At 37.6% G+C, this 461,373-nt stretch carries 387 protein-coding genes, 4 tRNA genes and 1 riboswitch (1 of these 392 only partly in view); of the genes, 143 read left to right on the top strand and 248 right to left on the bottom strand.

Annotated features, from left to right (window positions below; translation table 11 throughout):
- From dnaK to asnA, 4 genes are all read right to left on the bottom strand, one after another.
- Positions 1-991, bottom strand: the 5' portion of a protein-coding gene (gene dnaK / locus FXX65_RS06615) for a molecular chaperone DnaK (protein WP_147615617.1). The gene continues 971 nt to the left of window position 1, outside the view; 991 of the gene's 1,962 nt are visible here — the first part of the coding sequence; the start codon lies at positions 989-991; its stop codon lies beyond the left edge, outside the window.
- Between the two features lie 72 nt (positions 992-1,063).
- Entirely contained in the window at positions 1,064-1,708 is a 645-nt protein-coding gene (locus tag FXX65_RS06610; RefSeq protein ID WP_246104348.1) for a nucleotide exchange factor GrpE, read from the bottom strand.
- A gap of 78 nt (positions 1,709-1,786) precedes the next feature.
- Positions 1,787-2,785 carry a hypothetical protein gene (locus FXX65_RS06605; protein ID WP_147615616.1) on the bottom strand — a complete coding sequence of 333 codons (999 nt, stop codon included), beginning with the start codon at positions 2,783-2,785 and terminating at the stop codon, positions 1,787-1,789.
- 115 nt (positions 2,786-2,900) lie between these two features.
- Entirely contained in the window at positions 2,901-3,938 is a 1,038-nt protein-coding gene (gene asnA / locus FXX65_RS06600) for an aspartate--ammonia ligase (protein WP_147615615.1), read from the bottom strand.
- A gap of 195 nt (positions 3,939-4,133) precedes the next feature.
- On the opposite strand from asnA, the gene FXX65_RS06595 reads away from it, so the two are divergent.
- Together FXX65_RS06595 and eda are read left to right on the top strand one after the other, a co-directional pair.
- Positions 4,134-5,126: a DNA/RNA non-specific endonuclease gene (locus tag FXX65_RS06595; protein ID WP_147615614.1), complete on the top strand. Its 993-nt coding sequence runs from the start codon at positions 4,134-4,136 to the stop codon at positions 5,124-5,126.
- A 225-nt stretch (positions 5,127-5,351) separates the two neighbouring features.
- Positions 5,352-6,320: a bifunctional 4-hydroxy-2-oxoglutarate aldolase/2-dehydro-3-deoxy-phosphogluconate aldolase gene (eda, locus tag FXX65_RS06590; protein WP_147615613.1), complete on the top strand. Its 969-nt coding sequence runs from the start codon at positions 5,352-5,354 to the stop codon at positions 6,318-6,320.
- 135 nt (positions 6,321-6,455) lie between these two features.
- Here eda and FXX65_RS06585 read toward each other — a convergent pair whose 3' ends face one another.
- From FXX65_RS06585 to FXX65_RS06565, 5 genes are all read right to left on the bottom strand, one after another.
- Positions 6,456-6,986: an adenine phosphoribosyltransferase gene (locus tag FXX65_RS06585; RefSeq protein WP_147615612.1), complete on the bottom strand. Its 531-nt coding sequence runs from the start codon at positions 6,984-6,986 to the stop codon at positions 6,456-6,458.
- 24 nt (positions 6,987-7,010) lie between these two features.
- Complete coding sequence (locus FXX65_RS06580; RefSeq protein WP_147615611.1) at positions 7,011-7,907, bottom strand: prephenate dehydrogenase; 897 nt, start codon at positions 7,905-7,907, stop codon at positions 7,011-7,013.
- A 54-nt stretch (positions 7,908-7,961) separates the two neighbouring features.
- Positions 7,962-9,002: a tRNA (adenosine(37)-N6)-threonylcarbamoyltransferase complex transferase subunit TsaD gene (gene tsaD / locus FXX65_RS06575; RefSeq protein ID WP_147615610.1), complete on the bottom strand. Its 1,041-nt coding sequence runs from the start codon at positions 9,000-9,002 to the stop codon at positions 7,962-7,964.
- A 7-nt stretch (positions 9,003-9,009) separates the two neighbouring features.
- Positions 9,010-10,272: a divergent polysaccharide deacetylase family protein gene (locus tag FXX65_RS06570; RefSeq protein WP_147615609.1), complete on the bottom strand. Its 1,263-nt coding sequence runs from the start codon at positions 10,270-10,272 to the stop codon at positions 9,010-9,012.
- A gap of 103 nt (positions 10,273-10,375) precedes the next feature.
- A complete protein-coding gene (locus FXX65_RS06565; protein ID WP_187116237.1) occupies positions 10,376-11,185 on the bottom strand; it encodes a sigma-70 family RNA polymerase sigma factor in 810 nt (269 codons plus the stop codon).
- A gap of 789 nt (positions 11,186-11,974) precedes the next feature.
- Here FXX65_RS06565 and thrH point away from each other — a divergent pair.
- Positions 11,975-12,580 (top strand): bifunctional phosphoserine phosphatase/homoserine phosphotransferase ThrH, encoded by a 606-nt coding sequence (thrH, locus tag FXX65_RS06560; RefSeq protein WP_147615608.1) that lies wholly within the window; start codon positions 11,975-11,977, stop codon positions 12,578-12,580.
- A 1-nt stretch (position 12,581) separates the two neighbouring features.
- On the opposite strand, the gene FXX65_RS06555 is transcribed toward thrH, so the two are convergent.
- Genes FXX65_RS06555 through FXX65_RS06545 form a run of 3 tightly spaced genes read right to left on the bottom strand, consistent with a single transcriptional unit; the run spans position 12,582 to position 15,642 of the window.
- Positions 12,582-13,385, bottom strand: coding sequence for a ZIP family metal transporter (locus FXX65_RS06555; protein ID WP_147615607.1), 804 nt, complete (start codon positions 13,383-13,385; stop codon positions 12,582-12,584).
- A 20-nt stretch (positions 13,386-13,405) separates the two neighbouring features.
- Positions 13,406-14,227, bottom strand: a complete 822-nt coding sequence (locus tag FXX65_RS06550; RefSeq protein WP_147612846.1) for a pseudouridine synthase — start codon at positions 14,225-14,227, stop codon at positions 13,406-13,408.
- An 8-nt stretch (positions 14,228-14,235) separates the two neighbouring features.
- Complete coding sequence (locus FXX65_RS06545; protein ID WP_147615606.1) at positions 14,236-15,642, bottom strand: citrate/2-methylcitrate synthase; 1,407 nt, start codon at positions 15,640-15,642, stop codon at positions 14,236-14,238.
- Positions 15,643-15,850: 208 nt separating this feature from the next.
- On the opposite strand from FXX65_RS06545, the gene asnS reads away from it, so the two are divergent.
- From asnS to guaA, 3 genes are all read left to right on the top strand, one after another.
- Positions 15,851-17,299 (top strand): asparagine--tRNA ligase, encoded by a 1,449-nt coding sequence (asnS, locus tag FXX65_RS06540; protein ID WP_147615605.1) that lies wholly within the window; start codon positions 15,851-15,853, stop codon positions 17,297-17,299.
- Between the two features lie 4 nt (positions 17,300-17,303).
- Entirely contained in the window at positions 17,304-18,593 is a 1,290-nt protein-coding gene (locus FXX65_RS06535) for a YhjD/YihY/BrkB family envelope integrity protein (protein WP_147615604.1), read from the top strand.
- Positions 18,594-18,688: 95 nt separating this feature from the next.
- Positions 18,689-20,581 carry a glutamine-hydrolyzing GMP synthase gene (guaA, locus tag FXX65_RS06530; RefSeq protein ID WP_147615603.1) on the top strand — a complete coding sequence of 631 codons (1,893 nt, stop codon included), beginning with the start codon at positions 18,689-18,691 and terminating at the stop codon, positions 20,579-20,581.
- Between the two features lie 159 nt (positions 20,582-20,740).
- Here guaA and FXX65_RS06525 read toward each other — a convergent pair whose 3' ends face one another.
- The 12 genes from FXX65_RS06525 to FXX65_RS06470 all read right to left on the bottom strand — a co-directional run bounded on the left by FXX65_RS06525 (position 20,741) and on the right by FXX65_RS06470 (position 37,345).
- Complete coding sequence (locus FXX65_RS06525; protein ID WP_187116236.1) at positions 20,741-21,601, bottom strand: family 16 glycosylhydrolase; 861 nt, start codon at positions 21,599-21,601, stop codon at positions 20,741-20,743.
- A gap of 110 nt (positions 21,602-21,711) precedes the next feature.
- Positions 21,712-22,323: a helix-turn-helix domain-containing protein gene (locus FXX65_RS06520; protein WP_147615601.1), complete on the bottom strand. Its 612-nt coding sequence runs from the start codon at positions 22,321-22,323 to the stop codon at positions 21,712-21,714.
- A gap of 99 nt (positions 22,324-22,422) precedes the next feature.
- Complete coding sequence (locus tag FXX65_RS06515; protein WP_147615600.1) at positions 22,423-22,962, bottom strand: methylated-DNA--[protein]-cysteine S-methyltransferase; 540 nt, start codon at positions 22,960-22,962, stop codon at positions 22,423-22,425.
- Between the two features lie 288 nt (positions 22,963-23,250).
- Entirely contained in the window at positions 23,251-24,720 is a 1,470-nt protein-coding gene (locus FXX65_RS06510) for a DUF1846 domain-containing protein (protein ID WP_147615599.1), read from the bottom strand.
- Between the two features lie 65 nt (positions 24,721-24,785).
- Complete coding sequence (locus FXX65_RS06505) at positions 24,786-25,955, bottom strand: aspartate aminotransferase family protein (RefSeq protein ID WP_147612855.1); 1,170 nt, start codon at positions 25,953-25,955, stop codon at positions 24,786-24,788.
- Positions 25,956-25,986: 31 nt separating this feature from the next.
- Positions 25,987-26,880: an acetylglutamate kinase gene (gene argB / locus FXX65_RS06500; protein ID WP_147615598.1), complete on the bottom strand. Its 894-nt coding sequence runs from the start codon at positions 26,878-26,880 to the stop codon at positions 25,987-25,989.
- Positions 26,881-26,957: 77 nt separating this feature from the next.
- Positions 26,958-28,235, bottom strand: a complete 1,278-nt coding sequence (gene argJ / locus FXX65_RS06495; protein WP_222704224.1) for a bifunctional glutamate N-acetyltransferase/amino-acid acetyltransferase ArgJ — start codon at positions 28,233-28,235, stop codon at positions 26,958-26,960.
- Positions 28,236-28,509: 274 nt separating this feature from the next.
- Positions 28,510-30,090 carry a glutamate--tRNA ligase gene (gltX, locus tag FXX65_RS06490; protein ID WP_147615596.1) on the bottom strand — a complete coding sequence of 527 codons (1,581 nt, stop codon included), beginning with the start codon at positions 30,088-30,090 and terminating at the stop codon, positions 28,510-28,512.
- 150 nt (positions 30,091-30,240) lie between these two features.
- Positions 30,241-31,620 carry a M16 family metallopeptidase gene (locus FXX65_RS06485; RefSeq protein ID WP_187116234.1) on the bottom strand — a complete coding sequence of 460 codons (1,380 nt, stop codon included), beginning with the start codon at positions 31,618-31,620 and terminating at the stop codon, positions 30,241-30,243.
- Entirely contained in the window at positions 31,607-33,124 is a 1,518-nt protein-coding gene (locus FXX65_RS06480; protein WP_147615594.1) for a M16 family metallopeptidase, read from the bottom strand. The genes FXX65_RS06485 and FXX65_RS06480 overlap by 14 nt, the downstream gene beginning before the upstream one ends.
- A gap of 4 nt (positions 33,125-33,128) precedes the next feature.
- Positions 33,129-34,799: a 2-isopropylmalate synthase gene (leuA, locus tag FXX65_RS06475; RefSeq protein WP_147615593.1), complete on the bottom strand. Its 1,671-nt coding sequence runs from the start codon at positions 34,797-34,799 to the stop codon at positions 33,129-33,131.
- Between the two features lie 380 nt (positions 34,800-35,179).
- Positions 35,180-37,345: a DUF4954 family protein gene (locus tag FXX65_RS06470; protein WP_147615592.1), complete on the bottom strand. Its 2,166-nt coding sequence runs from the start codon at positions 37,343-37,345 to the stop codon at positions 35,180-35,182.
- Positions 37,346-37,463: 118 nt separating this feature from the next.
- Between FXX65_RS06470 and FXX65_RS06465 the strand changes: the two genes are divergently transcribed.
- Positions 37,464-40,286, top strand: coding sequence for an insulinase family protein (locus FXX65_RS06465; RefSeq protein ID WP_147615591.1), 2,823 nt, complete (start codon positions 37,464-37,466; stop codon positions 40,284-40,286).
- 2 nt (positions 40,287-40,288) lie between these two features.
- Here FXX65_RS06465 and FXX65_RS06460 read toward each other — a convergent pair whose 3' ends face one another.
- A complete protein-coding gene (locus FXX65_RS06460; RefSeq protein ID WP_147615590.1) occupies positions 40,289-40,891 on the bottom strand; it encodes a 5-formyltetrahydrofolate cyclo-ligase in 603 nt (200 codons plus the stop codon).
- A gap of 28 nt (positions 40,892-40,919) precedes the next feature.
- Between FXX65_RS06460 and FXX65_RS06455 the strand changes: the two genes are divergently transcribed.
- Entirely contained in the window at positions 40,920-41,405 is a 486-nt protein-coding gene (locus FXX65_RS06455) for a DUF456 domain-containing protein (protein ID WP_147615589.1), read from the top strand.
- Positions 41,406-41,720: 315 nt separating this feature from the next.
- Positions 41,721-41,793, top strand: a tRNA-Asn gene (locus FXX65_RS06450).
- 107 nt (positions 41,794-41,900) lie between these two features.
- Here FXX65_RS06450 and FXX65_RS06445 read toward each other — a convergent pair.
- Genes FXX65_RS06445 through FXX65_RS06435 form a run of 3 tightly spaced genes read right to left on the bottom strand, consistent with a single transcriptional unit; the run spans position 41,901 to position 43,901 of the window.
- Entirely contained in the window at positions 41,901-42,584 is a 684-nt protein-coding gene (locus FXX65_RS06445; RefSeq protein ID WP_147615588.1) for a hypothetical protein, read from the bottom strand.
- Between the two features lie 2 nt (positions 42,585-42,586).
- Positions 42,587-43,306, bottom strand: coding sequence for an energy-coupling factor ABC transporter ATP-binding protein (locus FXX65_RS06440; RefSeq protein WP_147615587.1), 720 nt, complete (start codon positions 43,304-43,306; stop codon positions 42,587-42,589).
- On the bottom strand, positions 43,293-43,901 hold the full coding sequence (locus FXX65_RS06435) for a biotin transporter BioY (RefSeq protein WP_147615586.1): 609 nt from the start codon (positions 43,899-43,901) through the stop codon (positions 43,293-43,295). Before FXX65_RS06435 ends, FXX65_RS06440 begins: the two co-directional genes overlap by 14 nt.
- A gap of 104 nt (positions 43,902-44,005) precedes the next feature.
- On the opposite strand from FXX65_RS06435, the gene FXX65_RS06430 reads away from it, so the two are divergent.
- Positions 44,006-44,317: a CHY zinc finger protein gene (locus tag FXX65_RS06430; RefSeq protein ID WP_147615585.1), complete on the top strand. Its 312-nt coding sequence runs from the start codon at positions 44,006-44,008 to the stop codon at positions 44,315-44,317.
- A gap of 262 nt (positions 44,318-44,579) precedes the next feature.
- Here the strand turns inward: FXX65_RS06430 and FXX65_RS06425 are convergent, their stop codons facing one another.
- On the bottom strand, positions 44,580-45,155 hold the full coding sequence (locus FXX65_RS06425) for a hypothetical protein (RefSeq protein ID WP_147615584.1): 576 nt from the start codon (positions 45,153-45,155) through the stop codon (positions 44,580-44,582).
- Positions 45,156-45,236: 81 nt separating this feature from the next.
- Here FXX65_RS06425 and FXX65_RS06420 point away from each other — a divergent pair, with 81 nt between their 5' ends.
- Positions 45,237-46,190 carry an alpha/beta hydrolase gene (locus FXX65_RS06420; RefSeq protein WP_147615583.1) on the top strand — a complete coding sequence of 318 codons (954 nt, stop codon included), beginning with the start codon at positions 45,237-45,239 and terminating at the stop codon, positions 46,188-46,190.
- A 12-nt stretch (positions 46,191-46,202) separates the two neighbouring features.
- Here the strand turns inward: FXX65_RS06420 and FXX65_RS06415 are convergent, their stop codons facing one another.
- Together FXX65_RS06415 and FXX65_RS06410 are read right to left on the bottom strand one after the other, a co-directional pair.
- Positions 46,203-46,991 (bottom strand): ABC transporter ATP-binding protein, encoded by a 789-nt coding sequence (locus FXX65_RS06415; RefSeq protein WP_147612872.1) that lies wholly within the window; start codon positions 46,989-46,991, stop codon positions 46,203-46,205.
- A 10-nt stretch (positions 46,992-47,001) separates the two neighbouring features.
- Positions 47,002-47,931 carry an ABC transporter permease gene (locus FXX65_RS06410; protein ID WP_187116233.1) on the bottom strand — a complete coding sequence of 310 codons (930 nt, stop codon included), beginning with the start codon at positions 47,929-47,931 and terminating at the stop codon, positions 47,002-47,004.
- Positions 47,932-48,037: 106 nt separating this feature from the next.
- Between FXX65_RS06410 and FXX65_RS06405 the strand changes: the two genes are divergently transcribed.
- From FXX65_RS06405 to FXX65_RS06395, 3 genes are read left to right on the top strand one after another with little or no spacing between them, the layout of a single operon-like run.
- Complete coding sequence (locus tag FXX65_RS06405; RefSeq protein WP_147615582.1) at positions 48,038-49,411, top strand: sensor domain-containing diguanylate cyclase; 1,374 nt, start codon at positions 48,038-48,040, stop codon at positions 49,409-49,411.
- A complete protein-coding gene (locus FXX65_RS06400; protein ID WP_147615581.1) occupies positions 49,383-50,063 on the top strand; it encodes a response regulator transcription factor in 681 nt (226 codons plus the stop codon). Before FXX65_RS06405 ends, FXX65_RS06400 begins: the two co-directional genes overlap by 29 nt.
- 4 nt (positions 50,064-50,067) lie before the next feature.
- Positions 50,068-51,441, top strand: a complete 1,374-nt coding sequence (locus FXX65_RS06395) for a sensor histidine kinase (RefSeq protein WP_147615580.1) — start codon at positions 50,068-50,070, stop codon at positions 51,439-51,441.
- Positions 51,442-51,558: 117 nt separating this feature from the next.
- On the opposite strand, the gene FXX65_RS06390 is transcribed toward FXX65_RS06395, so the two are convergent.
- The 21 genes from FXX65_RS06390 to FXX65_RS06290 all read right to left on the bottom strand — a co-directional run bounded on the left by FXX65_RS06390 (position 51,559) and on the right by FXX65_RS06290 (position 76,682).
- Positions 51,559-52,515, bottom strand: a complete 957-nt coding sequence (locus FXX65_RS06390; protein WP_147615579.1) for an ABC transporter substrate-binding protein — start codon at positions 52,513-52,515, stop codon at positions 51,559-51,561.
- Positions 52,516-52,627: 112 nt separating this feature from the next.
- Positions 52,628-53,221 (bottom strand): IMPACT family protein, encoded by a 594-nt coding sequence (locus tag FXX65_RS06385; protein WP_147615578.1) that lies wholly within the window; start codon positions 53,219-53,221, stop codon positions 52,628-52,630.
- Positions 53,218-54,102 carry a hypothetical protein gene (locus tag FXX65_RS06380; protein WP_147615577.1) on the bottom strand — a complete coding sequence of 295 codons (885 nt, stop codon included), beginning with the start codon at positions 54,100-54,102 and terminating at the stop codon, positions 53,218-53,220. Before FXX65_RS06380 ends, FXX65_RS06385 begins: the two co-directional genes overlap by 4 nt.
- A 1-nt stretch (position 54,103) precedes the next feature.
- Positions 54,104-56,044: a DNA topoisomerase IV subunit A gene (locus FXX65_RS06375; protein WP_147615576.1), complete on the bottom strand. Its 1,941-nt coding sequence runs from the start codon at positions 56,042-56,044 to the stop codon at positions 54,104-54,106.
- A gap of 26 nt (positions 56,045-56,070) precedes the next feature.
- The gene (locus tag FXX65_RS06370; RefSeq protein ID WP_147615575.1) at positions 56,071-58,200 is read right to left on the bottom strand and encodes a toprim domain-containing protein; all 2,130 of its coding nucleotides are present in this window, start codon (positions 58,198-58,200) and stop codon (positions 56,071-56,073) included.
- 254 nt (positions 58,201-58,454) lie between these two features.
- Positions 58,455-59,144 (bottom strand): DNA alkylation repair protein, encoded by a 690-nt coding sequence (locus tag FXX65_RS06365; RefSeq protein ID WP_147615574.1) that lies wholly within the window; start codon positions 59,142-59,144, stop codon positions 58,455-58,457.
- Between the two features lie 55 nt (positions 59,145-59,199).
- Positions 59,200-59,481 carry a type II toxin-antitoxin system YafQ family toxin gene (locus FXX65_RS06360; RefSeq protein WP_147615573.1) on the bottom strand — a complete coding sequence of 94 codons (282 nt, stop codon included), beginning with the start codon at positions 59,479-59,481 and terminating at the stop codon, positions 59,200-59,202.
- Positions 59,478-59,678, bottom strand: a complete 201-nt coding sequence (locus FXX65_RS06355) for a DUF2281 domain-containing protein (RefSeq protein ID WP_187107376.1) — start codon at positions 59,676-59,678, stop codon at positions 59,478-59,480. Before FXX65_RS06355 ends, FXX65_RS06360 begins: the two co-directional genes overlap by 4 nt.
- A gap of 311 nt (positions 59,679-59,989) precedes the next feature.
- The gene (locus tag FXX65_RS06350; protein ID WP_147615572.1) at positions 59,990-60,139 is read right to left on the bottom strand and encodes a FeoB-associated Cys-rich membrane protein; all 150 of its coding nucleotides are present in this window, start codon (positions 60,137-60,139) and stop codon (positions 59,990-59,992) included.
- Positions 60,140-60,162: 23 nt separating this feature from the next.
- Positions 60,163-62,634: a ferrous iron transporter B gene (feoB, locus tag FXX65_RS06345; protein WP_147615571.1), complete on the bottom strand. Its 2,472-nt coding sequence runs from the start codon at positions 62,632-62,634 to the stop codon at positions 60,163-60,165.
- Positions 62,635-62,859, bottom strand: coding sequence for a FeoA family protein (locus FXX65_RS06340; protein ID WP_147612886.1), 225 nt, complete (start codon positions 62,857-62,859; stop codon positions 62,635-62,637).
- 229 nt (positions 62,860-63,088) lie between these two features.
- The gene (locus tag FXX65_RS06335; protein WP_147612887.1) at positions 63,089-63,301 is read right to left on the bottom strand and encodes a FeoA family protein; all 213 of its coding nucleotides are present in this window, start codon (positions 63,299-63,301) and stop codon (positions 63,089-63,091) included.
- A gap of 249 nt (positions 63,302-63,550) precedes the next feature.
- Positions 63,551-66,442, bottom strand: a complete 2,892-nt coding sequence (locus FXX65_RS06330) for an efflux RND transporter permease subunit (RefSeq protein ID WP_147615570.1) — start codon at positions 66,440-66,442, stop codon at positions 63,551-63,553.
- On the bottom strand, positions 66,435-69,356 hold the full coding sequence (locus FXX65_RS06325; protein WP_147615569.1) for an efflux RND transporter permease subunit: 2,922 nt from the start codon (positions 69,354-69,356) through the stop codon (positions 66,435-66,437). Before FXX65_RS06325 ends, FXX65_RS06330 begins: the two co-directional genes overlap by 8 nt.
- The gene (locus FXX65_RS06320) at positions 69,349-70,707 is read right to left on the bottom strand and encodes an efflux RND transporter periplasmic adaptor subunit (protein WP_147615568.1); all 1,359 of its coding nucleotides are present in this window, start codon (positions 70,705-70,707) and stop codon (positions 69,349-69,351) included. Before FXX65_RS06320 ends, FXX65_RS06325 begins: the two co-directional genes overlap by 8 nt.
- Entirely contained in the window at positions 70,695-72,083 is a 1,389-nt protein-coding gene (locus FXX65_RS06315; RefSeq protein WP_147615567.1) for a TolC family protein, read from the bottom strand. Before FXX65_RS06315 ends, FXX65_RS06320 begins: the two co-directional genes overlap by 13 nt.
- Positions 72,080-72,571: a hypothetical protein gene (locus tag FXX65_RS06310; protein WP_147615566.1), complete on the bottom strand. Its 492-nt coding sequence runs from the start codon at positions 72,569-72,571 to the stop codon at positions 72,080-72,082. The genes FXX65_RS06315 and FXX65_RS06310 overlap by 4 nt, the downstream gene beginning before the upstream one ends.
- A gap of 17 nt (positions 72,572-72,588) precedes the next feature.
- A complete protein-coding gene (locus FXX65_RS06305) occupies positions 72,589-74,109 on the bottom strand; it encodes an Ig-like domain-containing protein (RefSeq protein ID WP_147615565.1) in 1,521 nt (506 codons plus the stop codon).
- Positions 74,085-75,557, bottom strand: coding sequence for an Ig-like domain-containing protein (locus FXX65_RS06300; protein WP_147615564.1), 1,473 nt, complete (start codon positions 75,555-75,557; stop codon positions 74,085-74,087). The genes FXX65_RS06305 and FXX65_RS06300 overlap by 25 nt, the downstream gene beginning before the upstream one ends.
- Positions 75,554-76,168, bottom strand: coding sequence for a tetratricopeptide repeat protein (locus FXX65_RS06295; RefSeq protein ID WP_187116232.1), 615 nt, complete (start codon positions 76,166-76,168; stop codon positions 75,554-75,556). Before FXX65_RS06295 ends, FXX65_RS06300 begins: the two co-directional genes overlap by 4 nt.
- A 22-nt stretch (positions 76,169-76,190) precedes the next feature.
- Positions 76,191-76,682: a hypothetical protein gene (locus FXX65_RS06290; protein ID WP_147612896.1), complete on the bottom strand. Its 492-nt coding sequence runs from the start codon at positions 76,680-76,682 to the stop codon at positions 76,191-76,193.
- Positions 76,683-77,056: 374 nt separating this feature from the next.
- Between FXX65_RS06290 and FXX65_RS06285 the strand changes: the two genes are divergently transcribed.
- The 3 genes from FXX65_RS06285 (at position 77,057) to FXX65_RS06275 (ending at position 80,505) form a co-directional block, all read left to right on the top strand.
- Positions 77,057-78,088: a thiamine ABC transporter substrate-binding protein gene (locus FXX65_RS06285; protein WP_147615562.1), complete on the top strand. Its 1,032-nt coding sequence runs from the start codon at positions 77,057-77,059 to the stop codon at positions 78,086-78,088.
- Positions 78,089-78,227: 139 nt separating this feature from the next.
- Positions 78,228-79,730 carry an ABC transporter permease gene (locus tag FXX65_RS06280; RefSeq protein WP_147615561.1) on the top strand — a complete coding sequence of 501 codons (1,503 nt, stop codon included), beginning with the start codon at positions 78,228-78,230 and terminating at the stop codon, positions 79,728-79,730.
- Positions 79,731-79,830: 100 nt separating this feature from the next.
- Entirely contained in the window at positions 79,831-80,505 is a 675-nt protein-coding gene (locus tag FXX65_RS06275) for an ABC transporter ATP-binding protein (protein WP_147615560.1), read from the top strand.
- A gap of 5 nt (positions 80,506-80,510) precedes the next feature.
- On the opposite strand, the gene FXX65_RS06270 is transcribed toward FXX65_RS06275, so the two are convergent.
- Positions 80,511-81,035 carry a COG2426 family protein gene (locus tag FXX65_RS06270; protein WP_147612900.1) on the bottom strand — a complete coding sequence of 175 codons (525 nt, stop codon included), beginning with the start codon at positions 81,033-81,035 and terminating at the stop codon, positions 80,511-80,513.
- Positions 81,036-81,174: 139 nt separating this feature from the next.
- On the opposite strand from FXX65_RS06270, the gene FXX65_RS06265 reads away from it, so the two are divergent.
- The 4 genes from FXX65_RS06265 to FXX65_RS06250 are packed head-to-tail and all read left to right on the top strand — an operon-like array spanning position 81,175 to position 85,513.
- Complete coding sequence (locus FXX65_RS06265; RefSeq protein ID WP_147615559.1) at positions 81,175-82,110, top strand: ABC transporter ATP-binding protein; 936 nt, start codon at positions 81,175-81,177, stop codon at positions 82,108-82,110.
- Positions 82,111-82,120: 10 nt separating this feature from the next.
- Positions 82,121-82,849: an ABC transporter permease gene (locus FXX65_RS06260; RefSeq protein WP_147615558.1), complete on the top strand. Its 729-nt coding sequence runs from the start codon at positions 82,121-82,123 to the stop codon at positions 82,847-82,849.
- A 2-nt stretch (positions 82,850-82,851) separates the two neighbouring features.
- Positions 82,852-84,903 carry a GldG family protein gene (locus FXX65_RS06255; RefSeq protein ID WP_147615557.1) on the top strand — a complete coding sequence of 684 codons (2,052 nt, stop codon included), beginning with the start codon at positions 82,852-82,854 and terminating at the stop codon, positions 84,901-84,903.
- 37 nt (positions 84,904-84,940) lie between these two features.
- Complete coding sequence (locus FXX65_RS06250) at positions 84,941-85,513, top strand: DUF4340 domain-containing protein (protein WP_147615556.1); 573 nt, start codon at positions 84,941-84,943, stop codon at positions 85,511-85,513.
- 271 nt (positions 85,514-85,784) lie between these two features.
- Here FXX65_RS06250 and FXX65_RS06245 read toward each other — a convergent pair whose 3' ends face one another.
- Positions 85,785-86,705, bottom strand: coding sequence for a diacylglycerol/lipid kinase family protein (locus FXX65_RS06245; RefSeq protein ID WP_147615555.1), 921 nt, complete (start codon positions 86,703-86,705; stop codon positions 85,785-85,787).
- Positions 86,706-86,840: 135 nt separating this feature from the next.
- Between FXX65_RS06245 and rocF the strand changes: the two genes are divergently transcribed.
- Positions 86,841-87,752: an arginase gene (rocF, locus tag FXX65_RS06240; RefSeq protein WP_147612906.1), complete on the top strand. Its 912-nt coding sequence runs from the start codon at positions 86,841-86,843 to the stop codon at positions 87,750-87,752.
- A gap of 7 nt (positions 87,753-87,759) precedes the next feature.
- On the opposite strand, the gene FXX65_RS06235 is transcribed toward rocF, so the two are convergent.
- Entirely contained in the window at positions 87,760-89,718 is a 1,959-nt protein-coding gene (locus FXX65_RS06235) for an NAD(+) synthase (protein ID WP_147615554.1), read from the bottom strand.
- 403 nt (positions 89,719-90,121) lie between these two features.
- Here FXX65_RS06235 and FXX65_RS06230 point away from each other — a divergent pair, with 403 nt between their 5' ends.
- Positions 90,122-90,370, top strand: a complete 249-nt coding sequence (locus FXX65_RS06230; protein WP_147615553.1) for a DUF1858 domain-containing protein — start codon at positions 90,122-90,124, stop codon at positions 90,368-90,370.
- Between the two features lie 62 nt (positions 90,371-90,432).
- Here the strand turns inward: FXX65_RS06230 and FXX65_RS06225 are convergent, their stop codons facing one another.
- Positions 90,433-91,854: a lyase family protein gene (locus FXX65_RS06225; RefSeq protein WP_147615552.1), complete on the bottom strand. Its 1,422-nt coding sequence runs from the start codon at positions 91,852-91,854 to the stop codon at positions 90,433-90,435.
- 139 nt (positions 91,855-91,993) lie between these two features.
- Complete coding sequence (locus FXX65_RS06220; protein WP_147615551.1) at positions 91,994-93,286, bottom strand: CobW family GTP-binding protein; 1,293 nt, start codon at positions 93,284-93,286, stop codon at positions 91,994-91,996.
- A 104-nt stretch (positions 93,287-93,390) separates the two neighbouring features.
- On the opposite strand from FXX65_RS06220, the gene ybaK reads away from it, so the two are divergent.
- On the top strand, positions 93,391-93,873 hold the full coding sequence (ybaK, locus tag FXX65_RS06215) for a Cys-tRNA(Pro) deacylase (RefSeq protein WP_147615550.1): 483 nt from the start codon (positions 93,391-93,393) through the stop codon (positions 93,871-93,873).
- Positions 93,874-94,228: 355 nt separating this feature from the next.
- On the opposite strand, the gene FXX65_RS06210 is transcribed toward ybaK, so the two are convergent.
- Together FXX65_RS06210 and FXX65_RS06205 are read right to left on the bottom strand one after the other, a co-directional pair.
- Complete coding sequence (locus FXX65_RS06210; RefSeq protein WP_147615549.1) at positions 94,229-96,151, bottom strand: right-handed parallel beta-helix repeat-containing protein; 1,923 nt, start codon at positions 96,149-96,151, stop codon at positions 94,229-94,231.
- Between the two features lie 357 nt (positions 96,152-96,508).
- On the bottom strand, positions 96,509-99,340 hold the full coding sequence (locus FXX65_RS06205) for a CHASE2 domain-containing protein (RefSeq protein WP_187116231.1): 2,832 nt from the start codon (positions 99,338-99,340) through the stop codon (positions 96,509-96,511).
- A 56-nt stretch (positions 99,341-99,396) separates the two neighbouring features.
- Here FXX65_RS06205 and FXX65_RS06200 point away from each other — a divergent pair, with 56 nt between their 5' ends.
- From FXX65_RS06200 to FXX65_RS06185, 4 genes are all read left to right on the top strand, one after another.
- Complete coding sequence (locus FXX65_RS06200) at positions 99,397-99,852, top strand: hypothetical protein (RefSeq protein ID WP_147615547.1); 456 nt, start codon at positions 99,397-99,399, stop codon at positions 99,850-99,852.
- Complete coding sequence (locus FXX65_RS06195) at positions 99,849-100,994, top strand: hypothetical protein (RefSeq protein WP_147615546.1); 1,146 nt, start codon at positions 99,849-99,851, stop codon at positions 100,992-100,994. The genes FXX65_RS06200 and FXX65_RS06195 overlap by 4 nt, the downstream gene beginning before the upstream one ends.
- Positions 100,995-101,011: 17 nt before the next feature.
- Positions 101,012-101,791 carry a FecR family protein gene (locus tag FXX65_RS06190; protein ID WP_147612916.1) on the top strand — a complete coding sequence of 260 codons (780 nt, stop codon included), beginning with the start codon at positions 101,012-101,014 and terminating at the stop codon, positions 101,789-101,791.
- A gap of 140 nt (positions 101,792-101,931) precedes the next feature.
- Complete coding sequence (locus tag FXX65_RS06185; RefSeq protein WP_147615545.1) at positions 101,932-102,729, top strand: hypothetical protein; 798 nt, start codon at positions 101,932-101,934, stop codon at positions 102,727-102,729.
- A gap of 114 nt (positions 102,730-102,843) precedes the next feature.
- Here the strand turns inward: FXX65_RS06185 and FXX65_RS06180 are convergent, their stop codons facing one another.
- From FXX65_RS06180 to pth, 6 genes are all read right to left on the bottom strand, one after another.
- The gene (locus FXX65_RS06180) at positions 102,844-103,548 is read right to left on the bottom strand and encodes an MBL fold metallo-hydrolase (protein ID WP_187116230.1); all 705 of its coding nucleotides are present in this window, start codon (positions 103,546-103,548) and stop codon (positions 102,844-102,846) included.
- Positions 103,549-103,620: 72 nt separating this feature from the next.
- Entirely contained in the window at positions 103,621-104,448 is an 828-nt protein-coding gene (locus tag FXX65_RS06175) for a DbpA RNA binding domain-containing protein (protein WP_147615543.1), read from the bottom strand.
- Positions 104,449-104,474: 26 nt separating this feature from the next.
- Positions 104,475-105,383, bottom strand: a complete 909-nt coding sequence (locus tag FXX65_RS06170; protein ID WP_147615542.1) for a GNAT family N-acetyltransferase — start codon at positions 105,381-105,383, stop codon at positions 104,475-104,477.
- 166 nt (positions 105,384-105,549) lie between these two features.
- On the bottom strand, positions 105,550-106,146 hold the full coding sequence (locus FXX65_RS06165; RefSeq protein ID WP_147612921.1) for an ATP-dependent Clp protease proteolytic subunit: 597 nt from the start codon (positions 106,144-106,146) through the stop codon (positions 105,550-105,552).
- 218 nt (positions 106,147-106,364) lie between these two features.
- Positions 106,365-108,032, bottom strand: coding sequence for a hypothetical protein (locus FXX65_RS06160; protein ID WP_147615541.1), 1,668 nt, complete (start codon positions 108,030-108,032; stop codon positions 106,365-106,367).
- 450 nt (positions 108,033-108,482) lie between these two features.
- Positions 108,483-109,139, bottom strand: coding sequence for an aminoacyl-tRNA hydrolase (pth, locus tag FXX65_RS06155; RefSeq protein WP_147612923.1), 657 nt, complete (start codon positions 109,137-109,139; stop codon positions 108,483-108,485).
- 153 nt (positions 109,140-109,292) lie between these two features.
- Between pth and dnaE the strand changes: the two genes are divergently transcribed.
- The 3 genes from dnaE (at position 109,293) to recG (ending at position 115,945) form a co-directional block, all read left to right on the top strand.
- Complete coding sequence (gene dnaE / locus FXX65_RS06150) at positions 109,293-113,000, top strand: DNA polymerase III subunit alpha (protein ID WP_147615540.1); 3,708 nt, start codon at positions 109,293-109,295, stop codon at positions 112,998-113,000.
- Between the two features lie 104 nt (positions 113,001-113,104).
- Positions 113,105-113,713: a YggT family protein gene (locus tag FXX65_RS06145; protein WP_147615539.1), complete on the top strand. Its 609-nt coding sequence runs from the start codon at positions 113,105-113,107 to the stop codon at positions 113,711-113,713.
- A gap of 12 nt (positions 113,714-113,725) precedes the next feature.
- Entirely contained in the window at positions 113,726-115,945 is a 2,220-nt protein-coding gene (gene recG, locus FXX65_RS06140) for an ATP-dependent DNA helicase RecG (RefSeq protein ID WP_147615538.1), read from the top strand.
- A gap of 245 nt (positions 115,946-116,190) precedes the next feature.
- On the opposite strand, the gene FXX65_RS06135 is transcribed toward recG, so the two are convergent.
- Entirely contained in the window at positions 116,191-117,030 is an 840-nt protein-coding gene (locus tag FXX65_RS06135) for a sigma-70 family RNA polymerase sigma factor (RefSeq protein ID WP_147615537.1), read from the bottom strand.
- Between the two features lie 359 nt (positions 117,031-117,389).
- Here FXX65_RS06135 and FXX65_RS06130 point away from each other — a divergent pair, with 359 nt between their 5' ends.
- Positions 117,390-117,662 (top strand): co-chaperone GroES, encoded by a 273-nt coding sequence (locus FXX65_RS06130; RefSeq protein ID WP_147615536.1) that lies wholly within the window; start codon positions 117,390-117,392, stop codon positions 117,660-117,662.
- A 37-nt stretch (positions 117,663-117,699) separates the two neighbouring features.
- Here FXX65_RS06130 and FXX65_RS06125 read toward each other — a convergent pair whose 3' ends face one another.
- The 5 genes from FXX65_RS06125 to FXX65_RS06105 all read right to left on the bottom strand — a co-directional run bounded on the left by FXX65_RS06125 (position 117,700) and on the right by FXX65_RS06105 (position 124,691).
- A complete protein-coding gene (locus tag FXX65_RS06125) occupies positions 117,700-119,595 on the bottom strand; it encodes a tetratricopeptide repeat protein (protein WP_147615535.1) in 1,896 nt (631 codons plus the stop codon).
- A gap of 20 nt (positions 119,596-119,615) precedes the next feature.
- Entirely contained in the window at positions 119,616-120,044 is a 429-nt protein-coding gene (gene nusB, locus FXX65_RS06120) for a transcription antitermination factor NusB (RefSeq protein ID WP_187115345.1), read from the bottom strand.
- 10 nt (positions 120,045-120,054) lie between these two features.
- Positions 120,055-121,143 (bottom strand): MOSP complex formation periplasmic protein, TDE1658 family, encoded by a 1,089-nt coding sequence (locus FXX65_RS06115; RefSeq protein WP_147612931.1) that lies wholly within the window; start codon positions 121,141-121,143, stop codon positions 120,055-120,057.
- A gap of 102 nt (positions 121,144-121,245) precedes the next feature.
- Positions 121,246-123,072 carry an alanine--tRNA ligase gene (locus FXX65_RS06110; protein WP_147615533.1) on the bottom strand — a complete coding sequence of 609 codons (1,827 nt, stop codon included), beginning with the start codon at positions 123,070-123,072 and terminating at the stop codon, positions 121,246-121,248.
- Between the two features lie 68 nt (positions 123,073-123,140).
- Entirely contained in the window at positions 123,141-124,691 is a 1,551-nt protein-coding gene (locus FXX65_RS06105) for a pallilysin-related adhesin (protein ID WP_187116229.1), read from the bottom strand.
- Positions 124,692-124,810: 119 nt separating this feature from the next.
- On the opposite strand from FXX65_RS06105, the gene FXX65_RS06100 reads away from it, so the two are divergent.
- The gene (locus FXX65_RS06100) at positions 124,811-126,256 is read left to right on the top strand and encodes an MATE family efflux transporter (protein WP_147615531.1); all 1,446 of its coding nucleotides are present in this window, start codon (positions 124,811-124,813) and stop codon (positions 126,254-126,256) included.
- 208 nt (positions 126,257-126,464) lie between these two features.
- Complete coding sequence (ilvC, locus tag FXX65_RS06095) at positions 126,465-127,946, top strand: ketol-acid reductoisomerase (RefSeq protein WP_147615530.1); 1,482 nt, start codon at positions 126,465-126,467, stop codon at positions 127,944-127,946.
- A 204-nt stretch (positions 127,947-128,150) separates the two neighbouring features.
- Here the strand turns inward: ilvC and FXX65_RS06090 are convergent, their stop codons facing one another.
- From FXX65_RS06090 to folD, 3 genes are read right to left on the bottom strand one after another with little or no spacing between them, the layout of a single operon-like run.
- Positions 128,151-128,465, bottom strand: coding sequence for a hypothetical protein (locus tag FXX65_RS06090; protein WP_147615529.1), 315 nt, complete (start codon positions 128,463-128,465; stop codon positions 128,151-128,153).
- Positions 128,462-129,319 (bottom strand): patatin-like phospholipase family protein, encoded by an 858-nt coding sequence (locus FXX65_RS06085; protein WP_147615528.1) that lies wholly within the window; start codon positions 129,317-129,319, stop codon positions 128,462-128,464. The genes FXX65_RS06090 and FXX65_RS06085 overlap by 4 nt, the downstream gene beginning before the upstream one ends.
- A 3-nt stretch (positions 129,320-129,322) precedes the next feature.
- Entirely contained in the window at positions 129,323-130,201 is an 879-nt protein-coding gene (gene folD, locus FXX65_RS06080; RefSeq protein WP_147615527.1) for a bifunctional methylenetetrahydrofolate dehydrogenase/methenyltetrahydrofolate cyclohydrolase FolD, read from the bottom strand.
- A 166-nt stretch (positions 130,202-130,367) separates the two neighbouring features.
- Between folD and FXX65_RS06075 the strand changes: the two genes are divergently transcribed.
- From FXX65_RS06075 to murD, 13 genes are all read left to right on the top strand, one after another.
- Positions 130,368-130,979 (top strand): TP0733 family outer membrane beta-barrel protein, encoded by a 612-nt coding sequence (locus tag FXX65_RS06075; RefSeq protein WP_147615526.1) that lies wholly within the window; start codon positions 130,368-130,370, stop codon positions 130,977-130,979.
- Between the two features lie 20 nt (positions 130,980-130,999).
- Positions 131,000-132,190, top strand: coding sequence for a hypothetical protein (locus FXX65_RS06070; protein ID WP_147615525.1), 1,191 nt, complete (start codon positions 131,000-131,002; stop codon positions 132,188-132,190).
- A 270-nt stretch (positions 132,191-132,460) separates the two neighbouring features.
- Complete coding sequence (locus tag FXX65_RS06065; protein ID WP_147615524.1) at positions 132,461-134,899, top strand: AAA family ATPase; 2,439 nt, start codon at positions 132,461-132,463, stop codon at positions 134,897-134,899.
- A gap of 175 nt (positions 134,900-135,074) precedes the next feature.
- On the top strand, positions 135,075-135,704 hold the full coding sequence (locus tag FXX65_RS06060) for an adenylate kinase (protein WP_147612940.1): 630 nt from the start codon (positions 135,075-135,077) through the stop codon (positions 135,702-135,704).
- Between the two features lie 130 nt (positions 135,705-135,834).
- Positions 135,835-137,142, top strand: a complete 1,308-nt coding sequence (locus tag FXX65_RS06055; protein WP_147615523.1) for a cyclic nucleotide-binding domain-containing protein — start codon at positions 135,835-135,837, stop codon at positions 137,140-137,142.
- Positions 137,143-137,156: 14 nt separating this feature from the next.
- The gene (locus FXX65_RS06050; RefSeq protein ID WP_147615522.1) at positions 137,157-138,683 is read left to right on the top strand and encodes an NFACT RNA binding domain-containing protein; all 1,527 of its coding nucleotides are present in this window, start codon (positions 137,157-137,159) and stop codon (positions 138,681-138,683) included.
- A 62-nt stretch (positions 138,684-138,745) separates the two neighbouring features.
- Positions 138,746-139,627 carry a methylenetetrahydrofolate reductase [NAD(P)H] gene (metF, locus tag FXX65_RS06045; protein ID WP_147615521.1) on the top strand — a complete coding sequence of 294 codons (882 nt, stop codon included), beginning with the start codon at positions 138,746-138,748 and terminating at the stop codon, positions 139,625-139,627.
- Between the two features lie 192 nt (positions 139,628-139,819).
- On the top strand, positions 139,820-142,372 hold the full coding sequence (locus tag FXX65_RS06040) for a homocysteine S-methyltransferase family protein (protein WP_147615520.1): 2,553 nt from the start codon (positions 139,820-139,822) through the stop codon (positions 142,370-142,372).
- The gene (locus FXX65_RS06035; RefSeq protein WP_147615519.1) at positions 142,365-143,291 is read left to right on the top strand and encodes a hypothetical protein; all 927 of its coding nucleotides are present in this window, start codon (positions 142,365-142,367) and stop codon (positions 143,289-143,291) included. The genes FXX65_RS06040 and FXX65_RS06035 overlap by 8 nt, the downstream gene beginning before the upstream one ends.
- A 2-nt stretch (positions 143,292-143,293) precedes the next feature.
- The gene (gene queD, locus FXX65_RS06030; protein ID WP_147615518.1) at positions 143,294-143,692 is read left to right on the top strand and encodes a 6-carboxytetrahydropterin synthase QueD; all 399 of its coding nucleotides are present in this window, start codon (positions 143,294-143,296) and stop codon (positions 143,690-143,692) included.
- 95 nt (positions 143,693-143,787) lie between these two features.
- Positions 143,788-145,485, top strand: a complete 1,698-nt coding sequence (locus FXX65_RS06025) for a Mur ligase family protein (protein WP_147615517.1) — start codon at positions 143,788-143,790, stop codon at positions 145,483-145,485.
- Positions 145,486-145,700: 215 nt separating this feature from the next.
- The gene (locus tag FXX65_RS06020) at positions 145,701-146,831 is read left to right on the top strand and encodes a D-alanine--D-alanine ligase family protein (protein WP_147615516.1); all 1,131 of its coding nucleotides are present in this window, start codon (positions 145,701-145,703) and stop codon (positions 146,829-146,831) included.
- 66 nt (positions 146,832-146,897) lie between these two features.
- Positions 146,898-148,481, top strand: coding sequence for a UDP-N-acetylmuramoyl-L-alanine--D-glutamate ligase (gene murD / locus FXX65_RS06015; protein WP_147615515.1), 1,584 nt, complete (start codon positions 146,898-146,900; stop codon positions 148,479-148,481).
- Between the two features lie 278 nt (positions 148,482-148,759).
- Here murD and purA read toward each other — a convergent pair whose 3' ends face one another.
- Both purA and FXX65_RS06005 read right to left on the bottom strand, forming a co-directional pair.
- Complete coding sequence (gene purA, locus FXX65_RS06010) at positions 148,760-149,989, bottom strand: adenylosuccinate synthase (RefSeq protein ID WP_147615514.1); 1,230 nt, start codon at positions 149,987-149,989, stop codon at positions 148,760-148,762.
- Positions 149,990-150,162: 173 nt separating this feature from the next.
- On the bottom strand, positions 150,163-150,795 hold the full coding sequence (locus tag FXX65_RS06005) for a DedA family protein (RefSeq protein WP_147615513.1): 633 nt from the start codon (positions 150,793-150,795) through the stop codon (positions 150,163-150,165).
- An 82-nt stretch (positions 150,796-150,877) separates the two neighbouring features.
- Here FXX65_RS06005 and FXX65_RS06000 point away from each other — a divergent pair, with 82 nt between their 5' ends.
- Entirely contained in the window at positions 150,878-151,564 is a 687-nt protein-coding gene (locus tag FXX65_RS06000) for a CDP-alcohol phosphatidyltransferase family protein (protein ID WP_147612952.1), read from the top strand.
- Between the two features lie 233 nt (positions 151,565-151,797).
- On the opposite strand, the gene FXX65_RS05995 is transcribed toward FXX65_RS06000, so the two are convergent.
- Complete coding sequence (locus tag FXX65_RS05995) at positions 151,798-153,375, bottom strand: SGNH/GDSL hydrolase family protein (protein WP_147615512.1); 1,578 nt, start codon at positions 153,373-153,375, stop codon at positions 151,798-151,800.
- Positions 153,376-153,970: 595 nt separating this feature from the next.
- Positions 153,971-155,479, bottom strand: coding sequence for an IMP dehydrogenase (locus tag FXX65_RS05990; RefSeq protein ID WP_147612954.1), 1,509 nt, complete (start codon positions 155,477-155,479; stop codon positions 153,971-153,973).
- Positions 155,480-156,367: 888 nt separating this feature from the next.
- On the opposite strand from FXX65_RS05990, the gene FXX65_RS05985 reads away from it, so the two are divergent.
- Positions 156,368-158,491: a methyl-accepting chemotaxis protein gene (locus FXX65_RS05985; RefSeq protein WP_147615511.1), complete on the top strand. Its 2,124-nt coding sequence runs from the start codon at positions 156,368-156,370 to the stop codon at positions 158,489-158,491.
- Positions 158,492-158,529: 38 nt separating this feature from the next.
- Here the strand turns inward: FXX65_RS05985 and FXX65_RS05980 are convergent, their stop codons facing one another.
- On the bottom strand, positions 158,530-159,549 hold the full coding sequence (locus tag FXX65_RS05980; protein WP_147615510.1) for a Gfo/Idh/MocA family protein: 1,020 nt from the start codon (positions 159,547-159,549) through the stop codon (positions 158,530-158,532).
- 306 nt (positions 159,550-159,855) lie between these two features.
- Between FXX65_RS05980 and FXX65_RS05975 the strand changes: the two genes are divergently transcribed.
- The 4 genes from FXX65_RS05975 (at position 159,856) to FXX65_RS05960 (ending at position 166,399) form a co-directional block, all read left to right on the top strand.
- A complete protein-coding gene (locus FXX65_RS05975) occupies positions 159,856-160,680 on the top strand; it encodes an Mrp/NBP35 family ATP-binding protein (protein ID WP_147615509.1) in 825 nt (274 codons plus the stop codon).
- A gap of 7 nt (positions 160,681-160,687) precedes the next feature.
- Positions 160,688-161,677: a tRNA-dihydrouridine synthase family protein gene (locus FXX65_RS05970; protein ID WP_147615508.1), complete on the top strand. Its 990-nt coding sequence runs from the start codon at positions 160,688-160,690 to the stop codon at positions 161,675-161,677.
- 173 nt (positions 161,678-161,850) lie between these two features.
- On the top strand, positions 161,851-164,121 hold the full coding sequence (locus FXX65_RS05965) for a GGDEF and EAL domain-containing protein (RefSeq protein WP_147615507.1): 2,271 nt from the start codon (positions 161,851-161,853) through the stop codon (positions 164,119-164,121).
- Positions 164,122-164,125: 4 nt separating this feature from the next.
- Positions 164,126-166,399 (top strand): EAL domain-containing protein, encoded by a 2,274-nt coding sequence (locus FXX65_RS05960; protein ID WP_147615506.1) that lies wholly within the window; start codon positions 164,126-164,128, stop codon positions 166,397-166,399.
- Between the two features lie 154 nt (positions 166,400-166,553).
- Here the strand turns inward: FXX65_RS05960 and FXX65_RS05955 are convergent, their stop codons facing one another.
- The gene (locus FXX65_RS05955) at positions 166,554-167,480 is read right to left on the bottom strand and encodes an aldose epimerase family protein (RefSeq protein WP_246104347.1); all 927 of its coding nucleotides are present in this window, start codon (positions 167,478-167,480) and stop codon (positions 166,554-166,556) included.
- A gap of 146 nt (positions 167,481-167,626) precedes the next feature.
- On the opposite strand from FXX65_RS05955, the gene FXX65_RS05950 reads away from it, so the two are divergent.
- The 5 genes from FXX65_RS05950 (at position 167,627) to FXX65_RS05930 (ending at position 172,815) form a co-directional block, all read left to right on the top strand.
- Complete coding sequence (locus FXX65_RS05950) at positions 167,627-168,166, top strand: glutathione peroxidase (RefSeq protein WP_147615504.1); 540 nt, start codon at positions 167,627-167,629, stop codon at positions 168,164-168,166.
- Between the two features lie 42 nt (positions 168,167-168,208).
- On the top strand, positions 168,209-168,646 hold the full coding sequence (locus tag FXX65_RS05945) for a MarR family winged helix-turn-helix transcriptional regulator (RefSeq protein ID WP_147615503.1): 438 nt from the start codon (positions 168,209-168,211) through the stop codon (positions 168,644-168,646).
- Positions 168,647-168,944: 298 nt separating this feature from the next.
- A complete protein-coding gene (gene groL, locus FXX65_RS05940) occupies positions 168,945-170,573 on the top strand; it encodes a chaperonin GroEL (protein ID WP_147615502.1) in 1,629 nt (542 codons plus the stop codon).
- A gap of 195 nt (positions 170,574-170,768) precedes the next feature.
- The gene (locus FXX65_RS05935; RefSeq protein ID WP_147615501.1) at positions 170,769-171,893 is read left to right on the top strand and encodes an Mbeg1-like protein; all 1,125 of its coding nucleotides are present in this window, start codon (positions 170,769-170,771) and stop codon (positions 171,891-171,893) included.
- A complete protein-coding gene (locus tag FXX65_RS05930; protein ID WP_147615500.1) occupies positions 171,886-172,815 on the top strand; it encodes a M15 family metallopeptidase in 930 nt (309 codons plus the stop codon). Before FXX65_RS05935 ends, FXX65_RS05930 begins: the two co-directional genes overlap by 8 nt.
- A 95-nt stretch (positions 172,816-172,910) precedes the next feature.
- Here FXX65_RS05930 and FXX65_RS05925 read toward each other — a convergent pair whose 3' ends face one another.
- Positions 172,911-174,185, bottom strand: coding sequence for a deoxyguanosinetriphosphate triphosphohydrolase family protein (locus tag FXX65_RS05925; protein ID WP_147615499.1), 1,275 nt, complete (start codon positions 174,183-174,185; stop codon positions 172,911-172,913).
- Positions 174,186-174,317: 132 nt separating this feature from the next.
- Positions 174,318-175,727, bottom strand: coding sequence for an MATE family efflux transporter (locus FXX65_RS05920; protein WP_147615498.1), 1,410 nt, complete (start codon positions 175,725-175,727; stop codon positions 174,318-174,320).
- 139 nt (positions 175,728-175,866) lie between these two features.
- On the opposite strand from FXX65_RS05920, the gene FXX65_RS05915 reads away from it, so the two are divergent.
- Both FXX65_RS05915 and rnhA read left to right on the top strand, forming a co-directional pair.
- A tRNA-Thr gene (locus tag FXX65_RS05915) sits at positions 175,867-175,939 on the top strand.
- Positions 175,940-176,206: 267 nt separating this feature from the next.
- Positions 176,207-176,656 carry a ribonuclease HI gene (gene rnhA / locus FXX65_RS05910; protein ID WP_147615497.1) on the top strand — a complete coding sequence of 150 codons (450 nt, stop codon included), beginning with the start codon at positions 176,207-176,209 and terminating at the stop codon, positions 176,654-176,656.
- 26 nt (positions 176,657-176,682) lie between these two features.
- Here rnhA and FXX65_RS05905 read toward each other — a convergent pair whose 3' ends face one another.
- The 3 genes from FXX65_RS05905 to cysK form a co-directional block, all read right to left on the bottom strand.
- A complete protein-coding gene (locus tag FXX65_RS05905) occupies positions 176,683-178,038 on the bottom strand; it encodes an MATE family efflux transporter (RefSeq protein WP_147615496.1) in 1,356 nt (451 codons plus the stop codon).
- A gap of 156 nt (positions 178,039-178,194) precedes the next feature.
- The gene (locus FXX65_RS05900; protein WP_147615495.1) at positions 178,195-180,093 is read right to left on the bottom strand and encodes a methyl-accepting chemotaxis protein; all 1,899 of its coding nucleotides are present in this window, start codon (positions 180,091-180,093) and stop codon (positions 178,195-178,197) included.
- A gap of 56 nt (positions 180,094-180,149) precedes the next feature.
- Complete coding sequence (cysK, locus tag FXX65_RS05895; protein ID WP_147615494.1) at positions 180,150-181,079, bottom strand: cysteine synthase A; 930 nt, start codon at positions 181,077-181,079, stop codon at positions 180,150-180,152.
- Positions 181,080-181,382: 303 nt separating this feature from the next.
- Between cysK and FXX65_RS05890 the strand changes: the two genes are divergently transcribed.
- A complete protein-coding gene (locus FXX65_RS05890; RefSeq protein WP_147615493.1) occupies positions 181,383-182,522 on the top strand; it encodes a hypothetical protein in 1,140 nt (379 codons plus the stop codon).
- On the top strand, positions 182,523-183,233 hold the full coding sequence (locus FXX65_RS05885) for a hypothetical protein (protein ID WP_147615492.1): 711 nt from the start codon (positions 182,523-182,525) through the stop codon (positions 183,231-183,233).
- Between the two features lie 47 nt (positions 183,234-183,280).
- Here FXX65_RS05885 and thrS read toward each other — a convergent pair whose 3' ends face one another.
- The gene (thrS, locus tag FXX65_RS05880) at positions 183,281-185,035 is read right to left on the bottom strand and encodes a threonine--tRNA ligase (protein WP_147615491.1); all 1,755 of its coding nucleotides are present in this window, start codon (positions 185,033-185,035) and stop codon (positions 183,281-183,283) included.
- Between the two features lie 140 nt (positions 185,036-185,175).
- Between thrS and FXX65_RS05875 the strand changes: the two genes are divergently transcribed.
- Entirely contained in the window at positions 185,176-186,588 is a 1,413-nt protein-coding gene (locus FXX65_RS05875) for a hypothetical protein (protein WP_147615490.1), read from the top strand.
- Positions 186,581-188,233: a peptide ABC transporter substrate-binding protein gene (locus tag FXX65_RS05870; protein ID WP_147615489.1), complete on the top strand. Its 1,653-nt coding sequence runs from the start codon at positions 186,581-186,583 to the stop codon at positions 188,231-188,233. Before FXX65_RS05875 ends, FXX65_RS05870 begins: the two co-directional genes overlap by 8 nt.
- Before the next feature lie 404 nt (positions 188,234-188,637).
- Here FXX65_RS05870 and FXX65_RS05865 read toward each other — a convergent pair whose 3' ends face one another.
- Together FXX65_RS05865 and FXX65_RS05860 are read right to left on the bottom strand one after the other, a co-directional pair.
- Positions 188,638-190,395: a leucine-rich repeat domain-containing protein gene (locus FXX65_RS05865; RefSeq protein ID WP_147615488.1), complete on the bottom strand. Its 1,758-nt coding sequence runs from the start codon at positions 190,393-190,395 to the stop codon at positions 188,638-188,640.
- A 238-nt stretch (positions 190,396-190,633) separates the two neighbouring features.
- Positions 190,634-191,836 (bottom strand): MFS transporter, encoded by a 1,203-nt coding sequence (locus FXX65_RS05860; RefSeq protein ID WP_147612981.1) that lies wholly within the window; start codon positions 191,834-191,836, stop codon positions 190,634-190,636.
- Positions 191,837-192,116: 280 nt separating this feature from the next.
- Between FXX65_RS05860 and FXX65_RS05855 the strand changes: the two genes are divergently transcribed.
- Entirely contained in the window at positions 192,117-193,451 is a 1,335-nt protein-coding gene (locus FXX65_RS05855; RefSeq protein WP_147615487.1) for an acetate kinase, read from the top strand.
- Positions 193,452-193,579: 128 nt separating this feature from the next.
- On the opposite strand, the gene FXX65_RS05850 is transcribed toward FXX65_RS05855, so the two are convergent.
- A complete protein-coding gene (locus tag FXX65_RS05850; RefSeq protein WP_147615486.1) occupies positions 193,580-194,203 on the bottom strand; it encodes a DJ-1 family glyoxalase III in 624 nt (207 codons plus the stop codon).
- Positions 194,204-194,286: 83 nt separating this feature from the next.
- Between FXX65_RS05850 and FXX65_RS05845 the strand changes: the two genes are divergently transcribed.
- From FXX65_RS05845 to FXX65_RS05835, 3 genes are read left to right on the top strand one after another with little or no spacing between them, the layout of a single operon-like run.
- On the top strand, positions 194,287-195,543 hold the full coding sequence (locus FXX65_RS05845) for a response regulator (RefSeq protein WP_147615485.1): 1,257 nt from the start codon (positions 194,287-194,289) through the stop codon (positions 195,541-195,543).
- A complete protein-coding gene (locus FXX65_RS05840) occupies positions 195,533-197,527 on the top strand; it encodes a hybrid sensor histidine kinase/response regulator (protein ID WP_147615484.1) in 1,995 nt (664 codons plus the stop codon). Before FXX65_RS05845 ends, FXX65_RS05840 begins: the two co-directional genes overlap by 11 nt.
- Positions 197,524-198,384, top strand: a complete 861-nt coding sequence (locus tag FXX65_RS05835; protein ID WP_147615483.1) for a histidinol-phosphatase — start codon at positions 197,524-197,526, stop codon at positions 198,382-198,384. Before FXX65_RS05840 ends, FXX65_RS05835 begins: the two co-directional genes overlap by 4 nt.
- Before the next feature lie 201 nt (positions 198,385-198,585).
- On the opposite strand, the gene FXX65_RS05830 is transcribed toward FXX65_RS05835, so the two are convergent.
- Complete coding sequence (locus tag FXX65_RS05830; protein WP_147612987.1) at positions 198,586-198,942, bottom strand: TraR/DksA family transcriptional regulator; 357 nt, start codon at positions 198,940-198,942, stop codon at positions 198,586-198,588.
- Between the two features lie 89 nt (positions 198,943-199,031).
- Between FXX65_RS05830 and infA the strand changes: the two genes are divergently transcribed.
- The gene (gene infA / locus FXX65_RS05825) at positions 199,032-199,253 is read left to right on the top strand and encodes a translation initiation factor IF-1 (RefSeq protein ID WP_147612988.1); all 222 of its coding nucleotides are present in this window, start codon (positions 199,032-199,034) and stop codon (positions 199,251-199,253) included.
- A 53-nt stretch (positions 199,254-199,306) separates the two neighbouring features.
- Here infA and FXX65_RS05820 read toward each other — a convergent pair whose 3' ends face one another.
- From FXX65_RS05820 to FXX65_RS05785, 8 genes are all read right to left on the bottom strand, one after another.
- Complete coding sequence (locus FXX65_RS05820) at positions 199,307-199,873, bottom strand: J domain-containing protein (RefSeq protein WP_246104346.1); 567 nt, start codon at positions 199,871-199,873, stop codon at positions 199,307-199,309.
- Between the two features lie 91 nt (positions 199,874-199,964).
- A complete protein-coding gene (locus tag FXX65_RS05815; protein WP_147615481.1) occupies positions 199,965-200,531 on the bottom strand; it encodes a Smr/MutS family protein in 567 nt (188 codons plus the stop codon).
- Positions 200,532-200,572: 41 nt separating this feature from the next.
- Complete coding sequence (locus tag FXX65_RS05810) at positions 200,573-201,982, bottom strand: hypothetical protein (RefSeq protein ID WP_147615480.1); 1,410 nt, start codon at positions 201,980-201,982, stop codon at positions 200,573-200,575.
- Positions 201,934-203,553, bottom strand: coding sequence for a VWA domain-containing protein (locus FXX65_RS05805; RefSeq protein ID WP_147615479.1), 1,620 nt, complete (start codon positions 203,551-203,553; stop codon positions 201,934-201,936). Before FXX65_RS05805 ends, FXX65_RS05810 begins: the two co-directional genes overlap by 49 nt.
- Position 203,554: 1 nt before the next feature.
- On the bottom strand, positions 203,555-204,556 hold the full coding sequence (locus FXX65_RS05800; RefSeq protein ID WP_147615478.1) for a VWA domain-containing protein: 1,002 nt from the start codon (positions 204,554-204,556) through the stop codon (positions 203,555-203,557).
- 69 nt (positions 204,557-204,625) lie between these two features.
- Positions 204,626-205,684 carry a hypothetical protein gene (locus FXX65_RS05795; protein ID WP_147615477.1) on the bottom strand — a complete coding sequence of 353 codons (1,059 nt, stop codon included), beginning with the start codon at positions 205,682-205,684 and terminating at the stop codon, positions 204,626-204,628.
- The gene (locus tag FXX65_RS05790) at positions 205,684-206,574 is read right to left on the bottom strand and encodes a DUF58 domain-containing protein (protein WP_147615476.1); all 891 of its coding nucleotides are present in this window, start codon (positions 206,572-206,574) and stop codon (positions 205,684-205,686) included. Before FXX65_RS05790 ends, FXX65_RS05795 begins: the two co-directional genes overlap by 1 nt.
- A gap of 25 nt (positions 206,575-206,599) precedes the next feature.
- Positions 206,600-207,616, bottom strand: coding sequence for an AAA family ATPase (locus FXX65_RS05785; RefSeq protein WP_147615475.1), 1,017 nt, complete (start codon positions 207,614-207,616; stop codon positions 206,600-206,602).
- 86 nt (positions 207,617-207,702) lie between these two features.
- On the opposite strand from FXX65_RS05785, the gene FXX65_RS05780 reads away from it, so the two are divergent.
- The 4 genes from FXX65_RS05780 (at position 207,703) to FXX65_RS05765 (ending at position 211,087) form a co-directional block, all read left to right on the top strand.
- A complete protein-coding gene (locus FXX65_RS05780) occupies positions 207,703-208,986 on the top strand; it encodes an aminotransferase class I/II-fold pyridoxal phosphate-dependent enzyme (protein WP_147615474.1) in 1,284 nt (427 codons plus the stop codon).
- A gap of 160 nt (positions 208,987-209,146) precedes the next feature.
- A complete protein-coding gene (locus FXX65_RS05775) occupies positions 209,147-210,415 on the top strand; it encodes a hypothetical protein (protein WP_147615473.1) in 1,269 nt (422 codons plus the stop codon).
- A gap of 13 nt (positions 210,416-210,428) precedes the next feature.
- On the top strand, positions 210,429-210,632 hold the full coding sequence (locus tag FXX65_RS05770; protein WP_147615472.1) for a hypothetical protein: 204 nt from the start codon (positions 210,429-210,431) through the stop codon (positions 210,630-210,632).
- Between the two features lie 65 nt (positions 210,633-210,697).
- Entirely contained in the window at positions 210,698-211,087 is a 390-nt protein-coding gene (locus FXX65_RS05765) for a hypothetical protein (protein ID WP_147615471.1), read from the top strand.
- Positions 211,088-211,343: 256 nt separating this feature from the next.
- Here the strand turns inward: FXX65_RS05765 and FXX65_RS05760 are convergent, their stop codons facing one another.
- Positions 211,344-212,702 (bottom strand): ArsB/NhaD family transporter, encoded by a 1,359-nt coding sequence (locus FXX65_RS05760; RefSeq protein ID WP_147615470.1) that lies wholly within the window; start codon positions 212,700-212,702, stop codon positions 211,344-211,346.
- Between the two features lie 162 nt (positions 212,703-212,864).
- Between FXX65_RS05760 and FXX65_RS05755 the strand changes: the two genes are divergently transcribed.
- Positions 212,865-214,715 (top strand): phosphoenolpyruvate carboxykinase (GTP), encoded by a 1,851-nt coding sequence (locus FXX65_RS05755; protein WP_147615469.1) that lies wholly within the window; start codon positions 212,865-212,867, stop codon positions 214,713-214,715.
- Between the two features lie 192 nt (positions 214,716-214,907).
- Here FXX65_RS05755 and FXX65_RS05750 read toward each other — a convergent pair whose 3' ends face one another.
- The 3 genes from FXX65_RS05750 to FXX65_RS05740 are packed head-to-tail and all read right to left on the bottom strand — an operon-like array spanning position 214,908 to position 218,545.
- Positions 214,908-215,918, bottom strand: a complete 1,011-nt coding sequence (locus tag FXX65_RS05750; protein WP_147615468.1) for an ABC transporter ATP-binding protein — start codon at positions 215,916-215,918, stop codon at positions 214,908-214,910.
- Positions 215,911-217,533: an ABC transporter permease gene (locus FXX65_RS05745; RefSeq protein WP_147615467.1), complete on the bottom strand. Its 1,623-nt coding sequence runs from the start codon at positions 217,531-217,533 to the stop codon at positions 215,911-215,913. Before FXX65_RS05745 ends, FXX65_RS05750 begins: the two co-directional genes overlap by 8 nt.
- Before the next feature lie 16 nt (positions 217,534-217,549).
- Positions 217,550-218,545, bottom strand: a complete 996-nt coding sequence (locus FXX65_RS05740) for an ABC transporter substrate-binding protein (protein ID WP_147615466.1) — start codon at positions 218,543-218,545, stop codon at positions 217,550-217,552.
- A gap of 269 nt (positions 218,546-218,814) precedes the next feature.
- Between FXX65_RS05740 and FXX65_RS05735 the strand changes: the two genes are divergently transcribed.
- Positions 218,815-219,753, top strand: coding sequence for a DNA-methyltransferase (locus FXX65_RS05735; protein ID WP_147615465.1), 939 nt, complete (start codon positions 218,815-218,817; stop codon positions 219,751-219,753).
- A gap of 70 nt (positions 219,754-219,823) precedes the next feature.
- Positions 219,824-220,384, top strand: a complete 561-nt coding sequence (locus tag FXX65_RS05730) for a GNAT family N-acetyltransferase (RefSeq protein WP_147615464.1) — start codon at positions 219,824-219,826, stop codon at positions 220,382-220,384.
- Between the two features lie 120 nt (positions 220,385-220,504).
- On the opposite strand, the gene FXX65_RS05725 is transcribed toward FXX65_RS05730, so the two are convergent.
- Together FXX65_RS05725 and ychF are read right to left on the bottom strand one after the other, a co-directional pair.
- The gene (locus tag FXX65_RS05725; protein ID WP_147615463.1) at positions 220,505-221,524 is read right to left on the bottom strand and encodes an endonuclease/exonuclease/phosphatase family protein; all 1,020 of its coding nucleotides are present in this window, start codon (positions 221,522-221,524) and stop codon (positions 220,505-220,507) included.
- A gap of 81 nt (positions 221,525-221,605) precedes the next feature.
- Positions 221,606-222,736 carry a redox-regulated ATPase YchF gene (gene ychF, locus FXX65_RS05720; protein WP_147615462.1) on the bottom strand — a complete coding sequence of 377 codons (1,131 nt, stop codon included), beginning with the start codon at positions 222,734-222,736 and terminating at the stop codon, positions 221,606-221,608.
- 203 nt (positions 222,737-222,939) lie between these two features.
- On the opposite strand from ychF, the gene FXX65_RS05715 reads away from it, so the two are divergent.
- From FXX65_RS05715 to FXX65_RS05705, 3 genes are all read left to right on the top strand, one after another.
- Positions 222,940-224,040: an aminotransferase class IV gene (locus FXX65_RS05715; protein WP_147615461.1), complete on the top strand. Its 1,101-nt coding sequence runs from the start codon at positions 222,940-222,942 to the stop codon at positions 224,038-224,040.
- 371 nt (positions 224,041-224,411) lie between these two features.
- Positions 224,412-227,015 carry a hypothetical protein gene (locus FXX65_RS05710; RefSeq protein WP_147615460.1) on the top strand — a complete coding sequence of 868 codons (2,604 nt, stop codon included), beginning with the start codon at positions 224,412-224,414 and terminating at the stop codon, positions 227,013-227,015.
- A gap of 199 nt (positions 227,016-227,214) precedes the next feature.
- Positions 227,215-227,742, top strand: coding sequence for a flavodoxin (locus FXX65_RS05705; protein WP_147615459.1), 528 nt, complete (start codon positions 227,215-227,217; stop codon positions 227,740-227,742).
- A 134-nt stretch (positions 227,743-227,876) separates the two neighbouring features.
- Here FXX65_RS05705 and FXX65_RS05700 read toward each other — a convergent pair whose 3' ends face one another.
- From FXX65_RS05700 to FXX65_RS05680, 5 genes are all read right to left on the bottom strand, one after another.
- Positions 227,877-228,422, bottom strand: coding sequence for a hypothetical protein (locus FXX65_RS05700; protein WP_147615458.1), 546 nt, complete (start codon positions 228,420-228,422; stop codon positions 227,877-227,879).
- A 1-nt stretch (position 228,423) separates the two neighbouring features.
- Positions 228,424-229,356, bottom strand: a complete 933-nt coding sequence (locus FXX65_RS05695) for an ABC transporter substrate-binding protein (RefSeq protein WP_147615457.1) — start codon at positions 229,354-229,356, stop codon at positions 228,424-228,426.
- 242 nt (positions 229,357-229,598) lie between these two features.
- Entirely contained in the window at positions 229,599-230,321 is a 723-nt protein-coding gene (locus FXX65_RS05690) for an ABC transporter ATP-binding protein (RefSeq protein ID WP_147613062.1), read from the bottom strand.
- Positions 230,308-231,087, bottom strand: coding sequence for an ABC transporter permease (locus FXX65_RS05685; RefSeq protein ID WP_147615456.1), 780 nt, complete (start codon positions 231,085-231,087; stop codon positions 230,308-230,310). The genes FXX65_RS05690 and FXX65_RS05685 overlap by 14 nt, the downstream gene beginning before the upstream one ends.
- Positions 231,084-231,692 carry a hypothetical protein gene (locus tag FXX65_RS05680; protein WP_147615455.1) on the bottom strand — a complete coding sequence of 203 codons (609 nt, stop codon included), beginning with the start codon at positions 231,690-231,692 and terminating at the stop codon, positions 231,084-231,086. The genes FXX65_RS05685 and FXX65_RS05680 overlap by 4 nt, the downstream gene beginning before the upstream one ends.
- Positions 231,693-231,921: 229 nt before the next feature.
- Here FXX65_RS05680 and FXX65_RS05675 point away from each other — a divergent pair, with 229 nt between their 5' ends.
- The 5 genes from FXX65_RS05675 to FXX65_RS05655 all read left to right on the top strand — a co-directional run bounded on the left by FXX65_RS05675 (position 231,922) and on the right by FXX65_RS05655 (position 242,008).
- A complete protein-coding gene (locus tag FXX65_RS05675) occupies positions 231,922-232,656 on the top strand; it encodes a DUF4405 domain-containing protein (protein ID WP_147615454.1) in 735 nt (244 codons plus the stop codon).
- A gap of 341 nt (positions 232,657-232,997) precedes the next feature.
- Positions 232,998-235,091 carry a methyl-accepting chemotaxis protein gene (locus tag FXX65_RS05670; protein WP_147615453.1) on the top strand — a complete coding sequence of 698 codons (2,094 nt, stop codon included), beginning with the start codon at positions 232,998-233,000 and terminating at the stop codon, positions 235,089-235,091.
- A gap of 824 nt (positions 235,092-235,915) precedes the next feature.
- Positions 235,916-238,006, top strand: coding sequence for a methyl-accepting chemotaxis protein (locus FXX65_RS05665; protein ID WP_147615452.1), 2,091 nt, complete (start codon positions 235,916-235,918; stop codon positions 238,004-238,006).
- Positions 238,007-238,221: 215 nt separating this feature from the next.
- Entirely contained in the window at positions 238,222-239,976 is a 1,755-nt protein-coding gene (locus FXX65_RS05660; protein ID WP_147615451.1) for an ABC transporter ATP-binding protein, read from the top strand.
- 280 nt (positions 239,977-240,256) lie between these two features.
- Positions 240,257-242,008 carry an ABC transporter ATP-binding protein gene (locus FXX65_RS05655; RefSeq protein WP_147615450.1) on the top strand — a complete coding sequence of 584 codons (1,752 nt, stop codon included), beginning with the start codon at positions 240,257-240,259 and terminating at the stop codon, positions 242,006-242,008.
- A gap of 211 nt (positions 242,009-242,219) precedes the next feature.
- On the opposite strand, the gene FXX65_RS05650 is transcribed toward FXX65_RS05655, so the two are convergent.
- The 3 genes from FXX65_RS05650 to FXX65_RS05640 all read right to left on the bottom strand — a co-directional run bounded on the left by FXX65_RS05650 (position 242,220) and on the right by FXX65_RS05640 (position 244,988).
- Entirely contained in the window at positions 242,220-242,744 is a 525-nt protein-coding gene (locus tag FXX65_RS05650) for a cysteine hydrolase family protein (protein WP_147613070.1), read from the bottom strand.
- A gap of 95 nt (positions 242,745-242,839) precedes the next feature.
- Complete coding sequence (gene uvsE, locus FXX65_RS05645; RefSeq protein ID WP_147615449.1) at positions 242,840-244,093, bottom strand: UV DNA damage repair endonuclease UvsE; 1,254 nt, start codon at positions 244,091-244,093, stop codon at positions 242,840-242,842.
- 454 nt (positions 244,094-244,547) lie between these two features.
- A complete protein-coding gene (locus FXX65_RS05640; protein ID WP_147613072.1) occupies positions 244,548-244,988 on the bottom strand; it encodes a Dps family protein in 441 nt (146 codons plus the stop codon).
- Positions 244,989-245,418: 430 nt separating this feature from the next.
- Between FXX65_RS05640 and FXX65_RS05635 the strand changes: the two genes are divergently transcribed.
- The 4 genes from FXX65_RS05635 (at position 245,419) to FXX65_RS05620 (ending at position 251,359) form a co-directional block, all read left to right on the top strand.
- A complete protein-coding gene (locus FXX65_RS05635; protein WP_147615448.1) occupies positions 245,419-247,170 on the top strand; it encodes an ABC transporter ATP-binding protein in 1,752 nt (583 codons plus the stop codon).
- Positions 247,163-248,911, top strand: a complete 1,749-nt coding sequence (locus FXX65_RS05630; RefSeq protein WP_147615447.1) for an ABC transporter ATP-binding protein — start codon at positions 247,163-247,165, stop codon at positions 248,909-248,911. The genes FXX65_RS05635 and FXX65_RS05630 overlap by 8 nt, the downstream gene beginning before the upstream one ends.
- A gap of 546 nt (positions 248,912-249,457) precedes the next feature.
- A complete protein-coding gene (pgmB, locus tag FXX65_RS05625; RefSeq protein WP_147615446.1) occupies positions 249,458-250,120 on the top strand; it encodes a beta-phosphoglucomutase in 663 nt (220 codons plus the stop codon).
- A 636-nt stretch (positions 250,121-250,756) separates the two neighbouring features.
- Entirely contained in the window at positions 250,757-251,359 is a 603-nt protein-coding gene (locus tag FXX65_RS05620) for a class I SAM-dependent methyltransferase (RefSeq protein WP_147613076.1), read from the top strand.
- A 408-nt stretch (positions 251,360-251,767) separates the two neighbouring features.
- Here the strand turns inward: FXX65_RS05620 and FXX65_RS05615 are convergent, their stop codons facing one another.
- The 4 genes from FXX65_RS05615 to FXX65_RS05600 all read right to left on the bottom strand — a co-directional run bounded on the left by FXX65_RS05615 (position 251,768) and on the right by FXX65_RS05600 (position 254,604).
- Positions 251,768-252,628: a protein-ADP-ribose hydrolase gene (locus FXX65_RS05615; RefSeq protein WP_147615445.1), complete on the bottom strand. Its 861-nt coding sequence runs from the start codon at positions 252,626-252,628 to the stop codon at positions 251,768-251,770.
- Positions 252,625-253,485, bottom strand: a complete 861-nt coding sequence (locus FXX65_RS05610) for an SIR2 family NAD-dependent protein deacylase (protein ID WP_147615444.1) — start codon at positions 253,483-253,485, stop codon at positions 252,625-252,627. Before FXX65_RS05610 ends, FXX65_RS05615 begins: the two co-directional genes overlap by 4 nt.
- A 233-nt stretch (positions 253,486-253,718) precedes the next feature.
- Entirely contained in the window at positions 253,719-254,177 is a 459-nt protein-coding gene (locus tag FXX65_RS05605) for a pyridoxamine 5'-phosphate oxidase family protein (protein WP_246104345.1), read from the bottom strand.
- A 55-nt stretch (positions 254,178-254,232) separates the two neighbouring features.
- The gene (locus FXX65_RS05600; RefSeq protein ID WP_147615443.1) at positions 254,233-254,604 is read right to left on the bottom strand and encodes a nuclear transport factor 2 family protein; all 372 of its coding nucleotides are present in this window, start codon (positions 254,602-254,604) and stop codon (positions 254,233-254,235) included.
- Positions 254,605-254,772: 168 nt separating this feature from the next.
- On the opposite strand from FXX65_RS05600, the gene FXX65_RS05595 reads away from it, so the two are divergent.
- The 3 genes from FXX65_RS05595 (at position 254,773) to FXX65_RS05585 (ending at position 256,369) form a co-directional block, all read left to right on the top strand.
- Entirely contained in the window at positions 254,773-255,279 is a 507-nt protein-coding gene (locus FXX65_RS05595) for an Rrf2 family transcriptional regulator (protein WP_147615442.1), read from the top strand.
- Positions 255,280-255,493: 214 nt separating this feature from the next.
- Positions 255,494-255,691 carry a drug:sodium antiporter gene (locus FXX65_RS09705; RefSeq protein WP_222704223.1) on the top strand — a complete coding sequence of 66 codons (198 nt, stop codon included), beginning with the start codon at positions 255,494-255,496 and terminating at the stop codon, positions 255,689-255,691.
- A gap of 9 nt (positions 255,692-255,700) precedes the next feature.
- Entirely contained in the window at positions 255,701-256,369 is a 669-nt protein-coding gene (locus FXX65_RS05585; RefSeq protein ID WP_147613085.1) for a Crp/Fnr family transcriptional regulator, read from the top strand.
- Between the two features lie 132 nt (positions 256,370-256,501).
- Here the strand turns inward: FXX65_RS05585 and FXX65_RS05580 are convergent, their stop codons facing one another.
- The 12 genes from FXX65_RS05580 to galE form a co-directional block, all read right to left on the bottom strand.
- The gene (locus FXX65_RS05580) at positions 256,502-257,065 is read right to left on the bottom strand and encodes a hemerythrin domain-containing protein (RefSeq protein ID WP_147613086.1); all 564 of its coding nucleotides are present in this window, start codon (positions 257,063-257,065) and stop codon (positions 256,502-256,504) included.
- Between the two features lie 303 nt (positions 257,066-257,368).
- Entirely contained in the window at positions 257,369-257,968 is a 600-nt protein-coding gene (locus FXX65_RS05575; protein WP_147615441.1) for a hypothetical protein, read from the bottom strand.
- Between the two features lie 42 nt (positions 257,969-258,010).
- Positions 258,011-258,226: a DUF1858 domain-containing protein gene (locus FXX65_RS05570; RefSeq protein WP_147613088.1), complete on the bottom strand. Its 216-nt coding sequence runs from the start codon at positions 258,224-258,226 to the stop codon at positions 258,011-258,013.
- Positions 258,227-258,317: 91 nt separating this feature from the next.
- A complete protein-coding gene (locus FXX65_RS05565; RefSeq protein ID WP_147615440.1) occupies positions 258,318-258,869 on the bottom strand; it encodes a ClbS/DfsB family four-helix bundle protein in 552 nt (183 codons plus the stop codon).
- Between the two features lie 36 nt (positions 258,870-258,905).
- Positions 258,906-260,264: a 3-phosphoshikimate 1-carboxyvinyltransferase gene (gene aroA / locus FXX65_RS05560; RefSeq protein ID WP_147615439.1), complete on the bottom strand. Its 1,359-nt coding sequence runs from the start codon at positions 260,262-260,264 to the stop codon at positions 258,906-258,908.
- 37 nt (positions 260,265-260,301) lie between these two features.
- Positions 260,302-261,372: an MraY family glycosyltransferase gene (locus FXX65_RS05555; protein ID WP_147615438.1), complete on the bottom strand. Its 1,071-nt coding sequence runs from the start codon at positions 261,370-261,372 to the stop codon at positions 260,302-260,304.
- A gap of 11 nt (positions 261,373-261,383) precedes the next feature.
- A complete protein-coding gene (locus tag FXX65_RS05550) occupies positions 261,384-262,682 on the bottom strand; it encodes a hypothetical protein (RefSeq protein WP_147615437.1) in 1,299 nt (432 codons plus the stop codon).
- A gap of 39 nt (positions 262,683-262,721) precedes the next feature.
- Positions 262,722-263,963 (bottom strand): M20 family metallo-hydrolase, encoded by a 1,242-nt coding sequence (locus FXX65_RS05545; RefSeq protein WP_147615436.1) that lies wholly within the window; start codon positions 263,961-263,963, stop codon positions 262,722-262,724.
- A 131-nt stretch (positions 263,964-264,094) separates the two neighbouring features.
- Positions 264,095-264,568, bottom strand: a complete 474-nt coding sequence (locus tag FXX65_RS05540) for a hypothetical protein (RefSeq protein ID WP_147615435.1) — start codon at positions 264,566-264,568, stop codon at positions 264,095-264,097.
- Positions 264,565-265,140, bottom strand: a complete 576-nt coding sequence (locus tag FXX65_RS05535; RefSeq protein ID WP_147615434.1) for an RNA polymerase sigma factor — start codon at positions 265,138-265,140, stop codon at positions 264,565-264,567. The genes FXX65_RS05540 and FXX65_RS05535 overlap by 4 nt, the downstream gene beginning before the upstream one ends.
- 30 nt (positions 265,141-265,170) lie before the next feature.
- Entirely contained in the window at positions 265,171-265,506 is a 336-nt protein-coding gene (locus tag FXX65_RS05530) for a hypothetical protein (protein ID WP_147613096.1), read from the bottom strand.
- Positions 265,507-265,677: 171 nt separating this feature from the next.
- Positions 265,678-266,646, bottom strand: coding sequence for a UDP-glucose 4-epimerase GalE (gene galE / locus FXX65_RS05525; protein ID WP_147615433.1), 969 nt, complete (start codon positions 266,644-266,646; stop codon positions 265,678-265,680).
- 356 nt (positions 266,647-267,002) lie between these two features.
- On the opposite strand from galE, the gene FXX65_RS05520 reads away from it, so the two are divergent.
- The 4 genes from FXX65_RS05520 to FXX65_RS05505 all read left to right on the top strand — a co-directional run bounded on the left by FXX65_RS05520 (position 267,003) and on the right by FXX65_RS05505 (position 269,884).
- The gene (locus FXX65_RS05520; RefSeq protein ID WP_147615432.1) at positions 267,003-268,535 is read left to right on the top strand and encodes a carbon starvation CstA family protein; all 1,533 of its coding nucleotides are present in this window, start codon (positions 267,003-267,005) and stop codon (positions 268,533-268,535) included.
- 355 nt (positions 268,536-268,890) lie between these two features.
- Complete coding sequence (locus FXX65_RS05515) at positions 268,891-269,322, top strand: PH domain-containing protein (RefSeq protein ID WP_147615431.1); 432 nt, start codon at positions 268,891-268,893, stop codon at positions 269,320-269,322.
- Between the two features lie 63 nt (positions 269,323-269,385).
- The gene (locus tag FXX65_RS05510) at positions 269,386-269,619 is read left to right on the top strand and encodes a CopG family transcriptional regulator (RefSeq protein WP_147615430.1); all 234 of its coding nucleotides are present in this window, start codon (positions 269,386-269,388) and stop codon (positions 269,617-269,619) included.
- Positions 269,612-269,884, top strand: a complete 273-nt coding sequence (locus tag FXX65_RS05505; RefSeq protein ID WP_147615429.1) for a type II toxin-antitoxin system RelE family toxin — start codon at positions 269,612-269,614, stop codon at positions 269,882-269,884. Before FXX65_RS05510 ends, FXX65_RS05505 begins: the two co-directional genes overlap by 8 nt.
- A gap of 326 nt (positions 269,885-270,210) precedes the next feature.
- On the opposite strand, the gene FXX65_RS05500 is transcribed toward FXX65_RS05505, so the two are convergent.
- A complete protein-coding gene (locus FXX65_RS05500) occupies positions 270,211-271,110 on the bottom strand; it encodes an SPFH domain-containing protein (RefSeq protein ID WP_147613100.1) in 900 nt (299 codons plus the stop codon).
- Between the two features lie 102 nt (positions 271,111-271,212).
- On the bottom strand, positions 271,213-271,668 hold the full coding sequence (locus tag FXX65_RS05495; protein WP_147615428.1) for an NfeD family protein: 456 nt from the start codon (positions 271,666-271,668) through the stop codon (positions 271,213-271,215).
- A 271-nt stretch (positions 271,669-271,939) separates the two neighbouring features.
- On the opposite strand from FXX65_RS05495, the gene FXX65_RS05490 reads away from it, so the two are divergent.
- Complete coding sequence (locus FXX65_RS05490) at positions 271,940-274,126, top strand: HAMP domain-containing methyl-accepting chemotaxis protein (protein ID WP_147615427.1); 2,187 nt, start codon at positions 271,940-271,942, stop codon at positions 274,124-274,126.
- Positions 274,127-274,435: 309 nt separating this feature from the next.
- Here the strand turns inward: FXX65_RS05490 and murB are convergent, their stop codons facing one another.
- Positions 274,436-275,419, bottom strand: coding sequence for a UDP-N-acetylmuramate dehydrogenase (gene murB, locus FXX65_RS05485; protein ID WP_187116228.1), 984 nt, complete (start codon positions 275,417-275,419; stop codon positions 274,436-274,438).
- A gap of 163 nt (positions 275,420-275,582) precedes the next feature.
- Here murB and cysS point away from each other — a divergent pair, with 163 nt between their 5' ends.
- From cysS to pyrH, 5 genes are all read left to right on the top strand, one after another.
- Complete coding sequence (gene cysS, locus FXX65_RS05480) at positions 275,583-277,127, top strand: cysteine--tRNA ligase (protein WP_147615425.1); 1,545 nt, start codon at positions 275,583-275,585, stop codon at positions 277,125-277,127.
- A gap of 29 nt (positions 277,128-277,156) precedes the next feature.
- Positions 277,157-277,714 carry an RNA polymerase sigma factor gene (locus tag FXX65_RS05475; protein WP_147613105.1) on the top strand — a complete coding sequence of 186 codons (558 nt, stop codon included), beginning with the start codon at positions 277,157-277,159 and terminating at the stop codon, positions 277,712-277,714.
- Complete coding sequence (locus tag FXX65_RS05470) at positions 277,698-278,408, top strand: anti-sigma factor family protein (RefSeq protein WP_147615424.1); 711 nt, start codon at positions 277,698-277,700, stop codon at positions 278,406-278,408. Before FXX65_RS05475 ends, FXX65_RS05470 begins: the two co-directional genes overlap by 17 nt.
- On the top strand, positions 278,395-280,083 hold the full coding sequence (locus FXX65_RS05465; RefSeq protein WP_187116227.1) for a transglutaminase domain-containing protein: 1,689 nt from the start codon (positions 278,395-278,397) through the stop codon (positions 280,081-280,083). The genes FXX65_RS05470 and FXX65_RS05465 overlap by 14 nt, the downstream gene beginning before the upstream one ends.
- 83 nt (positions 280,084-280,166) lie before the next feature.
- Positions 280,167-280,865, top strand: coding sequence for a UMP kinase (gene pyrH, locus FXX65_RS05460; RefSeq protein WP_147615422.1), 699 nt, complete (start codon positions 280,167-280,169; stop codon positions 280,863-280,865).
- A gap of 13 nt (positions 280,866-280,878) precedes the next feature.
- Here the strand turns inward: pyrH and FXX65_RS05455 are convergent, their stop codons facing one another.
- On the bottom strand, positions 280,879-281,517 hold the full coding sequence (locus FXX65_RS05455; protein WP_147613109.1) for a glucosaminidase domain-containing protein: 639 nt from the start codon (positions 281,515-281,517) through the stop codon (positions 280,879-280,881).
- An 87-nt stretch (positions 281,518-281,604) separates the two neighbouring features.
- Here FXX65_RS05455 and FXX65_RS05450 point away from each other — a divergent pair, with 87 nt between their 5' ends.
- From FXX65_RS05450 to efp, 6 genes are all read left to right on the top strand, one after another.
- Complete coding sequence (locus FXX65_RS05450) at positions 281,605-282,267, top strand: JAB domain-containing protein (RefSeq protein WP_147615421.1); 663 nt, start codon at positions 281,605-281,607, stop codon at positions 282,265-282,267.
- A 28-nt stretch (positions 282,268-282,295) separates the two neighbouring features.
- Positions 282,296-283,963: a PEGA domain-containing protein gene (locus FXX65_RS05445; protein ID WP_147615420.1), complete on the top strand. Its 1,668-nt coding sequence runs from the start codon at positions 282,296-282,298 to the stop codon at positions 283,961-283,963.
- A 9-nt stretch (positions 283,964-283,972) separates the two neighbouring features.
- Entirely contained in the window at positions 283,973-285,262 is a 1,290-nt protein-coding gene (locus FXX65_RS05440; protein ID WP_147615419.1) for a S1C family serine protease, read from the top strand.
- 14 nt (positions 285,263-285,276) lie between these two features.
- On the top strand, positions 285,277-287,610 hold the full coding sequence (locus tag FXX65_RS05435) for a lipase family protein (RefSeq protein WP_147615418.1): 2,334 nt from the start codon (positions 285,277-285,279) through the stop codon (positions 287,608-287,610).
- The gene (gene earP / locus FXX65_RS05430) at positions 287,610-288,764 is read left to right on the top strand and encodes an elongation factor P maturation arginine rhamnosyltransferase EarP (protein WP_147615417.1); all 1,155 of its coding nucleotides are present in this window, start codon (positions 287,610-287,612) and stop codon (positions 288,762-288,764) included. Before FXX65_RS05435 ends, earP begins: the two co-directional genes overlap by 1 nt.
- Before the next feature lie 247 nt (positions 288,765-289,011).
- Positions 289,012-289,581, top strand: a complete 570-nt coding sequence (efp, locus tag FXX65_RS05425; RefSeq protein WP_147613115.1) for an elongation factor P — start codon at positions 289,012-289,014, stop codon at positions 289,579-289,581.
- A gap of 720 nt (positions 289,582-290,301) precedes the next feature.
- Here the strand turns inward: efp and FXX65_RS05420 are convergent.
- The 3 genes from FXX65_RS05420 to FXX65_RS05410 form a co-directional block, all read right to left on the bottom strand.
- The gene (locus FXX65_RS05420; protein WP_187116226.1) at positions 290,302-291,408 is read right to left on the bottom strand and encodes an endo alpha-1,4 polygalactosaminidase; all 1,107 of its coding nucleotides are present in this window, start codon (positions 291,406-291,408) and stop codon (positions 290,302-290,304) included.
- A gap of 70 nt (positions 291,409-291,478) precedes the next feature.
- A complete protein-coding gene (locus FXX65_RS05415; protein ID WP_147615415.1) occupies positions 291,479-293,449 on the bottom strand; it encodes an ABC-F family ATP-binding cassette domain-containing protein in 1,971 nt (656 codons plus the stop codon).
- Between the two features lie 15 nt (positions 293,450-293,464).
- Positions 293,465-294,964 carry an SH3 domain-containing protein gene (locus FXX65_RS05410; protein WP_147615414.1) on the bottom strand — a complete coding sequence of 500 codons (1,500 nt, stop codon included), beginning with the start codon at positions 294,962-294,964 and terminating at the stop codon, positions 293,465-293,467.
- 114 nt (positions 294,965-295,078) lie between these two features.
- Between FXX65_RS05410 and pepF the strand changes: the two genes are divergently transcribed.
- From pepF to FXX65_RS05395, 3 genes are read left to right on the top strand one after another with little or no spacing between them, the layout of a single operon-like run.
- Positions 295,079-296,881 (top strand): oligoendopeptidase F, encoded by a 1,803-nt coding sequence (gene pepF, locus FXX65_RS05405; protein WP_147615413.1) that lies wholly within the window; start codon positions 295,079-295,081, stop codon positions 296,879-296,881.
- A 60-nt stretch (positions 296,882-296,941) separates the two neighbouring features.
- Entirely contained in the window at positions 296,942-297,967 is a 1,026-nt protein-coding gene (add, locus tag FXX65_RS05400; protein ID WP_147615412.1) for an adenosine deaminase, read from the top strand.
- On the top strand, positions 297,964-298,860 hold the full coding sequence (locus tag FXX65_RS05395) for an amidohydrolase family protein (protein WP_147615411.1): 897 nt from the start codon (positions 297,964-297,966) through the stop codon (positions 298,858-298,860). The genes add and FXX65_RS05395 overlap by 4 nt, the downstream gene beginning before the upstream one ends.
- Positions 298,861-298,863: 3 nt before the next feature.
- On the opposite strand, the gene FXX65_RS05390 is transcribed toward FXX65_RS05395, so the two are convergent.
- Positions 298,864-300,918 (bottom strand): tRNA uridine-5-carboxymethylaminomethyl modification enzyme MnmG/GidA, encoded by a 2,055-nt coding sequence (locus FXX65_RS05390; RefSeq protein ID WP_147615410.1) that lies wholly within the window; start codon positions 300,916-300,918, stop codon positions 298,864-298,866.
- Between the two features lie 312 nt (positions 300,919-301,230).
- Here FXX65_RS05390 and FXX65_RS05385 point away from each other — a divergent pair, with 312 nt between their 5' ends.
- The 3 genes from FXX65_RS05385 (at position 301,231) to prmC (ending at position 305,722) form a co-directional block, all read left to right on the top strand.
- Positions 301,231-303,375 carry a methyl-accepting chemotaxis protein gene (locus tag FXX65_RS05385; RefSeq protein WP_147615409.1) on the top strand — a complete coding sequence of 715 codons (2,145 nt, stop codon included), beginning with the start codon at positions 301,231-301,233 and terminating at the stop codon, positions 303,373-303,375.
- 337 nt (positions 303,376-303,712) lie between these two features.
- A complete protein-coding gene (prfA, locus tag FXX65_RS05380) occupies positions 303,713-304,780 on the top strand; it encodes a peptide chain release factor 1 (protein ID WP_187115351.1) in 1,068 nt (355 codons plus the stop codon).
- Positions 304,781-304,786: 6 nt separating this feature from the next.
- Positions 304,787-305,722, top strand: a complete 936-nt coding sequence (gene prmC, locus FXX65_RS05375) for a peptide chain release factor N(5)-glutamine methyltransferase (RefSeq protein WP_147615407.1) — start codon at positions 304,787-304,789, stop codon at positions 305,720-305,722.
- Here prmC and FXX65_RS05370 read toward each other — a convergent pair.
- The 5 genes from FXX65_RS05370 to FXX65_RS05350 all read right to left on the bottom strand — a co-directional run bounded on the left by FXX65_RS05370 (position 305,712) and on the right by FXX65_RS05350 (position 312,106).
- Positions 305,712-306,311, bottom strand: coding sequence for a pseudouridine synthase (locus FXX65_RS05370; protein ID WP_147615406.1), 600 nt, complete (start codon positions 306,309-306,311; stop codon positions 305,712-305,714). The two genes, prmC and FXX65_RS05370, sit on opposite strands and share 11 nt — an antisense overlap.
- 5 nt (positions 306,312-306,316) lie before the next feature.
- The gene (locus tag FXX65_RS05365; protein WP_147615405.1) at positions 306,317-306,613 is read right to left on the bottom strand and encodes a PG0541 family transporter-associated protein; all 297 of its coding nucleotides are present in this window, start codon (positions 306,611-306,613) and stop codon (positions 306,317-306,319) included.
- 46 nt (positions 306,614-306,659) lie between these two features.
- Complete coding sequence (locus FXX65_RS05360) at positions 306,660-309,767, bottom strand: efflux RND transporter permease subunit (RefSeq protein WP_147615404.1); 3,108 nt, start codon at positions 309,765-309,767, stop codon at positions 306,660-306,662.
- A gap of 10 nt (positions 309,768-309,777) precedes the next feature.
- Positions 309,778-310,725, bottom strand: a complete 948-nt coding sequence (locus FXX65_RS05355) for an efflux RND transporter periplasmic adaptor subunit (protein WP_246104344.1) — start codon at positions 310,723-310,725, stop codon at positions 309,778-309,780.
- A 64-nt stretch (positions 310,726-310,789) separates the two neighbouring features.
- Complete coding sequence (locus FXX65_RS05350) at positions 310,790-312,106, bottom strand: TolC family protein (RefSeq protein ID WP_147615403.1); 1,317 nt, start codon at positions 312,104-312,106, stop codon at positions 310,790-310,792.
- Between the two features lie 201 nt (positions 312,107-312,307).
- Between FXX65_RS05350 and FXX65_RS05345 the strand changes: the two genes are divergently transcribed.
- The gene (locus tag FXX65_RS05345) at positions 312,308-314,167 is read left to right on the top strand and encodes a RelA/SpoT family protein (RefSeq protein ID WP_147615402.1); all 1,860 of its coding nucleotides are present in this window, start codon (positions 312,308-312,310) and stop codon (positions 314,165-314,167) included.
- Between the two features lie 136 nt (positions 314,168-314,303).
- On the opposite strand, the gene FXX65_RS05340 is transcribed toward FXX65_RS05345, so the two are convergent.
- Both FXX65_RS05340 and FXX65_RS05335 read right to left on the bottom strand, forming a co-directional pair.
- Positions 314,304-315,803, bottom strand: coding sequence for a peptidase U32 family protein (locus FXX65_RS05340; protein WP_147615401.1), 1,500 nt, complete (start codon positions 315,801-315,803; stop codon positions 314,304-314,306).
- Between the two features lie 12 nt (positions 315,804-315,815).
- Entirely contained in the window at positions 315,816-316,814 is a 999-nt protein-coding gene (locus FXX65_RS05335) for an alpha/beta hydrolase fold domain-containing protein (RefSeq protein ID WP_147615400.1), read from the bottom strand.
- Between the two features lie 47 nt (positions 316,815-316,861).
- Here FXX65_RS05335 and metA point away from each other — a divergent pair, with 47 nt between their 5' ends.
- The gene (metA, locus tag FXX65_RS05330) at positions 316,862-317,779 is read left to right on the top strand and encodes a homoserine O-acetyltransferase MetA (RefSeq protein WP_147615399.1); all 918 of its coding nucleotides are present in this window, start codon (positions 316,862-316,864) and stop codon (positions 317,777-317,779) included.
- Between the two features lie 97 nt (positions 317,780-317,876).
- Here metA and FXX65_RS05325 read toward each other — a convergent pair whose 3' ends face one another.
- The 7 genes from FXX65_RS05325 to FXX65_RS05295 all read right to left on the bottom strand — a co-directional run bounded on the left by FXX65_RS05325 (position 317,877) and on the right by FXX65_RS05295 (position 334,629).
- A complete protein-coding gene (locus tag FXX65_RS05325; protein WP_147615398.1) occupies positions 317,877-318,983 on the bottom strand; it encodes an SAM-dependent methyltransferase in 1,107 nt (368 codons plus the stop codon).
- The gene (locus FXX65_RS05320; protein WP_147615397.1) at positions 318,968-319,354 is read right to left on the bottom strand and encodes a PilZ domain-containing protein; all 387 of its coding nucleotides are present in this window, start codon (positions 319,352-319,354) and stop codon (positions 318,968-318,970) included. Before FXX65_RS05320 ends, FXX65_RS05325 begins: the two co-directional genes overlap by 16 nt.
- A 65-nt stretch (positions 319,355-319,419) precedes the next feature.
- The gene (locus FXX65_RS05315; RefSeq protein ID WP_147615396.1) at positions 319,420-329,175 is read right to left on the bottom strand and encodes a FlgD immunoglobulin-like domain containing protein; all 9,756 of its coding nucleotides are present in this window, start codon (positions 329,173-329,175) and stop codon (positions 319,420-319,422) included.
- A gap of 510 nt (positions 329,176-329,685) precedes the next feature.
- Positions 329,686-330,117 carry a 3-hydroxyacyl-ACP dehydratase FabZ gene (fabZ, locus tag FXX65_RS05310; RefSeq protein ID WP_147613139.1) on the bottom strand — a complete coding sequence of 144 codons (432 nt, stop codon included), beginning with the start codon at positions 330,115-330,117 and terminating at the stop codon, positions 329,686-329,688.
- Between the two features lie 235 nt (positions 330,118-330,352).
- The gene (gene fabF / locus FXX65_RS05305) at positions 330,353-331,597 is read right to left on the bottom strand and encodes a beta-ketoacyl-ACP synthase II (RefSeq protein WP_147613140.1); all 1,245 of its coding nucleotides are present in this window, start codon (positions 331,595-331,597) and stop codon (positions 330,353-330,355) included.
- A gap of 372 nt (positions 331,598-331,969) precedes the next feature.
- Entirely contained in the window at positions 331,970-333,340 is a 1,371-nt protein-coding gene (gene gdhA / locus FXX65_RS05300) for an NADP-specific glutamate dehydrogenase (protein WP_147615395.1), read from the bottom strand.
- 428 nt (positions 333,341-333,768) lie between these two features.
- Complete coding sequence (locus FXX65_RS05295; protein ID WP_147615394.1) at positions 333,769-334,629, bottom strand: aldo/keto reductase; 861 nt, start codon at positions 334,627-334,629, stop codon at positions 333,769-333,771.
- Between the two features lie 230 nt (positions 334,630-334,859).
- On the opposite strand from FXX65_RS05295, the gene FXX65_RS05290 reads away from it, so the two are divergent.
- The 3 genes from FXX65_RS05290 (at position 334,860) to nrdG (ending at position 338,944) form a co-directional block, all read left to right on the top strand.
- Positions 334,860-335,708: a LysR family transcriptional regulator gene (locus tag FXX65_RS05290; RefSeq protein WP_187116225.1), complete on the top strand. Its 849-nt coding sequence runs from the start codon at positions 334,860-334,862 to the stop codon at positions 335,706-335,708.
- 559 nt (positions 335,709-336,267) lie between these two features.
- Positions 336,268-338,433, top strand: a complete 2,166-nt coding sequence (gene nrdD, locus FXX65_RS05285) for an anaerobic ribonucleoside-triphosphate reductase (RefSeq protein WP_147615392.1) — start codon at positions 336,268-336,270, stop codon at positions 338,431-338,433.
- A 1-nt stretch (position 338,434) separates the two neighbouring features.
- A complete protein-coding gene (gene nrdG, locus FXX65_RS05280) occupies positions 338,435-338,944 on the top strand; it encodes an anaerobic ribonucleoside-triphosphate reductase activating protein (protein ID WP_147615391.1) in 510 nt (169 codons plus the stop codon).
- A gap of 174 nt (positions 338,945-339,118) precedes the next feature.
- On the opposite strand, the gene trpA is transcribed toward nrdG, so the two are convergent.
- On the bottom strand, positions 339,119-339,877 hold the full coding sequence (trpA, locus tag FXX65_RS05275; protein WP_147615390.1) for a tryptophan synthase subunit alpha: 759 nt from the start codon (positions 339,875-339,877) through the stop codon (positions 339,119-339,121).
- 57 nt (positions 339,878-339,934) lie between these two features.
- The gene (gene trpB, locus FXX65_RS05270) at positions 339,935-341,194 is read right to left on the bottom strand and encodes a tryptophan synthase subunit beta (RefSeq protein ID WP_147615389.1); all 1,260 of its coding nucleotides are present in this window, start codon (positions 341,192-341,194) and stop codon (positions 339,935-339,937) included.
- Between the two features lie 404 nt (positions 341,195-341,598).
- On the opposite strand from trpB, the gene pepT reads away from it, so the two are divergent.
- Together pepT and murA are read left to right on the top strand one after the other, a co-directional pair.
- Positions 341,599-342,768 carry a tripeptide aminopeptidase PepT gene (pepT, locus tag FXX65_RS05265; RefSeq protein WP_147615388.1) on the top strand — a complete coding sequence of 390 codons (1,170 nt, stop codon included), beginning with the start codon at positions 341,599-341,601 and terminating at the stop codon, positions 342,766-342,768.
- Positions 342,769-342,796: 28 nt separating this feature from the next.
- Complete coding sequence (murA, locus tag FXX65_RS05260) at positions 342,797-344,080, top strand: UDP-N-acetylglucosamine 1-carboxyvinyltransferase (protein WP_147613147.1); 1,284 nt, start codon at positions 342,797-342,799, stop codon at positions 344,078-344,080.
- A gap of 6 nt (positions 344,081-344,086) precedes the next feature.
- Here murA and FXX65_RS05255 read toward each other — a convergent pair whose 3' ends face one another.
- The 5 genes from FXX65_RS05255 to FXX65_RS05235 form a co-directional block, all read right to left on the bottom strand.
- Entirely contained in the window at positions 344,087-344,818 is a 732-nt protein-coding gene (locus FXX65_RS05255) for a J domain-containing protein (RefSeq protein ID WP_147615387.1), read from the bottom strand.
- A 34-nt stretch (positions 344,819-344,852) separates the two neighbouring features.
- Positions 344,853-346,670: a hypothetical protein gene (locus FXX65_RS05250; RefSeq protein ID WP_147615386.1), complete on the bottom strand. Its 1,818-nt coding sequence runs from the start codon at positions 346,668-346,670 to the stop codon at positions 344,853-344,855.
- Positions 346,670-347,665 carry a hypothetical protein gene (locus tag FXX65_RS05245; protein ID WP_147615385.1) on the bottom strand — a complete coding sequence of 332 codons (996 nt, stop codon included), beginning with the start codon at positions 347,663-347,665 and terminating at the stop codon, positions 346,670-346,672. Before FXX65_RS05245 ends, FXX65_RS05250 begins: the two co-directional genes overlap by 1 nt.
- Before the next feature lie 619 nt (positions 347,666-348,284).
- Positions 348,285-348,836: an STAS domain-containing protein gene (locus tag FXX65_RS05240; protein ID WP_147615384.1), complete on the bottom strand. Its 552-nt coding sequence runs from the start codon at positions 348,834-348,836 to the stop codon at positions 348,285-348,287.
- 96 nt (positions 348,837-348,932) lie between these two features.
- On the bottom strand, positions 348,933-349,697 hold the full coding sequence (locus tag FXX65_RS05235; protein WP_147615383.1) for an SDR family NAD(P)-dependent oxidoreductase: 765 nt from the start codon (positions 349,695-349,697) through the stop codon (positions 348,933-348,935).
- Positions 349,698-349,753: 56 nt separating this feature from the next.
- On the opposite strand from FXX65_RS05235, the gene FXX65_RS05230 reads away from it, so the two are divergent.
- Positions 349,754-350,488 (top strand): RNA methyltransferase, encoded by a 735-nt coding sequence (locus FXX65_RS05230; protein ID WP_147615382.1) that lies wholly within the window; start codon positions 349,754-349,756, stop codon positions 350,486-350,488.
- On the opposite strand, the gene FXX65_RS05225 is transcribed toward FXX65_RS05230, so the two are convergent.
- Genes FXX65_RS05225 through FXX65_RS05210 form a run of 4 tightly spaced genes read right to left on the bottom strand, consistent with a single transcriptional unit; the run spans position 350,475 to position 354,671 of the window.
- Entirely contained in the window at positions 350,475-351,569 is a 1,095-nt protein-coding gene (locus tag FXX65_RS05225; protein WP_147615381.1) for a sigma-54-dependent transcriptional regulator, read from the bottom strand. The genes FXX65_RS05230 and FXX65_RS05225 overlap by 14 nt on opposite strands.
- Before the next feature lie 10 nt (positions 351,570-351,579).
- The gene (locus FXX65_RS05220) at positions 351,580-352,371 is read right to left on the bottom strand and encodes a WecB/TagA/CpsF family glycosyltransferase (RefSeq protein ID WP_147615380.1); all 792 of its coding nucleotides are present in this window, start codon (positions 352,369-352,371) and stop codon (positions 351,580-351,582) included.
- A complete protein-coding gene (locus FXX65_RS05215; RefSeq protein WP_147615379.1) occupies positions 352,350-353,159 on the bottom strand; it encodes an RsmE family RNA methyltransferase in 810 nt (269 codons plus the stop codon). The genes FXX65_RS05220 and FXX65_RS05215 overlap by 22 nt, the downstream gene beginning before the upstream one ends.
- A gap of 6 nt (positions 353,160-353,165) precedes the next feature.
- Complete coding sequence (locus FXX65_RS05210) at positions 353,166-354,671, bottom strand: S41 family peptidase (protein WP_187116224.1); 1,506 nt, start codon at positions 354,669-354,671, stop codon at positions 353,166-353,168.
- Positions 354,672-354,823: 152 nt separating this feature from the next.
- Between FXX65_RS05210 and FXX65_RS05205 the strand changes: the two genes are divergently transcribed.
- The gene (locus tag FXX65_RS05205; protein WP_147615377.1) at positions 354,824-355,966 is read left to right on the top strand and encodes a nucleotide-binding protein; all 1,143 of its coding nucleotides are present in this window, start codon (positions 354,824-354,826) and stop codon (positions 355,964-355,966) included.
- 34 nt (positions 355,967-356,000) lie between these two features.
- Entirely contained in the window at positions 356,001-356,996 is a 996-nt protein-coding gene (gene lgt / locus FXX65_RS05200) for a prolipoprotein diacylglyceryl transferase (RefSeq protein ID WP_147615376.1), read from the top strand.
- 125 nt (positions 356,997-357,121) lie between these two features.
- On the opposite strand, the gene tkt is transcribed toward lgt, so the two are convergent.
- From tkt to FXX65_RS05155, 9 genes are all read right to left on the bottom strand, one after another.
- A complete protein-coding gene (tkt, locus tag FXX65_RS05195; RefSeq protein WP_147615375.1) occupies positions 357,122-359,092 on the bottom strand; it encodes a transketolase in 1,971 nt (656 codons plus the stop codon).
- 32 nt (positions 359,093-359,124) lie between these two features.
- Positions 359,125-359,586 (bottom strand): PTS sugar transporter subunit IIA, encoded by a 462-nt coding sequence (locus FXX65_RS05190; RefSeq protein ID WP_147615374.1) that lies wholly within the window; start codon positions 359,584-359,586, stop codon positions 359,125-359,127.
- A gap of 27 nt (positions 359,587-359,613) precedes the next feature.
- On the bottom strand, positions 359,614-361,065 hold the full coding sequence (locus FXX65_RS05185) for a hypothetical protein (protein ID WP_147615373.1): 1,452 nt from the start codon (positions 361,063-361,065) through the stop codon (positions 359,614-359,616).
- A gap of 55 nt (positions 361,066-361,120) precedes the next feature.
- Positions 361,121-361,768, bottom strand: coding sequence for a CBS and ACT domain-containing protein (locus FXX65_RS05180; protein ID WP_147613163.1), 648 nt, complete (start codon positions 361,766-361,768; stop codon positions 361,121-361,123).
- A 65-nt stretch (positions 361,769-361,833) separates the two neighbouring features.
- Positions 361,834-362,538: an ABC transporter ATP-binding protein gene (locus FXX65_RS05175; protein ID WP_147615644.1), complete on the bottom strand. Its 705-nt coding sequence runs from the start codon at positions 362,536-362,538 to the stop codon at positions 361,834-361,836.
- A gap of 45 nt (positions 362,539-362,583) precedes the next feature.
- The gene (locus tag FXX65_RS05170; protein WP_147613164.1) at positions 362,584-363,387 is read right to left on the bottom strand and encodes an ABC transporter ATP-binding protein; all 804 of its coding nucleotides are present in this window, start codon (positions 363,385-363,387) and stop codon (positions 362,584-362,586) included.
- Between the two features lie 3 nt (positions 363,388-363,390).
- A complete protein-coding gene (locus FXX65_RS05165) occupies positions 363,391-364,407 on the bottom strand; it encodes a branched-chain amino acid ABC transporter permease (RefSeq protein WP_147613165.1) in 1,017 nt (338 codons plus the stop codon).
- A gap of 10 nt (positions 364,408-364,417) precedes the next feature.
- A complete protein-coding gene (locus FXX65_RS05160) occupies positions 364,418-365,317 on the bottom strand; it encodes a branched-chain amino acid ABC transporter permease (RefSeq protein WP_147615372.1) in 900 nt (299 codons plus the stop codon).
- A gap of 384 nt (positions 365,318-365,701) precedes the next feature.
- On the bottom strand, positions 365,702-366,841 hold the full coding sequence (locus FXX65_RS05155; protein WP_147615371.1) for an ABC transporter substrate-binding protein: 1,140 nt from the start codon (positions 366,839-366,841) through the stop codon (positions 365,702-365,704).
- Between the two features lie 264 nt (positions 366,842-367,105).
- Between FXX65_RS05155 and FXX65_RS05150 the strand changes: the two genes are divergently transcribed.
- On the top strand, positions 367,106-369,568 hold the full coding sequence (locus tag FXX65_RS05150) for a methyl-accepting chemotaxis protein (protein ID WP_147615370.1): 2,463 nt from the start codon (positions 367,106-367,108) through the stop codon (positions 369,566-369,568).
- A gap of 229 nt (positions 369,569-369,797) precedes the next feature.
- Here FXX65_RS05150 and FXX65_RS05145 read toward each other — a convergent pair whose 3' ends face one another.
- Genes FXX65_RS05145 through FXX65_RS05135 form a run of 3 tightly spaced genes read right to left on the bottom strand, consistent with a single transcriptional unit; the run spans position 369,798 to position 371,612 of the window.
- Complete coding sequence (locus tag FXX65_RS05145) at positions 369,798-370,034, bottom strand: hypothetical protein (RefSeq protein ID WP_147613169.1); 237 nt, start codon at positions 370,032-370,034, stop codon at positions 369,798-369,800.
- An 11-nt stretch (positions 370,035-370,045) separates the two neighbouring features.
- The gene (rplQ, locus tag FXX65_RS05140) at positions 370,046-370,564 is read right to left on the bottom strand and encodes a 50S ribosomal protein L17 (protein WP_147615369.1); all 519 of its coding nucleotides are present in this window, start codon (positions 370,562-370,564) and stop codon (positions 370,046-370,048) included.
- Entirely contained in the window at positions 370,554-371,612 is a 1,059-nt protein-coding gene (locus tag FXX65_RS05135; protein WP_147613171.1) for a DNA-directed RNA polymerase subunit alpha, read from the bottom strand. The genes rplQ and FXX65_RS05135 overlap by 11 nt, the downstream gene beginning before the upstream one ends.
- Here FXX65_RS05135 and FXX65_RS05130 point away from each other — a divergent pair.
- On the top strand, positions 371,606-371,788 hold the full coding sequence (locus tag FXX65_RS05130; protein WP_147613172.1) for a hypothetical protein: 183 nt from the start codon (positions 371,606-371,608) through the stop codon (positions 371,786-371,788). The genes FXX65_RS05135 and FXX65_RS05130 overlap by 7 nt on opposite strands.
- A gap of 6 nt (positions 371,789-371,794) precedes the next feature.
- Here FXX65_RS05130 and rpsK read toward each other — a convergent pair whose 3' ends face one another.
- The 39 genes from rpsK to FXX65_RS04935 form a co-directional block, all read right to left on the bottom strand.
- Positions 371,795-372,175 carry a 30S ribosomal protein S11 gene (gene rpsK, locus FXX65_RS05125; RefSeq protein ID WP_147613173.1) on the bottom strand — a complete coding sequence of 127 codons (381 nt, stop codon included), beginning with the start codon at positions 372,173-372,175 and terminating at the stop codon, positions 371,795-371,797.
- Positions 372,176-372,195: 20 nt separating this feature from the next.
- Complete coding sequence (gene rpsM, locus FXX65_RS05120; RefSeq protein WP_147613174.1) at positions 372,196-372,567, bottom strand: 30S ribosomal protein S13; 372 nt, start codon at positions 372,565-372,567, stop codon at positions 372,196-372,198.
- Between the two features lie 10 nt (positions 372,568-372,577).
- The gene (gene rpmJ / locus FXX65_RS05115) at positions 372,578-372,691 is read right to left on the bottom strand and encodes a 50S ribosomal protein L36 (RefSeq protein ID WP_147615368.1); all 114 of its coding nucleotides are present in this window, start codon (positions 372,689-372,691) and stop codon (positions 372,578-372,580) included.
- A gap of 144 nt (positions 372,692-372,835) precedes the next feature.
- Positions 372,836-374,170, bottom strand: a complete 1,335-nt coding sequence (gene secY / locus FXX65_RS05110) for a preprotein translocase subunit SecY (RefSeq protein ID WP_147613176.1) — start codon at positions 374,168-374,170, stop codon at positions 372,836-372,838.
- Between the two features lie 19 nt (positions 374,171-374,189).
- Positions 374,190-374,654: a 50S ribosomal protein L15 gene (rplO, locus tag FXX65_RS05105; RefSeq protein WP_147613177.1), complete on the bottom strand. Its 465-nt coding sequence runs from the start codon at positions 374,652-374,654 to the stop codon at positions 374,190-374,192.
- Positions 374,654-374,839, bottom strand: coding sequence for a 50S ribosomal protein L30 (gene rpmD / locus FXX65_RS05100; protein WP_147613178.1), 186 nt, complete (start codon positions 374,837-374,839; stop codon positions 374,654-374,656). Before rpmD ends, rplO begins: the two co-directional genes overlap by 1 nt.
- Before the next feature lie 2 nt (positions 374,840-374,841).
- On the bottom strand, positions 374,842-375,357 hold the full coding sequence (gene rpsE / locus FXX65_RS05095) for a 30S ribosomal protein S5 (protein ID WP_147613179.1): 516 nt from the start codon (positions 375,355-375,357) through the stop codon (positions 374,842-374,844).
- A gap of 9 nt (positions 375,358-375,366) precedes the next feature.
- Complete coding sequence (gene rplR / locus FXX65_RS05090; protein ID WP_147613180.1) at positions 375,367-375,729, bottom strand: 50S ribosomal protein L18; 363 nt, start codon at positions 375,727-375,729, stop codon at positions 375,367-375,369.
- 11 nt (positions 375,730-375,740) lie between these two features.
- Positions 375,741-376,280 carry a 50S ribosomal protein L6 gene (rplF, locus tag FXX65_RS05085; protein ID WP_147613181.1) on the bottom strand — a complete coding sequence of 180 codons (540 nt, stop codon included), beginning with the start codon at positions 376,278-376,280 and terminating at the stop codon, positions 375,741-375,743.
- Positions 376,281-376,292: 12 nt separating this feature from the next.
- The gene (gene rpsH, locus FXX65_RS05080) at positions 376,293-376,691 is read right to left on the bottom strand and encodes a 30S ribosomal protein S8 (protein ID WP_147613182.1); all 399 of its coding nucleotides are present in this window, start codon (positions 376,689-376,691) and stop codon (positions 376,293-376,295) included.
- A gap of 15 nt (positions 376,692-376,706) precedes the next feature.
- The gene (locus FXX65_RS05075; protein WP_147613183.1) at positions 376,707-376,892 is read right to left on the bottom strand and encodes a type Z 30S ribosomal protein S14; all 186 of its coding nucleotides are present in this window, start codon (positions 376,890-376,892) and stop codon (positions 376,707-376,709) included.
- Positions 376,893-376,902: 10 nt separating this feature from the next.
- Positions 376,903-377,454, bottom strand: a complete 552-nt coding sequence (gene rplE / locus FXX65_RS05070; RefSeq protein WP_147613184.1) for a 50S ribosomal protein L5 — start codon at positions 377,452-377,454, stop codon at positions 376,903-376,905.
- Positions 377,454-377,768, bottom strand: coding sequence for a 50S ribosomal protein L24 (gene rplX / locus FXX65_RS05065; protein WP_147615367.1), 315 nt, complete (start codon positions 377,766-377,768; stop codon positions 377,454-377,456). The genes rplE and rplX overlap by 1 nt, the downstream gene beginning before the upstream one ends.
- 12 nt (positions 377,769-377,780) lie before the next feature.
- Complete coding sequence (rplN, locus tag FXX65_RS05060; protein ID WP_147613186.1) at positions 377,781-378,149, bottom strand: 50S ribosomal protein L14; 369 nt, start codon at positions 378,147-378,149, stop codon at positions 377,781-377,783.
- Between the two features lie 17 nt (positions 378,150-378,166).
- The gene (rpsQ, locus tag FXX65_RS05055) at positions 378,167-378,442 is read right to left on the bottom strand and encodes a 30S ribosomal protein S17 (RefSeq protein ID WP_147615366.1); all 276 of its coding nucleotides are present in this window, start codon (positions 378,440-378,442) and stop codon (positions 378,167-378,169) included.
- A 10-nt stretch (positions 378,443-378,452) separates the two neighbouring features.
- Positions 378,453-378,665, bottom strand: coding sequence for a 50S ribosomal protein L29 (gene rpmC / locus FXX65_RS05050; RefSeq protein ID WP_147613188.1), 213 nt, complete (start codon positions 378,663-378,665; stop codon positions 378,453-378,455).
- A gap of 10 nt (positions 378,666-378,675) precedes the next feature.
- The gene (rplP, locus tag FXX65_RS05045; RefSeq protein WP_147613189.1) at positions 378,676-379,092 is read right to left on the bottom strand and encodes a 50S ribosomal protein L16; all 417 of its coding nucleotides are present in this window, start codon (positions 379,090-379,092) and stop codon (positions 378,676-378,678) included.
- A 5-nt stretch (positions 379,093-379,097) separates the two neighbouring features.
- Complete coding sequence (gene rpsC / locus FXX65_RS05040; RefSeq protein ID WP_147613190.1) at positions 379,098-379,853, bottom strand: 30S ribosomal protein S3; 756 nt, start codon at positions 379,851-379,853, stop codon at positions 379,098-379,100.
- 2 nt (positions 379,854-379,855) lie between these two features.
- Entirely contained in the window at positions 379,856-380,212 is a 357-nt protein-coding gene (rplV, locus tag FXX65_RS05035) for a 50S ribosomal protein L22 (RefSeq protein WP_147613191.1), read from the bottom strand.
- 11 nt (positions 380,213-380,223) lie between these two features.
- Entirely contained in the window at positions 380,224-380,499 is a 276-nt protein-coding gene (gene rpsS, locus FXX65_RS05030; RefSeq protein WP_147613192.1) for a 30S ribosomal protein S19, read from the bottom strand.
- Positions 380,500-380,511: 12 nt separating this feature from the next.
- Positions 380,512-381,339, bottom strand: coding sequence for a 50S ribosomal protein L2 (gene rplB, locus FXX65_RS05025; protein WP_147613193.1), 828 nt, complete (start codon positions 381,337-381,339; stop codon positions 380,512-380,514).
- A gap of 25 nt (positions 381,340-381,364) precedes the next feature.
- Entirely contained in the window at positions 381,365-381,643 is a 279-nt protein-coding gene (locus FXX65_RS05020; RefSeq protein ID WP_147615365.1) for a 50S ribosomal protein L23, read from the bottom strand.
- Positions 381,643-382,278, bottom strand: a complete 636-nt coding sequence (gene rplD, locus FXX65_RS05015; RefSeq protein ID WP_147613195.1) for a 50S ribosomal protein L4 — start codon at positions 382,276-382,278, stop codon at positions 381,643-381,645. The genes FXX65_RS05020 and rplD overlap by 1 nt, the downstream gene beginning before the upstream one ends.
- 17 nt (positions 382,279-382,295) lie before the next feature.
- Positions 382,296-382,916: a 50S ribosomal protein L3 gene (gene rplC / locus FXX65_RS05010; protein ID WP_147613196.1), complete on the bottom strand. Its 621-nt coding sequence runs from the start codon at positions 382,914-382,916 to the stop codon at positions 382,296-382,298.
- 117 nt (positions 382,917-383,033) lie between these two features.
- Positions 383,034-383,342 (bottom strand): 30S ribosomal protein S10, encoded by a 309-nt coding sequence (gene rpsJ / locus FXX65_RS05005; protein ID WP_078931303.1) that lies wholly within the window; start codon positions 383,340-383,342, stop codon positions 383,034-383,036.
- 66 nt (positions 383,343-383,408) lie between these two features.
- Positions 383,409-384,599: an elongation factor Tu gene (tuf, locus tag FXX65_RS05000; RefSeq protein WP_147615364.1), complete on the bottom strand. Its 1,191-nt coding sequence runs from the start codon at positions 384,597-384,599 to the stop codon at positions 383,409-383,411.
- A 560-nt stretch (positions 384,600-385,159) separates the two neighbouring features.
- Positions 385,160-385,630 (bottom strand): 30S ribosomal protein S7, encoded by a 471-nt coding sequence (gene rpsG, locus FXX65_RS04995; RefSeq protein ID WP_147613198.1) that lies wholly within the window; start codon positions 385,628-385,630, stop codon positions 385,160-385,162.
- Between the two features lie 19 nt (positions 385,631-385,649).
- Positions 385,650-386,024, bottom strand: coding sequence for a 30S ribosomal protein S12 (rpsL, locus tag FXX65_RS04990; protein ID WP_078931299.1), 375 nt, complete (start codon positions 386,022-386,024; stop codon positions 385,650-385,652).
- A 177-nt stretch (positions 386,025-386,201) separates the two neighbouring features.
- Entirely contained in the window at positions 386,202-390,467 is a 4,266-nt protein-coding gene (rpoC, locus tag FXX65_RS04985; protein WP_147615363.1) for a DNA-directed RNA polymerase subunit beta', read from the bottom strand.
- Complete coding sequence (gene rpoB / locus FXX65_RS04980) at positions 390,460-394,002, bottom strand: DNA-directed RNA polymerase subunit beta (protein ID WP_147615362.1); 3,543 nt, start codon at positions 394,000-394,002, stop codon at positions 390,460-390,462. Before rpoB ends, rpoC begins: the two co-directional genes overlap by 8 nt.
- 304 nt (positions 394,003-394,306) lie before the next feature.
- Positions 394,307-394,684, bottom strand: coding sequence for a 50S ribosomal protein L7/L12 (rplL, locus tag FXX65_RS04975; RefSeq protein ID WP_147613200.1), 378 nt, complete (start codon positions 394,682-394,684; stop codon positions 394,307-394,309).
- A 154-nt stretch (positions 394,685-394,838) separates the two neighbouring features.
- Positions 394,839-395,354 (bottom strand): 50S ribosomal protein L10, encoded by a 516-nt coding sequence (gene rplJ, locus FXX65_RS04970; RefSeq protein WP_147615361.1) that lies wholly within the window; start codon positions 395,352-395,354, stop codon positions 394,839-394,841.
- A 3-nt stretch (positions 395,355-395,357) separates the two neighbouring features.
- Positions 395,358-396,038: a 50S ribosomal protein L1 gene (rplA, locus tag FXX65_RS04965; protein WP_147613202.1), complete on the bottom strand. Its 681-nt coding sequence runs from the start codon at positions 396,036-396,038 to the stop codon at positions 395,358-395,360.
- Positions 396,038-396,472 (bottom strand): 50S ribosomal protein L11, encoded by a 435-nt coding sequence (gene rplK, locus FXX65_RS04960; RefSeq protein ID WP_147615360.1) that lies wholly within the window; start codon positions 396,470-396,472, stop codon positions 396,038-396,040. The genes rplA and rplK overlap by 1 nt, the downstream gene beginning before the upstream one ends.
- Positions 396,473-396,625: 153 nt before the next feature.
- Complete coding sequence (gene nusG / locus FXX65_RS04955; RefSeq protein WP_147613204.1) at positions 396,626-397,186, bottom strand: transcription termination/antitermination protein NusG; 561 nt, start codon at positions 397,184-397,186, stop codon at positions 396,626-396,628.
- A 15-nt stretch (positions 397,187-397,201) separates the two neighbouring features.
- Entirely contained in the window at positions 397,202-397,390 is a 189-nt protein-coding gene (secE, locus tag FXX65_RS04950) for a preprotein translocase subunit SecE (protein ID WP_147613205.1), read from the bottom strand.
- Between the two features lie 30 nt (positions 397,391-397,420).
- Positions 397,421-397,493: transfer RNA gene (locus FXX65_RS04945), tRNA-Trp, on the bottom strand.
- Between the two features lie 59 nt (positions 397,494-397,552).
- On the bottom strand, positions 397,553-397,729 hold the full coding sequence (gene rpmG, locus FXX65_RS04940; RefSeq protein ID WP_147613206.1) for a 50S ribosomal protein L33: 177 nt from the start codon (positions 397,727-397,729) through the stop codon (positions 397,553-397,555).
- 46 nt (positions 397,730-397,775) lie between these two features.
- Positions 397,776-397,848 (bottom strand) — tRNA-Thr (locus tag FXX65_RS04935).
- 180 nt (positions 397,849-398,028) lie between these two features.
- Between FXX65_RS04935 and epsC the strand changes: the two genes are divergently transcribed.
- Both epsC and radA read left to right on the top strand, forming a co-directional pair.
- Positions 398,029-398,895: a serine O-acetyltransferase EpsC gene (epsC, locus tag FXX65_RS04930; RefSeq protein ID WP_147615359.1), complete on the top strand. Its 867-nt coding sequence runs from the start codon at positions 398,029-398,031 to the stop codon at positions 398,893-398,895.
- Between the two features lie 226 nt (positions 398,896-399,121).
- The gene (radA, locus tag FXX65_RS04925; protein ID WP_147615358.1) at positions 399,122-400,495 is read left to right on the top strand and encodes a DNA repair protein RadA; all 1,374 of its coding nucleotides are present in this window, start codon (positions 399,122-399,124) and stop codon (positions 400,493-400,495) included.
- Between the two features lie 414 nt (positions 400,496-400,909).
- Here the strand turns inward: radA and FXX65_RS04920 are convergent, their stop codons facing one another.
- On the bottom strand, positions 400,910-402,103 hold the full coding sequence (locus tag FXX65_RS04920) for a TraB/GumN family protein (protein WP_147615357.1): 1,194 nt from the start codon (positions 402,101-402,103) through the stop codon (positions 400,910-400,912).
- A gap of 2 nt (positions 402,104-402,105) precedes the next feature.
- Positions 402,106-403,476 carry a tetratricopeptide repeat protein gene (locus tag FXX65_RS04915; protein WP_187116223.1) on the bottom strand — a complete coding sequence of 457 codons (1,371 nt, stop codon included), beginning with the start codon at positions 403,474-403,476 and terminating at the stop codon, positions 402,106-402,108.
- 47 nt (positions 403,477-403,523) lie between these two features.
- Here FXX65_RS04915 and FXX65_RS04910 point away from each other — a divergent pair, with 47 nt between their 5' ends.
- Positions 403,524-405,338, top strand: coding sequence for a hypothetical protein (locus tag FXX65_RS04910; RefSeq protein WP_147615355.1), 1,815 nt, complete (start codon positions 403,524-403,526; stop codon positions 405,336-405,338).
- A 151-nt stretch (positions 405,339-405,489) separates the two neighbouring features.
- Positions 405,490-406,974, top strand: a complete 1,485-nt coding sequence (locus FXX65_RS04905; protein ID WP_147615354.1) for an MGH1-like glycoside hydrolase domain-containing protein — start codon at positions 405,490-405,492, stop codon at positions 406,972-406,974.
- Positions 406,975-407,078: 104 nt separating this feature from the next.
- Here the strand turns inward: FXX65_RS04905 and FXX65_RS04900 are convergent, their stop codons facing one another.
- From FXX65_RS04900 to FXX65_RS04890, 3 genes are all read right to left on the bottom strand, one after another.
- Positions 407,079-408,452 carry an ATP-dependent 6-phosphofructokinase gene (locus tag FXX65_RS04900; protein ID WP_147613213.1) on the bottom strand — a complete coding sequence of 458 codons (1,374 nt, stop codon included), beginning with the start codon at positions 408,450-408,452 and terminating at the stop codon, positions 407,079-407,081.
- Between the two features lie 155 nt (positions 408,453-408,607).
- Positions 408,608-409,330 (bottom strand): hypothetical protein, encoded by a 723-nt coding sequence (locus FXX65_RS04895; protein WP_147615353.1) that lies wholly within the window; start codon positions 409,328-409,330, stop codon positions 408,608-408,610.
- Positions 409,331-409,484: 154 nt separating this feature from the next.
- Positions 409,485-410,693: a hypothetical protein gene (locus FXX65_RS04890; RefSeq protein ID WP_147615352.1), complete on the bottom strand. Its 1,209-nt coding sequence runs from the start codon at positions 410,691-410,693 to the stop codon at positions 409,485-409,487.
- Positions 410,694-411,265: 572 nt separating this feature from the next.
- On the opposite strand from FXX65_RS04890, the gene FXX65_RS04885 reads away from it, so the two are divergent.
- The 6 genes from FXX65_RS04885 to FXX65_RS04860 all read left to right on the top strand — a co-directional run bounded on the left by FXX65_RS04885 (position 411,266) and on the right by FXX65_RS04860 (position 416,700).
- Entirely contained in the window at positions 411,266-411,871 is a 606-nt protein-coding gene (locus FXX65_RS04885; protein ID WP_147615351.1) for a LemA family protein, read from the top strand.
- Positions 411,872-411,880: 9 nt separating this feature from the next.
- Complete coding sequence (locus tag FXX65_RS04880; RefSeq protein ID WP_147615350.1) at positions 411,881-412,669, top strand: TPM domain-containing protein; 789 nt, start codon at positions 411,881-411,883, stop codon at positions 412,667-412,669.
- A 73-nt stretch (positions 412,670-412,742) separates the two neighbouring features.
- On the top strand, positions 412,743-414,641 hold the full coding sequence (gene dnaX / locus FXX65_RS04875) for a DNA polymerase III subunit gamma/tau (protein WP_147615349.1): 1,899 nt from the start codon (positions 412,743-412,745) through the stop codon (positions 414,639-414,641).
- On the top strand, positions 414,628-414,939 hold the full coding sequence (locus FXX65_RS04870; RefSeq protein WP_147615348.1) for a YbaB/EbfC family nucleoid-associated protein: 312 nt from the start codon (positions 414,628-414,630) through the stop codon (positions 414,937-414,939). The genes dnaX and FXX65_RS04870 overlap by 14 nt, the downstream gene beginning before the upstream one ends.
- A 24-nt stretch (positions 414,940-414,963) precedes the next feature.
- Positions 414,964-415,554 carry a recombination mediator RecR gene (gene recR, locus FXX65_RS04865; protein ID WP_147613220.1) on the top strand — a complete coding sequence of 197 codons (591 nt, stop codon included), beginning with the start codon at positions 414,964-414,966 and terminating at the stop codon, positions 415,552-415,554.
- 285 nt (positions 415,555-415,839) lie between these two features.
- Complete coding sequence (locus tag FXX65_RS04860; protein ID WP_147613221.1) at positions 415,840-416,700, top strand: flagellin N-terminal helical domain-containing protein; 861 nt, start codon at positions 415,840-415,842, stop codon at positions 416,698-416,700.
- Positions 416,701-416,715: 15 nt separating this feature from the next.
- Here FXX65_RS04860 and FXX65_RS04855 read toward each other — a convergent pair whose 3' ends face one another.
- Positions 416,716-417,171: a hypothetical protein gene (locus FXX65_RS04855; protein WP_147615347.1), complete on the bottom strand. Its 456-nt coding sequence runs from the start codon at positions 417,169-417,171 to the stop codon at positions 416,716-416,718.
- A gap of 197 nt (positions 417,172-417,368) precedes the next feature.
- Here FXX65_RS04855 and purD point away from each other — a divergent pair, with 197 nt between their 5' ends.
- Positions 417,369-418,661, top strand: a complete 1,293-nt coding sequence (purD, locus tag FXX65_RS04850) for a phosphoribosylamine--glycine ligase (protein ID WP_147615346.1) — start codon at positions 417,369-417,371, stop codon at positions 418,659-418,661.
- A gap of 64 nt (positions 418,662-418,725) precedes the next feature.
- On the opposite strand, the gene FXX65_RS04845 is transcribed toward purD, so the two are convergent.
- From FXX65_RS04845 to FXX65_RS04800, 10 genes are all read right to left on the bottom strand, one after another.
- Positions 418,726-420,810: a glutamine synthetase III family protein gene (locus tag FXX65_RS04845; RefSeq protein WP_147615345.1), complete on the bottom strand. Its 2,085-nt coding sequence runs from the start codon at positions 420,808-420,810 to the stop codon at positions 418,726-418,728.
- 148 nt (positions 420,811-420,958) lie between these two features.
- Positions 420,959-421,801 (bottom strand): 5-dehydro-4-deoxy-D-glucuronate isomerase, encoded by an 843-nt coding sequence (gene kduI, locus FXX65_RS04840; protein ID WP_147613225.1) that lies wholly within the window; start codon positions 421,799-421,801, stop codon positions 420,959-420,961.
- Positions 421,802-421,904: 103 nt separating this feature from the next.
- Positions 421,905-422,477: a hypothetical protein gene (locus tag FXX65_RS04835; protein ID WP_147613226.1), complete on the bottom strand. Its 573-nt coding sequence runs from the start codon at positions 422,475-422,477 to the stop codon at positions 421,905-421,907.
- Complete coding sequence (locus tag FXX65_RS04830) at positions 422,474-423,304, bottom strand: metal ABC transporter permease (RefSeq protein ID WP_147615344.1); 831 nt, start codon at positions 423,302-423,304, stop codon at positions 422,474-422,476. The genes FXX65_RS04835 and FXX65_RS04830 overlap by 4 nt, the downstream gene beginning before the upstream one ends.
- Positions 423,305-423,432: 128 nt before the next feature.
- A complete protein-coding gene (locus tag FXX65_RS04825; protein ID WP_147613228.1) occupies positions 423,433-424,152 on the bottom strand; it encodes a metal ABC transporter ATP-binding protein in 720 nt (239 codons plus the stop codon).
- 104 nt (positions 424,153-424,256) lie between these two features.
- Positions 424,257-425,234 (bottom strand): metal ABC transporter substrate-binding protein, encoded by a 978-nt coding sequence (locus FXX65_RS04820; protein WP_147615343.1) that lies wholly within the window; start codon positions 425,232-425,234, stop codon positions 424,257-424,259.
- The gene (locus FXX65_RS04815; protein ID WP_147615342.1) at positions 425,173-426,966 is read right to left on the bottom strand and encodes an ABC transporter ATP-binding protein; all 1,794 of its coding nucleotides are present in this window, start codon (positions 426,964-426,966) and stop codon (positions 425,173-425,175) included. Before FXX65_RS04815 ends, FXX65_RS04820 begins: the two co-directional genes overlap by 62 nt.
- 46 nt (positions 426,967-427,012) lie before the next feature.
- Positions 427,013-427,387 (bottom strand): metal-dependent transcriptional regulator, encoded by a 375-nt coding sequence (locus FXX65_RS04810; protein WP_147615341.1) that lies wholly within the window; start codon positions 427,385-427,387, stop codon positions 427,013-427,015.
- Positions 427,388-427,446: 59 nt separating this feature from the next.
- Positions 427,447-429,108, bottom strand: a complete 1,662-nt coding sequence (locus tag FXX65_RS04805; protein ID WP_147615340.1) for a Na/Pi cotransporter family protein — start codon at positions 429,106-429,108, stop codon at positions 427,447-427,449.
- A gap of 316 nt (positions 429,109-429,424) precedes the next feature.
- The gene (locus FXX65_RS04800; protein WP_147613233.1) at positions 429,425-430,450 is read right to left on the bottom strand and encodes a sugar kinase; all 1,026 of its coding nucleotides are present in this window, start codon (positions 430,448-430,450) and stop codon (positions 429,425-429,427) included.
- A gap of 335 nt (positions 430,451-430,785) precedes the next feature.
- Positions 430,786-430,863, top strand: a riboswitch (adenosylcobalamin-variant (AdoCbl-variant) riboswitch).
- A 63-nt stretch (positions 430,864-430,926) separates the two neighbouring features.
- On the opposite strand from FXX65_RS04800, the gene FXX65_RS04795 reads away from it, so the two are divergent.
- Positions 430,927-431,487 carry a hypothetical protein gene (locus FXX65_RS04795; protein ID WP_147615339.1) on the top strand — a complete coding sequence of 187 codons (561 nt, stop codon included), beginning with the start codon at positions 430,927-430,929 and terminating at the stop codon, positions 431,485-431,487.
- Between the two features lie 159 nt (positions 431,488-431,646).
- Here FXX65_RS04795 and FXX65_RS04790 read toward each other — a convergent pair whose 3' ends face one another.
- Genes FXX65_RS04790 through FXX65_RS04765 form a run of 6 tightly spaced genes read right to left on the bottom strand, consistent with a single transcriptional unit; the run spans position 431,647 to position 438,824 of the window.
- The gene (locus tag FXX65_RS04790; RefSeq protein WP_147615338.1) at positions 431,647-433,509 is read right to left on the bottom strand and encodes a TonB-dependent receptor domain-containing protein; all 1,863 of its coding nucleotides are present in this window, start codon (positions 433,507-433,509) and stop codon (positions 431,647-431,649) included.
- On the bottom strand, positions 433,475-434,137 hold the full coding sequence (locus FXX65_RS04785) for an ECF transporter S component (RefSeq protein WP_147615337.1): 663 nt from the start codon (positions 434,135-434,137) through the stop codon (positions 433,475-433,477). Before FXX65_RS04785 ends, FXX65_RS04790 begins: the two co-directional genes overlap by 35 nt.
- Positions 434,137-435,762 (bottom strand): ATP-binding cassette domain-containing protein, encoded by a 1,626-nt coding sequence (locus tag FXX65_RS04780; RefSeq protein ID WP_187116222.1) that lies wholly within the window; start codon positions 435,760-435,762, stop codon positions 434,137-434,139. Before FXX65_RS04780 ends, FXX65_RS04785 begins: the two co-directional genes overlap by 1 nt.
- A gap of 2 nt (positions 435,763-435,764) precedes the next feature.
- Positions 435,765-436,646 carry an energy-coupling factor transporter transmembrane component T gene (locus FXX65_RS04775; protein WP_147615335.1) on the bottom strand — a complete coding sequence of 294 codons (882 nt, stop codon included), beginning with the start codon at positions 436,644-436,646 and terminating at the stop codon, positions 435,765-435,767.
- The gene (locus FXX65_RS04770; RefSeq protein ID WP_147615334.1) at positions 436,643-437,452 is read right to left on the bottom strand and encodes a phosphatase PAP2 family protein; all 810 of its coding nucleotides are present in this window, start codon (positions 437,450-437,452) and stop codon (positions 436,643-436,645) included. The genes FXX65_RS04775 and FXX65_RS04770 overlap by 4 nt, the downstream gene beginning before the upstream one ends.
- A gap of 19 nt (positions 437,453-437,471) precedes the next feature.
- Complete coding sequence (locus FXX65_RS04765; protein WP_147615333.1) at positions 437,472-438,824, bottom strand: glycoside hydrolase family 28 protein; 1,353 nt, start codon at positions 438,822-438,824, stop codon at positions 437,472-437,474.
- Positions 438,825-439,121: 297 nt separating this feature from the next.
- Between FXX65_RS04765 and FXX65_RS04760 the strand changes: the two genes are divergently transcribed.
- Positions 439,122-440,186, top strand: coding sequence for a Gfo/Idh/MocA family oxidoreductase (locus FXX65_RS04760; RefSeq protein WP_147615332.1), 1,065 nt, complete (start codon positions 439,122-439,124; stop codon positions 440,184-440,186).
- Between the two features lie 5 nt (positions 440,187-440,191).
- On the opposite strand, the gene FXX65_RS04755 is transcribed toward FXX65_RS04760, so the two are convergent.
- The 5 genes from FXX65_RS04755 to FXX65_RS04735 all read right to left on the bottom strand — a co-directional run bounded on the left by FXX65_RS04755 (position 440,192) and on the right by FXX65_RS04735 (position 445,864).
- Positions 440,192-441,175 carry a pectinesterase family protein gene (locus FXX65_RS04755; RefSeq protein WP_147615331.1) on the bottom strand — a complete coding sequence of 328 codons (984 nt, stop codon included), beginning with the start codon at positions 441,173-441,175 and terminating at the stop codon, positions 440,192-440,194.
- Positions 441,176-441,235: 60 nt separating this feature from the next.
- Entirely contained in the window at positions 441,236-442,225 is a 990-nt protein-coding gene (locus tag FXX65_RS04750; RefSeq protein ID WP_187116221.1) for an alpha/beta hydrolase, read from the bottom strand.
- A gap of 377 nt (positions 442,226-442,602) precedes the next feature.
- Positions 442,603-444,519 carry a pectate lyase family protein gene (locus tag FXX65_RS04745; RefSeq protein ID WP_147615329.1) on the bottom strand — a complete coding sequence of 639 codons (1,917 nt, stop codon included), beginning with the start codon at positions 444,517-444,519 and terminating at the stop codon, positions 442,603-442,605.
- 379 nt (positions 444,520-444,898) lie between these two features.
- Positions 444,899-445,441, bottom strand: coding sequence for a rubrerythrin (gene rbr, locus FXX65_RS04740; RefSeq protein ID WP_147615328.1), 543 nt, complete (start codon positions 445,439-445,441; stop codon positions 444,899-444,901).
- Positions 445,442-445,465: 24 nt separating this feature from the next.
- Entirely contained in the window at positions 445,466-445,864 is a 399-nt protein-coding gene (locus FXX65_RS04735; RefSeq protein WP_147615327.1) for a Fur family transcriptional regulator, read from the bottom strand.
- 324 nt (positions 445,865-446,188) lie between these two features.
- Between FXX65_RS04735 and FXX65_RS04730 the strand changes: the two genes are divergently transcribed.
- From FXX65_RS04730 to FXX65_RS04715, 4 genes are all read left to right on the top strand, one after another.
- A complete protein-coding gene (locus FXX65_RS04730) occupies positions 446,189-448,024 on the top strand; it encodes a LysM peptidoglycan-binding domain-containing protein (protein ID WP_187116220.1) in 1,836 nt (611 codons plus the stop codon).
- A 4-nt stretch (positions 448,025-448,028) separates the two neighbouring features.
- A complete protein-coding gene (locus FXX65_RS04725) occupies positions 448,029-450,239 on the top strand; it encodes a flagellar assembly lytic transglycosylase (RefSeq protein ID WP_147615325.1) in 2,211 nt (736 codons plus the stop codon).
- 225 nt (positions 450,240-450,464) lie between these two features.
- Positions 450,465-452,183, top strand: a complete 1,719-nt coding sequence (locus FXX65_RS04720; RefSeq protein WP_246104343.1) for a cation:proton antiporter domain-containing protein — start codon at positions 450,465-450,467, stop codon at positions 452,181-452,183.
- Positions 452,184-452,290: 107 nt separating this feature from the next.
- On the top strand, positions 452,291-452,824 hold the full coding sequence (locus FXX65_RS04715; RefSeq protein WP_147615323.1) for an FKBP-type peptidyl-prolyl cis-trans isomerase: 534 nt from the start codon (positions 452,291-452,293) through the stop codon (positions 452,822-452,824).
- 34 nt (positions 452,825-452,858) lie between these two features.
- Here the strand turns inward: FXX65_RS04715 and FXX65_RS04710 are convergent, their stop codons facing one another.
- The 4 genes from FXX65_RS04710 to FXX65_RS04695 form a co-directional block, all read right to left on the bottom strand.
- Positions 452,859-453,449 (bottom strand): shikimate kinase, encoded by a 591-nt coding sequence (locus FXX65_RS04710; protein ID WP_187116219.1) that lies wholly within the window; start codon positions 453,447-453,449, stop codon positions 452,859-452,861.
- Positions 453,450-453,788: 339 nt separating this feature from the next.
- Positions 453,789-455,090, bottom strand: coding sequence for a Fic family protein (locus FXX65_RS04705; protein ID WP_147615321.1), 1,302 nt, complete (start codon positions 455,088-455,090; stop codon positions 453,789-453,791).
- A gap of 271 nt (positions 455,091-455,361) precedes the next feature.
- A complete protein-coding gene (locus tag FXX65_RS04700) occupies positions 455,362-455,976 on the bottom strand; it encodes a 4Fe-4S binding protein (protein WP_147615320.1) in 615 nt (204 codons plus the stop codon).
- Positions 455,973-456,173 (bottom strand): 4Fe-4S binding protein, encoded by a 201-nt coding sequence (locus FXX65_RS04695; RefSeq protein ID WP_147615319.1) that lies wholly within the window; start codon positions 456,171-456,173, stop codon positions 455,973-455,975. The genes FXX65_RS04700 and FXX65_RS04695 overlap by 4 nt, the downstream gene beginning before the upstream one ends.
- Before the next feature lie 156 nt (positions 456,174-456,329).
- Here FXX65_RS04695 and FXX65_RS04690 point away from each other — a divergent pair, with 156 nt between their 5' ends.
- Positions 456,330-456,992 (top strand): Crp/Fnr family transcriptional regulator, encoded by a 663-nt coding sequence (locus tag FXX65_RS04690; protein ID WP_147615318.1) that lies wholly within the window; start codon positions 456,330-456,332, stop codon positions 456,990-456,992.
- Between the two features lie 146 nt (positions 456,993-457,138).
- Here the strand turns inward: FXX65_RS04690 and FXX65_RS04685 are convergent, their stop codons facing one another.
- The 5 genes from FXX65_RS04685 to FXX65_RS09700 all read right to left on the bottom strand — a co-directional run.
- Entirely contained in the window at positions 457,139-458,344 is a 1,206-nt protein-coding gene (locus tag FXX65_RS04685) for a UDP-N-acetylglucosamine 4,6-dehydratase (protein ID WP_147615317.1), read from the bottom strand.
- 12 nt (positions 458,345-458,356) lie between these two features.
- Positions 458,357-459,511: a LegC family aminotransferase gene (locus FXX65_RS04680; RefSeq protein ID WP_147615316.1), complete on the bottom strand. Its 1,155-nt coding sequence runs from the start codon at positions 459,509-459,511 to the stop codon at positions 458,357-458,359.
- A 4-nt stretch (positions 459,512-459,515) separates the two neighbouring features.
- Positions 459,516-460,193 carry a sugar transferase gene (locus FXX65_RS04675; protein ID WP_147615315.1) on the bottom strand — a complete coding sequence of 226 codons (678 nt, stop codon included), beginning with the start codon at positions 460,191-460,193 and terminating at the stop codon, positions 459,516-459,518.
- Entirely contained in the window at positions 460,193-460,993 is an 801-nt protein-coding gene (locus FXX65_RS04670) for a hypothetical protein (RefSeq protein WP_147615314.1), read from the bottom strand. Before FXX65_RS04670 ends, FXX65_RS04675 begins: the two co-directional genes overlap by 1 nt.
- 35 nt (positions 460,994-461,028) lie before the next feature.
- Positions 461,029-461,373: hypothetical protein (locus FXX65_RS09700; RefSeq protein ID WP_222704222.1), on the bottom strand; the 345-nt coding region annotated here is incomplete at its 5' end.

The following is a 461,373-nucleotide window of genomic DNA, read 5'->3' as shown; positions in this document are numbered from 1 at the left end:
GCGATTTTTCGTATCCAGAATCTTTAAGCGCATTCTGGCAAGGAATTAAAACTCTGTCCCAAAGGTTTTGTGTCATTCTTTCAAACTCTGCACGAGTCAAAGTCTTTTGCAAGTGTTTTGGTCCTGTTGCATCCGCAGTGATAAACGGAAGGTTTATGTCCGTTGTCGTCTGGTTAGAAAGAGCAATTTTTGCTTTTTCAGATTCGTCTTTTATACGCTGCATAGCCATTGCGTCTTTAGATAAATCAATTCCAGTGTCTGCCTTGAATGAAGATACAAGCCAGTCAGAAATAGCGTTATCCCAGTCAGCACCACCCAAATGAGTGTCGCCGTTTGTAGCCTTTACTTCAAAAACGCCGTCTGCCATATCGAGAATCGTAACATCGAGAGTACCACCACCTTCGTCGATTACAGCCAGAACTTTTTCCTTGTTTTTATCTTCTTTAAGACCAAAAGCAAGTGCAGCGGCTGTAGGTTCGTTGATAATTCTCTTTACGTTTAGACCTGCAATAGTTCCGGCATCTTTTGTTGCCTGTCTTTGAGCATCGTTAAAATATGCAGGAACGGTGATTACAGCATCAGTAACAGTTTCGCCCAAATAGTCTTCTGCGGTTTTCTTCATTTTTTGCAAGATGAATGCAGAAATTTCCTGTGGTGTGTATTCCTTTTCCTGACCGTTATCCGTTACCGAAACAACAACGTTCTCTCCTTTCTGCTTAATTGCATAAGGAACGCGAGAAAGCTCATCCTGCAAGTCTGAATAATGCTTACCGATAAGGCGTTTTACTTCGTATATAGTGTTTTTTGGGTTGGTGATTGCCTGATTTTTTGCAGATGCACCAACAATTCTCTCTCCTTTAGATGTGAACCCAACAACAGATGGAGTAATTCTTCCACCTTCTGAGTTTTGAATAACAGTTGCCTGTCCGTTTTCCATAACCGATACTTCAGAAGTTGTAGTACCAAGGTCAATACCAATAATCTTTCCCATAATATTTCCTCCGAAAACCAGATGATTTTCAATTCGTTTTTTTTATTTAGAAAACTCAAAATGAGTTTTCATTTACGCTTTTGGTTTTACAACCATTACTTTTGCATGACGGATTATCCTGTCTTTAAGTTTGTATCCTTTCAGATAAACCTGCTGGATTTTCTCCTTTTTAACATCGCCTTCCTGCATTCCTATTGCTTCGTGAATATCTGGATTAAAATCTTCGCCATCTTTTCCAAAAGCAACCAAGTTGTATTTATTTTCGAGCATGCTGACGAGCGATTTATTTATCATTTTGACACCGTCTACGATTGAAGCCGCCTCTTTTACATCTTTTGCCGCTTCTATAGTACGATCAAAATTATCAAGACTTTCAAGCAAATCGCCCAAAAGGCTTGCATTTGCATAAGCAACCGCTTCTTCTTTTTGAGCCATCATGCGCTTGCGCCAATTGTCGTTTTCTGCTGCCTTGTAAAGCGAGTCTTGCTTGAGTTGAGCAATCTGCGCTTCCAATTCCGCGATTTTTTCTTCTGGCGTTTTTAAATTCTGTTCTTCTTTAGCATTACAAGATGAATCTTCGCCCTTGCAAGATGCACAATCTGTCTCTTGAGTGTTAGAAGTTTTGTCTTGTTCACAGTTTTCTTGTGAACTGTTTTCTTTTAAATCTTCTTGATTCTGTGCAGTCTGATTTTCTGCTTTCATATCATCGTTTTCCATATCTTAAAACTAATAACTCCACTTTATCATCGTCAATAAAAAAAACATTTTTTTGCGAAAAACCGCAAAGCTTTCAACTCAACAATATCGAATTTCAGGGCCATCATTTCCCAAAAAAACACGCACTTTGCTGTATTCCATAAAGGAATTTTCAAAAAAGGGTTTTATTCCTGTCGCTGCAGCAGTTAAAATTTCATCTGGATTATAAGACATTGAAACTTCACTCGTTTCATTTTCGCCAGCACAGCGCGCAAAAGCACCATTTAACCTTACGATATTGCTTACAACTTCAAAATATTGAAGTAATTTTTTTTCTTCATATTTAAATTTTAAAAAATCGAGTTGAAGTTTTTCGCATTCTCTGTGATTTTCGCGTAAAAGAATCAAATCTTTTTTATCTTTAAAATTATTTATCTTAAGCCATTGAGCAAAATCTTCAAAAAATTTTGACGGGCTTATTTTTAATGGCTTTAAAACCGCCAAAAACCAAGGGATCGCACGACCGTAAGTGTAAAAAACGCTGCAAGCGATGCAAACATCAAACGCGCGCTTTATATCCTGTGTTGAAAAAGTTGCAGAAGGTTTTGCCACATCAATTTTGTTTTGTTCGAGAAATGACTCAACCTGCAAAAAATTTATGTGATTTGGATAAAGTCCCGTGGCAAAATCTAAACGGTCAAAAAAAAGTTTAATTCCGTCTCCACAAGAAATTGCAAAATCCATTTCAAATCCAAAGACGAGCCCCAAAGTGTTTAACATCTGTGCCCTTCGACTGAAAAACTTTTTGTCAAAAAGATAGGAATTTCCCTTGCTCTCGCCTTTTAAAACAACATCGAGCGAGCAAAAAAGCTCTGCAAGGATTTTACAGACATCCGCATCGAGCATAGAAGGCTCTAAACAAAGATTTAAAAACGTGGAAGGAGCATTTTTCAAAAACAATTTTAAAAACGAAAGCAGTTTTTCTTTGTTGCAAAGAATAGCTTTATCGTGCAAGGTGAATTCCGTTATGCCTTTTTCTTCAAAGGTCAAAAGAGAAGATTCAAGCTGGTTTAAGTTAAAATTATAAGATTTTTCCATAAACAACACTTATAACGCTATTCGCCATTTATGCAAAAAAAACTTCTGGTCAAAAAGATTTTGCAAAAATGCAAAGGCTTAAAAAGCCCTGCAAAATTTCGCATTTGCCTTTGCCTTACAAAAGTTTTATTCCGTGGTCAGCACATTCTTTTCGCATAGAATCCTGCCACATGCTAACCTGAATTTCTCCGATATGTGCTTTTCGTAAAAAGAACATACAAAGACGGCTCTGCCCAATTCCACCGCCCATAGTCTGACTTAACTGCCCATTTAAAAGTTTTTTATGAAATTCAAACTTTTCTTTTTCCATGCAATTTCTTTCTTGTAGTTGAAGTTTTAAACTTTTGGCACTTACCCTTATACCCATGGAAGAAAGTTCCAAAGCGCTATCGATTACAGAATCCCAAACCAAAAGGTCGCCGTTAAGACCACGATGTCCGTCTCCAGTTTCTGTAATCCAATCGTCATAGTCAGGTGCACGTCCATCGTGAATAGAACCATCATCCAACTTTCCGCCAATGCCAATCAAAAATACAGCACCATACTTTTTAGTTATGATGTTTTCCCTTTCTTTTGGAGATTTATCTGGATACTGCCTTGCAAGGTCCTGCGCATAAACAAAGGTAATTTCGCTAGGCAAAACAGGTTTTATCGCTTCGTAGCGATCGTAAATATAAAACTCAAGATGTTTTAAACAATCGTATATTTTCCTTACAACATCTTTTAAATATTCAACATTGCGGTCTTCATTTTTAATGCACTGGCACCAGTCCCATTGGTCAACGTACAGAGAATGAATATTATCCAATTCTTCGTCTGCACGAATAGCGTTCATATCGGTGTAAATTCCAAAACCCGCTTCAAGTTTCATTTCAGTAACCTTAACTCTTTTCCATTTTGCAAGCGAATGAACAATTTCCATCTTAGCATCGTTCATATCCTTTACAGGAAAAGTTACCGCTCTTTCAATACCGTTCAAATCGTCGTTTAACCCCTTGCCGCTTTCAACAAAAAGTGGAGCAGTAACACGGGTAAGATTCAAGGCAGAAGAAAGTTGCCCTTGAAAAAACTCCTTAATCATAACGATAGCGTGTTCAGTTTCCTTAGAGCCCAAAATAGAAACATAATCCTTTGGAATATACACTTTTGCCATAAAAACCTCGCTTAAATGAAGCATTTTAGCGTTTTTTATAGTGCTTATTCAATTATTTTATTAAAATCAAGCAATAAAGAGGGGAAAGCCTTCCCCTGCGGTCGCACTAGCGTTGCGCCCTACCCCTTCTCCTAAGGGCGCTCATAAGGCTTTGCGGCCCTTAAAAACCCAAATGCACCAAAAAGGAAAAATTATATGTCACAAAAAAAGAATATAAAGATTCTGCCACTTTTGATATTCGCTTTATTTATTTTGTTTTTTGCATATTTTTACATAGAACAAAATCGTGGGCAACAAGAAAACAAAACCGCACAATCACAAGGTCAAAATAACGAAATAACACAAAGGCAAAATAATCAACAAAAAACAGAAGGCTGTCTGCAAAAAGAGAACAGCAAAAAAGAACTTAACTCGCAAAATGGGGTTTATTTAATATCAACAAAAAAAGATTTGTGTATTCCTTTAAGTTCAAAAAGCAAAACTGGAGATTCCAGCGCAGACCGTCAGATTGTAAATCACCTTTATTATTCGCTTTGCTACAGAGAAAGTTATGAGCAGGCAGAGTGGAGTGCATATTGCCTCGACAGCGAAATGCTCGTAAAAAATGCAAGTCGTACAGATGACTTTAGAACAGACCCTCTCGTTACAACGCTTTCTGCAACGCCACAAGATTATAAAGCTAGCGGCTACGACAGAGGGCATCTTACACCAGCAGCTGATTTTGCATTTAGCAAAGAGGCTATGAGCGAAACATTTTACATGAGCAATATGAGCCCGCAGACAGGAAGCCTAAACCGTGGAATCTGGAAAGACTTAGAAACTTCCGTACGCCAATGGGCGCAAAAGTATTCGAGGGTGTTTGTAATTTCTGGGCCGGTTTTAGACAAAGCTCCACAACAGTACAAAACTATCGGTAAAAACAATGTTGCAGTTCCGGAATATTATTACAAAGTACTCTTAGTACCACTCTACGAAGACGAAAACGACAGGGCTACAAAAGACGATTCAAAAGATGTAACAGCAATAGCGTTCATCTTTCCAAACCAAAAATGCGAAGGAGAGATTTTAGATTATGCCGTTACAGTTGATGAAGTAGAAAAGCGCACTGGCATAGATTTTTTCTTTGAACTGGAAGACAACACAGAAGATTTAATAGAATCAAATTTTGACAAGAGGTGGTGGCAGTAAAAACGGCTTAGGCGGTGGAGCCTCGGCGAAGCCGTCGACCGCAGGAGCATAGCGACGAGGACGATGAGCGCTTAGCGAAAGGCGCAAGTGCCGGCGGCACGCAAGTGACGCAAGCCACCATTTTAAATACAAAAAAACTTAAACTACAGCAAAATCCTTCTTCGTTTACATAAAGCATAAAAAACGTTATAGTAATTCAAATCTATATTTATTAGAGGTTCTAAAATGGCAGATGTTTATGACACATTCCGTGACATTGGTATTATTCCAGTAGTTGCGATTGACGATGCTTCAAAAGCGGCAGATCTTGCACACGCCCTTGTAAAAGGTGGACTTCCTGCGTCAGAAGTTACTTTCCGCACTGCATGTGCTGCAGAAGCAATCGAAGCAATGATTAAGGCAGAACCAGACATGCTTGTTGGTGCTGGTACAGTTCTTAATGTTGAACAAGCTGAACGCGCTGTAAAAGCTGGAGCAAAATTCATCGTTTCTCCAGGATACAATCCAGACGTTGTTGACTGGTGCATAAAAAATAATATTCCAACAATGCCAGGAATTTCAAATCCTTCAGAAATAACTGCTTGCATTAACAAGGGCGTTACTCACCTTAAATTGTTCCCTGCTGAACGCAAAGGCGGATACAAGATTATCGACGACTTTGGCGGACCTTTTCCTCAGTGTACATTTATGCCAACCGGCGGTGTAACAACAGAAAATGTTGGCGAATATGCAAAACGCAAGAATATTCTGTGCATGGGCGGAACTTGGATGGTTAAAAAGCCTTTGATTGACGGCGGAAAATGGGACGAAATAACACAGATTTGTAAAGATGCTGTAAAGGCTATGCACAACTTCCACATTGACCACATGGGAATCAATGCAAAAAATGAAGCTGAAGCAAAAGAGATTGCAGCTCAGTTTGAACTTTTTGGTTTTGCATCAAAAATCGGCAATACTTCAATCTTCGCTTCTGAACAGGTTGAAATTATGAAAGAAAAAGGTCGCGGAACAAATGGCCACATTTCTATGGTTTGTAACAATGTAGAAAGAGCGCTCGCTTACCTTAAACCTTTTGGATTTAATCCTGTTGCAGGAACTGAAAAATGGATGGGTAAGGAGAACGATTCTCCGTTAAAGGTTGTTTACCTTGATAAAGAAGTTGGCGGCTTTGCTATCCACCTTAAACGTGCTTAAATAAAAGCAAACTAAAAAAGTCATCCGTTTTGGATGGCTTTTTTTTATTTATGCACGGGTAAGCAAAAAATACTGTAGTAAAAAAATAAAACACAAAACAAAAACAAGAAGAAAAGATTTTTCGTAAAAATCGTCTTATTTTCCGTCGTAATTTATGAGCGTTGTAATCTTCATAGGGCTTAAAACTTTTTGATAATTCAACTGTGGTAAGCCTATAACGCCAAACACTTCGCTCGCTTTTGCCCCTGCTTTTTCCAAGAGTTTTCTTGTGGCGTCAACAGTCCCACCTGTTGCAATTAAATCGTCCACAATTATAAAACTATCGCCTTCTTTTACATCTGCCTTGTGAACTTCCAGTTCTGCTGTTCCGTATTCAAGTGCATAGGATTGCGAATAGACTTCGCCAGGGAGTTTTCCTTTTTTACGTATCAACACCAAAGGAATTCCCAGTCGTTCTGCAAGAGGGGCTCCAAAGATAAAACCACGACTCTCTATTGCAGCAACGGCATCAAAACCTGCATCCTTATAAAGCAAATACATCTCTTCTATAACGGCACCAAATGCTTTGGGGCAGGTTAGAAGGCTTGTAATGTCATAAAAAAGAATTCCTGGTTTTGGAAAATCGTTTACTCGACGAATTGCATTGTCTAAAAGTTGTGTATCCATATTGTCTCCACTTGTAAGTTGATTTTATTTTGAAACGGTCCGTATTGAACCCATTTTGAGCCGTTTTTCCCTGCTTTCTTCCATGAGTTTTATAAGACTGTCTTTATCGCTTTTTTCTATCGCTTTTTTAAATTGATTTAATTGCTCTTCGAATTTTTCTATATGCGAAACGAGTTTTTCTTTATTGGAAATAAAAAGTTCTGTCCACAAAGGTGCATTTATCATCGCTATTCTAGTTAAATCTTCAAAACTGCCACCACCAAAAGCGGTTATTCCTTCATCTTTTGCGCTATCTACCAACGAACAGGCTATGACATGGCACAGTTGACTCGTAAAACCTATTTTATAATCGTGGATGTCGCAGGTGGTTTCTGTTATGCGTGTAAATCCTATTTCCGAGATAAATTGTCTCATCAACTCTAAATTTTCTTTTTTGTTAGAATCTTGCGGACAAAGTATGTAGTTTCGATTTAAAAACATTGTAGAAGTTGAATGCGCATATCCTTCTTTTTCGCCACCTGCCATTGGATGCCCGATTATAAAATCGACATCTTTTCTTAAAATTTGTGGCAGTTGTTTTTCAAAAATACCTTTTACTCCAGAAATATCTGTTACAATCGCACCGCTTTTAAAAAAATCCTTATTGTCCTTTAAAAAATTTAAGGTCATGTGCGGATAAAGGCATACGTAAACAAAATCGCATTCGGGCAAAAAAAGAGAATATTCATCGCTTTTAAAAGCCTTGTCCGCAACGCCTTCGTTTAAAGCTTGAGTAAGACAGGCTGTGCTACGATTGCAAACATAGATTTTTCCTGTTGCACCGCTCTGGCTTAGAATATGCTCTCTTATCGCTTTTGCAAGAGAACCTCCCATTATTCCAAGCCCAACTATTGCATAGGTCAAATCTTTTAGATTTTTCATTTTTAAATATTCTCCAAGTTAAAATACTGAATTTTTGCAAACGATTTTTGCGATTTATCTGCGTCCAAAATCTTCGAGATTTTTTAAGCCTCGCTTAAACTGCGGAATTCTCGCACAGGCAGTAGTGTCCCAAGGCGAGCGTTCGCCTCTTTTTAAAAAGTGGTAGGCAACGCCTGCAATCATCGCTCCGTTATCGCCACACAATTTTAAAGGCGGAAAGATGCAGTTTAAATCTTTGCGTTCTGCCAGTATCGCCCGCAACCGGCTGTTTGCCGCAACTCCGCCACCTGCGACTACAGTTTTTAAACCAGTGTCTTCAATCGCTTTAAAAAGCCTTGAAGTAAGAGTTTTTACCGCAGTTTCTTGAAAAGCGGCACAGATATTTTCGTTTGTCTTTTCGTATCCTTCGTTTAAAAAAAGTTCTGCTTGATGAATTACCGCTGTTTTTAGTCCAGAAAAACTCATATCGTAGCGATGCCCTTCTCTCTTGTCGATTTTTGCAACAGGAAACGAAAAAGATTTTGAATCGCCTTTTTGTGCAAGTTTATCTATAACAACGCCCCCGGGATAGCCAAGCCCATAGAATTTTGCAACTTTGTCAAACGCTTCGCCAACGCTGTCGTCTATCGTTGTTCCTAAAATTTCAAGATTATCAAAGCCGTTCACCTTTGCAATTATTGAATGTCCTCCACTTACCAAGAGTCCTATGTATGGATACGCGATGTCGTTTTCAAGATGAGCAGAATAAAGATGACCGAGCATATGGTTTATAGCGATAAAAGGTTTATTGCACGCCCAAGCAAGAGTTTTACCGAATGTAAGCCCGACCAAAAGCGAACCCATAAGTCCAGGTCTGTTAGTTGCAGCAATTGCATCAATTTCTTCCAATGTAAGATTTGCTTCTTTTAACGCCTGCTTTACAACTGGCAATATCCATTCTGCGTGTTTACGACTTGCAATTTCTGGAACAACACCCTTATATACTTCATGAAAAGGTATTTGTGTGGCAACAACATTGCTTATGATTTTTTTTCCGTCTTCTACAATTGCACAGGCAGTTTCATCGCATGAAGATTCTATACCTAAAACTTTCATATTTCCTCTACTTTTTGAGCATGCTTGGAGTCGCAAAACTATATCCGGCTTTTACAATATGCGGATACATCTCCAAAAGCAGTTGTGGCAAGACATTTGCACTTTTATCCACGTGTGCGATTATTATAGTCTTTCCATTTTTATTTGCAATATCGAGCGCCTCATACAACTTTTTAAGCATTGCATTTCTGTCTACAACATTGTCGATGTACGGCCCTGATTTTTCAAAAATTTTAATGTCGCGCTCGAGTGCTGCCTGTGGAGCTTTTGTGTTTGGCGTTGTCCTGCTGTCTAAAAAATAAATTCCGTTTTGCTGGCAAACATCAATCACCGCACCTATTCGTATAACATCTTCTGTTACCTGGCTTCCTTCGTGATTGTTCATGCCTTTTACGAAAGGTCCAAGTTCACGCAAATTTTCGTTTATTACAGATTCAATTTCAGAAAAACTCATGTCAACGGTTATTTTTCCAGGACCTGGATCAAGATTTTTATTTAATGACTGCATAGGTTGATGTAAAATTAATTCCTTCCCAAAATCGTGAACAACCTGCGCACATTCTTTTGAATGCGAAAGTTTTGGAAGCACTGCAATTGTAATAGGAAACGGCAAACTTGCGTATTTTTTTGTATTTTCAACATTCAAACCGGCATCGTCTACGATTAAAACAATCGTTGCCTTGTTTTTTGCAGGCGGAATTTTAAATGCAGGAATTTGTTTTTCAATTTTAGGCGAATCTTCGCTTATATTTTTTGCAGGCAGAACCGTTTTTAAAGTCTCGGTTTTCTTTTCTTTAGAATTCGAAGGACTTATAGGTTTTTCTTTAGGATTAGCTGGTTTTTCTCTAGGAGAATTTGATTTTTCGTTTGATGTAGCGGAAGGTTTTTCTTTTGGCGATGATTTTATTTGATTTTCAGTGTTTTTTTGATTTTGGACAGGATTTAAATTTTTTTTGATATTTTTTTGAGACTGTTCTTTAGGATTTTCAATATTTTTTCCTTCTACATTTTTAGCAATAACACTTTCTTCTTTTTTTTCATCTTTTGGTAAAACTATAACCGCAAGCGACACACAAGCTGCCAAAAATGCAAGGCTAAAAAAAAGATTTAGGAGCCCTTTATTATTTTTTTTGGATTTTGTTTTTTTTGATTTTGCATTTTTTGGGGAAACGGAAGATTCTCTTTGCTTTTTTGATGAAAATTTAGATTTTTCAGAAACAGAGCGTCGTTTTGGATTTTTATTTTTTGTATTGTTTGAATTTCCGGCCATATCAAAAAAAAGCGAACTGGAAAATTATAAAACCAGTCCGCTATGATGATAATTTTTTTTAAGATATTTTGGAAGACCAGCACCAAAGTCAAGAGATAAAAACTTACGTACCAAATTCAACAGCAACTTTTTTTATCTTTTTTACAGCACGAATTTCAATCTGTCTAACAGTTTCGGCACTAACGCCCAAAAGTTCGCTCAATTCTCTCAAAGTTGGAGTATGTTCGTCGCAGTTAAAGTTGTAGCGACCGTAGATAACCTTTTTTTCGCAGTCAGAGAGGCCTGCCACCATTTCTTTTATGTTGTTTTTTTCTTCTTCGCGAAGATAATTTACTTCTGGATTGTATTTATTGTCGGGAATCAAATCTCCGAGAGTTACACTTCCTTCTTCTGAAGTTTCGCAATCTATGCTTGTAACTGTATAAGAATAAGAAAGAGCATGAGTTAAATCCCTTTCCGAAATTCCGCAATAAGATGAAAGTTCAGAAATAGTTGCTTCTCTATTAAACGCTTGTTTAAATTCTTCTTTTGATGTAACTATTTTTCGTAAAAGTTCCTCTTTTCTGTGTGGAAGAGTGATTGGAGAAGTCTTATTGTAAAGATAGCGCAACATATATTGCAAAATCCAAGTGTAAGCATAAGTCGAAAACCGAGTTTTAAATCCATAGTTGTATTTAGACGCAGCCGTCATTAGCCCTAAATTGCCTTCTTGGATGAGATCCATTATAGAAACCCGAGGAATATTCATAAATTTTTTTGCGATGCTTATTACAAGGCGCAAATTGCAATTTATAAGTTTTTCTTTTGCACAACGACTCCCTTTTTCGATTTCTTTAGAAAGTGCAACTTCTTCGAATGCTTCCAAGAGCGGATATCGTTGTACCTGCTTGATGTAAGTTTCTAGAATATCCATAAACATCTCCATTTTCCATCTGAAAACCGATTTAGAATTCGGTTTCCGCCTATTTGCTGATAACTCTCTAAATTATAAAACAGCAAAAAGTGTGCCAAGTATGATAAAAAAGTTGAATAAAAATTATAAATTAGAGTAATTTAATATAATACAAGGAAATAAAAGAAATTGAATTTCCTAACACAAAAAATTCAAATTTCAAGACTTTTACAAAAATTTTATAAAAATGCACTTTTTTAGACAAATTTAAGTTTGAATGTATGATTTTGTATACAGATATAATTTTTTATACGATTTATTGTTTTATTAAAAATTTGAGTTAAAATGTGGATTTTTTTTTGATATTGCTGAAAGTAAAACATACGATGCGGCAAGGATTGGCATTTCAAGAAAACTTCCGTGTTTTCTTGAAATGGACAGTTTTCTTACTAAAACTGTCAACAGCAGTTGTAAGTGTACGTCCGTGTACACAGCGCGGCAAGGGATTGTGGTCAAATAAAATCATCCGTGATTTTATTTGACAGACAGTTTTTGCAAAACTGTCAATATTACTTGTAAGTCGCACCTCCTGTGCGACGATGCGGCAAGGATTGGAGGGGCGGCGAAGCCGTCGACCGCAGGAGCAAAGCGACGAGGACGATGAGTGCTTAGCGAACCCCGCAAAGCCTGTTTTTTGCGTAACGCAAGTGGAGCAAAAAGCCGCCCGAATTAAAAAAAAATAAAAACTCGCACAAACTAAAAAAAACTGATAGACTTGCTGGCAAAATAGAAAATTAATAGAGGAAAAAAATGTACATAACTTGCCTGGATATGGAAGGCGTGGTTTCGCCTGAAATTTGGATTGAATTTTCAAAGGTTTCAGGGATTCCTGAATTGAGCAGAACAACCCGCGACGAACCTGATTACGATAAATTGATGAACTGGAGAATTTCAATTTTGCGGGAAAAGGGCATCAAACTAAAAGATATTCAAAATACGATTGCAGAAATTGAACCTTTAACTGGTGCAAAAGATTTTTTGGACGAATTGCGCTCTATTTGCCAGACGGTTGTCTTGAGCGACACCTTTGAGGAATTTGCAGGCCCTATTCTAAAAAAACTTGGAATGCCAACCGTTTTTTGCAACAGCCTCGAAGTTGACAGCGAAGGTTTTATCGTAAAGCACAAAATGCGCTGCAAAAATTCAAAACTTTCCACCGTAAAAGCGTTTCAGTCTATTGGATTTAAAACGATTGCCTTTGGCGACAGCTATAACGACCTTGCGATGATTGAGCAAAGCAAGGTTGGCTTTTTATTCCGCACAACTGAAAAGATAAAAAATGACTACCCTTCTATTCCGTCTTTTACTGATTACGGTGAACTTTTGAAAGCAATTAAAGCTGTTCTAAAAAAATAAATTATCCTAAAACTACGTCCAAGGTCATCATCACTGTAAAGCCCAAGGCAAACATTGTGGTTCCAATATCAGAGTGAATACCTTGAGACATTTCTGGAATCAATTCTTCTACAACAACATAAATCATCGCTCCAGCTGCAAAAGCCAAAAAATATGGCAGAACAGGAAGAAAAAGTGAACTTGCAACTATCATCAAAAATGCGCCAAGCGGTTCTACAACTCCAGAAAGCGTTCCGTAGACAAAGGATTTTCTTCTGCTTATTCCTTCTGTTTTTAACGGCATGGAAATTATCGCTCCCTCTGGAAAATTTTGAATTGCAATTCCCAAAGCAAGGCTCAACGCTCCCATTGCGCTTATGCTGGAATTTCCTGAAAGAAAACCTGCATATACAACACCGATCGCCATTCCTTCTGGAAGATTATGAATCGTAACAGCAAAAATCATCATCGTTGTCTTTTTAAGATGACTTTTTACACCTTCTGCTTGACTAGAACCCAAATGCAGATGCGGAATAAGATGATCAAGCGATAAAAGAAAAAAAATTCCAACCCAAAAACCTACAACAGCTGGAATAAATGATAACTTTCCCATGGAAGAAGATAAATCAAACGCTGGAAGTAAAAGGCTCCAGATAGAAGCAGCAACCATTACGCCAGAAGCAAAGCCCTGCAACGCCTTTTGTAATTTGGAATTTAGAGAGTTTCCCATAAAAAAGACACAGGCAGAACCTAAAATTGTTCCCAAAAGTGGAATCAAAAGTGCTGGAGTTATGGAATTTATAAAAGAATTAAAAATATTATTCATAACGACATTTTGCAACAAACTTAATTTTTGGTATATGACAAAAGATTTATTTCTTCTTCGATAAGTTCCCTGCATTCGCCAGGTTTTAAATTGGAATCCAAAACTAAATTGCCGATTTTCACCCTTTTTAAATATACAACTTCGTTTTTTAGTTGAGCGAACATCCTTTTTACCTGATGATATTTTCCTTCGCTTATAGTAAGAATGCAGTCGCTTTTGCCAGAAGAATTTTCATTTATCGCCTGTAAGAGAGCTTTGCCCAAAAGTTTTGCATTTTCGTCTTCATCTTCTAAAATCCAAAACAAATCTGCACTTTGAGCGACAAATCCTTCTTCATTTTGTTCGCGGTCTATCCAAAATCCTTCTTTAAATATTTTTTGATATTCGTTTTTTTGCTCTTGCGTTAAGGCGTTTTTTAGTCCAACCGCATAAGTTTTTGGAACGTGATTTTTTGGAGAGAGCAAATTGTGCGTAAGTTTTCCGTCGCTGGTTAAAATTAAAAGCCCTTCCGTATCGATGTCGAGCCGCCCCATGCAGTGTAAATCGCCACCAAAAAATTTATTGAAAAAATCTTCTGGAACAAAATCAAAAACTGTTTTATGAAGACCGTCCTTGTTAGCGCAGACAACATCTTTGCATTTATTCATCATTATGTAGATGTCTTTTTGAAGCGTTATCTTTTTGCCGTCGATTACGAGTTCGTCTTTTTCTATTTCGATTTTAAATGCACAGTCCGTAACAATTTTTGAATTGACAGATACAAGACCTCGGTGACAGAGTTTTTTTACATCTTTTCTTGAGCCAAAACCTGCATGACAGAGAATTTTATCCAGGCGTTCCATACAAAATTTTATCGCTTTGAGATTGGAATATACTCGCGCTCTGCAAGGATATTTTTGTACGCCGGGCGGTATATCCTTCCACCTGCGACAATCTCTTCTATGCGGTGTGCACTCCAACCTGCAATTCTACTTACTGCAAAAAGCGGTGTGAATAGTTCGCGCGGAATGTTCAACATTGAATATATAAAGCCCGAATAAAAGTCCACATTTACACAGATTTTTTTATCATCACCGTGTTCTTCGTAAATAACTTCTGGACCTACTCGTTCCATCAATTTGTAAAGGTTGTATTCGTCTTCCAGCCCTTTTTCTTTGGCAAGTTTTTCTGCCCTGTCTCTAAGAATAGTAGCGCGAGGATCGTTTATCGTATAAATTGCATGGCCAAGACCGTAGATGAGTCCTGTGCGGTCAAAAGCCTTTTTTTCAGAAATCTTTTTTAGATATTCTTTAAGCTCTTTTTCGCTTGACCAGTCTTTTACATGCTTTTTTATGTCATCCATCATCTCCATAACTTTTATGTTAGCTCCACCGTGGCGACTTCCTTTTAAAGAACCAACAGCAGCCCCAATTGCAGAATACGTATCTGTATCGGCAGAACTAACAACGTGAACGGTAAGAGAAGAATTGTTTCCGCCTCCGTGTTCTGCATGAAGGATTAAAGCCAAATCCAAAAGTTTTGCTTCATCATCTGTAAAAGCCTTGTTGTTTCTTATTAAACGCAAAAAATTTTCTGCTGTGGAAAGTTCTGGAAGAGGATTATGAATATACATAGACTTTCCATCATAATAACGCCTCTTTGCCTGATATGCATAAGCGGTTAAAGTTCCAAAGCGACTTATGAGTTCTATGCACTGCCTTAAAACATTAGAAATTGAGCGGTCTTCTGGATTTTCGTCATAAGAATACGAAGCCAAAACTCCTCGGGCAAGTTTATTCATTATGTCAGAAGAAGGCGCTTTCATTATCATATCTTCTGTAAAATTTGGAGGAAGTGTGCGTAATTCTCCAAGATATTCTTTAAAATCGTCTAATTCTTTTTGATTAGGCAATTCGCCAAAAAGCAAAAGATATACGGTCTGTTCAAATCCGAATTGACTGTGTGCCTGAGAATCTTTTACCAGGTCGGCAACATCATAACCGCGATAAACAAGTTTGCCTGGAATTGCTATTTTTTTGCCATCTACAACATCGTATCCAACAACATCGCCAATGCTCGTAAGACCAACCAAAACACCAGTTCCGTTTGCATTTCTAAGTCCGCGTTTTACATCGTATTTTTCGTAAAGGGAAGGCGCAATCGGGTCATTGCACTGAGCAAGTTCTGATAAACGCCCGATAAAAAGATTTTCTTTCTCTGTCAACTGGAACTCCTGTTTCTTTGCATAAATATACAATTCTTGCGAATAATAATTCATAATTATACGATTTTGGCCATAGATATGCAATAAAACTCAAGAATTTTTATCAAAAAACTTTTTTTATAACGAGATTGTTTATGCCGATTTTATTGAATGAATATTTTGCCTTGCGTTTTTGCAATTTGTTTTGGATAAAATGTAGAAGAAAATGCGGCGCACTTTCTCTCGTTGAAAAATCATCTTGAATTCATTAGACTTATAAACTATGAAAACAGAACTTATTAAGGACATCCTTACCTCCGCTGCGGACGGTAGAACAGTTACAGTTTGTGGCTGGGTACGCACAATTCGCGATTCAAAAAATCTTGTATTTATTCAGGTGAACGACGGTTCATGCTTTGCGTCTATTCAATTAACTTTTGACAGAGAAAATTCACTAAACAAAGATAATGCAGACAATATCGAAAAATCGCTAAAAGAGCTTTCGACAGGTGCTTCTCTAAAAGCGACAGGAAAACTAGTAGAATCTCCAGCTTCAGGGCAGTCTGTAGAAGTAAATTTAGAAACACTTGTAGTTTTAGGAAAATGCCCTGCAGATTATCCTATCCAAAAAAAAGCAGCAACTATGGAATTTTTAAGAGAAAACGGACACCTTAGAGCAAGGACAAACACTTTTGGTGCTGTTTTTAGAATGAGAAGCCAGATGGCTTTTGCACTACACTCATTTTTTCAGGAACGGGGGTTTTTCTATATAAATACTCCAGAAATCACCTGCTCAGATGCAGAAGGTGCTGGAGAGATGTTCCAGATTACAACCCTTTCTATGGAAAAAATTGCAGAAATCGCCGTTGAAAAAGGCGCTTCTGGAATGAAAAAAGAGGACGCTGCAAAACTCGTAAATTACAACAAAGACTTTTTTGGCAAAAAAGCCTCTCTCACAGTTTCTGGACAATTAGAAGCCGAAACTCTTGCAACCGCTTTGGGAAGAGTGTACACCTTTGGTCCTACTTTTAGAGCAGAAAATTCAAATACAACAAGGCATCTGGCAGAGTTTTGGATGTGCGAACCTGAAATGGCATTTTTTGACCTCGAAGACGACATGGATATTCAGGAAGAATTCATAAAATATCTGTTGAATTGGGCTTTGACAAAATGCGCTGCCGATATGGAATTTTTTAACAAGCGAATCCAACCTGGAGTTATAGACACTCTTCGCCATGTTGTAGAAACTCCGTTCAAGAGGGTTTCTTATACAGACGCAGTTGCAGAGCTTGAAAAACATGCAGACGAATTTGAGTTTAAACCTTATTGGGGTTGCGATTTAGCGACAGAACACGAGCGCTATTTGACAGAAAAGATCTATAAATGTCCAGTTATGGTTTACAACTATCCAAAAGAGATAAAAGCGTTTTACATGAAGTTGAATGACGACGGAAAAACTGTAAAAGCTGTCGATGTTCTAGTTCCAGGACTGGGAGAAATAATCGGTGGCTCAGAGCGAGAAGACGATTACGACAAACTCTTTAACCGCATAAAAGATTTGGGATTAAAACCAGAAGATTATGACTGGTACTTAGATTTAAGAAAATTCGGTACAGTTCCCCATTCTGGATTTGGACTTGGATTTGAGCGACTTTTACTCTACGTAACTGGAATGCAGAATATTCGCGATGTAATTCCTTATCCAAGGGCGCCAAAACTGGCAGATTTTTAAAAAAATGAAAAAAAGGCGGGCAATAACTCACATAACTTTTGCACAGAGCGTTTTTCTCAACATAAAATTTTTCTTTCAAAACGGTCTTTTAAGTTATGCAAGTGCCTGCTCTTTTGATTTAATTTTTTCCGCAGTTCCAATCTTCATAATGATAATCTTACTTGCGGTCAGATTTTTGCACGCAAGCCCAGCACTTATCGATTCTATCTATTTTACAGTTCCTGAATTAAAAAATTATTTTAATCCAGAAGCGATTTTGCATTCATTTCAAACGATAAAAAAATTCAGCACGTTAGAAGCGTTTTTGATTTTTTCTATATTTTGGATGGCACGGCGTTTTTTTGCTTCGGTTTTTGCTTCGCTTCGCAATATATTTCACGACCAGCAAAAGCGCAGACCAGTCATAAATCAAATTTTAGTCTTTGTTTTTGAGATAGCTGTTGTTTTTATCGCTGTAATGTTTGTCTCTTTTTATATGTCGATAAAAACCATAGTTGCACTTCCGTTTTTCCAGCGATTTCCTCAGTTGGATTTTATACACACAGGAATTTTGCGGGGAAAACTTTTTTCTTACCTTCCAAACTTTTTATTTTTTGTCGTAGTAACACTGATGTATAAAATTGGCGCGGGAACTAGACCAAAATTAAAGCTCTGTCTTGCTTCTGGTTTTATCTGCACAGCAAGTTTTTGGATGTTTAGAGCGATTTTGCATTCATTCATAAATGTGAGCCGCTACAACCTGATATATGGAGTTCTTGGGAACGTAATCATACTGTTGATTGACATCTTTTTTTTCTTTACGTTTTTTCTTTTTTTTGCACAGTACATCTTTGTGTGTCAATTTTTTGACGAACTTTTGCTTGGAGAACTGTATTTGCTTCCAAAAAAAGAAGAAAGCGGATTTGTAGGAAAATTAAGGCGCTTGCTTTTTATAAAACCAGATTTTCTTTTGGCAAAAGATTTTCCAATCATCTACCTTTCTGCAGGAGAATCGATTTACAAAGACGGCGATAAAGATTCAAATGCGTATTACATTTTAAAAGGCAGCATAAAAGTCAACCGCCCAGAATTTAGAGAAGAAAATTATTTTAAAAAAGGCGATTTTTTTGGGGAATTGATTTGCATCCTCGGAAAACCGCGTTCATCTACAGCGACAGCCTTAGAAGATTCTCAAATAGTAAGAATTACGGAAGAAGACTTTAGGTTTTTAGTAAACCAAAATTTTTCGGTCGCGCAAAAAGTGCTTGGTCAGCTCGGAATTTATTTTACAAAATACTACGGAACCCAAAATTAAAACGCATTTTTCTGCATCCGACTCTAAAAAAAATCCTGTCGTGTTTTCATATAGGCAAAATTTCAATATAATTTATAAATCTTTGGAGAAATAATATGAATCGTTCTAAAATTGTTGTCTTGGACTTTGGCTCACAATATGCTCACCTTATTGCAAAACGCTTTAGAGCGTTGGGATATTATTCAGAAATTGCGCTTCCAAATGCTGCAATCGAAGAATTTAAAGACGCAAAGGGAATAGTTTTAAGCGGAGGACCTTCTTCCGTATATGAAGAGAATGTACCAGAGTTTAACAAACAGATTTTTGATTTAGATATTCCAATACTTGGGCTTTGCTACGGACATCAGTTGATAGCTAATTCTTACGGTGGCAAAGTGGGAAAAGCGGCAACAGGCGAATTTGGCAAAGCAACCCTTGAACTTACAGACGAGGGAAAATCATCTCCACTTTTAAAAGGAATAAGCGATAATAGCCAAGTTTGGATGAGTCATCAGGATGAAGTTCTTGAAGCAGGTAAAGGTTTTAGCCCGATAGGATTTACAAAGGATTGCAAATTTGCCGCTCTGCAAAATCTACAGAAAAAGCGATTTTCTCTGCAATTCCACTGCGAAGTAAAAGATACTTTGGAAGGAAACAAAATATTTAAAAACTTTGCAGACATCTGCAACATGCAAGTAAACTGGGACGAAGAAGCAGTTTTATCTCATATTTTAAACACGATAAAAACGGACACAAAAGATAAAAATGTGCTGTTGTTTTTGAGCGGAGGAGTGGATTCCACTGTAGCGTTTGCACTTTTAAACAAGGCGCTAGGCCAGGATAGAGTTTTAGGCTTACACATAGACAACGGCTTTATGCGAAAAAACGAATCCCAAAATGTTGAAAAGGCATATCGCAATCACGGTTTCAACAATTTTATAGTCGAAGACGCTTCCCAAAGTTTTTTAAAAGCGATAGAAAACCTTACCGACCCGCAGAAAAAGAGAATGGCGGTTGGAGAAAACTTTATAAAAGTTCGCGATGAAGTCGTAAAAAAGCAAAATCTAAATGAAGATAATTGGATGCTCGCACAGGGCACTCTTTATCCCGACATAATAGAATCCGGCGGAACAAAAAACAGCCACACTATAAAAACGCATCACAACCGAGTTGAAGGAATTCAGAAACTTATAGAAAAAGGAATGATAATCGAACCTTTAAAAGATTTGTATAAGGATGAAGTTCGCTCTATCGGGAAAAAACTGGGGCTTGAAGATGAACTTGTAATGCGTCATCCTTTTCCAGGTCCTGGATTGAGCATAAATGTTTTGTGTTCAGACGGCAAACTCACAGAAAAAGACGAAGAAGAACTTTCTCTTGCAAAAGAAGAATTAGACAAAATCGTCATAAATCAATTTTGCGCTAACTGCACAAAAGAACTAAAGCGTTCAGTATTGCCAGTAAAATCCGTCGGAGTTCAGGGCGATTTTAGAACATACAGATTTCCAGCTTGCCTAACGTTCCGCGATGAAAGCGAAAGCGAGGGCGAAGGATTTTTCCATATACCAAAAGTGCGCCAGAAGGTAGAAGACTGCTCATCGACCATAACCAACAACTCCAAATTTTTAAACAGAACAGTTATCAAACTCTATCAAAAACCAGGAGTAAAACCAGAAGCGATGAAGTTGCAGCAGAGCTATTGCACAAAAGAGCGGCTTGACCAGTTGCGCGAAGTTGACGATATAGTCCTTTCTCACCTGCACAAAAAAAATCTTTACACGACGATATTCCAGCACTTAACTATAGATTTGCCGTTTGCTTCAAAAAAAGAAAATGCAAGTTTCGTGCTAAGGCCAGTCTGCTCAGAAGATGTTATGACCGCTCGTTTTGCCTGGCTTCCAATAGAAGACCTAAAAGAAATCGTAAAACAAATCGCTAAACTGGATTTTGTAGAAAGCCTTTACATCGATGTAACAAATAAACCGCCAGCAACATTTGGTTGGGAATAATATTGGAATAATAAAGGAGGGGAAAGCCTTCCCCTCGCTGCAACCGCTTCGCGTTTTTCGCTACCCCTTCTTGCGGGGGCAAACTATTTTTGTCTGCACTGCCCCCGCAACGCCCCGCTTAAAACACAAAACACAGAGCTATGTTTATGTTTATAAACGCTAAAAAGGAATTTTTCCTTTAAAGCCTTCTTCGCCAATCTTGGTAAGGCTTAAAACCAAATGCCCATCTACAATATTAACATTTTTAGGACTCATAACTGCCCTGTTTCCTTCAAAAGTCCACCTTCCCTTAGCCCAACGATTTTCATCAAAACTGTCAAATTCATCCTGCCATAAAAGCGTAAAATCAGAACCGTTTTCTCCTTCGCCTTTCGTATATGAATAAACTTTAACCCAGTCAATAAATTGATGTACAGGTAAAATTTTTTCGTCAAAATCTCCGCTCCACGACACGCTTTCTGATGACCATAAATTAAAACGCAAACTCTGTTCACGGCTTAGCGCAGAAACTTGAGCTTTTGCATCGTTAAAATCTCTTTCAGTTTTTCGCACCACAACTCCATCTATAAGCCAGGCAACATACGAGGGTGTCCATTCTATGCTATAGATGTGATAAACTGCGTTTGCTTGTGGCAAAATTGCATGGTGTTTTTCGCTAGTCGCTTTATTTTTTGCATTTCCCGTAATCATGTTAGTCTGAAAACTCGCTGGATTTTTTCCGAGTATTTCTATATCAACTTCGCACCACGGCTCTTTGCCGCCAATATAAGAATTGTTATAATAAAGAAACATTGAACTTACAACAGACGAACCTGCTGCCATCAGCATCCTAGCCTCGTACTTGCCATACATCTGCGATTGTCGAGTATGGATTTCCGCTCCAGAATACGCTTTGACTTCTCTCGCCACCACAGTTTTTTTAGCGGATTTTTTAGTATTTGCAGTATTTGTTGTGGTGCATGCAAAAAGTAAAAAAATGCTGATTGCAAAAATTATGAGATTTATAATATTTTTTCTCATCCTACACTGCCCCCTTTTTTCACGCCATTTTTCCATTTTTTAAATTCTGTTACAGTTTACAAAATTGTCCCTGCAAAACAAACTTGTCGCAGGGACATTCCGTAAAAAGTTTATCGTGTTAAAACTTTTTTGTGAAAATTTTTATTCGCGCACTTTGGACATTTTAGCCTTCGGCTCCTTCCAACATGCGTCGTAAAAATGACATTTTTCATCTTTGGTACATATCTATATCCACAATCCTGGCACTCGTAAAATCCAACCTCAGTTTCAAGTTTAAGACAATGATATATCCCAAAAAATAAAATCACACACGCAATAGCGATTAACAAAATCCGAATCCAAGTGCTCACATCAATCGTGCTCGCACAGACAACCAAAGCGATAAACGAAGCCATTGAAATAAATCCGATCACTATTTCTAGCGATAACATCCTTCGATTTGCGCTCTCTTCTACTTTCTGCAATTCAAGCAGTTTTTCATCATTAACATCCTTAAAATTTTCCATAGCATTCAGTCGCTCCCCTGTTAACAGATCTGTGGCAGAAATTTTTAAAAGATTGCAGAGTTCAAGCATTAAAGAAGCATCCGGCAAGCATTTTCCGTTTTCCCACTTGGAAACCGCGCGGTCTGTAATTCCAAGTTTTTCAGAAAGCTCTGCTTGAGATATTTTTTGCTCTCTTCTGCATGACGCAATGAATCTTCCAATTTTCTGCTGATCCATACGGAGCACCTCCTTTTTTAGTCTATAGATAATATAAGCCTGGTCGCACAAGCATACCATATACCGCTAGTTGAGATTTGAAAAAAACAGAAAATCAACTCAAAGTTGAGATTTTTTTGGCATTGAAAATTCAGCCGTATCAAAACCTTCAAGTTTTAGCAAAGCAATTTTATTTTTTATTCCGCCACCGTAACCTGTAAGGCAGTTGTCTCTTCCTACAACTCTATGACAGGGAACAATTATACAAATAGGGTTCCAGCCGACAGCACCACCAACTGCCTGTGCCGACATTTTTTCTACACCGTGAAGTCGTGCAATCTCTTCCGCAATTTTTCCATAGGTTATGGTTTTACCAAATGGAATTTTTAACATTTGTTCTATAACTTCCTCACGAAATGGCGTTTGGTTTTCTATTCTGTATTTTGGAATAAAATTTGGTTGCTTGCCAGAAAAATAAATATCAAGCCAACGATGAGTTTCAAGAAAAATAGAAGAATCTTTATTTATGCTAGTTTCCAAGTATTTTTTAGCGTCTTTTGACCTTTCAAAAAACAAGCCTGTAAGAAATTCTCCATCGGTCTTTATTAGAATATCATCAAAATCCGCTGGAGTTTTGTAACGAGAAAAGAAAGATGACATAGTTTTTCTGCTCCTAAAAAATTATAGCATAAAAGTACACACAGTACCTCCGTGTGCTGTTAAAGAAAAAACGTCCTTGTTTTTCTTTAACGACAGTTTTTGCAAAAAGGTCAGCATTGCTTGTAGGTCGCACCTCCTTGTGCGACAAATGCGACAGGGATTGGAGGGGCGGCGAAGCCGTCGACCGCAGGAGCAAAGCGACGAGGACGATGAGCGCTTAGCGAACCCCGCAAAGCCCGTTTTTTGCGAAACGCAAGTGGAGCAAAAAGCCGCCCGATTTATTAAAAACTATCTTGATTTTTTTTTGATTGGGTCGCAGGTTAAATCTACGCCGAGTTTTTTAAAGATTTTTCTGTCTACTTCGCTCAGCATTACGGTTGCGTGCACCTGGCAATTTTGTAGAAGTGAGAGTTGTTCGATTGCGAGTTTGCAATTTTTGTCGTTGAGGCTTAGCATTGCGAGGGCAACCAGAACTTCGTCTGTGTGCAAGCGTGGATTGTTGCCTTTTAAGTAGTTGACTTTCATTTCTTGTATAGGTTCTATCATTTCTGCTGGAATGAGTTTTAGCTTGTGGTCGATTCCTGCTAGATGTTTTGTTGCGTTTAATATGAGTGCGGCACAGGTTCCGAGCAATTCCGAAGTTTCTGATGTGATTATCGTTCCGTCGCTTAATTCGATTGCAGCTGCTGGCAGTCCTGATTTTTCTGAGCGTTTGTTCGCTGCAACTGTAACTTTTCTGTCTGCAGTTGTAATTTTTGCCTGTTGCATCAAAAGACTCAACTTGTTCACTTCTGCTTCTTCTGCCTTGCCTTCTGCCAAATTGCAGATTGCCGCATAATATCGCCTTATTATCTCTTGATTGCTTGCATTTCGACAAACTTCGTCATCTATTATGCAGTTACCTGCCATGTTTACGCCCATGTCTGTGGGAGATTTGTAAGGATTTTCGCCGTAAATTCCTTTGAAGATTGCATCCAAAACTGGATAAATTTCTATATCACGGTTGTAGTTTACGGTTGTTACACCGTATTCCTCTAAATGCCAAGGGTCTATCATATTTACATCGTTTAAATCTGCGGTTGCCGCTTCGTATGCGAGGTTTACAGGATGTTTTAAAGGGAGATTCCAGATTGGGAAGGTTTCAAATTTTGCATATCCTGCTTTAATTCCACGGCAGTTTTCGTTATAAAGCTGGCTGAGACAGACTGCCATTTTTCCTGAACCAGGGCCTGGTGCAGTTACAACGACAAGAGGGCGTGTGGTTTCTACATAATCGTTTTTTCCGTAACCTTTATCAGAATCGATTAAATCTACATTGTTTGGATAGCCTTCTATCATGTAGTGAAAATATGATTTTATGTTCAATTTTTTAAGTCGACGGGCAAAAGCTTTTGCACCTTCCTGACCGTTATAGTGCGTTATGACTACAGAGCCTACGTAAAGTCCACGCTTCATAAATTCATCGCGCAGACGAAGGACATCTTTATCGTATGTTATGCCCAAATCGCCTCGAATTTTATTTTTTTCTATGTCGCTTGCGCTTATGACAATTATTATTTCCGCCATATCCGCCAACTGCATCAGCATTTTTAACTTGCTGTCTGGCTCAAAACCTGGCAAAACCCTGCTTGCATGAAAATCGTCGAATAACTTGCCTCCAAATTCGAGATAAAGTTTATCTCCAAACTGAGAAATTCTTTCTTTTATGTGTTCTGACTGTATCTTAAGATACTTTTCGTTATCAAATCCCTTTTTCATAACCACGAATTATAAAGAATTTTTGACTGTTCTTCCACATCAAGAAAAGTTTTTAACGCGAAAATCTAAAATTGCAGTAAGGTTTGTTTTAAAATCTCTAAGCCCGAATCGATTTCTTTTTGAGAGATGTTTAATGGTGGCACTAAACGCAAAGTGTTTTTTCCTGCGGTTGATGTTAAAAGACCGTTTTGAAGGAGTTTTGTTTCAAGCTCAACAGCACTTTTTGTTTCGTCTATGTCAATTCCGAGTAAAAGTCCTTTTCCTCTGACTTCTTTTACGAATTTGCTGTCCCAACTTTTTATTGTCTTTTTTATGTACTCGCCTTTTTGTTCAACGCGTTGCATAAATCCATCTTTTAATAGTTCTTTTAGAACAACAAGTGCTGCACTGCAAGCCAATGGATTTCCTGCAAAGGTGCTTTGATGATCTCCTGCTTTAAAAACTTCTGCCGCTTTTCCTCGGAATAAAATTCCACCCATTGGAATTCCGCCTGCAACTCCCTTTGCAAAACTTACAACATCCGGCTCAAAACCGAGCCAGTCGCTTGCAAAAAGAGTGCCTGTCCGTCCAAAACCTGTCTGAACTTCATCAGCCATGACCAAGGCTCCAGCTTTTCTCGCTTCATGTGCGGCTTGTTTTGCCCATTCGCTATCTATAAGATTAACTCCGCCCTCGCCTTGTATACACTCTATCATAAGGGCTGCTGTTGTATCGTCAAAGGCTGTTTTTATCGCCTGATAATCGTTTGCTTTTATCGTTTTAAAACCTGGCGCATAGGGTGCAAAGCATTCTGGATGAAATTTTTTTTGTCCTGTTGCAGTGAGTGTTGCAAGAGTTCTTCCATGGAATGATGATTCTAAAGTGTAGATTGTCTTTCGCTTTTCGCCGCCAGTTAAAAAACCGTATTTGCGTGCAAGTTTAAATGCTGCTTCGTTCGCTTCTGCACCAGAATTTCCAAAATATATTCCTGAAAATCCGCTCGCTTTTAAAAGAGAAGCTGCGTATTCAAGTCCAACATCGCTCGTAAAATAATTGCAGGTGTGAATCTGGCGTTTTAATTGTTTTTGAACAGCCTTTACGAGTGGCTTAAAATTATGACCGAAACTGTTGACCGCAATTCCTGCAAGAAAATCAATGTATTTTTTGCCGTTTACATCGTAACAGGTTGAGCCTTTGCCGTATGCAAAAGTTACATCAAATGAACCGTAATTGTTTACTACATTTTTGCTTCCCATAAAAAATCCTTTTTAATTTTTTTTTACCACGCTAATAAATCATAGTTCCAATTCCGCGGTCGCTGAACATTTCTATCAAAAGTGAATGTGGAACTCTTCCGTCTATTATGTGCGTCCTTGGAACTCCGCCACGCCTTGCTATCATGCAGCATTCTATTTTTGGTATCATTCCGCCTGCAATAGTTCCGTCGTCTATATATGACTGTACATCTTGCATGTGTATGCGTTGAATAAGCGATGAAGAATCGTTTACATCTTTTAACACACCTGGAACGTTCGTCAACTGAACAAATTTTTCCGCCTTGAGTGCTACTGCTATCTTTGCCGCTGCCGTATCTGCATTTATGTTATAGCGACTAAAATCTCCCTGCTCGCCCAAGGCAACTGTAGAAACCACTGGAATAAAGCCTTCGTCCAAAAGCGATTCCAAAATTTCAGGATTTACTTGAGTAACTTCGCCAACAAAGCCCAAGTCAACTCCATCTTTTTCGATTTTTTTTGCACGCAAGAGTGCTGAATCAACTCCAGAAAGACCGACTGCCTTTCCTCCTTCCTGTAAGATTATTCCGCAGATGTCTTTATTCAATTTTCCGGTTAAAACCATCTGAACAATTTCCATAGTTTCGTTGTCTGTATAACGCAGTCCATTTATGAACTTTGACTCTTTTCCTATGCGCTCAAGCATGTGGTTTATTTCTGGGCCTCCACCGTGAACTAAAACGACTTTGATTCCAATCGTATTTAAAAGAACCAAGTCTTTCATCACCGCAGATTTTAATTCTTCGTTGAGCATAGCATTTCCGCCATATTTTACAACGACGGTTTTTCCAACCCAATGCCTAAAATACGGAAGCGCCTGAACCAAAACATCGCTCCAATGACTGTTATCTAATCGTGGGTCTTCTGTAGATTTTTTTTCTTCCATAGTAATTTTCTCTTCTAAAAAAATGATAAATTGCCCGCAAACTGAGCTTCATATTTTGTTCTTTGCTGGCAAAAAATTTATGTTCTGTAATCTCCATTTATCTTTACATAATCGTAAGTCAAATCGCAGCCCCAAGCACAACCTTCACAGTTTCCGTCTTTTAATTCAACTAAAATTTCAACGCTTTCTTCCAAAAGTATTTTTTTTGCTTTTTCTTCATCAAAATCGAGTGGAACTCCGTCTTCAAAAACTTTTATGGAATTTTCTTTCGTGCCATTTTGAACGCCATCTTTAAAATATCGCTTGCTTCCTTCTCTGCTTAAAAAATAAACAGAAGTTTTTTCTGGAGTAAAATTAAAAGATGAATAGCCCATCGCATCCAATATGCGACCCCAGTTTGCGTCCGCGCCAAAGAATGCGGCTTTTACAAGGTTTGAACTTATTACCGCTTTCGCAAGGCCGCGTGCGTCTTTTTCTGAACTTGCGCCTTTTACTGTGCAGGTTACAAGCCTTGTTGCTCCCTCGCCATCTGCTGCAATTTTTTTTGCCATTTGAGTGTTTAACACAGTTAAAGCTTCCAAAAACAAATCAAAATCTTCGCCTTCTTCTGTTATTTCTTTGTTGTCAGCTTTTGCGTTTGCCAAAATCAACAAGGTGTCGTTTGTGGAAGTGTCGCCGTCAATCGAAACGCAGTTATAAGTTTTTTGAGCAGAAAGAGTTAGCGCTTTTTTTAGCATTGAAGATGATATTGCACAGTCTGTTGTTATAACGGAAAGCATAGTTCCCAAGTTGATGTGAATCATTCCAGAGCCCTTTGCCATTGTTCCCATTGTTACGGTTTTTCCGCCGATTACCGTTTTAAGTGCCGCTTCTTTATATTGAGTGTCGGTCGTCATAATCGCTTGGCGTGCCTGTTCGTTGCCTGTTTTGCTTAAGAGTTTTACGCTCTGGTCAAGTCCATCCAAAATTTTTTGAACAGGCAACTGTTGCCCTATGACTCCAGTTGAACAAACCAAAACGTCTTTTTGTTCGATTCCCAATTTTTGAGCAACTGCCTGTGCTTCTTTTTGTGCATTTTTAAAGCCTTGCTCGCCAGTGCAGGCATTTGCGTTTCCAGAATTCATTATTACAGATTGAGCTTTGCCGTCTTTAAGCTGCTCCATTGTAAACTTTACGCATTCGGCTTTTACACGGTTTTGAGTGAAGATTCCAGCCGCATTGCAGATGCTTTCGCTAAAAATCAATGCAGTATCATAAGTTGTGCGATTTGATTTAATCTTGTTTAAAACTCCACTTGCCGTAAAACCAAGTGCCGCCGCAACTCCACCAGAAACAAATTCAAAATTTTCTTTCATAAACAGGCCCATCCGTTATTTATTGAATAAATATGCATATACTATAAAATTTTATGTATATTTATTCAATATAGAAAGAATGAAATATTGACAACAGATTTACAGATATTTTAACCGCACCAGCGCTGGGAGCCCCGAAGTTGTGGCAAAGCCACAATGAGCGTTAGCGAAGGGCGCACATAGCGAAAGCCAACTTTTAGTTGGCTTGGTGCCCTTATTATAAAAAAAACGCCCCGTAAAAACGGAGCGATGTAAGAAAAATCAAAAATAAAAATTAAAGTGTTTGAAGAGTTTTTTCGACTCGCGCAAGGCTCCGCTCTTTTCCCAAAACTTTTATCGAGCCAATCAGTGGAGGCGAAACTTTGCTTCCTGTTACGGCCATTCGAATAGGCATCATGAAGTCGCCAAGTTTTATGCCCAATTCTTCTGCTTTTGACTTTGCATATTCTTCTGCCTGTTCGTGATTCATCTCAAAAATCTTTTCTACAAAATCTTTTGAAGCATTTAAAACTTCTTTTGTCTTTTGCACATCCAATTTTTTTGGAACAATCTGCTCAACAGGTGGAACTTGTGGTTCTGTAAACATAAATCTAACCATCTCTGCTGCTTCTGTAAGGAATTTAAGTCTTTCTTGAATAAGCGGCATAAGGCCGAGCAAAGTCTGTTTAACCTGTGCGCTCGTCATATTCATAGAAGAATCCACACAATAAGGCTCGCCGTCTTCGCCCAAAGCAATTCCTGAATATTGAGGACCAACATTTGGTTTTGGCTGCGGATTTTCTGGATTTATCTCTAAGATTGCGTCCCCTGTTCCTGTTATGAATGGAAGGGTCCATCGGTAAAGTTCTTCTGTAGAAAGCTGTCTGATGTAGTTTGCATTGTAGAATTCGAGCTTTTTGTAGTCAAAGACCGCTGGCGCTTTGTTTAGGTGTTCAAGTTTAAAAAGCTTTCCTAGTTCTTCGAGAGTATAAAATTCCTTTCCCTCTTCGTACGAACAGCCCAAAAGTGCAACGTAGTTTATTATCGCCTGTGGCAAATATCCTCTGGCTCTAAATTCGTTTAGAGAAGTTGAACCGTGTCGCTTTGAAAGTTTTTTTCCATCGGAACCGTTAACCATTGGAAGATGGCAGAATTCTGGATGTTCCCAACCAAACGCTTTGTACATCTGCACGTGCAGCGGAGTTGAAGGAATCCACTCTTGTGCACGCATTACATGCGAAATATGCATCATGTGGTCGTCGACAATATTTGCAAGATGATAAGTTGGAAATCCGTCCGACTTTAAAAGAACTGGATCCGGAGAAATATCTTCGTTTTTCCAGACAATTTCGCCTAAAATATGATCTTCAAATTTGGTTTCGCCTTCCATAGGAACTTTTAAGCGAATTACATAAGGTTTTCCTGCATCGAGATTTGCTTTTATCTCTTCTTGAGTTAAGTGGCGGCAATTTCTGTCGTAACCTGGAGCCATTTTATTTTCTGTCTGAATTTTTCTTATGCGCTCAAGGCGTTCTGCATCGCAAAAACAATAGTATGCTTCGCCCTTATCCAAAAGTTCCTGTGCATATTTTTTATAAAGCTCAAACCGCTCGCTTTGAACATAAGGACCGTAAGGACCGCCTTTATCGCCACCTTCATCCCAATCGACGCCAAGCCAAGCAAGAGTTTCGTAAAGATTTTTTACATATTTTTCGTCAAAACGGGTTCTATCTGTATCTTCCAAGCGAAGTATAAATTTTCCACCCTGAGATTTTGCATAAAGATAATTGAATAGTGCAGTTCTAACGCCGCCAATGTGTTGCATTCCCGTTGGAGAAGGAGCATAACGAACGCGAACTTCCTTGATATTTTTCATAATTTATTTTCCCCCACGACATTTTTGTGCCGCAAAATTAATTTTTTGTCTAAAACAGCATAGAACAAAACGGAGTTTTAGTTTAATGAAACACAAAGCCTTTTTCAACAAGAGTGATTTTCTATGGAAATACGCGATGCAGCCTAAAATCTATTTTGTAACAAAAATCCAGCGCATCTTGTTGGATTTGCTTTCACCTTGAAAAATATATTTTTTGTATGCAAGTTCAATATCTTTTGCGGTTACAGATTTTACCTGTTCAGGACGATTCAAATACGAATCTGCCTTTCCAGAATACTCAAGCGAAGTGATTACATTTGAAGCAAGCCCACGAGAATTTTTTGAAGAAGAAAAAAGCGTCGTCAGATATTTATTTTTGTACTGTTCAAGTTTTTCTTCTATATGATTTTCATCGGGGAACTTTTTTATCGCTTCGTTGATGAGCGATTTTATATTTTTGTTGTCGCTAACTTTATATGCACTTATGACAGCGAGCATGCTTTTTGAAGTTAAAACTCCGCTTCCGACAGAATAAACCGCACCCGCTTTTTCCCGCACTTCTGCAAATAAAATATCGTCCAAATACATAAGGCACAACGCAAACGGAATGTAATCTTTTTCGTAGCGATTTGGACAAGCAAAATATGCAAGTGCGTAGCCAGAAGTTCCTGCATTTTCATTTTTAAAATACAAGTCGTCGCCACTTACAGCAATTTTTTGAATTAAAGGCTCCTTATATTCGCCTTTTTTTATGCTTGAAAAATATAAACTCAATTTTTGAATGAAATTCTTTTGTTCTGTTTCATTAAAGTCCGAAACAACAACGATTTTTATCCTCTGGCAATCCAAAAGTTTTTTATGATGCGCTTTTATATCTTCTAAATTTATTTTGTCGATAGATTCTTTTGTCAGCGAAACAGAACTTGAATAACTTGTTCTTGCAAAGGCTGCTTTTTCAAGTTCCAATCCTAACTGCCCAGACGGATCTGCAATGGTTGAAGCGAGTCTTTGCCGCGAATTTACAATTAGGTTTTGAAAATCACTTTGTGCAAAAGAAGGGGTCAAAATTCCGTCTGCAAAAATTGAAATAACACTGTCCAAATCCTTTTTAAGACATTGTATACCTGCAACAGAATAATCTCGACCTGCACTAGATGTAAGCGAAAAACTCATATCGTATTGCATTTTTTGAATGTCATCGTAGGAATAGTTTTTTCCGCCGTGAAACATTAAATCCAAAGTCAAATCTTCCAAACCTGATTTTTCTCTTGGAACAAGCGGAGTTCCGCCTTCAAAAATAAAGCGCAAAGTAAAAATTTGTGAAGGAGGAGTTTTTTTAAAAATCACAGGAATTCCGTTTGATAAATTGAGAGTAACAAAATCTTTTACTTCCACCCGATTATTTGCTTGCCTTCTATTACGAGAAGATTTTTCAATATTTTGGCTTGAAGCGCAGGAAGAAAAATCAAAAGCAAAAAACAAAAAGAGTGCAAAAGCAAAAATCAAATTAAAAATCTTATTTTTTTTCATAATTAAAATCCTTCCACCAACGTGCATTTTCAAAAGTCAATTCCTGCCAACCGTTTTTTATAAATTCGTCTTTGTGCTGAATAAAAGACTCAGGATTCACCTGCAAAACTGCAAGTCCATTTTTGTCCTTTAAATATTTTTCAGCAAACAAGAGCAAATCCTTTGCAGAAACCTTTTCTATATTTTTTTCATAGTCAAAAAAATATTGGGAGCCACCTGCTGCCCAAAAGTACGAAAGTTCGCTCAAAAAATCCTCTGCGCTTTCAAGCGAATAAATCCGCTCATCTTCCATACGATTTTTTACTTTTTGTATGTCGGCTTTTTTGTAACCGTTTTCGCCTTTAATAAAATCTTGAACAGCATCAAAACGAACATAATCTATAAACCTGTTTGCCTGTTCAAGTTCCGAGATTTTGTCGTTTTTCATCATCGTAGCAGAAAAACTTACCAAAGAACTCAAGCGCATGGTTGAATATCCCGCCCCGACATAGTCAGAATTAGGAATGTTGAGATACGAATTATTTACCGCTTTTTGAACAAACTCGCTTTCTGGATTTTCTGTCATATAAGTCCAAACATCTGCAACATAAGAATCCTTTGCGTCGTTTTGCGCATCAGGACCTCTAAGATAATAACTTATCTGGCTCATCTCTTTGGAAAAACGAGAATCCGCAAACACGAGTTTTTTTACAGAAGAAAACGGCTCTTTTGAAGGCGAAGTCAATTTTTCGTCTGCAAATTCTTCGCTATTTTGCCATAAACCAAAAATTTCCTTTACGAGAGAAAAAACGTCTTCGCTTTTAACGTCGCCACCGACAAAAAGTGCAGCATTCTTTGGAATATAAAATTCCTTTTGAATTTGCTTTAACTGCTCTACAGTAGCATTTTTTACGATTGAAGGCTCTCCCGCAGAATCGAGTTTCCACGGTTCTTTATTAAAAATCTCCTTAAAAATACCAGCACTTAAAATTCTTCCAGGCTCGCTAAATCCACCTTCTATTTCTGAAAGCACAACTTTTTTTTCGTTTTCCAATTCCTGTTTGTCCATTAAAGGCGTGCGTATAGCATAAGACCAAAACTCAAGTCCCTCTTTTAGAAGGCTTGAAGGAATTGTAAAATAATAATTCACTCTATCCACAGAAGTTGAACCGTTCCACTGTGCAACTCCCATGCGATTTAGAGCAAGAGTAAAATCTTTTTGATTTTTGTACTTTTGATTTCCCTTGAACATCATATGCTCGTAAAGATGAAAAAGTCCTGCATTTTCTCTAGTTTGTGTCACCGCTCCGGCTCTAACAGCAATTTCTATGTAGACGAGTGGTGCTTTATCATCTTCCAAAACAAAAAGTTCAAGAGAATTTTCAAGTTTGTAGCGGTAAAGATTTTCAATCGAAGTCTTTTGTGCAAAAGCAAAAAATCCTAGAAAAAAAAACAAAAACGCAACGAAAGATGAAAAACGGATTCGATTAAAATGTTCCAAAAAATGTTCCAGATATTTTTTCATAAGTCTACTGATTCAATGCGCTCACCACAGCCGCAATTCCTGCCCTTCCTACGTTGCTTGATTTTCCTACTCCCCAAAGATGTTTTCCATCTTCCATAGAAATTTGAACATAAGCGATTGCCGCTGTATCTGAACCTTTGCCAATGGAATGTTCTGTAAAGTATGTTATGTTGAATTTTGGCACAGACGTTTCTTTCAAACTTGAAACAAAACCATCCAAAGGACCGTTTCCACTTCCGCCAATCGTTATTTTTTCGCCTTTATAGCGAATCACTCCTCTAACAGAAACCATTTCTTCATCTCCAGATGTGCCAACCATGGTCGATGCCAAATCCAAAACCTCAAGAGTATTTCGATTATAAAGCCACTGCTTTTCAAACAACTCAAGGATTTCTTCACTCTTAAGTTCACGCTGAGCTTTGTCGCTTTCTTCTTTGATGAGTTTTCCAATTTCGCCCTGCATCGCTTTTGGAATTGAATAGCCAAAACTGTGTTCCAAAATAAAACTTGCTCCGCCTTTGCCAGACTGGGAGTTTATTCTGATTATTCCCTCGTACTTGCGTCCAATATCTTTTGGATCGATTAAAAGATAAGGAACATCCCAAATTGCATCCTGCGAAAGTTTTTCGCGTGCGCTAAGCCCCTTTGCAATAGCATCCTGATGTCCACCAGAAAGAGCGGTGTATGCAAGACCACCAGCATAAGGAGTGCGCGGAGGAATTTCCATCTTTGTGTATTCTTGGTAAGAATCTGCAATCTCCGGTAAATCAGAAAAATCAAGTTTGGGATCAATACCTTCAGAAAACATATTGAGTGCAACAGTTACAATGTCTAAGTTTCCAGTTCTCTCGCCGTTTCCAAAAAGGCAGCCTTCAACCCTATCCGCACCTGCCATCAAAGCAAGTTCGCATTCTGCAACACCTGTTCCTCTGTCGTTGTGGCAGTGTGTAGATATTATAACGTTTTTTCTGTCGCTTATATGCTGGGCAAAATATTCAATCGAATCTGCATATACGTTTGGAGTGTAGCATTCTACAGTTGTAGGCAGATTGAATATGATTTTTTTATCGGGAGATGTTCCCCATTCATTTTTTACCGCTTCGCAAATTTCTATAGCGTAATCGAGTTCTGTCATAGAAAAACTTTCCGGTGAATATTCAAGCCTGATTTTTTCGCTTTCTTCTTTTGGAAAATCTTTCATGCATTCTTTTATGCACTTAACTCCATCAACAGCGATTTTTATTATCTCTTCCTTTGATTTATTAAAGGTATATTTTCTCTGCGCAGGAGATGTTGAATTGTAGATATGAAAAATAACATTTGGAGCGCCTTTTATCGCTTCCATAGTGCGTTTTATCAGATGCTCGCGTGCCTGGCACAAAACCTGAATCGTAACATCGTCCGGAATGTGATTTTCTTCTATCAGTCTGCGGCAAAAATCAAATTCTGTATCGCTTGCAGAAGGAAAACAAATTTCTATTTCTTTAAAACCAATTTTTACAAGAAGGTCAAAATAAGCGAGTTTTGTTTCTATACCCATCGGGTCAATAAGAGCCTGATTTCCGTCCCTTAGGTCTACAGAACACCAAATAGGCGCTTTTGTAATGCGGTTGTCTGGCCACTTTCTGTCTTTTGGTGCTGGCTGAATTACAGGTCTGTACTTTGTTGCGTTCATATAAACTCCTTATGCTTTCTATCCAATTTTTATACACGAGCGATTTTGAAGCTTGATATAAAATGTTTAGAAATAAAAAAAGACCCATTGCCTAAGGCAACAGGTCTTAAAAATATGCGAATGTACAATACTTCACACTACCCCATCATCTTAGGCCTCAAAGAGAATCTTTTCTAGAAGTAGTAGAGTGATGTATTTCATATGTTGTATTATGCGAGTTTGAAAAAAAAAATCAAGTCAAAAAAAATCCCAGACAAAATGATGAAAAATTGGTTGAGCAGCGCGTCAAAAAATTGATTGCAACAAAAAATCTGCTATCAACAACCGTATTTATCTGCTTACAAATATTTTTTCAGCAAACGCGTTTTATCACAAAAAAACTACACAATGTTAAAAAGATTGAGCAAATCTTTGTTAAAGGCTCGTGTTTTTTCTTTCATCTGCATTAAAAATTCGTTATCAGAAATACTGCCCAAAACTGCACTCATTTCTTCGTCATTTTCAAAAGTGATTTTTCTAAAATCGTCTAAAAAGTCTTTTTCTCTTGAAGTATGCGCCTCTTGCAACATCTCGTTGCTTACAAAAGTTACGTCGTCAATTATGTCGCTAAAAATTTCATCGGTAAAATCGCGAACTTTTTTTGAATAAAGCCTTTCCAAAAGGTAGATTGAATAAGCAGTTTTATATAGCAGATAATTTTTTTCACATTCATCATAAAAATCGTGTACGCTGTTCCAATCACAAATCTCACAATTTTTTATCTTTGCAAAAAGTTCTTGCAATTTTTCTTCTGGCAAAACCTGTCCACCTGCATTCACCCACGCTGTATAAAGAGGAATTTCTTTGATGATTTTTTTTAACTCTTGCCTAGTTATCTGCGTAGAATAAGTCTTGCAATATTCAAGAAGAACAGAACAAGAAAAATATTTTAAAATTTTTCTGTAAGTTTTATATGCGCGAACAGGTTTATGAATTTGAGCCCCATATTTTTTTTGAGATTGCATATCACAAAGAGAAATATCAGCATTTGGATTTTGGTGGAGAAAATCTTTTGCAACCTGCTTTAATTCTTCTTGTGTTTGAATATTTTTTGCTTTTTCATAACCTTGCGATAAAAGATGAGTTCCTGTTAATTCAATTATGCGCTCAATAGCAAATACGACTTCTTGAATGGAATCCGGAGCAAGCGGATCTGTTTCTATGTGCTGAACTTTTACAAATCGCTTATCCCGTTTTGAAAATTTAGTTTTATTCCTCGTTATTGCGTACATATTGTACAAAAACCAATATGCAGGAATTACCGTTATGAATTTTGAATCTCCATTGGATGCAACTAGCGAAAACGGATATTTAATATTCAGTTCGTTTTGATAACTTCCCTTTGAAACCAAAGTAAAACAGGCAAAGCGAGAATTATGTTTAAAATCAGAACACAGTCCTGGCCAAAATCCACGCCCTGCAAACATTTCTCCGTCTGGAGAGCGGCTGTTATGGTTTGAACCTATGGTTGCCCCTGCAGCAATATTGGACTGCCCGCAAACCGTAGAAGCAATCAAAAATGAAGAATTGTGATGCTGTTCGTGGAATGGGAAAATCAAGTTGTTTAAAATTTCGCAGCAACTTACAGTCGAGTTATCGCCAAGCACAGAATTCAGCAATCGCGCTCCGTATTTTAACTGGCAATTTCTTCCTATAACAAAACGAACGGCAACCGCTTGATAAAAAACTTTTGAGCCAAAACCCATAATTCCGTTTACAAGTTCAACCCCTTCTCCAATTTGGCTCGGTTCGTCTGGGCTTGAAAGAACGGTTATATTTTTTAACTTGAAAGCACCTTTTATATAGGAATTTGCCCCCACTTTTACATCTTTTAAAAGCGTTGTGTTTTTTATTACCGCATCATTTTCTACAATTCCAAAAGTGTCCCATTTTTTTGAATTTTTGGCTTCTGTCATTTCCAAAAATCTTTTTTGCAAATCCTTATCGCTTCGGTAACGGCTCCAAATATAAGCGTCCGCAGTTATCATGCTCTCAAAAGGAAGGATTGCACGTTTGTCGTTTTCGTTTGCAACTCCAATCCAAATTCTTGCATTTTCACTTTCTCCTTCTTTTAAAACTCCATTGCCAAATTTTGAATGCTTTGTACAACTCATTTCCTGAATATTGAACAAAATAGAGCGCGAACCTATTTTATAATTAAAAAGATAGGCGACATTTTTAACTACAACATCATCTTCTAAAATACAGTCTTCAACATACGAATCGCAAATTCCACATTCAAGTTCCAAATCGTGAAATTTTAAAGTTGCAGGCAAAAGTCGACCGATTATCAAAAATCCATGAATTTGAGTTCTTTGAAGAAGAGAAGGATTAAAAAGTGCGTCCTCTTTTGGAACATAGATGTTTTTCCAAGCGGAATCTGAGTTGGTGTTCCCATTCGCTTTTAAAATTTGAATTTCTTCTTGTGTTAATAATCTTTTTGATTCCAATATATTTTTTGGTGGGAGTGAAATTTCATCTTCGGTCTTAAATTTTAAAGTTGGCAAAGCAATTCTCCTAGTCGCTGATAATAACTTAAAATTCTAAAAATGTCTTTAGTTATAACCCTGCACAATATTCTGCACAACTCGTTAAAAAAAAAGTTTTATCCTATAATGCTTTACGATGAAAAAAATTATTTCTTTTCTGGCATTTTTTTTGATTTACCTTCCTCTTTTTTCTTTTACAAAAGATGATATAAAAATTTTAACTTTAGAAAACCAGCTCGCCTTGTATTTTTTGCAGGATACAACAACTGCAACTGTAAGACTCGAATTAAACATAGACGCAGGATTTTTTAATCAAACTCCAAAAGATGCAGGATTTTTTTCTTTTTATGCAAAGCTTTTGGGGCTCGAAATCACTCCAGATTCTGTAAAAATCGAAAAAACGGTTGCGCCACCGCAAGTGGAAGATGTTTTAATTCAATTTGAATCTCTTTTTAAAACTTTGCAGATAACCGATAAAAATCTTTCTTTAGAATTAGAAAAAAATAAAAAAGCGATAAGAGAATACTCCTCTTCAACCGCAGGCTTTATAAATTCTGCAATCGACACGAGAATATTTTCATCTTCTCCGTGGCAAAGCGAAAACACGATTATGCCAGAATATTTTTCTTCGGTAAATGTGCAACAAGCAAGGACGATATTTGCCAAAATAAAAAATGTTTACTACGTTCCTGAAAAAACAAAACTTTACATAAGCGGTAACATAACAGAAAAACAGGCTCTAGCCTTGGTGAAAAAATATTTGGGAAAGCTTAAAAACTCTTCATCAGATTTTATGCAAACTAAAGAAGCGGAAACTTTAAAAAATACGGAAGATAAAAGTTTGCAAGATGAAAAGAATCTATCGACCCAAGCGAAAAAATCTTCCAGCGTAAAAAAATATGTTTTAACAGACGAATCACTTTCGCCCGATTTTACACAGGTTGTGCTTCAATACACGAGTTTTTCCAACGACGAAACAGACCTTTTGGCTTCTATTTTTGATAATCCATATTCAACATTTAAAACGCTTCTTTTAAAGCAGAAAAATCTTGCGTTGCGCTCTCCTGATTACATTGGAGTTTCTTCGGCACAGCAAAAAAACTGGAGCAGACTTCTAATTCAAGCGCTGTGCGAAAAATCGAATGTGGGTCCTCTAATACAAGGTGAACTTTTTTTGCAGATGGCAACAGAAAAGCAAAGGGTCTTACAGCAGGAAGTTGATTTTGCATTAAAAGAAATCAATTCAAATTTCGTGCTTACCTGTGATAACTCAACTCTGCTCATGAAAAACCTTGCTTCCTTTAACAGAGCAAACAATGTTTTTGGCGAAGATATGTTTGCAAAAACAGAAAAGCTTTCTTCACTTGATGCACAGTTTTTAAATGAACGCTACGAGAGCCAAGAGCCAGTTTTATTTGTACTTTGCAACACAAAAAACTATGCAAAACATTCAAAAGAATTTGCTCAAAAAGGCTGGATTCACATAAATCAAAAAAACGGAGCCTGGTATCGTTTATCGGAGTATAAGGATTTTGTGCCTTCAAAAAATAAAAATGAAAAATCACTCGAAGACAAAATCGTCTATTCAAATGCAGAAGATTTTAGTTCTGCAAAGCGCTTTATAACAGAAAACCGAGCGCAGTTTTCATCGCTTAAACTAAAAAACGAAATTCCTGTAACACTAAAATCAAATCCTCTTTCAAAAACTGTTGCAATTTCGCTCGCAATAGAAGGCGGAGAACTCTTGTTTGCTCAAAATACTCCGGGCCTCGCGTCTGTTTTAACAAATTCTCTCGCTGCCATCATCCAGAACAGGCTGGATTCTTACTATGCAAACTCCGTTTTTAAAACCAGAGCAACGGTAAAAGCGCAGACAAAAACAGAATATTCAGTTTTAACGGTAAGTTGCAGCAAAGATGATTTTTCTTCCTGTATGCAGGCGATTTTTCAAAGCATAGTTTTTGACGACATAAGCCCTTCGCTCGCAGATTCAATCGCGTACGATTTAAGAAGCCAGTGGAGAATAAAATCTGGCCAGGAAACTTTCCAGCTCCTGTGCGAAGCGGTAAAATCGATATACAAAACTCCGTTCACAAATCTGTACGAAAGTTCAAAAGATATTCCATCGCAAAATTTAGAATACACTCAAATCGCCGCTGCTTATCCTGTTTTGCTCGACTGCACAAGGTTTTCTCTTGTCATAGCGGGCGGAATAAATGCAGATGAGAATTTGCAAAATCTTTTAGATCAAACTTTTGGTTCTCTGCAAACACTTTCAAAAAATCAATCTATAAAATTAAAAATTGAAAAACTTCCACTTTCAAGAACTGCAAAAAGAGTAAAACTTCGCCATCAATTTTTTACAGACGTGAGTGCCGATAAAGCAGGCCCAAGACCTCAGGTTTTAATTCCCACGACGGATTTTTCGGATCCCTTGTTGTTTGTCTTAGATGGACCAAAGACAACTTCCACAGATAGCGCACTTTTTTCTTCGCTTCTGTATCTTTTAGAAAAACGCCTAAAAGAAAAACTGCCTGCTCCACAAAACATAAAAATATTTCCGCCAGACGAAATACTTCCGTACGCAAGAGTGAGCATAACAAAGATAAAGCGCATTGCAGAAACAGAAAAACTTTATAAGGATACTGTTCGCGAGATAATAACAGCACTAGAAAAATCCATAAACAAGGACACGAGTGGTTTTAAAGAACTTGAAAAAGATTCCATATTTTTTGAACTTGAAAATCTCTGGCTTTTAAAAGAACTCGAAGCAACAAGCACGAACGAAGGAACAGCAGAACTCGTCCACCAAGGAATGTTTTTGGAAGATCCTTTGCTCTATCTTCAAAAATACGAAGCTGTAAGCAGTGCACAAGCGGAAGACTATTATCTTATAGCAAAATCATATCTAGAAAGCACAAAAATATTAAAGATTTATTCTGCCGACTCAAAACGATAATTTTACGCCTTGATAACCGCATCAAAAAAAACATCAGTTTTTTCCATCGGAATATTTTTTACAATCTGTAGCGGATAGCAAAATCCAACTGTAAAAACTTTAAGTCCAGCGGCCTTTAAACGCGAAATATAAATATCATAAAAGCCTTTGCCCTTTCCAAGCCTTGCTCCATTTTCAGTAAATGCAAGCCCAGGAACAACAATCAAAATCTTTTTATCACGCAAAACCTCAGAAGAAATTTCAATTTTTTTTAGGCTTTCATTTGGCTCTAAAATTCCAAAAGAACCTTTGCTCAACTGCGTCAAAATAGGTTTGGATTTCACAAGAAGATAAAAATCCATCTCACTCGTTCCTTCATATATTTTAGGAACAAAAACTTCTTTTCCTTCGTTCCAAGCAATTTCTTTTAACGCAAAATCGTCAATTTCGTTTCCATAGGGAACATACAAAAAAACAAAATCCGCTTCTTTAAAATATTTTTGGCTTGCAAGTTTTTCCACCGCAATTTTAGAAAACGCTTGCCTTAAAGTTTTATCTGAATATTCAGTTTTTAGAATTTCTTTAATTTTTGAACGCAAGATTTTTTTTTCTTCACAAATTGTCATCTTAAAAATTATAGCATAAAATCTTTCTATGAATGTCGATATCTTACTCGCAATTTTTGCTGCCCTTACAATATTGCTCGGACTTGTGGGCTGCGTTTATCCGCTTTTACCGGGAGTTCCGCTTGCTTGGCTGGGACTCTTAATTTCGCACTTTTGCAGATACACAAAAACTTCCATCCCAGTTTTAATCATAACACTCTTGCTTACAATAGTCGTAACCGTTTTAGACTTTATCTTGCAACCATATCTTACAAAACGTTCAGGCGGAAGCAAAAAAGCAGTCATGGGTGCAACAATCGGACTTTTCGCTTCACTTTTTTTCGGCCCACTTTTTATCATATTAGGTCCATTTTTAGGCGCCTTTATCGGCGAACTCCTTACAAATCCTGGCGATGCAGACCGCGCCCTAAAAGCTGCCGCAGGTTCATTCGTAGGCTTTTTGCTCGGTAGCGGAATAAAAATGATTTGCGTAATCGCATTTATATGGATTTTTTGTTTTAATTTTTTTATATAATCACAAGTTTAATCAGAAAAATTTGGGCGGCTTTTTGCTCCACGTCGTTTCGCAAAAATCAGGCTTTCCAAGGTTCCGCTATCGCTGCATTGGCTACGCCAACGCCTTCGGCGCCCTTCCAATCCTTGCCGCACAAGGAGGTGCGGCCTACAATAAATGCTGACAGTTTTGCAAAAACTGTCCGTTTAATAAAAACACGGAGGTTTTTATTAAAACGCATCCTTGCCGCAGAAGTTTTTTGCAAAAATCGGCTTTGGAATTGTTGACATAAAAGTCGTTTTTTTATAGTATTAACTCACGTTCTAAAACGTATATGGTTCCTTAGCTCAGTCGGTAGAGCAACGGACTGTTAATCCGTGTGTCGCTGGTTCAAGCCCAGCAGGAGCCGCTACCTGATACAATTTGTATCAGGTTTTTTTATTTTAAAATTAAAACTAAAAACCATATTTTGCGAATTTTCATCATCAATCTTGTAAAATCTTATAACAAACAAAACTATGATTTTTGTCTTATCGAAATTGCCTTTGCACTGTCCAAGGCGTATTTTAATCCAACGCTAAACCACAACGGAAAAAGTGAAAGGTACATTTTAATTCCCGTTTTTCCACCGCGGGCAAACCACGCTTTTTTTAGCAAACCCCAAATTTTAAACACCGCAGGAATAAAATTTATAAACATAGAAACGCTCAATGCAAATTTAGCTTCTTTTTTCACTGGCAGAAATTTTCGGACAAAAATTTCTAAGGTTTCAATTCCTTCTTTAATTTCAAGCGAAGTCGAAGTTTTAAACATCAGAGAGGCACTTTGATTGCACGCAAAAAATTTTACAACAAGCGCAAATGTCTTTTCATCTAAAAACGCTTTTTTAATTGACCGAACAAAATTTTCCAAAATAGGAAATTCTTTAAAACCTACAAAAATAAACGAAAACACGTTTATTAAATACATAAAAACCGCATACCAGATTACAGGCGTTAAATCCTTTATCTGCTCATAAATCGTAAATTTCAAAAAGAAAAAAAGCAAAAATTGCAAAATTATAAAAACGCAGGCAAAGCGAAAATCAAAACTAAAAATCAAAATATTAAAAAGCGGGATAAAAATCAGTTTTACAAAAGCTGGAATTTTATGAAAAAAAGAATAACCGGCTTTGTAGCTAAATGCTGAATAATTTTGCATAACTACCACACCAAATCAGAAAGTTTTGAATAGGAATTGAGCGGATTTCGGATGTTCCAGTTTTCAAGATTTTGTTTTAAGCCTTCATCTGCACTTCCGTCAAAAACTTTTTTTCCTCGGAACAAAATTATAAAACGGTCTGCAAGTGCAAGGCATTTTTCAATTTCGTGAGTAAGGATTATTAAAGTCTTTTTCTGTGAATGAAGTTTTTTTATGAGCGCATTCACCTGCTTTACACCACTGTAATCCAAATTCGCATAAGGCTCGTCAAAAATTAAAATTGGATTTTCCATGGCAAGCATACACGCAACAGCAAGACGGCGTTTTTCGCCACCAGATAAAAACCTTGCAGGATAGTCAGCTTTTAAAGTCAAGCCGACCTCTTCCAAAGCATTTTCCACCGCTTTTTTTATCTGCTCTTTTGATTTTTTTTGATTTTTAGGGCCAAAGGCGATGTCTTCTCGCGGAGTTTCACCGAGTATTTGCGTGTCCGCTTCTTGAAAAACAAGCCCAACGTTTGCAGATTTATAAATTTTCCCAGAATCGCAATTTTCTAACCCTGAAATTATGTTCATCAAAACACTTTTTCCAGAGCCATTTTCGCCGCCTATGACTGTTACGCTGCCTTCTTCCAAAGAAAAACTCACTTTATCTAAAGCGAGTTTTTTTTCTTCACAAGTAAAATATGCTTTGCTTACAGAATCAACTTCAAGAGCGTTCATCGTTTTTCTTTTCGTCGTAGAGATAGAGTGCTACTACAGGGCGAATTTTCAATGAAATGAGAATTACAAAAACAGCTTTTAAAAAATCTACAAATAAAAAAGGTGCAAAAAATGCAGTAAAGAAAAGTTTTAAAGCTCCGCCAACTCCAAGTTCACCACTTTTAAAACCTACAACGTAAAATATTTCAGGAAAATAAAGCAAAAGCATTCCGACAAAAACCGCAACGCAAAGCCTTATAACGCTTTTTACAGAAAGATGTTTTTCACTTAAAGCTGGCCTGCCTGCGATTAAAGACGCAACAAAAGCACCCAATACCCAGCCAATTCTAAAACCGCCGTTTATATTCATCAAAACCTGAAATCCGCCCTGTCCGCCAGAAAAAATCGGAAGTCCTAAAACACCAACAACAAAAAATAAAGTTGTAGGTGCTGCACCTAAAAAACCACCAAGCAAAACTGCGGTCATTATGCAAACCGCATTTTGAATAACTATTCCGCTTACGAGCCCCGGAATTGGAATTCTAAAAAAACTTGTAGCACAAATTATTGCAGCAAAAAATGCAACTACAGCAGAACGAAAAATTTTCTTGTCCATTTTAAATGTAAACCTCTTTTTATAAAATAATGGTTTACATTTTAATAATTTAGGATAGATTGTCAACCGATTTTATTTTATAATGAAGTTTACATATAAGTGCGATGGGATCAAAAATCATTTACGGAAAATTGATAGACTCTAAAGGAAGATGTGTCCACTATGGAACAGAATTGGACATAATTGCAAACAAGTGTTCCAGATGCAACAAATTTTACGCCTGCTATAAATGCCACGACGAATGCGAAAATCATAAATTTGAACCTGTACAAAAGGAAGAAAAAGGCAGCGTAATGTGCGGAGTTTGCAAAAAGACTTTCAGTTACAGCGAATATTCAAATTTTTGTTTTTGCCCGAGATGCAAAAGCAATTTTAATCCAAGATGTGCTCTGCACAAAGACATATATTCAAAATAGTTGCAAAATATTTTTAAATAACGGATATAAAAAAAGACTGCTCAAAATGGAAGCAGCCTTTTCAATTTACTTTGCTAAAGATTTTAAAAGATCGTGATTTGCACGAATTCTCTTTGCATTTTTCTTGGTATTAGCCTTGATAGTTTTATTCCAGCGCAGTGGTCTAATTCTTCTTGCAAGTCTCATTACGACACCTCATTGATAGATTTTGATTTGCCATTATAGCAGAAAAAATAAAATCTTCGCAAGGCAACCATCGTTTTTAAGAATAGAATTCCTGCTTTATGATGTTAAAAATTTCTCTGTCGTGGCTATCAAAATTATACAAAGCTTCTTTTTCAAAACAGAGAAGTTTCGTTTTTCCTTCTTCTTTAAAATACGGCATGAATTTAGTGCAACCATTTTCAAAATAAAGCCAACTCAAAAGATAAACGAACATTCCTCCATCGGTATAAATCGTTTTTTGTGCTAGCGGTGAAGAAATTTCAATTTTTGAAATAAAAGTCGTGCGCTGTGAATCAAGGGCATCTTCGCTTTTTTCGTTTAATTCCATCACCTGTTCGTAAAGTTTATAAGAAGCAAGCAAAGACTGTTCATCCTTATCAATTCCTTTCGCTCTCCCGGAATTTTTCCCCAAGGATTCAAACGGCGACTTATATATTTTATAAGTAGAAATAATATTTTTTTTGAACCGTTCTTCCCTTTGTAAAATTTCTTCCTGCAAATAAGAAGTTGTAGAAGGATTTTTTTCTCGTTCCTTTATATTTGCGCTGTTAAATCGCCTTAATTTTTCAGAAAAAGCGCTTATCGCATTCGTTATGTTTTTACTTTCGGACATTTTTTCCTCTTATAGCACATTTTACATAGTATAATTGATTCTATAATTTTTTTACAAAAATTTTATACACAGGAGAATTCTATGAAAAAATTATTTGCACTGGCTCTAAGCACTTTGTTTTTGACTTTGACTTTTGCACAGGAGAAAGTTTATCTCTGGTCGAAAAAGACAGGACCTGGTTCGCAGGATTTAAAAATTGAACAGACAGTTGTTGAACGCGGTGGTGGCAATGTTTACGACAGGGCGATTTTAGGAGTTACTCAGCCTTATTTTGAAGTTCATAAACCGACAACAGTAAATCAATTCAATAAAACAGGGATTTTGATAATTCCTGGAGGCGCATACCAAAGGGTTGTTTACGATAAAGAGGGCTTGGATTACGCAAAAGGTTATAATGAAGCGGGATTTTCCTGTTTTATCCTGGTTTACAGAACTCCAAACGACAATCACAAAGACAAAGAAACAGTTCCCCTTGCCGACGCTCAAAGAGCAATCAGGCTTATAAAAGAGAGAGCCGAAGAATTTGGTGTGGATTCAAATAAGATTGGAGTTATGGGGTCTTCTGCTGGCGGACATCTTGCAGCAACTCTTTCTACTCGCTGGACAGACGAAGTATACAAAATGCAGGATAAAGCGGATAAACAAAAAGACGGTTCGTGGACAGACGCAAGACCTGCGTTTCAACTTTTGATGTATCCAGTTATAACGATGCAAGAAAAAATCGCACACGAAGGAAGCAGAAAGGCTTTGCTAGGAAATTCTCCAGACCAAAATATGCAGGATTTTTTTTCCTGCGAAAAACTCGTAACAGACAAGACCCCTATCGCTTGGCTTTGTGCTGCAGTAAACGATAAATCCGTAAATCCAGAAAACAATTTGATACCGTATTGGACAGCCTTAAAAAAAGCAAATGTTCAATCAGAATTACACATCTTTCCTGCAAGCGGACACGGTTTTGGCATAAGGGGAGCTTCTGGCACTGCTCGCCAATGGCAAAATCTTTCGATAGAGTGGCTTAAAACCTATGTAAAATAAAAATTTGGGGACTTAGTTCCCCAAAACCATCCTGTCGTTCAACTCGCCTGCTGCTCCAAATTTTTCAAGCAAATCTTCAACCTTAAGATTTTTCTTTTCTTCACCACGCACATCATAGATTATTCGACCTTTCATCATCATTATAAGGCGATTTCCATATTGAATTGCGTGACGCATATTGTGTGTAACCATAAATGTTGTAAGCCTATCCTTTTCAACAAATTTCTCTGTAAGATCTAAAACGCGAGTTGCAGTTTTTGGATCTAGTGCTGCGGTATGTTCATCCAAAAGTAAAAGCTTCGGTTTTTGGAGAGTTGCCATCAAAAGTGTTAGAGCCTGCCTTTGACCTCCAGAAAGAAGACCAACCTTGCTTTTCATGCGAGTTTCAAGGTCTAAGTCTAAAAGAGCAAGTTTTTCACGATAAAGTTCTCGCTCACTGTTTTTAATTCCCCATGCAAGAGTTCGGTTTTTTCCTCGGCGCAATGCCATGGCAAGATTTTCTTCAATTTCCATATTTGAGGCAGTTCCCAGCATGGGATCCTGAAAAACTCTGCCCAAATATTTCGCCCTGCGAAATTCTGGCATACAAGTTATATCTATTCCATTCAATTCAATTGAACCTGTATCGCAAGTGTAAACTCCTGCTATCAAATTCAATAAGGTGGATTTTCCTGCCCCATTTCCGCCAATGACAGTTACAAAATCGCCATCTTCAAGATTTAAATCTATTCCAAGAAGTGCTTTTTTTTCAGTTATCGTTCCTGGATTAAAAGTTTTTGTTACATTCGTTATTTTAAGCATTTTATTTTCCTCAGGCTTTTTTTGAGTAAACTTTGCCAGAAAGGCGAGAACTGTGCTGTTTTATTATTGGAATAGCAAGTGCAATCGTGATGATGATAGAAGTCAAAAGTTTTAAATCGCTGGATTTTAACCCAAGCTGAAGAACAACTGCAATAACTATGCGATAAACGATTGAACCAAAAATTACAGACATCAGCGTAAACCAAAATGGAAGTTTTTTTGAAAATTTACCAAAAATCGCCTCGCCCAAAACTATAGAAGCAAGACCGATTACCAGCGTTCCAGTTCCCATTCCAACGTCGCCATAACCTTGGCTCTGTGCAACCAAAGCCCCGCTCAATGCTATAAGTCCGTTAGAAAGCATTAGACCTAAAATTTTAATTTTGTCTGTATCTACGCCCATTGCACGAACCATGTTTGCATTGTTTCCAGTTGCGCGTAAGCAAGAACCAATCTCTGTTCCACAAAACCAATATAAAACCACAATTAGAACCGCACAAAACAAAATTCCAGTTAAAAGAGAAGCCATATTAGGACTCATTTTTGGGAATAGATTTTGAAGTTGATTCATAACAGTTGTCGCTCCAATCAAAGGTGTATTTGACCTTCCCATTATGCGTATGTTAACGGAATACAAAGCCGTCATAGAAAGTATTCCCGCCAAAAGTTCTTGAATCTTCAATTTCGTGTGCAAAAATCCAGTAACGCCACCTGCCAAAAGTCCAGTTAAAAAAGCGGCAAAAAGCGCAATATATGGATTAAAATTCTGCATAACCATAACGGCACAAACAGAACCACCTAACGCAAAACTTCCGTCGCAAGTCATATCCGCAATATTTAAAATCCTAAAAGTGAGATAAACTCCCAAAGTCATAACTGCCCATAAAACGCCCTGAGCAACAGCGCCGTGCATCGCTAAAAAGATACTAAAAATATTCATAGCCTTTCATTATAACTTTTAACTGTCGTCTTTCAAGGCTTAAAATGACTAAGAATTTGTAAAAAACATGGATAGAACAATCTTTTTGCAGTAAAATACTATTGATATGTCAGTAAGAAAAGACGGAAAATTGAGACTCTCATTTAAGTTGACAATTTCTTTCTGTATTGCGTTTTCTGCCATAGTTTTGGTTTACACCCAAAAAAAGAACTACGCTTACAAAAGAGAGCGTTGTCAAATATTGACTGTAACAGCTGCCACAATGTTCCAGTCCGACATGAAAAAAAGCATTTACATCAACGATGTAATCTCCACCTTACTCATAGAAACAGACGGAAATATTTCTAAATTCGAAAAAATAATTGAAAAAATCATTTTAAATAATCCTTCAATAGAGCGCATTCAACTTGCACCCAAAGGCATAATTACGGATTCTTTTCCTCCATCTGTTTACGATAAAAAAGGGAAAAATATGTTTGAAAGCCCTATTACAAAAGAAAGTTCAAACAAATCCATGAACACAAGAGAAGCGTATCTATTAGGACCTATAACTTTTGACAGCGGAAAAATAATTCTAATTTCTGGTAAGCCAATTTTTTTAGAATCAAAAAACGATGCGGAATCTTTTTGGGGATTTTCGATAATTCATTTGGGAGTTTCAAATCTTTTTTCAAAAGCATCTCTGGAATTTTTAAATAATTCTGGTTATGCATACAGCCTTTGGCGAGCAGACCCAAAAACAGGAACCATTCAATATATCGCAAAAAACACAACGACGAGCATAAAAAATCCGTGCGAAACAGTATTTGCAGTTGCCGATACCTGGTGGACACTTTCTACGGCACCAAAAGATGGCTGGATAAATCCAAGGTTTATGATTTTTGAAATTCTTGTGGCGCTTATCCTTTCTATTTCAATTTCGTTTGGCACTGTTTTTGTATTAAGCATAAAAGATAGAGAAGCTGTACTAGAAAACCTTTCTTACCGCGACTCACTGACAAATCTCTACAATTCTAGAAAATTTCTGATGACTTTGCGCGATTTAAGCAAAACTCAAAAACCATACACGCTTATATACATGGATTTAAATGGTTTTAAAAACATAAACGACACTTTAGGTCACGAAGCTGGTGACAAAGTTCTTATAATTGTTGCAAGAAGGCTTTGCAACTGCATAAAAGAAAATGATGCAGCATTTAGAATTGGAGGAGATGAATTTACAATAATTTTACAAGGTGCAAACAGTTCAAAATTTATAGAAGATATAATACAAAGAATAAGAACTTCAATCGGGAGAGAAATAGTCCTCGATACTACAAGATTAAAAATGCAATGCAGCGCAGGATATTCACGCTGCCCTGACGAAAGCAGAGATTTTGAAGAACTTATAAAGATTGCCGACAAAAATATGTATCTCGATAAAAAACGTTTTGCAAACAAAAGGAATGAAGATGGAAAAAATACTGATAGTGGAAGATGACGAGGGAATTTCAGACTTTGTAAATGCAGAACTAAAACACGAAGGATACACAACTTGCACCGCTTTTGACGGAAGAAGTGCTTTAGAAGAATTTGAAAAACAAAAACCAGATTTAATTATTTTAGATGTGATGCTGCCAGAATTGAGTGGTCTTGAAGTTTTGCGACGCATAAGAAAAGTTTCTTCTGTTCCTGTTATTATGGTAACGGCAAGGGGCGAAACTTACGACAAAGTAAACGGCTTAAACGCAGGGGCGGACGATTACATCCCAAAACCTTTTGAAATAGAAGAGCTGCTTGCAAGAATGAATGCGGTTTTAAGAAGAGCAACAGGGCAATCATCAAAAACTGCCATTTTAAAAAACGGAAATTTAGAATTAAACAGCGACAACATGAAAGTTTTGCTGTGTGAAAAAGAATTGAATCTTTCAAAAACAGAATATCTAATGCTAAAATTTTTTATGGAAAATAAAGAAAAAGTTATGAGCCGCTCGCAAATAATAGATGCAATTTGGGGAAAAGGACATTTTATAGACGAAAACACTATAGATGTTTACGTTGGCTATTTGCGCTCAAAAATTGACCAGAATGAAGGCCTTGAATACATAAAGACGATTCGTGGTTATGGCTACATGATGGTGTGCATAAATTAAAAATATGATAAAAAACAATTCCGTTGTATTTAGGCTCTCAGTAAAGTTTGCTTCGGTACTCGCGCTTACAGTTCTTTCGATTATATTCATATTTTTTTTAATTTTGAGATTTTTTAACAGAAAGCAAGAACTTGTTGGATTTATGCGAAATGCAAATATGATTGAACGCGCACTAGTTTCTGAAGACATAGATTTTTTAGACAGAAAACTTTCGGAAATACCATTTTTCATATCTTACGTGATATACGAAAATTCTTCTGGTTTTATACTTCGCGAAAAAAATAACAGGCTTGGAATATTAAATGAAACTGGCGGAAAACCCATTTCGCTAATCGCAAGGCGACAAAATTCTTCTGAACCTTTGCAGATTATCTACATAACAAAAAGGTGCATTTTATCCGACGGAAAGATATTTATCATACAACTCGCGCAAAACACAAACATACAGGCAGGAAATCGTTTTATTTTAAATATGCTTTCGTGGCTTGCAATCTCTTCAATTCCTGTCCTTCTAATATCTTTTTTAATTTCTATTTACATGACAAAAAGCACTTTGCTTCCTGTTGTAAAAATCACGAATGCCGCCGCTTCTATAAGTTCCACAAATCTCGACAAGAGACTTCCTGAATCTGGCAAAAAAGATGAATTAGACAATTTGGCAAAGACGTTTAACACACTTTTTTCAAAGTTAAAAACCGATTTTGAGCGCGAACGCAGTTTTACGAGCAATGTTAGTCATGAATTAAAGACTCCACTTGCCGTCATTTTGGGGCAAGCAAATCTTTTAAGGCGGTGGGGAAAAAACGACTCTGAACAGCTTGAAAAATCGCTCGGCATAATTATTCAAGAAACAAATTCGATGCAATCCATAATAAAAAATCTTCTTCAACTGGGAACTTTAGAAAACAAAAAAATTGAATTGAATATAAAAGCAATCGATATAAATTTGTTTTTTAAAAGGCTCAAAGAAGAATTTAAATCCGTAAATCCCAACTGCGTAATAAAATTTTCTCAAGACGTTTTACGGCAAATATGCACAGACGAGGAACTTTTACATCAAGTTTTCGTTTGCGTAATATCAAACAGCATCAAATTCGTAAAAGAAAACCCAAAAATACATTTGCGCTGCATTCAAGATGATAAAAAAAACATTTTTGAAATAGACGACAATGGACAAGGTTTTAACAAAGAAGTTTTACCTCATGTTTTTGAGCGATTCTATAGAGGAGACTCTAGCCATAACAGAGCCGTCGGTGGCAGCGGACTTGGTTTGAGCATAGCTCAGGCTATTGTAGAAGAAGCTTTAAACGGAAAAATTGAATGTGGGAATTCGGCAAACGGTGGAGCGTTGGTAAAAATCACCTTGATCCAAAAATAATTTATGCTTTACCTTACACGATTCATAAAAAACTTCAACAAAAAAAAATAGAATTGGATAAAAATAGCATCCAATTCTATCACATTAAAAAATAAGTTTTTTGCTGATTAAGAAAAATTAAAGATTTTCTGGCAATTTTAATCCAAGAACCATTTCTGTTTCAACATTTTTATAGAAATTGTATTTATCTACATATTGAATTGGCATATTTGCAGGATTTGCACTTCCAGTTAAAATCTCTACAGCCATTTTTGCAGTTTGCTTTCCAAGTTCATAGTAATCTACGCCGTATGTACAAAGCCCACCAGATTTTACCATGCCTTCTTCGCCACAAATTGTTGGAATTTTATTTTGATTTGCAACCATTGCAACTGTTGCTATTCCAGCGGCAAGCATATTGTCGGTAGGAATGTAAATTGCATCGACTTTTCCAACAAGGCTCTGCGTTACCTGCTGAATTTCATTAGAATTGGAAACCGAACCTTCAATAAAGGAAAGTCCTTGAGAGTGACAAGCTTTTTTTGCCAAATCTATCTGAAAAATGGAATTTTGCTCGCTTGAGCAATACATCAAACCTATGGTTTTTGCAGACGGCAAAATTTCCTTTAGTAGTTTTATCTGTGCTTCAACTGGAGTAAGGTCAGAAGTACCAGAAACATTTGTTTCAGGCATTTTGTTTGATTTTACGAGTTTTGCAGATTCAGGATCTGTTATAGCAGAAACTAAAATTGGAATATTCTTTGTGAGATTTGCAACTGCTTGAGCCGCTGGAGTTGCAATGGCAAAAATCAAATCATCTTTGTCGTTTATAAGTTTGTTCGCAATAGTAACACAGTTTCCCTGATCACCTTGAGCATTGTGAATATCAATAACTATGTTTTTACCGTTTACATACCCTGCTTCTGCAAGGCCATCTATAAAACCTCGACAATTTTTATCCAAAGCAGGATGTTCAATCAACTGTATAATGCCAACTTTGGTGTTAATAGTTTGCTCAACCGTTTTTTTTGTGCAACCTGCAATGGCGGTTATTGCTAAAGCGATTGCTCCAATTTTAAGAGCGATTTTTTTCATTTCCTCTCCCCAAAAAAGTTTTAAATTTTTTATATTGCTGTTTTTAGAACAACTTTTATTTTGTCTGCAACGCAGAATTTGTTTTGGATTATACATTTTTTTTAATATAACTTCAAATTATATTTACAATAACAAGCCCATTAGATTTTTCTAAAATAGACTTTGCAAAGTTTTGTGAATCCGATTTTGCAATCATTCCATAGGCTTTTACATTTTCAAAAAACTCCTGCTTAAAATCGTACAGACTCCAGTTTTCAAATTCTTTTTTTAACGATTGAAATATCGAATAGTCAGCAGTAAAAGAAAATTTTGATTTTTCGATGAGTTCTTCAAACTCGCTCGCATCCAGACACGCTTTTGCACAGTCAGAATATGCGTGAACAAGTCCGCCTGTTCCAAGCAAAACTCCGCCAAACCATCTGGTTACGGTGAGCAAAACATTCGTAAGTTTTCGCCCCTTTAGTAAATCTAAAATCGGTCTGCCCGCAGTTCCGCCAGGTTCTCCGTCATCGCTCATTCCCATGATTTCTGCGTTTTTTCCAATTATAAAAGCATGGCAAACATGAGTTGAGTCAGAATATTTTTGTTTTTGAGATTTTAATACTGAACGAACTTTTAAAGCATCTTCTACAAAAAAAATTTCACCCAAAAAACGAGAGCCTTTTATCGTGATTTCTTTAGGAGCCGCTTTTAAAAGGATTTTCATTCAGTCTCGCTTTGTTCAGCCGAAAGTTCTTCGGATTCTAATTCATCTTTAGTCTTTTTGTTGCTATGAAGAAAATCATCATAAAAAACAGGAATAGAAAGAAACATGAGCGAAAGCGATTTATAGATGCTTACGAAATACAAAAAATTAAAAACAAGGGCAAGAAGTTTTAAAGCCGAAGCATTTTTATCGCTGGAAAGAAAAGCCGAAATAAAAAAATAAAAAATAGCACGCAAAAGATAAAATCCGCCTGATTGAAAAACAAAAACAAAGAGCCTTCCACCCTGTTTAAAAACAAGTTTTATGCTTTGCTTTGCAAAATAAAAAACCGATTTTTTAGGATTGTCATAACAAAAATTATTTATAAAAATCAAAAAATAGAGAAAAACACAAAGAACCAAAAGTAAAACAACGAGAACTGCAATTATTTGACCATCTTCGCCAATTTTTTGAATAAAAGATTCTAGCGCAGGAATATCACTTTTTAAAAGAAATCTAAGTGTAAAATGAATAGCAACGCTTACTATCGCCACAAGAACAGTATAAAGGAGCGAAACTGGAGCAAATCTTTTAAACTTATGGAAAGCGTAAAAAAGATAGCCGATTGTAAAATATTCCTGTCGAACCATTCGCAAAAGCATTATCGAAAAGCCGCTGTGTATCATAAACCACAAAAATACGCCCAAAAAAAGAAGTGCGTAAGCCAAAATTTTTGAATAAATGGCTAAATCGGTTTTGTTAAAAAGCCACAATGCTGGAGTGGCGAACGCAAATGAAATAAAAGATTCAAGTACGACAATCAAAAAAAGGGAAAAAAATACCTTTGAAAGATTTTTTCTTGCTATCGCCTTTAAGGTTTTAAGATTTTTTTTATTTTTCACTTTAATTAAATAACTCCATCTGTGCGCCGTCTACTTTAACCGAATCAACTTCCTTTGTACACAATCTAACGCCCAAAGTTTTTAAGCCTTTTTCTTCAAAATCACCAGCTTTAAATTTCTCTTCTAAGATTTTAATCCGTGGCTTTTTTTCGTAATTGAGCGTGAACGAGAATTTTTCTCTTGTATCTATGTGCAAAACTTCCATTCCGTCTGGAGCGATAAAATAATCCCTGTTCATTATCCAGCTGATTATTCTGCATCGCTTTATATAGCAAAATTTTGTTTCAGGATCGCGGAATATAACCGTAAACAAAATCTTATTGATAATCTCTTTATCCGCAACTTCGCAAAAAAAGAGTTCTTTATCGACAAACATTTTTTGAGGAACATCGCAAACCGTATACATTCCATTGCGTCTCATCACGAGAATTCTGTCAAACGCAGAAACCTTGCGCAATTCCTGACCACCAGAAACCGCAGTTCCAAGATAGCCTTTTTCGTCGTAACGCAGGCTTAAATCCGATTTTGCAACCGCTTTTACATCGACAGCAGAAAAGCTCTTTATCTGTGTTTTTCGTTCCAAGAGCGCAGGCGAAAATGAATTGAACTTTTCGAGCATTGTTTCAAGATAACCGATTGCACAAGCCGTTAAATTCTTTAAAAGTTTTACAATCTCTTTTAAACGTGCATTTATCGCCTGAACTTCTGCACGATTTTTATTTATGTCGTAAAGCGAGATTCTCCTTATAGGAATTTGCAAAAGATGTTCTACATCTTCATCTGTAATCTCTCGCACAAGCTCATCTTTAAAAGGAACAAATCCCTTGTAAACAGCTTTTGTAACATCTTCCTGAGTTTTTTTCGTTTCTATAGATTTATAAATTCGCTCTTCTATAAAAATCCTCTCAAGCGTGCGGATGTGCAATTTTTCGGTGAGTTGGGAACGCTCGTATTCAAGCTCGTCTTTTATTATGAGAGTCAATTTTTTTGAATAAAAGTCGATGATTTGAGTCGCAGTCATCGAAACCGGCATATTGTCTTTTATCACAAGCATTTGACATGAAATTGTCTTTTCGCAGTCGGTGTAGGCATAAAGAGAATCCACAACGTCGTTTGCATAAACTCCCCTCGGAAGTTTTATTTCGATACAACAGTGGTCGGTCGTAAAGTTATCTACAGAACTTATTTTGATTTTGCCTGCCTTATAAGCGTTGTCGATTGATGTCAAAAGGTCTTTTGCGTTTGTATCCAAAGGAAGTTCGGTGATGATAATTTTCTTCTCATCGCTTGTGTCAAACTTTGCGCGAGTTATTATTTTTCCATTTCCGTCGTTGTAAGAAGAAACATCAATCAAACCGCCTGTAGACGAATCTGGATAGATTTGGAATTTTTCGCCTTTTAAACATTTTATTTCCGCTTGCAAAACTTCTTTTATATTGTATGGAAGAATTTTTGTGCTCATTCCAACCGCAATACCTTCCGCGCCCATAATCAAAACCAGAGGAATTTTTGCGCGATAGACTTCTGGCTCTTTGTCGCGACCGTCATAATTTGGAATATAATGCGTTATGTTGGGATTTATAACCAGAAAATCTTTTGCAAGAGGATGAACACGACTTTCTATATAACGACCAGCAGAAGGACCGTCGCCTGTAAATTTATTCCCAAAGTTACCCTGTTTTTCTATAAAGATTTCTTTGTTTGCAAGATTTACAAGCGCTCCGTAAATAGAAGCATCGCCATGAGGATGATACTTCATCGTTCGCCCAACTATAAAACTCACCTTCTGAAAATATCCGTCATCAACTTCAAAAAGAGTGTGCATGATTCGCCTTTGAACAGGTTTTAATCCGTCTTCCAAATCTGGAATCGCTCTGTCGCGAATTACATAAGAAGCGTATTCAATAAAATTTTTATCAAAAAGATTTTTTACAAATGCCATTTTTCCCTCTATTATGAGTGCTTTTTTTATACGTCGATTTCTGAATTTGACAAAAGGTGCTGTTCAATAAAACTTCGCCTTTCTGGAGTATTTTTGCCCATGTAAAATGCGAGCAGTTCAGGAATCAGTTTTAATTGACTCACTTCAACTGGAGTTAAATGCATCGTTTCGGGGGCAATAAACTGCCTAAATTCCGAAGGATTTATCTCTCCCAAACCTTTAAAGCGACTGGTTTCGCAATTTTTGCCCAATTTTTGCTGCGCTTTATCTCGTTCAAGTTCTGAATAACAATATATATTTTCTTTTTTTGTACGTACCCTAAAAAGTGGAGTTTCCAAAATCCAAACGCGGCCATTGGTCACCAGTTCTTCAAAATATCCAAGAAAAAACGTTAAAACGAGATTCCTGATATGGAAACCGTCGTTATCGGCATCGGTTGCAATTACAATCTTTGAATATTTTAGATTTTCGACAGAAGTTTCAATTCCAAGTGCCATCATCAACTGATAAAGCTCATCGTTTTTATAAATATCGGTCTGTTTTTTGCCGTACATATTTTCTGGCTTTCCGCGAAGAGAAAAAATCGCCTGAAAATTTGCATCGCGACTGTGGGTCATAACGCCAGACGCGGAATTTCCTTCCGTAATAAAAATCATGGAATTTTCGCCTTTGGTTCCGTCTTCCAAATGAAAACGACAATCGTCGAGTTTTGGGATTCGAATGCTAACCTTTTTTGCCGCTTCTTTTGCTTCTTTTTTTACAAGGCTCAACTCGGTACGCAATTTTTCGTTGGCTTCAATCTTTTTTTGCAGCATTTCCGCCGCTTTTGGATTTTTATGCAGCCAGTCATCTAGCCCAGACTGAACTTCGCCAACAATCCACGCTCTTATATCGGTGTTGCCAAGTTTATTTTTTGTCTGGCTTTCAAATATAGGGTCTTTTACCTTTACTAAAACCGCCGCCGTAATTCCTTCTCTTATATCTTCCGACTTATAATTTTCCTGAAAAAACTCGTTAACACCCTTTATAAAGCCTTCTTTAAATGCCGCAAGATGAGTTCCGCCGTCGCTCGTGTATTGTCCGTTTACAAAAGAAAAATAATTTTCGCCATACGCATTTGTATGACTAAACGCAAACTGAAGATGAGCGCCTGTGTACGAGCCGATAGGATATATCGTGTCGGAATCCAACTCTTTTTGCAAAAGGTCTAAAAGTCCATTTTGACTTTCAAAAATCTGCCCGTTAAGAGAGAGTTTTAGCCCCGTGTTCAGATAAGCATAATTCCAGAGTCGCCTTTCAACAAACTCCATGTTAAACGAATATTTGCCAAAAATTTCTTCATCTGGAACAAATTCAAAATAAGTTCCGTTCTTCATCGGCTTTGGGAGTTTTATGTTTTTCTTTTCAGAAATCAATTTGCCGCGTTCAAAAATCGCCTCTGTTGCATGTCCGTCGCGAATCGCAATAACCTTAAAAAATGAAGAAAGCGCATTTACTGCCTTGGTGCCAACGCCGTTCATTCCGACAGAAAATTGAAAAACATCGTCGTTGTATTTTGCACCGGTGTTAATCTGACTCACGCATTCAACAACCTTGCCCAAAGGAATTCCACGCCCATAGTCGCGAACTTTAACCCTGTTGTCCATTATCTGAATATCGATTCTCTCTCCAAAACCAACTATAAACTCGTCAATCGAATTGTCTATTATCTCTTTTAAAAGCACATAGATGCCGTCGTTTTGATTAGAGCCGTCGCCAAGCCGACCGATGTACATACCAGAGCGCAAGCGGATATGCTCCAGTGCGTCCAAGTGTTTAATTTGAGAATCGTCGTATGCGGCAAGCTTTTTCCCATCATTTTTAAGCGAAGGGTCTATCGATTTTGCATGAGCGAGATTTTTTGCCGCCTGCTCAGCAGTGGTTCCGCGTTTTACAGGAGTTTTTTCTTCAACCTTTTTAGGAGTAGCCTTTGTCTTAGCGTTGTCCCACGCTCTAAAAGTTCCAGTTTCATCAATGCCTGCAACAGGCTTTTTAGATTTAGATTTTTTTTCTTTTGATTTTTCAACCGATTTTTTATCGCCAGCCGTTTTTGTGGCACTCTTTTTAGCAGCAGGTTTTTCCGCCACCTTGGCATTCAATTCTGATTTTCCACCCATAAGACTACTATAATGGGATTTTTGCGATGTCTCAAGGCTTAGGGCAAATCTGCAAAGCAGACCGCGCTTTTCGGGGCTACGCCTTACGGCTTCGACCAAACGCAAGCATAAAAATCAGATTTTCAATTTTTTTGCAAAAAGCAGCCAGTTAAAATTTTTGCCACTGCTTGCGTTTGTTTTCGCTTGCGCTCACCCCTACAATCGCTTTTGCTTTTGTCCTTGCAAGGGGCAACATATAATACAACACATAAAAACTATTTTTTAATTTTGAGCGAATTCAAGAATTCTTTTTTATCTGAATCAATTCTAAAACTCTCTCTTGCTTTTTGTATCGCTTTGTTGTGAGTCCACCTGTCGAGTTTTTTCTTTTGCAAAAAATCAAGAGCACAATCCCACTGTTTAACAAGAGCATCCGCAAAAAGCCAAGCCCTCATCATATTCACATAGTATTCAGAACTTTGAATGTCGCAAACCCAATCAAGGTATTCGCTTTTAAAATCTTCTTCAAGAAATTCTTTTTTAAGAAAAAGCATCGCAATTCGCATAGTGTAAGGCTTTTCGCTTAAAATCCACTCGCGAATTTTTAAAATAAGCTTTTCGTGATTTTGCTTTAGAATTTTAGAATCCATGCTATCGCTTACAGCCCAATTATCGATAAAAGGGAAAAAAGCCTCGCAAGCACGCACCCATTCGTCAAAGTCTTCGATTTTAGAAATAAAAACAGAATGCAAAAAATTCTCTTCAAAAAAAGAATGTGGCAATTCGTTCATAAAACCGCTGACTTCGTCATTTGCAGACAAAGAAATTTCTTTGACAATTTTTTTGTACATAGGAGTTCTAACCCCAATAAACAATTCGCGAGGAACATTGGGGATGAGTTTTGCATTAAAATCTGCAATTTTAGAATCTTGGTACTTGTAAAGGGTTTCTAGAATTCTTTTCATGAGAGCATTTTAGCACGGATTTTAAAGGAGCGATTGGATTTTATTGAAGAGTTTTTTACATATCAAATATATTTGCATGTGGATTTATTCTAAGCAGAGATAAGATGTAAATATCATTTGTTTCCGCTTTTTTATAGACTAACAGCAAATCTGGATGAACATGACATTCTCGAAATCCCTCATAATTTCCGTGCAGTGCATGGTCTTTAAATCTTTTTTCAAGGATTTCATCATTTTGGAGTTTTAATACAATATTGCGAGTATCTTGTATTTCTTTTTTATTTAACTTTTTGATGTCAGTCTTAAAACTTTTTGTAATATGAAGTTCACGCTTCATTTTTCAATCTCTTGTAAAAAATCATCAAAACTTGAGTATGTATCATATTCACCGTTTTTTAGCTCTTCAATAGCAACATCAATAGACTTTTTAGCAGGATGTGGCCGAGTAAGCAAAAAATCTACAAAATCTATAACTTCCTGCTGATACTGTGCTGGCAATAATTCTATTTTTTTTTCTAAAGTATCATACGGCATTGCATTCTCCATGAAAAATTGACCTTTTTATAGCAAATTTATGTTGTTCTGTGCCTATTTTAGCATGAAATATCAAAAAATGCTGGTAATAAAAAAGCTCCCTGCACTAGCGCTGGGAGCCCCGTAAGTTCTGGCGAGCATATATGCGAGCCAGAATGTAGCGACAGCGAAAGGGCGGACATAGCGACCCTTTGCACTGTGTTTAATTGCAATATCAAAACAAAAACTTGAATAACAACAATCTTTTTTGCACTTGGAATAAATTCTAAGTGCAAAGGGTAGTGCCCTACAAGTTCTGTTTTTAAATATTGCTACTCTGCATGGCAAGAAGAACAGCCCCCGCCGCAACCGCATCCGCAGCCACAAGACGATTTGCCCTTTTTCTTGTTTACAATCAATTTTATGATTATTGAAGCAACTATAAGCACCAATACTGCGCTTATAACGATTGTTCCTATCATAAACAGCCTCCTATATTTGAACTTTATTTAGCGCTTGCGTAATTTTTTGCAGGTCTAAAGAGCAACCAACACATTGTTGCAAAAATTGCCACTGCAACTACAAGTCCTACAATGTTGAGATTGTTTGTAAACGCGTTTCCAATTTGATTTATCATCAAACTTACTACGTATGCAAATCCACACTGGTAACCAACGGCAATCAAAGTCCACCTTGCATTGTTCATTTCGCGTTTGATTGCACCAATTGCAGCAAAACATGGCGCACACAAAAGATTGAATACTAAGAACGACATTCCGCTGATTCTTGTGAATGCAAGAGCCATATTTGTGTAAGTTTCTGCTCCACCATAGAGAATACCCATTGTTCCTACAATATTTTCCTTTGCGACAAGACCTGTGATAGAAGCAACTGTTGCCTGCCAGTTTCCCCAGCCGAGCGGACTGAATATCCAGCAAATTGCACTTCCGATTCTTGCGAGTATACTTGCATCCATTTGGTCTTCTGCGAGCATCCCAAAATGACCGTCTACCCAACCAAAGAACGAAGTAAACCATACGAATATCGTTGAAAGGAGAATGATAGTTCCTGCTTTTTTAATGAATGACCATCCGCGTTCCCACATTGAGCGCAAAACGTTTCCAACTGTTGGCATGTGATAAGCTGGAAGTTCCATTACAAATGGAGCTGGGTCGCCAGAGAACATCTTTGTTTTTTTGAGCATGATTCCAGAAACGATTATCGCTGCAACGCCGATAAAGTATGCGGAAGTTGCAATAACAGCAGAACCACCAAAAATCGCTCCTGCAATCATTGCGATAAATGGAACTTTTGCACCACAAGGGATAAATGTAGTTGTCATTATTGTCATGCGGCGATCGCGTTCATTTTCTATAGTGCGGCTTGCCATAACTCCTGGAACGCCACAACCTGTACCGATGAGCATTGGGATGAATGATTTTCCAGAAAGTCCAAAACGGCGGAAAATTCTGTCCATTATGAACGCGATTCTTGCCATGTAACCACACGCTTCGAGGAAAGCGAGGAAGATGAAAAGAACAAACATCTGCGGAACAAATCCTAAAACCGCGCCAACGCCGGCGATAATTCCATCAAGGATAAGACCTTTTAACCAATCTGCACAGCCAATAAAATCAAGACCACTTTCTACTAGAGGTGGAATACCAGAAACCCAAATTCCATAATCTGCTGGATCTGGGGCACCTTTGTATTGAGCAAGCTTTTCGATAGCGTCTTCAAAATCTTTTTTAGTAGCTTCTTCTTCGGAAGTTTCCAAAGTTTCTTCATCAACAATCACATACTTTACAGTATCTGAATCTTCAAAAGTTGAATCGAGTTCTTTTAATCCGTCAACAGCAGAATCAACATCGTAAGTTTCTGACTCTGGGTCAAGTTTAGCAGCAAGCTCTTCTGTATCAACACCTTTTGTTGCAGCAAGCTCTATAAACGAATTGATTATGTCGTCTGTGTTGCCATAATCTTCGGCTGCCTCTTCGTATTGCTGGTTTCCAATTCCAAAAAGATGGAAGCCGTCGCCAAAAAGACCATCGTTTGCCCAGTCTGTTGCTGCCGCTCCAACTGTAACCATCGAAACGTAATAAACAAGCCACATTACAAGCGCAAAAATAGGAAGCGCAAGGAAGCGGTTTGTAACTACGCGGTCAATTTTATCGGAAGTTGTAAGCGAACCTTCGTTGCCTTTTTTATAGATGCCTTTTAAAAGTTCAGCGATGTAAACATAGCGAGCATTTGTAATTAAAGATTCTGAATCGTCATCAAGTTCCTTTTCTGCAGCTGCAATGTCTTTTTCAATATGAGCAAGTTTATCCGCAGGAATATTCAATTTTTTTATGATTTTGCTATCGCGTTCAAAAATCTTAATAGCATACCAGCGCTGTTTATCGTCTGGCATTTCGTGGAGGAATGCTTCTTCAATATGTGCCAAAGAATGCTCAATAACTCCTCCAAAAGTGTGATTCGGAATTTTTGAGCCTTTTGTAGCTTCTTCGATTATCGCTTCGGCAGCATCTTTTACACCAGTGCCTTTTAAAGCAGAAATTTCTATGATTCTGCATCCTAAACGTTCAGACAGTTCTTTAATATCAATTTTGTCGCCGTTCTTTTTTACAACATCCATCATGTTTATGGCGATTACCATAGGAATGCCAAGTTCAATCAGTTGAGTTGTAAGATAAAGGTTTCGTTCGAGGTTTGTTCCGTCGACAATGTTTAAAATTCCGTCTGGACATTCATCAATAAGGTAATTTCGAGAAACAACTTCTTCTAACGTATATGGAGAAAGAGAATAAATTCCTGGAAGGTCCGTTATTGTAACATCTTTTTTTGACTTTAGAGTTCCTTCTTTTTTTTCAACAGTAACTCCAGGCCAGTTTCCTACAAACTGATTTGAACCTGTAAGTGCATTGAACAATGTTGTCTTACCAGAGTTAGGGTTTCCTGCTAATGCAATCCTCATTTAGATTACCTCCACTTCAATAATTTCAGAATCCGCTTTGCGTAAGCTCAATTCATAGCCGCGAACAGTAATTTCAACAGGATCTCCAAGAGGAGCAACTTTGCGAACATAGATTTCAATCCCCTTTGTAATACCCATGTCCATAATTCTGCGTTTTACCGCACCTTCTCCATTGATTTTCACGGTTTTAACCGTTTGACCAATTTTTGCATCTCTCAACGTCATTTGCACCTCCGTTCAAGCAGTTAAAAGGAATTTTAACTTTATAAAATGACTTTTTATTATATCGTTCTAAAAAATCAGAACGTAAATTTATAAGGAAATTTGCAAAGCAAATTCTATAAAAGAAAAGGAAAAGCATTTTTTAGATTCGCTCTTCCGAGTTATCCACAAAAGGTTGCAGGAAATTTTAATTTCCTGTAATAAGAAAGGCTAAATATAAATTGATTTTTTGCTAAATAAAAATTTTTCTTCCCATTTCTTGACTTATTGCTATGCGCGAATCCTTTACGTTTACGATAACGTTTCCGCCAATGGAAGATACTATAGAAACACTGCTACCTGGGACAAAACCCAAAGACTCTAAATGTTTTTTAACTTCGGGGCTACCGCCAACTTTTTTGATACAGTTTATCTCGCCAACTTGGGCAAAAATCAATGGCACCATATCACCCCCTTAGTGAATTAGCCACAACTAACATCATAATAAAATTAACAGCGCTTATGTAAAAAGTCAATACGTTACTTATTGCTAACGAGAGATTTTGGACTTTTCAGCAGAATTGATTTGAACATAAAAAAGGAGGGGAAAGCCTTCCCCTCGCTACAACCGCTTTCGCGTTTTCCGCTACCCTTTCTTGCGGGGGCGGAGTTTTTTGTCTGAATTGCCCCCGCAACGCCCCCAATGTTAGAAGTTTTATTCTCCGTGTTTTCTATTACAAAAAGTTCCATAAAGCAGCAGAGTAACTGCAAGCGAATCGATAATTCCAAAAATCATAAAAAACGAAAGATTTTTTGAAAAACCATCTCCACTCATAAAATACAGCGGAATACTTCCCACGATTGTTGTTAGAGAAGTTACAATTATGCTTTTTAATTTTTGCAAAAGTTTTTTTCCAAATATTTTTCCGTCCGCACCTTCAATATAGATTGCGTTATTCACGGTTATTCCACTTAAAATAACCATTCCAACAATATCTCCTGTTTCGAACGGCACAAAACTAAAAAATCTAAGCAAAACTGGCAAACAAATCGAAACTGGTATTATCGAAATGATTCTGAAAGACTTTTTAAAATCTTCAGTTAAAATCACAAGCAAAATAAAAATCGAAGCAACGGCAAAAAGAAGCATTGCTAAGAGCGTATCGTAATGTTCTTTCATCTTCGAGATTTCTCGGTCAAAACTGAAAGTGTAACCGCGCTCAAGTGGCATCTTCTCAAGTTCGCTTTTTAAAACAGAAACCGCCTTATCGGTGCTCAAATTAGAAAACTCCACTGTAAAATATGCACATCGCCTGTTATTTTTTCTAAAGATTTTTCCAGCGGAAAGTTTTTGCTCAATTTTCCCAAGGCAAGATATTTTTACTGCTGTATTTGCAAACGGCATATAAAGATTTTTCACTTTTTCTATATTTGCCTTATTCAAATCGCGACCAAAAATTTTAATGTCATATTCACGCCCGTTTTCAAGCCACTTGTCCGCAACATAGCCAAAAATCTGCCACCGCAAATTCGATGCAACCGCTTGAACACTCAATTTACCTTTTGAAAGCAAGGTTTTATCCGGCGCAAAAACATATTCAATTTCATTCTTTTTAAAATTCATCACAACGCTGTCTGCTATAGCGCTCTTTGCAATTCGTCCAGTCGTATCCTGCACAATTTGCCGACATTTTTCACTTTCGTCGCCGCTTACACAAACCGTAATTGTCGTAGTCTTTTTGTTCTTTTTGCTTTCTGCATACGGAACATAAAAAAAAGCGTCGCTTATATAGTTTTTATAGTTGTTCACGAATTTAGCACAATCTCTTCTACTTATTTTATTATTAAAACCGATTTCAATTTCCGCATTTCCTTTATGGCTCACAGTTTTTACAAAGGTGATAAAATCCTTTTCTCTAATTTTTTCTGCAATCCTGTTCACTTCTTTACTGATATACTCTGCACTCGTATTTGATTCATAATCCGCACTGCAATAAAGAACATCCATTTCGTTTTCAAGATTTAGATTTTTTCCCCCAAGCAAAAATAAAACAAAAGGAACAATCGCCATCACAAAATAGATAAACTTGTTTATGCGAGTAAATCTAGAATTACAATTCGAGCAAAATTCAGCAACTTTTCGCAGAATATCTTCATTCTTTGTTTTTTTTCGATTTTCATCCGAATAAATAAAACTTGGATAAAAGAAAATCACTATAAAAAGCGAAGAAAAAATCATAAGACAAATGCTCAAAGCGATATTCTTTGCTCCACTTACGATATTTTCTAAAAAGAACAGTGGAAGCAAGCAAAGTACAGTTGTCAACGATGAAGAAATAATTGAAGGCAAAAGCGTTTTGATTCGCTCAAAAAAATCACCACTCGTCGCGCATTCTTCTTCGGTTTCGCTTATAACCAAGGCGCAATCTGCAATAAGACCAAGAGCAATGGAAATTCCTGCGATTGTGTTTTGATTTAATGAATTTTTAAACAGAAACAAAAGCCCAAACGTCCAGACGCAATTTATAATCAAAAGTAAGAAAATCAAAGCAACGGTTTTTCTTCTATAAAAAAATGGAATTATCAAGACTACGCACAACAGACTTTCTGCAAGTGCAAGTAGAACTCTTGTCAAAAGTTCCTTTTGTTTTTCGCCGCTGTCATAGAGAATTTTAAAATCGCTCTTGTTGAAATTGCTCTCAAGTATTTTTCTAAACGATTTCGAAATTCGCATCTCGTTTGCGTCAGAAGTTTTTACGATATTTAAGAGAACTGCATTTTTGCAATCGATTAAAACAAACTCCTCCTGAGCTTTCGGCTTTAAATCTATATTTGAAAGATATTCAAGTTGAGTTAGGGAATCGTTCATCTTAACAGGAATTTTTTTTATCTGTTCAATAGAATTTATTTTTGTTTCAAAATTTACAATTTCGTTTTTTCTGTGATGTTTTATTTTTGAAGCAGAGCTTACAGCGTTAGAATCCTGAATAACACGAGCAAAGTCGTCTGGATTTTGTAATGATGCAGCACTTTTTAAGACATCAAAGTCAACTTGAACCTCTTTTAAACTCCCTCCATTTATTAGAACTTCAGAAACTCCATCTATCGCTTCAACTTTGTTTTTTATATTTTTCTCAAGAAAATCTCTCAAGTTATCTAACTCTTCAAAAGTACCAAAAAAAGCGGTCGAAATAGAACTCTTTGACTCGCTTTCTGAGCAATAAATACGAGGTTTTTGTACATCACCTGGCAGCGAATTGTACATATTTTGAGCGATATTCCTTATAGATAAATAATTTCTTTTAAAATCGCTTCGTTTATCAAAATATGCTGTCGTTACGGTTTTAGAATATTGACTGGTAGAACTCAAATCCTTTAAGTCTTCCATTTTCATTAAAAGAGATTCAAGCGGAATCAAAATGATTTCTTCGAGTTTTTTGCTGTTCATTCCAAAATAGTCAAATTCAATAGAAAAAATCTGATACTTTGAACTTTTAGAAAAGCCTTTTTCAACTTTGAATGCGCAAATTCCAAAAATCAGCGTAATTGTGATAAAGATAAAAAATAGAAAAATTTTTCTCCTGTAAAAACTTCCCTCTTTATTCACTTTTCAATCGCCTCATAAATTTTTTTAAGATTACGGGAACGACAAACAAAACCACAATCAACGAAACAAAAAGTCCACCTATAATCGCCATGCTCATTGACGAATCTGTTTTTTTTGAAAAATCAAAAGCAAAAGGAACCAAAGCAAAAATGCTCGTCAAAGTCGTAATCAAAATTGAGCGCAATTTTTGTGAACAACCATTTATCACGCTCATTTTATTTACATCTTTTAAACTTCTAATTTCCTCAAATAAAATTATTGAATTATTTACACTCGTCCCAAACAGCACAACAAGGGCGACAATGCTATTTATATTTAGAGAAAGCGATGAAATTTTTAGAGCGATAAAGGCTCCTGCAAAACAAGGCGGCAATGCGAGCAACATAAAAACAGGAATCAAAAAAGATTCAAACTGCGCACCCATCACGCAGTAAAGCAGCAGAACAACAATCAAAAGCAAGAAAACAGCATTTTTAATAAGGTTTGAAAATTCCTCTTCCTGCGGATTTATGCTCGTTGCTTTTAGACAAGCATTTTTTTCAAAAACCACTTTTTTGGCGTCTTTTCTGTTGTATCGAAAAAGAATTTTATTGTTGAGCGTTTGCTCGATTTTTCCAAGGCTTCCAATCAAAACAAAAGATTCGCCTGCGACGACGGCACAATTTTCAAGGTCAAAGGCAGAAGTGATTGTTTCTTCGCTGTATTTTACAAGGACAGGAATCTGCCTGCCATTTTTATACAAGGGCGAAGAATAGACACCTTCAAGACAGTTTTTTGCCGTTTGTGAAAGAGCAAGTGCGCTTATGTTAAATCTTGATAAGGCGCTCCTGTCTGGAATGAAACTGTATTCATGAACATAACTTTCTGGCTCATAAGATAAGATTTCTTTTTTATTTTGTGATATTAACTCTTCCAATTTTTCAAGGGTATTTTCTGTAACGATTGAACTTTTTAGGTCGAATTTTAAAAGTTTTTCTAAAATGCTCCTTTCATTTTCGATAGAGATTTTTAATTCAGATTTTTCGCAAATTTTTTGAAGTGATTTTTTTGCCGCTTCTTGATTTTTTGTCTTACATTTTAAAATCATCACCTCTTTTCGCAAAGACTCATCGCTCAACGAGATAAAATCGTCATCTTCAATTCCGCAAATAACGCTAGCATCGATAAAATTTTCATCTGCAAGCAGCAAGGACGTTATTTCAAACGCATCTTTTTTTATGACAGACAGCCTTGTGTTCTCTCCGTAAAAGAGCTTTGCATTTATGACATTACCTTTTAGCACAGGGAAAATCTCTTTCTTTACAGTTTTTATGCAAATGAAACTCACTATCAAACACAAAACAAAAATCAAAACGATTATGATTTTAGACGCAAAAAACATCCCGAGCGATTTTTTGTAAAAATTTTCAAAAACCGCGATTGAAGTTCCCGTTTTTTTTACAAGTTTTTTTTCGTCATGCAAGAGGCTCAAAATCGCTGGTACATAGATGAGTGCAAGCACGCAAGAAAAACCGATGGAAGCTATAACGCTTACTGCCATATCAGAAAATAACTTTCCAAATATTCCTCCCAAAAAGAAAAAAGGAACAAAAACAACAACAGTAGTCAAAGTTGAACCAATACTAGAAAGTTTAATTTCTTTTACGCCTTGAACAATAGCTTCCTTTGTATTTTTGGCTGCGAGTTTTTTTTGTACATTTTCCAAAGCGACAACAGTGGGGTCAATCACCATGCCAATTCCAACGGTCAAGCCTGCAATAGAAAGCAGGTTTAATGATTTTCCACAAAGACTTAAAACCAAAACAGAAAAAAGAACTGTCAAAGGCAAAATTGAACATGCGATAAAGCAAATCCTAAAAGAACGCAAAAATAAAAACAGGACAATCGCTGTGATAAAACAGCCCACAAAGGCAGAAACTAAAAGATTTTTTAACGATGAAACGAGTTCCCAAGAAGAATCAGAAATTATTTGAAATTCAAAACTACTTTTATAAAGTTCATTTAGCCGAGCAACTTGTTTTTTTATTTTCCTAGAAACTTCGATAGGAGAAGAATCTGCCTTTTTAAATATTTTAAAACCGACTACTTCTTTTCCGTTATAGATAAAGCAACTTTTTTGTTCTGCAAGAGAATTTTTAATCTTCGCGACATCACCAATCTTAACAAGTCCTTTTTCTGTATAAGAAAGCGGACAATCTTGAATTTCAAAAACTGAATCAAAAAGTCCATTTGTTTTTAATAGGATTTCTTTATTGCCCTCATAGATTATTCCTGCTGGATAGTCAACATTTGAACCATAAAGAATTTCACTAATGCTTTCCAAAGTTAGCCCCATACTTTCAAGTTTCGCCTTATCTGCAATCACATGGACTTCACTCTTTTCTCCGCCAGAGATACTCACCCAACTCACGCCGTCAATGCGTGCAAAAGTTCCTTTAATCTCGTTGTCACCAATATAACGGCAATATTCCATATCGTTGTCAAAAGCTCGCATTGTAACAGTCAAAACACAATCACTATCTGGCGTAAAAAATTGCACTTCAGGTTTTGAACAGCCTTTTGGCAAAATCTCATAGCATTCATCTATTATTTGAGCACACTGGGTAAAGGCAACAGACGAATCTGTACTCCAACCAAGTTCAATAACGACAAGCGTAAGTCCATCTCGCGTAACAGAAGAAATATTTTTAAGTCCTTTTAGAGAAACAAGCGAATCTTCGAGATTTACTGTAACAAGTTTTCGCATTTCATCGGCACGCACGCCTTCGAAACAAGCATTCACCAAAAGGTATCTCTCGTTAAGCTTTGGAATATAATCAAAAGAAATATTTGTAAGTGCAACTATTTCGCATAAAATCAAAAGCAGTAACGACATTAAAACGCTTAGTGGGTGCTTTACACAGAATTTAATCATTTTTGATTTTTTGCCCCTCTCTTATAAATGGCGAAGGTTTATCGATTAAATTTTCCCCTTCAACAAGTCCATCTTTTACAAAGATAAATCCATCTTTGCGGCGGAATATCTCTACAGTTTTGGCAATAGCATAACCATTTTGAACTGTAAAAATTTTTGCCTTATCGCTGCTTTCTGAAAGGATTGCACTTTCACTAAAGCACAAAGTCTCTTCTGATTTTTCTTTGTCAATAGAACATTTTACAAACATTCCTGGCTTTAATTTATTTTGCTCATTTTTGATTTTAGCCTTTACCATAAAGTTCCCGCTGGAAACATCTGCAATCGGGCTTATTTCGCAAATCACAGAAGATTCTTTTTGGTTCAATGATGGTATCTCAAGGTTTATATTCTGTCCCTTTTCAAAATTAACCATATCTTTTTCTTGAATGTAAATTTGGGCAAAAACGGATTGAGTATCTATTATTGTCGTCAATTTTTCATTTGCACGAATATATTCTCCATTTGAATAATAATTTTGCCCAACAATTCCACTGCATGGACTTTTTACAACCAATTCGTCCATAAGGTAATTGATTGATTCGAGTTGTTGCTCAGCAGATTTTACCTGACTTTGTGCGCTTTCAATTTCGCTCAATTTTGACAAAGTATTGAGTTTTAGGAGCTGTTGTTTTTTTTCTTGGGGATTAGACGAAGGCACAATTCCAGCAGAAATCAAATCCTCATCGCGTAATCCAAGTTCTGAAATTTCATATTCTTTTTCCAATACTTCAATTTCAGTTTGAAGCCCCCTTATCTGTGTTTCCAGCAATTTTATAGAAGAATCTGTAACGCCGCCAATTTTATTTAGAGCTTTTTTGTTTTCTAAAGTTTTTTCTTGAAGCTGTTTTTCAATTTGTTTTTGCTCTATGTTGAGTTTTGATTTTTCCAAGGCGATAAGCCTGCTTTCTATATTTAAAATCGTTTCTCGCATTCCAGATTCCACATATTTTAGAGATGATTTTGCAGAATCTAGATTTGATTCATATTGTTTTTTCTGAACTTCCAACTGCACATTGTAAAGCCGCGCAATAATTTGATTCTTTTTTACAAAGTCGCCCTCTTTTACAATAAAATCATTTATCTTTCCTTCTACCAAAACCGTTACATCGTTTTTATCTTTGTAAGAAACTGTTCCAAAACTTTCGAGTTTGTTTTGGAGTAGTTTTTTTTGCACAAGCGTAAAAGAATAAGAGTCGCCTGTTTTTTCTTCATCTTTAGGATTAGACAAATTCGTATCGAGGCAAGAGTAAAATGCAATTAGAACGATTAAAACAAAAATAAGATAAAAAGTTTTTTTTATAAAATGCATTCGCGTAATCCTCCTGATTGAACATTTATAAAAATTTCAATTTCTCTAATTAAATTTTTTAACTTAATTTTTGACTGTAAAATTTCTGTCAGAGTTTTTGCATGCTCTTCAAGTTCCTCAAGATAATCGAGTCGCTTGATTTCGCCGCGGTTTACACTTTCTCTGCTCACCAAAAGATTCCGTTCTTCAAGCTGTTCTGTTTCTTTGAGCCGTTCGAGGTTATCAATTAAATCATCATAATCCGCAGTTTTTTCATAAAGCTTTTCATATAAAACATTCAGATTTTCACCAAACTGCACACGAGAATATCGAAGGTTTAACTCGTTCTTTTTTTTGTCTGCAAAATACTGTGGTTGCCCTTTTACAGAAAAATCTACGGAATTATTTACCCCACAAACTTTTTTGTCTTTAATCTCATATCCATTCGAAAAAGAAACAGGAATAAGTGTATTGTTCAAAAAATCAACTTTAATCTTTGCACTATACGACGGTTGGGTTAGCGGATAATCTGTTCCAGAAAAATGAATTCCGCCTTCAAAATAAACTTGCGGAAGAAAATATCTTTTTGAAAATTCATCTTGTTTTTGACTGTAATAAAGCGACATTCTGTTCTTTTTTATTGAAAGATTGTTTCGCTGGCAAACATTCCACAGTTTTTCTAATTTTTCTTCTAGATATCGGGGAAAATCATTTTCGTTTATAGCCTCGCTTTCGAGGAAAAAATCAACATCTTTGCTGTATCCCAAAGAGATTTTCAACTTTGTTAAAGCCTTTTTATAATCGCGTTTTGTCTGTTTTGTTTGATCTTTTATCTTTTTTACGTTTATAAAATATTTTAGGTAATCGTTTTCTAACACTTCGTCTAGTTCATATTCTGTTTTTATGATTTGTAATTCAAGTTCTGCATTCCTTTCAAGATTTTCTTCAATTTCAATTTTTTTCAGCAGCAAAAGGCATTCAAAATATTGATTTGAAATTTCGAGTTTGTAGGAATTTAACTCCTGCTCAAATTCCTTTAATTCATAGAATGAAGTTGCTTTATTAAAATCGTAAGTGAGTTTTGTTTTTCCGCCGTCAAAAATAAGCTGCCTTAAAGAAATCGCAATAGTTTTTGAGTGCGTATCATAAGCTTGAGTTTTTATGGAATCGCTTTCGTTAAAGTTAAAATCAACAGAAGGCAAAAAGCCTCCAAAAGAAAGCTCGCTACTTTTTTTTGAATACTGCAACGAAAGTTCTCTTAATCTATTGGATTTAGAATTTGCGACTGCAATGCATTCCGCTTCGCTGCTTGAAGAAATGGCTATTCTATCTTTCGCAAAGCAATCTATATATAGAAGAGAAAATAAAACTAAGAACAAAATTTCTTTTGATTTCATTTAACTTTTTTACAACAATCCAAATAATCGTTTACATCCGCACAGAGAACTCTACAAAGCGAATGCTGAACAGAACTTGAAAGCACAGAATTTGCAATATTTTTGTAATAGCCTTTTTGGAAAACAAAATTTCCGCTTTCATCTTGCAAGGTATAAAACATAAATAGAGATGTTTTTTCGTTGAGTGCTTTGCTAAAAGAGCGTTGATTTATTTTTATGCTTAGACGAAGTGCATTTTCCGCATTTTTTGAATTTTTAAGCATTGACTGGCATATTTGCCAAAACTGATTGCTCAAATCACCTTCAAAAACCTTTTCAACATTGACCTCAACTTCATCAAGCGTTATGCGATATTCAGTTTTTGTCTGTGGCAAAATAAAATTCACACTAGATTTTGGAAAACTTGCACAACTTGAAACGAGTCCAAAAACGATTGCAACAATCAAAATTAAAATTGCCGAATTAAAAATAGATTTTTTCTTTTTCATAAGAGTCCTTAAAAAAATTATTTATTAAACTTAAAGATTTTTTCTTCTTTCATCGTGTTTCCCAAAGTGTCAGAAATTGACTTATCAAGGTGAAAAGTTATAATTCCGTTTGAATCAGAATTTTTTACTTTTAGGCACACTTTTATAACGCTAAGGTTGAAATATGCTTCGCCGCAAAATTGAGTAAGCAAGTTGTCTATGAATTCAGTAACGTAATTTTCTTTTGTTATCTTGCGTATATTTTTCAAAGTGATTTCTACCGCTCGATTTGTTACAGACGTGCTAAAATTTTCCATAACAGAAAACTCGTCGATTCCATCGCTCAAATTTGAAGTATCAAAGATGAGGTACAAAGCCGAATCTTGCTCTTCGCCTTTTTTAAAGGTTTCGACATTAAAAACTGCATAACCAAAATTATTTTGTTCATCAAACACAAAAACATCGCTATCATCATGTTCATTAGAATTCCATCTTTTTACTTCCAAGAAGCCTTTTACAAAACGAACATTCATAAAATCTTGGTTGTCAAAAATTAGGCTGAATCTAAAATCATTTTGCGTTTTAAGCTCTGAATCGTCTTTTATTCCTTTTCTAAGCCAAAGGGCGTATCTGTCATTCCAACAAATATCATTAAAACTTAGAGTGATAGAATTTTCGTTTGGATAATCGATTTGAGTTTTATAAGAAAGCGAAGGAACAAAGGTCAAGAAATTGGAAAAGGTCGAAAAATCCATTTTTTTTGTAAACTCAATTCGCAATTTGCTGTCTTTTGTTAAAAAAGATTGCTGACTTTCATCCTCGACAACTATTTTTTCTTCACCTTTTAAAAGAAAAACTTTATATTCTGGAAACTCATTGCTTTCTTTATAAACAAAGCTTGAATTGAATTCATTTTTTAGATTGTTGCGGCACAAATCCTCCAACGCAGTAGAGATATTTATTAGGTATTCTGTGTTTGCCTTTAATTCTTCTGCTAAAACGAGTTTTGCAATTTTATTTCCGTCTTCAAATTCCAAGCAATATTGACAAGCAGGACTGATAGAAAACGCCTTTTCAAAAGATTGCGTATCGACTGTCTCTGAAAATTCTATCGCAATTTCGCTTATACTTTTGTTTACTTTTTCTTCGTTAAACGGAGAAATCTTTGCAACAAACGGAGCAATTTTTTCGTTCCGAGTAGAAAATTCTTCGATAAAAGTTTTTTTCAAAGAGATTCCGTCCGCAGATTCAAGGTTTGTGTCTATCGTTACAACATAATCGCAATTTGCTTTGAGTTCACCATCTATAAAAAATTTATAAGAGTCATCTTCTTTCTTTAAAATAAAACCTGTACTTTTATTGTCCCTCGTAACTTTAAATGCCTTTAAAAGAGATTGCTCGTTTATTTCTTGATTAAATTTTACGATTACGCTTTGACTGTCGTATTTAAAATTTTCAATTTTTAATTCTGAAAAAAACATATCTGAACAACTGCTAAGTACAAGCGCAGAAAAAAGCGATAAACAGAAAAAGCTTAAAGCACTTGAATATTTACGCATTGACTTGCCTCCAGATACTTTCCGTTTTCGGTTTTGATTCCGTTTGAACCGCCTACAATTTTTAAACGATAGGTTGTGTTCACCTCTGCTGTGGATTTTGTGATTTTTTCATAAATGAGTAGAATTTCATTTCGTTCTTGATTCCAAGTTGCACTTAAATTTACAGGAGCCTTGGACGAAGATGGAAACAGGAGTGAAAATTTGATTTTATTTAGAGACTCGTAGAGTTTTTCTTTTGATATTGAATCGCTGAATTTTACGCTGATTGAAAGTTTGAGTTCATTTTCATCATTATTCTCGGCTTCATCTTCATCGTTGTTTTCATCCGCTCCTATTTGGATCAATGAAGGAAAATCGGTAAATTCCTTTTGATTTATTGTGATTTTCTCAATTTTTAGATAATCATAAATGCTTTTAAAACTGACTCGTTTTTTTTGCGAAATATACTGTCCCAAAAGATTTTTTGCTTCTTTTGAAATGCTCGCCGTATAAGCTGTCTTTAATTTATAAAAATCTTCTGTAACATAGACAAATTTATTTTTTTCATCTTTTAGTTGAATCAAAGTGCCGGATATTTCAGGCGAAATTGAAAAGGCATTCTTTATCGAATTAAAATCCATCTCCTGATTAAAAATTAAACCAATTCCCATCTTTCCACACAAAACGCTGTCAAATTCATCCTGAGTAAACCAAAGCCAAGATCTGCTGTCATTTGAATTGCATAAAACAGGATTAAAAGAAAGGAGCTCCACCTTATCGAAAAAGCGCTGCGTTTTAAAACTTCCGCTTATCGCTTTATTTAATACCCAGTCATCTTCAGAAATTAAAGAATCCACAGTATAGCGATAGTTTTCGTTTATCTTCCATTTATCTTTTGGTTTTATCGTAAAAATTGTTCCGTCTTCGCTTTGAATAACATCGAATTCCGTATGCGGAGAGAGAGAAAAATTTTGTGTAAACAACGCTTTATTCACGCTTTTGTTGAATTGCAAATAAATTTCGTATTTTTGATTTACATCTTTTTCATCTTTACAGTCTGAAACGAGTTTGAACTCTTCTCCTTTTTTCCCATAATTAAAAGAAAAATAGGAATAATCTATAAAACTCCCACCATTTTTTAAGTAAAAAGTTCCATCGATATGAATTTCGTATTGATTTCCTTTTATAAAATTTTCCTTAGGCTTTACAAAAAGAGTATTCTCTTTCCAAGTAAAAACTGGCTCGCAGGAATTTTTATTTTTTAACAAGGTTACATTCTTTTCTGCAAGCAGTTTTTCAACTTCTTCGCTAAATTCAAATTGGACTTCCTGTTCTGAAAACCAGCCTTCTTCTGAACTTGAAACGAGATTGACTTCGTATTCTTTAAACGAAATAAAGTTACAGCCGTTAAGAACAAAAAAAGATACGAAAAATATAAAGTTTTTGAAAATTGAAAAGCGATTTTTCAAAACGCGCCACCTTTTTTTAGTGCAGCTCTGATATTTTGTATTTGCTGTGGCTGCAAACTTAAAACTTCTGCCTTTTTTAAACATTCATCTGCTTTTTTAGGCAAAGCCAAAATCATATAAAGTTCGCAAAGTTCAAGTTGCAAAAGTGCTGATTCATCAAGCAGTTGCTCTGCTTTGTGGCACATAAAAAGTCTTTTATCCTGCTCGTCTTTGGCTGCATACAAAACAGAATACAGATAATAAAACCTGTAATCCGCTGAATTAAATTTTATTTCTGATTTTAAAAGGGTTTCCGCTTCGTCATATTTTTTTAAGGCGATAAGATTGCGCACTTGATACAACTTTGCGTCCGTATATTTGGGATATTTTTTTAAAAGTGATTTTAATATTTTTTTGCTTTCTTCATACCGCGCTGTAAAAAAAAGATTTTTTGCCTGTAAGAGTTTTGCTTCAAAAAAACTCGTATCCTGCTTTGCCGCTTTTTTACAGTACAAAATTGATTTTTCAAAATCTTGTTTTTCAAAAGCTTCTACTGCGCTTATGTAGTCTTTTTTGCTTTGAGTTTTGTCGTTGCAGGAAACAAAAAACAACGCGATAAAAACGCAAAACATAAAACTGAAAATAAATTTACTTCTATTTTGCACCATTTCTATCCTGACTTTTGTATTTGTTTTTTAAGTGTTCATAAGTTTTTAAAGAAAATTGATCTGCCCTGTCTGGAAAAAGCGAATAGGTTTCTCTAAACACCGCTAAAGACTCTTCTTCTTTATCAACTGCAAAAAGAAGCCTTGCGTATAAATAACCGTAAATCTTGCCTTCTTTTTCTACATTCCAGGCATTTTGTGCATAAAAAAGCGCATTTTGAATGTCTTTTTTCCATACGTAAATTGCTGAAAGGCAGGCGAAAAGTTTTGATTTGTCCTTTGCGCTTGCTTTAAAGCCTGCTTTGAAAATTTGATTGGCGCTTTGTAAATATTCAAAACTTCGCTCGTATTGAAGTGAATAAAGATATTTTTCGCCCTTATCCAGATTTTCTTTAAAAAGTTCTCTCTCTTTGTTCTGGCAACCTGTGCCGAATAAAAAACTTATTGCAATCAGTAAAATGCCTGCCTGTTTTAATCTCATACACGCTCCATTTTCCTTTGCTATACAATTTGAGTTGATTGAGCGAATTTACATATTTTTGTGAAAATAAAATTTTTATTTTTTGCGTTAGCGCTGGTAGGGGCGGTGCAACCGGCCACCACAGCGAGCATAAGCGAGCGAGGAGGCTGGAGCGCAAGCGGAACCCCGAACATAGCGACGGTGAAAAACGAAGTTTTGCATCGAACGCCCAAATAGCCATAATGAAAAATTCGCACCACTTTACACAAGGTCAGCGAATTTTTATAATCGTTTGCGTACCGGGGTGCTATCTGCTTTTGCAGTTGCTGAGATTAAACCCGCAGAGCTTCGTATGAAGTTCAAACCTGATCCAGATAATACTGGCGGAGGAAGATATGCAACGTCACATCTTTAAATTTATTCCATTTTTTTTAATTTTTGTTTTTATTCTTAACGGCTGCTCTAAAAAAGCAGACCTCGCTCAAAGCCGTGCTAAAGATGTTGTAGTTTATACTTACGACAGCTTTTGCGGTGAATGGGGAGCAGGTCAGGCTATTGCCAAAAAGTTTACAGAAAAGACTGGCTTAAAAGTTACCTATGTAGACTGTGGCGACGGCGTGCAGATTTTGAGCCGTTCTGTTTTAGAAAAAGACAACCCTTATGTCGATGTAATTTTGGGTCTGGACAACAATCTAGCTTTAAAAGCGCAAAACGAAGATATTCTTGAATCTTATAAACCACAAGGCATAGAAGAAATTCCAGAAAATCTCGTTGCAGCTTTGGGAGATAAAAATCTTTTAACTCCTTACGATTATGCCCCATTTGCTTTTATTTACGACACAAAGTCTAAAATTGAACCTCCAAAATCTTTGGATGACCTTACAAATCCTCAATACAAAAAAAAGATAATTTTGATGAATCCTCGCACTTCTACTCCAGGGCTTGGCTTTGTAACTTGGACTTATGCCGTAAAAGGCGAAGAATTTGAAGATTTTTGGAAAGCGCTTAAACCTAATATCTTAACTATGGCACCAGGTTGGAGTGCAGGATATGGTCTGTTCTTAAACGGAGAAGCACCTTTAGTTATAAGTTACTCTTCAAGTGCTGCCTACCACTATGAATACGATAAAACAGACCGCTATAAAGCACTTATTTTTAGCGATGGACATATAATGCAGGTTGAAGGTGCAGGATTGGCAAAAAATGCTCCAAACAAAAAAGGTGCAAAACTGTTTCTGGACTTTTTAATTTCGAAAGAAGCACAAAGCGAAATTCCTTTAAAACAATGGATGCTTCCTGCAAATAAAACTGTAGAACTTCCAGCATCCTATATACAAGCGTGCCCTACACCACAAAAACTTCTCTCTTATGATGCAACACTTGCAACTGGTGCTGTAGAAAGGATTATGGATATCTTAAATAAATAAAAGTTCAATTTTAGAGCGATTTTGTTATTTTTTGTCAAATTTTGTTTTTCGTTTTTAGAGTATAATGCTTAAAAACGAATGTCGTTTCAAAATAAGAGGCACACTTGCAATCGAACGCTGTGTGCCTGTTTTTTAATCTATGATTTTTCTTAAAGCACTAAGCATATTTTTTGAAAATCGATTCACATCAATCGCTTTTTTTACAATAGTTCAAGCACTTCTTTCTACATTAGTAGCAGTGGCGGTTTGGCTTTTTTCTGCTTTTTTTGTAGCAAAAAAAAATTTTTCCCCAAAAAAAATTTTTATTTTGCTTTCTGCGGTTCCTCTTTGCATACCTTCACTTTTAATCGCTTTGGGTTATGTCAGTTTTTTTGGAATTTCTGGCTCTGTAAACCGCATCTTTATGTATGTAACAGGCAACTCCTCTCCTCCAATAACTTTTTTGTATTCGTTTTGGGGAATTATAATCTGCCACGGTTTTTATAACTTTCCTTTGGTGATGAGCACGGTTGCAAGCAACTGGGAAAGGCTTCCACAGGAAGAAGAACAGGCCGCCCGCCTTTTAGGAGCAAATTCTTTTAAGATATTCAAAACTATAACAATTTACAAATTGATGCCGTCGTTGGTTAGCGCTTGCATTCCTGTTTTTTTGTACTGTTTTTTTAGTTTTATGATAGTGCTCTTATTTGGTTCAATAGGAACAACAACCTTAGAAGTAGAAATATTCCAACTAGCAAAAGTGAATTTAGATTTTTATTCTGCATTTCGCCTTGCAACAGCAGAAACTTCAATCGCTTTAATCTTCGTCTTTGCCTACACTTTTTTAGAACAAAAATCTTCTGCTTTAAAAGGCATTTCGTTTTCAAGCGAAAATTCAAAAAAAGAAAAATTAAATGCACCTGAAAAAATCATCGCAATCGCATTTTTCGCTACAATCGCAATATTTTTTTTAGGACCGCTGTTTTCAATCTTTATAAACGGTTTTATGACAAAGCAAAAAACTTCTATTCTTACGCTCTCAAATTTTATCTATATTTTTAGAACCGCATCTTTTTGGAATGCTATAAAATGGACGGTTTTAACTTCCACACTCGCAGGTTTTTTCTGTGCACTTACAGCGTTTTTATATGCAATAATTTTGCGCAAATTTGACCGCAACGGCAAGCTTTTTATATTTCGCATAATTCCAATAATACCAATGGCAATTTCTAGCGTGGTAACAGGCTTGATTCTTACAGCTTTTATAAAAAAAGGAAATTTTTTGATTTTAGTCCTTGCTCAAACGGCATTAAACTGGCCAATAGCATTTAGACAGATATTTGCAGATTTTTCAAAACTCAAAAATACGACAGAAGATGCAGCAAAACTTTTAAGCAAAAAAAACAGTCAGATAATTTTTAAAATCTATCTTCCAATCTGCAAAAAAGCATTTTTTCGCTCTGCTGGATTTTGCTTTGCCCTTAGCGCAGGGGATGCAACGCTTCCGCTAGTGCTTTCAATTCCAAAGTTTGACACGCTCTCACTTTACATCTATCGCCTAGCAGGAACTTATAAATTTCACCAAGCATGTGCAACAGGTTCAATTTTAGCATTAATGTGTACGACAGTTTTTTATCTTTCAAGAAAAAAGGAGCGCAATTAAATGTTACGACCCGCTTTTGCTCCAATAAGCCGCAAAAATAAAAAACAGCGGCTTATTTCCGACGCAATCGGGGCTAAGTTTTTTTGTAGACAAAACAATTATGTACTTTAAAGCAATGAATTTAAAAAAGGAATGGAACGACTTTACTCTCGACGCTAGTCTTGAATGCGAAAAATCGACGATGACAACCATTTTAGGGTCTTCTGGTTCAGGAAAATCCACACTCCTAAGAATAATAGCAGGTCTTGAAAAATGCGATGGAGCAAAACTTTTTCTCGACAAAAAAGATATTTCATCAGTAAAAATTCGCGAGCGTGGAATTGGAATGGTTTTTCAAAGTCCAAGTCTTTTTGCACACCTTACAGTAGAAGACAACGTTGCCTATGGTTTAGTCTGTCAAGGTATAAAAAAGAAAGATGCGCGATTACAAGCAAATGAATTCTTAAAAAAATTCAACTTAGATGGATTTTCAAAACGTTCTCCAGAAACTTTAAGCGGTGGCGAAGCACAAAGGGTAAGCCTTGCCCGTACCTTGATAGTAAAACCTCGATTAGTTTTATTTGACGAGCCACTTTCTGCGCTAGATGCACCTTTAAGAAAAAAACTCGCACAAGAAATTCGAACACTACAAAAAGAAATTGGTTTTACAGGGATAATGGTTACTCACGACATTGCAGAAGCAAAGCAGGTAAGCGATAAAATCATTCTTTTAAAAAGCGGCAAAATTGTCTGGCAGGGCTTAGCAAAAGACTTTAGCGAAGAGCTTATGCAGTAAAAATTCTACTTTAAAAATAATACGCTTATTGCACCCAAAAGGCCGCAGCTTGCCAAAGTCATTATTATCGCGGCAATAAAAACCCCTGCTAAAACAGAAAGAACAGTTTGCTTTGGCTTCATATCCAAAAGGCTCGCTGCAAGAGTTCCTGTCCACGCTCCAGTTCCTGGCAATGGAATTCCCACAAAAAGCATAAGCGCAAAAAACAGGCCTCGCCCCGCTTTTTCTTCAAGTTTTTTTCCGGCATGGCTTCCTCTAATTAAAAAAAACGAAAAAACAGGTCCTATCACTTTTTTATCTGCACCCCATTCAAGAACCTTTCGTGCAAAAAAATAGATAAATGGAACAGGAAGCATATTGCCAATCATAGAAACCAAATTTATCAAAACTATATATTTAACAGGAAGAGTCTGCCCCTCTGCAACATTCAAAAAAACAGAAAAGAGTGCAACACCAACAGGAATTGCACCTCTCAACTCAATGAGCGGAACCATAGAAATAAAAAAAACAATCAAAAAAATCTTAAACATGTGGCGATTATAATTGAAGCATAGAATTTGAACAATCAAACGGGTAACCAAAAAACAAAGTTTTTGTTATATTTATATCATTCAATAAAAAATCAAAGGCTGGAGAATTTCTGCCTTTGTTTAAATATTTGGGGGAAAAATGATAGAAGTTTCTGCCTTGTCCAAGCAATTTGGAACTTTTAAAGCTGTCGACTCGATAAGTTTTTCAATTCCGACTGGACAGATTGTGGGTCTTTTAGGTCCTAATGGTGCTGGAAAATCCACAACTATGCGTATGGTTACAGGTTTTTTAAAACCTAGTTCTGGAACAATAAAAATCGACGGAGTCAATATAGAAGAAAACAGCGTCCAATGCAAAAAAAAGATTGGCTACATGCCAGAAAGTGCTCCGCTTTACAGCGAAATGCTCGTAGAAGATTATCTGAAATATGTGGCGCAGATGCAAAATCAAAATCCTGAGGAAAAGATTCCTGTTTTGTGTAAGGAATGTGGCTTAAAAGAAGTCATGCACAAAAGCATAGCGGAATTAAGCCGTGGATACAGACAGAGAGTCGGTTTAGCACACGCTTTAATGAATAATCCAGAAATCTTGATACTAGACGAACCAACTTCTGGGCTCGATCCAAATCAGATTGGAGAAGTGCGTGCGTTGATAAAAGAAATCGGCAAAACGAGAACCGTAATAATTTCTACACACATCTTGGGAGAAGTGGAAACTCTCTGTGACCGCGTAATAATAATTTCTGGCGGAAAATTAGTTGCAGATAGCCCTACAAAAGATTTAAGAAGCCGTTACGGAAGTTCTGCAACGGTTTTGGTACAGGCAGGCGGCTGCAATTTTAAAGAATTAGCAGAAGTTTTAAGCAAAGTTGATTTTGCAGGCGAAATAACACAGGAAACTCCAGACGAAATTCCAGAAGAAAACTGTGCAACAGCCATTGTAGCAGTAAAAAATGATAAAGAAATAAGACCTGCAATTTCAAAGGCTGTGAATGCAGCAGGTTTAAATCTTTATGAGCTTTCTATAAGGCGCAATTCTTTAGAAGATATCTTCCATTCATTGACAGAAGAATAAGGGGAATAAGATGAAAGATTCAACAAAACCTAAAAATCCAATTTTTGTAATAACAGGGCGCGAAGTTATGTCTTATTTTTTAAGTCCAATCGCATACATAGTTGCAGGACTTTTTGTGGGAGCGTCTGGCTTTTTATTTTTTAACACATTTTTTCTTGCAAACAGGGCAGAACTTAGAAACTTTTTTTCACTGCTTCCAATTTTATTTTCGTTTTTCATACCAGCGTTAACGATGAAAATGTTTTCCGAAGAAAAAAAATCTACATCGATAGAAACGCTTTTGACGCTTCCTGTAACAGTTACGCAAGTTGTGGTAGGAAAATTTCTTGCTTCGTTTATCTGTGGCTTGAGCCTTCTTGCTCCTTCGCTTTTTTATGCTTTAACCTGCTTTATTTTTGGAACTCCCGACGTAGGACCTATGATTGCAAGTTATTTGGGGTCATTCTTATTGCTCGCCTCGTTTTGTTCAATAGGACTTTTTGCTTCTTCAACGACAAAAAATCAAATCGTGGCGTTTTTTATTGCGTTTTCAATCTGCATTGTTTTAACGCTCTTAAGCAACTTTGCAATTTTTTTACCAGCAATTCTCGTAAGGCCGGTTGCCTTTCTTTCAGCATCAAATCATTTTGAATCTATAAGCCGTGGAATAATAGACAGCCGCGACATAGTTTACTTTGCATCCTTAACCTTTATTTTTATCCTGCTCACTGTAAAAAGCATAAAAGGAGGACAGGAATAATCATGAAAAAATTTATCGACTACATAAAAAATCCAAAGAGCGATTTTATCCTCGCTCTGATTGCAATCCTTCTTTTAAATCTTGTAATGTCAAAAGCATACTTTAGGCTGGATTTAACATCTCCTCGTTCGTATTCGCTTTCTGAATCCAGCAAACAGATTGTAAAAACTTTGGAAGAACCGCTTTCTGTAAAAGTATTTTTTTCAAAAAATCTGCCAGCTCCTTACAACAGCGTGGACACTTATATAAAAGATCTTTTGCAGGAATACAAAAATGCTGCAAATCACAATTTTTCCGTAGAATTTTTTGATATGGAAAAAGATGAAAATCAAAAAATCGCCTCTGGTTACGGTTTGAATCAAATACAGATTCAAGAATTGAAAAATAACGAAGTGGGCTTTAAACAGGCCTGGATGGGACTTACCATAAGTTATGCAGACAGAACAGAAAATATAGATTCAATAACATCTTCTGAAGGACTTGAATATTCGCTTACAACTGCAATGAGCCGCCTCATAAGCACAACTTCCGCACTTGCAGGTTTAAAAGGAAAAGCAAAACTCACGCTCTATTCAACAAAAAAACTCTCGCAATTCAACATAAGCGGTTTTAAAAATCTTGAACAGACAGTTTCTGCCGCTTACAAAGAAGTAAACAAAAAAAATATGGATAGAATCGACTTTGAAGTTGTAGATCCGCCAGAACAAGAAATTCCACAACTTTCACAGCGCTACGGAATACAAAGCATTAACTGGACTTCTAAAGACGGCGATGGAAATGCGATTTTAGGTCTTGTGCTCCAATACGACGGAAATTTCAGGACGCTACCCGTAAGAATGACCAGAAGTTTTTTTGGGAACGGAATTTCAGGGCTCGATACTTTAGAAGAAGACCTTGCAGAAAATTTAAAGAGCCTTGTTTCTAAACCGAATGTGATTGGTTATGTAAAAGGCCATAGGGAACTTGAACTTGCACAGACAGACGGTTACGAGCAAACTGCGGCAACTTTTAACTCTATAATTTCCGACAGATACGAATTTAAAGAATTAAACTTAAAACAAGAAATTCCTTCTGGAATAAAATGCATAGTTGTAAATGGTCCAAAAGATAAATTTGAAGATGAAGAACTTTACAGATTAGACCAGTTTTTGATGCAGGGCGGAAATCTCGTATTCTTTGCGGATAGCTTTGAAGAAATTCTTCCACAGGGACAAGCCGCATACTACGAAATGCCACAATACAAAAAAACAGAAACCGGACTTGAAAAACTCTTTTCAAAATATGGACTTTCCGTCGGAAGCGATTATGTAATGGACGAAAACTGCTATGTAAATCAGGATGCACGTTCCGGCTCAACTCCGCTGTATTTTGCTCCGCTCTTGCAAAAGTCAAATATGGACAGAAAAAATCCAATCACAAAAAATCTGGGTTATGTAATAATGCTGCAAAATAGTTCCATCGATGTTTCCGAAGCGATAAAGGACAAAGACATAAAAACTACGATTCTCGCCCGCTCTTCAAAAAAATCCTGGCTTTTACAGGACAAGGTTACCGCAATTCCGCAGATGATAAGAAAACCTGCTGATTCTTCTGCTATGAAAAGTGAAAATCTTGCCGTTTTATTAGAAGGAAAATTCAAAAGCGCTTTTGAAGAAAATCCAGAGCAAAAAACTTCGGGAGAAGTAAATTTTAGTAATCACTATTCAAAGAGCGTACAAAACGGAAAAGTTTTTGTGGTTGGCACTTCAAAAATAACGACAGGGCAGGTGATGGACGAAAGTGGCAAGCAGCCAGTTGCAATGTTTGTAAGAAACACGATTGACTATATGAACGGCGAAGCCGACCTTGCAAACATGAGGACAAAAGGCTTGAGTTTAAACACTCTGCGCGCAAAAAATGGGGCACTCGTTCAATTTGTAAAGTATTTTAATCAGTTTGGGCTTGTTGTTCTGGTTGCCCTTGCAGGCTTGATTTCGCTTTTAAAATTCAATGCAAGAAAAAATGCAATCAGGCAGAAATACAATCCAGACGATGAGCGCGAAATAAAAAATTAGAAAATTAAATTGACAAAATTTTAAGGAAATATAGAAGATGAAATCGAGAAAAATATTTTTATTATCAGCGATTGCAATCCTTGCAGCGATATATGCGGTTCAACTTGTAGTTTCAAATCGCTCGCCTGTAAAAACATACAAGTTAAAAGAAAAAATAGACTGTCTCCAGATAAAAAATCAGGACGGGATTATAAAACTTTCTTTAGAGGGCGGACTTTGGTATGTTGGCGATGAAAAACAGGCGGCAGACGACAAAAAAGTCCAGGAATTGACACAGGCAATTTCTTCGATAAAAACATTGGGAATTATAAGCCGCTCTTCTGCAACGAGCGAATTGGAACGATACGGATTTTTAGACAACACTGCGATGGAATTGACGGCATTAAAAAATGGAAAAACCGTAAGAAAAGTGAATATCGGAAAATCTGGTTCTGCTGCAAACACAGCTTATATTCAAATTGACGGTTCACCAGAAACACAACTTTCAACAGGAAATCTACGCTCAATTTTTTCTGTAAAAGCAGAAGACTTAAAAATGAAAGTTGAAAACAATTTGCAAGAAAAACCACAAGAAAATCCAAACGAACAGATGCCTGTTCTAAAAGAATAGAATACAGAAAATACTCCAAAACTGTCAGCATTGCTTGTAGGTCGCACCTCATGTGCGACGAATGCGGCAGGGTCTACTTGTAGCCCCGCTGCCCGCCTGCGAGCTTACAGCAGCAAGGGGTTGGAGTGGCGGCACTGCCGTCGACCGCAGGAGCAAAGCGACGAGGACGATGAGCGTTAGCGAAGGGTGCAAAGCCCGATTTTTGCGAAACGAAGTGGAGCAGCAAAAAGCCGCCCAATTTATAAAATGCAAGTTCTGCTTTTTGTGCTTGTTAAATAAGCAATTTTAATTTTTGTGGAAGACATTCATAATGGATTTTTTCCAAATTGCCAAAAAGTTCGCCGTCCGTGTGGCTTATTGTTGCTGGCGAAGAAAAAACATCCAAAGTTTTTGCATCTCTTGTAAAAAAGCCTTTGATTAAATGCTGTTTTGCTGCCAGAAGAAATGGAAACGCAAAAAAACACTTCCATTTGGGAATTCTCGCCGCAAGCGTAAAACTCAATTTGCCGTCGTTCGCTGTCGCATTTGGCGCCATTGGAACTCCACCGCCCTCGCACGGAAAATTCATCGCTGCCAAAAATATCGCTCTGTCAAACTCCTGCAAAGGTTCGCCGTTAAAACTCAATTTAAAATTACAGGTTTTCATCGAAAACAATGTTTTTATTGTCAGTAGTGCATAACTCATTGAATTTAAGTGAAGCTTGTTCATAAAAACTTTTATCTTGGAAGTATTTATTCCTGTTCCAACGATTGCATTCAGCCCAAAGCCAGACGATATTGCAAAAATTCTTCGCCTGCCTCCAGAACTCACTATTCCTAAATCTATATTTTTTGTTTGTTTTGAAGATAAAATCATTCGCGTAATTTTTTCTACATCTTTTAGTGGAAGTTTTAAGCCACGGCAAAAATCGTTGCCAGAACCTGTCGGAATTACGCCAAATTTTATTCGCTCAAAACTTCGTATTCCATTCAAAACCTCGTTTACAGTTCCGTCGCCGCCAACAACTACTAGGCGAATGTCGTCGTCTTCCAGTTCTGAAATATGCTCTGCCAGAACAGCGGAATAACCTTTGCATTCTGGCACAAATTTTTGATATTTTATTTTTTGTTCGTCCAAAACAGATTGAACTCGCTCCCAAGTTCTGCGCGCCTGCCCTGAACCGCCGTATTCGTTCACTATAAAGTAGTACATAGTTTGATTTTAAAGCAGAAATAAAACCAGTTCAAGCGAGGAATATCAAAAGGAGATTTTGCATAGATTTCGGCTGCGTTTTAATTTATAAAACTCTCTTGCATTTTAACTTTCTAAATCAGTATCATAGGAAGCATGAATGTGCACATAATTGAAGTTCCACTTGATTACGGCGGAAAACGCCACGGAAGCGACATGGGACCTTCTGCAATCCGTTTGGCAGGTCTTAGAAACAAACTTGAATCCCTTTCTTTAAATGTAATTTCGGATAAAGAGCAGATGGATATCCTGCCACAAGAATATGCGGAAGTAGGAGATAATCCCAATGCAAAATATCTAAAACCGATTGTAAAAGTTTGCGAGCAAGTTGCGCAAAAAGTTGAACTTTCAAAAAACAAAGGCGAATTTCCGCTTGTTTTGGGTGGCGATCATTCCATCGTTTTGGGTTCGGTTGCAGGATTAAACGCAAGCTGTAAAAAATCTGGCAAAAAACTGGGAGTTCTTTACGTAGATGCGCACGGAGATTTTAACACTGCGGATATTTCTATAACAGGAAACATTCATGGGCAATGCTTGGCAGCATGCGCAGGATACGGATTAGAAGAGCTTGTAAAGCTTTACGAACCAGAGCGAAAAATCGACCCAAAAAATATCTGCTTTGTCGGAATTCGCGATTTAGATCCAAAAGAAAAAGAACTAATGCATAAGGCAGGAGTTACAGTTTTTACAATTAGCGACATAGATCGCTGTGGTCTTGACGAAATAATAAAAAAAGTAAAAAGATTTTTTAGGACACATTGCGACTGCGTTCATGTTAGTTTTGATATGGATTCGCTAGATCCAAGCATAGCACCGGGAACAGGAGTGCCAGTGCCTGGTGGGCTTACATACAGAGAAGCGCTCTTACTTATGGAAGAAATGAGTTCTTTGGGTCTTGTAGAGTCGATGGAAGTTGTAGAGGTTAATCCTATACTCGACGTAAGAAACGAAACCGCAGTCATGGCAGTTCAACTTATAGCACGGCTTTTAGGCGAAACACTGTATTAAAAAAAATCTACGATTTTAAGATTTCTTTTTCCAATTCTTCCACAGCATCCAGCCACAGTTTTGCACTTGCATCGCTTGGCATTCTCCAGTCGCCTCGTGGAGAAAGGCTTACGCTTCCAACTTTTACGCCGTCGCTCATGCAAGACCTTTTAAATTGCTGAGAAAAAAATCTATTGTAAAAAGTTTTCATCGTTTTGATTATCGCCTCGTCGCTGAATTTTTCTAAACTGCCCTGAGAAATTGCAGCCTTTGCCAAAAAGAAAATCTTTTTTGGCGAAAAACCGTTTCGAAGAGTGTTATATATAAAAAAGTCGTGGAGAAGATAAGAACCGATTGAGTTTTCTGTCTTTTGGGCAATGTTTCCATCTTTATCTGGAGGCAAAAGCTCTGGGCTTACAGGTGTGGAAATTATATCGTTTAAAGTTTTGCTCAAAACCCTATTTTTTTCTTGAGATTCTTCAGCATAAAAATTTACCAGATAGCGAACAAGCGTTTTAGGAATCGAAGAATTTACAGAATAATTGCTCATCTGGTCACCATTGTAAGTGCACCAGCCCAAAGCGAGTTCCGAAAGGTCGCCAGTCCCCAGCACAAGCCCCGAATGCATATTTGCGTAGTCGAATAGAACTTGCGTCCTTTCGCGTGCCTGTGCATTTTCGTAAGTCGTATCATATAAATCCAAAGGATGATTCAAATCTTCAAGGTGTTTTTTCGCACATTCCTTTATAGAAATTTCAACCAAGGTTACGCCGCAACAAAGCGCGAGTTTTTTTGCATTTTCGTAAGTTCTTCCTGTGGTTCCAAAACCTGGCATCGTAATAGCGTGAATTTCTTTTCTGTCTTTTTTTAAAATGTCAAACGCTTGGCAACAAACCAAAAGAGCAAGCGTTGAATCAAGCCCGCCAGAAATTCCAACAACAACGGTTTTCGCATTCACATGGGAAATTCTCTTTACAAGAGCCCACGCCTGCAATCGAGAAATTTCTTCACATCTTTGTTTACATTCGACAGCAGAAGAAGGAACAAAAGGCTTGCCTTCGACCTTTCTTTTTAAAGACGCAAAATCTGTAGACGCAACAGTTATCTCTTCAAACTTCAATTCTGACTTTTTTAACAGATTAGGCTGACCAAAAGTTTCTGTTCGCCTTCGTTCATAATTTATTTTCTGCAAATCTATGTCGCAAATTATATAAGAAGAACTTTCATCAAAAGGATTTTTTTCTTTAAGCACCGAACCGTTTTCACAAATCAAAGAATGTCCGGAAAATACCAAATCCTGAGTGGACTCTCCAACGCCTGCGTTTGCATAAATGTAAGCGCAGATATTTTTTGCACTGTTGATTGAAATAAGATTTTTTCTGTAGGAAGATTTACCAATCAATTCGTTTCCAGCAGAAAGGTTTGCAATCACATTTGCTCCGTTTAAGCAGGAAATTGCAGAAGGCGAAACACTAACCCAAGCATCTTCGCAAATTTCACAGCCGAGAATCGCACCAGTAAAACCATTCGCTTCTGTATTCAGTTTTACAAGACCGCCAGTTTCGTATTCAAAAAGTCCCTGCTCGCCTGCATAAGAAGTAAACCATCGCTTTTCGTAAAATTCAGCATAATTTGGAACAAAAGTTTTTGGATAAATTCTTATCGTTTTTCCGCACAACAAAGCGGCACAGTTGTACAACACTCCGTTCATCGCTTTTAACGGAAGACCAACCAAAACTGCAATTTTGTCCGCATGAAGAAGGATTTTTAAAAGAGATTTTTTCGCACTTGCCAGCAATTCATCCTGAAAAAAAAGGTCTGCACAAGTGTAGCCAGTTATGCAAAGTTCAGGAAACACCGCAAGTTGAACTCCCTGCTCCTTTAATTCATCAATCGTATTGCAAATTACGCGAGTGTTTTTTTCGACATCCGCAACACAAACCTCAGGCGAGACCGCAGCAACTCTCAAAAATCCAAAATCTTCCATATCGTTTTGCTCCTAAAAAGCGTAGAATCCAAAACCAGATTCACATCAAATATTAAAATTAAATATCCATAACCCATTTTTTTCATGAATTTACGGGCGGCTTTTTACTCAACTGGCGTTTCGCAAAAAACGGGCTTTGCGTGGTTCGCTAACGCTCATCGTCCTCGTCGCTTGCGCTCCTGCGGTCGACGGCTTCGCCGCCACTCCAATCCCTTGCCGTTGGAAGCTCGCAAGCGGGCAGCGGGGCTACAAGTAGACCCTTCCGCTTTTGTCGCACAGTCGCACCGACAGGCAGTTAAAATCCAGTCGGATAAATATTACATCAATTTATAGAGCCTAATCCACACGATATTGAATAAAATCATTATATTTTTAAATACAGATATTTATTTCGGAGAATTTTATGCAGCAGGATTTAAATGCCAAAACCGACGATAAAAAAATAAAAAAAGATATGTTGATTTCAACCCTTGTAAAAGAATATCCTCAACTTGTTGAGCCACTTATGATGATGGGAATGCACTGTGTTGGCTGTTTTGCTTCGCAACTTGAAACTTTAGAAGAAGCGGCAATGGGACACGGAATTGACCCGGAAGAAGTTATAGAAGAACTAAACGAATTTTTACACCAGGAAGAAGTTCAAAACTCATAAATTTAGTTGCGTTCTAACGAGGCGCTTGTAAATTAAAACGCAACTAGAAGAGCAAAATAAAATTAATTCATCAGCTCGCGATATTTTTTTGCGAGCCTTGCAGATTTTTTTGCAGCCAGACCGCAGTAATTTGCAGGGTGTTCAAAAAAGTTTGCCGGGTTTTCAATTCCAAGTTTTTCCAGTTGTGCGGTGATATCTTTGTATTCTTTTTCGTGAGTTTTTAGAACTTCAAAAAATGTTTTTCCAGTCTTTTCGGCTTCGAGTGTTATGTTTCTGATAATTTCGTGTCCGTCGTTATAGCCAGCTTCTCCGAGCAAAATATACGCAGGTTCTGCAAGAACACCGCCTTTGACTTTTCCGCCAGCATTTTCAAGATTGCGTGCCATGCCTTCTTTGTCAGCCTGCAAGCCTTTGACTACGCTGTTCATCCTTGCAACTGCCATAGTAAAACCAGCAACATAGTCGGCAATAAATCGTTGAGAAGCAGAATTTGTCAAATCACGCTGGTGTTCAGAAATCTGATCCATATAAAAAGTTATAACGCGCGGACACATCGCCTTCCACAAAGACTTTACGTGTTCGCTGTTCCAAGGATTTCGTTTTTGAGGCATCGTAGAAGAGCCCACTTGAGTTGCAGCAAAATATTCAAAAACTTCGCCAATTTCAGAACGTTGAAGATTACGCAAATCATCGGCAAGGTTTGCAATAATTCCAAAGGCAACGTTCATCTCGAGCAAAAGTCTAAGAACATGCTCCACTTCAACAAGCTGATTTGAATATTCAGAAGGCTTTAATCCCAAAAACTCTACATAAATTTTTTCCAATTCTTCAGGATCCTTTACAATCATAGAAGGACCATTGTATGCACCTACAGGACCTGCCAGTTTTCCAACAAGATTGTCTGAAAGTTCTTCGATTTTTAAAATTGATTTTCCAAGTCGGGCAACAAATTCTGCAATTTCCCAGCCAAAAGTGATTGGAACTGCATGCTGTCCGTGAGTGCGCCCAACTTGTGGTGTTGCACATTCGCGCTCTGCAATATCGCAAAGATAGTTTTCAAGTCTTTTTAGTTCTGGAATTACAACATTTTTGGTAACATCTCGCATCCTACAGGAAAGGCCTGTGTCCAAAATATCAACAGAAGTCGCACCCAAGTGGATAAGAGGGCCAATGTCTCCGTCAACTTTGGTCTTCATCACGTTTACAAGTGCGCGAATATTATGTTTTGTCTTTTCTTCTTCTTCGTAAACTTCTTTTGGATCTATATTTTGGGCAACTTCATCCAGTTTTTTTGAGATTTCTGCTGTCAATTTACCGCGAAGTTTTAAATGTGCTTTTACAAGAGCCGCCTCGCACAAAGCATGAGAGCGAACAGATGCTTCTTCAGAAATGTATTTTGAAAGACCAGAAAAAGCTTCGGCCTCCGACAAAGAGTATCTGTGATCGATACAAGAAATGTTTTCAAAAATGTTACGTGTTTCCATAGAGAAAAATTATAGTGATTTCCCTCGTCTTGCTCAACAAAGCGCTTCGCTATCGATTCTCTACAAAAACTGGAGTTTCTAAAAAAAATCCACTGAGCAGAAAAAAACTTCATCCCTGCTCAATGCGATTCATCTTATTCTATTTTGCAAGGCACTTGTCTAATTCGGCAGTTATCGCTTTTTTATCCAAGTCTTGACCTATTATGCAAAGTTTTATCATCCTGTCGCCAACTTCGCTATCCCATTCTTTTTTAATGTCGGGATTTGCCTCAAGGATTTCTTTTTGCTCTTTTTCTGGTGCAACGGCAATCCACTGTCCAGAATAACCTGCCTGAATTTGCCTTCCGCTTGTTTCAAAAACCCAAGCCATTTCAGGTTCATCTTCAAACCACATAAGACCTTTGCATCGAATGATGTTTTTTGGCCATCGTGAAGCAAACTCGTCGAGTAACTGCCTTACAAATGGTTTCCTTCTGTAATATATAAAAGTTCCAATTCCGTATTCATCTTCGTCGGCACCGCTGTCGCCTTCGTGTTTGTGTTCATGGTGGTGATGTGCGCGATGATGTCCATGCTCGTCTTCGTGTTCGTGATGTTCATCATGTTCGCTTTCATGGCCATCATGTTCGTGATGATGCTCGCCCTCATGCTCATGATGATGTCCGTGTTCATCATCGTGGTGGTCGTGTTCACCATGCTCATGCTCGTCTTCATCGTCTTCGTCAAAATCGCCCTCTTCTAGTTTTTTGCACCAGCCAGCAGAAGCGTAAACTTTTTCAAAATCGAATGAACCTGTAGAAAGAATTTCTGCAACATCAACCTTGCCGTGATCCGTCTCAATGATTTTTACTCCAGGATGCAAGGTCTCTATAACTTTTCTAACCTTTTTGAATTCATCTTCTGTAACTAAATCTTTTTTGTTGATAACCAGAGTCGAACAGAATTCAATCTGCTGAACCAGCAACGACTCAATGTCCTCTTCACCAATTTTTTCCTTGTTTAAAAGCTTATTTCCACCAGCAAATTCGTCAACAAGGCGCGCAGCATCAACAACGCCAACAACATTATCCAAAACGCCATTTTTTATCGTTTCAATTTCTTGAGCAATTGGCATAGGTTCACAAACGCCAGACGCTTCAATCATGACATAGTCGTATTTTTTGCTCTTTATAAGATTTTCAATATTTTTTGAAAGGTCAGATTTTAAAGTACAACAGATACACCCATTTGTAAGCGGAACAATATCCGAAGTATCAGTAATTTTTGCCCCTTCGGCAATCAATCTTGCGTCAACATTCACTTCACCAATATCATTTACAATAACTGCAACTTTATATCCTTTTTGATTTGAAAGAACTTGATTCAACAAGGTCGTCTTACCAGCACCTAAGTAACCGCACAAAAGTGTTATCGGCGTTTTTTCCTTAGCCATTTTTACTCCCTGTTTGCAAAGGCAAACTTTTTAGTATATACGCTTACAAGATAATATTTTTTTTTACAAACGACTATATATTGCAGTAAAATAAAGGCAACGATATGAAAAAAACAAACGCAATGCGAATTTTAGACAAACTCAAAATAAAATATGAAGTTCTTACCTACGAAGATGACGGCGAACACGAACTAGAACGCGGAGCTGCACAAAACATCGCACAAAAATTGAACATTCAAATCGAAAAATGTTTTAAGACAATCGTAATGAAAAACGAATCCATGCAGATTTTTGTCTTTTGCCAAAGCGCAGCCCAAGAAATAAATTTAAAAAAAGCGCGCACACTAACAAATTCAAAAGAAATAGCACCTGTAAAAAGCGACGAACTCTTATCGCTCACAGGTTACATACGAGGCGGCTGCTCCCCACTCGGAATGAAAAAAAACTTTCAAACCTTCATCGACCAATCTGCTCTCTCCTGCGACAAACTCTACATAAGTGCAGGAATCCGCGGCGAGCAGATAGTCATATCACCACAAGACTTAATAAAGGCAACCTCCGCTCAAACAGCAGATTTTACGCTTTAACAAAATAGCGAATTTGCAGGGCGGCTTTTTGCTCCACTTGAGTTCCGCAAAAACCGGGCTTTGCGTGGTTCGCTAACGCTCATCGTCCTCGTCGCTACGCTCCTGCGGTCGACGGCTTCGCCACCACTCCAATCCCTGCCGCACGGTCGCACAAGGATGTGCGACCGACAACAAAATGTTGACAGTTTTTGCAAAAAAACTGTCCGTTTCAAGAAAACACGGAAGTTTTCTTGAAACTCCAATCCCTTGCTGCTGTAAGCTCGCAGGCGGGCAGCGGGGCTACAAGTAGACCCTGCCGCACGGTCGCACAAGGATGTGCGACCGACAAGCAATGTTGACAGTTTTGCAAGAAATTTTATTTTGTATAGAGACTTACACCTTTTAAAGTTGCCGCTTGAGTTGAAAATCTAGCTCCTATATAGTTAGAATCATTTGGAACAAGGATATTTCCAAGTTTTATCGTTCCATCAGCATTGCGCAGGGAAGCATGTACAGTTGTATTTGCAGATGGCAGAGATGTAGATTTAAAACTTGGTGTGCCAACAACTGTCCCAACATCTTTTTTACCGTTTGTTATTGCAGTTGCAGAAGCAAGCCAATAATATTTGCCGTTTGTAAAATACAGAGTTTTAGAAAGCGTTGAAGCAACAGAAGATGTTCCGTATTTGTCGGAATTTTTTGGAGAAGCGGTAACGAGTCCTGTAAATTCACCCTTGTTTGTGCGCCCAAAATTAAAGTTCACTTTTTCGTTATTGTAGGAAGTACAATTTGTAAGTTTTAAAGGACCACCATTTCCATTGTCTGTAAAGCCATCATGCCCGTTTGAAAATGCAACACAATTTGAAACTATATGAGCTGTAGGAACTTTTCCATTTGAACCACCAAGTTTAAATCCGTTCATATCTCCATTTCCGTAAGTTGAACCTGTTGTCAATTTTCCGTTATTGAATGCTATACAGTTTTTTATAGTAACAACACCTATTGGCCCTGTTACTTCTTTTGCGTATAAGTCCCAACCGTCATCGGAATTTGAATAAGCAATACAACCATCAAATACGTTCCCGTTTCCTGCGGTTAACTTGCAGGCAAACCCGTCTGCATTTTCTCCAGTTTTATCTGCATTATCGTAAGAAGTACAGTTCAAAATAAGATTATTTGCAGGCCAATCGCTCATATTAGAAAGAGATGAACTTTCTCGAGCAATCTGAAGTCCTGTGTCACGATTTTCAACAAAAATACAGTTTTCTACTATATTATTATTTCCAGAAACATACATTCCGTTATCCCCAGCACCTTTTATCGTAATCCCATAAAAATGCCACCAATCACCAAACAGTTGAATTCCACGGTTTGAATCTGCAAGGCTTTGTCCAGAAAAATCGAGAATAACCTGATCCGCAGTTGTTCCAGGAGCTGCAATAACATACTTCATAGCAGAAGATGAGCCGTTATTAGAAGAAGAAATAGTTAGTGTTTCAGAAAATGAATAAGTTCCCTTTGAAAGAACAATTGCACCGCCATTTGAAACAGAATTCAAAGCCGCTTTTAGTGCAGAAGCCGAAGACACTTGAATGGCATTTTTTATCTGACTAACAGAAGTTATTTCTCTCAACCTAGAGCAAGCTCCAACACCGTTTTGTGTTTTTGACTGAGAAATAGAAAGACTTTCAGAAGAAGAAGCTCCTCCTCCAGAAGAACCACCACTTGAAGAGCCAGAACCTGATGACGAACCTCCACTTGCCGAGCCTGATTTTGTAATTGCAAACACTCGTAAAGAACTTGATTTTGAATAAAGATAGTATGTTCCAGAAGCTTTTGCTGTATAAGAATATTCATTTGTTGTTTTAGTAACAGCAAAACTGTCAACAACTTGATTTCCGTTTGAAAGTTGAAGAGTTCTATTAGAGTTAGCATTTACAATTGCAGTAAATTTTTCGCCAGAAGAAAGATTAAACTTAAATGCACGATAAGTCGGCATAACTCCATTCGCACCCCCTTGTAAATCCCACGCTTTTGAATAAGTTTTTCCCCCATACGATGTTGATGTAGATGTTATTTTTACAACCTTTGAAGAAGTTGCCAAAACTGTAAAATCTCCGTAATCAGTATTTTTGTTTATTGTTCCAACAGAAAGATTTGATGCACTAGAAATTGCTCTTTCTGCATCTAAATCTACCAGTTGGCCTTCTGCTTCATTTACAGAAAGATTTGAACATCCTAAAAACACTAGAGCAACAAGAAGCAATCCAAGCGTTTTCTTCAAAAAACTTTTTTTCATACAATCCCCCTTTTTTAGTTGTATGAGGTAATATTTCTCTTCTCCGATAAATTTTATACTGATTATGATTTTAATTGAGATTTTTAATTGGTATTTTTATATGGATAATTCTAAAAATTATTCAAAGATAATTTTCATTTATACAGTATCTAACTTTTTTAAAACAATTTTCAATTTTATTTTTGTATTATAACGACCTCGTTTTTAGATTTTAAAAATTTAAATTTTGTATTTTTCAGTTGTAAAAAAGGATTATTACGCATAAATAAAAAAAATCCCTTTCTACGATGTTTTTACCATAAAAAGAGATTTTACATTGTTTTGAATAACTAAGTTTTTGCGGTTTTTCAGATGTCGTTATTTTGAAGTCATGTTCATTATTCCATCCCAATGGTCTGGCAAGCCTTTTTCTATATAATCTTTACATCGTTGGGCATACACAAGTGGCGATTCATCTTCTGGAACAAGTTTATTCGCTTTTAAAAAGAGTTTTCCTGCACCAGAAAAATCTCTAGCAAGATATTTCTCCATCGCTTTGTCGAAAACATCTATAGATTCAAGAACGTTTTCTGCAAGTTCATCTTTAAAACCCAAAATATTCCAGAGTTGTACAGGCTCTTCCCTTCCAACAACTCTTACTCTGTCAAATCTGCGTGCTACAATTTTTCCTAAATGCTCGCCTGAATTTGCATCATCCCAAGTATAATCGCTGCATAAAATCCAGGATTTATAAACTTTGTTTACACCTTCAAGCCTGCTCGCAAGATTTACAGCATCGCCCATTATCGTGTAATTCATCTTTGTACTCGTACCCATGTTTCCAACAACCATATTACCAGTATTTATGCCGATTCGAGTTTTCAATTCCATAGGAATGCTACCGCTTGCAATTTTTTCTGAATTAAACTTATCTTCCTGCTGCTTCATCCTTATTGCAGAAACTATTGCACTCCATGCAGGTTGCTCCAAATCTATAGGCGCACCAAAAAACGCAACTATCGAGTCTCCAATATATTTATCTATAGTTCCCTGTTCTGCCAAAACCATATCAGACATACTTCCAAGATATTCATTCAAAATGCTTACGAGTTCTGTAGGAGTTACGAGTTCAGAAAACGAAGAAAAAGCCTTTATATCAGAGAACAAGGCAGTCATGCGCTTTTCTACACCGCCTAATTTTAATTTTGAAGGATCTTTTACAATCTGCTCAACAACTGCCGGCGCAAGATAAGTAGAAAATGCATTGCGTAGAACGCTCTTATCTTTTTCTGATGTAACAAATCTTAATATAACTGCAACTAGGTAGGTTGAAGTAGTTATAAGTACAGAAGCAGTTATTGGAACATAAATTTTAAAGACAACCATCAAAATTTGAGGAATAGCGATTGTTAAAAGCACTGAAAGAATGCCGAAAAAATTCTGAATCAACGCTTTTTTACCGTTAGTGTAAACGACACAGAAAAATGCCAATAACGAAGCAAATACAAAGGCGAAAATCCAATGAATCTCACGTATAAAATTGCGATTTATTATCGTATTATACACGTTGGCGTGAGTTCCAACATTTGGGTACGCTCTGTTAAAAGGTGTGGTTCCCAAATCCGTAGTCGAACTTGCAGTGTTTCCTATTATACAAAATGAATCCTTATAAACTTCTTTTTTTTCGGCAAAGGTTCCAAGGTAAATTTCATTTTCGTTTTTAAGACTGTCGCACAAGTTTTCTATTCCAGAAACAACTTCTTTGTAATTTTGTTCATCAAGTTCGCCACTCATCTCTTTTAAACGGTTAAAAATCTCTGGAAAATACGAACCACTTATAAAAGAGCTAACTCTTTCAAAAAATGCAGCACGTGCAGAAAAATAATCAGAATATTCGCTTTCTGCAATTCCACCGTCAATCGCTTTGCCCTTTTCGTCTGTACCTTTGCATTTTGAAAGCAAATAATTTTTATATTCACTTATCTGTGAATAATCCTGCAATATTTCGTTTACTTCATTTTTAAAAGAAAGCGAATTTCCGTTTTTATCCCAAAGGTTAAAGCTAGAAAGAGTTCCCAACAATGCAAGAATGTTGTTTTCCGTTTCGTCAAGCTGAAAGAGCATAACGACGCTTTCTCGCCTAAACGAATCTATAAATTCTTTTTTTAACCAGTTAATCAGCATTCTTCCGTGCCTGTCCACTGGAATCGATATATCTGTAAGCTCTCCTGTATCTGGATCTTTTGCATCAACCAATTTTACAGCAAACGGAGTTCTGATTATTTTTTTTGGATTTAAGATTTTTAAAATTGGCGAAAATACGAGTTGAGCCACATAGCTTCCGTCTTGGTCGCTTAAAAGTTCAACGCGGCGCCTTGTTCCATCGCTATCTAAAACGACATTTGTAAAACCAGCGCCTGCTGCTCCTTGCATAAATTGCTGTCTAGCAGGGCAAAAGCCCAATTTATTATCTCCGCCTTGGTCAATTAAATAATAGAGATTTCCTTTTTTTATCCTTCCAGTTTTATCTTCAACATTTGAATACAGACACTTTTGCTTTACATAATCCAGATACTCCGGAGTGTAATTTATATCCAAATCTAAAATATTCACAGTTAGCCAAGTGTCGCCAAAGAATTGAATTGATTTTGCAAAAAGTGCATCGTTATCCTGGAACGACGCATTTCGTATGCTATCTTTTAGAGCATCTAAGCCTGGATTTACCCATTCTTCAATCGCTTCCTTTGCAAGAGCGGTAAGGTCAGTTTTGCTGTACATCCCTCCAGTCGCAGCACCTGCAAGTTGATTTATAACATCGGCAACATCCTGCTTTTGAACGTCAATCGCTTTAGAAATATCTTCCGATGCATTTGGATTTACGCCCAAATTAGAAGGCGAAAGATACTCAATATCGAATACAGCGGTTTTTGCACCCAACTCTTTCATTCTGATGAGCGAATTTGCCAATATATCTCGACTCCAAGGCCAAGGTCCTAAATCTTCAAGAGATTTATTATCAATCTCTACAAAAAGCAGTTCAGGCCTTGTTTCTGGCTGAGGTCTTAACCCCAGCAATAAGTCATAAAGACGATAGTCGAACTTTTGAAAAAGTCCAAGAATTTCAAACAATCCCCAAAGAATTATAATTGCTACGGTTGCAATCCTATCTGACTTTTCTTTAAACAATTTGCTCAATTTTTTTACTCTCATATGACAAAAATTATAACACATGTTATAATTTTGATATAAAATTTAACGGAGATAACATGAAAAAGAGTTTGTTTTTTTGCATGGCTTTTCTTTTTGCATTGGCCGCTAACGCTCAGAGTTCTTCAAAACTCACAGATATAATCAATACGGATAAGGCAACTTTTGCTCAAGCAGCTTATCTTTCTGCAATCTACACAAATGATATAAGCGATGACGAAAGTTATGAAAAAGCTGTACAAAAGCTCAAAGAGAAAAATATTCTTTCAGAAAAAACAGAACCTTCTGCTACGCTCACACTTGAAAAAGCAGCATTCATCTGTGCAAAAACTGTAAATCTAAAAGGCGGACTTTTTTACACGATTTTTAAAAATCCACGATATGCACTCATAGAATTAAAAGCAAAATCCATAATCCCAGCTCTTGCAGACCCAGAAGAAACTTTAACAGGAAGAGATTTAATTGCACTTTTTAACGGATGCCTGCCAAAAGACGATGAAGGAGCGACAAAATGAAAAAATTACTGGTTACATCTTTATTTATTGCCCTTAGCGCAGCAGTTTTTGCTTTTGACTGGGGTGGAAGTTTTTCAAACACATCAAAATTTGCAAATCAAAATGCAAAAGATGGATTAAAATTAAATCAAAAAAATGCTCTAAATCTTTGGGGAAAATATTCGCTAAACTCAACAGACTATTTTCTTATTCAAGGCAAATATCAATTTGAACACGACTTTGGACAGAAAAAAACGCTCAATTCAATAAACATCGATATCGCAAAATACGAAATGATAAAAGGTGATTTTACGATAAATGCAGGAAGATTTTTCTATTCCGATCTTTCTAAAATCATCTACACACAGAATGGCGATGGCGTTTTGGTAAACTTTAATAAACCTACTTTAAAAGCAAAAGCATACGGATTTTACACGGGTCTTTTAAACTCTCGCTTTGTAACGATACTTGGAGATTCACAAACAAAAAATGATGATGACAAGACTTATTTAAACTGCGAAAAATATGCCGTAGCGGGTTTGCAGTTTTCATTCCCAGATATTTGGAAAGAGCAGACAATTTCTACAGAATTTTTATGGAGTTCTAAACTTTCATCTGGAAAATTAAATCGCGGATATTTGCAAGCTGCAATAAAAGGACCTTTAACAGAAGGCTTTTTTTACGAAGTAAACAGCGTGTTAGGACTTTTGCAACAGCAAGGCAACGACACCAAATTTTCAAACCTTTCAAAAGCAGAGATATTCTATTATCCAAACTTTAAAAACTCTCAAATCTCTCTAAAAACTGTTTATACAACAGGAAATTCTAGCAAAGAAAATTCAAAAAAATCTGGATTTTATGGATTTACGAGCAATACTGCTGTAAAATCTATGGAAGAAGATGAGTATACGAGCATTTTTATGTGCGGTCTTTCAGCTTCTATAAAACCAATTTCTTCTGTTTTTTTAAGTGCAGGATTCGACACTGTATTTAAAACAGACGAAAATAACTTTAAATACAAGGGATTCCAGTACGCAACAAACCTTTACTATCAACTTTTGAGTGATGTTCTTTTAGGTTGTGATTTTTCGCAATATTTTGACAAAAATAATTCGGACATCAACAAAACTGCGCTGACACTCAAGGTTTCTCTCACATTCTAATTTTAGGAGGAATAAAAATGAAAAGAGCAATAAAAAAATTAACTGCGATTCTTTTTGTTACAACAATAGCGATATTCACTGCAACTTCTATGGAAGCAACAGTCGTTTCTTCTAAAGGAAAGGCAGAAGTTCAAAAAGGAAATTCTTGGGCTAAACTTTCAGTGGGAAATTCTTTAAAAAAAGGCGATGTGATTCAAACAGGTTTTAAATCTGAAGTTATCTTGAAGATAAAAAATTCTACAGTAACAGTTGCCCCTTTGAGCAGAGTGACGATAGAACAACTCGCAGAAAAGACTGACAAAGACGACACGAGGCTATTTTTAGACACTGGCTCTTTAAAATCAGATGTAAAAAAGACTGCCGACCGCAGAGTTGGCTTTACAGTACGCTCCCCAGTTGCAACCGCTTCTGTACGCGGAACTGTAATGGGAGTTACAAACACATTTAGGAGCACAGAAATTGTAGGTTACGAAGGTTCAGTTGCAGCATGGAAATCTTCTGGAAATCAGACTGCATCAGTTGCATCAGATGACGAAAGCGCACACTCGACTACAGAAGAAGAAAATTCTGCAAGTGCAGTTTCTGATGGTCAAGCGGCAGCAGGTGCAATACTTGTAAAAAAGAATATGACTTCATCCTTTACAGAAACGGCAGTGGTAACACCTATGGAAAATGCAGCAAAAGAGGCAACAGATGTAGGTGGAACAAAGACTCCCACAACACAGGCAGGTCTAGCATCCACAGAAGAAACAAAAACTGCTAAAAAGGCCAATGTTGTAATATCTGTCTCTTTTTAATTTTTATAATAAAAACCTAATAATAAGCTGAATACACACCCTAAAATTGAGCGATAAAGTTTGATTTTGGGGTATTTTTTTGTCTACATTCACAAAAAACTTAACTACTCACAAAAGATTAAATTTGATAGTATAAAAATATGAAAAAAAACTTATTTCGTAAATTAAGCACACTTACTTTGATTATATTAGTCTTATCTTTTTTTAATTCTTGCACAAAAAACAAAAACATCTCCTCTCCCATTCAAAAAAACGAAGAATACCTATCACAAACTTTAAAAACTGGCGTAAAATTAAAAAAACTCGATGAACAGACAAAATCTTTCCTAAGCGAAAAGACAATTGCTATTATTTTGGGACATAGTTACAACGATGAATCCACAATCGAAAATTTTTTGCAACTTTTAAATCTAAATTACGGCTTAAAAACAAAAAGCGAAGGCCTCATAAAAGTTTTAATTTATCCGAGAGATTTTATCGTTGCAGGAAAAGAAAGGATAAGTTCATTATATAATTCTCTCGAAGACGAAAATTTAGCGGGAATAATAACCTTTGGAGCGCCAGAAGGATTGTGCAACGCACTTGCAAGACTCGAAGACAAGAATCAAATCGATGGGAAAAAGCGATTATATCCTGTATTTGCATTTTTTCAACAGGATGATACTTTAGGCTCAGAATCTACAGCGGACTTCGTCCTTGACTACATTCCCAAAACAGAGGATTTGGATTTAGAAAATACGGCAGAAATTCCTAATTTTGATTCTGCAACCTTATTGATAAACGCAGTAGATGCAATGATAGAATTAAATGGAAGTCTACCGCAAGAAAAAACTTTACTTCAATTCGTGCAAAAAATTGTCGGCAAACAAAAAACTATTCATAGGTACAACGACTACGAGACAGGTCTAAAATCTGTAAATCACTTTATATTTGAATAAAAATTTACACGAAGAAATAAAATTTGCTCTAAAATTCACAAAATTATGCAAAAGATCACCAATGATTTGCAATTTTATAATTTCTAATTTTTCAATTACAAAACTGTTTTCCTTTTAAAGATAATTTTCTTTCATCTTAAATCCAAAATAATCGTGTCCTGGATAGACGGTTGTTTCTGGTTCTACAAGTTTTTTTAACCGTGCAAGGCTTTTTAAAATCAACTCTTCGCTTCCGCCCAAATCTGTTCTTCCCCAACTTTGATAAAAAACTGTATCTCCAGAAATTAAAATTTTTTCTTTTGCATTATAAAGGCAAACGCTTCCCATCGTGTGCCCTGGAGTATGCAAAATTTTCCATGAGAAAAGTGTATTTTTTAATTCTTTATCTTCTAGAGATTTTGAAAATTCACCTAAACATTCAAAGAGATTTTTTTCATCTTCGAGTTCAAAATCAAAATTGGGCAAAGAGCTAACATAGGGAATAAAATCTGAAAAACCAATATACGAAAGTTGTTTTGATTGAATATTTGCACAAGAGTCGCCTATCATAAAACTGTCTGCTTTATGAATTAAGATTGGAACATCAGGATACATTCTTTTTAGGGACGGAAGTCCTGCAACATGGTCAAAATGCCCATGAGTCAAAACTATTGCGACCAAGTCCAATTTATTTTGTTCCAAGTACGATGAAATCTTTTTTTCGTCTGAACTAAACGAACAACAGGCAGGATCAACAACAAAAACCTTATTCTCACAAAGCGAAACAACAAGCGAATTAACAAGAAGCGGTCCAGTTTGAATTACTTTTACGATAGACATTGACATTCCTCAACAAAAAAAAGACCGGCGCAAAAGAGCCGGTCAAAAGCACATATCAAGTGCAATAGTTTCTTATTGTATATCAGAAGAAGAGCTTGAACGAGGCTTACGAAGAGCCATTATTTCTTCATCGGACATTTCTACAGGTGTTTTTTCCATTTCTTTTGCAAAGGCTGCCTGCTGAGCGACTGTGTCAGAATTATTAACGGTAAAACTATCTACGATTGGTGCAGAAGTATTTTCAACATCTGGAATTCGCTCGTTGTTGACAAAATCATTTTTTGTAGATTCTGCTTGTTCGAAATTCTCGTCATCGTCTTTTTTTGCAGAATAACTTACAGAAAGTTTGCGACCTCGCCATTCAAAATCGTTTAAAGAAGCGATAACTTTGTCGGCATCTTCTTTAAAAAGTTCTATAAATGAATAATTAGCAAGTACCTTTATGTTGCCAATTCTTTCGCGTTCTATTCCTGCTTCGTTTATAAAAAGGCCGAGCAAATCTCTAGGATAAACTCTGCGGTTGCGTCCGATGCTAACAAAAACTGTTGCTGCATTTGCAGGATCTATTTCAACATGCTGAAAACGCTCTTTTGTTTCTGTATTTTCAGAATTTTCTGTTCTCTCTTTGCGTTCTTCAAAACGGCTATGGCGGGATTCTTCGCGTCTTGCACGGAAATCTTCTCGTTTTTTATTTGGATTAAAATGAAAAATCGCTCCGCTTGCACATTTCAAAAGATATGCTGCAACATAAGAGCGCCTTGTCAAAGGAACATTCTTCTTAAAAACTTTTTTAAGTTCTTCAAATCTTTCTGGATTTGCTTCTACCTTTGCAACTGCATCTTTTAAAAAAGCAGCCACTTGTTCCATGTTTAGTTCAGTTTCTCGTCTGTTAAAAGCCATCGTAATACTCCTTAAGTCAAAAAGGCTTATTTTAATTCGTAAACAAAAGCAAAATCTTCTTCCCTAAACCCCATTTTTTCGAGCATAGGTTTTAACACTTTTGGTACAAACGAATTATCTATAATAAAAAATTGAATTCCGTTTTCGCTCAAGCTGGAAATACATCTTTTTAAAAGTTCTCTCGCTATTCCAAGCCCACGGTAATTCTGTTTCACAAAAAGACCTGTCAAAAAAACACTCTCTTGTGTTGAGGACAAATCGGAAGAATATAAAAGACAACCAGCAAACTCATCTGATAAAGTGTGGCAGACAAAGCCTTTAACACTTTCGTTTTTTAGTCCCTGATTTATAAAATTAAACAGAGCCTCGCTCTGCTTAGAAAGGGCAAATCCCAATTTGCCAAAAAATTTTTCTTTTAATTCTTCAAAAAAAGCACTTGCAAGGTTCGCCGCGTCAACGCTGTCCAAATTGCAGTCAAACGCACGAAAGGTAAAATCTTCTAAAATCAGGTCGTCGTATTCGTAAAAATCCTGTTCTAAAGATTCAAGACCCCAAGATTCGCGAAGTGCATTATACCATTCGTAAATCAAAAATTTCATTTTCTTATTTTTAAAAGAGTGAAATCTTCGCTCTATTTCTGGGTACATCTTTAAAGTATTTTTAAAATTCTTAAATACCCCCCGTCCTTCTGCAAGAATCCCAGCAAACTGCTCGTAAGGCTCAACACCTTTATACGAGGCAACAAAAGATTCAAGCAAATTATAACCGTCGGAACTTGTCCAAACTGGCAACAGATAAATGTTTTCCTGATCAACTTCGCTATGGTCGCACTCAATAACTTTTTTTGTTCTTGCGTCCAAAGCAAAATCCTTTTGCTGATTTTCCATCGCAAAAAGAATTTGAGAGCAAAGCGAATCCGTTAAATCAAAAATCATCCGATAGCCCCAATCTATCACAGTTTTCACTTTGATTCAATTTGTTTGCAAAAAACAGACAAATTAAGTTCTACAAAATTGTCCAAAAATTCTTGTTCAAAAGCAAAGTTTTGATATTCAATAAAATCGCTTTTTCAGCAATTCCGGATTTTTCAAACTCATAAAACTACAATGGAAGTTCTGTGCGAGTTTTTATGATTTTTCCGACAAGCCCATATTCCAGCGCTTCTCCAGCAGTTAACCAATAGTCGCGTTCAGTATCTCTTTTTATAGTTTCAAAATCTTTTCCAGTTGCATCAGCAATCAATTTTGTTAAAACTTCTCTTGATTTTGTTATTTCCTGAGCGGTAATTTCAATATCGGTTGCAACACCACGGCTGGATCCCATAAGCGGCTGATGAATTAAAAAGTGGCTGTTTGGCAAGCTGAATCTTCTTTCTTTTGGAACAGACAAAAACAAGGTTACACCCATACTTGCAATCAACCCCATCCCAATCGTGTAGACAGGCGCATTTATAAAACGGATAACATCGTAAAGCCCAAAACCATCGTCAATCGAGCCACCTGGCGAATCGATGTAAAGATATATAGGTTTATCAGATTCCGCTTCCAATACAAAAAGTTGTTTTACAATTTTTTCGACAAGTTCTTCGTTCACTTCGCCGCTTACAATAATCTGGCGAGTCTTTAAAATCTTGTCCATCAAGTTGTCGGGAGAATTTTTTTTCTCTTTTTTTTCTTCTTCGTTAATAAAAATACTCATGGTTAAAATATATTAAAAATAAGCGCAGTTGTCTAATAAAATAGATTTTTGTAAATCATTTAAGAATTCATTTTTTTAGGAGGGGAAAGCCTTCCCCTGCGGTCGCACTGCGTTGCGCCCTACCCCTTCTCCTGGGGCTCTGCCCCAAACCCCGCAAAAAGTTACAACAAAGTAAAAATTTCAAAGATAAAATTTTTATAAAGTAACTTTACTTTACGCTAGAACAAATATTTGCAAGAAATTTGCGCAAAACTGTTTCTTCTAAAGTTATAAAAATCAGAATTTACATTGTCGGTTTTTATAAGCATTCCAGACGCTGTAACAGAAAAATCGTCAACAGTTTTAAAAGTTACAGAAGGCATTATGACAAAATCCTTTGTTTCAACTTCGTATATGCCTTTTAAGTCGAGTTTTATATTTTCGTGCAGATAAGAATCGGTAATATCTACAATCAACTTATTGCTCGTGTATTTGTCGTCAGAATTGTAATCGACATCGTTTACGTTTGCACTATCTTTGATTTTTTTGTTGTTCAACACGTATTTGCCTTGAGTTTGAACGTTTAAGTTTACATTTGAAACTGGCAAATCCATATCAAAACCAAACACCCACTGAATGCTATTGTTGTGAACGCTTGAATCGTCTCCTGCGGTGTCTTTTGTTAAATAATATGCGCCTTCGCCTCTAAGATTGAACTTCCAAAGAACAGTTGCCATTTCTACACCAAAAACCTGCAATCTGTCGTAACAAAGGAATTTATCGTCTTCTGTAATAGTTGCTCCCGACAAAACTTTTGTAACATACGAAGCAACTTTCGTAGAGTCGCTAGAAGGTTGCTTGTAGTGTCCATAGTAATAATTAAAACCTAAGTCAAAATGCCCAAGCGTAAATGTGCTGCGTAAACCTGCTTGTCCATATTTTAGAGACGCTGTATCTGGATAAAGATTAGAAGCAACATTAGAAGAAGCAGACAGGGCTGTAAGATAGGCAGTTTCCGTTGCAGCAACATACTTTGTTATAGCAGTAGTTGCAGTATTCATAATAGTAAAAGGAGTACTCGTATCAAGCCCATATTTAGCAAGCGTTGTAGCATTATTTGTAATAAGTGCTGTAAGTTTAGCACCAGCATTAGCGTCTCCTGCACCATTATCGTAAAGAGAGGCAAGGGTTGCCGCTTGAGAAGCAAGATTATTTGCATTTACTTTAGCGTTAGTTGCATTTACAAGGTAAGCTTTTACAAAAGATTGTAAATTGTTAGCAAGCCTTTTAGACGCATAAGGCTGCCAGATTCCACCGCTTGCAAGGCGGTCTACGCTCATAACTGGGGTGTAAATCGCTTCAAATTTAATGTTTGACGCTGTTGAATAAACTAGGCGCAACATTGGCTCTGCAATTCGGCGTTCAATATAGTCTGGGTATACAAAATTCGTGTAATCGTTTGCGTTAAAGTTATCGACTACGTGAATTTTGTCACCCTTGCCCCAGACAACTTTCATTTTGCCTGCTTCCAGCTGAAAATTTCCAAGATACGCACGAGCACTAAATTCATCAAGGATATCCGCTTTATATTCGCCCAAAGAGTTTTTATTGAATTTTAATTTAAAATAGACTTCAGAAGATGAACCGTTATAATCAAAATTGAGGGAAGCTTCCGGGATGCTTTCGACTTTGAGGTCTTTTGCAGAATATCTTTTGCCAGAATCGCCATCTTCTCTAAAATCTGCGTACGCTCGACCAGACATTTTAGCACTTCCGCTTATGCTAACAACAGGCGAAGTAGAAGAAAAATCAGAATCGCTTCCAAAATCATCCCATTCATCCGCGATTGCATAATTTAACGCAAAAAAAACGGATGTAACAAAAATCAATTTTTTTGTAATTTTCATATCCTTTCCTATTTTTTTAAGTCGCTTTTCAAAAGTAGAAATACACGGCTAAATAATAACGACATCAGAACGAGGTCGACATAAATACCTTATAACTTTGTTTATTTATTTTCCACTGGTACGAAATTGAAACCTCACATCATTGAAACGCACATCCGTGTGCGACAAGCGGCAAGGTCTACTTGTAGCCCCGCTACCCGCCTGCGAGCTTCCAACGGCAAGGGATTGGCGTTAACGAAGAACTTCCGTGTTTTTCTTTAACTGACAGTTTTTGCAAAACTGTCAATATTTTTTGTAAGTCGCACCTCCTGTGCGACAAGTGGCAAGGATTGGAAGGGCGCGCAGCGTTGCGACTTGTCGCAATGAAGCGAATAGCGGAACCCTGTAAAGCCTGATTTTTGCGAAACTTTAGTGGAGCAAAAAGCCGCCCGTAAAATCTGTAAAATCCGGCTAAACTATTTTTTTCTTGTTCCAGACTTGCAAAAGCCTCTGCTGATTTTCTTCCGTAGAAAGCAGAAATTTTGCAAAAAGTTCATTTGTGGCACTAAAAGTTTGCGATAAAACTTCCTGTTCATCGTTTGAAAAAGGCGAAAGAACGTAATCTGCAATGTCCCTGTTGAGAGGTTTTGTAAGTCCAAAGCGCAGACGCCAAAAATCCGCGGTGCCAAAACAGGCTTTCATCGAACGAAGTCCATTGTGACCTCCAAGCCCTCCGCTCCACTTTAAACTTACGGTTCCCAACGGAAGTTCAAGTTCATCGTGAACAACGAGAATTTCTTTTGCATCTATCTTAAAAAAATGTGCAAGTTCCAGAACGCTTTCGCCACTCAAGTTCATGTAAGTGAAAGGTTTTAAAAAATAAATTTTTTCGGGTGCGTTCTGCGGAACTAGCGGTGCAGTGCCGTCTTTTTTTGCATACATTCCAGTCTGAGCAAAATATTCTGCAAGTTTTTCTGTTTCAACAGCGGCATATTCGCCTTTAAATTTGGTCTGCCAGTTTAATCTATCGTAAAAAGGAAGCTCTCTTGCAAACTGCCACGCAACATTATGACGAGTTTTTTCGTATTCAAGTCCGTAATTTCCTAAAAAAGCAACAAGTTTTATCATGATTTTATTATAGCAATTTATTGATTAAGGTTCACGCAATACAAAACAAACAAAATTACATCGACAGCTGGACTTCAAATATATATCTAAAAATTCACGGATTTTTAAAACGGTTTTGTGATAGAATAACGCAGAATATTTTTAGGAGAAATTATGGCAGATTACAAGATTTTTGAGCCTGCACCGGAAGGAACTCCAGTTTCGGGCTTTGTTCATCTCCACGTTCACTCGGATTATTCGCTTTTAGACAGCTGCGCTAAATTGGACGACTTGGTTGCAAAGGCAAAAAAACTGAATATGCCAGCGCTCGCTCTAACCGACCACGGAAATATGTTTGGAGCTTTAAATTTTGAAAAACTCTGCCACGCAAACGGAATAAATCCTATAGTCGGCGAAGAATTTTACGTTGCATTCGGCAGCCACTTAGAAAAAAATGATGTTCCGTATTCGCACAAAGGAGAAGACGGCGAAAGGCAAGCGCATTATTTTCACCTGATACTTTTATGTGAAAATGAAACTGGTTACAAAAACATGAGCTGGCTTTCTTCCATCGCTTACCAGGAAGGTCTTTATTACGGAAAGCCGAGAATCGATTTTGAACTTTTAGAAAAATATCACGAAGGAATAATCTGCTGCTCTGCCTGTATCGCTGGTGAACTTCCTCAACTGCTTCTGGCAAATCGCGATGAAGAAGCAAAAGAGGTTGCCTTAAAATACAAAGCTCTCTTTGGAAAAGACCATTATTATTTTGAATTGCAAGACCACGGACTTGAAGACCAAAAATATGTAAACAAAAAATTGATAAAACTCGCCCGAGAGCTCGATATTCCGCTGGTTGTTACAAACGACATTCACTATGTAGAAAAAGAAGATTGGGAAGCTCAGGATTGCCTGCGCTGTATAGGTTTTAAAAAGAACATGACAGAGCCGCATCAAACGATGGGCGCTGAAAGGCACGAATGGTATTTTAAAACAGAAGAAGAAATGCGACTCCTTTTTCCTGATTGCCCAGACGCTTACGAAAACACTGTAAAGATTGCAAATATGTGCAACCTCAAAATTCATCAATACAAGACAGAAGAATTAAAAGCCTGTCTCCCGCGGTTTGAACTTCCAAAAGAATTTAGAATTCATGGAGACGATTACGCAAAAAATCAAGATGACTACATGCGCCATCTGGTTGAACAAGGCCTTAGAAAAAGATACCCAGAAATAACTCCTATAATACGGCAACGTGCGGAATACGAACTGGGAATCATATTTAAGATGGGTTTTTCAGGCTACTTTTTAATAGTTTGGGAATTTATAAACTGGTCAAAGTCCACTTACGACAATGTAAACAATCGGCCAAAACCTTACATTCCAATAGGCCCAGGTCGAGGTTCGGGGGCAGGTTCTCTCGTAGCGTATTCGCTTGGAATAACAGACATTGATCCTTTTAGGTTTAAACTGATTTTTGAACGCTTTTTAAATCCAGAGCGTGTTTCCATGCCGGACTTTGACGTTGATATGGACTTCGATTATCGTCAGGACATAATTCAGCATACGAGAGATTTGTATGGCGACCCGCAGGTTGGCCACATTGTAACCTTTGGAACTTTAAAACCAAAAAACTGCATTGCCGATGTAGGAAGAACACTCGGAATCTCGCTCAACGATGTTAATATGCTAAAATCTAAAGTTTCTGAAAACCTAAAAGCAAAATTAAAAAACTGTTTTGAACCTGCCAACGAAAAATTCCCGGACGGAGGGCAACTCGCTCCTTACCGACACGATCCTAAATACGAAAAACTCTTTGACCTCGCCTTAAAATTGGAAGGCTGCAAACGCAACACAGGTCTCCACGCTTCTGGAATGGTAATTGGTCTTACAGAACTTCCAAACTGGGCACCGGTTTTTAAAGATTCAAAAACTGGAGAAGTTGGCGTTCAATATACGATGGACATAATAGAACCGTGTGGGCTTGTAAAATTTGACTATTTGGGATTAAAAACCCTTTCGCTAATCCGCTACGCAGAAGACATAATCAACAAACATAAAAAAGATGGCGAAGAACTTTTTGACTGTTCAAAAGTCAGCGAAACCGATAAAACAACTTTCGATCTTTTTAAAAGAGGCGATTCGGTAGCGGTCTTCCAGTTTGAATCTCCAGGAATGCAAAAAATCTTGCGTCAGTTCCAACCAGAAAAACTAGAAGACCTTGTAGCGTTAAACGCTTTATATCGCCCAGGTCCTATGCAATTCATTCCAGACTATATAAACGGCAAATGGAAGCCAGAAACGATTCATTATCCGGATGAATGTCTGGAAGGCATCCTAAAAGAAACCTACGGCGTAATGGTTTACCAAGAACAAATCATGCAGGCTTCGCAAAAAATAGCAGGCTTTTCTTTGGGTGCTGCGGACATGCTTAGACGTGCCATGGGAAAGAAAAAAGCAGAAGTTATGATGGGAAAAAAGGCTGAATTTGAAGAAGGCGCTATAAAACAAGGCTTTACAAAAGAGCATGCAGATGAAATTTTTGATAAAATGGTTCCATTTGCAGGCTATGGTTTTAATAAATCTCACGCTGCTGCATATTCTGTATTGGCATATCGCACTGGCTGGTTAAAAGCAAATTGCCCCGCAGAATTTATGGCAGCAAACCTTACAAACGAAATAACTTCTACAGATGGACTTCCTATATACATTGAGGAATCAAGGCGAATGGGAATTCCTGTTGACCCGCCAGATGTAAACCGTTCAGACGCAAATTTTGATGTAGTTGATGGACACATCGTCTTTGGTTTTAGAGGAATAAAGGGAATGGGAACAGGAGCGGCAGAAGCAATCGTAAAGGAAAGACAAAAAAATGGACCGTTTAAAAATTTTATGGATTTCTTAGAGAGGATAATCTGCCAAAAAGAAGACGTACTCGAAGATGAAACCGGCGGAAAAAAAGGTGAAAAAATCGCCGTAAATAAAAAATCCGTAGAAGTATTGATAAAATGCGGAGGGTTTGACAACCTTGACAAAAACCGGCCAACCCTAATCGAAAACCTAGATCGAGCGTGGGCATATACAGAAAAAAAACATTCTGGCGGAGAAGAAGGACAGATAAGTCTTTTTGAAGACACTGGAGTGCAAGAATTTGCGGACTATAAATACGAAGAAGTTGCAGACTGCTCAAAGATGGAAAAACTCAATATGGAAAAAGAACTCATAGGCTGTTATGTTTCGGGACATCCTTTAGACGACTACAAAAAAGCCTATGAAAAAGCAACTCTCAATTCACAAAATATGGCAAGAGAAGTAAAACAGGCAAAGGCATTAAAAAATTCTGTTCAAGAAGGTGGAAGCAATTCTTGGCAAAACAGGAATTCTGGAAAAGACTACATAGCCTTGGGAATGCTTACTTCACTCAGACCTATTGTAACAAAAAAACAAACTACGATGGCTTTTGCGAAATTGCAGGATTATGCAGGAACTATAGATTTAACATTCTTTCCAAAAACTTGGGAGCAGCTTTCAGCGAAAATCGAAGAAGAAAAAATCTACGCATTTAAAGGAAAAATTGACACCTCACGAGAAGAGCCTTCGTTTATTGTGGATTCATTGGAAGACCCTCAAATTCTGCAAAACAGGGCAACTCAGGAAGTTCATATTCAACTCGACGATGAATTTTGCGAAGAAAGACAAATTTTTTCTTTAAAAGAATTTTTATTTGGCAATACAGGTAATTGTTCAGTATATTTTCATGTAAACGCAGGAGAAAATTCTTATACGATAAAAGCAAATACTCAACTTTCTGCTCCAGGAACAAAAGAATTTATAGAGAGCGTGAAAAATCAGCCTTTTGTAAAAGATGCATGGGCTGTATAAAAAGTGATTTCGATTAGAACTCACGCTTTTTATTTTCAGTTTTTGTTGAAAATAAGAAATTCCGCGAGTTCTAAAAATATCAAACAGATTAAAACGAGGTAAACATGAGGCAATTTTTTACGATTTTGGCAACGGCGATAAACATTTATTCATTCATAATATTGATACGGATATTTTTAACTTGGATTCCAAATTTTTCATACTCAAAATTTGCAAGAATTTTGTCGTCAATATGTGATCCTTTTTTAAACGTCTTTCGTAAAATAAAATTTTTAAGATTTCAGGGATTGGACTTTTCTCCAGCGTTAGCCTTGTGTTCTTTGTATGCACTTGCAACAATCTTTACAAGCCTTTCTCACGGGAATCAACTCACTGTGGGCTATTTTCTTGCAGTCATAACAGGTTTAATCTGGTCGCTCATTTCTTCAATCGCAAAATTTTTAATTGCACTTCTCGTAATCCGCCTGATAATCTATGCGGTTATGCGCTTGATTGCCCGAAATCGTCCATATAACTCTTACAATCCTTTGTGGGATCAAATTGACAGATTGATTTCTCCTATCGTATATAAAATTTCAGGGATTTTTTCTAAGCGAATACTGTCTTTTACAACAGCACTTATAATTTCTATCGTTTTTTCAATTTTATGCGTAACTTTAGCAGATTTTCTGATAAAAATTGTCTGCAACTTATTTATTCATCTTCCGTTTTAAAAACGCAAAAAGATGAAAGTAAGCGAAATAAATAATTCAATTTCAACTCTTTCTGGAATTGGTCCTTCAACACAAGCACTTTTTGCAAACCTAAACGTGTTTACGATTGGAGATTTATTGCAATTTTATCCGCGAGAATACGAGGACAGAACAAAAAAAATAAATCTCGCCCAAGCTCTACAAAATCAAAAAGTGAACACAATCGCAAAGGTTACCGCTCATCAATGGTTTGGCTATGGAAGGATGAAAACCTTAAAAATCTTGATAGAAGATTCGTCTGCAAGTGCACAACTCGTCGCGTTTAATCGCCCATTTTTAGAAAAACTTCTGCCAATAGGAGCGATAATAAGCATTTGTGGAAAATTTGAGCAAAGATACGGCACCTTGCAATCAACTTCTTTTGAAGCAGAAAAAATTTCACAAAACGGCGAATTAAAAGATTACGAAGACAGCCTTCCGCCAAATACGAGGATAATTCCAATCTATCATTTAACGCAAGGTTTAACCCAAAAAAATGTTCAAAAAGCGGTGGAAAAAGCATTAAAACAGTTTGCCCTCGGACTAGATGACGAAATTCCTGAATATTTGATTTTAAAGCACAAATTACTGCATAAAACACAAGCAATAAAACTCATACACAATCCGCAAAGCCCCGAAGAATTAGAAAACGCGCGCAAAACCCTCGTTTACGAAGAACTATTTTTGTTTTTAACTGCAATCGCAAAATCCTCGCTAGAACATAGAGGCAAACTTCCAGGAGAAAACACAATAAATCTCGATTCCATCTTTTTTGATGGAAAACAAAAAGACGAACAAACTCTCTCGCATGAACAAGTAGATTTTTATTTTAAAAACTCACTTTCTCCAAAACAAAGACACTATCTTGAGAGACTCGCCTTTACACCAACCCCAGATCAAAAAAAAGTTATAACGATTTTAAATCGCCAAATAGACAATAGTTATCAAATTTCAAATAATTCTCAAAACCGCGATTCAATTTTTTCTTCGATAAGGGCGCTTTTGCAAGGCGATGTTGGAAGCGGAAAAACTCTGGTCGCATTTTTTCTTGCTTTGCGAGTAATCGACTACAAAAGCCAAGTTGCATTTATGGCACCAACAGAAATTCTAGCACGACAGCATGCAGAAAACATCGCTAGCGAACTTTTGCCGCTGGGCGTAAATGTTGCATACCTAACAGGAAACATAAATGCAAAGGGGCGTTCTCAACTTTTGCAAGCATTAAATGATGGAACAATAAATTTAGTCATAGGAACCCATGCGCTTTTTTCAAAACGGGTTCAATACAATGACCTCGCCTTTACAATAATTGACGAACAGCACAGGTTTGGAGTTATGCAACGCCAAGCAATCTTCAACAAAGGCAGAACTAGCACACATCCAAAAGTAAAAGAACCAAATTTTTTGATGATGAGTGCAACCCCAATTCCGCAGACTCTCGCACTTACAGCCTTTGGAGATTTAGATATCTTCGACATAAAGACAATGCCACAAGGAAGAAAATCCATCGAGACCTATCTTACAAAAGAAGGAAATGAAGCAAATGCGTATGAAGCGGTAAGAAAAGAATTGCAAAAAGGACACCAAGCATATTTCGTCTATCCTGCAATCGAGAGAACTTCAATACAAGAAAGAAACGATTGGGAATTTGAAGAAAACTCGAAAAAAAAATTAAAATCCGCGGAAGACGCATACAATTTTTTAAAGACAAAAGTCTATCCAGAATATAAAATTGCCCTCATCCACGGAAAAATAGACGAAGAAACACAAGCGCAAATCTTAAAAGATTTTAAAGACAAAAAAATCGATATTCTAGTTGCAACGACAGTCGTAGAAGTTGGCCTAAATGTTCCAAATGCAAGTTGCATGGTAATAGAACAGGCAGACCGATTTGGGCTTAGCACTCTGCACCAACTGCGCGGAAGAGTTGGCAGAGGAAGCGAGCAGTCGTATTGTTTTTTAATCTATTCAAAAAATATAAGCCAAAACGGAATTGCTCGAATGAAGGCTATAAGAGAAACTGCGGATGGTTTTAAAATCGCAGAAGAAGATTTAAAACTTCGAGGCCCTGGAGAAATTACAGGAACAGCGCAAAGTGGCGAACTTTCTTTTGCGATTGCAGATTTGCAAAGAGATCAAAAAATCTTAGCGCTAGCAAAAGAGGATTCATTCAAAGAAGCCATGTATCAATATCAAAATAAAATGCATCAGTAGCAAAAACAGGCTATAAAGAATTAAAAAATTCAATTATCAATTTTTTTATAATTTTACGGGCGGCTTTTTGCTCCACTGGCGTTCCGCAAAAACCGGGCTTTGCGGGGTTCCGCTATCGCTACATTGGTGGCAAGCCACCAACGCTAAGCGCCCCTACAATCCCTTGCCGCTGGAAGCTCGCAGGCGGGCAGCGGGGCTACAAGTAGCCCCTGCCACATTGTTGCACAAGAGGTGCGCCCCAAAATTTAAGCGACGTAGCTTACAAGCCTTCTTGCTCTTACAGGATGTTGCAAACGAGTTATAGCCGTTTTTTCAATCTGGCGGATTCTCTCTTTTGTAAGATTGCATTTTTCACCAACCTGAGCCAACGACATAGGCTTGCCTCCGCCAAGTCCGTAGCGCAAGCGAATAACTTTTTCTTCATTTGGTTTTAAAGTCAAAAGAACATTTTCAATATCGTTTTTAAGACTTTCGTCCATCAATTTTTCGTCGATATTAGAATATTTTTCGTCTTTTATAAAATCGCCAATGCTGCCAGATTCGCCATCTTTGCTTTCAACCTTTGCGTCTAAACTCACCATATCGCGGCTTATAGAAATCATCTCTCTAACATGCGATTTTTCCATACCGAGCATCTTTGCAATATCGGTTATTTCCTGCTCTTCGGTTTTTCTTCCAGCAACGGTTTTTCTAGCCTTTTCAATTTGAACAAGCTCGTTCACTCTGTTCATTGGAAGCCTTATCGACCTTCCTTTTTCGCAAATCGCCTTTAAAACAGACTGTCTAATCCACCAAACCGCATACGAAATAAAATGGTAGCCTTTAGAAACATCAAATTTTTCAATCGCAGTTAAAAGTCCAATATTGCCTTCGCTGATTAAGTCCACCAAATCCAAACCGTGGTTTTGATATTTTTTTGCAACGTTTACGACAAAGCGAAGATTTGCATTTACAATTTTATCTTTTGCAGTCTTATCACCATTATGAGCCAAAACCGCAAGTCTAGTTTCTTCCTCGTGATTGAGCAAAGGAATTTTATTTATTTCTTTTAAGTACATTCCAAGGATTTCTTCGTCGTTTGTCATATCAAATCTCCCAAATTTAAAATCTTATATCACTAATATAAAAGCAAATTTTGTGCCAAGTTTTTTATCATCAAAAACACAAGAAAAATAATGAAAATAAGCCTGTTTCTTCAGAATTTTGGACTTTTTAATGCAAAATCTGACAATTTTATGCTTGTCAAAAAAAGTATTCTACAAATAAGATGTAATCATTCGGCTCTGAATTGGGATTATCGTTTCTTTTTGACACAAAAATAAAGAATATTTTTGGTAGAGAGTCATTTTGGCACAAAAATAAAATCGATTTTTCTTGACGATTGAGAATAAAAATTTATATATTTTATTGAATATAAAGAAAATAAAAATGGAGGCAATATAATATGAAACTCAAACCATTAGCAGACAGAGTTCTTCTTAAACAGGAAAAGGCAGAAGCAACAACAAAATCTGGAATCATTCTTCCAGAAACTGCACAGGAAAAAACTCAGACTGCAAAAGTAGAAGCGGTAGGTCCTGGAACCGAAAAAGAAAAAATAACAGTAAAAGTTGGCGACCGCGTAATGTATGACAAATACGCAGGAGTTCAATTAAAAATCGACGGTGATGAATATCTAATCGTAAAGAATTCGGATATAATCGCAATCGTTGAATAAATCAATACTACAATCCTGACTTTTTGGTCAGGATTTTTTATTTTAACTTTGTTCGCAAAACTTTTGCATCAACGTTCAAAGGATCTAACGAAAGAGCATAATCAAGCGAAAGAATGGCGCCTTTGATGTTGTCCATATCTTTTTGAACCAAAGCAGAGCGGTACAAAATCAACGATTTTAATTTTTTATTGCGAGTACGTCCAGAAGCAAGCCCATAAAGGCTCAATGCTTTTTTTAATTCTCCAGAACTTGAATAAAGGCAGGCAAGGTTTACGGCGGAAGAGACCTTTGCTAAAGGCGAAAATCCATAAATTTCATCATTTACAAGCATTTTTTTCACGCTACCAGTTTCAAAAAGCACATATTCATATAATCTTTTTGCAGCATCAAAATTTTCGTCGATAAGAGAAAAATACGCTGCCATTTCAATTTCCCAATTTTCCATCCTGTTTGCATATTCACTTGCCCTGTCACCAAAAGCCGCTTTTAAAACAAAATCTGGAACTTCTGGCGCAAAATATTTTTTTTCTCCACCAAACACATCGTAAGAAATGCTCTTTTTTTCATCGTCGGAATTTTCAGTCATCTTATAACGAGCATACAAATACTTTGCAAAAAGCTCGCGTGCATCTTGAACTTTGGAATATTTTAAAAGTGTGCTAACTGCAAAATTCACAAGTTTTGGCGGATACATATCGCCTGAAATCTCGTTGAGTTCTAGCGTTTTCCAAATCGCCCCGTCAAGTTTGGTCGCAGGTAAATTAAGGTTATCTTTTAGGAAAAGTTCCAACTGCTCAACCAAAAGGTCATCATCGACGGCGATTTTTTGTTTTTTTTGTTCTTCTATTAGTGAATCAATTCTATAGCGAGCGTCGCTCATCAAAAATTTTGGGCGTTCATCTTTTTGCTGCATAGAATAAGAACGTAACTTTGTCTTTCGTAAAGCGCTTTCAAGCATATCTTGCTGTTCAATTTGAGCATCCTGCCAGGCAAATTTTCCGTAAGTAAGAAGTGCGGGAATATTTTGTGGGTCTTCCATCACAACTTTTGTCAAAAAATCATACGCTTTAGAATATTCTCCGCGCTCATAAGCCCACAGCGCACTATTTACATAAACAAGCGCAGAGATTTTTTGACCTCGTTCTTTTGAAAGCGAAATCCATTTTTCCCTTGATTGCTGTGCCGCTTCATAATCGCCAAGACTTGTATATGCGTCGCTAAAAAGAGAAACTTGAAAATTTGAAAAGTTATCATCATCAATTTTTTCAAGATTCTCGACGCAAAGGTCGTAATTTCCTGCATCAAATTGAACCAAAGCCCAAAAAGGTGCAGAGGATTTTTCGATTTCATCCTGCAATAAAGCCGCTTCCTGAAATTCCCCAATTTTTAAAAGCGGCAGCGCTGCGTCTATGAGCCATTTATAATTTTTTGTAGCGACATAGCAGTCCTTGTAAACAGACGACAGTGCTTTTGAAAAATAATCATTCTGCGTATTAGATTTTAAAACGCATTCAGAATGGATTGATGCGTATTTTGTTCCCACAAGTACGTGCGATATTTTTAACGCTTCTTCAAGCCGTTTTTCTCTCAATAAAAATTGCGAGTAAACCGCAGAAATCTCTAAATTTTGAGGTAATTTTGAAAGAGCGGAAACGAGAGTTTTTTCTGCAAGTTTTTTTTCGCCTAAAGTCATATATCGCTTGTAAATTCCAAGCCGAGCATAAGAGCTATAAGCGGATTTTGATGTTTTTTTAAGGAGTTTTAGAGCATCGGCAGGCTCGGCGTTTTCAATGAAGGAATCTACAGCATCAAGAGATGACAAAAAGGACTTCACTTCGCTTTTATCTGAACAAGATATAAAAAAAAATCCAATCAAGATAAAAGCACAGGTAAAGGATTTAAGTCCAAAAGAACATCTATGTTTTTTCTTCATAAGATGCACTAAAAATCCGCCTATCTTTGTGATAAAATCCTATTTATATTATCCAAGACCGCATTCACGAATTTAAATGCATCGTCTTGTCCATATTCTTTTGCAATATCAATCGCTTCATCTATAACAATAGAGGCAGGAACTTCTTTTTGAAAAAGCAAGGCATAAACGCTCATTCTAAGAATTGCAAGCGAAACCTTATTCACTCTGTCGAAATTCCAGCCTTTTAAATTTGACTTTATCAATTCGTCAATCTGTGCCTGATTTTCTATTGCACCAGCGATTAAAACTCGTGCAAAAGTTGAAGTTTCCATATCTAAAACTTCGCCATCAGAGTCTTCTGTCGCCCAAGAGAGCGCAAGCACTTCATCTTTGTTTATTCCACCAACATCCCAAGAATAAAGTCCTTGAAATGCGAGTATTCTTCCTTTTCTTCTAGACACTTTTATTTCCAGCCAATTACCAGTTTAACAACTTATCCAATGCAGCACCAGTTTTTTTTCGTTCAACATTTTCTGGGGTATCCAAAGTTTTTGTAACTTCCTGAACAGCGGCTATCATCGCTTGGCTCTGCTTTTGCTGAGTTAAATTCGATTTTATATAATCGTAAACGGTTATTGTAGTTTCCGGCTGAACTAAATCGCTCAAAGAAAGCATCTTTGCAGAATATTTTGCACGGATTGAATAAAATTGAAAGTCGTTTTCTGTTTCGTTTATCCCAGAAACATAACCAATATCCTTTCCAAAAAGTTCAAGCAATTCTGAATAAGAAATTCCTAGCTGCTGAGCATGCTGAGCGGTTTTACTTATGAATAAATCTCCACCTTGATAATCTTTTGAATTTGCTGCGTTGGTTTTAATTTTTTCTGGAGTTGTTTTTTTGTCTTTTAATTCTTTTAAGAGCGCTTCGGATTTTGATTTTATTGCAGCGTTTGCAGAAACGTCTTTTTCTTTAGGAAAGATAACCAAAAAAAGTTTGAGCATATCATTTTGGACAAAACTTGCCTTGTTCAATTCGTAAAATGCTCTTATCTCTTCGTCGCTTGGAGCCGCTTTTGAAATTTCATCGCGTTTTTGCTGAATAACAAACTGCTGTGCAAGAAGTTGATTTTTTAAATACGCTTTATATTCGGAAGTATTCATCCCAACTGTATCTTTCATATATTCGTCAAGATTTTTTCCTGTCTGCTGTTTTACGATTTCTTCAAATTCTGCTTCGGTAACATTTCTTCCAATCTGTGCACTAACGTTCTGAAGAAAATACTGATTAACCTGAGAATCCGTAATTGCCATTCCAGATTTTGTTGCCGCTTGAACAACCAGTTTTTCATCTATCATTGCGTTGAGAATTTCTTTTTTTTGGTCTACGGTAAACGAAGAAATTCCATTTTGCTTTGCATAGATTTCTACCCGTGTTTTTAACTGCCTCAAAGTTATCGTTTCAGACTTGTTCAATTTTACGGTAGCCAGAGGCTGTAAATCCGCCTGTGCAAAGAGGCTTCCACAAATCATAAAAGCAAGAGACAAACAAAATGCTAAACGTTTCATAAACTTTCCTTATTTTTCTTTGTAAGAGCTTCAAAAACGAAACCCCTTTATCTTGTATTTAACAAATAATTTAAAATCTGGTTACACAAAGATTTTTATCTTTTATTGTGAATCCAAAGGAAGTCCTCCAGAAATCACTGCACGGATTCTGCGTACACCCGCAGACGACGACTGTTCTTTTGTAATTTTAAATTCGCCAATCTGTGCTGTATGTTGAACATGAGGGCCACCGCAAACTTCTTTAGAAAACCAATCCGTTTTGCTATTGCGCCCAATCGTATAAACTTTTATCTGTTCGCCATATTTGCTTTCAAAAAGTGCACGAGCACCTTCTTTTCTCGCTTCATCCAAAGTCATAATTTCCATCGTAACAGGCAAATCTTCTTTTATCTTTTGATTTACAATGTCTTCAACCTTTTTAATTTCTTCTTGTGTCATTGGACGGTCAAAAGTAAAGTCAAAGCGCATTCTTTCGTTGTTGATATTTGAACCTTTTTGAGCAACTTTTTCGCCCAAAACATCTATTAAAGCCTGCTGCAAAAGGTGAGTTGCGGTGTGGTACTTTGTTGTGATATCAGACTGCTCTGCAAGACCACCCTTCGCTTTTCCTGCATCTAAAGTTTTTGACGCTTCCTGATGTTTTTTTTCTGCAACTTTAAATCCTTCAATATCGACTGTAAATCCATTTTCTTGTCCCAATTCTTGAGTGAGTTCCAGAGGATAACCGTAGGTTTCGTAAAGATTGTATGCAATTTTTCCAGAGATTATCTTTTTAGGGTTTTTCATGAGGTTTGGAAGGAGTTTTTGGAATTCAGCTTCTCCCTTTTTTAAGGTAAGACGGAATTTTTCTTCTTCCGCAGTCAATTCAGATTTTATCTTAGAAGAATTCGCTTTGAGTTCTGGATAAGCGATTTTAAAATTTTCGATAACAGAATCTGCAACTTCTGCCAAAAATGCTTTTTCAATTCCGAGTTTCATTCCGTGGCGAACTGCACGGCGAATCAAACGGCGCAAAACATAGCCTGCACCAACATTTGAAGGAGAAATTCCTTTTGGATCTCCAATTATAAAAACAGAAGCGCGGCTGTGATCTGCAATTATGCGAACAGATCTATCTTTTTCTGGATTAGAACCGTATTTGTAAGAGGAAAGCTCTTCTATTTTTGCGATTATAGGCTGGAAAACTTCTGTAAGATAAACGGAAGTTTTTCCTTGCAAAATGCAATTTGTGCGTTCAAGCCCCATGCCAGTGTCTACGTTCTTTTTTGGAAGCGGAACTAAAGTCTTTTCGTCAACTCGGTTAAACTGCATGAAAACGTTGTTCCAGATTTCCATCCAATTTGCGCTGTCGGTCGCTTTATTTGAACCAACAGGAGGCACGCCTTCTCCAACCCAATAAAAAATTTCTGTATCAGGACCACAAGGACCTGTTGGACCTGCTGCCCACCAGTTATCGCTTGCAGGAAGATATGCGATTTTATCCTCACTCATTCCAACGCTCTTCCATGCTTCAACAGCTTCGTCATCGCGAGGAGCATTTTCGTCACCTTCAAAAACTGTTACTGAAATTTTTCTAGGATCGAGTGCAAGCCACTTTGGAGAAGTTAAAAATTCATAAGAAAAAGCGATTGCTTCTTTTTTAAAATAATCGCCCAATGACCAGTTTCCTAGCATTTCGAAAAAAGTAAGGTGGCTTGGGTCTCCCACTTCTTCTATATCACCAGTTCTAACGCATTTTTGATAGTCCGTAAGCCTAGTTCCAGCAGGATGTTTTTCTCCCAAAAGATAAGGAACGAGAGGATGCATTCCAGCAGTTGTAAAAAGAACCGAAGGATCATTTTCCGGAATCAACGACTGTCCGGAAATTTCAACATGATTTTTTGATTTAAAGAATTCGATATATTTCGAACGTAATTCGTTGGCAGTCATATCGGAACATTTTATTGAATTGACTTTACAATTTCAATAGAAGTCCTGTTTTACAAAGGTTGTAGCAACTATTCATCTGTTTTTCTAACTTCTGTCTTTTTTAAAATAATGGGCTGCGTTTCTGTTGGAAAAAATCCGCTGGGATTAACAACTACAGGTTGCAAAATCAAAGTGTCGGTATCATCAAGCAAAATTTCATTCAGGTTTCCGTTACGAAGGGTTTGTGTTTTTGTTATCTTTGCAAAAGAAATCGAATAATATCCGTTAAAATATTTTGATGAAGTTTCACTTTTAAACTGAAGTACATTTGATGAAGAAATTTTATTTACTAAAAAACGCCCTTTGTCTTTTATTTTTTCTCCATCGACAGAATATCCATCTTTTGTAAAAACGATATAACTCAAATCGCCAGAAAGCCACGCCTGCCCTTCCACAAGTCTTTTTATTGCATTTTCGCCTTGCAATGTTACGCTGCCCAAAACTTTATCGACCGATTTTTCTGAAAGTTTTTTGTAATTTCCATCCCAAAGTGTGTTTTCGCCAATTATCATGCGGACATCATCTTGAATTCTAACTCGAATTTCATCGACATTGACCAGCGAAATATCAAATCGCCTTTGCAAATTTTCTATAGATTTGTTTACGGAAGAAAAATAAATTCCGTTTCGCCTTAAATTTGAATTCAACCAGGAATAAACTTCTTCGCTGTCTTCATAGTGAAATATTATCTCTTGGTTTTGATAGTTAAAGAAAATGTATCGCATTACAGAGCCTGTCATGTCTGTCTTGTACCAAAGCCCGTCCAAAAATTCTGCAAAAGTGGCAACCGTTCCATCCTGAATGCGCTCTAATTCGCGCGCTGCAATTTTGCTTCCTGTAACTTTAATTTGACGCACAGAGACATATTTGCCTTCATCTTCGTTCCAGTCGTAAAGGGTTTGAATCTGGTCGAGGCTTGTAGAATCTTCAGAACTGTCGGAAGAATAAACCCACACAGGAAAACTCGCTGCTCTTGTTCTGCTCAATTCATACGCTTCATTGCGTTCAAATTGCTGAATAAAGATTGTTCCGTCGGACTCAAAATCAGCTATCTTTGTTAATACGAATTCATTTTTTTTGTTTCTGCTTCCATTAAAAATGCAAAGCACGGAATTTCCGTTATCCATAATTCCCTGATACACGAGCGAATTTTTGTGATTTCCTATTACGTCTAAACTTGTGCAGGCAAAAGTTCTTGTCTGGCTAACATTTGTTGTTATTAAAACTGCGCGCAGATACGATGAAGTTGAAGGATTGTAAAGCCCAACGATTAACGAAATAAACGGACTTTTTGAAGTTTTTACGATATTTATCTGATCATCAAAACCGTCGCCGTCTATATCCATTGTAACTACGCTGAGCAGAGTTTCGTCGTTTGCAAGTTCTATAAACGATTTTTGAACAGAATCTTCGTATTCGTTACCATCGTTTTCGCCTTGAGTTTTTTGAGAATCCACAACAGGCGTTACAACTCTCGCCCTAGATATAGAAGAATCCTTGTTAAAAATATTTCTCCCAATTAAAAAGAGCGCAAGAAAAGTGGCAACCAATATAAATACTACGGGAATTGTTCGTTTCATACTGTGGCGATTATACATTTTTTTAAGATTTACATTCAACGAAAAAATCATTAAGAAAATCTTACGTTTTGTTATCATAAATTGACATTATTTTTCATTTCAATACAATCACTTTCCTGATGAATAAGAATATTGAAATTTTTGAAACGATGCCTGTTCCAAAAGCAGTGCTAAAATTTGCTCTTCCGACAGTTGTGAGCATGATTGTTGCAGTCTTTTATAATATGGTGGACGCATTTTTCGTAGGCCAGACAGGCGACCCTAGTCAATTTGCAGCGGTAAACGTTGCAACTCCAGTTTTTATGTTTTTGATGGCGGCTGGAAACATCTTTGGGATGGGAGGCTCTTCGTTTATAAGCCGTGCCCTTGGAGAAAAAAATTACGAAAAAGTAAAAAATATTTCATCATTTTGTCTGTATGCAGGAATCGTTACAGGAATTCTTGGCGGCGCATTGATTCTTTTTAAGATGCCTTCGATTTTAAAATTGATTGGAACAACGGAAACAACTTTTTCTTACGCAAGCCAATATTTGAGCATAATCGCTTTGGGAGGACCTATAATTGTGCTTTCAACCGCATACACAAATATAGTCCGTGGCGAAGGTGCTGCAAAAAATTCGATGATTGGCATGATGGCCGGAACCGCGATTAACATTGTATTGGACCCAATATTCATTTTAAAAAGTTTTTTAGGAATTCCCGGTCTTAATATGGGCGTCGCAGGGGCAGCCATTGCAACTTTAATAGGCAACGCTGTAACTCTCATAATCTATCTTGCTCACTCGGCATCCAAAAATTCATCGCTTTCGTTAAAACCAAAATTCTTTACGATGCGGCAAAATATTTTTACAGGAGTTTTTTCGATTGGACTTCCTGCAAGCCTTACAAACATTTTGATGAGTTTGAGTTCTATCTTAACGAACAATCTTCTAGCATCGTATTACAGCGTAAAAGTAACTTCGGAAAAACTGCTTCCACACATAACAACCTTTATCGATAACGCTGCCGTTTATGGCGATATTCCAACGGCTGCGATGGGTGTTGCATTAAAGGTAAATATGCTTGCGATTTTTATTCAGTTGGGAATCGGAATGGGAGTTTCGCCTTTAATCGCCTACAACTTTGGCTCAAAAAATTATTCGAGAATGAACAGTTTTATGAAGTTTGCAATATTGTTAAACGTTATAACAGGTGTTGCCCTTACAGGAATGTACATCGTATTTGCAAAGCAGATAATAAATATATTTTCAAAAAATCCTGCGGTCGTATCTTTAGGCGTTGATATGATTTATGCGCTTATGACTTCTATTCCGTTTATTGGAATAATGTTTGTAATAAACTTTACATTCCAGGCGATAGGAAAGGGATTTCAATCTCTAGTTCTTGCGGTAAGCAGACAGGGAATCGTTTTTCTTCCTGCAATACTTTTGATGAACCACTTTTTTGGACTTTCGGGAATAATATTTGCACAGCCTATTGCAGACGCTATTTCGGTTATAACTGCAGTCTTGATGTTTGCCTTTATAAGCAAAAAATTTAAAACCTCGTCAAAAACATCACAATAATTTTACAAAAAATCGCTGTAAGAGTGAGATAAAATCGTAATTGCATAAAAAGCAACAACCGATTTAAAATATCTCACTTTACGCAATCACCTTCTTATCCTATACTCTGTTCATATATGGTCGTTCTCGCTTCGCTGTGAACGGCTGACTAAAAATTCGTTTCGAAAGTTGAAACTTCCTTCAACGACTTTTTATAGGAGAAAAAAAAATGGGTGAAAATTATTTTAATTCAATTCCTTGGCGCGAGGCTCGCCTTCAGTTAGGTCACTGTCGTTCTATGGCACAAGAAGAATTTGCAGACGGAGTTAGCGCTCTAAAAGGCAAAAAAATCGTAATAGTAGGCTGCGGCGCGCAGGGCTTAAATCAGGGACTTTGCTTGCGCGATTCTGGTTTGGACGTTTCATACGCACTTCGCGAAAGCGCTATAACAGAAAAAAGGCAGTCGTGGAAAAACGCTACAGAAAACGGTTTTAAAGTTGGCACCTATGATGAACTCATTCCAACGGCAGACTTAGTCGGAAACCTTACTCCAGACAAGCAGCACTCCGCTGTAATAAACGATGTTATGAGCAAAATGAAAAAAGGTTCTGCACTCTGGTATTCCCACGGATTTAATATCGTAGAAGAAGGAATGCAGATAAGAAAAGACATAACCGTAGTTATGTGCGCACCAAAAGGTCCTGGAACAGAAGTATGGCACGAATTCCAAAGAGGTTTTGGAGTTCCGGATTTAATCGCAGTTCATCCAGAAAATGACCCAGAAAACAAAGGTTGGTCTTATGCAAAAGCACTCGCAGTTGGAATGGGTGGTTCAAAAGCTGGCGTTCTTGAATCTTCATTTGTTGCAGAAGTAAAATCCGACTTGATGGGCGAGCAGACAATTCTGTGCGGTATGTTGCAAGCTGGCACAATCGTATGCTACGACAAGATGATAAGCGAAGGTCTTTCTCCAGAATACACGACAAAATTTTTGATGCACGGCTGGAATGTAATTTCTGAAGCGCTCAAATGGGGTGGAATTACAAATATGATGGATCGCCTTTCTAACCCTGCAAAAATCAAGGCAAACGAACTTTCAGTTCAGCTTAAAAAATTGCTCACACCGCTCTATCAAAAACACATGGACGATATAATCTCTGGCAAATATTCTTCTACAATGATGAAAGACTGGGCAAACAAAGACCACGATCTTTTAACCTGGCGCGAAGAAACTGGAAAACTCGCTTTTGAGTCAACACCAGAATCAAGCGAAGAGATAACTGAACAAGAATATTTTGACAAAGGAATTTTGCTCGTTGCAATGGTGAAAGCCGGTTGTGAACTTGCATTTGAAACTATGGTTGACGCAGGAATAAAAGAAGAATCCGCATATTATGAATCTTTGCACGAAGTTCCTCTTATTGCAAATTTGATTGACCGCAAACGCCTCTACGAAATGAACCGCGTAATTTCTGACACAGCAGAATACGGTTGTGCGTTATTCTCAAACGCAGCAGTTCCACTTTTGCAAAAAGAATTTATGCCAAAAATTCACACAGATGTAATCGGCAAAGGTCTTGAATTAAAAGATTCAAATGTAAACAACGTAGCACTCGTAAATGTTAATTCACAAATCAGAAATCATCCTATCGAAATCGTAGGTCGTAAACTTAGAGAATATATGACTGCAATGAAGCCTTTAATCGACTAAATCGAAAAATAGCTTCGATAAATGATAAACTAAATGAAGTGTAAAAATGATTTTGCACTTTGTTTTAATTGGACTGTCCTGCAATCAAAACTTGAAAACGGACAGTCCTTTTTTATTTCAATTTATTTTATGCGGTTATTTTGATAAAAAATGTGGCGGGAAAATAAGACCAGATTTCAAAATGCTTGTACGAGAAAAAATAAATCAGTCGTCGCCAAACTTACCGTGAAGAATCAAAGGATTTTGATTTTCATCATCCTTTTTATCTTCGCTTTCATCATCGGAACCGCTAAAATTTTCTTCAGAAGAAAAATCTTCTTTGTATCTTGTCTTAACCGTCATTTTGGATTTTATTTCGTCTAAAGCAGGATTAAAAGCCCTTAGAATACTTGCAAGCGTTACAAGGATTTTTTTATCAGCATCCTTACACTGAATGAGTTTTTCATACGCATTGTAAATCAATATGTATGAATGATTTAAATTTGTGTATTCGGCGTTGTAAACATCAACCTTTTTCATAAGTCAACTCTCCTTAAAAATTCTTTTACGGCATTCAGGTTTTCAATTCCACATAGCCTGCCTTCATCATACACCCTTTGCAGACTTTGCGGATTTAATTCTGCACGGCCGATGTTTAAATCGCTTTTTGGGCATATCGCAAGACAAAAACCTTGTTTTTCGCGTTCAAAAACATAATCTCGTTCTGCGTTATAAACTTCATGCCTTTTAAACCACGCTTCTTTTACAAGCGGATATTTTCTGAGAGCAAGGCTTGCTATGAGTTTCGAATGAGAAGCTTTTTTTACAAAACCTTTTGGCTGAGTCAAAATCACAACATTTTTTTGATAACCTAAATCTTCAAAGGCTTTTAAAGGAATTGAATCTGTAATTCCGCCGTCGAGCAATTCATTGCCATCAATTTTAACCACGCGGCTAACTATAGGAAGCGAGGCACTCGCACGCAACCAGTCCATTTCGCTTGCGACGCAGGTTTCTAATTTTTTGTAGATTGGTTTTCCTGTTTTGCAGTCGCTCACAACGCAATAAAATTCCATTGGATTTTCTTTGTAAGTTTTAAAGTCGAAGATGTCCAGTTCTTGAGGTAAAGTCTTATAGCAAAATTCGGCACCGAATAAATCGCCTGTCAGAAGAAGATTTTTTAGAGAACAATATCTTTTGTCTTTGCCATATTTTTTATTGTAGCGAAGTGCTCTTCCTTGCTGCTTGGATTTATAATTGCAGCCAAAAGTTGCTCCAGCGCTAACACCTATTGCTCCGTCAAATTTTATATCGTTTTCTAAAAATACGTCGATTACGCCAGAAGTGAACATTCCGCGCATTCCACCGCCTTCTAAGACAAGTCCATTTTTCATAATTTATTTCTCTATAGAATTTTCTGCGGCTTCCAATGTGTTGTACATCAGCATCGCGATTGTCATAGGTCCAACTCCGCCTGGAACAGGAGTTATAAAACTCGCTTTTTCCTTTATCTGTTCAAAATCGGTGTCGCCAATCAATCTAAAGCCGCTCTTTTTTGTTGAATCTGGAATTCGGTTGACTCCAACATCTATAACAACCGCTCCGTCTTTTACCATATCGCCAGTAACCGTATGCGGATGCCCAGACGCTGCAACTATTATATCCGCCTGCAAAGTAAGCTCTTTAAGATTTTTTGTTCCAGTGTGGCACATCGTAACGGTACAGTTTATATCTTTTCTCGAAAGCAAAAGCGAAACTGGTTTTCCAACGATATTTGACCTTCCTATAACAAGTGCGTGCTTGCCGCTGGTTTCTATGCCAATTTCTTTGAGCAGTACGATTATTCCGTGCGGAGTGCAAGGCAAAAACGCTTTTTTACCGATAACAAGATTTCCAACATTTACAGGATGGAAACCGTCAACATCTTTTTTTGGGTCAATCTTCGTTATAACTTTGTCTTCGTCAATGTGTTTTGGAAGCGGCAACTGAACTAAAATTCCGTGAACGCTTGGGTCGTCATTCAATTTGTCTATTAAAGCCAAAAGTTCTTCTTCGCTCGTATTTTCCGGCAAAACTTCTGAACGGTCTTTCATGCCTGCTTCTGCCAAAGCCTTTCTTTTTCCTGTAACATAACTTACCGATGCTGGATTTTCGCCAACAAGGACAACGGCAAGACAAGGCGTTATTCCCTTTGCTTTTAAATCTGCAACTTTTTCTGCAACTCCCTGCCTAACTTGCAAAGCAATCTGCTTTCCGTCGATAACCTGTGCGCTCATTTTTGTACCTCTTTATTTTTTATGTAACTAATTCAAGTCAAGGGCTGTTATATGATTGTTGAAATGCAGCCTAAAAATCGGTTAATATTTTGCTTTCAAACTATATATACTTTTTTATAAAATTGCTATTGATTGTGCAAAACAGTTTTTGGTTATGGGAGATTCGATGAAAAAAATACTACTTCTGCTCTGCTCTGCTTTATTTATGATGAATTATGCATTTTCTCAAAATTCATCTACAGACGATGAAGAAAAAAGCGGCTTTTCTGCTGAATATAAGATGAACGAACCTGGCGACCAGTTTATAAACATTGGGTTAATGGTAACATTTCCGCTAAACTTTGGAGGAACTTTTCCGCTGTATAGAGATGGTCAACTTTCCACTGGTGGAGCAGGCTTGATAGGCTACCACAGATTTATAACTTCAAACTTTGCAGTGGGTTTTGATATAAGTTTTGGCTATAATCCTACGATAGGACAGAACATGTTCACTTATGTGCCTTTTACATTTTGCTTTACATACCAGCCAACCTACAAGAGATTTGAATTCCCAATTTCGCTTGGAGTTGGAGCCGCTGTGGAAAGTTATCTGAACAGAACTTATTTTCCAGGATTTGTGCTAAAACCTGAATTAGGAATTTTTTACAGAGTAACGCCGAGTTGGTCTTTCGGGACAAAAGGAAATTATCTCTATATGCCACAGTGGTATAGCGATTCTTCAAAAAACGATGTGGGTTATTTTTCTTCTATTGTAGTAGCAGCTCGCTACCATTTCTAAATAAAAAGGATACAAAAAAAATGAAAAATAAAATTCTAAGAATCTTACACCTTTCGATAATTTTAAGTTTTGCACTCGCGTTCTTTTCTTCATGCTCAGGAGTTATATTTGACACAATACGCGAAGAAGTAAAACTTTCTGATGCACAAATTGGCGGCGATGTAAACCTGCTCATAAGACATACCGCTTCGGGCAGCGAATATCTTTATATTTGTTTAGGGAATATTTGGAAAAAGGATGTAAACGATGCAGTAACAAGCGGCGGAACATACAACGACACCTTAAAATCGTACACTGGAAATTGGGAAAAAATCTCAAACCCCGGAAACTTCATAACAAGCATCGCTTCTGCATACAATTCACTAACAACAAAAAACGAACTTTATGCGATGTCTCTCTACATAAAATCTGTAGATAACGATGGCGAAAATAAACCTCAATCATGGACTGTTTATTATTCAGCAGATAACGGCGCCTCTTGGCAAACAGTTACCTACACAAACACAACACTCGGAACCGTTGTTACAAAACCTTCCACGAGCAAAAGTCAAAAATTTGCAGTCTTTGGAACAAACACTCCAAAAACTCAAAACAGAGCAGCGTTCTTAAACCTCGACGGAACAATATTTCGTCTGGAAGGTGGAAAGGCGACACAAATAAGCGCAAGCCCATCATACAAATTTGAATCTTTAAGCGATTCAAGTGCAAGCATATATGCAAATGCAATAAGCGTTGCAACTTTTGACGGCTCAACATTTTATTTTTCTTCTAGCAGTGCAATAACCTCAAACGAATCTCGAAATACAGCGGCAACCCACCTGTACGCAGCAAGCGGAAGCACAACTTATTACAGGGCGGTTTCAGACTCAGCATGGACAGCAAAAAAAGTACTCTCAGCTTCAATCTATTCAATAGCGTCAACTTCTGGAAAACTTCTCTGCGGAACAAGCGATGGCTTGCAAGCGATAAACACGAACTCATCTTCCGAGCCAGACTCTTCGACCAGCACAGCAAAAAACGCATCTTCCACGCTTTCTTCTTATTATCAAGTTAGAAACGTGCTCGCAATCGACCCTTCAAAAACCGACACAGCGACCGACCTTTACGCCTCAACAGATTTTAAGGGACCTTCAAAAAGCACAAGCGCAACCTTCCAGAATGTCGGACTTTGGGCATATTACCCTGGACGCGACAAATGGAACAAAGAATAGAATTTGCGTTTTTCTAATTTATATAGAGCAAGCCACTATAAAAAACAAGACTGATTTTTTCGGTCTTGTTTTATTTTTTAATCCCGCTTTGCAGGGCTCCGGCGTCAAAGCGCCTACGTTGCGTTGCAACGCGTCCCGCGCCCTTACAATCGGGGCTAAGAATTTTACTATCCGCAAAATGCAACCTAAAAACTTGCAATAATTATCGACAAAATCTTAATTTTTGTTCTCTTCTGAGTTTTTAGTTTTTTTATGTTAAACTAATCTTCTATGAGTGATTTATTTGACGCTTCAAAACTGCAAAAAGAACCTCTTGCTGCTCGGCTTAGGCCTCGTAACCTTGACGAATTTATTGGGCAAGATCACATTGTTGGCAAAGGAAGGCTCTTACGCAGGGCTATTGCTGCCGACCAGCTTACTTCTGTCATATTCTATGGGCCTCCCGGTTGTGGCAAAACAACTCTGGCTAAAGTCATTGCAAATCATACAAAGTCAAATTTTATAACTTTAAATGCTGTCCTTACTGGTGTTGCAGAAATTCGCACGGCTATAAAACAGGCAGACGACTATTTTAAACTTTACAGCAGGCACACTATCCTTTTTGTCGATGAAGTTCACAGGTGGAATAAAGCTCAACAGGATGCGCTTCTTCCCTGGGTCGAAAACGGAACGATAATTCTGATTGGTGCAACGACAGAAAATCCGTTTTTTGAAGTAAACAAAGCGCTGGTTTCTCGAAGCAGGGTTTTTCAATTAAAACCGCTTACAAAAGAAGACCTCATAAAAGCGGCCCATTTTGCATTGAGCGATTTGGAACGCGGTTATGGGCACTGGAATGTTCAATTTGAAGAAGGTGCACTAGAACACCTTGTAGACACAGCAAATGGCGACGCTCGTTCTCTATTAAACGCAATTGAGCTTGCTGTAGAAACCACTCCTGAAAAATGGGATCCATACAATGCAAATCCTCTGCCACCGTGGGGAAGCACGATAAAAATTTCTAAAGAGGTTGCAGAAGAGTCGATTCAAAAAAAAGTTGTTCTATACGACAGGGACGGCGACTATCACTACGATATAATTTCTGCATTCATAAAATCTTTGCGAGGACGAGACCCAGACGCTGCAATGTACTGGCTTGCAAGGATGGTAAAAGCAGGCGAAGATCCTCATTTTATATTCAGGAGAATGTTAATTTCTGCCTGCGAAGATACAGGTCTTGCAGACCCTTATGCTATAGGAGTTGTAACAAGCTGTGCAGACGCTTTTGACAGGGTTGGCTTACCCGAAGGACGCTATCACTTAGCGCACGCGGCTTTGTATCTTGCAACCTGCCCAAAGTCAAATTCGAGCATGGCATTTTTTGATGCACTTTCGAGCGTGGAAAAAGACGACGCACAAGTTCCTAATCATCTAAAAGACTCCAGCAGAGATGCAGAAGGTTTTGGTCACGGCGAAGGCTATCTTTATCCGCATGCGTACCGCGACCACTGGGTTGCTCAGCAATATTTGCCTTCGAGCCTTGTTGGCAGAGTTTTTTATACGCCGTCGCAACAAGGATACGAAGCAAAAATACGAGAAGAAGTTTTAAGCAGGCGAGAGATTCAAATCTCTATGATTTTGCAAGGCTTACCTCCAGAAAACAGCGATACGGATTCTTCTTGGGGAATGCATCCTCGTCCACATTTTGCAGAAGATTTTGAAAATCCAATAGGCGAATGGTGGATAAACAAAGCTTTTGATAAAAACACGACTGTAAAAGAAGAAAATCTAACTTTTACTCCCACAAATCAAAGAAAAGAAAGCGCTTTAGATAGAGCAGAAAAAGCTTGGCGGAGCAGACTTGACTCCAATAAAGCAGAAATTTTAACAACTATCCGCGATGCAATGATTCAACTTGCAGACTTAAGTCGCCATACTAGAAGCCTAATATGGAACGCAGACGATTCCCTTTTGCTTTGGGAAGTCAGCAGGAAAACTCCAGAAGGAGCAACAGCAGGTTTGTGCTTTAGCCAAAGGGGGCTTGAAATTTTAGAGCAATACGGAAGAACTTTGGACAATCTCGACAAGCCTTTTCTTATGTTGCGCCCACAGTCTTTGCAAAACTACTTAAACGCAGAAGTGTTCCAAAAAGTTTTAGAAAATTACAGTGAAAACGGAATAATCTTTGATAGGATTTTTTTTAGAGACCCTTTTGCAAGCCAGGATAGTGCCGATGTTTTAGCTTATTCGTTTTCAAAACTTTCCAGTACGCTTGTACCTAAAAATATGCAGGTTATAATCTCGCAGAAGATTCCTTGTAAAGGACAAAAAATTTCTGCTTTGATTTACAACCAGATTCTTACAGAAAGCACAAGGCAGAGTTTTTCTTCGATTCTAAAAAAAATGGAAGATGCTGAAAACGATTTTTTTAACGACAACGAAAATCCACTTTTTAACTGGAATGAAAAATCTATACGCAAATCATTTGAAGATAAGGGATTTTCTGTAAGAGCTGCTTCTAAGGTTATATGCGAAAAAAGACAGATAACCGAAAACGAAATAAACCGTTGGTTTGACGTAAAATCATCTTCGTATGGAAGCACCATGAATATTGCTCTTGGCGAAGAAGATTTAAATAAAATAAAAAACCTTTTGCTTTCTGCTTGCCAGAACACGATATTCTCGTGGAATTCTATAATTGAGTTTATGAGCGTTTCTGTGATAAAGTAAAAGCACATTGCAGATTCAATCGCGTTAGTGTATGTAGCCATGGCAAAGCCAGCCACCGCAGTGATGAGCGAAACAAAGTTTTGCGAAGAACGAGGAGGCCGAGCGCATAGCGAGTGGCGGAACACACGACCTGCAGAATGCAGGGAACGCACAAAAAAAAAACAGGAGCATTCAAATGAATTTTATCTTTTTAGGTCCTCCAGGCGCTGGCAAGGGAACTTTGGCAAAGGAAGCCGCAAAATCTTTTAGCATTCCACACATTTCAACTGGCGACATATTCCGCGAAAACATTAAAAACGGAACCGAACTTGGAAAAAAAGCAAAGGCTATAATCGACGCTGGAGGTTTGGTTAGCGATGAAATAACGATTGACCTTGTAAAAGACAGGCTTTCTAAACCAGACACCAAAAACGGCTACATTTTGGACGGATTTCCGAGAACAATTCCTCAGGCTAAAGCATTGGACGAATTTGCAAGCATAGACGCCGCTGTAAATTTTGACATTGCAGACGAAGCTGTTGTAGAACGCTTGGGAGGAAGGCTTTGTTGCAGAGATTGCGGACAGATGTATCACATAAAATTTAATCCGCCAAAAATCGAAGGCAAATGCGACAAATGTGGTGGTGAACTTTATACTCGCGATGATGACAGTGCAGAAAGCATTAAAAATCGCCTTGTTGTTTACAGGCAGTCGACTGCACCGCTTATCGATTTTTATAAAGATAAAGGAAATTTGGTGAATATAGACGCTCGTCCTGCTCCTGAAAAAGTTTTGGAAGAGTTTAAATCAAAATTTGCAAAATAAGGATGAGAGCTGGCAAGGTTTTATGCCGGCTTTTTTTTTGAATTTTTAGATTGTGCTGAGATTTGAGCCTGTAAAAACTAAAATAAAGCGTTACAATCGTTGAATAATTCTTTTTGTCGGAGAGTAAAAATTGAAAAAGGTTTTGACCGCATCTTCTAATAAAATAGTTATAGACACTGTAAAAAATGCCTGCAAGGTTTACAACAATTACTTTGAGGCCGACATCTACAGCGATACAGAGCAGATTATAAACTACATAGACTATCAAATTCCAGAAATCAAAGTTATCGATTTTTCGTGTGCGGATATCGATGCAAATAGAATTCTTTCCACGATAAAAGAAGATCCTTGGCTGCACTTTGGCGGAATAATTGCGGTTTGCAGCGACAGAAAAACTTTTGAAGAATTAGAAGCAAAAAAAGATATAAACATAGTTTCCATTCAGAAAATAGACGATTTTGCAAAGCACTTTAAGCGATTGCTCAGAATTCTCTGGCAAAATCAGCAGTTTTTGTTTAACCGTGGGATGCAGGATTTAATTGGGGCAGAAGGAAACGGAAGCTTTGTTTGCGGTAACGATTCTATAGACATACGCTTTTACACAAATTTTTTGGTAACCTATCTGTACAACGCAAACCGCATTTCATCCGAAGAACGATTTAACTTGCAGATGACTTTGATGGAACTTTTGACAAATGCCTTGGAACACGGAAACCTTGAAATTTCATACGAAGATAAGACTAAATGGATGAAACAAGGTGGCGATATTTTGCAACTGATTGCCACACGAGCAAAAATGCCGCAATTTGCAAACAGGCGCATTCACATCTCATATTCTATTGGAAAATCTACTTCCACTTTTACGATTAAAGATGACGGCAACGGTTTTGACTGGAGAAGTAGAACAAAACAGGCTTCCGATACAGAACTTCACGGTAGAGGGATAAATCTTTCAAAACAACTAGTGCAAAAACTTTCTTATAATGAAAAAGGAAATCAGGTGAGTTTTGAAATTAAAAATCTTAGAAACTCCATAAATAACTTTCCGGTAATGTTTAAACCGTTTGAAACTATCGCTTACAAAAACAAGCAGGTTGTATTCAGGCAAAACGACCCAAGCAATGACCTTTACTTTATAGTCGCAGGAAGATTTGCTGTATATTCACAAAAAAAACTCGTTTCGGTGCTAACTCCAAACGATATGTTCATAGGCGAAATGGCGTTTCTTTTAAATGACCGCCGCTCTGCAACTGTAGTGAGCGTGGACGACTGCAAATTGATAAAAATTCCAAAACAGGCTTTTCTTTCTTTGATAAGGCGAAATCCTCACTATGGAATTTTTCTTTCTAAGATGCTCGCGCAGAGGCTTGTAAAACAGACTTCCAAAACGCTTGCACTTTCTAAACAACTAAAAGAAATCTCAGAAAATCCCAATTAAAAAAATATAGAAATATGTCTTTAAATTGCAACGAAATAGATTTGATTTTACAGGAATTAGACTTAAAAGGCTCATTCATACAAGAGATAGTCCAACCGTCGTTTGATTCACTGGCTTTGTACACATACAAACCGTCTCTTCCAAAAACCGTTTTTATAAGCCTTCTGGCAGGCGAATGCAGATTGAACGAAGTTAAAAGAAAAATCACGAAAAACGAAAAACCGCTTCGCTTTAACGAACTTTTGCGTTCAAAATTAAAAGGTTCAAGAATAACCGACTGCAAGCAGATAAATAAGGACAGGATAATAAAAATTTCGCTCTACCGCGAAGGCACAATTTTTGTAATGCCGCGCGCACAGGAAAAATTAGCGAAAAAAAACACTAAAAATATCGAAGAAGAATCCAGCGAAGAATTAGACCTTTACATAAGGCTCTGGTCGGGTGCAGCAAACATATTTTTATGCAACAAAGATGGAACAATCCTCGACTGTTTTTACAGAAGACCTGCAAAACACGAAGTTTCTGGCGAAAAATTTAAAATCGATGAAATCGAAAATCAAACACAAGCCGACAAAAAATCAGCAAAACAAGCTTTCCAAAAATTTAAAGTGCGGGATTTTTTAGACCTGCCCGAAAATCTTTCGTTTAACGAAAAAATAGATCTGTTTTACAGCCAGGCCAATGCAAAATCATCATTAAAAAACCTAAAAGAGCAGGCAGAGAAATGGTACAACACACACAAAAGCCGCCAGACCTTAGCCTTAGAAAAATTAGAAAACAAGCGAAAAGAATTTTGCAACAGCGAATTATGGAAAAATCAGGGTGATTTAATCCTTTCAAATTCCTACATATTCACAGAAAATCCAGCGCAAATTGCAGACGGATATTTGGAATGCTTGGATTTTCAAAATCAAAAAACTGTGCGAATAAAGATTGATCCAAAAAAATCTCCTCACGAAAATGCTAGTTTTTATTACGAAAAATACAAAAAACAAGCAAATGCGCTGGAAGAACTTGAACACGACATTGCACTCGCAAAAAAAACGATAGAAGAACTTGAGAAACAGTATTCTAGAATGCTCAAAGAAGAAAATCCTGTAAAGTTGGAGCAGATTCTAAGAAAATCCCAAAAGCCAAAACAGCAGGAAAAACAAGAGCGTCCTGGGCTTTCCTACCAAATTAGTGGCTGGACAATTTTTGTTGGACGCGATTCAAGCGAAAACGATGAACTTTTGCGTCATTATGTAAAAGGTCCTGATTTTTGGTTTCACACGAGAGATTATGCTGGTGGCTATGTTTTTGTAAAAGCGCAAGCAGGAAAAACTCTCCCTTTGGAATTGATGCTCATTGCAGGAAATTTGGCAGTTTATCATTCTAAAGCACGAAAAAACGGTGAAGCAGATTTATATTACACACAGGTAAAGCATTTAAGGCGGGCAAAAAATGGCCCAAAGGGGTTGGTCTTACCTTCCAACGAAAAAAATATTCACATAAAACTTGATCAAACGATATTGCGAAAACTCGACGATGCAAGGCTTTGACAAAACCGTTCGATTCCTATAAAAAAATAAAATCAAAAATAAAAAGCGGTGAGAAATAAAATATGAAAATCAGCGAAATCATATCTTCAAAAAAAGTTACAATCTCTTTCGAAATATTCCCCCCAAAAAAACAAGATGATTTTTCTACAGTAAAACAAAGTGCAATGACATTAAGTGCAACAAAACCAGACTTTATAAGCATAACACATGGGGCAGGAGGTTCTACAAACAAAAATTCTGCAACGCTTGCACAAACCGTTCAAGATTCAGGAACAACAGCCCTAGCTCACCTTACATGCATACGCTCATCAAAAGAACAACTATTAAAAACAATCGAAGACTTTAAAACTCGCGGCATTACAAATGTTTTGGCATTGAGAGGCGACATTCCAAACGATTCGTTTGAAGGCGAAAATCTATTCCCTTCAGGATTGTTCCATGCCTCAGATTTAGTTTCAATTTTAAAAGAACAGGGATTTTGCGTTGGAGGTGCTTGCTATCCAGAAGGACACCCGGAAAGCGCAAACAGAGATTTAGATATAGAGAATTTAAAACACAAAGTCTCCGCTGGAGTAGATTTTTTAACAACGCAGATGATTTTTGATAACGATATGCTCTATTCATTTTTATATCGTCTGCAAAGTGCAAACATAAGAGTTCCCGTTTTAGCCGGAATAATGCCAATCACAAATGCAAATCAAGTAAAACGCATGGTAGACCTTTCAAATGCGTACATACCGCGCAAATTGCTTTCGTTCTGCGACAGATTCAAAAACGACAAAGAAGCAATGAAGCAAGCAGGAATAGCCTACGCAACCGACCAGATAATCGACCTGATTTCAAACGGCGTCCGCGGAATCCACATATACACGATGAACAAACCAGAAATCGCCCAAGCAATCTTAAAAAACATAGATTCAATAATAAAAGCCGTCAACGCGTAATTTTTCATGCGCCACAGGAGCACACCGCTACACTCGACCGTCTCTTGCTGCAATTCCTCGCCTTGCGGCTGCGGTATTTCCGCGACGATACGGGCTAAGATTGTTCGTGCAAAAATAGCCTCTTTTCTCGCTGAATAAAGGAGTTTGCATCAATTTACTAAGCAAGATTTTTCTATTAAACTCTGCTTGCCTATGAAAAAAGACTTTAGAGCTTACATAAAAGAAATGGTTTCAAAATCCCTTCCTGTATTTTTGGACGGCGGAATGGGAACTTTAATTCAGGAATTTGCTCCAAACGACTACGACATTCCAGAAGATGTAACTGTCGAACATCCACAAATAATTAAAAAAATACATTCGCTTTATCTTGAAGCAGGTGCAAATATTTTAACTGCAAACACTTTTGGAGTTCTGCCTTTAAAATTAAATTCAGCACGCTACACTACAGAACAATACATAAACGCTGCTGCAAAAGTCATGCAAGAAGCCGTAAAAGAAGCAGAACAAAGTGGAAACACAAATCCACACTATCTTGCCTGGGACACATCTCAAATTGGAAAACTCTTAGAGCCAATGGGCAGTTTAACTTTTGATGAAGCGTACGAAAATTACAAACAAGCCGCAATCCTCGCAGAAAAAGCGGGCTTCGATGTTGCCCTAATAGAAACCATGGCAGACCTTTACGAAGTAAAAGCGGCAGTTCTTGCGATAAAAGAAAGCACAAATCTTCCAATAATAGCAACAATGACTTTTCAAGAAAATTTAAGGACTCTAACAGGTGCAGATGTAAGAACCTGCGTAACCTATCTTGAATCCCTCCACGTAGACATTTTGGGGTTTAACTGCGGTGGCTCGCTAAAAGAAGGCGAACAGTTAGCAGAACAATTTTTGCGATATTCACACACGCCTGTGCTAATTCAGCCAAATGCAGGCATTCCCATTGTGCAAAAAGGAAAAACCGTCTTTCTTGTAAAACCAGAAGAATTTGCTCAAAGTCAAAATAAAAATCGCCAAAAAGGTGCGGCACTTTTGGGCGGATGCTGCGGAACTACGCCTGCCCATATAAAATCGCTCGTAGAATTGATTAAGATAGAACAAGGTTTTTCATCGCCTGCTTTAAAAGAAGAAGACAGCACTTGCGTCTGCTCTTACAACCAGACGGTGCAGATAGGCGGAAACGCAGGACCTGTTATAGTTGGAGAGCGAATAAATCCAACTGGCAAAAAAAAGGTAAAAGAAGCTCTGCTCGCCTGCGACATGAACTTTGTCTTAGCAGAAGCGGAATCGCAGATAAACTGTGGTTCACAAATACTCGATGTAAACGTAGGACTTCCAGGAATTGACGAAAGCGAGATGATGATAAAAGCGATAAAAAAATTGCAGTCGGCTTTTTCAACTCCGCTACAGATAGACTCTTCTGAACCACAGGTAATCGAAAAAGCATTGCGCTATTACAACGGCAAAGCGTTAATCAACTCGGTAAATGGCAAACAAGAAGTGATGGACAGCATTTTTCCGCTTGTAAAACACTACGGTGGAGCGATAGTCTGCCTTTGCATAGACGAAAATGGAATTTCTCCAACGGCAGAAGGAAGAGCAGCTGTTGCACGAAAAATAATTAAAGAAGCGCACAAATATGGAATTCCGACAAGGGACATAGTTATAGACACTTTAACTTTAACGGTGAGTTCCCAGCAAAAAGAAGCGCTGCAAACCTGCAAGGCAATTTCAATATTAAAAGATGAATTTGGAAGCCAAGGTTTAAAATTCATCCTGGGGGTTTCTAACATAAGTTTTGGACTTCCACGAAGAGATATAATCAATTCTCGTTTTTTTGCAATGGCACTTTACAGCGGACTCGACGCCTGCATAATAAATCCGTTGAGTCAGCCTATGACCGAAACTTTTTACGGTTACAGAGCTCTTGCAAATTATGACGAAAACTGCCTCGACTACATTGCGCGCTACAACGGAACAAATGCACCATTGTATGGCGTTAGCGCAGACGACATAAAAAAAACTGGTGGTGAAATTCCACAAAACAAGGTGCAAACTTTATCTCCAAAAAGCGAATACACGAGTTTGCCAGAAAATTTAAGCAAGGATGAAAAAAATTTAATCGATGTGATATACAAAGGTTTTAAAGATCAGTCCGCTCCAATAACAAAAAAAATGCTGGAGGACAAAACGGAGCCTGTTTCAATAATCGATCGCTGCATAGTTCCTGCGTTGGATATGGTCGGAAAAGATTTTGAAAAAGGCACAAAATTCCTTCCGCAACTTTTATTGAGTGCCGAAACTGTAAGTTGTGCTTTTGAAGTTATAAAAAACTTTTTAAAAGAAAGCGGCAACGAGCAAAAATCAAAAGGAACAATCGCAATTGCAACTGTCTATGGCGACATTCACGATATAGGAAAAAACATCGTAAAAGCGATGCTCGAAAATTACGGCTTTGCAGTTATAGATTTGGGAAAAAATGTTCCCGCGGAAAAAATTCTGGAAACTGTATTACAAAATGATATAAAACTTGTGGGCTTAAGCGCACTTATGACTACGACAGTTACAAATATGGAAAAGACGATTATATTTTTGCGTTCTTCTTTAAAAGAAAAAGGAAAATCTGTTAAAATATTCGTAGGCGGTGCCGTTTTAACAGAAGATTATGCAGCACAGATTGGTGCTGACTATTATTCAAAAGATGCAATGCAGTCTGTGGCAATCGCCAAGGAAGTCTTTAATGGGTAAAATGGCTGTATCACGACAACAAAAAAGAGATAACAAATTTGCAGAACGACCTCTCAAATCTTTTAATACGCTTTATGTTTATTTTAGGCTTTTAACTTCGTTTAGAACGCTAAAAGTTTCTGTAAGATTTTTATACACGGTTTTTGTAAACTATCTTGCACTTCAATTTTTAGAGAAATGGGGATTTTACAATATTCCTGTCGTAAAAGTAGACCATCCTCTCGACAAAAAAATTCCATTCACGCCTGCAAAAGTTTATGTCTATATGGATTTTGTTCCTCTTTTTTTAAGACCAGTCTCCATGTTACTACAGCGATACGGAATAAAAAAAGCCGCTCCTATCGCTAACGGATGGTTCTCGTCAACAGCAAAACTCTACAAAGAAGCCGGTCGAATGTACAAGCATACGCTTTCTACAACAGACCGTCCAATTTATAAGGAAAATTCTCACTTTAGAACGATTCACAGATTAGACCCACATTTTTTATGCGTTCCAAGCCTTCATATCGCTTTGATAGCGCTTACAACGGTTTTCTTTAAAAAGGAATTCAAACAAATCGGCTTGAGCGATGCGGAATCATTCCAAAAAAATACAGAAATCTACAACGAGGCGATAGAAATCGCAGAGGCTGTGCTCTACATAAAACAGCATTCTGTAAATTGCATCCCTTCGGCACTTTATATGACGACAAAACTTTTTCCAGAACTTTTTAGTCCGAACGATGCGACAAATTTTATAAACGATATGTTTTTAACCGCGCAAACCATAAGTCCAAAAGACTGCATGGCAATAAAAGAACACATATCGTTTATGTACGAAAGATTTTTACTTGAAGGAATTGGAGCAAACGACTGGCGAGAGCCTGTTATCCGCTGGATAGAAAATTACAAAGCTCCCGAAGAAAATACAGGTGAATAAAAATGTTTGAAGTTCGAGTAACAGACGATTTTGCAGCAGCTCATTTTTTGCGCGACTATCACGGAAAATGCGAAAACCTGCACGGTCACAATTATAAAGTTTACGTTCATGTAGAAGGTCGCACGCTAGACGACGGTGGAATGCTTTTAGATTTTACAGTTTTAAAATCGGCATTAAAACAAGTGCTTTCAAAAATAGACCACACAAATCTAAACGATATAAAAGAATTTGACCAAAACCCAAGCGCAGAAAAGATTGCAATGTACATCTACAACCAGATGCTCGTTCACTTAAAAGAAAAAAACATAGATTTGTCGCAAAACTCGCCGAGCGGAACAAAGATAAGCAAAGTAGACGTTTTTGAAACAGAACGCAACAGGGCGCGCTACAAGCCAGAATAAAAGATTGCAAAACTTCATTTTCAAACTGCACTTGTTGACTACACGCAAAATGCACTTGTTGAAACAACCTTTTCTTAACGCTAAAATATCGATATATGACAAAAAAATTATCAGACCTCTTGGGTTCTTTCGAACATACCTGCGTACTTTTTGACGGGAAAACGATAAATAACCATCCGACAAATCCTGAAATTTCAGATTTATTTTTTGACAGCCGCGACGTTACATCAGGCTCGCTGTTCTTTGCACTTCCTGGCACTCACACAACAGGCAACGCCTTTATCCCCAATGCAATAAAAAATGGAGCTGCAGCAATAGTTTTTCAAGACGAATTTGACGAGAAAATTCAAAACCAAATACAAAAAGCCTTAGCAGGAAGGAAAGAAACCGTTGCATTTTTGCGCACAGACGACAGCCGAAAAGCGATGGCGCCCATTTCTGCAACTTTTTACGACAACCCTTCAAAAAAAATCGCAGTAATTGGCGTAACAGGCACGGAAGGGAAATCTTCGACTGTAAGTTTTATCTGGCAGCTTTTGCGTTTAAACGGTCATAAAGCAGGCTTTATATCTACGGTTCAGTATTCTCTTGGAGAAGAAGCACAGCCAAATCCGCAGCACACGACAACTCCAGAGTCGCCAATCATTCAAAAGTATCTTGCTCAAATGGTAAATAACGGCTGCGAATATGCTGTTATAGAAACTTCAAGCCACGGACTTTCAGAAAAATTAAACCGCACAGGAAACATAGATTTTGACTGCGGCGTTTTTATGAATGTAACTTTGGAACATTTGGAATTCCACAAAACTTTTGAGCAGTACAGAAGCGATAAAGCAAACTTATTCAGAAACCTCGACAAAAACGACCACAAAAAGACGATACTCGGCAAACAGGTAACAGTTCCAGCGTTTGGGGTTGTAAACTTAGAAGACGAATCTGCAAGCTATTTTATAAACTCGACAAAACATCTGGTAATGGGCTTTACCACAGAAGGAAAAGCAGGCAAACAGGCGGTTCTCTTAGGCGAAGACCAAAAAACACTTCCTCCAATTCCTCCTGCAATCCCATACATCGTTGGCAGAAATATCGCAAGTGCAAGTTATGGACTTTCATTCAGCATAGCAGAACCAAATGCTGTCGACCAAAATTCAAAACCGCTCTCGCAAAATGTAATACACATAAAATCCAGCCTGCCTGGAGCATTCAACGCATACAACATAATGGCATCGCTTTTAGTTGTAAGCCGCATCACTTCAACTCCAATGGAAAAAGTGGCAGAAAAAGTCAAAGATTTAAAACCGATAAAGGGAAGAATGACGATAATCGACAAAAATCAGCCTTTCGAAGTAATCGTCGACTACGCACACACACCTTCAAGTTTCCAGACGATATTTCCACCAATCCGCCGCCATTGCAATGCACAGATAATTGCACTTTTTGGTTCAGGCGGAGAGCGCGACACAAAAAAAAGGCCGCTGCAAGGCGAAATAGCAGCAAAATTTTGCGACACAATCATCTTAACAGACGAAGACCCACGCCAGGAAGAAAGCCTTAAAATCTTAAACGACATAGCAGAAGGTGCAAAAAAAGCGGGTAAGATTCAAGACAAAAATCTCTTTCTAATACCCGACCGGCCGACTGCAATCAGAAAGGCGTTTACGCTTGCAGGCAAAGGCGACATCGTGCTTTTACTCGGAAAAAGCCATGAAAATTCAATAATCTACAAAGACGGTCCGCATCCTTACGACGAAATTTCAGAGGCAAAAAAAGCGCTGGAAGAGATGGGCTATTAAAATAAAAAGGAGCACAATGCTTTATCGCGACCAGCTTTTGCTCCAATTCCTCGCCGTCAAAATTGACGGCTGCGGTATTTCCGCGGCAATCTGGGCTAAGTTTTTACCTTTGCCCTCTTGCGCGTCAAAAAAATGTTGCACTCAGGCAATTACATTCAAACTTTAAAACATAAACAAAAAACAAAACAAAATCTGTTCAGGCAGGAGAAACAAAAATGGACATAACACTTATTTACGGCGGAAAATCTGGCGAACACGAAATATCGCTCGTATCGGCAGCAGCGGTCGCACGGAACATAAAAAAGGAACACAACATAACTTTAATCGCCATAACAAAAACAGGCAGATGGTTTTTGCAGGAAAAATCAGAACTGGAGCGCATTCAAAACCACAGCAACGCTTCGTTCAAAATAAGCGAAGATGAAAAAAATGAAGTTTTTATTGTTCCTGGAGGTAGCACAAAACGAGCCTTGTTTGCAAATTCAAAACACATACCAACAGATGTTGTATTTCCAGTTTTGCACGGAACCTTTGGCGAAGATGGAACGATTCAGGGGCTTTTAGAAATGGCGGAATTGCCTTATGTGGGTTGCCCAACTCTTGCAAGCGCAATAACAATGGATAAAGAAAAATCAAAATCCGCACTTGCACAACTAGGAATTCCTGTAGTGCCAGGTCTTTGCATGCGGAAATCAGACATTGCAGACTGGAAGCGCTACGACGAAATTTTAGATGAAGCACAAAAAAAACTGGGCTTCCCGATGTTCGTAAAACCTTGTTCTGCTGGCAGTTCTGACGGAGCAAATCTTGCAAAAAATCTACAACAGTTAAACGGTGCAATAATGGAAGCGTTCTGCTGGGACAACAAAATTTTAATAGAAAAAGCGATAGATGCTAGAGAAATAGAATGCTCGGTTACAGGAAATCCCACAACATTTGACGGCAAAAATGATTTTGAAAAATTGACAGCTTACGGACCTGGAGAAATCTCTCCTACTCATCAATTCTACGACTACGACGCAAAGTATAAAGATCCAAATGGAGCAGAACTTTTAATTCCTGCAAATCTTCCAGAAGAAAGGCTCGAAGAAGTTAGAACTCTCTCAAAAAAAGCATTTAAAGCGTTGGATTTGGCAGGACTTAGCAGGGTGGATTTTTTTATAGACCGCAAAACAGATATGCTATATCTAAACGAAATAAACACAATGCCAGGATTCACACAGATAAGTATGTTCCCAAAAATGTGCGAAAAATTCGGTCTGGATTTTCCAAACCTAACAGAATTGCTCTTAAAGCAAGCAGTTGAACGCTTTAAAAGTGCACGAAAACTCAAGACTTCCAGATAAAACTTGCACTATAAGAATTGTTGAGATAAATTTAAAATCATAAATCAAAAAGAGGAAGAAAACTCTATGTCGCAAATAAAAGAACCACTTCCGCCAGTTCCAAAGATATATCCAGAAGGATGTTTTTTTAAAACGCTAAAAGATATAAAAGACAAAAAAATTGTCGTAATGGGCTTGGGTGTAAACGGTGGTGGCGAAGCGACCGTTAGATTTTTGCTAAAATGGGGCGCAAAAGTTCTTGTTACAGACATGAAAACCAAAGAGGAACTCCAACCAAGCATTCAATCGCTTTCAAACGATAAAACGCTCGACAAAACAAACCTCACATATCGCCTTGGTGAACACCGAATAGAAGATTTTATCGAAGCCGACTGCGTTATAAAAAATCCGGGCGTAAAATACGATGGCAACGAATATCTAAAAGTCGCAAAGGCGATAGAATCAGACATAAGCCTGTTTCTCAATTTTACAAAAGCACCGATAATCGCTGTTACAGGCTCAAAAGGCAAAAGCTCAACTGTCAGTGCAATTCACTACGGACTAAAGCAGGCGGGATTTGACGCATACTTAGGTGGAAACATAACAGTAAGCCCTCTAACCTTTCTCGAAAAAACAAACAGCACAACTCCAGTGATACTGGAACTTTCAAGCTGGCAACTTGCAGACTTACACGGCAGAAAACTCTTAAAGCCGCACATCGCTATAATCACAAAGATAATTCCAGACCACCAGAATTTTTATCACTCGATGTTGGCTTATGTTGCAGATAAAAAACTGATTTATGCAGACCAGACAAAAGACGATTTTTTGATTCTGGATTTTGATGATGACAGAGCGGCAGACGGAGGAACTTTAATAGAAAACTGGGGAAATGTTTTTGCAAAAGAAGCAAAGGCTCAAATTCTCCGTTACAGCAAAAAAAAGTTACCAGAAGGAATATATGGAGTCTGGCAGGATAAAAATTTAAACGGAGTGTGCAGATTGCCAGAAAAGCTTATGAGCCTGCACTCGCGAGAACACCACAAAGAAACCGAAACAATATTAAAAGATTTGCTCGTTCCTGGCAAACACATGCGATTGAACGTTTTAAACGCAGCTCTAGTTTTGCAACTGATGGGAATTGAACCCAAAAATACGATAGCGATTTTGGGAAAATGGAACGGAATAGAACACCGCCTGGAATACTTCCATTCATATAGCACAAAAAACTCTACAGGAAAGCAAATCTCTGTAAAGTTTTATAACGACTCAGCGGCAACAGTTCCAGAAGCTGCCGCAGAAGCAACACAAGCATTTGGAAAACCGATAATCTTTATAACTGGCGGAACAGACAAGGGGCTGGATCTTAGTCCCATTGCGGACGCTTTGTGCAAAAGTTCAAATATAAAACCAGAAGCGATATATCTGCTAAAAGGAAGTGCAACAGATAAAATTCAGACGGATTTAAATTCAAGGGGAATTTCTTACAACGGACCGTTTGTAAGCTTAGCGGAACTTTTAAAAGCCTTAAAAGAAAAATTGATTTTAAATGAAGGAACTTCCGAAAAAACAGTTGTGTTCAGTCCGGGAGCAACGAGTTTTGGAATGTTCACAAACGAATTTGACCGCGGAAACAAGTTTAAAGCGGCTGTAAAAAAAATATTCTGCTAAAAGAACCGCACTTCCTGTGCGACAACGATTGTGGTTAAATAAAAACGTCCGTGTTTTTCTTTAACTGACAGTTTTTGGCAAAACTGTCAACAATTATTGTAGGTCGCACTTCCTGTGCGACAACGATTGGAGGGGTTGCGAGCGGAGTTTTAACCCTGCGAGCAAAATGCAAAACGCACGCTATTTTTGTGCGTTTTGCAGTCAAAGGCGTAAGCCGCAGCCCCGCAAAGCGTGTTTTTGCGAAACGAAGTGCAGCAAAAGTCGCCCTTATTAAAATCTTATTTCCAAGGATTTTTTCTTACAAAAGTTTCGTTTCTCTCGTAGCCCACAGAAATTATTCCAACTGGAGTCTGGCAGTAGCTTTCGATAAACTCAACGTACTCGCGTGCAGCCTTTGGCAATTTTGAATATTTGCGTATATTTTTTAGCGAAGTTTTCCAACCTGTAAACTTTTGAAGGATTGGCTTTGCTTTTTCCATCGCTTCTACGCTCGCAGGGAAATCTGTAACGATTTTTCCGTCTATATCGTAAGCGATGCAAGCTTCTATCTGCTCCATTGGATCGTAGATGTCCAGATGAGTTAAAACGAGGCTGTCTATTGAATTTACGCGGCAAGCATAGCGCAAAGCAACCAAATCCAAATAACCACAGCGACGAGCGCGACCTGTTGTAACTCCATATTCACGGCCTGTCTCGCGAACAGTGCGACACAATTCGCTTTGAGCGGCATCGCTGTCATTAAATTCTGTTGGCATTGGACCGTTTCCAACTCTGGTCTGATACGCTTTGAATACTCCCAAAATTTTATCCAAATCGTGGGGTCCAATTCCACAACCTGTTGCGGCTCCTGCTGAACATGAAGCGCCCGAAGAAACATAAGGATAGGTTCCAGAGTCAATGTCGAGCATTGCGCCCTGTGCACCTTCAAAAAGGATGTTCTCGCGTTTTATTTCTGCCATTTTTGCTGTTAAATCTACGCGCATTTCCAAAAGGCGCTCTTTATACTTATTGATGTATTCAAGATCTTCGCCTTCAAATTCATCCATTTTTTGCTTCCAGTCCAAATCTGCAAGGCGGATACCATCGCGCTGTGCTTTTTCTGAATATGCGATTCCAATTCCGCGACCTGTAGTTCCAATAGGGCGTTTGCGTGCAGCATCCCTGTCTTTATCCATTTGCCTGTAATGAGGAAGAATTATATGCGCTCTATCGGAAATAAAAACCCTGCCTTCCCAATCGATGCCATTTTCCTTTAGCATTGCCAATTCGTTAAAAAGAGCCTCAGGGTCGATTACCATCCCTGCACCCAAAAAAACAGATTTTTGAGGATAGAGAATTCCGCTTGGAACTTGATGGAGTGCAAACTGTTTCCCGTCGACAACTATTGTGTGTCCTGCGTTTGGACCTCCTGCGTAGCGAACTACATATTTGGCATCTTCTGCAAGGTAATCAACGATTTTACCTTTTCCTTCGTCTCCCCACTGGGCACCAATCACAACTACCTTCATAAAGTTCTCCAAAAATCAGATATAGCCTGTTTCCAAGCATAAAACAATGTTGATACTAGCATAAAAAATCAGCAATTTCAAATTATGATGTTCCATGCTGAATTATATTTTTTCTTCAAATACAAAAAATTAAAAATTAACATTTGCTAAAACGGATGCATAAACAATGGCTTTTATTTATTTTCTTTTTCTTCATCTTCTTTGCGAAATTCCATCGCTTCTCGTTTTAAAACCTTGACAATTAAAATTGCAAAAGAAGCGACTAGAGAAACAAACAGAATAACTCCCACAACTTTATAAACGAGAGAAGCTTTTGCGCCCATAAAAATCATTAAAAAGTAAAGAGTAGAACAACTGATTATTGCTGCAATGGAATCGTAAAGGACAAATTTTTTAAAGGGTAGACCAACAAATCCAGAGCCCATAAAAAGAGTGTTGCGCACACCAAAAGGAATAAATCTGCATACGATAAAGGTTCTAAAACCGTAATCATCCAAAGTTTTAGAAACAAAACGCAATCTCTTTGGCGTCAATTTTTTTCTTATCGCTTTAAATTGAAACATTCCCTTGGAAACAAGCTTTCCTAAAAAATAACTCATTATATCGCTTATAAAAATACCAGCATACAAGGCACCCCAGTTTGGAATCAAAAGCGAGTGGTCTGCCGCTGCAATTCCAGCGGATATGATTATTACAGCATCTTCTGGAATAGGAAAATTCAAGCCCGCAAAAAGCAAAAGGATAAAACATGTAACAGGCCAATAGTGAAAATACGCTGTAAAAAAATTCATTAACGCATCGAACATAGTGCCATATTTTCGCTTAAAATTAGATAGGTTGCAAGGGATTTTTATAGATGATAAACTTTATACATATAAGGAATTTACCATGTTAGGAGTTTACGACTACACAGTCATTTTGACTTATCTTTCAATCGTTTCGGCAATTATTGGAATCGCTTTTTCGTTTACGCCACAGTTGATACTGGCAGCTATAATCTGCCTTATGCTTTGTGGATTTTTAGATGCCTTTGATGGAAAAGTTGCGCGCTCAAAGAAAAATCGCTCAACTTTTGCAAAAAAATTTGGAATCCAAATAGATTCTCTTTCGGACGTAATTGCGTTTGGAGTATTACCTGCCTGCATAGGAATCAATCTTGTAAAAACTTCCAGATTTTTAGAAAAGCTCACAACAAAAACTCATCATTACACCTATCTAAAAGATGTGCTTTTTGCAATCTGCGTTCTTTACGCTCTTTGTGCAGTTATAAGGCTTGCTTATTACAATGTTTCGGAAGAAGAAAGACAAAAAGAAGAAGATGGTAACCGTGAATATTTTACAGGAGTTCCTGTTACAACCGCTGCTATAATTTTTCCTTTGATATATTTGCTTCAACTTGCAAACCGTTTGGATTTAACTCTTGTCTATATGTTTTTTATGGCTTTGATAGGTGCACTTTTTGTTTCTGAAACAAAAATACGAAAACCAGGATTTAAACACCTTATACTCTTAGTTATTTTGGGAGTTGTAGAAGTTGTACTTATGGTCTTACTGCAAACTCTTGGAAAAAAATAGCAAAAATCTTTAATAAAAAGATACGCTCACACAAAACTAAAAAATAAATCGGTAAAACGCCGTAAAAAACAAAATCCCAGTTATAAAAGCACTCATTACGAGAAAACTTTTAGCTGGGATTTTTTTTAGATTGCGAATAAAATCAGCCTTGTAAAAAACAAAGCAAATCTAAAAATCAGTGGCAACGGCTTACAACAAAATATAAAGAAATTCGTTGCCAGTCGTCTTCAAATCTATTTTATTTCAAGTTTGATATCTGAATATTCAATATATGCTGAACGAGAAGTATAAAGTCCTGCATAAACCCATTTTGAATCGACTTCTGTGAGTTTTGCAGTAAAGGTTTCAACATCTTTTCCGTATTGAACTTTATAAGTGTCGCCCTCTTTTGTTATAGAAAGCGAAACCTTTGTTCCTGCCGCAGGAAAACTTTCTTTAGAAACCTTTGTCTGTTTTAAATCGCCGTCTAAACGCTGGAACAAATCTGTCCAAGCATCTTCGCCTTTTGCAAGCCCCAAAGCCCCAGCAGCAACATAATCGCTTTTTACCTGATTGTCGTATTTGTCTATGTAAACATCATCTCTAACCATGAGTCCAAAAGAAACTTGGTTGTTTTTTGTAGCATTTATAACAGTTGCGGTCGCAGAAAGCGTAAAATCCTTGTTTGCAGGAATCTGCTGAAAATAAAATGCGAGTCCGTCAGAGCCAGAAGCGATTTTGCCAGCAGAAGTTTTTCCGTCTTTTGTTCCAGAATGCATTATAACTTTTCCAGAATCTTCGACTATTTCATAAAGGTCAGGATTTGAAAGCTTTTCGATTCCGCCCATGTCACCAAATACAGAACCAAACCAAGGCTGTGTAGTAACAAATACAGAACTCTTATCCGCAGGCGAAAATTCTGTATAAACAGGAACAACATAAGAAGGGTTTTGAACTAAAATTGCTTCAGTCGGCTCTGCAATATTTTTTTCAACAAACTTTGCAAAATTCTTATTTGCTTTTTCAATCTCCCTTACAACGTGATAAGCAAGAACGCTTGCACCGTAAGTATTCAAGTGAGTGTTATCTACAGAACCAGATTTATGACCAAGCCATGCGTGAAATTTTATAGTTTTATCGTCGCCCAAAGATTCGTAAAGTTCTTTTGTATACGCAGTATTGTCTACAACAAGAACGCCGGTTTCTTTACCAAGTTCGCGAATCGCTTTTGAATAATCGCCTCCCTTAAACTCAGAAGTGTCTTGCGTCACGTGCACATAAGAGCCTTCATAAGCTTTGCCTGGAGCGCGGCGAACGATTGGCGTGCACAGGATTGGAGTCGCTTTTTTATCCAAAGCGAGCTTTATGTAATTTTCGTAGAGGCTGTTTTTAAAAGAGCCTTTGTCTTCTTTAGAGCCATTCGGATTTGTATAGCGTGCTTCCTCTGTTTTTTCGTCGTTGTGACCAAAACCGATTATAAGATAGTCGCCTTTTTTAATGTTATTAACCAAAGTCTTGTAATTAGATTCAATCAAAAAACTTTTTGAAGAACGTCCAGACATTGCAAGGTTTATAACTTCAACTTTTTTTGGATTTAAATAATTCTGCAACTTTGTACCAATTCCATAGCGAGGATAAAAATATGGGTCAGCAAACGCACTAAAAGTCGAATCTCCAACAACATAAATTTTTGTTCCTTTCTTGTTTGATACAGAAGTTATCGCCTCAACTTTTTCAACTTTTTCGTTGTTTGCAATATCTTTTTCAAGTGCAAAAACCGAAATCGACAAGCCGGCAAAAACTGCCAGAGCGAAAGTCATTAATTTTTTCATTTGTGTTTCTCCATAAAAACAAAATTTGATTTTATTATATGAGTTTTTATGAGCTTTTTCCACAAGGTTCTTAACAGGTTTTTATTGAGGATTTTTGCGGGCGGCTTTTTGCTGCACTTCGCTACGCAAAAAACACGCTTTGCGGGGTTCCGCTTTCGCTACATTGGCGTACCGCCAACGCTGCGCGCCCCTCCAATCGTTGCCGCACACGGAAGTGCGGCCTACAATAATTGTTGACAGTTTTGCCAAAAACTGTCGGTTAAAGAAAAACACGGAGGTTTTTATTTAACCCCAATCGTTGCCGCTTGTCGTACAAGGATGTTGTGGCAACGATAGAAAAAGCAAACGGACAACCGAGCCATTCTGAAGGTTCGCGAGCGGATTTTTATAAAAATCCGCGATGTCGGATTCCTATTACCTTCAGCATGGCGAATTGTACGTGCTTTTTCGGTAGTTGCCATACTTACTAAAGACGCGGTAAGGATTGTAAGGGCTGGCGCAAGCCAGTTCTACGAGGCGTCGCCTGCAAGCCTCGTAGAATGAAGCGTTAGCGTAACCCTGAAAAGCCTGTTAAACCGCCCTTAATATTAAAATTTTAGTTTTGAACGCTAGTAGTATTTCTAACTGTAACGTCGTGAGCAGACCCTTCTTGTATTGTAACTGGAGATACCAAAGTAATTTTTGCTTTTTCCTGCAATTCTTGAATAGATAGCGCACCGCAATTACACATCGTGTGAATAACCTTGCTTAAAGTCATTCCAACTCCGTCGTGCAGGTGGCCTGCATAAGGAACATAAGAATCGACACCTTCTTCAAAAGCCATTCCCTTTTTTCCACCCAAATCGTAGCGCTGCCAGTTACGAGCACGGTTAGAACCTTCTCCCCAGTACTCTTTTACATAATTGCCGTTTATAACAAGTTTATTCGATGGTGATTCATCAAAGCGGGCAAAATAGCGACCAAGCATTACAAAATCTGCACCCATTGCAAGAGCGAGCGTTACATGATAGTCGTGCACGATTCCGCCGTCAGAGCAAACTGGAACATAGATTCCTGTTTTTTTGTAATATGCATCGCGAGCGGCAGCAACTTCTATCGTTGCAGTTGCTTGACCACGACCAATTCCCTTTTGTTCACGGGTTATGCAGATTGAACCGCCACCGATTCCTATCTTTACAAAATCTGCTCCTGCTTCTGCCAAAAAATTAAATCCGTCTGCGTCAACAACATTACCAGCACCAACTTTTATTCCCGGAAACGCTTGATGCAAATCTTTTAGCGCGCGTGCCTGCCATTCAGAAAACCCTTCTGAAGAGTCGAGAACAAATACGTCTGCTCCTGCTTCTAGAAGTTTAGGAACTCTTTCCATATAATCGCGAGTGTTTATTCCAGCTCCAACGATGTATCTTTGCTTAGAATCCAGAAGTTCAAGTGGATGCTCAACATGAGTTGAATAATCCTTTCTAAAAACCAAACTTACGAGATTGCCTTTTTTATCTACAATAGGAAGTTGATTTACTTTTTTCTCCCAAATTATGTCGTTTGCTTCGGAAAGGCTTATGCCGTCGCTCCCTACAACCAAAACGGAAAGGTCTGTCATGTAGTCGCGCACTTTTGAGCCAGCAGGACAATGACCAATTCTAAAATCTTTCGAAGTGATTATTCCGAGCAATTTTCCATTTGCAGTGCCATCTTCTGTAACTGCAACTGTTGAATGTCCTGTTCGTGCAGTTAAGGCAACAACTTCTTCGAGGGTCTGGTCTGGGCGAATGTTTGAATCCGAAGTAACATAGCCTGCTTTATGCTCTTTTACTCTGGAAACCATTGCTGCCTGGTCTTCGATCGATTGGCTTCCAAAGATAAAACTTATTCCACCTTCTTTTGCCAAAGCGATTGCGAGTTTATCGTCAGAAACCGCCTGCATTACTGCCGAAACCATAGGGATATTTATGGAAAGCGGACAAGTTTCGCCGTTTTTTTTATTGAATTTTACGAGCGGAGTTTTTAGAGAAACCCTGTCTGGAGTGCAATCCGCAGAAGAATAACCAGGAACCAAAAGATATTCACCAAAAGTGTGAGAAGGTTCTTCAAAATAATAAGCCATTGTTTTCTCCTATAAAAACTCAATGAGTAAGTTTCAACTTGCGAATTGAGTTTTTACGCTGTTTTGCAACGAAGTGAAAAACAGCAATTATATAAGAAAGTTTGCAACGCAAACTTTGTGAGTAAAGAAACGACGCAATTTCTGGCGTTTCTTTACGCTTCTCCTAGAAAAATTTTAAGAGGAAATTTCAATTTCCGATTAAAATTTTTACGCTGTTTTGCAACGAAGTGAAAAACAGCAGTTATATAAGAAAGTTTGCAACGCAAACTTTGTGAGGAAAGAAACGACGCAATTTCTGGCGTTTCTTTACGCTTCTCCTATAAAAACTCAATGAGTAAGTTTCAACTTGCGAATTGAGTTTTTACGCTGTTTTGCAACGAAGTGAAAAACAGCAGTTATATAAGAAAGTTTGCAACGCAAACTTTGTGAGTAAAGAAACGACGCAATTTCTGGCGTTTCTTTACGCTTCTCCTATAAAAACTCAATGAGTAAGTTTCAACTTGCGAATTGAGTTTTTACGCTGTTTTGCAACGAAGTGAAAAACAGCAGTTATATAAGAAAGTTTGCAACGCAAACTTTGTAAGAAACGGTAACGCACAATACCGATTGTTACGGTTCCATTTATCCTATTCATTTGGGTAATTGAACAATTATATAAATTCAGCATTTCATAATCAATAAGATTCATTTTTTTATTAGGAAGATAGACTTGCTAAAAGCAAAAAATCGCTGTAAATAAAGCATCCTTTTGACACCGCATTATTGCACCATACAGTTTTAGTGTAGGCGGTCGCTTCTCCAAATTAAATATAATTATTTTTTAGTGGGACTTTATCAGAATAAAAATCGAAATGAAATATAATTAGTTTAGGGAAGGAGTTTTAAATAATGAAAAATAGAAAAGAAAAAAGACGTTTCTCGATAAAATTAAAATTACTTGTTATCTTTTGTTCGCTGGTTGTAGGCGCTATTTTTATGCTCGCTTTTTTGCAAATGTCCACTGCAAAAAAAGTTGTAACAGAAAGAATCAGTGCTCATATTGAAGATAGAGCTGTTGTTACTGCGCAGTTGGTTGAAAGCCGTTTTTCTTCTATGCTTCAAGTTCTTGAAAATCTTGCAATCCGTTCTATTTTGTATGATGAACAAGTTCCTGTATTAACAAAAATGAAATTTCTTGAAAACGAGTTTTATACGCAAAAAAAGAACTCGCCTTGGCTTTTAGATTTATTTATTGTGGATACGAAAGGAATCTCATATACATTTGATGCAACTCCAATTCCTGTTCCTGACAGAGATTATTATCAAGCAGCAATGAAAGATTCATTGTTTATTTCAAACCCATATGTAACCCGCTCCGATGATTCGGGAAATATGGTCATAACGCTTTCTATGCCTTTAAAAAATGACAACCGCATAACTGGTGTGCTTGTTATGGATATAGATGCCGCAGAGCTTTCTAAAATGATAAAAGACATTGTTATAGGCAAAACAGGTGAAACATCGATAATCAGTAAAAACGGTGTTATTGTTGCCGATAAGAATATGGCACTTGTACGCAACCAAGTAAATATAATGGAAATAAGTAAAACAGACGAATCTTTTAAATCATTGGCGGATTTTATGCAGCTTGCGATTGAAGGAGGCGAAAACGGAATAGGTTTTTACCGATATGACAATTTCGATAAAATTGCGGCATTCGCAAAGATAAAAAGTACAGGCTGGACAATAATCATATCGGCGCCGTTACACGAATTTATGGATTCCATAAAATACCTTCAAATTAGTATGTATAGCATAGGAGCCATAATTTTACTTGTGACTCTTATCATCATATATATTACAGCGCAGAAAATTGTAACGCCTATAAAAAATACTGTTAGTGCATTAAAAGGCATTTCGCAAGGTGGTGGAGATTTAACAATTCGGCTTCCTGTAAACGGCAATGATGAAATTACCGATATGGCGGTGTATTTTAACGAAACAATGGAAAAAATCGGAACCTCAATAAAAGGAGTCAGCGAAACCAGCGGTGTTATGTCAGAAATCGGCAGTGAGCTTGCAGGAAAGATGACCGAAACGGCAAGTGCAGTACATGAAATCAGTGCAAACATTGACGGAGTAAAGCAGCAGGCAATAACTCAAGCATCAAGCTTGACCGAAACAGCCGCCACGATGGAAGAGATTATCCGCACAATTAAAAACTTAAACGGCAGTATAGAAGCACAAGCGGCAAGTGTTGTGCAGTCTTCATCTTCAATAGAAGAGATGGTTTTGAACATAGCTTCAATTACACAAACACTCGATGAAACCGATGAAGCAATTAGAGAACTCGCTTCAGCCACAGCGGACGGTAAAGACACGCTTGTCAGTTCAAATAGTGTAACACAAAAGATTTCAGAAGAATCGGGAAGTCTTATAGAAGCATCAAGTGTGATTCAGCATATTGCAAGCCAAACGAATCTGCTTGCGATGAACGCCGCAATCGAAGCTGCACACGCTGGAGAAGCCGGAAAAGGATTTGCCGTTGTTGCAGACGAAATCCGAAAGCTTGCTGAAGAATCAAGCGCACAGGGAAAGACAATAACTGCGACCTTAAAAATGTTAGGAACAGAAATTGAAAGCCTCGCCCAATCGTCGAAAACGGTTGAAGAAAAATTTAATGCCATCTTTTCTCTTTCGGAACACGTAAAAACCATGAGCACAAATCTTATGAAAGTAATAAAAGAACAAGAGAGCAACAGCCGAGAAGTGCTTGTGGTAATTAAAAACATCAATGCCGTAACAACTGAAGTAAAAGACGGATCTGCTGAAATGCTGACAGGCGGAGAACAGGTTGCAGAAGAAATGAATAAACTTAATGACTTAACAAAAGTTATTACTGCCAGCATGAATGAGATGGCTTCAGGAGCGATGCAAATTAGTAATGCCGTGCAAGACGTAAACGAGATAACGCAAAAGAATAAGCTAAGTATTGATGACCTGGTAAGAGAAGTAAAAAAGTTTAAGATATAAGGAGTCTGCGACTTAGAAAAATATGCAGTATAAAAACGTCAAAATTTGCTTTTTATATCTTCAAGAACTTTTAAGTCGATAATCGCGTCTTCCAAAGAAGAAATAAGTTCGCTCTGACCGTCGAGAAAATCGACTGCATTTTGCACCATCCCGCTAAAATAACCAGTTTTTTTGGGAAGTTTTATCCGCTGTTTTTTTAGGGAATAAAAACCTGAATAAAGCGAACTTTCTTGTCTAAGATAAAGTTCTGTAAAACCGTTACCAATGCAGATTTTTCCGAGAGTTCCTAAAATTTCAAGGCGAAATTCAAAAAATTTAGAGCGACCACTCATGTAAATATCGATAGAAGGGATTTTTTGTGTTGTATAATGCGCACAAAAATTTCTTACAATTTGTTTTTCATCCTTAAATACTCCATTCAGAGTTGGATTTTCAAGTTCAACATCGAGCAAAAATCTTATTATATCTACAAGGTGGGTTCCGTCGTGCAAAAGGCTGTAAGTTCCGTCTTTTTCAAATTCTTTTGAATATATCCTTAGACCGCTGTCGAGTTCTCCACGAACGCTTTGAATTTCACCTATCTGGCAGAGCCACAGTCTTGCAGCAAGATAATTCTTATCAAAGCGCCTTTCGTGATTCACCATAACGGGAACATTAAAAAAGTGAGCGCAATCGGCAATTTTTTCTGCCTGACTGCTGTTTAGAGCGACAGGTTTTTCTAAAATTACGAGTTTGGGTTTGTATTCAATAGCGCGTATACATTCTTGTTCGTGATTTTCTTCGTTTACAGCAATGGTGATTAGGTCTATGTCTTTTATATTTTGGTAAAGTCCTTCTGAAGAATGAAAAGTTGAAACTTGCGCATATTTTTTTGCATATTCTTTCCAAGAATCAAGTTTTTGCCCTTCAAGATCGCAAGCGGCAACGAGTTTAATCTGTTTGTTGTTGAGCAACGCCATTGTATGACTTGCCGGTTGCTCTCTTTTTTTATCAAAACCAAGCGAAAAACCGATTCTTCCAACTCCAATTATCGCAGCTGTATAGATATTTTTTTTCATACAAGATTATCGGAGAAATTTCCTTATTTTTCAAAAAAAATATGACTGAAATTCGCAGCAAAATTTAATTGCACATTTTATCTTCAATTTTCTCGAATTTTTTAATACAATATTATTAGTTGCATCTCCCTGTGCGGCAACGATTGGAGGGGCGCGTAGCGTTGGCGGTACGCCAATGGAGCGAAAGCGGAACCCCGCAAAGCGTGTTTTTTGCAAAGCGAAGCGCAGCAAAAAGCCGCCCATAAACTAAATTGAATAAAACTCAATTTTCGAGTTAAACACATAAAAAAAAGAGGTACTAATTTTATGGCAGAACACGAATGCTCTCACAACTGCTCAAACTGCGGGTCTGGTTGTGAAACTCAAGATTTTAGATTTCATTTGAATCCAAAAAGCAAAGTTAAGCATGTTATTGGAATTGTTTCTGGAAAAGGCGGTGTTGGGAAATCGCTCGTAACTTCTTTGTTGGCTTCTACTATGACTAAACGCGGTTTTAGGACGGCAATTTTGGACGCCGATATAACAGGACCTTCTATTCCTACGAGTTTTGGCTCGAACGGTGGGAGAGTTTACTGCGACGAAAAGGGAATTATTGCTCCAGAAGTAACAGAAAGCGGAATTCAGATTATGAGCATGAATTTTCTTCTGCAAAAAGAAACAGATCCTGTGCTTTGGCGTGGCTCTATGGTAAACGGTTTTGTAAAAAAATTTTGGGAAGAAGTTTTTTGGGACAATGTTGACTTTATGTTTGTGGATATGCCTCCTGGAACTGGCGATGTTCCGCTTACCGTATTCCAGAGCATTCCTCTGGACGGAATTATTATAGTATCAAGCCCACAGCAACTTGTTCGTGTAATCGTAGAAAAGGCAATCCACATGGCCGAAACTATGAAAGTGCCTATAATCGGCCTTGTAGAAAACATGAGTTATGTTGAATGCCCAGACTGCAAAAAAAAGATTAAGGTTTTTGGAGAAAGCAATGTGGAAAAAATCTCACTTGACTATCATATTCCGCTCCTTGCACAGATACCTATGAGGCAAGATATTAACACTGCTGTCGATAGCGGTGATATTGAGTCGATAGAAGCGGAATTTCTGGACGCAACTGCCTCAATTCTGGAAAAACTGTAACTTTACGATGAATCAAAAATTGATTTTGGCACCGATGGCAACACTCTCGCATGAAGCGTTCCGAAGATGTGTTGCAAAATTCGGTGGCTGCGATGAATACTTTAACGAGATGATAAACGCAGGCTCGCTTATTCATCAAGGTCCGTTCGAAAAATACTACCTTACAAGCGGTCCTGAAAGCGAAAAAATGGTGTGGCAGTTGACCGGTAGCCGAAGCAACTATATGAAAACCGCGACTCAAATCCTTGCTGAACTTCCGGGAATTGGAGTTGACATAAATATGGGCTGTTCTGCTCCACAAATCGCCTGCACTGGAGCGGGAATTGCGTGGATGACAAAACCAATCGCAGAAACTCAGGCTATGGTAAAAGAAGTAAAAAGTGCCTTGGAAAATTCGTCTAAAGATGGAAAAACTCCTCCACGTCTTTCTGTAAAATTGAGGCTTGGCGGAGAAGATTTTACCGAAAAAGGATTTTTTGATTTTACCGATATGCTGATCAGTGAAGGCGTGCAGAGCCTTACCTTGCATCCGCGCACCCAAAAAGAAAAACTTGCCCGAAGTCTTCCACGCTACGAATATGTAGAAAAACTTGCATTGCGCTATCCGAATATCCCTGTAAATTTAAACGGCGAAGTAAAAGATAAAAACAGCCTAGAATTCGCACTAAAAAACGCTCCTCATGCCGCAGGAGTTATGATTGGTCGAGAAGCGGCAAAACGCCCCTGGATTTTTGCAAAGTTAAAAGGCGAACTTCCGACTGAAAAAGTTGATATGCAGCAGCTTGCACTCGATTTTATAGACGATATCGAGAAATTCCAGCCCAAAGAATTTTTTAAAACTCGGCTGCAAAGATTTTTCTATTATTTTTGTCAAAATTTCGATTTTGCAAATTATTTTAAGGTTCAAATGCTAAACTCTGAAAACAACGAAGACGCTAGGAAGCGAATAAAAGAGTATTTTAAAAAACAAAGCGAAGAGCGTTTTAAAACTCTATAATTTCTCTAAAAAGTCTTTAACTACAACGTAAATGTCAAAAAACTATTTTGACAATTTCTCTATTTTTTTGATCAAAAAGCTTTAGGAAATAAGGATATTTTTAGTCCATTGAAAATTCGCTTTTTAAACAAAGCAGTTTTATACTCTTCACTAAGCAATAAAAGGAGTTTTTTTTGAACATAGTTTTTATTCTCCTTTCGGTGTTTTTTGTTGCAGCGATTGGTATTTGTTGTTTTTATCTCAAAAAAAAGAATACAAAACTTTCAAGAGCCCTTTTTAGACAGAGTTGCGGTGCTGCCATATCAACTGTTTTATATGTGCTTTCTATCATAAAATTGCCTATTTTGATTTCAAATATCATAAATTATCTCTATTTTGTAAGCATCCACTGGCTTTTGATACTTTTTCTTCACTTTGCATTTGTACTAACAGAAACTTCCATAAAAAGCAATTTTGCAACAATCTTTATAAATATTTGGAGATCATTGCTGATTGCAGATACAGTTTCTCTCCTGTCAAACGTATTTTTTCATCACTGTTTTATGCTCTACCCTGTTTATTCGAATTCTAACTTTTTGGCGTGGAAAATAAACTATTTTTGGGGATTTAAAATTCATCTGGCTTTGTGCTACATGCTTGTATTTTTAATAATGGCTATATTTGCAAAGAAGATAACGCTGGTAAACAAATTTTATCGTCCAAAATTCATGACGATTCTCTTTCTTTTTTTGATTGTAACTTTTGTAAACGTCATCTTTTTGGCAACCCAACTAAAAATTGATTTTTCAAATCTGTTCTACTGCATATTCGCGCTCACCTGCATATATTTTACGATGTATTCGCTTCCTCACAGGATAAAAAACACGATGTTGCAGTTGGTTTGCTACAATTTAAACTGTGGAATTTTTTGTTTTGACACAACACACAAATGCGTTTATGCAAACCAAGCAGGAATAAAATTTTTCCCATCTGATTCCGAACGAAAAAAACAATTAGAAGAATTATTACTTGAAAATAAAGAATTAGTTATACGAAACGTCGATATTGAACGAAATTCCAAAAAGATGACTTTGTCCGAGGAATTTCAAGTTATAAAAGATCCAAATGAAATTGTGTCAGGCTATTTTATACGACTAAATGATATAACTAACGATTTAAAAGAGTTTACAGAAGAACAATACAGATATACACACGACAGTTTAACAGGTCTTTACAATCGAGAAACTTTCTATAAAAAAGTGGCAGAAAAATTGCGAGATGAACCGACTGTTCAACGCTATATGGTCTGCACGAACATAAAAAATTTTAAACTTGTAAACGACCTTTTTGGTTCCAACTTTGGAGATGAGCTTTTAAAATTGCAGACAAAAATTTTGCAAGGAGAAGATTTTCCAAATGCCCTAAGTGCAAGAATTTCTGGAGATAAATTCGCAATGCTCATAAAAAAGTCCGATTTCGACAAAGAATTGGCATTAAAAATTATTTCGAAATTACAGGAATTTACAGAAGTTGTAAAATATAAACTCCACGTGTTTATAGGAATCTATGAAATTTCTGATCCTTACGAAAACGTAAATTCTATGTACGATAAGGCAAATCTTTCTATAAAAAATATAAACGAAAAATATTCAATTTCGCTCGCTTTTTACAATTCAAAAAATATTTCAAACTTAATCAAACAAAAAAACATAATCGCCTCTTTTGAAAATGCGCTCGCTTCAAATCAATTTAAAATGTACCTGCAACCGCAGGTACAAACCTCTGACGAAAAAATTTTAGGAGCAGAAGCGCTCGTACGTTGGGACAAAGGAGAGCAAGGAATTCTTTATCCTAATGATTTTATTCAGGTATTGGAAGATTCGGGATTCCTTTACAAATTAGATCAATTTATTTGGAACGAAGCGGCAAAAACTCTTGAACGCTGGAAAAAAATTGCTCCAGAACTTTACATTGCTGTGAATATCTCGCCAAAAGATTTTTATCACCTTGATTTGTACAGAGTTTTTACGAATCTTGTAAAAAAATACGATATTGCACCTCAAAAATTAAAACTTGAAATAACAGAAACCGTTTTGATGCACGATTTGCCTACGCATAAAAATGTGCTTTCAAAGTTGCAAAAATTTGGATTTTCAATAGAGATGGACGACTTTGGTTCTGGTTATTCATCTTTGAGCATGTTAAAAAGCATAAATGTCGACATATTAAAGATTGATATGGACTTTTTGCACAACACGGAACAGCCAAAACGAACAAAGAAGATTTTAAAAGCGATAATTCAAATGGCGAAATCTCTTAAGATGAAAGTCGTAATGGAAGGTGTTGAAAAACGAGAACAGGTAGATTTTTTAAAGGAACAAGATTGCGACGTATTGCAGGGCTACCTCTATTCAAAACCACTCCCAATTAAAAATTTTGAAGAGCGTTGGATAGCAGGAGAATAATGCGATGAATTTTAATTTGATATCAAACACTTATGCCTTAATCTGCCTTATTTCAATCGGTTTTATTGCCTACCTGATGTATTCAATTTCAAAATCCAATTTTGAAACAAAACAAGAACTTCTGCTCGTCTCGACAATAGAAACTGCAATCGCTTTAAGTTATGCGTTTTTTTTAATTTCTAATTCATACTTAAGGGCTCTATATTTTTACAATGTCTTTTATTCGCTTACGATATCGCTTTCTTTTTCAATTTTTTCTTTTACACTCGCATACACAAATTCAAGCAAAAAGTTAAGAGCGTTAAAATTTCTTTTTGCACTTATAACGATTTTAGATTTTTTATACAGCCTTTCAAACATAAGTTTTAAAAACAGTTTTGATTTGGTGCAAAACTTTACAAGTGCAGGGTTTTCTTATTGGGCGGTAATTTTTTTGGCAGGGCACAAGTTTCAAGTCTTTGTCTTTTCGCTAAATTCTATTACAAGCATATTTTTGCTATTCTACAATTTTTTAAAAGTTCCAGCATATTTTAAATCAAAATACCTCGCTCTCTTTTCCGCCTATGTATTCGTGCTATTTACAAATTTGATTGCTCACCTTTCCAGAAGTCCATTAGATTTTTCGATAGTGATTTTTGTAATCCTCTTAAACATAATATTTTATTACTCGGTTTACATATCGCCCACAAAACTAACGATAAAACCACTCCTTTCTCTAAACGAAAGCATTTTAGATGCGATAATGTGTTTTGATTACACAGGAAAGTTAATCTATCATAACAGTGCCACAGAAAGTTTATTCAACAAAAAGGGAGAAGAACTCGAAAAGTTTGCCGAACAATTTCGTTTTTTCTTTTTGGAAGATAAAAGCGAAGAAATTTCCCTTGAAAACAATGACGGCGAAAAACGTCACTATGTAACAGAGTATAAAGATTTTAGAATAGAAGATTCCGTCATTGGCTCATATTTAAAACTCATAGATAAAACAGACGCGATTCTTGAATCCCAACACAGAGTTTACACTGCATCACACGACAGCCTTACAGGACTTTATAACAGATTGGGATTTTTTGAAGCAGTACAGCAGGCCTTAAAACAAAATATCTACAAGCAACCAATTCTTTTATGCTCAAATATCAGAGATTTTAGAATGATAAACGAAATTTACGGGGAGAAATATGGAGATTCTGTTTTAATAACTCAAGCGCAGATGATGAAAAAATACGCTCATCATAAAAATATAAATGGCAGGCTTGCAGATGATAAATTTGCACTTCTGATGGACAAAGAAGATTTTGACCAGGAAATTTTTGAACAGGCATTTTACGCTCTTCGTGCAATGACACAAAGCGGAACTTACAGCATGTCAATTTCTATCGGCATATACGAAATTTACAACCGTGGCGAAAATGTTCAAGTTATGTACGACAAAGCAAAAATGGCGATGGATTCAATTAAAAATGACTACCAGAAAATATTTTCGTTCTACGACTCTTCTATGATGGACAAATTGCTTGCAGAGAAGACAATCGTAAGCGATTTTGAACAAGCACTAAAAAGCATGCAATTTGAAATTTACCTGCAACCAATAAACGACCTCTCTTCAAAACCTTTAGGAGCGGAAGCACTTGTGCGTTGGAAGCACCCTCAGCAAAAATTGATGCAAGCTTCAAATTTTATAGATATTTTTGAAAGGACAGGTTTAATCTACAAACTCGATATGTATGTTTGGGAACTTGCAGCAAAAAAACTACAGGATTGGCAGTCAAGGGGATTTAAGGACTTTTTTATAACTGTTAATGTTTCGCCTACAGACAAGCAACATATCGATGTTGTTCAGTATTTTATTGAATTAAAAGAGAAATACAAAATAAATCCGAATAATCTTATAATCGAAATCAATGAAAAGAATTTTGCAGGAGCAGAAAATTCTTCCATCAAAAATTTTAAGAGCTTACGAGAAGAAGGTTTTAAAGTTTACATCGACAAATTTGGAACAGGCTATTCTTCCATGAATATGTTTAAAGATTTTGAAGCGGACGGCATAAAGATAGATACAGTTTTTTTGGAAGAAGATGAAAATTCAAAGAAAAACAAGATAATACTACAGACGATGATTTCTATGGCAGAAGATTTAAATATGCAAGTTATTGCAGAAAAAGTAGAAACAAAACGCCATTTGAATATTCTATCCGAAATGAATTGTAAAATTTTTCAAGGATTTTATTACTCAAAACCGCTTCCTATCCGAGAATTTGAGTCTCTGTATTTAAAATAGATTTTTAATTTTTTTGTCTAGCTTTTTTTAGAAAAGGTTTTAAGACAAAGACACTGCACAGTTTTTATATTTTGCAAAAAAAAACAGCACGACCACTTTTCATCTTTCATAAAAAAATGTAGACCGTGCTGTTTTGCATTTTTTATTTTGTGTTTTATTTTTCTATTGTTATAGACTGATCCAAAGTATAGGATTTTCCGCTTTTTAGGCTTATTAGACCGATTTTGTCTTCCCAAACGTGATCTGTGTTTTCTGCGTCGGACGCGCCGTCCCAAGGTTCAATGCAGTTAAAGCCGTTTCCACTAACGCCTTCTTCTCCATGTCCACCCTGCCATACCATAACGTAAGGATAACCTTTTGTATTTACCTTAACCAAGCTTCCGTCCTTTTTGTTTCTTAAACCAACCCAATCAGAAGTTATCTTTGTAAAGAAATGGCCGTTTCCAAAACCTTTTGCATCAATAGGAATTATTCCAGGCTTCACTTCTCCGTAGAGTTTTGTGCAAGGTGCAGTTCCTTCTTCGTCTGTGGCAAGTTGCGCGCTGTCGTTTAGGCAAACTGTGGTCAAAGGCTCTTTCTTTTCAAATTCATATTGATAATCAGAATTTGTAGTTCCAGCAGGATCTGTATTTCTTGGGCAACAAAAAGCAGTGTGGCTTCCCATAGAAAAAAGCATTGTAGAATTATCCGTATTTGTTACAGTTGTGGTAAAAATAAGACCGTCATTTTTTAGTTCATAATGAGTTTTTAAGCTGAACTTCCAAGGGAATTTTTGCAGAGTTTGTTCGTTTTGAACAAGCTCAAAAGTTGCAGAAGTTTGTGTCTGCTCAACAACAGTATGCTCCATATCGCGACTCATTCCGTTGTTTACAAGGTTGTATTCTTTTCCGTTGTAGGTATAAAAACCGTCTTTTATCCTGCCTACATGTGGAAACAAGATTGGAGCATGATACTTCCAAACGCTTTCTGGACCTTCAAATACATATTTTGTACCGTCTTTTACACTGCGAAAAGAATTTATTTCTCCGCCGTGGGTGTTTAAAACTACTTCGTAGTTTGCATTTTTTAGTGTGATTGTCATAATGCGTTTATTTTAACAGATTTATCGTGATTTTTCCATGCGCAAAACTTTCATGCAAAGTCATAAAAATCAGTTGACGCAATTATATTTGATACAATATATTTTTACGCGATGATTGTTTTGCAATCGTTAAAACAGGAGAACTTATGACAATTTATGATTATTCATTTAACGACGGAAAGGGAAACAAAATTTCTATGGAAAATTACAAAGGCAAAGTCTTGTTGATTGTAAACACTGCGACAGGTTGTGGTTTTACACCGCAATACGAAGGGCTAGAAAAACTTTACGATTCTTATTGCGGAAAAGGTTTTGAAATTCTGGATTTTCCGTGCAATCAGTTTGGGCAGCAGGCTCCAGGCACAGACGAAGAAATTTCTCAATTTTGCAGTTTAAAATACAAGACAAAATTTCCGCAGATGCAAAAAATTGAAGTAAACGGCAAAAATGAACTTCCTCTTTACACTTACCTGAAAGAGCAAAAAAGTTTTGCTGGTTTTACAGGATTAAAAGGCGCTTTTATGAATAAGTTTATTGCAAGCATTGATTCAGATTTTAAAAACAATTCAAATATAAAATGGAATTTTACAAAATTTCTGGTAGACCGCAACGGCAATGTTGTAGAGCGATTTGAGTCCACTGTTGAACCAAAAAAAATTGAAGAAAAAATAAAATCACTTTTGTAACGGACGATTCAATAAAAATCTTACAATAAACAAGGAAGCAAAATGAGTGAGCAAAATTCCTACGACTGCTTAAAACTTTCGAATCAGTTGTGTTTTCCGCTTTATGCTGCAAGCAGAGAAATTTTACGCCAGTATACTTCGCTTTTAAAAGGGATAGATTTAACATACACGCAGTACATAGTTATGCTCGTCCTTTGGGAAAAAGAAGAACTTACAATCGGGGAACTGTGCAAAGCCTTATACCTGGATACTGGAACAATATCGCCAATGTTAAAAGCGATGGAAGAAAAGAACCTTTTAACACGCAACCGCGAAAAAAACGATTCCAGAATTGTAAAAATTAAGATAACAGAACAGGGAAAAAACTTAAAAGAAAAAGCCCTTTATATTCCACAAAAGATGGTTTCTTGTTTAAAACTTGAAAAAAACGAAATGCAACAACTCTATACAATTTTGTATAAAATTTTACCGACGAACTAAACGCATCTATAAATCTTTTATATTTGCGGTTTGAAAAAATTCCTCGGTAAAGTGGAAATCACGTTAAAAAATAAAAATTTTTCTTGCCGATTCAGAGTTATTTTTATATTTTGTAAAGTGATACTGAAAAGAATTCAGTTACAAATAGTCAATAATTTAAAAGCGTAAGGGATAGTAGCGGCGCAAAGCGTTGCGAAACGAAGTGAGCAATGAAGGTGCTTTTGCACCGGAACCGCGAATAGCCCGACCTGCCGCAAGGCAGGGTACGCCCAAAAAAGTAAAGGAGATATATAAAAAAATGGCTAAACAGTTGATTTTTAATGAAGAAGCACGCAAAAAGATGCTTTCTGGCGTTGAACAGATTGCTAATGCTGTAAAGGTTACTTTGGGACCTTGTGGTCGCCTTGTTATGCTCGACAAAAAATTTGGGGCACCAACTATAACTAAAGACGGCGTGAGCGTTGCTAAAGAAGTAGAACTTAAAGACCCTTTTGAAAATATGGGCGCTCAGCTCGTTAAAGAAGTTGCTTCTAAAACTAACGATGTTGCTGGAGACGGTACTACTACTGCGACTGTGCTTGCTTATGCCATTGTAAAAGAAGGATTAAAATCTGTTGCAGCAGGAATTACTCCTATTGAAGTAAAGAGAGGTATAGACAAGGCTGTTGCTATTGCTGTTGAAGAGATTAAAAAGAACAGCCGTGCAGTAAAAGGAAGTGAAGATATAACTCATGTTGCAACTGTTTCTGCAAACAACGATCCAGAGATTGGTAAAATTCTTGCTGATGCAATTGAAAAAGTTGGTAAGGACGGCGTTATAACTGTTGAAGAATCTAAAAATATGGATACAACTGTAAAAACTGTAGAAGGTATGCAGTTTGACCGTGGATATATTTCTTCGTACTTTGTAACCGACCGCGACAGAATGGAAGTTAACTACAACGACGCTTACATTTTGATTCACGACAAAAAGATTTCTTCTATGAAAGATCTTCTTCCTCTGTTGGAAAAAGTTGCACAGTCTGGCAAACCACTCGTAATCATCTGCGAAGATATGGACGGCGAAGCGCTTGCAACTTTGGTTTTGAACTCTATCCGCGGAACTCTAAAATGCACCGCTGTAAAAGCACCTGGTTTTGGCGACAGAAGAAAGGAAATGCTTCAGGATATAGCGATTTTGACTGGCGGTACTGTTATAAGCGAAGAACTTGGTCTTAAACTTGAACAGGCTGATATAAGCCAACTTGGCGAAGTTAAATCTGTAAAGATTGACAAAGACAATACAACTTTAGTTGACGGCGCTGGCGAGAAAAAAGCTATTGCAGACCGCGTAAACGAAATTAAAGCACAGATTGAAAAATCTACTTCGGACTACGACAAAGAAAAACTCAAAGAACGACTTGCTAAACTTTCTGGTGGCGTTGCTGTAATAAACATTGGTGCAATCACAGAAACAGAAATGAAAGAAAAGAAGTTCCGTGTAGAAGACACCTTGGCAGCAACAAGAGCCGCTTTGGAAGAAGGAATTGTTCCTGGTGGTGGAATTGCTTTGATTGAAGCCGCTGCTGCTTTGGATGAAGAAAAGGTAAAAAATCTTACTGACGACGAAAAAGTTGGATTTAAGATTGTTCGTCGTGCTTTGGAAGAACCAATCCGCCAGATTGCAGAAAACGCTGGTGTAGACGGTGCAGTTGTTGCAGAGAGAGCAAAGAACGAGAAAAAAGGAACTGGCTACAATGCTAGAACAGCAGCTTGGGTAGATATGATGGCAGACGGAATTATTGACCCTGCTAAAGTTACACGCTCTGCCTTGCAAAATGCAGCTTCTGTAGCAGGAATGCTTTTGACAACAGAATGTGCTATAACAGATATTCCTGAACCACCTGCAGCTGCTCCTGCACAACCGCCAATGGATATGGGCTACTAAAAAATAAACCACATAAAGACGGATTTTACTCAGTGCGGTAGAATCCGTTTTTTTTGTCGAGCGAAAATTGAACCTTTTATAAAATAAAAGATCCAAATCGAAAAAAGAAAATCTTGTAATAAAAAAATTATTCATTCGTATAGATTTTACTTCCTTTCATACTTAGGAGAGTTTATACTTTGATTTGGAGAGTTTATGGATATTTTTGATTATATAAGGTGGCGTGGAGATTTGACCTTTTTTCAAGCTCCGCCTACGAGCGTCGACGCATTGATTTTATGTCAACTTTCTTATCTTAATTTTACAGGAATTGTAGAAGATAATTTTAGTTCAAAGATAACTCTAAACGAAGCCGCTGCGATTTTTGTTAGAGATAATTTTAAAGACAGAAAGGAACTTGGACTTTTGATAAATCCAAAGACCGTTGAGTTACTCTTTGCCTGTGCAAAATCCAAGAGGTTTGCAAACTTAAAACTCTGCGGTTTTTCAAATACTCTAAATCAAACTGAAGAAGAACAATTTTCCGCAATCACTTTTATAAGCAAAGAAAAAAAATCCTGTTTTGCATTTTGTGCTTTTAGAGGAACAGATGACACTATAATCGGCTGGAAAGAAGATTTTAATCTTGCATACAAAGAAAGCGTAAAAGCGCAAATTGACGCTCACCTCTATCTTGAAAACGCCATAAAAAGTTTGCATAACATCCAAATTTATTGCGGAGGGCATTCTAAAGGCGGAAATCTTGCGATATATGCAGGAGCAAAACTTTGCAAAAAAGCAAAAAAAAGGCTAAAGGGAATATACAATTTTGACGGACCGGGATTTTTAAGAGAAGTTCTAAATCAGCGGGATTTTTTTCTTGCTTTGGGAAAAACAAAATCTTATTTTCCAAGAGAATCGATAGTGGGAATGCTTTTTGAACATGATCCACGATATTTTATAGTAGAAAGCCGAGGAAAGAACATTCAGCAGCATGATCCTTTTACCTGGGAAACCGAAGCGAAGGATTTTTTACTCGCACAGGAACTTGAAAAATCCAGCGTATTTTTTAATACGGTTTTTAACGACTGGTATTTTAAAATGACGGAAGAAAAACGGAAAGAATTTGTCGAAGTCGTTTTTGCTGCAATAAGTTCAACACAGGCAAAGACCAACAGCGAACTTGCAGAAAATTGGGGAAAAACAGGATTGAAAATTTTAAAATCGTTTTCAAAATTTGACCGCGAAATGAGAGATTCTGCTCTGGACACTGCGATTCAGTTTTTAAAACTTGCAGGTCATGCTTTGCCAGATTTTTTAAGAAAAAAGGAATATGAATAAAAAGATTTCTAAACTGTTTTTATCGATATTTTTTATTGCCACGAGTTTTCTTGTAATTTCTGGAAACAATAATCCAAGCGGATTACAAAACGCGAAGTATAAAGAAAAACTTTTGGAATTCGATTTTTTTAAGAATTGCTATCGGGATTTAGATTTTCAAATTGAATTTTCAAAAGAAAAAGATGATTTTCTTGTAACGATAACCGCACCTGTTTTTTATGGAAAAAACGGAAAAAAGCAGATTTCGCTTTGGTGGGCAGATTGTAGACTTTTGCCAGAAAGCGAATTACAAAATAAAGAAAAATACTGGCGAGTCATATATCCGTATCAAAAACTAAAAGACCCAGCAAAAATGACAGAAGAAGAATTGGAAAGGGTTAGAGGGTTTTCTTCAAGCGAAAACAGAAGAGCGTCCAGAGGACTGCCGATGTTTTTTTACGATTTTTTGTATTCTGCAAAATCGAAAGTTGTAATAGAAGAGCATATCATTCGAACGACTTTTTTGGGAAAAGAAACTAAAATCCACGAGCGGATAAAAGATTCACTTTTAAAAGTTGAACAAAAAATCTACGTTGCGGCAAAAACTAACAAAGAAATTCAAGATTTTATAGAAAATCTAAAATCAGCAGATGCGTATAACTGGCGCATAATAGAAGGAACCGGCGGAAGAAAATCGTTTCATTCTTATGGAATTGCAATCGACTTGCTTCCAAAAAGGCTGGGCGGAAAAGAAATATTTTGGAGTTGGGCACGCGATAAAAATCCTAAAACCTGGATGCTAACTCCGCTTTCTGCACGCTGGATGCCTCCGCAAAAAGTTATAGATTTTTTTGAAGAAGAAGGTTTTATCTGGGGCGGCAACTGGATTATATTTGACAATATGCATTTTGAATACCATCCAGAACTTTTAAATAAAAATTGATTTTATGCTAAGTTTTCGGCGGAATGAAAAACCGTTGTACATTTGTCGCACCCTAGCAAAAATGAAAAATCAAACGATGAAGTTATTTTTATCGCTTAAAAAGTGATGATTTCTTCGTAGCAGGCAATCGCAAAATTGTCTGTCATACCAGAGATGTATTCAATTACGCATTTTTCGTAACTTTCAAAATCATTTACATCAAAAACGGACGGAGTCTGATAGTTTAAACTTGTTTTGTTTTTTGATGAGCCAGTTGGGATGTAATTTGAATATCTTATGAGCCAATCTTCAAAAGTTGAACACAGTCTTGGGAAGTTTCTAAGCGCAAAAGGAAGTCTCCCATTTTTTGCAAAATTTTGAGTTTCCATGAGAACCGTGAATATCGTCTTTAAAACATTTTTTGCATAAGACTTAAACTCTAAAAGCCGCCAATGCGTATAAACTTTTTCGTAACTGAATTTTTTCAATTCCTTTATGAATTTAAAATACTGCTCGCTAAAGCAAAGACCCATTTCTGGAAGCGATTGTTCACATAAATCCACAACCATATCGTTTATTAAAACAGTCGTGTTTACCGCTTTGCCCGAAGAATGACTAATAGTCTCGCCGTTTTTTGTAAGCCCCAAAGTACTTGCAACAATTTCCCTTAACTGCCTGTAACACCCCATGTCTAAAATGTGGTATGCTCTGGCATCCTGTAAATCTCTTCCCAAAAAAGCGATTTTATCGCTCACTTTTACGACGCACCCTTCCCAAGTAAAAGGCTGAACAACTCCAGGAACTTTTATGTCGTAAAGATTCATCGCGTTTTCGCGCGGTTTTATTCCCTGCTGGTCAATTTCGCCACAGTGACAGATAAGCCCGTCCCTAACTGCATAGGTCAGGTTTAATGTTTTTTCTGTTCCGTTTGGGTCGTTCAAAGTTTCAATGTAATCGGCAAAAAAGAGAGAATTCCTTTCGTGCCAGAATTTTTTAGGTGCATTTGCCCCGGGACGCTGTTTCATAAGGCTGTTTAAAATATCTTCTCCAGTGTGACCAAAAGGAGCGTGTCCAATATCATGCCCTATAGCAATAGCCTGAGTTAGTTCCTGATTCAATCCCAAATATTTTGCAACAGTGCCAGCAACAGAAGCCACATGCAAAACATGCTCCATCCTAGTGCAAACGTGGTCGTTGTGTGGCGAATAAAAAACTTGAGTTTTATGCTTGAGTCTGCTGTACGCCTGACAGTGAAGAAGGCGCGTATAGTCGCGGTCAAAATCTGAGCGAATAGAATTGTCTCTTGAATAGATAGGAATTTCGCGCTTGATTGCAGAGTTCCATTTATGGCTCAATACTGTCGTAGCTTCGTTTGCAAAAGAATTTTCCATGCGATAAGTATAATAGAATAAGGTGTTTTTTTCGATAGCAGACAGAATTAAACGATAAAACGAGCGGTTCTTGAACATTAAATCAACAAAAATATTCTGCACATTCAAATATAAAAGGCTAAGTTTCAAACCTCATTCTCTTCCCAATCCATTTACAAATCCTTTCATAAACGGAAAGGCTATGAGTGCGCTTATAAAATCGCTCAGGGCAGGAGTCACCATAATTCCAAATATCGCGGGTGCGCCAAAAAAAGTTGCTATGTAGGGAAGCATTATTATCAAAGGAACAAAAACTATTCCTTGCCGCAATGAAGAAAGCACTGTCGCAGGAATTTTTACGCCCGCAACCTGAAGCAACATATTTGTTCCAAAAATTATCGAATGAAAAGGCAAAATACAAGCGGAAAACTTTAGCGAAATAGAAGCGACTTTTATTACCGCCGCATCATCTCTAAAAATTTGAGCAATCTGCTCGGAAAAAACAAAAACGGCACAGCCTAAAACAAGCATTGCGAAAGTCGTCATCTTTACAAAAAAGCGCACGGATTCCTTTACCCTGTCGTATTTTTTTGCACCCAAATTTATGCCACACACAGGTTGAAACCCTTGCCCAAGCCCAATCGCAACAGCTAGCAAAAGCATGCAAACCCTATTTGCAATAGACATTCCTGCAACCGCAGCATCAGCAGTTTGTGCAGCATTCATCCCTTCAAAAATCATAAACGCACCGTATTTTGCCGCACCAATGTTCATAAAAATGCCAGAAAGGCTTGCCATTCCCTGCCTAAAAAAACTCGGAAGCCCAGTTGTTAAAATGTCTAAATAAACAGAAAGTTTTTTGCTCAAATGCGCAAGGTTAAATTCAACTGGCGATTTTTTTAACAAAAAAATAGAAAGCAAAATGCAAAAACTTGCGATTTGGCTTATCAAAGTTGCAATCGCCGCTCCAGAAATTCCAAGACCAAAAACAAAAATAAAAAGCGGATCCAAAAATATATTAAGAATTCCGCCGCTCGCCATTCCAAGCATCGAAAAAGCCGCTTTTCCCTGGAATCGCAAAAGGTTATTCATCACAAAAGACGCCATCATAAAAGGGCACGCAAGAATTATATAATGAGCGTAATCAACTGCATAAGGCTGTATTGTTGGAGTCGCTCCAAGAAAACGAACAAGTTTCCTGTTAAAAACAAGACCAAACGCGCTAAACAAAAGTCCAAGGCAAAACGCAAAAATGATCGCGGTAGAAACAAAGGTGCTCGCCTTTTTTGGCTCTCCACTTCCCAAAGCTCTGCTTGTAATAGAGCCAGCGCCCATGCCAATCATAAAGCCGCCTGCCTGAATCATAGTCATCAGCGAAAAAATAATTCCAACAGCCCCCGAAGCACTCGTTCCAAGCCTGCTTACAAAAAAAGTGTCGGCAGTGTTGTATAAAGCGGTAACCATCATCGTAATTATGGTCGGAATCGCATTTTTAATTATCAAAGGACCAACCGCTTCCTGCGTCATAATTTCCACAGTATTTTTTTTATTTTCCAAAGGCATAGTTTAATTTTAGGCAAATATCTTTTTCTTCACAATGTCGCCTTTTCATAACTTGGCGTTATCGATAAAACTGCCTAAAAAAACACTCACAAATCAGATTGCTAAAACCGCCTTTTTTTGATACCATTTTCCACAAGTTGCCAACTTAGCTCACCTGGTAGAGCAGCTCACTCGTAACGAGCAGGTACTCGGTTCAAGTCCGGGAGTTGGCTTTTTCAAAAATCAAAAATTACTTCAAAACAAAAAATCACAACAAATCATTATAAGAATTTATATGGGCACTACCCTTTTTATGCAAAAAGGGTCGCTACGTTTCGGGTTCCGCTTGCGCTCCAGCCTTCTCGCTCGCTTATGCTCGCTGCGGTGGCCGCTACGCGCCCTGCACATCGCTAGTGCAAAATCAATTTTTATAAAAATCAAAGTTTTATATTTTCCAGCTAATCATTTTTCATTTTATTTTTTTCTGATAAAATATCTTTATGGAAAAAATAATTGTTTACACAGACGGCGGCTGTTCCAATAATCCAGGTCCTGGCGGTTGGGCTTGCGTAATAATTGCAGAAGGACAGGCAAAACAACATTCCGGTGGCGAAAAACTCACAACAAACAACAGGATGGAACTCACAGCGGCAATCTGTGCTTTACAAGCCATAAACAACACACCAAGATTCAAAGGAATTCCAATACAAGTAAATATCGACAGCCAATATGTAAAAAACGGAATAACGCAGTGGATTTTTTCGTGGAAAAAAAAGGGCTGGAAAACCGCAGACAAAAAACCTGTAAAAAATCAGGAATTGTGGGAACAATTAGACGCCTTAAATTCTTCCATGAATGTAGAATGGAACTGGGTAAAAGGACACGCAGGAATAAAATATAACGAAATTTGCGATTCACTTTGCAAAGCAGAAATAGAAAAACATCGCTAAAAATCGCTTAGAAAAATTGCCTCTCGCTAAAATTTTATCTTTGCAAAAGCAAGCCTACAAAGCATTATCAAACCTCTAAAGCACAATTCGCTTGCCATGGCAATCCATATTCCAACCAGACCGTAAGGTTTAACGAGCACAAAACTCAAGCCCAAACGAACAACCCAAAGGCTAAAAAGGTTCATCAAACTTGGAATCAAAGTGTCTGCCCTTCCCCGTAGCGCACCTGTGCAAACTATGCTCGCACCAAAAAGCGGTTCAGCAAAAAGAGCAATTCTCAATATCTTTACAGAAAGTTCTTGAATTTCAATATCTGGAGTTATAAAAGCAAATACATAAGGGCAAGCAAAATACATAATCCAAGCAATCAATGCCATTATTCCCATACCGTAGGCTACAGTTATCCAGCTAAAAGAGCAAACTAAATCTTTTCTCTTTGCTCCATAACTTTGACCAACCAAGGTTGTAGTTGCCTCTTGAACTCCGTATCCTGGCATATAACAAAGGCTTTCCGCCGTAACGGCAAACGAATTTGCAGCAAGGCTCACAGCGCCCAAGGGGGCAATTATCCTTGTAATAACTACCAAGGCTCCGCTAAATGCAGAACTTTCTAATCCAACAGGAAGTGCAAGTTTTATCGCTTTTTTTAAAACCGCCTTGTCTACAAAAAAATCCTTTTGACCAATAAATTTAAGGGTTTCTGATTTTACAAGTGTAAGATAACAAAATATCAAGGCAACGCTAAGAGCAGAACAAGCTGAACCAAAGGCAGCTCCCTTTACGCCCATATCTAAAATAAAGATAAAAAGATAGTTAAAAATTATGTCTAAAAAACACATGAGCGCATTCAAAATTCCTGGCAACTTCATGTTTCCAGAGCCTTGTTGAACACCACTGAGTAAATAGACAATCTCGTAAAAAGGCGAAGATAAAGCAAACACAAAAAAATACCATAAAGCATCATTATATATTTCAGTGGAAGCACCTAACCAAAGAGGAATTTTAAAACTTAACGAACCTGCAACAATCGCTATAAAAATGCTAAAAGAAGTACAGCATAAAATTGCATTGAACAAAATATTTCTAGCATCTTCACGTTTTCCAGCTCCTATTGCATGAGCTACCTGTACTGTAAAACCAACCGCAATCGCATGCAACAAACTTCCCATCACCCAAGTTGAAGAAGCAACAAGTCCTATACTCGCAGATTGATTTGCTCCCAACGTCCCAACCATAGATGCATCTATGTACTGCATCAATATAGAAGAAAGTTGAGCCATCATACCAGGAATACTTAAATTTAAAACAAACTTTATACGTTGCTTTAACGGAATAGAGGCATTGTCGGTTAATAACTTGGAAAGATCAAAAGTTTTAAACATAGGAAATCATTTTAGTTGTTTTTTATACTTTTGCAAATCAAGCAAAAAATCAAAAAAATATAATTCCGCACACAAAAAAATACATATAAATAAAAAGAGCCCCACCAAATAAATAGTGAAGCTCTTAATCAGGATAAAATTCAAGAATTAATCTTTCTAATCCAACTTAAAGCCTGCAAGTTTGTAAGTTACAACGTCTACAGAATTTTTATTGTCCTGCACTGCCTGTGAAATACCACCCATAGTGTTTTCAAATTCAGTTACAACATTTCCAGATTCCTTTACAGACTTATTTAAAGTTTGAGAAAGATTTACAACATTGTTTATGTCGTCTTTTATCTTTAAGTTATATTCTGTCTGGTGTTTTACAAGGCTGTTTATTTCGCTTACTTGCGAGGCAATCTCGTTTGTAACTTTTAGAGTTTCACTGGCACCAATAGACTGCTCTGCCATTGCGTTGTTTATCGTCTCTACAATTTGAGTCTGCTCTTTTACGCCTGTATTTATGTTTGTAAATACGACAGAAGTTGCATTCATACTCTTAGAAGAGCGTTCTACAACATCAACCATGCTAGAAATCAAATCTGTAATTTCTTTTGTGCTGTTTGTAGTTGATTCGGCAAGTTTTCGAATTTCATCAGAAACAACGGAGAATCCCGCCCCTGCTTCGCCTGCATGAGCTGCTTCGATTGCCGCATTCATTGCCAAGAGGTTTGTTTGGCTTGCAACAGAAGAGATTACCTTTGTTATTTCGGACATTCTTTGCGATTTATCGGTTATAGCTTCTATAAGTTCAAGAGTGTTATTAACCTCTTTTGTTCCGTGCTCTGCAACATTAGAAAGGTTTACAGAAAGCTCTTTTGCTTTACTAATCATATCTGTCATAGATTTTATATTCGCAACCATTTCTGTTACAGCACCAGCGTTTTCTTCAATCGCAACAGTCTGATTCGAAACCAAATCGCTTATCTTTTTAGCATCATCGCCAAGTCTTACTATGTTTTGCTGACTGCTAGTCAAAAGACCATCGAGTTCTTTATTTTTTACATCCATCTGTTTAAATGATGTAGAAAGCATATTTATTGCTCTAGCGGTTTCGTCCGCATGCCCCAACAAATTAAGTGCATTATTGTCAACCATAGAATTTTGATTTTTCACCGCAGAAATAATTTCTTTAAGCGACTCCAAGAATTTGTTCATTTCTGAATTTATTACGCTAAAGTCATCAAAGGTAGCCAAGTTAATTCTCGAAACTAAATCGCCTTCAATGCGCAGTGCAGAAAGTTGATTTGCTGTTGCATAAAAACGCTTTCTAAGGTTATACAACTGAACCAACATAAGAGGAAGACAAATTATAAAACACCAAAATAACAACGGAAGTGAAATTTCTAAAAAGTATGAAACCGTATAACTTCTGTCCGAAAAGCGCGCAATTCCATATCCGCAACAAAGCATATGCCAACCTGTAAAAATGGCAAAGGTAAAAGCTGTGCGACTTATGCTGCTTGTAAAATGCGAAACTTTTTGATTGCCAATGTCTGTTATCTTTAAAAGACGAATATACTTTTGAGCGAATATTTCAAAAAGAATCGTATTGTAAAGAACGTGAAGAGAAGCATAGCAAACACAAAGGCCAACTATTATAAAGAAAGTTGCCGCCTGTTCTCCAGCAGTATTGCCTAAGGATATTTTCCCTTGTGATGCTTTTAAGAGGGTTACGCCAGCGTTTCCTATAACATAAGCGGTATATAAAAGCACGTAGGTAACAATCTTGATTTTCTTGAATGCTGGGATAAAAAGCAATTTTTCAGATTCACTAATCGTTCCGTTTTCAGCCTTCTTTACAACCTTTAGTACTGGAGATATAAAGATTCTTACTAAAATTGAAACGATAACGACTGCCAAAATCGCCACAACGATTGTAGACGGAAGCCCCTCCAACCAGTTTTTGATTCCAGTCTGATGGATATGGACATTTTCCACCAGAGACAGCAACGGCACACCAATTATGGCGGCCGTAGCAAAAATTACTAAAAATAAGGTAAAAAGATTCATTCCTACATTCTAATTCATAAACAAAATATTAACAATTTTTTGTATTTAATATTTCATTATTGAAACAGCGGTGTTGAAAGATATCTATCGCCTGTATCAGGTAACAATACAACGATATTTTTGCCTTTGTTTTCTGCTCGTTTTGCAAGTTCGATCGCAACCCAAGCCGCAGCACCAGAAGATATGCCAACCAAAACACCTTCTTTTTTCCCTATGAGTTTCCCAACCGCAAACGCATCTTCAGATGTAACTGTAAAAATTTCATCGTATATCTTTGTGTCTAAAACATCAGGGATAAATCCTGCGCCAATTCCCTGTATTTTATGAGGACCTGCAACGCCAGTTGTAAGGACTGCTGAATCTTTTGGTTCCACAGCGATTATTTTTACATTTGGATTTTTCGATTTTAGATATTTGCCAACTCCAGTAACAGTTCCTCCAGTGCCAATTCCTGCAACAAAGATATCCACCTTGCCGTCTGTATCTTCCCAAATTTCAGGACCAGTAGTTTCAAAATGGGCTTTTGGATTTGCAGGATTTTCAAACTGCCCCGCAATAAAACTGTTTGGCGTTGAATTTTTTATTTCTTGAGCTTTTTCAATGGCGCCTTTCATTCCCTTTGAACCTTCAGAAAGAACCAGTTCCGCACCATAAGCCTTCATAAGCTGGCGTCTTTCTACAGACATGGTTTCTGGCATAACAATAACCAATCGGTATCCCCTTGCCGCCGCAACAGAGGCAAGCCCTATTCCAGTGTTGCCAGAAGTAGGTTCTATTATCGTCGTACCTTCTTTTAAAATTCCCTTTGCCTCGGCATCGTCGAGCATGGCTTTTGCAATTCTGTCTTTTACAGAACCTGCAGGATTAAAGTATTCGAGCTTTGCAAGAACTTTTGCCCCAAGATTCTGCTCCTTTTCGATATTAGAAAATTCAAGGATTGGTGTCCTTCCAATAAGTTGATCGGCTGAAGTGTAGATTTTTGACATAATTTTCCTCCTGTAAAAATCGTCGATGAAAGTTTTAGCTTTCAAAAAAAATTGCTACGCACTTCCTAAAAAAATAAAGGATGCGTATTTGATAAAAATAAACGCCAACTTTTTTTTTGCATTTATTTTCTACTTCGTTTATAAAACTTTTTTAATTCCCTATCTAACCACTAGGTTTTGATAGGTATTTTATAAATCTTATTACCTACTTAGTCAATAGGTAATAAATATTTTTTGAAGAATATTTAATTTTTTTACGCACTTTAAGTAAAACGACCTATTTTTTATCCGATAATTTTATTTATGAAGACCTTTATTTTTACTTTCGTAACTCTCATTCTCCTTTGTGCATGCAAAAACGAAAAAAATCAAACTTTGCTGCAAATTCAAGAAAATGAAAAACTTCACACTTGGTATTATTTTGACCAAACAGGTTTTAATAAAACATCTTTGCCACAAAAATCACCAATCTCTTCCTTAAAACCTTGGACAGAATCCATACGCATAAGCGATGCAAATACAGATTTGCAAGACAATGGTTATTTGATTGTAAACAGGCTTGGAGTTATTTATATTTACAATGGTGAAGAACCAATTTTGATTCAGGATTTTCAACTTTTTTCTAATTCAACTGCCTCCAATTTAATTTTTGAAAAAAATCTTCCTTATCTGTGTTTAACGCGTTCAACTTTTTTTAATCAAGATTCAACTGTAAGAAAAAAAAGCGACAATTTCGAAGAAGACAGACCTTTTTTGATAAGATTTTCGCCAAACGAAAAATCATTTTTTCCTGTTATAACCTACAAAGATTTAAATCTGGAACAAATCGGGGAAATCACTGGCACGTATTTTGACGGAAAATCATTTTTTTCTTCAATTAAGAAAATCGTAAACGAAAAAACTTCATTTTCTTACATAAAATTTTATTCACCGCAAAGTTTAGAAAGCCTTTCGCCTTACAGCCAAAAAGGAAAAATAACGATAAGCGAAACGACTGAAGAAAACTTTAGAACAAAAAACTCGCCGCTTGCCTTTGAAGATGCACCGATTCGATTAAAAAAACTTTTATCTTCAATTCCAAAAAATTTTGATTTTGCTGTAAACTGCAAAAGTTCAGGCGGATTTTCACCTAGGATTTACAGTTCAAAAGCTGATTCGCAGTTACTGACAAATTCTTGTGCTATAATTTGTGATAGTTGGGCATGCGCAGTTTTTGAAGACGGAACAACATATTTTAATGGTGCTCTAAAAAACAGAAGCATTTTAAACGATGGGAAAAATATAGCGTTAAGGCTTCCAAAATTGCCAGAAGAATACAAATATTCGTCTTTTTGCATAAGCGGAAAATTTCTTGTGGCAGGCTGGGAAGAAACAGACTTTTATAAAACAGGGCGCTCTGGCTTTTTACTCGTAGATTTGGAAAAACTTTTATACAAAGATTAAATGGCAAATATGATAAAAAAAATAAAATTTCAAAATAAAAAAGTATTTTTCGCATTCATCTTTTTTTCAACGATTTTTTTTAGAGGATTTTCGCAAGAGGATTCAGAACAAAAAATCAACCGTGACATAAATTTTTTCTTTACTTTAGGACCTGTTATTCAGGTAAATACAGATTCTTCTTCCGCTCCAAATCCTGTAAATTTTACAGCAGGGATTGGATTTGATTTTTTTACAGGCAAAATAATTGGCCTAGAATTAAAAACGAATTTTTTTACAGGATATGCACTCTGGGACGGCAAAATTTTCCGCCCAGCAGAAATAGAAAATCGCACAGCGTTGGTATTTAACAGCCTTTGGGATATTGATGCGACACATTCTTGGGTGTTTTCTTCAAGCCAATTACAGATTTGTGCAGGGTTGAGTTTTTTATTGAGATATGCAATTTTAGCAAACGGAATAAAATCTTCTCAAACAAGCAAATATTCTACAGGAACAGCAGGCGACGATGTTAAAGAGATAAACAAAAGTTTTTACAGCGATTTTAATTTTTTGTATCCAAACTTAGGACTAACTTGGCTTTACAATTTCAACGCAAAATGGAAAGCTGGATTTGAAACAAAACTCTACTTCCCATTGGGAGCAATTATCGACGGGAGAGGCTTGGATTCTATGCTTATAAGCATTGGAGTAAAAGCCTTGCTGGTAAGATAAGTATTTGTAATTAAAACTATTTTTCCAGCAAAGCTAAAAAGTAAAAACTAGATTCCTACAAAGTGAGTTTCAACCTTATCCTTTACATAAGAGATAAAATCTTCTAACTTCATAGTCTTTTGTTCTAAGTTGCTAGACTGCCTAAATCTTACGCTGACAGTTTTTTCGTTTTTTTCGTTTTCTCCAACAACCAAAATGTAAGGAGTTTTATGCTCCTTTGTTATAACTTTGATTTTTTGTCGCATATTGTCATCTGAAAGATAAGCATTTGAGCGAATATCCTGTTCAAGCAAGGCTTCATTAACCTCTCTTGCATAATCATCAAATTCGTTCTTTACAGGAACTACAGCAACCTGTTCAAAGGCAAGCCAAGTTGGAAAGTTCCCTGCAAAATTTTCTATCAGAATTCCCAAAAATCTTTCCAGAGAACCCAAAATTGCACGATGCAGCATTACAGGATGGTGTTTTTGGTTGTCTGAACCTATATATGTGGCATCGAGGCGTTCAGCAGACGGCAACTGAAAATCCGCCTGAATTGTTCCACACTGCCATTCGCGTCCCAAGCAGTCGTAAAGTTTAAACTCAAGTTTTGGTCCGTAAAAAGCACCTTCGCCTGGTTGAATTTCAAAATCAAGACCTGCAGCTTTGCAAGCATCCGCCAAATCTTTTTCTGCACGCTGCCAAGTAGCAATGTCGCCAACGTGATCTTCTGGCATTGTAGAAAATTTTACCACAAGTTCATTAAATCCAAAATCGCAGTAAACTTTTTTTAGGAGTTTACAGAATTTTGCAACTTCTGAAGCAACTTGCTCTTCTGTGCATATTATGTGTGCATCGTCCTGAACAAAACCTCTTACGCGCATTATGCCGTGCAAAGTTCCAGACGGCTCGTTTCTAACATCGTGGCCAAATTCTGCTAAGCGCATAGGCAAATCTTTATAAGTTCGCAGTTTGCTCTTAAAAATTTCTATTGCACCAGGACAGTTCATCGGTTTTATCGCAAAAACTCGTTTTTCAGATTCCGTTATGAACATATTGCGCTGGTAGTGTCCCCAGTGTCCAGAACGTTCCCAAAGCGATTTTGGCATTATTGCAGGGGTATTCACTTCTTGATAGCCGTCGCGACGAACCATCTTTCTCATATAATCCTGAATAACTGTGTAAATCGTCCAACCGTTTGGATGCCAGAATATCTGCCCCGGGTCTTCTGGTTCAAGATGGAACAAATCCATATCTAACCCAAGTTTTCTGTGATCGCGTTTTTCGGCTTCTGCAAGCATCTTTAAATAATCATTTAACTCGTTAGGTCTTTCAAAGCAAAGAGTATAGACCCTTGTTAGCATCGGTCGCTCAGAATCGCCACGCCAGTAAGCTCCTGCAATTTTATCTATTTTAAAGCTCTGAGCATTTATCTCTTTTGTAGAAGCAACGTGAGGACCTCGGCACAAATCTAAAAATCCGTCCTGCTCGTAAGTGGAAATAACAGAACCTTCTGGCAAATCGTTTATTATTTCGATTTTATATGGTTCATCGGCAAAAAGTTTTAACGCTTCTTCTTTTGAAACTTCTTTTCTAACAAATTGCGCTCCAGTTGCAAGAATTTTTCTCATCTCTTTTTCTACAGCAGGAAAATCTGCTTCGGTAATTTTGTGGTCGCTCGGAAAATCAAAATCGTAGTAAAAACCGTTGTCGATTGCAGGTCCTATAGCGATTTTTGTTCCCGGAAAAAGATTTTTAATTGCTTCTGCCATAACATGCGCACAGGAATGGCGGATAGTCTGTAATTTTTCATTTTCAGCCATAAAAACACCTCTACAACCTTACACAAAATGCGAAAGGTTTTTTATAAATAAGTTTTTACAGAATATCGATTTGCAGGCTTTGTTTCAACTTATGCGAAAGATTGTAGAAATTCAAAAAAATGCCGATAATAGTAATTGATATGGCAGATACCAACTTTACACAGCAGTTATTAGCTGCAATCGGAGCAAAATCTCAATGGTTTGACGAAGAGGAACTTCCAGCGGTTTTGGAGAACTATCGTCTACTTCACTCTTGCGTAAAAAATCTTATTGAATTTCTCTTAAAAAAATCGCTGATTTCCCCTGATCCATACAAAAAAGAAAAAAAGATTTCGGATATACTTCCGCCAGAAAGCACTGCGTTTACAGAGAATGAACGAGCAATGGTAATGGGAACAAGGCTTTCCGATTATGACAACACTTTAGATTTTCTTTGCAATTATTACAAATTTTCAGTATCTAGCCTTTCACTTGTAAACATAAAAAAACTTCTCGATTTAAACAACGCAATTCAATGGAATTCATTTTCGGTAAATTCAAACAGCACAAACACTAAGGCAACCGCAACAATGCTTTTAAATGCGAGGCAAAACTCCGACTCAATGACAGCGAGCATGGTAAACGACAGCCTAATAAAAGCAGGAAAAGCTCTTCTTTCAATAAATAAAAGCCTAAAAGAACTTTCGGAATTTCAAAAAGAACTTTACAAGAGTTCTGTACGAGAAAACACATTTTCGCATCCGTCATTCAACGTACAAAAAGCAGAATCCAGCCCCGCAGAAGAATTGGCACAGATAAAAAAGAACTTTACTTCTACAATGGGAAAAATTCCTTTTTACAGCGAATTGATTGACGAAATAATTGCAGAAGATCATGCTCCAAACAAGGCGGAACTGCAAAAAGCCCTGTTAAAAAAATTGGAAGTTTCTGGTTCTGAATCTTCAAAACAGGAAAAAAAAGTTGATACAAAAGAGATAATTTTAATCGCTTTAAGAGTTTTTGGCGCAATGCCTGGACAGCTAACACAAGTAAAGAAAAAGATTGAAGAAAATTATGAGCTTTTGGAAAGCGAACACAACAGTTTTTTTGACAAACTAAAAAAGGCAATTAGAAAAGCGTTTAATCTTGAAGAAAAACCTGTTTATTATAATCTTACCTTAACAGATGCAACTACTGCGGTAAAAACGCACGAAAAACTTGATTACTTTCAATTTATAAGCGAACTGGATTTACGAGCGAGAAAATACGCCTCTGCTGGTGTAAAAAAAGCACCTATGTACGAAAGGATTGCTTCTCTTCCAGAAGAAAAAGTCCTTGAATACGTAAATCAGCAAATTTCAGAATGCAACGTACTTTTAAAACTTTTAAATGCTTTGGACGAATTCTTTAAAAGTGCGCCTTTGCCACAAAATCGGTCAAAAATAAAAGGTTTGCAGATGGAAATAACTTCATTAAAGAATTCTGTTGTAAAAGCAAACCAACACCGCTCTGAGTATACTGCTTATATTAAAGAAGAAGCTCAACTTAAAAAATTAGGAATACCCAATGCTTAAAAAAATTGCACACGCCGTTATCTTTTTCTGCTGCCTTGTTTTTTGTTTTCGAGGATACGCAGACGAATTGGAAGATATTTTAAAAGAGCAAAACAATAGTAATTCAATCGAAAATAAAAAAGAAAATTCTTCAAACGCGAACGAAAAAAATCAACAAAAATTTAAAAGCGAACTCCAAAGAACTTTTTACATAGTATCTGCAAGCAATCAACTCGATTTAAATCCGCACACTTCAAGTTATTCAAGCGAAGCGCAGATTATAAACTCTTTGCAGGAAGGGCTTTTTAATTACGACCCGAAAACTTTAGAGCCAACGCCAGCCCTCGCCCAAACTTATAGAATTTCCCGAGACAAAAAACGATGGACATTTACTATTAGACAAGGGGCATTTTTAAGTGATGAAAAACCTATAACTGCACAAACAATCGTTGACAGCTGGCTTTTGTTGCAAAAAACTTCCAATGCGCCTTACGCTTCTTTGCTGGATTGTATTGAAGGCATTAAAGAATACAGAGAAAACAATGCTGAAAAACAAAGCGTCGGACTAAAAGCAAAAGGACAAACGCTAATCGTTACTTTAAAAAATCCAACTGCACACCTGCCAAGCATTTTGTGTCATCACGCTTTTTCTGTTTTTACAGGAGATAAAAATGTTTTTTCTGGCGCATACAAGCTCGCTCAATCAAAAGATAAAGTTTTAATCCTCGAAAAAAACGAAAATTACTGGGATAAAGATAACATCGCTTTGCCAAAAATCGAGATAAAACTTTCGGAAAACGAAAAGGAAAATACTTGGCTTTTTAACACAGGACGTGCGGATTGGGTTATGAGTTCTCTAAAAGCGGATTCAATTTTAAATAAAGACAGCATAAGATTGAGTGCCATTTTTGGAACAACCTTTCTATTTTTTACCTGCAAAAATGAAATTTGGAATCATAGCGAATTTAGAAACGCACTTTTAACCGCTATTCCTTGGGAAAAACTCAGAAAAGACAACCTTATCCAAGCGACAACTTTAGTTTATCCGCTTGCAGGTTACCCAAATGTAGAAGGCTTAACTTATTATAGCGAAGAAGAAGCTGTAGAAATGATGAGTGAAGCAAGAAAAAAAATAGGAATTCCTTTAGAAGAAAAACTTGAAATAAAATTTGGAATTTACGGCAACGAATATATGAAAAAACTTTCTGAAATTTTAAAACAAGCATGGATTCCACTTGGAGTAGAGCTCGTAACATTTAAAATTGAAGATGATCGCTATTTTTCTAGCATTCCACACCTAAATTACGATATGTTCACTTATTCCTGGATTGGAGACTTTGCAGACCCCTTGGCTTTTCTTGAACTTTTTAGAGAAGGTTCTACTTTAAACCAGACAAAATGGAAAAATCAAGAATTTACAAATATCTTAAAACTTGCAGATGAGCAAACCAACTCACAAGAACGATTTAAACTGCTTGCAAAAGCAGAACAAATACTCTTGGATTCTGCTCTGATAATTCCTATAAGTCATTCTGTAAGCCTGCATGCTATAAACTTAAATAAAGTTGGAGGTTGGTACACCAACGCGTTGGATATTCACCCTTTTAAATACCTTTATATCAAAGAATACGAAGAAGAAATTCCTGCAACAATCGTTATGCGATAAAGCCGTGCTGTAATTTACAATGCAAATATTGCAAATTTTCCGATATTTGCTGAATAATTTTTTATAGTAGCACATCGCATTACTCGACCGGCTGTGCGTGGTTGCGCTAGCGCTCCATTGGCTTTGCCAACGCTTACGCGCCACTTCCATCCGGGCTAAGTTTTACTGTTTTATCCAATAAGTTTTTTCTCGCTTTCTATAAATGTTTTTTTGCACTCTGTAAAAAATGTACAAGTGATAGTAAGGGCGGCGAAGCCGTTGCGACGCGTAGCGTAGTAATGGAGCCAAAGGCGTAACCCTGAATAGCACGGTTTTTGCGTAGCAAAAATGCCCCAAAAAAAAAGAGGCATTGAAAGACAATATGCATTTCAACACCCCGATTAATATTTTAAATAACTATAGTTTTATAGAACTTCTTCTATTTTAGTTGCGTCAACTCCTGCGCCAGTTAATTTTTCTTTTACACCGCTTCCTGTTTTTACTTTGAATTGTCCAGTATAGCCGTAAAAAGCATTAGATCCAATTTGATCAATTTGTGCGCATGAATACAAATCGATTTTTGTTATATTTTTGCAACCATAAAAAGCAGCCTCGCCAATTGTTGTAAGAGTTGCTGGTAAAACTATCTCGCCTGTCAATGCTTCGCACATATTAAATGCATAGTCGCCAATCGTTTTAAGGGATGTACTCATAGAAAAATCTATGTTTTGCAATTTTTTACATGTATCAAAAGCACTTGCTTCAATATCAAGAAGACTTGCAGGAAGTTGTACAGAAGACAATGATTGATTGTTTATAAAAGCATTTTTGCTAATTTTTGTAACGCTTGAAGGAATTGTATTTGCTTGTGGAACGGAAGGAGCACCAAAAATCAATTCGGTTTTTGCTTTGTTGTAAATAATATTGTCTACAGAACAAAGTTCAGGATTTTGCGAATCGATGGAAATACTTGAAAGTTTTGTACAGCCAGTAAAGATATTTCCAATTTTTGTAAGACTTGCTGGAAGTTTTACTTGTGTCAATCCTGTACAGCGATTAAATGCAGCATTTGCGATTTTGGTAAGCTGTGTGCATGCTGAAAAATCAAGTTCTGTTATATTTTTACATTTAATAAAGGCTGAATCGCCAATTTCTTTAAGGGTTGCAGGAAACTGCACCTTTCCTGATATACCTGTGCAATCATTAAAAGCACTTGAACCTATTACTTCTAAGTTTGTTGGCAAATTTAGAGTTTCGATATCTGAGCAACCTCTAAACGTTTCATTTTCAATTATTTTAAGTTTTGTACTTTTTGAAAAATCTAGTGTTTTTAAACCTGTACAATCATAAAAGGCTTCCGCTGCAATTGTTGTAAGATTTTCTGGAAAGTGCAATTCTGTTATTCCAGAACAACCGGAAAATGCTGCGCCATAAATTCCTTTAAGAGTTGAAGGGAATTTCACTTCCGTTAATCCTGTACAATTTTGGAACGCTTCTTGAGCGATATCGGTAATTCCTTCTGGTACTGTTAAAACGCCAGTTGGTTGAGCACCTCTATATCCTTTAAGAAGTGAACCTTTTATTATTAAACCGAGTTTCCCACCTGTTTTTTCGCAGGTTACTTGAGGAGAACCAGACATACCGTGGATAGTAATTAAAGCGGTAAAAGGGTCTTCGTTTGTGTCGATAAGTACAGATGCTTTTAATTCTTCGTTAGTTTGTGGTGCTCCAGTATCGTAACATTCTATATACCACTTGCCGTCTCCTTGATCGGTAAATTTTATATTGGAAAACTTTTTAGGCATATATGAATTTTGTATATCTACAAGGTTTGCCTTAAGGACTAAAGTTACTGGGATACCCATAAGGTTACCACCGGTATATTCCCCGTATATTATAGTTTTAGGATCGTTTGGATCTGGGGTTGACGGTGTGCTTGGTGTAGACGGATTTTCCGGAGTCGATGGCGTGCTTGGGTTAGACGGATTTTCCGGAGTCGATGGCGTGCTTGGGTTAGACGGATTTTCCGGAGTCGATGGCGTGCTTGGGTTAGACGGATTTTCCGGAGTTGACGGAGTTGGATCCGACTGCGATGGGGACGTGCTATTGCTACAAGCGATAAACGCAAATAGCCCAACAAATAAAGCCATGCACATACATGCATGAGAAATTTTTTTAATCATAAAACCTCCATTTTTGTTAGCAATAACTAATAAAAATTATCTGACAGTAACTTTAAACGCGTTTTTTTGTCAATAAGTTTTGATTTTTTATAGGAGAGAAAAACAGAAAATTTTATTTAAAATGCGCCAGTCTATGAAGCCCCGCAAGTCCGCTTTATGCGGATGAGCGCCAGCGAAGGGCGGAACAGACGACCTGCGTAAGCAGGGGGCGCCCTTAGTACTTGAAAGTATTAAATACTCACGAAAGTTTTTTATCTTTTTTTAAAGCATACAACAAAGCAAACAATATCATTGCACTCAAGTTTATAACCAAAAGACCAATAGCACCTATAAGCCCAATTCTGTCGCCTATTGAACCGATTATCTGAGGAGTTATTATTCCACCAAAAGCAGAAATTGCAAGCAACATAGACATTCCCAAATCCGAACCGTTTATGGCAGGACTTGCCGCGCTTACGACTGTGGGATAAATTCCTGCAAGGAAAAATCCAAGTCCTACAATCGAAAATCCTATGACTGTAAGATTTTGAGTTGCTGTCATCAAAAAGAAAAAGAATGCGCCAGCAATGCAGTCCGTTAGGATGATTGTCTTTTTAGAAAATTTTGTGGATAAAATCGCTGTTGTAAGGCGGCCAAATAAAATTGAAAGCCAAGTAAAAGATACTAATCCGTTTGCAAATGCACCTTTCATTATTCCTGTGCTTTTAAAATAAGTTACAAACCAGCCGTTTATGCAGTTTTCAAAACCAAGGTAAAAGAACAACAGTAGTCCGCAGATGTAAAAAAGTGGCGACTTCCAGAAAGAGCGATTTTGAGATTTTGAATTGTCGTTTGCATCTTTTGATTGCGATTTTGGATTTTCGATTGACGAAGAATTTTTTCTAAAATCTTTTATCTTTAACTGCGAAAGCAAAACGATAGAAATTATCGAACCCAAAGTCAAAATCCAGATGCAATGCTTCCAACTGTAGCCAGCAGAAACTACTGCCGTTAAAAGCAAAGGAGAAGAAAACGCCCCGATTGCAAATATCATGTGGAGAATGTTTAGAGCAGCGGCAGAACCTTCTGAATTTTCGTTTATGTATGCGTTATTAAAGACAGATGATGAACCGCGAGCGATTCCAAGTATTACAAAAGTAAGGAGCAAAACTGGAACTGTTGGAAACAAAGTGATTAAAATTAAGCACAGTGGCTGAAAGCAAATCGTAAAAATAAAGGCATTCTTTCTGCCAAACAACTTTGTAAGCGAAGGATATATAAAACTTGCAGCAAAGTTACCGATTGCAAAAACGCTTAAAAGGCTGCCCGCTGTTGCAAGGTTGATATTTGCTTGTTCTATTATATAAGGAAGAATTGCACCAAGAACGAGCGCCACCGAACCGTTAATCATAAAGGCAAAATAATTTGGAAAAAATCGCTTTATTTGAAATTTGTCTGTCATAATAGAAAGAAGTATATCACAAAAGAAAATTTGTTCTAGGGAACAGTTTGTTAAGAAACAATTTGTTAAAAATGCGCCAGTCTATGTAGCCCCTTTAGTCCACCGCAGGCAGCACGCTTGCGTGATGCCGAGGAGGATGAGCGTTAGCAAAGGGCGGAACAGACGGCCTGCGAAGCAGGTGGCGCCCTTATAAAACAAAATTGGCGGATTCATTGAATAATCTGTCGCAGAAGTCTATAATCTTTATATTAGTTTTAATTTTTTTATAGAGGAATTGATAATGGTTATTCTTACATTGAACTGCGGTTCATCTTCGGTTAAGTATCAGGTTTACGATTGGGACAACAAAGACATTCTTGCAACTGGGATTGTTGAACGCGTAACGGCTCCTGGCTCTGTTATAACACACAAAGCAAAGGGCAAAGAAAAATTCATTCTCGAGAGCCCTTGTCCTACACACAAAGAAGCGATTGAATTGATTTTGAATGCAATCTCTAGTAAAACTCACGGTGTTATTACCGATATGAGCGTTATTGGCGCTGTTGGGCACAGAGTTCTCCACGGTGGAGATAAATTCACTAAATCTGTAAAAGTTACTCCTGAAGTATTAGAGACTTTCCGCTCTGTACAGGATTTGGGTCCTTTGCACAATCCTGCTAACATAATGGGAATCGAAGCCGCTCAAAAAGTTTTGCCAAACGTCCCTCATGTTGCAGTTTTGGACACAGCTTGGCACCAGACTATGCCTGCTTCATCTTACCGCTATGCTATTCCTAAAGAGTGGTACGAAAAATACTCCGCAAGAAGATACGGCTTTCACGGAACTTCTTTCCTCTATACCGCTAAAAGAGCGTCTGTTCTTTTGCACAAACAGCCTAAAGATACAAACGTTATAATTGCCCACATCGGAAACGGTGCTTCTATGTGTGCTGTTAAAAACGGATGCGGCTATGACACTTCTATGGGTATAACTCCGCTTGAAGGTTTGGTGATGGGAACTAGAACTGGTGATATGGATCCTGCGCTTCCTTTCTACATAATGAGAAAAACTGGCATGTCTGCACAAGAGATGGACACCGCTATGAATAAAAAATCTGGGCTTTTAGGACTTACAGGCAAATCTTCTGACCGCAGAGACGTTACAAAGATGGCTGCCGAAGGCAACGAAGACTGCAAACTCGCCATAGAGATGGAATGCTATCGCCTTAAAAAATATTTTGGTGCTTACATGGCTGCAATCGGTCCTATTGACGCTATTGTTTACACAGCAGGAGTTGGCGAACACTCTGCGACAATTAGAGCAAAGGCTTTGGAAGGTCTTGAATGGATGGGTGTTAAAATTGATCCAAAAAAGAACGCCCTTGCTAACACCGGCAACGCAGAAACCTGCATTTCAACAGATGATTCAAAGATAAAGGTTTTTGTAATTCCTACAGATGAAGAACTTGTAATGACAGAAGACGCTTTTGCAATAATGAACGGAAATTATGATGTTCACACAAACTTTACTTATTCTTTCCAATCGCCTTCTTATCGCAACAAAGCACGCGAAGAAGCTTTGGTTAAAGAGATTGAAGAAACTCCAGCGTTAAAAGACATCATTGTTAGAGGATAAGAATACCCGTTGCATTCTATCGCACTAGAAAAATCGCCTGCACTTTAAAAACAAAAGTTTTAGTGTGGCGGTAACAATGGGAAGCACTTTGAACACAGTATTTCAGAGTGCTTTTTTTATGCAACGAATTATCGCTGGCAGGTTGATTCGTGGATTTTATCTGCTATTTGCCTTCCAGCAGCGATTTCTACAAATTTCATTGAAAACTGTTCTGCGGTTCCAGGGCCACGTCCTGTAAGAACATTGTTGTCCAGCACAAACGGCAGACCCTTTTTGTGTGTGCTGTTTTCCAAAAGTTCTTTTGCTTTAGTATCGCCACCACACCACTTTGAAACTTCATCTTCCATTCCAGGATAGCAGGTCCACTTTCTGTTTGCCAAAATTCCTGTGTGTGCCAATACAACCGCAGGAGAAGCGCACATTGCAGCAACAAGTTTTCCTTTGCTTTCAAACTCTGTTATAAGTTCAAACAAAAATTGATTGTCGCTCAAGTTTTTTGCTCCCGGCATGCCTCCAGGAAAATAAATCGCGTCAATATTTTTGCTGGAATCATTATTTATAAAATCTTTTAACAAAACATCTGCAACAACTTTTATTCCGTGGCTACCCTCAACTACAGAAGATATCACAGGACATCCGTCTTCTGGCACGCTGACAACAGTTACATTCTGCTCAGCACGGCGAAGATAATCAACAACAGTAAAGGCTTCTATTTCTTCAAAGCCTGGTGCAATAAATACCGCTACATTCATAAATGCATTTTAGCACAGTTTAAGCGATTACAACAAAATCTGATTGAAAAATCAATGTTATTATTTTAGAATTGAATACAATAATGGCTATTCAGAAAAAACAAGTTCTTATAATCGATGCATCTCCTCTTTTTCGCGAATTTTTAAGGGAAAAACTTACGGAAGAAAATATTGATGTAGAAACTGCACAGGGGCACAGAGATGCTTTTATAAAGCTTTCTTCAAATTTGCCGGATTTAGTAATTTTGGATATTGAATCTTCAAGTTCTTTTATTCAAGACTTTTTAGAAAGAAAACTTTCAAATCCGAACACGGTGCACATTCCTATAATAATTTCTGGGCCTGCAATGGAAAAAAATTCCGTAGCAAACCTTGTAAAATATGGTGTTATAAAATATTTTTCTAAGCCAATAAAATTCGACATATTTTTTGAATCGATTGGAGCCGTTTTGCGCTCTTCGTTTTCGTTGGATACAACACCCTGCGTTTTAGAAATTCATCTCAACAAAAACATTATCTTTGTAGAAATTGCACAGGGTATGAATAGGGAGAAAATCGCTCTTCTCAAATACAAATTGTCAGAACTCATGGACAAAAATCGTCTCGACAGTCCTAAGATAATCATAATGATGACAGACCTTTCCCTAAGTTTTGTCGATGGTGCAAATTTGGAACTGCTGTTAGACAACATACTCGCAGATAGCAGGATTGAGCGCAAAAATGTAAAAGTCCTTTCGCTTGACGCTTTTGCAAAAGATTTAATCGATGGGCATCCAGAATACGAAGGAATTGAAGTTGTAACAGATTTAGCTCAAGTTTTAAATTCTGTAGTGGAAAGCGGAGCAACTTCGAGCATACAAGATTTGATTTCTGACCAAATTTTAACTCAAACCAGCGACAGTAACGAAGGCTCTGTAGAGATGAGATTTTTCTCGGATTCTGGAGTTCCAGATAACGAGGAAGAAGCAAATGCTTCTGTGTTTAACGTCGCCATAGTTGATGATGATGAAGTTGTAAGGCAACTTTTGCAGGCAGCGTTCAAAAACGTAAATGCAAATTGCGAGCTGTTTTCTAGTGGAACGGAATTTCTAAAAGCGGCAAATTCAAAAACTTACTCGCTTTTGATATTGGACATATTTATGCCAGGAATTTCTGGATATGATATTTTAAAAACTTTGAGATTTCATCAAATAAACACTCCAGTTTTAATATATTCACAGGTTATGCAACGAGAAGCGATAATTCAAGCACTAAACTTGGGAGCAAGAACCTATCTTATAAAACCTCAAAAGCCAGATGTAATAATCCGCAAGTCGCTGGAAATAATAAATGGCAGATAAGAGCGTATTGGACGAAGCAACAAGATACCTTGCTTCAACCCTTCACGAAATACGAACCCCTATCCAAACCATAATAGGAACGCTCGAGTTACTAAAAGAAACCAATCTGGACAAAGAACAACACGAATACATACGCCAAATTCAATTTAGCGCAGATGTTCTATTAGACCTTGCAAACAACATTTTAGACTTTTCTAAAATCCGCTCAAACGAATTCAAACTCGAATATTTACCCTTCAACATAACAGAACTTACAGAACAAGTTGTAGACCTAATAAGCATAGAAGCCTTTAACCGTGGGCTTGAAATAATAACCGATATAGATTTTTCGATTCCACCGATTGTTATAGGAGATCCTGTTAGAGTTCAGCAGATAATATTAAATCTCTTAAAAAATGCTGTAAAATTTACTCATAAAGGCTATATTCACGCAGAATTAAAAAACGAAAAGGCTCAACTACTTTTTAAAGTTACAGATACAGGAATAGGTATAACGGAAGAGCAAAAATCAAAACTTTTTACAAACTACTACCAAGGCGATATTTCCACCTATCGAAAATTTGGCGGAACAGGACTTGGACTTTCAATAAGCAAAAATCTCGTTACAGTGATGAAAGGAAAAATCGGCGTAGAACAAAATTCAGAAGGGGGAGCAATCTTTTGGTTTAAACTTCCGTTAAACGAAGCAGAAAACATAACGAATTTTTCCAAGGCCGAAAAACTTTCAATTCCTTGCCCACAAAAAATTCTGGTTGTCGATGACAATTCAATAGCAGCAAATTCTCTGCTCGCACATCTTAAACATTTAGGATTTTCAAACATAATTTCAACAAATTCTCCAACACAAGCAATAGACATATTGATAGAAGAAGAGCAGAAAGGCTCCCCATTTACGCTTGCCTTTATAGACATGATAATGCCTGTTATGGACGGATGGCGACTTGGAAACGAGATTCACAACAATCCAAAAATAAAAAATGCACCTTCGCTGTATCTTTTAGTACCAGAAGGACAGATGCGAAGCGAAGCAAAAATGAAGATGCTAGACTGGTTTAAAGGATATTTATATAAACCGTTTAAAAGACGCAGAGTTTTTGAACTTTTAAAAAATGCTTTTACCGATGGCACAGAAAATTTAGAAGAATTAGAGCTTGCAGACGAAGATGCAATAACTTCTTTAAAAGTCGTCGACGATTCTGAAGTTGCAAACGGAAAAAAGATTTTAATTGCGGAAGACCATCCAGTAAATCGAAAATTGCTTGAAACTTTTGTAAAAAAATTTGGTGCAGAAGTCTACCTTGCAGAAGACGGCCAGCAAGCAATAGATGTTATAAGAAAAAATCCCGACATCGATTTAATTTTTATGGACATACAGATGCCTGTAAAAAACGGAATTGAAGCGACAGAAGAAATCAGAAAATTTGGCTACGACGGAATAATAGTAGCCTGCACCGCAAACAATGACAAAAACGACTCTGATGCATATCAGCAGATAGGAATAAACGACATAATAGTAAAACCCTTTAAAAGCAAAACAATAAGAAGCGTTTTAGAAAATTGGGCAACAATAATGGAATTGCCTGCTTTAAAGGCAATAACAACCCTTCAACCTTCTACATCAGAATCGCTTAGCGCTTGGGACAAAGAAGATTTTTTGGACACAGTAGGAGGCGACAAAAAACTCGCAATAACCATAATTTCAACCTACATAAAACAGACTCAAGAAATTTTGGCAAAGGTAGACAGCGCGGTTGAAAGGGAAGATTTTATAGAATTAAGAAAAATAGGTCATGCACTTTCTGGCTCTTCTGCAACAGTAAGCGCAAAAAAACTTGCAGAATATTCAAGCCGCCTCAACAAAGCAGCAAAAGAAGGCGACAAAACCGCTTGCATCTTTAACATAAACGAATTTCAACACGAATTTTCGCAATTACAAAAACTTGTAAAAATATACATAGAAGAAAATCGAGATTCACAACAATGACACAAACATACATAAAAACAAATTTTCACACGCATTCAACCTTTTGCGACGGAAAAAACACGCTCGAAGAAAACGTTTTAAGCGCAATCGACAAGGGAATAAAAATATTGGGGTTTTCAAGCCACTCAACTTGGCCAGTTTGGATAGAATGCAATATGAAGCTCGAAGATTTTGAATCTTACTGCCAAAACATAAATTTCTTAAAATCAAAATATGAACAAAAGATAGACATAAGGCTAGGCTTTGAAGCCGACTACATAGAAACCGTCTGTCGTCCAGACTTTTTTGCATACAAAAAGTTTTCTCCAGATTTTTTAATAGGCTCGGTTCATTTTTTGTACAATGGCGAAAAAGACTTTTCAAAAATTCTCGCTGTAGATAACACTCCTCAAATCTTGATGGATTTTCTAAAAACCACATACAACAACGACGAAAAAAAACTCATTCACCATTATTTTGAGCAAGAACGCAAGATGCTTTCAACCTGTAATTTTTCAATAATCGGCCATGCGGATTTAATCAGAAAGTTCAACGATAAAATTCATTTTTTTGACGAAACAGCGGACTGGTACAAGCAGGAATTAAAAGAAACCGCAAAAGCTATAAGCAGTGCGGGCGTGATTTGCGAAGTCAACACAGGGGCAATCAGCAGAAACTGGCTAAAAACTCCCTACCCTTCGCAATATTTTTTGACCCTTCTCCACGAGCGAAATGTTCCAATAATGATAAACTCAGACGCACATCAGGCACAGCATTTGGATTTTGCCTTTGAAGAGGCGCTCGCATTAGTAAAAAAAGTTGGCTACAAAGAACTTGCATATCCAGAAAATAATTCGATAAAAACTTTTAAGATTTAAGAATTGGGCGGCTTTTTTTTCGGCAAGCCGTAAAAAATCACACTTTCCGTGGTTCCGCGCACCTGCGCTCCATTCTTGCTTCGCAAGAACGCGTTGCGCCACTCCAATTGTTGCCGCAAAATCTAAAAAAAATCCCCAAAAGTTTTACTGCAAATTTAAAATCTGCAACAACTCTTGGGGATTTTTTTTAAAGAGTTTAAACTATTTGTTTTGGCGCTCGTTCTGGCTCTGACAGTTTATGCACAAAAATGCATAAGGAATCGCTTCCAGTCTTTCTTGTGGAATATCTTTTTTGCACATAAGACATTTTCCGTAAGAACCTTGCTTTATCCTGTCTAAAGCGCTGTTAATCATATTCAATCGATTGGAATCCTGTGCTCCCAAAGATTCAAGAAGTCTTCCGTCTACAACGTCAGACGCAACATCTATTTCATCTCCAGATTCACCAGATTCTATAATCTTTTTATAATCTTCATTCTGCGCAGCAAGCGAAGCCAAAATAGTGCTTTTTTGTGTAAGCAACTGCTCTTTCATTTTTTCAATGAATGAATTATCCATTTGTCTACTCCCGTTGACAATATTTTTCATAAGTAGATAATAAGTATAGTTAAGAAACTGTAAAAAGGCAAACTTTTTTTGGAGGAAATGTGGCTAAAGAAGAAGCGATAGAAGTTGAAGGCGTTGTTAAAGAAGCGTTGCCAAACACTATGTTCAGAGTTGAATTAAAGAATGGCGGACATGTGATTATGGCTCATCTTTCTGGCAAAATGAGAAAACACTACATCAGGATAGTTCCAGGAGACAGCGTCAAAGTTGCTCTCTCCCCTTACGATTTAAACCGCGGACGAATAATTTTCCGCGAACGCTAAAACTAAAATCCTTTAGAACAAAACAGCCTGCTTGTATCGCAGGCTGTATTTTTTTATTTAGATTTTCCAACAAAGATTCCCCTAAGACTTTTTAAAATCCCAGACAATCCACTGACAATCCCTGCTATGCACAAAATCGGTCCAAAAGGAATTATTATCCAGCTCCACCTCAAAAAAAGCAGACTCACAAGGAAAATTCCTGCACTTTTAAAAAGTTCGCCAGCCCAGTCAAAACGGCTATAATTATTTTTTTTGTCATCGTTTTTGTAATAATATGTATTTTGATACTGCCAATTATTAGAAGAATTTTTTTGTGCTTGTTGCGCCCATTGCCAAAATGGATCTCCGTATTGAGAATAAGTTTCTTCGCCGGTGTTCCATGCGCTCTGCCTTTGACCATAATAGCTTTGAGAAGAGCCATAAGAATCGTATTGGCGACGCTTTGTTTCATCGCCCAAAACATCATAAGCAGAAGATATTTTTTTAAACATTTCTTCGGAATTTTTATCTCCCAAATTTCTGTCTGGATGATATTTCATTGCAAGTTTTCTATAAGCGTTTTTTATTTCTTCTTGAGTTGCAGTTTTAGAAGCTCCCAAAATTGAATATAAATCGTCCAATGTAATTTCCTTGTAAAATAGTTTACAGATAAAATAACCAAAAAGCCTTTGAGTTACAACAAAAAAATCTAAAGGTTTGTTAAGAATTTCCTTATTTTAAAAGAACCCAAGTTGCCCCGTTTCCGCCGTGTCTTCTGTCGTTATGTGCACTTGCACCCAAATGTTTGTTTTGTTCTATAAAAGTTTTTACCATTTGCCCTAAAACAGGATCAGAGCCGTTGCTGTGAATTCCTTTGCCGTGAACAATTTCTATTTTTTTGTACCCGCGCCTAAGGCAATCTTCTACAAAACTTTCCAGCCGTGCCCACGCTTCATCTCTTGTAAGACCATGCAAGTCGATTCTTGCGTCAGGTCGCATCTTTCTTAAATACTCTCGATTTTCCATCTTAGAAGCTTCTTGGCTTTCTGCATTTAATTTATCTTTGTCGACAGTTCCGTAACGGCGTAACCAAAGTTCCATCGGATTTATCGTCTTTTTTGAATCTTCTTCCATCTGTCCTTTTGCAGTTTGAGAATAAAGTCTATTTGCTTGGGCTTTTTCTTCGGCAGTTGGTGCGTTGGGCTTTTTATGGCTAACTTGCGAAGGTGCAGATTTTTTTTGAACAGAAGCTTTTTTTTGCTCGTTTGACCATTGCTCTAAAATATCACCAAAATCCATTTTATTCTCCTAATAAAACTAAAAAAACAATTTCAATTTTCTTATCTTATCTCGTAAATGGTATCTTTTAAAACCCATCCATTTACGTCTTTTGATTCAATGTAATAGTAATTTTCTGTTCGCTCCAAAATTTTTACCCTAAGACCACCATTTACATTTTGAAGCGCTTGGCTCGAAGCTTCTGGAACAGGGCTCACCACACCTCCAGAGAATATCGCATAAGACGGAAAAAATTGCGCAATTTTCCAAGTACAAAAAATTAAACTTGCAAAGAAAAAAATCAGAACAAAAAGCGCAATTCTCGTCTTTTTTAAAAGCAGAAAAATCGTAAATACAGCGATAAGAAAAATACATAAAAATACCAGAGCACAGACAAATGTTTTTGAAACTTCATCTGCGCCAATCGGAAGTTCAAGAGTTTTTTCAAAATTTATGCGATTTTCTCGTGCTTTAAAATTAAAAATACTCGTGCGTTCTAAGGAGCGAAGTTCACTCAATTTTTTGCAATCATCTTTTGACAAAAATCTGATTTTTTCATTGTGTTGTGTGTAATTATTCTTTTTAAATGCAGAAGGAAAAATCTTTTCGCCGTTAAGTGAAGTTTCGTTTTTTGACTGAAATATTTTTTTCTCGGTAAAAGACGAAGCTTTAGAAACCTGAACAACATATTGCGGAAGTCGAACCGTTTTTACCGCTCCATTGTACGAAGTTGCAACAGCTGTTATTTCTGGAAGGGAATAAGTTCCTTCGATTAAAGGCTTCCATGAAAACGTTGCAAGTTTTGCAGGCTCTGTCGAAAATTCTTTTTCTTGGGAAACACCGCGACTAACAGTATAGTGTTCAAGTTCTTTAAAAATTGAATTTTTAGGCAAGTTGCTGTTAAACGAAATCAACTGCACAAAATACTTCAGACTAACTGTAAAGATTATCTCTTGTCCGCATTTTGCATAAATAGTTTTAGCAGCTTCACCCGAAGCGGCTTGCAAAACTGAGCCGCTAAAATCAATAGTCAATTCTGGACTTATCAAGACAGGATTTTCAAAAACCATTGCGTCTTCAAACGGAAGATAGTAAGTTCTATTTTTTACAGAAACGATTAGTGGAGGAAGTTGAACAGATCCTGTTTCTTTAAAATTAAACCAAAGATGAATTGCAGTTCCTCTGTTGCCACTTTCATCCAAATATTCTTCTCGCTTAGAAGAAACAAGCTGCACTCCTTCTGGCAACCGCGGCAAATCCGTCTGAACAAAACTCGGTTGCGTATCAGGAATTCTTAAAGTGTAGCCATTTTCTTGCGCTGTAAAAAAATCTTTTGAGTCCTTTGTTACTACCAAAGATTTTATAAAAGATGGTGAAGGTTCTGCATAAAAAAGCTGATTTGCAAAAAATATGAATAAGACGCTCAATAATCCACGGATGAACTTTTTTTGTTTGATTGTAGTTTTTTCCATCGTTCAGTTTCCTCCTGTTGTATAAGATTGAACACAGCATCCGATAACGGAGTATCTTGGTTTAAACTCGCTTGAGACATCTGTTTTTCAACTTGTTGCGATTTCTTGCTTTCAACAATATGCTCTGTAAACTCCAAGTTGAGTTTTGCATCCGTATTGGAAAAATCTGCAACAATCGCCTTTTTAAAAAAATCTCTGGCATTTTTGTAATCACCCTTTGAATTTGCGATTATTCCCAAATTATAAAAAACAGCGCTTTTCAATTTTGAAGGCGCATTTGGAGAAACCTGCTCCAATCTTTCTAAAGCAGCGGTGTATTCATCTTGCATTATGTAAGTTGAAGCTAAATTATACGCACAGTAATCTTTTAAAGTTTCATCGTTTTTTTGCTCTGCCCAATTTAACGCGCGTAAAAAGCTCGCCGTTGCACTTTGATATTTTTTCTGATACCAACTAAATGTTCCTGAAAGCACGGTTGCCCTATCGGATTTGCAGGATATAAAAAACTGACAAGAACACAACAAAAGCACAAAACCGATATTTTTTGATTTTACGATTGAAGAAAGGTCAAATTCGCTTACAAAATAAGAAGCCAAAAAGAAGAGGATTGTCAAAAGTATAAAAAACTTGTGCCTTGGAACGCTTTGAACGTCGTAAGTTTCCCTTATCAGAGCGTTAGACGATAATTGAGAAAGCAAAACATGCGCTGAACCTTCAGAATCTGCGGCAAGATAACTTATTCCTGTAAAAGACGAACGTTTTTTTTCGGGAAAAGAAATCCGTTGTCCAGCCAATGCCGCCATATCTATCATTTTTTCTGCATTTAAAAAAGTTTTTACCTTCGTTTTTCCATCTCCAGAGATTATTTCCACTGGTTTTGAAGTTCCAAAACCAATCATCGTTACAGAATAACCAAATCGTGCGGCATCATCCAAAGCAGAGCGCAAAGAATTATCGGTTTCATCACCATCTGTAAAAACCCAAATGTGAGCCGCCTGACTTATATTTTTTGGAAATGAATTTATTCCGGCCCTAATTCCACTTCCTAAAGAAGAACCGACAGAACTCATAAGCGAAGGCGAAAGGCTTTCTATAATAGAATCAATGCCTGCCCTATCATCCGTAAGCGGAACTGCAATAATACCGTCGCCCTTTGCAAGAACCACGCTAACAGAGTTTCCTTCCATCCTTTCTAGCAAACTAAAAGCGTACTGTTTTTCTGCTTCAAGCCTTGAAATTCCACCCGGACAATCCTTTGCCATCATGCTGTAAGAAATATCAAAAACAAAGCAAACCGCATCGCCACTTTTTTGAACAGGAACGAGAGTTCTACCAAAAGAAATTCCTGCAAAAGCAAATATTATACTTACACACGCAAAAAGACGGAATAAAGTCCTTAAAACGAGTGCCTGCCTATAATTTTTATAAACATTTTTCCCAAACGAAGAATCTTTTAAATACATAACTCCAAAACTTTTGGAAACTTTTTTATAGCGAATTAGGATAAAAATGGTTATGGGAATAAGAAGAGCAAGCATCAAAAATGAATAAGGTCTTTGAACAGCAATCATCTTATAAAATCTCCTTTAAAATTATGCGCCTTATAATCCAGGAAACAGCAAAAAGAACAAAAGCAAATGCAAGAAAATACGGATATATCAGTTTTTTTGAAGATTTATAATAAAAAGTTTGAGAAACATTTTCGCGCTGACCCATTGCTGCAAGCGATTCTGCGAGTGCTTGAGTGGATTCAATTCCAAAATAGCGTCCGCCAGACGAATATGCAATTTTCTCCAACGGCGTGCTATCAAATTCGGACTCGTAATATCCTGAATGGACTTTTCCTGTCTGTGGGTCAACATATTCAATAGGAACAGCACCCTTTGTTCCAATTCCAAACGTGTACAAGGTTATATCATTTTGAATTGCAAGTTCTGTAGCCGTTTCAGGATGAATTGAGCCTGCATTGTTTTCGCCATCGGTTATCAAAACTATGCATTTTTTTGGTGCTTTTGACGAAACAAGATGATAAACCGCAGAACTTAAACCTATTCCGATTGCAGAACCTTCGCCGAGTTCTCCTATTACCAAAGAATCAAGACGCTGCAAAAAAAGTTTGTGGTCAACTGTAGGGCAAACAATAACAGCCGCCTCGCTTGCCATTGCAACAAGCCCAAAAGAAGCTCCAGTGTTATTCTTTACCAGAGTGTGAATTCCCTGTTTTGCCGCTTCAAGCCTCGTAAGCCCTGCAATATCGCGGGCAGCCATAGAAGGACTAGTATCTAAAACAAATAAAATATCAGCACCTTTTGAAGTATATATTTTCTCCTGATGATGAATTTCTGGTTCAGCAAAAGCAAATATCAAAGCGATATAAGCAAAAACTATGAACAGATTTGCAAAAAAATTGAGTATTCCACTGAATTTACTGCTCCAGGCAAAAGATTGTCCCTGCCAATCTGCAAACGTTAAAGGAAAAGCGGTTCGCTTAAAAATTTTAAAAAATCGAAGGATATAAAATATCGGAAGAACAAGCAAAAACAAAAATGCTACAGGGTTTTCAAAAGAAAGCATAATTTTTAATCCTCCAAAATACGAAAATTTGCACCGCAACCTTTGCAAACAAAAATGTTGAATAAACTTTTAATTTTGTTCAACGTTGAATACAGAAATCGCCGTTAAGGCTCTGTTTACCAAGAGTTTTCTTTCTCCTTCTGCCAAAACTGTTTCATAAATTGCAGATGGTTTTCTAAAAGAATCTATAGACCCCTTTGCAAAGCGTATATAATCGCAGCGATGTAAAATTTCTGTAAGTTCAAAAACAGCGTCTTCCTGTTTTTCAGATAAGGTTCCACAGAAAAAATCCTGAAATTTCTGAGAAAGTGAACTGCTCGTAATTACAGAAAATGAATTATCAAAACGAAGGCAAAGATAATTTTTAATTTCTTCATAAATGCTCTGACAAAAAAATTCATCATTCTCGCACTTTAGAAGTTTGATAAAACATTTTTCTGTCTTTTTAAACAATTTTTTAATTTTTCGCTTTTCCATCGCAAAAATAAAATATGAAAAGATGACAGGGAGTTTTATAAAAAAATAAAAAACTAATCCTGCAACAGTAAAAAAAACAAGGGCAAGAATGATGAGGATAAAACTCGTTCCCGGAATAACCATTGGGCTTTTAGAAGGACGCATCGAAGTTACGCCCATTTTTTTTGCAAGAGAATTTACATAAAACGGAGCGACATCTATAGAATAAGGCGCGCCAACTGACTTTTGATTTTTAGAAGAGTTGACCAACGCGGCAAGGTCAAAAGTTTTAAAATCTATATCTCCGCTTTTCCACGGAATAAATTTTATGGTAAGCGTGTATTCAAAACCTGAATGTTCAAGTACCACATTTTGAACGAGACAACTCTCTTCAAGTTCTCTAAAAACAGGCCAATTTGGCGAAAGTTTTAAGGTTGAAAGTTTTTGCCCCGCAATTCCATCGTTAAAAAGATCTGCATCTGTTTGAAAAATGTATTTTAATTCGCACTCATCGCCTACGTATGGATTTTTTGGAAGCAAAATCTGCATAGAAGAAAGCGAAGAATTTGTAGAAAATGAATTATCTGAGCCTTGAGAATAAGAAAATCCACACAAAAAAAATAAAGCGATAATAAGCAAAAGTTTAGAACAACAGGATTTTATCGTTTTCATCATTTGCTCCTGCTGTTAAAGAATCTGTTTAAAGCGAAAGCCGGGTCTTCTGAAGTTGAAATTTGCAATGGATAAACTCCGTGCGTTAAACAAAATTTTCTCCATTTTTCGACTCGATTTCGATTATCGTTAAACCAAAGCGTTTTAAAATCCGCAGAGGATGTTGGGAATCTGCTCAATTTTCCACTTTCCATCTCCACAAAAGAAACTGTTCCAACTTCTGGCAACTCGCTGTCCAAGGTATCTGTTATTCTTAAAGCGATTACATCGTTTTTTTGTGCAAGCCTTGCGAGAGATTCTTCCCATCCAGTTGTCCTAAAATCCGAAATTACAAAAACAAACGAGCGTTTTTTTAAAAGTTTGTATGCACCGTTTAAAGAAGCACAAAGTGCAGAACCTTTTTCCAAAGTTTGTTCTGTTTCTTCCAGATGTTTAAAAATCATCATTGCCTGTTCGCTACCAGTTTTTGCCCGTGCAGAAAACCTAATTTTTCCATCAAAAAAAACGGCGCCAATCGCAGAAAAATTGTAAAGACTTGCCAAAACTAAAAGGGCTGCCGCTTCGGACGCCGTTTGAATTTTTGTCCTTTTTGATAAACCTGAAAACATCGAGAAGGAGCGGTCTAGTACAAAGAAAACCTGCAATTCCTTGTCTTCTTCGTACCTGCGCACAAAAGGGCGTGCCATGCGAGCGGTAACATTCCAGTCTATAGAGCGAATATTGTCTCCAAAATTGTATTCGCGCACATCCATAAACTCTATTCCCTGCCCACGATAAAGCGACTTGAAGTTGCCGTTTTTAAGGCTATCCGCCAAAGTCTTTGCTGCAAGGTTTAAAAGAGAAGCTTTTTTTGCGAGTTGATTTTTGTTTTCGGTTAAAATCTTTGGCATAAAATTCACCAGATTTTACGGATTTTTAAGGCGTTGGAACAAAATCAAGAATCTGTAAAATGATGTCATCCGCAGTTACGGAATCTGCTGCTGCCTCGTAAGAAAGAACAAGGCGATGGCGAAGAACATCCAACGCACATTTTTTTACATCTTCTGGCAGAACAAAAGAGCGACCTTCAAACATTGCCCTAACTTTTGCACATTGCGCAAGCGCAATTCCAGAGCGCGGAGAAGCGCCAAAAGATATGTATTTTGCGATAGAACTTTTTAGACCTGTGTTCAAATTGCGCGTTACAGAAACGATATTCACAATGTATTCGATTATTTTGTCCGCACAAACAACCTTATCCAGCAAAGATTGAAGCTCTTTTATCTTTTGTGCGCTCAAAACTTTTTTTACTGCGATTGAGTCCGCTTTTCCAGCAGTTTTTACAATTTTTACTTCATCCTGCTGACTCGGATAATCAATCAGAATTTTTATCAAAAACCTGTCTAATTCCGCCTCTGGAAGATTGTAAGTTCCTTCCTGCTCAATAGGATTTTCTGTCGCCAAAACCAAAAATGGATTGGGGAGAGGATAAGTTTCGTCTCCGATTGTAACCTGTTTCTCTGCCATCGCTTCCAAAAGTGCAGACTGAACTTTGGCAGGCGCTCTGTTTATTTCGTCTGCAAGCACAAGATTTGTAAAAACAGGACCTTTTCTTACAGAAAATTTTCCGCTTTCATGCTCGTATATCAAAGTTCCGCTGACATCGGCAGGAAGCAAATCCGGCGTAAACTGAATTCTTTTAAAATCCATTCCAGCGATTTCTGCAAAGGTTTTTACAGCCAGCGTTTTTGCTAATCCTGGTACGCCTTCCAAAAGAACATGACCGCCTGTAATGAAAGCCGTCAAAATTCCATCTATAACGTGTGTTTGACCTATAAGACGCTTAGACGCTTCTTTGCGGCATTCTTCTACTATCTTTTTGCAATTTTCAAAAGATTCAATATCATGATTTTCATGATTTTCATGATTTTCATTTATGTAATTTTTATCCATTATAAACCCAAAAACTGCATATTTATGCAAGTCTTCTCATCGCTCTGATTGACTTACAACGCTGTAAAGCAGTAAGATACTTTACCATGTTGAACCCATTAGCACAAGAATTGAATGAAACTCTAAAAGGCACAACTCCAGGCGAGTTGCTTTCAGACTTAGGAAAGAGGATTTTCTTCCCAAGAGGCATTATTTCTCAAGGTGGAGAAGCAAAAAAAGCAGGTAAAGTTGCAAACGCTACCTTAGGAACCACAATCATAAAAGGCAAGCCCGCAATACTCGAAGCAGTGCATAAATATGCACCAGAACTTACCTCTGGCGAACTTGTTGGATACGCTCCAACGGCTGGCATTCCAAATTTGCGCGAATGTTGGAAAGAAGCAATGTTTAGAAAAAATCCTGGCTTAAGGGGAAAAAACATTTCAAATCCAATAGTTGTACCTGGATTAACAGCAGGAATTTCTTGCCTTGCAGATTTATTTATAGATGAAGATAAGCCTCTCCTCACCGCAGAGCCTTGTTGGGATAACTATGGTTTAATTGTAGAAACAAGAAGAAATTCTACGCTCCATCAGTTTAACCTTTTTGACGAAGGTGCCTTTGACCTTTTTTCATTAAAAAATGCAGTTGAAAAAGAGGCCGAAACTGGCTTTGTACGAATTCTGTTGAATTTTCCTCAAAATCCGAGCGGATATTCTCCTACAAATGCAGAAGCTGCGCAGATTGTAAAGATTATTAGAGATATTGCAGAAAACGGAGCAAGGGTTTTGGTTATAAGTGATGACGCATATTTTGGTTTAAACTACGAACACGACATTTATCCGCAATCTTTGTTTGCCGAATTTGCAAATCTTCACGAAAACATACTCGCAGTAAAAATTGACGGTCCTACAAAAGAAGATTTTGTGTGGGGATTTAGAGTTGGATTTTTAACCTTTGGCGGAAAATCGCTTAACGAAGAGCACTACGATGCCATAGAAAAAAAGGTGATGGGCTTGATTCGCTCTTCTGTAAGCTGCTCGTCTACACCAAGCCAAAGCATTGCTTTAAAAGCGTTTACAGATCCAAATATCGAAACTCAAAAAAGCAACTATCGAAAACTGCTTGAAAACCGCTATCTTGCTGTAAAGAAATTTTTGCAAACACACAAGAGCAAAAACTTAGAACCACTGCCTTTTAATTCCGGCTATTTTATGAGTTTTAGAACGAGAGTTGATGCAGAAGAGTTGAGAAAAAAATTGCTTGCAGAAAAGCAGATTGGAACAATCTCTCTCGATATTCAAACATTAAGGGTGGCGTTTTCCAGCTTAGACGAAGATATGATAGACACAGTTTATTCTGCAATCTTTGAATGTGCAGACCAGATGTAACCAGCTGAAAATTTAAATCATACTCTTAAAACACTCGCTAAAATTTAACAGCGGGTGTTTTTTATTCAACTGTAATTATTCACCTGTAAAATTGTAAAAAATTGTTTTCTTTATCATACGGGTGCAAAACCCAAACAAATACTGTATAATCCTAATCCTGATGAAAAAACTCGCTACCAGAATATCAATTTTACTTATAATTTTGCAAACATTGTTTATTTTTGGTTGCAAGCCTAATTCTTCTAAAACAAATTTTATAATTTGGACAGACCGCCCAGAGTTTGTTTCGTACACAGAACTTTTTAATTCGATGCAAGAAAAAACGAAGGCTATAGTTGTTTATAAAAAAAATCTAGCAAATTCTTTTCCTATTGCAAAAGATGAAGAAAAGCCGGATTTAGTTGTTGGCTCTTGGCTAAAAAATGAACGCATAAGAAAAAATTTTAGGGCGCTGGACAGCCTTTTAAGCAAAGACAAAGTTGACAGCAGTGCCATATATTCTTCGCTTTTTAAATACGGTCAACATTCGGGCAAGCAATTTTTATTGCCAGTCAGTTTTAATCTTCCGTTAGTTATATTCTCCACAAAAAACGAAAACTTAATTGAAAACAAATATACCTTAACTTTAGATGAGCTTAGAGATTTAGGGGCTCTGTTCAATTCTAAAAATTCAAGTGGTGTTTTTACAAAGATGGGATTTGCTCCTTCTTGGGATAAAGAGTTTGTTTACGAAGTTTCAAAAAAATATGGGCAGTGTTTTAAAGAAAAAGGAACGTCGTTTACTTGGGATAAAAATAAGCTTGATAGCGCTGTTGATTATGTAAAAAATTGGACTCTCACTAAAAACGATTCCACAACATCAGAACAGGATTTTCAGTTCAAATACCTTTACACTCCAAAATATCGACAAATTGCAGCAGAACGAACGCTTTTTGCTTATACGACGAGCGAAGATTTTTTTAATATTGCCTCCGAACAGTTGGGTGATATTGACTTTAGATGGTTAGAGATAAATAAAACTCTGCCAGCAACCGATGATATAGTATCTATGGCAATATATAAAAATGCAAAAAATTCTCGCAGAGCAGAAGATTTTATACTCTGGTTTTTCAAAGCAGAAAATCAAAAACTAATGCTTGAACGCGCAAAAAAAATGGACTTAGACACGGTTACCTTTGGAATTTCATCTGGATTTTCAAGCATTCAAAGCGTAACTGAATATATTTTCCCGTCTTACTATAGAAATCTACTCGGAAACTTGCCGTCTGCACAAAAAATATCTGCACCACAGTCTTTTCCTGCAAGATGGGATAACCTAAAAGAAAGAGTTATTTATCCATATTTTACAAATGCAACAAATACCGATACAACAAAAAGAAATCCAACAATGGAATCTTTACTAAATGCATGGTCAAAACAATTTGACTAACAGAGGAAAATATATGAAAGAAATTGCGGTTTCCCAAGATGAACTTGATAAACTTTTGAAAACATCTGAACCTTCTGCACCTTTAACAAAAAAAATCACAAACTTTTCGAGCGAGTTGTTTTTAAAAAAAATTGCACAAGATGAAACTCTGATAAAAAAACAGTTAAAAGAACTTAAAATAACTATTACTCAAGAAGAAGTTGACACGCTTTTTTAGATTTATAAGCAAAAACTAAACTTTTTTATCCATTTTCCGAAATTCTATAGTAGAGGGTTGGAAATATGGTTGATTCAATTTCTTTAAACGCATATTCATACGGTGGAATTGTAAGCGGAAGCAACAGTAAACTCTATGTTTCCGTAAATCCAAGTGCTGTAATTTATTCGCAGTTTGAACATATTTCTGGAGTTGCTTCTCACAGCACTGGTGCAGGCGTTTCTGTAAGCAAAATTCAAATTTTAAATTCGCTTATAAATCAACTTATAACAATGCGAAACGAACCAAAAGTAAATTTAAAAGACGACAACACTCTAAACGAAAGCCAGGTAGAAACCCTCATAAAAAACTATCAAGAACAAATCCAAAAAGAAATAGACAAAGCAAGCATTACAGGTTACGGACTTGCAGGCGTAGCTCCAGAAGCAGGCCAGATTTTAAGTTTTACGGCATAAGCGTAACAGGGCATACTTGGCTCTTAGCCCTGCTAGCAAAGGCGCATTTTGCGCCGGTATAATAACTTCCACTTACGCGTAACAGGGCATTTATGGATTTATAGCCCTGATTGTAGCGGCGCGAAGCGTTGGCGTTTTACGCCAATGCAGCGAAAGCGGAACCGCGAAAAGCAGGTTTTTGCTATAATCTTTTGCCTAAAAAAAAGCACATCGCTTTTGCACGATGCGCTCCTAATCCTTTATAAAAGATATTTTTTTACGACCAAATAATCCACAAAACTGTTGCAGAGGCTGCGGTTGTTAAAACTGTAAAAGTTCCGCCAATTTTTAGCCACTTTGAGAATGACATTGGATAACCTTCGTTTTTTAAGATTCCCATGGCAACTACGTTTGCACTTGCTCCAAAAGGAGTTAAATTTCCGCCAAGACATGAGCCTATCAAAAGAGCAAACGGGAACAAATCGCCTCCAAGACCAAAACTTGCGTTCATCTGCTGAGCAACTGGTAACATAACCATTATGTAAGGGACATTGTCTACAAAGCCCGAGATTATTATACTTACGAGTAAAATTGTAACAAAACCTAAGAGTTTACTTCCACCGCTGAATCTCACTAAAAGGTGCGAAAAATCACTCAAAAGCCCTACTCCGCTTATTGCACCGACGACTATAAATATTCCGATTAAAAAGAAAATTGTTTCCCAGTCGAGTTCTTTTATCAAGGTGCAAAGTTCGCTTTTATTTTTTTTCTGTAAAAACGCATACCAAACAAGGCCTATCAAGGCAAGTACAAAAACATAGATTCCAGAAGAATTATGCATAACCGCAGACGGAATTATTTTTTCGAGTGAGACTGAGGCAAACGAAAGAGCTGCAAGTCCAAAAATCATTGCAAGCATAAGGTACGCTGGAAAATACGAGATTACTTTTTCACCTTGAATTTCTGTCTTTTCTTTTATCTTTGAAAATATCACATAAAAAAATGCACAGCCAACCAAAAGCCCCGTCTGAATAACAAAAAAAATTGAAAGTTTTCCTTCATGCACAAAAAAGTCGTTAAAAGTATAGCCAGACGCTGCGGCAAAAATCATGCTTGGAGGGTCGCCTACAAGGGTCGCTGTCCCTTCCAAATTTGACATTACGGCAAGTCCTACCATAAACATCGTTGGATTTAATTTTAATTTTTTGCAAAGGCTCAAAGCGATTGGCGCCATTACCAAAACGGTTGCTACATTTTCTACAAAAATTGATATAAGTCCTGTCATTGCAAGTATTAAAACGATTGCAACTCCTGTTGATGGCGCAACGGATATAAGAGAATCTGCAATCTTTGCTGGAACTTTTGAATATAAAAAAAGAGAGGCAATTGTCATGGCACCCACATAAATCATTAAAACGTTCCAACTTATCAAATTTGTAAAAGCGTTGTAGATGACAAAAAACCTTGAACTTTCTTCTACACCGCCTGTACCAAAAATCGCTCCGGGGAAAATTAACCCCAATGCCAGACATAATAGAGCGGCAAAAGTTGTGAACCAAACTTTTTTATCTTGAAAAACAATAACAAGCGAGTACATCAATAACGCTATGCAAAGGACTATCCACTTAAGTTCCATACGTATTTTTACCTCGGAGTGAACTCTATCAAAAAAAAAAGAGGTGAGGAATACTTATTAAAAAAATTAACGGCTAATTTTGCTATATAATTGAACACTAATTGAACAGCGACTTTAAAAACACTATAATTCGTTTAACGATTTCTATAAGGAGATTTTGAAATGACAGTTAATGACATTAAAAATGCCAAGGTAAAAGCTTGGGTTGAAGAATGTGTTAAGATGTGTGAACCTGATAATGTTGTGGTTTGCGATGGTTCAACAGCAGAGTATGACCGCTTGATGAAAAAATGTGTTGATGCAGGTCTTGCAACTCCATTGGCAAAAAAGCCTAACAGTTTCCTTTTCCGCTCTGATCCTTCTGACGTTGCACGCGTAGAAAAGAGAACTTTTATATCTTCTAAAACTCAAGAGGGTGCAGGTCCAACAAATAACTGGATTGATCCAACTGAATTAAAAGCAACTATGAAAGGACTTTACAAAGGTTGTATGCACGGTCGTACAATGTATGTTCTTCCTTTCTGCATGGGACCTCTCGGTTCTCCTATCGCAAAATACGGTGTTGAACTTACAGATTCTGAATACGTTGTTTTGAACATGGATATAATGACTCGCACTGGCGAAAAAACATGGCAATACATTGATGACAACTTTGTTCCTTGTTTGCACTCTGTTGGTAAACCATTAAACAATGGTGCAAAAGACAACGGTGTATGGGCTTGCGCTCCTGTAGAGCAGAAATACATCTCTCACTTCCCAGAAGAACATTTGATTTGGTCTTATGGTTCTGGATACGGCGGAAACGCTCTTCTTGGAAAAAAATGTTTTGCATTGAGAATCGCATCTTTCATCGCAAAAGAAGAAGGCTGGCTTGCTGAACACATGCTTATCTTAAAGCTTACAAACCCTGCAGGCGAAGTAAAATATGTTACAGGTGCTTTCCCATCTGCTTGTGGAAAAACAAACCTTGCAATGCTTATTCCAACAATCCCAGGCTGGAAAGTTGAAACAATCGGTGATGACATCGCTTGGATGAAATTCGGCAAAGACGGAAGACTCTACGCTATCAATCCAGAAGCTGGGTTCTTTGGTGTTGCTCCTGGAACTTCTGAAGTTTCAAACAACAATGCTCTTATTGCTGCCTCAAAAAATACAATCTTTACAAACTGCGCTCTTACAGAAGACGGCGATGTTTGGTGGGAAGGAATTGGCTACCCTGCAAAAGGAAAACTGGTTGACTGGAAAGGCAATGTTCGCGATGCATTCCCTAAAGACAAAGCTCCTAAGGGCGAAGAAATGGCTCATCCAAATGCACGCTTTACAGCACCTGCAAAACAGTGTCCTTGTATCGCTTCTGACTGGGAAAGCCCAGAAGGTGTACCAATTTCTGCAATCCTGTTTGGTGGACGCCGTCCTTCAACAATCCCACTTGTACATCAGAGTCGCAACTGGGCACACGGTGTATTCTTGGGTTCTATCGTAGGTTCAGAAATCACTGCTGCTTCTACAATCAACCCAGACGAAGTTGGTAAAATTCGCCGCGATCCATTTGCAATTCTTCCATTCTGTGGATACAACATGGGCGACTACTTCCAGCACTGGATTAACGTTGGAAACAATCCTTGCACAAATGCAGACAAACTTCCAAAAATCTTCTACGTTAACTGGTTCCGCAAGGACGACAACAACGCAGACCTTCCAGGTGGATTTATGTGGCCAGGATATGGCGACAACAGCCGCGTACTCGCATGGATATTTGACCGCTGCGACGGAAAAGACAACTTTGTTGAAACACCAATCGGTTACATGCCAAAAGAAGGCGCAATCAACACAGACGGTCTTGCAGACTACTACAAAAAGACTCTTCCAGAAATCACAAAAGTTGACAAAGAAGGCTGGTTAAAAGAAGTAAAGGATATTCGCGAAAACCACTATCCAAAATTCGGCAAACACCTTCCAAAAGAACTTTCTGCTTGTTTGGACGATTTGGAATCCCGCTTGAACAAAGCATAGAAGAATCTTTTAGATACAAACTAAAAAATTTTTAGTTTACAATCCCACTGCTTCTCGCGGTGGGATTTTTTTTCGCAGTGATTTTAATTTTATTGACTAGTGCAATCGACGATATGTGGTTTGAGTGTGGGTGATGGGGGAATTAAATCGGCGAATCGAAATAGGAATGTTTTGAGCTTGAGAAAATCAAAATTACAATTCTATAAATCGCTCAATTTTTAAAGAGATTTTTTCGCCAGTGGGAATTTCATTTTCTTGAGTTAAAAGGTCTGCACTTATGACGTTTCCAGAACCGTCATCCAGACGAATTTTATATCGAGTTGCCTGTCCTAAAAATGAAGTAGAAATCAAAATACCAGAAACAACAGGCTTTTGAGTGATTTCCCCTTGTACAAATCTAGAAAACCATTCTGGTCGAACTGCAATTCGTTTTCCTTCTAAATAAAAGAAATTTGCCCTTCCAACCGCTCCAGCCACAAAATCGTTTGCAGGAGTAAAATATACGCTTCGAGGGCTTCCCACTTGAACTAATTTTCCGTGATTTATAACAGCAATCGTGTCGGACATAGAAAGCGCTTCTTCTTGATCGTGGGTAACATAGACAGTTGTTATTCCAAGTCGACTTTGAATTTCCTTTAATTCTTCTCGCAAGGAAGTTCTAAGCCTTGAATCAAGCGAAGAAAGTGGCTCATCCATAAGCAAAAGTCTTGGCTCTAAGACCAACGCCCTGCCCAAAGCAACACGCTGTTGTTGGCCACCGCTCAACTCATGCGGAAATCGTTCCAGTAAATCCGCAATTCCTAAAATTCTTGCAACTTTATGAATTTGTGCAAAGTTGAATTCGCTTTGAAGCGATTTTTTTTCATTGCGTCGTTCTTTTTTTGCCTTTATCTTTAAACCATACAAAAGATTATCCTGAATCGAAAGATGCGGAAAAAGTGCATAGTCTTGAAAAACCATTCCGACTTTTCGCTCTTCTGTAGGAATATTTTTTTGATTTATTCCATCTATAAAAATTGAACCCGTGCACGGCTCTAAAAAACCGCTAATCATGCGCAAAAGGGTCGTTTTTCCGCAACCGCTAGGTCCTAGAAGAGTCGTAAAACTTCCGTTCTTTACCGACAATGAAAAATCAGAAACGGCAGCAATTTTCCCAAAATAAAAAGAGACATTTTTTAAAGTTAAAAGTGCAGATTCATTCATATATATTTGCTTCAAATTTTTGGCTTACCTTTCTGCCAACAAAAAGTATTATAAAAGTTACCAAAGTTAAGACAAGCGCAAGGCTTGCGGATTTTCCCCAGTCGCCCTGCTCTGCAAGATTTAATATTTTTACAGAAGCAAGCGAAGTATTAAAACCGATTAAAAAGATTACAGAGCTGAGCGTTCCAACTCCGCGAACAAAATCATACACAAACGAAGAAAAAAGCCCCCCAACACTCAACGGCAAAATAACACTCGACAAAACTTTAAACCTTCCAGCGCCCAAAGATCTCGACGCTTCATCCAAATTAAAGGAAAGCCGTGCAAAAGTTGAAGAGCAGATTCTATAGCTGAACGGCAAATAACTTACCGTCATAGCGATGACAATCAAAAAAGCACTCCATTCAAAACGAATAAAATTTGAAAAATACGCGAGCGAAAGTCCAAACAATGTTCCAGGAATTGCAGATGGAAGCTGGCAGATGCAGTCAAGTGCAGAGGAAAATGGTAATTTTACTCTGTGCGTAAGATAGGCGGTAAGAGCCGCAATCGAAGTCGAAAGGAGTGCCGCAATAAAAGAAAACAACAGAGAATTTGCAAGACTGGAAGCAAATGAAACCACGGATTTTATGTGCATGAGTGTAAAAGACTTGTCGATTCCCCACAATTTTTGAAAACTTCCTGCAACAACCGATAAAAACTGAGCCAAAATCAAAATAGAAAGGAACGAACAAAAAATCGTTAAGCAAAATCTTGCAAAAGGGGAAACATCGATTTTAGGTTCAAAACCAGCCTTTGCACCAACCGTCGCAAGTTTTTTTTCATTTTTATTAAATAAATAATTTTGTGCTAGAAAGAGAGCAACGGAAGGTAAAAGCAAGACAAGCCCCAAAATAGCACTAACTCCGCTGTTAAGCCAGCCTGTAAGTTGAGTGTAAATCTCAACGGCTAAAACTTTAAATCGCCCTCCAACAATCAAAGGATTTCCAAAATCGCTCAAAACGCTTACGGCTATAAAAAGAAAAGATGATAAAATTCCTGCAAAACTCAAAGGAAAAGTTATAGTCAAAAAAATCTTTAATCTTTTGGCACCAAGACTTCTTGCAGCCTGCTCTAATTTAGGATTTATTCCTTCCAGAGTTTGACGGCAAATAAGATAGGCAATCGGGAAAAAACACAAAACTTGGCTCAACAAAATTCCAAAAAAACCGTAAAGGCTTATATCAAGCCCAAGAACAGTTTTTGTTATAAAGCCTTGCCTTCCAAACAAAAGTATAAAAGAAAGTCCACCAATAAAAGGCGGAGTTACCATGTGAATAAGAGGAATCGCGGCAAAAATTTTTTTTAAAGGCAAATTTCCTCTAACGATTGCATAAGCATAAATATAGCCAAAAAATACAGATAAAAAAGTTGAACAAAGGCATTCAAGCCCTGTATTCTTTAGCACTTGATAAAAACTTGTGCTTGTAAAAACAGTTTTAAAATCTTCCGCTTTGGCAGAAAAAAAAACAAAGAGAACAGGAACAATCACAAACAACAAAAAAAACAGCCACAGCCCGAGCGCTGCAAGTGCAACGCCAATCTTGCTTTTGAATAGTTCCGATTCTCTTTTCAACTGGGTATACCGCTTATTATCTTAATTTAGACCACCGTTCCAAAACTTCTTTTTTTTCTGCGGCAGCTTTTTTACTATCATAATCAATTAAATCAATATCTTCAATTCTGGTACAGCCTTCGATAACTGCAGCTTCAGGATTAACAGGAACAGTAAAATCGATAGATGTCATCAATTCCTGAGCTTCTTTGCCAAGTATAAAATCTACAAATTTTTTTGCAGAATCATAATTTTTCGCTTTCTTTAATATGGAAATGCAATCAACATCACCCGCGGTTTGCATCGGAGAAGCGGTTACAATGTCAAAACCCTGTGCCCTGTATTTTGACAAAGCATGGATGTAAGCGATACCAATCGCATATTCACCAGTTCCAACAAGTTTTGGAGGCGCACTTCCGCTGTCTGGAAACTGTCCCACCAATTTTTCAAGAGTCGAAAGATATTTCCAACCTTCAACTTCGCCCAATCGCTGTAGTTGATTTTGAACAAAAAGGTAAGCAGTTGAAGAGCTCGAAGGATTTGTCATTACAATTTCACCTTTAAAAGCTGGATTAAGCAAATCTTCCCAATTTTTTGGCATAGCGATATTAGGGAATTTCTTTTCAAAACGTTTTTTATTAACGCCAATCCCTAAAGAAAGAACACAAAAACCCGTCCAAGTGCCGTCAGAAGAACGCGAGTATGCAGGAAAATTTTTTGCAATCGATGGAACATAATATCCAAGCGCTCCAGCATTTGCCGCCTGAATATGATAAGAAGACCCTCCGCCCAAAAGCACATCCGCTTTAGGATCGTTTTTTTCAGCTATCACACGATTTACAAGTTCCCCTGTAGTTGCACGCAAATATTGAACTTTTATTCCAGTTTCTTTTGTAAAAAGATTACAAAGTGCTTCGGTTTCTTCGTCGTGAATTATCGAATAAACTTTTAATTCCTTTTTTTTAAGCCCACAACTTGAAAAAAGCCCCCAAAAAATAAAGATGGAAAAAAAAGCTGCTAAAAACTTTTTCATAAAGCCTCCTAAAAATGTTTGCAATGCAAACTCGTAAAACTGACAGCAATATAAAACAATTTGTTTTTTTTAGCAAGGGAAACATAATTTATTGTTACGACCGTCCAACCGCCACTCGCTAAGCGCTCGGTGTCTGTGCAAAGCACAGACACTGCCTTTGGCATGGCTAATGCACGGGTTAGGATTATTTTTCTTAAAAGCCACAATTCTAAAAGCCAAAACTTTGTCATATCAAAGACTAAGAATTTAAATTTTGCTATATTTGGCTCATGCAAAAAAAATCCGTAAAAAATAAGACAATCGATTTTTCTGAGCAAGAAGGCAAAATATATCTTGAGCGATGTTTTTTTCCCGATGCCTCAACTCAATTTTCACTTTCAGAATTGCAAGATAAAACAATCTGCGCAGATTCCTTTGAAATTTTGCAACGTCTACCGCATTCAATATTTCCTTTAATAATTGCAGACCCACCTTACAACCTTTCAAAACAATACGCTTCTTCAAAATTTTTAATCCAGAACAACGCCGAATACAAAAGTTACACAAAAGATTGGCTTTCCAAAACCATTCCTCTATTAACAGAAAATGGGTCAATGTATATTTGCACAGACTGGAAAAGTTCTATCATTTTGGGGCAAGTATTGTGCGAATATGAAGAAGAAGGAAAAATTATTTTGCGCAATAGAATAACCTGGGAACGCGAAAAAGGGCGCGGCGCAAATTCAAACTGGAAAAATTGTCTGGAAGACATTTGGTTTTTTACAAAAGGCAAAAACTACACATTCAACACGGAAGCGGTAAAGGTCAGAAAAAAAGTTATCGCTCCATATAAAAAAGACGGAAAGCCAAAAGACTGGACGCAAACAGAACAAGGAAATTTTCGAGATACTTTTCCTTCGAATTTTTGGAACGATATAACAATTCCATTTTGGTCAATGCCAGAGAATACCGCTCATCCAACACAAAAAAGCGAAAAATTACTAGCAAAACTTATTTTATGCTCTTCAAACGCAGGCGATTTAGTTTTTGATCCATTTGGAGGCTCAGGCTCTACAGCAGTTACAGCAAAAAAATTAGGCAGACACTGGTGCTCAATCGAAAGGGAAAAACTTTTCTGCGCTTGGGCACAATATCGGCTTGAAAAAGCCGAATCTAACAAAACTATACAGGGTTTTGAAGATGGAATTTTTCATCAGAGAAACGAGTAATTTTTCAAACCTCAATTTACTGTAAATATAGAAGCAAATCTGACATAGCTTTTAACCAAGGAGATGAAAAATGTTAAATCATCAGGGAACAAAAAAGTTAGAAACGCAAAGGCTCATACTCAGGCAGTTCAAAATAGACGATTATGTAAAAATGTATGAAAACTGGGCATGCGAGGACTCAGTAACAAAATTCCTCACCTGGCCAACTCATGCAAATCAGGATGTTACAAAATCTGTGCTTTGTGATTGGATTCCTAAGTATGCAAATAAAGATTTTTATAACTGGGCAATCGAATTAAAAGAAGAAAACGCCCTTGTAGGAAATATTTCAGTTGTCGAACTCCGTGAAGAAACTATGTCTAGTGTTATTGGATACTGCATAGGAAGCAAATGGTGGGGAAGAAAAATAATGCCAGAAGCATGCAAGGCTGTTTTGAAATATCTATTTGAAGAAGTGGGATTCAATAGAATTGCGTCAAGCCATGATAAAAACAATCCCAAATCTGGAAGAGTCATGCAAAAAATTGGAATGAGTTACGAAGGAACTCTTAGAAGTGCCGCTTTTTGCAATCAGGGGATAGTCGATGAAGTTTGGTATTCGATATTAAAAAGCGAATGGGATTCAAAATAATGATTCTTGAACTTACACATGAGTGCAAGCAACATTCGTATTGAATATGCACCAATATAAACTATTCAATATGAATAATGCATTGAACTGTAAATAGTTTTATATAAGTGCACAAAAAAACTACCATTCCACTTTGCAACTTATAGGGAAGTGATCCGAATATCCGCTTGCGGATTTTATGGCATATCTTTTTGGTTTTCCTCCGTCTGTTGCCCAAGAGCCTTTGTTTTCAACTTTAAAATCTAAAATATTTACGCCTCTACCTGCAAAAAAATGGTCTATCCGCTCCCATCTTTCTCTAAAAAAATAACTTCCTGGCATTACAAGCTTTTTATCGTAAAACCAAGGCGAATACACTTTTGCAGATTTTTCTTTACCAAGTGCGATATTAAAAGAGTTTTTGTCGCAATGGATTTTTGAAAACTCATTTATATCCTGATTAAAATCGCCACAGGCAAGAGCTCTTTCGCCATTGTTTTCTGCAAGTAAAAAATTTTCTGCAAGAAGTGTTTCTTGATATTCCCGCCAAATCTTACTTTCCTGTTCTCCACCGCTCTTACTCTTCCAATGATTTACCATCAATAAAATATCTTTTCCGCCTTTTTCCACATAGACTTTTAAAAGAGGTCGCAATGCTGGTTGTTTTTTTACTTCGCTTCTTATATCAATAGAATGCACTGTAGGATTTTTCAATGGCAGCCGGCTCAAAACGGCAAGACCTATCGCAGCCCCATCTTCTTTTGCAAAGCAAGCATAATTGTAATTTTTTGAAGAATTAAAAGAAGAACAAAAGCTATTAAAGATGTCGTTTAACTGTTCTTTTTTTTCAAGTTCCTGAATTACGACAACATCTGCATTCACAGTTTTTATAACTTCGACAAGATTTTTAAGGCGTTTTTCGTACTTTTCCTGAGTCCAGTGCGATGAAGTTCCGCGAAATTGAGAATATTCATTGCCATCGAAATTTGCGTCAAAAAAAGTTTCTGCATTCCAGTTGAGAATTTTTAAAGTTGATTTTTTTTCTTTAACCGATTTTGAATTTTGCCGGACTTGATGAAAATTAAAATCCTTGCAAGACGCAACGGAAGAAAATTGAATTGCAAATAAAAAAGCAAAAAGATATACAGAATTTTTCTTCATAAAAACCTCTGCACATCAATTTGCTTCGATAATCGTTTTTTGACAAAAAATTTAAAAAATTATTTGATTTTTACAAAAAAACTAGACATTAAATTTAAAGAATATAACGTCGCCATCCTGAACAACGTATTCTTTTCCTTCCTGCCTGTATTTTCCTGCGGATTTTATTTCGGCTTCGCTTTTGTATTTTCGTAAATCTTCTATAGAATAGACTTCTGCTTTGATAAAGCCTTTTTCAAAATCTGTGTGAATAACACCAGCAGCTTGCGGTGCCTTATCACCATTGTGAATCGTCCAGGCTCTGCATTCATCGGTTCCAGCGGTAAAGAATGTGCGTAAGCCCATAAGGTGATAAGCGGCTCGTGCCAAAACAGAAAGTCCAGACTCTTTTAAACCGACGCTGTCCATAAATTCTTTGCGGTCTTCTGGCAAGTCAATGTCTACAAGGTCGCTTTCAAATTTTCCACAGATTACAACAACTTCGCTCTTTTCCTGTTCTGCAAGTTTTTTAACCTGTTCAACATATTTGTTTGTTCCAGAAGCGATGGAATCTTCATCGATGTTGCAGACTATGAGTTGAGGTTTTATCGTAAGCAGATGAAGGTCGTAAATTCCTTCTTTTTCTTCATCTGTAAGTTCTACCTGGCGAGCGCAGCGACCTTCCTGCAACAAAGGGAGTATCTTATCGACAGCGCTTCTGTAGCCTGCAAACTTTTTTTCTTCGGCTTTTCCCAAAGAGCGAATCTGCCTTATAACTTTGTCTTCCCGTTTTGCGATTGTATCTATATCCGCTTGGCAAAGTTCATAGTTTATCGTGAGGATGTCGTTTTCCGGGTCTATAGGAGCATCGCTTTTTGCGTCTTCGCGCACATGCTGAATATCTGGATTGTCAAAACAGCGCACAACATGGGCGATTACAGAAGTTTCCCTTATGTTTGCAAGGAATTTGTTTCCTAAACCTTCTCCGTTGGAAGCTCCTTTTATAAGACCTGCAATATCAACAAAATCTACAGTTGCAGGAATTTTCTTTTTAGGCTCAAAGATTCCAGCCATAAAATCGAGCCTTTCATCTGGAAGTTCAACAACTCCGTGATTCGGTTCTATTGTACAAAACGGATAATTTGCCGCTTCCGCAGGCGCTCTTGTAAGTGCAGAAAAAATTGTCGATTTTCCTACATTTGGAAGTCCAACTATACCACAAGTTAATTTCATCTGAATTTCCTCAAAAAAAGATATGCGATTTTATCCTTATTCGGCAAAATGCTCAACATAAAAGCTTTTTTATAACAAGGCAAGCTTTAAGATTCTAAAAGGACTTTACCGTTGCTTAATTTATTTACACTTAATACAAAAAGTAATATCCTTGAGCAAAAATAAAATAAGGATGCGATTTAAATTGCACCTTTGGAGGAAAAATGGCATTTGCATTAAATCTTTATCCAATAATTTACATGGCAAAATACAATCCGCAAACTAAAAACTGGGACGAACAGTGGCTGGAAAGCGACAAAATTCCACACGACGAACTGATGGCAATGAGCGAAGATGAACGCAAAGTGATTTTAGACAAACGCAATCAGATGGGAACACCTTCCGTTTCTTATACCTCACAATACGCATACAGCTGTTTTGAAGGAATGAAGGGATTCCCGACAAAAGACGGCGGAGTTGCGATTTTTAGACCAGAAGAAAATGCAAAACGATTTTACAATTCCATGAAGGGAATGTATTGTCCACCTTTTCCTGTAGAAATGTATGTAAAAGCCTCTGTAGAATTTGTAAAGAAAAATGCTGAATTGGGCTATGTTCCAAAATACAATCCAGAATGGGAAAAAACAGATTTTGCAAACGCAGAATCAATATATATCCGCCCATTTATGAACTCTGAAGGAGCAATAGGCGTTGGCTGTGCACAGCAACCTTGCGTAATAATCTGTGCAACCACAGTATCTGCATATTTTAAAGCAGGTTTAGACGGAGCAGTAATAACAGAAAGGATAAGAGCCACTCCTCACGGAACAGGCTACATAAAATGCGCTTCCAACTATGTAATTTCTGCACTGGCAAAAAAAGAAGCAGAAGAAAAAGGCTTTGTTGAATGCGTATATTTGGATGCTGTACACCGCAAGTATTTTCAGGAAGGGTCAAGCTGCAACATATTCTTTGTTTTAAAAGACAAGACGATAGTTACTCCAGAACTTTCGGACACGATATTGCCAGGAATAACAAGAAAGTCTGTAATCGTACTGGCAAAAGAAAAAGGCTACAAGGTTGAAGAAAGACAAATTTCTGTAAAAGAAGTGCAAAAGAAAGCGATAGAATGCTTTGTAACAGGAACAGCCGCAGGAATAAGCCCAATGTCATCTATAACAGATTTAAAAGGCAAAAAGACAGACTTTGGCAGTGGCTTTGGACCTGTAGCAAAAGAATTGCAGCATGAACTAAAAGGCCGCCAATACGGAGCAATCGCAGATCCAAACAACTGGAACACCGTTGTAATACAAGGAAACAACTAGCGCCAGTTAACTTTGTTATTTTTTGTACACTCGTGTACAACTAAACTTGCGTTAGGGATTGGAAGAATTGCGAAGCGGTGTTACAACACTGCGAGCAAAATGCAAAACGCACGCTATTTTAGTGCGTTTTGCAGTCGAAGCCTAAAAGGCGCAGTTATGGAAAGCCCGATGGCACAACGCAAGTTGTGCCAAACGCCCAAAAATAAATCTTATATTCAATGAAAAATAACTTGCTTTTTCGAGCATTAGTTGATAGATTCCCCTGACAAATTATGTTTTTTACGATATATGCGATATAATCTAGACGAGTCGGACGCAAAATTATTTTGGTAAGTTTGTCGAAACTCTTGCTTTTATTTTAGGAGAAAATTATGAAAAGGCTTTTTAATGCATTTTTAATCCTTTTTACAGTGAGCTTGATTGGTTGTGCAGATTTTTTAGAAGAAAAGGTTGTAAACAAAACACCAGAATCCGCTGGAAATGTGGTTATAAGTTTGGGCTCCAATGCCAGAACAGTTTCGCCAGAGGTTCCTTCAGAAGTGGACTTAACCCAAATAGAGTGGAATGTATATTTTTCACCAGGAACAGCAAGTGGCTGGGGTACACTTGTGAAAAAGGGTAAAATAAATGGGCTTACTTCCCAAGCTTTTTCTGCACAAATGGGTGTGTATAAAATAACAGTGGAAGGAAGTTTTACTACAACTTCAACCGAAACTTTTAATTATTACGGCGAAGCAACGAATGTGGTTGTAGGTCAAAATCCTGTTAATGTAAACATTGCAGTTGGCTTAAAAAAGGCAGGTAACGATGCCGATAATACAAAATTATCCTGGAAAATGAAAGTTGCAAAGGGTGGAGTTCCAAATGACACAACTGTTTATTTTTATGCAGGAAGAATTATAGAAGATTCAAACGGAAACATCGAATATCGATACATAAACAACGATAAGGGAACTCCAATAAATTATTCTCATAAATTTACTTCTACAGATACAGAGCCAGTAAATATCAAGAGCGGCTCAGAAAAACAGTTGTATTTAAACAAAATCCCGGCTGGCTACCACAGATTATTCTTTAAATATTCTTATGATGCAGCAGCAACGGCAGACAAATACATCCTGATGGATTTAGGCGACAATTTGGTAGAAATTGCAGACGGAAAAACAACTACTTTTGAAAGAACTGTAACAATGCCAAGTAGCACAACTCGCACACGAACCTATTATGTTTCTGATAAAGGTAGCGAAAATAATTCTGGACTTTTTAAATCTTATCCTACAACTTTCAATAAAGTTGCACAAAATATTCTAAATGATACAACGTTTGAGACATTCGAAATACAACTAGACTCAACAAGAAACTCCAGCACAACACAAGTTTGTGCAATCGATATTTCTGCTTTAAACAATTTAGTGAGCAAATTAAAAGATAAAAATTATGAAATTACGCTCGATGTTGACGGAACTCTTTTTGAAAATGAAGATGGTACATTAGAATTTGATTACAACGGAAACAACAAACTAGGTTTTTCTTTTACAGCATCAGACTCTTCTAATACAAAACTTTCTATAAAAGCTCTTGATTTTAGCAAGATAGAAAATCTTACATTTAGCGAAAAAGCAAAGCTTATATTAAAAGATGCTAGCGGAAAAACAGTCAACAGCTCAGGAAATGAGTTGCCTGTAAAAGTTAGCGTTGATGATTTTTCTTTCTACAATAAAGATAATCCTTTCTTAAAATACAGCGTAAATAAAGATTCAATTGGAGATGTTTATTTTGTATATGAATTAGAAAACGCCGAAATAAATTACACAGAAAAACAGGATTTCATAAAAGAGGCAACTCCTGAAAATCCGAACGATGAAACCTTTGTACGCAGTTATATCGGAACTGTTTCTGTTAAGCCAACTACCGCCAGCCGCACAATGCTTTGGAGCAAAGAGAATGACTCATCTAATTACCCAATGACAAAAGCATACTTAACAAATGATGTTACAAACAAAGGCAATTCTTTCCTTGGAGAAAGTAAAGCGATTGAAGCATGGTGTTTTGATAACGATGGAGTTTTTTACTATGTAGAAAAAGATTTTTCTAATCCAACTTTTGAATATGTGCTTTATAAAAAAGCGGCAAATGAAGATAACTCTACAAAGATTTGCAAACTTGGAAATTCTGCTTTGCTTCTTGCTGCAAGCGATTCTACAATTTACATACTTGATTCACAGAAAAATCTTTACAGTTATGATAAAAATGTAGAAAATCCTGTAGGGAATGTAATAGGAAAGTTTGCTCGAATTTTCCAAAATTATGATATTACAGCAATTTACGCACAAGGCGAAACAATATATGCTGCAGCTAAATTTACAAGTTTATCGATAGTCAAAATATACGAATTAAAGCAATATGTTCTTGTAAACATTACACCTTCTTTACAAGACTATAAGACTTATATATATGAAAAGAGCAATATTGATGCCTCTCCTGCAACAATTTTTGGAACAAACAAACCTAATTCACCTAACTACAAAATTACAGATTTGCAGGTAGTTGACCAAAATCTTTATGCTTTAATCTGTGATACCTTTGCAAAAGCAACCACAGAAGAACAGTGGGGTAAAGTATACAGCCGTGGCGCATTAATAAAAATAAAAAATTCTATTCTTAAAACTGTGGGACTTTACGATTCAAGTGAATTTACAGGGTACTCTTTAAAGGTTACACAACAAGAAAATTCTGCAACCCTTGCTTCTACATTTACAGGCCCAAGGCGCTTTATTGCACGTAAACCAGACGAACTTGTAATTGCGGACGACGGAACAATTAGAAAAACTGGCAATGTTTATCCAGATTATAACAGAGTTATAACTGTAGACTTGCTTAATGAAATGAGTTTTAAGAATGTAACCCAAACGGATGTGAGGTTTTCAACGCTTATACAAGAAGGCGATGCTGCAGATTGTGCTTATTTTGAATAAGAAAATTGCGGCAAGGATTGGAAGGACTGGCGTAAGCCAGTTCTGAAGCGAGCATAGCGAGCGGAAGAATGAGCCGCGCAAGACGGCGAATCCTGGAAAGCCTGATTTTTGCGGAACGCAAGTGGAGCAAAAAGCCGCCAATCAAAAAAACAGATAAAATCAAAACTGCATGAATTTTGGCTTTTTAAAGGGGAGTAAGATGAAAAAAATATTAGCGTTATTCGTTGCAGGCTTAATTTTTGCAAGCTCAGTATCGGCAAAAACTGCAATCGTGTATTTTAGTGCAACAGGAACCACACAAAAGATTGCAAAATCGCTTGCACAGGTGCTCGACGCAGATATTTTTGAAATTCAGCCTGTTCACAAATACACAACGGAAGATTTAAATTGGAACAACAAAAAATCTTTAACCACGATTGAATGCAACGACCCAAAAAGCAGACCCGCGATTGCAAATAAAATCGATATTTCCTCTTATGACACTGTAATTTTGTGCTATCCAATATGGTGGGCTTATGCTCCAAAAATCGTTTATACCTTTGTGGAAAGCCAAAATTGGAACGGCAAAAATCTTGTAACATTTTGCACGAGTGGCGGGAGCGGGCTTGGAAGAAGTGGAACAGATTTAGCAAAATTTGCAAAAGGTGCAAATTTTAAAGGCGGCAAGGATTTTAGCCGAGCTTCTGCGGAAGAGATGAAAAACTTTCTGGAAAAACTTTTAAAGTAAGATCTGTAAGAAAGTTTTTAAAATTCATCAGTAAAAATTTTATTGCGATAGCAAAATTTAAAGTGTTTTGTTATCGCATTTTTTTGTAATGATATGGAAAAAGAAGTTTCGATATTATTTTATTGAAAAAAAATCTATAAGCAGAGTCTAAAAAGTTCTTCGGGCTTGGTTTTAAGGATTGTTTTTGCAAGCGAATTTCTAAGCGTTTGCGCTTGGGCTAAATCCTGTTCTGTTATAGGAAGATTTTCATTCTTTTTTTGATGTAAGTATCTGGAAAAAGAAAAAAAATCGTCTGGGATTACGTTTTGTTTAACTGCAAGTTTATAAAGTTTGCCGTTAAAGCCCAATTCAAAATAATATTTTCCGCCACCTGGTCCTAAAGGCGCTTCTTTATTGGCGCAATAGTCTAAATCGAGGTTTAAGCGTCCGTTTTCTTTTACTTGCATAACGAGGTTTGCACCGTCGATTATTCCCTTGCCGTTTATTCCAATTCCTGAATAAAAGGAGCAGGTTTTGCGGTGTGGAATTTCACCTGCAATTTCGCTAAAAATCCACACCATCATTTTGTAAACAAGTGCGACACCACCAGGAAATTCACCACCATGATATTCCCTTAAATCTTCGTAAGTAAAAGTAAGGAGTTCATCGTTGTCGTAAATTTTGATGATGTCGCCGTTCATTTTATTTTATAAAAAGTTTGTTTACATCAAATTTATTATCAATCATTCCAGAAGCATACATAAAGTCAGCAGTTTTTTGCCAGCCTTCTACATCTGCCTGAGTAAGTTCTGTTGAAAAATCGTAAGCAGCAGACATATCTTTTACGGCTTGTTCTGTAAGTCCAAGATATTTTGCGGTTGTTGCAAAGGCTGCGTCCTTATTTTTTGCAATATAGTCAGCAATTTTTTTCTGTGCAGAAGCCACTTTCTTTATTACATCAGGATTTTCCTTGTAGAATTTTTGTGTTGTTGCAACTGCGATGATTGCTGCAATGTATCCGTCGCCATCTGTAATTTTGTGATAGCCTTGTGCGCCTGCATTGTATGCCGCTGCTCCAGCAAGGAGTGCTACATCAATACTGCCACCGTCCAAAGCGGCTTTTGCAGCAGGAATTCCCATGCTAACATAGTTGACATCTGTAATTTTCATTCCAGCAGAAGCAAGATATGCTGTTAAAAGTTCGTGAAGGTTTGTTCCGGCAGGACCTGCAATCTTTTTTCCCCTTAAAGATTCTGGAGAAGTGAGAGAAGCGTCTTTAGAATACAAGCAGAATGCTTTTGGAGCGCGGCTATACATGTTGAGGATTTTGATGTCTGCACCGTTTGCAGCAGAAAGTATTACAGATGAACCGCCAACTGCATACAAAACCTGAACATCGCCAGAAGCAAGTGCCTGTGTCTGTTCTGCGCCAGAAGTGATTTCCGCATATTCTACTGGCGTTCCTTTAAATTCGTTTGCAAAAATCTTCTGATCTTTTTCAACGATTGAAGGAATGTTGAGTGGTGAAGTTACATAAGTAAATGTAAGCTTCTTTAATTTTTTTGCCCTAGCAAAAACTACTGATGATGTTGCCAGTAAAACTGCTGCTGACAACACGATGATAAGTTTTTTCATAAAAACTCCCTATAAAAAGCCACTGAGAAAATTTCAATTTTCGATTTGGCTTTTTACGCGCATTCGCAATGTAATGAGAATGTGCATTTGATAAAAAAGTTTGCAACGCAAACTTATATGCCGAATTTTAAGTTTTAAAAATATAAACGAATAATTCTATGCTTTCCTCGAGACCGCATCTGCTTTTTCGCATGTGAAATCTCGCCTTTGGCACAATTTTATTCTTTTTTAAAACTAGTCATTCAGTTACATACTAAAAAATCCAGTTGCTCCATAATCTGTCGCTTTAAATTTAAGAAATACTCATCCATGAGATTTCTATTTTCTTTTTCAAAATCAATATCAAATTCGTGCTTTATCCTGCCCTTTTCGATTATCGCAATTTTATCTGCCAAAGTTATCGCTTCGTCTATGCTGTGCGTTACGAACAAAAGGCTCTTATTTTCTTTTTTTTCTATAGAAATCAACTCCTTTTGCATTTGACTACGCGTAAAATAATCCAAGGCGGCAAACGGCTCGTCGAGCATTATAAAATCGGCCTTATACGCGAGTGCCCTTGCGATTGCGACCCGCTGCTGCATTCCGCCAGAAAGTTGAAACGGATACGCCTTTATAAAATCCTTGAGTCCAACCATTTCTATCAATCTTAAAACTTCTTCTTTGTTGTACTCCGCTTTTTTTAAACCGAATTTTGTGTTGCCCAGAACATTGAGCCACGGCATCAATCTTGGCTCTTGAAAAACAAAGGTCGTCTTTAAGTTTTTTTGGAAATCTATTTCGCCAGAATCCGCAGTTTCAAGTCCGCCAACAAGCCGCAAAAGCGTTGTTTTTCCGCAGCCACTTTTACCGAGCAATACGGTTATCTTGTTTTCTGGAATTTGCAAATTTATATCGTTTAGAACATCAATTTTTTTTGAATCGACAGTAAATGATTTTTTTATGTGCTTTAAATTAATCCCAGCCATTTTCTGCCTTTCCTTTTAAAACGTTATTCAAAACAATTCCAAAAATTTTATCTGTAAGATAGCCAACAAGCCCAATCACGACGATTCCAACTATTACGCGGTCTGTTCTTGACATCGTTTGCGAAAACAAAATCATGTGTCCAAGCCCAGTAGAAGCTGCAACCATTTCTGCGCCGATTATCGCCCTCCACGCGTATCCAAGCCCGACTCTCATTCCCACCAGAATGTCGGAAATCGCATTTGGAAGAATGATTTTTGAAAAACACTCCATTCGCGAATATCCAAAGGACTTTCCAACTTCTATCAATTTTTTATCGCACCCGGTAAATCCTTTTACGATGTTCATATACATAGGAAAAAACGAAGCGAGGATGATTATTATCGTTTTTGTAGTTTCTCCAATTCCACACCACAAAATAAGTAGCGGAATCATGCTGATTGGTGGAACATTTTTAAAGAACTGAATTAAGTATTCAAAAAAATGCTTGGAAAACGGAATTACTGAACTTATCATCCCCAAAACAAAGGCGATAAGAAAAGCCAGCGAAAATCCTCTAGCCACACGCGAAAGGCTTATTCCAATATCAACAAAAATATCGCCAGATTTTACCATTGCAACAAAACTGTTAAAGCATTTTGCAGGCGAAGGAAGAATATAAGCGCTTATAAAGCCCAGTTTGCAGATTACATACCATACGAGCACAACAGAAAAAATAGTGAGGATTGCAGGAATAAACTTTAACGAGTCAAGTTTTAGTTTTTTCATAAAACTCCATCCCCATTATTGCAGCCGTTTTTGCAGTAGAGCATTTCAATCAAGTTGTAGTCGGCTACTTTTTCACTTTTAAAAAAATCTTTTAACGCTGCACTTCCAGTTATGCTTTTTGTTTTTACTTTAAGCGGCGAAAAAAATCCTGGTGGAATTGGGCTTTCGCTAAGGATTGTTTTTTGCAAATTGCATTCAATTTTTTTTACAAAATCATTCCAGGTAACAAAAACCGTGTTTTGCAATTTTAAAGAGTTGCCGAATTCTGCCAAAGAAGAACATGGGGTTGTTATAAATATATTTCCTTTATCTGCATAATTTTGAGCGATTTCTCTAGCACAGTGAATCAAAATTGGCTCGATAGAAGGATATTCAACATTTGAGTTTGAAAAAGAATTTTTTATGAATTCAACCGCAAAAGGACATCTCATATCTATAACAGTCTTCTTGGAAGAAGAAACCCTTTGTTTGTATTTTTCAATAACTTCTTGTATCCAGTTGTTTTTGCATTCGACAATAACAAAACCCTTAGCCGAGATAAAGTTATTCAATTCCTGCTCATCATACATATTTTTAGAAACAGGATTTATAAATACAAAATTCATACCGTTATTATACGCTAACAAAGAGTAGTAAAAACTAATTACATAGTCAATTATTTCGATAATAAAATTCTTTTAGCAAAAAATGAAAAATTAAACCGCTTACTTCTCTATCTTCAAAAAAATATAAAATTATAAATGGCATAATAAATCTTTTTAATTTATGTTTATAATTTAATAATTGCTTTATTGTGTTAAAATTCACCCTAAATACCAAAAAGCAGGAGAATAGATGAACACAAAAAAACTTCGGATGCTGCTCGACATCCTTATGATAGTTTTTTCGATAATTCTTATGGGCGGAACTTTGCTTTTTGAAAATGAAAAAATTCATCAGCATTTGGGAATGTTGATGTTTGTATTTTGGGTATGCCATGCTATTTTAAACCGTAAATGGTTCAGTTCAATATTTCGTCCAAATTATTTTCCTTACAGAATAATGCAACTGGTAGTAAATCTTGGAATTTTTATAAGTGCAGTTTTTCTTATGCTTAGTGGAATTATGCTCGCAAGTTTTTTACCAATAAATTTTGGCTTAGGCTTTGCAAGGACTTCGCATTTGCTAAGTTCCCACTGGTATTATTTTTTTATGAGTTTGCATTTGGGGCTTCATATCCAAATGATTTTTAACAGCATACAAACAAGCAAAAACAAGAAATCTCTTACTATGCAAACAACAAAAAACGCGCCGTCAAAAGCAAAATCCGCCATCCGCTACACAGTTTTGTTCTTGGTTTGCGCTTATGGTGCATATTCGTTTTACAATTTGGGAATTGCAAAATACATGTTCTATGTACAGCAATTTTTCTTTTTAGATATAGAGCGTGGCTATTTCTTCTTTTTTGCCGACTATATTTCAATGCTCGTTTTAATTGCAACACTTTCGCATTTTCTCGGGAAATTCCTGCTAAAAATGCAAAATAAAAAATCTAAAAAAATCCGAAAAAAGGATAATTTAGATTCATAAAAGATTTTTGGGCACATCTGTTCAGAACGCAAAGCGTCCAGAACAGACCGGGCTTTGCAGGGCTGCGCCTTTCGGCTACGACCAAGCACAAAGTGCTTGTTTTCGCTTTGCTCACCCTCCCAATCCCTTGTGCGCATGGAGGCGCACTTACAAAAAAATGTCGGCATTTTCATAACAACACATCTTTATAAAAAAAAACTCAAATATCTCTATATCAAAAAACAAGGAAATGGTAGATTTATGTATAACAATTCAGACCCGTAATATTTAACTTATTACATTAAAATATAGATTATAGAAAAATTAAATAACTTTCATTTTAGAATATTTCGGAGGATTTTATGAAAAAACGGTTTTCTTTACGTTACAAACTCATAATCTTTTTTGGACTTTTAATCGCAGTGTCGTCTATGATTGAAACCTTTCTTGCAGCAATTTCGTCTCGAAACGCAGTTATTGAAAAACTAGAAGCACATCTTGTTGACAAAGCAACAGACGTTGCAGAAATTCTTGACGGACGTTTTTCAAACCTTATTCAAATTGTTGAAAGCATTGCAAGGAATCCGCTGTTAAAAGATCCTGAAGCCTCGTATCAACAAAAGACAAATTATTTAAAACAAGAACTTTCTTCCAACAACAAAATTTTACAGCTTAATCTATACAATCTTTCTGGCACGCGCACAACAAGCGACGGCACTGTAATAGATGTGCATGATCGTGACTGGTTTAAAGCTGCTGTTGCGGGAAATAGATATATTTCAGAACCGCTCCTTTCAAGATCTTTAAACAAATTTACAATCATAATTGCACTACCATTATATGATAACAACCGTAACATGCTTGGTGTATTAAACTGCGTTGTAGATGCAAAGCTCCTTACAAATCTTATTTCCGATATCGTTGTAGGCAAAACAGGGTATTGTTTTATCATAGGTTCTACGGGAACAATAGTTGCTTTAAAAGATTTTGAAAAAGTAACAAGTATGATGAATGTATTAAAACTTGCAGAAACCGATAAGAGCTTTACATCCCTTGCCTCATTTCAAAAAATGGCTCTCGAAAACGAAAAATCTTCAGTTGGATCTTACGAATATCAAGGAGTACAAAAAATTGCTTCCTATGCAACTATGAAAACTACCAATTGGAAAGTTATCATAAATGCACCAATCAACGAATTTATGGGATCCATAAACAATCTGCGTGTTTCTATGATAGGTACTGGAATAATTGTCTTAATAATGGCTCTTATTGCAGTGTACTTTATAGCACGCACAATAGTAAAACCTATAGCATTCGCCGTTGAGGCACTAAAAGGAATTGCCCAAGGAGAAGGAGACCTTACAGTCCGCCTACCTGTGCGCGGTAACGACGAAATTACCGATATGGCAAAATACTTTAACCAGACTATAACTAAAATTGCTTCTTCAATAAAAGTTGTAGAAGAAAATGGAAATATAATGGAAGAAATAGGTAACACTTTGGCTTCCAACATGGTAGACGCAGCAAGCGCAGTACAAGAAATAAGTGCCAATATAGATGGTGTAAAACAGCAGACTCTAACACAAGCTGCAAGCGTAACAGAAACTGCCGCAACAATAGAACAAATCGTTAATACCATAAATAAATTAAACGACAGTATAGAAAATCAAGCAGCAAGCGTAACAGAGTCTTCATCTGCAATAGAACAGATGGTAGGTAACATTGCATCCATAGGGCAAACTCTCGAAAAAACAGATGAAGCAATTAAAAACCTTGCAGATGCAACTGCCGACGGAAAAACTACTGTACTCAGTTCAAACAGCATAACTCAAAGAATTGCCGAAGAATCCGGCAGTTTAATAGAAGCAAGTACTGTTATTCAAAACATCGCTTCGCAGACAAACTTACTTGCAATGAACGCCGCAATTGAAGCCGCTCATGCAGGAGAAGCGGGAAAAGGTTTTGCAGTTGTTGCAGATGAAATACGTAAACTAGCAGAAGATTCAGCAGAACACGGTAAAACAATAACAAATACACTCAAAATGCTTTCAGGTGAAATCGAAGCACTTTCTGATTCTTCTAAGGCTACAGAAGAAAAATTCAACATTATTTTTACCTTAGCAGAAGATGTAAAATCGATGAGCGACCACGTAACAGATGCTATGCAAGAACAGAAAAACGGTAGTAAGGAAATACTAGAAGCAATAAAAGAAATTAATACCGTAACTGTAGAAGTAAAAATTGGTTCCGGAGAAATGCTCAAAGGCAGCGAAGGAGTAGTTCAAGAGATGAAAAAACTTGAAGAGTTGACCCAGGTTATAAAAGAAAGCATGAATGAAATGACAGAAGGTGCTGTTCGCATAAACAATTCAGCACAGGAAGTAAAAGATCTCACTCAAAAAAATAAAGTTAGTGTTCAAAACTTGACTGAAGAAGTTGCTAAGTTTAAAGTTTAGTAAAACATTGCGCCCCTCGGGGCGCATTTTTTTTGCATTTAGTAAATAATTCATCCATATTTTGCATTGCATAAACATCTCCATGTGCGACAGTGCACAAGGGATTGTTGCAAAACAAAAGCATCCGTGTTTTTCTTTTGCTGACAGTTTTTGCAAAACTGTCGACATTGTTTTGTAAGTGCACTTCCGTGTGCACAAGGGATTGTTGCAAAATAAAAACGTCCGTGTTTTTCTTTTGCTGACAGTTTTTGCAAAACTGTCGACATTGTTTTGTAAGTGCACTTCCGTGTGCACAAGGGATTGTTGCAAAACAAAAACGTCCGTGTTTTTCTTTTGCTGACAGTTTTTGCAAAACTGTCGATATTATTTTGTAAGTGCACTTCCGTGTGCACAAGGGATTGTAGAGGTGAGCGGAGCGAAAACAAGCACTTTGTGCTTGGTCGTAGGCGAAAGCCGTAGCCTCGCAAAGCCCGGTCTGCCACAAGGCAGATGTGCCCTAAAATGATAAAAATCTCCAGTCAATTACCTTTTTTTTAAGATAAAATCAATAGAATTTTAATGAAAAATCAATATTTTTTTATTGCAATCGTTTTTGCATGGTATACTGAAGGCGGTAAGATTTAAAGAACGCTCGAGGATGCCGTGAAATTTTCTAACTTGCACCGTAATTTTATGAATTCTTCTCTACCCCCCCCCGAAATAACATCTTTTTAATAACTATTTACTGTGTTTATAAAAAACGGAAATCTAATCGATTTCTATATTTTACGCCCAAGTTTCGCATTGTTTAAATAATTAGCATTTTCAAAATTTTGGAGGTTTATATGAAAAAGCGATTCTCTTTGCGTTACAAGCTAGTCATTTTGTTTGGTTTTTTAATTGCAGCATCATCTATGCTTGAAACTTTGCTTGCCGTGCGTTCCGCTCGAAAAGCGGTTATTGAAAAAGTGGAAACACACCTTATTGATAAAGCGACAGATGTCGCAGAAATTCTTGACGGTCGCGTTAACGCATTTTTTCAATTTCTAGAAGGCATCGCTCGCATGCCTATCTTATACGATTCATCTTATTCGTATAAAGAAAAAGTAGAATTCTTAAAAATAGAATCGACTTTTAACAAACGAGTAAAAGAACTTGATATAACAGATATAAATGGAAAATTTTATTATGATGGCGGCTCTGTAAAAGTAAGCGACAGAGAATGGTTTAAAAAATCACTCTCTGGAAAAAATTTTGTTACCGAACCATACATCGAAAGAGCAACAGGAACTCTCGTAGTAACATTTGCAGTTCCTGTTTTTGATTCCGCTCATAATATAGTAGGAGTTTTATCTGCTGATATAAATGGCTCTCAACTTTCAAAAGACATCGAAGATATTGTCGTTGGGCAAACAGGCGAATGTTATATCATCGATAAAGCCGGAAGTTCAGTCGCTGACAAAGATTTTAACTTAGTCGAAAAGCGATTAAATAGCTATGAAGAATCGAAAACCGATTTATCGCTTAAATCCGTTGGAGAATTTGAAAAAATGGCAATTCAAGAAGAAAAATCTTCTGTAGGTTACTTTGAGTACAACGGCATAAAAAGAATCGCTTCTTTTGCAACAATGAAAACTAGTGGCTGGAAAGTTATAATCGATGCTCCTGTAGATGAATTTATGGGAACTGTTGATGCGCTGCGCTTTAAAATGTTTATTATGGGCACAGGCATTTTGATTATATTCTTAATAATTGTGTTTTTTGTCGCTCGGCAAATAGTAAAACCTATATCTGTTGCTGTAAAAGCGCTCAAAGGAATTTCGCAGGGAGAAGGAGACCTTACAGTCCGTCTGGCAGTACACGGCAACGATGAAATTACAGATATGGCAGAATATTTTAATCAAACTATCGCAAAAATTGGCTCTTCGATAAAAACCGTAGGAGAAAACGGCATATTAATGGAAGAAATCGGTAATACTCTAGCTTCCAACATGACGCAAACAGCAAGTGCTGTACACGAAATAAGTGCTAATATAGAAGGCGTAAAGCAACAAACGCTAACTCAAGCCGCAAGTGTTACAGAAACTTCCGCCACAATAAACGAAATCTTAAACACTATAAGCAAATTAAACGCAAGCATCGAAAACCAAGCGGCAAGCGTAACTCAGTCTTCTTCTGCAATAGAGCAAATGGTTAGTAACATTGCATCCATAGGAAAAACTCTTGAAAAAACAGACGAAGCGATTAAAAACCTTGCCGATGCAACCGCGAACGGCAAAAATACAGTAGTCAGCGCAAACAGCATAACACAACGAATTGCCGAAGAATCTGGTAGCTTAATAGAAGCAAGCACGGTTATCCAAAATATCGCTTCGCAGACAAACCTGCTTGCAATGAACGCTGCAATAGAAGCAGCGCACGCTGGCGAAGCCGGAAAAGGTTTTGCTGTTGTTGCAGACGAAATACGAAAGCTCGCAGAAGATTCTTCAGAACACGGAAAAACTATAACGAACACTCTTAAAATGCTATCTGGCGAAATTGAAGCACTTTCAGGTTCATCTACAACTGCCGAAGAAAAATTCAACATTATTTTTGCTTTGGCGGAAGAAGTAAAATCTATGAGCGATAAAGTAACGGATGCTATGCAAGAGCAAGAAAGCGGAAGTAAAGAAGTGCTTACCGCAATCAAAGACATAAATACCGTAACTACAGAAGTAAAACAAGGCTCACAAGAAATGCTTACAGGAAGCCAAGCCGTAGTTGGTGAAATGAAAAAGCTCGAGGAACTTACCCAAGTTATAAAAGAAAGCATGAACGAAATGGCAGAAGGTGCTATGCAGATTAATAATGCAGCACAAGAAGTAAATGAAATAACTCAAAAAAATAAGAGCAGCATTCAAACCTTAACCGGAGAAGTTGCGAAGTTTAAAGTATAAGTAAAAATTGCAAAATGGGGCGGAAGTTTTAATATTGACTAAGCACTTCCGTCCCAATTATTTAATTATTAAGTAATCTTTAACTAAATATCATCATCTCCACTCATTGCCCAATTTTTTTTATCATAAAATGTTCAAGTTATTGCATAAATCAAAGCAGAGTTCCATAATTGTAGGTAGTTAGCAAATGCTAACATATATTGTGAGGCAGTATTATGATTAAAAAAAAATCTACTTTTAGCTGGATTTTAGATTTTGCAAGTTCAAAAAAATGGCTCTACTTTTGTTCTGTTTTTCTTGCAATAATCGGCGTTATGTTCAGCGTTATTCCGTATGTTATTTTAGGCGGAATTGTTATAAATCTTGTTAACGGCAACAAAGACTGGATTTTCTATCTAAAACAAGGTGGATTTATGGCTTTGTGCTGGATTTTGCGTGGAATTTTTCACAGTTTGAGTACAGGATTTTCTCATTTTGCAACTTTTAATGTGCTTGCAAGAACGAGAGCGCTCTGCCTTGATAAAATTGCACGAATGCCACTCGGCAATGTTCTTGATAAATCTAGTGGAAGCATTAAAAACACAATCTGCGAACGCATAGACCAGATGGAAACAACTCTCGCCCATGTTACACCAGAGTTTACCGCTAACATTCTCGGTTCTGTCGCAATTTTTGTTTTGATTTTCAACATCAGCTGGAAACTCGGTCTTGCGTCTCTTGCTACAATTCCGCTTGGATTTTTGTTTTACTCTTTTATGACGATTGACTACAAACCAAAATTTGAACGTACAATAAAAAGCACAAAAGCGTTAAACGATACCGCAGTTGAATACATAAACGGAATTGAAGTTATAAAAGCATTTGGAAAAGCCGACAGTTCATATGAAAAATTTGTACTTGCAGCAAAAGAAGGAAGCGCGTGCTTTGTGGACTGGCAAAAATCAGTTAATATTTGGTTTTCGCTTGCAATGTCAATTTTCCCTGCAACGCTCGTTTCTGTTTTGCCACTGGGTGCAATCTTGGTAATCAACGGCAGCCTTGAACCTTATCAGCTCATTTTGGGAATAATTTTGAGCATAGGTTCAGTTCAACCTTTGCTAACAGTCGTTTCGTACACAGATGACCTTGCACAGATAAGCGTTATAGTTGGCGAAATCGCAGATATTTTGCAGAGCGAAGAACTTAACCGTCCTGCCGTTTTAGAAAGCGAAGATAAAAAATCTTTAGAAGACAAAAAATTAAATGTAACACTTCAAAATGTTCACTTTGCATACAAAGAAAAAGAAGTCCTGCACGGAATAAATATGGAAATTCCTACTGGAAAAGTTACCGCTTTTGTAGGACCAAGCGGTTCTGGGAAATCAACAATAGCAAAACTCATAGCAAGCCTTTGGGATATAAAAGAAGGTTCAATAAAAATCGGCGGAGTTGATATTAAAAAAATTCCGCTGGAAGAATTGAATAATCTTGTAGCGTATGTAAGCCAAGACAACTTTCTTTTTGACAGAACCGTGCGCGAAAATATACGAATAGGAAAACCAACGGCAAGCGATGCAGAGATTGAAGAAATTGCAAAACGCGCAGGCTGTTACGATTTTATAATGGGTCTCGAAAACGGCTTCGAAACAAACTGCGGCTCTTCCGGCGGACACTTAAGCGGCGGCGAAAAACAGCGCATTTGTATCGCTCGTGCAATGCTCAAAGATGCGCCAATCGTAATTCTTGACGAAGCAACTGCCTACACAGACCCAGAAAGCGAAGCACTTATTCAGGCATCTGTTGCGTCCCTCGTAAAAGGCAAAACTTTGATTGTAATTGCGCATAGGCTTTCTACGATTTGCGAATCCGACAGAATCTATGTAATAAATAACGGCAATATAGAAGATTTTGGCACACACAATGAACTTTTAAATAAATGCAATCTATACAAGACTATGTGGCAAAATCACATCAGTGTAAAAGATGAATAGGATTTGGGCGACTTTTTGCAAAGCAAAAAACACGCTTTGCGGGGCTACGGCTTAAAGCCTTCGAACAAACACAGGCGTGTTTGTTTTCGCTGCGCTCACCCCTACAATCGTTGCCGCAGATTCATCTGCAAACGCGGAAGGGATAGTAGCACCGCAGTCCCGAGCGCAGCGAGGGATGAGCCGCGTAAGACGGCGAAGTGCGAATAGCCCGGTTTTGCGAAACGCAAGTGCCGCAAAATCCGCCCATAAGGTTTTATAGATACACATTTTGGAGAAATTTATGATAAAAATTTTTAGAAACTTTTTTAATTTTTGCGGAAAACAAAATAAAAGAAAAATGGTCGCTTCGATGTGGCTGGGAGTTTTAAAGTCGATTTTTGAAGCGCTTAGAATTCCTGCCGTTTATATAATGCTGACGGCATTGCTTTCAGGCAACGTTTCTTACACTGTTGTTTTTGAATGTCTGGCTGTTATGATTTTTAGCATTGCAGGTTCGGTTGTAATGCAAAGCAGAATAACGGTTTTGCAGTGCCAGGCCGGCTACGGAACTTGTGCCGACAAACGAATGGAAATTGCAGAACATTTGCGATACGTTCCTATGGGCTACTTTAATAAAAATTCTCTGGGAACAATTACAAGCATTACAACAAACACGCTGGAACTTTTGGCAAGCATTGCAACCAGAGTCGTTATGATGAGCACGCAGGGCTATCTTTCTACGGCTGTTGTTACGCTCATGGTTTTAATTTGGAACTGGAAGATTGGGCTCATACTCTTGTGCGGAATTTTTCTTTTTAGTCTTGCTAATTCGTACATGCAAAAAAAAGCGAGCCGCATCGCCAACAGAAAATACAGTTCAGATTCAAACCTTGTTGCAAAAGCGATTGAATACATACTTGGAATTGCGGAAGTTAAAGCGTACAACATGGTTGGACTTTCACGAAAAGAATTGAATGATGCAAATAACGAAAATAAAGATGTAAATATAAAACTGGAACTCACCTTTGTTCCGCTGATGTGTTTACAGGGGATCATCATAAAACTTACAGGCGTTGCAATGATTTTAGCCTCTCTTGCACTTTATTTTGCAGGACAGATGAGCCTTGTCGATTCAATTTGTATGATAATATGTTCGTTTATAATTTATTCGCACCTTGACTCCGCAGGAAGTTATTCTGCACTCTTAAAAAATGTAAATCTGTGTATGGAACGCGTAAACGAAGTTTTAAAAACGCCTACGATGGATTTGGACGGAACACAAATGCAAGGCAAAAATTCTAAAATTGACGATGATAAGAGCATTTTAATCAGCGATATTGATTTTAGTTATGAAAACAAAAAAATCATAAACGACATAAGCTTAAAAATTCCACTTGGAAGTTCAACTGCCTTTGTTGGTTCTTCTGGAAGCGGAAAAACTACACTTTGCCATTTGATAAGCAGATTTTGGGACGTAGACGCAGGAGCGATTTATCTTAAAGGTAAAAACATAAAAGCTTACAAATACGACGATTTGATGAAAAACTTTAGTTTCGTTTTCCAAAATGTATATCTATTTAAAGACACGATTGCAAACAACATCGCATTTGGTCAAAACAATGCTCCGCGCGAAAAAATAATAGAAGCGGCAAAAAAAGCTTGCTGCCACGATTTTATAATGAATCTGCCAGACGGCTACGACACTGTAATTGGCGAAGGTGGAGCAAGTTTGAGCGGTGGCGAAAAGCAGAGAATTTCTATTGCACGAGCAATAATGAAAGACAGCCCGATAATAATTTTGGACGAAGCTACCGCAAATGTTGACCCGGAAAATGAGGCGGATTTAATACACGCAATCGAAGAGCTTACAAAGAGCAAAACGATAATAATGATTGCTCACCGACTAAAAACTGTGCGCAATGCGGACAATATTGTAGTTATAGACAGCGGAAAAATCGCCGAAATGGGTAAGCACGAAAAGCTAATGCAAAATGGCGGAATTTATGCACGGTTTGTAGAAAGCCGACAAAAAGCTGCTAGCTGGAAACTGTAATATGTAGCACCGCCGTGTGCGACAATGCGGCAGGGTCTACTTGTAGCCCCGTTGCCCTCCTGCGAGCTTACAGCGGCAGGGATTGGAGGGGCGCGAAGCGTTGGCGACTTGTCGCCAATGTAGCGAAAGCGGAACCCCGTAAAGCCCGCTTTTTGCGGGACGCAAGTGCCGCAAAAAGCCGCCCTTTATTTTACTTTCGCAAATTGTGATATTATTCGGTAAATAATTTTATAGTTTCTTCTACAGAGATAACACTTGCAAAGTTTCTAGGCCAAATCATCTCGTTGTAATAGCGATATGTTGTTTGCCCGTCCATATAATCGTTATCAAAAGTCGAATTTGTGCCTTTTGGAATTATAACTTTATATCCGCGGTCGAATGCTGACTTTACAGTTGCATCTATACAAAAATTTGTTTGCAAGCCTACTATAATCAAAGTATTTTCTTTTTCAGCAGCAAGATAGTCCGCAAAATTTTTATTACAAAAAGCACTATTAAACTGTTTGATATAAACTTTTTCGTTTTTCTTAGGGCTTACTTCGGTTGCAATTTCAAAATCTACATCACCTTTTGAAAACCCACTCCCTACCCCATCGTCATGTTGAACATAAATAACTTCGACCTTATCTGCTCTGGCAGCATCTATTATTTTTTGAGTGTTCTTAATAAAATTTTCAAAATCATATAGTTTTTTATTTGTTATTCCCTTTTGAATATCAATCACAATTAATTTCATAATTAAATCTCCTCGTTGAATAGCCTTTTAAAATAAATTTTTATATAACCTTTTTCCACTAAATTATTCTTAGATATTAAGATATGCTCTTATTCTTACAGAATATCCTTAAAATACAAACTTTCGAGCAGATATTTTTGATTGTGTTCTTTTGCAAGAATCCAAAGAGCCTTTTTCAAAGAATTAGCCTTGTTTCCCGCAGCGGCTTTTTCGATTTGCCTTTTAACCTTATCGCGTGTTTTTTTATCTGTAAGTCTATCAAAGTAGCCCCAGACGTGCTGAGCGGCGTTTACAATTTGCCCTGTAGTCCCCTGATTTTCGAGAGCGCTGTCGATTAAATCGTAAAATTCAAAAACCGGATAAGAGTTTTTATCTTTTAGCAGTTGGCGTATTTTGCTGTAGTTTGCAGGAGAATGCTCAAGCACAAGATATTTATACCTTGCCCACTCTTTTTCAAGCGCTGCGATGTTAGACTTTTGCACGGCATTTATCGCTTTTACCGCCGAAAGATTTTTGTCTTTTACTTCGAGCATTATGTCTATTTTGTCGCCGTCTACATCTTTGTAAAATTGCGAAAATGTTTTTGCGTCGATAGTTGCAGAATGCGAGCCAGGATTTTTATCTTTTGCCTGCTCAGAATAATGAATTTTCTGCCTTCCGTCTTCTATAGTCCAAGTTTCGCTCACTTTTTTAATCCAAAATTTGTCGCTTTCGCTTCCACTTGGATTTATCTTGTTGTGCAAATTATCGTAGATGACAGGGATATTCAAGGCAAGTCCCAGATTTAGCACTTCGCTGATTGTAAAAATCTTGTCGTCATTTTCTATAACGAGCCTGTTTTTAATTCGTTCGTCTAATTTTTTGTAGTTTTCTGCAAATCGCTCCAACGCTTCCTGCTTGTTGCCGTACGCGCCGCCTATGTGAAGAATCATTTTGCTGCTTTTTGCAAGTTCAAGGCTGTCTAAAAATCTTGTATGATACATAAGGTCCAAGATCGCTTTTTCTACAACATCCTCGTTTGGAGAGTTGAGAACCGTATACTGCCCCGGATGCATTGAAAGCCTTATTCCGTTGTCTTTTGCCTTTTTTCCAAGCAGCATAAGAGGATTTTTATATATTTCCCACCATTTTAGTTGATTGACGGGATGCGAGCCGAAAGGAATTATGTCGGAAGTGATTCTCATCATCTTTATGCTGTTTTGAATGTTGTAGTCTAACATTTTATCCATGCACGCTAAATTTGACTCGATGATGTCTTTGAGAGTTTTTTCGTCAGCGTTTTCTTTGCGGCACGTTTTGTAATTCACGCCTTCAACACCGACTGTAAGGCAAGCGTATCCAATGGCCATTTTTTCTCCTGCAAATTGCGCTAGCCCTTGCCCCTTTTAGAACTGCTTATATGTCGCAATCCAGTTTAATTTTCGAGCGGCTTTTTGCTCCAATTCGCTTTGTATATAAGTGTTATTGCGATTAAAGTCAACTGCAAAGTTCTAAAAAACTTTTATGTCCCGCAAAATTCGGCTTTGCTATCTTTTTTTTAAATACTTTACAATTCCAGAGATTCAAAAACTTAAAAAGGGGGAGCTTACGGTGCTTTGCACCGTCGGCAGTTCTGGGGTTCGCTAACGCTCATCGTCCTCGTCGCTTTGCTCCTGCGGTCGACGGCTTTGCCGCCCCGCCATTGCCTAAGCCAAAATTTTATAAAGAATTTTTCTCAATTTATAAAAAAAAAGGAGATTTTAAAAGAATTTAACCTTTAAAGTCTCCTAAAAAAATCGTTTTATAATTTAATAAACCGAAAAATTAACCGTTGTACGCTTTTAGCATCCATGCCAATTTTTGATATTCTTTTGTGTAACCGTTGAACATATCCGCAGTAACGCCGTCTCCTTCTTTTTCTGCAAGTTCGACGATTTCTTTTGAATCTTTAATCCAATAGTCTGTATCAGAAACCAAGGCTCTTATTGTCTGCTCGGTTGATTTTGGACCTGTTTCCAATTCTTTTATAGTTGCAATAGACAACGCTTCTTGCAAGTTAGAAATTGGATTGCCACCTAGCGCAAGAATTCGTTCTGCAACTTCGTCCAAAATGTCGTTTGCAGCATCGTATAATTCTTCGAGCTTTGCATGGAGTGCAAAAAAATTGCTTCCCTTTAAATTCCAGTGCAGATTATGCTTTTTTACATAGTCTATAAGTTGATTTGCAAGATACAAATTCAATTTTTTTTCTAATTCTTTTGTCATATTGGCCTCCTAAAAATATCGTTGTTTTACAACTCGCCAAAATTGTTCGATATTCATTGATTAAAATATAATACGAAGATAGCAGTCGTCAACAAAAATTAGCATAAAATAACTTATCTTTTTGCAAAAACTATTAACATTCAACAAAAATTTTGTCTTGCGTTAGGCTATGGAGCCACGCCGCAGGCGGCCACTGGACTGAACGAGCGCAGAGAGCGAAGGAAGCGGCTGGAGCGATAGCGCAATGGCGAAACAGCCGACGTCGCGAGTTTTTCAAGCAAAGCGGACAAAACTCGTGGCGAACGTCCAAAATGCAAGAGCGATTTTAAAACCGCTCTTATTAACAAAAAAGTTCAGTTGTGATAGCATCAAGTTAGCCTATGCTAACAAGAAAAACTTTAAAATTTTTATTGTTTTTCTAGGAGTTTATATGTTTGATAAAATATTTACATATGCTGGAGAGTACAAAAAATATACTAAACTTTCCATGCTTATGATGTTTGTGGGGATGTGTTTTTATACGCTGCCCTTTGTATTTTTGTACCAGCTCATTCAAATTTTTATAAATCAAGAAAAAGTTTCTATGGTTGATTTTATATGGAGATTTAGTGCGATTTTTTTCTGTTTTTTAATTTATTCTATCGTGTATGTAAAAGGATTGAGTTTTTCTCATTATTCTGCATACCACACGTTAAAAAATATCAGACAAAAGTTGCAATCTGCACTTGAAAAAAAACCACTCGGCACAATTCAAGATTACGGGTCGGGACGCATAAAAAAATTGTTCAACGACGATATTGAAATGATTGAATTATTGCTTGCACATGCAATACCAGAAGGTTTTGCAAATCTTTTTGTTCCGATGATTGTTATTGTGGGAATGATGATTACAGATTGGCGGCTTGGGCTTTTGAGCCTTTGTTCGCTTCCATTTGGGGCTTTTGCAATGAGTATGATGTTCAAAGTTGGCATGGAGAGAATGAACGATTACTACAAATCTGCTGCAAAAATGAACAACACGATTATTGAATATGTAAATGGGATGGAAGTTGTAAAGATTTTTAATAGAGATGGAGAATCTTACAAGCGTTACGAAAGCGATGTTAATTCATACAGAGATTTTACTTTAGCATGGTATAAAGTGTGCTGGCCGTGGATGGCAATATATTCAGCTTTGATTCCGTGTACAGTTATGTTTACGTTGCCGATTGGCACCCTTATGGTTATGCATGGAAGCGTAAGTTTAAGTAAATTCATTCTCGTTTTGTGTCTTTCTGCTGGAGTTGGAGGGCCGCTGTTAAAAGCGATGTCTTTTGCAGGAAAAATTCCACAATTAAATAAGAAAATTTCTGAAATTGAAAAGATTATGAATGAAAAAGATTTAATTCAAACGGATTCCGATTTTTCAGGCTCTAATCATAGCATTGAATTTGAAAATGTTACTTTTGCATACAAAGAAGATGATGTTCTAAAGAATATAAATTTAAAAATTCCAGAAGGAACAATGACCGCTTTTGTTGGAGAATCCGGTAGTGGAAAATCCACTTTGGCAAAACTCCTTGTACATTTTTACGATGTAAAAGAAGGTTCAATAAAAATTGGAGGACAAGAGCTTACACAGATGAGCATAGAATCCTTGAACAAGCAAATTTCGTATGTGGCTCAGGAACAATTTTTGTTTAATACATCGCTGCGCGAAAATATTCGCCTTGGAAAACTAGATGCAACTGATAAAGAAATTGAAGAGGCTGCACAAAAAGCGCAATGTGCAGATTTTTTGCAAAGGCTTCCAAAAGGGCTTGATACTCCAGCTGGCGACGGCGGAAAAATGCTCAGCGGTGGCGAAAGGCAGAGGATAAGCCTTGCGCGTGCAATCCTTAAAAATGCGCCAATTATCGTATTGGACGAAGCGACTGCGTTTATGGATCCAGAAAATGAAGAAAAAATGAATGCCGCCATAGCACAGGTAATAAAAGGTAAAACTCTAATTGTTATTGCGCACAGGCTCAATTCAATAGTAAATGCTGACAAAATTTGTGTTCTAAAAAAAGGAACACTTATTGCGCAAGGCAAGCAAGACGAGTTACTCAACACCTGCGCAGAATATAAAAATTTATGGCAAGCCTCGCAGGGAACGGCAGAATGGGGAGTAAAAGGAACAGGAGGAGAAAGTAATGCTTAAGTTGATATTAAAAGTTATAAATTTTTCTGGAAAGTACAAGGCAAAAATCCTCGTTGCATTTTTATTTTCATTCCTAAAAACAGTATTGATAAAAATGCCAATCTATCTTGGATTTTTTACGATACTAAAATTTCTTGAAAAAAAATTTGAATTCCAAACTTTTATTACGCTCTCATTTGGAATCGCAATTTCTTTAATCTTACAGATTATATTTCAAAATATTTCAGACAGGTTGCAGGCAAGTGCTGGCTATATGATTATGGCAGAAAAGCGAAATCAACTTGGAGCTCATCTTAGACGAATGCCAATGGGATATTTTACAGAAGGCAATCTCGGTAAAATAAGTTCAATACTTTCAAACGATATGGTATTTATAGAAGAAAACAGTATGACTGTAATTGCAAATTTGATGAGCGATGTTTTTTCTCAAGTCATAATGATTGCTTTTTTATTCATCATAAATTTTTGGCTTGGAATTGCAGGTTTAATCTCTGTTATCGCAATTATTTTATGTGGAAAATTGATGGTAAAAAGCGGATTAAAGGATTCAAAAATCCGACAGGAAGAATCGGAAAAACTCAACAGTGCCGTTTTAGATTTTACAGAAGGAATTGGAATAATAAAAACCTACAATCTTTTTGGTAAAAAATCGCAAGAGCTTACATCCTGCATAAAATCAACTTGCAAAACTTCTATAGATTTTGAAGAACATCAATCTCCGCTTTTCATTTTGTTGAATATATGTTTTGGGCTGGCTTCGACCGCGCTTCTTGCATTGACAATTTATCTAAATCAAAAATCATTGATAGAACTTTCTTGGCTTTTGGGATTTATTCTCTTTGTTTTTGATTTTTTAGTTCCAGCAAGAACTTTGTATTCGCAAAATGCGCGATTAACCGTGATGAATTCGTGCATGGATAGAATTGATTCTCTTTTAAACGAACGCGAACTTAACGACAGCGGAAAAAGTAATTTTAAAGATTTAACATCACCAGAAATTGAATTTGATAACGTTTGTTTTGGATATGGCAAAAATGAAATTCTGCACAATATTTCTTTTAAAATTGAAAAGAACAAAATGCTCGCTCTGGTTGGTGCAAGTGGAAGCGGTAAATCAACAATCGCAAATCTTATCGCTCGATTCTGGGATATTCAAGGTGGCTCAATTAAAATTCGAGGCACAGATATAAGAGAACTTCCTTTATCGCAAGTGCTGAACAATATTTCGATGGTTTTTCAGAGGGTTTATCTGTTCCAAGATACGATATACAACAATATCTGTATGGGGCGCCCAAATGCTCCAAAAGAAGAAGTAATTGCCGCTGCAAAAAAAGCACAGTGCTATGATTTTATAATGTCGCTTCCAAATGGTTTTGACACCGTAATAGGTGCAGGAGGAGAGTCTTTGAGCGGTGGCGAAAAACAGAGAATTTCTATTGCACGCTGTATTCTAAAAGATGCTCCAATCGTTATTCTTGATGAAGCAACCGCAAGCGTCGATGCCGAAAATGAAAAACTGATTCAAAATGCAATTTCTGAATTGTGCAAAGGCAAAACTTTGATTGTCATTGCGCATAGATTGAACACGATTCGCAATGCAGACAAAATTTTGGTTATATCAGAAGGAAAAATCGCGCAAGAAGGAACGCACTCTCAGTTGATGCAAGCAGAAGGAATTTACAAAAACTTTGTAACGCTCCGAAGCAATGCAAAAGGCTGGAATGCAAATGAATTAAGCTGATTTTTTATACAATGAAGTTTGCGTTAGGCTATGGAGCCACGCCAAAGGCGGCCACTGGACTGAACGAGCGCAGCGAGCGAAGGAAGCGGCTGGAGCGATAGCGCAATGGCGAAACAGCCGACGTCGCGAGTGCAACGAACGACGAAACGCCCATATTGTGCAATTCAATATAACAAAATCAAGTTTTATTTCGGGCGGCTTTTTGCTGCACTTCGCTCCGCAAAAATCGGGCTTTGCGCCCTTCGCTAAGCGCTCATCGTCCTCGTCGCTACGCTCCTGCGGTCGACGGCTACGCCGCCACTCCAAGCCCTGCCGCTGTAGCTCGCAGGCAAGTTGCGGGGCTACAAGTAGCCCCTGCCGCATTTGTCACACACGAAGGTGCACCTGCAAGCAATGTAGACAGTCATGCCCATCTTCTCGTAAAATTTTCTTTGCAATAAAAAATAAAAAACATCCGTAAAAGTCTAATTATGTTATCATCTAAAAATACAAAAATGCATTTTAAAATTTTTACATCAGAGACATTTTATTACAAATGAGGAAAATATGAACGAACTAAAAAAAATAAAAGGCGCAATCTTTGATTTGGACGGTGTTTTGGTCGACACGGCAAAATATCATTTTCTTGCGTGGAAAAAACTTGCAGATAAATTGAAAATAAATTTCACAGAAAAAGATAATGAGCGTCTCAAAGGTGTGAGCAGAACCCGCTCTCTTGAAATTCTTTTGGAAATTGGCGGAATAACAGCAACCCTCTCGCAAAAAGAAATTTGGGCAGATGAAAAAAACGATCTTTATGTAGACTCTCTAAAAACACTCGACGAAAAAGCCTTGCTCGAAGGAAGTTTAGAGTATCTTAACAAACTAAAAGATGAGGGAATTTTAATCGCGTTGGGTTCAGCGAGCAAGAATGCGCCGTTGATTTTGCAACAACTCAAAATTGAAAATTTGTTCGATGCAATTATTGACGGAAACTGCGTTTCAAAAGCAAAACCAGATCCCGAAGTTTTCTTAAAGGGAGCACAGGCTTTAAAATTAAAACCTTTTGAATGTGCAGTTTTTGAAGATTCCCTTGCAGGAATTGAGGCTGCAAAAGCTGCTGGAATGATGGCTATTGCAGTAGGAACTAAAGAAAATCTGCCCGGGGCTGATTTTTACATTAAAAATTTAAAAGAGGCAGAGGAGAAAATGCTTTTGCTCGATGATTGAAAGAGAATGTGGGTGGTGGTACGACACAAATAAAAAATGCACATCGATTGTGCGGGTATTTACTAACTACATTGCAAAAAAAAACTAAATTATCGCAATCCAAAACTCGACTATGCTATATCGGTAATTTTTTTAGTAGCACATCGCACTACTCGACCGGCTGTGCGTGGTTACGCTTGCGCTCCATTGGCGCAAAGCGCCAACACTACGCGCCACTTCCATCCGGGCTAAGTTTTGTAGTTTAATTCAAAAACTTTTTTCTCGCTTTCTATAAATACTTTTATCTATTGCACTGCATAAAAAAAACGACGAACAGCGTTAAAAAGTTCATACGTTCTAATCGCATTCCCATAAAGAATTGCCCAATTCTTGAGTTGCCCCTTGCGACACACCGAAACTCCCAATCGCATTCCAGTAAAAAATCGCACATCGAGTTAATCAGCATTTGCATGCAACCCAGTTCCCGCTCGCCCCCTAAAATTGAACTGTTTTGTCCCACAATTCATCCCACCTCACTCGCATTATCATTTCTGTTGACTGTACTTGAAAATTGACAGGCTATGAATATGCTGTACTTATAATGTAAACGATTCGAATAAAGATTTATAATATAAAAATAAATTTGAGAGGTTTATTATGAAAAAAAATATCTGGGATTTTTACGCGCCAATATACAATCTTTTTATAAGTCCCAACGCAAAAGCATACAATAAGATTTGTGATAACATCAAAAAAGTGATAAAAGACAAAAAAGTTTTAGAAATCGCAACAGGAACTGGAATAATCGCAAAGAAAGTCGCGGATTTTTCAAACGAAATGATTGCAACAGATTTTTCAACTGGAATGATAAATCAGGCTAAAAAAAAGAACACTCACAAAAATCTAAGTTTTGAAGTGGCAGACGCAACCTCTCTTCCCTATAACGCAGAAACCTTTGACATTGTAATAATTTCAAACGCACTTCATATAATTCCCGATGTAAAAAAAGCGATGAGCGAAATTAAGCGCGTTTTAAAAACCGATGGAATTTTAATTGCTCCAAATTTCATCCACAAAGATTCAGACGAAAACAGAAAGTTGTGGTCTAAACTTTTAAGCCTGGCTAAAATAGATTTTCAGCGCCATTGGAAAGAAAGCGACTACCAAACCTTTTTAGAAAACCACGGCTTTACAGTAACAAAAACGGAAATACATCAAGGATTCATCCCAATCATGTACAGCGAATGCAAAAAAAACTAAATTATCGCTATCCAAAACTCGGCTATGCTATATCGGTAATTTTTTTATTGTAGCACATCGCACTACTCGACCGGCTGTGCATGGTTACGCTTGCGCTCCATTGGCGCAAAGCGCCAACACTACGCGCCACTTCCATCCGGGCTAAGTTTTGTAGTTTGATTCAAAAACTTTTTTCTCGCTTTTTATAAATGGTTTTTATTTATTGCACTGCATAAAAAAATGACGAACAGCGTTAAAAAGTTCATACGTTCCAATCTCATTCTCAAAAATCTAATTAAAAATGGACAAGCGATAGTAAGGGCGGCGAAGCCGTTCCGAAGCGTAGCGGAGGAATGGAGCCGAAAGGCGTAACCCTGAATAGCGCGGTTTTTGCGCAGCAAAAATGGCCCATCATTTTTTGAAGCGCTTTTACGCCGCTCCAAAAATCGCTTTATAAATCTGCAAATCGCTGCTGGTAAAAACATTAAAGACAACTTTTTTTACAGACTTGTGCGGATTTTCGGCAAGCCATTTTTCAACGGTTTTGACTGCAATCTCCGCCGCGAGTTTTGCAGGAAATCTAAAAACACCTGTAGAAATGCAGCAGAACGCGACGCTTTCAAGATTCTTTTCGCTCGCTTTTTCAAGGCAATTTTTATAGCAACTTGCAAGCAAGATTTTGTCTTCGTTTCGTACAGAAAAATTGATTATAGGCCCCACGGTGTGCAGAACATATTTGCACGGAAGGTTGTAAGCACTAGTGATTTTTGCCTGCCCTGTAGGTTCAGCGTGTCCTTGCTTTTTCATTATTTTGTCGCACTCGAGGCGGAGTTGAATGCCTGCGTATGTGTGGATGCAGTTATCGATGCACGCGTGCAAAGGCGAAAAACAGCCAAGCATCCCAGAATTTGCCGCATTTACGATAGCGTCAACCTTTAGAGTCGTTATATCGCCCTGCCACAAATAAAGTTCATAGTTACCAGAATCGCCTTGAACGGTTTTTATAGGTTTTGCAGTTTTCACAGGTTTTAAGTCGGCAATGTCTGTAAACCCACGCTCCCGATTCAATTCCTGCAAATATTCGTCTTGAATTTTTAAAAACTCGTTTGATATGGGCAACGGCTGTCTTATATTCATCAACGCACGAAGCAAATCGCGCTGAGTTTTTTCGTCATTTGGAATTTCATAAGCGCCACCTTTTTTTTCAACTCCAAAATAAGCCGCAGTCTCTCCGCCGTCTTCACTTAAAAACTCTGTTATAAGAAAAACTCTTCTTTGTGATTGTGTCATGTTATTGCCTCGTAAATATCACCGTTTATGCAGATGCTCTGTTTTTTTATTTCTTCTGGAACAACCGCTTCGCCTTTGTTTATGCAGATGTAAAGCGCCTTTGGGTTTTCATAAGTAAAATGCCAAAACGGATACTTTATAATTCCTGGCGTGTTTGCTCCAACTCCAAGCTCAAGATACACGATTTTTTTATCCCTGTTAGCATCCAAAAAATCCTGATAGCGCCCAGCAGCCTTGAGCCAATGCTCGTCTTCAACAAAAGTGCCGTCGCTCCTAAGATTCATAGACATCATTTTATTGCAGACTGGGCAATGCGGAATCAAATCTGTCGGGATTTCCATCTTAACTTTTTTATCTTTAGGCAAGGTAAGATTTCCGTGCGGCAGAATTTCAAACCCCTGAGCCAAAACCATCTTTAAAACAGAATCGTAATTGTCGTAAGTTTTTTGGTGGCACGGCGTGCTGCACTGAAAAAGCCCATAATCGCCTTGAGTGTAAAAAAGCCTCGATCTATCAAATCCCGCTTTTTGAAAGCAGTGGTCAACATTTGTGGTCAAAACAAAATAATTTTTTTTGCAGACAAGATTAAAAAGTTTTTCATACAGCAGGCGAGGAGAATCCATGTATCGATTTATAAAAATGTAGCGGCTCCAATACGCCCAAAATTCTTCTTCGCTTTCAAAGTCTGCAAATCCGCCCGAATACATATCGCTAAAACCATATTTTTTTGCAAAGTCTCCAAAATATTTTTCAAACCGCTCGCCAGCGTACGTAAAACCTGCCGAAGTCGAAAGTCCAGCCCCAGCCCCAATCAAAACAGTCTCGCTGTCTGCAATAATTTTTTTTATGTCAGCCATAATTTCTCCTATAGAACATCGCATTAGCGGCTTTTGGGCGTTCGTCACAAGTTTTGTCCGCTTTGCTTGCCAAAACTCGTGATGGCGGGCTTTTCGGGGTTCCGCTATCGCTGCATCGTCCTCGTCGCTTGAGCTCCTGCGGTCGACGGCTTCGCCACCCCTTCAATCCCTAACGCTGTAAGCTCGCAGGCAGGCATCGGGGCTACAAGTAGACCCTAACGCAGTTTCACAAATCAAAACTCAAACTCCACAGGTTTTGCAAATTCCACTCGCTCTTTTAAGCCTTTTACATGACCAAGATTGTTCAAACTGCCTTTTATGTCCGCAAGGTAAAAAACTTTGAACAGCGGATGATTTTCATCGTTTTGGTACAACTCATGAACTATCGGGCTTTTTTTCATAATCATCTTTTTCACTGCCTGATTTTCTTCAAAAACGACTTTTGCGCTCAGGCGAATCCATGCGGTGTCGATTTCGTTTTCCATGAGTTTTGAGCCACACAAATCTATAAAAGGATTTTTTTGCAGTTCCTTGTACATCGCTTTTTCGCTGTTTGTGCAAAACCAGAGTTTTTTGTCATGCAAAACCATGTACTGAACAGGTCGAACTTTTGGCTTTGAGTCCAGCCCAATAGTCGCCATGTATTGAAGCCCAACTTTATCAAGATAATCTGCAACTTCTTTTATGTTCATCTGTGCCTCCAAAAAGTTTGGTGGCACAACAACTGTTGTGCCAAACGCCCTTATTTTAGAACTTTCCGTTCTGGTTTTGCCATGTAGATTTTTCGGCGATTGTTTCCATTACATCCCAGTGTTCCGCGATTTTGCCATTTTCATCAAAACGGAAAATATCAAATGCAACCTGCTCGCCTGAGCCTGCAAAATTGTAAACTGTCTGAAGAAAAACTTTGTCACCATCTTCAAACGCTCGAACTGTGTTCAATGTCGTTTTTACTGGAGCGCCTCCAAAATACGCTACAGAGCCCACGAATGCTTCTGCTCCTGTTCCGTAAGCCAGGTTGTGCTGAATGTAGCCTTCCGCTAAAAGTGAGCGAGCCTTTTCTACATCGCCAGTTGCGAATGTTCCAATCAATGCCTTTGCTTTTTCAATCTGTGTCATAATAATTACCCCTTATGTTTGTTATTTGTTGTAATTTACATTTTACAACTATCTGGAATATATTGATGTAATTTATAAATGTCAACACTTTTTTTTATTTTTTTGCAAAATATTGTAATTTTTTTATTACAACGGTATATTTTTGATGTTATTAAGGAATGGTTATTTATGAAATTGAGTACAAATTTTACAGTCGCGGTTCACACCTTGCTTTGTGTGCTGCATTTTCAAAAGACAGACAAAGTTACTTCAGATTTTATTGCGGCAAGCACGAACATGAATCCTGTTATCATAAGGAAAATTTTGGGCAAACTTCACTCTGCTGGTCTTGTTGAAACTAGGGCTGGAGTTGGAGGTTCGACTCTTTTAAAAAGCGCGGATAAAATTACTCTTTTAGATATTTACAAGGCAGTTAGCGACAAGAGTGATGATGAGCGCTCTGTTTTTAATTTTCACGCAAATCCAAACAATGCTTGTCCTGTTGGAAGTAAAATTCATGAGGCTTTGGACAAACCTCTTTTTAACGCTCAAAAAGCACTTGAGGCGGAACTTTCAAAGACGACTCTTGCTGATTTGGAAAAGGTTATTGTAGGTGCACATCCTTGTGCACACGCGTTAGGGATTGGGCTTAAAGAAAAACTTCCTTGTTTTTCTTTAAGCGACAGTTTTCTTTGAAAACTGTCAACATTGCTTGTAGGTCGCACCTCCTGTGCGACAATGCGTTAGGGATTGTAGCGGTGAGCGAAGCGAAAACACGCCAAAGGCGTGGTCGGAGGCGAATGCCGGAGCCGCGAAAAGCCCGGCGGCGCGAGGTTTGGTAGAGAAGCGGACAAAGCTCGCGACGAACGCCCAGATATAGATTATTATATTTTTTATAAAAGGGAAAATTATGACGATTCAACTTTCTGAACATTTTACTTTTTCAAAACTCTTGAGATTTACGCTCCCTTCTATTTTGATGATGATTTTTACTCCGCTTTACAGCGTTGTTGACGGAATTTGGCTTAGTGGAATTTCTGCTGAATTTTTAACTTTTATAGTTGTAACAATTTGTGTTATAAAAGAAAAAAATATTTGGAGTAAATAAAGCACGCCGATGCAAAAAGACATAACTTCCTATACCGAAATTCCGTTGTTTGAAAAAATTCTTCCGTCCGATCTCGATAAACTTTTAATTTGTCTTCACAGCCGCGAACGCCTTTTTAACAAGGGCGACCTCATAATAATGGACGAAGAAAATGTAAACAACATAGGAATCGTATTGAGCGGAACTGTCAAAATGGTAAAATACGATTTTTGGGGAAGAGAAGCTTTTCTTTCATATATGAACCCTGGTGAACTTTTTGGAGAATCGTTTGCTGTACAAAGTCAAACAAAATCCTATGCAACCTTTGTTGCAGTAAGCCAGACAAAAGTCCTTTTTTTGAGGGCAGAAAATATAATACATAATTGCCCTCGTGCCTGCACTTTCCACAGTCAACTTACAACAAATATGTTCAATCTTCTTGGCAGAAAATCCGTAAACCTGATGGAAAAAATCGAAATTGATTCAAAGCCTACTTTACGCCGAAAGATATTGGCATACCTTTCTATGCAAGCGCAAAAACAGGGTTCAAACATAGTGCAACTCAACCTTAACAGAACAGAACTTGCAGCTTTTCTAAATTCAAACAGAAGCGCAATGACAAGAGAACTCTATGCAATGCAGGACGAAGGTCTAATCGATTTTGAAAAGAGCACCTTCACTCTGCACAAAATAGACTAAACTCTAAAAACGAAGCCAAACTTTTGCAAACGCAATTATTTCAATGCGTGCATTGATGCACGCATCAATGCACGCAATCTTCAAATGGTCGCATTTCTCAAATGGAAAAATGCTCTCGCCTTGCCCTACAAGTTATACTTCATACTTTCTTTCAAGTTTTTCGAGCAAATCAAGATACTTTTTTTGAATGCCTTCTTTTGCTTCGTTTTGTTCAAATTCCCGGCTTTTTTCATTTATCTCTTCGAATAAATCCTGTGGAAGCATCCTTTCTGCAAACGTGTACACAACATTGTTTTCTTTTTCAACATGAACATGCAAAAGATTCGCGTACCCCATTGCATTTGTTAGTATATTCAATTTGTGTTCTGTTTTTGGCTCTTCTCGCCATGCAATGAGAGAAGTTTCAAGATTTTTCACAAAATTGCGCCCCAAGTCGTGCTCAACAAGCATTCCGTGTTTTACAAGATTTTCGCCAACAGCACCGAGCCGCTCAATCATCTCTGGAAAAAGAAATTTTTCTTCCTTTCCGTGATGATGAAAATCCGCATAATTTCTAATAAAATCGATTATCTCAAAAAATTCGTCAACATTTGGCTCCGCACCTTCAAGAATATTGCAACAAATTTTCTGCACAACACGAAGCATCCGCACGATATTCGCATGCTCTTCAACCATCACTTCAATACTGTAATTCATTCTTTCTCCAGTTTATTTTTTTTAAGTTATTGGGCGGCTTTTTGCTCCACTAAAGTTCCGCAAAAACCGGGCTTTGCGTGGTTCCGCTTATGCTTCATCGTCCTCGTCGCTTGCGCTCCTGCGGTCGACGGCTCCGCCGCCACTCCAAGCCCTGCCGCTGTAAGCTCGCAGGCAAGATGTGGGGCTACAAGTAGACCCTGCCACTTGTCGCACACGGAGGTGCGACCTACAAGCAATGCCGACAGTTTTCAACGGAAACTGTCGCGTTAAGAAAAACAAGGATGTTTTTCTTAACGCAAAATCTCACTTGCGAAGAATTTTATAACACAGGCAATCGCCATTCATCACTTTAAATGCAGAATTTTCGAGCATTCCTTTCATAACTTCCAGTCTTAGTTCATAATACAAATCCGAAAAACCTTTATTCCAGAATTTCCCATGAATATCTTCGCTAAGTTCCCATTCAAAATCGTCTTCTTCGCTCTTCAATACGACGCAAACTCTGTCGCAGGGCATTCCATTCAAAAGCGAATCATCAAACGCCTTGTAGACATCGCGAGCAGAATCACACTTAACACCATGTTCCACACCAAAATCAAAGGCGGCTTTTTTTACCGCAGAAATTTTAGAACTGTCTGTTCCGCAAATCGTCGTTACAAGGGTTGCATATCGTTTTTCGGCATCCTCAATTCGCTCCTGCAACCATCCGTGAATGTTCATCGTGTCTACAAGCGAATCCAAAGGTGCAAGATTTTTCTTTACAAGCAACGAAAGGTTTTTATCTTCATCCGCTTTTAAAGAAGCCGAATCACAACACCTGTCAAAAATGAACGCCGTCAATCCTTCCTGAAATCTTATCTTTTCGTAAAGCCAAAAGTGTATCGGTCCTAAAAAACTGCTCATATAAAACTCCAACTAAACATTTTTTGCAAAATAAATTGGCATTTATTTTGAGTTGAGTTTTTCGTTTACTTTTTTAACTACATCTTCCGGGTTAAGCCCGTGAACAAAAGCCGCATCGTTTAAACTTTCCATCTGCGATGAAGGGCAGCCAAGACAATGCATTCCAATTTCCATCAAAGTATCTATCGCTTCTGGAAAATCCTTTACAATCTGCCCAACGAGCATGTCTCCGCTAACTTTTTTTTCTACCTCTGCCATAAATTCCTCCATTAGAGTTTTTCAAAATCATTTTGATATTGCTAAAAGATAATTCAAATAAAGAAAAGACTTTGTTGCCTATGCAACATTTTTACAATTTATTTTTGCTTTGAACCGTTTTTTTATGTTCTCTTAACTTTTTTAATGCCCATTCATAGTGGCTTGCTGTTGCACTTACAAAATATTGCCCTATTGAACTTGTCCCTACCCAATCGTATTTATTTTTTGTAAAAAGTTCTTCGTCGTCCATTGTTTCGATGAGTGCGAGGATTTCTTTGTAGGAAGCGTCTAGTTTTTGTTTTGCTGTTTCTAAGGAAATATTTTGACATTCGCTCCAAATTTCTTGGTTCATATTACCGTAATTTTTCCAATTGTAGCCTTGCCGCAAAAACTGTATGCGATTTCCAGCTTTATTATTTTTTACCCAACGAATAGCAAGATTATGCCACGCATCGAGATGCATAATAACATCGCGGAGATTTTTATCTCTTGCCCAGTGTGCTTGTTTTTTCTTAGAATCATAGGAAAAATCAAACGGTGTATTCAATTCTTTATCCGTCATCTGCAAAATGAAATCTTGCAATTTCTTATAAGATTCTGTTGCACTTACAATTAATTCTGTTTTGTTTTTTGCTCTTGGCATAAAATTCTCTCCATTGGAAAAAGTGATTTATCCTATTTAATATTTAAAATTTGCTCCAAGGCTTTTATTCATAACTTCAAAAAAATGTGGAAAGCTTACCGCACAACACTCGCCATCTTTTACTGTCAGCGTTTCGCCTTCGGCAAGAGCAAGTCCGAGGCACGAAAGCGACATCGCCATCCTGTGATCATCATAACTTTCTACAATTCCACCGTGCAACTTTTTGCCACCTTTAATCACAAGCGAATCTTCTTTTTCTTCGATATTTGCACCGAGTTTTTTAAGTTCCAAAGTCAAAACCTTTAGTCTGTCGGTTTCCTTTCTCCTGCACACTTGCGCATCTTCTAAAATTACCGTTCCTTCTATCTGCGTTGCAATTACCGCCAAAGCACAGATTGCATCAGGAAACGCACTCATCTTTACCTTAAGTTCGCCATTTGGCAAAGCCTTTGTCGAAAGTTTTCCAATTCCATCCTTTGCTTTTTTGCCACCGCTGACCAAAAGCGTATTTTTTTGCTTGTTCCAAACGATGTCGGCGCCAACGCTTTTTAAAATGTCGACAATCGCGTCATCGCCTTGAGTTCCGCTTGAATCCACATTTTCTATTGTAATTTGAGAATCCGTCATCAATGCTGCTACAAGCGGAAAAGCAACTCCTTCCCAATCGCTCGGAATCGTAACATCAAACGCTTTTAATTCGTTTCGGTTTTCGACTTCTATCTTTTTAAAATCTTCGCTTATTGAACAAAAAACTCCAACTTTTTCGAGCCATTTTTGCGTCATCGTAAGATAAGGAGTTTCCTTTGGATTTGTAAGCGTTATGGTCAACTTTTTTTTCATCAGAATGCTTGCCATCATAAGACCGCTTATGTACTGGCTTGAAATTTCGCCTGTGGTTGTAACTTTATCGCCACTTATAGAACCTTTTATGACGATTGGGCAGCCGTTATGATTAGGGATTGCACTTTCAGCACGCGCACCAAGTTGATTCAGCACATCCAAAACATGTTCTACTGGACGCTTTTTAATTGAATCATCGCCTGTAAAAATGCTTATTCCATCAAAGTTTGCAACTATCGGTGCTAGAAAATACAAGAGCGAACCTGAATTTCCAACATTTACAACATCGCTCGGAAGATGAATATTTTTTCCAGCTCCATCTACAATCCACTGCGAAACAGGCTCGTCTTCTTTAGAAAGATTTAATTCAACCTTTGAACCTATCAGCGGCACGGCAGCAGCTGTAGAAAGGCAGTCTGCACTTGGCAAAGGATTTTTTATTGTAGATTTTCCGTCTGCAAGGGTTGCCAATATCAACGCTCGTATCGTATGAGATTTTGAGCCGGGAACTGTTATCTTTCCATAAAGATTTGCATGCTGTGCAACTATATCCATCATTTTCCTCTTTTATAAAATGAAAGTTTGAACTGTTTTATCGAACTTTGAATAAAATTCCTATAACTGCAAGCGTTATTAAAAGCTGTAACATCATGAATTTTATTAAAACTTGAGTAGGCGACCAGCCGTGTTTTATGCGCATCTGATCGTGCAAAGGAAATCTTATTGTTGAAAATATCACTATATGACAAAATCTTTTTAAAAAGACTTTCATCAAGCCCATTCCGCCGTTTATAAAAATTATCGTGGAAGTTGCAAAAATCATAAAAGGGTTGCCGCTAAGCATTACGCAAAGTCCAATGTAAAATCCCAAAGAACGACTTCCCGCATCGCCCATCAGACACTTGCTCGGAAAAGCATTGTGCCACAGGTATCCCATTAAAACGCCTGCAAGGCAAAATGTCATAACAGCCCAACTTGCGCCTTCTGCAAAATGCGGAACCAAAAGATACGAGGCGATGTCTATGTGTCCTAAAATAAAATAAAAAACGACTCCCAAAGTTAAAAGTGCAATCAAAACCAAAGTTGAACTTAAACCGTCAACGCCATCGGTGCAGTTTGTCGTGTTTACAGAAGTCCAAAGCATAATCGTAGAAATTAAAACAAAAAGCCAAGGAGCAACAGCAATTTTATGAGTTAAAAATGGAAGCCAAAAATAGATTTTTGAATCCGCATCCAAATTCCGTAAATAGATAGCCATTAAAACAGAAGCAGTAACAGAAATTATCAAATCCAAAAAAGCCTTTCTGTATTCGCCCCAACTAGAATCGCTCCTATCGTCCAAAAAACCTGTGAGCATCATAAGCCAGGTTAAAATTAAGACGCAGCATTTAAACCAGTCCAAAGGAACAAAAATCGCACTCAAAAGAGCAAAAACCGTTATAAAAAATATTCCAACTCCGGTGGGTTTGCCCATTGCAGCTTCCGCAGTTAAAGTGAATTCTCTGCCTCTGTCATGTGGCATAAGAAAATAAAAATGAGGCATCAAATATCGCACTATTAAAAATCCAGTATACAGAGCAAGAACGATTAAAACCGTATACGACTGCAAAAGTCTAGCAGGTCCAAAATATTTTGTTAGTAGACCACCAATATAATAAAGCATAGTTTTGTATTTTATCGAAGACAGGCCGCTTCTACAAGATTTAGATTTTCTGCTACGAGATTTAAATCTTTTTCTTGCGAATATTGAACAAATTTTCCTCTGCAAAAATTCACTTTTACAGTGTAATTTCCAGGCTCTAAGTTTATGCCGCTTACGCTTGCACTTGCAGGAAAGTATCTTGAACACCTTACATCCGCACGCTCAATAAACTCTGTTGCAAGTTGATGTATAAAACTAAATGTTCCTAAGAGAAGTGCAACTTCAGGAGCTGTATCCTTATCGTTACTCACTTGCTGCAAACCTGAATTTATAGCGGTGCGTGCAATCGAGCGAGCCAAAGACTTTGCAAATATGAGCGAATAATTCCTCTGGAAAGTATCCAACGCAATGTCTTCTATCGATTCGATTTTTTCAAGTTCAAATTTTTTTTGTTCAAGCGAGTTTTTATTAAAAACCTCAACTTCAATTCGATTGATATGAGACGGTTGCTTTTCCATTTCTGGAAGTGCAAGTTTATACCAATGATTAAAATCCCACGGCACGCGAATTACATTTTCTTTTTTTACAGGTGCTCTTCCGCTAAATGCTATTACATTTAAACGAGCCATATCTTTTGGAACAGAAAGTTCATCTTTAACACAGGAAGGAATTTCAAAAGGATAGAGTGAAGGTTGACTTTTAAATACCTTAGCGATAAATCGCTGGTCAACTTCCGCATTTCCAAAGTCGCCATCTGCACGATAGAGCAAGAGGCTTAAATAACGAGCCAAAGCAGAATCTGAAAATTGAACAGAAACATTTTTGACCTTAACTTCGGATTCGCTATTCAAATTATCGACTTCTGCGTTGTATTTTTGCTTTAAAACTTTTAGCTTATTGTCAAATCGCCTTACTTCTACCATTGCAGATTCATTTTTTTGCAAGGCAAGATAATTTAACGCCATAAAAATATTCGTGTAGATATTTTCAAAATCTTCGCCTGCGTAGTCTTTTACATTGTCGTTTGTAACACCGCTTGCGATTGTCTGCGTTATGCTGGTCGCGGAAAAATCTTCCATCAATTTTTCTGATTGAGAAAGCGACTCGTTAGAAACTTGACTTAAGCCTTCAAAATGTTCTAAAACGCCCTTGTCCAAAAGATACAGAACTTTGTCACGAGATGTGTATATGGAAGATTTATTTTCATCAAGTTCCATACGAACCTGAGAATACCGTCCTCCACCCAAATTTGAATATATCCTTGAATAATTATAATCTGCCATTGTAACGCAACTCGTAAACAAAAAAGCAGAACCAAAGAGTATATTCAAAAATTGATTAGCACATCTTTGCTTAAAAGCCAAAACGATTTACTCCTGTAAGAACAAGGCGCAAAGTGTTTTTGAATCTGCAATCGTATTTCCTAAAATGCTGTATTCATTTGGCTGATGGCAAACGCTGTCCATGGTAGACCAGATTGCACAATCATAACCTAAACTTCTTAACTCGCCGCCAACAGTTCCGCCTCCAATTCCTATAGGATAAGCGTCTATCGAGTGAGCAGTTTTTATCGCTTGAGTTAATTTTTGCACAACAGGAGAAGTAACTGGCGTTGCAGGAGATTGCTGGTGCTGAACCTGTGTTATTTCAACTTTTACACCATATTTTTTTTCTATCTGCTCAGCACGATTTTTTACTTCTGCAAATACCTGTTCCAAAGTGTAGCGAGGCAAAATTCTGCAATCCATATAAAAAACATCGTCGCCAGGAATTATATTTACAGAATCAACATTTGCTTCTTTTTTTGTTGGCTGAAAAGTCGAATTTTTTGGCGAAAAGATTGGGTCGACTTCATCAAAAAAGTTTTCCAAATCGTTTAATCTTAGCGCAAGGTCGCAAGCGGCAAGGTGAGCATTTTTTCCTTTTCCTGGCATTGAACCGTGAGTCTGCTGCCCTATCGTATGCACTTTTAACCACATTATGTTTTTTTCTGCAACTTCAATGGTTTCTCCTTTTTGATCTCCTCCGTCTGGAATCAAAATCAAATCGTCCTTTTTAAAAAGCGATTCGTGTTCTTTTAAAAGATATTTTATTCCAAAATCAGAACCGCACTCTTCATCTGCCATGAACAAAAGTTTTACCGTATATTCAGGCGTGATGTCATATTCTTTTAAAGCCAAAGCCGCTAAAACTCCGCTTACAAGTCCTTGCTGATTGTCTTCAACTCCACGACCGACAATTCTGTCGTTTTTTTCATCGTATAAGACTTTCCAAGGATCGCTGTTCCAAAGTTTTAAGTTGCCAACGGGAACAACATCAAGGTGAGCCATGCTCCAGACTGCCTGCGATTTTTTTCCGGGGATCGTCAAAACAAGATTTGGACGCACTCCAGAAGAAACCCTCGAGTCAGGCGCATCGTATTGTGAAAACTGACTTTCGTTGAATCCTTTTTCTAAAAGCCAGTTTTTTAAAGCAGCACATTTCTTGGATTCTCCATCGCCACCGCTTTGTGGAGCAATAGAAGGAATTGAAGTAAGAAGAGTCTGCAACTCTATAATTGTTGGACGTGATTTTTCAAGAAAATCATTTAAAAGTGTATAATTATTATTCATGCTGTAGATTTTAACACAAAAGAGCGAGTGTGAAAATTGCAGATTTTTCGCAATAACAGCAGACTAAAATGTATTTATAGAAGAATGAGAAAATGATTTTTATTTTTTGCTATGCAGCCTTGTGCATTTTTTTATTCGTGCAAGGCGACATTATGCAATTTTTTTGTGTCAATTTTTTTTATGAAAAAATCCATATTAACGGCTATAAAAGCGGCACAATATGCCGTAACAAAAACTGCAAAAATCATATAAAACCAAAACAGATAAGTTTGATTTTGAGTTTTGCTCAAAAAGAACCCAGAAAGAACAAAAAACAACATCATAAGCAAGCCGCTAAAAACCCAGCTTAGCATAGAAACAGGCTTTAAATTTGTAAACCACTGTGGACTCGCAGATTTTAACGAATGCATAAAATCTTTTTTGGAATTAAAGATAGAAAGTTTTAATGGCTCTAAGGCAAGCGATTCCGCCTTTGTTAAAAGCCTAACCTTTGTTCTACAGTCTTTACAAAAAAGCAGATGAAAAGAATCCAGCAATTTAAGATGTTCGCCTTTATCGAGTTCAAAAAAAGAATTCATAACTTTTTCACATTTTTTACCACTCATAAAACCCCCTTAAGCCGCTGTGCAAGCAATTTTTTTGCCCTGAATATATGCGATTTTACAGTGTTCACAGGAAAACCTGTTATTTCAGAAATTTCAGAATATTTTAGGCCATGGAAAAAATACATTTCAACACAGGCACCAAAATTTTCAGGCAATAGTGAAATTCCTTCTCGAATCACTTCCAAAGTAATTTTTTTAATTTCTTCATCTTCTGGAGTTAAATCCTTTGCGACAATCAATTCTTCGTCTGCAAGCGGTGCATATTCCTGGCGGCGAGTTATAGAATTGACCGCAGCATTATATGCAATTTTTGTTATCCAAGTTCTAAACGAAGAAGTAAATTTGAAACTCGAAAGATTCATGTAGACTTTGACAAAGACTTCTTGCATAAAATCATCTGTATCGTCGAGATTGCGAAAAAAACTCATTCCTAAGGCACAAATCCTTTTTTTGTAATAGGAAATAAGGTGTTCAAACGATTTTGAATCTCCACGCAAGGTTGCTTTTATAAGAATTTCATCGCGCTTATTAATGAGTAATTTTTCAATGTTGCTCAATGTTTTGTTTGGCATAAGGCGATTTTAAAACTGCAAGCCTTTTGTCTAATTCCAGTCGTTAACCTTGTAAAAAATAATCAAACAAATTCCAATCGCAAATGGAACTAAGCCTCCAAGCAACGAAGGTGAAATTCCTCCAGTAAGTGCAAAAAACAAAGTCAGAATAAAACCTATCCCAGTGAGCAAAAGCCCTATCAAAAGCGAATAAGACTTCAGGTCAAATTTTCCTCGATTGTAAATACCTGCCGCAATCTGCTTGTTGACTTCTAAATGATGCCACAAAAGAGAAAAAAATATTACTATCCCTCCGATTGAAATTCCTACGATTGGAATTATAGCTATAATAACCTGTGCAGCCGAACTTATTATCTTTTGATCCATTTTTACTCCCCTATAAGAATCTAGCCTATACTTATGTTGCTTAGTTTTATTGTATTGTTGTGCGGGTTTATTGTTGTTGCAGAAGAAAAGCGTTGTGCAATATAAAAATCTCGCAGCTTTTTATAATTGCATAGCATTTTACTTACAGCACAAAAATCGTTCAATTGCTTATCAACGCCTTGTGTACGCTTTGTAAGTAGTTTCTATTAATGTGTGAACATCGGAATATTTTGGCTTCCATCCCAATTTTTCCCATGCAAGTTTAGAAGAGGCAACAAGATTTGCAGGATCTCCAGGTCTTCGTTCAACAAACTCTGCAGGAATTTCTTTCCCTGTTATAGCACGTGCCTCTTCGAGCATCTCTTTTACGCTAACTCCAGTTTCGCTTCCAAGATTCACCGTAAGATTTTCGCCATTTTTTGCAATATATTCCAACGCTTTTACATGAGCTATAGCCAAATCGTTAACGTGAACATAATCTCTAATGCAAGTTCCATCCCTTGTTGGATAATCGCTTCCAAAAACTTTCATGCTCTTTCTCATTCCACAGGCTGTTTCCATTATAACTGGCAAAAGGTTTGCAGGATTTTGCTCAAGCCCACAAGGAAAACCTTCCACATCGTAACCGGCCGCATTAAAATATCGCAAGGCTGCATAATTGAGACCTTTTAACTTTGAATACCAATCCATAAGTTCTTCGATTTTTAATTTTGTAAAACCATAATAATTTTCTGGATTTTTTGGATGCACTTCGTCAATCGGCAGATATTGTGGCTCGCCAAAAACCGCCGCACTCGACGAAAAAACCATATTTTTGCAACCGTGTTTTACCGCGCTGTTAATTATATTTACAGTGCCATTCAAATTGTTTATTGAATATTTTTCTGGGCAGAGCATAGATTCTCCAGCAGCTTTAAAAGCCGCAAGGTGAATAAAAGCGTCAAAGCCTTTTTCAAATGCGCTATCCAAATCTCGCTCAATCAAAATGTTGCCATAGATAAAATCGTTTTCTCCAAAAAGATTTTGCCGCAATCCAGAAGAAAGGTTATCAAAAACGCAAACTGAATGTCCCGCCTTCATCAATTCTTTTACGACATGCGAGCCAATATAACCTGCTCCACCAATAACCAAAACCTTCATAAAACCTCCAGAAAAACGGGCGGTCCGGCACAGCCAGAAGACAGTGCCGTCGCTATGTACGCCCTTACGCTATCGCTCCATCCGCCGCCGTAGCAATGCAAGACAAAAGAAGCGGCGGACTTACGGGGCTTCCAGCGCTACCGCAAAGCAATCTAAGTCTATCACTTTTTTATTTTGAATAAAACATCAGATTTGTAACAAAAAAAAAGTAAAATATGTTACTTAAAATTTTACAAAGTTTAAATTCAGCCTTAGACTAAGTAAGTGAATTAAGAAATTTTGGCACTTATGTCAAAAAAAAATGGATGTTTGTAAAAAACATATATTTGCACGAAAGTTTTAAAAAGGGGGTACTTATGATAACTTTCTTTGCTGCATTGGTCATCTTAATTGTTGGTTACTTTGTCTACGGCAAAATTGTAGAAAAGATTTTTAAACCTAGCGACGCTGCGACGCCTGCCATCGCAAATCCAGATGGCATAGACTACGTTCCGATTTCAACGCCAAAAGCGTTCCTAATCCAGTTGCTAAACATCGCAGGTCTTGGACCTATCTTTGGTGCAATTTCTGGAGCAATGTGGGGACCTAGTGTTTACATTTGGATTGTAGGCGGAACTCTTTTTGCTGGTGCAGTTCATGACTTTTTATCAGGAATGCTTTCTGAACGCAACGACGGTGCGAGTATCTCAGAAGTTACAGGTAAATATCTCGGAAAAGGCATGCACAATGTAATGAGAGTCTTCTCTGTAGTTCTCTTGGTAATGGTTGGCGTTGTATTTATGGTAGGACCTGCAGGACTTCTTGCACTCCTAACTCCAGAATACCTCGATGTAAAAGTTTGGACAGTTATAATCCTAATCTATTACTTCCTTGCTACTTTGCTTCCAATCGACAAAATCATCGGAAAAATCTATCCAATATTTGGACTTCTCCTGATTTTAATGGCTTTGGGAATTGGAATTGGAACTTTAATCCATTCTGGCGAACGTCCAATGATGGAACTCACCCTTAAAAATCTCTATCCAGGAACTGTAGACAATGTAACAGGCGCAATCACTGGTGTAAGACCAATATGGCCACTCATGTTCATAACAGTTGCCTGCGGTGCAATTTCTGGCTTCCATGCTACACAGTCGCCAATAGTTTCTCGCTGTATAAAGAGCGAACGCGAAGGTCGTAAGATATTCTACGGCGCAATGGTTGCAGAAGGTATAATCGCTTTGATTTGGGCTGCTGCTGCTGTAACATTCTTCTGGAACAAAGACGGCTCTGGAACTGGACTTGCTGCATTAAAAGCAATAGGCGGAGGAAACTCAAAATCTGTTTATGCAATGTGCGTAGCTTTGTTAGGCAAAATTGGTGGACCTATAGCACTCTTAGGCGTAATCGTATGTCCAATCACATCTGGAGATACAGCATTCCGCAGTGCGAGAATGACTCTTTTTGACTGGTTCAAATTGGATGAAACAAAACTCAAAGTTCGCCTTTCAATTGCAACACCACTATTGTTAATTGGATACGGAATTTCATTTATAAACTACGGCGTAATCTGGCGATACTTCTCTTGGTCAAACCAGACAATCGCAATGATAGTTCTTTGGGCAGGAGCAGTTTATCTTGCAACAAACTATGGAACAAATCCAAATCGCTGTTGGCTCGCTGCAATTCCAGCAACATTTATGTCTGCCGTAAGTATGACATACCTTATGTACGCACCAGAATGTATTAACTTAGGTGCAAAAGGCCCTGTTGGACTTACAATTTCTTACGCAGTAGGAATCGTAATTGCACTTGTATTCTTGGCAATATTCATATTCACCGCATACTTGCATCCAGAAAAGAGCCTCGAAAAACAAAAGCAGGTAATCATCACAAGAAAACTGCACTAATTGCTTAGTTTTTACTAAAGGTTAGCCAGTCAGCCTGTAAGAAATTTAATTTTTTACAGGCTGATTTTTTTGTTCAAATAAAAATAAAGGAGGGGAAAGCTTTCCCCTCGCTCCCAAGTCCTCGTCGCCTTGCTCCTGCGGTCTTGTACGCTACCCCTTCCAGCGGGGACACCCCGCAGCGTCCCGGTATTATGATAGTAATCAAACAATTAAGATATTAAGTTCTGAGATTATTATTGATTTCATCTATAAAAAAATTACCTAACACCTGCTTCAAACTGAAATTCCTTTTGCGGAAATTCAGGTTAAGACAAAAATAGGACGATGACTTCAGCACCAAATAGGATAACGATATATGAAATTTTCAATGACGCAACCGACTAATATTTCCAATATGATAATAATTTTTGCCATATTAACTTTTTTTGTATTTATTTCTATTGTGCTTATTTCCGCCCGATTTTATAAGATAGAAATCAAGGATAAACATTTTATGATTAAAGGATTGGTTTATAATACGTCTCTTGAATTAGCTGAAATTGATGTGGATAACGTAAGACTAATTAATATGAATGAAGAACAAATAAAAATGGATATGAGAACAAATGGAATAGGCTTGCCCGGTTTATTAGTTGGATGGTTTAAAAGCGATGGGGAAAAATATAAGTTATATGTGACCGACAAAGAGAATGTTTTATATATTCCGACAAAAAAGGGGTATACAATTTTAATAAGCACTCTTTCGGGAAAAGAAATACTGGAAGAGTTAAGAAAGCAAAATTATTAAGCCTCAGAAACAAATAATTGACGTTTTGAATATAAATGAATACATTTGAAGCAGGGGTGTGAAATGGCAAGGACAATTACCGTTCGTATTGATGACAGTACATATGACATTTTCAAACTGGCTGCCGATGGGCAGAAAAGAACAATCTCAAATTATCTGGAATACGCGACGCTTAACTACACTATGAATGAAGCAATTGTCGATGATATCGAAATGAATGAAATACTCAAGTGTGATGAAGATATTAAAAAAGGTTTGTCTGATATTTCAGCAGGAAGGTATCGCATAATTGACTAAGTATCGCATAGCAGAAACCGAAACATTTGAGAAAAAGATAAAATCTTCAAAATACAAATCGTTATACAAAAAGATAACAGAATACGTATATCCGATTTTGCGCGAAAATCCATATTTTGGCTCAAACATTAAAAAACTCAAAGGTAATTACAAAGACCTGTATCGCTTTAGAATAGGGGATTATCGTTTATTCTATAAAATATCAGAAGATACAGTCATTGTATTTATCATTGATATTGAAGCAAGAAAAGATGCATATAAATAATAATCCTAACACAGTTTTACAACCTGAGGTCGTTTTCTGTAAGGAAATTATTAAAACATCGCTTCGCGACTGGCGAATCAAAGACGAATCACTAGCCAAGCCCGTTTGCGATTTTTAACCAATGTTATGTTCACATACCACTAGAGTGGTATAAAACGATAAATCAAATTTTAAGGTAAAATGCAATTACACATAAAATAATTTAAAATGCTTCACAATCATCATCGTCATCATCACTTCAAAAAAAATTGTTCCAGGATATAAAATTACATACACCCTGGAACAACTCTTTAGATAACGCTCTTTCAAGTCGGCAAGCGGTATTTTTATTTTCCTTTTGCTACTTCTACGGCGGAAGTTACAAATCCTGCCATATTCTGTATATCCGAGGGAACTATTATCTTTGTTGACTGGCCGTTGCTCACAACTTCTAGCGCTTCCAGACTCCTTAGCTTTAACACGCTTTCGCCTATTCCTGCCTCCTGCAACATTTTTAGTCCGCGTGCTTTTGCGCTTTGAATCTCTAAAATTGCTTCTGCTTCGCCTTTTGCCCTTTGGATTGCAGCTTCTTTTGTCGCTTCTGCTTCCAGTATAAGGGATTGTTTTTTGCCTTCTGCTTCCAATATTGAACTTTGTTTATGACCTTCTGCTATGAGTATCTGCTCACGTCTCTCACGTTCTGCCTTCATCTGTTTTTCCATTGCTTCGCGGATTGCCTGCGGTGGTTCAATATTTTTTACTTCTACACGATTTACTTTTATGCCCCACGGGTCTGTCGCTTCATCAAGAATTGAGCGCATCTTTGTATTTATAACATCACGACTCGTCAGAGATTCATCCAATTCAAGTTCGCCAATTATATTGCGCAGCGTTGTAGCACTTAAATTTTCAAGCGCATTTATCGGTTTTTCAACACCGTATGTGTAAAGCTTTGGATCTGTAATCTGAAAGTAAACAACCGTGTCTATCATCATAGTAACATTGTCTTTTGTGATTACCGGCTGCGGAGGAAAATCGAAAACCTTTTCTTTTAACGACATCTTGTTTGAAATTCGGTCTATAAAAGGCAATTTTACATGCAAGCCAACTTTCCACGTGGCATTGTAACCACCGAGTCTTTCTATAACAAAAGCATAAGACTGAGGCACAATTCTTATATTTGCGATGAGTAGTAAAGCAAATATAACCAGAAGAGCAATAAGGATGTAAACAGTTTGTGAAATCATACAGGACTCCAAATTATTTTTATTTAACCGCTCGCACAAAAGCGAAGACAGCATACTATAAAATTTTGCAACGCAAAACTTATAAAAACCTAACAATAAAACTCAACTATTATAATTTGATTCAACAACGAGCGTATTGCCTTGCACGGATGAAATTTTAGCAACTTCTCCTTTAGCAAGTGCTTTTCCGTCTTTTGAAATTGCACTCCATATAACACCATTTTTTGTCTTTACCTCGCCTTTTTGAAAAGGGCTTATTGCTTTTACGATAACAACTTCTTCGCCTGCAAGATTGTCCACATTTGTTTTGTTTGAGCCAACCTTTAATTTTTTTACTGCAAACGGACGAGTAAAAATAAGCATAAAAACTGTAATCAATATAAAGATGAAAAGCTGCCACTTAAATTGCATGGAAGTTTTTGCTATAAAAACGAGAGGCAAACATGCCATAGAAGCCCATATTGTTGTTAAACTGAATGTAAATGCTTCTACAATAAGGCACAGAACAAGTAAGCAAACCCAAAACCACGGCAAATTGTTCATAAAAAAATCAATCATGTGTACATAATAATACCAAAGTTAAATTTTACAAACAAATAAATAAAGCATGAAAAAGCGAGAAAACAAACTAAAGATTGAAACAAAAAAAACTTAGCCCAGATGGTAGTGGCGCGCAGCGTTGACGGCTTGCCGGCAATGGAGCGCAAGCGGAACCACGCACAGCTGGTCGAGTCGAGGATTGCGCTTTAATTTAAGAAAACTTTAATATTTAGTGACTAATCCTTACAAAATGGAGTTTTCGTGATACCATTTGTTTAGGAGTGTAGTTATGAAAGGTATCAAAAGTCTCCCCAATGAAAAAAAACTTAAAGCAAAAAAAGAGAAAATTTTTTCGTTAAGAAAAAAACTTCTAATCATATTTACAGTCATAATCTTTAGTTTGGTGAATTTGGTATCTTTTATTATTGGATATCAAACAAAAAAAGCAAATGTAAATAATTTTAGAGAATCAAGTTTGCGGGATATGAAATTGTTCGATAGAAATATTGAACTATTTTTTGATACTGCTTCAAATGTATTGAACATGCTTTCTGAACACGAATATTGCAAAGAAGCATACGGAAATTTAAATTCATATATAAACACAACTCAAAAAACAAAAGTTTCAAGCACGCTAAAAACTCAACAAGAAATAAGGCTCAGAAATCTTTTTAAAGAAGTTACAGCTTCGTTTCCAGATTATGTAGAAGTTTACATGGGAACTACACAAGGCGACTTTACAACAAACTTTGACGGTGAACTGCCTGCTGGTTTTGATCCTAGAAAAAGAGATTGGTACATAATGGCAAATAACAACAGAGGAAAGGAAATTATGACAAATGCTTACCTTTCTACTGTTGGAGAAAATACGATTGCGCTTTCGAGAAATGTAGTTTCGCCACAAGGGAAATATATTGGAAACATAAGCATAGACATTTCTCTAAAAAGACTTACAGACATTATCTCCAAATTTAGAGTTGGACGCACTGGTCATTTAATGCTCATTCAAAGCGATGGAACAATTCTTGCAGATCCTACAAACGAAAATTTCATCTTTAAGAAGATGAACGAAGTTGGGATTGCGGATTTTGTTGAACTTGCGAAAATCGATTCTGGCTTTAAAGTTATAAGCATTGAAAAGCAAAAATGGTTTGCGCAAGTTTATACGATACAGCAAATGGGCTGGAAATTGATTGCTCTCTTTGAACGAAGCGAAGTTTACGAAGATTATTACAAGTTCTTGCGTTCTATAATGATAATCGGACTGGTCTTGCTTGCGATATTCCTGGTTGTGGCTTTTGTGTTTGCCGTTCGCTTAACTTCTCCAGTAAAAAAATTGATTGGAGTTTTGCAGCAGGTTTCGACAAATGCTGATTATACCGGTCGGCTCAGCCTAAAAGGCAACGACGAGTTTTTCTTGCTTTCTAAATATTTTAACGAAACGATTTCTAAAATCGCTATGGCATTAAAAACAATTTCGTTCCAAACTGGCGAAATGAATCAGGTTGGACAAGACCTCGCTTCCAACATGGCAGAAACAGCCTCTTCTATAAACCAAATAAGCTCAAACATAGAAGACATAAAAAAACAGGCGATTGACCAGTCGGCGAGCGTAACAGAAACAACTTCTACGATGGAAGAAATAATCCACACGATAAACAGCCTAAACGACAGGATAAAAATCCAGACGGAAAGCATAGAATCTTCTGCAGTTGCAGTTTCTGAAATGTACAAAGAGGTAGATTCTACAAAGGAAATATTCGCAGAAACGCGAACGCTCATGGATACGATTCATCAGGCAACCGTAAGCGGAAAAGAAGGAGCGATTACTGCTAGCGGAATAGTTTCTAAGATTGCAGAAAAATCAAGTTCTCTTATAGAAGCTGCAAAGGTGATTCAAAATATAGCAAGTCAGACAAACTTGCTTGCGATGAATGCTGCGATAGAAGCGGCACACGCTGGGGAATCTGGAAAAGGCTTTGCTGTTGTTGCAGGGGAAATCAGGAAACTTTCGGAAGAAAGTTCTGTTCAGGGAAAGCAGATTACAGACGTAATAAACGAAACATTAAAGATAATCGATGAAATTTCTGTAGCAAGCGAGAACATAAAGACTTCTTTTGATAAGGTTTCACAGTTTGTAGATGAGGCAAAGGAAAAAGAAGAAGAACTTAATGCAGTTTTGGTAAGGCAAGTTGAGTCGAGCAAAAATCTATTCTCTGAGATAAAGGCTATTGGAGGCATAAGTACGGAAGTAAGGAATGGTTCTGAAGAGATGCTTTCTGGAGGCAAAGAGATTGCAGTGGAGATGCACAGGCTTGATGCGCTTACGAGGACAGTTGCAGACTGCATAGAAGAGATTTCGTCTGGAACGGTGCAGATAAGCAAGGCGATACTGGAAGTAAACCAGATAAGCTTAAAGAACAAGACAAGTATTTCGACCCTTGCAGCAGAAGTTGCAAAGTTCAAAGTGGAATAGAAGAACATATTTATATTTGAGTTAGAATGGACAGGAGCGAAAACTTCTGTCCTTTTTTTTTACAGGATGTTAAAGAAGAAATAAAATCGATGATTGATAATAAAACTTAACATTTGACATAGTTTTTTTAAGATAAAAGGCGAGAAGAGAAAATGCCTTGTAAACGACAAAACCTAGCCCAGATGGAAGTGGCGCGAAGCGTTGGCGGCTTTGCCGACAATGCAGCGTAAGCGGAACCACGCACAGCTGGCCCAGTGTAGCATTGTGCTCCTCTTTTTTATGCAAAAATGGCAGCAAAAACGGATATTTTTAGACAAAGATTATTTCGCAGTAGAGTTTTATGCCTTTTTCTTTAAAAACCTTAGCTTGTGCAAGTTCCACCAGCGATTTTATATCCGCACTTGTCGCTTTATTTTCTGGATTGATTATAAAATTTGCATGCAACGGTGAAATTTGCGCTCCACCGAGCCGAACGCCTTTTAGCCCGCACTCTTCGAGCAATTTTCCGGCGATGATTCCCTTTTCGGCTTCGTTTTTAAAAACTGAACCTGCACTTGCTGCAAAAAAATGCCCTTTGTTTGTGCGCTCCTGTAGAACTTTGTCTGCACGCTCGCTATCAAAACCTTTTTTCACGCTAAAAACCGCTTTTAAAATTATCTTTTTTGTAAAAGTTTTTTTGTCTTTTTCCTGCAAAAAATTATTTTGGAAAGGCGATTTTTTGTATCCCCAGTCTTGTGAAAACTTTGAATCGCTTTTTAAAGGCATTTTATATTCTTTTAAAATTAAATCCGCACAGTCAAAATATGTAACGCTTTGCAAACGCTCGCAGGTTGAAAGCGAAAAGCAACTTGCGTTCATGTAAATTGCACCGCCAACCGTGCCGCTCAAACCACAAAAATTTTCAAAGCCAGACAAATCGTTTTTTTTGCAAAACGATAAAACTGCACCCCAACTTGAACCTGCGCTCACTTCGATTGTATTTTGTGCGGAATTTTGTGTGCAAAGTTTTACTGCGTTTTGTTTTTCTAAAAAGCGCGTGGTTATTACAAGATTTAAGCCTTCGTCGGGGAATATCACATTGCTTGCACCGCCTGCAAGAAAAAATTCCAGGTTGTTTTGAATTGCAAGCTTTACCGCATAGATGAGGCTTTCAAAATCAAAAGGTTCTATGAATAGAAGAGCATTACCTCCAACGTGCATTGTGCTGTGCTTTGAAAGAGGTTCATTTTTTTTTACCTCGCCTCTAAAAAAACTGCCGTCATTGAACAGATGGGCAAATTCGCTTAAAATCATTGGAATATTATAGCAAAACTGCGTTAGGGATTGTAGTGGCGAAGTTCGACGTAAAAACGAAGTTTTTATGGCGAATGCAGCGAAAGCGGAACCACGAAAAGCCCGGGTCTGCTTTAGCAGACAACGCCCATAATTTTGTATATTCATAGGAGACGCGACGAGTATGAGCCTTAGACTTTTTAATACTATGGGACATAAAATACAGGAGTTTAAAAGTGTAAAGCCTGGTTTTGTAGGTTTTTACGGTTGCGGTCCTACTGTATACAATTATGCGCACATAGGAAATCTTAGGGCTTACGTTTTTTTAGACATTCTTGATAAAACTCTTTCGTATTTGGGTTACGACATAAAGCATGTTATGAATATTACCGACGTTGGTCACTTAACTGGCGATAGCGATGACGGCGAAGATAAGATGGTAAAAACTGCGGAAGAAAGGCATCAGTCTGTCCTGGAAGTTGCAAAGTTTTATACAGACGCTTTTATGAGCGATATAAAAGCCCTTAACATACGAACGCCAGACGTTATATGTAAAGCGACAGAGCATATTCCAGAGATGATTGACCTGATAAAAAAACTCGAAGCAAATGGGCACACTTACACTGCTGGCGGAAATTTGTATTATGACATTTCAACCTATAAAGATTATGGCAAACTTGCAAATTTAAACCTTGATGAACTTAAAGCGGGCGCTGGTAAAAGAAAACTTAGTATAATTGATGAAAACAAAAGGAATCCTGCCGACTTTGTTTTGTGGTTTACAAAATCAAAATTTGAAGACCAGGCGATGATTTGGGACAGCCCTTGGGGCAAAGGTTATCCTGGCTGGCATATTGAATGTTCTGCGATGAGTTTAAAATATCTTGGCAAGCACATAGATATTCACACTGGCGGAATTGACCACGTTCCTGTTCACCACACAAATGAAATTGCACAGTCGGAAGGTGCGTTTACAGAAGATGATTTAAAGGAAGGTCCTTGGGTAAAATACTGGCTGCACAACGAATTTTTAGTTATTGAAGGCGGAAACAAGATGTCTAAATCTTCTGGCAATTTTTTACGATTGCAAACTCTTTTGGACAAAGGTTTTTCCGCTTTGGATTACAGATTTTTCCTTTTGGGCGGACACTATCGCAAGCAGATATATTTTTCTTGGGATGCGATGGAAAGTGCAAAACAGGGAAGACAGGCTTTAAACGAAAGGATTTGCAAACTTGTTTTAAGGGCAAGGGATGAGGGGCTTTTGCTCGATAAAGAAAATTTTATTCAAAAACTTGAACCACTTTCAGCTGAAATAAAAGATGGCAAAAAAATCGTAAACGAAAACCTAACAAAATTTAAAGAAGGCCTGGAAAACGACCTTTTAACTCCTGTGGCGATGGCTTGCCTTCAAAAAGAGTCGAACGCGAAAAAAGGCAAAGCGACAGAAAGCCTCTCTGCGATATACACAATGGACAAAGTGCTTTCTCTCGATGTTATAAAAAATGCGATTGAACTTGCAGAAAAACAGCTGAAGGATTCAAAACAGGAAGAAGACCTGCACAAAGACGACCCAGAAGCACAGGAAATAACAAAACTTGTAGAAGAACGCTCCGCTGCAAAAAAAGCAAAAGATTTTGCACGAGCGGATGAAATTCGTGCTGAGCTTGCAAAACGAAATATAACTATAATAGACACTCCAAATGGGGCAGTTTGGAAGAGAAACTAGCAATTTTTTTGTAACTAATTGGAGAAAAAATGTTTCTTAAAGATGTGGACGGCAATGAAAAACCGCTGGATGCTGCGGATCCCGCAGATTTTCGGCGCATTTACAACGAAACGATGGTTCTCCTTTTTAAAGTTTCCTGGAGAATTGTAAACGATGAAGATGCTGCCGAAGATTTAGTTCATGATTCATTTATAAAAGCCAACGAAAAAGGCATGGTTTTTCCTTCGATGAACGATGCAAAATTCTGGCTTATAAGAGTTGTAAAAAACGCTTCGCTGAATTATACGCTCAGAAAAAAACGCGAGCGCAACGCTTACCAAAAAGCACTTTACGAAGACAAAAGGCAGCAGACTTCTGGCGAAACGGATTTATTAAAAAAAGAAACTCAAAAAATCGCCATTGCCGCTTTGGAAAAACTCCCTGCTTCGCTAAAAGAAGTCATAATTCTTCGAGAATATGGGGAATTGAATTACAAAGAAATAGGAAAAGTCCTTGGAATTACAGAAGGAAATGTAAAGATAAGGATGTTCCGCGCTAGAGAACAACTTGAAAAAATCATTGGAGGCGATGATGTCTATTTGTCCTGAAAAAGATCTTCATTCAATCTATCTCGATGGCGAAATGCCAGAAAATTTTATGCAACAGTATGAAGCTCATCTTGCTTCGTGCCAAAAATGCAAAAAAGAACTTGAAAAGTTAAGAGAGATTTCAAACGCTTTTAGAGAAGATTCTATTTCTGTCAATTTGGACAGCGTATATCTTGAACAAAGTTTTGAGCGCTTGCAGACGAAGCTCCGTTTTTCTAAAAATACTGCACAGGCAAACGAAAAAAATATCTATCGCCCATATAAAAAATGGATAGTATCTTTTGCGTCTGCTGCTGCAATTTTTGCCGTAATTTTTGCACCCATTGAATTAAAGATTAAAAATAGCGGTGTTCAGGAATTAAAAACAATCGCTCGCACAAATATAAGACCAATGGCAGAAAATAAGCTCGTTATAGATGGAAACATTGATACTTCAAAAATTTCTTCGGTTTTAAGCACAAAGTCTCAAAAAACAACACAAGCGCTTGCAAAAGAAGATAACGAAGCCGAATACAATCCATCTTTTATAAATAAAAACCAAAAAGTTGTTTCTGCAACAAACCTCGCGTCTAATTTTTCCGATATAGATGTGTTCCGTCCAGACTTTAACAATCCGCCTGTCTCTGTTAGAATTGAAGTACCTTATATGTACACACTTCCTTTACAGCAGGCAAGCAAAATTGAAAGCCGATAAATTATTTTTTCTTCTTTTTAGAAAAGAACCACTTTTTAGAGCGGGTTCTGTAATCTTTTTGATACTCTTGATTTTGGGACTGTTTTCCGCAGTAACTTGGCAAGCAAGAAAATTACCAGAAATTCAATCTGTAAATCCTACTGTGGGTTCGCCTGGAGATTTAATGGTTATCTCTGGCAAAAATTTTGGAGAAATAAGGACATCGTCTGCGTATGTAGAAGTTGGCGGTTCAAGGATAACTTCATCTGGCTATCTTTTATGGACAGACGCAGAGATTAAATTCATTCTTCCTTCAAATGTGCAAGATGGACTTGTAATAGTTTCAACAAAATCTGGAAAATCAAAACCAATTTTCTTTGCAAACAAGGCAGGAATTCCAATCGAAGTTCCTCCAGACACAAAAACTTCAATGCCAGTTATAACTTCGTTCTCTCCTGAAACGGTTTCTGTCGGGCAGGTTTTGGTTTTAAATGGAAAGAATTTTGGCACAATACGAAACAACGCAAAAGTTTTTTTTAATTCTTCTTTGGAAGATTTGTCCTTGCGCACGAACGAGAAATTTTCTTTTATAACTGCACTGGAAGAAAATTACGATTACGAATACTGGAGCGACAGCGAAATTCACGTGCGAGTTCCCGATGGGGCTGCAAGCGGGCAGATTTATGTGGAAACAGAAAAAGGCAACAGCAATCTTGTAATGCTTGGCGTAAAGTCTGCGATTGGAACGAAAAAATTTTTCGACAAAAAAACATATATCGTTCAAGTTAATACGGAAATCGATGATATAAATTCAAAAGGAAATTCATCCTTAGCTGTTAGAATTCCATATCCTACAGTTAGTGCAAGCCAGCCACTTACAAACCTGACAGAGTGTTCACCTAAGCCAGTTTTTGAAAATTATCAAAATACTATAATTCACCATTTGGAACTTTCAAAAAATAGCGCAAAAAAATTCAGATTCAATCAAACTTTTGTGATAGAAGATTTTGCGGTTCAAACAGAAATAAATCAAAAAAATGTAAACCGATTTGCCGATAAATCAAGAATTTTGTACACAAATTTTACATCCCAAGACAAAATAATTAGGAGCGAGGATGCAGATTATAAAGCGTTTGCGAGCGAAATCGTAAAAAAAGAGAATAATCCATATCTGCAGGCAAAAATCTTGTACGAATATATCGTTAAAAATTTTATAGTTCAAAGCGAAATCCGAAAAATCGGCTCTGAGCCAAAGGATTTGCTAAAAAGAAAACGCGGCGACGCTTACGATTTTGCAATCGTTTATACGACTTTGCTGCGAAGTCTAAAAATTCCTGCTGTAACCATGAGCGGAATTCTTGTGGATTCTGAGTTAAATACTTTTAATCACTGGTGGTGCGAATTCTACATAGAGAACTTCGGCTGGATTCCTGTTGACCCATCTTTAGGCGCCGGACTTGCATACAAATCATTTAAACAAGTAGAAGACCCCGCAACTTTTTACTTTGGAAACTTGGATAGCCAACACATCGCTTTTTCAAAGGGCTTTAATGAAGTAAAACCAACGCTTTCAAACAGCAACTCTGTTTACAAAGAACGCAGTTATGCTTTGCAGTCAATTTGGGAAGAATCGACTCCATCAAATATAAATTACAGTTCTCTGTGGAACAAACCTATAGTCACAGGAATTTATTGATAATCACTTCTATGTTTTAGGAGTGCATAAATTTTATTGCTATGCGCAAGTTTGAATAAAAACTTGACGATTGGGAGGAAAAAATGTCAACAAAAGTTTTATCCGTAGGAGGCTCGATAGTCGCTCCAGAAGGTCCAGACACAGAATTTGTAAAAAAATTCGTTTCAATGATAAAAGAATATCTCGCTAAGAATGAAGGAGAAAAATTAATTTTAGTTGTAGGCGGTGGTGGTCCTGCAAGGATATATCAAAAAGCTTTTAGAGATGTTGCAAATCTCGATTTAGAAGAAAATGTAGAAGATGCGGATTGGATTGGAATAATGGCTACGCGGCTGAATGCTCAATTTGTAAAAGCCTGTTTTGGAGATTTGTGCAAAGAAAGCGTTGTTACAGATCCCACTGTTGCAGAGGAGTTTAAAGGTTCTATTCTTTTGGCTGCTGGTTGGAAGCCAGGCTTTTCGACAGATAACGATGCGGTTTTACTCGCACAAAAATTTAATGCCGATACTGTCGTAAATTTGAGCAACATAGAAAAAGTTTATACCGACGATCCTCGAAAAAATCCAAATGCAAAACCAATCGATAAAATAAGTTGGGCAGACTTTAGAAAACTTGTTGGCGATGAGTGGACTCCAGGAAAAAATTGCCCTTTCGATCCTATCGCTTCTAAAAAAGCACAAAGTTTGGGTCTAAAAGTAATCTGCGCTGGTGGGAAAAATTTAGAAAATATAAAATCAATTCTGGAAGACAAAGATTACATTGGAACTACCATTCAGGGATAACCCAGAGGCACAATTAAAATTCTTCAAGTTTTTGTAACAGCAAATCCAGCTTGTTGCCGTAATTTGAATCGGTTGCCCACGATAAAGAAAGGTCAAAAATTGTGCTAGCAAACTTTGCTTTATGAACCCAACTGTATCTAGGGTCAACCAGATTCCCTTTTAAATTTTCATTTTCGGTTGTCGCGTATGCTTGCAAATGCTGAATATGGGCGCGAACGCCGAGTTCTTCCGTTTCAAATCGCTCGCCAGGATTATTCTCATCTATAGCACCTAGCCCGCAATAATTGTGCCAGTTCTCTTGAACCAAATTTCCAAAACGCAAGAATCCAGTTTCCAAACACATCTGAACAAAAGCAACATCGCTGTTTATTCCTTCAAAATCAGATTCAATTTTGTAAGTTCGCGCAAGGCTTTGGATTTTCTGCAAAGAAATTTCAGGGTTCATCGAAAAAAAGAATTCTACAAGTTGAGTTTCAGTTTTTATTCCCTGTGCCAAAATCAACCTTGAACATTTTTCGCTTTCGATATTTTTGTTGCTCACGCAGGAGAATAAAGAAAAAATCACGATTGTTATTTCTATAAATAAAATTGATGATGAGACAATTTTGTTTTTGATTCCAAATCTTATTTTTCGTAATTTATTTTTTGTCATAGAAGAATATCGGCTATTTTACGATTTTTTTTTGAAAAAACTGTAAAAAGTCAAAAATCAATGCAAATTAAATAAGCAGAGGTTTTTATGAGCAAAAATAAGGAGCAGATTGACATAAGAAGGCTTACAAAAAAGAATGGACTTTCCTACCCCAACGACAAAGAACTTATAATGTTGATTTTGGGTAGTGGAACAAAAAAGATGCCGGTCGAATATATGTCGGAAGAAATGTTAAAAGTTATCTGCGCCTATAATCCAGAACAATGGGTTGAACAATTCCAAATAATAGAAGGAGTTGGCTTGAGCAAAGCCTTGTCCGTTGCGGCTGCATTAGAACTTGGCAGAAGACATAACAGAAATCCACAAGCGGTTGTAGATAAGCCGATGGATGTTGTTCCGTTTATAAAACACTACGCAATGCGACCGAGCGAACATTTTGTGTGCGTAACGGTAAACGGTGCAAAAGAAATTTTAAATATTCGAGTTTTGTGCGTAGGCGCTGGCAATATGGCGGTTTTAAAACCCAGCGAGATTTTTTCGGAAGCATTAAAAGAGCACGCATCTGGAATAATTTTAAGCCATAATCATCCTGGTGGCTGCCCAGAGCCTTCGAGGGAAGATGTTTCTACGACAAGGAGTCTTTGCAAAGCCGCTAATATTATAGGACTTGCGGTATTGGATCATATAATCATAACCAAAAACAGTTACTTTAGCTTTTTAGAACACGGTCTGTTGCCCCCAAATGAATAATCGGATAGTATTTGACAATCACTAATTTATGTCATTACAACGATTTACCGCATTTTTCTTAGCACTTTCAATCTCAGTTTTTCAAGCAATGTCCTTGGATTTTGTAGATGGGAATCAGGTCTTTATTGAAGAAAAGAATTCACAAGAATTCCAAAAACAAGAATATCAAAATGAAATTGAAATTTTATCTTCAGAAAATCTTGCTTCAATAAACGAAAATAAAACAAAAATCACGATAAAATGCAATGCTCCGTCTGCAAACGTATATCTTAATGGGCAATATGAAGGAAAAACAACTTTGGTTTTAAACAATCTTTCCGAAGGAATCTACACTTTGCGCATAGAAAAAGAAGGTTGGCAAACAAAGCGCTACAGAATAAATGTAAAAAAAGGACAGGAAGAGACATTTTATATAGAATTGCGTCGATACGAAGGTTTGGTCTCTTTTAAAACAGAACAGGAAGGAACAGAAATATCTGTTGATGGCGAAAAAGTTGAATATCCGACACTTTATTTAAACGAAGGAAAACATTTTGTAGAAGCAAAAAAATTTGGATACAAGGCAAAAATTCAAGAAATCTTTGTTTTTAGGAACACATACCAAGTTATTTCCATCAATTTGGAGAGAGCCGCTTTTTCAATAAAAAATTTTAAGGCAAATAAAAATTCCTTTAATCCTTCGCTTCCGAGAAACATAGGGACGATAAAATTTTCTTTTACGGTTTCTGCACCAGGAAAAGCGTTATTTAAAATCATAGATAAAGAAAAAAACATTGTAATTTCAAAACAATTAGATGATTTTTCAACTTGGCAGCAGGAACTTTCCTGGGACGGTAAGACAAACGAATATTTTGCGGTAAAAGACGGCCTTTATACTGCGATATTGGAATGGGAAAATTCTTTTTATTCTTTAGATTTTTATGCGGACTCTTCAATAAAAATTCCTTACACTTCATTCACAGCTGGCGGATTAGGAATTGGAACTGTTCCACAAGCGTTTAGAATTCCAAAAGACACAAAAGTCTTTGGTGCTGAAGGCGGAATTATTTTAACTTCCCAAGACAACACTTTTTATGCAAGTCCAATAACTTTATCCTTTGCATACTCTGCTTTGGATTTTGTTGAATTTTCTGCGAGGGGCGGAACTCTTGCCGGTTACAAAAAAAACTCACCATTTTTTAATCTGGCTTTAAAATTTGCCTTTGAAAAAAAATACGAAAACTTAAATTTTGACAGTGCATTTTTTTTACGATTTGGAGGAATTCAGAACAGGCCGTTTTTTCCGTATGGGGCAGACAACGGAGGCGGAGCTGGTGGCGGATTCGCTTTTGGAATCGACTTTTCTTCATTCTATGCAGGATTTACTTCTGAGTTTACATACGGAACTTCAACTTATGCGACAGAAAACGACAACTATGATAGCATTTTAAAAAATAGTTTTGCCCTTCAATTTAAGCAGGAAAAATTTGCAATTTCGCTTTATTCATCGATTCACTCATCTTTTGGCACAACAGGACTGGAAAACGACAGCCGAAAATCAAATTCAGTAGAATTGCTTAGCGCGTTTGAAACTGGCATTGATTTTAAGATTCGCCCTTTTTATTCGCTATCTTTTATAATCTTTAAAGCGAATACAATAATTTTCAACGAACAAAAATATTTTAAAGCAGAAACAGGAATTTTAGTTTTCCTGTAAGGATATTTTATGAAGTTATATTCAAAACAGCAGATGCTAAAAAACGTTTTTATTGCTTTTGTCTCTGGCGCTTTGATTGCATTACTAGCGATAAAAACAGATGTCTTTTCTCAAAAAGAAAAATCACAGTCAACAAAAACTGAAAGTTCAAATCTAAAAGTTGAAAACGCTCAAGACTTTATTTCTCAAACAGAAAACAAACCAGATACAGAAAAACAAGTTGTCAGTGCAACGGCACAAGCGTCTTCATCATCTTCTTTATATACGCAAGATGAAGAACAAAATATATTTGTATACGAAAAATGCAACGAAGCCGTAGTGAACATTACAACTCAAGTGATGGGAATAAACTGGTTTTTGGAGCCTGTTGTCCAAGATGGAGGTTCAGGCTCGGGTTCAATTATCGACAGGCGTGGCTATGTTGTAACAAATGTCCACGTAATAGACGGAGCAAATAAGATAAACATCTCTCTTTCCGACGGAACGAGTTATCATGGCAGAGTCATAGGACAGGATGCCGAAAGCGACATCGCCGTTCTTAAATTTGATCCTCCAGAAAATATAAAATTAAAAGTGATAGACTTTGGCGATTCTGAAACTCTAAAAGTTGGGCAAAAAGTTATAGCGATTGGAAACCCCTTTGCACTTGAACGCACAATGACAACCGGAATTGTATCTGGACTTGGAAGACCTATCCAAAAAAGTGCAAATGTAATAATCCGAAATATGATTCAAACCGATGCCGCAATCAATCCTGGAAATTCTGGAGGTCCACTTTTAGACTCAAAAGGAAAGATGATAGGCATAAACACGATGATAATTTCAAACTCTGGCTCATCTGCGGGAATTGGCTTTGCAGTTCCTGTAAGCACGGCAAGGAGAGTTGTGAGCGACCTTTTGCAATACGGCAGAGTTCGCCGCGGAACTATAGAAATTACTCCAATTCAGATGACTCAAAATATCGCTCAATACGCAGGTCTGCAAATCAATTACGGAATTTTAATCAGCAGCGTAAAAAAAGGTAGCAATGCTGAAAAATCTGGGCTTAGAGGCGGAACACAGGCAGTTCAATACGGAAGCCGCTTTAATCCGACAACGATCTACCTTGGTGGCGACATAATAACTGCAATCGACGGAATTCAAATAAGGACTTATGCAGATTATACGAGCGCGCTGGAATCTAAACGACCAAACGAAAATGTAACAGTAACCGTTTTTAGAAATAAAAAGTACGAAAAAATAACAGTTACCTTAGATGAAAACGACACTTCTTTAAAAACAGAGGAGCGTTCCCTTTAAAAAACCATAAAATCATGATTAAGTTAAATAATAAAATCTTAAAAATCATTTTTTCATCTTTTATTTTTTTTATTTTTGTTACACAGGCGCAAACTAAGAAAATCAGTTTTTCTGTAAAAGGCTTGGTTACAGTTGCAAAAGAGAATGTTTTAATAGAGACCGAATGGGATGAAAAATGGTTTGGAAAGGTGGATTCGGCAGTATATAATCATGGGCTGGCTAGGATTGCAGGAATTTTTTCCTGTGCGTCTTATGAAGATTTTAAAGAAAAAAAAGATTCAAAAATTTTGCTAGACTGTTATAGGCGTTTAGGATTTCCCGAAGAAAAAATATTTACACACTACGATTTGAATTATAAAAATTCTATTTGGGCAAACGACCAAAGTGCATTCAGTTTTGCATCAAAAAGAATAGAAAGCTCAAAAGGAAACAAAACTTTAATTTTTATAACGATACGAGGCACTCCACTTTCTGCAAACGAATGGATTTCAAACTTAAATGTTTCAGATAAGACAAAAACCGAAGCAGAATTTCACGAAGGATTTTTAAAATCGACAAAGCAGCTCGAAAATGCTTTTATCACGTATATTCTAAAAAACAAGATAGAATTGGACGATTGTTTTCTTTTTATAACAGGGCACAGCAGAGGGGCTGCAATAGCAAACCTATTTGCAGCGGGACTTTGCGATTCTGAATTTTTTAGCACAAAAAATATCTATGTCTACACTTTTGCGTCTCCAAATGTTACAACAAACGATGACGTAAAAAATTCAAAATACAACTACATCTGGAACATAGTAAACGCAGAAGACATAGTGCCAACCTCTCCTCCAAATTTAAAAAATTGGAATTACAAAAAATACGGGCAGGTAAAAGTTTTGGTAAACGCATGGAACTGCGACAGCTCCTATTATGAAGACAACCTTTTAAAAAAAATGAATTCCTATATGAATAAATTTATGGGAAGAAATTATAGTCCGTTTAGAACAGGCTCCTTTCTTCCTATAGAAGCTGATGAAATTTTTTCAACTTTAAATCAAAATGTGTCTGCATATTACATGGGTTTACGGGCGCTGCATCCAAGAGCAGAAAAAGCTTTTTGGAAAATTTTTCCAGAACAAGAAAAAACTAAAGATTCTGGTAAAAACGATGAAGTCTCCGATAAATCTAAAATTGCAAATAACACCGTTCAACTAAAAGAAAATAAAAAAGCGGCAGGTGAGTTGGGCGACGACGCCAAAAACAAAAATGCTCCGCTCGATGCAGAAAAAACAGATGATAAGCCGTTTTACGAAACAGGCTTTATAATGAAGTTCGCGACGAATTTGATTTTTCGCGAATTTGGCCTTGAACCTCAGTTTTTAATAAACTCATTTGTCGATATGCATTCTATGGAAACCTATCTTTCGTGGATTTTTGCCTTGGACGAAAGCGAAGCGTATTCAACTCAAGGACTTGACCTCATTTTAATAAGAGGCTCTGGCGATTATGCGGTTTTCGATAACGACAAAAATACCTTGGCAACAATTTTGGATGGTAAAGTCGATTTTTCAAAGATAAGTAAACCGGCAGCCGCAAGTTCTTTTTTGCAAGATAGGGTTGCAATCGCTCTCCCGAAAAATCAGAATTTTACGATAGCATTCAGCAAAGAAAGCCTGCTTCCAACTCCGCTAAAAGTGAAAATTCAACACTACAACGCAGAAGGCTCTTTTATAGGCGAAAGCGAAGAAAAAACTTTATATCCAAATATAAATAAAATTTACACCTTTAATTCAAATCCCATCACAACAAATATGAGCGAAAATGAATTGAGGATCTCTTTTAAAAAAGAGAAAGGCAAAAATTGCAAAATCATAAAGCAAGATGGAGATCTAAAAAACGATTCAAAAATTCGTGTGATGGGAGAATTCAGCGCAGTGACTTCAGGAACAGTAAACGCTGGAATAAACTTTGGCTCGTCGCAATTATACGCAAGTCTTTTGTTTGGATTTAACACCGTAAAAATAGGCCGCTCCCTAGAACTGAGCCCAGGGATAGGAAAACAATTTACACTTATCGACAGAATTTTGATGGATGTGGAAGGTTTTTCAAACATTTTTTACGCAATTTCTAGCGAGATTGGTGATGATGAAAAAAGATTAAACATTGTTCCTTCAACAAGAATATCTTTATCTTTTAAGCCTGTTCACAGGATTTCCTTTTTCTGCGCTCTAAATTTGAATTTTCATATCACAGATTTTAACGATTTAGCATTTGACGATTCATATCGAATAAAGATGACTCAAGAAGTTCGCACAGCTCCAAAAGTCAAACTCGTGCCTAATTTTTCGTTTGGGATAAAATTTTAATGAAAAACAAGAGAATTTTAATTCTATGCAAGGTTGTAGATAATTACGGCGATGTTGGGGTTGTATTCCGCCTCGCAAAAGCGTTGAGCGAACAGGATAAAACGCTTGAACTTACGATTGTATGTTCCGATTTAGAAAGTTTTTCGCTCTTAACAAAAAATCATTTTTCAATCGATACACAAAAAAAATCACAAAGATGCATTTTTAATGATTCAGTCTGGACTATATTAGACTGGACTCAAGAAGAAAATTTTAGATATGAGCCCTCGCCTTTCCCGACAATTTTAGAATGCTTCCAATGTGGAAGGCCCGAGTGGCTGGAATCAATCTTATTTTCAAAAACAGCAAACAAAACTTTTCACATATTCAACATAGAATACCTTACAGCAGAAGCTTACGCAGAAGAATTCCATCTTTTAAAAAGTTACACGAGGAGTTCAAATGTAAAAAAAATGTTTTTTATGCCAGGTTTTACAAATAAGACCGGAGGACTCATAATCGACAAAACTTTTATGAATTCGCTAAAAAAAAGCGAGTTGCAAAAAAAAGATGATAAAATTTTTACAGTTGCGATTTTTTCATACGAGCGCTCATTTGATGAAGTTTTTGTTGCCCTTCAAAACTTTGCACAAAAAGTCAGAGAAAAGGAAAAAGATTTTTGTGTAAAAGTTTTTGCTGCCGCAGGAAAAAGCCAACCCTTTGTAAAAAAATCTTGGGAAAAATTTGGCAAAGATATAATCCTCCAAGAACTCGATTTTTTACCACAGGAAGAATGGGACGAACTTCTATGCACTTGCGACTTCAACTTTGTACGTGGAGAAGAAAGCCTTGCAAGAGCGAGTCTTTGTGCAAAACCTTTTGTATGGCATGCATATATTCAAGAAGAAAATTATCAACTCGTAAAAGTCAACTCTCTACTCGAAAAAATTCTTCCATTTATAAAAGATGAAGCAGCAGGAATCGCTCTAAAACAAGTTTGGCAAGATTACAACACTCCAAATAAAAGCCTTTCCGCGAACGCTCTCCAACTTCTTTTTGAAGCGGCATACAACAAAAATCTCACCAAAGATTTTAAAGAATTTTCGGCAAGCCTTTTTACAAATGGAAATTTGGCAGAAAATCTGCTTTCTTACATGTCAAAAATCGGCCTTTAAAAATTATTTTGAAATTCAATTACAGCAAAAATTAAAACTGTTTTCTTCTCGTTGCCCATTAAGAATGCTCATTGCCAACTATTTTTAATTCTCCATACAAAAAATCGCAAGTGTTTTCCACACACTCCCCATCCACAAAACACAGCGTTCTGCTGGCAAAAATGCAGCATAAAATCAGGCAGTTGAAAAATCCTTTGATAATCAGTATCATTGACGGATAAATGCTAATAATTTGAGGTAACATATTATGTTAATGACAAACGAAATCCGTGTAGGAACTGCTTTTATGTACGAAGGCGCACCTTTAATCGTTCAGAAGCTTCTTGGACAAAAAGGTGGACGTCAGGGAATGGTAACAAATATCCGTGTTCAGAATGTTGTTACTGGCTCTACAATGCAGTTAGGTCTTGACGCTGGAGAAAAATTCGAAGAAGTTGAACTCGTAAAAAAGACTGTAAAACTTTCATACATCGACGGAAATGACTATCACTTTATGGATCAGGAAACATACGACGACATCACTTTGGACAAGGAATATTTGGGCGACAACGCTGGCTATATTTCCCCAGATGACGACTATGATGTTCAAGTTACATACTACAACGACAAACCAGTTGGAGTTGTTCTTCCTGTTCAAGTAACACGCACAATCACTTATTGCGAACCAGGCGTAAAAGGCGACACTTCAGGCAAATCAACAAAACCTGCAACTCTCGACACTGGAATGGAAGTAAAAGTTCCACTTTTCTGCAACACAGACGACCGCATAATCATTGACACCCGCGACGGCTCTTTTGTAGAACGTGCAAAGAACTAATTTCTGTGTGAATAAAAATAAGGCCTGCCATAACAAGCAGGCTTTTATTATTTTAAAGGGTAGTCGGTACATTGCAAGTGCAACAGTAAAAATAAATAAAAAAACTATATAGAAAGTTTTATTCCTAAAACCATCAAATGGGTCTTCTGTAAGTCGACTTATCAAATGATGCCAGAGAAGAAAAATTTAATCCAAAAGATTCTTATAAAAAAATATCTGCAAAAACAGGAAAAAAAGCGTAAGAAAAAATCGGATTCATGAAGGAACAACTCCGGGAAAATGTTGCATTGTTACTTTTTCTGACAAAAAGAGCCATTTCCTGATGGCAAAAATATTGATAAAGTTTTATCTCAGAAAGTTCATGATGCTATAAAAGAAGCATTTAATGAAAAGGGGATCCATCCAAAAAGAAGAGTTTTTGACAACGGCTCTGAATCTTCAAAATTTATAGAACTGGAGACAACGCTCCAAACTTCTATTTATTTTGCAGACATTCACAGTCCATGGCAGCGAGGCTCAAACGAAAATATAAATGGTTGTTTACAGTTCTTTCTGCCCGGAGTATAGACTTTAGAAATTTGGAAGACGGCTATTTAAAAACAGAAGTTTTTCTTTTAAACAACCGTACTAGAAAATGTTTAGGTTTGAAGTCATCTCATGCAGTCTTTTATTGCACTTGGCTTTGAAATGTGACTCTGCCACATATAGAAGATTCTATCTTCATTTTTTATTTTCAAAATATTCAAAGGCATCGATTATATCAAGATAAACGCCATCAAAATCTGCCGTTACAATTTTATCAAGATAATTAAAAACTATTTTCTGCCAATCAGAATTCCAATATTTTACTTTGTAATTTCCTTCAAGCTGAGGCTTTTCTCCTGCCCAATCCGTATTCAAGTCGCTAAGCCAAAAGGGAGCCTTTTTTGTAAGAGTTCCATTCGGTTTAACCCAGGAAGTATTCCAATAATCGCGGTACGCTTCGGCTTCTCCTATGCTCAAATACGCAATAACAAGCCTCTTTCCACCAGAATATTTTTTCTTCAATAAATTTATTTGAGAAAACGAATATATAATGCCTTTCTCTGCGTCTATAAAAGGGTCGATTATCAAAATATCATAATCAGTTTTTTGTAAGGCTGTGATGACATTTTTTCCTGTAGAATCATCGCCCAGATAATTTTCCGCATTCAACAAAAAAAGAAAATTTTTTGCATCGCCGAGTTTTTTAATATCATTTTTATTGCTTTTATTCGGATAGTATCGACGAAGAGAAATGAATTTTGAATCGGTTTCGGGAATCAAAGTTAGATTTTTATCAGGAGCCGAAAAACTTATAAAGCCTTCCGCATCATTTTTTGTGTACGAATCCGCAATTCCTTTCGGCGTTCCTGCATAATCGGCAGCAAGAACAGCGACTCCAGCTTTTAGATAAGGTTTTATAATTTTAAGGAAATAAGAGGTATATTCAGAGATCGTGTCATCGTTATTTTTTGTATCGAGTGCAGACGCTGAATAAAACATATCTTCCCTGCCAATTCCGTCGATTGCAGCAAAATAACTTCTATCGAAGGCGGCAAGTTCTTTCTCTGTAGGATTGTCCCATTCTGCAAACGAGTCTTTTTCCCACGCAATTTCTGTTCCATTCTGGGGGATTATATTAAATGAAGGATTTTTACCTTTTGCAAAAGCAGAAATTTTTTTTACAAAATTCCTCATTTCGTTGCGATAATTTATTTTAGAATCACCTTTTGCATAAGAACTCATCGCACAAGAACTAAAAATATAAATGCAAAAAAGTAAAAGAGTAATTTTTTTTAATTTCACAATAATCATTTCCGTATAAAACAGTGTATTTGCGTTCGTTCTGTTGTGCATTTTACAAATTGAAATAAAATTACTTGCCAAAATTTTCAAGTTTTTCGGCTTCGTCCATCCACTGCAAATTCAATTCTTCCAACTGAGTGGCAAGGTCTTCTATTTTTTTCTGAACGGATTTTGCTTTCTCGCCGTTTGAATAAACTTCTGGACGCGCCATTTCGTTTTCAAATTTCGATTTTTCTTCTTCTGTAGCGAGTATCTGCTCTTCAAGATTTTTTACTTTTTTTTCGAGTTTTCGCTTTTCTGCGCTGAGTTTTTTTTGTTCTTCCCAATTCAATTTTGAAGCAGACTTTGTTTCTTTATCCAAATCGTTTTTTTGAGTTTGAATATCTTTTTGTTGTTTTTGATTTTCGCTCTCTATAAATTCGCCGTTCGCTTCGCGTTCAAGCCTTTCCATATAGTAGCGATAGTCGCCAGAAAAAAGCCTGTATTTTGCGGGCTTCAATTCCAGAACTCGCGTAGAAAGTTCTTCGATAAAACCTCGGTCGTGGCTTACAAAAATTACAGTTCCGCCAAAATCTTTTAGAGCATCCAGCAAAACATCCTTTGAATGCATATCCAGATGGTTTGTCGGTTCGTCTAAAATCAAAAAATTTACAGGTTTAAGCAAAAGTTTTAAAAGCGCAACTCTCGATTTTTCGCCACCAGAAAGCACATCCAGACTTTTGTAAACATCGTCGCCTCTAAACAAAAACGCCCCAAGCATATCGCGAATTTTTGGGATGAGTTCTAACGGAGCTTCGCTTTCTATCGTTTCTAAAACGGAAGCACTGCCTTTTAATGTCTCTGCATTATCCTGGCTAAAATAGCCAATGCTCACGCCAGAACCAAGTTTTATTTCGCCTTCAAAATCGCGATCAACACCTGCTAAGATTCTTAAAAGGGTCGATTTTCCTGCTCCGTTGTGGCCTGCAACAACGAGCCTTTCGGAATTTTCTAAAACCAAATCCAAGTTGTCCAAAACTTTTTTTGTGCCGTCATACGATTTTGTAATTCCTGTTAAAGTTACAACGAGCCTTCCTGAATGTGGTGCCGGAGGAAATTTAAAATGAATCTTTTTTAAACTTTCTGGAATTTCGATTTTATTTTCTAAAATTCGCTCAAGCATCTTTTGTCTTTCTTGTGCTTGAGCCGCTTTTGTTGCTTTTGCTCCAAATCTATCTATAAATTCTTGAAGATGAGCTATTTCTTCTTGTTGTTTATCATATTCTTTCATCAAAGTTTCAAGTTCAACTTTTCTCACTTTTTCGTAGTGACTAAAATTTCCTGGATACCTTTTTAAATCTCCATTAAAAAGTTCATAAACTTCATTTATTGTGTGATCAAGAAAATATCTGTCATGGCTTACAAGCAAAAATCCGCCTTTATAATTATTCAAAAATTTTTCAAGCCATTCGCGCGCTTCTATATCCAGATAGTTTGTCGGTTCGTCGAGCAAAAGTATGTCGGGATTTACCATGAGCGCTTTTGCCAAAGCAATTCTCATCTGCCAGCCGCCAGAAAACTCATCGCACTTTCTGCCTAAGTCTTTTTGTTCAAAACCAAGCCCTGTTAAAACCTGTTCTGCAATTACAGAGCGCCTGTTCCAAAGCGAATTTTCAAGCTCAGAAAAAATTTCATCGTGGCGTTGGAGCAAAACTTTTTCGTTTCCCTCTCCATTTTTTAATTTTTCGCCAATTTCATCTAATTCTTTTCGCAACTGATAACCAAAATCAAAGGATTTGTCCGCTTCTTCGCGCAAAGTGCAACCGTGATGAGTAAGTCCACTCTGCGGAAGATAAGCGATTCTGGTGCCTTTTTGGGCAACCCTTTTTCCTTCATCGGCTTGGATAAGACCTGCCATCAATTTTATTAAAGTTGATTTTCCTGCCCCATTTGCTCCCGTAAGTGCAACTTTTGAACCTGTAGATAAATTTACAGAAACATTTTTTAGAATATCGCGCTCGCCAAATGATAAAGAAACTTGCGAAAATTGAACAAATGCCATTTTAACCGCCTTGGATCACCTTACAGTAAAATACATGACAAGAGGGCTTGAACTTCTTGCAGTTACTAAATTTCCTTTGAAAGTAGCCCGTTTTGCGTCTTCTAAACGTACGCCTGAACTGTCTTTTTTATAGAAGAAATTAACTTTTTCTGAACTGCCTTCAAACTTAAAAGTTAGAATACCGTCAAATTCTTTTTGAAGTGACGGAGAAAGATAGTATTCGCAAGTGACTTTTATATTTTCTCGTGCAGAAGCGGATATTACAGATGGAACCAAAAGTCTAAAATTTCGCCAGACAGCGTTGCCACCATCTTTAAAAATCAAAGTTCCGTAATTTGAACTTCGATAAATTGGTCCGTCTTGAACAAAAGATTGAATTAGGGAATTTCTGCGCTCCGTTTCTTTTTTTATAACTTCTTTAAAATCCATATTCAAAGCGACAAAATTTTCGCTTTTCATTTTGCCATCGCTGTCCATATATTGAACTGCCATAAAATTCTTGCCTTTTAAAGTTATATAAACTTGATTTTCACCTAGAGCATACGCTCCGTCGGAACCAGCATTTATTTTTTTATAAGTCCATTCTTTATTTAAATCGGAAGTTAAAATTCTTGCAGTTTTTTCTGCGTTTTCGTCAAACATGAAATTGTTAAGATTTGGTTCAGCGTCTTTAATTTGATTTTCAGAATCGATTTCGTTCTCGTTTTGGATTTCTACAGCGAATTCAGGATTTTCCTGTTCGCCTGCGTATTCTGAATCAGGAATCTGCATGTCAAAATTTTCTTCAACCGAAGTTTCATCTTCATCTTCGTTTTCATCTTCGTTTTGAAGTCCAAAGAAAAAGCCATAATTTGCACTGATTTTTTCCAAGTCAAAGCGCCCAGTTTTTATCATCTGCTGGAAATATTCTGGATACCATCGTTTTAAAAGTGCATCTTTTATCGCTTCGTCAAGCTCTTGAATTTCGCCCTCGCTTGAATTTTCAAGTTTTTGTCCTGTTCTCTCGAACAAATTTAAATTGTAAGAAAAACACCAACCAAAAGTTCCACTGCTCGTAAGAACCCTAAGCCATTCTCCGTTTAAATTTCCTTTGCCGTTTGTAACAGACTGACCGTTGCCTTTGTAAAGGATGCGGATAATTTCATCTTTTCGCAATCTGTAAACTTGCTTTGCTGTATTTACAGGTTCAAGGCGAATCGGAAGACCATCTAATTTTACGCTTGCATAAGTGTGCTCGTATTCTTTGTAAGAATTGGCCAAGTCCAAAGTTTTTCTTTTTCCTTGAGGTTCAGAAATTTGCCAAAGTGGAATTTCAATCTTTTGTTTGCTTTCTGGCAAAGAAATTATATAAGATTGCGAGATGTTCGATTTTACATAGACTTTTACAATCTGCCCTTCGCTAACGCCTGCTTCACTGTTGTTCCACAATACAAGCGAATAACCAAGCGAGCCACAAGAACAAAGCAGTATACATAAAAAAAATGAAAGGATTATCGGAAATGTTTTTTTATTCATATCAAAAAAGTATATCAAATTTTGTATTTATATGTCATCGAGCGCCATTTTATAAATCTTGCAACAAAAGTATTTGTGGAATTCAAAAAAGCCTTGCGTTATAATCTATACGATATGGCAAAAAAAACAATTCCGAACAGAAGCGAAGTTCCTGCAAACGATAAATGGAATCTTTCGACACTCTATAAAACCGACGACGATTGGGAACAAGATCTAAAAACGATTGATTCCCTCACCAATAAATTTACATCTTTTAAATCGCACCTAAAGGATTCTCCAGAATCTCTTTTGCAAGCACTAAAAGCCTACGAAGAATTGCACAAAACTCTCGAAAAAGTCTATTGCTATGCAAGTCTCCAGCATACCGCAGACGAAAGCGACCACATCGCACAAGACAGAGAAGGCAGAGCGATGATGGCTTACGCAAAGGTAAGCGCGGAAACTTCATTTTTTTCGCCAGAATTGATGTCAATTCCAGATAATAAAATAAACGAATGGTGTAAGAGAAGCGATTTTAAAGATTACAAGGTATTTATTGAAAAAGCGTTGCACGAAAAACCTTACACTTTGAGCGAAAAAGAAGAGAGAATTTTATCGCTTTCTTCAGAAGCATTGCAAACGCCTTCAAACGCATTCAGCCTTTTAGAAAACGTAGATTTAAAATTTGGAAACGTAAACGACGGCAAAAAAGAAGTTGAATTAACTCAATCTACTTTTTCAGTATTGATAAGAAACGAAGAAAGGGCTGTCAGAAAAGACGCATATAAAAAATTCTATAAAACCTTTATTGAACATCAAAATGTGCTCGCATCTTTATATGCAGGAAGCATAAATTCCGATGTTTTTTACTCTCGTGCAAGGGGATTTTCTTCAAGCTTAGAAGCAAGCCTTTATTCAAACAAGGTCGACAAGAGCGTATATCTCAATCTAATAGAAACTGTACACAAAAACTTGCCTGTTTTACACCGCTATTATTCGCTCAGGAAAAAAGTTTTAGGCTTAAAAGAATTGCGCCACTACGACGTTTATGTACCTCTCGTAAAGGATATGATAACAAAAACCTCTTACGAACAGGCAGTGGAACTTTGCAGAAACGCTATGTCGCCATTAGGAAATGAATACACAGACACGCTTTGCAACGGCCTTTTAAACGGTTGGGTAGACCGTTACGAAAACAAAGGCAAACGCTCTGGAGCATTCAGTTCAGGAGCATACACAGGTTATCCGTACATTCTTTTAAATTATAAGGACGATGCGATTAGAGATGTTTTTACGATGGCACACGAAGGCGGACACTCGATGCATTCTCATTATTCAAAAACGAATAATCCGTTCTTATGCTACGACTACACGATTTTTGAAGCAGAAGTTGCCTCAACCTTTAATGAAGAACTCTTATTCCAGTATCTTTTAAAAAATGCACAGTCTAAAGAAATGAAAATCTATCTTTTGGCAATGCGCTCGGACGATATAATTGCAACTTTACATAGACAAACAATGTTTGCAGAATTTGAGTTAAAAGCACACAAATCGGTCGAAGATGGAATTCCGTTGAATGCAAACCTGCTCAGAAAAATGTATCAAAAACTTTTAGAGCAATATTTTGGCAGCGAGATGGTTTTTGAAGAAGAAAGCGACATGGAAGGTCTTAGGATTCCTCATTTTTATAATGCTTTTTACGTTTACAAATATGCTACAGGGATATCCGCGGCATTGGCACTTGTAAAGCGTGTTACACAAGGTGGAGAAAAAGAACGCGAAGATTATTTTAAATTTTTAAAATCTGGCGGAAGTCGCTATCCGCTTGAAAGTTTAAAAATTGCAGGAGTGGATATGTCGTCTACAGAACCAGTTCAAGATGCTCTAGATACTTTTGCAAAGATTGTTGAAGAATTAGAAAGCAACTTAAAGATTTAAGACTTTTATGCCGAAAATATAAGGCATTAAGCAACTTTGGTAATAAAAAAAGGAAAATAGATGAGAAAGTCAGAATTTTATTCGTTTTATAAAAGCATTCCAAAGGCTGAACTGCACATTCACATTGAAGCGGTGATAAGCAAAAAATCTATAAAAAAACTCTATCTCAAAAAGAATGGAACCGCTTTTTCTGACGAAGCAATGAAAGAACTTTTTTCGTATTCTGATTTAAACGGATTTATTGCCGCCTTTTTAGCAATCCAAGATTTATTTACCGAAGAAGACGATTTTAATCTGGTTTTTGAAGATTTAAAAAGTTATCTTGTTAGAAACGGAATAACACACTGCGAAGCTTTTTTTGCCCCTTCTGCTTTTATAAAAAAAGGTTTTGACTACGAAAAAATGGCTCAAATTTTTGAATCTAACATAAAAAAAATCAAAGAGGAAACAGGCATAACGGTCTATCTTTTGGGTGATGTGAGCAGAACTTTTGGTCCAAAAAATGCGGAAAATAACCTCAAAATGTTCATAAAAACTCCGTTTAACGGCTTTATTGGAATTGGACTTGGTGGTGCTGAATCAAAAGGCCCTGCAAGAGAGTTTGGTTGTGTTTTTGAAGAAGCGCTGTCGCTTGGAATGCATGCTGTAGCTCACGCAGGCGAAGATCAAGATTCTTCTTCAATTTGGGATGCTCTAAATATCTGCCATTCGCAGCGGATTGGGCATGGAATTTCTGCAATCAAAGACGAAAAACTGATGGAATACTGTGCAGAAAAACAGATTCCATTTGAACTTGCACCAACAAGCAATGTGTTTACAAAAAAATATGTAAAAGATTTAAAGTCGCACCCATTCAGAACTTTTTTTGACCGCGGAATGCTTGTAACTCTAAACACAGACGATCCTCTATTTTTTGATGTAGAACTTTTAGATGAATATTGGAATTTAAAAAAAGAGATGAATTTTACGGACGATGAATTAAAGCAGGTTATCTTAAACAGCTTTAAAGCTTCGTTTTTGAGCGACGATGAAAAAAATATCGCTTTTGCAGCGGTAGAAAATGCTTGGAAAAATTACACAAAATGACGACCGTTGCAGATTTTATAAAACTTCCGAAAAAAGACTCTCACAACAATCTCGACCTTGGAATGCGCTATTCTTCCTATGTAACTTGGGCAGGATTTTATGTGCCAGATTTTCCTGAAGACGGCTCATTTGTAAAAAAAGAATTGCGTGCACAAGTAAAAGATTACACGATTTTACGCACGGCTTCTGAGTCGGATGTTCAAAAGTTGATGGCACTTTCTCTTACAGAAGCGATTGCGGACAATGTTCAAGAGTTATACGGCACTATAAATTATGACCTTTTAGATGTTTGCAAAACTCCAGAAGTTTTTATCGCCTTAATAGAAAATGTCAAAAAAAAATATGCTGGACAGATAAAATTAAAACCAATTCTCTCTATCGATACGGATAATATCAAAGAAAATACAATGGAAACGGCAGCGTATCTTCTAACGAGTAATGTTTTTAGCGATGTATATCTTTATGGAAAGAATTTGCTTTCGATGCCACAAAAATTCACTGCTTTTATAAAAATGGCAAAAGAAAAAGGAATCAATTCAGAAATAGATGTTGCCTGCGCAAAATCTTCTGACGAATTTAAAAAACTTCTTCTTTCTTTTGTTCCATCTGTAATCATAAATGGTGAAAAAGCAGCAAGAGATAAAGACATATTAAATTTTATGAATAAAAATTCTATATCGACCGTTGTAACTCCAAATCCTGATACAGCAAATGGAAATTCTACAATGCAAAAGAAAGCAGAATACATACGCATTATGAAAGAGGCAGGTTCAAAAGTAACGCTCGCAAGCGAAAGCATGCTGATTTTTAACCAGTCTATAAGCCAATTTGCCTCTGCGCTTTGCAATACAGATTTGTTTTCGAAAGAAGAAGTTGAAACCTTAATAAACTAAATATCAAAGATAAACCATTAAAAGCATTATATCACTGTTTCGTATTCCGCTTATTCGTGAAGCCTGCCCCAATGTTAAAGGTCGAATTTTTTCGAGCTTTGAGCGACTTTCTGAACTTAATGCAGGAATTGAAGAATAATCAAAATCCAAAGGAATTTTTCGATTTTCCATTTTGTGCATTTTTAAAACGCGGGCATCCTGCTTTTCTATATAATACTTGTACTTAAAATCTTCTTTTGCAAGTTCCCAAATTTTTTCGTCGAAGCCAGGATTTTTTTCATCGCCTTTTTTAAGCATAAAACTAACCGCTTCATCAACCTGTGAATATTTTGCTTTTACCAATTCGAATTGTTCTTTTGTCTTTAAACCTACTTCATACGATTTTTCGGCAAGCCTTCTGTCTGCACTATCGTGGCGAAGTTTTAGGCGATATTCAGCGCGTGCGGTGAACATTCTGTACGGCTCTTTTGTTCCCAAAGTTACCAAATCGTCAATCAGAACACCGATGTACGCTTCATCTCGCCCCAAAATTAAAGGTGTCCATTGCGGAATTGAATCAAAATTCTGATATCCAGCATCTTTTTGCGCTTTTTGAATTACACTATTAAGCGCAGACGTTTGCCGCTGTGAAATTTCTGCAAAGATTTTTATTTCCTGTTCGCTCATTTGCGGCTTGGTCTGAAATCCACCTTCAACCATGCTTTCTGGCATTTGCCCCATTCCAGCCGTTGAACAAGCCAGAGGGCCGCAAAGCTTTTCGTGCGCTTTTGCATAAAGAGCAGCATTTATTCCTGCCACAAGCCCCTGCCCTGCCGCTTCTTCATAACCAGAAGTTCCGTTTATCTGCCCTGCATTAAAAAGGCCTGCAACCTTTTTTGTTTCCAAACTTGCAAAAAGTTGTGTGGGTTCAACATAATCGTATTCGACGGCGTAACCTGGTCGAGTTACAGTGCAATTTTGAAATCCTTCAATCGTTCGCAAAAACGCATCCTGAACTTCTTCCGGTAAACTTGAACTTAAACCGTTCAAATAAATCTCATCGGTAAAAAGGCTCTCTGGTTCTACAAAAAGCTGATGCCGTTCCCTATCTTCAAAACGCATAACTTTGTCTTCGATTGAAGGACAATATCTTGGACCGATTCCGCTTATCTTTCCTGAATACAGCGGAGAGCGATTTATGTTTTCTTTTATTATTTTATGTGTTTCTAAATTCGTATAAACCAAATAGCAGGGAACCATAGGCCTGTCGATTTTTTCGTTTTCAAAACTGAAAGGAATTACTTCTTTGTCGCCTTCCTGCAATTCTGCTTTTGAAAAATCAACTGTGTGTCGCAAAATTCTTGGAGGAGTTCCTGTTTTAAGCCTGCCAGTTGTAAAGCCCAGCCTGTTTAATGAATGAGTAAGACCAAACGCGCCGGCTTCGCCAATTCTTCCGCAAGGAGAATCGTATTCGCCAATAAATATTCTTCCCCCTAAAAAAGTTCCAGTTGTAAGCACCACAGAACGAACAGGAATTATTCTTCCACGCTCTGTTACAACGGCGGTAACTTTTTGCCGCATTCCAGATTTTGCTGCTTGTGTTAAAAGATTTGAGCGTAATTCGCCAGGAATAGAGCCTTTTTCTGCCAAAGTGTCGCTATTTGGAGGAAGTGGCGTATTTGACGCGGTTGTCAAAATGTCTATCACAGTATCCATTAAAGTGTAGAGATTTTCTGTGGTTTCTAAAGTTTGGCGTGCTATCGTTGCATAAGTTATTTTATCTGCCTGCGAGCGAGGTGCTTGTACAGCAGGTCCACGGCTTTTATTGAGCATTCTAAATTGAATCATTGAGCGGTCAATTATTTTTGCCATCTCTCCACCCAAAGCATCGATTTCTCTAACGATGTTTCCCTTGGCAACCCCACCAATAGAAGGATTGCAACTCAATCTTGCGATTGAATCTATAGTTTGAGTTATCAGAATCGTTTTTAAACCCATTCTGGCACAGGCAAGCGCTGCTTCTGTTCCAGCATGCCCACCACCAACAACGGCAACATCATAAGAATCGTAAAAAGCCATGGCGAAATTATAGTGAAACTGAGATTTTAGGACAATGAACACAATCTTTAAAAATTTGTAACCTTTTTTTGATTTTATGTTTTTTATTGTAAATGAGTTTAATCGAACTCGCTAAAGTACTCCTTATCTGACCTTAAATTCTTCCTCCGGATTTAAGGTCAGTTTTATTGGTAAAGCCTTAAATAAAAACCTTTTTTTAAAAGGGCAAATTCTATGCAAAACGTTTTTATGCCTGTATAATTTTTAGAATAAAAGTTGACGGTTATAAAAATTGAAAAATCGCCTCTTTAAAATTCTAAAAAGGTAGTCATTATGAAAAAAGAAAAAATATTTTCATTAAGAAAAAAACTTCTTATCATATTTACAGTCATAATCTTTACTTTGGTGAATTTGGTATCTTTTATTATTGGATATCAAACAAAAAAAGCAAATGTAAATAATTTTAGAGAATCAAGTTTGCGGGATATGAAATTGTTCGATAGAAATATTGAACTATTTTTTGATACTGCTTCAAATGTATTGAACATGCTTTCTGAACACGAATATTGCAAAGAAGCATACGGAAATTTAAATTCATATATAAACACAACTCAAAAAACAAAAGTTTCAAGCACGCTAAAAACTCAACAAGAAATAAGGCTCAGAAATCTTTTTAAAGGAGTTACAGCTTCGTTTCCAGATTATGTAGAAGTTTACATGGGAACTACACAAGGCGACTTTACAACAAACTTTGACGGTGAACTGCCTGCTGGTTTTGATCCTAGACGAAGGGGCTGGTATGAAAAAGCATTCAAAAATGCTGGAAAAGACATTATGCTCGACGCTTTTAGTTCTGCCATTGGAGGAACCGTAATTGGCATCGCAAAAACCGTAAATTCCTATCAAAATAAACCAATAGGAGTTGTGAGTATAGACATTTCTCTAAAAAGACTTACAGACATTATCTCCAAATTTAGAGTTGGACGCACTGGTCATTTAATGCTCATTCAAGGTGATGGAACAATTCTTGCAGATCCTACAAACGAAAATTTCATCTTTAAAAAGATGAACGAAGTTGGGATTGCTGATTTTGTTGAACTTGCAAAAATCGATTCTGGCTTTAAAGTTATAAGCATTGAAAAGCAAAAATGGTTTGCACAAGTTTATACGATACAGCAAACAGGCTGGAAATTGATTGCCCTCTTTGAACGAAGCGAAGTTTACGAAGATTATTATAAGTTCTTGCGTTCTATAACGATAATCGGACTGGTTTTGCTTGCGATATTCTTGGTTGTAGCTTTTGTGTTTGCAGTTCGCTTAACTTCTCCAGTAAAAAAATTGATTGGAGTTTTGCAGCAGGTTTCCACAAATGCTGACTATACCGGTCGGCTCAGCCTAAAAGGTAACGATGAGTTTTTCCTGCTTTCTAAATATTTTAACGAAACGATTTCTAAAATCGCTATGGCACTAAAAACTATTTCGTTCCAAACTGGCGAAATGAATCAGGTTGGACAAGACCTTGCTTCCAACATGGCAGAAACAGCCTCTTCTATAAACCAAATAAGCTCAAACATAGAAGACATAAAAAAACAGGCGATTGACCAGTCGGCAAGCGTAACAGAAACAACTTCTACGATGGAAGAAATAATCCACACGATAAACAGCCTAAACGATAGGATAAAAATCCAGACGGAAAGCATAGAATCTTCTGCAGTTGCAGTTTCTGAAATGTACAAAGAGGTAGATTCTACAAAGGAAATATTTGCCGAAACGCGAACGCTCATGGATACGATTCATCAGGCAACTGTAAGCGGAAAAGAAGGAGCGATTACTGCTAGCGGAATAGTTTCTAAGATTGCAGAAAAATCAAGTTCTCTTATAGAAGCTGCAAAGGTGATTCAAAATATAGCAAGTCAGACAAACTTGCTTGCGATGAATGCTGCGATAGAAGCGGCACACGCTGGAGAATCTGGAAAAGGCTTTGCAGTTGTTGCAGGGGAAATCAGGAAACTTTCGGAAGAGAGTTCTGTTCAGGGAAAGCAGATTACAGATGTAATAAATGAAACATTAAAGATAATCGATGAAATTTCTGTAGCGAGCGAGAACATAAAGACTTCTTTTGATAAGGTTTCACAGTTTGTAGATGAAGCAAAGGAAAAAGAAGAAGAGCTGAATGCAGTTTTGGTAAGACAGGTTGAGTCGAGCAAAAATTTGTTCTCTGAGATAAAGGCTATTGGAGGAATAAGTACGGAAGTAAGGAATGGTTCTGAAGAGATGCTTTCTGGAGGCAAAGAGATTGCAGTAGAGATGCACAGGCTTGATGCGCTTACGAGGACAGTTGCAGACTGCATAGAAGAGATTTCTTCTGGAACGGTGCAGATAAGCAAGGCGATACTGGAAGTAAACCAGATAAGCTTAAAGAACAAGACAAGTATTTCGACCCTTGCAGCAGAAGTTGCAAAGTTCAAAGTGGAATAGAAGAACATATTTTGATTTTTAATTGGACAGGAGCGAAAACTTCTGTCCTTTTTTTTTTTGCAGGATGTTAAAGAAGAAATAAAATCGATGATTGATAATAAAACTTATCATTTGACATAGTTTTTTTAAAGATAAAAGGCGAGAAGAGAAAATGCCTTGTAAACGACAAAACCTAGCCCAGATGGAAGTGGCGCGAAGCGTTGGCGGCTTTGCCGGCAATGAAGCGTAAGCGGAACCACGCACAGCTGGCCCAGTGTAGCATTGTGCTCCTCTTTTTTATGCAAAAATGGAGTGCGTTGAATTTTGGCTTGGATTTCGATATTATAAAAAAATGGACTTGTTAAAAAAATTAAATGAATTAGATAAGCGTTTTGAAGAAGTGGGTGTTTTAATTCAAAACCCGGACCTTGTTAAAGACCAGAAAAAATTCAAGGAAGTAATGCGCGAACACGGTCATCTTTGTGAAGTTTTAGAAGTTGGTAACGAATACAGAAAATGCCTTAAAGGTATTGAAGATGCCAAAATGATGATTACCGCTGAAGACGATGCCGACATGAAAGAAATGGCACGCGAAGAATTAAAAGCTTTGGAAGAAAAAGTTCCTAAACTTGAAGAAGATATTAAGCTTAAACTTATTCCGCCTGACCCTCTCGATGAAAAAAACATCATTTTGGAAATTCGCTCGGCGGCTGGTGGAGACGAGGCTTCGCTTTTTGTGCGCGATATGTGGGAAATGTATTGCCATCTTTGCGATAGAAATGGTTGGAAATACGAAAATCTTGAAGCACAGGAAACCGAAGTTGGCGGTTTTAACAAGATTGTAACTCAGATAACTGGAAAATTCGTGTACGGAACTTTGCGCTGGGAATCGGGCGTTCACAGAGTTCAGCGTGTGCCTCAAACAGAAAGCCAGGGGCGCTTGCAGACTTCTACCGTTACGGTTGCTGTTTTGCCAGAAGCCGAAGAAGCCGATGTTAAAATAAATCCTGGCGATGTGCGCGTTGACGTTATGAGGGCTGGAGGTCCTGGTGGGCAGTGCGTAAATACCACAGATTCCGCAGTTAGACTTACACACATTCCAACTGGAATTGTCGTAATTCAGCAGGATCAAAAATCGCAGATTAAAAATAAAGAAAAAGCGTGGGAAGTTTTGCGCGCAAGGCTTTTCGATTTTCAGCAGAGCAAACTGGATGCAGAACGCTCGGCCGCTCGCAAAAACATGGTTGGGTCTGGAGACCGCTCTGAAAAGATAAGAACATATAACTATCCTCAAGACAGGGTTACAGACCACAGGATAAACCTTACTGTTCACAACCTTCCAGCGTTTATGATGGGCGATATGAAAGAAATGCTCGACGCTTTAAATGTTTACGCAAAGGAAGAGCAGTTTAAATCTCTTGAATAGATTTTGATGACTGTTTTTGAAGCAAAAGAACTTGGTCGCAAAAAGTTAAAATCTTCTCCGAGTGCAGTTCTCGATACATCTGTTATTTTGCAGTGGATTACGGGTTTAGACAAAACTACACTCCTTTTAAAAAGGGATTTTATCCTTAGTCCACAGCAGAAATCTGCTTTTTTGAATGCTTTGGAAAAACGGGAAACGGGATTTCCTGTCGCTTATATAACTGGAACAAAAGAGTTCTACGGCTTTGATTTTTTTGTAACGCCGGACGTTTTAATTCCTAAACCAGATTCTGAAATTTTAGTTGATAATGCGCTCAACGCACTTGCTCAAATTTATTCAAACCTTGAAGAAAAAAACTCTGTCTTGAAAAAAATTCCTTTGGTTTGCGATATGTGCTGTGGAAGCGGTTGCCTTGGTTTAAGCGTTCTAAAATCGCTTTGGAAAAACGACGGTATTCCTCTGGAAAATCTTCCCAAAATGACCTTTATAGATATAAGTGAAGAAACCTTAAAAATCTGCAAGAAAAATGCACAAAATCTTTTTGATGAAGATTTTTTTTGTAAGATGAATTTTGTGCAGTCGAATCTTTTTGAACAGAGTTCTGTAACTTTTGACCTTATAATAACAAATCCGCCTTATGTGCCACATTGCGAAGCGGTTAAACTTTTAAAAGATGGAAGAAGTGAACCTTTGCTCGCGTTGGATGGCGATGTTGAAGAAAACGGCAATTATTCTGGCGAAGATGAAGGGCTTTCTCTGATAAAAAGGCTTGTGGTTCAATGTTTTGCGCACCTTTGCCATGGCGGACTTTTGATTATGGAAACTGGCGAATACAACGCAGAAAAAACTGCTCAATTATTCATTCAAGCAGGTTTTAAGCAGGTAAAAATCGAAAAGGATTTAAACGGAATGTTGCGTAACGTTCTGGGAGTTAAGAATTAAAGCCGTTGTAAAGAAGTTCAATTTCTTCCGGTGTTAAAGAGCGATATTCTCCGCTTTTTAAAGAGCCATCCAAACGCAACCCTGCCATGCTTATTCTTTTTAGATAAACCACTTCGTTCCCTAAGGCTAAAAAAATTCGTTTTACTTCGTGAAACTTTCCTTCTGTCAAAGTGATGTTGCAGCTGTCTTCTGTAAGCCAATTTATTTTTGCAGGAGCAGAGCATTCTTGTTCTGCTTTTTTATCTGGAGGAAGTGTAAGACCTTTTAAAGCAGCTTCTGCATAGATTTTTTGAGCACCCGACAAAACGTTTTTTTTGAGGCAGACAAAATATGTTTTTTCTATGCAATTTTCTGGTCGAGTTAAATAATTAGAAAGTTTGCCATCGTTTGTAAAGAGCAAAAGCCCTGCACTGTCTGAGTCGAGCCGCCCAATTGTGTGGAGTTTTGCTCCTTCTTTGCTAATCAAAAAATCCTTTGGAAAAACATCGTAGACTGTCGGATGGCTGTCGCTTACTGTTGAGCAAACTGTTCCAACAGCTTTATTCATAAGAAAATACAGTTTTTTAGAAGCAATTTTTTTATATCGCATTTATTTTAAAGCTCCGTGACGTCTTCTGCTTTTATACAAAAGAGTTTTGTTCCTTCGCCTTTAAACTTTTCCTTTACAGCAGCAATTATCGCCTTTACTGCACTTACATCCTTATCTTCTACATAAGTTAAAAGGATGAAATTCGTTTCTGGCCAAATTGAATTTCCCAGTTTGCTCGTTTTTTTCCCACGCCCCATAACTGTTGGAATAATCGTGTACAGAGCATGGGGCAAGTGTTCTTCGAGTAAAAGAACAATTTCTTCCTGAACAGATTGATTTGCTATAACTTCGCATCTAGTCATAAAATTCTCCGTTTTATCGCTTTGTAGTTTTATCGTTTTATGTCGATTAGTCTTTTGTCAGCAAAAGTTTGATTCGGCTTTTTTCCTTTTGTTTTTCTTTCATCACAAGAGAGAATAAAACAGGAATAAAAAACAAGGTCACAAAGGTTGATGAGGTTAAGCCTCCCACAACTGCAACTGCTATAGGCTGAACCATTGCAGCACTTCCGCTGGAAGCAAAACACATGGGAAGCATGCCGAGTATTGTTGTAAGAGTTGTCATTAAAACCGGTCGTAAACGACTTGCTCCTGCTTCAAGGCAGGCATCTTTCATCTTGTAACCACGCTCAAGCAAGAGACTTGTGTAGTCGACCAGAATTATACCGTTATTTACAACGATTCCAACTAACATTATTACGCCAACCGCACTCGTCATGCTAAAAGCCTGCCCCGTAAATTTGAATATGAGTACAACTCCAATGATTAGGAACGGTATCGTCGTTAAATTGATTATTGGCGCTTTAAAACTTTCGTAAGTGCCTGCCATTACACCAAATACGAGCAGAATTGCCATAAGTGCAATCAGCAAATAGGTTATGCCCTGTTCCTTAGTGTCTTTCCAAGCACCGTCATATATGATAGAAACGCCTTCTGGCACTACGAAACTTTCTTTTATTCCATTTTTAATTTCTTCGATTATTTCTGAGGAGCGACATTCGCTTGTTTTATCCGCAGAAACAGTTACTCGCCTTGTCTGATTTTCACGACGAATTGAAACAGGTCCCAAGCCTTTTTTTACTTCTGCAAAATTTGCAACGCTCACCATGCCAGCTTTTCCTGCGACATATATCTGTTCCAAATTTGTTATATCTTTTCTATCTTCTTTGTCGTATAAAAGAACAAGGCTGTATTCTTTTCCATTTTGGCGGTAAGTCGTTGCAGTAACGCCGTTTATCGCGTAGTTTATTTCTTTTGCAACCGTTGTAACATCAACTCCAAACGAATATGCTCTCTGGCGGTCGATTACAACTTGAACTTCTGGCAAGCCTTCTTCCGTGTCGATTGAAACTTCGCCGATGTCTGCGATTTTTTCCATTTGAGTGCGAACCTTATCTGCAATGTCGAGCGCTGAATCTAAATCATCTGAGCTGACATAAATCTTAAATTCAGAACCTGTCATCTGTCTTGCAAACCCCTGACTAAAAGTAAATCTCGCTCCAGGATAATCTGCAAAATGTTTTCTTAATTTTTGCTGTATCGTAACGGAGGTGTCTATCTGCTCTTCTGTTTCTGGTAAATTTATCTGTATAGACCCCTTATTTGTCGTTGAAGAGCCTCGCCCTGTTCCTATTGATGTTATAACTGTCGTGTAACCTTGAATTTCGTCTTCGATTATTTTTTCAAAATCCTTTAAGATTTTTTCTGTTTCTGCAAGTGGAGTTCCATTAGCAAGCGTCAAATTCATCGTTACAGAAGAATCCGTTCCGTTGTTTACCATATTTACTTTTAGAGTTGGAATTAAAATCAGCGAGATGGCAAGAAGCGAAACGCAAACGACAGTTGTTACGGCTCGGTGCGAAAGTGCGGTTTTTAGAGCCTTTCGATATAGTGCAGTAAGGTGCGTCATTGGCAGTTCAAGCAATTCGTAAAAACGTGCAAGCGGTCTAAATTTTATAGGTTTTTCCTGTCTGTTTGTAAGCGGAAGAAATTTTCCCGCAAGAACTGGGACTAAAAATACAGCTACAAAAAGCGATGAAACAAGGGCAATTACAACCGTAAATATTATTCCTTTAAACATCTGCCCCATCATACCTAAATCTGAGATAAAAAATATAAACGGCAGGAATACGCATATTGTTGTAAGGTTTCCAGAAACGACAGACATAATCATTTCTTGCGAACCCAAAACAGCGGCAACTTTTGGCTGCGCACCACGACTCCTGTAAACATATATGTTTTCTATCATTACGATTGAAGCGTCTACAATCATTCCGACGCCCAAAATAAGCCCTGTAAGAGTCATCATATTTAGAGTGATTCCTGCAAAATTCATTGCAAGCAGCGTTATTATGATTGAAAGCGGAATTGAAATTGCGATTATGAGGGTCGATTTTCCAGACTTTAAAAAGAGAAAAAGGATAATGATTGCAAGAATAAGTCCAGAATACGCAGAATCCATCAAAGTACCTATTGTGTCGCTTATGGACTGGGAATCGTCGGAAATAACTTCCAAAACAACATCGCTAGGCATTAACTGCTGAACTTCTGCAAGTTTTTTTCTTGTTGCATTTGCAACTGTAACGGTGTTTTTGCCAGACTGCTTTGTTATAGAAACATAAACGCCAGGCTGCCCGTTTATGTAAACTTCGCTGGTTCTGTCTTCAAAACCCAAATATACGTTTCCTAAATCTCCAAGCCTAACAACATAATTGTTCACTGTTGTTATTACGGTGTCTTTTACCTCTTCTACGCTCGAAAATTCTCCAGTAGTGCGCACCGTATAATCTTTTACGCCGTCAGAGATTTTTCCTCCACCTAATTCAAGATTTTGTTTTGCTAAGGCAGAGGCAACCTGCGCCATTGTAAGTCCGTAAGCAGAGAGGCGATTTTGAGAGATATCTACCCTTAAAATTTTGGTGCGTCCACCGCTAACCGTCGCTTCAGCAACTCCGTCAACCTGTTCCAAAAGGTCTACAATCTGGTCTTCGGCAATGGTTTTTAAATCGTCATTGGAGCGGTTTCCTCGGATTGCGATTCGCATTATAGGCATTGAGTTTGAATCCATCTTAAAAATCGAAGGGGAATCCACACCATCTGGAAGATTTTTTGTCGCCCGGCTTATCTTGTCTCTAATATCATTCGTAGCACTTTCCAAATCTGTGCCATAATTAAATTCAAGCGAAATTGAAGAAGAACCTTCCGAAGAAGTGGAAGTTATTGATTTTAATCCACTAACAGAAACGAGCTGTGCTTCCAAAATCTTTGTAACGCTTTTTTCTACAGACTCAGGTCCTGCATTTTTGTAAGTTGTACGCACATTTATGTATGGAAAGTCAACATCCGGCATCAAACTTATTGCGACATTTTTTAAAGTAAAAAGACCTATTATTCCCAGCAACGCAAACACTATGAGTGTTAGAATCGGGTGATCCAATATTTTTTTAGAAATCGACATATTTTCTCCGTTAGTTTTGCGAAATTTCTTTAACCTTAGAGCCACTGCCCAGAGATGTCATTCCTTGAACTACAACCTTATCGCCTGCTTTTACACCTTCGAGTATCTGAACAAGACCGTCAACTTCTTCACCTTTTTTTACAGCAACTTTTAAAACCATGCTGTCCGCTTGTACTACATAAGCAAAAAAATCGTCGCCATTTTGAACCAAAGCTGATGACGGCATTACAACTTTTCCGTCGTAGTCCTTTGTGTACAATTTTACCTTTGCAAACATCCCCGCATTTATCCGTTCATCTTCTTTATCAAAAGTCAAAATAATCTCTTTTGTGCGGCTCGTTGAATCTAAAACAGGAGACACCCTACTTACAGTCGCATTAAAAACAACGTTAGGATATGCTTCCAAACTTACTTCTGCTTTTAAGCCTGTTTTTAAAAGCGAAACATATCTTTCTGGAACATTTGCTGTAATTTGAAGATTGTCTATATCACCGATTATTGCGATTGCGGTGCTTGTTGTAACCTTTGTTCCGTTTTTTAAAGGAGTAGAAATAACGCTACCAGCAATTGGAGCGTAGACAGGGCTTGAGCGATAATTTGTTCCAGGTTCGCTCGGATCAACGTATGCAATAACTTCATTCTTTTTTACAGATGAACCTAGCAATACGTTTGTCGAAATGACTTTTCCGCCCATATCTGGAAAAACCGAAACAGAATTTTGACTTTCAACTTCTCCGTTTGTTTTTACGTAACCGTGCAGGTTTTGAATTTCTACGACGCTCGTCTTTACAGAAACAACAGAAGACGAAGAGTCTCGCATTCCGCCTGGCCTTTTTTGTCCTTTTGAATTTTTTGAACTCAATACAGTTACAGAAAGTACGAATACGATTATAACTGCAAGCAAAGAGCAAGCTGTAATTATGAACGATGTTTTTATCTGTCTGTTTTTTATAGTCATTTTCTTTCCTCTCAAAAATGTTTTAGAGTTTTATATCGAATCTAAAATTTTAGTTTTAGAAAATTCATTTATTTTTTAACCTTCCAGCGTTTAGCCCTGCGGCGTGCTCCAAATTCAACATCGCTTTTGTTAGCGTTAAAATTTCGCTGTTCAAAGTTAATTGCGCTGTCAAAAGGGTATTATTTGCAGTTTGCAGCGTGAGCTCTTTTGTTCCGCGATTGTACGCTTCTTCTGTCATATCGCAAGTTTTTTGAGCAAGTTCAACATTTGCCTGTTTTGAGCGAATCGCTTCTTGACTTTGCTTTATCGAACGCAAAGAAGTATTTACCGTTCTTATAAGAGATTTTTTTTCATCATCAAGTTGAAGCTCATAATCTTTTACGGTGTCTTTTGCAAAATCTACTGCATTGTTTTTAGAAGACCAGGGAAGAATTCCGTCCAGCGGAATTGATGCAGAGAGCGTAATCGATGACGATTTTTTTGGATCGCTTTGTTGTGTACCGCCATAATACCAAGTTGAATCTTTCCAAGAATACGTGGCATTTACGGTAGGTGCAAAGGCAGAAAATCTTTTGTCTAAAACGCTGAGTTTTGCGCTTTCAAGTTTTGACTGCAAAACTTTTATAGTTGAAGAAGTTACATTTTTTTCGTCCACTGTAACTTCGTCCAAAAAAAGTTCATCGGAAAGCGAGCCAGTAAGTTCAACTTCATCTTTAATCATAAGACCTAAAATTTGTTTAAAACTGTCCATAGAGTTTATGTAATCTGTTCGTGCATTTTCTACTGTTGGAATCATAGATTTGTAATTTACTTCTGCACTTAAAGAATCAACCTCGCTCAAACGCCCAGAATTGTATTTTGCAAGATTCGTTTCGTACTGTTTTTTTGCAATATTTAAATTTTCTTCTTGAAGAGCAATGTTTTCTTTTTTATAAAGAAGTTCGTAATAAGATTCGCGTACAGAAAATTCTATGCTGTTTAAAGCGTCTTCAAAACTGATTTTGCTCTGCTCGTACAAAAGTTTTGCATTTTTTATAGAAGTGTAAAGATTTGCCGAAAAATTTACGCTCACGCTTGCGTTCACTGCAAGATTTGCATTATACGATGAACACTGGTCGCCAAAAGTTAAGCTGTCGACAGGAATCGAAGAAGTTGCTCCAACAGAAACCGAAGGACTTATAGAATTCCAGCTGTCTTTTTTTGCCCTCGCTGCTGCTTCTAAAGTTATCGTTTGCCTTTTTATAGAAACATTGTTTTCCAAGGCGATTTTAACAGCGTCGTCCACAGAAAGAGTGTATTTTTTTGATTCAGTTGAATTTTCTGCAAAAATTCCAAGCAAACAAATATAAAAAACTAAAATCACAAAAATTATTCTTTTCATTTAAATCTTCCTTAAAATCAAGTGATTTTATCTTAGTCTAATCTTTATTCAACTTCTTTAAAATAATTTAAGAACAATATAAGAGATTACTTATTTTAAACACAAATAAAATTCCCAAAACTCGACACAAAAGGCATTATGCTATATTTTTTATGTGTCGCCTCACATTCTGGCACATAAAAAGTTTTTAGGAGAAGTTTTATGGCGTTCGACATTGTTACTAACAAAACTGAATTTGATAAAGATGTGCTGCTCGCTCAATTTTTTGCAACTTTTGGCGACAATTACACAGAAAACGAAAAGCAACTTTTTGAACAAGCGTGGAATTTTTTCTGTGAAAAAACACAAAATTTGAAGCGCTTTTGCGGAGAGCCGTATTATGTGCATCCAATGCGCGTTGCGGGAATTCTTGCGCAGTCTAATATGGACGGCGAGTGCATCGTCTGCGGTATTTTGCATTCGATATACGAAGTTGAAGGCGTAACTTCAGAAGAAATTGAAAAAAAATTTGGTTCTACGATTGCGCGCATTGTCTACGATACTTCTCGCATAACAGGAATGAAGATAAATGCTTCGTCAATTCAGCAGGCAGACAATATAAGAAAAATGCTGTTTGCCATGATTGACGATGTTCGCGTTATTTTGGTTAAACTTGCCGACCGCCTCGACAGAATGCGAAATTTAAAAGCTATTGACGAAAAAAAACAGAGGCTTGTTGCCGCAGAAGTAATCGATATTTGGGCCCCACTTGCAGACAGGCTCGGTATGCAGTCCATAAAAAATGAACTTGAAGACCTGAGTTTAAAATATTCAAACCCAGACGTTTTTGCACAGATTAAAGCGATTGTAAATCAAAAACAAAGCGAAAGAGCGATTTATCTTGAAAAAGCACAGCAAGCAATTTATAAGGCAGCTGAAAAAGCGGGAATTTCAGTTTCGGTTTCGAGCAGAGCAAAGCATTTTTATTCGATATATAAAAAAATGCAAAAGAGAAATGTGCCGGCTTCTGGACTGTACGATTTGCTTGCACTTAGAGTTATCTGCAATACAAACGCAGAATGCTACACCTTGATTGGAATTGTGCACGGTTTATGGAAACCGATGGAAGGAAGGTTTAAAGACTACATCGCAATGCCAAAAGCAAACGGTTACCAGTCGCTGCACACAACTGTTATCTGCGAAGGCCGGCCACTTGAAATTCAGATTAGAACTCAAGAAATGCACAATCAGGCGGAACACGGTGTTGCAAGCCATTGGCTTTACAAAAAAGGCAAAAGCAGAGATAAGGTTGATGTAAGCAATCTTGCAATCTTTAACCAGTTGCAATCGCTTAAAGACGAAAAACTTTCTGACGAAAACTTTTTTGCCCAGCTTAAAGGCGAACTTTTGGGTGATGAAATTTTTGTGTTTACTCCAAAGGGCGATGTAATTCAACTGCCAGCTGGAAGCAATGCTATTGATTTTGCATATCATGTTCATTCTAAAGTTGGAGAGCAGATTGTTGGAGCAAAAGCAGATGGAAAAATCATTCCGCTTGTGCAACCTTTAAAAAATACACAGATTATTGAAGTTATAACAAATCCGCAGGCGCATCCTACAGAGAACCAGCTGAACAGCGTAAAAACGCCTAAAGCAAAACAGAGAATCAGAAGCTGGCTTGCCGCAAACGATCCAACTTTTGTAGACAAGGCAGCAGAAGCGCAGAGAGCCGCAGATTTGGCAGTGCAAAATGCAAATTCTCGTGCAATTCAAGAGGAAAAAAGAAAAAAACGCAGAACTGCAAACAAGCAGATTGCAGAAGAGAAAAAAATTGACGAAAGATATACTGGCGAAATAAAGATTGAAGATATGAAAAACGTTGTCTTTAAACTTGCCGGTTGCTGCTGTCCAAAGCCCGGCGATGTGATTGTCGGTTATTCCAGTACAAGAAATGGAATAATGATTCACAGGGCAGATTGTCTTACATTCCAAAGGATTGAAAACATTGAGCACCGTATGGTTGATGTAAAATGGGTTACGCGTGAGGTACTGGAGAGGCGGCAAAGCCGTCCGTCGCAGTAAGGTTTTTAGCGACGGATGAAGCGCTAGCGGAACCTCGTAAGCACCGACAGATTTTTTTAGAAAATCTAAAAAAATCTGGCACGCACAAATTCTTAAACTTTAACGCTTTATGCAATGCGTACGCTTTTTGGCTTTTTTAGCGCCCTGTGTCGCGGATTTTGCCTTCCACATAGCCACTATCTCTTGTGCGCACCAGAGTGCCTTCTGCAATTTCGAGTTTTGTGTAGATTGCACAGTCGTGGTCTGGATTTACCCAGTCGAGAATCGCTCCATTTTTTGGATTTATAAAGATATAATCGCTGCCCAAAAGTTTTGTAGAAAGAACATCGGGACTTATGAGTTCAAGTTCTGTTCCCTTGTCCGTTTTATTGAGCGAATTGTAATTGTAAAGTTTGTATCCCTCGATTTTCTTTGCGTATTTTATATCCTTTTGTGGATGTTGAGCCAAATCGTTTTGAATTGCTTTTTGCATTCTTGGATCCATAGCGTTCAATTCGTCGATTCTTGACTGCTCCATTGCACGCGCATTTGCAAAGACTTTTTCTAAATCGCTGCCTGTTATCTTTTTTTCGATTGTGCCTGCAAGCGAATATGGGCTGTCGCTCGCCCCAACTGTTGTTTCGTCGGCATTTGCCCGGCTGTAATAAAAACCTGTCGTGCATTCTCTGTGCGGAACTTCGCTCAAACTTGCGATGAACGGCGACGCTTCTTCCTGTGTAATTTTTCCTTCAAGTGCGTCCAGCGCTTTTCTGTATGCACGAGTTACCATCGCAACGTAATAGATTGACTTCATTCTGCCTTCGATTTTACACGCGTCCACGCCGGCATTTTTTAAGTCTTGCAAATGGTCAATCATGCATAAATCTTTTGATGAAAGTATTGCTGTAAAATTTTCGCCCTCAAACGCTGGGAAAAATTCTCCTGGACGTTTGTGTTCCTGCAAAAGAAGATTTCCGCTTTGTGCAAGAATTTTTGCTTGCTCTTGAGTAAGCGGTTTTCCGCTTTGAATGCTAAAGCCGTCGCCTTTTAGACCTATGTCATAATCCCAGCGGCAAGCGTGAGAGCAAAAACCAGACTGCGCGCTGCGGCCTGTCATATAAGCGCTTAAAAGACAGCGCCCTGAATAAGCGATGCACATTGCTCCGTGTGCAAAACACTCAAGTTCTATTTCTGGATTTGCGTCTTTTATCTGTCGAATTTCATTTAAGCTTACTTCGCGACCGAGCACGACCCGCTTAAACCCAATTTTTGAATACATCTTTACGGCGTCTTTATTCATGCAACTTGCCTGTGTAGAAAGATGCAAGTGTGCATTTGGAAAGTGCCTTTGCAAAGTTTCTACCATTCCCAAGTCTTGTAGAATAAAAGCATCAATTGGGTACTGTTTAAAATAATCCAAATTTTGCTCAAAAGCTTTTAAATCCTGATTATGAAAAGCGATGTTCAAAGCACAAAAAAGCCTTTTTCCTGGAAATCGTTTTTTTAATTCTATAACTTTGTTGTATTCGTCTTCGTAAAAATTGTCTGCTTTTACCCTGAGCGAAAATTTTTTTAGACCGATATAAGCAGTGTCCGCTCCGTAATTATATGCATAAGAGAGTTTTTCTACATTCCCTGCTGGACAAACCAATTCCATAATTTTCCTCGTTTAGTTTTTAACGTTTTTTGTTTCCAAAGTAAGCCAAATTTCTGTTTGGCTGTCGCTTGAATCTATCTTTCGCTTTGTAAAAAGCGAGCCTATCCGCTCGATTGCAAGATGGGCTTCTTTAAAATACTCGTCTGCCATTTGAAACATCGCTGGCATCCCCTTAAAAACATCTACTTCGCACTCAATTCCAGAATCTAAAAACTTTGCCTTTAAATTTTCTGCATCGTCGCGCAAAAACTCATCTTCGCCAATTTGAATATACACTGGAGGAAAGTTTTCCAGCTGCTCCCTTGTCGCTTTTAAAGGAGAAACCAGTGGACTATTTCGATTTTCTTGAAAAGTATAAAGTTCGGCAGATTTTTTTATTGCCAACGCGTTTGTAAGGTTGTCGCCTGACTTCTTTTTTTGAAATTTTTGAGAATCCACACTCACATCAAGCCAAGGGCTAAAAAGAACAACTTTTTTTACTGAAAGACGGAATCTCTCTTTTAGACTTAAAATAAGCCCCATCGCAATGGAAGCTCCAGAACCGTCGGCCATTATTATTATTTCTGGTTTTGATTTTTGCAAATCAGAAGCGTTGTCCAAAGAGTTTGCAACAAGTTCTTCTGTATAGATGGAACGAAAAACAGTCTGCACATCGTCCAAAGATGCAGGATAAGGATGAGTTGGTGCAAGCCTGAATTCTGGTACGACTGCCCTGCTCGACAAACTGGAAGCCAAAGACGCAACAAACGCTCTGTATACTTTTCTTGAACCGCCGACAAAACATCCGCCGTGAATATAGAGAATAATCCTTCGAGTACTGTATAAAACTGGCGAAAGGATGTCGCAGGAAACGGTTGAATACTTTTTTTCTTCAAAATCAACGCCGTTTGGAAGAATTGGCTCTTCAAAAAGCTCTTCCATCTTCTGCCTGAAATCTTTTACTTCCGCCTTTGTAGAAAAATATAACGCCTTTAATTTTTTTAAAGCAAGTTTGCGTTCATAGTAAGCCATAGGAATCCTATGATAGTAAAAAGTTCAAAAATTTGCTACAGTAAGCCATGCCTATAAAAATTCAAAGCGACTTGCCAGCAAGACTTGTGCTGGAAAAAGAAAATATCTTTGTGATGACAGAAAACAGAGCGTCAAAACAGGATATTCGCCCATTAAAGATTGCGATTGTAAATCTTATGCCCACAAAAGAAACGACAGAAACCCAACTTTTGCGTCTTTTGGGCAATACGCCACTGCAAATAGATATTTCGCTCGTCAGGATGGAAAAGCACGAGTCCACTCATGTAAGCGGCGAGCATCTGGAAAAATTTTATATTCCTTCGAGCGACATTTTTAAAAACAAATACGATGGAATGATAATAACCGGTGCTCCTGTTGAACAGTTGCCGTTTGAAGATGTCGATTATTGGAACGAACTTTGTCAGATAATGGATTACGCAAAAAAAAATGTTTTTAGCACGCTTTTTATATGCTGGGGTGCTCAGGCAGGGCTTTATCACAATTATGGAATTGAAAAATTTGCTTTGGATAAAAAGGCTTTTGGGATTTTTGAAAATCACAAAATTTTAGAATCTGAGCCATTGTTGCGTGGTTTTGACGATGTTTTCCCAGTTCCAACGAGTCGTCACACTTCTGTGCACCGCAATTTAATCTTAAAAGAAAAAAAATTGCAGGTTCTTGCAGAAAATCAAGATGCAGAAATAACTTTGACTAAGTCTAACGACAATAGACTTATCTTTATGATGGGACATTTAGAATACGACACAGAAACCTTGAGCAAAGAATATTTTAGAGATAAGGAAAAAGGTCTTAATATTGATGTTCCCCTAAATTATTTTCCAGATGATGATTCATCAAAAAAGCCTAAAAATTCGTGGCGAAGCACAGCTCATCTTTTTTTCAGCAACTGGCTAAACTACTACGTATATCAGGAAACTCCTTACGATATAGAAAAACTGGATTAAAAAATTCGGCTTCGTTTTACAGCAGAATCTCAATCGGGAAGTTGGTATAAAAAATCTCCGTCTACAAAATGTTGATGTAAAAAAAATGTTGCAGGCGTTAATCCTTGGAGTTGTCCCAAAATTTTGACCAAAGCCAAGTTAATTCGTGTTTGTTGTAATTTAAGTGAAGAACACGACTGTTTTTTATATCAGCAAATTTTTGTACCAAAGACCAATCTATTTCGCCCTGCATTTTTATTGTGCATATCATATTATTTGTAAGACCGCTTTCTATCCAAAGGTTTACCCATTCAAAAAGCCTTTGCGGATAACAGATAACATCGCTAAAAACCCAATCAACAGGCTTCGTTCCCAATTCTTTTGCTACATCTTCTGGCTTTAAAGTGAATGCATCGTGAGCAGCAAATTTTATCAATTTGTCTTTCATCAATTTTGAATCGAGTTCTGCTCTGTCTACTGCAAACACTTGAGCACCAAGTTCTTTTAAAACCCAAGTCCAACCGCCTGGGCACGCACCTGCTTCAAAACATTTAGATTCAGAATGTGGAAGTTCTAATCCAGAAAAATGTCTAAAAAGGGTCAAACTTTCCTGCAATTTTAAATAAGCGCGGCTCGGAGGATTTTCGTGGTCTTCTTCAAAAACGATTCTTCCAAATGGAATTGAACTCGAAGTTTCTGCACTTGCAAGAATCGTATTTTCGTCAATCAAAGTGAAAAATCCCATTGGAGTGTGCGGAATCTCAAGGGAAAATATATTTTTACCGGTTTCGTCGGTTTTAAAAAATTTTTTTGGTTTTAAATTTATATACGGCAATTTTTCCTGAATCAAAGCGCCACGCCTAAAAAAGTTATAGAATTCTCCAGCCCAATTCCGCTGAATTTCCTTTAACGATTTTGCCGCTTCGCCAATAGACTGAAAATTGAGCAAAAAGGGTTCATACAAAACAAGGCTTGCCCAATAAGGATTTGAATTTGATTTGACCTTTGAATTTTCTTTTATTTCTTCTCTTTTAAAATCTGGGCAAAAAAGCAAATTTCCGTACCAGACACTTTTGTTTGCAGAAAATCGCTCCCCAGAAATTGTCAAGGATTTTTCTATTTTGCCAAAATCAAAGCGTTCAGCTAATTCATTTTCTAAAAGATTTTTAGATTCAGGAAAAGCCAAAAATGCCGTTCCAGACAATTTTGTTATACAAACTGACATGAAGTTTCTTGAGGAAATAGAGAATCAAAATCAGAAGAGTAATTTTCTTCGGAAAGTTGCTTTATGTAAGACTCCAATTTAGCAGAATCCGGAGAATGCAAAAACGAAAAACCGATTTCTGTTGTTCCGTCTGCTCTTTCTTTTTGCCACTGCGGATGACAATAAAGAACAAACGGTTCAGTGTTCTCTCTTGAAAGCCTTATATGAATTTCGTAGTCATTTTCCATATTGAGATTAACTGGAGCATCGTAGTGAATTTTACAGCCCGATTTTGAAATATCATCCAAAACGCCAGCAACTGGACAAAGGTCTTCGCACTCTGCTCTGCCAAAATCTGAAAAACGAACATTTTTTCTAAGGTTTTGAACCATACGCTTGATTATGAACAAATAAAAACTTCGCGTCAATAAAGATTATTTTTACTGACGCGAAAAAATCATTCTTTTACACACAAAACTTTTCGTGTTTCGTCGATTTCAGGGCCGGTAACTCGCACAAAATAAAGCCCACGCGCAACAGGATTGCCTGCATTGTTCGTTCCGTCCCAGTGGAAAAAATGCGTGCCTTGAGATTTTGTTCCGTGCGAAAGCCTTTTTACGATGTTGCCGTCGAGCGTCATGACAAAGACATTCAGGATGCCGTCTCTTGCTTGGTCAACTTGAATTACGGTTTTTTCGCGGACATTTACATTTATGACATTGTTCAAAATTGAAACGCCACCCCTTTGTAAACTCACATCTTTTATTCCGAATGACCAAAGGTCAACAAAAGGAAAACCTTTGGAATTTATTTTGTTTTCTGGCATCCAAAGCGCATAGAGCGGAATTTCTGCGGTTGGACTTGAAGGAACAAAAAAACTTGGGTCAAAATCTGCATCGTGATCTATTGTTACGCCTTGCACCTCGAACAAAAATTGAATTTCATCGCCAGGGTCAAAAGTTGTTGATGCAAATTTGTAATCATAGAGCGGTATAGCTGGAGGATTTGAAGTGTCAGGAGTGAGCGTTTCGAGCAAACTAGTTGAAACTTCTGAAGTCGCAAGTGCGCTCATCTTTTCTGGAAGCCAAAGCCTCCAAGAAGATCCTGTAAGTCGGTTTAATTTATCGCTTATCATAAAAGAAGTAAGATTTGTCTTTTTTGTAGCCAAAAGTTTAAAAGTGTCCGTCGAAAGAATATAATCGTCATTTGCATCGAGCCCAGCAATTATTCTTGTTCTAAATACGATGTCGCGTCCTCTTACAAGTTTGCCGTAATTTCCTTGCGTTTCTGAAAAATCGTGAACAGCGTAATTTTCTGCTTTAGATTCAAAATCGTTTCCGTATATGCCTTGTTCGTCCCAGTCGTCATTATCTTTAGGTAAAGCATGAGCATACAAGACATCCACTGCGTTTATCGCAAAGTCCGAAATTGCATGTGCCTTATTTTTTGTAAGATAATTTCCTATAAAGTCGTGTATCTTTGTGTCGCTTATCGGGTCTCCTGTAACTATATCGCCAACTGTATCTGTACCGTGCCCGATATTTCTAATCCAAAGATTTTTTATATTGTCGAGCGTTATTTTTCCCACTAAATTGAACAGGAATGCGGTGTATTCGTCGGACGAAGATACGTATTCAACTGAAGCGATTGATATTCCAGAATATGGTGTATTTGTCTGTTTTTGGCAGATTCTAAAACTGTCTTTAATTTCATTCAGAGCATCAGAAAGTTGAGTGGAATCCAAATCGCCAAATGCATAAGAGTCACCGTTTGGATCCGTATATGCGAGCTTTTTTGTGAATATAACATAAACCTTGTTGTTTCCTATTGGAGCAAGGCTCATAACATAAGAAGGCGCAGTTAAATCTACAGAAGCGAACGAAGTTTTCTGGCTATATGAAGAAGCAAGGCGGTTTCCTGCTAAATCCGTGATAAAACTATTTGCTGGTTCGTAATAAAAATTAAAAGCACTTCTAATAGGGAGATAAGTGTCACTGTCGTTTACAGGAATGCTTAAATACAGGCCGTCGCTTGCTGTAGCGTTATCTGTAGAAGAGCGGAAAAGCGAACTGCGCACAACCTGCCCTATTTCCGCAGACCCTGCCGATTTTTCGGAATTAGAACCGACAATATAACTAAACGAAGAATTTTCGCCTGCAAGAGATGAGCGCCTTATTCCACCTGAGGTTTGGCTTTGAGAAGTAACAGTCGAAGTTACAAATGGTCTTGCCCCTCCAAAAGTATCTGGAAGCGTTTTTATGTTTTCCATCCAGCCTTTTTTGGACTTCCACCAATAGTCAACTCCCAAAGAAGAATTTTGATTTTTATTGTTATCAAAAAGATGAACTTCTATCGACTCGATATAAGAGCCTGTAGAGGCACCGATTATCTCGTAAGAACTTGAATGCGAACCTGCTGCCCAGGAAGTCCAGTTTTCGCCAGAAGTGATGAACGGAGCAATCACTGGCGGAAGAACATCCCAAAGTCCATACAGTTCCTGAGTTGTAGAATTCACTACAATGTCGCCCAGAGGATGATTTTCAGTTCCTACGCTGTCTAAGGCTGTAAAAATATTGTTTCCATCTTTGTCTTTTGCTATATCCGTTATAAATGAATTTGAGATTCTTGTTACTGCACCGCTTGGAGTTTGTGCCGAATCTATATAGCCAACCCAATTTCTGTATAAGTTTGAATTGTGAGTTACTGTTCCGTCTACGTATCCTGCAACGCTTAAACGTAATCTGTGGGTCTGTGCAGCTGGACTGCCAGATGAAGTTGTGCTGAATTTTCTGTAAAGTGCATGCGGAGAATCGCTTGAATTTTTAGAAGCACAAATCAATTTGCCAGACGCAAGATGAGCAAATCCTTCCACAGTAAGACCATTTCCGTTCGCAGTTGTTCCACTTCCTGTAATGTGAGCGCCGTGTTCTAAAGAGTTTGCAAAAGAAACTGTTGCCCTTGCATTCAAATCGCCAGCATTAAAGGCGAGATTTCCAATGTTCACCGCTTCTGAATATTTGAATTCAATAAAATTATGAGAATCGTATTCGTTTTGGCTGGTTGCACCAATGATAGAATCGTAAACGCTGTGTTTTTCCTGACCTGTATAAACTGCAATTAAAACAGGACTTGCCCTGTCTTCAACTTTATTGAATGAAAGAGGGACAGAAGAATTTTCCAATCCTGCGCCGTAATTTCTGCTCATGGTGTGTCCGTTTGCAGCGGTAAACATTCCTTCCAAAATAGAAAGGTCTGTCGTAAGATTTTTATGAGTTCCAGAGCGGTCGGTTGAGTCAAGCGAATTCGTCGAAAGTGCATTATACGAAGCCGTGCCTGTTGCGTCTGTGTTCCAAGTTTCTTCAGCGCGTATATAAAAAGAACTCACATCGCCTGCGTCATTTGTTAAAGGCGTGGTGCAGTCAGCATCTGTATAAACAGAGAGGATTTTTTTTGTTCCATTTGAATAAAATATCCCTCCAGATGCGGCCGAAGTTGATGAAGAAGTTAAGCCGATGTTAGTTGCAATTTCTCCGTTTGAATTTTCCAAAGGCATATCAAATTCAACAAAAACCACATCGTCATAAACCGAATACGCATTTTTAATACGAGGAACACTGCCTTGAACATTTGCATTTGTTCCCGCTAAAGTGTTGCCCTGCGTTTGTCCGTGAGTTTCGCTATCGACAGCACCAGCACAAAGCCAGCCACCTGTAACACTCAAATTATTCAAAGTTGAATTAAACGCCACCGCATAAGGAATCCCCCATTGTTTTTCTGTAACAGAAGAGGTTGCATTAAAAACCGGATTCGATTGTGAATTATCTTGAATCGAAATCGTTGCTCCAGAAAGATTTGCACCGTTTAGATAAAAGTTCTTTCCAATAGTTAAAGTCGCGCCCAAAAATGAAAGGCTTGTTCCAAAAGTTGAAGACGCTTTGTATATCAAAGAATCGTAACCGTAGTAAGCAAAGCGAGTATCTGTGCCAGCAAAACGAGGATCGTCATAAGAAGAAGCACTACCCCAAATTGCAAAATCTTGAACCGAAGTTATAGATGATGAACAAGAAATATTTCCAGAATAAAAATAAATATTGTGAGCGGAAATCGAAGAAAGAAGAGCCAGAGTAGAAGAGGAATCAACAAAAAGCGGAGAATTCAAAAGCGTGATTGAATTTGCATTTGCGTTCCATACGAGTGGTGCAGCGTTTAAAACTCTAACTCCACCAACAGCGTTAAAATTTTGTGCTCCACTAGAAACATAATCGCCAGAAATCATCGTTATTGTGTTTGCTGTTGTGCCACTTCCAAATACGCCAGCAGTTGAAGGCAATGCTTTAAAATCGGCAGTTCCATTGGAATTAAAACCGTTTAACTGCAATTTGCCAGCGGTTATATCTATAGAAGATAAAGCAGTTGTTCTTCCCAATGTTCCAGACGCTGTAAAGGATTTTCCGTCATAAACTTTTGCATCAAAAGAACCTGGTCCTATTACAGAATCGATTGAAAAATCTCCTCTTGCTTTAAATTTTACACCAGAAGAAATTTCAACATCGCCAGTATAGGTTTGACCCAAAGTTGAACTTACATTTTGCTCTGTTGATGAAGAAAATTTTGTTGTTCCGCCAACCGTTATGCTTGCAGAAGAAGTTACATCAGAAGCAAAAACCGCATTGCTCGTTACAGAAAGCGCTGCACAAGTTACAGAGCCTGTAACTCTCGCATTTGCTCCAGCCGTAAATGAGCCTCCAATGCTTACTTGCCCCGCAACTGCAACGTCTGCACCAACTGTGCTCACAGAATAAGAGTCCGCACCATCGGTTAAACCTGCTGCAAAGCGAATTAACTTTGTGCTAGGCGCGGTTAAAACTGCATTTGCTCCAAGCGTTACATCGCCTGCATATCGCTGGCTTTCTCCTGTTAACGAAGAAGCGATTACCCCTGTCGTTGTTATGCCTGCTGTTTTTATCTTTGTTGTTTCAGAAACGTCGACGCTTTCTGCCTTTACCGCACCGCTAAATTCTGCATTGCCGTTTATAGAAAGCACTTTTAACGCAAGGGTTTCGCCTATGCTCGAATTAAAAATTGCATTTCCACAGGTAAAGCTTACATCGTTTGCGCTACCCAAAGAATTGACTTTCTGATTAAAAGTAATTTTTTTGGTTCCGCCAGCAAAGCCTGTGCTCTGTTCAAAATTTATTGGATTTGCAATCGTCAAATCGCTGGTAAAACTTACGGTCGGGCAATCAAATTTTACTGCCATAGTTCCGCTTACATTTTGTGCTGCCGCTTTAGAAAATTCTATCTTTGAACTTGCATCAAAACTGACTGCATTCCTTACATCTAAGTCGCCTTTGAATGTGAGCACCGTTCCTGTCAAATTCCCATCTATCTTTACTGTTGAACCATAAATTTGAGTTGCAACGCTCGTTACAGCGCCTTTTAATACGACAGGACTTACGATATTAAGATTTTTGCATGTTGCTCCTGCGGATAAAGAAAATTCACTGGAAGCATTTAACTGAACATCGCCAGTTGAGCTAACAGAGACATCGCCTGTAAAAATATTTGCTCCAGAAAGCGAAACATCGCCACTCGTATTTATTAAAGTTGTGCCAGAAACTTCTATTATTGAACTTACGACTGCACTTCCTTTTATGCGCAGGTTTTGATATTGAAATCCTGCCTCTGAACTTCCATCCCAAACAAAATCGGTTAAATCTGTACCGCCGTACTCTACTGTCGAAGAGGAGCCGTTCGCCATTGTCGCCAAAATCGTTTGAGGAACAGAAATTGATTTTCCGTTGAGTTTTACTAAACCGTTGTTTGTAAATTCTCCAGCCGTTACATCGAAAGTCGCAAAATCAATTTCCGCAGATTCTTCTACAGTTATAGTTCCAGGGGTGTCAGAATCGAGATTTGAATACGACGGATAAGAAATATCTATATCGGCAGTGAGCAAAGGATAAACACTCGGAGAAGCTACCGCTGGAATCTTTACAGTTGAGCCACGTCCAGGAACAGAATTTTGAACCCAGTTGCCAGCAGTAAACCAATCGCTTGTGCCACCGCTCCAAACATATTCCATCCCTGGAAAATTCCAATAAATGTTATTTCCGCTGTCGCTGCTTTTTAAAGCTGTAAGATAATAGTCAGCAGAGCCGTTTTTTGTAATGTTTTTGCAATTTTTTATATCAACATATTCAATTCCGTAAGATGAAGTTGATTCTGCAATCGTATTAGGATTTAGGAAAAGTTCCCATTGCCCAGTTGAAGTTAAATTTAATTTAGAATCCTGCGTTCCAGAAAGAAAGATTTTTGAAGTAATAGTCTGTTTTTTCCCAGAACCAAAAGTTAAAGTTTTTCCAGCCTGCGATTGTGCTATTAAACTTGTAAAGGAATTTGCCTGATATATATTCGCATTACCTTTTATCGTAAGTTCTGGATTATTTGCGATTACTCCATAAAAATTTGTAACATGAGAACCTGTTGTGTTTACAGTAAATCCATAGCCAGAATTTCCTGTAATTAAATTTGAATTGATTGCACTCGTTCCAAAGTTTATATCCCCCGCAGTTGACTTAAATTCAACGCCAGAAGTGCCAATCGTTACAAGAGTAGTATAGATTTGCGCTGTGTTGCTTGTGATATTTCCGCCAGCAGAAGTTGTTCCGCCAATCGTTATGCTTGCAGAAGAAGTTACATCAGAACCAAAAACCGCATTGCCAGTTACAGAAACGACTGCACAATTTACTGCACCTGCAACACTCGCATTTGCACCAGCCGTAAACGAGCCATCTATATTTATCGCACCTGCAACTGCAACGTCTGCACCAGCAATACTCATCGCATAAGAGTTTGCACCGTCTGTTATTCCTGCCCCAAAGCCAATCGATTTTGTAGCGGGTGCGGTTAAAACTGCATTTGCTCCAAGCGTTACATCGCCGGCGTATCGCTGGCTTTCTCCTGTTAACGAAGAAGATATAACTCCTGTCGTAGTTATACTTGCTGTTTTTATCTTTGTTGTTCCAGAAACGTCGACGCTTTGCGATTTTACTACACCGCCAAACTCTGCATTGCCCGTTACCCAAACATCTTTTAAGGCGAAACTCGAGCCAACAGTGGAATTAAAATTTGCGTTCCCGCTCACCTTTAAATTGTAAGTTCCTTCAACAGCACCGGCAAAGATCACTGTTGCTCCTTGCAAAAAACAATTAACACCAAGAGTTAATGCTCCTCCATAAGTTTGATTTCCACTAGTGCGGACAATAGGAGCACTATCGCTATTTAGAGCATTAAAATTTGCCGTCGCACCTGCACTTGTTACGAGGCTCGTTCCGCTAAAACTGGCAGAATCCGTTATAGAAAGGCTTTGCCCTACAGAAACAGCATTTGTCGCCGTTAATTTATGATTTTTTATCGCAAGTTTATAAAAAATCTCTGTTCCAGTTAAGCTTAAAGAAGAATCTGCGGAAAGTTCAAAAATAACTTCGCTCGTATTTGCCACAAATCCGCCAGAAGAGTTTGCATTTGTCCAAGAGCTTTTAACTGTAAAAATCTTGTTTGCACCGCCAATCAATTTTGCAGAATTTGCTATATCGACAGCGTTTGCATCTACCGTTCCAGCCAAAGTCGTCTGCCCAGAACCAACTCTCAAAGTTCCTGCAAGTTTTACCACATCGCTTAGAGTAACAGTTCCGCTGAAAAAAACAGGTGCAGTCTGCAAAAAATTAGTATTGCTAAAGTTTATAGTTCCGCTTCCGCCACCAGTATAAGAAGCGATTTTTAAAAGTGCAGAATTTGAAACTCCGCTTATGCTTAGCGAATTTGAATTAAATGATGAAGTATCAAATTTAAACGAATTTGAAGAATTTGCAGTCGCGGTTTCTGTAAAACTTATATCAGAGTTTGTTGCAGCAAAAGAAACCTTACCGCTAGAACCAAATGTCCAACTTCCCCCATCACTTACACTCTGGCATTCTTTAGTAAAAAGCAAATTGCCATCGTTTTGAACAGTTGCCCCAGACGCATTTGTAAAGTTTTCCCAGATTCCAGCCGTGCCGCTGTCCACTTGCAAAATTCCCCTGTTCACGAGAGCACTATTTACAACCGCCGTATCTTCCAAAACCAAAGTTGCTCCAGAATTTACAGTAAAACTTGAAGCCGCTTTGATGTTATTTTCGTTTGAAGAATGGGAGTTTTGGATAGTCCAAGTTCCACTTTTTATAAGAAGTTTGTAGTAATCGTTCGTAGAATTTGAGCCATTATAAATATCTGTAATGTTTCCACTTGCACCGTTATATTCAACAGTTCCTCTGGCATTATCCATTATCAAAACAGCAGAAGAAGACGATGTCGCCTTATAGTAAAAGCGCCCACTTCCAGAAAACACGATTGTTCCAAAATTTGTAAGGCCGTAATTAGAGCCAGAGCGATAAGAAGTATTCAGTGCAAAATTTGAAAGTTCCACTTTGCACGAAGCAGATGATGAAGTTCCGACAGAAATTTTATTTATGTACACTGCAGAAGTTAAAACCAAAGCATTGAGGGCAGAATCTGCAATCGTTATTTTGCTTGTTCCTTTTGTGTCATCTGGATATGTAAGCGCAGTTGTTCCGTCCGAATATTGCCAGTTTGAAGCCGTTGTCCAAGAACTGTCCGTCGTTCCGTTCCAAACAAATTCTTGAGTGAACCAGTATTTTGTCGTCATAGTTGCTGGCGAACTCATATTTAAATCTTTTACAGTTGCAGTTGAAGGAATTAAATCCAGTTCATTTGCAACATTTGAAGCGGTTACGGAATTACAATATCCAGCCAGCGTATAAGCAAACGATGAACTTGTCGGCTTGGTCGAAAAAACAGCCTTCCACGGCGAAGAAGAACTTTGAGAAGCAGAAGTTAGAGTGATTTCCTTACCGCTTGTTCCGTTGCAAGAAAAATTTGTAAAATTTTGAGTTGAATTGTCTTCAAAGGTAACGGTGCACGCAGAAGAGTTTACAGAAGAATCCGCTTCAAAAGAAGAAAAATCATTATCGGTTTTAAAAATGGTAGATGAAACCAATTTAATCTTTGCGTTAGAAAGGCTTGAATTAAAGGTTACAGAATTTGAAGTTCCAGAGTTTGCCGTCAAAGTGTGGGACGATGTAGTTACAGTGTTTGCAGATGAAGTTCCAAAAGCAATTGCACCCGAAGAACTAAAAACAGAATCGGCAGTTAAAGTCAAATTTCCGCTATATGTTTGATTTCCGCTGGTCGTAACATCTCCACCAACAGAAGTCGTTCCGCTAACAGAAACTGAAGAAAGTGCAGTTACAGAGCCAACCGCTCCTCCAAAAACCGCATCACCTGCTACAGAAAGAGAACTTGAACCATCAACTTTTGCACTAAAAGTAACAGAGCTTCCTGTAAACAAAGTACTGCTAGAAGTAAGCGTAACGTCGCTTCCGTAAGTTTGACTTCCGCTGGTCGTAATATTTCCACCAACAGAAGTCGTTCCGCTAACAGAAACAGAGGAGAGTGAAGTTCCTAAACCTATCGCAGAAACAAAAACTGCGTTTCCAGTTATAGATAAAGCCTTTAAATTTGCATTCAAAGATTGCACATTAGAGTTAAAAGTTACAGTTCCCGATGCAGATTCGAAATTAAAATTGTTATTTAACTTCACAACTCCGCCGTAACTTTGATTACCTGCCGTGGTAACATCAGTAACATCAGAACCAAAAATTACGTCCCCCCCAATACTAATAGACGACGGCCTTACATGCCCCCTAAAAGTTGCCCCACTTGTAGCAGTAAAGCTGCCAGCACAATCGATGCTCGCACCGTGTCCTTCATAAGAGCCAAGACTTATATTCCCGCTAGAAGATATTGCACCAGTATTCGTCAATTTTCCACTTATAGTAAGCGAAGACGAGCCTGTAATGTTTATTGCTCCACATACAACATCACCAGAAACACTAACTGTAGCATTATTTATGATTACATTATCGCTAGAATCGTTTGGATAGCCGTCAACGTCTGGAGCATCAGGAGACCAATTGACAGGGTCATTCCATTGGAGAGGACTTCCGCCACCAGTCCAAGTGAAATTAGTAGAAAAAACAAAACCACAAGAAAAAAGAGCAAAAACTCCCAACAAAAAAGCTCTTTTAATCCGCGACGGAACAAAAATCAAAGAAAAAACAGAAAATATATCAAGCTTATTAAGCAAAAACATCTCTTAAAAAACTCCTAACCACATTATATTGCACGTTTTAAAGAACAAAAGCCAACAAAACCAAAGATTTGCACTTTCAAGAAATTCCGACAACTTCGCTTTTTAAACATCGGAGAAACAAAAGAGTTAGTTAAAAAAAATCAAACATTTATGGGGAATATTGTGATTAAAAAACTGGGCGCCACACCTAAAGGTGTCGGGTGTTGCGCGGCTTGGTGCCCGCGGTCCTGGCGGACTTCTGCAAAGCAGAACCGCTCCACCCCCTGGCGCAAAATAAAATACAAGCGATGTAAACATCAAAAAAAAACGATTCTCTAACAAAAAGAGAACCGTCATTATTCAGCAAAGCTTTGTACGAATTTTACTGCACGCAAAATGCGTGCCTCCGCCCACTCACCTTTGCTATTGCAAGATTATCGGTCTCGCTGTTAGTTACCTTTTCCTACTAAGCACATACGTCGCGCAAGCGCTCCGCGATGTGTAAGGAAATTATTTTAGTCCGTAGGACCGCTATTTAGCGGATCCTACTAAGCACATCCATTCGGCTTGGGCGCAGAGGGTTTCGCCTACGTAGGCTTTGCCTTCCTGCACTACCATGTTTTTTGTGCAGCGCTTGTTTTGTATTTCCATACGCACGGTGTCGCCTGGTCTTACCTGATGTTTGAACTTTACATTGTTCACCGTTGCCAAAAAGAAGAGACAACCTTCGTCAAATTTCTTCTGCAAACTCAACGCAGCTCCGCCACCTTGTGCCATTGTTTCTATTAAAATTACCCCAGGAACTACTGGATACTCTGGGAAGTGTCCTTTAAAGAAAAAATCTTCTTCGGTAAATTTTCTTGTGCATACACTTCCGTTTTCGTCGTAACTGTCGATTGAATCGACAAATAAAAAAGGTTTTCTGTGTGGTAATAGGGATTCTATATCTGTGAATTTTTCCATGATTTTTTTCCTGTTTTTTTAGGATTGTGATATTCTGCCTGCATTTAGTAAATGTTTTGCTATAAAAAAATTGCAGACAAGCCGTATTATGCTCGTTTATGTATGAACGGCGTACTGAGCTTCGATTGTGCCTCCGGGGCGATGCGGGGTGTCCACGCAGAAAGGGTAGCGCATAATGAAATATGCGCGTAGGGAAAGGCTTTTCCCTCCTTTCCCTAATCCTTGCAAACAAATTCTAGTTTACTCTTTTGAAAACCAAAATTCCGTTGTGTCCGCCAAAGCCGAAGTTTCCGCTCATTGCAACTGGAACATCAATTTTTAAGCCTTTGTTTGCTGTGTAGTCTAGGTCGCAGCCGCCTTCAACATCCTGATTGTCCAAGTTGATTGTTGGCGGAATAAAGCCGTCTTCAATTGATTTTATGCAGACAAATGCTTCCAATGAACCTGCGTTTCCTAAGCAGTGGCCTGTCATCGATTTTGTTGAAGAAATGTGCAATTTATATGCTGCTTCTCCAAAAGCGATTTTGAGCATCTGAGTTTCGCCTGAATCGTTTTTGTGTGTTGAAGTTCCATGCGCATTGTAGTAAACAACATCTTCTGGTTTTATTCCTGCGTCGTTCATTGCAAGTGTCATTGCACGTGCGCCTTTTATTCCATCTGGATTTGGTGCTGTAAGGTGATAACCATCTGTTGTTGCACCGTAGCCTGCAACTTCTGCGTAAATTTTTGCTCCACGAGCTTTTGCGTGTTCGTATTCTTCGAGGATGAGGATTGTTGAACCTTCGCCCATTACAAATCCGTCACGATCTTTGTCAAACGGACGGCTTGCTCTTGTTGGTTCTGCTTCCCATTTTGAAGAAAGTGCTTGCAAAACACCAAAACTCAAATTTGTAAATCCGTTGATTGCAGACTCTGTTCCGCCTGTCAATGCAACATCTACCCTTCCACTTCTGATTTGGTCTAAAGCATTTCCGATTGCGTCTGTTCCAGAAGCGCAAGCTGTACAGATTGTGTGTGCAGGTCCGTGAATATTGTAAACGATGGCGATGTTTCCTGCTGCTTCGTTAGGAATGAGCTCTGGGATTGTCATTGGAGAAGTGCGTGTAAAATTTGAAGAGAAATAGCTCTTAAAACCTGCTTCTGTAACTTCAAATCCACCGATTCCAACGCCAAGATATATTCCTGTGTTGTCTAAAACTTCTGTGTTGCCAGTGAGTTTTGCATCGTCCAATGCCATTTTGCTTGCTGCAACTGCCAACTGTGTAAAGCGAGCCATTTTTCTTGCTTCTTTTGAATCCATGTAATCTGATGCGTTGAAATTTTTTACTTCTGCATCGTATTTTACTTTGAACGGGGTTGCATCGTATCCTGCAATTGGTGCGATACCGCTTTTACCAGCTTTGAGTGCTTCCCAAGTTTCATCAGCAGAATTTCCAACTGGACTTACACAACCAAGTCCTGTAACAACTACTCTTCTCATAATTTCTCCTATAAAAAGTCGTTGAAGGAAGTGCCAACTTCCGAAACGAGTTTTTAGTTAGCCGTTCACAGCATAGCGAGAACGGCAGTATATCCGAAGTTTGCAACGCAAACTTGCCAAGAAAATAAAGCAACGTGATTTTATGTGCTTTATGTTCCACTACTTCCTATAAAATAAGATTCGCAATGCAAAACTTTTTTATAGATAAACTTTTTACTTCGACAAAATATCAGTTTTTGTCATTTTAAGCAATACGATTTTTATTTTCCAACACACTTCGACAAATAAAAAACTGCCCTCGAACAGAATTTTCGTTCTTAGGACAGTTTTTTGGTAAATCACCACGCGGTTTTTTCCATTTTGATTCGACTATTATACGAGTCCCTGAGCTGCCATTGCTCTTGCAACTTTTAAAAATCCGTAGATGTTTGCGCCTGAAACATAGTCAACTGTTTTTGATGGCGCATATTTTTTTGCTGTGGCATAAGCGTTGTCGTGAATATTTGTCATTATTCTCTTAAGTTTTTCATCAACTTCTTCGCGTGTCCAAGACAAGCGTTCTGAGTTTTGGCTCATTTCCAGTCCAGAAACTGCCACTCCGCCTGCATTTGCCGCTTTTCCTGGTGCAAAAAGTACATCATTTTTCTGCAAAAACTCTATAGCATCGGCACGAGTTGGCATATTTGCTCCTTCTGCAACGAGTTTTACACCATTTGCAACCAATTTTTTTGCATCTTCCATGAAGATTTCATCTTGAGTTGCACAAGGAAAAGCACAGTCTGCTTTTACGCCCCAAGGTTTTTCTCCCTTAAAGAATTTTGCCTTTGGATATTTTGTAAGATAAGTGTCTATCTTTTTGCGCTCACTGCGGAACTGTTTTACAAATGCGAGCTTTTCTGCATCGATTCCATCTTCGTCTAAAATGTAGCCTGTAGAATCTGAAAGTGTTAAAACTTTTCCGCCAAATTCATTGATTTTTTCGCAAGCGTATTCTGCTACGTTTCCGTCGCCAGAGATTATCGCTGTTTTTCCTTTAAAATCTGTTCCGGCAGCCTTTAGCATGCACTGTGCAAAATAGATAAGTCCGTAACCTGTTGCTTCTGTACGAATCAAAGAACCACCAAAATCCAAACCTTTTCCAGTTAAAACGCCTGTAAACTGATTTGTGATTCTCTTATACTGACCAAACATGTAAGCAACTTCGCGTCCGCCAACACCCTTGTCGCCAGCTGGAACGTCTGTGTCTGCGCCTATATGGCGATAGAGTTCTGTTATAAATGACTGGCAGAATCTCATGACTTCTGCGTCGGATTTTCCGTGAGGGTCAAAATCGGCACCACCCTTGCCGCCACCCATTGGAAGAGTTGTGAGCGAATTTTTTAAAACCTGCTCAAAACCCAAAAACTTTAGAACATCCAAATTTACTTCTGGAGAAAAACGAAGCCCCCCCTTGTATGGACCGAGTGCCGAGTTAAACTGAACTCTAAAACCGCGGTTTACACGAGGCTTTCCCTGGTCGTCTGTCCAAGGCACTCTAAACATGATGATTCTTTCTGGTTCCAAAAATCGTTCCAAAACTGCTGTTTTTTCGAGTTCTGGCATTGTATCCACAACTGGCGAAAGTGTTTCGAGAACAAGTCCTGCCGCCTGTAAAAAATGCTCCTGATCTGCATAGCGAACTTTTACATCTTCCCAAACGCTCTTACAATAAGCGTTTTTTACATTAAATTCTTTTAGTGCCATAGTTTTCTCCTTATTTTGCATAGCAAAAAAATAAGACGCCGTAAACAAAAATCCATCTTATAAAAATTGAATTTATAAACGATAGAATCTTATTTACAGCGTCTTTGCTGTTGCTGATAAATCTATTTTTTTTACAAAAAACTGTCAAGTGTTTGTGTAAGATGAACTCCTTTTTCGCCTGAATGCGCTAGGGTATGGAGCAACGCGTTTACGCGTCCACCGCAGGCGGCACTTTTGTGTCGCCGAGGAGGATGAGCGTTAGCGAATTGCGGAACACCCGACCTTGAGCAAAGCGAAAGGTAGCGCCCTTATAAAAAACTGGAAAATTTTTGATTTGAACATTCACAAAATCTTAAAATCCAATTTTTTTTGCAGCCTTTAAAATTACCTCATTTTTGATAGTGGCTGCATTTTTTGTTTTCCAAAAATTATGCTTTATTTTTTCTTTCTTCTACCATGCGCACAAACCATTCCACCATATTTGGATCTTGGTGACTAAAAAATGAACTTGTCTGAGTGTCTAGCGAAGCGATTTTTTTCATTTCTTCATCTGTAAGTGAAAAATCAAAAACATTTAAATTTTCTTCCATGCGATTTTTATGCGTTGACTTTGGGATTACAACGATTCCCCTTTGCAAATGCCAGCGAAGCATAACCTGTGCTGTTGTTTTCTGGTGAGCTTTTGCAATTTCTGTTAAAACAGGGTTTTCAAAAAGATTGCCTCTTCCCTCGCCAAATGGTGCCCAGGCTTCAAGCTGAATTCCATATTTGTCGTTCCAGTTTTTTGCTTCAATCTGCTGATTTAAAGGATGACATTCAACTTGATTAACCATTGGTTTTATGCGATTAAATGATGCAAAATCAACGACACGATCCGCATAAAAATTAGAAATTCCGATTGCCTTTAGAACGCCCTGCTCATATAAATCCTCCAATGCTCTCCATGCACCGTAAGAATCGCCAAATGGCTGGTGCAAAAGCATTAAGTCAAGATAGTCCGTCTTTAATTTTTTAAGCGATTGTTCAACAGAAGCCTTACAAGCATCATAACCGTAATGTTCAATCCAAACTTTTGTTGTTAAAAAGATATCGCTGCGTGCAACTCCAGAACTTGAAATTGCATTTCCAACTTCTTCTTCATTAAAATAACTCTGTGCAGTATCGATTGAGCGGTAGCCAACTTCTAAGGCATCGCTTACACAGCGTTCTGCTTCTTCTTTTGTAACCTGAAACACTCCGTATCCCAACTGCGGCATCTTAATTCCGTTTGATAGAGTTACGTAATCCATGATAATTCTCCTTGAATTTATTTTATTCTGGTAAAAAACAATGTTTTTCAAAAAAAAGCTTCAGTATTGCGACTTTTTGCATTGCACGAAAACTGCCGTCAAAAAGTTTATATCTGTTGCATTTCTTTAAGATGATTCAATTTTAATGTTAAACGATGAGCTTTGAACAATCAAAGTTTTTTATCAAAGTATGCGTTGCGTGCATAGCAAAAAGCGACAATAATATAATTATGATTGAAACCTATATTCTCAAAAATCTTGTTGCCTTTGCAGATTATGGAACTCTTGTGGCAACAAGCGAAAAAGTGAATATTACACAACCTTCTATAACTCGCTCGTTTCAAAAATTGGAGCAGGATTTAGGAATTCCGCTTTTTGATAGAACAAAAAATACAATCGCTTTAAATGCAACAGGAAACCTTGCCGTAAAATACGCAAGGAAAATTCTTTTACTGCAAAAAGAAATGGAAACAAAATTGCAGGATTTTTACAAAAAGACAATCGAAATAAAAATTGGCTCGATTGCGCCAATGCCATTGCAATTACTTACGGAACTTTTAAGCACAGAATACCCGAAAACAAAAATTACAGGTGAACTTTGCGAAGAAAATGAAGTGCTTTTTACTGCTTTGGAAAAAGATAAATTTCAAATTATAGTAACAACACAAACGCGTTTTGATGAGCGATTTTATTCACAGGAATTTTTTGAAGAGCACTTAAAACTTTTTATTCCAAAAACACACAAACTTGCAACAAGAAAATCTGTATGCTTAAAAGACCTTGCAGGCGAAACTTTTATAATGCTTTCTGACTTGGGATTTTGGAAAAAAATAAAAACAGATTTGATTCCAAATGCAAAATTTATCGAGCAAAATGATATAGAAGGTCTCAAAGATATAGTAGAAAATTCAACACTCCCGGCGTTTGTTACAGATTTTACAGAAAAGTCGGATTTGTTGCCTCCAATAAAAAAAGCAAACCGAATTGCAATTCCAATTACAGATGAACAGGTAAATGTAAAATTCTATGCAGTGTGCCGAGTAGAGATGATGAGGCAGCTTAAACAGATATTGCAATAATGCGCTAGGGTATGGAGCAACGCGTTTACGCGTCCACCGCAGGCGGCACTTTTGTGTCGCCGAGGAGGATGAGCGTTAGCGAATTGCGGAACACCCGACCTTGAGCAAAGCGAAAGGTAGCGCCCTTATAAAAANGCAATTCCAATTACAGATGAACAGGTAAATGTAAAATTCTATGCAGTGTGCCGAGTAGAGATGATGAGGCAGCTTAAACAGATATTGCAATAATGCGCTAGGGTATGGAGCAACGCGTTTACGCGTCCACCGCAGGCGGCACTTTTGTGTCGCCGAGGAGGATGAGCGTTAGCGAATTGCGGAACACCCGACCTTGAGCAAAGCGAAAGGTAGCGCCCTTATAAAAATAAAAATGTGCGTAAAAATTTTTATTTTAGTGATTGACGGTTTTTTACTGCCGATATATAGTATGAACATTGGCACAAAAACACTAGATATAGCGTAGTTTGAGCCATTTTTTTACAGCGGGTACACTACCATAAAATTAAATTTTGTCAAGTGATTTCCGTATAAAAGTTTACATAAAAGGTGGGAGAAAGGCTTTATGAAGATTATAAAAAGAAATGGGGTTGAAGTAATTTTTGACATAAATAAGATTATCACTGCAATTTCGAAGGCTAACAAAGAAGTGCCTTTGAGCGAACAACTTTCAGAAATTCAAATAAAAGAGATTGCGTCGAGAATTGAAAAACAATGCGCAGCAGAAAACCATCAGATGAACGTGGAAGCGATTCAGGACATGGTTGAAAAAGAAATAATGAAAGAAGGCGCATACGAGATTGCAAAAAAATATATAACCTATCGCTACCAGCACGAACTTATGCGAAAGGCAAACACTACAGACAAACAAATTTTGTCTTTGCTTGAATGCCAAAACGAAGAAGTTAAGCAGGAAAATTCAAATAAGAACTCGACTGTTGTTTCTGTTCAGCGCGACTATATGGCTGGCGAAGTTTCTAAAGATATTACCAAGAGATTTTTGCTCGACAGCGACATTGTGCAGGCACATAACGAAGGGTTAATTCACTTCCACGACGCAGACTATTTTGCTCAGCACATGCACAACTGCGACCTTGTAAATCTGGAAGATATGCTCCAAAACGGAACTGTGATTTCTGGCACAAAAATCGACAAGCCTCATTCTTTTTCTACAGCGTGCAACATTGCAACTCAAATCATTGCGCAGGTTGCTTCCAGCCAGTACGGCGGGCAATCTATTTCTCTTGCTCACCTTGCACCTTTTGTCGATATAAGCCGAAAAAAAATCATAAAAGAGATGAACAAAATCGCGGAAAAAACTGGTGTTAATTATACTCAAGAGCAATTACACGAAATTGTAGAAATGCGTTTGCGCGACGAAATTACAAGAGGCGTTCAAACGATTCAATATCAGGTTGTAACGCTCATGACTACAAACGGTCAAAGTCCTTTCGTTACGGTATTTATGTATTTAAACGAAGTTTCCGATGAACAAACAAAGGCTGACCTTGCCCTTATAATAGAAGAAGTTTTAAAACAGCGCTACCAGGGCGTTAAAAATGAAGCAGGATTTTGGGTTACGCCTGCATTCCCAAAACTTATTTACGTTCTTGAAGAAGACAACATAAACGAAGACGGAAAATATTTTTATCTTACAGAACTTGCTGCAAAATGTACTTCGCGCCGCTTGGTTCCGGATTACATTTCCGAAAAGAAGATGAAAGAATTAAAAGACGGCAACTGCTATCCTTGCATGGGCTGTCGTTCGTTCTTAACTGTTTATCACGATCCTCAAACTAACAAACCAAAATTCTACGGTCGCTTTAATCAGGGTGTTGTAACTATAAACCTTGTGGATGTTGCCTGCTCTTCTGGCGGAAATATCGAAAATTTCTGGAAGATTTTTGATGAAAGATTGCAACTTTGCTTCCGTGCTCTTATGGCTCGTCATAACAGACTTTTGGGAACTCCGAGCGATGTTGCTCCTATCCTTTGGCAAAACGGCGCTTTGGCTCGCCTTGAAAAAGGTGAAGTTATAAACAAACTCTTATACGGCGGATATTCTACAATATCTTTAGGCTATGCTGGACTTTCTGAATGTGTGCAATATATGACAGGAAAACCTCACACAGATTCCCAATCAACTCCATTTGCTTTGCAAGTTATGCGCCATATGAATGACAAATGCTCGGAATGGAGAAATCAAACAAATATCGCTTTCTCGCTCTACGGAACTCCGCTTGAATCTACAACTTACAAGTTTGCAAAATGTCTAAAGCGCAGATTTGGAGAGATTGAAAACGTTACAGACAAAAATTACATAACAAACTCTTACCATATTCACGTTACAGAACCGATTGACGCATTTAAAAAACTCACTTTTGAAAGCCAGTTTCAAGAATTATCTCCTGGAGGTGCTGTAAGTTATGTTGAAGTTCCAAATATGGAAAACAATATTCCAGCGGTAATCGCTTTGCTCAAACACATCTACGAAAACATAATGTACGCAGAATTGAACACAAAAAGCGACTGCTGCCAGGGCTGCGGTTATACAGGCGAAATAAGGGTTGTTGCAGACGATGACGGAAAATTGGTCTGGCAGTGTCCTAATTGTGGCAATACAGACCAAACCAAAATGAACGTAGCAAGGCGAACCTGCGGTTACATTGGAACACAATACTGGAATCAAGGAAGAACCCAAGAAATAAAGGAAAGGGTTTTGCACTTGTAAAATGTATTACGGCGAAATAAAAAAAATTGACATTGCAAATGGTCTTGGCGTAAGGGTTAGCCTTTTTGTAAGCGGCTGCCGAAACAAATGCCCGGGTTGCTTTAATCAGATGACTTGGGATTTTAAATACGGCAAAGAATTTACAAAACAAACCGAAGATGAAATCATCGAGGCCTTAAAGCCAGACCACATTGCAGGCTTAACAGTTTTAGGTGGTGAGCCCTTTGAAGAAGAAAATCAAAGGGTTTTAACTCCATTTTTAGAGCGAGTTAGGCAAATCTATCCTCAAAAAAATATCTGGTGTTATTCAGGATATGTGTACGACAAAGATTTGCTGCCAAAAGACGGAAAAAAGCACTGTGAAGTTACAGATAGAATGCTTGCCTGCATTGACGTATTGATTGACGGTCCTTTTATAATTGAATTAAAAGACATCACTCTAAACTACAGAGGAAGCAGCAATCAGCGCATTCTCTGGTTAAAAGAAGATAAGCCCATAAATTCGATATAAATCATACAAATATTCAAATTCAATTTTTTCCAAAACAGCAAAAAATCTGTCCGATATGCAAAAATCGTTTTTCGATATAAACAAAAGCATCTTACGCAAAACGAATTTAAAATGAAATGGCGATAAAATTGAACAATCCTCAAGGCTGTTTTATCCTATCGCCAGCTTAATTTTTTATCCTTTTATTGACTTTGCTTTTTCTCTGATTGAATCGATTAAAAGTTTTGAATTTCCATTTGCACTTTCTATAAGATGAATAAAAATTGAACCTGCAACAATTCCGTCCACATAAGGAAAAATAACTTCCGCCTGCTCCTTGTAGTGAATCCCAAACGAAGCATAAACTTCTGGACACACACAGCCGTTAATCGAAGTTTTTAGTTTTTTCAAAAATAAAACAGTTTTTTTATCGAGGGCAACATTCTCTGCTGTTGGATTTGCACGGAGAGGCACATACACGGTTTTAAAATTCATCAAAAGCATCTTGTTCAATCTGTCTTCGCGCATAAATGTGCTTGCAACAGGAATATTTTGCATTCCATATTTTTTGCAAAATTCGCCAACACCTTCGTCGCTGTCAAACGGCAAATCTGGAATCATAAGTGCGTTTACACCAGATTCGCTTGCCCTTTTGCAAAAATTTTCCACGCCTGGCGTAAAAACAAGCGAAACATAAGACATAAGAGCAATCTTTAACGAAGGAAAAGCTTCGTGCACCTTTTTTATAAATTTAAAAGCGTCTGAGGTTTTATATCCTGCTTCTAAAACCACTTTGCTAGCTGTTTGAATTACAGGCCCGTCTGCACAAGGATCGGAAAAAGGCAGTTGAACTTCTAAAAAATCTGTTCCGCCTTCTACCAAAGCCTTAACGACAGAAAAACATATATCTGGATTTGGATAATTTGCAACGATATGTGCCATCAATTTTTTCATATAAAATCCTCTTTTAGTTTTGCATTTTGATTTTATTTTCCAAACAATAAGGAAAAACTAGTATTCGTCGTGAACATTTTTATTTGTTTCCAAGCGTTCAAGTTCTGAATGCAAAAACGCCTTCCAATCTTCCGCCCTAAAAATTGGCGAAGTGATGAAAACATCCTTGTCGCCTCTGCCACTCATATTTATTATCAAAGCCTTGCCCTTTGGAACTTTTGGGGCAAGCGTTATCGCATAGGCTGCCGCATGTGCGCTTTCCAATGCCATGAGGATTCCTTCATTTTTTGCAAAAAAACTCAACGCTTCCAATGCTTCGCTGTCTCGAATCGCTGCAAAATTAACACGCCCGGTTTTCCCAAGCATTGCAAGTTGTGGCGAAATTCCAAGATAATCCAAACCTGCCGAAATTGACGAAGTATTTTGTGCTTGCCCGTCTTCATCAACTAAAAATCGGCTTTTAAAACCGTGCATAATTCCATCCCTTGCAGAATTTCCAACCATTCTGCTCGCATGTTTTCCGCATTCAAAACCTGTACCGCCACCTTCTGCCGCATAGAGTTTTATGTTCAAATCGTCAAAAAAAGGTGCAAAAAAACCAGATGCATTAGAACCGCCGCCAACACAGGCAACCAACGAATCAATTTCGATATTTCGCTGAGCGCACTGCTGTTTTAATTCTTGCCCAATTACAGACTGAAAAGTCCTTACAATATCAGGAAAAGGCGCAGGCCCCAACGCAGAACCCAAACAATAATGCGTCGTTTCAAAATTTGTCGCCCAATCGCGCAACGCTTCGTTTACGGCATCCTTTAAAGTCCGCGAGCCACTCTTTACAGCCCTCACTTTTGCCCCGTAAAGTTCCATAGCGGCAACATTTGGTTGCTGTCGGCGCACATCAACTTCTCCCTGATATATTACGCATTCCATTCCAAGTTTTGCACACGCAGCCGCAGTAGCAACGCCATGCTGCCCGGCACCAGTTTCTGCAATAATTCGCTTTTTTCCCATTCGCTTAGCAAGCAAGACCTGACCAATAACATTGTTGATTTTATGCGCTCCAGTATTTGCAAGCCCTTCCAATTTTACGTAAATATCGCCGCCGCCCAAACGCTCGGTCGCATTTTTTGCAAACATCAAAGGAGTTTCTCTGCCAATGTAGTCGCGACGCAGGAGTTTTAACTCTTCAAGAAAATCTTTGTCGTTAATGTATTTTCTAAAAGCAATTTCCAGCTCGTCAATCGTACCTCGTAAAATTTCAGGCACGTAACATCCACCATAATCACCAAAAAAACCGTTTACAGATTCGTTATACATTTTTGTCTCCACATTCATAAAAAAATCAAAGCAAATGTAAAATTCCTAAGTGTTTATCACCTGCATTTTTATAAAAGAAGAATAATGGGCTTTCGTGTTACTGTCAATAGAAACAAAATTTTTATTTTATTTTTTATTCGGGCGGCTTTTTGCTCCACTGCGTTCTGCAAAAAACACGCTTTTCGGGGTTCCGCTTTCGCTCCATTGGCGTTTTACGCCAACGCTTCGCGCCCCTACAATCGTTGCCGCATGTCGCACAGGGAGGTGCGACTTACAATAAATGTTGACACTTTTTGCAAAAACTGTCGGTTCAAGAAAAACACGGAGGTTTTTCTTGAAACCAATCGTTGCCGCTTACGCACAATAATGGTTTTCTTAAAACACAATAAATTTTATAATGAAGTATGATTTTACTCACAGAAAAAGAAAAAACTTCGCTTTTAGAGCGATTTATAAAATATGTAAAAGTCTGGACAACAAGCGACAGTCAGCAGGCAGACATTGGAATTCAGCCTTCAACGCAAAATCAATTCAACCTCGCACACATCTTAGAACAGGAACTAAAAAAATTAGGACTGGAAGATGTTCAAGTTACAGATAAATGCTATGTCTACGCAAGGCTTCCTGCTTCAAAAGGAAAAGAACATATCGCTCCTTATTGCCTGCTTTCGCACATGGACACTTCAGAAGAGTGTTCTGGTCAAAATGTAAATCCTCAATTAACCAAAAGAGGCAACGACACAATAATAACTTCCGACGGAACAACGCTTTTGGGTGCAGACGACAAAGCAGGAATCGCAGAAATAATGGAGATGCTTTCCTACCTGCAAGCACACGACGATTTAGTGCACTCAACAATAGAAATTTGCTTTAGCCCAGACGAAGAAACTGGACACGGAATGGACAATGTTCCTCTTCATCTGATAAAGTCAAAACACGCATACACAGTGGACGGCGGCAATCTTGGAGAACTGGAAACAGAATGCTTTAACGCATTTAAGTCAAAAATCTCTTTTACAGGAATTGCCACTCACACAGGAACAGCACGCTCAAAAATGGTAAATGCCATAACAATGGCTTCATCTTTTGTTGCAAATCTTCCAAAAAATCAAGCACCAGAAACAACCTGCAAAATGGAAGGGTTTTATGCACCAATGGAAATAAAAGGTTCAATCGAAAACGCAGAAGTTACGGTTTTTCTTCGGGATTTTTCAACAAAAGGAATGCAGGAGCGAAAAAATTTTATCGACCTTTTGGCAAAGACGACAGCAAAATCTTTTGGTGGCAAAGTTCAAGTGGAGCACACTCAACAATATTTAAACATGAAAGAAGGACTAAAAAAATCGCCAGAAACTGTTAAAAATCTGATAAATGCCTATAAGGCTTCGGGAATTGAGCCTGTCTTTACACCAATACGAGGGGGAACGGACGGTTCTCGCCTTACAGAAATGGGAATCCCAACTCCAAACATCTTTACAGGAGGCCACAATTTTCATTCAAAAACGGAATGGGCAAGCTTAAACGAGATGTGCAAAGCACTTGAAGTTCTGATAAACTTGAGCATACAAAACTAACCTCAATCCATATTTCTACGGAGATTTTATGTTTGAATATAAAGTTGAAGGCGGAATTCCAATCAGAGGAACAATAGCCGCAAGCGGAAACAAAAACTCGGCACTGCCTTGCATTGCAGCCTCACTGCTAACAGAAGAGCCTGTAATTTTACGAAACATTCCAGAAATCGAAGACACTGGCGTAATGCTATTGATTCTTCAATCGCTTGGTGCCGAAGTAGAACGCTTGGCAGACCACGAATGGAAAATCGACGCTTCCAAAATAGAAAAAAATGATATTCCTCAAGAATTAAGCAAAAAAATTCGCGCTTCAATTCTATTTGCGGGTCCGCTTTTAGCACGCACAGGCAAAGCGATAATGCCACCTCCTGGCGGCGATGTAATTGGCAGACGCAGGGTCGATACTCATTTTCTTGCCCTTCAGGAACTCGGTGCACGCATAAGCGTTGATGGCCCTTTTACATTTACAGCGAATAAACTCGTAGGCGCAGACATTTTCTTGGACGAAACTTCCGTAACTGCAACAGAAAACACGGTTATGGCGGCGGTTCTGGCAGAAGGTCATACTAAAATCACAAATGCCGCGAGCGAGCCCCATGTTCAAGATTTGTGCAATATGCTTGTTGCAATGGGTGCAAAGATAACAGGAATTGGCTCAAACATATTGAATATAGACGGCGTAAAAAAATTACACTCTGTAGATTTTGCAATCGGCCCTGATTTTATGGAAATAGGTTCGTATATCGGTCTTGCAGCAGCGACAAAAGGTTCAATAACAATAACAGGCGTAAAAGCAGAAGATATGCGTCCATTAAGAGTTGCATTCGGAAAACTTGGAATACGCTGGACTATTGAAGAAGATAAGCTTACTGTCAATGTTGGACAAGAGATGAAAATCAATTCTGACTTGGGTGGAATGATTCCAAAAATCGACGATTCTCCTTGGCCGGGATTTCCACCGGATTTAACTTCTATAATGACCGTTGTGGCAACTCAAGTTGAAGGAACAGTTTTAATCTTTGAAAAAATGTTCGAAAGCCGAATGTTCTTTGTCGACAAGTTGATAAGCATGGGCGCAAGGATAACACTTTGCGATCCTCACAGAGCAGTTGTTTCAGGGCCAAGCACGCTGCACGGCGACCATTTGGTTAGCCCGGATGTAAGGGCAGGAATGGCAATGGTTATCGCAGCAATGGCAGCGCATGGAGAATCCACAATAAGCAATGTTTATCAAATAGAGCGCGGATACGAGCGTTTAGTCGAAAAATTGCAAAGCCTTGGTGCACGCATAAAACGAGTTGAAATAAAATAATTTCTCTCAGGCATTAAATTCTTTGGCAATCATTTCGTATGCTTTTTGAATTCGCAAAAATTCGCTTTCGTTAGTTTTACCTTTTAAATCTGGATGAAATTTTGCCGCAAGTTTTCTGTGAGCCTTTTTTACTTCAGAAAATTTTACGCCTTGCTTTAATCCCAAAATTTCGTATGCGGTATAAAGTTCATCGTTTTTCAATCTGTAGTTTAAAAGCGAAGCAAGATATGTGCTCGGTTTTTCGCCCTGCTTTGTATCCCAATTAAACTCTGAAAATTCAAGCAAGTCAAAAATTTCTTTTAAAGGCGGATTTTCACCTTTTTTTAAAGCTTTTAAGAGTGAGCAGGCAAGGCTTTCTACAACTAAATCTCTGTTAAAAAAAGAAGCATCTTTTGCAGAAGTGCAAAAAGAAACCCAAGGTGCTTTGTACTTTTTTCCAAAAACCGCTTTAATCTGTTGAGCCGCAAAATCTAAATCATCAAACGAATTCGCACATAAAGCACACACATAAGCCGCGCCAGCAAAAGGTTCATCTTTTTCCGTAATTTTCCCATCTTCCATCATCCTTTTAGATTTCCGTTCCTGAAAAATTCTTTGAACAAGCAAATCAACCAAGATTCCTGTAAAAAATAAAGCGATAAATCCAAAAATGCCAGAAAACGCACCTATGCAAATAAAAACTAATAAAATCCAATGCTTTGCACAAAAAGTTTTAAAAGCAAGAAAATCAAATTTCATCGGCAAAAATTAAATCGAATATCATAAAATAAAATCAACTGCTCTTCCTCAATGCAAAGAATATTGCACATAAGAACAAGAGTAAAATCCATATTACAGAACAGATAAGCAGTGCCGAATTTTTTGCAAGTGAAATAAGCAAAAAGTTAAACAGAGAACCTACAGTTATTACGACCTGAATAAAAACATCGCAAAGTGCCGTGCAGATTGGAAGTGTAAAAATCCAGATAAATTTGAACAATTCTCCAGACGCAGGCCTAAAGTTCCAACTTACGCTTGCAAGAAAAATCAAAAGCATGAGCATTATTATCGGAAATGTTATTCGCTTTATCAAAATTGCTCCTAACACTTCTCGCGAAAACCCCAATCTCTCTGCATTGCTTCCCATGTTCATAAGCGAAATCAAATTCATATTTTCAAGACCCAAACTTGCATCGCAGGCGTTGTTAAAATCCTGCATCGAAATCGCGAGCATACAAAAATTTTCTTCCGTTCGTTTTTCTTCTGAAACAGAATCTGCAAATTCGAATTTTGGCAGATTTTTTATATCGCGATTATTGCGGTCTATGCTCTTTAACAAAATATATGGAAAATTTTTAACTTCCTTTTTTATTCCCAAATCGCTTAGAATTTCTGCGGAAAAAGATGAAACATCAACTCCAACCATTTTTGCATAAGGCGTTGTAAACGATTTTACGAAATTTCCTTTTTCATCAAAACTCATAACGTTAAGACCTCGAAGATATTGAATCAGTTTTGCACCGTCGGAAAGTGGCGTAATTCCTTGAATGTACACAACATCGCTAGAACCATCATCTTTTTTTACAGAAAAATAAACATTGATATATTTTTCAAAGGTTTCAAGGCGGTCAGTTTCGTCTATAAAAAAACATTGATTTTCAACGCGTTGCCTTGAAATTTCCAAAAATTCCCTTACATCAGGATCAGAAGACCACGCCTCGTCCTGAAGCGAAATTTCTTTAAAGCGATAATAAGCGTCTATGCTGTCGCCTTCGGAAAGCGCTTTGTAAGCAAGGCGTTTTTTTTCAAAAAGTTGCTGAAAATCATTTTTTTCTGTTTTTGGAGGCTCGTTCAATTCGTTCCAGGCAAGGCTTGCAAGGCGGCGAGCGTCATCGATATTCACATCGTTGTTCGTTCCTATGGATAAAGCCAGCTGAGCAAAATAATGCGACTCAAACCATTTTTTTTCTTGTGCTGCCTGTTTTGACTTTTTAATCAACGAAGTAACCGTTTCGCCCTCTGCCTCATCATAGATAGCAATATCTTTTGCAGTCTGCTCTTTAAAAGGCGAAATTTTCTTTATCGCTTTAATAACCGCTTCCGATTTGTCGATTAAGATTTTTCCATCAGGGTTCTTTGGCGAAATTTTTAAAATCTGGCTCCCATACCTGTGCGCAAGGACATAATTTTTTTCCTGCAAACATTCATAGCCAAGCTTTGAATATTCGCTCAGCAAGTGCGGTGCGTTTTGAAAATACTCCCTTTTTCTTTTTAAAATCGGAGTCCAAATTTCATAAGCCAAAGTCATCAATGCAACTAAAAAAATAGCCAGAAGCATAACCGTTCTAAAATGTGCCATTACAACAGGACTAAACCTAAACTGAGCTTTATCCGCACCGTCTTTAAAATGAATTGAAAGCCCAACCATAAAAATCGAAGCAAAAATAGAAGGCATTATCCTGAAAAAATATAAAATTCCACGATAAATGATAAAAGAATTGCGATGTTCTTTTAACAAATTGCCAACAGGAACAAAAAATGCAGAAAGCGCAAGGCACAGTGCAAATGATAAAACCGTATACGAAATTATTATCAGGATAAGGCGTTTCATTATTCTCTGCCTCCAATTTTTCTGCCGTTAAATATGTAAAGCAAAGTTCCAGAAACAAGCAACAATGCAAAAATCAAAATATTTATCATAACTATTACAGGCTCATCATATCCCAACAGATTTTGCAAAAATTCGCTTTTTCCCGCTGCAAGGTTCGAAATATAAATTTCCCAGGAATTAAAAAAATCAAAGAATAAAAATCCTGCGTAATATGAATAATTTATTGTCAAAATTAAACTTGCAGAAAATAGAATCAAAAGTCCGTTTACAAGCCGCCATCTGCTCACATATTGAAAAGCAATCACAGAAAGAAGTGCAAGTGCAAAGGTCGAAAAGGCAAGCCACGACATAAAATTGTTATTCCACGCCGCTTTTGCTCTTATCATCATAGTTGAATAAAATTCTAAGGGAGCAACAATCACAAAAGGCAGTTTTACAGCATCGCGAATAAGCGAATCTGCAAACGGTTTGGAAAGCCCTTCATCAATTACAGAATTTTTAAATCGCACAACTTTTCCTTTCTCTCCAGTTACTCCACTCAAATCCAAAAAAACACCATCGGCAAAACCTTTTTCATCAACCTTTGAAAAATAAAAAATGCCACCAGCATCCTTTCTAAAATATCCGGGACTTAAAAATGAAACTTCAAATTTTTTAGAGAATTTTTCTTCGTATTTTTTTTCTAAATCAAAACTCAGCGGAATAAGAATTAGCCAAGTCAACGCACCCAAAAGTATGTATGTTACCAGCCGCACAAAATGATTTTCTTGATGCCTAAGTCCGTATAAAACGATTAGCCCAAGGCAAACAGATACAACCGCAGGAAACGAAACCAACAGGCCTCTTGCAAAAAAAGATAAAACAAAAAAATTTCGCCCCTCGCCAGCAACCAAAAGTGTAAGGTCGCAACAAACCATATAAATAAATGCCGCCGCAAGAGTTCCAATAACGGTCGCAATAAAATAGTATGCAAGCATCGAAAACGCTGACTTCATCGGTTTTATTATACCTCCTAACCACAAGTTATCCACAAGTTAATCACACAAACTTTCGTTAGTTTATAAATTTTCGGCAAGTATTGAATACATTATTAAAGTTAATTTAATGATTTTTCGAAAATGTTTTTAACTTAATTTCTTGTAATACAATAAATTAAATCTATAACTAAAGATTTTATTCCCTCTCGTATGTTAAAAACTGAACACTCTTTTGTCTTGTAAAATTCACTATACAAAAACTTCAACACAAGTTATCCACAAGTAATGCACAAAGCTAAAACCTTATATTTGTTACATTTAGCGCAAGTCATTTTTATTTTATGGGCGGCTTTTTGCTCCACTTGAGTTCCGCAAAAAACAGGCTATTCGGGGTTCCGCTTTCGCTGCATTGCCGGCAAGCCGCCAACGCTTCGCGCCCCTACTATCCTTGCCGCACACGGACGTGCGGTCACAATAAATGTTGAAAGTTTTCGGGAGGAAACTTTCAGTTCAAGAAAAACACGGACGTTTTTCTTGAACCCTATCCTTGCCGCACATGGATGTGCGGTTACAATAAATGTTGTCCATTTTGCAAAAAAAAATCCGCTGGAAACCCAGCGGTATATAGTCAAAAAACTTAGCCCAAAAAAACCTGACCGTGTTCATCAATCGCAAGTATCGACTTACACTCAGAACAACGGAAACGACCGCTCTTTGTTGCCTTAAGTCTTTTGGAACAAACTGGGCAACTAAAAATCTTAGGAAAAACACTCTCAATAATTGGCGATTCCTGTTTAAAATAGTTTATCGCATCCCCTGTAGAATCTTTAATATTAAAAAACTGGCTAAATCCTAAAAGTTGAAAAACCTCATAAACTTTGGGTTGTATCTCCAAAAGTACAATATCTCCACCCTTTGGCTTTACCATTTTTAAAAAAGCCGTAAAAGAGCCAATTCCAGTTGAAGACACGTAGTTTAAAGAAGCACAATTAAAAATAAGATTGATAAAGCCTGCTTCAACAACTTTTGCAATTCTCTTCTGAAAAAAACTTGAATTATATGTATCGATATATCCGGTCAAATATACGGTAAGGCTGTTATCAACTTCCTGCACTTTCTCAAGATTGATTTTAAGGCTGTCGTCCTTTTCGTCATTAAATCCAGGAACAAGGTTGTTGTTGTTACTCATAAATCTCCTACCAATCTTTTTTATACTCACTTAAAAGTATAGATTAAAAAGCGTTTTAGTGTCAAATTCTTCTATAATTAAAAAGAATTATTAATTTTAGTTCGCCAAAGGGCTCCATCCACGGTCAACTCTCAACAAAACTCCGTTTAAATCCCGATTTAAAAGCAAAAACTCCGCATTTGCCGCAATATTTTCTGGCGATATAAGAGTTTTTTCAGGCATTTTTTCTTTAAGCTGGCGGATTGTTTCATCATCAAGATACTCAGTTTCCACAAATCCCGGAAGAATCGCATTGCAAGCAATTCCATACTTTGCATAAAACGCCGCCACAGATTGAACAAGCGTGCAAAGTCCAGTTTTTGCACCTGCATACGCTGCATTTGTTTTGTATTCGCTTCTAAAAAATGTTCCAGTCCCCCCAAACAAGAGAATTTTTCCCCAATTCTTTTTCATCATTTTTGGGAGAGCTGCACTCACAAGGCTTCCAGGCAAAGCGTAGTCTAACAAAGCAAGACGCTGCCAATCAAGAGCCGTCATCTTCTCTATAGATTTTTGCAAAAAAGGGCCAAAACAAACGCACAGGATATCGGCATTCTCAACTTTTTCTCTCAGCGAAGAATTTTCAAATTCGCCTAAAAACGAAGGCTTCACACAAAAAAAATCAAAAGCTTCAGTTTCAATTTTTTCATCGCTTATCTGCAATTCGCTTTTCAGCATCTTTTTTACAGATGAAAGTTTTTCGCGGGATTTTCCATGCAGAACAACTTTTGCTCCGTTTTTTAAAAGCATTTTTGAAATTTCAAAACCTATTCCGCCAGACCCACCAATTACAACAGCAGTTTTTCCTTCAAAAGCGTTCATTAGAGTATTCTAGCGTAAAGTAAAAAAAAGAAGTAGACTTTTATGCCGAGGATAAGATGAATCTAAAAAAAATTGTCATTGCACTTGCTCGCCCAGAAGAAAGTCGCAACGTAGGCGCAGTTTGCAGGGCTATGGCAAACAACAACATAAGCGAACTTCGAATTATCGCAAAACGAGAAGACTTTGACGATGAACATGTTAGAAGACTTGCCTTACATGCTGGAAAAATCTGGAACGAAGCGAAATTTTTTGATTCAATTTCACAGGCGACAAAAGATTGCGCACTTGTAGCAGGTACAACGCGCCGCAGAGGCAAAAAAAGGAAAGATAAACTTCTACTTCCAGAGGAATTTGCAAAAATTTCAAGTCGAATAACAGGCACAAAGGATTTTGAAGGTCAAAAAGTTGCGGTCGTTTTTGGAAACGAAAGAACAGGACTTACAGACGAAGAATTTTTAGAATGCACGATGGGTGTTACAATTCCGACTTCTCAGACATTTCCATCTTTAAATCTTTCACATGCTGTTCAAATAATTTCCTATCATCTTTTTAGAGAAGAAAAATCTTCAAGTCCAGGTTACACGCCTGTAACAATCGAGCGGCTTGAAAAAACTGTAAGCACGATTTCTGAAAATTTAAAAAGCATTGGATTTTTTAAAATCGCAGGACAAACCGATATGGAAAATTTCTGGAAAGGCGTTTTTTCCAGAGCGGCTTTAAGCGAAGGCGAAGCGGCTTATATAGAAAAAATTTTTACTAAAATATCAGGTCTAGCCTCTAAAAATCAATAAATTCTGGACCGATTATTTGACTTTTACAACGCCGCTGGCAACTGGCAAAGCACTGCATAAGCTCCCGCACGTTTCCAGGCCAATCATAATCTTTTAATTTTGAAAGAGCCTGCGAAGAAAATTTTTGAGAAGAATTTACGCTTTTAAAATATTGCTCAGCGATTTCTTCAATATCTTCAAGATGCTCTCTAAGGGGCGGCAGATGAATTTTCATTTCGCTTATCCTATAGTACAAATCCGCTCTAAACTGTTTTTCAAAAATTTTTTGCTCTAAGTTTTGATTTGTCGCAAAGATAAATCTAACGTCAACATTTTTGCTTGTGTCGCTGCCGACATGGCGAATTTTTCTTTCCTGGACGGCAAGCAAAAGTTTCGCTTGAATCGAAAAATCCAACTCTCCAATTTCATCTAAAAAAAGAGAACCGCCATCTGCACTGCATATAAGTCCTTCCCTCCCTTTGCCTGCATCTGTGTACGCACCAAACGCAACTCCAAAAAGTTCACTTTCTATCAAACTAGGAGAAATTGCAGCGATATTTTCTGTAACAAGTTTTTTTGCAGATTTTCCTCGCATGCTTAAACTGTGCAAAACTACGGCAGCCAAAGATTTTCCAGTTCCGCTCTCGCCGGTAAAAAGCACGCTCGCATTGCATGAAGACGCCTCGAGTATTTGTTGACGAACTTTTTTCATCGCAGTTGAAGAACCACATAAAGCCGAGAGTATGTGATTTTCTTCACATTTAAATTCTTCGCTATTTTGGTTAATGGAAACTTTCGACAGAATTTTTGAAAAGCCAAACGGAATTTGAATAACATAATTTGGGAGTTTTTCAAATTCTTCGATTTTGCTCGAAAGTATAAAAACAGAATTATTATTTTGAATTCGCAGTTTGGAAAGAATCTGCATATTTTTTGAAAAATAAAAATCTGCCAGAACTATCTGCTTTTCATTAGAATTTAGGATTTCTTCTAAAAAAGAAAAATCATCCACACACGAAAAAAAATCGCTTGCTGTAAAAAAACTGTTGCACAACTCCACAAATTTCTCATCATCAGAGAAAACCAAAACTTTTGAATTCAAAACTAAAACTCTATGAGTTCTTTTTAAAAAGCCTGTACCAAACTAAAAGGATTATATAACGGATAAAAGGAAAAAACAAAAACAGCTTTAGAGGATTCCGTAAGATTTCTGGCCAAATCTCAAGGCCTTTATCAAAAGTTGTTTCTTTTACGCGTTTTAACCTTTCAGAAAAAATTCCAATGCAGTCTTTGTAATACAAAAAAATGCTCGAAGAAAATTCATTTCTGTGGTTGTATGCCCAAAGATTTTTTTCTTTTATGCCTTCGCTAACAATTACAAGCGAGGGCGAAGATTTGTAGATTGCCTGCACGATATCTTCTTCAACTTTTTTTGAATGGTAGCCAACATAACGCCCGACAATCTGTAGTTCAGGAAAAGTTTCTCGTACATTTCGCTCTGCAAGTTGCAAGGATTTTTTTCTTCCGCCGAGCAAAAAAAGCGATTTATAATGATTTTCCATTGAAGAAAGAATCGTTATGACCGCTTTAAAAGGATTGTAGCGCACAGGAATGTCTTTTTTTAGAAAACGTGCTCCTTTTATGAGGCTCAACGATATTGGCAAAATCAAATCCGCAGTTTTTAAATATTGACTAAAGGATTTTTTTTGATTGCGCCCTTTTAAAAGATCCCAAATGGATAGAAAAACAATCTGCTTTGGACCTGGTTTTGCCAAAATTTCAAGTATAACATCGTCCATGTCTTCGTTTTTACAGACGTCAACTGGCACACCTACTATATTTATTCTTTTTATTTTACTTTTAAAAGAATTTTGTTCTTCATTTATAAACTCGTCGTTTTCCATAATTTTTTTCCTGTTATTGCAGATTGCAAACAAGCAGTGCCGTAAAGTGCTGCGGTTTCGCAACGCAAAATATTAGTTTCAAAATGAATTGGAATAATCCCTTTTTCAAGGAAAAAATCTATCTCTTTGGGGCTTATTCCACCTTCGGCACCACAAAAAATTGCACAATGCCTTATCGCTTTAAAATTTACAAGCGCTTCGTACAGATTTTTTGTCTTTAAACTTCGCTCATAAAGCACGCAAGCAAACGATTTTTCTTTATCTCCTTCCGAAATTTCATTCCAAACATTACAAGCATCTTCAAGCGTTAAAGGTTGTAGAATTTCAGTTGCGATTGGACTCCCACTTTGTTGGCGAGCCTCTTTTATTATACGCTCATAACGGTCGTTTTTGAATTTTTTTTCGGCAGTATACGATTCGCAAAATTCACCAATAACAGGAATCAATTTTTTGACACCGCATTCAACCGCCTGTCTTAAAATAAAATCCATCTTTGAACTTTTTGGCATAAATTGAAAAAGATAAAAATCGGTTTGGCTTTCATATTCGCTTTGATTTTCACCTTTTTTTAAAGGAAAAGACGGATTGCAAACTTGTAGAATTAAATGTTTATCTTTTTCGTCGATTTTAGAAACAGTAGCATCCAAAAGTGAACCGTCAGGAATTCTAAGACAAATCATATCTCCAGTGGTAAGACGCAAAACTTGAGCCAAATACTTATAATCCTTGCCAGAAATTTTTACGAGGCCTTCGCTGTTTGGACTTACGCAAGAGATAAACTGTCGCATTCTAATTTATTTTTTTTCATTCTTTAAAGATTCTTCATTTGCAGACGCTTCTTGCTGAAGTTCTTTTAAAGTTTTTGTGCTTAATACGAGTTTTGAAAATTCATCCTTAGACAACGTCAAAATATCCAAAGCCGCGTTCAACTGAATATCCCAATCCAAATCATAAAGGAGAGTTCCTTTTGTGCGGTTAACTTCGTTTCGGATTATCTTTCTAAGGCTTGAAAGTTCAATCTCTGTATACTTTGCTTTTAAAACTTTTGCATACTGAGCAATCTGCGCCTCCGTCATATCTTTGTGCGATTCCACATATTTTGAAACTTCATCGCTTTTTAAAAGTTGTGTATATTGTTTTTCGCCTTCTTCGTTTAATTCAGGAAAAAGAACTTCCTTATCTGGCGGAATTCCGATTTTGTCGATATTGGTGTCGCTCGGAGTATAATAACGCGCCATCGTAATTTTTATTCCATCTGTAGAAGAAAGTGGCAAAACCTGCTGAACAGAGCCCTTCCCATAAGTGCGTTGCCCAACAAGATATGCAAGGTGATTGTCTTTTAGAGCACCAGAAAGAATTTCAGAGGCAGAGGCTGAACCTTTATTTATAAGAACTACGATTGGAATTCCTTTTGGAAAAGTCGTCTTTTTTGGGCTTGCTGTAAAAACCGAATTTTCAAAAGCAAGGCGGCTCTTTGTAGAAACTATTGGTCCATTATCAATAAATTTGTCGGCAACCGCATATACAGAAGTTATTAAACCGCCTGGATTGTTTCTTAAATCTATTATTAACGATGAAATTTGCTCTTTTTGAAAAGCGTCCAAAGCCTGCTGAACTCGCTCTGCGGTCTGCGGAGTAAATTCTATAATTCTCATATAGCCCACAGTTCCGACTTTTTTTGCTTCTTTTATGATTCCGTATTTTACGGTTGGAACTTCGATTATTGCACGAGTAAGCGTTACTGGAAATTCTATATTTTTACCACGACGAATAACAAGGTCAACTTTTTCGCCTACTGGCCCTCTCAAAATATCCAAAACTTGATCCATAGTTATAGTTGAAGTATCAACGCCGTCTGCGCTTATTATAAAATCGCCTGCCAAAATTCCTGCTCTAAAACCAGGCGTATCTTCGACTGGAGAAGCAACTTCGACATAAGCTGGTTTTTCTGAAGTCGATTCCATAGGTTTTGAAATTGAAAGTCCAACCCCACCAAAATTTCCCTTTGTCGTATCATTTAAACTTCTAAAAGTTGAACTATCAAGGTAGAGCGTGTAAGGGTCGTTCAATGCCTCTAACATTCCTTTTAAAGCACCGTGATATAAAGCTTCTGGGTCAACTTCGTCAACATAATTGCGCTGAACAAAGTCAAAAACTCCGTTCATCATTTCCATATATTGTTGGGATTTTTTGTTTATTTCAGAAGACGAGGTTGCAGATTGTGCAAAACACTGGGAAGCAAATATGGCCGAAAACAAAAAAACAGCGGTCACATTAAACAAGTGCGATAATTTTTTCATGGGATTCATTTTAGACTTCAACAGATTTTAACGCAATAGAAACCTTGGCGCATAGGAGGACGCATAGGAGGGCGCATATTTTCAAAAACATCTATTAACAACATAAAAACACCCCCACTATATTTTATGAACTGACTATGTTACAATAGCGTATGCAAATAATTCCTGTAGCAAGCGGTAAAGGCGGAGTTGGAAAAAGCCTCCTTTCTGCAAATCTTGCAATAACCTTGGGGCAAGCGGGTAAAAAAGTAATACTTGCCGATTTAGATTTAGGAGCGTCAAACCTTCATCTTGTAATTGGGCAAGCCGCTCCAAAAAAAGGAATTGGAACACTTTTGACCGGCGAATCAACTTTTGACGAAATAATACAAAAGACCGAATACGAAAATGTTTCATTCATCGCTGGCGATTCTGAAATTCCAGGCTTAAGTTCAATAAAAGCGTTTCAAAAAAACAGTCTTATAAAAAAATTGCGCTCTCTCGACTGCGACTATCTGATAATAGACTTGGGAGCAGGAACCCATCTTACAATTCTCGATTTATTTTTGCTTTCTCCACAAGGAATCGTCGTAAGTGCGCCGACGGTTACAGCAACTTTAAACGGATACCTTTTTTTAAAGAATATTGTATTTAGATTGATGGCAACCTCGTTCAAAAAAGACAGCGACGCTGCAAAATATCTTGAAAAATTAAAAAATGACTCTGCATCTCTTCAGCGCCTTTACATTCCAAAACTCATAGAAACTCTAAAACAGGTCGACCCAACAAGTACTGCAGTTTTTGAAGAGAGAATGAAACAATTCCATCCCAGACTTGTCATGAATATGATTGACGAACCAAAGGATGCCGACAAAGCTCTAAAAATCCGTCGTTCCTGTCAACAATATTTAGGACTCGACGTAGAATCTTTGGGAGTTATCTACAGGGACAGCTTGCAAGACAAGGCACTTTCTTCTCGCTTGCCAGTTGTAGTTTATAAACCAAATTCTGTAATAAGCCAGGCAATTTACAGGATTGCAGAAAAAATCCTCCAAAGCGAAACGATTAAATTTGGAGACAACTTTGGAGATTTGAATTTAGATTCAACTTACGAATTGACTTCTGAAGAAGCAAACGACGATTATTCTCAAAAACTTTCATATATAGAAGATTTGGTTGGAACTGGAGCGTTGAGCATGGGCGAACTTGCAGAAACGATAAAAACCCAACAATACGAAATTACTCAACTAAAAAAAGAAAACCTTTTGTTAAAATCAAAACTTGTAAAAGCCGCTTCTCAGGGCTTTAAAGTTTGAAAAATTTACGCAATATAAATTTTAGGATACGAAAATGAATTTTTTACCGCTTTATATCAATTATCCTTCTTGGATTAAGCCAGAAATTTTTCCCGGAGTTCCGATTTTAGGGCTGATACGCTGGTATGGACTTATGTATATTTTTGCTTTTGGAACCGCTTTTTTGATTTTGAAAAAATTGATGAAAGAAGGCTCGTTGGATTTTACGCGCAAAGACGGAACTCTCGTAAAAACAACAGAAGATGATATATTTAGTTTTATTGCAACAGGAATCGTTTTTTTGCTTGTAGGTGCAAGGATTTTTTCGACTTTAGTATACGACACTTCTGGCATTTACTACCAAAAACCTTGGCTCATATTTTGGCCTTTTAGCTCAACCGGACAATTTACAGGCTTAGCTGGTATGAGTTACCACGGCGGTTTTATTGGTGGACTTTTGGGAATGATCTTTTGGTGCAAAAAAAACAAACGCCCAACTCTAAAATGGATTGACGCTATGGTTACAGCAATTCCTTTGGGTTACACTTTTGGAAGACTCGGCAATTATCTGAACGGAGAATTATACGGAAGAATAACGACAATGCCATGGGGAACAATTTTTCCTGGTGCAGAGCGATTCTCTTCTTCAATCCCATGGGTAAAAGAGTTTGCACAAAAATGCGGACTTTCTGTAACTTCTACACTTGTAAACCTGCCACGACATCCAAGTCAACTCTACGAAGCAATTTTTGAAGGTTTGGTTCTGTTTGCAATAATATTTTTACTTCGCAAAAAAAAGCCGTTCGACGGATTCCTTGCTGCAATATACACCGCAGGATACGGACTTTTTAGATTTGTAATTGAATATTTTAGAGAGCCAGACGCAGACATAGGCTACAGAATCTCACAAGAAACTAACGCACCCTTGTATTTAAACACTTCTCTTTTAAATATTTCGACAGGGCAAATCCTGTGTATGCTTATGATTTTAGGCGGAATTTTACTTGGAGTATTGAGCTTTTACTTGAGCAAAAAACAAAGGCAAAAATAAACGGTGGGGAAAAATCGTCCATCGGTTTTTACAAAAAATTTAAAATAAAAAAAAGGTTGCCAAACATTTTTTCCGTTTGAAGCAACCTTTTTTATTTAGATAAAAAATCTTACCTTACGAAATGCTTATTCGCTTATCAATTTTGCAAGATTTTCTGCTGTAAAGCCTAGAGATTTTGCAACTTCCTTTGCAGGACCTGATTCTCCAAAACGGTCGATTGTGAAAAGCTCTTTTTTACTCGTGGCAATTCCTTCCCATCCGCAAGAACATCCAGCTTCCACAACAAAAACTCGTTTAGCTCCGCCTAAGATTTTATTTTTAAAATCTTCATCTTGCTCTTCAAAAAGTTTTTTATCAATCATAGAAACGACGCGAACTTTTTTTCCTTCAACCATTTTGCAAACTTCTAAAGCCATATTTACTTCAGAACCTGTAGCGACGATTGTAAAGTCAGGCTGCTCGTTCAAGCCTTTTACAACATAAGCACCTTTTTTTATGTTTTCTTTCCAGTGCGAATCTTCTTTTTCGTAAACAGGAACATTTTGCCTTGTCAATGCCAAAATCACAGGATGGTCGTTGCTTTGCATTGCTATATTCCAGGCGGCAACAGTTTCCTCGGCATCTCCTGGTCTTAAAACCTGAACATTCGGAATTGCACGCAAAGCGGCCAAATGCTCTATTGGTTGATGTGTTGCACCGTCTTCGCCTACAAAAATAGAATCGTGGGTCAAAATATAGATTACAGGCTGCTTCATTATCGCTGCCAATCTTATGGAAGGGCGCATATAATCGCTAAAAACCAGATATGTTGCAACAAATGGGCGAATTCCGCTGTGAACGCACATTCCAAGCGCTTCGCTTGCCATGCCAAATTCTCGAATTCCGTATTCGATTGAACGTCCACTTCGATTTTCTGGAGAATAAGTTCCACCGTCGCACTTCATTCCAGACTTATTTGAACCTTTTAAATCTGCACTGCCGCCTACAAGGTATGAATATTTTAGACCGAGGGCGCTTATCATATCTCCACTTGCAGTTCTCGTTGCAACGTTATCGCCTGCTTTGTAGGATTTTTCCTCCGACTGCCCATCAGGGATTCCTTCATAAGACGCTTTCCAAGATTTTGCAAGTTCAGGATTTTCTTTCTCCCACTCTTCAAAATCCTTATTCCAATCCGATTCAAATCTTGCAAAAATTTCTTTTTTATCGTTAAAGTATCTTAAGCTGTCTGGGTCTACATAAAAAAATTCAGAAGGATTTATTCCCAAATTCTTTTTCGTTGCAGCAACGTCTTCGTCGCCAAGTGGCTCACCGTGAACAGAAGCTGTTCCTTCTTTTGGTGCAAATTTACCAATCACAGAACGCAACATTATGAGCGAAGGTTTATCTGTGCATTTTTTTGCTTTTTCAATCAATTTTAAAAGACCTTTTACATTGTACATATCGCCTTTTAAAACTTGCCAGCCATAAGCTTCGTAACGCTTTCCGATATCTTCTGTAAAAGTTATGTCCGTAGACCCGTCGATTGAAATTTTATTCTGGTCGTAAAAGACAATAAGTTTGCCAAGTTTATTATGTCCCGCAAAAGATGATGCTTCAGAAGAAACTCCTTCTTCAAGACAGCCTTCGCCGCAAAGGGCATAAGTGTAATGGTCTACGATTTTATGATTTTTTGTGTTGTATTTTTGCGCTTGGATAGTTTCGGCCATCGCCATGCCAACAGCAATCGCAATTCCCTGACCAAGAGGTCCAGAAGTATTTTCTACACCGTCAGTGCAACCATATTCTGGATGTCCCGGACAAAGTGAACCAATCTGTCGAAAATTCTTAATATCTTCTAAACTTACCTTATAACCACTCAAATACAAAATTGAATACAGCAACATAGAGCCGTGTCCAGCCGAAAGAACAAAGCGATCTCTATCTGCCCATTTTGAGTTGGCAGGATTGTGTTTTAGAACCTCTCCGTACAAAACAGCAGCAAGTTCAGCGCATCCAAGAGGGAGTCCGGGATGACCCGATTTTGCTTTCTGGATGGCATCGATTGACAGGCTGCGAATCGTTTTTGCAACGGCAGCAATTCCTTTTGTGTCCATAAAAAACCCCTTAAAATATTTAAGAACTCAAACTAATCAAGCTGGGTCAACGGATAAATCTCGTCGATTCCAAGTTTTAATTCGAGTGCTTTTTTAAAATCAGATTTTGCCAAAAGGCGTGCTAAGCGAGAAATCATTTGCAAATGAGTCTTAACAGAACTTGAAAGCGGAATAATCATAGTGCGAACCATCAAACCGTCCATTGCGTGCATATCAATCGGTTCTTTTAAATGGCAGATATAAATTCTCTGGTTTATATCTTCTTTTAAAATAGGATGCTGCGAATGAGGAATTGCAATTCCATTGCCAACCGCTGTGCTCAAAATGGATTCTCTTGCACAAAGGGCATCGTACAAAACTCTAGGAGCAAGCTCTTTTGGTAAATCAATTTTTGAACAGATTGATTTGAACACCTCTGTTGCTGTCTCTCCTTCAATATCCTTATAAATACCACCCAAGCGCAAATATTCACCGATATTTATATCAGAAATCATCTAGGAAGCCTCCAGCAAATAAAAAAATTAAATCACCTTGAATTGCTTTGAACGGAATTTATCAATAGCGGTCATCAGTTCTGGGCGGATATCTTCAAAATTGCATTCCATACCTTCGAGAGATAATTTTAGTGCAAGCTTATCGTCTTCTTTGCAATCTGCACTTCCAGTAAGCAACTCCAAAATCCTAGAGATATGAGTGTAAAGTTGAGAAAGAGTTACCAATTCCTGTTGAGGAAATTCTTCGATATCGTCTCCAACTCCAGCAATTTCATAGAATAAATCGCCAACTTTTGAATACAAGTCCAAGGCTTTGTGACGAAGCGCTCCTGTTGCAAAATCTGCAAACCAGTTGTAATGCTTTCGTAATATAGCACTTCTACTCATAATTTGCAATGTAAACAACTCCATTTCATCTTCGCTCAACTCAATTCCGCCCGGCAAAACTTTTTTGATAATCATAGAAATATCGTCGATTTTTTCATAAAGTTGGTCTTTTATAAGGCAATCAATCAAACAGGCAGGCATCTCTATCGATGGAAAGCACGCTTCCAATCCGTAATTTAAAAAATCCTTGTTCCAGCTTCCAACCGCAGGTACATCTTCTCCTTTTTTCCAGAGGCGAGTTTCTACGCCAAAAAGTTCCATAGAAATTTTTTTAGATTCCGCTAAAAACTCGTGAATAGAGCCACAAGCACTCGTGCAAAGATTTTTTTTGCTTTCAAAAAAGGCAAAACACAACTGCTGCTCAATGCTTTTGCAAGGACCCATTTTTTCAAAACAGGAAAGAAGAGAATTTTCGAGGATTGTATTCCATTGCCGCCTATCATCAAGCTCAGAATTTAAAATGAACGGATTTTTTTGATGCTCAAGTATCGGGCAGATTTCTATAATCCCTTTATCCCAATCTAAAAGTTTGCACAAAATCCTGTCGCCTTTTTTTAAAGGAGAATCTTCAAATATTCTTTCTAACGAGATTCCCGTCATCTTTAACTTGGGAGGAAGTTCAAAATTGTTACCTGCAAGATTTAGTTCAGTATTTACAGGATCCGCAGCAATATACTGGCTCGAATATTCATCTCCAAAAAAAGTAAACAAATCCCTTGCTGTGTTGCAGTCTGTTTCCATTGTTTTTTTAGAAAGGATTTTGTCTTTATATACAAATTTTAACTGGCAGGAAAGAATTTCGCTATCTACAAACGGAAGGCATCTGTCGCCAGGAATAAAAAGCGTTTGATCGAGTTCCTGTTGAGTTGGAACAAAACTAAAATACATTCCTGTAAAAGCAGCTGCTCTAGTCAAATAATATCGTCCATTAAGAGACAAAACCCTGTCGTCATTGTCGAGAAAATCTAAAATTTCTTCCTTATCGATTTTTTCGCCAAACGATTTAAGAATTGAATTTACATCGCTGACTGTAAAGGGCTTATCGTAAGTTCTTAAAAAACGAGTTATTGATTTTTCTACAGTTGCATCCATATATATAAAATAATGCTCGTCCGCCTGTGCCGTCCATAAAAAAAAGAATCGGAGTTTATTTTGTCTGCCTTATATCAAGAATTTCTATATTAAGAGAAGAGATTATTTCTTTTACAGCAGGCAAATCTAAATTTCCAATCTTCATCGTAACAGTTCTCTTTGAAACATCGCAACCTTCAGAAGTTACGAGAGATACAATATTTCCGTTTTTAGCAGCAACCGCTTCTGCGATGCGCGCAAGTTCGCCAGGTTTTTCCGCCAATTCAACAACGGCTCTAACTCCAGGATAGCGAGCGCCAAACATAGTTATAAAAGCACCAAAAAGGTCAACTTCTGTAATAATTCCTGTTAAGATATTGTCTTTCATAACAGGTAGACAGCCAATTTTTTCGTCCGCCATTATTCTTGCGGCCTCTTCAACAACTTCGTCTGCATCTACAGTTCTTACTTTTTTTACCATTATTTTTTCAACTTTGAGTTTTGAAAGAAGATATCCCAATTCGTAAATGTCCAGGGTCGATGCACTAGAAGGACCTGCTTTTAAGAGATCGTTTTTTGTAACAATTCCAATCAATTTGTTTGATTTATCAAGAATTGGTAATTTGCTTATTTTTTCTTTAACCATCAATGCCTTTGCGTCTGTAACAGAAGTTTCCGGAGAAATGTAAATTGGATTTTTGCTCATAAAGTCGCTAACTTTCATATAATAGCCTCCCTTTTTTTATACTTTTTGCTCAGTCATAATTTTAAGTCCCAGTCATTCAAAAATCAACCACCAAGATAGGCAGCTTTTACAGAAGGGTCGTTTATTAAATCTTTTGCATCGCCAGAAGAAGCGATGTTGCCGGTCTCCAAAATGTAAACTCGATCTGCAATGCTCATCGCCTTGTACGCGTTTTGTTCAACGAGGAGAATTGTTGTTCCGTCTTCGTTTATTTTCTTTACTATCTCAAAAATTTCATCAACCAAAATAGGAGCCAGCCCCATGCTCGGTTCGTCCAGCAAAAGCAGTTTTGGATTTGCCATTAAACCGCGCCCCATCGCAAGCATCTGCTGCTCTCCACCAGAAAGTGTTCCTGCCAGTTGATGCAATCGTTCTTTCATTCTAGGAAAAAGTTCAAAAACTTTTTCCATATCGTTTTTTATCTGGGCTTTATCGTTTCGTATAAATGCACCCATCTCGAGATTATCTTTTACGCTCAAATTTGCAAAAACTCGTCTTCCTTCTGGAACGTGGATTAAACCCCTGTACACGATTTGTGCAGGAGCGAGCGATGTAATATCTTCACCTCTAAAAATAACAGAACCGCTCTGCTTTTTTATCAAATTAGAAAGAGAATGCAAAGTCGTGGTTTTTCCTGCTCCATTAGAACCGATTAGAGAGATGATTTCACCTTGCTGAACATCAAAACTTATTCCTTTTAAAGCACGAATTGCACCGTAGTTTACAACCAAATCTTTTACTTCAAGCATAGTATCTGCCATATTTTCTCCCATAAAAAAAATGAACTCTAATCGCTACGCCAAAGAGTCCGCTTCTGAACCAAGATAAGCCTTTATAACTTCCGGATTAGACTTAATTTCAGAAGGGAGCCCGCTCGCTAAAACCCGTCCATAGTTTAAAACATAAAGCCTCTCGCAAATACCCATAACGAGTTTCATATCGTGTTCAATTAAGAGAATTGTCAAATTGAATTCTTTCCGTATAAACGAAATTAAATCCATCAGCTCCTTTGTTTCCTGCGGATTCATTCCTGCGGCAGGTTCGTCGAGCAAAAGCAAAGTTGGATTTGCCGCAAGCGCACGACAAATTTCTAGTTTGCGTTGTTCGCCGTAAGGCAAGTTAGAAGAAAGTTCATCCTCTTTTTTATCCAACCCAAACAACGCTAAGAGTTTTCTTACGCGAATGGTCATTATTTTTTCGTCTTCTAAAAATCTTTTAGTGTGGAACAAAACGTCAAATGGATTTACCTGCCTTTGACTGTGCATTGCAATCCTTACATTGTCGCTTACAGAAAGATTTCCAAAAAGTCTTATATTCTGAAAAGTTCTTGCAATTCCCAAAAGGTTCAACTTTGCTGGAGTTTTTTTATTTACAAGACTTTCTTTTCCGTCCTTGTCAAAAAAAGATATTTTGCCGCTTGTTGGCGTGTAAATTCCCGAAAGCATATTGAATACAGTAGTCTTGCCCGCACCATTTGGACCTATGAGCCCAACGAGTTCGCCTCTGTGCAAATCCATACTAAATCCGCTTACCGCTTTTAATCCGCCAAAAACAATAGAAATATCATCTGCACGAAGGATTAAATCATTTTCGCTCATAACCTACTCCCCCGTTTTTCCATTTTGATTTGATTTTGATTTTTTTATTTTAGATTTAAAAAAATCAAAGCTGTGAACAAAACTCAATTCTTTCATTCCCATAAGCCCCTGTGGCCTAAAAAGCATTACAGCAATCAAAACGACAGGATAGAACAAAAGCCTGTAATTTCCTAAGAATCGCAAAACTTCTTGAACAGAAGTAAGCACAAACGCCGCAATGACGGTTCCGCTTATGCTGCCCATTCCGCCTAAAACCACAAAGATAAGCATATTTACAGAGTTGTTAAACGAAGCGAGGTCTGGTTTTATAAAGCCAATTATTGGAGCGTAAAGCGCACCGCCCAAACCGCCAATAAAAGATGCAATTACAAAACCCATCATCTTGTATTTAAAAATGTTTACTCCGTTGGAATTAGCTGCAATTTCATCTTCTCTGACCGCTTTTATTGCACGCCCATAAGTTGAACGCAAAAAGTTCTGCAATAAAACTATTACAACAATAAGCATTCCAACACTAACCGCATAACTTAGAGCAGGTCCCCAATCCAAATCGTCGCGCATAAAACTGTATTTTAAACTTTTACCGTTTGCGCCGCCTGTTATCGATTTTAAATTTATCAAAATAACGCGAACAATTTCGCCAAAAGCAAGCGTTACTATCGCAAGATAGTCGCCGTCGAGTTTTAAAGTTGGGAAGCCTATTAAAAAACCAAAAATCGCTGCAATAAAAGGAGCAATGAGCATTGCAACAGGAATAGGAAGCCCCAAATCCTGACTAAAAATAATAACAGAATAAGCGCCAATCGCTTCAAATGCGCATTGCCCCAAAGTAAGCTGACCAACAATGCCGCTCACCATATTTACAGAAATTGCAATCGTCGCGTTAATGCCTGCCATAGTTAAAATCTGCGAAGAATAAGCGTCAATAATCCCAAGTTTAATCAAAGCAAACGGAACCAAAATCGAACAGAGTGCAACAACAAACGGAATTGCAAAATTCTTTGTTTTAAAACTAATCATCTTATCCCCCTTAAACCTTAACCCTTATCTTTTTACCCAAGAGTCCAGCAGGTTTTACAAGGAGAATTACAATCAAAATGCAGTACGAAATTGCATCCGCATATTGAGATGAAAGATACGCTTTAACCATAGTTTCTGCAACGCCAAGAATAATTCCACCAACCATCGCACCAGGAATAGAACCAATACCTCCAAGAACCGCCGCAACAAAGGCCTTTAATCCAGGAATGTAGCCCATCATCGGGTCAATTTGAGGATAAGCGGTTGCATACAAAACGCCACCAGCGCCAGCAAGGACAGAGCCAATAACAAAAGTGATTGCAATCGTTTTGTTTATGTTGATGCCCATCAAACTCGAAGCCCCAAGGTCAAAACTTACAGCACGCATCGCTTTTCCAGTTTTTGTATAATTTACAACATAGTTTAAAACAATCATCAATGCAGCGGACAAAACTATTACGATAATCTGAACATTCGAAATCGTACCAAAACAAAAGTTAAAATTTTTAGCAGCCAGTGTAGGAAACGAGCGAGGCTCAGGTCCAACAAACGGTAAAATTCTCATAACGTTCTGTAAAATAAGTTCAACAGCAATCGCAGTAATGAGCGAATTGAGCCTCGGACTATTGCGCAAAGGTCTATAAGCGAGTCTTTCAATGACGAGACTCAACAAACCGCAAAAAATCATAGCAACAATAAAAGCGCAAACCATGCCAATGGGTGTAGTTCCCATAGCGCACAGGACAAAATAACCAGCGTAAGCGCCAACCATCATAACGTCGCCATGTGCAAAATTTATCAACTTAACAATGCCGTAAACCATCGTATAACCAAGGGCAATCAAGGCATAAATACTTCCCAAAGAAAGTCCATTGATAAGTTGCTGAACAAAAATCGATCCGGCGTTCAAACTTATCCTCCGTCAAATTTCTCCGTAGTATTCTAAGGAAAAACCTCTATTTAGTAAATCGCAAGAGAATAAGGAGCACAGCCCTAGTCAAACCTGCTTTTCGCGGTTCCGCTTACGCTCCATTGGCGTAAAAACGCCAACGCTGCGCGCCGCTACAATCAGGGCTAAAAATTTTTATTTACACACACAATTTTTTTTATCGCATACAAAAATTCGTTTTTAAACAAAACGAGTATAAAAAGTTAGCCCTGTTACGCGTAAGTAGAAATTATCATACTGGCGCGGAATGCAATGGAGCAAAAAGCCGCCCATAAAATAAAAAAAACACCGAAAGACTTTTGACCTTCGGTGCAAAATTTAGAAATTCAATTTTTTATTCAAAATTTACGGTTCAACAGTTGTATTGTATACAGCGGTAAATTTTCCGTCTTGTTTTACAAGTTTTACCATTACTGCAGATTTTACAGGATTTCTGTTTTCGTCAAAAGTAAGATGTCCTGTAACATAGTTTCCATCGAGTGCTTTAAGAGCATCTCTAACTTTTGTGCTGTCGCTGGAGCCTGCTTTTATTATTGAATCTCTAAGCATATAAACGGCATCGTATCCGAGTGCTGCAAAAGCGGTAGGAGTTTTTCCGTCGTATTTTGCTCTAAAGTTGTCAACAAAAGTTTTTACCGCACCTTCTGTGGAATCTGCCGCATAGTGATTAGAATAATATCCGTTTAAAACTTCTTCGCCAGCGTCTACTGTAAGACCGTCCCAGCCGTCTGCCCCAACGATTGGAGTTGTTATTCCCTGCGCACGCAACTGTTTTGCAATCAACGAAATTGTTCCGTAATAGTCTGGAAGATAGACAAAATCCGGTTTTGCATTTTTTATTTTTGTAAGTTGAGCGTTAAAGTCTTTATCGCCAGTGCTGTAAGATTCCTGTGCAACGATAGTTCCGCCACCATTTGTAAAAGTTTTTACAAAATTTTCTGTCAAACCAGATGAATAGTCGTTTCCAATGTCGTAAAGAATTGCAGCTTTTTTTACGCCCAAAGATTCAAGGGCAAATTTAGCACCAACAGTTCCTTGGAAAGGATCTATAAAGCATGCTCTAAAAACGTAATCGCCAGCACTTGTTATAGCAGGTGCTGTTGCAGCAGGAGCAATCATCAAAACTTTTTGTGCCTGTGCCAAAGAAGTTATCGCCATTGTACAGCCAGAAGTGAGTGAACCGATGATGAGTTTTGCCTTGTCCTTTGTCACGATTTTTTTATAAGCATTTACAGATTTTTCAGGATTTCCTTCGTCATCCTCGCTGATTATTTCGATCTTTTTGCCGTTAATTCCACCAGCATTGTTTATTTCTTCAGCAGCAAGTTTTATTCCGTTTATACATTCTGTTCCGTAAACCGCAACTGCTCCTGAATAAGGACCTATTGCGCCAATTTTAATTGTATCTGCGGATTTTTCGCCGCAAGAAGTAAAAGCCATAAGACCTGCCATTGCAAAAACGGCAGCTTTAAAAACTTTTTTCATTTATTTTCCTCCGAAAAATTAAGTGTGGCTAAATATAATTTAGTCGTGCTAAATCCTAATTATTTTTTCAATTTTAGTAAAGATATAAAAATCAGTAATATCGTTTGCTACACGGAATATTAGATAACAGTAAAAGCTTGCATTAAATTTTTTGTTCAAAAGTGACTGGCTTATCCGCTAGTATAATTGAATATTTTATATTGTTTTAAGATTCGTCCTATAAGATAAATTCGCTCATTTTCTGAAAAGTGTAGGAGACACTAAATGAATAAAAAAATTATAACTTTTTTAACTCGCTCCTTAATCGATGCAACAGGGCGAAACATGTGGAAAGGAATCGTTTCTGAATGCAAAAAGGATCAGGTGCCTTTAATCACTTTTAGGGGTCCAGTTCTAAACAAGGGACCAGGTTCAATAATCTATGAGCTTATAAACGACGACACTTTTGCAGGAATAATCTCTTGGGCTTCATCCGATGTTGACCAGTCAACCTATGATTATTACAAGCGTTTTAGTAAAACTCCTCTAGTTTGCATGACTTTTAAAATTGAAGGAAAACCTCTCATCGTAACAGATTGCAAAACAGGCATCATAGAATTGATAGACCATCTAGTAGAATTTCATGGCTACAAAAAAATAGCGTTTATTCGAGGGCCAGAAAATCACGTATATGCACGCGAACGATATGAAGGATACCTTGAAGGTCTAAAAAAACACAATCTCGACGTAAGAAAAGATTTAATTTCCGAATGTGGATATTGGTCATTAAAAGATGGCGCAAACGGCATAGAAACATTTTTAAAAAGGGGATTAAAACCCGGCACAGATTTTGAAGCAGTAATTGGCGTAGGCGACAATGTTGCCATTGGAGCGCAGGAAGAATTGCAGCGAAGAGGTTACGACATTCCAAGCGATGTTGCAGTTTGTGGATTTAACGGAACTGAAGATGCAGCCTGGTCAAATCCGTCTATAACTTCTGTGGAAATGCCATTTTACGGGCAGGGTGTTCAAGCATACAAAACGCTTAAGGCAATCTTTAATAACCAACCATACGAGATGGAATTTAAATACAAAACAAAACTCGTTCCAGGTGAATCTTGCGGTTGCACCTCGCTTTCCGTAAAAAATGCTTATTTTGAAAACATAAAAAATGCAAACGATTCATCGGCAAGAAGCAAAGGTCTTTTTAAGGCAAAAAATAATGAAGACGCCCAAGTTGATGAATCTCAAATCATAAAAAAATTACAAACTAGTACATGGCAAAATCAATTAAAAGAAAAAATAATAAAACTTTCGCAGGAAGATCGTTTTTCAAATCAAAATAGCTTAGAGTTTTTTAAAGATTTTGCAGGAAGTTACATTTCCTCGTTGATTGGAGAGTGCTTAAACGGAAATTCAAAATCTGCATTCATCAAAACGATTTCAAAAGGATTAAATAAATTTTCAAAAGTATCAAAAGAGTTTTTTGTTTGGCAAAATATGATTTCTACAACAAGGATTTCTCTTTTGCAAGAATTAACTTCTTTAAATTCGTTTTATGCAAAGGCAGAAAATCTTTTCCAACAGGCTAGAATTCTTGTTGATGAAATTGACAGTCGCATTCAAAAACAGGCAAACCTTTTAGAAACAAGAAAAGAAGCAGTTTTGCGCCAGATAAGCACAGATATTCTTTCCTGCTCAGATATTCCAAAACTCCTCGAATTGATTGAAAAATCAATTTTAAAACTTGGAATGACAGGTTGCTATGTTGCACTTTACAACGATTGCAAATACACGGAGCAAAACAAGCAAATTCCTCAAACAAGCCGCCTTGTGCTTGCAGTAAAAAAAGGTGAACACATTGCACTTCCAGAAGGTGGATTAAATTTCAATACTTCCGAAATAATTCCAGATTCCATAAATAACAGCGGAGACTTTGCAATTTACGAAGTCGAATCCTTACACTATCAAAATCGCTATTTGGGATATATCGTGTTTGAGTCGTTAGATGACAACGGAATTGCATATTCAACCCTGCGCGATCAAATTTCATGCTCTCTTAACAGCGCACTTTTATTGGAACAACGGATAAAAAGCCGTGCTGTGTTAGAAAATACGATGCATGCAATGACAGAAAAAGCGGACGTCGTATCGACACATTCGGAGCGCATTTTTGAAAATATCAATTCAATTTCAAAATCGATGGATTCAACAACATCCAATATCAAAAATATCTCCGACAACATTAACACTGTGGCTTCGACAGTAGATGTAGCAAACAAGATGATTACAGAAGCAAGCTCTTCTATAACAACTCTTGTTCAGAGCACTGACGAAATAACAAAAGCGATTCACATGATAAACGACATTGCAGAAAAGACAAATGTACTCGCTTTAAACGCCGCTATCGAAGCAGCTCATGCTGGAGATGCCGGAAGAGGATTTAGCGTTGTTGCAAAAGAAGTAAAATCTTTGGCTGCACAAACGGTTTCTTCAACTTCAGCAATTCAAGATTTGGTAGAAAAAAATACAGAAAACACAAAACAGGTTGAAGAAGTAATTCTTTCGACAAATAAAGCGATAAAGACAATTTCTAGTCTTTCAGAAAACATAAAAGCGTCTATAACAGATCAAGTTTCTGCTGCATCAACAATTTCAAGTCAGCTCCAGGATACAACTGCAGGAACTCAACAAATATCATCTGCAATAGTCGAAATTGCAAAAGTCGGAGAAAACTTAAAACTGTAAATTGTCTCTAAGTCAAAATGATAAAAATCATTTTGAAATAAAAGCCTCATCTTTAGATTAACTTGTCAATTGCCTGAAAAATAAATGCAAACGCTAATTTTATTAAGAGAAGTTGAAAATAAAATCAAAATTTGGGGATTTTTTTGTGCATATTGCACACATATCGATTAAAAAAAAATAAAGCCACCCTTACAAAAACGAAGGGTGGCGTAGAGCACAAAAGCTTACATTAAGCTTGTGCTTCTTCAGTTGCAGGAGCGTCTGCCACAGCAGGTTTTGCTTTTCTTGCTTCTACTCTTGCAGCATTTTTAAGTGCAGCGTTACAGAATTTACATACTTTTACAGTTGCACCGTCAATCTCTTTTTCATAGAGAGTTTTGATATTTTCGTTACCGCAGCGTGGGCATTTTCCACGTCCGTGGCTTGGTTCGGTACGAACACCGGTTCCGCGATGTGCTTTAGACATAAGTTAACTCCTTATTTTGCTTCTTCAGCAGCAGGAGCTGCTTTTGCAGTCTTTGCTTTAGCTGGTGCTTTTTTTGCAGCAGGCTTTTTTGCAGGTTTTTCAGAAGCATCTGATTTTGGTTCTGCCTTTTTAACAGCCTTTGCTGGCTTTTCTTTAGATTCTTCAGTTGGAAGCTTGTAGTCAACCAATTCAAGAATAACCATATCTGCAGCATCACCCTGACGAAATCCTATTTTAAGGATACGAGTGTAACCACCTTTGCGATCCTTCATTCTTGGACCAAGTTCTGTAAAAAGTTTATTCAAAATCTTTTCATCTTGAATGAACTTTCCAGCAATACGGCGGTTGTGTACAGAGTCAACCTTGCTGCGTGTAATCAATTTTTTAGCAGCCTTACGAACTTCTTTTGCTTTAGCACTTGTAGTCGTAATGCGTTCAAATCTGAAAAGTGAAGTTACCATATTTCGCGACATTGCACGGCGATGTGCGGTCGTGCGCGAAAGAGGATTAAAACCATTCTTATGATTCATCGGATTCTTCCTTTTGCTTTGGATTTGCCAAATTTACATTCTTAAGATGACTGTAATCTGTCATTCCAAGTGTAAGACCCCATTCAAGGAGCTTTTCTTTAATTTCAGTAAGAGATTTTTTACCAAAGTTTCTTGTTTTGGCAATATCATCTTCTGTCTTGCGTGTCAATTCTCCGATTGTACGGATATTTGCATTTTTAAGACAGTTTGAAGAGCGAACAGAAAGTTCCAGTTCTTCTACAGGAGTATTGAGCAAGGAACGAACCCTTTCATCACCTTCATCCATATCGTCTGAACTTGAAACATCGTTGTCGCTAAAGTTTACAAAAATTGAAAAATGATCTTTTGCAATCTTTGCTGCTTCAGCAAGCGCATCTTCTGGAGAAATCGTACCATCAGTCCAAACTTCAAGAACCAATTTATCGTAGTCGTTTCTTTCACCAACGCGACAAGGTTCAATAGCATACTTAACCTTGCGAACAGGAGAAAAAATTGCATCCATAGGAATGGTGCCTACAATTTCTACATAATTACCGTTTACTTCTGCAGGGACATAACCTCTTCCAAGGTCAACCTGAAATTCAATGCTAAGGTTTGCACCTTCCATCATTGTAAATACAGGAACATCCTTTGTAAGAACTTCTAATTGCCCTTCTTTTTCAAAATCATTGCTTGTTACTTTTCCAGGACCTTTAAAATCAAAAAGGAGAGTATCCTGCTCTGCGTCGTTAGCAAGCTTAAAGCGAATCATCTTTAGGCTGTTCAAAATTTCAAGTGTATCTTCTGAAACATTTGCTATTGAATCAAATTCGCTTTGAATTACACGAGGTACACCCTCAGCATCGTATGAAGTAATCCTTACAGAAGTTACCGCATATCCCTGAATTGAAGAAAGAAGCACTCGGCGGAGTGTATTTCCAATCGTTGTACCAAATCCTGGTTCAAACGGATATGCTGTAAATTTTCCATAATTTGGATTTGTTTCGAGATGTTCAAATGTAATACCCTTTGGTTTTTTGAAACCTTTCAAGAGGTTTTTACGTGCCATCTGAACTCCTTTTATTTACGCTCAACAAAGAGCCATCTATAACGACCAGTCAAAAGACCAGCCATCTAAATACTTTTACTCAGGAATATTCCCGATTAAAACCTAACTTTTACAAACCTTTGAGCAGATTTAATGATAAAAATGGATATTACAAAGAACATCCATTTCATCACTAAAACTAACTACATGCGGCGAGTTTTGCGTGGACGACATCCGTTGTGTGGGATTGGAGTAACATCGGAAATCGATTTTACTTTTAGTCCCAAAGTTCCAAGAGCACGAACAGCATTTTCGCGACCCATTCCTGGACCTTTTACGAATACGTGAACTTCACGCAGACCATAACTTACAGCTTTCTGTACTGCAGTTTCTGTAACTGTCTGTGCAGCAAATGGAGTTGATTTTTTCGCTCCACGAAAGCCGAGTCCGCCAGAAGATGCCCATGAAAGAGCATTTCCGTTTAAGTCGGTAATTGTTACGATAGTATTGTTGAACGTAGCCTGGATATATACGTTTCCTTCGTATACGCTCTTCTTTTCCTTTCGTTTTTTTACGGTAGCCATTAATTAAATCCTCCGTCCTATCAGACAGCCTTTTTCTTGTTAGCAACTGTCTTCTTTTTACCCTTGCGAGTTCGTGAATTTGTGCGAGTACGCTGACCACGAACAGGCAAACCTTTGCGATGACGAAGACCACGATAGCAACCAATGTCCATAAGACGTTTGATGTTAAGACCAATTTCAGAGCGAAGATGTCCTTCAACTTTGTATTCTGTATCGATTACAGAACGAAGTTTTGCCTGCTCATCCTGATCCAAATCATTCAACATTTTTTCAGGATTAATCTTACATTTTTCACAAATCGCTTTTGCAGATGAACGACCGATACCGTAAATATAAGTCAATGCAACAACGACATGTTTATTAGGGAGGTCAACTCCCGCAATTCGAGCCATCTGTTACTCCTTAACCCTGTCTCTGCTTATGCTTTGGGTTTATGCAAATAATGCGGATAACTCCGTTTCTTTTTATAACCTTACACTTATCGCAGATGGGCTTTACGCTGGTTCGTACTTTCATAAAAGTCCCCCTAGGGAAAGTATGATATTTACTCTCGAATCATGGCAATTCGCAATGAACTACAATTCGAGTTATCTAATCTACCATATATTCCCTTTGTTGTTCTATAGAATTCCTAAGAAAAAATTTAATTTTTTATGAATTCTATAGATTTCTTGAACGTAATTTCCCCTTCTTAACAAGACCTTCTGAGTGGTGCATTTTAAGAAGTGCTTCTACCTGACTCATAGTATCAAGGTCAACACCTACCAAAATCAACAATGAAGTTCCACCCATCAACATTGCTATTGACTGAGGGAATCCAAAGAGTGTTTGGATGATAGTTGGCAAAACTGCGATTGCAGCAAGATAGAGTGAGCCTGGCAACACGAGACGGTTTAAAACCTTCTGCATGTATTCTTCAGTCTTGTCGGTTCGGATTCCTGGAATAGAACCTCCGTTTTCTCTTATATTCTTCGCGATTTCTGTGGGGTTCAGGGTTACCTGTGTGTAGAAGTATGCAAAAAATACGATTAAAAGTACCAACAAAACGTTGTATGTAACTCCAGTAGGTTGCAGTATGTAGGATAATTTTGAAATCCAACCAGCAGAAGCTTTGCTGCTACCAATACTAGAAACAATCTGTAACGGGAATGTTAAAAACGATGATGCAAAAATTACAGGAATAACCCCCGACGGATTTATTTTGAATGGAATATAAGTACTCTGTCCACCGTACATCTTCCGTCCAACCACGCGCTTAGCATAGTGAACTGGGATTTTACGTTCGCCGGACTGTTCATAAACTACAAGCGCAATAATTCCAAAAAACATCAAAATTACAACGATTACAGCAACGGCATTGATTTCATGGCTGCGAACTTTTTGTGTAAGTTCAATTACAGCATGAGGAAGACGAGCAACGATACCGGCAAAAATGAGAATTGAAATTCCGTTTCCGATACCACGGCTTGTAATCTGATCACCAAGCCAAACGGTAATCATAGCACCTGTAGTAACAGTGAGCATTGCAAGCAGTCTGAATGCAAGGTCGCTTTCCAAGATGATTGCACCTGGAATGCTATTTGCATATACAGTTACAGCCAGAGACTGAATCAAACATACAAAAACTGTACCGATTCTCGTCCAGGTTGCAAATTTACGCTGACCACCATCTTCTTGAACAATGCGTTTAAGAGAAGGGAAGATAATCAGCGCCAACTGCAAAATAATCTGTGTTGAAATGTACGGCATTACACCGAGCATGAACACAGAAAAATTAGAGAATGCACCACCGGCAAAAAAGTCCATGTAACTGGCAAATGCGTTTTCACCACTCTTTGCAAGATTGTTGAAATAAGCGACAAGCACTTCAGCGTTGATTCCAGGAATTGTCAGCACGCATCCTAGACGGTATATTGCAAGAATAGCTAAAGTAAAGAGCAAGCGATTACGCAACTCTTTAATTCTAAACATGTTTACAATCGGATTGTTTGCCATGTGTGTCTCCAGTACTTATTTAATTAGCGTTGTCTTCAGAAGCTGTTTTAACAGAGCCCCCAGCGCTTTCGATTTTAGTTTTTGCAGAAGCAGAAACCTTATCTACATCAACTGTAAGTTTTTTTGTTAAATTTCCAGTACCAAGAATTTTTACCAAAGAGTCAACCTTAGCGATTAAACCTTTAGCAACAAGAGTTTCCTTGTTTACTGTTTCGCCATCTGAATATTTTTGTTCAAGAAGAACTGTGTTTACTACAACAAATTCTTTCTTGAAAGGGTAATTTGAGAAACCACGATGTGCAATACGGCGATAAAGTGGCATCTGCCCACCTTCAAAACCGATATATGTCTTTCCACCAGAACGAGACTGCTGTCCCTTGTTTCCTTTACCCGCAGTTGTTCCACGACCTGATGAAGAACCGCGACCAACAATGCGTTTTTTCTTATTTGCACCTTCTGGTGCGCTCAATATGAAATCTGCCATTATTTTACTTCCTCAATAGTAACCAGGTGTGATACAGCATTAACCATTCCAAGAATGGCTGGTGTTGCTTCCAAAATATTTGAAGAGCTAATCTTTTTAAGTCCAAGGCTGCGTACAGTAGCAACCTTAGATGGATTTTGACCGATTGTACTCTTTACAAGAGTTACCTTTATTTTTTTAGCCATGATTAACCCCACATTTCCTGTAGAGATTTACCTCTGTTTGCAGCAACCGATTTTGCATCCATAAGATTCTGGAGTGCTTCAAAAGTTGCTCTTACAACATTGACAGGGCTTGAAGAACCGAGTGATTTTGAAATTACATCAGTTGCTCCAATCGAATCCATAATTGCACGCACTGGACCACCAGCGATAATTCCGGTTCCAGCACAAGCAGGTTTTAGAAAAATTGAAGAACTCTTGTATTTTCCAAGAATCTCGTGTGGGAGAGTTCCATTTTTTACAGGAACTGTAATCAAATTTCTTTTTGCCTTATCAATACTCTTTCTAATAGCTTCGGATACATCATTTGCTTTTCCAAATCCGTATCCAACGCGGCCTTTTCCATCGCCTACAACTGTGAGAGCTGAGAATGACATGCGGCGTCCGCCTTTTACGGTTTTCGCTGTACGATTCAGTCTAACAAGTTTTTCAACGAATTCTTTCTGTTCTCTTTCTCTTTCGAACTTGTTTTGGCGTTCCATTCGACTCTCCTAGAAAATGATACCTGCTTTGCGGGTTCCATCTGCCAGTGCCTTAACAACACCATGATACAGATATCCGTTGCGGTCAAAAACTACAGTTGTAATTTTTTTGTCCTGAAGACGCTTTCCAAACGCTTCACCAAGTTTTGCTGCATCGCCAATATTAGCTTTCAATTCAGCGAATTCTTTTTCCAAAGTGGAAATTGAAGCAAGTGTTACACCTTCGTCATCATCAATAACCTGAGCGTAAAGGTTTGTATTGCTGCGCGTTACAGTCATACGTGGGCGAGCAGCAGTTCCGTAAACTGATTTACGGATATGAACCTTACGATGAAGGCGCTTTCTTGCTTTATCATTAAGTTTCTTTAACATTATGCTACACCTTATTTTACGCCAGTCTTTCCGACCTTGCGTCTGATAATTTCATCACTATAACGAATTCCCTTTCCTTTATAAGGCTCTGGGAGACGAAGTTTACGGATTTGTGCGCTGAATTCACCAACAAGTTTCTTGTCAGCACCAGAAATCGTAACTTTGCCACTAGCATCTGTAGTTACAGTAAGTCCATCTGGAATTACAGCGATAAAGTCAGAAGAAAAACCAAGGTTCATAACCAAGTGCTTTCCCTGAACTTCAGATCTAAATCCTACACCATTTACTACGAGAGTTTTTGAAAAACCTTGTGTAACACCAGTTACCATATTAAAAACCAAAGCACGATAAAGACCATGAGAAGCCCTTGCCGCTTTTGATTCATCAACAGGAGTAACTGTGAGAGTACCATCTTTTACCTCGAATTTAACGCAATCATTTACATGCTGCTTTAATTCGCCTTTTGGTCCCTTTACTACAATTTCACCTGCATTTACTGTAACTGTAACTCCTGCTGGAATAGTAACAGGAAGTTTACCGATTTTTGACATATCTTCCTCCTATTACCAAACTTTGCAAACGAGTTCTCCACCAACCATTTTTTCGCTTGCTTTCTTTCCAGTTGTAACGCCAGAAGAAGTAGAAACGATCAATGTTCCGTATCCATTAAGAACACGTGGCAGATCTTTGTAACCTGAATAAACTCGACGACCAGGTGTTGAAATCTTTTCAATACCGTGGATAACCGAATCGTTTGATTCATCATACTTTAAGAAAATACGGATTATAGAATGACCTTCCTCCTGAACTTTCTTAAAATTCTTTATATAACCTTCTGTTTTAAGGATCTTAACAATTTCAAGCTTGAGTTTTGATGTAGAAACATCAACTTTTTCGTGGCGAGCCTGAACTGCGTTGCGAACCTTAGTGAGCATATCTGCTATTGGGTCTGATGCACTCATTTCTATTCTCCTCCACTACCAACTTGATTTTGTAACGCCTGGCAAAAGGCCTTCACCTGCTAACTTGCGGAAACAGATACGGCAAATTTTAAATTTGCGCAAGTAACCGCGTGGACGACCACAAATCTGACATCTGTTATAGCGACGAGTGCTATACTTTGGTGTGCGATTTGCTTTGATAACCATTGATTTCTTAGCCATTGATCCTCACCTACTTTCTGAAAGGCATATTGAACTTGGTCAGCAATGCACGAGCTTCTGCATCTGTGCGAGCGCTTGTTACGATAGAAATGTTCATACCAGCAATTTTTACGATTTTATCGAAATCAATTTCTGGGAAAATTATCTGTTCCGTAATTCCAAGAGAGAAATTTCCGTGTCCATCAAAACCTGTTGATTTTATTCCGCGGAAATCCTTTACACGAGGTAATGCAACATTGATTAAGCGGTCCAAAAATTCATACATAATGTTACCGCGCAATGTTACCATTACACCAACTTCATTGCCCTCACGAAGTTTAAAGTTAGCAATACTCTTTTTTGCCTTAGTTTTTACAGCATGCTGTCCAGTAATCTGAGTTAAATCAGTTACTGCGGCATCAAGGAGTTTCTTGTTTGTGAGAGCTTCGCCAACACCCATGCTCACAACTACCTTTTTAACGGCAGGAATTTGCATTACGGATGTGTAACCGAGTTCTTTAAAGAGCTCAGGAGCGATAGTGTCCTTGTAGACTTTCTTAAGCCGTGGTACGTACTTATCCATTACAGTGCTTCTCCACACTTACGGCAAACACGAATTTTCTTGTCGCCGTCAATTTTATATCCAATCTTAGTAGGACCGCATTTTTTGCAAACCATTGCAACATTAGAAATATTGATTGGTGCTTCAATCTCTGCGATTCCACCCTGATCCTGCTGACTGCGCTTTTTCATTGCTTTTTTTACCATATTTACGCCTGAAACGATTACGGCATCTTTTTTAGCAACTACACGAACAACAGTTCCGCGTTTACCCTTATCTTTTCCAGCGATTACCTGTACGGTATCGTCTTTACGGATTCTAAATTTCTTTTCCATAATTGAGTCTCCTTACAGTACTTCCGGAGCAAGTGATACGATTTTCATAAAATCCATATCGCGAAGTTCGCGGGCAACAGGTCCAAATATACGTTTTCCTTTTGGATTTTTATCAGCATCAACGATAACGCAAGCATTATCGTCAAAGCGAATATATGTTCCATCAGGGCGACGGTATTCTTTAGATACACGGACGATTACAGCTTTTTCAACTGTACCTTCTTTTATTGTAGAAGTAGGAAGTGCTTCCTTAACTGCTACAACAACAACATCACCGATTCCAGCATAACGACGGTGAGTACCGCCGAGAACTTTGATAACCTGAACTATTTTAGCTCCGGAGTTATCGGCAACAGTCAATTTTGATTGCATCTGCAGCATTGTATAACTCCTTTAGCCTATTTAGCCCTTTCGATGATTTCTGCAAGTCTCCAGCATTTATCTTTGCTGATTGGACTGCATTCAACGATGAGAACTTTGTCACCAACGTGAGCTTCGTTCTTTTCATCATGTGCCTTACACCTTTTAGTTTGTGTAACGTATTTCTTATAGAGAGGATTCATTCTCTTTGTATCTATTGAAACAACGACGGTTTTATCCATTTTGTCGCTTGTTACAATACCAACAAAAGAACGCTTTGCTCCCTTTTTAGTCTGAACTTCCTGTTCTGCCACGGGTTAGCTCCTACTTGGTCTGTCCGGCAATTTCTTTTGCACGGATGAGCGTATTGAGCGTCGCAATCTGGCGGCGCATTGTTCGCTTTTGCATCGGATTATCTACATGACCAATCACCATTTGAAAACGGAGATCCATGTATTTTTGTTTCATGTCATTGCGTTCAGCCACTAACTCGGCGTAAGACATTTCTTTTACATTCTTTTTCTTTGAATTAGCCATATCTTACTCCTTAGTCAATAGTTGGTTTATAGGCAATCTTTGTTTTGATTGGAAGTTTGTCTGCTGCAAGTCTTAATGCTTCTTCAGCAAGTTTCAAATCTATATCTCCAACTTCAAACAAGATTACTCCTGGTTTTATGTTAGCTGCCCAGAATTCTGGAGCACCTTTACCCTTACCCATTCGAACTTCCGATGGTTTTCTTGTGATTGGCTTATCAGGGAATACGCGTAACCACACACTTCCCTTGCGTTCAAGCTTACGGTTTATTGCAACACGAGCAGCTTCGATATGACGAGCCTGCAACCAGATTGGTTCGAGTGCTACGAGAGCAATCTTTCCAAAGTCAATGTTGTTTGCACGTGTAGCATTTCCCTTTGATTTGCCACGCTGTACCTTACGGTGTATAACTCTTTTAGGACTAAGCATTTATGTTACTCCTTTGAAGAATCTGCTGCGCGAGCAGGGCGTTTTGCTCTAGGTTTGTCTTCAGAAGCCTGAGAACGATCGTGATGAGGCTTACGAACAATCTGTCCAGCATCTTCGGTTTTTTCGTTACCGTAGTTCATGCCGTTATAAACCCAAACTTTTACACCGATTTTACCGTATGTTGTATGAGCTTCAAATGTGCCGTAATCAATGTCTGCACGAAGAGTGTGAAGAGGTACACGACCTTCTTTGTGTTCTTCTGAGCGTTTCATTTCTGCGCCACCAAGACGACCTGACAAACGAATTTTAATTCCCTGTGCTCCGCCTTTCATAGCATTTGAAGAAGCCTGCTTGAGAGCCTTGCGGAATGAACCGCGACCAGCAAGTTGGCGTCCTACATTCTGTGCAATAAGAGATGCATTTATATCAGCACGTTTAACTTCTTTGATTTTTATCTGAACCTTTTTAGTCAACTGTGCCTGAATTTCAGCACTGATTTTTTCAATGTTTGCACCTTTTACACCAATAATAACACCTGGGCGTGCTGTATGAATTACAATAGTAACACGCTGAGGGTGACGAATAATTTCGATTTCTGCAATATCTGCATTCTGACACTCTGGCAACGCAGTTACCATCTTGCGGATTTTTATATCTTCAAGAACCAAGTCTGCATAATCACGAGGACTAGCATACCAGCGAGACTGCCAAGTCTTGTTAATTCCAAGACGCAAACCGATAGGATTTACTTTCTGACCCACTTTTATTCCCCCGCCTTCTCGTCAACAATGACGGTGATATGACACATACGTTTTAAGAGCTGATCAGCACGACCGCGAGCGCGGAACCAAACTCTCTTAAGTCTTGGACCTTCGTCAATACGAATTTCTTTTATGTAGAGCATATCTTCATCGAGTTTCTTGTTTATGAACAGAGCGTTTGCAACTGCTGATTTAAGAGTTCCTTTAATCAGATTTGCACCTTTCTGCGGCATATTATCAAGAATTGCCAATGCTTCTGAGCATGACTTCTGTTTGATTACATTTGCAACAGGGCGAACCTTAGTTGGAGATGCAATCAGGAATTTTGTAGTGGCTACATAACCTTTTTTCTCTGCCATCGTACCCACCTTTATTTAGCACCCTTGTCAGTGCCACCATGTCCTTTAAATGTACGGGTTGGAGCAAATTCGCCAAGTTTGTGTCCGACGAGATTTTCCGTAACATATACAGGAATCCATGCTTTTCCGTTGTAAACACTTATTGTGTTTCCAACCATTTCTGGAATGATTGTAGAGCAACGAGAATATGTTTTAATCATCTTCTTGTCAGACTCTTTGTTCATTTCACTAACTTTCTTATAAAGACTCTTTTCAATGAAAGGTCCTTTCTTAACTGATCTTGACATTGTTAACTACTCCTACTTCTTCTTACGGCGTGAAACAATGAAACGGTTAGAAGGCTTTCTCTTGTTGCGAGTCTTATAACCTCTACAAGGCTGTCCCCAAGGTGTAACAGGATGATGTCCTTTTCCAGCACCTTCACCACCACCAAGTGGGTGATCAACAGGGTTCATAGCCATACCGCGAACTGCTGGGCGAATACCCAACCAACGACTGCGACCTGCTTTACCAAGTTGCGTATTCATAAGTTCTTCGTTTCCAACAACGCCAATCGTTGCATAGCATTTACCAAGAATGCGACGAGTTTCACCTGAAGGAAGACGAATTATTACATATTCACCATCTTTTGCAGCAACCAATGCAGATGCACCAGCCGAGCGAGCAAGTTGTCCACCGCGACCGAGAGTCAACTCGATATTGTGAACTGTGAATCCCACAGGAATTACTTCGAGTGGAAGTGCGTTTCCAACAGTAGGAGAAGCATTATCGCCAGACATAACTTTCTGTCCAACAATAAGTCCTTTAGGTGCGATAATATAGCGTTTTTCGCCGTCTGCATAATAAATCAAAGCGATATTTGCAGTTCGGTTAGGATCGTATTCAATCGACTTTACGGTTCCCGGGATTCCGTGCTTATTTCGTTTAAAGTCTATTATACGATACTTTCTTTTATGTCCACCACCTTGGTGACGTACAGAAATACGTCCACCTTGTCCGCGACCTGCATGTGATTTGAGACCTGATACCAGACTTTTTTCGGGTTTATCTGTTGTCAGTTCTTCTCTTACCAAATCAATGCGAGTACGTGTTCCGGCAGTGTATGGTTTAAAAACTTTAAGAGCCATCTGGTTCCCCTTAATTTACGAAGGCTTAAACGCCCTCGAATACCTTAATTGTTTGACCTGGAGCCAAGCGAACTATTGCTTTTTTCCAGTCGGCAGTTTTTCCAGGTTTTCCACGAACCCGCTTAACTTTACCGCGAACATTTACAGTGGTAATTTTTACAACTGTAACATTGAAGAGTTTTGATACTGCTTCTTTAATCTGTGTCTTTGTCGCTTCAGGAAGAACTCTAAAAGTGTATTTTCCTTGTTCGCGCAAAGCGGTTGCTTTTTCAGAAAGTACTGGCTCAATAAGAATATCAGTCATTATTTAGCCTCCTCTTCTTTGTAGAATTCTGAAAGATTTTTTGCAGCCGATTCAAGCAAAATAACCTTTCTTCCGTAAAAGAGGTCATGTGCACGAAGGCGATTAAATGACAAAAAATAAACATTATGAAGATTGCGTCCTGCCTGTTTTATTTTTGCATCATTATCTTTAAGAATAATTACTGTGCGTTCATCTTTAGCAAAATTATTAAGAACTTTTACTAAATCTTTTGTTTTTCCGCTTTCTACAGTGAAATCTTCAACAACTGTAAGTCTGTCACTCTGTGCCTGAAGGCTCAAAATTGATTTCATTGCAAGGCGTTTTACTTTTTTAGGGAGTTCAAATCCAAAATCACGAGGTTTTGGTCCAAAAATTGTACCGCCTCCTACATTGATTGGAGATTTTTTGTCACCACGACGAGCATGGCCTGTTCCCTTTTGTTTGTATGGCTTAGCATTTGAACCGTGAACTTCGGAACGAGTTTTTGTACAAGCTGTTCCAACACGTTTGTTTGCTAATTCGTTATTGATGGCATAGTAAATAACATCTTCATTTACTGGGAGTCCGAAAATGCTATCATCAAGCGTAATAGTGCGCAGTTCTTTACCATCGGTTGAAAAAACTTTCTTATCCATTTCTCAATTCCTCCGGATTACTTCTTTACTGCAGACTTGATGATAAGTGTGCAATCTTTAACACCAGGAACTGCTCCGCGAACCATAATAACTTTAAGTTCAGGATCAATCTTAACAATCTTGAGATTCTGAACAGTTACGCGCTCAAACCCCATATGTCCTGGCATTTTTACATTTTTAAGGCTGTGTCCTGGTGTCGTACAATTTCCTGTACCACCTGCTTCACGATGGAATTTAGAACCATGTGTAGCCCTTCCTCCGTGGAAGCCCCAGCGCTTCATAACGCCTTGAAATCCCTTCCCCTTTGAAGTTGCAGTAACATCCAAATACGATGTTTTTTCAAACAACTCAAGACCAATCTGATCGCCAACTTTAACTTCCTGTTCGAATTCACGGAATTCTTTTAAATGACGTTTTGGCGATACGTTCTCTGGAAACTGCCCCTTGTATGCTTTGTTGATTCTTGACTCTTTTACATCATCAAGACCCAAAACAACAGCATCGTAGCCATTTGCTTCCTTTGTCTTTGTAGCAACAACTGTATTCGGTTCTACTTGGATCACGGTTACTGGTGTCAGTTCGCCGTTATTGTCGAATACCTGTGTCATTCCTACTTTTTTTGCAATCAGACCTTTCATTCTGATACATCTCCTATAGAAGAAAAATAATTTTTCTTCTCATTCGGCCGCCATCCCTGATCCAAGGGACCGTTACCGTTTTTCAATAAGACTTTTTCTGCAACGCAGACTTCGCTCTTATTGTTTAATCTCTACATCTACTCCAGCAGGCAGTTCAAGCTTCATCAATGAATCCATAACATCTGATGTCGGATTCAAGATGTCGATAAGGCGCTTGTGAGTTCTCATTTCAAACTGCTCACGAGATTTTTTATTTACGTGAGGTGAACGAAGAACAGTTACCTTATTGATTCTTGTAGGAAGAGGGATTGGTCCTGAAACCTTTGCACCTGCTTTCTGCACTGTCTGTACTATTGATTTTGCACTCTGATCTATAAGTTCAACATCAAAAGCACGAAGTCTAACACGAATTTTTCCGTTAGCCATTATTTTTACTCCAATGACGAAGAAACGACTGCTTTTACACAGCCGTCCCATCGATCACTAATTTAACTATTCAACGATCTTTGTAACCTGTCCAGAAGCGATTGTGCGACCGCCTTCACGGATAGCGAGTTTAAGACCTTCATCCATAGCGATTGGATGGATGAGTTCTCCGATGATTTTTACATTATCACCAGGTTTTACCATGTCTGTTCCAGGTTCGAGTTCAACTGTACCTGTGATATCAGTTGTACGGAAATAGAACTGTGGGCGATATCCTGTAAAGAATGGTGAGTGACGTCCACCTTCTTCCTTAGAAAGAACGTAAATCTGAGCTTCGAATTTTGTGTGTGGATGGATTGTTCCAGGAGCAGCAAGAACCTGTCCGCGAACAACATCTTTCTTTTCAATACCGCGGAGAAGGATACCAACGTTGTCGCCAGCCTGTCCCTGATCCAACAATTTATTGAACATTTCGATACCAGTTACAGTTGAAGACTGTGTTGGGCGGATACCAACGATTTCTACTGGATCGTTCATATTTACAACACCGCGTTCGATACGTCCAGTAACTACTGTACCACGACCAGAGATTGTAAAGATGTCTTCGATTGGCATCAAGAATGGTTTCTGTTCATCGCGAACTGGATCATCGAACCAAGTATCCATTGCGGTAAGCAATTCTTCGATACAAGCAGTATCTTCAGCAGAAGCTCCATCCTGAAGAGCTTTAAATGCAGAACCCTTGATGATTGGAGTATCAGGAGAGAATCCGTACTTCTGGATAGTATCTTTTACGTCTTCTTCTACGAGCATCAACATCTCTTCGTCGCCGTCGAGCATATCAACTTTGTTCAAGAAAACGATAATCTTTGGTACACCTACCTGACGAGCAAGCAAAAGGTGTTCCTTTGTCTGAGCCATTACACCGTCAGTTGCAGCAATTACGAGGATTGCACCATCCATCTGAGCAGCACCTGTAATCATGTTTTTTACATAGTCAGCGTGTCCAGGGCAGTCGATATGTGCGTAGTGGCGTTTGTCTGACTGATATTCCAAGTGACGAGTATTGATTGTAATACCGCGTTCCTTCTCTTCTGGAGCGTTATCAATTTCGTCATACTTCAAAAGCTTATCACCATACTTTTTTGCACAATATGTTGTGATAGCAGCAGACAATGTTGTCTTACCATGGTCTACGTGACCGATAGTACCAACGTTCATGTGAGGTTTAGTTCTGTTGAACTTCTCCTTTGCCATGTGTTTCTCCTAGCCGTTTACACAAAACGGCACTTTAAAGTTTTATATGTGATGCACTTTAAGCCAGAACAACGTCGCTCTCCTACGGAAAACTCAACGCTATTCGCATACACACTAAATTATTTTTATCCGACAGATGAATTGTTTACAGTATTCAGTTCTCCATAACTTTCGAAGAACTCTCGCGATACCACCTATCATCATCAGAATAAAATCCAAATAACTGGTCTGGCATTCGTAAATTATAAGTAAGCAAGAAGATTACTTACAACAGAAGCCTTGACTTTGTTTCTAAGGCTACCCAACCTGAAAATCGCAATGCGATTGACTTTACGGTTAAAGTCAGACTTAACATAAGTTGAAGTCTGTCTGAAAAATTCAAAGAACCCTAGATACGCCTAAAAAGTACAAAATGCTAAAAGGCGTGTCCGTAATTTATACAATTTTTAGAAAATAAGTTCAATAGTAAAAATGAATAAATTGATGATTCGTATAAAAATAAAGGTCTGCCGCTTAACTTCGACAGACCTTGTAATTGAAGAAAAAACTTCTTGTAAAAACTACCAACGATAGTGAGCAAATGCTTTGTTTGCTTCAGCCATCTTATGAACGTCTTCCTTCTTTTTGTATGCAGAGCCAGTGTTATTGAAAGCATCAAAAAGTTCTGCAGCCAAAGTTTCTGCCATACCGTGTCCACTTCTTGAACGAGCAGCACCGATTATCCAGCGCATTGCAAGAGCTTCGCGACGAGCATCTCTAATTTCCATTGGAACTTGATATGTTGCTCCACCAACGCGGCGAGATTTTACTTCTACAAGTGGCTTAACATTTTCAAGCGCCTTTGTAAAAACTTCCAAAGGATCCTGATTCGCTTTCGCTTTTAATTTATCCATCGCTTCATAAACGATTCTTGTACAAGTTTGTTTTTTTCCGTCGAGCATCATGCGAGAAACAAATTTCGTAACAACAGTGCTGTTGTACTTTGCATCAGGCATAACAGGACGATTTACTGATTTTTTATGTCTTCCCATAGTAATTCTCCTTTAAATATTATGCCTTTGGTCTCTTAGCACCGTACTTAGAACGACCGCGTTTGCGACCTTCAACGCCAAGAGTATCTTTTGTTCCGCGGATAATGTGGTAGCGTACACCAGGAAGGTCTTTTACACGTCCACCGCGGATTAAAACAACTGAGTGTTCCTGCAAGTTATGACCAATTCCTGGGATATATGCAGTAACTTCAATTCCATTTGACAAACGAACACGGGCTACCTTGCGGAGAGCCGAATTTGGTTTTTTAGGTGTTACAGTCATTACACGAGTGCAAACGCCGCGCTTCTGCGGACAAGACTCAAGTGCGGGAGCTTTAGTCTGGTTTGCAAGTGTCTGTCTACCTTTACGAATCAATTGATTTATTGTAGGCATCGCCTATTCTCCTATTTGTATGCCGGTCAGCACCCCGGACAAAATAAACATATAAAAGCCCTACGATATAAGTAGGTAGCATAATACTAATGAATTCAACTTGAAACAGTCAATACAGCCCAAGTTGAATTTCAGTAAAACCGGAACGAATTCAAAAAGATGAATTCGCCCTATTTTTTAATCTTCATCAGAAACCGACTCTACAACAGGTTCTTCAACCAGTTTTTCGTTTTCCTTTTCAATCCTTCGCCTTTCAAGAACTTCTTCCATCTGGATATCTAAATCGTTGTCTGAACCATCAAAGAGTTTTACGTTTCTGTAATTCTTTATACCGGTTCCGGCAGGAATCATGTGTCCGATGATTACATTTTCCTTTAAACCACGAAGTTTATCTTCTTCTCCCTTGATTGCCGCATTCGTAAGAACTCTTGTAGTTTCCTGGAATGAAGAAGCGGAGATGAATGAATCCGTAGCCAGAGCAGCCTTTGTGATTCCCTGGAACATTGGACGAGCGATTGCAGGCTCTCCACCAGCAGATATGATTCTTTCGTTTTCTTCGTGGAAGTGATACTTATCAACCTGCTGACCAAAGATGAACTTTGTATCTCCAGGTTTTACAACTTCAACTTTGCGCAACATCTGCCTTACGATAACACCGATGTGTTTATCATCGATAGCAACGCCCTGTGCAGAGTATACGCCTTGAATTTCACTCATAAGGTATTCTTGAAGTGCATTTTCTCCGAGAATTGCCAATATATCGTGAGCGCTTGCATCGCCATCACACAGCTGTTCACCTGCAATAACCTGGTCTCCGTCGCGAACTAAGAGGCGGCGTGTCATAGGAACGAGATGTTCAAATGATTTGCCGTATTCATCTTCTACAACGATTACACGCTTACCTTTTGTAATTCCTTTGAATTTTACAACTCCAGAAATCAATGCAAGTACGCAAGGAATCTTTGGTTTTCTTGCCTCAAACAATTCAGATACGCGTGGAAGACCCCCAGTAATATCGTTTGTCTTTACAGCAGCAACAGGCATACTTGCAAGTACTAAACCAGCTTCAACTTGCTGCTTATCTTCTACACGAAGAACAGCCCCCGCAGGAAGATAATAAGAACCAAGTTCGTTTCCAGCTTCATCTGTTATAAGAATACGTGGCTGTTTAACATCAAGGTGAAGTTCACTTATGCGTCGCTCCATTTTTCCAGAGTTAACATCGACAATTTCTTCCAAAGTTGAACCTGGAATAACATCTTCAAAGTGAACATAGCCGCTTACTTCTGCAATGATAGGCTCGGAGAATGGATCGAAAGTTCCAATTACATCGCCTGCTTTTACAACATCGCCAGTTTTTACGATGATTGTAGAACCGTTGCTTATTTCAACTTTCTGTTCGCCACCTGCAAGATACATATTTCCGTCGAGGATGAGGATTGTTCCGTTTTCTTTGGCAACTATATTTCCAGTTTTTCGTTCGATAAGAACAGTACCTTTGAGTACACGTGCGCCATCTTGAACAGAAACCTTATCTGATTTTTCAATTTTTACAGAATCTATAAGGTGAGTTGCAGTCATGCAGCCTTTACGAGTGAAAAGCCATGAACCGTCTTCTGTAACAACGTGTGTTCCAGTGATTTCTCCAAGTAGAACGTCGTATTTAAGAACGATTTTGTTGTCTTCAGTTTCCTTAGATGCAGTTCCTCCAACGTGGAAAGTACGCATTGTCAACTGTGTACCAGGCTGCCCGATTGACTGAGCTGCGATAACACCAACTGCTTCGCCAATTTCAACAAGCTTGTTGCGTGCCAGATTTTTTCCATAGCATTTTACACAAACGCCGTGCTCTGCTTCGCAAGTCAATACAGTGCGGAGTTTTACTTTTTCAACACCAGCATCTTCAATCTGTTTTGCAAGTTCATCAGAAATGTATTCGTTTGCCTCGCAAATCAAATCTCCAGTTACAGGATGAATTACACGCTCGATTGTAAAATGACCTGCAATTCTCTTTGAAATAGGAGTTACAATTTCGTCTCCATTTTTAATTGCAGTATAGTCAATTCCGTTTATAGTTCCACAATCTTCAACATTAACTACAACATCCTGAGCAACATCTACGAGGCGGCGTGTCATGTAACCTGCGTCTGCGGTTTTCAAAGCGGTATCGGTAAGACCTTTGCGTGCACCGTTTGAAGAAATGAAGTATTCGATAACCGAAAGACCTTCGCGGAAATTTGATTTTACAGGAAGTTCGATGATGTCGCCGTTTGGTTTTGCCATCAAACCACGCATTGCGGCAAGCTGCGAAATCTGTTTTTTAGAACCACGCGCTCCAGAGTCGGCCATCATAAATATTGTGTTAAAGCCGTCTTTATCCTTTTGGAGCTTATCGTACATGATTTCTGTCAATTTATCGTTTGTTCGAGCCCAGATATCTGTAACTTTGTTGTAGCGTTCGTCTGCAGTGATTACACCTCTTGAATACTGACCAACGATGTCTTCAACCTGCTTGTTTGCTTCGTCAACCATTGGCTTTTTCTCATCTGGAATAAGAATATCTTCCATAGAGAGAGTTGCACCAAAGAATGTCGCATTTTTATATCCACACGCCTTTATAGCGTCGAGCATTTGGATTGTAAGCCAAGCGCCTTTTACATGGAAAACTTTTTCAATCATCTTGCGCAAATCTTTGTCGCCCAAGCGTTTGTTTACAAAGCCAACTTCATCTGGCATTTCTGCATTAAAGCGAATTCTACCAGCAGTTGTGGTTATTATATCGCCAGCTTTAAATTCGCCTTCGTAAAAGGAATCCTTTGGTGAAGGAATTTGTATTCCTGCATTCCATTCAATAAATCCGTCTTCCGCAGCCATAATTGCTTCGTCATCGCTAGAAAAACGCTTGCCAGTTCCTTTTGAATTTGGTTTTACGGATGTCATATAGTAGATACCCAAAACCATGTCCTGCGAAGGATAAACGATTGTATTTCCGTTTGCAGGGTCAAGCAAGTTGCGTGCAGAAAGCATCAAAGTCCAGCATTCCATCTGTGCAGCCTGAGTTAGAGGAACGTGAATTGCCATCTGGTCGCCGTCAAAGTCTGCGTTAAACGCTTTACATGCAAGAGGATGCAATTTTAAAGCTTTTCCTTCAACCAAAACTGGTTCAAACGCTTGAATTCCAAGGCGGTGCAAAGTTGGAGCGCGGTTAAGCATTACAGGATGTTCGCGTACAACTTCGTCCAAAATTGCAAAAACTTCTGGAGATTCCTGCTCGACCAAAGTCTTTGCCTTCTTAATATTGAATACGATTCCTCGGTCAACGAGTTTTTTCATTATGAACGGCTTGAACAATTCGAGCGCCATCTTTGTAGGAAGTCCACACTGCCAAAGTTTTAATTCTGGCCCTACAACGATTACAGAACGACCAGAGTAGTCTACGCGCTTACCCAAAAGATTCTGTCTAAAGCGTCCCTGCTTACCTTTAAGCATATCGCTGATTGATTTTAAAGGTCTGTTAGAAGCACCCTTAACAACGCGCTTGCGTTTTGAATTATCAAACAAAGCGTCAACTGCTTCCTGCAACATGCGCTTTTCGTTGCGGATGATTATATCAGGAGCGGAAAGCTGCATGAGACGCTTGAGACGGTTGTTGCGGTTTATAACGCGACGATACAAATCGTTTAAATCCGATGTTGCAAAACGACCTCCGTCGAGTTGTACCATTGGACGAAGATCAGGCGGAATTACAGGAATTACATCCAAAATCATCCAGAAAGCTTTGTTACCAGATGAGCGGAAATCTTCAACAATCTGAATTCGCTTTAAAAGACGTTTGTCCGATTTTGCACCCTTTTCACGCATTTTTTCGCGCAATTCAGCAGCGAGTTCGTCCAGATTGATATTTTCGAGCATCGTCTTAATCGCTTCTGCACCCATGCCAGCGGTAAATGCCTGTCCGTAGCGTTCAACATTTTCATTGTATTCGTCTTCAGTAAGCAAATCGCCTTTTTTGAGTTCAGTATCGCCCGGATCGATTACGATAAATTTTTCGTAATACAAAACAGAGCGGAGCTGAGCAACCTGCATGTTGAGCAAGAGCCCCATGCGGCTTGGAACCGAACGATAATACCAGATATGGCTTACTGGAGCGGCAAGTTCAATATGACCAGTACGTTCACGGCGAACTTTAAAGTGAGTAACTTCTACTCCACAGCGATCGCAGATAACGCCCTTATAGCGAATTGATTTGAATTTTCCACAGTAGCATTCCCATTCTTTTGTTGTACCAAAAATGCGTTCGCAGAAAAGACCATCTTTTTCGGGTCTTAAAGTACGATAGTTTATCGTTTCTGGTTTTTTTACCTCTCCGTATGACCATGCTCTTATGTCATCTGGAGAAGCCAATTTAATTTTTATAGAGTCAAAATCTTGAATATCACGCATCTTCATTCTCCTTTTCGAATCCAGAACTTGCTTTATCTATAAGTTCTTGATCGCGTTCGGTAAGGGCAATTCTTTTTCCCTTTGCGTCATAAATAGTAAAATCCAAAGCAAGACCACGAAGTTCCTGCACCATTACATTAAATGATTCTGGAACACCTGCTGTAGCAGTAGGATCACCCTTTACAATTGATTCATAAATCTTTGAACGGCCGTTCATATCATCGGACTTTATAGTCATCATTTCCTGCAAGGTGTTTGCTGCACCGTATGCTTCCAATGCCCAAACTTCCATTTCTCCAAGACGCTGACCACCAAACTGCGCTTTACCACCGAGTGGCTGCTGAGTAACAAGTGAATAAGGTCCTGTAGAACGAGCATGCATCTTATCGTCAACGAGGTGGTGCAATTTAAGGAAGTAAATAACACCTACGAAGATTGGATTTACAAAAGGTTCACCCGTGCGTCCGTCGTGTACAATCTGCTTACAGTCTGGTGACAATCCTGCTTCCTGCAATTTTTCTGCAATCTGCTCCTGAGAAGGGGTCTGGAACGCAGGAGATTCAAAATACTGGTTCAAATAACGACCAACAATACCAAGTTCGCTTTCCATTATCTGCCCAATATTCATACGAGAAGGTACGCCAAGCGGATTCAAACAAACATCGAGCGGAGTTCCATCTGCTAAGTATGGCATATCTTCTTCTGGAAGAATTCTTGCAACGACACCTTTGTTTCCGTGTCGTCCTGCCATCTTATCGCCTTCGCGGAGTTTACGTTTATTTGCAATCAAAACCTTAACAACCTCGTCAACACCAGGACTTAAATCATCGCCTTCTGTTCTCTTCATTCTCTGAACGTCGATTATTACGCCTTCGATACCGTGAGGAACACGCAATGAAGAATCCCTAACCTCTTTAGCTTTTTCACCAAAGATTGAATTCAAAAGTTTGAATTCTGGGGTTGTTTCTGTTTCGGATTTAGGAGTTACCTTACCAACGAGGATATCGCCTGAACGAACCTTTGCGCCAATACGGATTATACCTTCTGCGTCGAGGTTGTTGAGCATTTTTTCGGAAGTATTAGGAACATCGCGAGTTATTTTTTCTGGCCCGAGTTTTGTTTCACGAATTTCTGTCTGGAATTCCTTTATGTGAATAGAAGTGTACATATCTTCTTTTACAACGCGTTTACTTATCAAAACAGCGTCTTCATAGTTGTAACCATTCCAAGGCACGAATCCTACCAGCAAGTTGCGTCCCAAAGAAAGCTCTCCATTAAATGTTGCAGGACCGTCTGCCAGAACAGCACCTTTTTTCACTTTCTCTCCAACTTCAACGGTTGGTCTTTGGTGGTTACAGGTGTCGTTATTCGTTCTCTGGTATTTCAAAAGTGGATATTCATCAACTTTATCACTTCCGTCAACTTTAACTTTTATGAGATCACTTTCAACCCAAATTACTTCGCCATCGTGTTTTGCCTTTATAAGAACGCCAGAATCGTAGGCCGCTTTCGCTTCCATTCCTGTTCCTACAAAAGGAGGTTCTGGGAACAAGAGAGGAACCCCCTGGCGCTGCATGTTACAACCCATCAATGCACGGTTAGCGTCATCGTGTTCAAGGAAAGGAACAAGAGAAGCTGAAACAGAAATTACCTGTCTAGGAGAAACGTCCATGTATTGAATGTCTTTTACATTGCGCGTTGTATAATCTCCAACGTGACGGCAAGATGCCATATCCGCAGGGAATGAACCGTCTGCTTTCATACCTTCTGCAACCTGTCCGACAAAATATTTATCCTCGTCCATAGCAGAAAGGTATTCAACTTTGTCAGTTGCTTTTCCATCTTCAACTTTGCGATAAGGAGTTTCGAGAAATCCATATTCATTTACACGAGTGTAAATCGCAAGAGAAACAATCAAACCGATATTTGGTCCTTCAGGAGTTTCAATCGGACACATTCTTCCGTAATGCGTATAATGAACGTCGCGGACTTCAAAGCCTGCTCTATCACGAGAAAGACCGCCTGGTCCCAAAGCGTTAAGACGGCGTTTATGAGTAAGTTCAGCAAGAGGATTAATCTGATCCATGAACTGAGAAAGTTGAGACGAGCCAAAGAATTCTTTGATTGCAGCAACGATTGGTTTTATAGAAATCAAATCTTGAGGTTTCATCGTTTCTGTTTCTTTTAAACTCATTCTCTCTTTTGCAATTCTTTCCATTCTGCTAAATGCGGTTTTAAGTTGATTCGTCATCAATTCGCCTACAGAACGGATGCGACGGTTTCCAAGATGGTCGATATCATCCAAAACTTCATTTCCGATGTAAACTTTTATGAGATGTTTCATCGTGCTTATTATGTCGCTTTTTACGAGAGTATGGCTTTCAACAGGTTCGGCATACATATCGAATTTTTTATTCAACTTGTAGCGACCAACCCTGCCTAAATCATAGTGGCGAATATTGAAGAACATTCCTTCAAGTTCATTTCTAGCCGCTTCTGCTGCCATAGGCTCGCCAGGTTTTAAAACAGAGAACACCGCAGAAAGAGCATCTTCGAGAGTAGGTTCCTCGTTAGAAGAGCCTTCTTTTGTGTACTTCATATCTTCACGCTCAAAACAGTTGATTATTATCATGCTGTCAAGCGATGGATTATGTTCGTCTTTACTGCCTTTACGAGAGCGAGCGTCAAAAAGAATCAAACAAACTTCTTTTATATCCTGCGAGATGATGTCATCAACTTCGTGCATGTGCAATTTCTCGCCCGCACGGAAGAGAACTTTTTCTTCTCCGTTTTCATCTTTTATAGTGAGTGCTTTAGCCAAAACTCTATCAACCAATTCTTCTTTTTTTGAAGGATCGATTTTTACGATTTCTGTCTTATAAAATTCTTTTATTATCTCTTCACGAGTCGAATACCCAAGCGCACGAAGGAAAATTGTTCCTAAGATTTTCTTTTTGCGGTCAATCTTTGCATAAATCAAATCTTTCTTCTGGTCAATCTCAAATTCAAGCCAAGAACCGCGATAAGGAATTATGCGTGAAGAGTACAAACCTTTCTCGTGGTTAAAAATAACACCTGGCGAACGATGAATCTGCGAAACAACAACGCGTTCTGCCCCGTTTATTATAAAAGTTCCACGGTCTGTCATGAGAGGAATATCTCCCATGTATATATCTTTTTGAAGTATTGCACCTGTATCTTTAAAATTTAAATTGATTCTTGCCTTTAGAGGAACAGAATAAGTTAAACCTTTCTGTTTGCACTGAAGTTCAGTAAATTTTATATTTTCTTCTTCGAGTTTATAAAATTCATACTCCAAAGACATATTACCGTCTGGGCTTTCGATTGGGAAAGTCGTATTAAAAACTTCCTGCAAACCTTTAGGTTCCAATGGTTCATTGCTGTCTACTTTTTCTTTTTGAAGGAAACTTTCATAGGACGAAAGTTGAATGTCAATCAGGTTCGGAATTTCCATGAAGTTCTGAATATCTTTTCCGAAGTACTGACGGTTTACTGTTCTGCTTTTAGCGAACATCTGTTACTCCTAGGAGGGAAACATTGCCTTTGATAAAATTGCTACATATCAAAAATGACGTATGACATACGCTATCTTGTGATACAGCACAAAATTAAAAAGCTAAAAATCGGCATAACACCGACCAAATTCTGATAAAAATCAGATTATATCTGTTGCATTTGCGCCAACAAGATAATTCTCTTTAGACACTAAAAGCTTACACACGAAAATCATTTATTTTGATCTCGCATGTAAGCATTTTTAAGAACAATGACCACAAAGAGCAGTCATCGCTAAATTTTTCAAGAAAATTGGATTTAACCTATTTCTTTGAAGCCTTACCACCAGCTTCTTCCATCTTTTTGATAAGTTCATCAGCTTCAGCTTTAGAAACACCTTCTTTAAGTGCTTTTGGTGCGCTTTCAACAAGTGTTTTTGCTTCGCCAAGACCAAGTCCGAGAGCTTCTTTAACTGCTTTGATAACAGCGATTTTCTTTGCAGCGTCAAAGCTGTCAAGAGTAACTGTAAATTCAGTCTGCTCTTCTTCTGCTGCACCACCAGCTGCACCTGGAGCGGCTGCAACTGCAACTGCTGCTGTAACTCCAAATTTTTCTTCCATTGCTTTAACGAGTTCTGATGCTTCGAGAACTGTCATGTTTGCGATTGCTTCAAGGATTTCATCCTTTGTAATTGCTGCCATATTATCTTCTCCTTAAAATAGGCATTTACCTTGATTTTACAAGGTTTGTTTTATTGCAGACGGAACAAACTGAACCGCTTAACCTGCAATATTTATCTGTTGCGAGGACAGTCGACAGCGATTGAAGCCTGACCTCGCTTCAACAAAAGGTTTATTAGTTAGCACCTTCTGCTGATTTTTTATCAACATAAGCCTGCAATGTAGCGGCAAGTTTTTGAACCGGACCATTGATTGTAGACATGAGCATAGCGATAAGCTGTTTCTTTCCTGGAACCTTTGAATAAGCTTCGATTTTTGCTTTATCGTAGATTTCATTCTGAATGTAGCCACCTTTTACAACAAGAGCTGGAACATCTTTTGCAAAATCAAAAAGAACTTTTGCAGCTTCGTTGCTGTCTTCTTTTGCCATTACAACTGCTGTAGGTCCTTTGAGGTAATCAGAAACGTTGTCAATCTTCATTTCCTCAAAAGCAACTCTAGCAAAATTATTCTTTACAACCTTAAAAGGTGCTTCGTGTTCACGGAGCTTATCGCGAAGAGCAGTAATTTGTTCTACAGTAAGTCCGCGATATTCTGCAAAGATAAAGTCGTTGTAATCTGAAAATACTTTTTTTGTTTCGTCAATAGCTGCTGTTTTAGCAGGCTGGAGTTTTTTTGCCATGATTGCCATAGATTACGCCTCCTCCTTAACATTTACCCAAACACCAGGTCCCATAGAAGAACTGATTGATATTGAGCGAACGAAATCTGCTTTTGCATCAGCAGGCTTTTTGCGGTCAATTTCTGTAAGGAGAGCAGTTACGTTTTCTGCAACCTTATCTGCATCCATAGAAACTTTACCAACAGCGATATGAACTATACCTTCTTTGTCTGCCCTGAATTCTGTACGACCTTTTTTAAGTTCGTTTATTGCATGAACAAGGTCATTAGTTACAGTTCCAGTCTTAGGGTTAGGCATAAGTCCTTTGCGTCCCAAAACCATACCCAGACGACCTACATCTTTCATCATATCAGGAGTTGCAACTGCAACGTCAAAGTCGAGCCAACCACCCTTTACTTTGTCGATGTATTCGGTAGAACCAGCATAGGTTGCACCAGCATCCAACGCTTCTTTTGCACGTTCTTCAGAACAGAATACGAGAACTTTCTTTTCTGCGGTAAACTGATTTGGGAAAACCAATGTATCACGCATCGTCTGGCTCTTTCCAAGGCGAAGAGCAACGTGAAGTTCTACAGTTTCATCAAATTTTACAAAATGAATATCTTTTACAACTTTGCATGCTTCAGCAACAGCATAATGCTTGAGTGGGTCATATTTCTTAAGAGCATCAGAATATTTTTTTCCGTGTTTCATTATTCAGCCTCCACTTCTACGCCCATACTGCGCGCAGTACCTGCGATAATTTTCTTCGCTGCTTCAATATCGTTAGCATTGATGTCTGGCATTTTAGTTGTTGCAATTTCTGTAAGCTGTGCCACAGTAAGCTTTCCAACTTTATCACGAAGAGGATTTCCAGAACCCTTAGGAAGACCAAGTGCCTTTTTTATAAGAACCGCAGCAGGCGGAGTCTTAAGTTCAAAAGTGAATGAACGGTCTTGATAAACGGTGATGATTACAGGGATTATAAGTCCCTTTTCCATTGACTTGGTTCTGTCATTAAACTGCTGAACGAACACTGGTGCAGAAACACCGTGAGGTCCAAGAACTGGTCCTACTGGTGGCGCAGGAGTTGCAGATCCCGCAGGACACTGTAATTTAATGACAGCCGTTACCTTTTTTGTAGCCATTTTATAGCTCCCTTAATTGGTGTCGGGCTTTTTGCAATTAAAAAGCCACTAGCGAAATACCTATATCCAACGGACTTGTATTTCTTCCAAATATAGGAAAAGCCCTGCGATAAACAGAGCCAATTCTATCAAAAATAAAAATATCTAAAAATCTTAAACAAGTTTTTCAACCTGTAACAAATCAACCTCTACAGGAGTTGCTCGTCCAAAAATTTGAACCATAACCCTGAGTTTACCTTTTGCAAGATCGATTTCTTCAACAGAACCACTGAATGTTGCAAAAGGACCGTCGGTAATCTTAACTTGGTCTCCAACAGCATAATTCTGTTTGATTTTAACGCTTTTGTAGCCTTTAATTTCACCTGCTTTTTGAAGTAGATTTTTTGCTTCATCCGCAGAGATTGGACGAGGCTTATCCGATGGATTAGTTCCGACAAAACCTGTAACTCCCTGAATTTTACGAATTGCGCCGCATGGATTTTTCCATCCTATATCTGGCAAATCCATTTCGAGCATTATATAACCAGGAAGGATCATATTCTTTTTGATTTTTTTCTTTCCGTCTTTTATTTCAATTACTTCTTCTTCAGGAACCTTAACGTCAGTTATGACATTTGAATCCAAATCTCCAGCAGCAAGCATTGTATTTATAGTGCGGAGAATCTTTTTTTCATAACCTGTATAAGTATGAACGATATACCAGTTTTTAGACATAACAGACCTTCAAGTTTAAGCAGCAGGGAACAACAAATTCATTCCAGCAGAGAACGCTATGTCAAAAACACCGAGAATAATTGCAATTACGATTGTAGAAACGATAACAACCTTTACAGAAGCAATCACATCTTGTCTTGTAGGCCAAACAACTTTTCTAAGTTCAGCACCGCATTCTTTAACAAATTCAGTTACCTTTGACATAACTTTCCTCTACTTATCTATTTTTAATAACAGGCCGGGCAAGACTCGAACTCGCGACACTCGGTTTTGGAGACCGATGCTCTACCAACTGAACTACCGACCTAAATATATCAAGTCGTCATTTGTTCGCAAAAAGACGACCTATATAAAATTTTAAGAAACTTATTTTGCTTTTGTTTCTTTGTGCAAAATTTCCTTGCGACAGAATGGACAATATTTGTTCTTCTCTAATTTACCAGTTATATTTTTGCGGTTTTTTGTAGTAGTGTAATTCTTGCGTTTGCATTCTGTACACTGAAGAGCAATAATATCGATTGAAGTCTTTTTCTTGCTACCCATTTTTTTTCTCCTAAAAGATTTAGAAAATACTTATTAAGCATTTATAAGCTCTCGAGCGGAATCGGACCGCTGACCTCATCGTTACCAACGATGTGCTCTGCCAACTGAGCTACAAGAGCAGGTCAACAATGACGTGTTTTAAGAATTTAAAGAAACAAGGCGTTTTAGTCAATAGCAAAAAGAATTTGTTTTAGAGCATTGTAGTATCTTGTTAAAATTTATGCTAATTTTTAAGCCGATTTTTAATTATTTTCAATGAAAAACAAAATATGCGTTATCGCTTTTTTAAGGACTCTGTTATGGATATGAATACGCTTGTAGAAAAAATTCTTTCTTCTTACGAAGAGATTGGTGGCATAAACGGTGCTGGAATAAATCGCTTTCCAAACAGAGAAAATGTTGTTTCCGTATTAAATGAATTACAGTGCTTGATTTTTCCCGGATACAGAACCGCAGAAGACATAGATTCAATAAACATTCGCTACATAACAGGACAGCGCGTAAACAGGATAATCACAATTCTCACAAAAGAAATTCAAAAAGCGTTGATTTACAAAAAAAAATCCTGTGGCAATTGCAGTGATACAGAAGAATTTGAAAAACGCCAGTGCTTTGGACTTGCAGAAAAAATAACTCTTGACTTAATCGAATCCATTCCAGATTTGAGAAAGAAAATTCACTTGGACACGTTGGCAATTTCTGCTGGAGACCCGGCGGCAAAAAGCGAAGAAGAAGTCATCGTTTCATATCCGGGATTGGAAGCGATAGTTGTATACAGAATCGCACACTTTTTATACACCTGCGGAGTACCTGTTATTCCAAGAATAATGTCCGAATACATACACGGAAAAACAGGAATCGATATTCATCCTGGTGCAACCATTGGCGAAAGTTTTTTTATAGACCACGGAACAGGTATTGTAATTGGCGAAACTACAATTATTGGCAAGCGCGTAAAAATATATCAGGGAGTAACACTCGGCGCATTGAGCGTAAGAAAAAATTATCAAGATAAAAAAAGACATCCAACTATAGAAGACGATGTTACAATTTATGCGAATGCAACAATTCTTGGCGGACAAACTGTAATCGGCAAAGGTGCTGTAATTGGCGGAAACACTTGGATAATAAAATCCGTTCCAGAAGGCACAATCGTAAATCAATAAAAAAAAATTAAAAATGTAGATTTAAAAAAAGCCAAAGTTAAAAAAAGGAAGAGATTTAAAAAAAATAACAGGGTTACCTAAAAACAACGTTCCTAAGCAACCCTGCCGTCCAGCAAGCTGGACATCGGAGAGAGTTTATCAGCTTTTTTACAAGCTATTTAGAATGTACTTTACTAAAAAAAAAAGTCAACCTTAAAACAAAAATATATTCACACTGGAGTTTTTTATGGCAAAAAAGAAATCATCTACGATATATAAATGCAGTGAATGCAATTATACACAACCAACCTGGCTCGGCCGCTGCCCAGAATGTGGTTCGTGGAATACTATGGAAGAATGTTTGCTCGATCCAAATTCCGTATCGCACAGTTTTGGCCTTGCAGCGACAGAAAAAGTAAAGCCAGTTCCCCTAGAAAGCGTAAGCTCCCAAGAAAATTCGCGCCTTGTAACGCAGATAAAGGAATTTGACAGAGTGCTCGGCGGTGGTGCAATGAAAAGGAGTGCGATTTTGATTGGGGGCGAACCAGGAATTGGAAAAAGTACGCTACTCTTGCAAACCGCGTCTTCAATAGCGCAAAGTTCAAAATCCGATTTCAAAAATACCGACAAAAAAATTCTTTATGTCTCTGGAGAAGAAAGTGCCGCACAGATAAAAAGCAGAGCGATTCGCCTTAATCTAAATTCAGCAGGAATAGAAATTTTATGCACGATGCGGCTGGAAGATATAAAAGAGGCTTTGATCTCGATAAATCCAATTTTTGTGATAATAGATTCGATTCAAACAGTCTATTCTGTAGAAGCAGGCCTGATTCCAGGAACGATAAATCAACTTAAATACTGTGCAAATGAACTTATAGGCTGGGTAAAAGAGCGAGACAGCGTTTTGATAATGTCCGCACATGTAACAAAAGAAGGAAACATTGCAGGTCCAAAAAGCCTTGAACACATGGTAGACACAGTAATCTCGTTTGAGAGAAGCGATGACGAAGTTCGATTTTTGCGTGCAAACAAAAACAGATTTGGCTCTGTAGACGAACTTGGTATTTTTTGTATGACAGAGTGTGGACTTGAAGGTGTAAAAGACCCAAGTGCAATGTTCATAACAAAGAGAGCAAATTCAACACCAGCAGGAATTGCAAATGCAGCGGTTTTTGAAGGAAGCAGAACTTTTATTGTTGAAATTCAAGCATTGACAGTGCCAGCAAAAGCGGCAATAAGCAGAGTTTATTCAGATAAGATTGATTCTGCAAGAGTTGCTCGCGTTGCCGCTGTTCTTGAAAAAAGGACGGGCATAAGATTTAGCGACCAGGATTTATACATAAATGTTGCAGGCGGAATACGGCTTACAGAAAGTTCAATAGATGCAGCGCTGGCAGCAAGCCTTTATTCAGCGAGGACTGATATTCCAATTTCACAAAACACTGTAATAACAGGCGAATTAAGCCTTGCAGGAGAGATAAGGCCAGTTTCGAGATTAAAGCAACGCATAAAAACCGCTTTTGAACTGGGATTTAAAACAGTGCTTAGTCCAGAACAAGAAAATGGTTCTGTTAAAATAACGACGATTAAAGAATTGATAAAAAAACTATTTGAAAAATAAAAATTATATTAAAAAAAAACGCAAATCAGAACAAACGGCATTTATTGTAGGTTGCTCGTCGGTGCGATTAATGCGACAGAGATTGTGGTTAAAGAAAAACCTCCGTGTTTTTCTTTAACAGACAGTTTTTGCAAAACTGTCGATATTGCTTGTAGGTCGCACATCCGTGTGCGACAGAGATTGTGGTTTAATAAAAACCTCCGTGTTTTTATTAAACGGACAGTTTCTAAAAAACTGTCGATATTGCTCGTAGGTGCACATCCGTGTGCACCAGCCGTCGACCGCAGGAGCGTAGCGACGAGGACGATGGAGCGTAAGGGGAACCACGCAAAGCTCGGTTTTTGCGAAACGCAAGTGGAGCAAAAAGTCGCCCTTAAAATCAATCAATGTAAAAAAAGTTTAAGTTTTATTGGGTTAAAATAGATTTGAAATAAACTGCCCAATTGAAACTACGAAATTTGCACCTGCTACAAAAGTTCCTATGGAAGAACCCAAAGATGTTAAAAAAAATACCAAAAGCACACGCAGAATTCTGTTTTTGTAAAATCCTTTTAACGAAATATCATTTTGCAAATTTTCCAAATCTCTAACTTTTGGTTTACAAACGAAAGCCTGTGCAATTGCCGTAAAAAATCCTACGCCAATAAATGGGCAAAGGCTCGTAATTGGAGCACCAACAGCTGCAACAACAATCGTTAAAGGATGGGCAAGAGCCAAAATTGCACCAATCGCTGCTAAGGAAGAATTCCAGACTATCCAAGTTCCTATCATCTGAGAGCCTTTTGTGATTCCGCCATAGACAAAACCAGCAATGATTAAAGCAATTATGAATACAGTTAATGTCCAGCCTGCAATTTTTGACGCAAGTTTTTTTTCTGGAACACAAGAAATGTCGTCTGTGTTGGAACTGATTTTTTGCTGTGCAAGTTCGTTCAAAAAAAATTCAACGCCAGGAAGATGACCTGCGCCTAAAACGGCAAGAGTTTTATTCCCTTTGCATTCCCAAATTTTACTTGCTAAATATCTGTCGCGTTCGTCAATCAAAACTCTTTTTACGACAGGCATATAATCGGCAAGTTCGCTCATCATGCTGTCCATTTCTGAACGATTTTTTAGATTTTCAATTTGTTCGCCGTTCACTTCTTCTTTGTCAAAAGCGCTTGCAATCAAGGCGGAAAGCAATTTGCATTTTCCCCAAAAAGAATTTTCTGCCCAAGCACGACGCAATGTAGTTTGAATTGGCCTGTCCACCATTGCAACTGGAATACTGTTTTCTTTTGCAGCAAAGTCCGCCGCTCGCATTTCGTCTCCAGGCTTAACGCCCACAGAAGTTCCCATCCTTTTTTGGAAGGCCGAAAGCACGAGATTTGCAAGCAACAAAAATCCCTGTTTGTTTTTTATTACCTTTATTATGTCCAAATTGCGCCAGCTTTCGTCATCATTTAAAGATTTATAGCGATTTTCATCTAACTCTATAGCAACACAATCCGGTTTTTTCTCTTGAATTGCAATTTTTACCTGTTCGCAACTTTCTTGGCTTATGTGTGCGGTGCCGATTAAGATAATTTCTCGTTCACCGAATTTTAATATCTTTTCTGTCTGACTCATAATCAGTTAGTTTCTCCGCCAGCCCACTGTGCAAGCCTGTATTCAAAGAACATAGGACTCTGCATCTGCGTCACTTCGTTATAGTATTTATGTGCGAGGCTGTCATTTCCGTTTAAAGTATAGTAAAGTGCAAGGTAGAACAAGTACTTTCCTTTTTTTGTTCTGTTTGTTTCTTTTTGAATATTGAGTGCAACGTCTGCATCTCCACCTCTATCGTGGTAAAGGCGAATCAATTTGTATTCCATTCCCTGCTTGTCTGCCGATTTTTTCATCAAATTTTCTGTAAACGCTCTCATCTCTTGAATTTTTGACCTTTTATACATACAAGCCGCTACCATCAATTTATACGAAATGCTATCGGGATTTTTTTTGAGTGCTTCTTCAAATGCCTTTTGCGACTCTTCCCAATTTCCGCTGTCCCATGCAAACATCCCCAGCGATTCGTAAGCATAATAATATTGAGAATTTTTCTCTACGGTTTTTCGATAATATTCTAAGGCATCGCTCCGCCTATTTTGCTCATCATAAAGTCCTGCCAGATACGCATAGCCCAAAAAATAATCGCTTTCTAGCGAAATGGCTTTTTTCCATGCGTCTTCTGCATCTTTATAGCGACCTGCCATGCGACTGTAAGTTCCAAAATCAAACCAATGGTCGATATTTAAAGGCTCGTATTTGAGGGCAACTTTTACATATTCAATCGCTTTTTTATATTGCTTATTTTCCGCCTCATACTTTGCAAGATATGCGTTAACTTGCGGATTTTCTGGATTAAGTTTATAAAGTTTATTGAATGCATCCTTTGCATCTTTGTCTTTTTCCATGTAGTAACACATTTTTGCGTAGCCAAACAGTGCGTCCGTATCTTCTGGAGAGGAAACCAAAGCCTTACGATAGTAATCGCGTGCATTTCGCCAATTCTTTTTGAGAGCCTGCTCATCTGCAAGTTCAATATTTGCGCCTGCATTATTCGGTTCAATCGCCAAAATCTGCTTTATGAATTTAGCTTTTGAAGCATTGTCTCCTTTTTTTTTGGCAACCATCACATTTATGTTCAAAACTTCCAAATTTTTGGGTTCTTTTGCATATAAAGATGATGCCAATTCCTGCGCCTGCAAAATTTTATTTGCAGAAAGATACAAACTCGCCTTGAGCGACATCATATCAACATCGTCTTTTAATTTTTCTGGAATTGAATCGAAAAGATTTAGCGCTTCTTCTGTTGTTCCATTTTGTAAAATCGAACTTAAATTTTGAACAAATTGAATTTCTGCATTCTGACTTTGCGCAAATACATTTTTACAAAAAAAAGTGCAGCAAAAAATCGTTGCACATAAAAAAAATTCAAATCTTTTTCCAAATAGAATTTTCATTTTTATCCTCATTGAAAATATTGGTACCATTGGTTAAACTGACACAAATGTCGAAACATCCAATCAGAAAAATGCTGGGACTAACTCTCCTTTACAGTTCTATAATTATCGGAATTTTTGTCCTTCAATTTAGAAACGAATCCGTTATTTTAAAAAACATTGGGCTTTTGCGAATGTCTGTAGCTCAAACTCAAGATGCAGACGGAAATATGTCTCTTAAAAATACTTTTTCCGTATCTTTTAAAGGCATATCTTTTTCTGCAGACGATGTAAATCCTGCAAAAATTTTTATGATTGGCAGCGAATCTCCAAAAAACTTGATTTTACAAAGTTGGGAACAAAACACTCCTTTAAGTTTAAAATTAAATTTTTCACAGGGCACTTCGCTAATTTTTTCTGTAAGCGACACTTCTTCAAAAGCTTCACTTTCAATTTTTGCAATAATGCCCACAAATGCGTCTCAGGTTTCTTTGAACTACAAACCAGTTTCAGGATATTCTGTTACGGAACAAAGCAGAACCAGACAACTTTTTAGTTCAAAGGGAATTTCTTATACTATGACTGCTGCACAAATTCAAGATACACAGATAGTTTTAACGAATTCTTCAAACACAGCTTTATACACACGCTACGATCCTTCAAAAACCTTTAATTTTGATTCAATTCCTCAAGATTCTGAAACCGCAACCTTTGCAGCCTATGAGCAGACTGTAAAAAAATACAGGGCAAATCTAGTTTCGCAAGCAACAACAGCATTTACAGATTCTTCTGCACTTTCGGAAGTCATAGTTGCAGCGTATGTTGCAGAAATGGCATCTCAATCAAAATACGCACAAGCATTAGAGATTGTTCCAGAGTCATTTAAAAAAGGAACTAGAAGAACTTATCTTACATCTCCGTATTTTAATTCTTTAGTTTCGATGAATTCCACTTTAGTGATGGCAAACGAAAATTTTGCTCAGATGATAAAAAACGCCTTGGCACAAAAATCTCTTGACCCTTTTGCAGCAGACAATATTGGCGACTACATGTTGCGTTCATCTTTAAATCCAGACGTTCACGCTTTGGCGGCCTTACCTGCGAGCCTTGCAAATTTTGAGCCAACCCTTGCGCAAGCAACTGGAATTTTAAGCGTGTACATCGCTTCAAAAAAAGCTTCGTCACAGCTGGCTATTCCTTTGGAAAATGTCATAGAGCCTTGCTTAAAAGCGATAACAGATTTATGCACAATTTCTTCCGATAATCTGATTATTCATGAAAAAGATGGAAACGCAAGTTTTGTTCAAACTGTAGAAACTGGTAGTGTTCTTTTAGATTATGGAAATTTGACTTTTGATGAAAAATATAAAAGAGGTGGTTATATGCTGATAAACACGGCATTTAATCAAAATCCAACCTTTGATTTAAGAGCTATGGCAGAAATTTATCCTTTTATGGTGAAATCAAATCCTGCATATCCACATTCACTACCTATTTATTCCGATGGGAACGAAACGGTTTGGGCATGGACTTGCGCATCTAACATCACCTACGAAGAAAACGAGGATAAAACAGAAGCGTCTATTGTAGTTTCTTTTAAGCAAGGCGACACTCAATATATAATTTTAAAAGGGATAAAGCCATTTTTTGGTATCGAAATTTATGGCTTGAGTTTCCACACAGATCCTCGGTTCGAGACATACAATTCTTCTGGCTATGCATATCAGGAAGCGACACATACTCTGCTCCTAAAATCAAGGCACAAAGTTTCAAATGAAAAAATCCGCCTTTATTTTAGCAGGAAATCAACTCAAAAAGCTGAAGAACCAAAAGAAGAACCACAACAAACTATAGAACAAACAGAAGACGAAAATCCTGAATAAAAATTAAACTGATTTTCAATCATTTTTTTAGTCTTTACGTCAAGGGCAAAACATTAAAATTTTCAATTTTTTTTTGTAATTTTTACCCTATTTTTATGTTTTTATGATATAGTTAAAAGCACGGTAATTAAATTTTGCAAAAGAGGCTATTGTGAATAAACGCGACTTTCCGAAAATCCATTTTTACGATCAAGATTTTGTAGACATCTACGATAAAACTTGGGCTTGGCTTTCAAGTTTTTGGATTGACACAAAACTTAAAGAAAATGCGAATGACGGTTATTTCGTTTATCCACAGGACAAAAATAGCGAGCCGGTTTTATCAAATCCAACAGATGCTCAAACCACTCAAAAAATCGAAAACGCAACAGTAGATCAATTTGAATCGATTTTTTCATCCTTTTTTCTAGTTTATTCAAACAGAAATTTTCCCGCAAATCAAAATTTAGACTACTTTTATAACAAACAAGAAGCTAACGGAGCGATTCGCTGGAAATACGACTTAAAAACTGGAGATGCTGTAACAACTCCAGAAAATCCAGAAGGAATTGGGCTGCCGCTATTCGCCTGGGCGGAATTTAATCTCTATCATAAATCTGCAAACAAACGAAGAATAAAAGACATAATGCCAATTCTTCAAAAATATATGGACTGGGTGGATCAAACATACAAACAGCCAAATGGACTTTACAGTGCACCTGTGTCTGCGGGTACAATGTTTAATTCCCCAAGAAAAGATTGCTATTACTCTGTCGATTTTAATGCGAGTGTTGCGATAAATTGTGCCCACATGAGTGCTTTGGGCGACATCTTAAACGACAAAGACTTGAGCTTTCAATATAAAAGAGCATATTTTTCTTTAAAAACTAGAATAAATTCTTTGATGTGGGATGCAGAGTCTAAATTCTATTACGATTTAGATAAAGACGAGCAAAAACTTTCGGAAAAGACAATTGCTGGATTTTGGCCTCTTCTTGCAGAAATACCAAATGCAGATAAAGCAGACCTTCTGATTGAACACCTTTCAAATCCACAAACATTTGGGACAGACCACCCTTTTCCAACTTTGAGTGCAGACAGTCCAAATTTCAACGAAAACGGAAACGGATTTTGCGGTTCGGTTTACCCAGCATTCAACTTTATGATTATAAAGGGGCTGGAAAAATATCAACGCTACGATTTAGCACGCGAATGTGCAATCCGCCACCTTTACTTTGTTTTAGAAGCATTGCAGCCCGCAGACGGAAAAAAAGGCGATATGTACGAGGCTTACAAACCTTGCAAAGAAGGCTACGCTTTAATGGACGGAAATTCAAATTATCCAAGAGTTCATTATTTACAGACCGTTGGACTTTCTACAATAGCGTTGATGATAGAAAATGTAATTGGACTTTCCATAAGCTTGCCAAGAAAAACAGTTGACTGGATAATACCAAATTTAGAAATAATGGGAATCGAAAAACTTTCTCTAAAACGCAATTTAATAACAATCTTGAGCAACAAGAGTGTGCGCGGTTGGGAAATCCAGATGGAAAGCGAAAAACTTTATTACTTTACTATAAATATCTTAGATCAAAAGAAAAAAACTTTGCCAATTCCAAGTGGCAAATGTTCAATGCTAATAGATAAACTGTAGAATATAAAAGCAAATATAAAAGGTTGCCTCAGTACAGACAACCTTTTTTTATGCAAAAAGTCTATATACTTGCCAATCAAAAAATTTGATAAATAATAAGCAGACTAATCCAAGTCTCCTTCCCCTGATTTTACTTTATCAGATATGGAATTAAGATTGTTTACCATAATAATTGGTTGGCGAGTTGCGTCCAAAGCATCGCGCCAAAGGGCACTTTCTGGATCAACAAAATTACGTTCCATCGTTACCATCTTAATTGGAATATGAACATACTTATTGTTTACCAATCCAACAACCATTTTGGTCTTCCCTGCCATAGCAGCATGCACCGCATAAGAACCTAAACGCTCGCAATAAATAGAATCGTTTGAAGTTGTTTCAGAAGAGCGAATTTGATAACTAGGGTCTACGTATTTTAAATTTATATGAATATTTCTACTTTTAAAATATTCATTGATTTTATCTCGCAAATATACACCAACATCAGAAAGTTTTTTATTTCCACTAGCATCTGTTTCTCCGCTAGTAGCGAGCAAATCTTGACCTGCACCTTCTGCAACTATTACAACAGCATGGTGCCTATCTAAAATCCTTTTTTCTAGATGATGCAAAAATCCGTTAGGACCATCTAATTCAAAAGGGATTTCTGGTATTAAACAAAAATTTGTTTCATGGCTACCCAAAGCGGTTCCTGTCGCGATAAATCCAGATTCTCTACCCATCAATTTTACAAGACCAATCCCGTTGATTTGAGAAGAAGCTTCCATGTGAATCGCCCTAACCGCTTCGCAAGCACGTTCTACAGCAGTTTCAAAACCAAAAGAGCGATCAATAAAAAGAAGATCGTTATCAACAGTTTTTGGAATTCCTACAACAGCAACTTTAAGACCTCGTTTTTCAATTTCATTTGCGATATCCAATGCTCCTCGTTGCGTTCCGTCGCCGCCAATTATAAAAAGCATATTTATGCTTAGAGATTCAACAGAATCAACTATATCGTTTACACGGTTTCCACCGCCCCTACTAGTACCAAGAAAAGAGCCTCCGATTTTATGAATATCGTCAACAACACTTGGATTTAAATCAATAGTACCAAAACCGCTTTCTGGGAAAAAACCTTTAAACCCAAACCTAAAACCCCTAATTTTCTTAACGCCGTAACGATAATAAAGACAACGAACAATCGCTCTGATTACATCATTTAATCCTGGACAAAGCCCTCCACAAGTACATATTCCTGCCGTTACATGCGCAGGATTAAAGTAAATATATTCCCTAGGGCCTGCCTTCTGCATCAAGTTTGTTAAATTGAGCCCATCTGTTTTTTCTGAATCTTCAAAAACATTAATCTCATTGCGAACATAAGAATTATCGGTTACATAAGTAGCACGTAAATTTCCATGTTTAGTAGAAAGTTCTATAGGAGAGTGAACCTTGCACGGTCCAAGAGTTTCAATCGTAAAATCATAAGTTTGCATTATTTATTCCTCCGCAAAACAATATAAATTCTACAGTTTTATATAATTATTTTCAAATAAAAGCATATTATTCGGTAAAAATTAAAAACAATAAAAGGAATTCAACCTTTTATAAAAAAAATATGAGTGCACAAAGTATATGAAATATAAAAATCTTACAAAAGAGAAACAATAAATTGGTTTATAGCGGTTTCGATTAGCTCTGGGAATAAATCAACAAATTCATCGCGGTCATAATTTGAATTTATTATAACAGCACCCTTAGTTCCAGAAACAGTTATTCTATCTTTTATAAGAATTTTTCCGTAAGAATTATAAAGATTTACATTCATAACCAAAACAGGAACCATCTGAAGTTCTCTAGATAAAATCTCTTCTTTTTTCCTAAACTCAAAACCCAAAGAAATAAGGCTTTTCGCTCCAATTTCTTTTCCTAAAAGTCGTGCATTTTTTGAACCCACATTTGCCATATTAAAATTATAATTATAGGCAGATTTCTGTGTTGAAAGATAATCAAATACATTCTTATCTTTTTTGTAATATCTAGAAGCAACAACTTTTTCTCTTTCAATTACTGTAAGTTGTGCTATATCAGCGAGAGCCTTGCTTAAATAATCTGCTGCAAAATCAACCCTATCTTGAGCAGTAAGCCTTTCCGCATCAGAAATATTGAATTTTTTATTTATGACATCGTTTATTAAACCATCACTTTCATCGTTAATCTCGCCGGTATCTTCGATTTTGTAAATGGTTGCATTTCCATTAACTGTCAAAATTGCTATAGGTGAACAATCAGAGAGAGTAACCTTACTAGAAGCACAACCTGCCAAAAATAAAACCGAAAGTAAAAATATTAAAATAATACTTTTTTTATACATCTAAAATATTCCTTATAAAATCATTATATATTTCAATAAAAAACAAACTTATAAAAAAAAACTAATTAAAAAGGAAACACACTTCTATCTAAAAAAGGGCAAAGCCCTAATAGGACCTTGCCCTTTTCTTTAAGTTAACGTTACCGTCAGATTATTACATCTTTACGCGGAAAATAACAGGAACGCCAATCTTTGTTTTTACAGGATTGTAAGTAGCTACATCTTTAGAAGAGTTGAGAGCCTGTGTATATTCAACAGCTACAGTTACAGCAGCGCCTTTTCCTGCAGTAAATTTAGCACGTGGTGAAATTACGATTACATTTTCTGCCAAATCTTTCTTGTCGTTGTCATCAAGGTCACACATATCCAAGCGTGCATCGAGAGCAACAGTAACAAGGTTGTTTACCATGTAAGAAACTTCAGTTCCAGCTTCCAAAGCAGTTTCTGCATCAAAACCCTTAGGCTTAGCATAAGAATATTTTGCAGCCAAAGTTGCGATAAGTGGACCAGAAGTAAACTTGTAGCGACCATCAACAGCAAGAGCAGTATCAAGTTCATCTTTCTTTGTACCGTAAGTAACACCTACTGCAGCAGAGTTATTGTCATTGATTTTTACTGTTGAATAAAGACCAACACCAAAACCTTTGTTTTCTGGATTTTTGAAGATAAAGTCAAAAGTTAAACCTTTTCCATTCCATGCAGCTTCTGCTACATAACCTGCAGACTGAGTGAATGTATCTCCGTCTGAATTTGTATATGTATCGTAAGCATTCTTTACGAGACTTGCTTTCAACAAGAGCTTTCCACCTGCAACATCAGCAAGAGTATAAGCAAATGTCAAAGAAAGATCTTTTGAACCTTTAAAAGCAGATGCATTGTCAAAGTCATAAAGCCATGTTTTACCTACTGTTTTCAAGGCAGTACCAGCACCGTTGAGTCCTGTAGCAATTTTGTTAGAAAGACCGTATTTAGCAATATCGCTATCAACAAGACCACCTTCTGTAGCGCTTGAGTTAAAGCGAGCTGTATAGCGGCTGTCGTATTTACCAGCAGTAATTGCAAGATTTCCAAAGTTCATCCAACCGTAGTAGTTATCAAGTTCTACTCCTGGAGCGGCAGCGCCAGCATCCCAAGTTGATTCAAGAACAGCACCAGCATAAGCGTTAGATGCAGCAATTTTTACTGTATCAGCAGCTTTAGCGCCATCAAGTTTGAAAAGCTCAGAAGTCTTCTTACCATCTTCTTTTTTTGATGTTGTGTAAAGATTAGGACGAACACGAGAATTGATATTAACAGTAACATCAGCTGCTACGAGTGAAAGTCCTGTAACTGCGAGAAGTACAGTTCCTATGATTTTTTTCATATAAAAAATCCTCCTATTTTTTCGGAAAATTTAAACCAACGGTTTTTACTTTTTCCATTTGCAACTAGGATAACACGGCGATTTTTTACAGTCAACAAAACTTTTTCAAAAACTTGCTACAAAAATGCGTATTTTTTGTAAATTATTGAATTTTTTTTTATAAATATAAAAACTTTTTATTAAACCTAAAGACATTCATAGAGAATTTTCAAGGTCTAATTCAAAAAATCTAAATTCTACCCACAAGGAAAAGTCAAAGTACATAAAAAACTTGCCTGTAAAAAGGATATTCCTTATTATTTAAATATCTTTTTATAAAGACAAGAAATTGGGCGGCTTTTTGCATTCGCAAAAATCAGGCTTTGCGGGGTTACGCTGTCGCTTCATTCAACGCGTTGCGTTGAACTGGCTTCGCCAGCCCCTCCAATCCTTGCCGCACACGGATGTGCGGTTACAAATCATGTCGACAGTTTTTGAAAAAAAACTGTCAGGTTTAGAAAAACACGGACGTTTTTATAAACCGCAATCCTTGCCGCAAACGGATGCGCGGTTACAATAAAATGGAGATATCTATGAAAGGACTTAAAAAATTTGCAATAATTGCAGCGGTTATCGCAGTTATTGCACTCATCTTGTACAATTTTTTTGCTGGTAATTACAACAAAATGGTAACTTTAGACGAAAGCGTAACGAGTGCATGGAGTCAGGTAGAAAATCAGTATCAACGCAGGCTCGACTTAATTCCCAACCTTGTAAGCACTGTAAAAGGCTACGCAAGCCACGAAAAAGAGGTTTTTGAACAAGTTGCAGAAGCTAGAAGCCGTGCTGGAGGAATTGTAAAAGTTGACTCTGCTATCTTAGAAGACAGCAAAAAACTAGCGGAATATCAAAAAATTCAAAACGAATTGGGCGCGAGCTTGCAAAGGCTTCTGGCAATTTCAGAAAATTACCCTCAATTAAAAGCAAATCAAAATTTTCTTGCTTTGCAAGACGAACTTGCGGGAACAGAAAATAGAATTTCTGTCGAAAGAAGACGCTTTAACGACGCAGTGCGTTCGTACAACTCGTTTATAAGAAAATTTCCTCAAAATATCATTGCAAATATGAACGGGTTTGAGAAAAAAGCATATTTTGAAGCCGAAACTGCTGCCTCAAAAGCACCAACAGTATCTTTTTAATGTTTTAATATGAAATTTTATCACTCGCATTCTTTTAAAAGTTTCGTTTTATTTTTTCTGTCTATTTTTTTAGGAACGACATTCTTATCGGCAAAAGAAATTTCTGTTCCAACACAAAAAGCATGGATTACAGACAATGCCGGTTTGATAAATCCTCAAACTCTGACAAAAACAGAAAGCTTTCTCGAAGAAATTGACAAACAAACCGGCGTTCAAATCGCGGTTTTAACTGTGCAATCCTTAGGCGAAGGTGAAGATTCTGTTTCGATAGAAGAATACGCTTCTCTAGTATTTGAAAAATGGCGACTAGGACAAGCAAACAAGGACAACGGTATTCTGCTCGTAGTTTCGTTGCAGGACAGAGCGGTGCGAATAGAAGTTGGCTACGGACTTGAAGGCGTTTTAACAGACACAAAATGCGGGCTAATAATCCGCAACTTTATAATTCCGCATTTTAAAGAAGGCGATTATTCTGGAGGAATTTTAGAAGGAATAAAAATTCTTGCAGGTTATGCAACCGACGACCAAAAAATAAAAGACAAAGTCGAATCTTCCGGAGATGAAGGTCTTACAAAATTCATTCCACTTTTTATGTGGCTCGTGTTCGTCGCAATCATCATAATTTCAAACATCTTTGGTCCTCGCGGAGGAAATAGAAGACCACCTAGAAGTGGCGGATTTTTCTTTGGAGGTGGCTTTGGTGGTGGAAGCAGTTTTGGAGGCGGAAGCTTCGGTGGTGGCTTTAGCGGTGGTGGCGGAGGTCGCTCTGGTGGTGGCGGTGCAAGCGGCAGATGGTAAAAAATATTCTCGCTTGAGTTTAAACAAAACTCTGTGTGTTGAGAATTAAAGTTTTTTAGGATATTCTTAGCCTATGTCTTATGAAGTAACTGCTACTCGGCGACGACCACAAAAGTTTGAAGATTTAGTTGGTCAGGAATTTGTTGCACAAACTTTCCACAATGCTATTCAATCTAAAAAAATTGCACATGCATATCTATTTTCTGGACCAAGAGGTTGCGGAAAAACTTCTACCGCTCGCATTCTTGCAAAATCACTAAACTGTGCAGAAGGTCCTATTGCAACACCTTGTGGTCATTGCCAGCAGTGCATGGAAATAACAAAAGGCAGTTGTACCGATGTTATAGAAATTGACGGTGCTTCCAACACTTCTGTAAACGATGTAAGACAAATAAAAGACGAAGTTTTATTTCCTCCGCAGAGTTGCCGCTATAAAATTTATATAATAGATGAAGTTCACATGCTTTCTACATCTGCGTTCAATGCACTTTTAAAGACAATAGAAGAACCACCACCTTACGTAATATTTATTTTTGCAACAACTGAACTTCAAAAAGTTCCTGCAACGATAAAAAGCCGCTGCCAGCAGTTCAATTTTAGGCTTGTTCCCATAGAAAAAGTAAAAGAGCAACTCTCGCTCGCCGCAAAAGAAATTGGCGTAAAAGCGGAAGATGAAGCGCTTTATTGGATTGCACGAGAATCCACAGGCTCTATGCGCGACGCTTACACGCTTTTTGACCAAGTTGCAGCCTTTAGCGCAGACGAAATAACTTACGACAAAATTCGCGACAAACTTGGTCTTGTTGGCGTTGATCGTTTAAACGAGATTTTTGAAGAATGTGTAGATAATAAAACAAAACCCGCCTTAGAAAAATTGGATTCTTTTTTGCAGGCAGGAATTTCTATCGATTTATTGATTTCCAATGCGACGGATTATCTTCGCTCAATTTTGCTAATAAAAAGTGGAATAACAAAAGAAGCACTTTTAGGGCAAAACGCCGAAAGATACAGCTCAAAAGTTTTAGAAAGATGGAATTCTGTTCAAATTGAACGTGCCCTAAGCTTGTTTTTAAATTTATATCGCGAAATTCGATATTCTTTAAACCCACGCTATGAACTTGAACTTGCTTTTAGCAGACTTTGTTGGCTTAATCAATATGTTTCTGTAGCAGAAGTAAAAAATGCAATAGACAAAGCAAAATCGCTTTTGCTTTCTAAAAACGATTTTAGAGACGAAGATTCTGTATCTCAACAAAATTTTGTTCAAAATCAAAATGCACAGCCACAAAAACCTGCACACTTTTTTGCACAAGACATAGAAGACGCCAAAAGACAAGAATCTTTTACAAAACAAAACGAAAACGCACAACGAGAAGAAAATTTTTCAACACAAAACGAAAACTCACAACGCAAAGAATCTTTTGCAGAACAAAACGAAAACTCACAATCTTTTATTAAAGGCGGCGCTGAACCGCCTGAACAAACAGCAAAGGTTCAAGAGCCAATAAGAGATATGGCTCAACTAAAAAAGGCGGTTTTATCAAAACTTTCTGTGAGCGAAAAAACCGCAATTCTTGCAACAACTTTGATTCAAACTGGCAATTGGATTTTACAAGGAAATGAAATTTCAACAGTTGTCGCTTCCGCATTTACTCAAAATCAACTGCATAGGCAAATTTCTGAAATTTCAGATATAATTTCGACTTTTTACGGAAGCCCAATTTCTTTTAACGTAAGCGTAAAACAGGCTGTTCAGATAAACGATACAGAAAATGCACCCAAAGAAGTTCAACTTTTATGCTCGCTTTTTAGAGGCGAAATTGTATCCAAAGGCGAAAAAGTTGAATCTGCAAAACCAGAAGAAAAATCGCAAGGCTTTGCAAATTCTGACGAAGCAGAAAATTCTAACGACGAACCTGAAAATACAAATTTTGAACTTTCAATACAGGAGGACGAAGATGAATCCGTTTGATTTTGTAAAAAATCTAAAAGATATTCAAGGAACAATGACAAAACTAAAGGAAGAAATGGCAAGTTTGACTGCAACTGGTTCTTCTGGTGGCAATATGGTGCAAGTTACCGTAAATGGACAGATGGAAATGACTGCGATAAAAATTGACCCGATTGCCGTTGACCCTAGAGATGTCAAAATGCTTGAAGACTTAATAGTTGCAGCTACTCACAATGCAATGGAAAAAATCCAAGAGATTATAAAAGAAAAAGCAGGTCCTATGATGAGTGGCATGGATATGTCAAAATTTGGGCTTTAATTTTACAGAGAACGATTTATATAAATGAATGCGATTGACGAATTAACAGAGAGTTTTTCTCGGTTGCCAGGAATTGGTAAAAAAAGTGCAGGGCGACTTGTAAATTTTTTATTAAAAGCGGATTCTGCGTGGATTGAACGTTTTGCCAACCAACTTGCAAATCTGCAAAAGAAAATTCATGCTTGCTCTATATGCGGCTCGTGGACAGAAAACGACCCTTGTCCTATCTGTAGCGATACTTTGCGAGATAAGTCGATTATATGCGTTGTAGAACAGCCGCAAGATGTAAACACGATAGATTCTTCAAACGAATACAATGGACTTTTTCATGTTTTGGGTGGAGTTATTGCTCCATTAGACGGAATTGGCCCTGACCAGCTTAGAATAAAAAGCCTTTTAGAGAGAATAAAATCTGGAACTGTTAAAGAAGTTATTTTGGCAACAAACCCAACTGTAGAAGGCGACACAACTGCTATGTATATTCAAAGAGTTATATCGAGTATGAGCGATGTAAAGATTACTCGGCTTGCAAGCGGCTTGCCGGTTGGCGGCGACCTTGAATATATCGACAAATTGACACTCGCGCGGAGTTTTAGGGGAAGAAGTTCGTTCTAATTGTAGCCCCGGGTGTAAGGGCAGCAATGCTGGTGTGCTATGCACACCGAAGCGAAAGCGTAGCCCTGCAACACGGGTCGCGTAAAATTGATGCGCTCCTAAATCCCTTTAAAATTTTATTTTGCCTACGATTAACAAAAAAAATGAATTATCGCAAATAAATTTGCATTTTTTTCTAAAGTCATTTTTTGTATCTCCGATATGTAATGTATAGGGTGGTATGCCCGGGGACTACAGGTAAAAATTCTGTAGTAATTCGACCAGATCTTACAAGGAGATAATATTATGGTTATCAATCACAACATGAGTGCTCAGTTTGCACAGCGCTCCACAGGTCTTACAGAACTCAACAACACTAAAAACATGGAAAAGCTTTCATCAGGCATGAAAATTAACCGTGCTGGTGATGATGCTTCTGGACTTGCCGTTTCTGAAAAAATGAGAGCACAGATTCGCGGTATGAATCAGGCATCTATGAATGCGCAAAATGGTATTTCGTTTATCCAGACTACTGAAGGATATTTGCAGGAAACTACAGACATTATGCAGAGAATTCGCGAATTGGCTGTTCAGTCTTCCAACGGTATATACAGCGAAGAAGACCGCATGCAGATTCAGGTTGAAGTAAGTCAGCTTATTGCAGAAGTTGACCGCATTGCTTCTCAGGCTCAGTTCAACGGTATGAATATGCTTACTGGTCGTTTTGCTCGCCCTACTGGCGAAAATACTGTTACTGGTTCTATGTGGTTCCATATTGGTGCAAATATGGATCAGAGAACTCAAGTTTTCATTGGGACAATGTCTGCAGCCGCTCTTGGACTTCGTAACGTTGGTTCAGAAGAAATTATGACTATTGCTGCTCCTGAAGACGCTAACCGCGCTATTGGAACTATTGACGAAGCACTCAAAAAGATTAACAAACAGCGTGCTGACCTTGGCGCTTACCAGAACCGCCTTGAAAAGACTGTAACAGGTCTCGACATTGGTGCTGAAAACCTCCAGGCTTCTGAAAGCCGCATCCGCGATACTGATATGGCTAAAGAAATGGTAGATTTTACAAAGAACCAGGTATTGACTCAGGCTGGAACTGCAATGATTGCTCAGGCAAATCAGAGTTCACAAAACGTTTTGAGCTTGCTCAGATAGTATTTATAAAATTGGCTAAAGGACTCCCGCTTGGGAGTCTTTTTTTATGCCATAGCAGTTTGTACAACCGATTATTATGACGTGTTTTTTGTTTTTTTCTTTGTTGAATAAGCGCGATATTAAATATCCGTCTAAAGCAAGATTTTTAGAGCAGACTGGGCATATTCTTTTTACGCCGGGTTCTAATTTGGGATAGCAATGAGGACATCCCAAAATTGTCATCCTCTGGTCTGGAGTATTCATCGGTCTAAAAATGCGGCTCGTCATATCTTCGCCTGTGGCAAGCGGTGTTGAACACAGCGGACAGCGGACAAAATCGATTTTTCCGTCTTCTGTCTTTTGAGTTTTTAATCTTTTTTTTGAAAATTCATCGTTTTGATTTTTTAATTTCAATTTGTAAAAAAAAGTAAACAACCATATCAAAAGTGTAATCGCAGAAAACATTGCAAAATAAGTGAAAAAATCTTTCATGAAAAAAATTGTATCATATAGCGCAAAAATTGAATTGATTTTTTTTTTGCAGTCGCAGTCGCACTCGCACTTGCATTAAAAGTTAGCAGTGGCAAAACAAAAATTGCGTTCGCTATGCTGATATTTACAGAATTTCTGACAAAACGCCTTGATTTATAGTATAGTATTTTCAGTTTTATTTTGAAGGATTGTTGAATATGAAGGTAATGGTTATAGGAAGCGGCGGACGAGAACATACAATCGCCTGGAAACTTGCTCAAAGCGAAAAAATCGACGAAGTGATTTGCGTTCCTGGAAACGGTGGAACTTCTAAAGAAGCAAAATGCAAAAACGAAAATGGCGATGCTGTTGAAATTGCAACGCGAGAAAAAATTGATTTTGCCGTTGTAGGCCCAGAAGACCCTTTGGCAGACGGAATTGCGGACAGACTTTGGAATGCAGGAATTAAAACGGTAGGTCCTAAGGCAAAAGGCGCCGCATTGGAAGCGTCCAAAGACCTTTCAAAAGAATTTATGAAAAAATACGGAGTGCATTGCGCTTCATCGGAAACTTTTACGAACAAAGACGACGCTCTTACATATATTCAAAAAAAAGGCGCACCAATCGTTGTAAAAGCAGATGGGCTTGCAGCAGGAAAAGGCGTGGTTGTTGCAAAAACCGTTGAAGAAGCCAAAAAGGCTGCAACAGATATGATGGAAGGAGAGTTTGGCGAAGCTGGAAAAAAGCTTGTAATAGAAGATTATCTTCAAGGAGTTGAAATTTCAGTGCTTGCAGCGGTGAGCGTTTCTGAAGAAATCGCAAAACAGAATAAAGCCTGCATAAAAGCGTTTCTTCCAGCACGCGATCACAAAAGACTTTTGGACGGTGCAAAAGGACCTAACACTGGCGGAATGGGTGCTGTCTGTCCGCTTAATGATGTTAGCGAAGATACAATGCTCGCTTTTGAAAAAAATATACTCCAGCCAACTTTGCGCGGTCTTATTGAAGAAAAAATGGACTATCGCGGATTTATCTTTTTTGGGCTTATGCTCACAAAAGATGGACCAAAAGCACTTGAATACAATGTTAGACTTGGTGACCCAGAAACTCAGGCAGTACTTCCGATGATGGATTTTGATTTTGCGGAACTATGCCTCGCAATAATGGACGGAACTCTTTGCGATTTTAAAATGAACTGGAAGGATGGTTTTCAAGTTGCACCAGTTGCGGTAAGCGGCGGCTATCCTTTGCAATATCCTAAGGGGAAATTGATAACCTTGGATAGCAAAAAAATTGACGCGATTGGAGCAAAAGTTTTTTTTGCAGGTGCAAGCTCAAACGAAGATGGAAAAATCGTTACAAGTGGTGGAAGGGTTTTAGCGTGTTCTGCACACGGAAAATCATTTGAAGACGCTTGGAAAAAAGCGTACAGCGCACTTGAATGCATAAACTATGATGGAATGTTTTATAGAAAAGATATTGGACTTCCTGGAGCTGCAGAAAGCAATTAAAAATTTTTGGCTGCCATTTTGAATCTTGATTCATATATAATGACAGCCAAAATTATTCTTAAAATTATTGAACGCTAAAAAGCAAATCTTCGTAAGTTGGATATGGTTTGTATTCCTGACCCAAAAGTGGCTCAAGCGAGTCAACAACAGAGCGCAATTCATCCATTGCAGGAATTACGACATCCGCATACGATTTCGACTTTTCCATAAGGGTTGAAAGCGCTTTTGTAGTCTGATGAACACCCAGAAGTTTTTCCTTTTTTTCTTCTATTTGAGATAAAAGCGAATCGACTTTTTTTATCAAGTTTTTACCTGCTAAAAATGTTACTCCAGTATCTTTTAATTTTGAATGAGTATCCGCAAGTTTGTTCAAAAAGTTCATTCCAGATGGAAATATATCCTTGTTGACCATCTCTATCATAGTTTCGACTTCTATATTCAAAACTTGGCAATATTTTTCGAGTTTAACATCGAAATGACTTTTCATCTCAAATTCTGAATAAATTCCCATTCTTTTAAACAATTCTACATTTTTTTTGTCCAAATAATGAGTCATTGCATCTGGAGTCGTCTTTAGATTTTTTAATCCCCGTCGCTCAGCTTCTTTTACCCATTCTTCACCATAACCGTTTCCACTGAATAAAATACGCCAATGGCAAGTTATCTCGCGCTTTATTAAAATTTGCAATTCCTTGTCAAAATCCTTAGCTTTTTCAAGTTCATCGGCAAATAACGAAAGTGAATCTGCAAGTATCGAATTTAAAATCGTATTAGGTCCAGAGATTGAAAGTTTTGAGCCGACGGATCGAAACTCAAATCGATTTCCTGTAAATGCAAAAGGCGAAGTTCTATTTCTATCTGTTGAATCTTTTGGAATAGAAGGTAAAACATCAACACCAATGCTCATCCGTTTGCTTCCGTTTGCAGTATAGGCTTTTCCATCTTTTATCGCTTCCAATATTTCTTCAAGCTCATCTCCAACATAGATTGACATTATTGCAGGAGGTGCTTCGTTTGCACCAAGACGATGGTCATTTCCCGCACTTGCAACTATGGCACGCAATAAATCTTGATGGTCATCAACCGCTTTTATAACCGCAGTTAAAAACAACAAAAACTGTGCATTTTCCATTGGAGTTTTTCCTGGAGCAAAGAGATTTTCTCCTGCATCTGTAGCGATTGACCAGTTATTGTGCTTTCCACTGCCGTTTACTCCTTCAAAAGGTTTTTCGTGAAGAAGACATATAAGACCGTGCCTACGTGCAACTTTTTTCATTATTTCCATAGTCAACTGGTTTTGGTCTGCCGCAAGATTTGAAGTCGTAAAAATCGGTGCCATTTCGTGCTGTGCTGGGGCAGCTTCGTTATGCTCTGTTTTTGCATAGATACCAAGTTTCCAAAGTTCTTCGTTCAAGTCTTCCATGTACTTTATAACGCGGGGCTTTATCGCGGCAAAATATTGGTCATCCATCTCCTGACCTTTTACTGGACGAGCACCAAATAGCGTACGACCTGTCATCTTTAAATCACGGCGTTTTGCATAAAGTTTTTCATCTATCAAAAAATATTCTTGCTCAGATCCCATTGTTGTTGTAACGTGACGTGCAGTTTTTCCAAACAATTTTAGAATTCTAAGAGCTTGCTCATTTAAGCTTTCCATAGAACGCAAGAGCGGTGTTTTTTTGTCGAGCGCTTCTCCTGTGTACGAACAGAAAGCTGTTGGAATGCAAAGTGTATGGTCTTTTACAAACGGATATGAAGTTGGATCCCAAACTGTATATCCGCGTGCTTCAAAAGTTGAACGATAACCGCCACTTGGAAACGATGAAGCATCTGGTTCGCCTTTTATCAACTCTTTTCCGCTAAACGACATGATGATTTTGCCATTGCCGAGCGGTGTTAAAAAACTGTCGTGTTTTTCTGCCGTTATTCCCGTAAGTGGCTGAAACCAGTGAGAATAGTGAGTTGCACCTTTTTCGATTGCCCAATCCTTCATAGCGTTTGCAACTTCGTTTGCAACTCCAAGTTCCAAAGGAGACCCTTCTTCCATGGTTTTTTTGAGCGACTTATATATTTTTTTTGAAAGCCGCTTTTTCATTTCGCATTCATTAAAAACCATGCTTGCGAATATTTCTGGTACATTTATCATATTTACCTCAACGAGTGCAATCTTTTGGCTTACACTATTCAAAAAAAATATAGCAATTTTTCTGTTTTATTTAAACAAGTTAAACTAAAAAAACGCCCTGCATTTTACCAGAGCGTTTTACAAAGAAATAGATTTTACAAAAATTTTTCTACCTTAAATCTGTAGTTTTTATCCAGTCCTGATCTGTGTATGTTCTGTTTTCGCCACACATTGACCAGATAAAAGTGTAGTTGCTCGTTCCGCAACCAGAATGTATTGACCATGAAGGATTTATTACCGCTTCGTCATTATGAATTACTATATGGCGTGTCTGCTGTGGCTCGCCCATAAAATGAAACAAAACCTGATTTTCTGGCAAATCAAAATAAAAATACACTTCCATTCTGCGCTCATGAGTGTGCGCTGGCATCGTGTTCCAAACAGAACCTGTTTCCAAGTGGGTCATTCCCATAGAAAGCTGGCAAGTTTGTAAAACATCTGGATGGATATATTGGTTTATCGTGCGGTCGTTTGATTCTGCCGGCGAGCCTGCGTGTACGTGCTTTGCCTGTTCATAAGTGATTATGCGGCTTGGATAAGATACATGCGCTGGAGAACTGTTCATATAAAATTTTGCAGGATTCTTTTTTTCTACGCTTTCTAAAGTAACTTCTTTTGTGCCTGCCCCAAGATAGAGCGCGTCATAATGTTTAACTTCGTATTTTACGCCATCTGCAACAACAATACCGTCGCCACCAATGTTTATCATGCCTAATTCACGACGCTGGAGGAAAAAATCAACTCCAAAATCTTTCATTGGATCGATATTTTTATCCAGCTTTATTTTTTTATCTACAGGCATTGCTCCCAAAGTTACGATTCTGTCGATGTGGCTGTAAACTGCGCTCACGTCGTTTTTTACAAAGATGTTCGATACAAGAAATTCCTCGCGAATCTCTTCTGTTGTCATTCTTTTAAAAGGTTCTTTTCCAGTTGAATACCTGATGTCCATAAAAATAAATCCTCCAAAAAATTCTTGATTTTATTATGATTTGCTTTGCAAACTACTTAACAGTTTACCGCTAAAATCTTTTTCTATCTACACGAATGAATTTTTAATATTCGACAGAACTTGCTTCAAGGTAAGTGTAAAACATATCGTTTTGGACTTTTGTAACTGTATATTTTCCTGTAACCGTTATTAGCTGCCCCTCTGCTGGTTCCTTTTTAAAATCATAGTGAAATTCCAAACCTTGCTGGCAACAAGCCAGAGCGTCTTTTATTATAACTCCAAAAGCGGGATTCCCTTCTGGGTCTGTAAATTTTATGAAATTGCCACGCATTTTAAATGTTTTATTTTCATATTCTTCTGGATCCAGCATTAAGTTAAAAATTTGAGAATAAACCATATTTGCATTCATGGATGTTAAGTCGTAGTCCAAAACTGAACCGTCGTTTTGCAAAACCGATTTTGATTTTGAATTTTCCTCGTCGATTTGCTCTATTGCTAAAGAAGTTTGCTCGTCGAGAGTTTGATTTTTTGTTTTTGTGCAACCAAATAATAAAAACGCGAGAGAGATTGTAGCGGCGCAAAAGCGTCCGCCACGAATGTGGCGGATGGAGCGAAAGCGCAACCGCGAAAAGCTCGACGGCTGCAACGCTGCCGGCTCGCCAAGATAATTTTTCATCTTATAAACATTCCTGTGATTGAAAATATCAAAAATGCTGCCAAGTCCGTTGCAACGATTGTTGAACCGACTGGAGTTCCTGCCAAAATTGAAATTAAAAGTCCACAAACTGAACACACTATGGAAACAACGGCGCTGCAAATGGTTACACTTCTAAAACTTTTAAAGACGCGCATTGCAGAAAGTGCTGGAAAAATTACGAGCGCACTTATGAGCAATGAGCCGACCAAATTCATAGCAAGGACTATTATCACTGCAATTATGATTGCGATTATCAAATTGTATACGCTTGCGTGAGTGCCAACCGCTTGTGCAAAATTTTCGTCAAAAGTAACACAGAAAATTTTATTGTAAAAAATTATGAATGCAATTATTACGATGAGCGAAAGAGCAACGCACAAGTAAACTTTTGCTTTGGAAAGTGTGAGTATAGATGTTGAGCCAAATAATGTTGTGCAGACGTCGCCTGCAAGGTTTGATGATGAATTAAATATGTTCAATATGAGATAGCCCAAAGCAAGAGCGGCAACGCTTATCATTGCGATTGCAGCATCGCCTTGAATTTTTGTGTTTTTTCCTGTGCGCAAAAGCAGAACCGCTGCAATAACTGTTATTGGAAGAACGAGATACATATTGTTTGAAAGATTTACAACCGCTGCAATGGCCATCGCTCCAAAGGCAACGTGGCTTAAACCGTCGCCGATAAAGCTGAATCGTTTTAAAACTAGAGTTACGCCGAGCAAACTTGAGCAAAGCGAAATTAAAACTCCAACGATAAAAGCATATTGCACAAACGAAAAACTAAAATAGTGTATTAAAGTTGACATAATATTTTCCTTTTTTATTCCTCAATTTTTTTATGATTGCCTAAGTTGTCTTTATTCAACTGGCAGCCATTGTTGCAAAAAAATATTGATTTTTGCCTCAATTTTTTTATGATTGCTTGCCTGCGACGTTATATTTTTCGTCCAACGATTTTTCGAATCTGGCCGCTGCAATCCGGGCAGGTTATCTTATGCACAAATTCTTCTTTTGTGCCAAAAAATATTTCATCGCCTATATGAAGTACATGTGTTGCATAGCGTAAGGCCGCTTCTACATCGTGGCTTATCATTATGACGGTTATTCCAGTTTTATGAAGTTCTTGAATTAAAGAATACATTTCGTTTTGAGCCGAAGGATCCAGCGCACTTACTGGCTCGTCTAGAAGCACCATTTTTTGAGTTGCGCACAAGGCTCTTGCCAATAAAACCCTTTGCTGTTGTCCACCAGAAAGTTCTCTGTAACATCGTTTTTCCAGATTTTCTATTCCCATGAGCTTCATATTTTTTAAAGCTAAATCTTTTTCTGCTTTTATGTAAAAAGGCCTGCGGCCGCAGCGGCTTTGGCAACCAGAAAGAACTATTTCCTTTACGCTCGCAGGAAAATCCCTCTGAACAAAAGTCTGCTGTGGCAAATAGCCAATTTCGTCTGGCAAAAGTCCGTCGCCAGTTTCTATAGTTCCAGAAATTGGTTTTAAAAGCCCTAAAATTGTCTTCATCAGAGTGGTTTTTCCACTGCCGTTTTCGCCGACTATGCAAAGATAATTTCCTGTATCAACAGAAAAACTCAAATTTTTTATTATTATTTTTGATTCATATCCAAGAGTCAGATTTGAACATTTAAGCTGTGCCATTTTTCCCCCAAAACCGTTAAAAAAGTGTAAAACTTCAAAAGCGATTTTTCTACGATGATTTGCAATGCAAATTTGCCGATAAAAGTTTTGCTCTTTTTGCTGCGTTATTCTATCACAGAACGAATTTTTCTTAAATTATCCTGCATAAGATTGATGTAATCGCCATCTGCCTTTTGATTTTTTAGCGATTGCATTGAATTTAGTGCGATAATTTTTGTTTCATCAAGTTTTGCGTCGTGAATAACCGTTTTTGCAAGTTTAAAATCGGAATTTTCCGTAACGAAAATTGCCTTTGGTTTTAATTCTTTTGCTTTTTGAACAAGAAACGAAACATTTTGAAAACTCGTATCACCTGTATTCGAGCCATCATCCAGCGGTGCATAATATGCAAGATTCAATTCTTTCATTAGAAGTTTAAAAGGAAATCTATCGCAAAAAAACAGAGGTTCTAAATCGATTTTATTTTTTGCAACGGAAGATATTTGTTCAATTTGGATTTGGAGTGAATCGAGCTTTTCCTGATAAGTTTTAAGATTTGTTCTATAGCGTTCTGCATTTTTTAAATCCAAAGCGATTAAGCTCTCGGCAATTTTTTGCACAGATTTTTTTGCATATTTTACAGAAAGCCAAATATGCTCGTCTTTTCCGTAATTATTGAGGAATTGAGTAAGGTTTATAGCTATCTGATTTTTGTTGATTGACTTTTTTAAAACATCATCAACCCAAAAATCTGCCTGACTTCCAACATAAACAAAAATGTCAGCTTTTTGAATCGCGATTAAATCTGGAGTTGAAGGTTCAAAATTATGAAAATCCGTTCCTTTTTTTAAAAGAGTAGAAACTTCTACAGAATCAACGCCCTCTGCTAAAGATTTAACCCACTCGTATTCCGGAAAAACTGTCGTTATGACAGAGATTTTATTTGGTGTGGAATGCGACTTTTGTTCTATTTTTGAAGCATCTTTTGAACACCCAAAAAACAAAATCAAAACTAAAATACAAAATGATTGCAAAATAATTTTAAATTCTTGTTTGTGCCGTATAAAGATTATAATATTCGCCTCGCTTGGCAATGAGTTCATCGTGTTTCCCTTGTTCAACTATATGGTTATTGTCAACAACCGCTATTGAATCTGCATTTTTTATAGTACTAAGCCTGTGTGCTATTACAAAAGTTGTGCGTCCTCTGGAAAGTTTTTCAAATGCTCCTTGGATTTTCTGCTCTGTAACGCTGTCTAAAGCACTTGTCGCTTCGTCCAAAACCAAGATAGGCGGATTTTTTAAGAATACGCGAGCAATGCTTACTCTTTGCTTTTGCCCACCACTCAATTTTATTCCGCGTTCTCCAACTAAAGTGTCAAAGCCGTTCGGCAGGCGAATTATGTCATCATAAATTTCTGCCTGTTTAGCCGCTTCTTCAATTTCTGCATCAGTTGCATCGGGCTTTCCGTAGGCGATGTTCTGTTTTACAGTTCCTGCAAATAAAAAAACATCCTGTTGAACAAAACCTATGTTCTGCCTTAAAGATTTTACAGAAAAATCTCGAATATCGATTCCGTCAATCGTTATTGACCCGCCTTGAATTTCGTAAAAACGAGCAAGAAGATTGCACAAAGTTGTTTTTCCACCACCACTTGGTCCTACAAGAGCAAGAGTTTGACCCGCTTTTACACTAAAACTAACATCTTTTAAAACGTGAATTTTATCATCATAAGCAAAATTAACTCGATTAAAAATAATATCGCCTTTTGCATAAGTCAAATTTATAGCATTTTCCTTTTCAACAGTTTCTTCGTGGATATTGAGCATCTGCGAAAATCGCATAAAACCAGCCATTCCAGTGCTAAACTGTTCGACGAAATTTGTAAGACGCATTATAGGCTGCAAAAAAGCAACTACAAACATATTCGCTGCCACCAAATCACCTAAAGTCATTTCATCTCTCATTATAAAAAATCCACCAACCGCCAAAATCACAACGCTAAGTATATGCGTTGTAAATGCCAGTTTAGAGTGCATTCCCGCCATTGCCTTGTAGTAAAGCCGTTTGGATTCAAAAAACATATCGTTGCTTTCGGCAAATTTGGACTTTTCAAAATCTTCGTTTGTAAAAACTTTAGTTGTCCGCGCTCCACTTATTGAACTTTCAACCGCAGAATTTATTTCCGCAGTTTTTGCTTTTACGAGAGCTGAAGAAGCCATGATGTTTTTTCGGCTTTTGTAGGTGAATAAAATCATCAGAGGAAGAGAAATAAATACAATTAGCGCAAGTTGCCAACGAATCTGAATCATTATGACAAAAGCGCCAATCAAGGTTAAAAACGAAATCAAAAGGTCTTCTGGTCCGTGATGCGCAAGTTCTGAAATTTCAAACAAATCTGTTGTAACTCGACTCATTATCTGCCCTGTGCGGTGCTTGTCGAAAAAACTAAAAGATTGGTTTTCTATATGTGCAAAAATATCGCGACGCATATCCTTTTCTACAGCAACTCCAAACACGTGTCCAAAAAAAGTTATAAACCACTGTGCAGCCGCCCGTAAAAAATACATAGCAAAGCAGAGAGCAATTATCAAAAAAAATGTCTTTACAACAAAATTTGGCTGCAAAGAATATTGTGGAAGAAGTTTGTTGAGCGTAAACCTTGAGACTATTGGGAAGCCAACATCAACGGCAGCAACAAAAACTGCACAAAATAAATCTGCAAAAAAAATCGGTAAATGTGGCTTAAAATAAGAGAAAAATAATTTATATTCGTTCTTATTTACATCTTTAAATGCAAGTGGAAGAACTGGCGGTCTATCTGATTTTGGCATTTTAAATTTTTAAATGAAAAGACATTTTATTTTATTGAAGATAAATTCAATTTTTAGTGGAATTCTTTTTTAACCACGCTTTTATTCCATTTACAACATCTACATCAATTTGATGTTCAACCCGACAAGCATTTTCTTCGCACTGCTCTTCTGAAAGTCCAGTTATTTTTTTTAGAAAAATGGTCAAAAGTTTGTGTCGGCCAAAAACATCTTCAGCTTTAGTCTGCCCTTTTTCTGTAAGTTTTATGGTGTTTCCAAGATTAAACTCGATATAACCGTCTTTTTCCAAAAGTCCCATCGCTCGACTTACGCTTGGACGCGAAACACCAAGTTTATTCGCAATGTCTACAGAACGGACAAAACCATTTTCAAGTTGAAGACGCAAAATTGCTTCAAGGTAATCTTCTCCAGACTCATACATTCATCTACCTCCTAAAAACAAGTTTACAAAGCAAACTACGATGAAATTACACCTAAATCTTACCGTAAATCGCCGGCAGCATCAAAACATCTGTCACCAATTTTTTCAATTTGACGAATTATATCCATATAGTAGAGTTCCGCCCTAACATCTGCTCCTTCTTCGAGTCTATGACGGGCAATTCTTTTAAGCCTGCTGCGTTCGCTGTCAATTTGCTCTTCAAGCTCACTAGCAAACTGATACTCTTCTGGAGTAAGGCGCTGAATTTTAGAAACATTTTTATGAATAAAATACAGGAGTTGTCGCCCAAGTTCAAAATAAGGAATAAGGTTATCAATATCTTCTTGACTGAATTTTATGTTTTTTTCAAGAGCTTTTTTTATCTGTATAGAAATACTAAGGCATCCATCTGCCATGCTTTCCATTTCGCCAACAAGTCGCAACATAAGATGAATATTATCTTTTGCAGAATCTGAAAGGTGTAAATGTTGGCATTTTATAAGGTAGGCTGTAAGTTGTTCCTGCATTTGATCGCAGTAATTTTCAAGTTGAAGGATAAGCGGATGATGATATTCGATAAAAGTGTTATCAAAATTTGCAAGTCCTGCCTGCAAATCATCGTACATCTGAACCACGTTTTCCGAAAAAGTTGTAATTTCCTTTTGAGCTCTAAATACACAACCTTCTGGTGAACGTGCCGCAAGTTCGTTATTAAACTCAAGTTTATAAACCGTTTTGTCTTCTTCAAATTTATCGTCTTTTATAATTTTTCTTAAAATTGCAGCAATCTGTTTTGTAAAAGGAATAAATGCCAATGTTTCTAAAACTTTAAAAGCCGTATTAAGCATTGCTATGTGGTAGATGAGGTTTTCGCCATTTGCTGCGTTTCCTGGAATAAGGAAGTCGACAATTGCAAGAAAAGGTTGAAAGAAGATTAGCAGCACAAAAACCGATACAGAATTGCATAAAAGGTGAACAGTTGCCGTGCGCTTTGCATTTGCACAAGAGCCAGCCGCCGCCATTATAGCATCAACTGTAGAACCAATCGCAGATCCCATTACTATAGCAGCACCAAATTCCCAACTTACAATGCCGTTATAAGCCATCGTTATTACGATTGCCGACATTGCAGACGATGAATGAATCATCGCCGTAAAAACTACTCCAACAAGTACCGCAAGAATTATGGAAAAAACACCATGCCCCTGTAAAGTTTCCATAAAAACAGTAAATTGACTATTTGGGTCAAACTTAAAAGAAGCAGAAAGCCAGCCAAGTCCTATAAAAAGGAGACCAAAGCCCATCATAGCTTGACCTACACCTTCGTTTTTAATTTTTTTTATTATTGTAAGAAGATAGCCCAAGCCAAAAAGAGGGATTGCAAAGGCTTCAATCTTAAAATTAAATCCAAAAAGAACTACAATCCAAGCCGTTATAGTTGTGCCAATATTTGCACCAAAAACCACCCCTATAGACTGTTCAAGTGTAACAAGACCTGCATTTACAAAACTTACAAGCATTACAGTTGTCGCGCCCGAAGATTGAATAATCATCGTAAGTACACAACCAGTCAACAGTCCAACAAATCTGTTGCCAGTCATAAAAGAAAGCGCTTTTTGCAGTTTCTGTCCCGCACTCTTTTGAATTCCGTCGCTCATCAGTTTCATTCCATATAAAAGGAAACACAAACTGCCTGCGAAATTTATAATTTTAAGGAACATAATCCCTTGGAGTTTAACAAGAAACCGATGTTTTATTCAATAAAAACTTTTAATTCGTAAGTCAAAGCAAAAACACGACACAAAAACAACGACAAAAATCACACCTCTTTAAAAATAAAATCGCCCGCAAGGACGCGGGCGCACAGACAAGACAGAAGATGCAATCTTCTGTCTTAGATAATTTTTGCAAGGATGCAAAAACACCGATAAAAATCACACCTCTTTAAAAACAAAACAGCCCGCAAGGATGCGGGCGCGCAAACAAGACAGAAGATGCAATCTTCTGTCCTAGATAATTTTTGCAAGGATGCAAAAATTATCGCTGAATTCTACCAGAACCATCTCCACCAGCGAGTTTGTTCACTTCGTCTTCAGAAACCATGTTATAGTCACCGATTATAGAGTGCTTCAAACAAGAAGCAGCAACTGCCCAATTGATAGATTCCTGAGTATTCATTCCTTTAAGCTGCGAGTGGATAAGACCACCGCCAAATGAGTCACCACCACCAACGCGGTCAACAATGTTCATATCGTACTGCTTAGAGAAAGCATAATCTTTGTCATCAACATACAAAAGAGCCTGCCACAAGTTGCGGTTAGCGTTTATAGAAGTGCGCAAAGTGATAGCAACTTTCTTAAAGCCAAATTTTTCTTTTAACTGGCGAGCAACAGAAAGGTAACCTTCGTTATTCAATTCACCTTTAGTAGTATCAGTACCTTCAGATTTAATTCCAAATACGTCGTTAGCATCATCTTCGTTAGAAATACATACATCAACATATTTACAAATTTCAGACATAGCAGCGCGGGCTTCATCTTTAGTCCAAAGTTTACCGCGATAATTAAGATCGCAAGAAGTAGTTATTCCCTTTTCTCTAGCAACTTTGCAGCCTTCAATACAAGCTTTAACCATGTTAGGCCCCAAAGCAGGAGTAATACCAGTAATGTGGAACCACGAAGCGCCTTCAAGGATTTTATTCCAATCGAATTCTTCAGGTTTTGCAAGTTGAATAGAAGAACCAGCACGGTCGTAAACGCATTTAGAACCACGCTGAGAAGCACCCTTTTCATTGTAATAAATACCAACACGAGGACCACCACGAACGATGAATTCAGTGTGAACACCGTATTTGCGCAAAGAATTTACAGCAGCCTGTCCTATTTCGTGAGTAGGAAGTTTAGTTACAAAGTAAGCGTCATCGCCATAGTTAGCCAAAGAAACTGCAACGTTAGCTTCTCCTCCACCAAAAGTTGTCGTCATTGAATCAACCTGAACAAAACGATAATAGTCAGCAGGCTGGATGCGAAGCATCAATTCACCAAAAGTTACTACTTTTGCCATCTGTGTGTCTCCTAAAAAATATTTTACGGATTAAACCGCGGATTTTTGTTTTTAATATACCAAATCCCACTCAAATTATCAATTAGAAGAAATTGATGCAAAGTGAAACAGTGTCGATATTGTAAAGACAATTTTAATTCCATTACAAAACACTAATGAAATCCTTTCGATTTTTTAAATTTTAGGAGCGCAGTTTTTACTCAAACCAGCTTTGCGCAGTTCCGCTAAACGCTACATCTGGCAAAGCCAGACGCTGCGCGCTGCTCCAATCTGGGCTAAGTTTTTATGTAAAAATGCATCAAAAGACAAAAAATTAAAAATAAAGTATAGTCGCCATATCAAAAACGGGGGAACAGTGTGCAAATCACAGGCTCGACGCGGAACGGTAACACAGCCCGAATACCCGTTAATGCAACCTTTGTATAAAGGTAAAACCAAAAAGTCCTACGCAACACTCTGGGACAAAGGAGTTTATTATGAAAAGCACTTTATTTGCTTTAAGACGGGCGGCATTATTATTAGTCGCATTTACATCAATTTCGCTAACAATGGTGTCGTGTAACCACGAAGAAGACGACGCACCTTACAGCGACTCTAAACCACTAACAACAAAAAGCCAACTTGTAGGCTCTTGGAAAAGTTCCTATGGAGAAGTTTACACGATAACGCCAAAAACCTTTGCTTCACAAGGCAGTTACGAAGGCAACGAACTAAAGGTGATTTACACAAACACAGCAAATACTCAAGGATATATCTACATCAAATACACAAAAGCATACGAATCAACAACTACAAATCCAAATGACAGTTCTTGGCAATATTCGTCATGGTCAAACAGTTGGTACAGATATTCAACAACTGCGCCAGACGTAGGCAAATGGTATGCAATATCATTTAAAGGCTTAACTTCTTCAAGCGTACAACTTTCAGGCGCATACGGAGCAAAATCTTCTACAGCAACACTGGAACAAGCGATAGACACCTTTACAGTAGAAAACGGATATTTTGCAACCTATTCAAGCTGTTCAAAGAAGTAAGTATAAATTTTCTTCTCAACCATTGGGGTTTTAGGGGCAAAGCCCCTAGGAGAGGGGGTAGCGTATGATACGAGCGAGCGGAACAAGTGGCAAAGTTTACTTTGACTTTTGTGCAGCGACTCGTAGCAGGAGCGAGGGGGAAACTTCCCCCCTCCTTTTTTACCCTTGAACTTTTATGCCCGCTATTATCGCTCTGCTTGGCATTGGGTAAGAGTCGTGATACTCATTGCGTTCGTCCAAAAAGTTTTTTATGCTGAACAGCAGCGTTGCGTTTTTTAGCAAGTTCCAGCGCAGGTTTAAATCCAGATTATTTACGGCATTGTAATAATATAAATTATTTTCATCCTGTGGACGCTCGCCTGTGTATGCGTAGGCAATCTGGAATTCTAAATTGTCTGTGAGCCTTGCTGTAAAACTTGCGTTTGCCTGCCATTCGGGAACCCACATTATCTGCTTGCCGTTGTCTTCAAGAAGTGCTTTTGTGTTTGTTACTCCTGCTGCAAAATCGAAAATCCACAGAGTTTTTTGGAACCGCGCTTCAAATGTTCTGAAGTTCCCGTTCCTGTCGTTTTTCGGGCGGAAATTGCTTCCTTGTTGAACCCAGCGAATTTTATTTTCGTATCTGGAAACTGTGTATGTCAAACTAAGTGGCAGGGCAAAAAATGGGCTTTTCCACGAGGCGACTATTGCCCAGCCTTTTTCGCTTTTTAAATCTTCGTTTCCACTTCCTCCGCTTCCGTCCCAATACAACTGGTTAAAAGTTGGAAGTATAAACTGCCTGAATGCACTCAAGGCAAATCCTGTTTTTTTTGAAGCGAGCGTTATCTGCGGCAAAAATTCTAAATCGCCATTTGTAGACACCAAAAGTCCCACCGAAGGACTTATATTGAACCAGTCGTTAATTTTTTTTGACCACTCAAATTTTGTGCTGTTGTAAAACCTGTTCCGTTTTTTTCCTGTTATCTTTGATTCCAGCACAAACTTTGACGAAAAATTTGCTCCAAAAAAGTTTTCGCCTGTAAAAAGCAGCTCGCCTCTGTGCATTTTTGTTGTTGTGTGGCTGTGTTCTATTTTTGTTTCGTCATTTTTATCTGGTTTAGTTTCATCGTATTCTATGCTGTTAAATTGAGAAGTTAAACTTGCACAAAAAATTGCAAGTTCGTCTATTACAAAACGAGCCTTTACAGTTTGAAAAGAATTAAAATCTTCCTGAATTCCCACTTCTTCAACTGATTTTAAGGCTCTTAGCCGATTGAAAAAAAATCTTGAAGTTCCGTTCAAAGTCGCATTTTCGCCCAGTGCAGAATTAAACGAGCCGCTTATGTTTGCAAGTTTTGCCCAATTATCTTTTAGAGTTAGATTCTTTTTCTTTTTATAGTTGTTTTTTGCATTTTCTATTTGAGCATTCAGTTTTATACCTGTTCTAGCGATTGTATCTCTGTATTCACCAAAAAGGCTTATGGTGTCAAAATTCGAGCCTTCGTAAGAAGTCGAAAGCGTTTTTATCTGGAAGCCGCGTTCTGTAAGAAGACGAGTTTTTATGTTTACGATACAGCCAGCAAATTGGTCTGTAGAAAATTCTGGAATTTCTAAAACTGTTACCGATTCTATAGAGTTTATATCGATTGAATTCCAGTCAAATGCTCCCGAACCAGGTTGTGTTGCAAGAACGCCGTCTATATAGACCTTGCAACAAAAATCCGCATATCCTTTAAAAGAAAAATTCGACATAGTTCCGCTGCCGCCGGAAGACATCACCAAAAGTCCTTTTTCGCGCAACAAATCGCTTAAATCCTTTGCGGTCGATTTTTTTATATCCGAAGCTGTTATGACAAGTGCGACTTTTTCTACATCTTCCACGACTGTTACAACTTCGCCCAAAGAAATGCTTTTATCAGAAGTTGACTCTTGGCAAAAAACAGAAGAAATACAGATTTCAAAAAGGAAAATTATCGCGATTACAAAATGAATTTTATTTTTTTGTTCTCTATAGATTTTTTTGATTGGATTTAAGATTTTCATTCAACGCCATTTTATCAAGAACCCTCTGCATCGAAAACATAAAAGGCTTAAAAAATAAAACGAGTGTTAAAATTGTGCTTAAAGCAAGCGTCAAATTCATAAAAAAACCAGCAGCCAAAAGCACAAAAAGCGATTTTACATTTTCAAGTCCAAACATAAAAACTCCGCTCAAATCTGTAAGTGGACCTGTAAAAAAAATTATCGCAATTCCAGAAAGCAGCCACAAAGCAAGATGTTTTATAAAACCTATTTCTGATTTTTTTGATTTTTCCCTGAACAAAAATTTCTGAACAAAACCAAAAATTGCTCCCAAAAGTCCCCAGCTTGCCATCTGGTACAAAGTCCAAATTCCCTGCCCAAAAATAAAATTGCTCAAAAGCGCCGTAAGCGAGCCAATCAAAAAACCTTTTACGCTTCCCAAGGCCAAAGAACTTAAAATTATGAGTGCCATCACGGGATTAAAATACGGAACAAAACTGAATAAAGCTCGTGCACAGATACAAAATGCACTTAATTCTGCAATTAAAACGAGCTCCAAAGCAGATGGGTGAGATTTTTCAAAGGCAAGATAAAAGAAAAAAATAATTAAGCCCAAAATCGAAATCACAAAAATTTGAATTTGAATCATCAAAAAATTCCTTGTAGCAGTCGATAATATGCAGTTGTGTAAAAATTGTTCGCCCTAAAAAAATCTTTAGAATCACAAGTACCAACGAGTTTTCCGCAAAACATCAATCCCACCGTGTCTGCAACCGAAGCACAAAATTCAAGATCGTGGCAAACCATAACCACCGTCATTCCTGCGTTTGTCAGTTTTTTTAAAAGGGTGCCCAATTCATTTTTAAAAGGATTGTCCAAAGCCTTTGTGGGTTCGTCCAGCAAGAGAATTTTTGGCTTTTTTAACAGAAGTTTTGCAAGCGCAAGTTTTTGTTTTTCGCCTCCAGAAATATCATAAGGATGACAAGAAAATTTTTCCTTAAAGGAAGATATAAGTTTCTGCACTTCCTGATTTTGCACTTCTTCCAGATTGTTTGTTTCTGTTTTGGAAGCGTCTAAAGATAAATGTGCAACAAAACCGCAATCTTCAAGTTCTTGCAGAACAGTGCGTTTTATAAACAGATTTCTAACATTTTGTGGCAAAAGACATATTTTATCCTGAACGCAGTCGCTTATTTTTATCTTTCCGCGGTAAGAAGTTAAAATTTTGCACAGAAGCTTTAAAAGTGTAGATTTCCCGCTTCCGTTTGCACCTACAATCGCAAAAATGCTTTTTTCTTTTACATTAAATGAAAGTTCCTGCAAAATCCAAGGTGATTTTTTTTCGTATCGAAACGAAAGGTCTTTTACACAGATTAAATCGCTTTTTCTATCTGCATTTTTTCTATCTGAATTTTTATCCTTTTTTTCAAACTCTTCTATTATTTTAAAATCCTCAAAATCCGCCTCATAAAAGGAAGAAAATTTTTCTTTGTGCTGGCGAATAAAATCTTTACCTTCTGCAATGGAAATTGGAATATTTTCTATATATTTTTCTTCAAAATCCAACATTGAACAAAGTCGTGTCGAATAGGGCAAAAATTCAAAAAACTCACTCCGAATATTTTTACCCAAAACTGATTTTTCACCATTGTCTTTTTCTAAATCCTTTTTTGAAAAAGATAAAATGTCTTTGCAAACTTTTTTCACATCTCCAGAAAACAAGATTTTCATTCCATCTAAAAAAACTATTTCGTCGCAATCGGCAAAAACTTCTTCCAAACGATGTTCGCTCATAACAACTGTAGTTCCAAATTCTCTGTTTATTTTTTTTACGGTATTTAAAAAATTTCCAGCAGCAATTGGATCGAGTTGACTTAAAGGCTCGTCGAGCAACAAAAATTTTGGTTTAACTGCCATCGTGCTTGCAAGATTTAAAAGTTGCTTTTGCCCACCAGAAAGGCAGTCCGTATTTTTTTCAAGCAAATCGTTTATTCCAAAATACGACGACATCTCTGCGACTCGCCTTTCCATTAAGCGTCTGTCAAAACCTTTATTTTCCATAGCAAAAGCAATTTCGTGCCAAACTTTATCTGTAACAATCTGTGCATCAAAATCTTGAAAAACAAAACCTGTCGTTTGCCCTTTTTGATTGAGTTGTTTTTCTATCTCATTTAAAAAAGTAGTTTTCCCAGAGCCAGTTTTTCCTAGAACAAGAATGAATTTTCCCTCGTCTATAAAAAAATTTTCGTTCCAAAAATCTATTTGAAATTTCATTCTCATCTCCTTAATTCATCAAAAATCCGCTCAAAAATAGGAAAAAAAATAAAAACTACAAAACAAAAAAAACTTATTGCTGACTCGCTCGTTGCAAAAATATTTGATGCCGAAACCGTAGGATAAAAATTCACCGCACAAAATCCATATTTTATTCCGCAAATTATAAAAATCGCCAAAATAAAAAAAATCGCGAGTTTAAAAATGTCAAATTTTCGCCATCTGTAATTTATAAAGTGGGTACGTTTTGCACTTCCATAGCCGCGTTTTTCCATCGTTAAAGCCGTCATAATTCCGTCTTCCAGAATTGAACTCATAACCGCATTCAATACAAAAAAACTCTCTTTAAAAGGAAGATTGCTGCCGTTTAAGCCCTTTCGCGATTGCAAAATCTCTTGAGTTCTCCTTAAACAAAAAGGAATCAAGCGCAAAATCATGACAATCATCAAAGCCAATTTCGGAAAAGATGCGGAAAACAAAGCGGTAATTTTTTCGCTCGTCATAACAGTTCCAAAACAGATAAACCATTCAATCATAAGTGCAAAAGTGAGTCCCATATTGAGCCCATAAAAAAATGCTTCCTTTGTAAAAGGTTTACCAAAAATAGTGAATAAAACAGTTTCGCCCCAATGGCTTACCAGCGGATTCAATGCAGAAAGAAAGATAAACATAATAATTAAAAAAGGAAGAACTTTTAAAGCTTTAAAATTTTTTAAAACAAGATTAAATGTTACGGCACAAAATAAAGACAGAATTGAATAAAAAGGATGACGAATAAAAATCGAAAAACTTATAACCCCAAAAAACCACAAAAAATCTACTACAGGATGTGTACATTTTTTAAAGATTGAATTCATCTTTTTTATCGTTAAATCAATTATCACAAAGAAAATTTAAGGACAAAGCCAGATGGCAAAACTCCAAACCCCACTTTGTCATCATTAAATTCGGAAGAATGTAGCCATGGGACAAGATACCCAACCGCAGAACCTAAAACCGCTCCTGCCAAAACATCTGTAATAAAATGCTTTCCTGCAAGTATTCTGAAAAGACCTGTTGCACTCGCCAATGCATAAGACGAAGCAACAACAGCATATTTATATTGGCTTTCTGGAAAATATTTATAAAAAACGTAACTTGTAAAAGTTGCTCCTGCAAAGGCCATAGTGGTATGCCCAGACAAAAAAGAATTTGCCCAGTCGCCGTCTTCTATATCATCCTTTGGATAGGTTGAAGGTTCAAAATACATAAAAGGTCTTGCTCTGTTTACTGCAAGTTTTGTAAGTTCTTTAAGACCATTTGCAATTAAAAGTGTTTCTGCATACATAAAAGTTATCGTCTTCCATTCTTCTTTTTCGGTTTTAGGAAAAAGAACAAGAGGAGTTGCAACTGTAGAAAATAAAAAGGCGTTGCTCACATACTTGTCTAAAGAATGCGAATATTCCCTCATAAAAAGCCTGTCAAAAGCGTTAACGTCGTCGCGATTGTAGACTTTAGAAGGGTCATATTCCTGACGATTTATTTTTAAAAGATTATCCAAAATCAAATCGCCGCCAGAAAGAGCAATTCCAGTTCCCAGCAAAAATGCATCTTTAGAAAAAGAAAGTTTAAAATCGCTTTGACAAAAAGCTGAACTAAAAAAAAACAGCGGAGCAAGCAAAAACAAAATCAACTTTTTTGTCAAAGTCATACAAAATCCTTCTTTTAATTTAAAAGTAAATGAAAGTTTCTTTTGGTCCTTCAATTGTTACGTTTTCAAATACAGCACCGGGTGCGTTTCTAACTCTAAAACTCTTAACATCCACACTAGGAAGTCCGTAGAACATATCGCTATCCATTGGAGAGCAATCAGAAGTTTCGTCAGTTACAAAGTGGCAATCGCGAATTTCAAGATTTTCGATAGGGCGTTCAGGTAAGCCGACTATAAAACCAGCGCTCGCTTTGCAACCAGTGCCTTTGCAGCCGACAATTTTTACATTGTGAATTCGCGGAGTTTCGCTAGTTATTTCCTGCTTTTCCAAAGAAAACTCAGGAGCATTAACATCGGTAATTCCGCACTTGTAGTACATATTCATTGCAATAGGACAGAGAGTGTCGTTCATAACAAGGTTTCGTAATTCAATATCGTTAATGTCGCCACCACGACCTCTTCTACTTTTGATTCTAATTCCGCGGTCAGTTCCAGAAAGATCGCAATCGCTTGCGTGAATTCCACTCATACCAGCAGCAGTTTCTGAACCAATTACGATTCCTCCGTGCGCATTTCGAACAGTGCAGCCTTTAATTTCAACGCCAACTGTAGGACGATTTATGCGAATTCCGTCAGGACCGGAACCAGATTTTATACAGATTCCGTCATCGCCAACAGAAACAAAGCAATCCGTAATCTTTACATCTGTGCACGAATCAACATCAATGCCGTCCGTGTTAGGCGCTTCATAAGGATTTTCAATATGAAGTTTATTCAGAGTAAGATTTTTTACATAAAGCGGATGAACAGTCCAGAAAGGCGAATCGATGATTTTGATGCCTTCAACGGTTACGTTTTCGCAGTTTATAAATTCAACGAGACAAGGACGCAAAAATTGACTTTGTCTTCCGCCACCGCCACCGGGCTGATTTTCGTATCCGGGATTCAATTTTGCAAGTGCAAGTTCATAACTTTCAACAGGCGAATTTTGAGTATTGCGCTTAGCATGAGCCAAATCCCACCAGGATTTTCCGTTACCGTTAAGAGTTCCTTTTCCAGTTATTTTTACATTTTTGGTATCGCTGGAGCGAACAAGAGCGTGCATTGCGTAACATTCAACACCTTCCCAACGAGTAAATGCAGGAGGATAAAGATTAGGGTCAGTCAAAAAACTGAGTTCAGCACCTTCCGCAAGCTCAAGAGTTGTATTAGACGGAATATCTATTGGACCTGTAACCCATTTGCCGCTTTCAACAAGCAATTTTCCGCCGCCATCTTTTGCAATTTCGTCAAAAGCAGCCTTAAACAAAGCAGTGTTGTCAAAAGAGCCGTCATTTTTTCCGCCGAAATTTTTAAAATTCAATTCTTTCATATCTACCTCAAAACCCTCAAGAAAACTAGCAGCACCGCCGTTTCCGAAATTTTTTGTGAATTATATCCAATTTATAGATTTATGTGGAGATAGAAAAGAAATTAAAAAGCATTGATTTTGAACAAAGACGGTATTATGGGGCTTGCAAGCGAAACGCTTGCCGGGCTCTGCACACTTCGCCGTCTTGCGCGGCTCATCCTTGCGCTTTGGAGCACAGAAAAAAAGTAAAACGCTACAGGACGGCAAAGCCGGTGTTACGATCCCTAAGCCATAAAAAAATATGTTAAAATAATTTTCATGCAAAAATATTCTTTTATAATAGTGGGTTCAGGGTGGCGTTCGCTTTTTTATGTGCGCATTGCAAAGGCTCTGCCCCAATTTTTTGAATTAAAGGCTCTACTCTGCCGAACAAACGAAAAAGCTCAAAAACTCGCATATGAATACAACATAAAAACTTCGACCTCTATAGAAGAATGTAAAAACTTAAAACCCGATTTTGTAGTAGTCGCTGTCAACAAAGCAGACGGAGCAAAAGTTGCGCAACAGTGGGCAAATTTCGGTTTTACAGTCCTAATGGAAACTCCTGCCGCACAAGATGAACAAACTCTCCAGGAACTTTGGATTAAACATAAAAAAGGAAAAAAAATTTTAGTCGCAGAGCAATACATCTTTTATCCACACTGGCAGGCTATCCTAAATCTTTTAAAATCCAACACAAAAAACGAATGTATACTAGGCGTAATAAACTATGTATATCTTTCTTTCGCACACGAATACCATGGTGCAAGTTTAATAAAGGCAATTCTAAACACCCAATCAAAAGATTTTTCGGTATCAGGAAAAATATATTCTTTTCCAACAGCACAAACATTCACCCGTTACGAAAAATTTACAGACGGCAAAATTTGCGACAAAAAAAGGACGCTCGCCCTTTTTGAATTTTCTGGCAACAAAGTCGCTCTGTACGATTTTGATTCTGAACAGTACCGCTCGCCAATAAGAAAAAATCTTTTTAAAATTCAAGGTAGCCGTGGCGAAATAACAAACGACACCGTAAATTATCTGGACGAAAAAAACATCTCTCACTGCGAAAACCTTGTCGAATTAAACGATGAAATAAAATTTAAAGACGAAACTTTATACAAATCGCAATTTTCAGGCTATTGCAAAACTCCACTAACGCAAGACGAAATTGCAATAGCAACACAGATGTTAAGTGCAGCCGAATATTCTGTTTTAAACAAAGCACCTTTATATCCGCTTGAATTTGCACTCCAAGATTCGTATATGGCGATTCTGCTTTTAAAAGCCTGCTCCAGTTGTCAGACAGAAAAAAGCCAAAAAATGCCGTGGCTACAATAATTTGTTTATACCAAAACTTTCGCTTTTAATTCTTCCGCCTCGTTTTTTGTCATTATGTAGACATGCGTATTTCTAAGACTAGTGTCATCAAGCATTTTGTTGCCTTTGGAATCGATTCTTAAAGTTCCCCATTCTCGCCAGCCAAAATCCATACAGCCCTTTTCTGGAAAAACCGCCCTAGAACCCTCTTCGTCTGTCCAAAGTTCTGCTTCATAATTTTCGTCGATTGTGCAATCTATTAACGCAATGCTATCCCAACGGTCAACGCTATCAGGCTTTCCAGTTCCTTCTGTTCGAGCAATCCAGATTTTACCGACTTCACTCCTCTTATCCGCTGTAAAATTGCAGTCAACAAAGACAAATCCCGGTTTTGAATTTAACGCCCTGCTCTGCAAAACAAACGCCGGTCGCTCATCACCTCTGTTATCCTGCCTTGTATGCAAGTTGCAATTAACCCAAACAGAAGTGTCGCAATAGCCCCAAATATAATCCACATCACCTGTAACATAGCAATTTTCAAAACGGCTAAAACCTTTTACGTGAATCGTGTCCTGCCTGCTTATAAAACGCATATTCTGGCAAAGAAGACTTCCGCTTTGATTATGAAAGCACAACGCTTCTGCCTGATTTCCAAGCGCAACATCATCGCAGGTTTTTATATGAGTATTTTCAATCGTAAAGCCCCGCAATGTAACTTCTGTTGCAGCCATTCCAATCACAAAAACCGCACGATTTTCCGTATCTTTATGAAACGCTTCGCAATTTTCTGCACTTATAACAACATCCTGTGGCAAAGAGCCAGACGCTCCTTCCATAATCAACGGATTGGAAAGATTATATGCAATAACACCAGGATAAATTCCAGGCGCAAGAACAAGGTGAACCGGAGTGTCGCAGTCTATAGAACCCGACGCCACCATTTCGCTTATCTTTTTAAAAGTGTGCGTTATAACACCAGCGTTAGAAGGACTTATTTTTAATTCAACCATTTTTACTCTCCTGTTAAAACTTCGCGTTAGTGGCAGTGCGGTTTGGAATGCAAACTCGTTTTATTGCCAGTCGTATTTATTCACAAAATTTAGAATTTCACTTTCGTAGCGTCTTTCATCGCTTAAATACGAAACTGCATGGTGTGCACCTTCAAAAAGTGCAAGGCGTGCAATTTCAGGATTTTTTTGTTTTAAAATTAAAAAATTAGAAAGCGACATTTCGTGCGGAACAGTGTGGTCGTCAGTTCCTGTTATAAACAAAAAAGGAATGTCCGTCTTTTTTAACGCCGCATAAGTTGAATATTCATTAAAATCAAAATCCGCAAAAATCTTTGCCTGAACATTCGCACTAAAGACAAGAAGCCGTGCAATAGTGCGTGGAATTTTTCGTTTTTTTGTCATAGTCCAATAAACAATTTCGTATGGCGAAGTAAAACCGCAATCCGCAATGCAACCGCGAACATTTTCTGGCAAATCAAAACCGCAAGCCATAGTTACAGTAGAACTTCCCATGCTTATTCCTCCCAGAAAAACTGGCAACGATTTTCCATAAATGCTGTTCACCTTTTCAATCCATTGCAGGCAGTCAAACCTTTCTTTAATTCCAAAAGTTATCCATTTGCCTTCGCTAATTCCATGTGCTCTTTGGTAAGGCAGCAAAACGTTAAAATCCATCTTATGAAACATCTGCGCAATAACAGCAAATTCGCTGGTCGGCCCGGAATGAAAGCCGTGCATCAAAATAACAGTGCCACGACAATTCTCCTGAGCTTCCCAAAGCAAAGCCCTAAGAGTCAAATTGTCTTTGGATTTTATTTCGAGCAAAGGAAGATTTAAACTTTCAAGAAACTCAACACTTTTTAAATGCTCCTGATAGTTTTTCTTTCCGCCAAAAAATGCAATTTCCATCTTTTCATCAAAAGCGTCGTCTTTGCGCGAAAAATTTGCTCTAAAAACAAAAAAATAAATGCAAATGTTGTACACAAAAACAATCAGAATCAAACAGCAAAGGACAAACAACGCACTCTTAAAAAAATGAATTTTTTCCATGCCGAACATTATGCACAATTTTTAAATTTTCACAAATCGAAAAAAAACACCACACCAAACGCAAAATCCATCAATCTTATTCAGATTTTTTATAGGACGAAGTTTTATGTTCTCGACCGTCTCTGCGCGGTTCCGCTTACGCTACATCTGGCACAAGTGCCAGACGCTTTGCGCCGCTACGATACGGCGTAAGTTTTTTCGCAACCAAGAACATAAACTTTTCTCGACTAACAAATTTCCCAATCATTCTTTTCACAAAAAAGACTTGCTCAAAATAACAATTATCTTTGCAATAAAAATATCGCCAAAATCAAAAAAAATCCCGCCAAAACCAAAACGATTTTTGACGGGACTCAACAAATTTTTACATTAAAAAATTACTGCTCAACAGTGCATTTACCAGAGCCAGATTTAACTTCTACATAATCTTTTGCTTGTTGTGCAGTTTGTGCAGTGTAAGAATAAGCATTAATAGCACTAGAGAACAAGTTACTTCCTGTAACAGTAGAAGTATGTCCGCTAGAAGCGTTGTCAATATTTCCACTTGAATACAACTGACCGTAGCTGTCTTTAAAACTGTATTTTATTCCGCTGCCAAAATAGTTATTTTCCGCATAGATTATGCTATTTTTTCTAACACCAACAGCATACTGGCTTGCATAATACTTTGCAGAATCCATATCGTAATAATTGTTATAGATGTGGATTGTAGTGTTGCGTACCATTGGTAAGCGCTGTCCGCAATTTAAAAAGTAGTTATGGTGCAAGGTTATTTTTCTTACAGAGTTGCTACTTTCCGAATCGCTAGAGCCAATCAACATTGTCTTGTCGTGGTTGTAGAATTTGCAATAAGAAACTGTAATGTTTTCTCCACTGCCTTTTATATCGCAGGTTCCGTCATAAGTCTGGTATTTTTCGTCGCTTGTGCCACCAGTCATCACATGAGAAAGCTCAAGAGTATCGCGAAAGGTGCAATGGTCAATCCAGATGTTAGATGTACTACCTTGTATTGTAATGCCGTCCCACTGTGCATTGTATCCGTCATTTTTTTCGTGGTGAGGGAACGGGTCGTAAGCATCGCTTATATCGAGGTTTCGTATAGCAACATCGCTAACGCCTGCAATGCTTATAGTTCCACCTTTAATTCCACTGTTAGAACCAAGACCAATAATAGTTGTGTTAGAAGCGATGTTTAGTTTTATGGTATTACCGTAAGCAGTATTCAAACCCCACATAGTGTGTCCTACAGCAGATTGCGGAGATGCACGCTTTGAATCATCTGTAGTTAAGGAGCATGAAGCAACATAAGCGGCTTTGTAGTCTGCATAATTTTGGTATACAACAGGGTATTTTGTAGAATCTCCCGAGTTAAGAGATGTAGTTGTTGTTTTTACAAAAGCATCCAAACTTGCATTTGAGCCGCCTCCAACATTTGGAAGCATGCCTTCTGTCATATCGATAATTCCGTTTACATAGATAAGGTAGCCGCCTTGCCATGCGTAGTTTACGAGGTCTGCCCTTGTTGTAACGGTTACTACTTTTCCGCCAGAGCCCGCGGTTGTATTCCAACCTACAGACGCATAGCCAGTTGGCGTATCGCTTGCCTTTATTACTTCTTGTGGTGTGGGGGTTACGTCCTTTACAGTTAATGTAAATTCCGCACTAGAAACGCCGTCAACACTTGCCTTTACTTTAACCGTTCCAGCAGCCTTTCCTGTAAGAACTAAAGTTGAAGTTGTAGATGGGCTGAAAGTTACAAAAGAAGAGCCTTCTGTTATAGTCCAAGTGTAAACACTGCTCAGTGGAGTTTTATTTGGAGTTGCAGTAAGGGTTACGCTGCTACCTTTGTTAACAGAATCATCACCATTAATTGTAACCGAAGTAACCTGTGTAACTGGTGGGGTAGATGAAGCAGCAGGAACATTTATGCTAAGCGCATTTGAAGAAACGTCTCCAACGCTTGCTACAACAGTAACGGTTTGAGCTGTTGTTGTAGTGTTTTTGCCAGTTATATTTACAGTTGCCTTACCTGCACTTGCATTGCTGGTAGGTGAACTTAAAGTTGCATAGGTTGAACCAGATTTTATTGCCCAAGTTACTGTTGCTGTTTCGTTGCCTGTAACAGTTGCAGTAATTTTTGCGGTTCCTGTTGCAGAAGAAAGAGTTTCGGCAGTAAGCGTTATCGCTGTAACAGTTGGCTTAGCCGAAGACGAATCTGTTTCGTTTGCACACGAAAAAAGCACAACCGAAAAGAACAGAATTTGCAAAAAAGCAAAATTCAAAATTTTTCTCATAAATACCTCGATAAAATTATTGGTCGTTTAAAGAAGTTTTCTCTTCCAGACCTGATTTTTAAAGTCGCTCATATCATAGCGAAAACGACAATATATAAGCAAGTTTTGAGTTTTAAACTTACAGACAAGCCTACAACAGTTTTATAAAAATTTTCTTAATACAAATAATATAGTCCGCATTTTTGCAGTATCCATAAATTGTAAAAAAAAATCGATAAAACCCCATTCTATAATGGAGAATTATCATTTTATTGAACAGAGACAAACAAAGGCAAACTTTTATACAAAAACGCGTTTAAAACAAAAAAACTGGAAACCTTATCCCATTAGATTGAGAAAAGTCCCCAGTTTGTGCTATTGCAGTGTAAGATAGCCTAGATTAGTAGTTTGTTGCTTCCACTTGGAAGAAACCCTTAGGATGCTGGCATACAGGGCAAACTTCTGGAGCCTTTTTGCCAACAACAATGTGTCCACAATTAGCACATTGCCAAATTGCATCGCCTTCCTTGCTGAACACGAGTTCTTTGTTTACGTTATCGAGCAATTTGCGATAGCGTTCTTCGTGGTGTTTTTCGATTGCGGCAACCATTTCAAAAAGTTTTGCAATTCTTGGAAAACCTTCTTCTTTTGCAGTTTTTGCAAAACCGTCGTACATATCTGTCCATTCGTAGTTTTCGCCTTCTGCAGCAGCTTTTAAATTTTCGCTTGTAGTTCCAATTTCGCCACCGTTTAAAAGTTTAAACCAGATTTTTGCATGCTCTTTTTCGTTACGAGCAGTTTCTTCAAAAATATCTGCAATCTGTTCAAAACCTTCTTTTCGAGCCTTGCTTGCAAAATAAGTGTACTTGTTTCTTGCCTGCGATTCTCCAGCAAACGCTGTCTGAAGGTTCTTTTCTGTTTGTGTACCTTTAATGTTTTCCATGACTGTTTCTCCTATGTGAAAACTTTATTTATTTTTTTGAGCTTCTTCGCAACAATGACAAAAACCTGTAAATAACAAGTTATGGTCTTGCACAAAAAAACCCTGTTTCTCCATTTCTTCAGTTACCTCTGTTATTTCTAAGTGTACATCTTTTGGAACATCGTACATTTTGCCACAACTTAGGCATTGAAAATGAAAATGTTCATCTAAACGACCATCATAGTGATCTGCTCCGTGGGGAACAACAATTTTTTGAATGAGTTTTAGCGCTGCAAGCAAATTTAAATTTCTATACACAGTTCCGCGGCTTATGTTCTTATGCTTTTGTCGCACAAGTTCGTAAATTTCGTGTGCTGTTGGATGAGAATAATTGTCTTTCATCACTTCTAAAACTGCATCCCTTTGTTTTGTATTGCGTACCATCTGTGTAATTATACGATAGAACTTTAATTTGTAAATAGTAATAAGTCCTAATAGTGATAAACTTTTTGTAATATTTTAATTCTATTTTAAGGCAAAAAAAAGCGAACCAGCTTAGCCCAGATCGTTGCGAGCTCCTGCGAGCAAGAGCTGGAATTTTTTAGCGTCTAAAACTTAAACACAGTTTTTTTGTTTACAAATATATGCGCTCCATCTTCTAAAAAAATAAAAGGGTGATGAAATCTTTTGTTTGTGCCGATATTTTTAGTGTAGATTTAAATTTGTGTCGAATTGCGTCCGATGCGATAATTTTATATGAGGGAAAATATGAATAAGATTGGAATTAAACTGGCAGATGGAACTTTTTACCCAATTCTTGAAGAAGGAACTGCAAAAACTTATCAACTTGATTTGACTACGGTAAAAGATGGGCAGACTAAAGTCCAGATTGACCTGTATCGCTCAAAGACAGACACGATGGAAGATGCAGAATATCTTGATACCCTTGAAGTTACAAATCTTGTTCCGCATTTAAACGGCGAGGCAGATTTGCATCTTTCCATTGGGCTTAACGAAGATAACGAACTTGACGCAAAAATTGTTGATGAAGAAACAGGCAAGCAGAGCGAAACGACTGTAACTTTGGTCAGCAGAACTCTGGCAGAACGCGCTGAGCCTACAAATTTTGAGCTTGTGGAAAACGAAAGCCTTGAAGGAACTGAAAACAACGACGCTTTAGATAAGAGCGAAATTGCAGAAACGGTAGAAGCTGTTCCGTTTAGTTTTGACAGCGAAATAGAAAACAGCAAAATTGAAAGCAATACGGAAAGTTCGAACGGCGAAGCGGTAATCGGCGAAAGCGAAGAAAAACTGAATAGCGGCGAAGGAACTGTAAAAAGCAAAACAATCGAAACCGCAGAAAAAGAAAGTGAAAAATCTGATATCAAAAACGACATCGATTTTACGATTGAAGATGCAGATTTCAATATTGATGATACAAATCATGATGAAAATACCGAAGAAGAGCAAATCGCCGATGAAACTGTAACAATTTCTGACGACGATTTTTTTGGAAGCGACACTTTTGATAAGGATTTGAGTGAAAATGAGTTTTCGGATTTGGGTAGCGAAACTTTTAAGACAACCGACGAAACTATCAGCGAAAAAAATGATGCTGAAAAAATAGAAAAAGACCTTTCCGAAGAATTTTCAATTCCAGATATTGACGACGAGATGTTTGACAACGACAGCTTTACGACTGATACTGCTCAAACTTCTAAAACTGCGGAAGACGAAAATCAAAACGATGACACCCCTCAAACTTCCGACGATGAAACTCTAAAAAATCTGCACGGAGAGCCTGTAGAAGAAGAGTTTTCTCTCCCGGATTTTGATACAACCGCTTTGGAAGATTCTTCAAATTCATCGACTTTAACAACAGAAGCGAGTGGACTTGCAGGTTATTTTGACGACCCTGACTTTAAGGAAGACCCTGTATTCACACAAACCAATTTAGACACTTCCAGCGATAGTGGCATAGATTTTGACACTTCTGCGTTGGATTCAACTGTAGAATCTGAGCCAGAAAATGAAAAGACAAATTCCAGCATGGATTTTTCTGATCTGTACGATAAAGAAACGCTAAATGGTCAGCTTTCATATCAGGAAGATAAAGAAGAATCTAAAACTCGCGTGCCAATGATTATCTGCATAATCTGTGCAATAATTTGCGTAATTGCAACCGTTTTGATTTTGTTCATCGTTCCTTCAAAATACAACCTTATAAAAAGTCGCAACACAAAAGAGACAAAAACAGAACAAACTATGAATATCGCTCCTGCTCAAGAAAATCCGATAGTAACGCAAGAGCCTCCAAAGGAAATTCCGCCTGTAACACAAGAAACTCCTGCTCCAAAAGCTGTTGAAGATACGATTGTTGTAGCAAAAGAAAGCGAAAAAGTTGTTCCTATTCCAGAGCCTGCTCCAAAAGTTGAAAAGAAAAAAGATATAAAATACAGAATTCGCTGGGGCGACACACTTTGGGATATTGCAGACGCATACTATAAAAATCCGTGGAGATACCCAAAGATTGCAAAATACAATAAGATAAAAAATCCGAATCTTATAATTTCTGGAACCGATATTTTGATTCCTGTTGAGTAAAATATTGAACAAATCAGTTTGTTTAAGCCACCAGATTATTTCGGTGGCTTTTTTATGTTTAATTTTCGCTTCTGCCTGCTCGCAATCAAAGGCAACCACTTTAAAAAAACAATTTAAAAACGACGATTCGTATTTTATCGCTTTAAAAGCCTTGAACAGTAAAGACGAAAAAACTGCAATTCGCCTTTTTAAAGAAAGTTCAGAAAAATCAAATCCAAAAATAGCACGCCTATCCGCAGAAAAACTTACTACCATTGGTAGCTTTTCTTCAAAATCGAAAGCGGCAGATTTTCTTGTAAAAAAATATAACGATAACGAAGCGCTTTTGCTTGCAACCAATGTTTTTTTTGAGCAGGGCGAATATTCAAAAATAATAAAACTAACCGATGCCATAAATTTTGAAACTGCAAGCGACTCTCTGATTTTAAATCGATTAGAAAGTCTGCACAAAAAAAAAGACAGCAGATTTACGAACGAATACTTTTTGTGGTTTACGCAAAAACCTTTATCTTTAGAGCACGAATCTTTCTATTCAAAATACATAAAAAATCAAGAAAAAAACGATGAAAACTCTCTTAACGCAAAAGATGAAAATCCACTGAATTTTCAAAATCAAATCATAAATTTCAGGATTTTAGTCTGGAAAAAAAACTATAAAAGTGCATTTTTGGAAAGCGAAAAAATTCTTGCGATATATAAAAATTCTTTGCACGATTTAAAAAATGATATGCAAGAAGCTAAACAAGATGGCACACAAAATGCAGTCGAAAAAAAAACAGAAAATATTTATCCCAAAAACTTAGACTATCAAATTCTTTCTGACCTTGGAAAAGCAAATCTTTACGGAAGCGAAGATTTAAAATCAAGTGCACAAAATTTTGAAACTATGGCAGCCAGTTTTTCTTTGCAAAATTTAGACGAACTTGCATATTGCGCCTACTTTTACGCAGCGCGGCTTTACGACAGAGCAGGAAGGTATCAAGAGCGAGTGGTAAAAAATTTTAATTCGGCACTGGATTGCATTGGAAGAGGAGAAAAATTTGACAATGCGCTTTGGTATCTTTTAAATATGCAGTTGAGAATGTCGACCGATGACATAATTTCAACTTTAAAAAAATACGCCAATAAAATTTCCGACAAAGCGTGGTTTGACGATTTTTTTGACAATTTTTCCGTACTGCTTTTAAGCCACGAAAAATGGCAGGACTTTTACAATGTTTGGAAGTTGATTGACGGCTATGTCTCTGAAGAAACCGCTTGCAAATACGCATATATTTCTGGCCGAATAATTGAAGAAGGTTTTGGTAAAACTGATGGAAGCCCTAAAACAAAAGAAGCGATAAACGCATATTCAAGGGTTTTAAGCGCAAAAGCAGGGCTTTACTACAAAATCTGCGTGATAGAGCGGCTCAACATTACGGACAAAACCTACGTAACAGATATTTTAAGTTCTGGCGGAAGCAAAACCGAAAAAAACGTTGATAAAGATTCGCAAAAATTGCTTACAGGTTATGCAGCGTACGGGTTCCCAGAGTTGATATACAGCCAATGGCTTTTAGATAGGAACAACATAAGCATAGAAAGTTCAATTCAAGCATGCAAATTTTTAAACCAATGTGGCAAGTTTGACAGCGATTTTTCCGTTCAAAGCCTTAGAATAGCGGCTCGCACTATAGCAATAAATTCTGGAAGAATTCCATACGAACTTCTGGAATTAAATTTTCCAAGGTTTTATTCAAATCTTGTAGAAAAAGCCTGTAAGGAAAACAATCTAAAAGAATATCTTGTTTACGCACTCATCCGAAGCGAAAGTTTTTTTGATTCAAAAGCAGGAAGTCGCGCTGGTGCAAAAGGGCTTACTCAACTTATGGAAGCAACTGCAAACGACGAAGCAAAACGGCTAAAGTTACCGAGCGATTTTGACATCTTTGATCCGGAAACAAATATTCGGCTTGGAACACATTATTACGCAAGGCTTATTGAACGAAGTGAAAATAAATCTGAACTTCTGGCCTTATTTGCATACAACGCCGGGTTAACAAATGTACGCCGATGGAAACGCCCTCAAAATTTGAGCATGGATTTGTATTTAGAAACCTTGCCTTTTCAGGAAACGCGCGAATACGGCAGAAAACTGGTGAGCGCAGCCGCAATGTATGCTTTTTTGTATTACGATATTCCGCCAGCAGAAGTGGCGCGTTCACTTTTGCGATAATGTTTTTAACAAGCCTTAATTGTCCCATCCAAATTTTCAGGCGGATTTTTTATTAAATCGTTATTTTATTGCAGTCTCTCGTCGATTTTAATAAAGCATACAACACAAATTTTTACTCTTTTTGCATAAGACTTGCTAATTCACTATAATTTTAAAATACTCTTATAGAACAAAATCGAGGCAAAACAAATGACAAATCCACTGACACAATTACTCCCCCCCCAAATGCATTTTCAAATTTTACAAGGAGGGCAGATAGTATTTCTTTTAGGACTAATGCTCTTTTTTGGCTCATTTGGTGGGCGCATATTTCAAAAATTAAAAATTCCGCAAGTTGTAGGCTATATCGTAATAGGAATAATCATAGGTGCTTCTGGTTTTAAAATCTTAGGCGACCGTCTGATAAGCGCACTCGACCCTATAAGCACAATCGCACTTTCGCTGATAGGATTTTTGGTAGGTGCCGAATTAAAAATTGATGTGATAAAAAAATATGGGAAACAATTCGTTGGAATTTTAATCGGCGAAACAACTGTTCCTTTCTTTGTAACTTTTTTTCTTGTAGGAAGTGCCACTTTTTTAATCACCAAAAATTTTGCTTATTCATTGAGCCTTGGACTTTTGCTCGGTGCGATTTGTACCGCAACCGCCCCTGCCGCAACAACAGACGTTCTTAAAGAATACAGAACAAAAGGACCGCTCACAACCACAACTTTGGGAATAGTTGCAATGGACGACGCAGTCGCACTCGTTGCCTATACAATCGCTACAGCAATCGCTTCTCCATTGCTTCGCGGAATACAAGTTCCTGTATTTGCACAACTTTGTTCAATCGCTTATGAAATTTCAGTTTCTATTGCGCTTGGACTTGCAATAGGATTTATCATCACAAAAATAATAACACCAATGATGAACGACGAAGGCAGAGTTTTGGGATTCACGCTTGGGATGATTTTTCTTTCAACAGGAATTGCAGAACTTGCAGAATTTAAAGTTGGAAATGTCGTTTTAAGCATCGACCATATTCTAGCAGCAATGAGCGCAGGGTTTTACATAACGAATTTTGCCCTTCCAAAAACAAAAAATATGTTCAAATTGATAGACAAATACACTCCGCCAATCTATGTGCTGTTTTTCGTTACAGTTGGAGCAAAACTCAATGTCTGGCAATTAAAACCTCTTTTTATTTTAACAGCACTCCTTTACGTTATTGGACGCACCCTAGGGAAGACTATAGGTTCAAGGCTTGGTGCAAGAATAACAAAAGCGCCAGACACAGTGCGAAAATATCTTCCGTATTGTCTTTTAAGTCAGGCAGGAGTTGCAATCGGTTTGAGTACCGCAGCAGGAAAAGATTTTGCAAGCACGATTGGTGGCGAAATTATGCTGATAATCACTGCGACAACATTCATAGTGCAGATTTTAGGACCAATCTGTGTTCGCTACGGAGTTTCAAAAGCAGGCGAAGTTGGACTGGATTTTAATATTGAAGACTTGATGCAAAAAGCTTTAGTAAAAGATGTTGAATGTGAAGGCAAAAAAATCTGTTCAAAATCAAACTACGCAGTTGTAGATGAAACAGACACAGTAGGAAACATAATCAATTCATTCAGCAAGCATAAAAATATGAACTATGCAGTGCGTGGACAGGACGGAAAAATTGCAGGCCAGATAAGCCTTGAGCACTTAAAAGAAGCGATGCAGATTGGCGAAATGGGGACTTATATGCTTTCTATGGATATAATGGATAAATATAATTTGGTTTGCACGCCAGAAACTTCACTTCCAGATGCGTATAAACTTTTTGATGATTACGACACAGAAGCAATCTGCATAGTAAACGAAAATAACGAACCATTAGGAATATTAGAAAAATATACAGTAGATCATTATTTGCATACAAAAGTTGTAGAACTTGAACACAAACTTGCAAAAATGGCTTAATTTTAATGCAAAATGAAAAGAAATTTACGTTCTAAATCCTTTCTTCTTTTGTACAAACTGCAGGACTTTTATATAATTTTCTAAAAATTTTATCGTAAGGAATAAATATGAAAATCGGAAAAAATAAAATGGTAAAAATCCATTACACTTTAAAAGACGACGAAGGAAAAGTGATAGATTCTTCAATCGGCAAAGAAGCGCTCGAATATCTGCACGGAGAGGGAATGCTGATTCCTGGAATGGAAAGAGAACTTGAAAACAAAGAAAAAGGTGCAAAGTTTAATGCTGTAATTGAACCAAAAGATGGATATGGCGAATACAAACCTGAGTATGTTGTAGAAGTTCCACGCGATAGATTCGATGCGAATGCACAAATCGAAGTAGGACAAAAGTTTCAGGCAGAAACGCCTAGTGGCAATATGCTCGTAACAGTTACAAAAGTTACGCCAGAAAATATCACAATCGATTCAAACCACGAGCTTGCAGGAAAAAGGCTCCACTTTGAAGTAGAAGTAGTAGACATACGCGATGCAACTTCAGAAGAATTATCTCCATATCAATACAACGAAAGTTGTGGTTGCAGCGGTGGTTGCGGAAGCTGCGGCGGCGGATGTGGTGGTTGTGGCGGTGGCTGCGAATAATACTCGCGGCAAATGATAATTCAAATAAAAACGATTAAGAAATTTTTTTTAAGGCAGAAATAATCAAATCTCGGTTTTCAGTTTTAGAGCCTGATGAAAGGTTAATCTTCACATCGCAGACAGACTCATAAAGTTTTTGCCTTTCAACAAAAAAATTGTGAAAAATTGCCCTCACATCTTCTAAGGTTTGAGGGTTTTCTTTTGCAATGTAAGCCGGCAAGTTAGAAAGCGAACCGTCTGGATTTTTTTTAACTTCCCTTGTAATCCTCGAGCAAGCGATTTTTTCTTCCGCATTTAAAAAAACTAAAATTCCAAAACTTTTTAAAATTTCCAGAGCAGCATTGTTGTTGCAGATTCCGCCACCAGTAGCAATCACGCAGGAAAAATCACTATTATTAGCCAAAGTTTTTTCAATATCTTTAAGAGCAAGACAGGCATCTTTTTCAGCCTCCAAAAAAGTGTCCTTACCCCTGTAAGAATAAATTTCGCGCGCAGACATACCAGTTTTCTCAAAAATCACATCATCGGAATCAAACCACGGAACAGAAAAAAAATTAGCAACGAGCCTAGCCTGCGTAGATTTGCCACAGTGCTTAACGCCCATCAAAATAATTGCCTTAGACATAAGCAAATTATAACAGAAACGAAACATTTAAATCTTGTCAAAAATTATATTAAAGATTTTTTTTAAGGGCGTATGGCACAAAGATTTTGTGCCACCGGGCTATCCGCACTTCGCCGTCTTACGCGGCTCATCCCTCGCTACGCTCGGGACTGCGGTGCTCCTATCCCTTACGCTGTAAGCTCGCAGGCGGGATGCGGGGCTACAAGTGAACCCTCACGCATCGTCGCACAAGGATGTGCGACCTACAACAAGTATAGACAGTTTTGCAAAAACTGTCAGTCAACTAAAAACACGGATGTTTTTAGTTGGCAACAATAACAAAATAGGGGAAATTTTCCTCTATTTTCCCTTAATTTTTTCTAGTTTAGAATCAAAACTTTTAGCCTTTGAATATCCTTTGAGTCTTTTATTCAAAAGAATAATTTCCATAAGTCCAATTTTTACAAGTCCCTCTAAATCTGCCCTTATAGTTTTTGTCGATACATTAAATCTTAATGCGAGTTCTTTTGTTATAAAAAATGAATCAGGTTTTTCTTGGCATAATCTTATAATTTGAATTTGCCTTTCATTTAGACCAGAGATTTTATATTCAAGCAAAGCATTCTGTTCCTGAGATTTTCTTTGCAGATATATTTTTAGTTCTTCGTATGCTCGAGTTAAAACTTTTAAATTATATGTAATAAAATAACCTAAATCATAATCATCATATTCTGTATACAAAAAAGATTTTTCATATTGAACTTTACTCTTATATATAATTCTCGAAATTGAAAGATATTCTGTTAGCCAATAATTTTTTTTTAGCATATACCAGTAAAAAAGCGAGCGAGCAGTTCTCCCATTTCCGTCAACAAAAGGATGTAAATAGGAAATCATAAAATGTATGATAATCGCTTTTATTATAGGATGAATAAAATTTTTAGTTTCAAAATTTATAAAATCACAAAGTTCTTGAACAGTTGAATAAATCAGAGTGTGAGAAGGTGGGGTATGGGCAACTTCGCCAGTAATTCCGTTTACAACAAGGATATTGTCATCTGTTCTAAATCGACCTTCATCATTTGAATCCCCTAGAGTTTTTTCAGTTATCTGTCTGTGAATGTCGAGCAAAAGTTCAGGAGAAAACTCATCCTCTTTATGTTCAGAAAGGTATCGAATCGTGTTGTAATTATTTAAAATCATCTGTTGGCTCTTATCTTTGGGCTTTGCCTGCTTTCTGAGCATTTGCTTGGCAACTTTTCTTGTTGTTGCAGCGCCTTCCATCTGGCTTGAAGCAATCGCTTCTTCCATAATTGAATTTAAAAGATAGTATTGTTTATTTTTATCGGAAATAAGATTTGATGAACTTAAACTGCCTCCAAAATTCATATCAAAATTATGGAGGCTTTTTTGCATCCTGTTTGTTTCATGATAAAAAAAATTGCACGATGAAAATTTAAAGTTTTTGCTGCCAATTATTCTCGACTGCTTTACAGCATACCAGAAATCCTCTGCATTCAATTTTTGCGGAATACGGTATTTTACTGCATCCCAATAGAAATACTCATCATTTATCTTATTGATTTCAGAAAGATATTCTGGATTCATAAGAATTTCTAAAACAGATTCGGATATTTTATTTTGAGGTGCCTTTTCTAACATATAACAAAAATAGCACACAAACTTGTTAAGAACAATAAAACAGAGGAAATTTTCCTCTATTTTCCCTTAATTCCCTCTGTTTTTATAGAGGTTCCTTACGCTGTAAGCTCGCAGGGGGGATGCAGAGCTACAAGTGAACCCTTCCGCATTAGAGATTGTAGGGGTGAGCGCAAGCGAAAACAAACGCTTTAGCGTTTGGTCGGAGGCGAAAGCCGTAGCCCCGCAAAGCTCGGCGACACAACACAAGTTGTGGCGAATGCCCTTATAAAACTTATGCCCCAGATTCTTCGCACATCAATTCTTCTTTTAATAACGCGTCTTTGGCTTTTAATTTGCAGATTCCCTGTGTCATTGTTCCCATCGGGCAGAATGCACACCACGTTCTTGGTTTGTACAAAGACATAACGATTAACCCTATTAAAGTTGAGGTGAGCATTAAGCTGTAAAATCCAAAACTAAACTGCGCTATCCACGGCGGCACCGTTCCTGCTGTGTATGTCCAGCCCCACGGAACCTTAAAAGTCCAGAAAAGTTTTATCACTTCTTTTAATCCCCTTGCTCCAGAAGCTACTAAATACGTCTGAAAAAGCATATTTAGGAACATCGTCATAAAAAAAGCCAAAAATCCGTATCTAAAAATTTTTGAACGCATCCATTTTGGCGTTGCTTTGTTGCGGGAGAATTTTAATTTTGTACCCAAAAGATTTAAAAGTTGTCCGCGACCACAAAAATTATTGCAAAAATATTTATCGCCTTTAAAAATTGCAATCAACAAAGGAAGCATAAAATCTATAAGTCCAAGCCACGCAAAAAGAATGTTAAAAAATCCAAGCGAAAAATAAAGGATTGACCAGAGCCAAAAATAATCGTACCACCTGCTTTTCATGCCAGTTCCCTCTCTTTTAATTCGATTGCACTCGCAGGGCATACTTTAGAACATTTTCCACAGCCTAAACAGGCATTTTCTTCAACCTTTGCGAATACACCTTTTATAACTTTTATCACTTGTTTGGGGCAAACTTTTGTACACGCTCCGCAAGCAACACAGTCTTTGGGATTCACTCTTGCATATTTTTTCGCCATAATTTGTACCTCATAATAAAAATATGCGATGATGGAAAAAAGATATGTAACTATGTCACATTTTTGCTTATTATCAAGTTATATAAAAATGCTTATCACCTGCTGTTAAAAAACTTTTTCGATTAAAAAAATGCAAATTCAAAGTGGAGAAATTTTATGCAAAATATTCAAGAAATAACAAAAGAACTTCCGTTTTGGAACAGCCTTTCGGATTCTCAAAAAATATTTTTAAACCAAAACGCGTATTTAAAATCTTTTCCACGCGGAAAAATCCTATCTGGCACAGAAAAAGCCTGCTTAGGTCTTTTTTACGTTGTGTCTGGGAAAATAAGGGTTTATGCAATTTCGGAAGACGGCAAAGAAATAACTCTTTTTAATATTGAAAAAGCCGAAACTTGCGTGCTTTCATCATCTTGCGTAATAGAACAGGTTGAATTTGACGCACAGATGGTTGCAGATGAAGATTGCAAACTTTTAATCTTTGGAGCAAGTGGCATTGGAAAACTTTCAAATGAAAATCTAAATGTAAAATGTTTTGTTTACGAAATTTTGATAAAAAGATTTTCGCAAGTGATGGAAATAATACAACGAACATTCTTTGACAGCATAGAAAAAAGACTCAAAGAATTTTTATTGCAGGAAAGAAGGCGTGCAGGCTCCAACACGATAAAAATCACACAAACAAAAATTGCAGAAAATATAAATAGCGCAAGGGAAGTCGTGGCAAGAACAATGAAAAAATTTGAACAAGAGGGACTTGTTGAAACAAAAAGAGGAATTATTATTTTAAAAGATTTAGAAAATGTGAAAAAAAGTTAGGCTTTGTTAAAAAAATTAGTTAAGATATCTTTTACAAAGCTGTAACGTCTTGCATAAGTATTATCTGTTTTTATTAAGGTAAAAAAATTCTTATTAATTATAAGCAACCGTCAAGGAGTCAAAAAAATAGGAGTTCTGTCTTATATTTACATTCTACCATCAAGAAATTTTCCAGTTTCTTTATGATTAAAATTAGGAATCATCTCATTGAATAGATCGATTAATTCACCCCGATTCCACTCGCCTTTTTTCTTCATTTTTGTAATCGCAGAAGTAAAATATTCAAGCATTTTTTCATCATAAATTAAATCATTTTGAATAACACCAAGACTTTCAAATCGATCCATTACAACTTTTTCATTTGCAGTAAAGAATTCTTCAAAATCTTTTTCACCTGTGGTATCGCTTTTAAAAAAATAAACGGGATACTTATGAATGTCTTTAAGTTCACTTACTCGAGAGCGTGCTTCATCTTCTGTTGAACACTGAATCGGCTCATAACCGAGACTTCTAAGATACTTTTCTGCAATTGAACTGAACGTTATAAGGTTTAAATCGTGGTCAAGTTTAGGGAAAAATAAATCACGATTCTCCCCAAGCAAACAACTCATCATACAAAGTTCGCCAGCTTCCTTTGGAGTAACAAAATATCGGCGAACATCATTTGGAGCGCTTATTGGCTGTCCTTTTTCAATACGGCGGTTAAAACCATACAGCAAACTTCCATCACTAAAAGCAACATTCGCAAAACGAGCAGTAGAAATTGGCATTTCCTGACTACGACGGTTCAAATAAAATTCCATAATTCGTTTTGAAGCACCCATCATATTTACAGGATTTGCTGCTTTATCTGTAGAAACACAGAAATATTTTTTTGCACCAGCATCTTTTGCCATTTTCATTGTTTGATCAGTATTAAAAATATTTGTATCGATTAAACGCATCAAAGTATAAGGGTCTTTTTCAGAACGAACATGTTTTAAGGCCGATGTATTAAAAACATAGTCATATCCACCAATTCTCTTTTTCTGAGCATTCATAAATGCTTTAAAGATTTCGCTACCACAGTCCAATGCAAATGTTGCAAACTCACCATCTCCATATCCCACAGAAGAACGAATGTCGCGTACAAGTTCAACCATATTATTTTCAGAAATATCAACAACATGAAGAACTTTTGGATTTCTATAAAAAATTTCTTTACAAATTGCAGAACCAATTGTTCCCGCCCCACCTATTACAAGGAACCGAGAATTTCGAACTATTTCTGAAATAATTTTTTCGTTATTTTTAATATCAGTTTCAAGTAAGGGTGCTGTGCGACCAATTAACGGTAAAATATTGTCTAACATAAAAACTTCCTATTACAAACTCGTTCTTACACTTGAAGGAATATTTACAACTCTATCTTCAAGCCATTCAGAATTATATAAGTCCGCCCTTTCATAATTTTCATAAGGTGGCATCTTATGCATTAAAGTCCAAATAGGCCGACATTGAACTCCGTTAGAATTTGCATATTCAAGAAATTCTTCTCTTTCATTCTTATCTTTTAAAATTATTGCATTGAGCCAATAATTTGAACAAGCATTTTTTGGTTCTTTAAAACACTCTATCCCAAGTTCTGCAAAAAAATTCTGATACAGTTTTGCAGTTTCGCGCTTGTTTTCCATTGTTTTTTCAAAATACTCGAGTTGGGCAGCACCGATTGCTCCACAAGTACCTGGCATTCTTAGGTTATAACCTGCTTCTGTATGAAAAAATTCCCATTTTGAAGGCTTTTTTGCTGTTGTAGAAATATATCTTGCACGAGTCGCAATTGCTTCATCATCTGTAATAAGCATTCCTCCTGCGCCTGTTGTTACACACTTGTTTCCGTTAAAACTTAAAATACCTGCTTTTCCAAAAGTTCCAGTCATTTTTCCTTTGAACGAAGAGCCTATTGATTCGGCAGAATCTTCAATAAGGATAAGATTGTAGTTATCACAAATTTCTTTTATCTCATCGATACGGCAAGGATGCCCAAAAGTATGCATTGGAATACATGCTGAAATAACTTTCCCAGTTTTCTTATTATGACACTTACCATCTCTCTGTTCTGTATTACTTTCAAGATATTTTTTTAGCGCATTAGGCGACATCCCCATTGTATCTATATCAACATCAATAAAAATTGGACTTGCACCACAGTGAACAATAGCTGCCGATGTTGCAGCAAAGGTTAAAGACTGGGTAATAATTTCCTCTCCAGAATTAATTCCAGCGCAAATAATCGCCATGTGTAAAGCTTCGGTTCCGTTTACCATAGCAACTGCAAATTTCGCCCCAGTTATTTTCTTGATCGACTCTTCCATGTCTGTTACAAAATGGCTTACATAAGAAACAAACTTAGTATCGATACATTCATTAAGATATTTCTTTTCATTCCCTAAAAATTGAGGACAATGAAGAAGAACCATATCTTTCATCTCTGGATAAAGCGATTTTATATAATTACAAATTTTTTCCTTATTTTCCATGATTTTAAGCTCCATATAAAATATAATTTACTAATTCTTTTGGTACAGGAGGAAGTCCTCGAAAAGATTTTTTCCATCCAGTATTTTTGGGATTCAATACGACCAACACAGTCCATATTATGCATTTAAAATAATTTCCAATATTCTTATTTTCAATATACCAACTTTCGAGTTGCCCTTTATACGGCGTTATAACTTTATCATGAAAATATTCGGGATTTTCTACAGTATGAAGAATATGCTCTTCATTCCGAAAAACAATTGACCCAATCCCTGAAAGCCCTGGAACACTTTTTGCCATTTTATCTTGAATTTCCTCGCTATAGAGCGAAAAGTGTATAGGTGCGAAAGGTCTATATCCAATTACACTCATTTGTCCCAAAAAAATATTGATAAGCTGGGGGAGTTCATTAATTTTCGTTTTTCTTAAAAAATTTCCCATCGGCAAGATTCTTGGATCTTTATCCTTTGTAATAAGCCCCCCTGCCATATTAGGACTATTTCTAAGCATTGTTGCAAATTTGAATACTTTAAAAGGCTTTTTCTCTTTGCCAATTCTCTCCTGGACATAAAAAACATCATGTTCACCAGTCAGTTTTAATCCAATAATAATCGGAATCATAAATGGGAACAAAATTATTATAGCAATACCACTAAATAAAATGTCAAAAAAACGTGTCATTATTTTTCCTTATATTTGAAAGAATCCATTTTTAATACACAATAAACATTATATAAAAATGGATTCCTTGAATTTTTTAATAAAAACATAAAAGGTTTTAGAATAGCAACAATTATTCCAATCGGAAATTTATAAACAATTCTTAACTTTGCATAGGCTTTTCTAAACCCAAAATACTTTTCTAAATATAAATTGAAATTAGTTTGATGTTTAATACTTCTTGTGCCATTTGAAACATAAAAATTTGAGTTCTCTTTTTTAATTTCATTGTACTCATTCAACATTATATCCATCAACGCTGCACTACTTCTACAATTTTCATATTCTGGATCAGTTTTTTGCATATCCATTTGAAAAGAATTCCCACATATTTGAACAATCGAAAATCCAATGATATCATCTGTTTCATTTAAGAAACATGCATAAACTAAAGAATTGGGATTTGACCATCTTTTTAAGTTCTCTTTAAAATCTTCAAACGAAAAGTGGGTTGGCCTATATTTTAAAGGATAAGCATTAAAAGATTTTTGATAACAATCAAATAATTTCTCTGTATATTCAATGGGAATTATTTTTTTTGCAAAACATTTCTTTTTATACGAAATAACATTTCTTCTATCATGCGAATTTAATTTACTTAAATCATAAGAGTCATCTTTAATTGTAAACCACCAATCAGTATTTTCTTTACAATCAAATTCTGTTATATATGAAGCAAAAAAAGTATTTCTAACAGGATTAAGACAGTTTTTTTCAATATCTTTGAACTTTAACTTAGTTTTTATAGGGATTTCTGGCATTTCGGTTATATATGAATGATTATAATATATGAATTTCATACCCCTAAGACCTCACCCAACGTTTTGTTACATAAAAAGTTTTTATTTATCAAATCTGAAATTCCAGCACAAAGTTTCTCAAACTTTTCAGAACTATATACCCAAGGATCTATATCATAATACTTACTATTTTCGTTCACTATTGAATGAAGCATAAAAACACAGATAGTATTATCTTTCATAGTTTTTATAAATTCTTCAATCATCTTAGGGTCATCCTCTTTCCTTATAACTACTGAGAAAATTTTATCTTTATTTAATGGGGAAGTATTTAAATTTTTACAATTGAACAGATAATACGCAATTTGAATTTTCAAGTATTTATATAAAACGTACAATAC

Source organism: Treponema pectinovorum (genome assembly GCF_900497595.1).
Taxonomy (GTDB): Bacteria; Spirochaetota; Spirochaetia; order Treponematales; family Treponemataceae; genus Treponema_D; species Treponema_D pectinovorum.
The sequence above is the reverse complement of the archived record's forward strand: the minus strand, read 5'-3'. Positions and strand labels throughout refer to the sequence as shown.

Bases quoted from the DNA above. Each gene is read 5' to 3' on its own strand.
- tkt (WP_147615375.1), bottom strand. From the start codon at position 359,092: ATGGACACAAAAGGAATTGCTGCCGTTGCAAAAACGATTCGCAGCCTG.
- FXX65_RS04815 (WP_147615342.1), bottom strand. From the start codon at position 426,966: ATGCCAAAATCAGATAGACCGCCAGTTCTTCCACTTGCATTTAAAGAT.
- FXX65_RS05295 (WP_147615394.1), bottom strand. From the start codon at position 334,629: ATGGATTACGTAACTCTATCAAACGGAATTAAGATGCCGCAGTTGGGA.
- FXX65_RS05360 (WP_147615404.1), bottom strand. From the start codon at position 309,767: ATGTCGATTTCTAAAAAAATATTGGATCACCCGATTCTAACACTCATA.
- FXX65_RS06085 (WP_147615528.1), bottom strand. From the start codon at position 129,319: ATGAAAAATGGACTTGTCTTAGAAGGCGGTGGAATGCGCGGAATGTTC.
- eda (WP_147615613.1), top strand. From the start codon at position 5,352: ATGGCAGATGTTTATGACACATTCCGTGACATTGGTATTATTCCAGTA.
- ybaK (WP_147615550.1), top strand. From the start codon at position 93,391: ATGAAAAAAACAAACGCAATGCGAATTTTAGACAAACTCAAAATAAAA.
- radA (WP_147615358.1), top strand. From the start codon at position 399,122: ATGGCAAAAAAGAAATCATCTACGATATATAAATGCAGTGAATGCAAT.
- FXX65_RS04820 (WP_147615343.1), bottom strand. From the start codon at position 425,234: ATGAACTCATTGCCAAGCGAGGCGAATATTATAATCTTTATACGGCAC.
- FXX65_RS06110 (WP_147615533.1), bottom strand. From the start codon at position 123,072: ATGACTGCCAACGAATTACGTTCGAAATATATCGAATTCTTTAAATCA.
- FXX65_RS05230 (WP_147615382.1), top strand. From the start codon at position 349,754: ATGAATCTAAAAAAAATTGTCATTGCACTTGCTCGCCCAGAAGAAAGT.
- FXX65_RS05975 (WP_147615509.1), top strand. From the start codon at position 159,856: ATGGCAGAACACGAATGCTCTCACAACTGCTCAAACTGCGGGTCTGGT.
- FXX65_RS05815 (WP_147615481.1), bottom strand. From the start codon at position 200,531: ATGGATTTTGGTGATATTTTAGAGCAATGGTCAAACGAGCAAAAAAAA.
- FXX65_RS05500 (WP_147613100.1), bottom strand. From the start codon at position 271,110: ATGATTTCACAAACTGTTTACATCCTTATTGCTCTTCTGGTTATATTT.
- FXX65_RS06125 (WP_147615535.1), bottom strand. From the start codon at position 119,595: ATGAAGAAAAAACATAGATGTTCTTTTGGACTTAAATCCTTTACCTGT.
- FXX65_RS05555 (WP_147615438.1), bottom strand. From the start codon at position 261,372: ATGCTTTATTATATTGGTGGTCTACTAACAAAATATTTTGGACCTGCT.
- FXX65_RS06270 (WP_147612900.1), bottom strand. From the start codon at position 81,035: ATGTTTAAGATTTTTTTGATTGTTTTTTTTATTTCTATGGTTCCGCTC.
- FXX65_RS05540 (WP_147615435.1), bottom strand. From the start codon at position 264,568: ATGAGTGGTAAAAAATGTGAAAAAGTTATGAATTCTTTTTTTGAACTC.
- FXX65_RS06605 (WP_147615616.1), bottom strand. From the start codon at position 2,785: ATGGAAAAATCTTATAATTTTAACTTAAACCAGCTTGAATCTTCTCTT.
- FXX65_RS06195 (WP_147615546.1), top strand. From the start codon at position 99,849: ATGAAAAAATTACTGGTTACATCTTTATTTATTGCCCTTAGCGCAGCA.
- FXX65_RS05075 (WP_147613183.1), bottom strand. From the start codon at position 376,892: ATGGCTAAGAAATCAATGGTTATCAAAGCAAATCGCACACCAAAGTAT.
- FXX65_RS05630 (WP_147615447.1), top strand. From the start codon at position 247,163: ATGCTTAAGTTGATATTAAAAGTTATAAATTTTTCTGGAAAGTACAAG.
- FXX65_RS05165 (WP_147613165.1), bottom strand. From the start codon at position 364,407: ATGATTAGTTTTAAAACAAAGAATTTTGCAATTCCGTTTGTTGTTGCA.
- FXX65_RS05520 (WP_147615432.1), top strand. From the start codon at position 267,003: ATGATAACTTTCTTTGCTGCATTGGTCATCTTAATTGTTGGTTACTTT.
- FXX65_RS06515 (WP_147615600.1), bottom strand. From the start codon at position 22,962: ATGTCATCTTTCTTTTCTCGTTACAAAACTCCAGCGGATTTTGATGAT.
- FXX65_RS04705 (WP_147615321.1), bottom strand. From the start codon at position 455,090: ATGTTAGAAAAGGCACCTCAAAATAAAATATCCGAATCTGTTTTAGAA.
- FXX65_RS06220 (WP_147615551.1), bottom strand. From the start codon at position 93,286: ATGGCTAAGGAAAAAACGCCGATAACACTTTTGTGCGGTTACTTAGGT.
- FXX65_RS05570 (WP_147613088.1), bottom strand. From the start codon at position 258,226: ATGGCAGAGGTAGAAAAAAAAGTTAGCGGAGACATGCTCGTTGGGCAG.
- secY (WP_147613176.1), bottom strand. From the start codon at position 374,170: ATGGCAAACAATCCGATTGTAAACATGTTTAGAATTAAAGAGTTGCGT.
- FXX65_RS05215 (WP_147615379.1), bottom strand. From the start codon at position 353,159: ATGCGACAGTTTATCTCTTGCGTAAGTCCAAACAGCGAAGGCCTCGTA.
- FXX65_RS05680 (WP_147615455.1), bottom strand. From the start codon at position 231,692: ATGAATTTTGTATTTATAAATCCTGTTTCTAAAAATATGTATGATGAG.
- FXX65_RS05690 (WP_147613062.1), bottom strand. From the start codon at position 230,321: ATGGCTGGGATTAATTTAAAGCACATAAAAAAATCATTTACTGTCGAT.
- ychF (WP_147615462.1), bottom strand. From the start codon at position 222,736: ATGAAATTAACTTGTGGTATAGTTGGACTTCCAAATGTAGGAAAATCG.
- rpsH (WP_147613182.1), bottom strand. From the start codon at position 376,691: ATGAGTGCATCAGACCCAATAGCAGATATGCTCACTAAGGTTCGCAAC.
- FXX65_RS04745 (WP_147615329.1), bottom strand. From the start codon at position 444,519: ATGAGAAAAATTTTGAATTTTGCTTTTTTGCAAATTCTGTTCTTTTCG.
- FXX65_RS04870 (WP_147615348.1), top strand. From the start codon at position 414,628: ATGAATCCGTTTGATTTTGTAAAAAATCTAAAAGATATTCAAGGAACA.
- pepT (WP_147615388.1), top strand. From the start codon at position 341,599: ATGATTTTACTCACAGAAAAAGAAAAAACTTCGCTTTTAGAGCGATTT.
- metF (WP_147615521.1), top strand. From the start codon at position 138,746: ATGAAAATCAGCGAAATCATATCTTCAAAAAAAGTTACAATCTCTTTC.
- FXX65_RS05290 (WP_187116225.1), top strand. From the start codon at position 334,860: ATGATTGAAACCTATATTCTCAAAAATCTTGTTGCCTTTGCAGATTAT.
- FXX65_RS05020 (WP_147615365.1), bottom strand. From the start codon at position 381,643: ATGACTGATATTCTTATTGAGCCAGTACTTTCTGAAAAAGCAACCGCT.
- FXX65_RS05180 (WP_147613163.1), bottom strand. From the start codon at position 361,768: ATGAAAGTTAGCGACTTTATGAGCAAAAATCCAATTTACATTTCTCCG.
- FXX65_RS05530 (WP_147613096.1), bottom strand. From the start codon at position 265,506: ATGGATCAAAAGATAATAAGTTCGGCTGCACAGGTTATTATAGCTATA.
- FXX65_RS06280 (WP_147615561.1), top strand. From the start codon at position 78,228: ATGATTTTTCTTAAAGCACTAAGCATATTTTTTGAAAATCGATTCACA.
- FXX65_RS06310 (WP_147615566.1), bottom strand. From the start codon at position 72,571: ATGAAAAAGAAAAAATCTATTTTTAATTCGGCAATTTTAATTTTGATT.
- FXX65_RS06525 (WP_187116236.1), bottom strand. From the start codon at position 21,601: ATGAGAAAAAATATTATAAATCTCATAATTTTTGCAATCAGCATTTTT.
- FXX65_RS05450 (WP_147615421.1), top strand. From the start codon at position 281,605: ATGAGCAAAAATAAGGAGCAGATTGACATAAGAAGGCTTACAAAAAAG.
- FXX65_RS04780 (WP_187116222.1), bottom strand. From the start codon at position 435,762: ATGAAATTTCAAATAGATTTTTGGAACGAAAATTTTTTTATAGACGAG.
- FXX65_RS06290 (WP_147612896.1), bottom strand. From the start codon at position 76,682: ATGAGATTAAAACAGGCAGGCATTTTACTGATTGCAATAAGTTTTTTA.
- FXX65_RS04695 (WP_147615319.1), bottom strand. From the start codon at position 456,173: ATGGCGAAAAAATATGCAAGAGTGAATCCCAAAGACTGTGTTGCTTGC.
- FXX65_RS05610 (WP_147615444.1), bottom strand. From the start codon at position 253,485: ATGGCTGACATAAAAAAAATTATTGCAGACAGCGAGACTGTTTTGATT.
- FXX65_RS05800 (WP_147615478.1), bottom strand. From the start codon at position 204,556: ATGCTTTCTTTTGAAAACCCTGTAGCATTTTTGTTTTTGCTTGTTCTT.
- secE (WP_147613205.1), bottom strand. From the start codon at position 397,390: ATGTCAAAGGTAACTGAATTTGTTAAAGAATGCGGTGCTGAACTTAGA.
- FXX65_RS06225 (WP_147615552.1), bottom strand. From the start codon at position 91,854: ATGGAAACACGTAACATTTTTGAAAACATTTCTTGTATCGATCACAGA.
- lgt (WP_147615376.1), top strand. From the start codon at position 356,001: ATGAATTTTTTACCGCTTTATATCAATTATCCTTCTTGGATTAAGCCA.
- FXX65_RS05855 (WP_147615487.1), top strand. From the start codon at position 192,117: ATGGTTATTCTTACATTGAACTGCGGTTCATCTTCGGTTAAGTATCAG.
- pepF (WP_147615413.1), top strand. From the start codon at position 295,079: ATGGCAAAAAAAACAATTCCGAACAGAAGCGAAGTTCCTGCAAACGAT.
- FXX65_RS06040 (WP_147615520.1), top strand. From the start codon at position 139,820: ATGAAAAAAGACTTTAGAGCTTACATAAAAGAAATGGTTTCAAAATCC.
- rpsM (WP_147613174.1), bottom strand. From the start codon at position 372,567: ATGGCTCGAATTGCGGGAGTTGACCTCCCTAATAAACATGTCGTTGTT.
- FXX65_RS06115 (WP_147612931.1), bottom strand. From the start codon at position 121,143: ATGAAACGTTTAGCATTTTGTTTGTCTCTTGCTTTTATGATTTGTGGA.
- FXX65_RS04720 (WP_246104343.1), top strand. From the start codon at position 450,465: ATGCATTTTCAAATTTTACAAGGAGGGCAGATAGTATTTCTTTTAGGA.
- argJ (WP_222704224.1), bottom strand. From the start codon at position 28,235: ATGAAAGAAAATTTTGAATTTGTTTCTGGTGGAGTTGCGGCGGCACTT.
- FXX65_RS05565 (WP_147615440.1), bottom strand. From the start codon at position 258,869: ATGCCAAGAGCAAAAAACAAAACAGAATTAATTGTAAGTGCAACAGAA.
- FXX65_RS05905 (WP_147615496.1), bottom strand. From the start codon at position 178,038: ATGTTTAAAACTTTTGATCTTTCCAAGTTATTAACCGACAATGCCTCT.
- rplL (WP_147613200.1), bottom strand. From the start codon at position 394,684: ATGGCAGCAATTACAAAGGATGAAATCCTTGAAGCAATCGCAAACATG.
- FXX65_RS06445 (WP_147615588.1), bottom strand. From the start codon at position 42,584: ATGCAAAATTATTCAGCATTTAGCTACAAAGCCGGTTATTCTTTTTTT.
- FXX65_RS06325 (WP_147615569.1), bottom strand. From the start codon at position 69,356: ATGATTAAATTCTGTGTAAAGCACCCACTAAGCGTTTTAATGTCGTTA.
- FXX65_RS04825 (WP_147613228.1), bottom strand. From the start codon at position 424,152: ATGGCACAGCTTAAATGTTCAAATCTGACTCTTGGATATGAATCAAAA.
- FXX65_RS04800 (WP_147613233.1), bottom strand. From the start codon at position 430,450: ATGGCAAAAGTAGTAACTTTTGGTGAATTGATGCTTCGCATCCAGCCT.
- FXX65_RS06305 (WP_147615565.1), bottom strand. From the start codon at position 74,109: ATGCGTAAATATTCAAGTGCTTTAAGCTTTTTCTGTTTATCGCTTTTT.
- folD (WP_147615527.1), bottom strand. From the start codon at position 130,201: ATGAGCGCACAGGTTATCGACGGAAAGCAGATTGCTTTGCAAGTTAGG.
- nrdG (WP_147615391.1), top strand. From the start codon at position 338,435: ATGTATTACGGCGAAATAAAAAAAATTGACATTGCAAATGGTCTTGGC.
- aroA (WP_147615439.1), bottom strand. From the start codon at position 260,264: ATGGATATAGTTGCACAGCATGCAAATCTTTATGGAAAGATAACAGTT.
- FXX65_RS05170 (WP_147613164.1), bottom strand. From the start codon at position 363,387: ATGAGCGAAAATGATTTAATCCTTCGTGCAGATGATATTTCTATTGTT.
- tuf (WP_147615364.1), bottom strand. From the start codon at position 384,599: ATGGCAAAGGAGAAGTTCAACAGAACTAAACCTCACATGAACGTTGGT.
- FXX65_RS05715 (WP_147615461.1), top strand. From the start codon at position 222,940: ATGGCATTTGCATTAAATCTTTATCCAATAATTTACATGGCAAAATAC.
- FXX65_RS04675 (WP_147615315.1), bottom strand. From the start codon at position 460,193: ATGACACGTTTTTTTGACATTTTATTTAGTGGTATTGCTATAATAATT.
- FXX65_RS05795 (WP_147615477.1), bottom strand. From the start codon at position 205,684: ATGAAAACGATAAAATCCTGTTGTTCTAAACTTTTGCTTATTATCGCT.
- FXX65_RS05695 (WP_147615457.1), bottom strand. From the start codon at position 229,356: ATGAAAAAACTTATCATCGTGTTGTCAGCAGCAGTTTTACTGGCAACA.
- rpoB (WP_147615362.1), bottom strand. From the start codon at position 394,002: ATGTTCGCTAAAAGCAGAACAGTAAACCGTCAGTACTTCGGAAAAGAT.
- FXX65_RS06435 (WP_147615586.1), bottom strand. From the start codon at position 43,901: ATGGACAAGAAAATTTTTCGTTCTGCTGTAGTTGCATTTTTTGCTGCA.
- FXX65_RS06395 (WP_147615580.1), top strand. From the start codon at position 50,068: ATGATAAAAAACAATTCCGTTGTATTTAGGCTCTCAGTAAAGTTTGCT.
- dnaE (WP_147615540.1), top strand. From the start codon at position 109,293: ATGGCAGATTACAAGATTTTTGAGCCTGCACCGGAAGGAACTCCAGTT.
- FXX65_RS05870 (WP_147615489.1), top strand. From the start codon at position 186,581: ATGCTTAAAAAAATTGCACACGCCGTTATCTTTTTCTGCTGCCTTGTT.
- FXX65_RS05740 (WP_147615466.1), bottom strand. From the start codon at position 218,545: ATGAAAAAGTTTTTAGCAGCTTTTTTTTCCATCTTTATTTTTTGGGGG.
- FXX65_RS05615 (WP_147615445.1), bottom strand. From the start codon at position 252,628: ATGACACAATCACAAAGAAGAGTTTTTCTTATAACAGAGTTTTTAAGT.
- FXX65_RS05710 (WP_147615460.1), top strand. From the start codon at position 224,412: ATGAAAAGGCTTTTTAATGCATTTTTAATCCTTTTTACAGTGAGCTTG.
- fabZ (WP_147613139.1), bottom strand. From the start codon at position 330,117: ATGGAAAAATTCACAGATATAGAATCCCTATTACCACACAGAAAACCT.
- FXX65_RS06390 (WP_147615579.1), bottom strand. From the start codon at position 52,515: ATGAAAAAAATCGCTCTTAAAATTGGAGCAATCGCTTTAGCAATAACC.
- FXX65_RS05985 (WP_147615511.1), top strand. From the start codon at position 156,368: ATGAAAAATAGAAAAGAAAAAAGACGTTTCTCGATAAAATTAAAATTA.
- FXX65_RS04785 (WP_147615337.1), bottom strand. From the start codon at position 434,137: ATGATTCAAATTCAAATTTTTGTGATTTCGATTTTGGGCTTAATTATT.
- FXX65_RS06100 (WP_147615531.1), top strand. From the start codon at position 124,811: ATGAATAAGAATATTGAAATTTTTGAAACGATGCCTGTTCCAAAAGCA.
- FXX65_RS06370 (WP_147615575.1), bottom strand. From the start codon at position 58,200: ATGGGTGGAAAATCAGAATTGAATGCCAAGGTGGCGGAAAAACCTGCT.
- FXX65_RS05990 (WP_147612954.1), bottom strand. From the start codon at position 155,479: ATGGCTTATTATTTTGAAGAACCTTCTCACACTTTTGGTGAATATCTT.
- FXX65_RS06245 (WP_147615555.1), bottom strand. From the start codon at position 86,705: ATGTACTACTTTATAGTGAACGAATACGGCGGTTCAGGGCAGGCGCGC.
- FXX65_RS05890 (WP_147615493.1), top strand. From the start codon at position 181,383: ATGAAGACCTTTATTTTTACTTTCGTAACTCTCATTCTCCTTTGTGCA.
- murD (WP_147615515.1), top strand. From the start codon at position 146,898: ATGTCGCAAATAAAAGAACCACTTCCGCCAGTTCCAAAGATATATCCA.
- FXX65_RS05735 (WP_147615465.1), top strand. From the start codon at position 218,815: ATGCAAAAAAAATCCGTAAAAAATAAGACAATCGATTTTTCTGAGCAA.
- FXX65_RS05580 (WP_147613086.1), bottom strand. From the start codon at position 257,065: ATGAATTACAGTATTGAAGTGATGGTTGAAGAGCATGCGAATATCGTG.
- groL (WP_147615502.1), top strand. From the start codon at position 168,945: ATGGCTAAACAGTTGATTTTTAATGAAGAAGCACGCAAAAAGATGCTT.
- FXX65_RS06355 (WP_187107376.1), bottom strand. From the start codon at position 59,678: ATGCCGTATGATACTTTAGAAAAAAAAATAGAATTATTGCCAGCACAG.
- trpA (WP_147615390.1), bottom strand. From the start codon at position 339,877: ATGAAAAAATTGATGGCACATATCGTTGCAAATTATCCAAATCCAGAT.
- FXX65_RS05725 (WP_147615463.1), bottom strand. From the start codon at position 221,524: ATGAAGAAAAATTCTGTATATCTTTTTGCTTTTTTATTTGCAATTCAA.
- FXX65_RS05470 (WP_147615424.1), top strand. From the start codon at position 277,698: ATGTCTATTTGTCCTGAAAAAGATCTTCATTCAATCTATCTCGATGGC.
- FXX65_RS06210 (WP_147615549.1), bottom strand. From the start codon at position 96,151: ATGAAAAAAAGTTTTTTGAAGAAAACGCTTGGATTGCTTCTTGTTGCT.
- FXX65_RS05220 (WP_147615380.1), bottom strand. From the start codon at position 352,371: ATGGAAAACGACGAGTTTATAAATGAAGAACAAAATTCTTTTAAAAGT.
- prmC (WP_147615407.1), top strand. From the start codon at position 304,787: ATGACTGTTTTTGAAGCAAAAGAACTTGGTCGCAAAAAGTTAAAATCT.
- FXX65_RS06610 (WP_246104348.1), bottom strand. From the start codon at position 1,708: ATGGAAAACGATGATATGAAAGCAGAAAATCAGACTGCACAGAATCAA.
- rocF (WP_147612906.1), top strand. From the start codon at position 86,841: ATGAATGTGCACATAATTGAAGTTCCACTTGATTACGGCGGAAAACGC.
- FXX65_RS06060 (WP_147612940.1), top strand. From the start codon at position 135,075: ATGAATTTTATCTTTTTAGGTCCTCCAGGCGCTGGCAAGGGAACTTTG.
- FXX65_RS05670 (WP_147615453.1), top strand. From the start codon at position 232,998: ATGAAAAAACGGTTTTCTTTACGTTACAAACTCATAATCTTTTTTGGA.
- FXX65_RS05785 (WP_147615475.1), bottom strand. From the start codon at position 207,616: ATGGATAAAAATTACATAAATGAAAATCATGAAAATCATGAAAATCAT.
- FXX65_RS06130 (WP_147615536.1), top strand. From the start codon at position 117,390: ATGAAACTCAAACCATTAGCAGACAGAGTTCTTCTTAAACAGGAAAAG.
- rpsE (WP_147613179.1), bottom strand. From the start codon at position 375,357: ATGGAACGCCAAAACAAGTTCGAAAGAGAAAGAGAACAGAAAGAATTC.
- rpsK (WP_147613173.1), bottom strand. From the start codon at position 372,175: ATGGCTACCGTAAAAAAACGAAAGGAAAAGAAGAGCGTATACGAAGGA.
- FXX65_RS06050 (WP_147615522.1), top strand. From the start codon at position 137,157: ATGTCTTTAAATTGCAACGAAATAGATTTGATTTTACAGGAATTAGAC.
- rpmG (WP_147613206.1), bottom strand. From the start codon at position 397,729: ATGGGTAGCAAGAAAAAGACTTCAATCGATATTATTGCTCTTCAGTGT.
- FXX65_RS06335 (WP_147612887.1), bottom strand. From the start codon at position 63,301: ATGGTGCCATTGATTTTTGCCCAAGTTGGCGAGATAAACTGTATCAAA.
- FXX65_RS05835 (WP_147615483.1), top strand. From the start codon at position 197,524: ATGACACAAACATACATAAAAACAAATTTTCACACGCATTCAACCTTT.
- FXX65_RS06255 (WP_147615557.1), top strand. From the start codon at position 82,852: ATGAAAAAATTTATCGACTACATAAAAAATCCAAAGAGCGATTTTATC.
- purA (WP_147615514.1), bottom strand. From the start codon at position 149,989: ATGAAGGTAGTTGTGATTGGTGCCCAGTGGGGAGACGAAGGAAAAGGT.
- FXX65_RS06365 (WP_147615574.1), bottom strand. From the start codon at position 59,144: ATGAAAAGAATTCTAGAAACCCTTTACAAGTACCAAGATTCTAAAATT.
- FXX65_RS06550 (WP_147612846.1), bottom strand. From the start codon at position 14,227: ATGGAACGCCTGGATAAAATTCTCTGTCATGCAGGTTTTGGCTCAAGA.
- FXX65_RS06375 (WP_147615576.1), bottom strand. From the start codon at position 56,044: ATGGCATTTGTAAAAAATCTTTTTGATAAAAATTTTATTGAATACGCT.
- FXX65_RS05900 (WP_147615495.1), bottom strand. From the start codon at position 180,093: ATGAATCTTTTTACCTTATTTTTAGTAATTTTTGCTACGGCCGCCATA.
- FXX65_RS06175 (WP_147615543.1), bottom strand. From the start codon at position 104,448: ATGGCTTTTAACAGACGAGAAACTGAACTAAACATGGAACAAGTGGCT.
- FXX65_RS06480 (WP_147615594.1), bottom strand. From the start codon at position 33,124: ATGAAAAAATATCTGGAACATTTTTTGGAACATTTTAATCGAATCCGT.
- rpsJ (WP_078931303.1), bottom strand. From the start codon at position 383,342: ATGGCTAACGGAAAAATTCGTGTTAGACTTCGTGCTTTTGATGTTGAA.
- FXX65_RS06285 (WP_147615562.1), top strand. From the start codon at position 77,057: ATGCAACGTCACATCTTTAAATTTATTCCATTTTTTTTAATTTTTGTT.
- FXX65_RS05515 (WP_147615431.1), top strand. From the start codon at position 268,891: ATGAAATTTTCAATGACGCAACCGACTAATATTTCCAATATGATAATA.
- FXX65_RS06580 (WP_147615611.1), bottom strand. From the start codon at position 7,907: ATGAAAAATCTAAAAGATTTGACCTATGCAATAGTTGGGCTTGGAATA.
- FXX65_RS06585 (WP_147615612.1), bottom strand. From the start codon at position 6,986: ATGGATACACAACTTTTAGACAATGCAATTCGTCGAGTAAACGATTTT.
- FXX65_RS04915 (WP_187116223.1), bottom strand. From the start codon at position 403,476: ATGAAAATTCTATTTGGAAAAAGATTTGAATTTTTTTTATGTGCAACG.
- FXX65_RS05600 (WP_147615443.1), bottom strand. From the start codon at position 254,604: ATGACACAGATTGAAAAAGCAAAGGCATTGATTGGAACATTCGCAACT.
- FXX65_RS06145 (WP_147615539.1), top strand. From the start codon at position 113,105: ATGAGGCAATTTTTTACGATTTTGGCAACGGCGATAAACATTTATTCA.
- FXX65_RS06400 (WP_147615581.1), top strand. From the start codon at position 49,383: ATGGAAAAAATACTGATAGTGGAAGATGACGAGGGAATTTCAGACTTT.
- rplK (WP_147615360.1), bottom strand. From the start codon at position 396,472: ATGGCTACAAAAAAGGTAACGGCTGTCATTAAATTACAGTGTCCTGCG.
- FXX65_RS05980 (WP_147615510.1), bottom strand. From the start codon at position 159,549: ATGAAAAAAAATATCTATACAGCTGCGATAATTGGAGTTGGAAGAATC.
- FXX65_RS05410 (WP_147615414.1), bottom strand. From the start codon at position 294,964: ATGAATAAAAAAACATTTCCGATAATCCTTTCATTTTTTTTATGTATA.
- FXX65_RS05585 (WP_147613085.1), top strand. From the start codon at position 255,701: ATGCAAAAAGACATAACTTCCTATACCGAAATTCCGTTGTTTGAAAAA.
- FXX65_RS06420 (WP_147615583.1), top strand. From the start codon at position 45,237: ATGAAAAAATTATTTGCACTGGCTCTAAGCACTTTGTTTTTGACTTTG.
- FXX65_RS05780 (WP_147615474.1), top strand. From the start codon at position 207,703: ATGTTGAACCCATTAGCACAAGAATTGAATGAAACTCTAAAAGGCACA.
- FXX65_RS06555 (WP_147615607.1), bottom strand. From the start codon at position 13,385: ATGAATAATATTTTTAATTCTTTTATAAATTCCATAACTCCAGCACTT.
- tsaD (WP_147615610.1), bottom strand. From the start codon at position 9,002: ATGAAAGTTTTAGGTATAGAATCTTCATGCGATGAAACTGCCTGTGCA.
- FXX65_RS05840 (WP_147615484.1), top strand. From the start codon at position 195,533: ATGGCAGATAAGAGCGTATTGGACGAAGCAACAAGATACCTTGCTTCA.
- cysS (WP_147615425.1), top strand. From the start codon at position 275,583: ATGAGCCTTAGACTTTTTAATACTATGGGACATAAAATACAGGAGTTT.
- FXX65_RS05950 (WP_147615504.1), top strand. From the start codon at position 167,627: ATGACAATTTATGATTATTCATTTAACGACGGAAAGGGAAACAAAATT.
- FXX65_RS04730 (WP_187116220.1), top strand. From the start codon at position 446,189: ATGAATAAGATTGGAATTAAACTGGCAGATGGAACTTTTTACCCAATT.
- FXX65_RS06410 (WP_187116233.1), bottom strand. From the start codon at position 47,931: ATGAATATTTTTAGTATCTTTTTAGCGATGCACGGCGCTGTTGCTCAG.
- rplP (WP_147613189.1), bottom strand. From the start codon at position 379,092: ATGCTTAGTCCTAAAAGAGTTATACACCGTAAGGTACAGCGTGGCAAA.
- rpsG (WP_147613198.1), bottom strand. From the start codon at position 385,630: ATGGGAAGACATAAAAAATCAGTAAATCGTCCTGTTATGCCTGATGCA.
- FXX65_RS05445 (WP_147615420.1), top strand. From the start codon at position 282,296: ATGTCATTACAACGATTTACCGCATTTTTCTTAGCACTTTCAATCTCA.
- earP (WP_147615417.1), top strand. From the start codon at position 287,610: ATGAAAAACAAGAGAATTTTAATTCTATGCAAGGTTGTAGATAATTAC.
- rplA (WP_147613202.1), bottom strand. From the start codon at position 396,038: ATGAAACACGGAAAAAAATATTCTGATGCTCTTAAGAAATATGACCCA.
- FXX65_RS05970 (WP_147615508.1), top strand. From the start codon at position 160,688: ATGAATCAAAAATTGATTTTGGCACCGATGGCAACACTCTCGCATGAA.
- FXX65_RS05705 (WP_147615459.1), top strand. From the start codon at position 227,215: ATGAAAAAAATATTAGCGTTATTCGTTGCAGGCTTAATTTTTGCAAGC.
- FXX65_RS05350 (WP_147615403.1), bottom strand. From the start codon at position 312,106: ATGAAAAGAATAATTTTTGTGATTTTAGTTTTTTATATTTGTTTGCTT.
- FXX65_RS06265 (WP_147615559.1), top strand. From the start codon at position 81,175: ATGATAGAAGTTTCTGCCTTGTCCAAGCAATTTGGAACTTTTAAAGCT.
- FXX65_RS06065 (WP_147615524.1), top strand. From the start codon at position 132,461: ATGAGTGATTTATTTGACGCTTCAAAACTGCAAAAAGAACCTCTTGCT.
- FXX65_RS05930 (WP_147615500.1), top strand. From the start codon at position 171,886: ATGAATAAAAAGATTTCTAAACTGTTTTTATCGATATTTTTTATTGCC.
- rplQ (WP_147615369.1), bottom strand. From the start codon at position 370,564: ATGAATCATAAGAATGGTTTTAATCCTCTTTCGCGCACGACCGCACAT.
- FXX65_RS05700 (WP_147615458.1), bottom strand. From the start codon at position 228,422: ATGAACGGCGACATCATCAAAATTTACGACAACGATGAACTCCTTACT.
- efp (WP_147613115.1), top strand. From the start codon at position 289,012: ATGTTAATGACAAACGAAATCCGTGTAGGAACTGCTTTTATGTACGAA.
- pth (WP_147612923.1), bottom strand. From the start codon at position 109,139: ATGATAAAACTTGTTGCTTTTTTAGGAAATTACGGACTTGAATACGAA.
- FXX65_RS04880 (WP_147615350.1), top strand. From the start codon at position 411,881: ATGAAATTTTATCACTCGCATTCTTTTAAAAGTTTCGTTTTATTTTTT.
- FXX65_RS06190 (WP_147612916.1), top strand. From the start codon at position 101,012: ATGAAAAGAGCAATAAAAAAATTAACTGCGATTCTTTTTGTTACAACA.
- FXX65_RS05755 (WP_147615469.1), top strand. From the start codon at position 212,865: ATGACAGTTAATGACATTAAAAATGCCAAGGTAAAAGCTTGGGTTGAA.
- FXX65_RS05650 (WP_147613070.1), bottom strand. From the start codon at position 242,744: ATGAAATTAATTGTGATTGATATTCAAAAGGGAATAACAAATAAAAAA.
- FXX65_RS06505 (WP_147612855.1), bottom strand. From the start codon at position 25,955: ATGGGAAGCAAAAATGTAGTAAACAATTACGGTTCATTTGATGTAACT.
- FXX65_RS06315 (WP_147615567.1), bottom strand. From the start codon at position 72,083: ATGAAATCAAAAGAAATTTTGTTCTTAGTTTTATTTTCTCTTCTATAT.
- kduI (WP_147613225.1), bottom strand. From the start codon at position 421,801: ATGGACATCAGGTATTCAACTGGAAAAGAACCTTTTAAAAGAATGACA.
- FXX65_RS06570 (WP_147615609.1), bottom strand. From the start codon at position 10,272: ATGGCCGGAAATTCAAACAATACAAAAAATAAAAATCCAAAACGACGC.
- FXX65_RS05885 (WP_147615492.1), top strand. From the start codon at position 182,523: ATGGCAAATATGATAAAAAAAATAAAATTTCAAAATAAAAAAGTATTT.
- FXX65_RS06565 (WP_187116237.1), bottom strand. From the start codon at position 11,185: ATGGATATTCTAGAAACTTACATCAAGCAGGTACAACGATATCCGCTC.
- rpsS (WP_147613192.1), bottom strand. From the start codon at position 380,499: ATGTCAAGATCAGTTAAGAAAGGACCTTTCATTGAAAAGAGTCTTTAT.
- FXX65_RS05135 (WP_147613171.1), bottom strand. From the start codon at position 371,612: ATGGCACGTAAAAACCTCTTGAAAGGTTTCAAAAAACCAAAGGGTATT.
- FXX65_RS04900 (WP_147613213.1), bottom strand. From the start codon at position 408,452: ATGCAAACTTATGATTTTACGATTGAAACTCTTGGACCGTGCAAGGTT.
- FXX65_RS06340 (WP_147612886.1), bottom strand. From the start codon at position 62,859: ATGACGTTGAGAGATGCAAAAATTGGTCAAACGGTTAAAACCGTGAAA.
- FXX65_RS04750 (WP_187116221.1), bottom strand. From the start codon at position 442,225: ATGGAAAAAATTCATTTTTTTAAGAGTGCGTTGTTTGTCCTTTGCTGT.
- FXX65_RS04710 (WP_187116219.1), bottom strand. From the start codon at position 453,449: ATGTCTAAGGCAATTATTTTGATGGGCGTTAAGCACTGTGGCAAATCT.
- recR (WP_147613220.1), top strand. From the start codon at position 414,964: ATGAATGCGATTGACGAATTAACAGAGAGTTTTTCTCGGTTGCCAGGA.
- thrH (WP_147615608.1), top strand. From the start codon at position 11,975: ATGTACATAACTTGCCTGGATATGGAAGGCGTGGTTTCGCCTGAAATT.
- rnhA (WP_147615497.1), top strand. From the start codon at position 176,207: ATGGAAAAAATAATTGTTTACACAGACGGCGGCTGTTCCAATAATCCA.
- FXX65_RS05255 (WP_147615387.1), bottom strand. From the start codon at position 344,818: ATGAAATTTGATTTTCTTGCTTTTAAAACTTTTTGTGCAAAGCATTGG.
- FXX65_RS06460 (WP_147615590.1), bottom strand. From the start codon at position 40,891: ATGACAATTTGTGAAGAAAAAAAAATCTTGCGTTCAAAAATTAAAGAA.
- FXX65_RS06075 (WP_147615526.1), top strand. From the start codon at position 130,368: ATGAAAAAAATACTACTTCTGCTCTGCTCTGCTTTATTTATGATGAAT.
- FXX65_RS05620 (WP_147613076.1), top strand. From the start codon at position 250,757: ATGAAAAAAAATATCTGGGATTTTTACGCGCCAATATACAATCTTTTT.
- FXX65_RS06090 (WP_147615529.1), bottom strand. From the start codon at position 128,465: ATGAAAAAGGTTGATGTTTACAACGCCGAATACACAAATTTAAATCAT.
- gdhA (WP_147615395.1), bottom strand. From the start codon at position 333,340: ATGGCACTAAAAGAATTTAATGTAAAAAACGCTTATTGTAAGAGCGTT.
- FXX65_RS05750 (WP_147615468.1), bottom strand. From the start codon at position 215,918: ATGAATGAATCTGCACTTTTAACTTTAAAAAATGTCTCTTTTTATTTT.
- FXX65_RS05935 (WP_147615501.1), top strand. From the start codon at position 170,769: ATGGATATTTTTGATTATATAAGGTGGCGTGGAGATTTGACCTTTTTT.
- rplE (WP_147613184.1), bottom strand. From the start codon at position 377,454: ATGGATAAGTACGTACCACGGCTTAAGAAAGTCTACAAGGACACTATC.
- FXX65_RS05155 (WP_147615371.1), bottom strand. From the start codon at position 366,841: ATGAAAAAAGTTTTTAAAGCTGCCGTTTTTGCAATGGCAGGTCTTATG.
- FXX65_RS04690 (WP_147615318.1), top strand. From the start codon at position 456,330: ATGCAAAATATTCAAGAAATAACAAAAGAACTTCCGTTTTGGAACAGC.
- rplX (WP_147615367.1), bottom strand. From the start codon at position 377,768: ATGGAAAAGAAATTTAGAATCCGTAAAGACGATACCGTACAGGTAATC.
- uvsE (WP_147615449.1), bottom strand. From the start codon at position 244,093: ATGGCCATTGGATACGCTTGCCTTACAGTCGGTGTTGAAGGCGTGAAT.
- FXX65_RS06360 (WP_147615573.1), bottom strand. From the start codon at position 59,481: ATGAAGCGTGAACTTCATATTACAAAAAGTTTTAAGACTGACATCAAA.
- rplC (WP_147613196.1), bottom strand. From the start codon at position 382,916: ATGAAAGGTCTGATTGCAAAAAAAGTAGGAATGACACAGGTATTCGAC.
- FXX65_RS05775 (WP_147615473.1), top strand. From the start codon at position 209,147: ATGAAAAAACTCGCTACCAGAATATCAATTTTACTTATAATTTTGCAA.
- FXX65_RS06520 (WP_147615601.1), bottom strand. From the start codon at position 22,323: ATGGATCAGCAGAAAATTGGAAGATTCATTGCGTCATGCAGAAGAGAG.
- FXX65_RS05245 (WP_147615385.1), bottom strand. From the start codon at position 347,665: ATGAAGTCAGCGTTTTCGATGCTTGCATACTATTTTATTGCGACCGTT.
- FXX65_RS05210 (WP_187116224.1), bottom strand. From the start codon at position 354,671: ATGAAAAAATTATCGCACTTGTTTAATGTGACCGCTGTTTTTTTGTTT.
- FXX65_RS05925 (WP_147615499.1), bottom strand. From the start codon at position 174,185: ATGGAAAATTCTTTTGCAAACGAAGCTACGACAGTATTGAGCCATAAA.
- FXX65_RS06000 (WP_147612952.1), top strand. From the start codon at position 150,878: ATGTTAGGAGTTTACGACTACACAGTCATTTTGACTTATCTTTCAATC.
- FXX65_RS05845 (WP_147615485.1), top strand. From the start codon at position 194,287: ATGGCTATTCAGAAAAAACAAGTTCTTATAATCGATGCATCTCCTCTT.
- FXX65_RS05475 (WP_147613105.1), top strand. From the start codon at position 277,157: ATGTTTCTTAAAGATGTGGACGGCAATGAAAAACCGCTGGATGCTGCG.
- FXX65_RS05335 (WP_147615400.1), bottom strand. From the start codon at position 316,814: ATGGCTTACTATGAACGCAAACTTGCTTTAAAAAAATTAAAGGCGTTA.
- FXX65_RS05805 (WP_147615479.1), bottom strand. From the start codon at position 203,553: ATGATTGCTGTTCAAAGACCTTATTCATTTTTGATGCTTGCTCTTCTT.
- FXX65_RS06545 (WP_147615606.1), bottom strand. From the start codon at position 15,642: ATGAATTATTATTCGCAAGAATTGTATATTTATGCAAAGAAACAGGAG.
- FXX65_RS05790 (WP_147615476.1), bottom strand. From the start codon at position 206,574: ATGCCAAAGATTTTAACCGAAAACAAAAATCAACTCGCAAAAAAAGCT.
- FXX65_RS06385 (WP_147615578.1), bottom strand. From the start codon at position 53,221: ATGAAAATCCTTTTAAAAGCGGCTCCTAAAGAAATCACGATAAAAGGC.
- dnaX (WP_147615349.1), top strand. From the start codon at position 412,743: ATGTCTTATGAAGTAACTGCTACTCGGCGACGACCACAAAAGTTTGAA.
- FXX65_RS05385 (WP_147615409.1), top strand. From the start codon at position 301,231: ATGAAAAAAGAAAAAATATTTTCATTAAGAAAAAAACTTCTTATCATA.
- rplF (WP_147613181.1), bottom strand. From the start codon at position 376,280: ATGTCAAAAATCGGTAAACTTCCTGTTACTATTCCAGCAGGAGTTACA.
- FXX65_RS06440 (WP_147615587.1), bottom strand. From the start codon at position 43,306: ATGAACGCTCTTGAAGTTGATTCTGTAAGCAAAGCATATTTTACTTGT.
- FXX65_RS04855 (WP_147615347.1), bottom strand. From the start codon at position 417,171: ATGAAAGATTTTTTCACTTATTTTGCAATGTTTTCTGCGATTACACTT.
- FXX65_RS06320 (WP_147615568.1), bottom strand. From the start codon at position 70,707: ATGCATTTTATAAAAAAAACTTTTTATCTTATTTTTGTTTTAATCGTT.
- FXX65_RS05390 (WP_147615410.1), bottom strand. From the start codon at position 300,918: ATGGCTTTTTACGATTCTTATGATGTTGCCGTTGTTGGTGGTGGGCAT.
- FXX65_RS04790 (WP_147615338.1), bottom strand. From the start codon at position 433,509: ATGAAAATCTTAAATCCAATCAAAAAAATCTATAGAGAACAAAAAAAT.
- FXX65_RS05675 (WP_147615454.1), top strand. From the start codon at position 231,922: ATGAACACAAAAAAACTTCGGATGCTGCTCGACATCCTTATGATAGTT.
- cysK (WP_147615494.1), bottom strand. From the start codon at position 181,079: ATGTCAAAAATCTACACTTCAGCCGATCAACTTATTGGAAGGACACCA.
- queD (WP_147615518.1), top strand. From the start codon at position 143,294: ATGTTTGAAGTTCGAGTAACAGACGATTTTGCAGCAGCTCATTTTTTG.
- FXX65_RS06455 (WP_147615589.1), top strand. From the start codon at position 40,920: ATGAATGTCGATATCTTACTCGCAATTTTTGCTGCCCTTACAATATTG.
- FXX65_RS06295 (WP_187116232.1), bottom strand. From the start codon at position 76,168: ATGTTTTGCGTTTTTATCGCGTTGTTTTTTGTTTCCTGCAACGACAAA.
- FXX65_RS05205 (WP_147615377.1), top strand. From the start codon at position 354,824: ATGCAAATAATTCCTGTAGCAAGCGGTAAAGGCGGAGTTGGAAAAAGC.
- FXX65_RS05660 (WP_147615451.1), top strand. From the start codon at position 238,222: ATGATTAAAAAAAAATCTACTTTTAGCTGGATTTTAGATTTTGCAAGT.
- rplJ (WP_147615361.1), bottom strand. From the start codon at position 395,354: ATGGCAATCATGGCAAAAAAACTCCAGCCTGCTAAAACAGCAGCTATT.
- FXX65_RS05640 (WP_147613072.1), bottom strand. From the start codon at position 244,988: ATGACAAAAGAATTAGAAAAAAAATTGAATTTGTATCTTGCAAATCAA.
- rplO (WP_147613177.1), bottom strand. From the start codon at position 374,654: ATGGCAGATTTCATATTGAGCGCACCAGAAGGTGCAAATAAGAAAAAA.
- FXX65_RS05685 (WP_147615456.1), bottom strand. From the start codon at position 231,087: ATGAAAAAACTAAAACTTGACTCGTTAAAGTTTATTCCTGCAATCCTC.
- rplD (WP_147613195.1), bottom strand. From the start codon at position 382,278: ATGGATAAGAAAGTTTTTTCAACCGATGGTAAAGAACTGCGCACTATT.
- metA (WP_147615399.1), top strand. From the start codon at position 316,862: ATGCCTATAAAAATTCAAAGCGACTTGCCAGCAAGACTTGTGCTGGAA.
- rplN (WP_147613186.1), bottom strand. From the start codon at position 378,149: ATGCTGCAGATGCAATCAAAATTGACTGTTGCCGATAACTCCGGAGCT.
- guaA (WP_147615603.1), top strand. From the start codon at position 18,689: ATGAATCGTTCTAAAATTGTTGTCTTGGACTTTGGCTCACAATATGCT.
- FXX65_RS06260 (WP_147615558.1), top strand. From the start codon at position 82,121: ATGAAAGATTCAACAAAACCTAAAAATCCAATTTTTGTAATAACAGGG.
- FXX65_RS06200 (WP_147615547.1), top strand. From the start codon at position 99,397: ATGAAAAAGAGTTTGTTTTTTTGCATGGCTTTTCTTTTTGCATTGGCC.
- FXX65_RS04770 (WP_147615334.1), bottom strand. From the start codon at position 437,452: ATGACTTTGACAAAAAAGTTGATTTTGTTTTTGCTTGCTCCGCTGTTT.
- FXX65_RS06180 (WP_187116230.1), bottom strand. From the start codon at position 103,548: ATGTCTATCGTAAAAGTAATTCAAACTGGACCGCTTCTTGTTAATTCG.
- FXX65_RS05960 (WP_147615506.1), top strand. From the start codon at position 164,126: ATGAATTTTAATTTGATATCAAACACTTATGCCTTAATCTGCCTTATT.
- FXX65_RS05440 (WP_147615419.1), top strand. From the start codon at position 283,973: ATGAAGTTATATTCAAAACAGCAGATGCTAAAAAACGTTTTTATTGCT.
- pgmB (WP_147615446.1), top strand. From the start codon at position 249,458: ATGAACGAACTAAAAAAAATAAAAGGCGCAATCTTTGATTTGGACGGT.
- FXX65_RS05495 (WP_147615428.1), bottom strand. From the start codon at position 271,668: ATGATTGATTTTTTTATGAACAATTTGCCGTGGTTTTGGGTTTGCTTA.
- FXX65_RS04805 (WP_147615340.1), bottom strand. From the start codon at position 429,108: ATGTTCCTTAAAATTATAAATTTCGCAGGCAGTTTGTGTTTCCTTTTA.
- FXX65_RS05860 (WP_147612981.1), bottom strand. From the start codon at position 191,836: ATGACAGACAAATTTCAAATAAAGCGATTTTTTCCAAATTATTTTGCC.
- FXX65_RS05320 (WP_147615397.1), bottom strand. From the start codon at position 319,354: ATGGTTCAAAACCTTAGAAAAAATGTTCGTTTTTCAGATTTTGGCAGA.
- FXX65_RS05865 (WP_147615488.1), bottom strand. From the start codon at position 190,395: ATGATTAAAAAAATTTCTCATGCATGTATGTGCATGGCTTTATTTGTT.
- FXX65_RS05240 (WP_147615384.1), bottom strand. From the start codon at position 348,836: ATGAGTAACAACAACAACCTTGTTCCTGGATTTAATGACGAAAAGGAC.
- FXX65_RS04890 (WP_147615352.1), bottom strand. From the start codon at position 410,693: ATGAAAAAAATCATAGGAACTGTACTTCTCGCAGTTACAGGACTTTCA.
- FXX65_RS04700 (WP_147615320.1), bottom strand. From the start codon at position 455,976: ATGAAAAGCAGGTGGTACGATTATTTTTGGCTCTGGTCAATCCTTTAT.
- FXX65_RS05810 (WP_147615480.1), bottom strand. From the start codon at position 201,982: ATGGAAAAAACTACAATCAAACAAAAAAAGTTCATCCGTGGATTATTG.
- FXX65_RS06250 (WP_147615556.1), top strand. From the start codon at position 84,941: ATGAAATCGAGAAAAATATTTTTATTATCAGCGATTGCAATCCTTGCA.
- rpmC (WP_147613188.1), bottom strand. From the start codon at position 378,665: ATGGCTAATTCAAAGAAAAAGAATGTAAAAGAAATGTCTTACGCCGAG.
- FXX65_RS04845 (WP_147615345.1), bottom strand. From the start codon at position 420,810: ATGATAAATGTACCAGAAATATTCGCAAGCATGGTTTTTAATGAATGC.
- FXX65_RS06405 (WP_147615582.1), top strand. From the start codon at position 48,038: ATGTCAGTAAGAAAAGACGGAAAATTGAGACTCTCATTTAAGTTGACA.
- FXX65_RS04755 (WP_147615331.1), bottom strand. From the start codon at position 441,175: ATGGTTGAATTAAAAATAAGTCCTTCTAACGCTGGTGTTATAACGCAC.
- FXX65_RS05315 (WP_147615396.1), bottom strand. From the start codon at position 329,175: ATGTTTTTGCTTAATAAGCTTGATATATTTTCTGTTTTTTCTTTGATT.
- FXX65_RS06430 (WP_147615585.1), top strand. From the start codon at position 44,006: ATGGGATCAAAAATCATTTACGGAAAATTGATAGACTCTAAAGGAAGA.
- FXX65_RS05920 (WP_147615498.1), bottom strand. From the start codon at position 175,727: ATGCCTTTGGAAAATAAAAAAAATACTGTGGAAATTATGACGCAGGAA.
- rplB (WP_147613193.1), bottom strand. From the start codon at position 381,339: ATGGCTCTTAAAGTTTTTAAACCATACACTGCCGGAACACGTACTCGC.
- FXX65_RS04735 (WP_147615327.1), bottom strand. From the start codon at position 445,864: ATGGTACGCAATACAAAACAAAGGGATGCAGTTTTAGAAGTGATGAAA.
- murB (WP_187116228.1), bottom strand. From the start codon at position 275,419: ATGATTTTAAGCGAATTTGCCCATCTGTTCAATGACGGCAGTTTTTTT.
- rpmJ (WP_147615368.1), bottom strand. From the start codon at position 372,691: ATGAAAGTACGAACCAGCGTAAAGCCCATCTGCGATAAGTGTAAGGTT.
- rplV (WP_147613191.1), bottom strand. From the start codon at position 380,212: ATGGCAGAGAAAAAAGGTTATGTAGCCACTACAAAATTCCTGATTGCA.
- FXX65_RS05190 (WP_147615374.1), bottom strand. From the start codon at position 359,586: ATGATTTCTGATATAAATATCGGTGAATATTTGCGCTTGGGTGGTATT.
- FXX65_RS04885 (WP_147615351.1), top strand. From the start codon at position 411,266: ATGAAAGGACTTAAAAAATTTGCAATAATTGCAGCGGTTATCGCAGTT.
- FXX65_RS05355 (WP_246104344.1), bottom strand. From the start codon at position 310,725: ATGACTATAAAAAACAGACAGATAAAAACATCGTTCATAATTACAGCT.
- rpoC (WP_147615363.1), bottom strand. From the start codon at position 390,467: ATGCGTGATATTCAAGATTTTGACTCTATAAAAATTAAATTGGCTTCT.
- FXX65_RS04670 (WP_147615314.1), bottom strand. From the start codon at position 460,993: ATGCCAGAAATCCCTATAAAAACTAAGTTAAAGTTCAAAGATATTGAA.
- trpB (WP_147615389.1), bottom strand. From the start codon at position 341,194: ATGTATAACGAATCTGTAAACGGTTTTTTTGGTGATTATGGTGGATGT.
- FXX65_RS05730 (WP_147615464.1), top strand. From the start codon at position 219,824: ATGTTAAATCATCAGGGAACAAAAAAGTTAGAAACGCAAAGGCTCATA.
- FXX65_RS05145 (WP_147613169.1), bottom strand. From the start codon at position 370,034: ATGTCTAAAGCACATCGCGGAACCGGTGTTCGTACCGAACCAAGCCAC.
- FXX65_RS06205 (WP_187116231.1), bottom strand. From the start codon at position 99,340: ATGAGAGTAAAAAAATTGAGCAAATTGTTTAAAGAAAAGTCAGATAGG.
- asnA (WP_147615615.1), bottom strand. From the start codon at position 3,938: ATGGCAAAAGTGTATATTCCAAAGGATTATGTTTCTATTTTGGGCTCT.
- galE (WP_147615433.1), bottom strand. From the start codon at position 266,646: ATGAAGGTTTTGGTTATTGGTGGAGCAGGTTATATTGGCTCGCATGTC.
- pyrH (WP_147615422.1), top strand. From the start codon at position 280,167: ATGTCAACAAAAGTTTTATCCGTAGGAGGCTCGATAGTCGCTCCAGAA.
- FXX65_RS04920 (WP_147615357.1), bottom strand. From the start codon at position 402,103: ATGAGTCAGACAGAAAAGATATTAAAATTCGGTGAACGAGAAATTATC.
- FXX65_RS06070 (WP_147615525.1), top strand. From the start codon at position 131,000: ATGAAAAATAAAATTCTAAGAATCTTACACCTTTCGATAATTTTAAGT.
- FXX65_RS05150 (WP_147615370.1), top strand. From the start codon at position 367,106: ATGAATAAAAAAATTATAACTTTTTTAACTCGCTCCTTAATCGATGCA.
- FXX65_RS09705 (WP_222704223.1), top strand. From the start codon at position 255,494: ATGACGATTCAACTTTCTGAACATTTTACTTTTTCAAAACTCTTGAGA.
- FXX65_RS05535 (WP_147615434.1), bottom strand. From the start codon at position 265,140: ATGCCAAACAAAACATTGAGCAACATTGAAAAATTACTCATTAATAAG.
- FXX65_RS06185 (WP_147615545.1), top strand. From the start codon at position 101,932: ATGAAAAAAAACTTATTTCGTAAATTAAGCACACTTACTTTGATTATA.
- FXX65_RS06020 (WP_147615516.1), top strand. From the start codon at position 145,701: ATGGACATAACACTTATTTACGGCGGAAAATCTGGCGAACACGAAATA.
- FXX65_RS05545 (WP_147615436.1), bottom strand. From the start codon at position 263,963: ATGAATAATAATTATACACTTTTAAATGATTTTCTTGAAAAATCACGT.
- FXX65_RS05490 (WP_147615427.1), top strand. From the start codon at position 271,940: ATGAAAGGTATCAAAAGTCTCCCCAATGAAAAAAAACTTAAAGCAAAA.
- FXX65_RS04680 (WP_147615316.1), bottom strand. From the start codon at position 459,511: ATGGAAAATAAGGAAAAAATTTGTAATTATATAAAATCGCTTTATCCA.
- FXX65_RS05435 (WP_147615418.1), top strand. From the start codon at position 285,277: ATGATTAAGTTAAATAATAAAATCTTAAAAATCATTTTTTCATCTTTT.
- FXX65_RS05765 (WP_147615471.1), top strand. From the start codon at position 210,698: ATGGTTGATTCAATTTCTTTAAACGCATATTCATACGGTGGAATTGTA.
- FXX65_RS05830 (WP_147612987.1), bottom strand. From the start codon at position 198,942: ATGGATAATTCATTCATTGAAAAAATGAAAGAGCAGTTGCTTACACAA.
- FXX65_RS06170 (WP_147615542.1), bottom strand. From the start codon at position 105,383: ATGATTTTTGATTTAACGGATTCGCTTTGCTCTCAAATTCTTTTTGCG.
- FXX65_RS06510 (WP_147615599.1), bottom strand. From the start codon at position 24,720: ATGAAAAAGGGATTTGATAACGAAAAGTATCTTAAGATACAGTCAGAA.
- FXX65_RS06235 (WP_147615554.1), bottom strand. From the start codon at position 89,718: ATGGAAGATTTTGGATTTTTGAGAGTTGCTGCGGTCTCGCCTGAGGTT.
- FXX65_RS05325 (WP_147615398.1), bottom strand. From the start codon at position 318,983: ATGTCAGTTTGTATAACAAAATTGTCTGGAACGGCATTTTTGGCTTTT.
- FXX65_RS05250 (WP_147615386.1), bottom strand. From the start codon at position 346,670: ATGAAACGCCTTATCCTGATAATAATTTCGTATACGGTTTTATCATTT.
- argB (WP_147615598.1), bottom strand. From the start codon at position 26,880: ATGGAAGAAAAAAAATCTACAGAAGACCCACGATTAGATAACAGTCAT.
- nusG (WP_147613204.1), bottom strand. From the start codon at position 397,186: ATGTCTAAAAACTGGTATATCGTTCATACTTATACAGGTTATGAAAAA.
- FXX65_RS05760 (WP_147615470.1), bottom strand. From the start codon at position 212,702: ATGGAACTTAAGTGGATAGTCCTTTGCATAGCGTTATTGATGTACTCG.
- FXX65_RS06425 (WP_147615584.1), bottom strand. From the start codon at position 45,155: ATGTCCGAAAGTAAAAACATAACGAATGCGATAAGCGCTTTTTCTGAA.
- FXX65_RS05415 (WP_147615415.1), bottom strand. From the start codon at position 293,449: ATGGCATTTGTTCAATTTTCGCAAGTTTCTTTATCATTTGGCGAGCGC.
- FXX65_RS04910 (WP_147615355.1), top strand. From the start codon at position 403,524: ATGTCGAAACATCCAATCAGAAAAATGCTGGGACTAACTCTCCTTTAC.
- feoB (WP_147615571.1), bottom strand. From the start codon at position 62,634: ATGAGGATTGCATTAGCAGGAAACCCTAACTCTGGTAAGACAACATTG.
- ilvC (WP_147615530.1), top strand. From the start codon at position 126,465: ATGGGTGAAAATTATTTTAATTCAATTCCTTGGCGCGAGGCTCGCCTT.
- FXX65_RS05995 (WP_147615512.1), bottom strand. From the start codon at position 153,375: ATGAAAAAATTAATGACTTTCGCTCTGGCAGTTTTTGCCGGCTTGTCG.
- FXX65_RS05655 (WP_147615450.1), top strand. From the start codon at position 240,257: ATGATAAAAATTTTTAGAAACTTTTTTAATTTTTGCGGAAAACAAAAT.
- FXX65_RS05945 (WP_147615503.1), top strand. From the start codon at position 168,209: ATGAGTGAGCAAAATTCCTACGACTGCTTAAAACTTTCGAATCAGTTG.
- FXX65_RS05575 (WP_147615441.1), bottom strand. From the start codon at position 257,968: ATGAGCAGTTTTTTAGGACCGATACACTTTTGGCTTTACGAAAAGATA.
- FXX65_RS06230 (WP_147615553.1), top strand. From the start codon at position 90,122: ATGCAGCAGGATTTAAATGCCAAAACCGACGATAAAAAAATAAAAAAA.
- fabF (WP_147613140.1), bottom strand. From the start codon at position 331,597: ATGAGAAGAGTAGTTGTTACAGGACTTGGTTGTGTAAGTCCAGTTGGA.
- FXX65_RS06275 (WP_147615560.1), top strand. From the start codon at position 79,831: ATGTACTTTAAAGCAATGAATTTAAAAAAGGAATGGAACGACTTTACT.
- rbr (WP_147615328.1), bottom strand. From the start codon at position 445,441: ATGGAAAACATTAAAGGTACACAAACAGAAAAGAACCTTCAGACAGCG.
- FXX65_RS04810 (WP_147615341.1), bottom strand. From the start codon at position 427,387: ATGTATGAGTCTGGAGAAGATTACCTTGAAGCAATTTTGCGTCTTCAA.
- FXX65_RS05955 (WP_246104347.1), bottom strand. From the start codon at position 167,480: ATGACAATCACACTAAAAAATGCAAACTACGAAGTAGTTTTAAACACC.
- FXX65_RS05185 (WP_147615373.1), bottom strand. From the start codon at position 361,065: ATGGATGCAACTGTAGAAAAATCAATAACTCGTTTTTTAAGAACTTAC.
- FXX65_RS04835 (WP_147613226.1), bottom strand. From the start codon at position 422,477: ATGAAAAATTATCTTGGCGAGCCGGCAGCGTTGCAGCCGTCGAGCTTT.
- FXX65_RS06535 (WP_147615604.1), top strand. From the start codon at position 17,304: ATGAAAAAAAGGCGGGCAATAACTCACATAACTTTTGCACAGAGCGTT.
- FXX65_RS06595 (WP_147615614.1), top strand. From the start codon at position 4,134: ATGTCACAAAAAAAGAATATAAAGATTCTGCCACTTTTGATATTCGCT.
- FXX65_RS05370 (WP_147615406.1), bottom strand. From the start codon at position 306,311: ATGCGATATAAAAAAATTGCTTCTAAAAAACTGTATTTTCTTATGAAT.
- FXX65_RS06135 (WP_147615537.1), bottom strand. From the start codon at position 117,030: ATGACAAACGACGAAGAAATCCTTGGAATGTACTTAAAAGAAATAAAT.
- purD (WP_147615346.1), top strand. From the start codon at position 417,369: ATGAAGGTAATGGTTATAGGAAGCGGCGGACGAGAACATACAATCGCC.
- recG (WP_147615538.1), top strand. From the start codon at position 113,726: ATGAAAGTAAGCGAAATAAATAATTCAATTTCAACTCTTTCTGGAATT.
- FXX65_RS05510 (WP_147615430.1), top strand. From the start codon at position 269,386: ATGGCAAGGACAATTACCGTTCGTATTGATGACAGTACATATGACATT.
- nrdD (WP_147615392.1), top strand. From the start codon at position 336,268: ATGAAGATTATAAAAAGAAATGGGGTTGAAGTAATTTTTGACATAAAT.
- FXX65_RS05850 (WP_147615486.1), bottom strand. From the start codon at position 194,203: ATGAATGTAGCGGTATTTATTGCACCAGGCTTTGAAGAAATAGAAGCC.
- FXX65_RS04760 (WP_147615332.1), top strand. From the start codon at position 439,122: ATGCAAAAATATTCTTTTATAATAGTGGGTTCAGGGTGGCGTTCGCTT.
- FXX65_RS06105 (WP_187116229.1), bottom strand. From the start codon at position 124,691: ATGAAACGAACAATTCCCGTAGTATTTATATTGGTTGCCACTTTTCTT.
- thrS (WP_147615491.1), bottom strand. From the start codon at position 185,035: ATGGCTGAAAATGAAAAATTACAGACTATCCGCCATTCCTGTGCGCAT.
- FXX65_RS05395 (WP_147615411.1), top strand. From the start codon at position 297,964: ATGACGACCGTTGCAGATTTTATAAAACTTCCGAAAAAAGACTCTCAC.
- FXX65_RS05595 (WP_147615442.1), top strand. From the start codon at position 254,773: ATGAAATTGAGTACAAATTTTACAGTCGCGGTTCACACCTTGCTTTGT.
- leuA (WP_147615593.1), bottom strand. From the start codon at position 34,799: ATGAACGCAACAAAGTACAGACCTGTAATTCAGCCAGCACCAAAAGAC.
- FXX65_RS05365 (WP_147615405.1), bottom strand. From the start codon at position 306,613: ATGACTAGATGCGAAGTTATAGCAAATCAATCTGTTCAGGAAGAAATT.
- FXX65_RS04895 (WP_147615353.1), bottom strand. From the start codon at position 409,330: ATGTATAAAAAAAGTATTATTTTAATATTTTTACTTTCGGTTTTATTT.
- FXX65_RS05340 (WP_147615401.1), bottom strand. From the start codon at position 315,803: ATGGAATTGGTTTGTCCAGCAGGGAATGTAGAAAAACTCTCTTATGCA.
- asnS (WP_147615605.1), top strand. From the start codon at position 15,851: ATGAAAACAGAACTTATTAAGGACATCCTTACCTCCGCTGCGGACGGT.
- FXX65_RS04715 (WP_147615323.1), top strand. From the start codon at position 452,291: ATGAAAATCGGAAAAAATAAAATGGTAAAAATCCATTACACTTTAAAA.
- FXX65_RS05635 (WP_147615448.1), top strand. From the start codon at position 245,419: ATGTTTGATAAAATATTTACATATGCTGGAGAGTACAAAAAATATACT.
- rplR (WP_147613180.1), bottom strand. From the start codon at position 375,729: ATGTTAAAGAAACTTAATGATAAAGCAAGAAAGCGCCTTCATCGTAAG.
- FXX65_RS05235 (WP_147615383.1), bottom strand. From the start codon at position 349,697: ATGAACGCTTTTGAAGGAAAAACTGCTGTTGTAATTGGTGGGTCTGGC.
- FXX65_RS05175 (WP_147615644.1), bottom strand. From the start codon at position 362,538: ATGCTTGAAGTAAAAGATTTGGTTGTAAACTACGGTGCAATTCGTGCT.
- FXX65_RS05770 (WP_147615472.1), top strand. From the start codon at position 210,429: ATGAAAGAAATTGCGGTTTCCCAAGATGAACTTGATAAACTTTTGAAA.
- FXX65_RS05875 (WP_147615490.1), top strand. From the start codon at position 185,176: ATGGCAGATACCAACTTTACACAGCAGTTATTAGCTGCAATCGGAGCA.
- FXX65_RS06035 (WP_147615519.1), top strand. From the start codon at position 142,365: ATGGGTAAAATGGCTGTATCACGACAACAAAAAAGAGATAACAAATTT.
- FXX65_RS04685 (WP_147615317.1), bottom strand. From the start codon at position 458,344: ATGTTAGACAATATTTTACCGTTAATTGGTCGCACAGCACCCTTACTT.
- FXX65_RS06160 (WP_147615541.1), bottom strand. From the start codon at position 108,032: ATGAAAATTACAAAAAAATTGATTTTTGTTACATCCGTTTTTTTTGCG.
- rpmD (WP_147613178.1), bottom strand. From the start codon at position 374,839: ATGGCTAAAAAAATAAAGGTAACTCTTGTAAAGAGTACAATCGGTCAA.
- rpsL (WP_078931299.1), bottom strand. From the start codon at position 386,024: ATGCCTACAATAAATCAATTGATTCGTAAAGGTAGACAGACACTTGCA.
- FXX65_RS06485 (WP_187116234.1), bottom strand. From the start codon at position 31,620: ATGAAAAAAAATAAGATTTTTAATTTGATTTTTGCTTTTGCACTCTTT.
- FXX65_RS06465 (WP_147615591.1), top strand. From the start codon at position 37,464: ATGAAAAAAATTATTTCTTTTCTGGCATTTTTTTTGATTTACCTTCCT.
- FXX65_RS05345 (WP_147615402.1), top strand. From the start codon at position 312,308: ATGGCGTTCGACATTGTTACTAACAAAACTGAATTTGATAAAGATGTG.
- gltX (WP_147615596.1), bottom strand. From the start codon at position 30,090: ATGAAAAATATCAAGGAAGTTCGCGTTCGTTATGCTCCTTCTCCAACG.
- FXX65_RS04830 (WP_147615344.1), bottom strand. From the start codon at position 423,304: ATGTCAACTTTAATACACTATTTTAGTTTTTCGTTTGTGCAATATGCT.
- FXX65_RS06005 (WP_147615513.1), bottom strand. From the start codon at position 150,795: ATGTTCGATGCGTTAATGAATTTTTTTACAGCGTATTTTCACTATTGG.
- FXX65_RS04795 (WP_147615339.1), top strand. From the start codon at position 430,927: ATGAAAAGCACTTTATTTGCTTTAAGACGGGCGGCATTATTATTAGTC.
- FXX65_RS04765 (WP_147615333.1), bottom strand. From the start codon at position 438,824: ATGAAAGAATTGAATTTTAAAAATTTCGGCGGAAAAAATGACGGCTCT.
- add (WP_147615412.1), top strand. From the start codon at position 296,942: ATGAGAAAGTCAGAATTTTATTCGTTTTATAAAAGCATTCCAAAGGCT.
- epsC (WP_147615359.1), top strand. From the start codon at position 398,029: ATGGATATGAATACGCTTGTAGAAAAAATTCTTTCTTCTTACGAAGAG.
- FXX65_RS05665 (WP_147615452.1), top strand. From the start codon at position 235,916: ATGAAAAAGCGATTCTCTTTGCGTTACAAGCTAGTCATTTTGTTTGGT.
- FXX65_RS06025 (WP_147615517.1), top strand. From the start codon at position 143,788: ATGACAAAAAAATTATCAGACCTCTTGGGTTCTTTCGAACATACCTGC.
- FXX65_RS06350 (WP_147615572.1), bottom strand. From the start codon at position 60,139: ATGATAGGAACAATCGTTATAAGCGCAGTATTGGTGCTTATAGTTGCT.
- FXX65_RS06415 (WP_147612872.1), bottom strand. From the start codon at position 46,991: ATGCTTAAAATAACGAATGTAACAAAAACTTTTAATCCAGGAACGATA.
- FXX65_RS05605 (WP_246104345.1), bottom strand. From the start codon at position 254,177: ATGAACATAAAAGAAGTTGCAGATTATCTTGATAAAGTTGGGCTTCAA.
- FXX65_RS06165 (WP_147612921.1), bottom strand. From the start codon at position 106,146: ATGAGTATTTTTATTAACGAAGAAGAAAAAAAAGAGAAAAAAAATTCT.
- murA (WP_147613147.1), top strand. From the start codon at position 342,797: ATGTTTGAATATAAAGTTGAAGGCGGAATTCCAATCAGAGGAACAATA.
- FXX65_RS05455 (WP_147613109.1), bottom strand. From the start codon at position 281,517: ATGACAAAAAATAAATTACGAAAAATAAGATTTGGAATCAAAAACAAA.
- FXX65_RS04860 (WP_147613221.1), top strand. From the start codon at position 415,840: ATGGTTATCAATCACAACATGAGTGCTCAGTTTGCACAGCGCTCCACA.